This is a genomic window from Paenibacillus sp. FSL R5-0912 (assembly GCF_000758605.1).
Taxonomy (GTDB): domain Bacteria; phylum Bacillota; class Bacilli; order Paenibacillales; family Paenibacillaceae; genus Paenibacillus_AQ.
The window spans coordinates 6,169,334-6,630,706 of the sequence record NZ_CP009282.1; the positions used below are offsets into that span (position 1 = coordinate 6,169,334).

Consider the following 461,373-nt stretch of genomic DNA (forward strand, 5'->3'; position numbering starts at 1 on the left):
CCGATGAACTGCTCCACCCACTCACTCCATCTACACTTCCCAATGGCCGACTCCACCTGATCATTCCGCTTACTTCTCCCGGTTACACTCAATCCAGGCTTCGACCTCTCCAGCTGTCCATGGTATAAAGGTGCCCTGCCGCATCTCATCCAACACATCAAGCTTCCCCAGCCTCCGCAGCAGCCGGGCGCGAATCTCAGCTACAGGCTCCAGCCGCTTGATTTCGGTGCGCAGCTCGTGCAGGAAATCCAGATAAGGCTCGTATTCCTCGCCCAGCAGTCCAGCGATCTGCGCCGTGATCTGCGCAGTAGCGGACGGTCCCGCCCCGGAGGTCGAGACCGCAACCGTCAACCGCCCCCGCCGAAGGATACCGGGCGTGATGAAGCTGCCCGCCTCGGCGTGGCTGGCCACATTGACCGGCAAGCCCAGCACCCGGGCCTCCCCGGCCACCGCTTCATTCACCGCCCTGTCGCTGCTGGCGGCATAGACCAAGACAGCTCCCGAGAGATCTCCGGGAGCATAGGGGCGGCTGACCCATTGCAGCCGCCCCTCCGCAGCCGCTGCGGACAACGTCCCGCTAAGCGCAGGACTGACAATCACGAGCTCCGCTCCTGCCTCCAGCAGCGGAGCCGCTTTACGTTCAGCCACAGCTCCGCCGCCGATCATTACCACCATTCTGCCCTGAACATCCAGCATAATGGGCAAATATCTGCTCATCCCGCCTCACTCCAGCATCTGAATATCAACTATACTCCACACCACAATAATCCAGCTTGCTCAACTAAGAAATCCGTCCCAGGTTGCCACTAATGCAGGACAGCAGTCCGGCGCGCATTAGATTAACTTACTCATTAACCGCCCATTATCACTTCAGCACAGTTGCTCGCTTCGTTATCCACCATAACACTTTAGTTCAATCACTGGCTCCATAGCCACTATAGTACTCCATGCAATCGCCTGCGCTCCTTAGCTGCCACAACATGCCCGCATAACTTCCCGTTTCTTGCCTGTACATTCCAGCATAACCTCTTGCTTCTCATCCACCTGTGCTCTCGAGCACAATTCAGCCGCCTCTACACTTCAGCACACCAACGCCTCTGCACGTCAGCACACCAGCCGCCTCTACACTCCAGCATACCAGCCGCCTCCAGCACTCCAGCACACCAGCCGCCTCTACACTTCAGCACACCAACCGCCTCTGCACGTCAGTACACCAGCCGCCTCTGCACGTCAGTACACCAGCCGCCTCTACACTCCAGCACACCAGCCGCCTCTACACTCCAGCACACCAGCCGCCTCTACACTCCAGCACACCAGCCGCCTCTACACTTCAGCACACCAGCCGTCTCCGCACTTCAGCACACCGGGTGCCTCCGCACTCCAGCACCCGGCTCGCCAACTTTACTACCCGCCCCAGCCATGGAACTCAGACCATGAATTCAGCAGGAAATTAAGAATAATAAAGCCATAGCCGGTGATGGCCCAGCGTGCCATCGCAGTGCCGCTTCTGCGGCCGGAAACCTTCAGTACTATATAGAGTATGTAGACTCCGAGGCCGGTAAGCGTAGTCAGCACTTTCAGATCCTGAAACAGCGGCGTCCGCCCTTCTGCAATAATCGATAAGCCAGCCAGAATAAGCGAGGCCAGCAGCAGCGGCACACCGGCAAGGATAGCGGTATACGAATATTTGTCCATTGTCTCTAGACTTGGGAACCTGCGGACACGGTCATCCCACTTCTTATTCTTAAGCTTGGTATGCAGAAACAAATACATTATCGCAAATACGGTCCCCAGTGTCAGTGCGGCAAAGCTCAAATTGGCCAAAATCACATGCATCGCCAGCCAGCCGTGCACCGCACTCCAGCTCTGCAAGGTATGATCCTCTGCGGTCAGCCATACCCGGTTCAGCAGAAACACGCTGAACCCTGCCATGCTGAGCAGCAGAATCGTAAACTCGCCGCCCCGCGTGTACGCAACGGCAAGCGAGATCACCACCATACTGAAGGAGAACCAGAACAGAAAGTCATACGGTGTGAAGATCGGCAGACCGCCCTCCTGGGAGAAGCGGATCGCCAGCCCCGTGAGCTGCAGCAGGCCCACAACAGCAAGAAGCCCTGTGCCCAGCCGCTTTCCGCCCGGATTGCGCCGAAGGCAATCCGAGAAAACAAACAGCAGGCTCAGGGCATATAGCAGCAGAGCGGCATCATATATTCCGTTCAGCAGTTGCATGTCGCTCACCCGCCCAGCAGGCCGGCCGGAGCAAACACGTTCCCCGGCACCGCGAACTTTCCGCCGGAGGATACTTCAGCAGGCGCCTCCTCAACCGGTACAGCACTACGGTCATCCGGACTCGGGTCCAGCTGCTCCTGCAGTGCAAAAATCTGGGTGAAGTACTCCAGAGCTTCATTCCCCTGCTTCCCGCCGGACAACTCCTTAATGACATTAATCGGATCATGCATCATCTGGTTCACAATACTTTTGGTCAAGCGGCGGATAACCTTGCGCTGATGCTCATCCAGTTCAGGCAGCTTGTTGAACAGGCTGTCCATCGTTTCTTCATATATCCCGTTCGACTTGTCCTGCAGCGCACGGATCACCGGTCTGACACCGAGCGTCTTCAGCCACAGCTGGAATTCATCCATTGCCTCACTAATCATCACTTCAATCTTGGCCGCTTCACTGCGGCGCATTTCCAGATTACTCTCCACAATGCCTTCCAGATCATCTATATCATAGAGGAAGACATCCGGCACACTTGCCGCAGCCGGATCAATATCGCGGGGCACGGCAATGTCGATCATGAACAGCGGCCGAGAAGGCCGGCGCTTCATCCCCTCAGCTACTTGGGCAGCCGTCAGCACATAACCGTCCGCTCCCGTGGAGCTGATGACTATATCCACTTCATCCAGACGTTTCAGCGCCTCTTCAATCGTGCTTGGCTTGCCCGAGAACTTCTCGGCCAGCTCCACCGCCCGGGACAACGTCCGGTTGGCGACAATAACCTCAGCCGCGCCGCTGCTGTACAGATGCTTGACCGTCAGCTCGCTCATTTTGCCGGCGCCGAGAATAAGCACTCTTTTGCCGGTAAACATGCCAAAAATCCGCTTGCCAAGCTCCACCGCCGCGTAGCTGACCGAAACCGCGCTTTCACCGATAGAAGTCTCGCTATGCGCACGTTTGCCGAGCGTCACCGCCTGTTTGAACAGCCGGTTGAACCACGTTCCGGTTACGCCCTCCGCCTGGGCAGTCAAAAAAGCACTGCGTACCTGTCCCAGGATCTGAGTCTCGCCGATCACCATGGAATCCAGGCCGCAGGTTACACGCAGCAGGTGTGCAATCGCCTGCTCGTCTTCATATATATACATATGCTGTGCAAACACATCACTTTTTACACCAAACCACTGCTCCATGTAGCTGCGGATGAAATAACCGCACATATGAAGGCGGTCCACGACCACATAAATTTCCGTCCGGTTACAGGTGGCGACTACGACCCCTTCCAGAACGCTCTTCGTCTGCATCAGCTGATGAAGCGCAGCAGGCAGATCCTTCTCGGCAAAAGCGAACTGTTCTCTCACCTCTACGGGAGCCGTACGGTAATTCAGGCCAACGACGACAATATGCATCGCTTGTTCACCATCCTAATCTCTATTCATTGGTGTAGGCACTGTTACTGCTTATTAGCATGTATTAGTATCAATTTCACAAGATCTCAAATCGCTGTGTTAAGTATATCACATCAAAATACGGCTTTTTGCAAAACCTTTGAACTATTTATGAATTGCAGATAATAATTATTATAAATAAAAATCCGCCAAAGCACCATGCTTTAGAATGGGTTATTTAGAGTTTTTTTATGAATCCGCTGGTTATCTGTATAACTCAAACACTTTAATGTCACCTTATATAACATTAAAACAAAATATTGACACACATTATTGCGAATGATAGCATATAACAAATCACATGCGTAATATTATATAACACAAACATTGAAAACAATCATTCAGAAACCATCCGAGTCACTAATATGTAAGATTCTCTAATTAAACCTCTCTTGTATAAGCTCGTTAATTTGGAATGAGCGTATCTACAGGCAACCGTAAATTGCCCCAGGCTACAAGAGGCCAGATAAGACACTGGAGCAACCAGTGAAGGGAACACGGCTAAGCCGGTCTTCTCCTCCTGACGTACCTGTCTTGTCCTGCGCCTCTTGGTCCTGGGGTTTTTGGCATTTATATTTGGCATTTATAATAGAAGGAGTGAGGGCAATGAGTGCATCCTACGCACGGTTAAGTGAATCGATCAGTCAAGCCAAGAATGTGAGGATCTACAAGAATAAAGATACCGCCTATGACTTTAAGCTGTACCCTTTCGGAGAACGAGGAACCTACATTGCCCCTGAGCTGATCAGTGAGATTACCGATAGTCTGGCAGAGGCCGTTACGGAACAATTCCCGGATTTCGATTACATCGTATCGCCTGAACCGGGCGGGCATACCTGGGGCATGCTTGCGGCCTACAAGCTGATGAAGCCGATGAACATTCTGCGCCTCAGTACAGAGCTGTATGAGAATTACGAGGTCAGCATCAAACGCGAGACGGCGTATAATGAGAATTATATTTATTTTGACGGCTTCTCTTCCGGTGACCGGGTGCTGCTGCTGGATGATGTCATTAGTTCAGGCGCTACCATCCGCTGCATCGCTGAGCAAATGTCCGTTATGGGCGTTGAGCTTGTAGGTGTGCAGGCGATTCTGGCTAAAGGTGAACACTACAAGCAGCTGGAAACGGACATTGGAGTGCCGGTAAGGTTTCTATCCCAGGTATGAAGTCTATAGAACTGCAATCGCAGAATTGATGAAATTATAACAGGGGAGTGACAAGCCATGGCTTATTATTATGAGCAGCCTTCAAGAACCTTCAGTGAGTTCCTGCTGGTGCCCAGCCTGACCACCAAAGAATGCATCCCGGGGAATGTCGATCTCCGGACGCCAGTAACCAAATTCCGCAAGGGTGAGACTCCGGCGCTGACGATGAATCTGCCTGTTACCTCTGCGGTAATGCAGGCGGTATCCGACCATAACATGGCGATTGCCCTGGCCAAAAGCGGCGGCATCTCCTTCATCTATGGCTCGCAGTCTATCGAGCAGCAGGTTGAGATGGTCCGCCGGGTCAAAAAGTTCAAAGCCGGCTTCGTCCTCAGCGACTCCAATCTGAAGCCGGAGGATACACTGCAGGATGTACTGGCGCTGAAAGCGCGCAGCGGCCACTCCACCATTGCCATTACGGACAACGGGGAACCGACAGGCAAGCTGATGGGCATTGTCACAAGCCGCGATTACCGCGAGAACCGTCTGCCGCCGGAGTGCCCGATTACTGAATTTATGACGCCGTTATCTTCACTAATCTATGCCGAAGAAGGCATCACCTTAACTGAAGCCAACGATATGATCTGGGATCATAAGCTGAACTGCCTGCCGATTGTTAATGCCAGCGGTCATCTCGTTCACCTTGTGTTCCGCAAGGATTATGACAGCCATCAGGAGTACCCGCTGGAGCTGCATGATGACAACAAACAGCTCATTGTCGGCGCAGGTATCAACTCCCGGGATTACAAAGAGCGCGTACCGGCGCTGGTGGAAGCCGGAGCAGATGTCCTGTGCATTGATTCCTCTGACGGTTATTCCGAATGGCAGGCCGAAACCATCCATTATATTAAGGATACTTTCGGGGAGAAAGTGAAGGTCGGGGCGGGCAATGTCGTCGATAAGGAAGGTTTCCTATACCTCGTGGAAGCCGGGGCGGATTTCGTCAAAGTCGGCATCGGCGGCGGTTCCATCTGTATTACCCGGGAGCAAAAAGGGATCGGACGCGGCCAGGCCTCCTCCGTCATTGAAGTCGCAGCCGCCCGCCAGGAATATTACGAGCAGACCGGCATCTATGTCCCGATCTGTTCCGATGGCGGGATTGTCCATGATTACCATATTGTGCTGGCGCTGGCGATGGGAGCTGACTTCGTGATGCTGGGCCGCTATTTTGCCAGATTCGATGAAAGCCCCGGACGCAAGCTGCTGGTCGGCGGGAACTTCGTCAAGGAATATTGGGGTGAGGGGTCGAGCCGCGCCCGCAACTGGCAGCGTTATGACTTCGGCAATGCTGACAAAGAGAGCAAGCTGGAGTTCGAGGAAGGCGTGGATTCCTTCATTCCTTACGCCGGACGGCTCAAGGATAATCTGGATCTCAGTATCAGCAAAATCAAATCAACCATGTGCAACTGCGGCTCGCTGACCATCCCGGCACTGCAGAAGCAGGCGAAGATAACACTGGTTTCCTCCACAACCATCTTTGAAGGAGGCGCACATGATGTTATGCTGAAGGAAAAGGACAGATCATCCTCCTGATCACATCCTAATCCATAAGGAGCGTCAACCATGACACAAATTACCAAAGTTCTGGTTAGCAAGAACCAGCTGCAGCAAAGAGTTCAAGAACTGGGCGCTGAAATATCGCGTGACTATGAAGGCAAAGAGCTTGTACTTATCGGCATTCTCAAGGGCGGCGCTGTATTCATGTCCGACCTGATGCGCGAAATCACTTTCCCGGTCGGCATCGACTATATGTCAGTGTCCAGCTACGGTGCAAGCTCCACCTCCTCCGGTGTCATCACGATCAAGAAGGATATCGACATGGATATCCGCGGCAAGCATGTCCTGCTCGTCGAGGATCTGATCGACACCGGCCTGACTCTGCAGCATCTGAGGCAGCTGTTCGCCCTGCGCGAAGCTGCAAGCGTCCGTATCTGTACTATTCTAAGCAAACCTTCCCGCCGCCTGGTCGAAGTTCCGGTCGAATACTGCGGCATTGACATTCCCGATGAATTCGTTGTCGGCTATGGTCTGGATTACGCCGAGCAGTTCCGCAATCTTCCTGAGGTATGGATTGTGGAGACGGGCGATTAGACTAGGATTAAGAAACCGTCAATTCTCCTATAGCTGGAGAATTGACGGTTTCTTTGTTCAGCAGAGAGATGGTTCCGCAACTGTCTCCCCTGTCAGAAACGGTCCCAGCAGCCGGATTTGCTCATAAGGTGCCAGCGGATTGGCAATCCGCCGCAGCATCAGCTCAGCCGCCCGCTCCCCTGCCTCCTGGACCAGCAGCGCCGGGCGCGACAAACCGGGACAAGCCTCCAGTTCCCCATGCTCCATCGCAACAATTGATATCTGCTCCGGAATATTAAGTCCCCATTCCTGCACCTTCCGCAGAATGGGCCAGGCTTGTCCATGATTCGCCGAGAGAATAGCCGTAGGGCTTCCTGTCTGAAGAATGGCCGATAAGTCAGCAAGCCATTGAGGATCAGCGGGGTTCACATGATACATCTGTTCAGCAGCGGAAATTCCCCGGCTTGCGCAGGCGGCCCTGAAGCTCTGATAGCGCAAGCGGAATCCCCTCTGTCCGTCCGGCTCACCCACGTACAGAATTCGGCGATGACCGCTGCGGCAGAGCGCATTTACCGCAAGAATGATCGCATGCTGGACATCCCAGATTACACTGTCCACCTCGGCCCCTTCGGGCGGGAAATTGATCATTACCTTCGGAAGACCAAGCTGCAGCAGAATGGTCTCCGCCCAGACGGGCAGCAGCGGCGATAGAAACAGTCCGTCGCAGTATAGAATGCCGCTCTCCTCCAGCCAGTCCGCCAGCTTGTCCGGCTGGTGTCCCTCAAACGGCAGCAATATGGATTGTACCTGATGGCCCAGCTCATCCATGCGCTGATGCAGACCATGGAACTGCAGATTCAGAAGAGAGTGGTCTGCAGGCATCAGCATGACGAACCGGCGGGGCTTGCCCGCCGCATAGGCAATGGATTCAGCGGCAAGCCCCGCTTCCTGCGCTTTGGTCGCATAATTCATTGCCCGGGCAGTAGCGAATACCCGCCTGCGGGTCGGTTCCGACATGCCCGGCAGCCCGCGCAGCGCTTTGGATACTGTGTACACGCTCAGCCCCAGGCGGTCCGCCAGATCGCGCAGCGTGACCGTTTTTCTCTTTGACACACGGCTTCCCCCTTTTACTTGGCCATTCCATTCTTCCATAGCTCTCCTGCAATGCAACCCCACAATCCCCTAAGTACAACTAAAATCAAGCTATAATCCCTTGTTCCTTATATCTATTATAAAGCTAAGCTCTATATAGAAAGGATGAATATGGTGAAAAAAGAACAGATAAATCTGCAGGTGGCCGCAGAGATATATGAGGAGGCCGATGTCGTAGTGATCGGGGGCGGTCCGGCCGGGACAGCGGCGGCGATCTCCGCCGCCCGCTGCGGACAGAAGGTAATACTGCTGGAGCAATCAGGGCAGCTTGGAGGGATGGGAACACTGGCTAATGTCAGCATCTATATGAGTGTCGGCAACGTGACCGGCATCTACCGTGAAATGCTTGAAGAGACAACTCCCGAAGCCGTTCCCGGCTCCCACCTGATATCGCTGCACTCCCGGAAGGACCAGTATTCCCCCTTTGCAGTGCGCCATTATCTGAACGGAAAACTGCACCGGGAGAAGGTTAAGGTCTTCTACCACACCGTCTATGTCCAGCCCGTCATGGAGGGGCAGCGGGTACGCGGAGTACTAGCCCGGACCCGCGAAGGGCTGAAGGCCTTCATGGGCGGGATTGTGCTGGACTGCTCAGGGGACGCCGCTGTGGCCAGGGATGCCGGAGTGCCTATGCGCTACGGCCGGGAAAAGGATGGATTAACACAGCCTATGACCCTTATGTTCACCATGCAGAATACCGGCAAGCCAGTTGTCCCTTATCTTCCTGAGGACTGTGAGATATATGAGTCCGTAGACGATCTGCCGCAGGGACGCCACCTGTACTGGGAAAAGAATGATGACGGCACGCTTCTGGTCAATATGACCCGCGTTAAGGGCAACGGCGCCCGTATTGAAGACGTCAACTTCGCGGAGCGCGAGGCTCTGCGCCAGGTTTTCTCAACGGCCCATTATTTGCAGCGCAACGGCTTTGAGAATTACATTATTGCCCATATTCCCGGCCAGACCGGTGTGAGGGAAACCGGGCAAATCGTTGGCCTGTACACCTTGACCGAACAGGATTTGCTTGAAGCCCGCAGGTTCGGGGATGTCGTGGCGCAGACCAATTATGAAATCGATATTCACAGCCCTGACGGGCAAAGAACGACGGAGGAGCGCCAGCTGGGAAGCTACGATATTCCGTACCGCTGTATGGTACCTGCCGGTGTGCAGGGGCTATTGGTAGCGGGACGAAGCATTTCGGCAACTCATGTAGCCATGTCCTCCATGCGCGTGCAGGCTACCTGCTATGCACTGGGTCAGGCGGCCGGAATCGCAGCAGCTGTCGCCAAGGAAGAGGGCACCGTCCATATGGCGGATATTTCAATTCCGCGGCTGCATCAGCTGCTGGCTGAGCAGGGCGTACAGTTTCATGGAACTGTGCTGTCTGCCGGGAACAACGGCCAGCGGGTTGCCCCTGAATGTTCCGGGAAATTATAAGCCTTTAACCACCGCCCTGCCGGAGCAGCTTACGGTAACGGCCCGGCGGTACACCAGTCAGGCGTTTGAAGCTGCGGCAAAAATAAGACAGATCTTGAAATCCGGCTGTCACCGCAACCTCGATCAGCGGTATACTCTCAGCTTCCAGCAGCTCCTTGGCACGGTTGATCCGGTAATGTGTTAAATATTCCAGAATCGTAATGCCGGTCTCCTGCTTAAAGATCCGGTGCAAATAGGAGCGGGAGAAATGAAAATAACGGACCATCTCTTCTATCCGGAAGGGGAGCTTGTAGTGGTCGGCAATGTAGCCGGTCATCTGCACCGCGAGCAGCTTCCTGCGCTCCTCCGCTTGCCGGGAAGGCGGACCAGCCTTCTCCCGTGTCAACACAGCGAACAGCCGGAGCAGAAGGCTTTGCACTTCTAGGGTATACGCTTCCCTCTTGCCTGTAAGCTCGCTCTCCAGCTCGAGCAAAATAGCCCGGACGCTCTCCAGCTGTCCGGTGTTTAGCTGCCAGAGCACAGAAGCAGACGCTCCATCGGGCAGCCATTCGCAGACCTGCTCCGCCGTGAAACGGTCTACGCCGCAAAGCCTGTCCAGATATCTCTCGTCTACTGAAAGAATCTGCCGGTGCAGCAGCTGGCCATTGGCCGGTCTGGGCATATGCAGCACGGACGGCCTCACAATAATCAGGCTGCCCGCGAAGATCCTGTAGGCTTGATCGCCTGCAATGAATTCCCCGCTTCCTGCCAGGCAGAAGTACCATTCATAACCGTGATGCGAGTGCAGTTCCGCCTGCTGAATGCCATTAATGCGCTGTACACATTGAACCGGGTAATCTACAAGCGCCCTGTTCGTCATATCATCGATCATATAGGAATTCTGCTTCTTCAATCCCGCTGAAGAAGCAGAATTCAACTCATTTACAGATCTCATTCCAGACATGCCAAGCTTCCTTTCCTCATCAGTATAAGTGTACAATCCTCCAATACATTGGGCAGGATCACCCAAGAATTCATACAGGCAAGCCACTTATACTGCTTAATATAAGTTCAACTCTAGATCACAGGAGGACTAGTAGATTATGACAACCTTACCTTCATCACAAACACTTGAGCATGCAGCAAGCAAGGTATATTCATATATGCTCCTGGAACATTCCGGCAATTGGGGAATGGACATGGCGCATTGGGATTGGGTTCCCGGCGTAGGTGCTGCCTCTATCCTGGAATATTATCAGCAGGACGGCGGCGATGAGATTATAAGCCGGCTGTCAGAATGGGCCCTTGTGCATTTGCACCAATCCGGGCATGCAAAGGTTATTAACTCCATGGCTCCGTTTGCCATCTTTCCCGCACTGTACAGCGTCACAGGGAATCCTGTCTTCAAGGAGAGCGCGGTCCGTACCGGTCAATACATGCTGCATGAAGCGCCAAGAACCCGGGAAGGCGCTTTCGAGCATACGGTGACCGAACAGGCAAGCTTTCCGGAGCAGGTCTGGGCGGATACCGTGTTTATGGCTGTGCTGTTCCTGGCCCGTCTGGCCCGGCTGACCGGAGAAACCGGGTATGCCCGGGAAGCCCTCAGCCAGCTGGAGCTTCACCTGAGACTGCTTGAGGATAAACAGAGCGGCGTGCTGTTTCACGGCTGGAACTGTATCACCGGTGACCATATGTCTGCAGCCAGATGGACAAGAGCCAACGCCTGGATTGCCCTTGCAGCGCCCATGATTCTGCAGGAGGTGGATGGCCTGCTGCCTGTGCCTGCCTCCATTCCGGAGAGATACCGCCGCTTGATGGCGGCCTTAATCGGTTATCAGAGTCCATCCGGACTCTGGCATACAGTCATGGACCGGACAGACTTCTATCTTGAAACCTCCGGGAGCGCCGGCATCGCAGCCGGGATATTCAAGGCTGTACGGATGGGCCTGCTCGGCGAAGCAGCTCTGGGACCTGCCAGAGCTGCACTTGAAGCGGTGCTGGGCACGATCAAGGCCGATGGGGAGGTCAGCGGCGTCTCCGGCGGCACTCCGGTTATGCCCACTGTGGAGGACTATAATGAAATCTCCTGCATACCCACTCTCTACGGTCAAGGACTGGTGCTCATTCTTCTGGCCGAAGCCATGAAGTGAAGGCTGACTCCGTTCACAAGACCCTGCCTATGCGGGGGGGAAGCCAGACCAAAGGCACCGCAATCCTGCGGTGCCTTTGGTCTGTGCCGGGCTTGTATACCGCAGCACTAAATGTTCAGATACCGAAGATCAGTCTCCGGGCCTCCTTGAGCCTACCCCTTAGTCCTGTCCTCTGAGTGCTTCCACCATGTCCGGCTTCAGCCGCAGGTTAAGCACCAGTTCCCCATCCTCCGTACTCCAGCTTGCAGCAACTTCTTCCCCGTTGCCTGCGGCCGACATGGTTACGCAGAAGGAGTCCGGGCTGCTGTCCCGTCCCTCATCCTCGCGTACCGACAAGGTAAAGACGACCATTGCCTCGTCCAGAGCCGTAAAATCAATTCTCCGGCGTTCACCGCTGTACAGCACCAGATCAAGGCAGAGGGTATCGCCGCTGTGGACAACTTCCCATTCCGGATTCTGGACCAGCGAAGTTGCCCCTCCGGCAAACCGGGTATACAAACCGCGAAGGGAAAGCTTCACCCCGCCTATGGATACCACCGCCCCTCCGTCCACGGCATTGGCGGTTACACCGTCAAGACTGCCGCCGATTTCCAGTCGCAGGCGCAGATCCTCTGCCTGGATGCCGCCGTCGATCCGGTCCAGACCGATATGCGTATCCCCGCCGTTCAGCGAGAGCTGAAGACCGCACAGCACGTTCCCCTTGCGCTGCTCGGCGGAAAAGACGGGTGCGGAAAAATCATAGCCGTCATGCAGCATCCGCAGCGCCGCATAGACCGTTCCGCCAGGACCGTCTACATAGGCCAGCAGATTGCGCCGCTGATTCCACATGACTTCCTTGCTGGCCGAACCAAGCGCATAGCGCGTAGTCATGTAAGTAACAGCGGTTTTTTCATAGCCGTCTTTACTGCGGTAATACACCTCGCGTACTTCCCTTTCAGCGGCTTCCCTGAACAAGGCGCGGTAGGGTTCGGGACAGGAAATACCAAGGTTGTACCATTCCAGATCGTAGAACATATCCGCTGGAGCACAAAAATCCAGTTCTCCCTCCAGCGCCAGCTGCAGGAACGCCCTGGCTGCATCCGGCAGCAAGGTGGAATAACAGCGGCTATGCGGTCCCGCCCATTGCCCTGTGGATGCGTGAAAATGCCGTGCCACCCCCTCCCAGGCCAAATTCAGCATATCCTCGCATATTTCCAGCGCCCGGCTAACCTTGGTCGCGGAGCGGATGCGTGATAATTCAATAATCGCCACCTTGGTGTACGTCGGACTGTTGTATTCCTGAAACGTCCGGGTTCGGCTGGCATATTGATGGAAGGCCTCGAATTTCTGCAAGCCATAATCCAGATAGCGCGGATTCTGAAAGACTTCTCCCGCGAGCAGCGTCACAAACGATCCCATAATGGCAATATTCGTATAATGCGGACCCATGTTGCGCCGGATGATGGATTCGCAGGCGTGAAATACCGATTCCCGCACCTTCTCCAGCAGCTCCGCAGGCATCCGGTGTTTATGCCGGATTACTGTTGTTAGAAGTACTTTTCCGATAAAATCCGCCCAGTTCCAATCCGGGGGCCTCATGCTGGACAAGGGCTCTTCCAGATAATACGACCAGATGCCATAAGTCACGCTGGCCGGATCATGGTCCTGAAGTGAAACGATTTGCCGGATCACGGCAAAAGCCCTATCCTCAGCATCCGTAAGCCCGGTATCCAAAAGCCCTTGGGCATATTCAATGGAAGAACGTATGGAATGCACCTGTTCCACATTCTGAAGTGCGGTGTGATAGCCGTTGGTTGTATATTTCTCTTTGATCATCGAATGCAACGGGCTGAATTGATTCTCCAATTGTTCAAGCCTCCACCGCAGGAGAGCCTGTTCTTCAAGCATATTGTTCATTGTGATCCTACCCTTCATATAGGAAGGAGAAGCCGTCAATGCCCAGCTCCTCCCGCTCCCTGTTACTTGCGCCGCTGCTCCCGGTATTCGGAAGGCGTCAGCGCGGTGAACTTTTTGAAAATGCGGACGAAGCTGTTGACATTGCCGTAGCCGACCGCTTCGGCAATATCCATAATTTTGCCGTCCGTCTCCTCCAGCAGCCGTTTGGCCTCAGCCATGCGCAGCGCCATCAGATAGTCGATGAAGTTGCCCTCGGTCTGCTCCTTGAACAGCTTGCTCAGATGGGACACGCTGACCCGGAATTCCTCAGCCAGCAAGTTCAGCGACAGTTCGGTTCGGCTGTAATTGTCATGAATATAATCCAGCACCTTAAGAATCAGGCCGTTTTTCTCCCTGCTGCTCCGTTTCTCTTTGATGGCTTCCATATGCCCCTGCAGGGTCTTCATTAGAAATTCCTTGATCTCTTCCAGGCTTTTGTGCAGATTCAGCGACTCCTGCAGCTCCTGGGGCATTTGGATATTCTTGTGGCCGATGCCAACATCCTCGGCGATCTCCGCCGCCTTCATCAGGCATTGAAGGCTGAGCTGCCGGATGATCTGGGGCGGCACGCCATATTCGGCGAAGGCTTCGAACCATCGTTCCACCTGCTCGCGCAGCTTCGTGCCGTCCAGCAGCTTCAGCGAATCCATCATATCCTCCGTCATCGCCACCAAACGGTAGAAGCGGGGAGAAAGATCGCTGTGAATATCCTCACGGGTAATGATCGAGTTCGCGCCGAAGACAAGGCGGTAGGACAAGGCCTCTTTGGACTGCTTAAAGGACTTGTGAAGCTCTGTCATGGACTCCACCAGCCCCCCCACCCCAATGGAGATGGTGCGCCGGAAATTCTCTTCCACATACGATTTGATCAGTTCCGCCACAGCCACCGCCCGCAGCTCGGCATCGGCATCATCGTCGGCAAAGCTGATGATGATCGCACAGGTGCCATTCTCCAGCTCAATGGCAGCGCCCTTTCCCTCAGCCAGAATCAGCTCCTCGGCCAAATTGCAGAGCGCATAATTGTACAGGTGCACATCCCGGATCGCGGCAATCTCCTCCCGCCGGTCCAGCTCCGCATTTAGCACGACAAAACGGTTCGGATGAAACTGGATTCCGAGCATTTCCATATACTGCACAACGTTGGAGATATTGATCTTATAGTTGGAGAGCAGCTCCATCAGCAGCTGCCACTTCAGCATGGGGCGGGTCTCCTGCATCTGCTTGTGCAGCTGGTCGCTCTGGACCAGAATCCCTTCAAAAGCGGACTCCAGAAATTGCAGATCATCTGCCCGGTCTGTCTCCTTCACCTGCGGAGAATATTCGTTCAATTTGACGGAGAGTGTGTGCAAAAACCGGTTCAGCGGTCTAAAGGTCCACTTGCCGAGCGCCAGGCCCATGGCGGCAGCGGCAATGAGGATCATCGCCGAAATCACGGCCAACGTATTGCGGAGTGCAATAAGCGGCTGGTTGAGCTTAAGATCGGAAACGGTGCGGATCAGCGTCCATCCGGTGTAGGGAGAGTCCGTATAGAAGACCATCGACGGCTTCTGATCCACCTGTGAGTGAAAATTCCCCGTTCTGCTCTTGCGGCTCAGCGCCTCATGAATGTATGAGGACTGGCCGATGTTCTGCCCCAGCTTGTTCTCGGCGGGATGAAGCACGATCTGCCCTGTCGCATCCACAATAAAGGTCTCCCCAAGATCCTCATCCTCATTGTGAATCAGCGAAAGCAGCATTTCCGTCTTCAGATTCAGTGCCATCGCCCCTTTGCGGGCACCCACGGAATGAAGCAGCGGATAGGTGCGGACCAGCGTGACCACATTTCTGTAGATCGGCGAGGTGGACCGGTTAATGACCAGCTGGCGGCTCGGCAGCCACTCAAAATAGCCATCGAACGTCTCGAACGTATTGATCCAGCCGTAATCGTCCAGCTTGCGCTCCTCAGTCAGCACATCTCCGGAAACCAGCCTGCTCTGGCTGTAAGAATACATATCGATGGAGAAGATGTAATCGTCGCTGCGAATGAGCCTGTCGATCTGTCCGCCCAGCCGGAAATCATTGCCCGCCGCTTCCTCACTGGGAAGCTTTTCATCAAAAAACTTCCGGACCTCATCATACTGAACGAGCTGCACGGACTCATTGTCCACACTTTTCAGCACCAGCTCCAGCTTCTGGTTCATATGCTCAAGCAGCTCCATATTCGTCCGCGTCAGGCGGTCCTTAAGATCGCCGGTGAAGATGAAATAAAACAACAGCCCCGATATGCACACAATCAGGAACAAAAGAATCAGCAAGCCCGCCATCAGTTTTTTTGCCCATTTATTCTGCAAAGCTCCCCATCCTTTAGTTCCCGACTGATCTCAGCCGTTACTTAAAACTGGCCTTGTTCTGCTCGTACCATTCCTGCGCCTGGATCTCTACCTGCTCTCCGCCGAGCCGTTTCCATTCCTTGCGGATTTCCTCAAGCGCCCAGACACCGGTATACTTGCTTCCCTGTGTGGTAACCTTGGCGCGGATCTCATTGATATAAGGCGTCATAGATGTCTGGATTTCATTGAATTCCACAAAGCTTGGCTGATATGGAATATCCCGTCTGAATTCATTCTTCATCGCCAGCTCAAGCCCCTGCTGGCTGAGCGCGGCGAGGCGCTGGGAAACTTCGTCCGAAGCGGCCTTTACCAGCAAATCTTCCGGTTTGAACGTATTGTTGCGCAGGATGGCGTATTCTGCGGCGTATCCTACTTCTTTCTTGAATTTGTCAGCGTCGATCACCTTGGCGACTCCGTTCACATCGGTGTAGTGCTCGCCCTCAATGCCGTTGTTAAGTGCCTTCCAGCCTTCATCCACCATCCAGTCCAGATAATTCACAGCCGCTTCGGGATCGGCCATATCCTTGTTGAAGGCAACATAAATGAACGGGGAAGTCTCCTGATACAGGCCGAATTTCCCGTATTTCGTGGATACCGGCTCCAGCGGCACAGGCTGCGCATCCGGCACATTGGCCAGCATATCCTTCAGTTGAGATTCCATTGTTCCGCCGCCCCAGTTGGCGATATAGATGCCTGCCTTGCCGGTGGTCCAGAGCTGGATGGCCCGCTGATTGTTCTTGTCGGTCAAATATTCCTTATCGACCAGCCCCTGCTCGTATACCTGCTTCTCTAGGGACATGACATCGCCGAACCGGTCAAGCAGGGCACCATACGCCATCTTGCCGTCTTCCAGATACCACTGGTTGTTCATATCCGCATAAATGGCCGAATAGAAGTCAAAGGTGGTTGAGCCTACGATCGGCGTCGTATCCGCGGCGCCGTTGCCGTCCGGGTCTCCATCCTTGAAGGCCTGGGCGACCTGAAGCAATTCGTCAATGGTGGTCGGCATGGCCAGTCCAAGCTTATCCAGCCAGTCCTGGCGAATCCAGGCGCCGTGATTGGCAACAGAATTCATGGTCCGCTCCGTGGCGACTGCATACATTTTTCCGTCGAACGTCAGGTACGGCTTAAGTTCTGGATGCGCTTCCAGATAGGCTTTGTAAGAGGTGCTGTACTTCTCGATATATTCATCAATCGGCTGGATCGCCCCTTGAGTAACCAGCTTTCCGATATAACTGCGGTCATATTCCCAAATCAGGTCCGGCGCCTGGTTGGAAGCGATCAGCACATTTAATTTATCCTGGGCCTGTGCCCGGGGAACCGGAATAATCTTCACGTCTATCCCGCTCTGCTCCTTGATCCATTTCACCCAGCGGTTGTCCTCATACGTACCCTCATCACTGGAAACGCCGCCGCGGTCGAACATTGAAACGCTTACAGCCTTGGGCTTGCTGTTTGTCGCCTCGGGGCTGGTGGTTGCCGACGAATCTGTCTTGGTATTCGCCGTGTCCGTGTTGTTCGCGCACCCGCTCAGCAGCGTGGCCGCCGCTATCCCCAGCGTCAACGCTGAGGACAGCCATTTGGTTTTGTGCATTTTCATTTTTAAATAACCTCCCTTATTAATCTAGCATATCTTCAAGCTTGTGGTAAGCTCGTGATATCAGCCTTTGACCGAACCCAGCATAACGCCTTTGACAAAATGCTTTTGCAGGAACGGGTAGACACAGAGAATCGGCGTGATTGAGAAAACAATAGATGCCGCGCGTATTCCCTCCGGTGTAATGGAAATCTGCCCTACGCCTTCCCCGCTCTTCAGCAGTTCGGGACTGACCATTTCGATCATCTGATACAATCTGACCATCAGGGACATTTTGTCGGTGCTCTGGATATAAATCAGCACATTCATATAAGAGTTCCACCAGCCCACTGCATAGAACAGGGTCAGAGCCGCAATGACCGGCATGGACAAGGGAAGGATAATTCTCCAGAGTATGGTCAACTCATTGGCTCCATCGATAGCGGCGGATTCTTCCACCTCTTCCGGGAGTCCCTCGAAAAAGGATTTCATGACAAACATGTTATAGACGCTGATTAATGCAGGCAGCCAGAGCGCCCAATACGTGTTGACCAGCCCCAGAGCGTTAATTAACAGAAAATGGGGAATCATCCCGCCGCCAAACAGCATGGTGAACAATACAGCCATCAGAATAGCGTTTCTTCCCCGCAGCCTGCTTTTGGACAAGGGATAGGCGCACAGCACGGTGAACAGCATGTTAAAAGCAGTCCCCGCAACGGTGATGAACACCGTATTTTTCATGGCTACTACCAGTTGCCCGTCGTCAAACAGATTGCGGTAGGCGTCCAGATTAAAATCAACCGGCCAGAGGAAAACCTCCCCGCCGCTGATCGCCCGGCTGCCGCTGAAGGATGTGGCGATAATATTGATAAAGGGAAACACTGTCGCCGCGGCAAACAAGGCAAGCGCGATATAATTCAGCCACCGGAAAAATACGGATGAGAACTCGGCTTTGGCTTTCATAAATGTAATCGACCTCTTTCTGTAAGCATGATTCCTCCTACCACAGGCCCCGCTCTCCCATAGTCTTGATTAACCGGTTGACCGAAATGACCAAGATAAAGGCGATAAGTGACTGGAACAGCCCCAGGGCCGTTGTATAGCTGTATTGAAGATTTTCGATCCCGCGGGTATAGACATAAGTGCTGATAACCTCGGCAACCTGGCTGACGGCGCTGTTCTTCATGGCGTAGACCTGCTCAAAGCCGACGTCCATCATTTGGCCTACCCGGAGAATCAGCAGAATTGCGGCGGTACCGCGGATACCCGGCAAGGTGACATGCCAGATTTGTCTGAATTTACTGGCTCCGTCGATTTTGGCCGCCTCGTACAGGGTAGGGTCAATGCCGCTTATAGCCGCCAGATACAGAATCGTTCCGAATCCCGCCTCTTTCCATATGCTTGAAGCAATGAAGGATACCGGCCACCAGAAGGTGTCTGCCATGAAATAAATCGGCTCCAGACCAACCATTTGCAGCAGCTGATTCACGATCCCGGTGGATGGGGACAGGATGGCGATGACGATGCTCCCCAGAACCACCCAGGAGATGAAATGCGGGATGTACAGCAGATTTTGCAACACACGCTTGTAGCTGCTCCGGGTCACCTCGTTGAGCAGTATAGCCAGAATAATCGGCACCGGGAAAGCAAATACGAGACTGTACAAATTAAGCAGCAGCGTATTGCGCAGTACTGTATAAAATTCCGGGCTGGCAAACAGCTTCCTGAACTGCTCCAGACCTACCCATTCGCTCCCCCATATTCCATCCGCCAGCCTGTAATTTTTAAATGCAATAATTTCTCCGAATAATGGGGCGTATTTGAACAGCACAAAAAATACAGCAACCGGAATAAGCATGAAATACAAATATTTATCCCGCTTCAGCTGTTTCCGGAATCGGCTTTTGGATACTGCGGCTCCGGAGCCTTTCTGCATCGCCGGTGGAATATAGGGCTCTGCGGATTGTGACAAGTTAATCTCTCCTTTCTTGTTTCTTGCTAAAGGCTCGCTCAGTAAGCGCATCCCCTATCTGAACGGCTGCCCTCAAATTAGCATGAAAGGAGGAGCTTTCGAAACCTTCACTTTCCCGTTTTCTACACCATTTCCCGATCCGGCACCCTTCATCATTTGTTCCAACCTTCATTTTTTAAGCCGGGCAGTACATTGGGTTCCTTTTTTGGAAGTTTATATAGCACAAATAGCGGCATTCCCGAAGGAATGCCGCCCATGCAATCATTGTAAAGATTCGCCGCCCTCTACGGTTCCCAAGTCAAGCAGCAGCGGTGAGAAGGCATCAAGTGTTACGGCCGATGCTCCAAGACTCTTGCCCTGGATCAATTCCTGTATGCTTTCCGGCGCCTGTCCATTGAGAAGTATATTTACCTGTTTGGCCTGCCAGCTGTAATTGGCGATATTCAGCAGCAGTCTGCCTTCGTATACACTGGTTCTCCACTCCACATTGGAGACTGTTTCTCCGGTTTGAGCATCCGTCAATTCCACCTGAAGCAAATTTTGCTGTCTGAGCAACGGAACAAGCTGCGCTTGCAATGCCGGGAGAGTCGGCGAAGTTAACGCGGTTGCAGTTCCTGTTACAGGAATAACTGCAGCATGCGCCATAATGTAGCTTCTGGCCGCTTCCGGATGCGTCTGGTTATGAACATCCCGGATAAAGGAATCCTGGCCCAGCACAACCGCCTGGCCCCCTTGCTCAATATAGGCTTTGACGGCTTCTATAGTCTCTGCGTCCACATTCCGGGCATCCGGAATAATCAGCAGCTTGACGGAAGACAGCTTGCCTTCCCCGATCTGCTTCTCACTGACAAAGCCGACCTTCTGCCCGGAGAGGGACAGAGCGGAATAGGCCCGGTCCACCGCCTCCAGATAAGCCGGACGGTACAGGTTGGACGCCTTAGAATACAGAACGGCCGTTTCTGCGGGAGCGTTCTGGAAGGAGGTCACCTCACGGGCCAGACGGTTCAGGTCCATGCCTGTTGTGCCGATAGCCGAAACGACATCCGGACGGTACAATACACTGCCCTCGAAATCGCTGGCGGGATCAGTGGTTCTTTCCCATACCCAAATGGTGGAAGCGCTTCGTCCATGGATAGCTCCCTGCCATATATCGTTGCGCACATGGGACGCCTGTTCAGGCACATAGCGGCTGTCGCGGTCGGGAATGATGTGGTCTTCCGAATTGAACACAGGTGCCGTTTTAAAGGAGGACAGCAGATCATAATATTTAAGCTTCTCTATAATCGTCGCTCCCTCGTCATGCAGATAATTCCAGGCATCCAGACCATTCAGATCACTGAGGCCGGATATCTGCTCCGGATCTATCCCCCAAGATAACGGGGACTTGGCCAACTGGGACTTGGCCAGCACTCCACCCATGATTTTTACACTTACAGGAATATCCGGCGCCATTTCATGGATAATATCTGCCATCCATTCATGCCACTCAGCAAACAGCTGGTCATTAAAGCTGATCCAGTCATAATAAAGTGCTGTCCGTTCCTCCGCCTGCGGCATCGCAACCTGCTCAAAGGATTCATAGGCGGTATTGTACACGGCATTCAGCTGTCCAATATCCGAATACATCTGCTTCAGATAAAACTGCCATGCGGGCTTTTGCGCAGGATCTTTATAAGAGATGAACACCGGCTCATTGGACAATACGATATTCTGGAGAGCAGGATAATCCTTGACCATGGGAATCAGGGTGCGCAGATAATCCTCAATCGCCTCCCTTGCTTTCGGATGATTAAAGTTGAATTTGATGAAGCCGCTGTTAGTAGAACGGATTTCAGGGTACTTTTGCAGCAGGAATTCCGGGAAATAATGCGGTGACAGCAGCAGGCTCACCGCCTGATTATGTTCACCGGCACTTTGCAGCGCCTGCTGGATATCATTGCGGATGGTGGCCGTAGAGATGAGATAATCCTCTTTCACTACAGTACCGTCATCCTCAAATCCGGGATACGCCGCCAGATTGGCGGTGGTCCCGCTTTCCACAATGCCAATACTGTCGATCAACAGAGAATCGGTTATATTCTCGGACACGATGCGGAAATCGAGCGAGGTCTCGGCACTGCCCGTGCGATAGGTTTTGGTAATTTTCTGCCAATCATAGGTTCCTGCCGGGATACCCAGCCGGGTTGCGAAGGTCCCGAACCAGACGTTGTTTACATTGGCTCCTTTGACCCACATGCTGAATTCATAATTGGTGTTTGGCTTGACGGCTATTTTCTGCCATACCGTTCCGTACACATTTGCAGCCTTGGGCGTAAGGTTGACTATCTTCAAGGCCCGGCTTCCTTCGTGAACCACTTCTGTCCCGTAAGAAAAGCTCGCCTTGGCTCCCCCCCTGATTTCCGTGCTCCACCCAAGTATCGTATTGGGCGATTTGAGGATACGGTTAGGTCCGGTCTCCATCTGGATCATGTTCGACCCAAGCTGGGACAGAACAGGAATATCCTTTTTCACCTGGGCAAAATGCCCGTAACCGGTAAAGAAGACCGGTCTTGACTCCTCTGCCCCTGTCTGCGAATTGATCGTGTTGCCAATGAAAGATTGCCGGTCGATAGTCACATCGCCGGTAACATAATGCGGAACCGGGAAACTCGTCTGTGTCCCAGCCAAATAAGCCTCAAGGCGGTCCTCGGTCTGCTGGTACAACAGCAACAGCTGGTCCCTGACATATTGCGCCCGTTCCAGTTTATATTGGGCAATATCTTCCTTGCCGTAAGGAATAAATTTATCGATGACCGCGATATCCAGCTTTTCATAATCCACTGCGATCCCCTGCGCCTCCACCTGCTCCAGCAGCGCTTTCAATTCACCCATATCTTCTTCAAGCTGCTCTATATCCTGTTCAATCTGAGTGCCGGAAGGAAGAATGTCGAGCTCCCAATGCAGTGTCCTCTCCTCGCCCGTTCCCGTTTCCCTGACCTCTGCCGTGAGCGATTGCTCTCCGGTTCCGGCAAAGGAGGCCGTAATCGGATACTGCAATACGGAATGCGCAGGTACTGTAATATTCCTCCATGCCGGGTCCACTTGAGCTATCTTTGTCTGGAATTGCTTCGCCTGATCTGTGGAATTCACCAGCTTCAGCTGAAAGTCCAGCGGCTCATTCTGCTCCGCTGTGTAGCGGTTCTCTTCCGGCTGCATATAATCACGGTCCAGCCATGCCGCCCACGTACTGTTTTGCGGGATGAAGAACAGATTCCCGAAGCTGTACTGGTCCTTCAGTTTCCCTATGCCCGGCGTCCATTCCACCCAATTCTTCCGTCCGGCTCCGTCATTGTCATTCAGCACAAAATTGAAAGGCATGGATGCCCCCGGTTCATCCGCATGGAGCGCACTCCAGGGAATTTCAGCCTCATAGATGGTTTCGGAGCCAACCCGTTTGGTCTGCAACCGGATAGGCTGCTTATCGGCGGGCGTATCTCCCTGATTCCATGTCCATACCTCAGGCGCTCCGTTCACCTGGGCGAATCCATACTCTGGACCATACAACACACTTGTTCCCGAAGCGAACTGGATACTGTCCCCTGACCACATCGCTGCTCCGGCCACACCGGATTGCACATCATCACGCACCTTCGCGGCAAAATAGAGGTGATCCTGATTATAAGCAAAATATACTCTTCCTAATAAATCGTCAGGTCCCTGCCAGCTGGCCAAATTGGCCTGGCCGCTTCCGGGCAGCGGCAATTCGATGTAGGAGGCTTCGTCCCATTCACTTAAATCACCGTCCAGGATGATCCCGTCCGCATAATAGACAGGCACCGCCTTTCCTTCCGCCAGACTTCCAAGGAAAGTCTGTTCATCCATCACCGTGCCTGCCCCGGCTCCGTTTACGCTATAGCTGAAGGTTGAGACAGAACTGTCTGCATATCCTAGGCTTTTTGCATACGCTTTCAAAACTAATGAACGATCGATGGCGACCGGCCCGGTGTACCATTGCTTTGTCGGAGACAAAACAGGGTCCGTGCTATCTGTTGTGTAATAAACGGCAGCAGAGACGGTTGCTGTAGCCAAGCTGACAGTTGTGCCTGATTCCACGGGTCCAGAAGGAGGATCGGCGCTGACGGCCGCAGCTTGCGGCACAGTCTCAAAGTCCCCGTTCTGCAGCAGATTGGTATCCGTTCCTGCCTCCACCATCGTCAAATCATCAAGCCAAAGCGCCCCTGTTACGCCCTCGGAGAGAACGGTGAACGGGTAAGAGGTGGCGGAGGCATCTGTTGTAATATTAAACACCATAGACTGCCAATCGAAGGTTCCCGTCGGCAGAGCCTTTTTTAGCGACCAGCCGGCATTTAGTGCGATACTTGAGTACGAGGCTTGAGTCCCCTTGACCTTCAGGCTCACCTGATAGGTGGTATTGGGCTTCACCGGAACATGCTGCCGGATCGCCAGAAACACATTGCTGGCCTTGGGCGTCCGGTTGACTATTTTTAACGAGGCCTGACCCGCACTGAATACGGTTTGGTCGATGTAGACTTCCCCGTCCACCCCATTGTTATTGTAGCTTGTTGGCCAGTCTGGAATATTGGCGATCGGCGCAGATGCGGCATATGCAGGAGGGATGTTAATCCCGCTGCCCACGATCAGCAGCACACTGAGCAGTACGGCAGCAACTCTTGCGGAGTACCTTTGGGTTCTCAAAATCGAATGCCTCCTTTGTAGCTATTATTGGCTTCGCTTATTCTCGCTCTCCGTCCGGAGCTCCGGATGCTCCTCCTTTCTTTCAGGGTCTAAAGCACCTATAACCTACCATCTGGCATCGTTTTGTGTTATCTGCACCTTTTGTGACGGTCTGCTTTATTTGTGATTTTGAGGTTTCTATTTTTGTGCTTCTCTCTATCTAATGCTAAAGATGCGGGATGACTATTCAACTGAGCCCCATTAATCCATAGAAAATAACACCCGCAGCAGGAGATCTATCGCATCTCCATTCTGCGGGTGTTATCGTATATCTTGCTTATAGCTAGTAGCTGCGGCTGTCCTGAACATGAATATAATTAACGCCTTGCGCAGTCAGTTTAGAGCCGCTTATATTTGCGACTCGGACCGCCTTCTTGCCTTTACCGCTGAGGGAGAAACTGATATTACTCGCCAGCTTGTTCTCTGCGATCTGCTCCAATGCGCTGTGAAAGCCCCCGATTGTCACTCCCTCCAGGTTCTCCAGCACCGGTTCTTTGCCCTCTTCAATCGTCTTGAGAATCTGATAGATCAACGACTTGCTTCCGTCCATCTTCCATTCGCCTCCCGGGTCTATTGTGAGCGTTTACATTTCTTTCAGCCGCGTACACAAAGTGAATACTTTTGTATATGTATGTCTTATTCGACAATGTATACCCATTCCCTCTTATTGGAAAAGCGAAAAAGGTTGTTCAATAGAATGTTTCGTCCATATGTTTGCCGTACAGGCTGGAGGTTCCGACAAGTCTGAATTCCCCATTTACTTTGGCATACGTATAGTTCACATCTGGCTCATCTTTGAACAGTACGTCCGCATCATAGTCGCCCGATTTGAAGCTGTAACCTCCCCGGATTTCCTGAATATTGGCAACCGGGTACAATCTTGTATGAACCAGATATTTTTTCACTTCACTAGCCATCTGACTTTTTTTATGAGGAAATCCGGTAAGCGATATATATATCCCTCCGGCCAATATAGTCATTACCACTAACACAATAATTGAAGTCCTGTTTTTAAACCCCAAAGGAGAGCCTCCGTTCCACACTGGAATTTCAAATATGCGATAGAATAACATATTTTTACATCCACTTTCATTTTAGCATAATGGCTCTTGTGAGGCTAACATCAAAAAAAAGCACCGGTTAAGGTGCTTCTCACATTACAACGCGCTTATGCGTTCTGCTGGTAAACCGGTGCACCCAGGGGAGAGCTGCCCGCTCCGCCGTCTACAGCAATATCGGCACCTTGGATATACGAGGAATCATCCGAGGCCAGGAACAGCGCCACCTTGGCAATCTCTTCCGGATCACCCGCACGGCCCAGCGGAATCGAACGCGACATGCCTGCCTCCACCTGGCTCCAGTTATCCATCGCGGTTTGTCCCCAGATAGGTGTGCGCGTCACGCCAGGGGCAATGTTGTTAACCCGGATGCCCAGCGGGGAGAGCTCCGAAGCCAGCACTTTGGTCATGCTGCTGACCGCCCCTTTACTGGCGGCATATGCAGAGTTGCCGGGTCTGCCAGCCTTAGCCAGCACGGAGCCGGTCAGAATGACTGATGCACCGGCCTTCAGATGAGGCAGTGCGGCCTGAACAGTGAAGAAGACACCGGTCACATTAATCTTGAGCACTTCCTCGAAAGTCGCCAAGTCTGTGCTGCCGAGCGGTGTTGAAGCCGCTATGCCTGCATTGGCATAGACAACATCCAATCTGCCGAAGGCCTCAATCGCGGCGTTCACTGCCGACACAGCGCTCTGCGGATCTGTCGCATCCGCCTGAACCGCAATGGCATGCTCCGCGCCCAGTTCTTCTACCGCCGCCTGCAATGATACCGGATTGCGGCCGGTAATAACGACTTTGGCACCTTCAGCAACAAACAATTTGGCGGCAGACAACCCGATTCCGCTATTCCCTCCTGTAATCAAGGCAACCTTACCCTCAAGCTTTCCCATTCTGAACACTCCTTAAGTTATAAGTTTATTTGTTGTTACTGTGTAATCAAGCTTCTGATTGTTATTTTGAGACCGAACGTTCTATTATTATCAAAAAAAAATTGTCCGCCTCACATTTGCAATCTTAGCATATTGAGAACGAACGGTAAAGTATTATTTTTACCGGTCGTTCTCAATAATTCCCCTTGGTTAACTCTCTCTATGAATTTGCCTGGCCACTGAGACTTCCAGCTTCTCAATAAAGCGCAAAGCCTGATTGTTGCCGGGTTCAAGCTCCCGCAGTTTACGGGCTATCCTTAATGCCGTCTCGTAGTCTTTCAGTTTAGCATGGCAATAGATGATGCTGGTCATGCACTCCGTTTCATCCGGCTGAATTTTGGCCGCCAGCCCGAATGCATCCAGCGCCGCCTTAAATTCACGCATTTCAAGAAGAACAAGACCTTTATTACGCACAGCATCATAACAGGACGGATCCAGTTCATAGGCTCTCTCAAACTCCTTGAGGGCTGACTTAGAATCAGACACCCTTGCGTAACACATTCCCAGGTTCAGATGGGCTTCAGACTGCGCTTCATTGAGCTTCAAGGATTGCTCATAACATTGCCGCGCCTGTGCATAGTCCTCCATCTCATAATAATAGGTACCCATATAATAAAGAGCATCCTCACTGGCCGGATTCATTCTCAGAGCTGTCTCATAGTAACGGAAGGCTTTGTCCAGCTCCCCCAGTCTGAAATACACCCGGCCGAGATTAAACACAGGTCTTTCCCACTCCGGACTCTTCTGCTGAAGACGTTCAAAACAGGAAACCGCCGCCGGATACTCTCCCAGTGACAAGTGGCAGCAACCTATATAATTCAGACAGTCACCGGAATGCCCTAACTCCCACTCCTCCGTGAACAGCGCAAGCGCGCGAACGAAATCCCCGCTGGCATACGCTTCTTCACCCTGATCGTAAAGACTATCCACTTCCATACCCCCTCCCCTGTATCCAGCCCCTCTATATAGCCAGCCGTGCAATAAAGAACAGATAGCCCGCGATCCACAGCAACGCAGCAATAATAATTAAGGCCCTATGTACCCCACCCAGCTGGCCGGTTTCCAGTTAAAAAACGGGTCCGCCCCTCGCCAGGACGACACCCGTTCCTTCATTTATTAGAAACCTTACCGCCCCGTAGTCTCAAAGGAAAACTTGGACGTCCAGGTGGCACCTGCATCCTTCGTCACATAAAGTGCCGAGCTGTTCAGGTCTCTCACCGCTAGCCAGCCTTGATTATGATCGGTGAAGGAGATCGTCCCTTCGAAACCGTGAACCGTCATCCGGTTACTCCAGGCCTGCCCGTTATTCTTGGTGACCCCGATCCCCACTTGTTCCGCTGCAGGCTGGAATCCCACCAGGAAAGCGGTTGTTGTACCGATCACCACCAGATTGCCGGGGCTGCCCGAAGCCGGCCCCTTCTTCACCTTGGCCGCACCGCTTCCCGGAGCCGGACCGCCTCCGGCCGTCTCTTGAGCAATCACCCGGGTCCAGCTGCCGCCGGAGTTAGCGCTGCCGTAGAGCGAATACGAAGTCTGCGACATTCCGTAACCGCCGTACAGTACGGCATACACCTGACTGCCGTTCGCATAGATTTGTCCGTATGAGGGTTCTGCGTAGGAAGATTTCAGCATCAGCTTCCAGTTCGTTCCGCCGTCTGCCGTCCGCATCACCCGGTACCCGCTGCCCGGTACAACGACCACGGCCCATCCGCTGCTCAGGCTGGTGAAATAAGCTCCGCGTGTATTCGCTGGTGTCTTAATCAGGCTCCAGCTCTCTCCGCCGTCATTCGTATAATAGGTGGACGCACGGTTGTAGCCGAACCCCTTGCTGCTGTCCAGGAACTCTACCCTTTCAAAGGTCACGGCTTTATTCGACAGCCTTGTCCAGGTAGAGCCTCCATCCGTGGTCCGGATCAGATATTTAGCCTGACCGTCATTGACCGCGGCAAGCGCCCAGCCATGGACATTATCAGGGAAGTCGATCTGCTGAAAGCTCCACTGCCCTTCATAAATTTTCTGGAAATGGCATCCGCTGTCCGAGGTTCCAATCAGGAATCCGTTCCCGGCTGCCCGCCCTGTATCTGCACTCAGAAACTCTACATCAGAGAAGCTAAGCGGGATCGCATCTGCTCCGCTGTGTGCTGCCTGCAATTCCTGAAGCAGTCCATGATCTCCCGTGCCGCAGGACGAAGCCGGGGTTGGTGCCGGTGCCGCTGCCTGCACCGGAGAAGCCGAGGTCCCCCAGCCCAGTAGAGTAATTAGACTAGCGGTAAGGAGAGTTAATGTGATCTGCTGCAATCTGGTTGTCCAATTCATTGGTGACACCTCCTAGAATATATATACCCTGTATGCGGACTGCTACTTCGCGCTATGTAATTGCTTGTCCGCCACTTTTATGAATATATTAAGCGTAGAACTCCTGACAATTCAATGTAATATAATAAATGGTACAAAACTGTAACCAATTGAACTGTTACATTATTCCTCTATGGTTTAAATAATAAGTACAGAAGCTTTCTAACATACAGCAACTAGTAGCAACTAAGGGAAGTGAACGAGTATGATAAAAAAGGACATTCAACATGCGCTCCTCTCCAATCTGTGCCAACGCGTTCACTTGATCAGCGGAGAAACTTACACCGGAGTATGTAAAATAGATCACTCATCAGACGCACTGCACATCGCAACGAACAAAGGCACCTTCACTGTTCCTTACTGGACAATCAAGCGTTTCGTTTAAGGACCAGCTTCCGGGAACTGTCATCATAATAAAGGATCTGCCTCTGTTTCCTTCGCCGGACACACTTTTGGTTTTGGCGGATGAATCAGGGGTATTTACGCTTCTGATTGCCGCGCCGGACTCATTATGAGCCGAATCCGATGTCCATGTTCCCTCCGTACGCCGATTTCTGACGGTTGGGCGGCTTGAAGTCCTGTATTGTTGTATTTTCTGCAAGATTCCTGGCGGTGACCTATACTCCCCTCCTTCCCTCGTCATTCCCGCCTCACTCCCGCGCTGGCGTGTCCTGCTCCCGGCCAGCCCGCTTTCACTCCCCTACAGGGGGAGTAGTTCCAAATACAACAAAGACCCCATCCTCCACATGCGTGGATAACGAGGTCTTGTTGTCGTCAAAGTCAAATCACCGGATTCGGCACAAAGCTGCCTCCGCGGCAATTCTTCAAATAATTCAGGGCATGCACCTGGCCGGTCATCTCCAGCTCATCACGGTAGACCGGATCATGCCAGCCTTCGATGTCGATCGTGCCCTTGTAGCCGCCCTGGCGGAGAATAGTGATAATATCCGTCCAGTTGGTATCGCCGAAGCCTGGCGTGCGGTCCCATACATAAGGCTTCGGACCATGAATCCCGTATTCCTTGATAATGTCCCAGGCAATTGTGGCATCCTTACCGTGTACATGGAAGATCTTATCCACCCATTTGCGCAGCTGCGGAACCGGATCAATCAGCGCGGTCAACTGGTGGGCAGGCTCCCATTCCAGTCCCAGATTGTCCGCATTTACTGCATTGAACATCTTCTCCCAAGCTGTAGGGTTATGCGCGATATTCCAGTCGCCCTTCTGCCAGCTGCCGCCCATCGCACAGTTCTCAAAAGCAATCCGCAGACCCTTGTCCGCGGCCCGCTTCGACAATCCTCCGAATACCTCTGCGAATCTAGGAAGAGACTCGTCAATCGAGGAGCCCGGCAGCCGCCCGGTAAATCCGCCTATAATGTCCGTGCCGAACAAGTGGGCATGTTCAATCAACTGCTCCCAGCCGGCAAGGGTATCCCCACTCTCGGGGTTGCCGCCAAGCGGATTACCATAGATCCCGACAGCAGAGATCACGAAGTGATGCTTAAGCGCCAGCTCCTGAATCCGGGCCGCAGTCTCCGCCAGATCGGTATCACCAATCGTCTGCCAGAAATTCAGTTGGAAGGATTCGAAGCCATGCTTCACCATCTGCGGAATGACCTGGACGGCTTCACCGCCCCGGACCAAAGTGCCTATTCTCAAAGATTCTTGCATCCTGGATATCAACTCCAATACGTTTATAGTCAGCGCCCTGCCGTTAACGGCTCTTGATCATTTTGCAAGAGCCCCGTTTGAGCAATACCGCATCATAGACAATATGCTGATGGTTCGTGCGATTCGAAATAAGGTCAAATAATACCCCTACACTGGATAGAGCCATTTCCGTACCCGGCTGGCTGATCGTATCCAGCGCAGGATGATAATATTCTGCCATCTCAATGCCGTCAAAGCCGATAATCGAAATATCATCAGGGATGGACAAGCCGGCGGTAAGCACAGCCTTGGCCGCACCGATGGCAATGGTATCGGAAGCAGCAAATATTGCGGTCACCGCTCTGTCCCGGTTAAGCAGTCTGCGTGCAGCGTTGAAGCCCGAGCTCGGACTGTATTCACAATCCTCTACAAGTCCGGCATTGTAAGGCAGATTATTTTCTTCTAATGCCAGCTTATATCCCAGAAGCCGCCGGCTGCCCGTAGTTTCATCCAATAAAGGTGATTTGGCCAGGAAGCCAATGTTCTTGTGTCCAAGTGAGATTAAATAACTGGTCGCCTTATAGGCCTCTTTCGATTCATTGATGGTTACGCTGGAGAATATGGCCGGGTCCACTTCCTGGGATGTAGTAATCGTCGTCAGTACAAACGGAACCGTCAGCTGCTTAAACTTCTCTTCGGAATGATTATACGTACCGCCCATGAAAATAATCCCGCTTAAGTTCTTCTCCTTCACCAATTGAATCGCCGCATTGATCTCATCGGTTCCATCCTCTACCTGATGGATGAGAAACGGATAGCCGCGCAGATTGACCTGCCGTTCAATTTCCTTGATCATGATGGCGAAGAACGGATTGGTAATTCCCTTGACCATGAGTGCAATGTTCTTGGATTGCGTGGTTTTTAAATTCCGTGCGTTGGAATTCGGAATATAATTGTATTCCTTCACGACACTCAGAACCTTCTCGCGGGTCGCATCACTCACCAGTCCCTTATTATTAATAACCCTGGATACAGTCGAGATGCCGACTCCGGATATCCGCGCGATATCCTTAATATTAACGTCCACACTACTCCCCCATTTATAGGTAAGGGAGCTATAGACTATAGCTCCCAGGTACCTCTACATTCCTTTAGTTGACGGGTACAAATTCTGCCAATTGTTTCTCTACTTCGGCAATGACCTTGTCAATTCCTGCTTTTGTCAGCTGGTCACGGTATTCTGCAACGGCTGCTTTTGGATCTTTGCTTGTTTTACCCAGCATCAGCTGAATACCGAGCTGTGCATTGACGTTCGAGATCGAAGCAATTTCAGTTGTTACATTCGAAGGATCGAAGCTGAAGCCGTTGTAAGGATCATCGATTGCTTCTTTATCCCATTCAGCAAACAGGTCTTTACGGATCGGGTTCTCAGTATCACTCGGAATCACGAACTTGTCGTTTCTGAGGGACCAGGCCGAGAAGCCTCCGCCATCTGTTTTTTCATTGAAGCCTTCCGGCTGCTTCTTCACGCCATCTTCAATGACGTAGTGCTTGCCTTCGATACCGTATTGCATCAGGTTGTAGTAGCTTTCATCGGTCATGAATTTCTCAATTACCATCAGAGAGCGCTCCGGATTAGAGGAATTCGCGCTGATTACTGTCGAGTTGTCTACACCCATTTTACGCTTGATTTTCTTATTCGCTTCAGCAAAAGTATAGAAGCTTGTAGGAGAGTCAGGCAGTGCCTTGATATCTCCGCCGTACTGCCCGATCCAGTCCTGGGCATGAGTCAGATAACCCGCAGAGTTCGCTGCTCTGAAGTTGTCCTTGCTGCCGAGGGAAGCGGACAGAACGTCTTTGCCCCAATAGCCCTTGTCGCCCCACTCACGCATTTTCACAGCCCAATCCTCGAATTCCTGGGTGAAGGCTGGATGCAATACGGTCTTGTAATCCTCCGGGCTCTTGGTGACCAGATTCAATTCATTCAGCGAGATACCAGGTGCGTTCAGCCACATGTCTGTAGTATCTACGAGCATTCTGAACATGTTCTGTGCATCCTCAGCCTTACCGTTAATTGGCGGGAAGGATTCGTTGGCAACCACATTATCCATGTATTTAACCATGTCATCGATTGTCTTAATTTCGGTCATGCCGTATTTCTTCAGCAGATCCGTACGGTATGCATAACCGGCAGGCGTGTATTCACTGAACAGACTCGGTACGCCGTAGATTTTGCCATTGACCTTGGTGTTCTGCCAAGAGGCTTCAGGAATCTCCGCCTTCAGCTTAGGCGCCACCTTGTCCAGCATGTCGGTAATGTCAGTCAGCGCACCTTCAGTAGCCAGGGTGTAGTAGGACACAGCGGCACCCGGAGAAGCATGCGACAGATCGAACGATTCGCCGGAAGCGAACAACAGCGGATACTTGGTAGCTACGTCCGGCCAGTCAATATACTTGATTTCAAGTGTAGTATTCAGATCAGCCTTAAGCTTCTTATTAATCTCAGCCAGAATTTCTTTATTGGTAACTCCTTCACTGCCCCACAGGTAGTACACCAGCTTTGCTTCCTTAGAGGTGTCTACTCCTCCAGCATTGGTGGAAGTAGATGGAGTGTTCGACGAACCTGAATTATTTCCATTTGCATTATTGCTTGACGAACAAGCGGATAGCACTCCAGTAAGCATGAGGACAGCAGCTAGAGAAGAAGCAATCTTTTTACCTTTCATTCGGTAAGCCTCCCTTTTCTTTTCTATATTATGGATTTTGCATCTATAACAAACACCCTTCTATTGAAGCAGGCGTCCATTAACCTTTAACAGCACCGACGGTAAGACCGGTTACGAAGTAACGCTGAATGAATGGATACAGGAGAATGATCGGGCCTGTGGCCAGTACGGCTGTAGCCATTTTAATGGATTGGGTAGGCAGATCGGCTGTATTAATGACCGCTCCCGAGTTGATGAGACTGCCCATATTCGCCTGGTTGATCATGCGCTGCAGGAAGTACTGGAGCGGGAACTTGGTCGGAGAGTCCATGTACAGCATCCCGTTGTACCACTCATTCCAGAAGCCCAGCGCCGAGAACAGCCCGATAGTCGCCAGTGAAGGAACCGCCAGCGGCATGAAGATCCGCCAGTAGATGCGGAAATCGCCCGCGCCGTCAATCGTGGCTGATTCATACAGGGAATCCGGGATCGCCTTCATGAAGTTACGCATCAGGAAGATCGACCACGCCCCTACCACAGCCGGCAGAATCATGGCGAACAGGTTGTCCTTCATATGCAGATGCTTGACCATCAGAATATAAGTCGGAATCAATCCTCCGCTGAACAAGGTTGTGAAATAGATCAGGAAGGAGAAGAAGTTACGGTATTTGAAATCCTTGCGGTTCAGGACAAATCCGGCCATGGACATCATGAACAGCCCGAGCACCGTACCTACGACTGTGATAAAAATCGTAACCTGATAAGCATCCACCAGCTTGGAGGAGTTACTGAGCAACAATTCGTAGGCCTTGAAGGAAACTTCATTCGGAATCAGCTTATATCCCTCGCGGACAATCTCCTGCTCATTCATGAAGGAGGAGGAGATCATCAGCGCAAAAGGAAACACACAGAACAGTGCAAAGATCGAGATGCAGATGTAACTGATCACTTTTATGAAAACACTGCCGGAATCCTGTTTGATTTTAATAGATGTACTTGCCATTTTCATCACCCCTGTTTCGTGTCATGTCTTAGAACAACGCGCTGTCCGGTTCAACCTTGCGTACAATAAAGTTAACCACAAGCACCAGGACCAGGCCGAATAAGGATTGGTAGAATCCTACTGCAGCACCCATCGAGAAGTTAAATTGTCCCACCAGGGAGCGGAAGACATACGTATCTATGATATCCGTCTGCGGATACAGCACGGAGTTTGTGCCAATGAGATTGTAGAACAGGTCGAAGGAGCCTTTGAGAATCCCGCCCATACCGAACAGCAGGAGCAGTATAAAGGTCGGCTTCAGAATAGGTAGGGTCATGTAGCGGATCCGCTGCCAGGTAGTAGCACCATCCATGTAGGCAGCCTCGTACAGATCATGGTTGATCCCTGTGATCGCAGCCAGATAGACAATCATACCGTAGCCGGTACCAGCCCAGATCTTGAAGGCCACAATAATGTATTTCCAGATGCCCGGATCATTATAGAACTCATAACGGTCCAGCCCTGCCCCCGAGATCATCGTATTGATGAATCCGGAGTTGAAGTTGAAGAGATTGTAAGCAAACACACCAACGATAACCATCGAAATGAAGTTTGGCAGGAGAATAACGGACTGGGAGATCTTCTTGAACCATTTTCCGGTAATCTCCGACAACATGATGGCAAACACAATCTGAATAATATTGCCTAAAGCAAGGAATACCAGATTGTAGAGCAGCGTATTCTTGGTGATATTCCAGAGTTCTCCGGTCTGCACCAGGAATTCAAAGTTCTTCAGACCGATGAAATCACTTCCAAAGATGCCTTTGTTGAGCTTGTAATCCACGAATGCAACATAAGCGCCGGGCATTACCGCATAGTGAAAGACCGCGAAATACACAATGACAGGCAGCAGCATGAGATACAGCACTTTGTTCTTAAATAGTTCCCGGACGATATTTCCGCCCGCATGTACAAATCTTGCCAATGAGCCCACCTCCAAATTGAACGATGCATTCTTACCGCATGCATATCTTTGTTTCACTTCTTGTCCCTGCAGCTGAATGACAACTGCGTGCATACCTTTAATATTTAACCGTATTGGACAGTATAGAAACGTTTCCATTATTTCTTTGTGTTTCCCCTTGCTCAGAGCATACTCCCAAGTTGTATACGCTGTCAAACATTTTTTATTTTCGAATTACAAGTAAAAAAATTACATTCTGCATCGCAAAGATGATAATTAGGTCGTTTTTTCGTAGATAATTGACTTTTTTTCGTCTTCAGACTAATATCGAGATGTATCACTTATGGAAACGTTTCTATTTATTCTTTACACGGACATGTCACCATCTAATGATGAATTCCCCCTAACCTAATTCATGTCCCAATCACGTACTGGAAAGAGAGGGTTATTATGATTTTCAAACAACAATCAAACATGATTACCTTAACCCGGGATGACCTTAGTTATACGTTCCTGCCAACAGGAGACATCTTCGAGTTCACCCATGAGTCTACTCTCATTAATCAGTTCCAAGGCAATCCTGTAGATGGTTCAGCTAATAATATCTATCTGCGCGTGCATACGGAGCAAGGAATCAGCAGCTATCCTTTACTCGGAATCCGCTCGGGCTCCAAGCTGTCCCATAGTCAAGACCAACTGATTTTTGAAGGTTCTATAGAAGCAATTAGCTACCGTGTCACCTTCGCGCCGGCCCGGGACGGAATCTGGTTCTGGCATATTCAGCTCTCCGGCAGCGGTGAGACCGTGGATGTGGTCTACGGACAGGATATCGGTGTCGCAGGCAAAGGCGGCGTGCTGGCCAATGAGCTGTACATGAGCCAATATCTAGATCACAGCATCTGGGAAGGCACGAACGGCTACGCCGTGTGCTCCCGCCAGAACCAGCCGCAGGGAATGGCCTTCCCTTATCTGCAGCAGGGTGTAGTGGGTACCCGTGCAGTAGGCTATTCTACTGACGGTATGCAGTTCTTCGGCGTGTCCTACAAAGGCAGCTATGTGCCCGAGGTGCTTAGCGGCAATCTGCAGAATAGCAATTATCAATACGAGCTGGCCTATACCGCGCTGCAGACAGAGCTTATGACGCTGTCCGTTCCAGCTGAATTCGCCTTCTACGGGCTCTTCCGCCCTACTCATCCGGCTGCTGTTACAGAGCTTGAGTTCCAAGCCGAGCTGCAGGCAGCTTACGATGAAATCGACTGGAGCGCGGGTGAGGCTGTGCCGAGCAGAGATGTGCCTGTGCTAAGTACTGATATTGGCGCACCTTATGTCTCTGCACAGTGGACCCAGGCTGAGATTGATGCGGCTTACCCTAACCGGAAGCTTGAAGAAATCGAGAACGGGGAACTGCTCTCCTTCTTCACGGATGAGCATGTCCATGTTGTACTGCAGCCCAAAGAGCTGTTGGTCGAGCGTCCGCACGGCCATATCATCACTACGCTGCTTGATAAAAGCCAAGTCGATAACAACCTAATTTCTTCCACTAACTATATGTACGGAATCTTCAACGGCCAGACGGTTGTCGGCAATACCTCTTTCCATAAACTGCTCTCCACACCACGCGGCCTGCTGAATATTCAGCGGAACAGTGGACAGCGGATCTATATCCGCCTGGATGGGGTCTACCGGATTCTTACGCTCCCGGCAGCTTACGAAATGGGCGTTAACTTTGCCAAATGGCATTACCAGGTTGAGGATGATCTGCTCACGGTTACCGTCTTTGCCGCAGCAGGTCAGCCGGATGTTGCCCTGCAGGTTCAGTCAAAGCTCGGCAGAGCCTATGATTATCTGATCACGAACCAGCTTGTTATGGGTGAGCATGAATTCCAGCATCCGGTGAGAGTTGAAGCCAGGGACGGTATTCTGCAGGTTCTTCCTGACGAAGCGTCCGTGCAGCAGCTTCCTTATCCGGGTCTGCATTTCGATATCCAGCTTCCGGGAACTGCCTATACGTACAGCGATGACCGGATGTTCTATACGGACAGACAGCCGCGCAACGGAACGCTGCTGACGATTTCCGTCACGCAGTCGGCAAGCTTCCAGCTTGTAATCCAAGGCCGGCTCACACAGGCCGACAGTCTTCCCCTGGTCTCTCCTTACACTCCGGAAACCGAGGAAGCGCTGTTTAAAGGCTTCTATGAAGCATTTACTTCGGGCTTCCACCTCCAGCTTGATGGAGAAGAGCAGTCACGGATTGATATTCTGAACGAAACGGTATGGTGGTACACCCATAATGCGATGACCCATTTCATTATGCCGCATGGCCTTGAACAGCCGGGCGGAGCCGCATGGGGCACACGCGATGTATGCCAGGGACCGATGGAGTATTTCCTGATGACCCAGCATTATGAGCTGGCCAGAAATGTAATGCTGAAGATCTACTCCCATCAGCTGTGGGAGAGCAAGGAATGGCCGCAATGGTTCATGTTCGACCAGCATCCGGTACAAGCCCATGAATGGCATGGCGATGTCGTACTCTGGCCGCTGAAATGCATCAGCGATTATATTAAGGCTACCGGAGACTATTCGATTCTTGAGGAACAGGTTGGCTATCATCACCTGGCAGATGCTCTGCCAAGCCAGCGGACTGAAACCGTGCTTGAGCATGTCAAAGCTGCTGTAGAGACGATCCGTGAACGCTTCGTACCGGGCACGTCCCTGATCAATTATGCCGGGGGCGACTGGGATGATACCCTGCAGCCTGCTGATGAAGCCTTGAAGACCAAGCTCGTGAGTGCCTGGACCGTCGCTTTGGCCTTCCAGGTCATCCGCAACCTGTCGCAGGTCACTACAGCCGATGCCGAATTCTCCGCCAGCCTTGCTGTAATGGCCGAAGAGATGAAGGAATCCTTCCGGACGCTGCTGATCAAGGATGGCGTCATCGCCGGCTTCGCCTACTTCCAGGAGGACGGCAGCATTGATTATATGCTTCACCCGTTGGATCAGCAGACCGGCATCCATTACCGCCTGCTGCCAATGACACGCAGCATTATTGCTGAGCTGGTGACCCCGGAACAGGCGGTTGCCAATTTCCGCCTGATTGACGAGCATCTGAATCACCCGGATGGCGTCCGTCTGATGGATCGTCCCGCCCGCTATGAAGGCGGCGTAAGTACGATCTTCCGCCGTGCCGAGCAAGCCGCCAGTGTCGGCCGCGAGATCAGCCTGCAGTATGTGCATGCCCATATCCGCTATCTCGAAGCTTCCGCCAAGCTTGGCGAAGCTGACCGCGCCTGGGAAGGCCTGTTCCAGATCAATCCGATCAACATCCGGCAGAGCGTCCCGAATGCCCAGCTGCGCCAGAGCAATATGTACTTCAGCAGCTCGGACGGGAATTTCCCTGACCGTTACAGCTATCAGCAGAACTTCGATCAGCTGCGCGATGGCAGCGTAGAGGTTAAAGGCGGCTGGCGCCTGTATTCCAGCGGCCCCGGAATCTATCTCAATCAGCTCATCTCAGCTATTCTGGGTATCCGCTTCAGCGATGAAGAGCTGATCATTGATCCGGTGCTGCCCGCCAGCCTTGACGGACTGCGCTTCACTTATGAGTGCTTCGGCCGTCCGTTAACCTTTGTCTATCACATCGGCTCAGGCCCGGCCCGTACTCCGGAGCTGCATGCAGCAGGAGTTGCGGTTACCGGCCAGGTCCTGTCCAATCCGTACCGCCCGGGTGCCGTAAGCATTGCCAAGAACAACCTGCTTACGCTGCCCGGCAATGAACTGCATATCTATTTGGCACAATAATATATACAGACGATAACTTTCAGTACGCTTAACGAAGGAGTTAGCTATGACTAAACCGTTTATCCAAGATCTCGTGAACGATATGACACTAGACGAAAAGATGGCCCAGCTAACCCAGCTCGGTCCTTACTATTGGGGTCTGGATGATACCGTGGATTTAACGGGTCCATTCAAAGAATTGAATATCAAGCCGCAGGTAATGGAGAACATCGGAAGCGTTCTGAACGGCATTGGCGCACGGAATGTTATTGAGCTGCAGACCCGGCATCTGGAATCCAGCCGCCAGAAGATTCCCCTGCTCTTCATGGCGGATGTCATTCACGGCTACCGGACCATCCTGCCGATTCCGCTGGCGATGGGCAGCAGCTTCGACCTTGAAGCCATCGAACGCTTCGCTGAAATTGCAGCCAGAGAGAGCGCCGCTGCCGGTATTCATGTCACCTTCTCCCCCATGACTGACCTCGTGCGTGATCCGCGCTGGGGCCGGGTGATGGAGACCTCCGGTGAGGACCCTTACCTGAACGCCCGCGTGACCGAGAGCATGGTCCGGGGCTATCAGGGGACAGACCTGAAGGAGCCGGGACGGATTGCAGCCTGCGTGAAGCATTTTGCCGGCTACGGCGCGCCTGAAGGCGGCCGTGAATACAACACGGTGGATATGTCCACCGGTGTACTCCGCGAATTCTATCTGCCAGCTTATAAAGCTGCAGTAGATGCCGGTGTCGCAATGGTCATGGCCGCGTTCAATACCATTGACCGTATTCCGGCCAGCGGCAACAGCAAGCTGCTCCGCGGTATTCTGCGGGAGGAATGGGGCTTCGGCGGCGTCACCATCGCCGACTTCAACTCTGTCAATGAGCTGGTGCCCCATGGCGCTGCGCAGGATGGCCGCGAAGCTGCCCACAAAAGCCTGGCCGCAGGCCTGGATATCGAGATGATGTCCACCCACTATCTGAACCACGGGGCCGCACTGGTTGAAGAAGGGCTGCTCGATATCAGTCTGATCGACGAAGCGGTCATCCGGGTACTGGAGCTGAAGGATGCCCTCGGGTTGTTCGACAACCCGTTCAAGGATGCCGATCCGGTGGCAGACGAAGCGGATAAGCCCAGCGCTGAGCATCTGCAGGCTGCACGGGAACTCGGTGCAAGCTCGGTAGTGCTGCTGAAGAACGAGAATGAAGTGCTGCCTCTGAAGCGGGGAATGAAGCTCGGTCTGGCCGGTCCTTTCGCCACCTCCATACATGTACTGGGCGGCTGGGCCGGAACTGAGAAAGATCCGGCAGTCTCCCTCTACACCGGCATCACCGGCAAAATCCCGGCAGCAGATATTATTACTGCAATGACCGGCGAGCTGGGAAGCATGCTGGAGGGTGTCTTCGATGTGGAAGACCACGCTGAGGAAGCCTTCGAACAGCTGAAGGATTGCGATGTCATTCTTGCCGCTGTCGGCGAGAATCAGCAGGATACCGGGGAAGGCGGCAGCAAAGCCAGCCTGCGGCTGTCCGCGAACCAGGAGAAGCTGATCCGGCGTCTGAAGGATACCGGCAAGCCTGTTATCACTATCATATTCAGCGGCCGTCCGCTGGAGCTTGCCCCTGTACTTGATGCCAGCGACGCGCTTGTACAAGCCTGGTTCCTGGGCAGCGAGTCGGGGAATTCCATTGCAGATGTACTGTTCGGCGATTATAATCCGTCCGGACGCCTGTCCATGAGCTTCCCCTACTCTGTAGGACAGATTCCTGTGTATTATAATGCTTATCAGACGGGACGCCCTTATGATCCCCAGTATCCGAATGTACGTTACGTAACCCGGTATCTGGATATCCCGAATGATCCGCTGTTCTGCTTCGGCTATGGGCTGAGCTACTCCAGCTTTGCTTACAGCAGCTTCAACGTTGAAGCTGCTGCTGATGCCCCGGTGCTCGCCTCCATTGAGGTAGAGAACACTTCGGAGGTTACAGGCAAGGAGACCGTCCAGCTCTATATCCGCGATGTTACAGCAAGTGTGGTCCGTCCGGTGAAGGAACTGAAGGGCTTCAAGCAGGTTACCCTCGCCGCGCATGAGAAGCAGGTTGTAACCTTCGAGATCACCCGCGAGATGCTGATGTTCTACGGCCAGAACGATGAGCTTGTGTTCGAGCCTGGAGAGTTCGATATAATGATCGGCCGTAACTCCGGCGATCACGCTACGCAGCGGATCTGGATCGGCTGAGGTGCTGATTTGGGCTGTGTCTAGCTGCGTCTAGATGCATTTAGCTGCGTCTAGATGCGTCTAGATGCGTCTAGATGCGTATCTTCAGACAGGTGAGCACTGCTTCAGGCAGCTGCCTATAGCCAGCTAGCTGTACACCAGAAAGCCGCATATAGCTAGCGGCACACCAGAAAGCGCCAATCTTCCTCACCTTAGGGTGTACGAGGATTGGCGCTTTTTTGATTTTTCTATGCGGCTTCTGTAAGTTATGCTCCTGTATGTTATGACCCTGTCAGCAGCTCTATATCCAGCCGGGCAAAGGTATCCTTCCATTCACTTGAGCAGCCGCTGTCGGTCAGGACCATGGAGATATGTTCCAGCGGAGCAATCTGGGCAAAGGTGGTCACTCCGAATTTGGAATGGTCCGCAACCAGAATCGATTCCTCGGCCCGTTCCATCATTTTACGGGAGATGAGCGCTTCTTCAAGATGATAATCGGTAATTCCTTCCGAGAGTGACAGACCCCCGGCAGAGATAAAAGCCTTGTTCACCTTGAACTGGTCCAGCAGCTCATGAGCGGTGATGCCTACAGCCGCCTGATAAACGGCATTCACCTCGCCCCCGGCAAAAATAATCTTCCCCTGAAACTGTTCCAGCGCGCAGTTCAGGACCGGGACTGCGTTGGTAATGACCGTCACATGGGCGCGGTCTTTGAGCTGCCGCATAATCTCAAGCGTGGTCGTCCCGTTGTCGAGGATTACCGTCTCGCCATCCTGAATAAGCGAAGCCGCTAGCCTGCCAATGGCCTGCTTGTCCAACAGATTCATCTGGGAACGCTTCATGAAGGTGGGTTCATTATTCCCGGAACGAATCCGCACGGCCCCGCCGTACACCTTACGCAGACGCCCTTCCTTCTCCAGACGGTCGAGATCACGCCGGATTGTCTCTGTGGTTACAGCGAACCGCTCAGCCAAAAAATGCACCTGCACTTTCCCCTCCAGATCCAGCTGGGAGAGGATGGTATGCCTGCGTTCTTCATAGGTCAGGGACATGTATGATTCCTCCAGTTATAGTCTGCTCGTCAATGCAAATTGCATCATTTAATACAGGTGTCTATGTATATGTAATGTTGTTTTGAGTGTATTGATGTTGATTTCCTCAGTATATGGAGCCGAATTCCACTTGTCAATGCAGCTGTTTCTATCAAAAGATTGCTCTAGTGGACAAGTGTATCTCCTTACGCTTACGTACCACAACCTTAATTCCTTAATTCCTTAATTGTCTTGCTCCACCACCGCTCCCTTGTACTTAGCATCATTATCTTCTGTTCACACATATGCCTGCGGTTTGCGTGCGTATCGAAGCTGGCGAATAATTGAATAGTTGTATTTCGTACAATTAAACGTTAGCTAAAGCGTGAATTTATTGCGATAACTGTATTCTGTACAACTAAACATAGCGTATAGCAACCATTCAGGGAATGGCGGTCTATTTAATTGTATAGAGTGCAGTTAAAATGATCTGGCGCACCGTATCCGGCAACTTTAGTGGTACAAAATACTGTTAAAGCCTGCGAAGCGAGAAAACGCTCTGCTTCAAGCAGGAGTAAGGTTTCGCACCGGTTGCAGTTCCAATTATAGTTCAATTGTACTTTCTGCAGCAGATAACCCCTAAATCCGCCGAAAAATAGAATCTATTGCACTCTGTACACTAGAATTTTGTAAAAGGAGTCTTTAAGGGTGAAATTGGAGGAATCAGTTGTATGAAATACAGCAGAATGAGATTTCATGCCGGTTTGAGCGAATTCTATTGCAGAAAGTGCAATCCATCCAATTATAGATTGACAGAAACGGATTATGATCCTAAAATCAACATGAAACAACATAAAGAAATATAAAACAACATGAATGCACTTGAATACCCAATGAACTACATTCATAACTTTATTCAGGCAGAGAGGGGATTTTCACATGAAGCACAATTTATCATTCCGCCAGGATGGAACCTTTACCATCGTACAGTTCACCGATCTTCACTGGATGGATGGAAGAGCTGAGGATCAGCGGACCCGGGAGCTTATGGAACGCGTGATGGAAGCGGAGCAGCCGGACCTCGTTATTTTCACAGGAGATCTGATCTATACCGGACCTGTCCCGGAAGGAGAACAGGCATGCGAGCAGCCCAAGCAGGCGTTCCGGGAGGCCGTGGCCGCTGTAGAGAAGAGCGGTACTCCCTGGGCATTCGTCTTCGGCAATCATGATACCGAGCAAGGTGTCTCCTACAGTGAGCTGATGGACATTGCACTGGAGCATCCCCACTGCCTGGCTGAAGCAGGTCCGGCAGAGCTGGCCGGTTCTGGTAATTATACGCTTGAGATTGCGGGCACCGGCACCAGGGCGGGCGCCGTTCTCTATATGCTGGACACTGGTGCCTATTCCGGGCTTGCGCAGATTCCCGGCTATAACTGGGTCCGGCAGAGCCAGATCCGCTGGTTGACAGAGCAATCGGCCCGGCTGAATCCCCTGACAGGTGAAACCAAGCTGCCTGCGCTGGCATTCTTCCATATCCCGTTGCCGGAATATGCCGAGATGTGGTCCACGCAGACCTGCTACGGCCATAAATTCGAGCAGGTCTGTGCTCCGGTGCTTAATTCGGGACTCTTCACAGCTATGGTGGAAATGGGCGATGTGGCAGGTACTTTTTGCGGACATGATCATGTGAACGACTTCACCGGCAGCCTGCATGGCATCCGGCTCAGCTATGGCCGGGCCACCGGCTACAATACATACGGGCGGGAAGGCTTCATGCGGGGAGCGCGTGTCATCCGGCTGACTGAGGGCGATAAGCAGTTCGAGACTTGGCTCCGGCTTGAGGATGGCTCGGCTCTGCTGGAACAACCCTCCCATCCCCCTGTACCTGCCGCTGATTCAGAACACTAATGATTTCCTTGAGGGGTTGAAATTTAATGCTGCTGCCAATTCTTTTGGTTCTGGCTTCCGGGATGTGTCACGCGGTGTGGAGCATGTTCACCAAAAGAAGCCGGGACAAAAGCATCTTCCTGTGGTCGATCATGATGATCTCTACTATTCTGCTGCTCCCTATCCTAATAACCGAGCTGTGGACTCAACCGCTTGCAGCCGGAGCTTATGCCCTGCTGTTGCTGTCTGTGGCGCTGCAGGCCTTATATTCCTGGCTTTTATCCAGAACCTATGAGATGGGTGACTTATCACAGATATATCCGGTGATGCGGGGGACGAGCACGCTGCTTATCCCGCTGATCGGTGTTCTTTTTCTGGGCGAATCGCTGTCTGTCTATGGATGGGCCGGTATTGCCTTCATGCTCGGCGGATTCGCAGTGCTCAGCGGACTGGGCTCCAGAAGCTCAACCACATCCCTATCTGCATCCCTATCTGCTTCCGCATCCACCGCCTCCCGGAAGTCCGGGTATACACCGATTCTTATGGCGCTCTGCGTGGGACTCTGCACAACCTGCTATGTATTCGTCGATAAGCTGAATCTCCAGCACATGTCTCCGCTGGCGCTGCTTGAGGTCACCAATATCGGTTTTGTCGCCGGTCTGACTCCGGCGGTTCTGAAATCGCGCAAGCTGCTGGAGGAGTGGAAGAGCAACAAGTTCACCATCCTGCTGGGAAGTGTGCTGAATCCGGGCTCGTATCTGCTGTTCCTCTTCGCACTGCAGCAGGCGCCGCTCGCCCATATCAGCCCGTTGCGGGAAATTGGGACCATATTCGCTACGTTCCTGGGCATCCTCCTGCTCAAAGAACAGCAGGGCTTGCGGCGGATTCTGTGCTCTGTAGTCATCTTTGGAGGCATTCTGCTTGTCGGGGTATGGGGGTAGAGCAGGAACCCGCCATTTCCCGGCAGGATAACATCGAAACATGTCGAATAGAGAACGTATGATGAAGACTAACTTACCGAAGCAAACCATGATCAATACCACAAGCATATTGAATCTCAAGCACGCTCTGTTGCTGCTGTTATATCTGACCCTCCTGATTAGCATACGTTATCTGTGGTTCAACGCGTATGAGGCGCCTGAGCATCAGGAAGCGAAGCAGGGCGTCCTCGATATGAGGGGCTGGGACTTCGAGAACTCCCGGTCTGTGCGGCTGGATGGTGAATGGGAATTCTATCCCGGCCAGTTCCTCACCTATGAGAGCTTCGCGGGGCAGCCCCCGGCTGCGCAGCAGGTTGTGCAGGTTCCCGGCGACTGGAGCAGCGGCTTCCCTGAGGAGGGGCACTCCTCCTTCGGCTACGGTACTTACAGGCTGCGTATACTGGTAGACCCGGGGCTGCAGGAGCCTTACGGCTTCTGGATTCAGCGAATCCAGGCGGCCTCCAGCATTGAGGTTAACGGGCAGTCCGAAGGCAGCTTCGGGCAGCTGGCCGCAAACCGTCAGGACTATACACCTGAGGCAGTCTCCTACACAGCAGCCTATAATGCGGCAGGGCAGCAGGAGATCACGCTGCTGGTCCGTGCGGCCAATTACGACCACCCGATTGAAGGCGGGATTGTCCGATCTATCCGTTTCGGCTCCCAGGCAGCGGTAGATACGGAAAGGATGTATTCTATCGGCTTCCAGCTGGTCACTTTTGTGATCATGCTGCTGCATGCGATGTATGCGGGAATTCTATTCTTTTTCAATCGCCAAAAAGCGTTTCTGGTGTTCTGCCTGCTGCTGCTGGCGGTAGCCGCTTCTGTAGTGACCGATAACGATACCCTGCTGCTGCTCTGGCTGCCGATCAATTATACCTGGGCGCTGAAGCTCAAAATGCTGGCTTATCTTGCGGTCTCCCTGTTCATGCTGCTGCTGACCCGAAGCTTCTCCGCGCAGAAGCGGCCTGTCCGCTTACTCAGAGGGTACCTGCTTCTCCTGTCCCTCTATACCGTCTATATCCTGGTGATGCCTGCGCAGTACGCCCTATATGCAAGGCCCTTCTTCACAGTGCTCTACCTGCTTCCGATCGCAGGCGTCGTATACTCCATTGGCCGCATGGTTGTCCGGCAGGAGCAGGACTCCGTATTTCTGCTGTTTGCTGCCGCAGCTATCGGCTCCAGTGTCATTGGCGGATCCTTCGAATCGAGAAGCCAAGCAAGTATTCTGTATTATCCGGTAGATGTCATCGCAGCCATCATCTGTTTCTCCGCATACTGGTTCAAGCGGTATTTCCGCAATGCAGAGGAGAACCGGCTGCTTAACCAGCAGCTGAAGGAAAGCGATCATCTGAAGGATCAGTTCCTGGCGAATACGGCACATGAACTCAGAACGCCGCTGCATGGCATCATCAGCATCGCCCAAACTGTAACAGCGAAGGAGAAATCCCTCCAGGATCATCAAAGCTACCAGGATCTGGAGCTGCTCATTACCATCAGCCGCCGGATGTCCCATATGCTGAATGATCTGCTCGATGTGACCCGTCTGCAGGAGAAGCGGATTGTATTACAGCGTGAACCGCTGGCCATCGGGCCGCTGGTAACCGGAATTCTGAATATGTTTGAATTCATGACAGACAGCAAACAGCTGCAGCTGCGTAACGAATTACCCGCTTCCCTGCCGCCCGTCTGGGGCGATGAGAAGCGGATTGTGCAGATTCTCTATAACCTGCTGCGCAATGCCATCAAATACACGCAGGCCGGAACAGTCACCGTCTCTGCCGGGATTACCGGCAAGACTGCAAGGATTAGCGTGTCCGATACCGGTATAGGGATCGACACGGAGACACAAGCGAGGATCTTCTCGCCTTATGAGCGAGGCAGTAAGGGCATCAATGACGGAGGCGGAATCGGGCTCGGCTTAAGCATCAGCAAGCAGCTGGCAGAGCTTCACGGCGGAGACCTTACTGTGGAATCCGAACCCGGGAAGGGGGCCGTGTTCACCTTCACCCTTCCCCTCGCATCAGCTTCTGAGGTCCGGTATGTGCCGGAAGAGGCCGCTGCTGCAAGGATGAATAGCAGCCTGAACATGGAAGACCTGCTGCTTGAACAGGGGGGACTGTTATTCCCGCAGCCTGATACCAGCGGTATCTCTGCAGCTGCATCACAGAAGATCCCTTCTCTCCCTCAGATGCAGCTGCAGGAGACCTCCATGACGGCCAAGACTCTAATTCTCGCCGTGGATGATGATCCGGTCAATCTCAAGGTACTCGCCAGCATACTCTCGGATGAACAGCATCAGCTGGTCACTGTCACCAGCGCCCAGGAAGCTCTGGATCTGCTGGGCACCGAGCCCTGGGACCTGCTGATCGCCGATGTCATGATGCCCCACATGTCCGGCTACGAGCTAACGCGGATCGCCCGGCAGCGCTTCTCTGTCTCAGAGCTGCCGATCCTGCTGCTCACTGCCCGCAATCAGCCGGTGGATATCTATACGGGATTCTTATCCGGAGCCAATGATTATGTCGCGAAGCCTGTGGACGCCCTGGAGCTGAAATACCGGGTCCGCTCCCTGACTGGACTGAAGCAGTCCATTAATCAGAGCCTGCGGCTGGAGGCCGCTTACCTGCAGGCGCAAATTCAGCCGCACTTTCTATTCAACACGCTGAACGCACTGCTGGCCTTAAGTGAATTCGACCTCCCGAAGATGCGTGATCTCGGAGAGGCGTTCTCCTCCTATCTGCGAATCAGCTTCGACTATATGAACTCACAGCAGCGGGTCGGACTGTCCCATGAGCTGGAGCTGGTAGAGTCCTATCTGTTTATTGAGAAGGCCAGGTTTGACGAACGCCTGCAAATCGAATGGGAGGTCGAACCAGGGATTGAGCTGCTCCTCCCGCCGCTTACCCTCCAGCCGCTGGTCGAGAATGCGGTCAGACACGGCCTGCTGAGCCGGAAGGCCGGTGGGAGGCTGAATATCCGCATTCACCGCCGGCAGGGGTACACATCGTTTGAAGTAGAGGATAACGGCAAAGGGATGCCTGATGAGCAGGTTCGTCATCTGCTGGACGACAGCGGACTCGGCTTGCCTTCCCGCGGCATCGGACTGCTGAATACCAACCGGCGGCTGACACAGCTGTATGGCCAGGGACTGGTCATTCGCAGCCAGCTTGGAGCCGGCACCACCGTTTCTTTTGTAATTCCGGAGCGGGTGAATCTGAATTCTTAGAATTCAATTCACCAGAACGTATAAGGGCCGTGGATCAGCATTGATCCGCGGCCCTTTTATGCTTTTAGGACATCAGCTTGTCCCATAGCTCCTGATGAGACTTATACACGTGCGGGTACTTACGCTTCATGATCCGGATGCCTTCAGTCATGAAATAGTCACCGTGTTCTGCCCCGCCGGACGGCCACATCCCATCTGGAGGAGCCTGATCCAGCCTCTCTGCCGGATGCCTATACCCTTCCGAGGTGAAGAAATCATTGGCTTTGGCCTGTACGCCCGGATACATGCTTTTGTCTTTGATGAGCCGGTCGGTTTCCAGGAGCAGCTTATTTCCCCCTTGAGCCAGCGTGCGTTGCTGCTGCACAGCCGGATTGCCGGGATCTATATAGTGGGCAAGCTCGGCGAAGAGCAGCGCTTCTTTGTAGGCTCTGTTCTCTGCCAGCTCACGGCTCTCTTCCAGCAGACGTTCCACCGCTGATTCTCTCTCTGCCCCCTCAGGCAAGGAGCGTAGATAAGCCCTTATTTCCTGCTTAACCTTATGCCAGAACTGCATTTTATTCGTGTAGACCATGATTTTGATCCAATAAAAATAGAACTGTAAAGTATCTCCCTTCAGTTCAACATCATTATTCTCATTCAGGTCCTCATTCAGGCCCTCCTTCAGTTCTCCAGCCATCTCTTCATATATTCCCCAGGCTTCATCTCCCAGCTGATTCATCATCAGCACATCGGTATAGTCCGTCAGATAGACTCTCCGCCAGGCACGGTGCTTCTTATCCAGCGCACGCGCAACACTTAGAGCCTTCTCATATCGCTCGTACTGCAGCAGAACACGGATTTGCAGCATCGTACCAATAACACTTGACCGCGTGCTGGGACTGAGCGCCTCTACCTTCTTCCATACTTCATCGAACATGCTCAGCTTATCCTCGGCAAGATACACTGAGGATAATGCAATGCTTGCCCCGGAGTGATCCGGCTTGAGTTCCAGTACCTTGCGGTACAGCTCCTCCGCCAGCCGGAAGTCCCCTGCAGCGAAGGCATCCGTGCCTTTATCAATGAGGGTATCCAGTTTCTGTGTGCTGCCGTTCTTGCGGGTGAAATCATATTCGTCACGCCGGATTGGATCACTCAAGTTATCATAAGCCTCGCGGATCTTACGGAACTCCTCCGGATACTGCTCTTGAGGAAATTCCTTAATCTTGGCCTCATAACCCGCTTCAATCGATTTCGGCGTAGCATTCACCCGTACACCCAGCTGTTTGTAGTAATTCACCATCTCAACCACAACCGGCTTGCTGCTCGTCCGGGTACCGGATGGTTGTTGATTTGCTGTTGCTTTCATCTTCCAGCCTCCCTATAGTTCAGCATTAATCCATAATAGAATTCTTATAATCAGAACCTCACCAACACTATGTTAACTTTATTATATACAAAATTGGCTGGGGGCTCGAGCTATTTAGGGGGACCACGGCTGCTAATCCTATTCCTCACTGCCCCGAGCAGGACGGATATCCATCAATAAAGAATATACAACCAGCTGAGGTAGTATATTGAAATAACTATTTTGTACCATTGTCCCTGCCACTCATATCCGATATCGTAGGCTATAACACACCTATGGAAGGGGCAGATGTCACCCCATGCAAGCATCACAACCATCATTATCCGCAGGAAATAGCAGTACGCCGAAGGCCACACGGTTGAAGGTTATCGATATGGTCCGCGGCATCACCATCCTGCTGGTCGTCGTTGGACATGCCGGCCTGACTCCAGCTGTACTGAACGATATGTTCAGAGACTTCCGTCTTCCGCTATTCTTCATCGTCTCCGGTTACTTATTCAGCGCCTCCAGGTATTTTGACAATCTTAAGCTATTACTGCGGACCAAGCTCCTGACTCTCGTCCTCCCCTACTTCACAGCCGGGCTGCTGACTTACTGCCTCTGGGCACTCCTGCGGATGCTCGCCAGCGACCATAGTCCGGATATTGGATGGGTCCAGCCGCTGGCCGCCCTCCTCTACGGCAACTATTCCAACGGACTGCTGCTGAACATCCCCATCTGGTTCCTGACCTGCCTGTTCGTTACACAGATCGTCTTCTGCATCACCATGCGCTACATACACACACGCTCCTGGCAGCTCCAGCTCGGGATCATGCTTACCTTAAGCCTGACCGGCTATGGCCTGGGACGGGTCATCTTCTTGCCCTGGAACATCGATGTGGCCCTAGTGGCCCAGCTCTATGTGTTCATTGGCTATAAGCTGAAGCAGCATCAGGTACTGAGCAATATCCGCATTTTCAACCTCAATACCCTAATCCTGCTGTTCATCTTCCTGGCTGCCGCCTACTTCAACTCCTATGTCGACATGAACAACCGGGTGTACGGCAACCTGCTCCTCTTCTACCTCGCCGGTATCGCCGGAAGCCTGCTGGCCATCAAAGGCACCCAATTGCTGTCCAAGTCCAAATTATTCGCGGCCCTCCTGACCTACATCGGCCAAGAGTCCCTGGTCATCCTGATCTTCCATTACGGCGTCTTCATCCTGCTGCTGAACTTCCTCGAACATTATGTGCTGGGGACCTATCTGGGCTGGTTGCCGACCACTATAATTGCGGTAGCCGGGTCGCTCGCCTTGAACCTGGTAATTCAGAAGGTCCCGGTGCTTAGCTTGCTGATTAGCGGGAGGAGGGGGAAGGGTAGTAGACCATCGTCCTCTGAGCCTGATGGCAGAAATGCTATTACATTAACGGGTGGATAAAAGTAATGATTTTCCTATACAACGAAAAGAAGACCTTGAGTACCAAGGTCTTCTTTAGATTATTGTAGGTATATAACTATCCAGAATTACATCAGCTTCTTAATCTCATCCAGTGGTAACTCAACGGCTTTGGATACAACTTCCGGAGTAAATCCATGAAGCAACAATTTACGGATAATCTCCGCTTGGGCTTCTTCTTTTCCTTCAGCTTTTCCTTCTTCGTATCCCCAACGTTTCCAGTGTGGCATCAACTCCATTATTGCTTCACCCTCCTCCGGGTATTGTTTCATTAATTCTCTTAGAATCTCTTCATCCTGTGCACGATCCTGCTTGAAATACAAATCTGCCACGGACATAATGAGCGCCAGCCGTCCCTGATCCAATCGTGCTTTTAGCTGCATGAACATTCGCAGGAACTCCCCGCGTACTTCTCTCGCTTCTCTTGTAGTATAACCCATTTTGGCTAGCAACGCAGCAGCCACTGCATTATCCGAATTAATAAATTGGCGCCAGTTCTGCTTACGGAGCTCCACCTTTAGAAACTGGAAGCGCAGGATTTGGTGCTCCGGAATACTCATTTCCAAAATGTCCTGCTCCTCCCTGATCTCGTCTGAAGTAAAAATCGCAATCGGAATAATCAACTTATGCTCTTTCCGGTAGCGCTCGAATAGACGGCTGAAGTAAATAAACATCCGTTCGTGAAACTGTGTGTCTCTATACGATTGCGGCTCCAGATGGATTAGTATATAACCGTCCAGCCCTTTGTAGCGGATCTCCAGCAGCTTCTTAAAAGCTTCATCATGCGGTATGGATATTTCTGTCGCCTCACGTTTCGAGAAATCCAGCTTATTCCATGCGATTATATTCCATTTTACTGGATTCGTATATGATAAAAAGAACAAACGTTCGATTTGACAATAAGCCCAAAGAAACCGACTTCACCTCAACGGCGGGTCAGTTTCTTCGGGCTCTACTTATAATTCGACTTGCAAGTTACTATTTCAGCTGATACAAACGATAGATTAAGGCCGCGGCTTCTGCTTTGCTGGCGGTTTGAGCAGGACGGAAGCTCTGATCCTCGAAGCCTTCGAATAAATGAATGCTCTTAGTCAACGCCACGCTTGAAGCAGCCCATTTCGATATCTTGGCTGCATCCTTAAAGGCTGCATTCACTGCTGCCGGCTGGGCAACAGCCGATTTACCGTTATACGTTGTAATTGCCCGTGCAAGCATCGTTGCAATCTCTTCACGCGTGATGGTTGCCTCAGGGTCAAAAGCAACCGCCGATTTGCCGTTAATGATCCCCGCTGCATAAGCAGCCGCAATCTCATCCGCATATGGATTCGTTGGCTTAATATCCTTGAAAGGCAAGGCTACGCCTTCCCCATTCAATCCATAGGCTCTGGATATCATTGCCGCAAACTGCTGGCGGGTAATCTTGTCGGATGGAGCAAACACTCCGCCCTCATCCAGGACGCCCTTGGTCAACAAATAATTGATCTCTTTAACTGCCCAGTGAGTAGCAGGAACATCCGAGAAGGCAGCGGATCCGAGCATCACTGTGTACTTACTGAAATGTCCTCTCGGAGCAGTTACAGTTTGAGTAACAGGATCATATTTACCTCCAACGGCTTCCCAAGTAAGACTCTCCTCATTAAGGACATACACGGTCAGATTCTCAAGATTAGCCTCTGAGTATTTCGAAGTATCAATAGAGGATACATCAAAAGTCACGTCTATCGGCTTGGCGAAACTTTTAACCGGTTGACCTCCAACAGATGCACTGAATTCCATCACAGGGATGTTTGCCAGCGGTTCTGCCTGACGAGGTTTGTTAATAACAGCATTCTCTACAACTTCTGCTGCCAGATTAATCTTCTGGCCTGCCTCAATTTTACCGAAGGTATCAGGCTCGATGGTGAATGCCGTTTGGTCCATTTGGATCTTCAATCCGGCAATATCATTCTCCTTCACCAGTGTAAGAATCTCTGATGGAAGTGTGGTATTCAGCTTATGAATCCCTTCACTCACCGGAGGTACTTTAACCGTTAGGCTCAGCTTCAGATCAGCAGCGGTCCCGGCTCCAAGCTTGCTTGTCAAATCTCCAGAGACAGAGACCAACGCCAGCTTCGCCGTTTCAATCTGTGCACTGATTAATCCCGAATCCAGCTGTGAAGAGACGGCGTTCCCTTCCACGGTTACATTTTCTTTGGCGATCGTGACCTCACCAGCTTTGTTAAGTGCAGCCTGACTGGAAGAAATGACAGCGTCTTTTAACTTCTGAACTTCTTCCGCCGTGATGCCCTGTGCATGATTCAGCACTGCAGCCGCATTCTCAATAAGTGCATGGGCGACTTCAACTGCCTTGTCAGAGCTGTCCAGTTTGTTCAGTAAATACGGAGCACTGCCTACCAACTCTGTAATAGAACTTACAATCTTCTGTTTCTCTGCAGGATCCTGAATGGTTTCCAGGAGTTGTGCTGCCGTATCCATAGCCAGAGACAGACTCTTACTGTTCTGTTCAGCTTGTGCGGGAGTGTTAACCGATTTGAGTGACTCCGCAATGCTCGACAGCGCATTCTGTGCTGCCGAAGCCTTCTCGGCTGCTGAACCTGAAGTATTCTTCAACAGGTCTTGCAGCTTGTCATTCTGCTGCTGTACATTCCCATTACCCCCTGCTGTTGCTGCAGGAGAGGAAGCAGCCGGAGTGGCAGCAGAACCGGAAGTTCCTGACCCGGATCCCCCTGGAGCTGGTGTCGGCGTTGGCGTTGGCGTTGGAGTAGTACCGGCGTTTCCACCACCTCCAATATCTGTTCCCGGCGGATTCTGACCTGGATCAACCACAGTGCCTGTAGCCGTCTCCAGAGTTACTTTTTTGTCCAGTGTATAGATTTGTCCGTCAATGGTCAGGGAAGCTTTGATCAAGTACGTACCGTCAGTCAAATATCTGCCATCTGCATAATTATAAGTAATTGCCGTTAGCGGGTAGCTTAGTGAGATCTGTGAGGACAGCACTTCCCCCGCTTCGTTCTGGAGTTCATAAGATGCATGTTCAGGATACAGACTCTTGCTGCCACTGCTCCAGCCCCCATTGGCAACCAGAATTTGCGGCTTCTTAATTTGTGCAATCTGATTGCCTGCCGCATCGACCAGTCCAATCTCCAGCGAGGTCGCACCGGCCGGGCGTATCAATTTGCCGTTCTGCAGTCCTACAATATCTATTCCTTGCAAGGCTTGTGGTGCAAGCTGAGTGAGCGTACCTGCCTGCAAAGTTCCAGGTGCGAAATGAATATTATACTGGTATTCTATAGCACCCATGATTTGGTCTACATACACCGTTACATCTCCTGGTGTCACTTGTACCTGATTGGCATTGTACGCATAGCCTTGAAGTTTCGATTTGTTGGCTGTGGTATATTCAACAGCATAGATGGTTCCGGATTCTGGTGACACCAAGGAAGCCAGCCCGGAAGCAGAATCATCCATGGTTAAGCTATTGTCTCCTGCATTGATTACAACGTTATCACGGTATACAAAAGTGCCCGATTGGGTCTGTGCCATCATACTGTAAGTTCCTTGCGTAGCGTAGAAATAATTCTCATCTACAGCGTTGCTGTCGATAACATGGGGAACATAACTAGCCCCGGCTAAATCCCTCCGCACCACATACAGTTCTTCTGTCGGCTTATCCAGAATAACCTTGCTGACTTCCTGAAGTTCTTGTCTTGCGTCCAGCACCAGCGAATAATCCTTGCCGGGTTCTGTGCTAATGGAACCATACATGTAGTAACCATATTTGGCCTCTACTCCGGTATAGCTTCTGTCGTAGCGCATGAAGTCGACGCCTACCACTGAAGGAGAATCCACCACCAGAAACCCCTGTGATTCAGAAGTGCTAAGGTAATCAGATGTAACTGAATAAGATCCGTCACTTCTTCTAACTGTAGCCTGGATGTTGGCATAATCCAGTGGAACCCCGCCCTCATAGCCAGCACCTTCAGCTTTATCCAAGCCTCGCACACGGATTACAGCTTGAGATTCCGGATTAATGATCGCTACATATACCTTTTTAGTTAAATAATCAGTCTTGTTGAAGTACAGTTCACCAATATAATAAGCCTTGTCATCAGGAATCGTGAACGTTCCCTGCTCATCGGTGGTACCGAGCACTTCATCATAACGGCTGATCTTTACTCCAGCCACCGGTTGTCCCTGTGCACCAGTATCATGCTGGCGTACTGTAATCGTTACCTTCTGCGCCTGGTCAACGGTCAGGTATGGCTTGTCTACCAGGTCAACCAGTTTGCCGTCTGCGCCTCTAATTTCGATATCAAGCTCGTTCTTCGGCAGAACCTTCAGTTCAGCCTCGCCCAACAGCGCCCCAAATACATATCCGCCATCTTTGTATACATACGGGAATAATTGAACCTTATAAGTTCCCGATTTAGCAGGCTTCCAATCCCGCTTGTTTATGCGCTGCAGATTACCTTCCTGTTCTTCACTAGTCCAGCTCAGGTATTCGTTCGAAATGACAGTGCCACTCTCATCCGTAATTACCAGCCTATAATTACTGCTCACATCAAGACTATTGCCATGCTCATCTGTCACTTTAACCAAAGCTTCTACACTCTCGCCCAGGACAATCTGACTCCGCATTTCGGCTTCGCTGTAATAATAACTAGTATCCTGCACCCTGAAGCTAATCTGAGTCTTATAAGTGCTGCCGCCATGGAAGGCATAAGCATCAGCAGTCGGAGTGAAATACGAATCCAGTGCAACGGCATTCGTATTAGTGTCGCTGGCATAAGAACTTCCCGAAGCAACGTTTGTGGTCAGGCGGTGAATTTGTTCACCTTTAGGTACGTATACATCGCTGCCAGCCGCAGGAGCATACATACTGATCTGGTTGTAGTTGAATCTTCCATTCAGATAAGATACTTGAACTTTTGCCTGAGTTCCATCCATAACAGGTGCTTGAATATTCAGCTTACTGAAATCACTGGATTTCGCAGCAAGCGCTACCTCATGGCTGGCTTCCACCGGCTTGAATTTGTTCCGGAACACAATCTTACCTTCCACACCGGCGACTCTTCCAAGCGTTGTAAATTCATATTCTTTGTTCTTCTTCAGGTAGACTGTGTTTCCATAGAAAGTTGGAGCACCACTTGTACTATTAATCTGTTTGTACAGACTGTTATCAATTAAGGAGTAATAGTCCACAATCACAGGTTTATCATCCCAGGTGTACTGGAGATTCACACGGCTGAACTCGCTCGCATCCTCAATAACTTCTTTATGAACCCCGTCTACTGACGAGTACAATGAAGAAACAGGTGTCTGGAACAAATACGTTTCATTATTATTAAGTACATAAGAGCTGTAATTCCCTGATACCTCTCCAGTTCTGAGTACCAGCATAGCATACCCCGGGACAGCACTCTGATCGTCGAGTCCGCTTAACCCGTAGATATTTCTGCTCTGATCGCGGAACAATCTTCCCTTGGCATCAAGATAACGAATAGCTACAGTATAAGTACCTGCTTTTTGAAGATCGGTTATATAGATAGGCTTAGCTTCGTACTGCTCGCTTCCCTGCTTCAGTAATACAAACATAACCGATTTATTGAGCACCAGTTTCGTATTATCCTTAAGCTGGATCTGCCCGCTCGCATCCGTAGTATAATAGTACGAACTATAATTACTCCACACTGCAACAGATTCACCCGCAAGCGGAACACCATTATTCAGGATGGTAAGTCTTACATTCTTATCATCACTGCGGATTTCCGAAGTAGAGGAACTTTCATATGTATTAGAATCTTTGGTCATTCGTTCCAGCGAAATATCAATTCCTGTAGCAGAAGGTACACGGATGCTCTGGGATGGTGTCACAATCGTCCCTTTCTCGCCTGCATATTCTGCATGCAGGAAGTATTCCTCACCGGCTGCCAGACCTTCAAAAGAAAGATTGTTGTACGTCATAGATGTATAAACTGAATCCAGCACAGTAAGCTGGGCTACATTCCTCGCCTTCGCCAGACTGGCTATCTCGATGTCGTCCTTCTTAAGTACGAACTTAACCCCCGTTAGAACCTTAAGATCGCTATAAGTCACGTCTACCACACTGTTGACCGTAATCTTTTGTTTGCCGTCCGGCAACCGTTCATTTGAGACTACCCCCGCTTTAAACGAGGCTGCAGATACCTCAAGTACACTCATAAATGATAACAATAGTACTAACATCAGCGAAACCGTAGTTCTTAATTTTTTCGAGATCATACGTTGTCTCCTTCTCCCCAGTTCATTCATCATAACCTTTAATCGGAACTACAATATCCCTCCATTCCCAAGTAATTCTATTAAAAAGTTTCATAACAAAGATGTTACATTTTTCTAACGAATATGTCTATTAATTCCTTAATAAGGTGTCGAAAAACATCCTTACTACTACGGTTTTGTCACATTTTGTCTGCAATTCACACCATGAGTACGCAAAAAAACGACGAAGACCTCTCAAGTCCCCATCGTTTCTATACTATAACAGAGCAATTCCGCTTAAACTTAGCAAAAAGCAATCAAGCCCGCTCCCGCACAACCTCCGGAAGAGCTGTCTCCCGCCGCTCCGGCGTACTTGCCGACATCAGGCTGGAGAGCTGCTTATAATTCATAGCGAACAGCATACCCAGCGCCGCCTCCATCAGGATGATGAGGTCTCTGTTCGGGATCACGAGCGGAATGGCAATCACACTAATGACGATGATCCCCCAAGGCAGGAGGTGTTCCAAATACGGCGCTATGAAGCGGTTAAGCCACAGCAGGATATGCATGCCAACATAGGTGCAGATCAGCACCAGCCCCCATATCAGCACAATGTGCAGACGGCCCAGACCCAGCCGGTCAAACGCGAGGATCAGGAACAGATGGGTAAACAGAAACAGCAGCGAATGCCTGCCGACATACAGCAGCGGACTTGCGGGAGCATAGCTGTTGATGCTTCGGAAGAGAGAGAACGCCCCGAACAGCACAGTCATAGACAACAGCAGATAGGGCATGGACATATTATATTTCACGTAATCTGCCTCACTCACGCCACCGTAACTTACAATCCCCAGCAGTGCGGCGGCAACCAAAGTCATGATGAGGTTCACCCGGTTACTGGCTCGGTACGCAAAGACTCCCGCCAAGAAAGCAAACAGCCAGGGAAAATACGTAAACCCGACCGTCTCTGTGAACACAACAGATTTAAGCGGAAAGTCCGGCAGCCGGTGCCCGATGAACGAATGTACCGCAAACACGGCCAGCGACAATAGCAGATACAGATAGAGCGGGGGCTTAAGAACCTTCTCCAGCAAATAGACAGTGAGGACGCCAAGCGCGATGATCTGGGGAACATCCATGATGCGAAAAGCCTGTACATCCGGTCTCCACATCAGATTGTAGGCGAAACCGATGACCGCGAACAGCACATAGAAGCCGAGCAGGGAACTGAAGCTGCGCCGCTTCACCTGCAACGTAGTAGTCACACCTGAGACCGCGAAGAAGAGGACCGGGGCTACACCCGCAACTATCTGGAACACCCGTTCATGCCTTCCATAACATTTTTGCGTATATGTGTAAGGTACAGAGAATGAAAGGGCACTTGAAGCCAAAAAAATAGAGACCCCTCAGGTCTCCTTAGGTCTCTGTCGTTTCGATATCCTGTTTGCGAAGCAGCTGCCTCCGCTGTTTCCCCCGTTTAATCCACATCCGATTCGTATCATCCCGGTAGAACCGGATCTGTAACCATCGCAAAGGTGTCCATATTTCCCTAAAATGATAATTAGGCATGGTCCATCTCTCCCAGACTATAAATAGATTTGCTTCTAAGTATAGACCGGGATACCTAGTTTGTTTGTCGGTTTGTGGATGGTGAGGCTAGAATATTAATTTCTGTATAAAAGAACAACGTTCCCAGTATTCCGGGAACGTTGCTTAGTCTGCGGATTAAATTATTGCTGCCCGGTAAGGATCAACCTCCACCTAAACCGTGCCCCATAGTTTGAATCAGAGCTTGAGTGCTGATGTTTGCTATGGGCTCAGTAGTACCCACAGGTATAATAATTACAATAGCCAGACTACAGGAAGCTAGAAGCTTGAACAATTTTCTTTTCATGTGAGTCCTGCACCTCTCTAATTAGAAGTTTGTATTGCTCTTTCTCTTCTTCATCTGCCAGCTGCCGATGCTGTTCGAATAGATCAACACATTTGAGAATATTGCTCTCATCATTGATTCTAGCAGATGATTCCAAACTTTGCAGAATGAATCTTATTCCTTCTTTACGCTTATTATGTAAATAATAGGCTGCCATTTCAACGAGGAATTGGGTGTGTTGGTCCAACATAACCTGCCGATTGTAATCGCCAAATTCTGTAGAATACGTCCGGTAAGGAATATAGGAAGCAAACCGCTCCAGAATAGAATCAACATTCCAATCATAGCGGTTAGCCGATGAGATAATATTATATAACGCAATGAATATCTCATCTGGTCGGTGGGAGATATATTCGACATATGCTGAGAGCGCCTCATATTGTCCTGCCATCACCCGATAGAGCAGTCTGTTCGCGGTACCCCAATCCTGGAACTGAGCCATAGTCCGCTTCACATCTTCATTATCCTCCTGTATCCAGCTTCCATCCATATAGAGGGACACCCAATCTAATGCCGATGGGTAATCTCCTATTTCCTCACACACATTTGAAAGGATAAGCTGCGCGTACAGGATATAGAAGTACAGAGGTTTCTCAGTTTTTCTCTCGTTGTCCTCTCTGCGGTCCGACTGACGCTGGAGATTATAACGAAGAGTCGCTAATTGCAGCATCTCCTTCGCCAGCTCATCCACCTTATGCCACTTATGCATCGAAACATATACATGAGCGAGATGCTTCAACCCATCCAATTGATCCGCTTCATCCAGCCGGTCCAGGTAACATTCGAAGAGAAGCGCCGCCTGCAGATTCCGCGTCTGGTCGTCACCAATGGCGATTCGGAATAGTCGGTATTGGCATACCGCGAGTCTCTCGGAATTCTGATACTTCTCACTGGCACTCACATGCTTATACAGCAATTCGGCAGCTTGCCACAGCCCCTCTTGAAACAGTCCTTCAGCTACTTCGAACAGCATGGGGGCATAGACCAGATTCTCTAGCAGATTCTGAACCACCTGTTCAATACAATCCAGACGGCCTAGTGCAGCCGACCGCACAAGAAAGGGCCGCAGACGCCGCCAGGTTGGTGACGAGTAATAGAAACATTCATCCACGTATAAGCTGTAGAAATAGTCCTCCGGCAGATCCATCGCCTTGGTGATTCGCTCCAGATGGTCCATAGCAATGGGCTGCTGACCACTAAGTATCCGGCTGAGCGTTCCTGAATTAATTCCGGATTGTCTGGAGAATTGATTAATGGACATTCCCTTCTGTGACAGATACATTGCTAGTGCATCGCGAATCATTGTTCTAGTAGGGACCACGCAGACACCACCTAACTGGAATCCAAATATTATATATTTGTTTATAGATGTAATAATATGTCACATTATTCCAATGGTCAATAGTCTAGAATATTGCAGATTAGTCGAATCCGTGAACTGCGGGCAACCTAATTGCCATTCTCACTGGATTTACTGTGAATAGATTGCGATTCCCGGTTCTAGCAAAAAAATAGAGACCCTAATGGTCTCGTAAGGTCTCTGTCGTGTCGATATCCCGTTTGCGAAGCAACTGCCTCCGCTGCGATCCCCACTTCACCCACAGCCGATCCTCATCATCCCGGTAGAACCGGATCTGTATCCATCGCAAAGGTGTCCATATTTCCCTAAAATGATAATTAGGCATGGTCCATCTCTCCCAGACTATAAATAGATTTGCCTCTAAGTATAGACCGGGATGCACTATTTGTTTGTCATTTTGTGGATGCAGAGGCTAGAATATTATGAGGGGTTTTGTCGGAATTCCCTTACCGTCGGAACCAGCGTTTAATCTGCTCCAGTGTACTCTTCGCTTCCGGCCCGCTATAGCCGAAGGCGTTGCCAATCATCTTGATATACTCGTTAAAAGTAGTCTCCCGGCTATACCGGTCACTCCACCATGTCTTCGCATGATAGCCCGAGTCGGAGCCTATATAGGTCAGTTCAATCCCTGACTTCTTATAGACATGATCGAAAATGAATTTCACCCGCCGCATATGGAAGTCCGAGGACACAACGATGGCAGACTTGAAGCCGTGTTGCTTCATGATCGGAAGCGTGAACTGGGCGTTCTGGTAGGTGCTCTGGGCTTTGTCTTCGGTGAGGATGGCCTCTTCCGGGATACCCAAGGCGAGGGCAGTTTGGTGCATATCACCGGATGGACCTGCATTTTCTGAAACTGCCGATAATAGCATATACGGTGCGTAGCCCTCTTTGACAAGCTCCACCCCTTTCTCAACCCGTCCGCCACCGCCGCTAAGTACGATAATGACATCAGTCTGCTTGGGAGCTTCAGACAGCGGGAGGAAACGCCCCGCACACAGGAATAACAAGGCCATTAACAGAACAGGCAAGTACAGAAAGAGAATTCTCTTTCTACGCTTGCCCATCTTTTTACAGGTTGATGTTCTGCTCATAAGCTACTTCCGGTACTCGCCGCTAAGAATTTGCTCCCACCACTCAGCATTCTCCGTATACCACTGAATCGTCTGAGCGATTCCGGTCTCAAAGGTATAGGTGGGCTTCCAACCCAGCTTCAACAGCTTAGTAGGATCAATAGCATAACGTTTATCATGACCCAGCCGATCTGCAACGAATTCAATCAATTCCTCAGACTTCCCTAAGGTATGAATAATAGTCTTCACTACTTCGAGATTCGTACGTTCATTATGGCCGCCAACATTGTATACTTCACCGTTTACACCTTCGTGCAACACAAGATCAATAGCAGCACAGTGATCCCAGACATGCAGCCAATCCCGGATATTGGCACCATCCCCGTAGACAGGAACCTTCTCTTCATTCAAGACCTTAGAGATCGTAAGCGGGATCAGCTTCTCAGGGAAGTGATAAGGGCCGTAATTATTAGAGCAGCGGGTAATGTTCATTGGCAAGCCGAAGGTTTCATGGTACGCGCGAACCAACAAATCAGACGATGCCTTGCTGGCACTATAAGGACTGTTAGGTTGCAGCGGTGTCTCCTCTGTGAAGAATACCGTAGGATCGAAATCCAGTTCTCCATACACTTCATCCGTGGACACATGAACAAATTTCGCCACCCCAATGGTCCGTGAAGCATCCAGCAGCACCTGGGTTCCCATTACATTTGTACGGACAAATATAGCCGGATCTGTAATCGAGCGGTCCACATGACTCTCTGCTGCGAAATGTACCACATAGTCGAAGCGCTCTTGTTCAAAAAGCGACATAATCGCATCACGGTCAGCAATATCCGCCTGGATGAAATGATAGTGATCTCTATCTTCAATCTGCTTGTGCTTGGTTAAATCACCGGCATAGGTTAACAGATCCAGATTATAGACATCATAATCGGAGTATTTATCCACTATATACTGCACAAAGTTCCCGCCAATGAAACCGGCACCTCCGGTAATCAGCAATTTCTTCCGACTCATGAATTACACCTCAGAATGTTTCGATTTAGTATCTACTCTGCTTCAGTTATTATAGGTAAAGTTTAGAATAGCATCTTTCAATACAGGAGCCTGCTCGTCTTTGCCGGATAGTACTGGAGTAACATGTAACGGCCACTCTATTCCAATGGCAGGATCATTCCACAGAATACCGCCATCACATTCCGGAGCATAGAGCTCATCACATTTATACTGAACTTCAACATCCTCAGTCAGCGTCATGAACCCATGGGCGAACCCTTTGGGGATCAGCAGCTGCTTCTTATTCTCGGCACTCAGTTCAATTCCAAACCACTTGCTGTACGTGGGACTGCCATGTCTGACATCCACCGCCACATCGAATATAACTCCACGCGTGCAGCGGACCAGCTTCGTCTGAGCTTTAGGATTCAGCTGATAATGTAGTCCACGCAAGGTCCCTTTGGTAGCTGAATACGACTGATTATCCTGTACAAAAGCTATATCAATGCCCTGCTCTCTAAATTTCGCATCACTGAACGTCTCCATAAACCATCCCCGGTGGTCACCGAACACCGCAGGTTCCACGATAAATACGCCAGGGAGCGCCGTTTCTGTTAACTTCATCTCTTCAACACCTTTACTGCTTAATATTGAATCTTCCCGGTAGCTACCTTGATCAGATATTGGCCGTAGCCCGTCTTACTTAGCTTCTGCCCGCAGCTTAACAGGTGTTCCTTCGTGATCCACCCGTTAATATATGCAATCTCTTCAAGAGCGGCAATCTTAATCCCCTGATGGTCCTCAATCGTCCGGACAAAGTTCGTAGCATCCACCAGGCTCTGATGAGTTCCGGTATCCAGCCAAGTGAAACCTCGTCCCAGGAGTTCAACATCCAGCTCTCCTATCTTAAGATAGGCTTCATTAATCGAAGTAATCTCAAGTTCGCCTCTGGAGGAAGGCTGTACATTCTTGGCAATCTCCACAACACGGTTATCATAGAAGTAGAGACCAGTGATCGCATAATTAGACTTAGGCTGTGCCGGCTTCTCTTCAACGCTTAACACTTTACCTTCGTCGTTGAATTCAACCACACCGAAACGCTCCGGATCTTGTACGTGATAACCGAACACAGTCGCACCTTGTGCTTTCTCCGAAGCACGCTGAAGCATTTTCCGGATTCCATTCCCGTAGTAAATATTATCTCCAAGAATCATAGCTACAGAGTCATCCCCAATAAACGCTTCCCCCAAAATAAAAGCCTGAGCTAGACCGTCAGGACTTGGTTGAACTATGTATTGTAGGGAAATACCAAACTGAGACCCGTCACCAAATAGACTTTGGAATCTCGGAGTATCCTCAGGTGTGGAGATGATAAGGATCTCATTAATTCCGGCAAGCATTAAGGTAGATAATGGGTAATAGATCATGGGCTTGTCGTATACGGGAAGCAATTGTTTACTGGTTACCATGGTTAATGGGTAGAGGCGGGTTCCACTGCCTCCGGCTAGGATAATGCCTTTCATAAATACTCAACCCTTCTAACTTATTAGAATGTTAGTTTTTTCAAATGATCGTGAATATTTTGTGGTAAGTATAGATAGTTCCTAGGGCAATCTTCTCGGTGTATATACAATTCGCTGGTTTGCCTAAGATACAAGTTATTCCTAAATCAAATTATTAAGTTCAAGCACCATTCATATGAGGTATATACAGATATCTTTGCTATAGAATCTTTTATATTTTTAAGTGTGCAGAGCTATATTTTATTTTTTATAGCCAACTAATAATTTAGTAGTTGTCAAAATAGAAAATATTTTTTTTGAATGGATGACACAATAAAATATATACATAACTAAATATGTAACAAAAGCTAATAATGGTGAAAAAAACCAATTAGAGCATATGAAAATAAGAATAAGTATCCATTCACTAACTATATTTTTCATAATTTTTGTTCCCATTAACTTAGATAGATACAGTTCGGAAATAAAACTTCTAATTGCTATCGAAATCACCATAGATACGATAACTACATTAAGATTATTAAAAGCATATGCTCCCAGCAAACAAAAAGTTACACTCACTAAAAGGCTTAACACATTTACTCTAAGAAGAAATTTTTCTTTTCTTAGAACTTTAAAATATGTAGAACACAGCATATTCATTTTCCCATCAAATAAACAAACTGGTAAGAAAAGGATCAAATAATCCAAACTATCTTTGTATTCAGGCAAGAAAGTCAGTAACAAATATTTTAAGGGAATATATAATACAAATATGCTTGGCAATATAATATTTAGAACATCACTTGATAAAGTATAAAATTTCTTTAAACTTTCTCTATTAACTTGTCTAAGCGCAGGGAAGAGCACCATACTTATTTGCCCAATGAATGTTAAGAAAAAATATGTTAGTATCACTGAAAATGAGATTTTCCCGAAAGCAACAATTCCCCAAACTCTATCTATTATAATTCTTCCAATTCCAAGAACTAGAGAACCAGCAATATTCGAAAACATTAGATTAATTCCAACAGATGTATTTACTAGTATTTCTTTAAAAACTATTTTAAGAGTTTCAGTTTTAGAAAAAATTATCTCCCTCCCTTGCCAACAACAATAACATAATGCTATTAACTTACTTAAAATATACATGGATATAAATATCTCAAAATATTCAACTCTTAAAAATACTAGACATAGTGCAACTATGATAAAAAAGATCTTATCAACAATAACAGATATTGAATATATTTTCGTCCTATTTACAGCCTGAAAAATATAACCCATAAACCCGTTAGCATTAAATAACGGCAAATATATTCCAGTGGCAATCCAAACAATTCTTCTACTCTGATCCTCAATAAATATAAAAGCGTAAAACGTAATAATCAACGTAAGCAGAAAATGAAAGAGCAATGAAACTCTAAATTGTCCATTTATTAGCTTCACGTTTAAATCCTTATAACTTCTGCCTCCCTCTCGCAAATAGATACCATCGTTTAAACCAAGATGAAAAAATCCGCTGTATCCTGAATAAAAAATAAATAGTTGCCAATAACTAAATTCATGTATATTCAGAATTTGTGGAACAAATAAAGACATAACAACACTTAATAAAAGTGAAATTATTTGTGCAATAAAAGCAAAAAACAAATTCTTAATCATGTTGTTTTCATTATTATTTTTCATTTGCTTACTCTCCAAACTATTCGACTACCTTGCAGTACTTCTTGTAAGTATTATACCTCATTTGTTAGCTATCTTTCTCGAACCTACTCAAGGAAAAATTTCTCTTGAAAAGACAAGTGCAAAATGAAAATTAAAGTTCTTGCATCCCTGGACTCTAACTTTCTTATGAAGATCAGAAGATTTATCTCCATCTGGTCCAGCACTACACCAATACTCAAAATCAACTATAATATATTTACATTTTTAATATATGCAAGATCTGAATCATAAAACAACATAAAGAAAAGTGATTTGTAATCTGATCTTCGCCATAATGTAATGTTTCACTTTCTTTTAGTGCTTCAGTGAATCTGGGCTACCAATTTGTTTAAACATATAAAATTCGCACTAATTTCTTTATGCTTTTATTTTCGAATTTATTTTAAGAATTTTATATACTATAAGCACTCCAATAGCCTTGAACAACCCATTAAATGACATTACCAACATAAAAAAGCGTTCTTCAATAGCTGACTCAACAATAGGGTAAAAAAACATTGAAAACACTATAATCCAAACACCAATTTCCCGTTGTTTTTTTACAAACATTAGTGCACTTGAGAAAAAGACTCCAAGGAAAAACTGGATGAGCAACATACCATTGAACGAAAAATCTTGAATATACCTTGCTAAAGGAGTATAAATATTCACTCCATTATTACCTATTAAAAAAAAATCTAATGGAGCATTTAATTTTGGTATGTCAAACCCCATTTGTCCGAGCGATGAGTATAGGCCAAACAAAGTATGCCCACCAAAATAACTAGAGTCGGAAAAAGGAGATTGTAAGTAATGGTTCAAACCAACTATTGATCCACCTAGATAAAGTGAAATAGTTGTACTAAACCCCAAAAAACTTTTATTTGTTAAAAACCCAAGAGCAAAAAAACCTGCTAAGAATATACCGATTGAAAACACTCCTATATATAATAGTTTTGTATTTCCCCCTCTCCAATTACTTTTATATTTAACAAGAATATAACTCATTATAATAGTAGTACTTATTAATTGAATGAACACCTGTCTTCCAGTAGTTAATGTAAGTTGACATATAAAAAGCAGCAGCGGAATAAAGAAAATTTTCCATTGGGTTCTTTTACCAAAATAAATAATATTGTATAAAATTATGAAAATGAAAACATATGCTATTGACATACAAATTGCCAATAATAGTGTCAAAATAGTATTTATACTATTTGTTGCACTAGCACTTCTAGCATATTTCAGCATCATACTATAGCCGCCTGGATTACCACCAATCAATGATATTCTATAGGTTTCATTGAAATACCAATACAAAACGACTAACATAAAAATTGAAGTTACTACAAGTATATATTTAGGAATCTCCAAAGCCTTTTCTCTTGAATATTCAATTGTAAGATAAAATTCCTCTTGTTTATTTCCAATAGTATATCTAACGATAAGTTCGCCTAAACCAAATAAAATCAAGGCACTTATTATTGTTAAAATTGTTTTTAGACTTATTTCTATATTCCAGTCATTTATTGCAACTACAATAATACTAATTAGATACATGGTACACGAAATTAGCCAAGGTGATAATATATCTCTACCAGTTGAAAAATAAGCATAAATCATCAAGATCAATATTAGAAATATCAAAAAAAAGATCAATGAACCTCTCCTCTTCCTTACTTAAGATAAATAGTCAATTCCCTATAATTCCTTACTCCTTTAAGAATAGCCTTTCCTTTTTTCACTTTATTTTTTTCATAAACTATTGTTAAAATAAATAATTTTATTATTCTTAAGTATCCAACAAATATACTTCCAAATCTTTTGTGTTTTCTAGAAAAATATAAGATATTTTTGCTCATATGATATTTTCTTATATCTGAATGATTTCCAATATTTATTTTCCATTTAAAGATTCTCCTTTGGACTATATTACCGATTTCATGAATTAACTTTATATTATTCAGCTTAATGATTTCATAGCCAGTTTTTTTCAATCTAATACAATAATCAAAATCGACTAAATCAATAAACATAAGTTCATCAAATCCCCCAATCCCCCCCCAAGCCTCAACATTTGTTAATGCTCCAGATGTAATACATTTATTTATAAACTCATATTCAATTTTGCTTTTATTTAATTCAATTGGTTCCTTGTTTCTATCTTCAATAGTAGGGGATACAATAGCCACATTAGGAATATTCAAATATTTTTGATACTCTTCCACCATATTCAACGGGCAAATTGAATCTTGATCGAGAGTAATAACCCATTTATAACCATTGGTTTTACAATAATTCATAGCTTGGTTAAGAGCAGCTGCAATTCCCCTATTTTCATCATTTTTTATAAGAATAATTTTGTTATATATTGAACATTCTCGCTCCACTATATCTATATTAGCTGAATTATTGTCAATCATTATAATTAACTCAACTTGATTAAAAATAGCTTCTATATTTTCTTTAAGTCTAGTTAATTCAGGATTAAATAAAATAATTCCTGCAGCAATTCTTTCCATAGGGCCACCTCAATTAATAGGATCTTAGAACAACTGATAACTTAGTTAAAGCATCTACTGAAAGCCTACCAAACTTAAGCTTTTTGTTAAAAAGCAAACCTAGTGTATTGGAATATGAATTCTTATAGTTAGCAATCTCCCTCAAGAGATCCAGGTTTTCTTCTGGGATTAAATCGATATATTCATTCAATATAACTTTAGCTATTTGAGATCTATTATTCTTTTGTGAAGTAAATCCTTTTAATTCTTTAGAGAATCTTTTTAATAGCCCTTGTCGCACCCCAGTTACATTTCCACCATGTTGACGATAATATATATATGAATTAGGATCAAATATCAAATCCCCCCCTAAGCTCAGACACACTTTATAAAACCATGCATCGTGGCTACTAATGTTTTCCCTTAAGCAGATACCCCTTGTTGCTATTTTTAGTAGTTCATTATTAAAAACCATAGTACATCCTGAAATATTAAACCGTACCATCGCACTACCAAGCGTTTTTTTCATTTGGCTATAATCTTTCAGGCCTATTTCTTTTAACTTTTCATCTACAATAATCAAATTTGAAAAATAAAGCTTGCAGCCCTTAGTTTTAGATTTTTCCAACTTATTAATTGCAGTAATTATTTTTCGAGGATGCCACAGGTCATCCTGATCACAAAATGCATAATAATCTGCGGTATTCAAACAGTAAGAAGCCAATTTAAGAAAACTTAATTGATAACCCGTGTTGGCTTCTGAAAAAAAAACTATCTCTCCCCTTACCTTGTATTCATTCAATATTTCTAACGTAGAGTCCGTAGAACCATCATCTCTTACAGTTATTTGTATCGAAACATCTTCTTGACGTAACAAACTATCTAGCTGTTCTCTTAAAAAGCGTTCCCCATTATATGTCGAGAGAAGAACTTGTACCTTATGCATTCTCTTGAACCCCCATTATTTTTCCATAAAAGATGTTCGCTTGATTGAAATAATCTATCTAAAGAAGTAATCGTCTTCTTAATTAACCTCTAGGTCGTATGTTTTCAGTATGTGGACAATACCTTAATAATACTCACGTTGTAGAGATACTCTTTCCGAAATACCAAATTGAAACATTTTTTCTGGTTTCAGTTAAATAATTTATTATCTATATAGAGTGAATTTAAGAATCTAACTTGCAACATAGGCAAAACCTTTGGGTAGCCAGGGGTTAATCTATCAGCTTGCCATCATTCTTAAGATTAACTTATTATATTAGGAAGAATAAATTTTTCACCCATAATAAAATCAAAATCATCTGGTTCAAAAGAAGTATATCCACTTGCATTATAAAAGGTGAATTCCCCAAATATTATCTTTCCATCAATATTATAAAAATCAACCCTAACATGGGGGAATTCCTTAGATAAATCTTCAGCAATTTCAATCATTTTTTCAAAATTCCGTGGCTTTTCTAACTTCTCCAAAATTTCACTATAATCCGTCCTTCTAACTTCAATTTTATTAAATGCCAAATCATAAAAACCAAGTTTCCCCTTACTGTGATCATCAATATAATCTATCATTGTATACAAACAAAATACTTTTCCATTAAAACAAAAAAATTTATAATCGGGCAAGTCATTATTCGAATCTCTATCAATTAACTTTTCAATAGTTATTTTAGGTTTTATATTGTGATAGCACCATTCCCTTCCGTAGGAGCCTTTAGCTCGTTCCATCCAATTCTTTAATTGTTTTCTAACTGCCGACTCATCCATTAAGCTCTTGTCATTTATAAAGATATTGGTCCCTGATGAATTATTAACTTTTATTGCAAATTTATGAGGTAAGGAGTCAAAATTAATTTCGTCTACAGAGTTATAAACCCCATATAATTCATTCAGAATACCTTCATACCCTTTTTTATTCAGATATTGTCTTACAGCATACTTATCCGAGCATTGAGTGAGGAGTGGGTGACGGTAGTATAATTTATACCACTGTAACTTTTCAGTGTAGCGTTTTGGATTTTTTAAATTTAATTTTCGACCCGTTTTTATTCGGTATTGCAATCGAATAATAGGTTTGTCGGGAATGAAATTAAACATATTTATTATTTTCAACCTAAGACTTTTATTTTTTATAATCTTTTTATAATTCAACTCATGGCACCTTCTTCTTATTTATCATTAATGCATCTCTTCTTTGCTTTGTATTTGATACCAGTGGACAAACTTTTCTATTCCCTCCTGAATACATGTAACTGGTGTAAACCCCACATCTGTAATTAAATCACTAACATCTGCGTATGTTTGATATACATCACCAGGCTGCATAGAATGGTATTCCTTAATCGCCTTTTTACCAACAGCTTTTTCTATTGCTTCAATAAAATCCAGTAGTTTTTCCGGTTTGTTATTTCCTATGTTGTATATTTTGTAGGGAAGTGTCATATTCAATGCAGGAGAATTATTAATCAAACGAACAATTCCATCAATAATATCATCGATATAGGTAAAATCACGATACATATCGCCATTATTAAATACCTTTATCGGTTTACCTTCTATAATTGATTTAGTAAAGGAGTAATAAGCCATATCTGGTCTTCCATATGGTCCATATACTGTGAAGAAGCGTAGACCAGTAGTTGCGATGTTGAATAGATGGCTATATGTATGCGCCATAAGCTCACTGGATTTCTTAGTAGCAGCGTACAAACTCACTGGATTGTCTACCTTATCTTCAGTTGAGAATGGAATTTTTGTATTTGAGCCATATACAGAACTTGAAGAAGCATATAGCAAATGCTCTACTTGATGATGTCTGCATAATTCTAGAATATTCAAAAAACCAACAATATTAGATTGAACATAAGTGTCTGGATTTTCTAAACTGTACCTCACACCTGCCTGCGCCGCCAAATTTATGACGACATTTATTTCGGTATTCATGAACATCTCTTCAAGATATTGTTTATCAACTAAGTCAGCCTTATGAAATGTAAAATTATCAAATTTATCTAATAAGCTTAAACGGCTATGTTTGAGATTGACATCGTAATAGTCATTTAAATTGTCTAATCCAACAACCTTGCAGCCCAGTTCCAGTAGTTTCAAAGATAAGTGCATCCCAATAAATCCGGCTGCACCTGTTACTAAATATGTTTTTGTAGTGTCTACAGGTTTTAATTGCATATTCAAACCCCTACTCCATAGTATTTAAATCCTTTATCTAACATTAGTTCTTTGTTATAAATATTCCTAAGGTCAAAGAAGAAGTCACCAGTATTTAACTTTTTTATTTTCTCAAACTCAAGATTTCTGAACTCATTCCACTCGGTAAGTAGAACTATTGCATCTGTATTTACAATAGCTTCATAAGTAGACTCACACCATTCAAGATTAGATTCGATATCTTTTAATCTCCATGCGCCTTCTTTTCTGCCCTCAGGATCATACACTTTAAGTTTTGCTCCCAATTTAACTAGTTCCGGTAAAATCACAAGGGAAGGCGCATCTCTCATATCATCCGTATTCGGTTTAAAAGTTACCCCTAAAACAGCAATCGTTTTACCTTCCACTGTCCCCATAGCAGTTACAATTTTTTCAACCATTTTCTTCTTTTGTCTTTCATTTGCTTGAACAGTAGTTTCAATTAAAGAAATTGGCTCTCCACAATCCTGAGCAATTCGGGCTAATGCCAATGTATCTTTCGGAAAACAACTTCCTCCATACCCTGGACCTGCATGTAGAAACTTAGGAGATATACGACCATCTTGTCCCATAGCTTTCGCTACTTTTTGAACATCTGCTCCTACCTTTTCACACACATTGGCGACTTCATTAATAAAGGTAATCTTCATCGCAAGAAATGCATTAGAGGCATATTTAATCATTTCAGCAGTTTCAATATTTGTTTCTACAAATGGCGTCTCATTAATATATAGCACCCTGTATACTTCTTTCATAATTTCAAAGGCACGGTCACTCTCAGCACCAATTACTACTCGATCTGGATGAGTGAAATCTTGGACTGCGGATCCTTCCCGAAGAAATTCAGGATTAGAAACAATGTCAAAATGGAATTCAGCACCTCTTTGGTCAAGGGTATCTTGAATCATTTTCTTAACCTTTTGGCCTGTACCAATGGGAACTGTCGATTTATCAACAACAACTTTATATCCATTCATATAAGTCGCTATACTCTTACCTACTGAAAGAACATATTGGAGATCGGCGCTACCGTCATCTGCCGGAGGAGTACCCACTGCAATAAATATAACATCATTAGTTTCAACTGCCTTTTTAATATCCGTCGTAAAATTAAGACGTTTATTCTCATAATTCTTTTTAACAATTATATCAAGGCCCGGTTCAAAAATAGGGATAATTCCATTTTTCAAATTTCCAATTTTCGCTTGATCTATGTCAACACAAGTGATGGTATGCCCAAAATCAGAGAGAATGGCTCCTGATACTAGACCAACATACCCAGTTCCTACTACTGCAATTTTAGCCATTTTATACACTCCATATCATAAATAATTATTTACATATTTCTGTTATTTTGTTCAGATATGCACCTATCACAATATTTCTATCAAATTCCTTTTCCACTTTCAATCGAGACTCTCTACCCATTTGCACTTTCTCTACATATGATAAATTAATAAATCTCTCCATTTTACTTACTAAGTCATCAGTGTCTTTTGCTTTGAAAGTATATCCATTACTTCCCTCGTTAATAGTTTCTCTACAGCCTGGAATATCAGAAGCAATCAATGCACGACCTGTCGCAGCTGTCTCCAACAATACGTTTGATAGGCCTTCTCCACCATGAGAGGCTTGTATAATACAATGCGATTGTTCTATAAAGGGTTTAACATCTGATTGATATCCACAATAAGTTATGTATCCTTGTTCACAGTATTCTTTAATCATATCGTTGTAGTGTGGATGGGTTGTTTCAATGAATCCTATTACATTAAGTAATGTTTTTGGATACTTTCTCTTTATTATTTTTGATGCTTCTAGATATTGATCTATCCCTTTATCCTTCATAATTCTACCAATAAAAATAAAGGTCGTATCCTGTTCTTCCTGAGGAAAAGGTTTATTCATAAATTCATTTAAGTTTACCCCTGAACCTGGGATTAACTCGTGGTTGCTTCTAATAACTCCACTTTTTAGCAATGTATTGCGATCTTCAGTATTTTGAAAGAATACGCAATATGATTTTTTCAGACTCACTTTGTAAAGTAGAGACAGGAAGTTTTTCAGCATAGAATTATGTCCAAAACCGCTTCCTAGTCCAGTGATATTATTTATACATGGAATTTTCAATAACCTACAAGCTATCCCGCCATAAAGATTTGGTTTTATTGTATAGGTTAGTACAACATCCGGCTTGATTGTCTTAAGAATCTTCATATAATGAAGTATCAATTTTAGATCCGCAAAGGGATTAGTACCTCTTCTATCTACTTTTGTCTCAATGAACTTACAGCCCCAACTAACCATAGTATCTACTTTTTCATCATATGGTAAAGAGATATGAACCTCGTAATCTTGCCTTAAAAGCTCTTGTATTAATTCTTTTCGAAAATTGTATATTACGAATCCATGATTACCTAATAACAGAATTTTTTTCTTCATCAAATTCTCCACCTAATTACATGCTTATTTTTATAGATTCTTCAAAATCCACTATACAATAATCAAACGGTGGAATAAGCGCCTGATCGTAAGTTTTATTTCCAAATATTTTATTAACAAAGTTTATTTTACTAGACATTATTTTTAATGTTGGATTGAAAACTTTCACTAGTCTTACTTTTTTATTCATTGTGGAAGCCATAATATTGATAATTTCTGTTGTGCAAACATACTCTTTATTTTGCGGGAAAAATACTCCTGCTAATTCTTTTTCGATTATAATTCTTAGAAATTCACATAGATTACTGACAAAGATCATACTTCTTTGATTTCGGATGTCTGGAAATACAGGCAGTTTCCCAGCTAACAGTTTCAATCTAGGAAAATTCCCTTTACAATTTGGTCCATATACCATAGGTATTCTTACAGAAACCGCTTTGAAGTGAGCACTATTCAGCTTTTGAATAGCGTTGTCTGCTTCAAGCTTGCTTTTCCCATAAAAATCTATAGGATTAGGGACCGTATGCTGAGAAATTATTTTATCCACACCAATCTTGCCATCTGGACCGTAAATTATCATACTACTCATAAAAATAAACTGTTTCACATTATCCCGCTTCGCCTTGTTAGCAACTTCTATCGTCAAATCACGATTAACTTTATAGTACTGTGATTCCATAGAAGGATCAGTAGATACATGTGCTATACCAGCTACGTGCATTACAACATCATAGACCGAGAAATCTCGCTGTTTCCATTCCTCGCCCCTGACCGAAAGCTCTTCTACATCATAATGTTCAGGCCACTGCTCCGCCCATTTCATGAAGCTAGTCCCAACGTAGCTGCCTTTACCAGTAATCAAGATCCTTTTCTTGTTCATCTTATAAAGTAACTCCTTTGGTGTTAGATGCTACTTCCTGTTCACTTGTACCTTCTCTTATACCCTCAGACTTTAGGACACTTGTTAAGGTTCTCAAGAAAACCTTGAGATCAAATATGAAGGTAATACTTGTAGCATACTCCCCATCAAGCTTAGCCTTCACTTCAATAGGCAGCTCATCTCTGCCATTAATCTGCGCCCACCCTGTAAGTCCAGGCTTGATATCATTCGCCCCATATTTATCACGCTCAGCAATCAGATCGTATTGATTCCACAACGCCGGACGAGGGCCTACTATACTCATGTCTCCCTTAAGAATATTAATAATCTGAGGAAGCTCATCCAAGCTTGTCTTCCTAAGGAATTTGCCCACTTTCGTAATGAAGAAGTCAGGGTCTTGAAGCAGATGTGTAGGCATATCACTTGGTGTATCTATACGCATCGTTCTGAACTTGAGGATATAGAACTCTTCCTTATTCCTGCCTAAGCGCTTTTGACGGAAAAGAATAGGACCTTTAGAAGTAGACTTGATCACAATCGCAATAATCAAGAAAAAAGGCCATAACAGGAGCATTCCAATTAGAGCCAATACGAAATCTAAAGTTTGTTTAATCATAATATACGGTTTCATACACTCACCATGTCCTTAGGATACTTTGGTTCACAGCTATCATTTGCATGAACTGTACAACTATAGCTGTGAACCATGTTTCTAATATTGATGATTCCCTGAAGTTGTTAATTTGCCATAGCTTCAGCTGCTGCTTCACCAGCTTTAAGAGTTGCTTCAAAAGCGTCCTTATACTGCTGAATAATATCTGTACTATATCCATTATTGTTTAGTTTCTGTTCAGCATCAGCGATTATATTATTAAATGAAGCTGTAAATGAAGCTAGTTGCTGTTTACCTTTAGCTTTGATACTTTGTTTGGCTGCATCATCGGTAGCACTCAAATATTCAAAGGCAATGCCCATCAATGTGGATTGACTTTGAGACTGTAGTGCGTTCAGCTTAGCTTCTGTTTCACTGGTAATAGACTCATAGGATACCTTACCCGTACCTGTTCCCGCCGATCCTGAACCCGTTCCACCCGCTCCAGTTGCATCAGTATTTGTCGGTGTAGCACTAGCAGATGGATTCGATCCATTACTGTTTGAATTCCCGTTAGTAACTTTCTCTTCATAGTCTTTAGTATTAGCAGCTATTGTCTTAGTTTTCTGATTCCAGCTAATGGAATTCCCTACAGATTCCGATAAAAATCTTAAGGGTACATACAATGATCCGTTTAGAATATAACTGGATTGTCCCTTAGTCAAAGCCTTAGTGCCACCATTAAATACATAACTTGCATTTACATTAGTTAAGCTAAGATTCTTTGCTGTAAAAGCAGCATCATTACTGGCATTCATCAAGTATTCCTTAATGATTACCAATTCCGAACTGCTAGGATCTGCCACAGTTACCTTAAGATTCTTGGCATCCCAGCTTACACTCTTCTGCAGTGCATATGACATGAACCGTAGAGGAACATAGGTAGTGTTATTGTACATAAACACATACTGTCCTGCTGGGGGCTGCAGAGCCACACCATCAAAGAGCATTGTCACATCTACATTCTGTACTTTGATAGAATTCGAAGCCTTTGCAGTCGCTATAGAAGTAGCAGCTGAAGCCGATATAGGCGCCGATGCTGTTAATGGTGCTGATCCTATTAACGCTACTGTCAGTAGAGCTGCTGCGGGAATTTTCACCTTAAACAAGATCATTCACTTCCTTTTTCTTGTGCTTTGAGCTGTTCTTCTTCAGCAAGTATTTGATCACGTGTCTTGCCTTGACTGACACCGTATTTCTTGGCTACTTGTGAGAGTTCGTTATATTGTTCCTCTGAGACTTTCCCAAGAATAATACTGCGGGCTTCCCGCTTTTCATCTATGGTTAGGCCACCCTTAGCCAACTCTTGAAGTCTCTTGATATCAGATACGCTTAGTTGTCCAGCCACAATAGCCGCAACATTCGCCTTATCCTTCACCGTTACACTATCTTGAATTTCTTTAGCTTTATCCTTAGAAACTTGTGCGGTATATCCATCCTTAGAATCCGTATTCTTATCTGCCACTGGGGCTGGAGTAGTTGCTGGCTTAGTGGTACTGACAGCCGTTTGTTCTCCGGCAGCAGTAGGAGCTGGTGTGCTGTCTGGTGAACTTGTTGATGCTTGATCAACTGAAGCTGCCGGTTCCGCAGTCGGATCACTCTCCGCCACCACAGGCTCAACAACCTGTCCCTGCGGCACACTGGCTGTATCATCCGCTTCCACATCAAACCCATCAGACATAGAGTTCATCAGCTTATCGACAGCATAATTGGCAGCGAATAATCCGCCAACGCCCAACACCACGATGACCGACAGCGTCCAGATCAATACTTTCTTCCATCTTTTCACTTCAGGTACCTCCGTATCTCTAATTAGCTAATCGCCGCCTGAATCACCGGCTGCATCGGCACGATCTGATTAATCACTTCACGAATGGCTTCTCCGTCTTCAGCGATAACACGTTCTAAGCGTTTGAACTCTAGCTCCATTTGACTCTGGCTTATCACATTAGGTCTGCCAATGAAGATCCGGTCATGCTGAGTGGAACTCAGGTTCTCTTCATCTGTCAGCAGCTCTTCATATAGCTTCTCGCCTTCACGAATGCCCGAGAAGGTGATATCGATATCCTTATACGGTTCATAGCCAGACAGTGTAATCAAGTCCTCGGCAAGCGTCAGGATCTTGACCGGTGCCCCCATGTCGAGTACGAATACTTCTCCACCGTTCGCGAAGGAACCGGATTGAATCACCAGTTGAACCGCCTCGGGAATGGTCATGAAGTACCGGACCATCTCAGGATGCGTTACCGTGACCGGTCCACCGGCAGCAATCTGTTGCTTGAAGGCCGGTATTACACTTCCACGGCTGCCTAGCACATTACCGAAACGCACTGCCGAGAACTTGGTTGGACTATTTACGTTAAGACTCTGAACATACATCTCAGCGATTCGCTTCGTTGCACCCATGACACTGGTAGGATTAACCGCCTTGTCCGATGAGATCAGCACGAAACGTTCTGCACCGTATTTGTCAGCACAATCAGCTACATTACGTGTGCCGAAAACGTTGTTCTTAATCGCCTCCGAAGGATTGCGCTCCATCAGAGGAACGTGCTTATGTGCTGCCGCATGAAAGACAACCTGCGGCTTGTGGCTCTGGAATATATCCATCAGCCTTGCACGGTCTTGAACGTCGGCAATGATTGTAACGATATTCAGATAAGGGAAGCTCTTACGCAGCTCCATCTCTATGGTATAGATACTGTTCTCCCCATGCCCCAGGATCAACAGCTTGTCCGGTGCAAACGGAGAGATCTGGCGGCATAGCTCTGATCCGATAGAACCGCCTGCTCCCGTAATAAGTACGGTCTTGTTATGGACATAACCCAGAATACTATTCATATCTGCTACGATAGGCTCACGGCCCAGCAGATCTTCAACACTGACATCCCGCAGCTTCTTAACAGAGATCTTACCTGCGATCAGATCATTGAGTGCAGGTATAATCTTCAGCTTCGCGCCTGTAGCCTTAGCCAGATTAATGATCTCGGATATTTCTGTTCTGGAGACGGAAGGCATCGCAATGATAATCTCATGAATCTCCCGTTCCTTCACAATTCTCGGAATATCATAACGGTTGCCAAGCACAGGAATTCCCAATATAGACAGATGATATTTATCTGGACTATCATCTATGAATCCCACTAGCCGTGTATGAGCGAAAGAAGCCCCCCTCATTTCTCTGGCAATCAATATGCCGCAATCTCCAGCTCCCACAATAAGTGTGTGAGTCTCCGTATCCTTATTGTTGATCCGGTCATTACGGAACACTCTCCAGAAGAAGCGTGTGCCCCCTACCAGTAGCAGAATCGTCTCCATCGACCGGACTTCTATACTGAGCGGCACGCGCTGCGGCAGGATAACAAAAGCTACTGCGTATGAGAGTATGGCTCCTACTACAATAGCCTTAAGAACAGATATAATCTCGCCTATGCTGGCATACTGCCACATTCTGCGGTATAACCCGAAATAGACCAGGCTTCCTCCAATAGCGACCGTTGAGATCAGCCCGTACACCACCATCTGCATAACATATTCCTGAGGAATATGGTTATAGAAACGGAACAGGTAGGAAGTCACGATACTGAACCAAATAATCGCAATATCGATCAGAAACAGTACCAACACTCTGGTTTTCGCTGTCATTTTTAGTGCCTCCAAAAATAACAATTTTCTTCAATAAGGAAACTTAATTGCCATAATAGTAATAATAATAGCCTTCGCTGGCTTTACGCTTCACATTGTTCAGCACTACGCCCAGCATTCTTGCTCCAACTCGGTCCAGACCTGCCTTTGCCTTAACGGCAATATCCCTCTTCACCTTGCCATAACTCACGACCATAATGACACCATCGCTCTTGGAGGCCACAATCTGCGCATCTGTAACTGCCAACAGTGGCGGTGTATCGATTAGAATAACATCATACAGCTGGCGCAGCTCTTGCAGGACCGCACTCATACGGTTGGAAGCCATCATCTCTGCCGGATTTGGCGGAATCGGCCCGGATGTCATCAGCGCAAGGTTATTCACACCGGATTCTTGAATGACTTCAGACAAATCCGCCTGCTGGGATAATAATGAAGACAAGCCATAACGGTTACTAAGAGAAAAGGTCTTGTGTGCGGTAGGCTTACGCAAGTCACCGTCGATGAGCAGCACCTTCTTATCCGCTTGAGCATACGCAGCGGCAAGGTTAGCTGTCACTGTAGACTTCCCTTCCTCCGGCCCGGAAGAAGTGACCATAATAATCTGAATCCGTTCATCTACCGAAGAGAAATCAATATTCGTGCGCAGTGCCCGGAAAGCTTCAGATACAGGTGAGCGCGGGTTCGTCACGGTAATCAGATGGCGTTGTTTATTTGGCTGCTGTGACATGTTCGAGTTCCCCCGCCTTTCTGGTCTGCGTCTGTACTTGCTGTTCCGTAGTCTTCGTTTCTTCTTGTCCAAGCCGCGTAATCATGGCGATCGTTGGCAGTCCAAGGTATTTCTTAATGTCATCTTCTGTCTTCAGCGTATCATCTAAGTATTCCAGCAAGAAGGCAATTCCCAGACCGATCATCAAGGATACAATGAAGGCAATCGCGAGGTTCATCACCACATTCGGTTCTACCGGTCCTGGAGCAACCGGGGGATTAAGCTTAGCTTCATTGAGGATGGACACATTCTGCACATTGAACAGGCTCGGAATCTCCTGCTTGAACACAAGTGATATAGCATTCACGATTTCCGCGGCTCTCTGGTATGAATTATCTCGAACGACAAGTGTCATCACCTGCGTATTGTTTACAGAGCTAACATTAACCTTCTTCAGCATTTCCTCCGCTGTAATAGCGAATTGCGGGTAGTCCTTGGCCACAACATCGAGGATTGCCGGTGTCTTAATAATTTCCTTGTACGTATTAATCAGCTGAATATTCGTATTAATCTGGTTCAGATCCAGCTGCCCTACTGTAGATTGGGTAGGTGTCTGATTAACGATAATCTTCGTTGAAGCCTCATACACCGGATTCTTGATGTATAAGCTGTAGACCCCGGCAAGTACACATGCCACGATAACAATACTAACAATCATCCACAGTCTCTTCCTGACAATCTGGAAATAATCGCGCAGATCCAATTCTTGTGCTGACAAGTGAATTTCCCTCCAAGCTGTTTCTGTAATATACCTTCACTTAAAAAAGCGCCCCCTCTCTAATAGACGAGAGGAGGCTCTCCACACTTACTATTTACTTACTTGAAGTTGATTGTACGGTAGATAATAACTGCTGCTTCTGCACGAGTAGCAGTGTTGTTAGGGCTAAACTTGCCTGCGTTGCCGATAACCAGGTTATTGCTGGCGGCGAAGGCCACTCCGTCTCTTAGCGATGCGCTGATCTTAGCGGCATCGGAGAATTTGCTAAGTGCACTTGCACTTGTAGTTGCCTTAGGGTTAATGGACTTGATCGCACGGGAGATCATAGTCGCCATTTCTGCACGGGTAATGGTTGCGTTAGGATCGAACTTAGCCGCGCTGCGTCCGGTAATGATCCCCTTCTCAGCAGCTACAGCTACGTATGGAGCGTACCAGGAAGTGGAGCTCACATCGCCGAAGCTCTGCTTAGCGGAGTTGTTCTCCAGGTTCAGTGCACGAATCAGCATCTTGGCGAATTCAGCACGGGTCACATTGCTCTTCGGAGCAAAGTTGCCGTTACCGACACCTTCGATTGCGCCCTTGGCAGCTACAACGGCAATTTGTCTTCCTGCCCAAGCCTGTACACTTGCAATGTCTTTGAAGCTTACTTTGTTCTCTACTACTGCGTAGGAAGAGAAAGTGTCACGTGGTTCTACGATATAGTCACCGTCTACAACACCGCCCTGGAACTGCAACGCGCCGTATACAACCTTAGCCACGGAGAGCAATTCTTTGTCAAGGCCAGTTGCATTCTTCAGTGGCAGCTTAATAGTGATTGGCTGCTGGAAGGTTGTTGTTGCCACGCCGCCTACCGTCAGATCAAATTCATATACGCTGGATGCCAGCTTCAGGCTGGAAATCGAAGTCACTGTAGAATCAGCAATTGTGGATGCTGTAAGTGTAATAGCTTCACTGAATTGACCTACTGGAATCGTTACGGTCAAGCCGTTGAAAGTAATTGCGATGTTAGCAATACCTTTAGCCTTGGCAGCTTCGATGATTGCTTTGGACAATGGCACTTCAACAGTTGCAGCATTCACTGTACCCAGGTTCAGGGTGAGTGTAAGACCTGTCTTACCGGCATTCGCAGCAACCAGGGCATCAAATGCCTTCAGTACGTCAGCATCAACCAGCTTCAAGGTAGCTTTATCTCCAACAATAGTTACCAGCTTGGATACATCATACAGGCCTGGTGTAGCTGTAGGGTTGGTAACCGGAGTTGTTACTACAGTTCCACCGCCACCACTCCCGCCGCTTCCACCATCACTGCCACTGAAGCCGTAAGCTTTGATATAAGCAGTAGCAAGGGCTTTCACTGCAGGCTTCGCTGTTGGAAGCATTGTATTCAGGTTCTTCAAGCTGAGCTTCACATCAGCAGGAGTAATATCAAGATTGTATACTACCTGGCTAACTGTAAGGGCCCCCGCACCTGTTCTGTGGTTAAGCACCGTTGTAATTGCATCGTCGAGCAAAGCATCCTGGCTTGTGGAATTAGCGATAATATCCAGCAATTGAGCACTTGTCTTGCTGCTGACCAATTTGCGGAGCTCTGCTTCCACACCATTGTCACCCAGCAGGAATTCAATCAGATCGTCAAATGTAAGCTCAGCCACGCCAGCTTTGGCTGCGATTCTGTTGAGCAGGTCCACATTGTCCACATCATAACGGATAGCCTTGATCTCCGCAAAATCGTTAGCATATACATCATAAACTACACTGGATACGCTCTTAAATGCTTTATGGGCAGTTGCAACATCATTAACATCCAATTCAAGCTTGTCCAGTACTGGCTTAAAGATAGCTTTGAAAGTCGAAAGGTCAATGTTGCCTGCTTCTAATTCATAAGCCAGAAGCTTTTGCTTGTCTGCTGGAGTAAGCTGAGCATAAATCTTCTCAACTTTTGTCTTCGCATCTGCGTGGGTAACCGCTGCCGCAGAAGCCGTACCTACGATCCCAAGATGCTGGGCCAGGCCTTTACTGCTGAACGGGAATCCGGCAACGGATGCCGCCGCCATACTTACTGCTAGTGTTGATACTGCCAATTTTTTCTTCAAACTCACTTGTCATCCACCTCATTGTATGTATTTTTATAAATATTATAGCTTTAATCCAGTAATACCCATTCTACCATTAAAAACTAGGGAGGTCATCCCTTACGAGAGAAAAATCCGAACAATCTATGAAGTTTGCTCCCGGATTGAACAGGATTAACTCGAATAATCTCCTCATTGGCAACAATTCTACGCGAATTGTGTAGAAAAAAGTCGAATGTCTCGTTTCCCAAATGTCTCTTCACGACTTCGTAAGCCTCGCTTAAACCGAACGGACGATTACTAGAATCATGCGCATCTGAAGCAATCACATGTATAGTCCCCCGCCGGCACAAGTCTAGTGACAGCTTCTGCAGCTTACTTCCGAACGTTCCGGCAAGACTCTGCGCCGTCAGCTGTCCGAGTGCCCCCAATTCGGTTAGCCGCTCCAGCTTGGACGGATTCTCGGCGACCTCGGCATTCCGCTCCGGATGGGCAATCACCGGTACATAACCTTGGATAATCAGCTCATGGCAGGTCTCTTCCATATTACGCGGCACCCGCGAAGAGGGCATCTCCAGCAGAATGTATCTGGAACCGGCAAGCGTCAGCAGTTGTCCCTTCTCGAGATCATCCAGCAGATCCCCGTAGATACGAATCTCCTGTCCGGGCAGTACCTGAAGCGGATTGCCAGCCTCCTGGAGCTTCATGTTCAGCAGCCGCACGGCTGCTTCAATATCTGGAGCCGGATTCATATAGACTCCGTTCGCATGATGCGGCGTAGCAACTACAGTTGTAATACCATCGTTATGGGCGTCTTGCGCCATGGCGAGAGCGGCGTCAACATCAGCGGCTCCGTCATCTATGAAGGGTAGAATGTGGCTATGGATATCTATCATACGTAGTTTATCGGTCCTTTCGTAAAAGATATGTATAGTTTTCGCAAAAAAATACAACCATTTCACTAGGAAATGATTGCTAATTTAATACTAGTTATCACTAAGCTTCTAACTGAAACAGCCGATAAGTTGCCCTCTTAAGCTGTTCATCTACTTCACGGATGTCCGCTACCTGCTGATAAGTATTGCGGAGATCCAGCAACCTATTAATCTTCCGGCGCTCCTGCTCTATCTCCTGCTCTACCGTCTGCAGCTTGTAAATAGACATCATCTCTACCAATGAATATTTATGCTGATAGATCAGCTTGGTGCCGCCGGGTCTCACTTCCGAGATCCGGCGCACCGAGCCACCCTCATAGTAATACATCATGGTTAATTCCTTATAAATCCGGTTCACGGTTCCCGTGCCCTTATACATGAAGAAGAGCTTGCGGACCGCATTGATCAGATGAGGATTCACTACCCTGCAGGACAAGGAACCAATATAAATGCCGCCTTTGCGTTCAAAAGACAGATGTACCTCCTCGCCCCCGGCCTCTTCCAGTACAATCTCCTGTTCACCTGCGCCAAGGATCTTCACGCGGTGACTGATATAGCTGGTATCGGCAGTAAGCAGAAACTGGTTCAGCTGAAATTCGGTCATTTGCATTGTTGCATTCACATATTCCATAGCCAGACGCTGAGCCATAACCATCCCTCAATTCTATGACAAACCCTTAACTCTCAGAAGAGTCTTCGTGCTGTGGTTCATCCCCGGAATCCTGATCGTCCGGTTCTGCCGGAGGTTCTTCTTCGGTAGGAAGAGTATGTCTATCGATAAGTTCCCATAGTTCGTCTTTGCCAAGTCCAATCTCTGATGAATAGGCAATGAAATTATCACCCGGCAGCACACCGAGCTCCTGCTTCATCACTTTGATATGCTTCGGCCAGCGGGTCTTCGGAATCTTATCCGCCTTGGTTGCCACTACACAGAGCGGCAGATCATAATGCTTCAGCCAGTCGAACATCATCTTGTCATTACCGGTTGGCGGATGACGAAGGTCTACAACGAGCAGGACCATCTTCAGCGTTTCACGCTCGGACATATATTTCTCAACCATTTTGCCCCAGGAGGCGCGCTGTGTCTTGGAGACCTTGGCGTAGCCGTAACCCGGAAAGTCGACGAAATACATACTTTCATTAATACGATAATAGTTCATATGCTGCGTCTTACCCGGTGTAGAACTGGTGCGGGCGAGATTCTTGCGGTTAATCATTCGGTTAATCAGAGAGGACTTCCCTACATTGGAGCGCCCTGCCAGAGCAATCTCCGGCAAGGCATCCTCAGGGTACTGATCAGGGCCCACGGCACTGATCACAAATTCGGCATTGTTAACTTTCATAGGACTTCCTTTCTAATGCACACTACTAGGCGCTTCAATACTTATTTCTGTATCCTTATCTGTGTCTCTGCCGCTGACGGCGCCGTGATCCACAAGTGCATGCTTCAGCACCTGATCCATATGGGATACCGGCACAAACTCCACATCGTTCAGGACACTCTCGGGAATATCCTTAAGGTCACGCTCGTTGTCCTTAGGGATGAGGATCTTCTTATAGCCTGCACGGTGGGCAGCCAGCGACTTCTCCTTGAGGCCCCCGATCGGCAGCACACGCCCGCGCAGCGTAATCTCGCCGGTCATCGCCACAGTCTTCGAGACATAACGTTTCGTCAGGGCGGAGATCAGGGCTGTTGCAATCGTAATCCCTGCGGACGGACCGTCTTTGGGGATCGCACCTTCGGGAATATGGATATGAATATCGTTCTTCTCATGGAAATCCGGTGCCAGTCCCAGCTCCTCCGCCTTAGAGCGGGTATAGCTGAAGGCGGCCTGCGCCGACTCCTTCATGACATCGCCTAGTTGTCCGGTCAGCGTCAGCTTGCCCGTACCCTGCACAACTGTTACTTCGATCAGCAGCGTATCGCCGCCAACCTCGGTCCAGGCCAGTCCGGTCACGGTACCAATCTGATCCTCCAGCTCCGCCATTCCATAGCGGTACTTGGAGGCGCCCAGATAATCCTTGATCTCTTCCGGAAGAATGCTTACGCGTTCCTTCTCTTCCGAGACAATCTGCTTAGCGGCTTTGCGGCATAGGGCAGCAATCTGCTGTTCCAGGTTCCGCACCCCGGATTCCCGGGTGTACTCGCGCACAATCTTCAGCAGCGTATCGTCCTCAATGGACAGCTGTTCCTCTTCCAGCCCATGATTCTTGCGCTGCTTCGGCAGCAGATAGCGGCTGGCAATCTGCAGCTTCTCCAGCTCCGTATAGCCCGGAATGAACAGCATCTCCATCCGGTCCAGTAATGGACGCGGAATATTATGCACGGCATTCGCTGTCGTTACGAACATGACATTCGAGAGATCGAACGGCAGCTCTACGAAGTGATCGCTGAACGTATTGTTCTGTTCAGGGTCAAGCACCTCCAGCAGAGCCGCCGACGGATCGCCGCGGAAGTCCGCTGCCATCTTGTCGATCTCATCCAGCAGGAAGACCGGGTTGATGCTGCCCGCAGTCTTCATCCCCTGGATAATGCGCCCCGGCATCGCCCCGACATAGGTACGGCGGTGACCCCGGATCTCCGCTTCATCCCGAACGCCGCCCAGCGAGATACGGACGAACTTACGGTTCAGCGAGCGGGCGATGGAGCGGGCGAGCGATGTTTTACCAACGCCCGGAGGACCTACCAGACACAGAATCGGCCCCTTCAGACTCTTGACCAGCTTCTGTACAGCCAGGTATTCCAGTACGCGTTCCTTCGGCTTCTCCAGACCGTAGTGGTCTGCATCCAGCACCTGCTCCGCCTTCTTGATATCCAGATCGTCTTCGGTCGATTCGCTCCACGGCAGACCCAGCAGCCAATCCACATAGTTGCGGATGACGCTGCCTTCAGCCGAGCTTGCCGGCATCTTCTCCAGGCGGTCGATTTCTTTCTCGATCTTCTCCTGCACACGCTCCGGCAGCTTCTTCTCTTCCATCTGGGCGCGCAGCTCATCTGCTTCGCCTGCCCGGCCTTCCTTCTCGCCAAGCTCCTTCTGGATCGCTTTCATCTGTTCGCGGAGGTAATACTCCTTCTGGGTCTTCTCCATCTGCTTCTTCACGCGCTGGCTGATCTTGCGTTCCAGCTCCAGTACTTCACGCTCATTATTGAGGATATCGAGCAGCTTCTCCAGACGTTTGCTGACGTCAATGGTCTCCAGAATCTCCTGCTTCTCCTTAATCTTAAGCGCCAAATGACTGGTGATCACATCGGCCAGCCGGCCCGGCTCCTCAATATCGGAGACAGCGGCCAGCGTCTCGGGAGTCACCTTTTTGGACAAGGTGATATAATGCTCGAACTGGCTCAGCACGGAACGCATCAGAGCATCGCTCTCTTGATCGACATCCTCCTGCTCCGGCAGCTCACGCGCCATCACCTCATAGTACTCCTCGTTGTCTGTATAATGAATAATCTCTGCCCGCTCCACGCCTTCGACCAGCACACGGATCGTGCCGTTGGGAAGCTTAAGCATCTGCCGTACATTCGCAACTGTACCCACCCGGTAAATATCTTCCCGACCCGGCTCCTCTATATTCACTTCCGACTGGGAGCAGAGAAGAATCAGGTTATCTTCAACCATAGCTTTTTCCAGTGCCCGGACGGACTTCTCGCGGCCTACATCTAAATGCAGAACCATGCTGGGATATACAAGAAGACCTCGGAGCGGTAATAAAGGAAAACGACGACCTTTGGATTTGCTTTGTATCATCGCTTTCGCACCTCCCATGGTTCATAAGTAGTGTCATATGCATTCATTCTAACAAAAGCGGCATGAAAACACCAACAAGCCTTGTGCCGCGGCAAATGCTGTGGCGCAGTCGTCTTTTAGTATTCGCTAAACTTAAGTGTACTATGCCGTTGCCCTTACTTAAAGGGTGCCTGGTTAATTAAAAGAAAAGAACGCCCGGCATGGACGTTCCCCGAATGTATTGTTATTTTGCACGATTAGCCCTAATTACGCATTTACACTTTGTGCCTTAAGATCCTGCCTTGTATGCAATGTCTTCATTGCCAATCTTGCGATCGGCTGCGCAACCAGCTGTTCAATCCAGAAGGCTATCCAATAACCGACAGTGAAACCGATCATACGGTAGCATTCAATAAAATATTCAGGAGAACCCTGGCATTAAATCCGTCGGCCACATGTTGGAAGGATCTTTGCTTGGACGGTGAATCAAGTACTTTACGGGGGGCCCCCAAGAGCTACATTCTGCGGACAAAAGGGGAGATGCCGCAGGGATACCAGCTGATGCCATAAGCAAGTGGATAAAGGTATCTTAATTTGTTGATTTCGGCGGATCGGGAGCAAGCAAGTGGAAAAACAACATTTAATTCGGATGATTTCTGCTACTTGGGTGAAATGCGATGATTTAAGTGCTGTTTATCCAACTGCTATGAACGAATTTGTCAATCCCCCTGTTTCTTCCCTTTTTAACAAAGGTTTTTTCAATCCCTTGGGCATGGAGACAACATGCGAGTCGTCGGCTGGCACACTGCTATCCGTGGGTTGGTTCCACATGTTAGGCCTACGTCGAAGGAGCTTCCCTAAACTATTGTCGCACGTCAAACCCATCCGGGTTTTGTGCAGTTGGATTTCGTGGATTCTCCTCGAACCTTTCTCGTTGTCTCCATGCCCCAAGGATTCATCCTTTGGGGACAGGCTTTTTCTTGTTCTATATTATGCGATTCCTGCTTCTGCCTTTACCGCAACACACCAAATGAATCCGACCAATTCCCGTCCCACCGCTGCGATCACCAAGTTTCGGTGTTTTCCCCGTTTGACCATCTGCACATATTTTTTGTGCAATCTCTCCTGCGCCTTCCATGACGTTTCCTGGACATGAGCACTTTGCCCTTCTAACCGCTTTTCTAAATCGCCTTTGACCGCCGGAAGGTAACGGTAACTCCAGGCCGATTCCACCAAAGCACGCCTTACGGAGGCATTTCCTGTTTTAGTCAGGCGGCCCCGTCTTGTCTTGGGTCCTGTAGAAGATTCCCGCGGAACCAGTCCCAGGTAACTCATCAGCTGCGCAGGCGAACGGAACCGCTCAAAATTCCCGATTTCAACGACGAGCGTCATGGCCGTGAGCAGGGCAATCCCCCGAAGACCCTGGAGCGCTTGAATCACAGAGGCGTACGGGCAGATTTCGGCTTCTTTCCGCATGGCCTCCTCTAGCCGTTTAATGCGCTCCTCCACCTCCCGCAACTGTTGTTGCATCTCGGTGAATACCCGTTCTTGCGCGGTATGCTCAAACGTCAAGGTAGAGAGCCACAGCCGGTATCGTTTCGTCCAGCGTTTTTTCATCCCTTCCGGGGTGTGGATCTGGTGCCGTAACAGAAAATGAACGAGGTGCTGCCGGGCCCGGTGCAGTTCTTCCCGAGCATTCTCCCGGGCTCGGATGAGATCCCGAAGAGCCTCGAGTTCCGGAGTGGGTACATGAATGGCCGTCAATTCTCCCGCACGGTGGAGCTGAGCGAGCCGCTCTGCATCCCGTCGGTCGGTTTTAATGGCATCGCCTGAACGCTGAGGAATACGTGAGGGGGCGATGACCGTGCAGGAAATTCCCATCTTGGTCAGCCAGCGATACAAATCATACCCGGTGGGTCCCGCCTCATAGCAGACTTCAAGAGTAACCTCCGGGCTTTTCAGTTTCCGAATGAGTCGTCCTACAGCATCTGGCGTATGGGCAATCGCTCCGTGATACCGTGCGGGGTCCCGTCCCTCGTCTGCAATCGCCACTGCAATTTTTTCTTTTGACACGTCCAAACCTACGTATTTTATGGTATTCTTCATAGTAACAGCTCCTTTCGCATTTAGCTCTGAAATGGTTGTCCTTACTCCCATTTTAACCTAAGGTGTGCGAACAGGGGCTGCCTTTCGTTCATCATAACTGCTGTTCTCGCCGGGTTCATTCGTTCCTTAGCAAGTGTAGAAAATCCATCTATTTCCGTAATACATAACGAACAAGCTGAAACAGCTCCGCCATTCTCCAAAGAACGGCACCGTTCCAGCAAGTTTCGCAAAAAAAGGTCCCCCAGTATATGATCTGAGGGACCTCCTTCATAATAGAATGCTGCTATCCCGGCATACTCTCCCCCGAAGCATCCGCCTTCAGCAGCGAAGGCGCCGAAGAGAAGGTCTCGCCCGATACGGCAGGCATTCGCACGTCTGCCGTATCCGCACCGAACAGGTGGCGGAAGACTTCTTCGACGGTGTCCATCGGGATGACCCGCAGGGGGCCGAGGTCGGCGAACAGCGACTGCCAGTTCTCCTTAGGAATCAGCACGGTGGTTGCCCCGGCCTGGAACGCGGCCTCGACCTTGGCGACCACGCCGCCAACCGGCTTCACACGGCCATGGATGCCGATCTCCCCGGTAATCGCTACCGTGTTATCCACCGGCAGCTGCCGGATGGCGGAGACGATAGCGACCGCCATGGCCACTCCGGCGGACGGGCCGTCAATCGGCGTGCCGCCGGGGAAGTTAATGTGCAGGTCGTAGTGGTCCGGCTCCAGCTTCATCGTACGCAGTACGGTCAGCACATTCTCGATGGAGCCTCTGGCCATACTCTTGCGCCGGGTTGTCCGTGAGCCGCCGCGCAGCTCCTCTTCATCAACCACACCGGTTATATTCAGTCTGCCTTGTCCATGGGCAGCAGGGGCAGCGGAGACCTCGATCTCCAGCAGCGTACCCATGCCCGGCCCGTAGACGGCAAGGCCGTTAACCAGCCCGATCTGCGGAGACGTTGGAATCTTCCGCTCCGTCCGCAGCGGCAGCTGGCTGCTGCTGGCTACCCATTCGACCTCTGCTGCGCTGAGGGTATCCCGCCCTTCCGTCAAGGCCAGTCCGGCGGCCAGCTGGATCATATTCACGGCCTCACGGCCGTTCGTGGCGTATTGCTGCACTACTTCTACAGCTTCGGGACTCGGCTTCAGCCCGATCTTCTGGACGGCATCCCTTCCGATCACCGCTATCTCCTCCGGCAGCAGGGGCCGGAAATAGATCTCCATACAGCGCGAACGCAGCGCAGGCGAGATTTCGTCCGGCGAACGTGTCGTTGCGCCCACCAGCCGGAAATCGGCGGGCAGGCCATTCTGGAAGATATCATGGATATACGCAGGCGTGTTGCTGTCCTCTGAATTATAGTAGGCACTCTCCAGCAGCACCTTGCGGTCCTCCAGCACCTTCAGCAGCTTGTTCATCTGAATCGGATGCAGCTCTCCGATCTCATCCAGGAACAGAATCCCGCCATGCGCCTTGGTTACCGCTCCGGGCTTAGGCTGCGGAACTCCGGCCACCCCCATGGCCCCCGCACCCTGATAGATTGGATCATGCACCGAGCCGATGAGCGGATCGGCAATTCCGCGCTCATCGAAGCGTGCGGTAGTGGCATCGATCTCGGTGAATTTGGCCTCACGCTTGAACGGGGACAGCGCGTTCTTCTTCGCTTCCTCCATAACCACACGCGCAGCGGCTGTCTTGCCCACACCGGGCGGGCCGTAGATAATGACATGCTGCGGATTGGCACTGCAGAGCGCGGCCTTGAGCGCGCGCAGCCCGTCCTTCTGTCCGACGATATCATCGATGGAGGCCGGACGTGTTTTTTCTGAGAGCGGCTTGGTCAGTGAGATCATCCGCATCTTGCGCAGCTTATCCAGCTCCTTGCGTGATTCCCGGTCTACCGCCGTCTTGTTGGTCTTCTGTCCCCGCAGCAGATTCCAAAAATAAACGCCGATGACCAGCGCGAAAAAGAGCTGCACGATCATCAGCAATATACTTAGTTGCATAGCACACCCTCCTATTTCCTTCCGTCTGCCTGTCCAGTATTTAACTACTACTAGGTAGTATAGCCGTTTCAATCATTCGTAAACGCTTGTGCCAAAAAAACAGAAGAGGTCCGCAGATTGCATACGATTTCCATTAAGGGAAACACTATACCGGATGAAAGGAGGCTGGCCCATATGACACAGCTGGAGCATGCAGGAGCACCACAGGAGAAGCTGCCGGAATCGTTGTCTCTTTTCCAGGAAGGGTTACAAGTCCGCCTGGGCAAAAGTACAGATATCATCTACCGGTTCATCAAGCTTGGCCCTTTGTCCGCTGTACTTGTATACATTGAGGGAATGGCTGATCCGCAGGGTCTCATCCAAGGGATTCACGAGGATGCCAGCCTGTTCCATGAATTGAAGGAGTTTACGCCGTTGACATGCCTCAAGCTGCTACAGGAACGGACGCTTACCTTGAGCAAGGTTGGAGAGATCAGCAACTATACAGAGGTTGAAACGGAAATTCTGGCGGGCAACACGATTCTCTTCATTGAAGGCAGCGTTACGGCGCTGTCTGCCGGTACAGAGGCTCTCAAGCAGCGTGCGGTGGAGGATGCGGTCTCCCAGTCGGTAGTCCGCGGGCCCCGAGAAGGCTTCACCGAATCCTTACGGGACAATACCGCTCTGGTCCGCAGGCGCATTCAGAACCCGAAGCTTCGAATCGAATCACGTAAGCTGGGGGAGCAGACCCAGACGAATATCGCGGTAATGTACATTGAAGGCAATGCTGATCCCGCAGTGCTTCAGGAGCTGCGCAGACGGCTGGATGATGCCAGGCTTGACAGCGTACTGGAGAGCAATTACATCGAGGAGATAATTCAAGACAAGCGGTATAGTCCTTTCCCTACCGTCTATAATACAGAGCGTCCGGATGTCACCGCATCGGCACTGCTGGAAGGGCGGATCGCCATTCTGGTGGAAGGGACCCCGTTCGTGCTCGTGGTTCCCGCGCTGCTGGTGCAATTCTTCCAGTCCAGCGAAGATTATTATCAGCGGAGCGACTTCGCCAGTCTGGTGCGGCTGCTCCGGTTCTGTTGTTTCGCTATTGCTCTGCTGACCCCTTCCTTCTACATCGCCATCACTACTTTTCATCAGGAGATGATCCCTACTACACTTCTGATCAGTCTGATCGGCCAGCGTGAGGGGATTCCTTTTCCGGCATTCCTTGAAGCGTTCATTATGGAGATTACCTTCGAGATTCTGCGCGAGGCCGGCATCCGGCTGCCCAAATCCATCGGCCAGTCCGTATCCATCGTCGGAACCCTGGTTATCGGTCAAGCTGCGGTTGATGCCGGACTGGTCTCGGCTGCCATGGTTATTGTAGTGTCCATAACAGCGATTGCCAATTTCGCACTGCCTGCCTTCAATGTCGGAATCTCTGTACGGATGCTGCGGTTTGTGCTGATGGCAATCGCCGCTTCCTTCGGCTTATACGGGATGATTATTGCGTTGATTATCCTGGGGCTGCATTTATGCAGCCTGGAATCTATGGGCGTTCCTTACATGACCTCGTTTGCGCCTTTCCGCTGGCAGAGCCAGAAGGATACCTTCATCCGCTTCTCGCGGCGCAGCATGAAGAAGTATTTCGGACGAAACTAGGATTTGCCGCCCGTGAATCTATAACGAAAGGAATGCTGCCTGATGCGGGGAAGACGCGCCTTAACCCTCCTCCTAATTCTATGTCTTACCTCTCTTACCGGATGCTGGAGCCGCAAAGAGTTAAATGATCTGGCGCTCGTCATGGCGCTCGGCGTTGATCTGCACCCGGAAGGGTATGAGGTATCTGTCCAGATTATGAATCCCAGCGAGACTGGCACCCAGAAGGGTGCCTCCTCCGGAAGTCTTCCCGTCGTCACCTACAAATCGGTGGGCCGAACGATCCCCGACGCGCTGCAGCGGATGCTGAGCATGACTCCCCGTATGCCGTATCTGGCCCATATTCGCATACTTGTGTTCGGGGAAGCGCTGGCCCGCGAAGGGGTCAGCGATGCACTGGACTTCATCTCACGGGATCATCAGCTGCGCAACGATTTCTATCTGCTGGTAGCCAAGAATATGAAAGCTTCGGATATCCTGGAGATCATCACACCCTTCGAGCATATTCCGGCGAATTCCTTGTATTCTTCAATTCTGGTCTCCCATAAGAACTGGGCAGCTACCGGAAAAGTCACACTCCAGCAATTCATTACCGAGCTTGAGCGCGGCGGATCGAATCCCATAATGTCAGGGGTCCAGCTGCTAGGAGATGTGAAGGATGGGGGTACGCCAGGGAATGTGCAGGGCATCCGTCCGAAGACCTTGATTCAGCATGCCGGGATCGCCATGTTCAAAAAGGACAAGCTTGTCGGGTGGCTGGATGAAACGCTTAGCAAGAGTGTAAATTATGTGCTGGCTGACGTGAATACAACCGCCGGAAGTGTAACCATCCCCGGCGGAGGTACCGTAGGCTTCACCGTGTCACGGGCAGATAGCTCAGTGGACATCAGGCTTGATGATCAGGGCAGACCTGAATTCCTCATTAAGCTCAAAATCGAAGCCGATCTGACAACGGTGGAGGGTACGCTTGATCTCAATAAGCCGTCCAGTATCCAGGCTATCGAGGAGGCTCTGGTGAACAAATATAACATAAAGATGTCCAGTGATATCCGGACAATCCAGCAGCAATATAATACGGATATCTTCGGCTTCGGGGAAGCGCTGCACCGGCAGTATCCCCATCTCTGGAAGGAATACCGCAGGCATTGGGAGGACAGCTTCAAAACCGTCAAAATCGATGTTCACTCCAAGGTTACAGTCCGGCGTATCGGCTCTATCATACAGCCACTCAAAGGGGAGCTTGATGAGAAATGAACTGGAATCTGCTGTTACTCTTCTTCCTGCTGTTTGTACTATTCCTGAAGACACCCGGCATTCTTAAGCTGCACTCTGTGCGCGATGCCGCTGCATTCTATGGAACCTGGACGCTATCCGTCATGGTTACTCTCGCGGATTGGGCAGATTGGCCTCAGCTTAGGCCGCTAGACTGGGTGCGCAGCGTTATGGAGCTGATGTCCTGAACATTTTACCCGGGAAAGGAAGTGAGACAAAGGTGAAGAGCCGCACTGGCATTGCTCCAAGGCAGTTCTATATTATGACATTTGGTTTAACCATCGGAACCTCGATTCTGGTCATCCCGAGCGGACTTGCGAGTACAGCCAGGGAGGATGCCTGGATTGCCTCGTTATTCAGCCTGGCGGTCAATCTGGTTATGGCGTTGCTGTATGTCTTCATCGCCCGGCTTCATCCCGGCAAGAATATCTTCGAGATTCATGAAGCTGCCTGCGGCAAATGGCCGGGTAAAATAATCTCGCTGCTGTATCTGTTCTACTTCATGATTCTCACTGGTACTTTGCTGGGTGACCTTGGTTTCTTCATGTCCAGTGAGATCATGCCGGAAACGCCGATTGAGGCGATCCAGATTATATTCCTGATTGCCGCCGTCATGAGTGCCAGTATGGGAATTATCGCACTCGCGAGAGTGGGGGAACTGATGTTTCCCTGGGTGCTGTTCCTGTTTCTGCTTCTGGTTCTGACGCTGAGCCCGCAAATTGAATGGAATCATATCAAGCCTATACTGGAGGACGGCTTCGGTCCTGTCCTTCGAGCCGGCCTTCATTCCGCCATGTACCAGGAGCTCATTGTACTCATGACCTTCCTGCCCTTGGTGGGCAAGCGAAAAGGCGGGGAAAAAGCATTACTGTGGGGAGCGGTCACAGGCGGTATCGTGCTTTCTCTTATCGTGCTGCTCAGCATCCTTGTCCTGGGCATTGAACAGACGGAGAACAATACCTTCCCGGCATACGCACTGGCCAAAACGATTAATATCGGGAACACTCTGCAGCGCGTCGAGGGAATACTGATCACCCTCTGGATATTAACCTTTTTCATCAAAATCTCACTGCTCTACCTTTCCATCCTGAGAGGTATCCAAATCGTCTTCAAGCTCAAAGCACCGAATTACCTGATCTATCCGCTGGCCGTATTGTTCATTCTCATCGCCTGGAATACATATATCAACACCGTCTATGTCAACGAGATTATTGCCAAGGTATGGGGGGAATTCTCCTTTATCTTCCAGGTATTGATTCCGTTCCTGATCTTTTCGATAACCCTGCTGAAAAGGGCTCTCCGCCAGGGACGCACTTAAAAAGCGCCCCGCTGCAGAATGTCTGATTGAACAGACCGCTGCAGCGGGGCGCTTCATGTATATAAACATTGTTGCTAATTGAATAGGATACGATAGAATCAGTTCAGTTACTTGCTGCCCTCAGGATTACCAACAACTACCGCAGGAGCCAGTCCCGCATGCTTGCGGCCGGGAATCTCGCCCGTTTCTTCAAAATGGGCTACAATGATGTCAATTTCCTTCTTCAGCTCGGAGACCAGCTCCGCCTCAGGAACCTTACGGATCATCTTGCCGTAACGGAACAGCAGACCTTCCCCGCGTGCGCCGGCGATGCCGATATCGGCTTCCCTGGCTTCACCCGGTCCGTTCACTGCGCAGCCCAGTACAGATACCTTAATCGGCACCTTCAGCTTGGAGATGTACTCTTCTACTTCATTGGCAATAGAGAAGAGATCAATGTCCAGGCGTCCGCAGGTCGGGCAGGAGATCAGCGTAGGGGCGTTCGAGATCAGACCGAAGGTCTTGAGCAGCTCACGTGCCACCTTCACCTCTTCTACCGGATCAGCACTCAGGGAGATACGTACCGTGCTGCCAATCCCCATAGAGAGCAGCGCGCCGATCCCGGCCGAGCTCTTCACTGTTCCGGCGAACAGCGTGCCGGATTCGGTGATGCCCAGATGCAGCGGGTAAGGAATAACCTCCGCCGCCTTACGGTAAGCCTCAATAGCCATCGGCACATCCGAAGCCTTCAGCGACACGATGATATCGTGGAAGTCCAGCTCCTCCAGAATGCCGATATGGTACAGGGCACTCTCGACCATAGCTTCCGGTGTAGGATAGCCGTATTTCTCCAGCAAATGCGTCTCCAGGGAACCGGCGTTGACTCCGATACGGATTGGAATCCCTTTGTCCTTGCAGGCCTTAACTACTGCTTCCACCTTATCGCGGCGTCCAATATTGCCGGGATTGATCCGCACCTTGTCGATGCCGTTCTCAATCGCCAGCAGGGCCAGCTTATAGTTGAAATGAATATCCGCTACCAGCGGGATATGAATCCGCGCCTTGATCTCCTTAATTGCCGCCGCCGCTTCTTCATTATTGACCGTCACGCGCACGAGCTGGCATCCCGCTTCCTCCAGCCGCAGAATTTCGGCTACGGTCGCTTCCACATCGGCGGTTTTGGTCGTGCACATGCTTTGGATAGCAACCTCGTTGTTTCCCCCAATAATAACCCCGCCGACATTGACGGGACGGGTCTGGTGTCTCAAGAACATGGTTTTCTCCCCCATAACGATCAAAGCTCCACCCTCTCCGCTCCCGCAGGTACTGCGGGGTGTGCGGGAGAAAGTGGAGACCCTGAATTGTATTGTTAAGCTGCACTGAGCAGATGATTACTCATTGCTTAGGCACTTTCTTCTTTTTTCTTGTCTTTCTTGAGACTAAGCTCCGGCAGGGACTTCTCCTGGACTACCTTCTCGGTAATGACACAATCCTTGATGTCATCACGCGAAGGCACCTCATACATCACGTCGAGCATAATGCTCTCGATGATTGCACGCAGTCCGCGGGCACCGGTGTTCCGTTTGATCGCTTCCTTGGCAATAGCTTCCAGGGCAAGCGGTTCAAACTTCAGCGCCACATTATCCATCTCGAGCAGCTTAACGTACTGCTTCACGAGCGCGTTCTTCGGCTCGGAGAGGATACGTACCAGGGTGTTCTCATCAAGCGGCTCCAAGGTCGAGATGACCGGCAGACGGCCGACAAACTCAGGAATGAGGCCGAACTTGAGCAGATCCTCAGGCAATACCATGGAGAGGTATTCGCCGGCTTTGAGATCCTTCTGGCCTTCAACCGCTGCGTTGAAGCCGATGACTTTTTTGCCGATACGGCGTTTGATCATTTGCTCCAGGCCGTCAAAAGCACCGCCTACGATGAACAGAATGTTCGTAGTATCGATCTGGATGAATTCCTGATGAGGATGCTTACGTCCGCCTTGCGGTGGAACAGAAGCCACTGTACCTTCCAGGATCTTCAGCAGAGCCTGCTGTACACCTTCACCGGAAACGTCGCGTGTAATGGACGGGTTCTCGGATTTACGTGCTACCTTGTCAATTTCGTCTATATAGATAATGCCGCGTTCGGCCTTCTCCACATCATAATCCGCCGCTTGAATCAGCTTCAGGAGGATGTTCTCAACGTCTTCACCGACATAACCTGCTTCCGTAAGGGAAGTGGCATCTGCAATGGCAAAAGGCACGTTGATGATCTTCGCCATCGTCTGCGCCAAGAGGGTCTTACCGGAGCCTGTAGGTCCGAGCAGCAGAATGTTGCTCTTCGTCAGCTCCACATCTTCAATCTTGCTCTGGCTGTTCACACGCTTGTAGTGATTGTATACGGCAACGGAGAGCGATTTCTTCGCTTGCTCCTGGCCGATTACGTATTGATCCAGAATATCGCGGATTTCCTTCGGTTTCGGAATATCCTTCATATCCAATTCTTCTTCGTGACCGAGCTCCTCTTCCACGATTTCCGTGCACAGCTCGATGCATTCGTCACATATATAAACGCCAGGTCCCGCTACCAGCTTACGAACCTGCTCTTGCGATTTGCCGCAAAAAGAACATTTCAATTGCCCTTTTTCATCATTAAATTTAAACATCTTACCACCCCTTTAAGATATGATCGGTGAAGAGAGTACCTGGTCAATGAGCCCGTATTCCTTCGCTTCTTCCGCGCTCATGAAGTTATCGCGGTCCGTATCCCGTTCGATTTTGTCAAGGGGCTGACCTGTGCGCTCTACATAAATCTGATTCAGCTTCGCCTTCGTCTTCAGAATCCAGTCGGTATGGATCCAGATATCGGATGCCTGCCCCTGAACGCCGCCAAGCGGTTGATGAATCATAACTTCGCTGTTGGTCAGCGCAAATCTCTTGCCAGGCGCTCCAGCTGTAAGGAGCAATGATCCCATACTGGCAGCCATCCCTACACAAATCGTTGAAACATCCGGTTTGATATATTGCATCGTATCATATATACCCATGCCGGCTGTGACAGAACCACCGGGCGAGTTGAGGTACAAGTGAATGTCTTTTTCGGGGTCATCTGCTGCCAGGAACAACAACTGTGCAATAACCAGATTGGCGACATCATCGTCAATCGCACTGCTTAGGAAGATGATGCGATCCTTGAGCAATCTGGAATAGATATCGTATGAGCGTTCTCCCCGACTTGTCGTTTCCACAACCATTGGTACCAGACTCATGCCACCAACCTCTTTTCTCTATACAGATTAGTCTTTCCGTTTCAGAAATATTTTAACACGTTCAAAGCGGGATGTCATTTATTCACTGCTGCTCTCACAGCCGCACTGCTCATGTGCATGCCATTATATCGCAATTCCGCGGGCAATGCCAATTCCTGATTCGTGGTATGTACTCACATAACGTCCGCCCCGATAAAAATAAGGCACGTAACAAAAACTTACGTGCCTTATCTGCTCTTATGGAGGCCTATTGGAAATGGCCGTACTAGGTAAAATTTCTAAAGAAGACTACTCAGCAGAAAACTACTCAGCGCTTGCTTCTTCTGCAGCCGCTTCTTCAACAGGTGCTTCTACAGCAGGAGCCGGAGCATCAACTTCTACGCTATTGCTAACGAGGAAATCAATAGTCTTGCGCAGTGAAATTTCGTCATTCAGGCTGCTCAGGGAACCATTGGCCGCCAGAATGCTGCGGATTTCATCAGGAGTACGTTTGTAAGCTTCTGCCATAGTAGCAAGCTCTTGCGTAACTTCCTCTTCGGAAACTTCGATCTTCTCTTCCTTAGCGATAACTTCCAGAACAAGGTTGTTGCGAACGCGCTTCTCGGCATCGCCCTTCATTTGTTCCTGCAGGTCTTCACGTGTCTGGCCGGAGAAGCTGAGGAACATATCCATGTTCATGCCCTGCTGGCGAAGACGGGTGTCGAAATCACGAACCATGTTCTCTACTTCACTGGCGATCATAGCTTGAGGAATTTCAACTTCAGCATTAGCAGCAGCTGCATCAACTACTGCAGTTTCGCGAACGCCTTTGAGTTCTTCCTGCTTGCGGGACTCCAGCTGTGCCTTCAGATCTGCCTTGTATTCTTCCAGAGTGTCGAATTCACTTACATCCTTAGCGAATTCATCATCCAGTGCAGGAAGCTGTTTGCGTTTGATTTCGTGCAGCTTCACTTTGAATACAGCTACTTTGCCGGCAAGCTCAGCAGCATGGTAAGCCTCAGGGAAAGTAACTTCAACATCTTTGAAGTCTCCGGTGGACATGCCAACTACTTGCTCTTCGAAGCCTGGAATGAAGGAGTTGCTTCCCAGTTCAAGGGAATGACGCTCAGCCTGTCCGCCTTCAAAAGGAACGCCGTCAACGGAACCGTCGAAATCAATTACAGTGATGTCGCCGTTAACTGCTGCTTCATCTTCAACAACAACAAGCTCAGCATGACGCTCTTGCAGACGTGTCAGTTCAGCGTCCAGCTCTTCATCAGTTACTTCAGCCTTCTGTACAGGAACTTCCAGACCTTTGTACTCGCCCAGCTTCACTTCTGGCTTAACGGTGATCTTCGCTTTGAAGATGAACGGCTGGCCTTTGGCGAATTGCTCGATGTCTACTTCAGGACGGTCTACAGGGAAGATGTCGGTTTGTTCAACGGCTTCGCCATAAGCTTCAGGAAGAAGAATGTCGATGGCATCCTGGTACAGGCTTTCCACGCCAAAACGGGATTCGAAAATCGGCCGCGGCACTTTACCTTTACGGAATCCAGGTACGTTTGCTTTCTTAACCACTTTATTAAAAGCTTTGTCGAGTGCTGCAGCTACACGGTCTGCTTCTACTTCGACTTCAAGAACTCCAAGGTTCTTCTCTATTTTTTCCCAGGTTGCTTTCATAATATACTTTTCCCTCCAAAATTGATTACATGTTTACTTAAAAAAAGTCATACAATTCACGCACAGAATAACCATTATATTATATACAACATTACTTTATTTATCAAGTAGAGAACTCTTTACAAATCCTTTGAGCGAACGGTAGGCCCCTTCGAATTGAAAGCGCATGCTGTCTGTGATCCCGTACATACTCCGTGTTTCCTCTTCATTCCGGTTTCCGTTCAGGCTCTCCGACACCATCTGGTGCAAGGCTCCGGCCCAAATATCCAGCAGCGAATACTCTCCGTCCAGCAGCTCGCGGTATTCCTTCGTTCCATAAATCGACATGATGAACTGCCCCCATAGCTCCTGGGCAAAATAGTACAGCGTCGGCTCATGCACCTCGGCCTGCTCCGCCACCCGCTCCAGCACCTGGCTTACCTGCGGCGGGAACTCGTCATTGTGCAGCGGCACTGCCTCGATCTCCACCTCTGCAGCTTCGTAGCCGCGGCTCAGCCTGACCGCCCCCTGGGCCCCACGGCGGCGGAGCGTCTGCAGCGTGCGAAACTGCAGCAGCGGATGCACCTCAGCCTGCTGCAGCCAGCCGGTCAGCGCTTCATCTACATGGCTTCCCTCCAGGTAGGAGAGCTGCTCCAGCGCTAGCACGGTCGCTTCGGACAGCGGCTCATTCATGATCCGCTTCAGCAGCTTATCGGGATAATCCGCATCCTCCTCCAGCTTGGATTTGGCCAGAATCCGGGCCATATCCTCTTCCTTCAGATCCTTCTCTTCTGCAGAGGGGGCACCATCCGCATCCCCGCCCTGTGCGGCGTAGGGAAAAGCCGCTTCCAGCCAATCCAGCAGCGACTGCCACTCCTCGTAGTGCCGCTCTTCCTGTCCTTGGCACTGCAGCAGAAAACGCAGCAGTTCCATCGCTTCCCCGTAACGTTCACTTTCCAGCATTACCGTAAGCTGGATCTGGTAATAATCCAGCGTCTTCGGGAACAGCACGATATTCTCTTTGGCAGGGGAATTGAATTGATTCATGAGGGCACCTCCTTTTCTCCGTTCCTCTTCATCCGAACCCTAATCAATTGTAGATTATAGCATATCCCCGTACGGTTTCAAAAAAACAAGTTGAAAAAATAATCTATGTATGATAACATAATTTTTGCTTGCTTTTCAGTCAGGCACCATGTCCCGGTAGCTCAGCCGGATAGAGCATGCGCCTTCTAAGCGCACGGTCGGGGGTTCGAATCCCTTCCGGGACGTCATAGAACAGCCTCCCTTCGGGGAGGCTGTTTGTGCGTCCGGGGGATGAGAATCCTTGGCGCCAGCCGGGGACGCTAAAGCATACGCTTCGTTAGCACCTGCTCCGCAATCAGCCCGAATGGGCTGTATCCCTTCGGGGACGTCTGTGCCAGCACATAGCGTAACCCTTGCGGACTGGAGGGCCCTTATTTGGGCGGATCACGCCATTCCGCAGGCCATGCGGACTCAGATTCCGTTAAGTAACCAATTCCACCTCATTATGAGCTTCAAATTACAATTTAAGCGCTCCTGAGTCCGCATCGGACAGATAAGCAGCCTTTTTCGCCAAATAAGGTCATCTGTGTCCGCATAGTTCTGCCGCCTCCCCCCACTTCTCCCACCCTGCTTCTATATCACTCACAGCAATACTCCGCGCAGATCCTAACAAACTCTCACTACTCGTATCCCACCGTGGAACTCACAATAATATTCCCCGCTCCCGGCACGATTATGTTCCCACTAAGCACCGCAGCATTTCTTATGCTTCTTCCCGCTTCCGCAAGGACAAGGATCGTTGCGGCCTACTTTTTCCGGGCTTATATATGTTTTTTCAGTTCCGTTTAATCTGTTATAAGTTCCTATGGGGGCTTTAGTTCTAAACATCCGGTCCGCTTCTGCCTTACGCTTGGCCAGCCTAGCCTCCTCCTGATCAAGCTGCTTCTTCCAATCCTGTAATGAAGGATGTAGTGTGTCCGAGATTACGCAGTAAGCATATATCGACTCCGTGAGATTCAATAATCCGCGGTCGTAGTCTCCTTCCAGCATAGCCTGGACTATAGGAAGCCCATTATTTGAACCAAGTTCACAAAGACCTTCAGCCAATATAGTCGCGTTGGTGAGATCTCGTTCTCCCGGCAACAATCTGAGCACTGCCTCCTCTGAATCGGGCAGCTTGATTTTACCGAACACACCAGAGGCATACAGCCGGTAGCTCTCCCCTTCAGCAATAGAATATTGCTCAGTGAGCGTCGTAACCACCCCGGCTGTCCCGATACGAACGAGCGCCTCTTTGGCATTCTCCAGAAGCAAGTCATCCTGAGAACCGAAAAAACCGCACAGCACAAGAATAGCCGCCTCCAGCTTCATTAGGCCTGCCAGCTGGATAAGATAAGGCACTTCATAGCTTGGGTCGTGAGGATCATTGTCGCGCAGCCTCTGCAGCACAGCCTCGGTATCCATACATCTGCGGCGGGACAGCTCATTTACGATTTCGTCCCCGTAAGCCGTATCAAACTCACCCCAACTTTTCCCTGTGCTTTGTTCAATAAACACTTTGAAGACATCCAACAGTTCCTGGTCATCCAGGTTCGCAAGATTACTCTTTTGAACCAGCAGCTTTTGCCAGCTCGGATCTTGCTCGACTAACTCCATAAAGGGGATGGACTGCTCAGGACTGCAATGACGCAAGATGATCTGCAAATGAAATTTCGTATTCTTATCGATAGTAGGCGACTGGTATAAAGCCAGCAGCTCGCGGATCACTTCTTCAGTTAGCGGGAATTTATAGGTATGGGGCAGGTGAACCGTCCCGGCATCCCCGGATTGCTTCATCCTTTCTAGCACAAGCGGCATTAGAGTAGTATCGTTCTCATATAAAAAGCTGTCAGCAAAGTATTGCAGGGCAGTATTACTTACAATTGGCTCCGGATGGAGGATGAAACCTTTTACTTGTTCAGTTGTAAACATCAGCATGTCCCTCTCTTATTATGATTCTTCCGGCTTCTTCAGCACATAATGGGTAGCGTAGCTTGTTTCAATATTGTAATCCCCGGAACCCGAGCCTTAAGAATACATCCAGCGGACTGACAACGCCCTTCTCCGAAATGAGACCATTGACTATTCCGTGAACTTTCTTGCGCAGCTCCAGCCTATTCACACCGATTCCCTCTCCTCCTGCCTGCAATAAGAACATTTCTCCGGAAAATGAAGCCCATCCTCCTTGTAACAGCGTTGAAGTCAATGGGTTCCCACTGCTGCAAATACGGTATGTACTTCTTATCACCTGAACATAAAATTTTAAACAAGAGTATGAAGATCATGCCACGGTTTCGTTCCTTCAAATATTCCATGCTGACCGGCGTAATCCCGTTATCTAGCCATTGATCCCATTCCCGCAGAAATTCTTCCGCCCGCCGTTCCCGCTCAACCGCCCACCCGCGCGGAGTGAACACGATCATCGGGAACTTGCCGGAGTACTCGGTTCGCAGATAATCGGCAGCAATCAGTTCATCTACTTTCTCCACAATCTGCTCATGCGTGCTATCACGGTAAAATCAATTTTTCACATAAGATTATAGCATATCCAGACAAGTGAATCGTCACGATCCGGATGCCTCCTTGCGAACTGGAAGGCCCTTATGTGGGGCGGATCACGCCATTTCGCAGGTCATGCGGACTCAGATTCCGTTAAGTAACCCGTTCCCCCGCATATTGAGCTCCAAAAGACAATATAAGCGCTCCTGAGTCCGCATAGGTCCGCGGAACCCTCTGTTCTATCATAGAGCACTTCTCATTGCTATCAGTCCCCTCCTCATTCCTCTCGCTCACTCCTCACTGCTTCCACCTCACCCCCTCACCGCTTCTTCTATCTTGCCTGTTACTCCCTGCAACCTATATCTATCATCCTGCCGCTTACCCTCACTTCCCGCCACATCCCCTCACTTACCTTCATCCCTGCCACCCGCACCCGCATCCCCGCACTCTGACGTTCTCCTTCACGTGGCACCTTGCGCACACTGCTCCACAACAAAGAGCGCCCACGCAGCCACAAGGCATACGGGACGCTCCCTTTATTATACTAACCCTCTCCCGGACTCCGCCGACAGCTTCATGCTACGCAGGCTCTCGGCGTCAAAGACCAGGTTCTCCACCGGCTCGGTGATGTCTGCGGTATAGCGGTCAATGGTGACTTTACCCAGGTACATTTTGCGCACAGAGATACTTTGTTTGGCCTTGAGGTAGGATTGTGCGCCGCTCTCCCCGCCGACATAAAAGGCAGCAATGCTGCCCCCGGCCTCCAGCTTGGAGCCGCGGCAGACGGAGAATGTTTGGAGAAACGTAATATTGCCCGAAGAGAACAGCTCACTCTGCACGATCCCGTCCCGGTGGATGATGATGTCGCCGTTGGATTTCAGCGTGCTGTTCTGGCATTTGCCAATGTTAACCTCGACCTTGGTCTCCTGCATCCGGGCCACCCCCCTATGCAGCTCTTCCAGCATACTGATCACTCCGCTTAGCGAAGCTTCACTCATATAATCCACCAACTGGGCCGGCTTCAGGAACAGATTCAGGAAATGCAGCGTCTGTTCCAGATCCTGATGGTAAGAGGCCTGAACGGTTGCCAGCACCGAGAGCAGCTCCTTGATCAGCTGCGGGATCTTCTGGAACTTGCTCTCCAGCAGCAGCAGCACAGCCTGTCCGTACTTCACGCTCTGCTTCCGGCCTTGGACCGCCTGGACCAGCATCCGGACCGCGGTCTGGAGGATCTTGGTCTCTTCTATCAGCTGCTTGGAGCAGTTGTAGATCCGGTTGTACATCACGCCGAAATACCCGGAGTACAGATTGCTGTTCACTACATTGCCTTTGACGAGAATGCTGCCGGTGGCTGTGATGGTGGAGTTATAGATGCTGCCGGCAACATAGACATTGCCCAGCGACTCAATGATCATATTGTCCTCGACATCGCCCCGTATAATGACATCACCGGAGAATACAATATTGCCGGATTTAATGTTCACATTGCCGGGTACGATGTAGGACGTGCAGATGTCGAAATATTTGATCCGGTCACCGGTCACCCGGGGCCGGCCTTCACGCAGGGCGCGGATTTCATTGCCGATCAGCAGGACTGTATTATTTTTGGCTAGAACCGAAAGGTCTGCAGGCGTCGGAGGATATAGAATCTCTCCATATACGTCATAGCCGGGAATCCCCTCGATAACCGGAATTTTGCGCGCCAGCACTTCACCGCGGATCGCGGAAGGAATACGCAGATGACTGCGGTAATCCACCTGGCCTTCAATCTCGCTGAATTCATTCTCAATCGTCTCGGAGAAAAACAGTTCAAGATGCGCATTCTCCCCAGGCACAGCCGCTCTGCCCTGGGCAGCGGTAATTGGCTGATACGTGGGATTCTGCAGTTCAGCATGAATTCCGGAGATATTCAGATTCTGAATGATCCCCCGGCGCTCAAAATCGGCAATAATCTGGTTCAGACCCAGAATTCCGACAACATTCTCCGTATCCATCACGGCGTCTACTTCCACCATACCGGCGGATAAATGGTCATTCAGCTTCCAGGAGAATTTTTTCGTGGAATGGAGGGTGAAAAAAGCCAGCAGACGATCCTCCGACACGGTAATCGAATACAGCGGCGGCTGCGAAATTTCCCACTCTATAGTATCCCCGGTAGTCACCTCGGCCGGGCCGGAAACCGGCTCACCGTTGACATATAGTTTAACCGGAAGAACCCCCATAATAACTGCGGGCGAACCACCGGGCAGCGGGTCCTGTATGAAGATTTTGTCAGCCCGGACCAGCACCCGCCCCCCGTGGTCATGATCCGGGTCATCGGATACCATAAATGAAATATCAAACTCTATATCACCATCAGCTTGTGACAGCTCCAGCATATTAATCAGCTTATTCAGTTCCTGCTCGGACATACGGTCAGGCATTCGGCATACCCCCTGTTCCTTATAACCGCTTTCACTCTAGTATTATTATAATTTTAAGCAATGGAAATAGATAGGCTCCCCTGTGAAAAAAGCCCTCCGGCGGCTGCGATCCTCTCCGCTGCTCTTAACGTCAAACAGGCTGCCCGCCATGGATTATCCACAGCAAAGGCAGCCTGTTACTTACATATACCGCTCCAAGTCTAAGTCTCAGCGCCCCCTGCGGCGGTTCCCCAGCCACAGCGGAAAGCGGAAAATAAAGTTAATCAGCAGGACTACGAACACCAGCACCGCAGCGGATTTGTCCGCGATCTGCCGCGCATCCTCGACAATTGCCTCGGACTGCACGTACCACAGATGTACCGCCAGGGTCTCGCCCGGTGAGAACAGATTGAAATCCCACATCTCGCCGGAGGTGCTGAGTCCGGCGGTCAGGATAATGACCGCCGATTCCCCGAAGGCGCGCCCGGCCACGAGGCAGACGCCGGTGATGATTGCCGGAAGGGCTACCGGCAGTACTACCTTGCGGATGACATGGAACTTCGTCATGCCGAGTGCATAGCCGGCTTCACGGATCTCGCCGGGGACCGCGCGCACGGCTTCTTCCGTCACGCGGGCCAGCATCGGCAGATTCAGCAGTGCCAGGCTGACGCCTCCGCCGAGGATGGTCAGGCCGACACCGAAGTACTCGGCGAAGATCGCCAGGCCCAGGAGGCCGAACACGATGGACGGAACGGAGGCCAGGGATTCCACACAGATGCGCAATGCGCCTGTGAAGGCATTATCCGGCGCATACTCCGCCATATAGATACCTGCCCCGATCCCGATGGGAACCGAGATCAGCAGCGAGATGAACAGAATATAGAAGGAGTTGAAAAGCACAGGACCGATCCCCCCGCCGGCATCCATCTCTTCCGGCTGCTTGATCAGGAAGTCAGGCCGGAGCGCCGGCAGGCCTTTGCTTAAGATCGTGAACAGCAGCCAGAAAATCAGCAGCATCACCAGAGCGCCCAGTGTGTAGAAACCGATGGTTGCTATTTTGTTGCGCCGCTGCGCCCTTGCCGTATATCGTGTACGGGTAAATCCGTTCATCAGGCATCCCTCCGTTTACGGCCCAGCACGCGGATAATTAGAATCAGCACAAAGGAAATAAGCAGCAGCAGGAAGGCCATCATATGCAGGGAGTAGTTCCAGGTGGACTCAAACTCAACATTAGAGATCTGCATTACAATGTTGCTGGTCAGCACGGAGGTTGGCGTGAACAGGGTCTTCGCCAGCTGCGGTGTATTCCCGATCACCATAACCACCGCCATGGTCTCGCCGATCGCACGGGTCATGCCGAGAATAACAGCCGAGATAATCCCCCGGCTCGCTGCCGGCAGCACAACACGCATAATGACCTGAAGACGGGTCGAGCCCAGCGCATACGCGGCGTCACGGTATTTGCGCGGAACGGACACAATCGCATCATCGCTGATCCGGCAAATGGTCGGCAGGACCATCAGCGCCAGCACGAGGGCTGAAGCGAGCAGTCCGTCCCCCAGCCCTTCTCCGCTCACTCTACGCAGGAAGGGAAGCAGTACGGTCAAGCCCAGATAGCCGTATACAATAGAAGGTATGCCGACCAGCAGATCCAGTACCGGACGGATGAAGCTTGTCATCCATTTGGGGGCGATCTCCGCACAAAGCACGGCCATGCCTACCGAGATCGGTACAGCAATGACCAGGGTCAGTGCCGTCAGCGATAATGTATTTACAATAAAGGCAGCGGCGCCGAAGGCCTCCTCTTCCGGTGTCCAGTTGAACGAGAAGAAGAAATCGAGCGGCGAGATGCTCTCGAAGAGCAGCAGTGCCGTTTTGCCGATGAATACAATAACTAGTCCAAGCACCAGACACAGCGCAAGGATACTGAATAAGAAATAATAACGGGATATCGTATTGCCTAGCAGATGTCTCTTATGTCTTCTGGTATTTACTTTAACTTCCTCAAGGCTCTTCTGTGTCTGTGCTGTCAGTCTATGAACCGGTGCCCCCATACTTTCCCTCCTGTAAGAGGCCAACCCCGCATGAAGCTCCGGAGCTGGCCGCTGTTACCTATCAGTCTGTTACCTTGTACTAGGATTGATCCTAGGATTGCATGGCGGCAATCGGAATGAATTTAAGCTTTTTAAGTGAACCCTGCTGGAACTTCTTGCTCTGCACGTACTCGATGAATTCTTTAGTAGCGCCGGTAGGCTGGCCTTTGGTCATGTAGTAGCCGTAAGCCCAAATCTTGTACGAACCGTTGATAACATTGTCCGTAGTCGCTTCCACTCCGTTGAACTTCACGGCTTTGATGTCACTGCCGGTCACGTAGACAAGGTCGATGTATCCGATAGCGTTCGGAGTAGTGCCCACAGCTGTTTTCATATCGCCACTGGAGCCGGCTTCCTTGTAATTCTTCTCTTTCTTCACAATATCTCCGCCGGCAAGTGCCTTCGCCTGATAGTTGACCCGGGTACCGGAACCGAAGGCACGGGTGATCACCACGATGTTGGCATCTGATCCGCCGACTTCCTTCCAGTTCGTGATTTTGCCGGAGTAGATGCCTTTAAGCTGTTCTGTAGTCAAATTGTCTACACCGACGTTTTTGTTCACGATGGTTGCAAAAGGAATAACGGCTACCTTATTGCCTACCTGTCCTTCAAAAGCCTTGAACCCGGGAACATCCATACTGGCATCCCAGTCGCAGGCGCCGATGTCCGCAATGCCTTTCTTCACGGCTTGGGGGCCGGTTACGGAGCCTTTGCCTGAAGCTGCGATTTTCACTTTAGGGTGAAGCTTCTGGAATTCTTTGGCGGCCTGCAGCGTCAATGGAAGCAGTGCGGTCGAACCGTTAACGGTGATTTTACCCTTGAGACTGTCCGCAGCAGCGGCAACCCCTGCAAAAGCTGCGGTAACCGCGATAACCGCGGTGAGCGCTGTTACTGTTAATTTTCTGAAAACCTTCATGTCTAAAATCTCCTCCCGGCGGCCAGCGCCGATAAATGTTGTTATGAATCATTGTTACTCAGTATTAGTTATTAGTTGGACAGCTGTACTGCTTTGCCGTTCTGAATGACAAGGATTTTGCCGTCGCTCACAATTGCCACTTTGCTGCCGTCATTCGATACAGACACCTCGGACACATCCTCTGCCGTACGGAATACTTCAACCGGAGCCGCTCCGCCCGCAATAGAGTAGATTACTGTGCTGCCGTCTGCTGCCAAGCCTGCAACCACCAAGCCTGTACTCACTCCAGCAGCCCAGTTGGCTTCAGCACTCAAGGTGATATCTGTGCTGGTACCGTCTGCTGTAATCGACTTCAGGGTATTGGCGGCAGTGCCCTCCGGATCTGCACTCAGGTACACTACGCTGCCGCCCGCAAGAATCTCCGGATACAGCTTGTTGTCGAGCGCTGTAGTCAGGGCTGCCGGCTTCGCGCCTTTGGTGGCCAGATCCAGCTTGTACAGCTGTTCTCCGGCTTTGCTGAAGTCTACAGTCAGTGAATCTTCAGTACTGTCGGCATCATTCTTGGCTGTGCCTGTTACATTGACAATGTACACAGCAGTTTTGCCGTCCGCCGATACGCGAAGCTCCGATTTATTCTCCACTTTATCCTCAAGCAGCGCTTTGACCTCTCCGGTCTCTACAGAAATCTGCGCCAGCTTCTCCTGCTTGTCGCCTTGAATGAAATAGATCGTCTTGCCGTCGCTGGACCATACGAGGTCCGTCTTCACGCTGGTGTCTTTGCCAAGGGTAGTGATCACTCCGCTGGACAAGTTGATCAGTTGCATAATGCCTGTCTCATTGCTGAACGCGCCCCACTTCTGATCAGGAGATACTGCATAATCCATTACACTGCTGTTGGAAGAGAACAAGTCATAATTGCCTGGCACCAGGCTAAATTTGTAGATCATTGTCGATTCAGCATCGCCTTGGTTCGCGATCAGTGCGCCGTCGGCATTCCAATGAAGGGTGTCAAATTGACCTGTCGGCCGGGCGAAGCTCAGGATGCTGCTGGTATCCGCCTGCAGCTCACCGCCAAGTGCGGTAACCAGCTTCGTGAGTTCTACATAGGTTTTGTTGTTATGAACGACAGGTGCTACTGTAAATTCCTGTGCTTCACCATCAACCTGATAGCTTTTTACACCCGCCTGAATCTGTACATTATGTAGGCCCTTGCTGTCATTTAATAGAAATCCGCTGCTGCCGAGCACAAGTCCTGCTCCAAGCTCCCCTGCCACCTGGCTTAACGAATAGAGTTTATATCCACCGCTGTTGATTGTGCTGAGCGCAACCGGCGTACCATTGATACTCCATGTAGTACTTCCCTCTTGAACTGCGGCTGTCTTGACGGCGGCGGCGCTCACACTGCTGCTTGTAGCCAAAACACTTACTGATCCCCCTGTTACGAGAAGTGCTGAAGCCAATGCTGCACCGATCCATTTACTGTTTGTCAATTAGATTCACCCTTTTCCTATAGGTAACTGCTAATGTTATTTTCATCTACGAATGTCAATTCTGTTGCAGAGGAATGTTATGGAAATATTAATTGTAAAAGTAATCACATTTTCGCTCTCCTAAATGGATTGAACTTTAACCTTTTCGAGAAAAAACCAGTCGCCACTGCGGTGAATATTTGGACTTCCAGCCGCTGTTGTTCCCTGATTTCTTGATTGTTACCGCTATACGCGGTGGAAATCCGGGGACAAAGGCGGTCGCTCCCGCTCCTACAGTTCCAAAATTCCCCTCCGTCACTCCTTTTCTTTCTCAACTTGTCCATCCAATCTATTAAAAAAAGCAAAAATGTTTATGGGGAGGAAAATACAACGGCGGACCCCGGAATAACTCCAGGACCCGCCGTTTGTAAAAGTTATGTTAATTCAGTATCCACGTCACGATAATCTCATTACCGCCGGACTTAGAGTCCGAGCTGCTGCCAATAATAGAATATGAATAAGAACCGCTTACCTTGCCATTAATTAGAATGTTGTTGCTGTCGACAATCTCTGTTCCGCGTTCCAGATCCTTGTCCCTTACATATTTCTGATATGTACTTCCAAGAGCGGTCATACTTTCCTCTGTCTCGTAGATCAGCATAGAGGATTTCTTCCCTTCTGCCACCTCACCTTGAGTAAAAGTGATGCCCGCGCCTTCCGGTATTGGCAGATCGTCAGGCAAATACTGCTGCGCGTCCGCATTCTCTTCCGCCAGGGTATGAAAAGCTCCGCTGTCCGCTTCTGCACCGTCTGAACTGCTGCAGCCGCTAAGTCCGGCCGCTGCGAGAAGCACTCCCAGAGTAAGGAGCAGCTTATGTCCTGCCATGATTCGCACCACCTTCTAATGGAATGGGTTCAAGTAGCCGGTAATCTCCAGTATTCTCCTTATTACCCTGATAACCGGCAGGTGGAAACGGGGAATACCTAAAATTTAATATGATTTATGCGGCGGCAGGCGGAGACGGGTCCGCGTCCTTAAGACATTGTGCATGTGGTGCATGTGCCCTGCGGGAGCCTGACACAGCTTTTTCATAATCTGTCCGCCGGTCAGGCGGACTGACAATCAGCTATTGCGGGCAAAACATCAGATTCCCAAGCTAACCGCAGTCTTGTCCGCAATAGAGGATATCATTCGCACGTCAGATTTATATTTTTGTGTACTTGGAAAAGAGATTTACTTTTACCAAGAGAATCATTATGATAATGAGTGAGTACTCACTCATAATGCTAAGAATTGAGGAGATCACAATGAAGCAAGCCCCCCCAGTGATTACAGTAACCCATGTTGACCGGGCTTTCGGCAGCAAGAAGGTATTGAAGGATATTACGCTGCAGGTGGAGCAGGCGGAAACCTTCGGAATTCTGGGCCCGTCCGGCTCCGGCAAAACCACGCTGGTCAAGCTGCTCACGGGCATAGACGAAGTTACCTCCGGCGAGATTAACGTCCTTGGGGTACGGATGCCGAAGCTTGCCATGCTGCAGCAGATCGGCTATATGGCCCAGTCCGATGCACTATACACTGAACTGAGCGCCAAGGAGAATCTGGAGTTCTTCGCTTCCCTCTACGGTCTGAAGGGCGGCAACCGGACACGGCGGATCAGAGATGTAATGGAGCTGGTGAACCTGCAGGAGCATTTGCGCAAAAGAGTAGACCAATACTCCGGAGGCATGAAACGCCGGCTGTCCCTGGCTATCGCGCTGCTGCATGAGCCGCCGCTGCTGCTGCTGGATGAACCCACAGTCGGGATTGATCCAGTGCTGCGCCAGTCGATCTGGAAGGAACTTAAGGCGTTGAACCGTAAAGGCACCACGATTGTACTCACCACACATGTTATGGATGAAGCGGAGAAATGCGGCCGGCTGGCTATGATCCGGGATGGCGTTCTGCTCGCTGTAGACACGCCCGCCGGACTGCTGCAGGCAACCGGCTCCGCTACCATTGAAGAAGCCTTCCTGTACTATGGAGGTGTGCGCTCATGAGAATCCGTGCGATTACCCTGAGAATTCTGCAGCAATTCATCCATGATAAAAGAACCATGGCGCTGATGTTCATCGCCCCCCTGCTGGTGCTCAGCTTGATGAGCCTGGTCTTTAACAGCGACGCTTATAAGCCGAAGATTGGCGTAGCCTCCGGTGCTGCAGTGTTCAGTACCGCGCTGGAAGCCCAGAAGGCTGAAGTTACCAGCTATGATAATGATGAATCCGGCAACGCCGCCCTTCAGTCCGGGGACATTGATGCTTATATTACAATGAAGGGAACCACTCCTGAGATCATGCTGGAAGGCAGCAACCCGACCGCTAACCGTGCCGTGATGATGGCCATGCAGGAAGCTATGCAGAGCCTGCAGCCGTCAGCGGCTGGCAGCGTACAGCATCAGCCGCAGATCAGCTATCTGTACGGCGCCGAGGATATGAAGACGATCGACCGTTTCGGCCCGATTATGATCGGGGTATTTGTATTCTTTTTCGTCTTCCTGATCGCGGGCGTCTCCTTCCTGCGCGAGCGGACCACAGGAACACTGGAACGCCTGCTCTCCACTCCGCTGAAACGCTGGGAAATCGTGCTAGGATATGTCTGCGGCTTCGGTATCTTCACCGTCTTTCAGGCGCTGCTGATCTCCTGGTTCTCGATCCAGGTGCTTGGCATTATGATGGCCGGAAGCTTCGGCTACGTTCTGCTGATAACCTTGCTGCTCTCGATGTCGGCACTGACACTCGGCACCCTGCTCTCGGCATTTGCCGCTAATGAGCTCCAGATGATCCAGTTCATTCCCCTGGTCATTGTGCCGCAGATTTTCCTGAGCGGATTATTTCCGATGGATACCCTTCCGCTCTGGCTGCAGCGCGTAGGATTGGCAACCCCCATCTACTACGGCGCCCAGGCACTGATGGATATCATGATCCGCGGCAAGGGATGGAATGATATCGCTCTTGATGTATTCGTGCTGATCGGCTTCTCCCTGCTGTTCATGCTGCTGAATGTGCTGGCCTTGCGTAAGCACCGCAGAATGTAACTTCGAATTCGCAGTATGGGCTGTGGTACACTTGAAGGTAAGAGCAAGAGAGTTGGAGGGTCCATTATGGAGAAAGACAAGGCTGCAGAGCAGCAGGGGCAGGAGCAGTGGATTCAAGAGCTGCTGGCCCTCAGTGAAAAGGAACAAATGACCCCCAAGCAGAGGTCCATTCTGCAGGCGGCCATTGATACATTCTCGGAGAAGGGGTTCTCAGCAGCCGCCACCAGTGAGATCGCCCAGAAGGCGGGTGTGGCTGAAGGAACGATCTTCCGCTACTACAAAACCAAAAAAGATCTGCTGCTGGCCATCGTAGTCCCCACCATGAGCCGGATGATCGCTCCGTTTGTGATGCGTAATTTCAGCGGTGTGCTGGATGTACCCTTTGAGAGCTATGATGCCTTCCTTAAGGCATTCATGGTGAACCGGCTCGATTTCGCCCGTAAGAATCTCAAAATTATCAGAATCCTTATCCAGGAGATCCCCTTCCAGCCCGCGCTCAGAGAACAGCTAGTCGAGAATATTCTGAGCCAGGTGCTGGAGCGTGTCACTGTAATCACGGATCATTTCAAGGAGCAGGGCCAGCTTACGGATGCTCCCACTCCTGCGATCATCCGCTTCACCATTTCCTCGGTCATCGGCTATCTGCTGGCCCGCCTGCTGCTGATGCCGGACCATGACTGGAATGACGAGGAAGAGATTGAGCAGACCGTCAGCTTCATCATGCACGGAATTGGCGGGGCAAGGTAAAAGCGCAGGCCATATGTAACCCGGCGGGGCAATATACAATCCCCGCCGGGTTTTTGCTTTGTTTTTTACCCATTCCCCTTTTGAAGGCGTACGCCTGTTCTGTTATTATGGGTACTATAACGATTGTCCAACGGGACAAAACAGGTCTTAGCTTGAGAGCAAGTTAGCCATCAGGAATAGAAGGAAGTGAGGATTACATTGGGTTTCCAGGTACCGGAACGGGTAATCAAGCTGCTGTGCGGCAGAGCCGCTTTTGATCAGGGGGTAGCTTATTATCACGCTCATAAGGTTGATCTTATCTATTCTGAGCACAACGATGACGGGGAATATTCGAAATACCGCGCTGCGGTTCATGGACTGGAGAGCCATGAAGTAGTGCTAACCATAGATAGTGACGGTGATGTTAACGGGGAGTGTACCTGCCCGGCTTACTACCGCGGCGGACCTTTCTGCAAACATATTGCAGCTGCACTGGTTAGTGTCCTTTATCTCGGCAAAGATAGGGACATGGACCAGACTCCCGATTCGGATGGGCAAGTGCCGGAGGCGTTCACGGGAGAGACCGGTATACTTACGCCCCGCCATTCCGGCTCTGCCGGAGACGGATACACCGGACGCAGCGGTGACCGGCAGTTGGTGAGCAGCATGCTCGGGATGTTCACCGGAGTGCGGCAGCGGCCGAGTGGAGCCGGAACTTATATGGATCTGCGGACACCGCTTCAGGTAGAGTTCATCTGCAAACCTTTCTCTTACAGCTTCGGCAGCACAATGCTGGGCATAGAACTGAAGGTTGGTCCTAAGCGCCTCTATATCGTGCCCAAAATCCGGGGGTTTCTGGAACGTGTTCACCGGGGTGAACCTTTTGAATTCTCCAGACATTTCAGTTATGATCCCGCCCTGCACAGCTTCTCGAAGGAAGATAATGAGGTGCTCATGAAGCTGATTGAAATCATGCTGAATGAAAAAATATACCGCAGCAGCATCAGCCCTTACACTCCGCATACCGGCACTTCGGGAAATGAGCGGCTTCTGGCTATTCCCCCCTTCTTCTGGGAGGGCCTGCTGCCAGCACTCACGGCCGCCCCTGCAGCCCGTCTGCAGCACGGCCAGATCCTGCACGAACGCTTGTCTCTCTCCGCCGAGGCTCTTCCGCTGAGCTTCCAGTTCGATCAGGCGCAAGGAGAGGGGTACCGGCTGGATGTCCAGGGGCTTCAGCAGCTTACGATTCTGGAAGATTACGGGCTGGTATTGTCAGAAGGCAAGCTACTGAAGCTGCCGGTGCAGGAATGCGGGCGTCTCGCTGAGCTGAAAAAGCTGCTGAACCCCTCGCGGCAGGATGGAATTGCCATTGCCCCGGAGCAGATGGAGCCATTCATGGAGGGCGTCATTCCCGGACTCAAAAAATTGGGCCAGGTGTTTATTGCCGATGCCATCGCGGACAGAATCGTTCAGGCCCAGCTTCACGCCAGACTCTATCTCGACCGGGTCAGAGACCGGCTGCTCGCCGGACTTGAATTCCAATATGGCGGGATTGTCATCAATCCGCTGGAGGAGAAGGCGCATGAGCGGAGCAATGAGGTGATTCTGATGCGGGACGGGGAGGCCGAACGGCGGATTCTCGACCTGATGGCCCATGAGTCGTTCGCGCGGACGGAGAGCGGATATATCATGCGGGATGAGGACGGGGAATTCGATTTCCTCCACCATACCATTCCGCTGCTGGAGCCGCTGCTTCAGGTCTATGCCACTACTGCCGTCAAGGAAAGAGTGCTTACGGAGCATGCCATGCCCAAGGTCAGCCTGAGCTGGAATGAGAAGACCGACTGGCTGGACTTCAAGTTCAGCATGGATGGTATTCCGGAGAAGGATATTGTGCTGGTGCTGAAATCCCTGCAGGAAAAGCGTAAATATTACCGGCTGCCGGATGGTGCGCTGCTGCCGCTGGAAACTGCAGAATTCCTGGAAATTATCGCCCTGATGAATGAGCTTGGCGTTCAGAACGGAGAGTTCAATCACGCAGAGTTCTCCCTGCCGCTGGTCCGGGGTCTTCGCCTGCATGCGGATACCGGCAAAGGCGATTCCGTCCAGATCGGCCGGTCGTTCCGGCGGCTGCTGGCCAATCTGGCAAGTCCCGAGAACCTGGACTTCCCTGTGCCGGAGAGTCTGGCCCCTGTACTCCGCGACTATCAGCAGTACGGCTTCCAATGGATGAAGACGCTGGCCCACTACCGCTTCGGCGGCATTCTGGCCGATGACATGGGTCTCGGCAAAACGCTGCAGAGTATCACCTTCCTGCTCTCCGAGCTTGCGGATATCCGTCAGGGCGGAGTCCCTGCGCTCATTGTCAGCCCGGCTTCGCTGCTCTACAACTGGCATAATGAGCTGAAGCGTTTCGCGCCGGATATCAAGGCAGCCATTGCCGACGGCAGTGCGGACGAACGCAACCGGACGCTGCGGAATTCAGCCGGCCATGATGTCATCATTACCTCTTATCCGCTGCTGCGCAGAGATGCCGTGGAATACGCCAAGCGGTCTTTCCATACCCTCATCCTGGATGAAGCGCAGATGATTAAGAACCATGAGACGCAGACTGCCCAGGCCGTTAAGCTCCTGCAAGCCCGGTACCGGTTCGCGCTTACGGGAACGCCGGTGGAGAACGCGCTGGAGGACCTGTGGTCAATCTTCGGCGTGGTATTTCCCGGGCTGTTCCCCGGCAAGAAGGCCTTCCATGACCTCCCCCGGGAGACTGTGGCCAAGCGTATCCGCCCCTTCCTGCTGCGCCGACTCAAAAGCGACGTCCTGAAGGAGCTGCCGGACAAAATCGAATCACTGCAGGCCTCTGAGCTGCTGCCGGAGCAGAAAAGGCTCTACGTCGCATATTTGGCCAGACTGCGCAAGGAAGCGCTCAAGCATCTGGACAGCGACAGCTTCGGTAACGGCCGGATCAAAGTCCTCGCCGGTCTCACCCGGCTGCGCCAGCTGTGCTGCCACCCTTCCCTGTTCGTGGAAGGGTACACTGGTGGATCGGGCAAATTCGAGCAGCTGCTGGAGATTATCGATGAATGCCGCAGCTCCGGCAAACGGATGCTGATCTTCTCACAGTTCACGCAAATGCTGGGGATGATCGGGCGCGAATTGGCCCTGCTGGGTATCCCGCACTTCTATCTGGACGGACAAACACCGGCTTCCCAGCGTACCCAGCTATGCACCCGTTTCAATGAAGGGGAACGCGATCTTTTTCTGATCTCGCTGAAGGCGGGCGGCACCGGTCTTAATCTGACCGGTGCCGACACGGTCATTCTCTATGATCTGTGGTGGAATCCGGCTGTCGAGCAGCAGGCTGCTGACCGCGCCCACCGGATCGGACAGAAGAAGGTCGTGCAGGTCATCCGCCTGGTTGCGCAGGGAACCGTAGAAGACAAGATGTACGAGCTGCAGCAGAAGAAGAAGAATCTGATTGATGAAGTGATACAGCCGGGACAGGAAGCCCTGTCCAGCCTGAGCGAGCAGGATATCCGCGAGATACTTGCGATATGACCGGAGGCGAAGCGTGAGTTGTGGGCGAATGGAGCGGAGGCTGACTGCGGGGTAGGACGTTTTGCCGCGGGCAGGTACGGGTTAGGCGTTTTAAACTGCGGGCAAGCTGCGAGCAAGGTATGCCAAGCGTCTACGTTCTTAGAGCCTCCGTTCTAATTGCACTTGATACAGCAGAATTCAGTGAAACTGGTGGTTTTCAGTGAAAATATGCTGAAGATCCTATCCTCTACGCCATAAATAAAACAGGGATGCTCCTGAGCCTATAGGCTTGGGAGGTCCCTGTTTTATTTATTTCTATTGGCTTGCAGTGCTGGGTTTAGACAATTGTAATTCCGCCGCTGGCATAACGGTCAACCGTTGTCGCTACATCAATTCCGGCTGATACCGTTGCCGAGAAGACCAGCAGCAGACCTCGATAGGTCCTGTTGATAAAATCGGCATCCCGTCTCATTCCTCCTTCCATATCTAGCATTTACGGCGTGAAACTCAGTTACTAGCGACGGTTGATCATTAATCGCACAATATAATAAGATTCGTGCGTCCTCTAGTCAGTGTGTACATAAGACAGGTTCCATTCACCAATATCTGTTGGGACGCATATCTTTTTATTAAGGAGAGACCGCACTTGCTGCCGCTTTCCCGAAGAATGCCCAACGGAAGAAGGGAGTCCTATGCCCCCTCCTGGAAGAGGAAAAAGACCTGCCGCCAAAAAACCACCGGCCAGCTCCAAAACACAAACTCCAAAAGGGCTTGAGTTCGCGGTAGCTGCTCTTCTTTTGACCGGCAAGCTGAAAGTAGACTCCATCCAGATGTACACGGACGCATCGATGTTCGTCAGTCTGGTAGGCAAATATAAAACCTTAAGTGATCTAAGCAACGACAACGTCGATAAGCTGGTCAGCTTCCTTGATGACAACAGCAGTCTCACCCTGAACGAGATTATGACCGCTTTGAAAAAGAAAGCTGAAAACTCCTGACCACCTAATTAGAAAGTGAAAGTGAGGCGCGGGGATATGGACAGTTTTGACGGGGAGGGTTTCGCTGGCGGTCTGCTGCTGGTAATTGTAATTGCCCTGCTGATTTATGGTTCTACGGACATCAAGAATCTGACCGGTGCGCCTACTGCGGACTAGGCATTTCCTCTGTCAGAGATTCTGAAGAGGTCTGCTTGCCGAGCTGGCTTTGTAGTCCATTGCCAGGCGGCATCTATGTGATTACTTATGATAAATAAAGCTGCCCTAACTATACTGGGGACAGCACCCTGTTTGTGAGGCAGGGATCAAAATGCCTGGCAAGTTTAAGCAGCCCGTCACCGAAAATCCATCGGTGACGGGCTATTTAGCTTCACTGGAATCCGAATTTATCTGAATTCTACTCTGCCAAGCTTAGTTTATTTTTTGAATCAGGATTGAGGCATTGGCATTGACTTGTGTTCCGCCTGACAGCGTCTGCAGCGAAATTGCCGCTGAACTGGAATGATTGCGCAGAGTCAGGGAATCTCCCGCTGCCGCTACAACAATCACCATTCCGGGATTGGCCTGAGTTCCGGCGCAAGAACCATATATGCCGCCTGCAACAGAAGTACCATTTTGAAAAAGTGAAAATTGATTGGGCTCAACTCCCGTTGCGTTGAACCAAACTGCATAATCTCCAGCAGTACCTATAGGAATCACAGAACTTCCTGCCGTGTATGTAATTGCCCCAATTATAGGACCATTATTACTAAAAGTAACATCGGCCTCCAAAGGAACCGTTTGGGCAGCCGAATTATAAATATAGGCATACTCGGAAAGACCAGCCGGACTGGTTCCTGTCGCTCCCGTCGCTCCCGTAACCCCAGTCGCGCCTGCTTCGCCTGTGGTAGTTCCCAGAAGTTCAGCAGAAACCAGTCGGTGTGGCGTTACTAAGCCGCCTGAGCTATTTTTTCCCCAGACTGAGACTTGCACCTGTTCATCAATGGTTCCCGAAGTGACAAAAACAAACTCAAATGCATCCAAACCCGCATAATACGTGGTTGTCACTACCTGATTGGGCAGTACATTCAACGTTTCACTGACATATAGCGTGCGGGTTCCATCCAGATAGTAACCCTCTACCGTCACCAAGGAAGACATGGTATCACTTCGGTTATCGATTTTGACCGTGACCTGCTGGGTAGGTCTAAGCCCGCCTACCGCATTATTTTCAATCGGTCCTGTAGATAAAAAGCTCATCTTGAGTTCTCCACTCCGAATATTTTAATTGTGACAACAACTTACTATATTCGAGCCATCACTGGAGGTGTGGACAAAGCCGGATATCTATTGCAAATACCGGATGTTATAGGTAGCATTTTACGGAAACAAGGTTCAGCTTGACATTCCGCTATTGCTTTCTTCCAGAAATTCGCTATACTGATAAAAATCATATTGAATCAATGACCGGGAGAGTAATGGCCCTGAACCCTAGTCCCCAGCGAGCCGGGAGAGTGTAAGCCGGTACAGATCAGGATTATGAAGCGCACCCGTGAGATGGACTTCTGAACTAAGAGTAGGAAGCCCCGGCCAAGGACCGTTAACCTGTAAGGTGGCTGAACTGCAGGTTCGGCAACGAGAGTGGTACCGCGAGCGCATAAGCCTCGTCTCTTTTGAGACGAAGGCTTTTTTTGTCGTCTATTCTTTGTTCATTAGAATTCTGCACTAACCTACGGGCTTTAGCCGCCGCTTACACTTTTCACAACTATAGGAGGTATTTACTCATGTTAATGCTAAGCCAGCTTATCAAGAATAGTCTGGAACAATGTATTCACAAAGTATCTGAAGACCTGGGAGTTCCCGGCAGCACTCCGGTAAAGGCGGCTCTGGAGCAGCCGGCCAATGCGGAGCATGGTGATTATTCCAGCAATATTGCCATGCAGTTGGCCCGTACTCTGCGCAAAGCCCCGATTGCTATCGCTGAACTAATTATCGCTGAGCTTAAACAGTCTGGTTCTGTAAACGGCCTGCTGCAGAGAATCGAGGTTGCCGCACCGGGGTTCATTAATATGTACATCGATTGGCAGGTATGGGCCACGACTGAGTTCAAGCTGCCACTGGCAGCTGGCGAGAAGGTTATTGTGGAGCATACTTCGGTGAACCCGAACAAATCCATGCATATCGGGCACCTGAGAAACTCCTGTATCGGGGATGCGCTGGTTAGAATTCTGAGAAAAACCGGCTACACGGTCGAGGTACATAACTACGTGGATGATCTGGGCAATCAGCTTGCAGATACTGTAGTCGGCCTCTTGAATGTCCCGCTGGCCGGAGAGCATGTCCGTTTCGGAGATTACTGCTGGGATATTTACGCTGAGATCAACAAGGAGTACGCGGAGCATCCGGAGTCTGTACATAAGCGGACTGAAATACTTCACGCGCTGGAACAAGGTGACGGCAACACCGCATGGATCGGCAACCTTGTCGCCGGTCAAATTGTGAAAGAGCATGTGGAGGAAATGCGCAACTTCGGGATTAACTATGACCTGCTGGTCTGGGAGAGCAGTATTCTGAAAGGAGGCTTTTGGTCTTCCGCCTTCGGTCTTTTGTCGCAGACAGATGTGTTCGTTCAGGAGAGTGAAGGCAAGCTGGCCGGCTGCTGGATTCTGAAGCAATCCGCTGGCACTGGCGCACAGGATGCACTGGAGACACCGGAGACAGAAGAGGAGCATCAGAAGGATAAGGTGCTGGTGCGCTCGAACGGGATTTTGACCTATACGGCCAAGGATATCGCTTATCATCTGTGGAAATTCGGCCTCTTAGATAAGGACTTCGCCTACCTCGAATTTAGCAGTGGGCTGTGGACGACTGGCTTGAGCGGTGAGGTGCTGCCTTTTGGACATGCAGATAAGGTCGTTAACGTGATCGATTCCAGACAAGAATATCCGCAGGCGATGGTGAAGCAGGCGTTTCAGGCACTGGGATACCACGAGCAGGCGGAGCGGCTGCATCATGTAAGTTATGGTGTGGTTTCGCTAAGTCCGGCTTCCGCTGCCGGGCTCGGTCTGGATACATCCTCCGGTAAAAGCTCCTATGCCATGTCCGGACGCCAGGGCATCGGCATCAAGGTCACTGAGCTAGTCCGGCTTATGGAGGATTCCATCGAGGCTACCCGTTCCGACAAAAACGGCCTGTCCAGCCGGCTCATCGCCACCGCTGCCATCCGCTACTATCTGCTGCGCTTCAATCTGGGTACTGAGATTGTGTTTGACTTCAAACAAGCCATGGAGATTTCCGGCAACACTGGCGTTTATCTGATGTATGCCTTTGCCCGGGCAAGCCGTGTGCTCAGTAAAGGCAGCGCCCTGGCGGAGAGCGGTACCGGGAATAGCGAAGGTAACGAGCTTGACGGGAGCCGGGAGTATGGGGGGCACGGGAATAGCGGGGATAGCGGGAGCAGCGCGCATGGCTCGAGCAGCGGGCTTGGCGGGAGCAGCGCACATGGTGAGCTTCCGCTCTTTCCGCCGCACCTTGAAGCAGCCGAGCTCGCCCTGCTGAGACAGCTCAGCCTCTGGCAAGACACCCTATATACGGCAAGCCGGGAGCTTACGCCGAATACGATCTGTAACTACGCGCACAGTCTGGCGTCGCTGTTCAGCAACTTCTACTCCGCCTGCCCGATCCTCCAAGGAGAGGCCTCCAGCATCGCCTTCCGTCTCTGGCTGACCCAGAGCTTCACCGATACTTTAGGAGAGGCGCTGGATGTACTCGGGCTGCCTAAGCCGGAGCGGATGTAAGCTGGGGCGAAGAAGCTGTACAGAGTCCCGCATAGTTCAAGTAGGGCTTATAGTAGATAACTGTACTCATTGGGTGAAAATGATGTTGGTTACTTGGGGATCGCTGTAGGCGAGCGGGGGTTTGGGTTTGAGTAACAATAGTCTAGCGGATCGCTCTACAAAGAGTGACTTGAATGCTCAGACAGCAGGGATTTCCAGGATAATTGTCTGCATTGTACAGACGAAATATTCTGCTAAGCTATGCGGACTCAGATGACGCTATTTGGTGAAAAATCCTGTTTTTTTGACCGATACGGACTCAGGGGCCCTTATATTGTACTTTGGAGCTCAAAATGAGGGGAAACGGGTTAGTTAACGGCATCTGAGTCCGCATGGATTGCGAAATGATGTGATCCGCCGAAATAAGAGCACCTCAGTCCGCAACGCTGCTTCTATACGTGATGTTCTCGCTTCAAAGTAATCCTCCGGACGACAAAACAGCCTTCCCGAAGGAAGGCTGTTACTTGACGTCCCGGAAGGGATGCAGCCAAACTTCGGCTGATTGCGAAGCGTATGCTCACGAAGCTTAACCTCCAACGTCCCCGGCTGGCGCCTAGGCTTCTCATCCTCCGGACGACAAAACAGCCTTCCCGAAGGAAGGCTGTTACTTGACGTCCCGGAAGGGATGCAGCCATACTTCGGCTGATTGCGAAACGAATGCTCACGAAGCGTATGCTCCAACGTCCCCGGCTGGCGCCTAGGGTTCTCATCCTCCGGACGACAAAACAGCCTTCCCGAAGGAAGGCTGTTACTTGACGTCCCGGAAGGGATGCAGCCAAACTTCGGCTGATTGCGAAGCGAATGCTCACGAAGCGTATGCTCCAACGTCCCCGGCTGACGCCTAGGGTTCTCATCCTCCGGACGACAAAACAGCCTTCCCGAAGGAAGGCTGTTACTTGACGTCCCGGAAGGGATTCGAACCCCCGACCGTGCGCTTAGAAGGCGCATGCTCTATCCAACTGAGCTACCGGGACAAATGAAGAAACATGCTATAAAGATCATATGTATTAATGCAACGTTACTTATTATACCTGATTCACAGAATTTATCAAGACTAAACTCTCCCAGCCGGCAAATGAGGTCCCCTACACCCCACCGTTGAGGCCACTTCTGAGCGATCCAGTGGATGTCCTGATATACGAACCCCAATAAAAAAGAAGCCTCCCGCATCCTGAATGCGGCAAGCTTCCTGCTCTATGGTCCATCCTATAGGTTATTGGTTGGTGATCGTGCAGTGAATCTTCGTTGCAAGAGGTCCCGCCGGAATCAAGAGTACTGCCTGAAATGTTCGCCCAGCTGCTTCTTCAGCTCTCCGAAGATCAGCAGCTCGCGCTGAAATTTGGACCGTTCATCTTCCGGACTCATTACGGTGCTGCCGGTGAAGCCGCTGACCGTCACGTCCTTAAAAGCATCATGCAGATTGTTATCGAACCAATCGGTGGCGGTGTCCGCGTCATTCGTCAATATACGGACAATTTCGTATCCCTCCTCGCGCTGGTCCTCAACAATATAAACCAAAAGTGCGGAATCGCCCACAGCTCCAGGCAATACGCCAACCTCTGCACAAGGTGCTCCGTCATACTCGGTCATTCTGCGGATTTTGGCGTCTTTAATATAATACACTTGTCATCCATCCCTCCTGGCAAATTTCCCTCTCCCCTAGTGTTCGGATAAGGACATACATTTTATCCCTTCAATCGGCATATATCTGTATTACTTGGCAAAAAAGAAAGGACAGACAACAATCGCACAAAAGAGAGGATGAACCAGACATGTGCGGAATAACCGGATTTGTCCAGTGGCGCGGTGATCTTACAGGGCACTCGCAACTGCTTGTCAGAATGACTGAAACTTTAGCGAACCGCGGACCGGATGCAGCCGGAACCTGGATTTCAGGACCCATTGCCTTCGGACACCGCAGACTCAGCGTCATTGATCCTGAGAACGGCGCACAGCCGATGATTGCCCGCCATGACGATAAGGTGTATGCAATTGTGTATAACGGCGAGCTATATAATGCCCCTGAGCTCAAAAAAGAGCTGAAGCAGCGCGGCCATCATTTCCTCACAGAATGCGATACTGAGGTACTCCTGCATGCCTATATCGAATGGGGACCGGACTGCACGGAGAAGCTGAATGGTATCTTCGCTTTTGCCGTCTGGGACAGCTTGCGCGATCAGGTATTCCTCGCCCGTGACCGCCTGGGCGTGAAGCCTTTGTTTTACAGCCAAGTGGACGATGTCTTCGTATTCGGATCTGAACCCAAGGCGCTGCTCCAGCATCCCAAAGTCCAGCCGAAGGTTGGACCGGAAGGCCTTGCGGAGGTTTTCATCATCGGTCCGGCCCGTACACCGGGACATGGTGTATACAAAGATATATTCGAGCTTCGTCCAGGTCATGCCATGATTTACAGCCGCAGCGGCATCCGCACTTATGCGTATTGGAAGCTGGAGAGCGACCAGCACACGGATAACGTGGATGAAACTGCAGCCCGGGTGCGGGAATTGCTCCAGGATACGCTGGAGCGCCAGCTGGTATCCGATGTTCCAGTCTGCTCCCTGCTCTCCGGCGGACTCGATTCCAGTGCCTTGACTGCGCTCGCCGTAGATTATTACAACCGGACCGGCCAGGGCCGGATCGATACCTTCTCTGTAGATTATGTAGACAACGATAAGCATTTCAAGAGCCATGCCTTCCAGCCCGGAGCAGACGGCCCCTGGATTCAGCGGATGATTGATGAGCTGAACACGAACCATCACTTTGTTGCTTTTGACACTCCAGAATTGGTAACGGCACTCGACAACGCCCTCTACTCCCGTGATTTGCCGGGTATGACCGATGTGGATTCCTCACTTTATTTATTCTGCCAGGAGATTAAAAAGAAGGCGACTGTCGCTATCTCCGGCGAAGCTGCGGATGAAATTTTCGGCGGCTACCCCTGGTTCCACCGTGAGGAGATGCTGTCTTCCGGCACCTTCCCCTGGTCGGTAGCACCCAAGATGCGTGCAGGTCTATTGTCACCGGAAATGAATGAGTGGATACGTCCGCTGGAATATTTAGGTGACCGGTACAGCGACGCCGTGGCTGAGGTGCCGAAGCTTGACGGTGAGACCGGCAAACAGGCACAGATGCGCGTGATGTCCTATCTCAACATTACCCGCTTCATGCCTACGCTGCTGGACCGCAAGGACCGGATGAGTATGGGTGTGGGCCTGGAGGTCCGTGTTCCTTATTGTGATCACCGCCTGGTGCAGTATGTATTCAATATTCCCTGGGAGATCAAGACCGTAGGCAACCGTGAAAAAGGCATTCTGCGCAAAGCGCTCGAAGGCGTGCTGCCGGATGATGTCCTCTACCGCAAAAAAAGCCCGTATCCCAAAACGCATAATCCCGCTTACCTGAATCAGGTGCGTTCGCAGATGCTGGGCATCCTGAATGATCCTTCTTCTCCAATCCTGCCGCTGATTGATCCGGCCAAAATCCGGGAAATCGCCGCCTCGCCGGAGTCCTCCAGCAACCTGCCGTGGTTCGGCCAGCTGATGTCCGGCCCGCAATTATTTGCTTATCTGGCCCAGGTGAATCTGTGGCTGCGGACCTATAATGTCTCCATCGGCTGATACAGTTTCAGGACAACGTCAAATTATGGGGATTCCGTCTGGAATATTGTGATCCTTGCCACAGACCAAATGGAGCATAACCTCTACAACTATAGGTGAAGTATATCCTACAACTTAGGGGTTTTATCCAATGCATTCCTTAGTCAAATCCGATTCTTCCTCTACAAGAAAACTGATTGTTTTTATCCTCGTGACCTTCGGCTTCACCTGGCTCTGCTGGCTGCCGCTCCTGCTTAATAAGCAGTTCGAAGCCGGCTTGCCGGTATTGCCCGGACAATTCTATCTGGGATCCTTCGGACCGCTGCTTGGTACATTGGCCAGCTTAAAGCAGCCTGGAGAAGAGGGCTTTGCCGCCTGGTGCAGAACTGCATTTTCGCTGTCTTTCCCAAAGAAATGGCTGATATTGGCTGCAGGACTGCCGCTTGCATATGGAGCGGTAGCCATTCTGGTGCATACCTTAATTACCGGCCATCCGCCGGATATGCGACAGTTCGGGCTCACCTCCGATCTTCCTCCGCAGTTTGGCATCTGGATGACCTCGCTCGTGTGGATGCTCACCTTCGGGATCGGGGAAGAGAGCGGCTGGCGCGGCTACCTGCTTCCGCAGCTGCACCAGCGCTACTCGCTGTTCACCTCCGCCCTGCTGGTTGCTGTGATCTGGATGGCTTGGCATCTTCCGGCCTTCTGGTTCAATGAGAGCTACCTGGGTATGGGCTTCGGTGTGCTGGGCTGGGCGATCAGCCTCACCTACGGTTCGGTCGTTCTGGCCTGGATCTGCGCCGGAAGCCGCTGGAGCATTGTTCCGGTGATTGTGTGGCATGGCATCTTTGATCTGCTGACAGCCAGCGACCAGGCAGCCGAGATTATGGCTATGGTCTGCAGCATGCTGGTCATTATCCACGGTATTCTGCTGATGAAGATACTGGGCAAACGCAGAGCATAGCAAACTGCCGTGGTTCGGCGAGCTGATGTCCGGCCCGCAAAGATTTGCTTATCCGGTCCAGGCGGATCTCTGGCTGCGGAAGCAAATGTCACCACCACCTGATCATGCTTATTCTGTATCCCGCCCGGGCCGAGTGCTTCACTGCTTATAAACAAAGCCGCCCAGACCCGGATCTATTAGGGTCTGAGCGGCTTTTCGAGCATGACATAATATTAGAGCAATTCCTGTTCATATATAGCCTGCAGCCTGCTGCCGATCACCTTTAGATCGTTATCCAGCACCACTTGATGGCCGTTCTCTGTCAGACTGGGTAATCTCCGTTCTGCGATTGCCGCAATTTTATTCCGGAATTCTTCGTTCGTCCTGCCCTTATAGACCGTTTCATCCGCTGTCAGCCACTCTGAATAGATGGGAATATCCCGGATCAGGATGGGAATTCGGCTGGCCAGAGCCTCAAGCAGCACAATCCCCTCTGTCTCCTCATGACTTAAGAACAGAAACAGATCGCTTCCGTTATAAGCATCCTTTAATTCCTGCCTGTCCACATATCCGGGAAAATGGAGGTTCGGCAGTTTGCGGAAAATCGCCTTCTTTACCTCCCGCGGTATAAGGTTCAGATTGGTATAGCCGAACCAGTAGAACTGGTATTCCGGCATCTGCTCCGCAAGTGCCACGAAATCCAGAACTCCTTTGCGCTTAATATAATGCCCTACGGAGATAACGGCTTTCTCGTCAGGCCTCAGCTTGTATTTACTGCGGAATCTGGAGCGCGACGCCTCATCCGGCTTGAAGAACTCCGTATCTATACCGTTGGACAGGCTGTAGATAGGACGCTTCAAGGCATAGCCCTCCAGCAGTTTTTTCGAATAACCCGTAGGTGTAATGATGATGTCACCGCTGTTGTAACAGAGCTTAATCCACAGTTTAAACAACGGTGCTACCAGGTTAGAGCCGCGGAAAGAGTTGCGGAAATCCTCCATCGTGGAATGTGCATAATACACTACCTTTTTGCCTTTCCGCTTCGCCCGTCTGCTCATGAGCAAGGAGTCCGGGAAAATCGTGTTCAAGTGAACCACATCATAGCTTTCCTTGGCATTCATTGTGCTGGGGATATTCATCATTTCCAGAGTTTTTTGCTGATGGCGTATGGCTTGTCCGATACCGCTTGCTGCTACCAGCTTCAGCAGCCCCGAATAGATTAGAACCTTCATGATCGTATCCCTCACCGGTGCAGCAGTGCCATGATATTGTGGGATAGCAGACTTAGCCCAAAGCTGTAGAGTGCAATGGCTATAGGTTTCCCGAATATGATAACTGCCGTGGATTTTTGTAAAGTCATCTTGGTTGTTCCTGCCATGTAGCATAAGAAATCATCCGGTGCGACGGGCAGAAAAATAGCGATCGTGACATTTTATCAAAGTTCTTATTGTTCTCCGTCCAACTCATATATTTACGGTACAGTTGGCGCCGAAACGGGCGAAGAAGCCCTGCAGCGCAGTTTCTGAGTAAAAAATTCTGGCCTGCACCTCGGGAGACTGGATTTAGCGGACTGGGGTCATGACAAAACAGGGTTCAAGCTCCTGTGGTGCTTCGGTTACAAGCTTCGTGTAGGTTTCCTCTATCTTGGCCGCAAAGGCTGCGGAGGAATAGTTGTTTACAGCATGAGTTCTGGCATTTGCAGATAATTCCCTGTACCTTTCCTCACTCTCAAAAATAGCCTCCAGCTTCTCGCAAAACTGCTCGAAGGACGTATATTGCCAGCCGTTCACACCATCGAGTATGACTTTGTCCAGACAAGCGTCCTTCCTGCACAGCGCCGGCACACCGCTGGCCAGGGCTTCGACATAAGTAAGCCCCTGGGTCTCGCTCTGGGAGGCACTTACAAAGATATCGCCCATGCGGTAGTAGGCAGCCACTTCCCCCGGTGGAACCATTCCGGTAAAAATAACCTTGTGTTCCACGTTTCTTGCCTGGGCAAGGCTCTTCAGGTTAGCGCGGTCAGGTCCATCGCCCACGACCAGAAGCGTAATCCTGCTGTCATTCATTCTGGCCACAAAATCTATGATCTCTTCTAAATTCTTCTCTTGAGCCAATCTTCCTACAAACAGAAGTACCTTATCTGTAACGGGAATGCCAAGTCTTCGTCTGGCCGCTTCTGTCTCTGCCTGCTGCACAGGCAAGTCAAAACACCCTAAATCTATGCCTGTAGGTACGACCCGGATATCTTGGGTTACCCCATACTCTTTGAGTAGGGTGAATACCTTCCCGGTCGGTGCAATCACCCCCTGTGTCCGCTTCAGGATATTCCTCGTGAATGCTGCGACCAGCGCCCTGCTCCACTTCTCATTCAGCAGGAAATAGTGAGTGTAGTCTGCATACACCGTATGATACGTGTGGACAATGGGAATATTCAGCTTTTTGGCGATTCTGCGTGCCATGAAGAACGTGCTGAATTCACATTGGGAGTGAATGATCTCCGGCTTCCACTCCATCAATTCCTCCATATACTTACTTGCCAGGGCTGTTCTGACCCGAGCGCCCGGATAGATCATTCCTGCCCCGAGCGAGCCGATATAGGTGATGCCATTCTTGCAGTAGGATAATCCATTCTCAGAAAGTGTTAATACCCGTACCTCATGACCCAATTTCATAAGCTCTCTGCGCAGGTTTACTACTGAGGTTACAACTCCATTTACAACAGGCTCATACCAATCAGTCGTTATAAGAATTCTCACAGGTAGCTCTCCTCTGCCTTCACTGCATGTGAAACCTAATTACAGGGACAACTTTTCCTTTTTTTGGCTATTTATATTATATAATAGTTTTATTAATTTTCTCTTAACAGTTTATAAACGGGGTATTAACATCTCTGTTTCCCGCTGCACTATATTCTGAAATGTTAAGCGAGACGTTGATATTGAATCTGACAAGGAGCTGGTCGTCTGTAAATCCTATTATGTATGTGACCATGTACGGGGTTTCGATGTAGTACAGCGTAAGCTTAAGGGTCTCCTCTGCCAGCCAGCTAGCGTAAGTGATTACCTGTTGCCGGTGCAAAGCGAGGTCTTTATAGAACACATCCTCAGTGCATACCGGCTTGGTGAGATCGAAGGGCAGCACATTGTCCCGTTCATCCCCGTATACCATTTGAAGCGTGATCTTCAGCTTGTTCTTTACAGTAAAAGTAATCCTCTTCAGCCCATGGGGGTTATCGCTGATCAGATATGTGCCGCCGAAACCGGTAACCGGCCATTTCCCGGGAAACGCCGGCTGCAGCACAGGTAAGGCTGAAGTGCTCCAATCGGACAGCAGCTTCTGCAGGCTGGCTTGATGCCCGGAATCCGGCAGCAGGGCCGGGCCAAGCGCATCGAAAATATACTCAAAGACCAGATCCAACAATACCTGCAGGCGGCTCATATTCCCGAAGCTGGCGGTTGCTGCAATGACAATATTCTGCTCCGGAGCAACCAGGCATAACTGGCCAAAAGAGCCGTCCCCCCGGTAGCAGCCTCTCCGGCACAGATGGAACTGGTAACCATAGCCCTGCGCAGAGTCGATCCTTTCCACTCCTGCACGGTTATCGCTCTGCTCACTGGCCGCCCGTTCTATGTACTGCGCTGATACGATTCTACGCCCGTTATATATTCCTTTGTCCAATAGCATCTGGCCGAATTTGGCTATACTCTCTGTGGACAGACTGAGTCCCATCCCGCCTGCCGTAATGCCCAGTGGACAAGTCTCCCACGAAGGCCGCGGGATATCCAAGGGTTCAAACAGGCGCGGCATCAGATAATCGGTCATCTTCTGCCCGGTGACCCGTTCGATAATGGCCGCCAGCATATAGCTGGAGGGGGTACTGTAGCGGTAATAGCTGCCGGGCTCATGCTCTACCTGCTGTGCGAGAAAAGCGGTGATCCAGTCCTGCTCCTTCACCACAGCCGGATAAATATCGCAATGGTGGCCCGCATTCATCGAGAGCAGATGGTGCACAGTCATGTGCACCAGATTAGGCGTCACAACCTCCGGCAGCTTGTCCGGGAAAAAGGAAATCACCGAATCCTCCAGCTTCAGCAGCCCTTCGTCCCAGGCAATGCCAGCCGCTATGGAGGTAAAGCTCTTGCTTAGCGAATACAGCAGCTGCGGGGTTCCCAGGCGGTAAGGCATCCGGGTAAATTCAGCGGTGACCTTGCCGCCCTGCAGCAGCATGAAGCTGTTAACCTCAAGCCCCTGTTCCCTGACCTCCATGAAAAAACGACTTAATGCCTGCGAAGATAATCCGTGATTCTCCGGTAGATCTCTGGCGATGTCCGTCATACTTATCCTCCTGTTCAATTCTTTCTGCTTTTATCATAGAAGCTGGAACAGCGGCTGTCGATGCGCTTTAAGCGCCTAGTAACTTGGCGGATTATCGCCAAACGCAAAGAGCAGATCACCCGAAAGGATCTGCTCTTTGCGTTTATGGCTTTACGCCTCCACCTATATAGATTGCACTGAGAATAAGACAATACAAGATGAAAGTACGGAGGGGAATTTTGGAACTGTAGGAGCGTCAGCGACCGCCTGAAAGCTTTCCGAAGGAAAGCTCGCAACGGAAGCATAAGCTGTCCCCGGATTTCCACCGCTTATAGCGGTAACAATCAAGAAATCCGGGAACAACAGCGGCCGGAAGTCCAAATATTCTCCGCAGTTACGACTACCATCTAAATTGGAAACTGCTCTTGTTCAATCTATATCATCCTCAGAAATTGAAATTATCCGGGTCCGGGCCAAAACGGTGATTCTGATTCAGGTCCTCAATAGCCTTGACATCGTCATCGCTGAGGGTGAAATCGAAGAAGCCGGCATTCTCGATGATCCGCTCAGCATGCACCGATTTCGGAATCGTGATGACACCCTGCTGCAGATCCCAGCGCAGGACAATCTGCGCCACGGTTTTGCCGTACCGCTCCGCCAGCTCCTTCAGCAGCGGCACATCCAGGTTCCCCTGCATCAGCGGGCTCCAGGCTTCCAGCTGAATGTCATGCTCCCGTGAATATTTAAGCAATTCACGCTGGGTCAGCAGCGGGTGGAACTCGATCTGGTCTACGACAGGCACAACTCCGGTATCATCGATGATATCCTGCAGATGATGGGTCTGGAAGTTACTGACGCCGATCGATTTGACCAGGCCTTCCTTTTGCAGATGAATCAGCGCTTTCCAGGTCTCTTTATATTTGCCGGCCACCGGCCAGTGAATCAGATACAAATCGATCTGCTCCAGACCCAGCTTCTTCCGGCTGACTTCAAAAGCCTTCAGCGTAGATTCATAGCCCTGATCAGGATTGCGCACTTTAGTGGTAATAAACAGCTCTTCACGGGGTACCCCGCATTCACGGATAGCTTGTCCAACGCCTTCTTCATTGTTGTACCCGGCTGCCGTATCAATGCTGCGGTAACCGGTCTCCACGGCAGCTTTCACTGCCTGGATAACTTCATCGCCATCCTGGGTCTGCCATACGCCAAGACCCAGCCAGGGCATGGTCACTCCGTCGTTCAAGGTAGGCCCGCCTGTAAATGGTGCGTTCAATTGACTCATATGTTTACCCTCCAAGCCTAATTTGAGTTCATCAAGCATCCTTAACCTTAAAAGCGCCTTCATAATCATCCAAAATCAGAATCAGTATAGAAGATCGGTGAGAAGCCGCCAAAAGTGACAGAAGAATGTCTGATCATCGTTGGCTGCTTCGGATACAAAAATGGAGTACAGCCTATCCTACGGCTGTACTCCATTTCATTCCTGCCCTTATTTCTTGTCAATCAGCTTGAAATCATCAAAGTGGAACTCCGGTGACACGATGCAGGAGACCAGCACCGGCTCTTCACCGAGCGGACGGGCTGCCTGCCATACTCCTGCAGGGATGACTACCTGCGGCTGCTGGCCTGCGGCGATGTCCAGCCCCAGAATCACTTCCGTCACGTTCTCCGGCTGTTCACCGCTGCCCCCCAGGCTAAGCACAATCGGACTGCCGGAATGATACAGCCAGATTTCGGAGGACAGCACAGTGTGCCAATCCGAAGTCTCGTCAGCATGAAGCAGGAAATAAATCGAGGAAGCTGAAGCACGCGGCCCCGAATAGCTTCCGCCCAGAGTCTCCTTAGGAATCTCGAAGGATGAATTCCAAAGTCTCTTGTACCATCCGCCTTCAACATGCGGCTGCAGCCCCAGCGTTTCTACGAGCGGTGAAATCTCTTTTTGCGTCACAGTATCTTCTCCTTAAAGTTTTGCGTAGCAAAACTGTCTTCGTAAGCATAGGCTTAGTTTTGCGTAGCATGCTTCGTAAGCATAGGCTTAGTTTTGCTTTTAACTTTAACGGAATGTGCTGCAATTGTAAAATAGCCCTGCGCTTATTTGCCGTCCTTGCTTGCCTTGAATACTTCTGCAATAGCTCCGAGACTGCCAAGCGTTTCAACTGCACTGGTCGGCAGGAACACTTTGTTTGCAGGTCCCTTGGAGATTTCAGTCAATGCTTCGAAGGACTGATAAGCCAGGACTCTTTCATCCAGTCCTGCACTGGCGATCAGGGCAATCCGCATCTTCTCGGCTTGCGCGACTGCCTCGATCGCCTTGGCCTGGCCGAGGGCTTCCAGCTCCTGCGCCTGACCGAGACCTTCCGCCTGACGGATACGCGCTTCCTTATCCCCCTCAGCCTTCAGGATCTTACTCTGCTTATCCCCTTCAGCGCGGAGGATCATATCCTGTTTGGCGGCTTCCGCCTCCAGTACAATCGCACGCTTGCTGCGCTCAGCCTTCATTTGTTTGTCCATCGCTTCCTGGATATCCAGCGGCGGCTTGATGTCGATAACTTCTACACGCTCAATCCGGACGCCCCATTTCTCAGTAGCTTCATCCAGCGCGAGACGGATATCCGAGGAGATTTTTTCACGGCCGGACAAGGTTTCATCCAGCTCCAGCTTACCGATAATCTGCCGCATGGTTGCTGTAGAGATATTACGTACACCATAGACATAATCGGAAATTCCGTAAGTTGCTTCTTCCGGTCCTACCACTTGATAGAAAATAATCGTGTCGATCTGTACCTGCACGTTATCCTTCGTGATTACCGTCTGCGGCGGTACATTCGCCTGTTGAATCCGCAGGTCATGATAGACCCGCACCTGATCAATTACCGGAATCAGAATATTCAGACCCGGTGTAAGCAGGCGGTTAAATTTACCGAGACGCTCCACGACCCCCACTCGTTGCTGCGGAACAATCTTGATAGTCAGTGCGATAAATACTACGACAACAACAACAATAATTCCGATAATAGCTAACTCCATCAGTACATATCCCCCCATCGTTCTACTTCGATAATTGTGGTGCCTCTTCTAACGACTATCACCTGTTGATCCTTGCCCAGCGCTACTGTAGATGTTGCACTCCATGTATCGCCGCCAACCTTGACCTGCCCGTAACGGCCCGGCTCAATCGGTTCGACAACCAGACCCTTTCTGCCGACAATATCGGTACCGGTATCCTTGAAGCCCCTGGAATTGCGTAATCTTTCTGCCAAGGGTTTGGTGAAAATTGTCAATATCAAGGCCACCAGTGAACCGGCCACCACTTGCAAGAGCAATGCATCCGGGAGCAGAAGCGCGACCCCGCCGGCAACCAAAGCTCCAAGACTAAGCCATAATAAGTAGAATGTGAACGTAAACATTTCTACAACAAACAAGACGCCAGCGGCAATCAACCATAATACCCAAACAACCATCGGTGAATCCACCACCTTCCGCTATATACTACTATAACGAAATAAACGGCATCACGTTTCATAAATAAAATGAAACAGGGACAGCAGCCTGCCTCTTCATTATATTTCAGCTTATGGAAGCTTATGAACGCTGGCAGTACATCTATGTATTACAACGCATAATTTCCGCCTAAGTATATGTAAACATTTAATTATTCAAACGAAGCAGCGTTGCCGGATCTTGCATGAAGGGGCAGTGCCAGCCTTAAGCCGGCACCGCCCCTTCACGTGAGTTTGCTATTGCTGCCAATACCTGTTCAGGTTCAGTTCAGCTTCCAAAGAGCCGGTGTAGTAGAGGGCTCCCAGCTTACCAGCGAGGTATGTGCCTGCAGACAGGTGTACGATTTCCCGCTGTAGGTTACAACATCACCCGCTTTATAAGCAATTCCGGCAGCCCAGGCTGAGGCACCCGGGGTTGCCGTCACCACAGGTGTGGCGGTTGGTACCGCTGTCGGCGTAGCCGAAGGACTTACAGTAGGAGTGGCTGTAGCAGAAGGCTGCGGCGTAGTGTTGCCGCAAGTGCCGATAACCCTCCAGACTCCGAAGGCACCGCTGAGATCCGGCCGGTCGCCCTGCGTCCACCACTGGGCTTGATAGAGCAGTCCGCCGTAGGAGGCCTGCTGTCCTTGAGTGTAGACAGCGGTTGAATTCCAAGCCGCTGCCGTACATTGGCCTGGCGTTGCAGTAGGTGCAACTGTTGCAGTCGGTGTGGCACTCGGCTTGACCGTTGCCGTAGGTGTAGGCGATGGGGTTGCACTCGGTGTTGCCGATGGTTTCACTGTAGCTGTTGGCGTAGGGCTTGGCGTTGCCGATGGCGTTGGTGAAGGAGTCACCACTCCGCCGCCAAGATCAGCGCTTAGCTTCGTCTGCAGTGTCCGGTTACGATCGCCGCTGGTCTCCCAGAACATGGCTCCGGCAAGGCCTTTGGATTTCAGATAAGTTGTTTTGTAGCCGATGGATTCTACATCATCATAGCTTATAAATGTCTGGTTTGAAGGATTATAAAGATAAGGAACCTTGGAAGTATTGTTCCAGTAGCGGGTATAGCCGTTCTTATTGATATAGTTGGCTTCCAGATCACTGAAATCATAATTTCCCTTCTCCCAGGTGCCTGTGGAGGAGATTCCCGCCGAGACCTGGTACTGGCCATTCCCCGCAGCCGGAGCACCGCCCCAGCCTCTGCCGTAGAACGGCATGCCAAGCACCAGTTTGTTTGCCGGCACGCCGGCACTCAGATAGCTGGTAACCGCTTTGTCGATATTGTAATTCGCCGGTTCGGTCAGCCCCGAGGAGGCTGCAGCCGGATCATAGTAGAGCGGCGCGTTATGGCCGGTAGTCGTGTTCCAGCTTCCGTTGAAGTCATAGGTCATGATATTAATCCAGTCCACCACTGCTGCGATTCCGCTAAGGTTATTGTTCTGGATATAAGCTGGTCCTGCGCCGGAAGCGATGGTGAGAAGATACGTTTTGCCATCGGCAGTTCCTGCAGCATTCAGCTTCTCGCGGATCTTCTGCAGCAGCAGAACATAGTTCTGTTTATCCTCTGCACGGTAGCTGTTGCCCGCCAATCCTCCGCTGACCGGGTATTCCCAGTCCAGATCGACGCCGTCCATCTTGTATTTGCGGATGAAATCTACGGCGGAATTGGCGAATACCTCACGGGTCGCTGCAGTCGCAGCTACATCCGAGAAGCGGTTCGACCATGTCCAGCCGCCGACGGAGATGACTGTCTTCAGGTTCGGATTCTTCTCCTTCAGCTTCCAGAGCTGCTTCAGGTTACCCTTGATCGGGTCATCCCATTTATCATCGCCGAAGCTTTTCTGGGCATCGATCCAGGGATCACCCAGCACAATGGTGCCGTTCGGGACGCTAATTGTCTGGCCTTGCTCGTTCTGACAGGACCAGGTTACCGGATTCGGACCGGTTGGGTCTGGATTGCCATGTATCCCGTTCCAGCAAATATCCGCAAACGCATAGTTGATTACATTCATTTTATTAGGATCAATATCCGTTACATTATACGCCCGCCCGTAAGCGGCCCAGGAAGCATAGTACCCGACAAGCTTGTAATCCGAAGCTGCATTAGCCGTTCTGGTATTTGTACCGAAAGCCGAAAAAAGAGCAAGGAAAAGAACTGCCGCCAAGCCAAGTACAAAGGGTTTACGAGATTTACTTTTGATAAAGACCATTTCGTTATTACCTCCCCGGTTCAATGCGTTACCCAACACAAAGCTTCAGCACTCACCTCCCGGACCCTATTGACCCACACCCTGTTAATCTATTAAATACATAACTAGCAGGCTGAAAGCTATACTCCAGCCCAAAAAAAACGCAGCTAAGCTGCATACCTGCGGATCTCGTGCTCTCTTGAAGGGTGCGTACCTGTAACTATGGCTTATGCTTGTGTAGTAAGTTTTGCGTCATTCAGCTAGGCTGCCTCTGTTTGCAAAACTTGTGAAAGGAATGGGGTAGCGGAAGAATGCAGAATGTTCGAAAGGGGTGAAGTCAACTCTTATTCTCATACAAAGCACGCCGCTGCGCCAGGGGGAAATTTCCATACTGAGGGGGATTATCATCTAATTTCCATAAAAAAATCCGGAAGCCCCGTGCATGTTACGCATGCATGGAGGCTTCCGGATAAGTTGCGGCTTCTAGTTCACGTCTCGCTGCGCGGCAGCAAGCTTCTCCGTCAGCAGGCGCAGTGCCGCGCCCCGGTGGCTGACCGCCTGCTTGTCTTCCAGGGTCAGCTCCGCCATCGTCTTCTCAAACTGCGGAAGATAGAAGAGCGGATCATAGCCGAAACCGCCGCCGCCCGCAGGCTCCGAGGTAATCCAGCCTTCCACTGTTCCTTCCGCCGTCAGCTCGCGCCCGTCCGCCGGATCATACAGTGACAGCGCACAGACGAAACGGGCCGGACTGAGCAGCGGCTGGCCGGTATCCTCACCCTGCTTCAGCCTCTCCAGCTCGCTCAGCAGCTTCAGGTTGTTCGCTTCATCATCTGCAGGCTCCCCGGCGTAGCGGGCCGAGTATACTCCCGGACTGCCGTCCAGCGCTTCCACGCATAGACCGGAATCATCCGCGAGCACCGGAAATCCGAGTGCATCCCCTACCGCCCGGGATTTTTTGAAGGCATTCTCGGCAAAAGTCACCCCGTCCTCCACCACATCCGGCAGATCCGGGTAATCGAATATGCTTTTGACGGTGAGTCCAAGGGGAGCAAAAGCGTGCTGGAACTCCCGCACCTTGCCTTTATTCTTCGTCGCGACAATCAGAATCCCGCTGCCGGACTTCATATTACACCTCTTGGCCAGACTGGCCGGAAGGAATTTTGAGCGCAATCGGGCCCAGCACTTCTTGTTGAACGGCGATCAGCTCGTAGATCCCCTTCTCGCCCAGACCCAGCAGCTGGTCAAGCTCCTGGCGTGTAAACGGCCGCTCTTCGCCGGTACCCTGCACTTCAACAAACGCACCGCCGCCGGTCATAACCACATTCATATCAACCTTCGCCTTGGAATCCTCTTCATAGTTCAGATCGAGCAGCGTTCTGTCGCCGACGACACCGACGCTGATCGCCGCCAAGTAATCCGTAATCGGAAATACCGCCAGCTTGTGCTGCAGCGCAAGCTTATTAATGGCAAAGGCCATCGCTACAAAAGCGCCCGTAATCGAAGCTGTCCGTGTCCCCCCGTCTGCCTGAATCACATCGCAATCCAGCGTAATACTGCGTTCGCCCAGCGCCTGCAGATTCACTACGGAACGCAGTGCCCGTCCGATCAGACGCTGAATTTCCATCGTCCGCCCGGTAAGCTTGCCGCGTGCTGCTTCGCGCTGGTTACGGGTCTGGGTGGCCCGGGGAAGCATGGAATATTCGGCAGTGACCCAGCCTTTGCCTTGTCCTTTCAGAAACGGCGGAACTTTCTCATCCACGGTTGCCGTGCAGATGACTTTGGTATCTCCCATCTCAATAATGACAGAGCCCTCTGCATATTTATTGGTCCCAGTGGTTATCGTCAGCGGCCGGAGCTGGTCTTCTTGGCGCCCGTTTGATCTCATCTTTTCTGCCTCCTACATCGTATAGCCCTAAGTTTGTGTGTACACGAATCCATCCCTTATCTTTTACGCAGAAACGGGTGCCGTCCTCTGCTTCAGAGAACGGCACCGCTATTCCTGTCAAGATATCCGGATCAATGAACCTTTATTCTATCAAAGAGTAGGCACAAAAGCATCTTTTAAGCATGCATATCCTTCTACAGCGGCAGCTCGTTCACATATTCCGGTGCCGAGACCGGCTGGCCGTAATCGACATTATTGGTTCCCGTAACTGTTTCTTTACCGTTCAGGCGGATCTGCACCAGGGCATCGTCCGTATTCTGTGCAACCGTCAGCACGACCGATTCGAGCATTTCCTCAGGTACGCTTGTGCTGCCTTCGAACATCTCATCCTTCAGGGAAACGGTAACTACCCCATTCTGGCCTGCTTCCACGGAATCAACCACCGTGCCCTGCGTCATGACCATTTCCAGGCCATTCTCGGACTGTGGACCGGCAATCAGCTCGTTCAGAGCTGCCTTCACCGAATCTCCCCCTGCGGGTACAAAGCGCGTAACCGGAACATAATACTGGTGAATGCCATCCGGCGAAGCAGCAGAGAAGTAGACGGTCACTGCGCTGGAGTTCATCATGAGCGCACTCTGCTTCGGCAGGTTAATGCCCATGGCGCGGGACAGCGGCCGATCCAACGGAGTACCCTGCAGCGGCATTTCGGTAAGCTTTTTGCCATCGACCCAGAGCTGTACGCCCTGGATGTCTTCCTGACCCGTCAGGGTCCAAGTGACTGCCTCCAGAATTTTGCGTTCATCCGCCGGATCATAGTCATTGAATGCCGAGTTGAATTCAACGATGGCCACCTTATCCTGGCCGATAGATACATTGTTCACTTCCGTCCCTGCGGGCAGTACACCCTGGAAGCCTTCAGGCAGTACAGATTTGTATGCCCCCTTGCTGACTAGCGCAGTAAGAGAATCCTCCAGCATTGCTGTGCCCCCCCCCTGCGGAAGGGCCAGAGACACCGGTGCCAGCAGGCCGTGCTGATCCTCCAGGAATACGGTTGTCCGTTCTCCAGCCGCAGCGGAGGCTGCCGCATCTTTAACCCCTGCTGCGAGATCACTCTCATCCAGCGAGACCGGTCCCAGCACCCCGGTGTCGAGTGTGCCCTCTCCGCTGACCTGCAGCATTTGTGCTTCAACTTCACCCGGAGGCGGGTCTACCGCTGCCGATTCCGAACCGAACAGACTGCAGCCCGAGAGCATAATCGGAACGGCCAGCAGGCAAGCCGCGGAAACCCCGCGGATGTGTTTCATAGGCTTATTCAATCTTCATTACCCCTTTCAACGCTAAGATCAGTTTGTACTGCTATGTATACGAGCCCTTAGTCCAAAAAATAACAACAGCTTATCCTAAATTGCAGAAGTTCTGTCCGGGTGGACAGATGCAGCCAAAGTCCGGACCGATACGGCCAGACACAGCTCACGAATCCGCTCGGTTCTGGACATCAGCCTGCCGCTTGCGTACAATTTAGTACAAACAGCTATCCTAATTGACTTACGAATGGAGGATTTCTCATGACTGATGCCAAAATCCCTTACAGCCTCAACAGCAAAGCTGTCGCCGAAGCCACCCGGTACTGGCTGCAGAAACGCGGGGTAACCATACTTGAGATTGCCGAGCTTGTCATGCTGCTGCAAAAGAAGTATTATCCGAACCTGACCATGGAGGAATGCGTTCATAATGTGGAGATGGTACTGAGCAAAAGGGAGGTGCAGAATGCGGTCCTGACCGGTATCCAGCTTGATGTACTGGCTGAGGAAGGCAAGCTGTTCGCTCCCCTGCAGGATATGATTGAGAATGATGAAGGGCTGTACGGGGTAGATGAGATTCTGGCGTTCTCCATCGTGAATGTATATGGCAGCATCGGCTTCACCAACTACGGCTATGTGGACAAGCTTAAGCCCGGAGTGCTGGAGCGGCTGAATGACAAGACGACCGGCCAAATCCACACGTATCTGGATGACATCGTAGGTGCCGTGGCCGCAGCTGCCAGCAGCCGCATTGCCCACCGGAAGCAGGCAGAACGTGAACAGGAGCTTGGGCTGCCCCATGCGCCGGAAGATGTTGAAGAAGCCGCGCGGAGAAAGGTTCAGGAGAGTGAGGAGCCGGAGTAAGACGATATTATATTGATTTTATTTTGAAAGGTGCGAAGTATGAATGACCTATTCGTTTGTAGTTGAGCCTGTGTCTGTTCTTGACTTTGACAGTGAAGATGAACTGATTGACCGGTGTAAGGAATGGAATCTCCTGCCCGCTACAGCCACCCGGGTCAAAACTTATCAGTATAAAAGAAACGGCCTGACATTGCCCGTAGAAATTGTAGGGTACGTGGACAGTCAGACCGTGGTGATACAGTTTGAGAATAAACAGCAGCACTGCATACATCCCGCTTATCTGAAAGAAATGCAGACCGCCGCCTTTGGACAACGCACGATAGCGCCAGCTGAAGCTGCTAAGGCGGAAGACTCCGCAGAGATGCCGGAAGAGACTCCGCCAGCGGAGAACATCCCGGAAGAGCAGGCAAGCCCGGCAGGACCGGAAGCAGAAGCAGCAATCGGGGAGATTCCGTCTGCGCCGGACAGCACAGATTCAGCAAAGCAAGAGACACCGGTAGCTCCGCAGAAAAAAGCAGCCGCCTCCAAAAAGAAAGCCGCTGTCCAGCTGCCTGAAGACAAGCTCGTGATTACCGCTAGGGTCAAAGAGTTCACAACCGTCCCCAATCATTTCTCGGACAACGATGATGAAGTTATTATATACGAAGCCGTTTCGGTAGAAGGCCATGACCTGGCGATTGAGGAGGTCTGGTCCAGCCATAGCGCAACGCTGAAGAAGCTGGAGCTTAATACCGGAGATAAAGTATCCTTCGAAGCCAAAATCGTTGCCAAGAAGCTCTCGCAGCATCCGGTTAAATATAAGGTCAACAACCCGTCCAAAATGAAAAAAATCGATCCGGCTTTGCTTACTGAGGATTTACAGTGACCCGATATCCGAATTAGTCGGTATGCTTAATTGCAACTATCACTGAATTCCACTCGGAGCTACTATATCAATTGCTGCATATAAACAGCGGGATGTATTTTTTTCGGAATAATATTGCAACCTACCAGCTTCTACAGATCTATTGCACAGTATCCAGCGGCCGTGGTGCCATTTGATTGCGCTCCATCAGAGCCAGAATGTCTTCGATCATTTCTTTGGCCGGGTATGGCATCGAATGAGTGATCCACCACTCCATAACACCTACTACAGCCGATGCCAGGAATTGGATCAGCATCTCTTTGTTCATCCCTCGGTTCAGTCCGCTCATGTCGATCTGCTCACTCAGACCCTGCAGCAGAATCGCATGCAGACGGGTCCTGAAGGCCGGAACGCCTTTATTGTTAAGCAGTGTAGTGAAGACCCTTGCGTGCCGTTCCAGATATTCGGCTGTGCGCAGCAGCGCGCCTCCGGAGGCGATATGGGCGTTCTCCCCGCCGGCCAGGCAGCTCTCGCACAGCTGCTCCATTTGTGTCTCGATACACTGATCCAGCAGATCGTACTTGTCTACGTAATGGAGATAGATTGTACCTCTGCTTACATTGGCACGCGCTGCGATCTCATTTACCGTAATCTGCTCAAAGTTCTTCTCGGCCATCAGGCTGATAAAAGCCTCAAAAATAGCTTCCCGCGTTTTGCCTATACGTCTGTCCATATGCTTCTCCTTTTCATCTGTCGTCCAGTTGCTTAGTTGCACTTATTATATTTAACAGATGTCAATAAATCAACAAGTGTGCATGTGACACCGTGCTATGCCCTACCACCATACTGCGCTATTGGCGCACAGCGGTTCAGCACAACGGGATACATTGGGCCTGGATACCTTCGCGGTAGCCTAATGTATTCGACTTTTCTGTGAAAATACGTCTGGCACTGCGATAAACGCACGGCCTACGCGGCGCACCCAGTCCAATTGTGTTCGGTTTTTCGATTACATTTGGCCTACGCGGCGCACCCAGTCCAATTGTGTTCGGTTTTTCGATTACATTTGGCCTACGCGGCGCACCCAGTCCAATTGTGTTCGGTTTTTCGATTACATTTGGCCTACGCGGCGCACCCAGTCCAATTGTGTTCGGTTTTCCGTTAAAATATGTTAAATAAATGAAAAGACGATGTTCTGTTTTTTAGCCACGCTGCTCATTTTCATGCTGGAGTTGTGCCTTGAAAGACATGTTTGTTTTCGCATACATTTGGCCCGATTATCTTCGAGCTGCCACATTGTATTCGATTTTTCGCATACATTGGGCCTAGATACCTTCGCGGTAGCCTAATGTATTCGATTTTTCGCATACATTTGGCCCAAATGCCCACTTCCGGCGGATTTAGAGGGATTTATACCTTTCACTTTCTCCTATCACCCGCTTCCGGTGGATTCAGAGGTACTTCTTGTTCCCACCACTCAGAGTAACTTGGTACTTTTCTAACTAACACCTAAAAACGGGTACCCTCCTTGGCGGATGGTGCCCGTTTCTCTTAAGTATGCTGTATTCTGGTCGTTCTTTGGTATTGGAAGTAGTCGTAATAGTAATAGTAATTGTAGTGGTAGAAGTAGTGGTAACAGGAAAGGGTAAGGTTCCCGCGACTGTTGTAAGAACCGCTTCAAGAGAGTCGGCAACTTACACAGATGGACTTATGTCTGCAACAAGCATCCTATTGCAGCTTATCCGGACACCGCCGCCGTGAACAATATACTCCCGCCGGGGCCGTCCTCCGTCTCGGCCGCCCGCTCCCTGCGCACCAGCTCGGCCAGATGGGCCAGCGCCTCGCTCATCGCGAACCGCATCTGATGCGCGGTCGCGATCCGGCTGCGGAACAGCCCCTCACAGACGGCGAATCCGCTCAGCGGTCCGCCGGCAAGCAATGCGGCTGTTGTATCCAGCCGCTCCTCATGATGCCGGAGCAGGCTGTCCGCCCGCGCCGTGAACCCGCTGAACGGTTCCCGGTGGCCCGGGAACGCCAGCTCCACCTCAAGGCTGCGCAGCTCCCGCAGCCCCTGCAGATACGTCCGCAGCGGCTGCGGATCGCTGCCCGGCTGCAGCCCGACATTGGGCGAAATCTGCGGCAGCACTGCATCGCCGCAGAAGAGTTGCCCGCTGCCGCCGTGGTAGAGCGACACATGACCCGGCGCATGCCCGCCGGTCATTAGTACCTGCCATTTGCGGCTGCCCATCACAAACGGCTCCGCCTCATTGATATAGGTGACCTCCGACTGCGGGGTCACCTCCGGCCGGAAGCTCTCCAGATGCTCCCGGACGCCCTGAATCCAGACCTCCGGCATGCCGTGCCGCAGGAAAAACAGCGGCAAAGCCTCATCCAGAATCGCCCCGCTGCCCCAGGCCAGGCCGGCTTCAGCATGAGCCCGCTCCGACATCCAGACCCGCGCCCCGCTGCGCGACTGCATCCAGCCGGCAAGACCATAATGGTCGGGATGATGGTGGGTAACGACGATATCCCTCACCTTGGACCAGGACAAATTCAATTCCTCCAGCACACCCTGCCAGGCAAGCTCTGCATCCGGGGTGTGAGGGCCCGGGTCAATCACCGTAACCCTGCCATCCCGGTCAGGCAGAATGTAGCTGTTCACCTGACGGAGCGGCAGCCTCATCGGTACAGATACCTGCAGAACTCCGCCATCCCAAGATTGAATATCCGCCTTGTGCAAAATCCTCTCTCCTCCTCCGGCTCTTCTTCCCGCCGCCATCTAAGGTCTAGCTCCTGTGAAGATCATCCGTGTTGAGGACTCAGCATCATATTTTTCTTCATCGTAGCTGCCATGCACAGCTTCAAGCCGCAGCCCGGCAGCAGCAATCATCTCGCGGAAATTGTCTACCGAATAGAGCTTCACCCGTTCATGATATTTCCGGGGCGGCCCCCCGGCCTTCGAGATCAGAAGGATATCCTTCTTCACGTAACCCTCCTCAATCCGGCGTGATTCATCGATCAGAGTATCCCCATCCTCACGGACAGAGTGGGGCACCAGATGGCGGATGACATAAGCCGGATTCAGAAAATCAATAATAAATTTGCCCTCCGGCTTCAGCATCCGGCAGATTTCCTTCAGCACCTTGATCTGCTCCTCGTCTTCTTCGAAATATCCGAAGGAAGTAAACAAATTGACCACTGCATCGAATCCGCCCTCCAGGGAAAGCTCACGCATATCAGACCGCAGCCAGGTTACGGCTTCCGCACCCACCTGCGAACGTGCTTCACGCAGCAGCGCCTCGGATAGATCAACCCCGGTCACCTCATAACCGGCCTCCGACAAAGCCAGTGAATGGCGGCCCATACCGCAGCAGAGATCAAGCACCCTGGCACCTCTGGGCAAGTCCAGCCAGCCGATCATCGTCTCCACCTCATGGCGTGCACCGCCGAAGTCCCTGTGTCTATAAACGATTAAATAGTCCTCGCCAAAGCTAGTTTCGTACCACTCACTCATCTCTCTATTACTCCCTCCACAGCCTTTTTCCCAGTACAGTCTTATGCCTCTCTTTAATAACGCTTATTGTACCGTCTTTTACTGTGGAAACAAAGCGTCAGGATCACAATTCAGCCGGAACATAGATTGAATAATTATTTATTTTCGTTAAAAAAAACAGCAGTCCCTGGAGAGCGCTCCCGGACTGCTGTTTGTGTTCTTCAGCCTGCCGACTGCGGAATCCAGTCCAGCCTACGGTTTGCCGCTTAAGCGCTGCAGATATACACGCGCTTCAAACGGACGCAGCTTCAGATTGCGCAGATCATCCTCTTTGGCTGCAGGATAATTAGAGATCAGCAGCTCCTCCTTCTCCGCCGCCTGAAATTCCTCCGGAAGCTCAAATACCGGCTCGCGTTCATAGAAATTCAGAATGACCAGCAGACGCTGGTCCGCAAGCGTCCGGGTATAGGCATAGATCTCCGGATGCTCCTCCAGCAGCAGACCATATTCGCCATAGACGATCACCTGATGTTGTTTTCTAAGATGAATCAGCTTCTTGTAGTAATTGTAGATGGAGTCCGGGTCTTTGACTGCATTAGCCACATTAATCTCCCGGGAGTTCGAGTTCACCCTGATCCAGGGAACGCCCGTCGTAAATCCGCCATCCTCACTATCATCCCATTGCATCGGTGTGCGGGCATTGTCACGGCTTTTCGTATGAATAGCGGCCATAATGTCGGCTTCGGGAACGCCGGCGGTCCGCTTTTCCTCGTAGAAGTTCAACGTCTCTACATCCCGGTAATCATCAATCGACTCGAAGGCAACATTAGTCATCCCAATTTCTTCACCCTGATAAATGTAGGGGGTGCCTTCCAGCATGTGGATGAAGGTTGCCAGCATTTTGGCTGACGGGATGCGGTAGAACAGATCATTGCCGAACCGCGACACCGAGCGTGGCTGATCATGGTTGCACAGATAGTTGGCGTTCCAGCCCCGGTTATGCAGAACGGTCTGCCAGTTGCTGATGATCTTCTTCAGCTCGCTCAGCTTCCACGGCACGACATCCCATTTCCCGCTGCCCGGTGAGGCGGCATCCAGATTCATATGCTCAAACTGGAAGGTCATGTTCAGTTCACGGCGGCCGTCGCCGACATAATCCAGCGCCTGCTCCGGCCCGAGGCCCGAGGTTTCTCCCACCGTCATAATGTCGTAGTAATAGAGCACCTGATCATGCAGATTCTGCAGCAGCGTATGCACATGCTCCAGGTTCGAGAACATATCATACGCGCGCACGGTCGGCGTGCCGCCGGGATTCAGGGCATCCGGATAACCCTCGGCCTTCACAATATGGGCAATCGCATCAAACCTGAAGCCGTCAACCCCCTTCTTCAGCCACCACTCCACCATCTCATGCAGCTTGTCGATCACTGCGGGATTCTCCCAGTTGAGATCGGGCTGAAAACGGGAGTACAAATGCAGATAATATTCATCCGTACGGGGATCGAGCTCCCACACCGAACCGCTGAAATAGGATTCCCAGTTATTCGGCGGACCGCCGTTTTTCCCTTTTCTCCATATATAATAGTCTCGTTTGGGATTATCCTTCGAGCTTCTGGATTCGACGAACCACGGATGCTCATGCGAAGTATGATTCAGCACCAGGTCCATCATCAGCTTCATCCCGCGGGTATGCATCTCGCGCAGCAGCAGGTCAAAATCATCCATCGTGCCGAATTCCTTCATAATGTCGCAATAGTCGCTGATATCATAGCCGTTGTCATGGTTCGGTGATTTATAAATCGGGCAGATCCAGATCACATCTACGCCGAGGTCCTGCAAATAATCGAGCTTCGATAACACTCCGCGCAGATCGCCCTTCCCGTCACCACTAGCGTCCATGAAGCTGATCGGATAAATCTGGTAGGCCACGCTCTCTTTCCACCATTTGGGGTTCAATTTAGCTTCCCTCCGCTTCTATTGGTTCCTGCCTCTGTAAGACATATTAATATATCTTAACCAGACCGAAGGAAGAGAATAACAATTTAATCAAAAAGCATGTGCCTACTCCGCCGCATTCATTCCCCGTATGGCTGTCTTCAGCCCGCTCTTCTGCTGAAGCGAAGAAATATAGCGACAGCTCCACTTCGTCCATGGAATATACCTGCGGTTGACGCCCGTTCAATTGCAGCTGAAAATTGCTCTATTGCACTATTCCTGCATCATGCCTTTACGGAACCTCTCTAACTAACGGAGCCTTAGGGTTATAGCTTGCGGCGATACCCTATATTTTGTAATTCCCTGCACAACAAAAAGACAGGATACCCTAGAACCGGTACCCCGCCTCCCTCCAAACCTGTTCTGTAACCCTTCAATTCACTCTGCTTCCTGTTACTGCTAGGCCAGCTGCTTAATTACAATCGACGCATTGACATTCGCTTGTGTTCCGCCGGCCAGTGTCTGCAGTGTGACTGCAGCAGCCGAGCTGTGATTTCTCAGCGTCAGCACATCTCCTGAGGATAGGGCAAAAATGGCCTGCCCGGTATTTTGCTGAGTGCCTGCACCCGAACCGTATACCATCCCTGGAACCTCTGCGCCGTTCACGAATAAAGCAAACTGGCTTGGCTCCACGCCGGATACCGAGAAATTAACCTCGTATATACCCGCATTGGTTACCGAAATGGTTGTTGTCCCCGGAGCATGCGTAATCCCCGGCGTAAGAAAACCATTCGTATCAAACGACACATCCGCCTCAATCGGCACAACCTGCGCGCCGAGGTTATATACATAACCGAACTCTGCGATTCCGCCAGCCGCCCCCGTGGCTCCGGTTGCACCTGTTGCACCAGCCGGACCGACGGCGCCCGTCGCTCCGGTTGGACCAGCTGCCCCTGTGGCACCTGTGGCTCCAGCTGCGCCTGCTGCTCCCGCTGGTCCTACTGCTCCGGCTGCTCCTGCCGGTCCTACAGGTCCCACTGCTCCGGCTGCGCCTGCTGGTCCCGCTGGTCCCACTGCTCCGGCTGCGCCTGCCGGTCCTACAGGTCCCGCAGGTCCTGCCGGCCCTGCTGGGCCGACCAGTCCGGCAATTCCCGCCGGACCGATCCCGCCCAGCGCTCCCGCTGCACCGACCGCTCCGGCGGCACCCAAGGCGCCAGCGACTCCCGCAGCGCCGAGTGCGCCTGTGGCTCCAACTGCGCCTAGCGCTCCAGCGGCTCCGGCCGCTCCCAGCAGCCCGGCGGCTCCTACGGCGCCCAATGTGCCGGTTGCTCCACGGGCACCCAAGGCACCCGCTGCGCCTACAGCGCCCAGCGCTCCGGCCGCGCCGACTGCGCCGAGTGTTCCGGCGGCGCCCGGTGCACCGAGCGCTCCGCCTGCACCTGCTGCGCCAAGCGCACCTGCCGCACCTGCAGCGCCAGCCGCGCCCAGCGCTTCTACAGCTCCGGCAGCACCCAGGGCACCTGCTGCCCCGGCTGCTCCCAGTGCCCCTAATGGAATATTAACGCGTACGATCTGCTTTTTGACAATAATCTTCTTGCAGCTGCATTTGTTGTTATGCAGTTTTCTTTTCGGACGTTTAATTTTTGGCAGCGGGCACTCCAATACATCGTCTTTGCAAATACGTTTTTTTCTCTTAAGTTCCGGACGACCCATAATTAGCACCTCCAATAGACTTTATGTATCCTACTCCGTTTACCCAGATAGGGCATGGACATTCATCCCGTAGGCAAATATTTATTTTAGGAAAAACGGGTTGTTTGTACCGGCCGGACAACCTGATTTCAACCCGGGAGGGCCAAAATTGTTCACCCGCCTTATCACACCCCGTCCACCAAAAACATATACTAATGGCGGACAACCTGCCCTTTGAAAGTCGGGCGCACACAAAAAAGAGCATCCTACTGCACTGTCTGCATTAGAATACTCCTCAGGTACCGCTCTCAGGCCAGGTAACGCCCGGCTTCCGCTTACATCATCATCCCTGCCTTACAGCAGTCCAACCATCTTCAAGCCTTCGTAAATCCCGTCCTCGCTGACATGCTTCGTTACGTAAGCGGCAGCAGCCTTTGCCTCAGCCTCCCCGTTGCCCATGGCAATGCCATAACCGACAAAACCCAGCATCTCCACATCATTCAGACCATCGCCAAAAGCATACACATCTTCCTTCTCCACGCCGATCACCTTCAGCATTTCCGCGATCCCGTTAGCCTTAGAGCCATTGCCCGGCAGCACATCCATACACAGCGGATGCCAGCGGATGAAATTCAGCTCCGGATACCGCTCGGTATATGTAACCTGACTCTCCTGCGGACAGAATATCATCGCCTGGTAAGTCTCATTCTTCAGGAAGTATTCGGCATCATGCGTCGGAAACACCAGCTTCAGCGAACCGATGCTCGTCTTGATATACTCATGATCCGCTACGTTCACTTTCATCCCTACAGTATCTGTGTAAGCTACCGGATGATCCAGCTTCTCTGCGAACAAGGTAATATCCTTCAGAGTAGACTTGTCAATCGGATTGCTGTATACCAGCTTTCCTTCATAGACTACATATTGCCCGTTGAGCGAAACATACGAGTTAATTCCCAGCTCCTCGCGCAGCTCCTCGAACATATAGTCCGCTCTGCCGGTAGCAATCGCCACATTATGGCCGTGTCTTTTCAGTTCGGCTATCGCTTCTCTGGTGGAGGCGGGGATGTTCTTGTCATCATCATAGATCGTGCCGTCAATATCAAAAAAAATCGTTTTCTTCAAAGTCATAGCTGCCCATTCTCCTTGCTTTCTTCCGAAGTAACATCCTGCTCAGATTGTAGATGCTTCCTGCAAACGATGCAAGCTTCTTTTCAGAAAATTCCATTTGCACTGTAAAAATTCACACAAGCAGAAACGGCTTTGCTGTCCTTTTAAGGACGGTACCGTTTCAGCGAGAAATAGAAGGATAAGTTATCGTGTGAAACATATAAATTCTTATATTTTCAAAAAAGCGGCGCCAGCCTTCCGCAAGGAAAACCGCCGCCGCTTCTATAATCATCAGCCTTATCAGCATCTGCAGCCCCGTAATGCTCTCTTAGACAGCATTCTGAGCCCGCTGCTGCTCTTCCATCAGCCACTGCACCAGCATATATTCCGGCACGGTGCCTTTACGGGCTTCCGCGTATTCACGTACCTTCTCCAGTAAGCGCCCTGCCGTGTCCGCACTGACCTCAAGTCCGCGCTGCTCCAGCACATGCGTCACACCGCCGCTGCCGGAATGCTTGCCGAGGACGAAACGGTGGGCCCGGCCTACCTCCGCAGGATCGAAGGACTGATACGTGGACTTCTCCTTCATCAGCCCGTCCACATGAATTCCCGATTCATGGGTGAAGGCAAGCTGCCCCACAATCGGCTTCGCGTCACCGACACTGCGGCCGGAAGCGGCAATCACCTTGTCAGCCAAGCCTTTGAGCAAATCCAGCCGGACCGCACATTCCCCGCCATACAAATAGCGCCAGGCCATGGCAACTTCCTCCATGGCCGCATTGCCGGTCCGTTCGCCGATGCCTGCCACTGTCGTGCTGGCCCATAACGCCCCTGCAGCTATGCCGCTGAGCGTGTTAGCACAGGCCAGCCCGAAATCATTATGGCAGTGCACCTCCAGCTCCACATCACCAGGCACTGCACCCAGCAGCCGGCTCACCCGGTCTGCCATCTGCCCCGGATGATGTGCGGAGACGGTATCCGCATAACGGAACCTGCGGATGCCTTCCCGGTACAAGGTATTCACTACTTCGACCAGATAATCCATATTCGCCCTGGAGGAATCCTCCATGCCTACCGACACCGTCATTCCCTGCCGCAGCCCATATTCTACTGTACGAAGCAGCTTGTTCAGACCTTCCCGTTGCGACAGCCCCAGCTTGCCCTGCAGCTGAATCTCCGAGACCGGAATGGAGATATGGCTCCAGCCCACTCCGGTAGCCCTTGCCTTGTCAATGTCACCGGGGACCGAGCGGTTCCACGTCATCAGCTTCATGGGCAGACCCAATTCAGCGATGGCCGCAATATCCTCCTGCTCCCGTTTGCCCATGGCAGGAATCCCAACCTCTGCTTGCTCTACTCCGCACTCCGACAGCAACTTTGCGATTTCCAGCTTTTCCGCCCTCGTGAATGAAACTCCAGCCGCCTGTTCACCATCCCTCAGTGTCGTGTCACATAGCTTGAGACTTTTCACGGTGTACCTCCTTCTCCGCAGCAAGCGCAATTCGGATTACGGGTAATATGGACGCTGTAACAGGCGAAGTCGAGTGAGCTGAAGCGATGCATTACGCCCGCATAAGTTGTCCCTACCCCTGTAATCCATTTTACGGCTTCCAGCGCTGCCAGACAACCCGCAATCCCGGAAGTCGCACCCAGAACAGGAAACCCAAACGGCTCCCACTGCGGCTGCACATCCGGATACAGGCATTCGAGGCAAGGCGTTAATCCTGGAATCACAGTAGTCAGTGATATTTCAAAGCCATACATTGCAGCTTCTACCATAGGTGTATTCGTATCCACACACAGACGGTTCAGCGCATACCGTTCAGGGAAATCATACCGGGCATCAATTACAATATCGGCATCCTCCACCCAAGGTCTGGCCGCGTGATATTCAATTTTGGAATTATAGCCTTCAAGCTCCACATGCGGATTCAGCCGCTTCAGCTGAGCGATTGCCGTACTCATCCGCTCCTGCCCCAGATGATCGCTGTCCATCAGAATTTGCCGGTTAAGATCCGGTGCAAGAATGATTCCCTCATGGGCCAAAATAAGCTTACCCACGCCTGCCGCTGCCAGATAGAGCGCAGCTGTTCCTCCAAGGCCGCCGATTCCGGCCACCATGACCGTCGCATCCTTCAGCGCCTTCTGCCCGTCTTCCCCGAGCAGCTTCAGCTGCCGGGCATACCGTTCCAGCTCCAAACCTCCGGCAAGCTGCTCCATCCCTGAATCCCCCTGTGACTGTGAATTGATTCTGCTTCAGCCCTCCAGGCTGAGCAGGCCGTGCTCTGAAGTCATTTCATTATATTTCTCAAGAAAAGCCAGCCCCTCTTCTATGCACTCCACCCCGTAACGGATCGTCTTCTCCGTGGAAGTGAACGGGAAGGGAAAGCCGGCCCGCAGGCTTTTGAGCACCAGAATAACCCTGCCGCTGTAGAGCAGTCCCCTTCCGAAGCCCTCGCCGTTAATCTCGGCGGTGCTCTGGATCATGAGGCCGGTTCTTTCGTCTATCACTCCCGCCATTGCCTGAAACAGCAGCGGCACCTGCTGGCGTACCTTCGGCGACACCGCACAATTGAATTCAGATTGATCCTTATCCTCGGCGGAAGCCAGGAACAGCTTCCCGATCTTCTCCTGCGGCGGAAGCAGAGCGCTACGCCCGAAGAAATCTCCGGCGTCCAGCAGATGGCATAACCGGCGGACCAGAGCATCCGCTGTCTCCTGATTCAGCTCCTTACGCGCTTTCCGGCCGCGCAGTCTCGTTGCCGCAGCCTCCGGAATTCCTGTATCCTGCAGCTCAGCATTCTCATTAGCCATGGGTTCCATCTGCTTCTCCCCCTTCGCTCTCGCCAGTTTCCTCCGCCCGCAGAACCTTAGCCAGCCACATAGGCGGCTTGCCCTGAAGCATCTCCACCAGCCGTTTCAGCTGTTCCTCTATAGGACTGCCGAAAGGGACCTTGACCGGCATAATCTTGCGGCGCGTCACCCGCGCAGCCGCTGATGCGCCGATCTGCATAATGAAGATCAATGTACAATCGCTTACCGCATCCAGACGGCTGTCGATTCTGCCTGCTTCATCCTGGTTCAGCACCGCCGTTAGCTTACGCAGCTCAACCAGTGATGCCCCGGATTTCGTTACATTATATACAGCAAACATCGGACTTTGTCCGAAATGGGCATTCACACGGTTTCCATCATCTGTGGCGAACGCTACTTTCACGGTGTCCTGCCTCCCTTTGCATTAACAAATTCCCTGCTTTATTACTCCATTCCATAGCGCCCCGGTACCCGACCGAGACAGACATATAAGCACCCAGCTCATTCCAGACCGGGAATCCGGCCGGCATAAATGCTGCCTCGATCCGCTGCGCACCTGCAATTCCGTGAGAATTGCTGATCCACAGATCTGCTCCCTTGCCCAGGACCTCGGCATCATCCAGGTCGCCTACCCATACCTCGCGTTCCATTCCGGCAATCAGCGGGGTTTCAAATGAGGAAATCAACGCCTTCTGCTCTACTCCCAGCTCCTCCAGCCATCCCGAGACGGAATACAGATGATCCGGTTCCAGTGCAGTCAGGGCCGACATTCCGGCAAATTGAAAATGGGCATCCAGCATGCTGTCGAGCAGATTCTCCCGCTGCCAGCAATACCGCAGCGGCACCGGCTCTCCGCTGATCTGATGCAGGAAATGCAGCAGTTCATCCGAGGCTTTGAGTCCCATTGCACCTTCGAATACCTTATACGGTGTGCCCAGCGCATTATGCAGCCGCCGGGCCGGACGCTCCATGCTGCCGCCGATGGCAATCGTCAGCCCGGACTGCAGGCTCTGCAGCATGGAATCCAGCGGCACTCCGCCCCGCGTCAGCGGCGAGAAGCCGGTGAGCAGATGGCCGGACAAGGAGGTCGAGATATCCGGCAGTGCAATCACTTCGAACCCGAAGGAGGAGATGATCTCCTTCAGCTCCATTACATCAGCCGGGGTTAAGAAAGATCCCGGCAGCAGGGTGATCTGCCGGGTGTTGACACTCCTGGACCCCCGATGTCCGACCTGCTGGATCATCTCGTCAATCATGGCTTCTACCGTAGAGCTGAAGCCCGATTCCAGTGATCCGCGAAAATCAGGAAGCACGACAGAGAAGGCGAGACCGCCGCGCATATTCCGCTCTCTTTTATACGTCTTCAGCATGTTCTGATAATCCACTCCGGCCACATCGGTCAATTCGGTTCCAATAATGCCGATGATATCGGGACGATGCTTACTGAGCACCAGATTCAGCGCCTCTTCCAGATTGCGGTTGGCATCGAAGATGACATCCATCTCCTGGAGCGCCGAGGTCTGTACGGCAATCGGTTCCCGGAAATGCCGGGTCAGCAGCGCCTTCGGAAAAGCGGAGCAGCCCTGGGAGCCGTGAATCAGCGGCATGGCCCGGTAACAGCCCTGCAGTGCCAGCACGGCACCCAGCGACTGCCCGATCTTCATCGGGTTGACCGATGCCGGCTTTTTTCTCCGGTTAACGGTCATACGGCGGAGCCTCCTTATCCCATGGGGCCGGGCTTGCGGCCAGCTTCCAGATTGGATTGGCCAGGGAATAAGTCAGTTCTTTGGCCAGCCTCAGCAGTCCCTCATACCCCGCATAAGCCTTGTGCCGCTCCTGGTTAATATCTATAAAAGGAATCTGCTCTTTCATCGCCACGTACATATTGCGTCCGCCGGCAATCATAATATCCGCCTTACGTTCCCTTACGGTCTTAATAATCCGGCTTGCTCCGCCTTCGGGAATGTATTCCGTATCATCGCCCACCCGGTCGGCAATCCGCCGCACATCATCCTCAGTGCTTTTGTTCGTACCTACCCCGACTACCTGGACGCCAAGCTCCTTCAGCGCCGAGATCACCGACCAGCTTTTGACGCCGCCGGTATAGAGCACTGCCCGTTTCCCTTTCAGCAGCTTGCGGTACGGCCGCAGATCCTGGCTTAACCTGGCTTCTTCCCGTTCGGTGAGCCGGTCCACCCGCCGCTCCATCTCACGGTCATTCATCAGAAATGCCATTTGCCGCAGCGAGTAGGTCGTTTCCTTAGCACCATAGAACGAACCTTCGAAATAAGGAATGCTGTATCTGGATTCCATTTCCTTGGCAAGGCCCAGCAGCGCCCGGCTGCAGACCACCATATTCACTTTGGCGCGGTGCGCATAGGTAATCTCCTTGTAACGGGCGTCGCCCGTTATCCGCGAGGTTACCGTGATCCCGGCGCTGTTCATCAGCTTCTCGATATCCCACATCTCACCGGCGATATTATACTCACCGATCAGATTCACACCCAGAGGCGACATCGGCTCCGGTTCTCCTGTACCGATAACGTACTGCAGCAGGGCATCTCCGGCCAGACGGTTGCCGAGATTCTTGCTGCCGACGAAGCCGGGACTGTTCACGGGGATCACAGGGATCCCGATCCGCTCAGCCGCCGCCCGGCAGACAGCATCCATATCCTCGCCAATCAGCGCTGTCACACAGGTTGAATATACAAATATTGCCGGAGGCGCAAAGCGCTCGGCAATATAGTCGATACTGTCCTTCAGTTTCTTCTCGCCGCCAAAAATAATATCGGAATCCGTAAGATCCGTAGCGAAGCCGTATTGGGACAGGGAGGGGCCGCTTGACAGCGTTCCTCTGCTCTCCCAGCTATTTCCGGCACAGGCAATCGGTCCATGGACAAGATGTGCAGCGTCCATAATCGGCAGAAGCGTAATTTGGGCTCCGTCGAAGGAGCAGCCTCCAGCTGCTTCACCCGGTTTGGGCCGTGGACAGGGCTTTGCTTTTGGGGCTATGCTCCCGCAAGCCTCGGAATCAAATTCGTTTTTTCGAACAGGGTCCATCGGCTCTTCATCTCCTTCGCTTAAGATGCTGTATTTCACGCAAATCTTGCGCTGCTCCTGAGGCGGCATTTGCACCTGATGGCAAGAATCCCGGCCCTCCGCCGTCCCCGGATGCCGGTTACAATAACCGTTGCCGAATATTCCGGGGACTTGAGAGACCAGGCGAGGTATTTTTTACATTTATTCAAATGGTTGTATTTATATAATAAATTTCATTTCAGAAAGTTTCAGTAATTCTCATCACTTCGCGTGATCAAATTACCTTAGATAGCTGATAAATATGCGTTTAGCGCACCAGTTCGAAATTAAATCCGGAATTATTATCATCGAGCTGCTGGAGAATCGTGTTCACAATTAAGCTAAGCAGATTCAACGTTCCCTGGTACCCGATAATCGGATAACGATGCATATGATGACGGTCAAAGATCGGGAATCCGACCCGGATCAGCGGCACATCGGCATCCTTGGCGGCGAATTTCAGATGCGAGCTGCCAATTGCCAGATCAACCGTATCATTCAGCAGCAGCGAGCGCATATGCCACAGGTCTTTACCCACATGCACAGTTGCTTCGGAACCGTACGGACTTGCCGCCAGAAGCGCCTCGGCTTCATCCTTAAATTTCAATTCATTGTAATCAACATCACCGTTCGAGCAGACGATATGCACCGGCTCCATCCCGGTTTCCAGGCAGAACCCGATCAGACCGATCAGCAGATCCGGATCACCCACCAGCGCAACCCGCTTGCCGTGCAGGTAAGGATGACTGTCCATGAGCGCATCTACTACGCGGCCGCGTTCTTCGGTAAGTGAGGCGGGAATGGGCAGACCCGTCAGTTCACTGATTGCTTCAAGCAATTTATCGGTACCTTTAATGCCAAGCGGCGTCGATAATGCGGAGATTTGCTGGTTCCAGGTTCCGCTGATATATTCCTGAGTCTTCTTCAGCGTATACTTTTGCAGGGACAGAGTCCCCAGCGCATTGGCTGCCTGCGGAACATCCTCAAGCTTCGTGCCGCCATAATAATATTCGTATTCTCCCGTGGCCGGTGAGTCATAGTTCCCGCTGTGATCCCCCAGGATCGTGTACTTGGTATCAAACGCAGCAAGAATCTTGCGCAGTTCCGCGAAGTTACCGGTGTAAGGCTCGAAACCAAGCATTACATTCAGCTTCTCCCCGCTTTCTGCACCGCTTCCCGGCTTACTCTCGATTCCTGAACGGGTGTAGAGGTAGCTCAGAATGCCTTTGATCATGGCATCATAGCCTGTAATATGCGAACCGACGAAGCTCGGTGTATTGCAGTAAGCTACTGGATATTCTTCACTGATAACCCCTTTAATCCGGGCGTTGCCGATAAAAGAGTTCAGGTCATCCCCGATAACCTCAGCCATGCAGGTGGTACAGATCGCAACCATCTCCGGTTTGTAGAGCGCGACACTGTTCTCCAGACCATCAATCAGGTTGTTCATCCCGCCGAATACGGCAGCATCCTCAGTCATTGAAGTGGAAACAGAAGGTGTAGGCTCTTTAAAGTGACGGCTGAGATGGCTGCGGAAGTAGGCATTGCAGCCCTGTGAGCCGTGAACAAACGGCAATGTTTTCTCAAATCCGAGTGCGGCCATCACTGAGCCGAGCGGCTGACAGGCTTTATGCGGATTAATGACAACATTCTGGCGGTTAAAATTCTTTTCCATATATTCAGCAGATTTGGAGTATGCGAGCGCTTCGGCAGTCTCCTGCTCGCTGCAAGGCGCTTCGAACTGCTTCTTGTTCTCCCGCTGCTGAACATAGCGTTCTTCCTTAAACAAGCTGGTATTATCTTTAATGTTCAGTTCATCCTTGCTCATATGCTCGCCTCCTCTGGCTCCATTTTCTCTTTTCGGGTCACCAGATCCCACACCGGACTGTTCACCGTCATATCCATGTCCTTGGCAAATACCTTAAAGCCGTCGAAGCCATGATACGGGCCGCTGTAATCCCATGAGTGCATCTGACGGAACGGAACACCCATTTTGTGATACACATACTTCTCTTTCACACCGGAACCTACCAGATCAATGTTCATTTTCCGGGTGAGCTCTTCCAGCTCGTAGGCTGTTGGGTCATCCATAATGATTGTTCCTTCTTCCAGCATCGGAAGCATCTTCTCATAGTCATCCTTATGGGCGAATTCGTAACCGGAAGCCACGATATCCATACCCAGATCTTCATAGGCTCCGATCGTATGGCGTGAACGCAGGCCACCGATCATCAGCATGACGGTTTTGTTCTCCAGGCGGGGTCTGTATTTATTGATAATGGCATCCATTACCGGCTTATATTTGGCGATCATCTTCTCGCAGTTCTCCTGAATCGTAGTGTCGAAGAGGGCTGCAATCGCCCGCAGGCTCTCATAAGTCTTGGTGGGTCCGAAGAAATTGTATTCGAGCCATGGAATGCCGTATGCCTTCTCCATATGATCCACCATGTAGTTCATCGAACGATGACAGTGAATCAGGTTCAGCTTCGCCTTGTGAGCCACTTCCAGCTCATTGAGGGAACCGTCGCCGGACCACTGGGCAATTACGCGCAGGCCCATTTCTTCCAGCAGAATACGGGAGGCCCAGGCGTCACCGCCAATATTATAGTCGCCGATAATGTTGACATCGTACGGACCGGTCTCCGCCAGTTCCGCACGGCCCATGACGAAATCGCGGATCGCATCGTTTGCGATATGGTGACCCAGCGATTGGCTGACCCCCCGGAACCCTTCGCAGCGTACCGGAACAATCGGCATATCCAGCTCTTTGGACATCTTCTTGGATACCGCTTCAATATCATCACCGATCAGACCGACCGGACACTCGGATTGAACCGAGATCCCTTTGGCAAGCGGGAACATTTCGGTAATTTCACGCATGATTACGGCCAGCTTCTTATCTCCGCCGAAGACAATATCCGTTTCCTGAAAATCACTGGTGATCTGCATAGCCGTAAAGTTGTCGATCCCCAGCGTACCGTTGGCAAAGTTACGGCGCGAACCCCAGCTGTATTGTCCGCAGCCTACAGGGCCGTGACTAATATGGACCATATCCTTGATCGGGCCCCATACCACCCCTTTGGACCCTGCATAAGCGCATCCGCGCGGCGTCATCACACCCGGACGGGATTTGATGTTAGACTTCACTGCACAAGTTCCGCAATCTATGGCATTATCTGTAGCCACCTGAAAATGTTTCTCGCGGTCTTTCTTCGCTTTTTTCGGGTAGGCTTCAAGAACTTCTTCTATCAGTTTTTTATTGTCTTCGATATTCAGTCCCATGTATTGACCCTCCTTATTCTTGATGCAGGACGCCCAGGCCGCCTGCGTGGCTAATGCCACTGGAGATGAACCGGTGAAGGCCGTCTCTCCACTCCCGTTCACCGGTTCACTCTATAGATTACGGCATAGAGCCTTATTGACCGGAAGCCTGCAGTTTCTTGATCGCAGCTTCTTCATCTTCAATGATCCCGAATTCCATCAGCAGCTCTTCCAGCTCTTCCATGGAAATCGGAGTAGGGATGGTCAGCATTTTGTTATTGAGGATTTTCTCAGCCAGTGTTTCATATTCTTTCGCCTGCTGATGGGTAGGGTTATATTGGGCAACAGTCATTCTGCGCAGCTCGGCATGCTGAACGATATTATCGCGTGGTACAAAGTGAATCATCTGTGTGTTCAGGCGGCGGGCCAATTCCATGATCAGCTCATCTTCACGGTCTGTATTACGGCTGTTGCAGATCAGGCCTCCCAGTCTTACACCGCCGCTGGTGGCATATTTCAGGATACCGCGGGCGATATTGTTCGCTGCGTACATCGCCATCATCTCACCGGAACAGACGATGTAGATCTCTTGGGCCTTGCCTTCACGGATTGGCATTGCGAAACCGCCGCATACAACGTCACCAAGGACGTCATAGGATACGAAGTCCAGATCCTGATAGGCGCCTTCCTGTTCCAGGAAGTTGATGGCGGTGATGATCCCGCGTCCCGCGCAGCCTACACCTGGTTCTGGTCCGCCGCATTCTACATTGATAATGTCGCCGAACCCTGTCTGCAGTACATCTTCAAGCTCCAGATCCTCTACCGAACCCAGTTCAGCTGCCAGTTCAAGCACCGAGTTCTGGGCTTTCGTGTTCAGGATAAGACGGGTAGAGTCTGCCTTAGGGTCACAACCTACGATCATTATTCTTTGTCCGAATTTTGTAGCCAGCTGAGCCAGGGTGTTTTGTGAAGTTGTCGATTTACCGATACCGCCTTTACCGTAGAAAGCTATTTGTCTCATTGTTCATCATCCCTTCGAAATGTTTATATTTTCAAAATAAGAGCTGTACTTGACGCTTTCGAGAATGGCTTCCTGAATTCCGCCTTTGCGGACTAGTGGCAGGACTCCGATTTTGTTCAGGCTGGCCCTCGGGGCATCGCCGATACCGGAGCAGAGAAGAATACGGCAATCACTTAAGATAGATATGATTTCTTGCAGCGTGGCGGCTTTATCGCCGTTGCAGTCTGCTTTGCCATGACAATAAGCTTGTATCTTGCGGACACCGAGCAGTTGTACATCAACTCCGTCGGTATCATAAACAAGGAACTCTGTGGCATGCCCGAAATGCTGGTTGACCTTATCGCCGCCTCTTGTAGCAACCGCAACCCGTGTCTTCGGTCCGCCCTCCACTATACGTCTCGCCTGTTTGGCTTTGACGCGCTCGCGGATTTTGGTATCCAGTTCACTCTGGAACATTGCCCTGGCTTCTTCATTAATGACCGGTTCAGCTTCCATCGCTTCAAGCGGGAAATCCTGATTACGGTCCTGGCCCAGCAGCCCGATGGCATCAGCCCGGCATTGCCGGCAATGGCGCATGACCTTCATGCCGTCACGGCCAAGAAGCTCCTGCAGATTAAGCAATTCCTTCGGACGGGGCGCCTTGCGTCCATCCGCTTCGTACTGGCTGCCCGGTGCGATAATCAGCGGTGTTACATTATGCAGCGTGGCCCCGAGTTCTTTTACTCGTTTGGACACTGCGGGCAGATGATGATCGTTGACCCCCGGAATCATAATGGAATTCACTTTAACCAGAATCCCCAGCTTTGCCAGCATTTCAAGTCCCTGCAACTGACGGCTGATCAGCAGCTCGGCTGCTTCTCTTCCTTCGTACCGGACACCTTCATCGAATACCCAGGGATAAATTGCCTGGCCGACATCAGGATCGATGGCATTGATGGTGATGGTGACATGACGGATGCCAAGCTCGATGATCTCATCCACATGCCGGTAAAGTGTAAGTCCGTTGGTGCTGAGGCAAAGGGAAACGTCTGGCACATACTTCTTGACCCGGGCAAAGGTATCAAACGTCTGCTCCGGATTCGCCAGAGGATCTCCGGGTCCGGCCACACCCACTACCGAGAGCTGCATCAGCTGAGCGGCAACGCCTCTCACCTTGCGTTCCGCCTGCTCCGGAGTAAGCACTTCACTGACCACGCCCGGCCTGCTCTCATTCACACAGTCGAACTTGCGGTTGCAGTAATTGCACTGGATGTTACAGGCGGGAGCAACCGGGATGTGCATCCGGGCATAAAACCGGTGGGCCTCCTCGCTGTAGCAAGGGTGGCGGCTAATCTCCTCCTCCGCTTCACTTGATATACATGACGGCTGCATCATTTCCCACCTCCTAAAAGTTTTGTGAGCTTAGCTTCCTGTACAATCTGCGTACAAAACTCGCTTCGGAAGCATCTGCTTAAGTTTTGTGAGCTAAGCTTCCCTGACATTCCATCAGCGACAGTCAATTGGATATTCGCTTAGTTGTGTTATGTTTAATAACATCAACCTCGCTTGGCTGCTTTAATTAGTCTCATCATATTTTCATAACAGGGTATCGTCAATTAGATTAAAGCTTAATTCGCCCTTTATTTCCTTAAGTTTGCAGTTTCGCCATATCAGATGTTAAGTAATATAACTCATACATTCCATGGTTCCGTTTTCAAAACAATCATTTCCTGATGATATTTATTCTCATAAACATTGACAACGCCTCTCAACTCATATATGATACTTTTAGTTAGATACGTAAATCCTAAAATTTCATATATCCCGTAAAGGGGAGTAGCTGTTAGATAAAATCGTCAATACGAGAATATGAGGATATTCTCCGGTTTTATCGGCAATTCATTTTGTTAGCGAGACCTTTACCAATCAGGTTACCTTTATTCCAAAGGCTAATCTGTTTGGTAAAGGTCTTTTTTATATAGTTTTGGTTACAATAATGGTAATAAGGGTATTTTTATGAAAAGTACCCAGAGCCACATGAGGAGGAAACAGCAATGGATTGGGGATTATTATTAGAATACGGATGGGTATTGCTCGTTCTGGTCGCACTGGAAGGGCTGCTTGCCGCAGACAACGCACTTGTATTGGCAATCATGGTTAAACATCTTCCTGATGAGGAACGTAAGAAGGCGCTCTTTTACGGATTGGCAGGAGCGTTTGTGTTCCGGTTTGGATCACTTTTCGTCATCTCTTATCTGGTCGACATCTGGCAGGTACAAGCCATCGGCGCAATTTATCTATTATTTATCGCGGGGAATCACATCTTCCGAAAATTGCTGTTCAAGAAACCAGTCACGGATGAAGCAGCTGAAAGCGGCACTTCCGGGGCTGTCAACAAGAAGAAATCCAGCTTCTGGTTCACCGTATTTAAGGTTGAGATTGCAGATATTGCCTTTGCAGTAGACTCCATCCTCGCAGCTGTTGCCCTCGCCGTTGCTCTTCCGCCAAGCGGAATCGGCCACATTGGCGGACTTGACGGCGGACAGTTCCTGGTAATCTTTGCGGGCGGATTCATCGGCCTGGTCATTATGCGGTTTGCCGCTTCTTTCTTCGTCAAATTGCTCCACACACGTCCAGGTCTCGAAATTGCCGCCTTCTTCATTGTCGGCTGGGTAGGGATTAAGCTTGCCGTCATCACTCTTGCACATCCTTCGCTGGGTGTATTGTCTGAAGACTTCGCGCATAGCACCTGGTGGAAACTGACCTTCTACGTGGTTCTGATTATTATTGCGGCTACAGGCTGGTTCATGAGCAGCATCAAGACCGAAGACAATGTCGGCGAGAATCCCGTCAAGGAAGTCGACAAACAGCTCGGCAAATAAGCTTCTTCACTCCATATGAGACGTCAAAAAGCCCGTTTCTGCCATAGTGGCGGAAACGGGCTTTGCTGTGCTTCATTCTCTATTGGCCGATCACCTGATCGGTTCTGCCCTGCAGCTCTACAAGCTTCATGATTACATTAGCTGCCTGCGCCTTGGTTACAATCTGCTGTGGATTGAACTTTCCGCTCTCTCCCTGCAGCAATCCCAGCTTCACAGCCAGCGCCACTGCCCCTGTATCCTGAATGGCCGCATTGTCACTGAAGCTGGTTATGACAGAATCATTACCCAGAAAAGCTGAAAGCTTATCGTACTTCAGGAAGGAGGCAAGCAGAACAGCAAGCTGTTCGCGGCTTAACTTACTCTCAGGCTGCAGCGCAGCCTCTCTGCTGATCCATTCACGCTCTGCCGCATAGCTGACAGCTTCATAATAAGGACTGTCCGGACTCACTCCAGCCACGGCTTTAGGTTCAGAACCATTCGAATATCCTGCATAATACGGTGTTGAGGATCTGGCAATCAGGGTAAACCAGTCTCCGGCCGTTATCTCCTGGTCCGGATTCACCTTCTTGTCCGCATCTGTGCTCAGCACGCCGTATTTCAGCAGCTCGGTCAACGCCTGCTCTGCTGCATGCCCCTTAAGATCAACTGCCTCCGCTCCACTCCGTGACTGCAACGGGCTCTCGTAGGTCGTGACCCATTCCTTAGTTTGCGCATCCAGTACCTTATAGGTATCCTGAGAATCTGCCGGAGTCGGAGCATATACCAGCTTAACTACCGGTTCAACATACTTATTATTTATGTTATATCCGCCTATACTGCTGTACTGCAGTTTAAGATCGTATCTAGCGAGATAGCTCTGAAGTGCTTCCGCCCCGGAAACTGCCGGAACAGGCTTATCTTTGAGCGCTTCATAACCGGTGTTGCCTGTATTCGTGTAGCTTTGCAGTCTGCCGTAAACATCCATAGTCATGACTATATTACTGTCACTAACCGGAATACCCTGATAATAGCGCAAGAACTGGTAACGGTACCCCTTCCCATCTTCAAGGATACTCCACTTCCCTCCATGCTCAACCAGCTTAAGACTTCCGCTAGCCTTAGGATACAGACGGTTGATAAGCTCTATCGCCCTCTCCTTGGCTTGTGCCTGCGTCAGTTTGGTTCCGCCTGCAGGTGCAGGCTGTTCCTTCAATGCCTGGCCTCCATACTGATCCAGCTGGAATTGAATGATTTCTCCGGTGCTGGAGTCTACTTCAGCGTACGTACGCTCCGGCATTGCCATATTAGCAGCCGTGCGGCTTGCTTCCCAGGATAATCTCCAGAGCTTTTGTTTATCATTCTGGGAATTCACGCCAGAGTTCTGGCCTGACAGCTTGCGTTCTGCAGGAATCGCGGCGACCTGCTGTACCAGCTTCGCCGCTGCAGCTGCGGTTAGCCCGGCGGCGCTTGACGGCTGGAAAGCATTCTTCCGCTCTGGAACCGCCTCATAAGTAACAGCTGCCGTAATTGCCTCGCCTTCGTTATCTATGCTTTTGCCAGTCTGGGCATCTACAAGGAACAGGGACTCACTCTCAGGGCGCCAGCCCAGAATCCAGCGCACTGCCGCGCCGTCTTTATATAGAGGAATATAATAGAGCCCAATCTTAAAGTTCCCGGCAAATTGCTTGGTTGCTGATTCCAGGGAGACCGCCGGCTTCGCTGACGGATACACTAAGTCTGTAGCCGGTTTGCTGAATTGAACGATATTCCCGTTTCCATCTACGGCGATGTTCAGCATATCCGTTGCTGAGGGAAGCCCGTTTCTCATGATTCTGAAATGAAACCTATATTCAAATATACCAAAGAGCGCGTCTCTGCCCATATAAGTCGGGTCGTTATCATCCAGTACAAGGTCCGTCGCTGCCAGGGATGGTGCGGCCATGGCAATAAAGCTGCGGGCTTTCGCCAGCGCCTCCTCCCGGGAGAATTCCGGAGGGTAAAAGGCATTCTCCCTCAACATAGGATAAGAAATATACGTATTCACCAGATCACCTGTCATCGCATCGACCAAACTGGAGAACCCGTAACCTGAGCTGCCCAGCTGATACTGCCACTGGACATTCCACACCATCTGGTTCCCGGAAGGAGGGTAAGAATCCGTGCCAAGCCGTACATTGGATACCGTCGCTTCCTTCAGAACGGGAAACCACTCTCTTAGCTTGGCAATGGCCTGCTCCTGTGTGATTTTGGCCTTGGCCGGGTCCGGGGCTGCGGAATTGGCGGCCTGTCCGGCAGCTGCTGTAGAGAGAGGCGGCGTCACCGAAGTGTAGCTGGAATCCGCAGCAGCCAGCCCGCCAGGCAGTAGTAATGCAAGCGTTACCGAAGTAATCAGGGCTGTCCGGGCGGTTTGCTGAATAAATTGATTGCGTTTACTGTTCAAAACATTTCATCCTCCTCAAATAAGCAACATGGATATTCTAATTATAATTATATTTAGATATATTTACCATCTTATATTTGCGACAGGAAATTACAGCATTCTCAAAGAAGTAGAAACGGCTTTGCCGTCCTTTTAAGGGACGGTGTTGTTTCAGCGAGAAATAGAAGGATAAGTTATCGTGTGAAACATATAAATTCTTATATTTCAAAAGAAACGGGCACCGTCCTTATGCGGACAATACCCGTTTACAGACTACCTCCGCCACTTCATAAACCGGTAATCCAGCAGATCCACCAGCAGGAAAAGGACAAAGCCTACCAGACTGAACAGCATAATTCCCGCATACATCTCCGGATAATCCAGCCGCAGCCAGGCATCCATAATGAAGAAGCCCATGCCATGCTCCGTACCGTAAATTTCGGTGAAGAACAGCACCGATATTGCCGTTCCAAGAGAGATACGAATGGTGCTGAGAATGACCGACAGTGCGCCGGGGAGCGTCACATTCCAGAACTTCTGCATGGAGCTGGCGCCGATGCTCGTCAGAACATCATATGTACTCTCAGGGATTGCCTTCACACCATCACGTACGGATATGATTATCTGGAACAGCAGGATCAGCATGATCATCAGCACTTTGGAGATCTCCCCGAGGCCGAAGAACAGCATCACTACAGGCAATAGCGCAATCTTGGGAATCGGATAGGTCAGATACACCACCGGATCCAGCAGCCTGTTCCAGAGCGGAGAGCGGCCCATCAGCAGGCCTACCATCAGTCCGAGCAGCAGTGCCAGCAGCACACCCTCGAAGATCCGGAGCAGGCTGTAGCCGACGTTCAGCGCCACATCACGCGCCCCGAGATGAAACATAGCTTCATAGACTGCACCCGGACTTGGCAGAATGGAATGATTCATCAGCAGATAGGCTATATACCAGATTACATTCATGCCCGCAAAAACGAACAGCAGCCGCAGCAGGTGAGGGAGATGCCGTTTTTTCACCATTTCTCCATCATTACCCTTCTGATTCTCTTACTCTGCTCGAAATACTCATCGCTCTCCCGCTTGTCCACATGCTTCATTGCAAACACAGCAGAGTTATCGAGAATCTCAGGAGGCTCCTGTTGCCCGGGCAGCATCACGATAATCTTCTGTCCCAGGAGAATCGCTTCTTCTATGTCATGGGTGACGAACAGCGTGGTTGCCGGATGAGCCTGCCAGTTGTCGATAAAAATCTGCTGCAGCCCTTCCCGCGTGATGGCATCCAGCGCTGAGAACGGCTCATCGAGCAGCAGAAGGGTCGGCAGAATGGCGAACGCGCGGGCAATAGCCACCCGCTGCTGCTGCCCGCCGCTCAGCGAGAGCGGAAACCGGCCGGCCAGTCCGGCTATACCCATGGACTCAAGCCAATGCATGATTTGCCCGTCCTGCTCCTGCTTATTTTGGCTCACGCCGCCGGGGCGGGCAATTTTCATGGCAATCCGGATGTTGTCACGGACTGTCTTCCAGGGGAGCAGCCCATAATTCTGCGGCACCAGCCCGATCAGCGTGTCCTTGTCATGGACGGATCTGCCGTTGAAGAGCAGCTCCCCCTCATACCCCGGCAGCAGGCCGGCAATCGCCCGCAGCAGCGTGGATTTGCCGCTGCCCGAAGGACCTATTACTGTATATATCCCATGCTCCGGCAGGGTTAGATTCATATCCCCGAGCGCGAGCTGCCCATTGGTGTAAGCTACATGCAGGTTATGAATCCGCAGTCCGTTATTCTTTAAACTGGACATCGGAGATCACTTCTTCAGCCGATATATTTTTGGTGAGCAATCCTTTTTCACGCGCCCAGGCGAAGGCAGCCTCCACTTCCTTCACATCCACCTGGTAAGCAGGCAGGTATTCCGGCACTTGAATCTCATTCTTCAGGGTGTCCGGATAACCCACTTCCTTGATAATCAGATCGATATATTCCGACTGGTCATGCGTTTTCATATAATCTACAGCTTCATCATAAGCGGCATACATATCACGGATTGCTTGTCCCTTGGCATCAATCGCACTCTGCGGGAAAGCCAGCACGAACGGGTTAATCCCTGCACTATGGGTCGAGCTGAGAACGCGCAGGCCTGCAGTTTTGCCCATCGTCACGAACGGCTCCGGAAGGACGGCTGCATCAGCCTTATTACTTTTCAGCAGCTCCAGACGGGTTGGAATCTGTGGCACTTCGGTTACCGTAATATCGTCTTCGGTCAAGCCGGCCTGCTTCAGCATCATCGCCACGGTATATTGGGTCGAGGTATTCTTGGACAGTATGACCGTCTTGCCCTTCAGATCCTTAACCTCTTTGACTTCATCATTTCCGGTCAGCAGATCAAATTCACCCGTTGTAGTGCTGGTGATTTTGACATCCAGTCCAGCTTCATTATAGATCGAAATTGCTACGAGATCTGCGCTGAGGCCATCCACTTTGCCGGCTTGAAAAGCTACATCGCGGTCCTTGGCGCTCTTGAAGGTCTGGATATCGAGGTTAACCTTATGCTGTTTATCGAAGCCTTGCTCATGTGCAATAATAAACGGAATGGCATCAATCGAAGGCAGCAGTCCAAGCGATATGGTAACCGGCTCAGCTGGAGCTTCCGCAGCATTTCCGGAGCTTGCATTATTGGCATTGCCTGCATTATTCGAATTTCCGCAGCCAGCCGCTACCAGACCAACCGCAGCAGTCAACATTACTATTTTCATAAGGTTCTTCCAGTTTTTTCTCTCCATGAATCTTAATTCCTCCGTCTCTTTTCGCTTCATCATTTTGCTGTTGCTTCGCTTCTGCTTCCGGGAACAGGATCATCCAGTGGTGTAGTGCGGCATTGCCTCTCAGGCCAGAGGTCCATGCGCATTTATTCACATACAGGCATACAAGTAGAAACGTTGAAGCCGCCCTTCCAAGGGCGGCACTCGTTTCTGGTGTACATCTATTCAAGTCGTATGCTCCGGGAAGACCTAAGTAATGCAATTTTACACCCATTGCCCTATTTTGTATATTTATAAATTGAAATAATTAGGGTAGTGCCTACATGTATTTCCCGTAATCCTTGATTGTCACCTTGGCCTTGCACGCTATCTCCACCTGCGGATATACCTCCCGCCAATTCATTTGATTCCACTCTTTATAACTCAAAGAGTTCCTTACCTGTATCCCGATTCCGAGACTATCCACGTTATGCTGCTGCATTTGCAGCACCATTTCTTTGGCTTTGGCCATAATCACGTCTGCGATATCCCGCTCCAGCTGTTGCCTTATCCCGGCCTTATTCAGAGAATGGTGTCCGGTATATTCAAGCACAGAGCCCTGGATGTTCGCCAGAAGCTCGACTTTGAACCGGTCTGCCCCCAGACGATGAACCTTCACCTTGCGTGAATTCAATAATGAACTGAACATCACTACCGCCGGCCGTCCGGCCTCTTCGCCCAAATGGAGAGCAACCTCTCCCTGTCTTAGATCATCACGGAACAGTCCGAAGAATATCCCGTCTTGAGCCGGAATCTTCATTCTGTAACGGTCCTCCTGAAATAAGGCAATACCGTCAATAACGGCTTTGTCCCCGCTATCCCTTACTATCGGTGCCACCGGATCTATGCCATCGTCATTATAGTCGCGGGAGAATTCATACAGTGTGGTATTGGGAATGCTGTTGCCGGCCGCCTCTTTCTCCAGCAGGTGATTGATATATCTTCCGGTATCCGTATGCGGCTTGTACTCCTTGGCCAGAATTTCACCGGCATCCCCGTTAATAATCGTAACCTTGACGCCAAGGGCTATAGAGGGGTCCCGCAGCAGGGTATCAATGTAATCCCCGAGTCCGGCTTTGGCCAGCTTCAGGCCAAACAATGCATCTCTGAGCTGCCCGCTGACAACCGTCAAATCTGTCTGTCTGGAGAACATGATTCCCGCTTCCTTAATGCTATCCGAGACAGTAGACAGCAACTCGCGGCGTACGGAGGAATTCGGGTCAATGACCGGGACGCAGGAGGTAACTTTGATCCTGTTATTCTCTGCAAGATCATAGCTCGCCGTCTGCACCAGGCCCAGCTTCTCAAGGATTCTCTCGTCGCTTTTGCATCCGGTCAGCAGCAGAGGAGGCAGAAGCAATAGAATCAGGAACAACCTTGCCATGCAATAGTTCTGTCTATGCACGGACCTCTCCCCCTTTCCGCTGAATCAGCAGCAATAGAAGCAATAGTACCGGAAATCCGAAAGCAATCCCGGTCACCGCATACCCCAGATTAGTGATCCAGACCCCCACTGCATCCAGTGTCTTCGGAATAAAAGAGATGCTGTAGGAAATCGCAATCAGCAGGAAGGTGAGCAAGGATAGTTTTATCCTGGGAAGTATTCTTCGCACCGACTCTTGTGCCGCCCACCAGTACATTACAACAGTGACCAGAACCGGGAACAGAAACAGACCGTACAGCAGATTCTCCAGCCTCTCTATAAACGGGAATTGGATATACGCCAGCAAATCAAGCAAGGGATAGAGCAGTTTTTTCAATTGCCCCAGACTGAAGAACCCGAAGCAGATGATCGCCAGCGAGATATATAGCACAGCTAAATAGAGATTTCCCGCATGGACACCCGCCATAGCCTTTTTGTTCTTGTTCACGTAAGGAAACAGCAGTATCGATAATTCGTAACCGAGAAAAGCGGAATAGATCTCCATGGCTCCTTTAAGCTGATCATGCCCGCCTTTAAGAATAAACGGAGTCAGGCGTTCCCAGCGGAACGACGGAAAAAACCACAGCATGAGCAGATACATCCAGGCGGACAGCCAGAAGAACAGCGTAGCCGCTTTGGAGATGGAATAGATTCCTTTGGTAATCATCAGAAAGGCCAGAATGTCCATAGCCAGCTTGAACACCATGGGATTCGTTGTTGGGAAGGACAGCATTTGGAAGATTAGCACGTATTTCTTGCCGATCATGCAGCCAAAAACAAGCCAGACCGCAGCCAGACCGCCATAAAAAGGATACAGCACCGCCCTTGGAATCGACTGCTCCATAATTTCAAATACAGACCTCCCTTGACCAAGCCGGAAGACCAGTGAAATTAAATAGATATTGAAGGTAGAGACTACGATACACGGCACCAGAAAAAGCCATCCGTTGGTACCGAAATATTCAGCCAGATTGCGGGGCAATGTGAAGATTACAATTCCGGATTGGGTCAAATGCATTAGAACGGCAATATGAAAGGGGCGCAGCTTTTCGGGCATAACGTCCACTCCTACTTTTTGTTTTTTTGCCTGATAGAATTCATGGTCTTACTCTGGGACGGACGGCTGTTCAGCTTCGAGAAAGGAGCACGGATAAATACATCCTTCCAGTCTCCCGTCTTCATAGGAGCAATAGGGGTCAGATAGGACGAGCCCAGACTCGTCAGGTTGGATAAATGAATTACGATCAGGGCTATACCCATTACAAGTCCAATATTGCCCCATATTCCGGTGAGTATTATGATTCCGAAGCGGATCAGGCGGATGGAGGCGCTCATCATATAGCTGGGAATTACAAAAGAGGCAATGGCAGATGAGGCTACTGCGATAATAAGCACATTACTTGTCAGACCAGCCTGTACAGCCGCTTGACCAATCACAATCCCGCCTACGATCCCGATCGTCTGGCCAATTTTGGTTGGCAGACGCGCTCCGGCTTCCCGCAGCAGCTCGATCATGATTTCCATCAGCAGCGCTTCATAAACAGGAGGAAACGGCACCCTGTTCCGTGATTCGGCCAACGTTCGGAGCAGTGCTTCCGGAATCATCTCATAATGAAAGGTAGTTACCGACACATACATCGCCGTGAATGAAATCGTTATTACAAGAGCCAGAAACCGGAGCAGCCGCAGTCCCGTTCCCAGTGCCCAGCGCTGGTAGTAATCATCCGGTGATGAGAAGAATTCAAAAAAGGAGGATGGCGCACTGATCGCTGTGGGACTATTGTCAACGATGGTGATGATCCGTCCGGCGGCCAGCTTCGACACAGCCACATCAGGTCTTTCCGTAGTCAGAAACTGCGGGAAGACCGAATTCGGCATATCCTCAATGAATTGGGTCAGCGTCCCCCCGTCATTAATCGCATCTGTCTCAATCCGGTTGATCCGGTTCTGCAGATCCCGGACATATTTAAGATTGGCAATATCCTTGATATAAAGGATGTACACAGTTGTTTTGGAAATTTCTCCGATCTCACACTGGATAATTTTCAGATGCGAGCTTTTGATCCGGCGGCGGATTAAGCTCAGGTTCGTAGGAGCGGATTCTACAAAAGCATCGTGAGGGCCGGCAATTACCGTCTCCGTTTCCGACTGCTGTACACTGCGGCCTTCCTGGCCGTAGGCGTCCAGTAAGTAGACAGCTTCCCCGTGGAAGACAGCTACACAGCCCTCCAGTATGCCGACCACCACAGCTTTGGACTCCCTTGTCTCAACAAATTGGGACTGGAGGAACAACTTATCCAGCCCATCCGCTTGAAGCCGGTCAAAGGGCCGCAATATTTCCTGGATTAGCAGATTGTTATCCACCGTATGCGGGAAATACACAATATCGGCGGAGAGTTCAGGAAAGCGCCGGTGGCTGAGATCCGCACACTGATCGAATTCATTAAGAATATGCCGCAGGGTAGGAATATTCTGTGTGTCCGGTTCCATAGATGCCCTCCTTCCCCGTTCGTTTGGTATAGTATACCCAAGATTTTCTTGGATATTTAAGGCTGCCGCAATAAAAAACCCTCTTTCATCCCGCAGGATAAAAGAAGGCTCTTAGACATCCTCTGGTTAAAACATTCATTATTAGAGATTTTCTTTGCTCCAGGCAGGATTGCCGCGCTTCAGCTAGTTTGCTCTTTTTCCTCGGCCTGTCCCCCCGGCTTATGCTATAATAATTAAACATAATCCAAAAAGTCCGCTTCTGATGTAATCCATATTTGAGGAGCTGTGACGATGAGCGATCCGATTTTGCAACAGATTCTTACGGAATTACAGGGAATGAAATCTGATCTGAGCGAGGTTAAGTCCGATCTGGGCACAATGAAGGCTGATATTGACAGCATCAAAGAAGACACGAAGCTGATCCCGCTGATCCAGCAGGCTGTATCCGAAGTCAATGCTGAAGTCATTGCAACCAGGGACACTCTCGAGCGGTTAGACAAACATTAACCATACATGATTCTACACTGGACATGCTGGCCAGACGTTCTATTGATCAGGAAGCCGCATTGAAACGTATAAAATAAGCTTGCCATACAGGAATTTGCTGCAAGCGACCGCCATTTCCGGCAGTCGCTTGTTCTTTTACCATTCCTCATTGCCTATTGTCTCCCCCACAAGGACATAACTCCTTTCACAAAGCACAAACCCTCTCCAATTCACACTTTGTACTCTTTTGTTGTCTATTTCACACGGACACACCTTTGATTTTCAACTGATCCGTGTTATAATGAAAGCGTAAACAAAAGTGATCGAAACCCTATTAACCATCGGATTTCATCGCCAAGGAGGATGAATGCAATGCTGGCAGGAATTAAGGAACTGAAGAATTGGGTAACCGGAATGTGGCAGCCTGGGATGGCTTCTGGGGAAGAAGACTACCGGAAAATGGAATACAGCGTAGAGCGCCATTTGCACACACCGCAAACGCCAAGCCCGCTTACTTACGAACAGGAATCACGGATCAAGACTGTCAAATTCCATTAATCTAACCGGATGTATATAGATTGAACTATTTTTCAACTTGAAAATCCACACTCAAACAAGGCCGCATGAACCGTATCATCCGGTTCATGCGGCCTTTTATTTATTTTGCTCAGTTTATGCCTTTTCGGAGAATTAAGCGCTCCTGAGTCCGTATAGGAGGTCTTCCGTTCTTCCTCCGCTCTAAAATAATCTTCTCAGCCACTCCAGAACAGTCTCCACTGCTTCCAGATACCGCTGCCCTACGAGCAGACCGGTATGGGTGGTGTTCCACAGGCCTTTATATTCTGCATGAAAATGCTCTGCGTTTACTTTGCCCCTGCGGTCGTCCTCCGCACTGTTAACAGCATGGATAACCAGACAAGGGCAAGTAATGGACCGGCTGTCTACCGGAATTCCGTCCGCACCGTAATGATAAGAAAAAGCGCTAAACGCCTTGGCAGACTCCATGGTCAGGTACTTCCTTTGGAAAGCTATATCCTCTGCCGATTCATCTATGCTTGTAAGCTCCTCACGAACCGGGGCAGGCACTACGAGGCCAGGTTGTGTCCGGACGATGTCCCGGTAAGGCACCCGGTCATGAACCTCCTTACAAATACTTGAGTCGATCAGCATAAGCCCAGCTAGAACTGCCGTTTCCGCCAGCTTTTGGCTCAGAATCCCGCCCATGCTGAACCCGATCACAATAGGCGGAGCCCCGCACTCAGCGATAACCTCGCTGATATCCTCCAGATAGTCCCCGAAGGTTATCTCCGTCATATCCAGCACTCTGCTTCTGTAATGGCTTCTCAGATTCATGACATAACAGGTCCAGCCTTCACGGATAAAATGGGGAATGTATTTGCTCCACATCCAGCTTCCGGTAAAGGCACCATGCACGAACAGTAAAGGAGGCCTGCGGTCAGCGTCTTCCGGGAGGTTCCTTCCTGCAAATATCTGCAGATACAGATCGTTCTCTCCGATGTATTTCTCTGTATGCGGCGGCAATTCTGTCGTGTAATCTCTCACAGGCATGTCCTCCTCGATATTTTAGTTTGATATCAAACTATATAATATATTTTTTTAGAAGTTGTTATTGATTTTAATTAAAATGCTCAGCAGTGCTTCCTTCTCCTGTTCGGTGACATTGAGGTAAAACTGCTCCAGCATGTCTGCGGATATCGCCTCAAAAACCGTTTCCAGCTCCCTCCCCTTCCCCGTCAGAGCAACGTACACAAACCTGGTATCCTCCTTCTCTCTTTCTTTCGTCACCATACCAAGCCGGACCAGCTTATCAACCAGTGCCGTGACGGTCGATTTGTCTTTATTAATTTTGGCGGAGATCTCTGCCATAGTAAGCCTAGGCTTCTGCAGCAGCGCATAAATAATGTCCCCGTGCGAAGTGCCTATCCCCTCTATGCCCTGCTTCACCATCTCTAGGGCAATGAACCGGTTAACCTTCTCTCTGATCTTGGAGATCAGCGAAATCACATCTCTAGTTTCCATACATGGATTATAGTTTGATGTCAAACTATTGTCAATGGCGGTCATTTTATATAGTGAGGGAACGCAGGTTTACTAATCGTTCGGAATATTTTCCAGCAACATTACTTCTTCACCCTGCTGCTGTCTGATTGCAATGTTGGCTCTGCCCCATGAACACATTACGTCAATAATTCCATTGGCTGTTGTTCCATATTCCGTTATATAATATTCAACTTTGGGCGGCATTTGATGATAGACCTGTCTGCCGATCATTCCGTCCCTTTCAAGTTCGCGGAGCTGCTGGATCAGAACCTTTTGCGAGATGCCCGGGATAATGCGCTGTAATTCACTTGTCCGTTTCTTACCCGACATTAGATTACATATGATTAACGCTTTCCACTTTCCTCCGAGAATTTCAAGTGTTGCTTCTATGCCTAAATGATATTCTTTCATTCCTGCCACCTCATCACACCCTAATTAATTTAGCCTAACTTATCTTATGATTTCTATCATGCCATATAACGAACCTTAGTCCAATGCACACTTTGAGGTAACCCTGTTACTTTATTGTGTGTATTTACATTTTTACCGGCTTCCAAAATAATATAAACAGCTGCATAAAGCAAATCCCCGCCGGAAAGGTGACTGATTATGAAAACCCTTGTGATCCTAGCACATCCAAATATCGAAGCTTCAAGAGTAAACAAAAGATGGAAACAAGAGCTGCATCAGCATACAGATGAAATTACGGTCCATGAGATTTATAAGGAGTACCCGGACTGGAGCATTGATGTTCCGAAAGAGCAAGGATTACTCGAAGCACATAGCCATATTATTTTTCAATTTCCTTTATATTGGTATAGTTACCCGCCTTTACTGAAAAAGTGGCTGGATAACGTCTTCACTCACGGCTGGGCATATGGTTCAAACGGGAATAAGCTGAGAGGAAAGAAGCTGGGGGTAGCTATGTCAATCGGTGATAAGCAAGACAATTACCAGGCAGCCGGTTCCGTTTCTTTTACTGTAGATGAGGTGATAGCACCGTTTAAAGCCAGCGCCGTGCATGTGGGTGCGATCGCATTACCCTATTTCGCGGTCTTCGGAGCCTCCTTTCAGGCTAGTGATGAAGAAATCAATCAGAGCGCAGCGGACTACTTCCAATATATTATTGAGTATAGATAATACTCACAGGTCTCACTTGTTCCTTTTGTGAAAATCCTGCCCAAAATACAACATTAGTGCAAGTAGGGTGTTAAAAACCCTTCCCTCACCCCAAAGGGTAAAGGAAGATTTAAAACTCCACCACTGAAGCACGGCAGCTATACTTTCAACTCGGGAAGGAAGCTATTCCCGTTTCTTCCCCACTGCGCCAAGATAGATAACAAACTCCTCATCGCCGTCTAACTCCAATACCTCATCAATCAGCTTCTGATCATAGATGCCAATGGCGCAAGCGCCTGCACCGATGGATTCACTGGCTAAATACAGGTTCTGGCAGACATGTCCTACATCGATGAGGATTTTTTTGTGAGCGGAAATATCATATTTCCATTCAGAGCGGTAGGGTGTGGTACTCCAGGCAAACAGCACGGAAGCTTTGCGGGCAAAGTTAGGGACAAAGGGCTGATCCAGAGTGATCGCATCAATCTTCTGTTCCAGCTGATCTAATTCAAACATAAATGAGAGCTTATGCTCCACCGGAAGGTACCTGTAGATTCCTTGCGGAATGCCCTCTACCCGCATAATCATTAAATAGGTTTCAAAGGTGTGTGTCGCCCCACTGCAGGGCACGGTCCGTAGCGTAAGCCCATTCTTGCTCATACCGGTAATCCCTTGGGTAGCCCATAGTAAATAGGATAACTCCTCCAGACTTAAAGTGTCCGCAGAATAGAAGCGTGTACTTCTTCTTTGCCCGATACAATCAAAGATATTCTCTTTACTCCCTACATCTCTGCTAACCTTCGGCAGATCAATAATTAGTGATTCCGGATCAAACGGCTTAACCATTGGCGGCTGGGCAATTCCTTTGATCTTGTCTGTTTTAATATGTTTGAACTCATGAAAATTGGATTTCAGAAAATTTCTTTGTTGTTCATATCTGCTCATAACAGTTCCTCCCGGATTAACTTGATAGCTTTAATTTAACACTCCGGCAAAAATAGATTGTGATTTCATTCACTTTTACATTTTAAAAATCCAAATAACAAAAAACCTCCCCTTCCCCAAAAGGAAAGGAAGGCTTACATACGTCACTCTGAAGCACGGCAGGAATGTTATCAGACTAAACCAGTTCGTTCATAATCTAATCCTTATACGTTTTAATGGATCACATCAAATATATCGTGCAGCATAAATAAGATCAAAAAAAGCTTTCCTTCACCTCGAATGGTGAAAGAACGTTGAACGCTTCGTTTTACAAAGAAGGATAGAATTAACGAAATGGAACATTAGATTTCTTCACTTCAAGAGAAGAGTCGACATATTTCAAGTAAGGTACGATTCTATTAGCTTCCTCTACTTTGGGTCCAAGTATAATTTTAGAATACCGAAGGTTTTCACCAGTACGTTCAACATAGAGGGTTGGAACTGGAGAACTTGCATTGTTTAGCTGAATTTCATTAGAATTGATGGGTTCATAACGTATCAAACGGAGTTCTTCCTCATATTCGTAAACCGTTGTTTTGAATAAATACCTAATCTGATCAATGGACTCCCTTAAATGTTCAATCAATGAATTCTCCAAATTTTCATTGCTTTGGCATATATTTGAAGCAGCTTGGATATACTTCACAATATTATCAAGCTCCACTTTTATCTGATCTATACTTTGACTATCATCATCGCCAGTTACATTAGCCATACTAAGCTGTATTTCATTATCAATACTTTTAACGTAGATTACCCGATACGGGATATATGGATTAACATATGTATGCCCATTTTCACGGTTTCCAATAATATCATGTTGAATATCCTCATTAACACTATCAAAAAAATCATTCCGAATAACTAAACAGCATCCATGGCCTTTATCACCATATTGTGCCCACATAGGCAGTTCGTCTACTAGTAAAGTTAAACTAAATAAATAAACATCGCTTGCTTGCATGTTTGTATCCTCATTAACAAACCGATCATAAACCTTGTTTAGTAATGAGCCATCGCATCCATGGCATTCCTTAAGTGTTGAAATAAATACTAGCCCTTCTGAGGGATCGTTCATATATGCAGCATTGTTTAATCTTAGGAATGCAGGATCACCACTTTTCTTGACAAGATAGTTTAAATTTTCAAGTCTAGAATAATGAGCAAGTTCAGCACCTTCCGGAATTGAAATCGCGCACTGCTTCATAATTTGCTTCATACTGAGATGAATACCAATCAAATTTGACTGAATCTTAGGATAATCCCTAAATGTTGAGACTATCTTAGATAAAAAATAATATTGAGTATCGCCAAGTACATCTGAATGAATTTCCGCGAAAATTCTTATTAGTTCAATTCTTTCACTTAAAGTACTAATAATTTTGGAATTATTTACATTTTTAAATAGATTCGATCCGGAAAATATATTCAAAAACTTATTTATACTTTGTTTTCTCGGGTTGTTTAGATATGCTTTCTTCCCCTCCTCAAGATAGGTTCTGGAGTTGTTAATATTACCTGTATATACATAGTCTAAAAAAACATAATTATAATACAACATGGCTTTTCGATTATCAGTTTTTGCTTTATCAATTTCTATAGCATTATCAAGTACTTCAAGAGCTTTTTTACCATTTGAAAGCCTTAGATAAACTAACGCTAAATCATCATAATATTGGTTATTAGTTGGTTGTAAAGCTATAGCTGTTTCGTATTCCTTAATAGCCTCCTCATTTTGTCCATTTGCATAATAGGACGCACCTAAACTGTGATGATAATGTGCGTTGTTGGACTCTAGCTCAACTGCCTTTTTCGCTGCTTCTATGGCTTTCTCATATTCTCCGTTTAATTGATACGATTCGCTTAAACTGTCATGATACTCTGCGTTGTTTGGTTCTAATTCAAGTACTTTTTTCGCTGCCGCTATGGCTTTCTCAAATTGTCTATTTTTCAAATAAGATTTACTTAAACCCACACGATACGCTGCTTTATTTGGTTCTAACTCCACTGCTTTTTTCAGAGCATTTATAGCTTCTGTATGTTGTCCGTTTGCCCGTAACGATATACTCAAACTGTCAAGATATTCTGCATTGTTTGGTTCTAGCTCTACCGCTTTCTTTGAAACTACTATAGCTTCCTCATATTGCCCGTTTGCATGATAAGATGCACTCAGACCCTCATAATATTCTGCATTGTTTGGTTCTAGTTCTACCGCTTTTTTTGAAGCCACTATAGCTTCCTCATATTGCCCGTTTGCATGATAAGATGCACTCAGACCCTCATAATATTCTGCATTGTTCGGTTCTAGTTCTACCGCTTTTTTTGAAGCCACTATAGCTTCCTTATATTGTCCATCAACATGGTATGATAAACTCAAACTGTTTAAATAACTTGCGTTCTCAGGTTCCTGTTCAACAGCTCTTTTCGTAAATTCAATAGCTTCCTCATATTGCTCTATTGTATGATAAATTGTACTTAAATTATCCAGATATTTCGCATTATCCGGTTCTATTCCGACCGCATTTTTCATGAATTTTATAGCTTCCTCATATTGTTTGTTTATGAAATATGATATGCCTAAACTATCTAGATATTCTGCATTTTTAGGTTCTAGCTCGACTGCCTTCTTTTTGGCATCTATGGCTTCCTTATATTGTTTATTGGCATGATATGATATTCCTAAACGTTGCTGATATTCTGCATTTTGGGGTTCCAGTTCAACTGCTATTTTATTGCATTTTATGGCTTCTTCATATTGTTTGTTCACTTGATATGTTATACCTAGATTAGAAAGACCTTCCGCGTCAGTTGACATTGAATCATTCTCCCCCATAGAATCATAATCAAATCACAAAATAATCCTTTTCATTAATAACTTTACAACAATCCAACAAATTCCTCCACAAAATCCTATGGAAATATAAATCGCAACACGTTAGTGAATCTTCTTATTTAAAGATCAAAAAGAACTTCCTATCCATAGCCGATCCATTACATTAGATTAACAAAGCGAATAGATAAATGGCAGAGTGACAGCAACGATTCGGGTACGTTCGATAATTAGACATAAAGTATTAAAACCCAGTGTGTAGCTTAGCAGATTCATAGTATTAAGGACTATTGCTTTTTTTGATAAGTTACAAAGTAACAATCAGTAAGTCTCTAGAATATAACAAAAAACCTCCACTCACCCCGAAGGGTAAAGGAAGGCTTAATCGCGTCACCACTGTAGCACAGCAGCTATGTTTCCAGTTCCCCAGGCTTGAGCCGTCAAGGGAACCGCTTGCAAAAGGCTTTTACGTCTGCTGCACTGTGCTCTGCCGATTATATTCCAGCCTCCGCATCCACCGTCAGCCGGTATCCGTCCTTTCCTTCTCTGACAGCAAATCCCCAGGCTTCGGCGGCTTTCCAGGCGGGATCACTTCCCAGCCGGACCTCAAAGGCCTGACAGGCTTCAGCCCGCTTACGCAATTCTTCATCGGCTCCGGGCAGAGGCGTGCCGGCAACCTTCTGCCGCAAGGCTCTCCACAGCTCTACATCCGCCAGCGCTCTTTGCAGCCAGGGCCCTGCCTCTTCCTTAAACTTGGAATTCTCCATTTCAAGTAACCGGTAGGAGACGCTCTCCAGGCGGTCGAAATACAAATCAAGCCTCGGGATATCCTTGCTCTGCAAGGCCTCTTTCAGTTCCTCATATCCACCGCTATAGAGCTGGCTATTTAGATTCTGGCTGCAGAAGAACATCATATCGTCTGCCAGCTCTCCGGCGAACTCCCGGACCGACAGCTCCCAGGAAAGCTCCGGCATATAACGCTCACTGTTCCACATGTAGTGGGCCATTGTGTTCAGTGTAATCTTGGAGCATTCCCATTGAACCATCGGATTCGCTACCACTGCCTGGTGTCCGGTCTGATCAAGCTGCGAATAACGTCCGCGAACCGGGTCCAGAAACAGCCGGTCGTAGTCGGCATCATTGACGGGTATGTTGTCCCACAGCCACAGCTCATGTCCGTAATAGCTGTAATTATTCCGTGCATCCCTGCTTCCGACTTGCCGGGCGAAGACCGAAGAGCCGGTCCAGAATACCTTGATGTCCGTATGCAGCTTCTCGCGGATATCCCGCTTATATTCGGTATCCCAGGAGGACCAGTACTCAGAGGGGCACATCACCAGAGTAACCTTCTGCAACTGACGGCTCAAATAGTCATAGACACGGTTGGCCACATAGGCGTGCGCCAGTCCGGAGCGCTCCAGGTAATGGAGGTTCTCCCCAGACAATGCGTAGTCGATGTCGTCCATGAGCAGAGCGAAATGCCGGACACCGATGGCGATCATCGCCCCCAGCTTCGCTTCCAGACTGGCAAAATCATCTTCACTGCGAAACTGCAGATCGTTCCCCGGACTAATGCAATAATAGAAGTCTACCAGTTGGACGTCACATTCCTGCTTCAGCTCACGTATCTGGGCAAACATAGCCTCAGGATAAGGCTCACGCCACAGCTCACGGTGATAGAGATCATCCTTGGGAGCATGCATGAAGGCGTTCATGCGGTGAGCCGCCATATAGCGCACAGCATCCATCCGGTCATCAAAGCTCCACGGCGTGCCATAGAAGCCCTCAATAATGCCGCGGACTGGAAAAGAAGGCTCATCGTGAAGGGTAGCCACGGGCAACCGGCACTTCCCTTCATCTATGCGCAGCAGGTGGTGCAGAGCATCCATCCCATACCTTAGTCCTCGCTTATTGGAGGCTGCAATTGTAATTTTTCCGTCCTTACGGATGTCCAGCCGGTAGCCATCCGCCTTAAGCGATCCCTCATATTCAAGCTCCAGCGTGGCATTGCCCGGTGCGGGTGCCTCTCCTTCTTGTAGCGGTTCAATAATTACAATCGGGCCATCCGCAGCAAGCGGCCACTCCCACTTCTGGATCATGGAGAACTTTGAAGTCAGCCCGATTCTCAGCTGCTGCCCTTCCAGCACCAGCTCCTCACCCTGATCGTAGTAGTCCCGGAAGTAATACTGCCGTTCCCGTAGCGGCATAGTCATATTCACGCCTCCTTCGGCCTCACTATATAGCTCATATTGGTTCTGCGGCTCTTATGCTTAGGCTTAGTCCGTAACCTTCACATTTCCAAACACGGCCTTGCCCCGCGAATCATTCCCCGGATTGCTGAGCGCTATGCCGATATACACCTTACGTTTCATGGGGATCTGAACCGTTCCGACCGTCTGCCAGCTGCTCCCGCTTGCCGAAATCGACCCTTTGAACGTATTTCCGGTTCTGGTCAGCTTCAGCCATTTCGGAGCCGAGGCGGCCGCCGTATGGTCGGTCATATCGCCTGCGGTTTCAGCACGATACTGGAAGGTCGCCCCATTCCCGGGGGTAAGCATCATATCCGCGTGCTTCGAATTATGGACCAGGGACTCCCGGATCATAATGCCAGCCTTGGCCCAGCCGTCCAGCCAGCTGGTGGACTGCACCTTAACAACAATCTCCGCATTGCCGCTCACGGGCTGGTATATATAATTCAGCTGATCCGCATTCCCCCAAATATCCGTCGAGCTGCTGCTGAGTGTAAATTGCTTATTGGAAGCATTGTAGGTGGCGTTCCCCGGCATGGAACCGATATTCCGCGCCTTCCACACAGCGGGCAGCTGGGCCGGATAGTCTTGCTCTACCGGAGCCGTCCAGCCTGGTGTCGGCCAGGTCTCACGTTCATGGATGTTCGCCAGCTCATCTTCCGGCCAGGCCCCGTAGGCAAAGAACGCCAGGCGCTTCACGTCCGGATAATTCTCGCGGATGCCTTTGTAGACCTCCTGATATTGATCATCGGTCCAGTCATTATCCAAGGTGGCTACGATGTCCGCAGCACTGCCGCTGATCCGGTCGCTCGTATCCTTCAGGATGCCGTAGGAAGTGCTGTATACCCAATCACTGTTGAACTCCCAGTCATCGAAGTACGCCATCGGTGCGACAAAGTCGATCTCGTCCTTGAACTTGGCTACATTCTGTCCAACCTCTGTAAATTCCGGCGGCAAAATATACACACCAAGCTGCACATCCGGATTCGGGGATGCAGCAATATCCTCACGGATATCGCCTACATACTGTCCAATTTGTTCCGTTCTCCATTCGTTCCACTGCTGACGCTGCGGCGAATCCGTATCAAAGTCAATGCTGAGCGGCGAATACCCGAACTCCGCCTGATACTTCGCAACCGTGTAATCACTAACGTCCATGTTGTAATTGTCGAAGCGGATCCAGTCCAACACAACCCCGTCCACATCATAATTCTCAATCACTTCCTGAATGATGGAACGCTCATACTGCTGCACTTCATGATGAATTGGATTGACGAAATATTCGTTGCCGTTAGAGCCTGTAAACGGAGTCTGAACCCCGTCCACCAGCGCCTGCATCTGCCATTCATCGTGAGCCAGGAAGGCCTGCTGGTCATGGAACTGGGGAATCCAGGCATGAACCTTAATTCCTGCGGCATGAGCTGCCGTAATGACAGCCTGCAGGGCATCGAAATTCTGGTAGCCCTGGGCAATGGGCGCGATATTACTCTGATAAAATACACTGCCGGACGGAACCTCATCATCTTCATCCTGCTTCACGTTCATGCTGATGACATCGACCCCGTAGCTTGTGGACAGCCCGATGAAATTCTGCACATCCGCCATGTTCTTGAACTGGTTCACGGTCCGTACAATCACTTCCGTCTCGAAAGGGGGATTGCTCTGGTCCTCGGCCTGGGCCGGAAGGGGAAGGGAACCACCCGCTACCGAAGAAACCAACACGATACCCAGCACTGCCTTGAACCCCGATCTCCGTGCAAATGTCATAATCTCGCCTCCACATCATAGTCTTATTGAACTTCTAACAAGAGTTATTTCGTAGCGTTGATTTTCTTAACATTTTCCTGCCACTTTTCGGTTCTGAACTCAAGCAGCTTATCCAGCCCTGCCTTTGCGGTGTTCTTCTTAGCCGTCTCCAGTGCCGCCAGCACCTCTTCATCCGACTTCGCCTGAACCATCTGCGCGTAAGCAAGGGTATAGATATCCGCGACATTCTGTGCGATGATGCCGGTCTCCGTATCGGGAAGCGGGTCGGTATTTACGAATTCCGTAATGTCGAGCGCGGTTTTCCAGGTCACCGTAGACTGCGCCACGGTCTCCCATGATTTCTGGTTCGCCGAGAGCAGCGCCTCGAGGCTCATTTTCGCCGTATCAATGAAGGTCGTATTTCCCGCCCAGTTAAAGTCCTCGAATTTTCTCATCGTATCCGTACGCTCGTTAGCAGGGGTGGTCTTGTATTTCTCATTCGGAATAGGCGCTCCATCCGCGTCCTCTTCATCCCAGTATAAGCCCTTAGGGCCGAAGAACAGCACCTTTTGTCCCTCTGGACCCGTAATCCAGTCAAAGTAAGCGAAGATAGCCTCCGGGTCCTTGGCTTGTTTGGTAATGACACTGACGTTCCAGCCCAGCGTCTCAAAGCCGCTTACAAATACTTTGGTCTTGTCTATTCCTGCTTTGTGGACAGGCCAGATAATTTCATAACCGCTGTCCGGATTGTTCGCCGTCAATGCCCGGTGTCCCTCGGCTCCATACGTAGTGATATTGGATTCGACCATGACCGCTACCCGGCCGGTATTGACCTTTTCCTTGACCGCATCCTGGGTCTGCTGCAGCGCGTCCTGTGTAATCAGCCGCTCGCGGTACAGCTTATTGATGTACAGCACCATCTCCTCGTAAGCGGGATCGTCCAGGATAGATGTCAGCTTGTCGCCTTGCGGATGCCCCATGAGTGTAACGAACTTGCTGGTGGAGTTCTCCCTGAAACCGCCATACATAATTTCCAGACCTGCCCCCTTCTCCCCAACCTCCAGAGGGACTACATCCGGGTACTTGTCTTGCACCATGAGCAAATACTGATATAAGTCATCAAAGGTCTCCAGCACCGGTCTGCCGAGTGCGTTATAAATATCCTTATTCACCATCCACCCGCCGTTTCCGAATTGCCCGGAGGTATACCAGTTCGGAATTTGATAGATTTGCCCGTCATCTGAACGGAGCAGATTCAGGGTCGATTCCTTCACATATTTCTTGAAGTTCGGATATTTCTCATAATATTCATCCAGTGCAACGAGCTGCCCTGCCTGCACCAGCCGTTCTACTGAGGACCCCCGGTCCGTAAAAATAACATCCGGCAAATCACCGCCGACGATCATCGTGTTGAGCTTTTCTCCGGCTGCTCCTCCGGATTGTATCGGTTCAACCGTAACCTTGCGGTTCTCCTGAATCCACTTGGTCGCCTCGTTCTCCCCCCAAGGTGAGGTCGTAAGCCAGTCGTAGTTGCCATAGAAGCTGAAGGTGACAGGCTTGATCCCGCTGCCGTCATCTGTGGCGGCCCCAGAATTCAGATTGTTCTGCGAAGTGTCAGAATTTCCCCCTCCGCTGCAAGCAGCAAGCAGAAGCACCAGCGAAGTCAGCAAAAGAGCTACCCATTTTAGGCGTTTGCGCATTCTTTTTCCTTCTTTCTACGTAAGATGGGGAGTGCTATTCTTTCAATGAACCGACCATTACACCCTTAACAAAGTACTTCTGGAGAAAAGGGTAGGTCAGGATAATCGGAATGGTAGCGATCATCATCGTAGCCATAGTCAGTGACTTCGTGGTAATCGTCCGGTTCCGGTTCATATGATCCAGCGCGATCGCATTCGAGGAGCCAATCTGGGTCATAATGTTGGAGTTCATCACCTGCCGCAGCAGCGTCTGTATAGGAAGCAAGTGATCCTTGGTAATATAGATCGCTCCCGTAAACCAGTCGTTCCAGTAACTTACTGCGGTGAATAAAGATATCGTGGCCAGCACCGGGCCGGAGACGGGAATCACGATCCGGAAGAAAATACCGTAGTTGCTGCTGCCATCGATTTTGGCGGATTCTTCCAGTCCCTCAGGTAAAGCGCTGAAGAAGGTGCGGATGACAATCATGTTCCAGACGCTGATGATGCCGGGAATAATCAGAACCCAAAAGGTGTCCAGCAGGCCCAAAGAGCGAATGAGTAAGTAACTGGGGATGAGCCCTCCGCTGAAGAACATTGTAATCATGAAGAACACCATATATGGTTTGCGGAAAAGCAAGGTCTTCTTGGACATGCCGTAGGCTAACAGGGCCGTGAAGAAGACGGATAATGCCGTGCCGCTTAGCGTTCTAAGAATAGTGATCAGAAACGAATTCAACAGGCGGTCATCCTGAAACACAATATAATAATTTTCCAGGGTAAATGCTCTTGGCAACAGGGTTACACCGCCGAGCGCCGTATCGCTCCCCAGATTAAAGGAAATGACGAGCGCATTCCAAAACGGGTACAGCATGAGTAGCGCCAGCAGTGTCAAAAGGATATAAATAGTCCGCTGCATCACTTTATCGCCCAGGCTTAGTCTCAATGTTCACCCCTCCTAAAAGGTTTATGGAGCATTACTTACAGTCGATACATCGCAATAAAACTTGCACCCGGAAGCATTCGCTATAGTAGTACCTACCAGAGACTAACATCTGCCCGGCGGGCGATTGTGTTGGCTGTCACCAGCAGAATGACACTGATCACCGCTTTGAACAGCCCTACCGCTGTCGCATAAGAGAATCTGGCATTTAATATCCCGACGCGGTACACATAGGTGTCGATAACATCGGAGTAGGGTCGCAGGATTGGATTGGTTGCCAGCAGCAGAATATCCTCGAAGCCCGCACTGAGCAGACCGCCGATGGCAAGAATCATAAAGATGACGATAATGGGGGTAATGCTGGGGAGTGTAATCAGGTGAATTTGCTTAAACCGGCTTGCTCCGTCTATGGATGCAGCCTCATACAGGGTCGGATCAATGCCGGCAATCGCAGCCAGATAGACGATGCTTCCAAACCCGACTTCCTTCCACACATTTACACTTACCAGAATGGACCAGAAATACTTGGGTACCGCCAGGAAGTTAATGGGCTCCCCGGCCAGATTGAACCGCTCCAGCACGTAGTTCACCGTTCCGTTATCTACGGATAGCAGCGAAAACACGAAACCGGATACAATAACCCAGGACAGGAAATAAGGTAAATAGCTGACGGTCTGGATCACGCGTTTGAAGCCCATATGCCCGACTTCATTCAGCATCAGCGCAAGCAGTATCGGGGCAGGAAAAGAAATAATCAATTTAAGCAGGCTAATCACAAGGGTGTTTCGCATCACATTCCAGAACTCCGGCGCCTCGAAGAACATTCTGAATTGCATAAAACCAACCCAGGGGCTATTCATCATGCCGCCGAAAATATCGTATTGCTGGAACGCCATCACCACGCCATACATCGGAATGTAGCTAAAAATGAATACAAAGATAATGCCCGGCCAAACCATGGACTGCAAATCCAACTGACTGGTAAATCTCTTCCACCTGCTCGCTTTTCCGGCCGTGTTCATCCGCTTTACCTCCTCTGGACGATTCTAGTGAAACAACGGTAAAAACGGTTTGTTCTTCTCCAGCATTTCATCCAGCAGCTGTTCAGCTACGGTGACTGATGGCATGAGCGGATGATGGACCATAGCCTGCAGAGCCACATCCCGGTCTCCGTGAACAGCCGCCTCGATGGTGAGGCTCTCATATTGCTTGACCGCAGCCAGCAGGCCTCTGACGGACTGGGGAACTCTGCGCAGCGGAATCGGCAGCGGACCCTGCTTGGTGACCATACAGTTCACTTCAATCGAGGCATCGTCCGGCAGGAAATCAATAATTCCGTTATTCCTTACATTCAGCGTCTGGATATCGCGGGAATCATTATGAATGGAGCGCATCAGCAGCACTGCCGCCTCCGAGTAATAGGCTCCGCCGCGCTGTTCCAGCTGCTTCGGCTTCTCCTTCAGCTCTATGTTCCGGTACAGCTCGAACAACTCTTCCTCCACCTTCTTCACGACTTCAGCGCGTGATCCGGTCGTTGCTGCTGCTTCCTTCTGTTCCGCCAGCATCTCGTCTGTCATATAGTAATAGCTCAAGTAGTAAGAGGGAATGGCCTGCAAACTGTTCAGAAACCGGTGGTCCCAGGCATCAAACGGCACATTACTTGCCTTATAGCTCTCGGGGTAATCAATAAGCTCTTGCAGCTTGCTCTTCCCGTCAATCACGACATCGGATACCCAGTGCAGATGGTTAATGCCGACAAACTCCGCATAGATTTTCTCCATAGGAAGTCCGAAGAACCCCGAGAGCCACTTTTGGAAACCGATCGGTGAGTTGCACAGGCCTACGCTTTTGACCGATGAATATTTGTGGACAGCCTCAGTCACCATCCCGGCCGGATTCGTGAAATTCAGCAGCCAGGCATCCGGAGCCAGCTCCTCGATATCCTTGCAAATATCCAGAATGACCGGGATGGTCCGCAGGCCCTTCATCATTCCTCCGGGACCGGTCGTCTCCTGACCGATGACACCGTACTCAAGCGGAATCAATTCGTCCCATTTGCGTGCTTCCAGCATCCCTACCCGGATTTGCGTGCAGACGAAGTCCGCTCCGGCAATGGCCTCCCGGCGTTCAAGCGTCTGGGTCACGGTAATCGGCAGTCCGGACGCTGCAATCATGCGCTTGCTCAGCTCCGCAATCGTATGTAGCTTCTCTCTTCCCTCTTCAATATCCACCAGCCAGATTTCGCGGACAGGAAGCTCCTGATGATGCAGGATGATCCCTTCAATTAATTCAGGCGTATACGATGACCCCGCTCCGATAACAACCAGCTTCAATGTTTCCTCCATGATAATTGCTCCTCCTTACCCTGTGATAGATGATCAAGAACCTCATGATTCACATGCATACCGCTGCTTTCCATCGCCAGAATGACCGACCCTACAACCGGCTCCCGGGTTAGAATCCTTAATGTGCCATTCGGAGCCGCCTGCTTCACTCTTCGCTCAATGGCCCGCCGGATGATGCCCGAGCGGTCTCCCTTGGTCAGCAGGCTGCCTGCAAGCACGATATCGAAGATGTCCTCCTCCATGGCCAACCGGCGGATGGCCGAAGCCGCAGCCAGACCCAGCTCATCCCCTTGCTTGACCAGCAGCCCGGTGGCCACCGGGTCTCCTTCCTCTGCGGCCTGAAACAACAGCTCCGCAATTTGGGGAGGCAAGTCTCTGAAATGATCGAGGTAATCCTCTCTTAACTCTGAAACGGTGGTATAGCCCAGCAATTGAGTTAAGCGTTTGCTTAACACTGTCTCCATTTCTCTTCCGTCATCCGCCCTGAGGACGCTGCGGAACACTTCCATACTCAGATCATAGCCGCCGCCGAAATCCCCGAACCGGTAACCGAAGCCGCCGCATTGGTAGGTAGCACCAGCCGGATTTTGTCCACTGCAGTTCACGCCCGATCCGCAAATCAACACGATCCCATAGTTCTTCTCTGTACCTGACCGCAACGCATTCCAGGTATCGCAGGAAATCTCCGTCCGGGGAAGGCCAAGGCTGCCGATGATGGGCCGCAAAATTCTAAAATCAGCTTCTCTGTCTGCTCCCGCCAGGCCGAACCAGGAGTAATCCAGCTGATCCCTGGTCAGCCCTGAGGCCATAATGGCTTCCGATACAGCCTGCTTCAAGCTGTTCTCCGCCTGCTCACGGTTCAGCTGATGATTCCCGTTCCCGCCCTTGCCCGCACCAAGAATCTTCCCCTGTTCATCTGCAATCATTGCGTAGGTCTTACTGCCCCCTGCATCCACTCCCAAAAAATACTTCACAGATAGTTCACTCCTAAATTTCAAGTTAATCGAACAGAAGCGGTAGATTCACGAATGAGAAGCTGAGGCGCAAGCTTCGTTACCGCAGGCGGCATCACCTCCCCATGAATCAGCTTCAGCAGGATGTCAACACCGATATTGCCCATCTGCGCCTCGGGCTGCCTGACTGTCGTGAGCCGCGGGTAGAATTCACCGACAAACTGCTGATCATCAAAGCCAACCACTGAGATATCCTGAGGCACCCGAATCCCTTCCTCCCGCAGAGCTTGAACAACCCCAAGCGCAATAAAGTCGTCTCCGCAAAAAATGGCCGTCGGCAGCTTATCTTCACGAATCCATCTCTGGGCCACCTCATACCCGCTGCTTACCGTAAATCCGCAATATTCCGTGCCGAAGGGCGTTAACCCCGCTTCATTCAACGCCTGGACATACCCCCGTTTGCGCTCCGTTACACTGAGGAACTCCGGCGGGCCGCCGATATAGGCGATCTTTGTGTGTCCAAGGCTGATCAGGTGCCCGGCAGCTTCATATCCTCCTTGATAGTTATCAACGAGCACACTTGGAACATCTTCATGCTCGTACTGGTTATCCAGCAGGACCACAGGAATGTTCTTTCGCTTCAGCTCCTCCACATATTCCTTCTCCTCCAGCGGAGACAACAGGATAATCCCGTCCACGCGGTCCTTCTGGAACAGGAAGTTGACCCCATCATCGTCATTCTCAGCGATAGACAGGGCCAGGAAATAACCCTGCTCTGCCAGCTTCCGGTTCACCACGCGGATCACGCGGTCATAGAAAGAGTCGTTAAAGTTGGTAATCGACATCCCAATGACTCCAGTCTTGCCGCGTACCAGACTCCGCGCCGCTGAATTGGGCTGATAATTCAACTCCTCAATAGCACTCAGCACTTTCTGGCGGTTGCCCTCACGTACAGAGGGTGAATTGTTTAGAACTCTGGATACGGTCACTACAGAGAGCCCTGACTTTTTGGCTACATCATGAATGTTCATCTAAGCATCTATGCCTCCAAATTCAAAAGTTTAATCGATTTAACTTTTAGAGAAATAAAAAAGATTTACTCAGTATGCTAAACTTGCAGCCTGACTGAAAAATCGTACATTGTACGTTAGGTTTAAAATCACTAAAAACATAAAATCCAATTGAAAGTTTAAAGGTTTATACTTTACACAGATTTTACAACCAATTCCCCCATCCGTCAATCCATAAAATGCAGAAGGCTTAATATTCGCTGATTATTGAAAAATAGACCAAATGACGCCTCCATACTTGGACTGCAGTCACTTAGTCTATTCCTGTTTATTTTTCAAAAAAATCATCCGAAACGATAATTCCATTTACTGAGATGAGCTTGTTGAACGGATTATTTTGCTCAGAGACCTGTGTGGCAAACTCGCCTCCGAAATGCCCCATTTTGAACATATCGCGTAGTAACTTGGATTTCTGTGAGGTTGTACTTTGAGCAGCACCGTAATATTCACATATGTCATGCACAGAAACGTAAGGCTCAAAGCTTTTATCAAACAAAAAGTTAATCGTCCCAATGGCGTGAATAATGCCTGCTGCCCAGATTTCCAGCTTTCCGCTCATAAAAGGAACCGTCCGTTTGCGTCCCAGCTTTTCTACCATTTTGCAGGACAGCTGTCCATAATCTTCATCCAGATATTCCTGGCAGAACCCCCGCACTAGCTGCAGCAGTTGTTCTTTCTTCTCTAACATCTTCGGGTCTTTCATTCTCGGCCTCCCTATTCACAAATTCCGCATCCCCTCACCCCCAAGGATAAGAGAAGGCTTAAACGCCATCACCTCTGAAGCATGGCAGCTAGATTTTCAACTCCCCAAGCTTGTCGTCTGCTGAAGTTCTGGAATGCAATACAATTCCTTTTTTATGAGCGAGTTTCTCCAACCATTTACTTTTTTACTTTGCTTCAAATAGTTCTTCAAGAAGTTCATCTGATTATCATCTAACAATTGAAATAATCGATTAACTTCCTTCTCTGTTAAAGGGATGACCTATTTTTTTCTCCATTTAAAAATAGATCTTATTAACTATATCGCACCATATAATTACAATTGCTTCACTCACTTCCGTCATCCTTAAGCATCTATGCTATACTGAAAAGATGATAAACTAAGCGAGGTGAAGCCAATGAAGTGGGGAGAGATTACAGAATTACACCCAAGCCGCTTTGTACTGGTGGAAGCAATTAAAGCAACCTCAAGTAACCGCATGCGTCATTTAGAGGATATCGCAGTCATACAAGATTACGATAACCCGCAAGAAGCTTGGAGCGGCTATAAAAAGCTGCATAAGCATCATCCAAACCGTGAACTGTATGTATTTCATACAAGCAGAAATGATGTTGAGGTTGTGGAAGAGTTTTTTTCAGGAGTACGGCAACAGATATGAAGTTACACCTTCTGCATGGCCTGCCTATTGTTTCTTTGACTCTAACTCACCATGTTCAATCCATTTCTTTTAAAAATCTTTTATTTGATACTGGCTGTGCTGCAACCGTTTTTGATTCCGATATACTAGCTGTAATAGGTATCGATATTGATTTTATTAACGGAAGAGCCAAGCGGATGTATGGAGTAGGGGGAACGAGTGAAATTTGTTATGAGCAGCAGATTCCCGGCTTTTGCATTGAAGGTATCGATTTGAGTGATTTCCCCATACAGCTTGGTTCGATTCAAGAGCCTTACGGCTTTGATGGAATTATTGGCATTGATTTTATGATGAGAACCAAATGCCAAGTGGATTTTGAAGCGATGATTATCCAGCTTGAAAAATAGACCAAATGACGCCTCCTCACTCGGACGGCAGTCACTTGGTCTATTCCTGTTTATTTTTCAAAATAATCATCCGAAACGATAATACCATGTACTGAGAAAAGCTTGTTGAACGGATTATCTTGCTCAGAGACCTGTCACAACAAAAAACCTCCCCTCACCCCGAAGGGTAAAAGAAGGCTTAAACGCGTCACCTCTGAAGCACGGCAGCTATATTTTCAGCTCCCCAAGCTTGATCAGCTCGACAACCGCTTGCGAACGGCCTTTTACGTTTAATTTTTGCATGACGTTCGTGGTGTGGTTTGAAATACACCTTCTTGTTGTCAAGATTTCAAATCATGTCACATCCACCATTCTTGAATGTTCGTTCTGAAAGCTAAACTATAGTTGTGTCGATCATTATCATCTTTGAACACCCAAAAATCCCCAGTTATTTGAACATCTTCAAAATTGTCTGGGTCGATAATTCCTCCATGGTGAATCAATGTATTTAACCACCTCTCATTTACTATTCCGACTACCCATAAATCATATCCAAAGTCTTTAGCACATAAATACAACAAAGACACTATCATAAGGCTTAAACGATTAAATTTTGCAAACGGAGGGATAACTATACCTGTCAATTGAACATGTTTATATCCTTCATTATTTGAAAACGTAAACTGTATTACTAAGAGTTCTTTCTCCTCAGTTGCTGGATCGATCATTTCAACTTCAAATCTCATACCATTTTGTCTATCGTAAACTTTTATATTTTTTGAAAATATTTTAAAAAAACCAAGTAAATATATCACAGTATATAACTCATTATCTTCAAGGTTAGCAAAGTAACCACTTAATTTAAAAGTGTCATTTTGCTCTTCAGACAACGGGGGATACGTGAATTTCAACCTTATTCCTTCAATCGACTCTTTTGAAAAATATAATGAAGCATCATCTTCGTTCCATTGTTTTCCTACTTTCAGGCTTCGCAAAAATTCTGAACCATTCATATCCATCACCTCTTACAAATTATTGTTTTTCTATACAAATTGAACTAATGACATTAAATGAAGTCTCAATAAAGTGGATATATAGAATAATTTTCCCACAAGTATTGGCTTACGCTGCTTACCTGTCAAACTTATTCAAGCAGCTCAAAACAGCTTATTTAGCCATCACTTTCGGAATGTAATGGGTTTCTCTTCACTACCTATGTAATTTAGTAACTAAGGATATTAGCTATGGCTTCCGCCCATTTATGTTTCAATAAAATCACATTACGGTGGTCATTCTAACATGAATTTGATAAGCCCTTATTGTAAACATCTGCATAATACGTACTTATACGCGAAAAGCGATTAGTTTATAAAGCGGAAGAAGTTTTTGCATCTTTGTTACAATCTGTTGTGTGATTACATCCATATCCTGTATACCTTTGTCGTCCCACTTGTACAGGCAAGATAAAAATGATTCTCGACCATCCAGATCATATGCAGTGTAAAAGGATGAGAAATTTTCTTCTGGCTCTTCGTCGATAACATAGATAAATTCCTTATCTAACTGGTTATCAAAAATAATCCACTCAAACCCTTCACCTTTTAAATTTGCAATTTCTCGGTTTAGCTTATCTTTAAAATGTGGATTTTTATCTAGTTCACCATGCAAGTAGGACCGATCATGGGCTTTATGTTCTACGGCATGAAATAAATTGATCTCAAATCCATGTCTAGTGATTGAGAACTGTAGACAGGCATGTTTTTGAAAACCATAATCCTCTCCATATGTATTTTTTACATTTTGTGTTGCATTTATATAATTGACTTGTTTTGGTGACTTACCATAGCGTATCCCAAGCCATGTAACTTGTTCTTTATTATACGAATTCGGTCTGGCAGAAGAACAGATGTATGCCTCATCCTTATGACAATATAAGTTGAACAATTTAATATGTTTATTATAGATATGTTTGTGAATGTTAAGCATTTTTTCTTTGACTCGATCAGTTTACCCGAATACTCCTATAGTCCTAAACTCCGTCTCCTCAATAAACAATCGTGATACAGGAACTAATTGTTGAGAATAACCTGATCCAATGCCATTAGCATAGAGTGGCTTCTCGAGAATTCCACCAACAACCCCTTCAGCTTATTAGAAGCAGTCCACCATTGCGGTATATGATTTGAACTAATTTCAGAATTTCTATCCCAATTCAATAGAGATTTAAATGGTTGAAGAAGATTACTTTCACTAAATTCATCTTGTATAGTTGGAGCTGATAATGTACTTCCACTCACATTTATAAATATATCGAGGTTCAGGAAATTAAAAACCTTCCCTCGCCCCGCAGGGTAAAAGAAGGTGTAAACGTGTCACTTCCGAGCACGGCAACTAATTTTCCAGCTCCCCAAGCTTGATCAGATCGACAACCGTTTGCGAACGGCCTTTTACGTTTAGTTTTTGCATAACAGAGATGTGTTTTGAAAACTTGATAGGTGGGTTTCAAGCGTAAAAAAAATTCCAATTAAATAGCGGTTCAGTAAACTACCACTTTCTGTAAACTTAAAGGATTTTTCATCTTCCTCTTCAACTTATTACTTAATAACACCTTCACGTTTTAAGACACGCCCCAACTCGTAGAAAGTCTGCTCTATATTATCACCAGTGAAGCCTATATATTGAAGTCCATCTACATTAGAGAAGTCATCTAATCCTTCTTGCCTAAGCAAAATTGCCTTTTTAAATCCTAGGCGTCCTTGGAAAAGTCCTGCTTCGTGAATAACATTTTGACGTGCCCGTATCTTACCTTCATTTGTCTCATCCTCTGCTGTAAGAACAACAATCGCAAAAGCTGCTTTATCTAAGAATCCCTCTAAAATTGGAACAATCGATTCGCCTACATGAGTTTCGGACTCAAAAGAAAAGGAATCTATTCCATAATCATCGTGTAGAAATGTTTTAAGCCTAGCCCATAGTTTACTTCTACCATGACCAATAAACACAGATACTGGCTTTGAAGGTATGTCTTGTTTTATAGGATGGACAAACTGGGGTAAATCCACTGCGATAGGAATAAGTTCTAATCTTCCGATGATGGACTCAAGCGTTGTTAATTTTTTTTGGAATTTTCTAACGAAATTTTTGTAACTATCCATCCACGACGTTGCAATGGCATATGCACCTGTTCCTTTGCTATACTCCTCGGAAATATCCTCTACTGTAAAAATTGTTTTTAATAATAACCCGTTAAAATCGTCCCATTTTGTAAAATGTGGGATTAATGCCTTGTACGCTTCCTCCGAACCTATCGGGCTTTGAAGTAACTCCTGCCCTTCATTTACCCGTTTTGAAAGGCGATCCGCTGCCTCTTCTCTTGAGACAGTAAGTTGTAAGGGTTCCTTGGGCGGATTAATCCCTGTTGTTTTCTTTACCATAAGCTCATTTTACCCCTTTGGTATCCATAGTATTAGAGTTCCAGCATTCTGGATCATAACTATGATTATATTGGAAAAATAGGGGATATAGAAGAGAAAACACTCACAATGGAACATCTCATATCAATTTCCACATTCCATACTTTAGGAAGTACAGCTCCATTGCCTGCATAGATTTAATATCATAATCAACAATAAGTCTTATCATTGCACTATAAAAGGGGATTACTTAAGATCCCAATTGACCCAATGGAGTATAAATCTCCACTTCACCATCAATACTCACAACCAACTTCTCAATCAGCTTGGATATAACTATTCTCATTTCGTCCAAATGAGCGAAATCCAGATCAACAAGGCTTTCCAATGCTGCTCTAATCTCATCGTAAACTTTGTCCATATTGATTTGTTCTTCCTTATTCTGAGATGTCTTTGCTATTAAAGATTGCAGTGAGACAATCTCCTCTTCATACTGTTGTTTTTCAAACCGATATTGTTCTTCATCGATCTCCCCGAGAATGTTCTGTTTTCTCAATTCGAACAACAACTTACGGTTTCCTTGGATAGCCTTCTCCAACTTCTTTAGATCCTTATCCATATCAATGGCTGACTTCTTCCTCAAAATTCTTTCTTTACTTTCCGTGGTTTCTGTCTCAACGTTTATCACTCGCTTCAACTTCTTGCTCACTTCATTGATGACGGTATCTCTAAAATTGTTGTAAGGAATCCAGGCATTGTTGACACAGCCTGTCTCTCCTTGCCTTCTCCTGGTGGAGCAGATCAAATAACGGTATTCTGGACCGTCCTTCCTCGACTTCCCTTTACAGGTCACTAGAGAGGCCCCACAGTGCTTGCAAAAGATGATACCAGCAAACACATTCACTCGATTCCTGACGCCTCCACGCCTTCCTCCTCCACGTTTTAAGCGAATCTCCTGCGCAAGTTCGAACGTTTTATCGTCAATTATGGCTTCATGAGTTTGTTCGGCTGATCTTTCCCATTTTGCCTTTTCCCTCTGTACTTGTTTTTTGCTTCGGTCAGACATGTTGTTGATGTCATTATAGACCTTTTTCACTTCGTATTTACCAAAGACATTCTGCCCTGTATACACCTCGTTGGTTAGAATTCTCTGAATTGTCGTAATACCCCAAACTCCACCTTTCGGAGAAGGAATCTCCATATCCTTATTAAGGTACTGTACAATTGCCTTTTCCCCCATCTTTCGGGATACATATAAATGGAAGATGAGTTCGACGATATAACTATAATTTTCATCAGGTGCAAGAGTCTTTTTATCACTACTCACGATTTTTCTATATCCAAAAGGAGCAACACTTCCTGTAAAATTCCCTTTTAGCGCGGACTGCCTAATACCACGTTTCGATGAAAGACTGATCTGTTCGCTGAGTTTCTGATTCACTGCGGAAATGATCTGAAATTTGAGCTCATCATTATCCTTTAGCGAATCAAAGCCTTCTTCAATAGAAATCAATCGGATGCCTAAAGCATCCACCAAGATCCTCTTTAGGTTAAGTGAGTCAAGCGTGTCTCTTGAGAAGCGTGAAAGTGAAGCGAATATTATGGTACCAAAATACTTGGATTTGGCATCCTGGATCAATTTCTGAATCTCTTCCCTTGCTACGATGGATGTTCCTGTGTCACGATCTTCATAAGAATACTGTACATCTAAGTCAAGCACTCTTGCCTTTTCTTCACAGAGCCCCCTCTGGTGCTCAGGGCTGTCTTTTTGGGAGTCTTTTGTGGTAGATACACGTACATATATGGCTGTTACATTAGGATTTATCATCTGAAAATCACCTGATTCATCATGGTTGTCTGTCCTTAGAAGTCTCCCTATTATAGCTCATACCAGGATGTTTGGAGAGCACCTTGCGAATGGTATCATCAACCAATTCTTCAATAATTCTTTCAAGTGCCTTTTCCTTTTCAACGGACTTAAAAACGACCTTAAGCTGCACAGACATCACCTCTGGTTATGCCTATTACGAACTAAGATTGTCCTATTCCATTAGATTTCGTATTCTAATGTGTTCAAAGTGATAATGCTTTCCGCTGCTCCATATAATCTGATAACGAATATATTCCAGAGTAAATATGAAGTTAACTCAGTTAACCTGGATTATAAGGTAAACCCAAGTTAATCTTCATATAGAGAGGGGGTTAACATGGCATCAGAAACATTGGAGTTAAGGTGAACCCAGAAATTAAAGAAAAAGTCTCACATGATTGCGGTATCAGGACTATCCAGCAAGGAATGGTTTGAAAGCGTGATTACCTTATATGAACTTCAGACGTACAAGCAGCATGACAGTGCGAAGAAATATTTAAGTGACTTGGAAATCCTTCAGGAGCACACCTCACGAATTAATGAAATATTTTCCTCTTTAATCAAAAAAGTTATTTTGATGATAACAACTACACCTCAACAGAGATTGCAAAGGTTACCCTAGAGAAGCAGGGAATTATTGAAGAACTTGAACAACTAGTACAATTTCTGAACAAAGAATTAACTGAGGTCAATCGTGAATTATCAGAGACTCATAAATCGTGGAAGCAATTGGATGAACTGTGTAGTGCACAGAAAGAGACAATATTCCATCTACAATCTGAACTTGAACGTCAGAACGCTCGAATCTCAAAGTTCAATCAGGAAGAATTCGACATGTTGACCAATGAACTTAGGGGATTAAAACAAACGCTAGAAATTGCAACATTGCGTCATGAAAAAGAAATTCAAGAATTGATTGCTCAACACCAACAGGAAGTTATTGAGAAATATTTGAGCAATTCGAAATCAACTGGAGAAAGACAAAAAGGAAGGCCACCGAAGAAGGCAGTTCAGGAAGCGTCTTTGCCTATAGAAGTGCCGTCGATTCAGGAAAGTTCGAGTAATAACGCCTACAACAAAGATCATGATGACGAAAGGTAACCGTTCTCAAATATCAAAGGTGACAGCCTATGTCTTATAATGAGCCATCATTTTTTTAAATTGAGAAAAACAGAAAAATGGCACGCAAACTTATATTACGTTTGCACGCCATTTTTCTAATTAAACATTTTCTTAAACCAAGTACCTTATTGATTCTAGATAATTCTCAAGTCGATTGACTTCAAATCTCCGCTTTTTGAACCACTCTTGTGACCAAATTCTATAAATTTTCCATCCAAGCCCCTCCAAAACTTGCTGACGAAGTCGATCTCTATCCCGCGCGACTTTTGAACTGTGATAAGCCTTTCCATCGCATTCAATGCCCAACAGAAACTTATTGTCATTGAGTGGATCAACAATAGCTAAATCAATTCGATATCCTGAGCAGCCAACTTGAGTTTTAACTTTGTATCCCATGTCCGTAAGAACGTTGAATACATCCTCTTCAAAAGGTGAGTCAAACTCCATCTCTTCATGTGCTGTCATGCTGATCGGCAACTTGCCATCCATAGTGGCTTGCATATAATCCTTTAGCAAACGCAAACCAGTATTCCCGCTTACTTTTGTATCAGATAAATCAGATGGCTTTAAGGAACTAATTAACTTCATATGATATTTGGCTCTGGTAACAGCTACATTTAACCGTCTTTCTCCACGAGTTTTGCTTAATGGTCCAAAATTGTAATGCAACGTTTGATCAGCTGCCTTAGCATAGCCCACACTTAAGAAAATGACGTCACGTTCATCACCTTGAACATTCTCCAGACTTTTGATGAAAAACTCTTCATGAGCCCCTTCTTGAAAGAAACGTTCAAATAACGTATTTGCATTTCTTAGTATGGTCAGTTCATTCTCTATAGCAGAAGCTTGAGCCTCACTGAACGCAATCACTCCTAGAGATTGATTAGGGTGTTCTTTAAAATGCTCAATTACTAAATTAGCAATCTGTTCTGCTTCTTTTTTATTCGTTTTATTTCCGCCTCGATCGTAAACACCATCTTTAACATAAACAAATTCTGTTCCCAGATAAGGTCCATTATCCGAACTTGGGAAAGTAATCAAATTGTTGTGATAAAAAGCCTCATTCGAAAAAGTGATTAACGACTCATGTTTACTACGATAATGCCAACGTAAATTAATCGGAGGGAGAACATGAGCGCACTCATCCAGAATACTTTCATATGAAACTTCTTGATCCTCTTCTTGTTCGTCATCGAAATCTTCTTCTATCGTACTGCTATGGAAAAAATTCGTTGGAGGTAATTGTTTAGTATCACCTACAACAATCAACTGTTTTCCACGTACAATAGCTCCGATTGCATCCTCTGAGAATATTTGTGATGCTTCATCGAATATCACTAAATCAAACTGAATTACAGAAGCATCCAAAAATTGACTTACAGACAACGGGCTCATAAGTAAACATGGTTTTACCTCCATGAATAAAGGTGCTGTAAGATTTAAAAGTTTTCTTATCGGATAGTGTCTTTTTTTCTTTCCTATTTCCGCTTGTATGATTTGAAGTTCTCTACGAAACGCAAGCGAATTTATCGCGTGATTTCGATTTGATTCTAATCTTTCCTTTATACGGAGGACGTTCAACTGATTGCTCTTTACATCCAGTTTTCTAAAAGAAGTCACATCAGTATTCATTGCGTCTGCATCAAAGTCAAATAAAAGCGGTTCATTTTTATAAATTTTATCTAGCCAAAGTGTAAAGAATCTCTTTTGGAATAGATCTTTAAACGTGAAATCGCCAATATTCTCATTTTTTATTGCAAGCATAAATTTGCCGAGACCTAAATTAGATGCAATGTCTTCAAGACGTCGATATCTGATCCAGTCTTCCAAAAGATCAATTGAATCAATACGTATTTCCGAAAAGTGAATAAGATCCTCCAATTTGAGCTCAGAGAAATCAAATTCTTTGAAGATAACAGATACAGTAAAATACAAATGCAGATTTTTTTTTAGGTTCATGTTTTTTTCATATTCTTTTTCCGCCTGCTCTAACCACTCCATGATGTGGACTTTTTTTCCTTTTCCTTCTGAAGTAACATAATTCAGCAACTTAGACGGCATCGCCATATTAGCAAACAAGTTATGCCATTCATCCGTCCATGCTAGTGCATCAAAGATTTGTTCCCAATTCGTGTTGTACCCAGTGAATCGATCACCGAATACAACTTTAAGATTCTCCAATTCACTATCGATAATCTGTTTATACATTTTGACTTGGACTGCCATCTCTAATGTATTTTTAATCTCGTCGAATGTTAAGTCAGTGTCCACAAAATATGAGCTAAGTTTAGAGAATCCATACTGCCAATCTTCGACTTGGCGTTTTATTAATTTAAGTGTATTTCCAAATTCAGCATATGGCCAATATAATTCTGGACCTTCGTAACCCGAAAAGAATTTTGGCAGTGCCTCCCGATACTTTGGAATTTCTTTTTCAATGGTACTTAAACATTGCACCAGGGGAGTTACATCAACATGAACTCCCTCTCCACAGAGCATTGTTGTTTTAAATTCTTTAGTAATCTGAACATTACTTTTAAATAACAAAGTGAATTCTTCGATAAACCTAAAAAACTTATCCCATTCCGTATCATTACCTTTAAAAGAACTCCCCAGAATATTAATGTTATTTTCGAAACTTTCGTCTAGCTCCTTGGATTGTTGCTTAAGGATAATCTTATTTTTCAAATCTTGTTTTAAGGAAATCACACTCAGATTCATTGGATTCTGAAGATGACAACTAAATTCATCCACAAAATTAAAATACGCATCCACATTTTCCGATTCAATTTGAAGCTTAGTAAATAATTGTTCTGTATTAATCTTTGAAGCATCCGAACCAAATAAACTAATTAAATTTGGATACTCATTGTGAATTCGATTGATGATATGTTTCAAATCGGCACATATTTGTTTCAAATGGGCAAAAGAAGACGTCAGCAACTCGACTTTACCCGCAGGTCTAAGTAGTAGTTCTCTTAACGATACAGTTAGGCTACGTCCTTGATGCCATTCTACAATCTCTTTTGTAGTTGATAGCGCTTGTTCGATGGAAGACCAACTTGTATCAGACAACTGGTAATGCCACCCCAGCGATGTTTGAAATTCAGATTCCTTTTTTTCAATGGACTTCTTGTAATCCAATACTCGTTTTATGTTACGAACGTACTTTTGAAACGTATCAAAGTCTAATTTCTCATTGGATTTCAGATTAGCCCTTAGCCATTTTAAATCCTTTTTATAGGAACCATTAAAGACCCTTAAAAATGACTGGTATGGTCCCTCACACCGTTCAAAAATATCGTAAATGCGCTCATCATACACTTCTTCTTCAAATAATTTAGTGGATTTATCAAATTCAATTTGATATTTACTAAATAACTCCCTACCCTCTCGAATAGTCGTTTGTATACCATGATAATTATTTAAGTTGAACCAACTTTCCTGTGGCTTTGGAGATTTCTCGATAAATCGAATCACAATTTCTAGATTATCAATCAAGGAGATGTTGGTTATTTCCATTCCGAATAGTGACTCAAATTCTGTTTTATATGTGTTTAATAATTTAGTTTTACTGAAAAAATCCCCGAGTAATCCTTTCACCTTTGATTTTTGATCATACAAAATAACATCCTCTGTTCCTGATCTTTGAGTGTTTCTAAATGGCTCAACTAGGGACTCTTTAACTTCGAAATCAATCAAAGCCTTTTCAGCATTGATCTCTAAAAAAGATGGCTTATATTGAGATAACAAATCGCCTCGTAATGCTGCATTCTCTAAGTACTTTTCCTTTAATTTCATGGCTTGATTTAAAACATTTGCTAGATGGTTTACATCGAACCAGATCTCTGTTGGAGTTACACTTTGGTTTAGCAAAGAAAGATAAATTAACAACTGGTTTAGTTCTTTAGCATCTTTCAACTCGTGTATTCCAAGACTAGAGGCTATTTCAGCATAATTAGAGGCATTGGAGAGAACAGGCAGGATATCTTCGATCCCATTTATTAATGCACTTTGGGTTAACAAAAGTTCGTTCAGTTTTGTTTCAGGAATCATCGAAATAAACTGTTCATTTTCAATATATAGTTCGTTATAAAAATCTTGAAGGCGGCTTTCCTCCAATATATCTTCATTGACCTTTGTGGTTAACTCCTTTTTTTCATCAAGAAATGTTGAAAATCTCTCTTGATAATTTTTAGCATCATTAATGATCTGGGAGATATTCCCCCTATCAAACCAACCCACTGGAGGCATGGGAGAATGCTTAGCCATGTCCAATATGTTAGTTGCCTTCTTTAATTCATCTAGCGTAGAAATCTGTAACCCAGTAAATGATTGTATATTTGATACAACTTCAGTCGTGTATTCCAATTGATTTTTCATCTTTTCAAGAAACTTTTTCACTTTAGATTTTATTTCAAGCGAGAAGCTCTCGTCGTTATAGCCTTCCCATGGGTGAAAGTCAGATTTATACACAGTGGCCCGATAACGTTCAAGATCAGCCAGCAATCTATAAATTGATTCAAGCTCAGTAGTTGGGCTAATGTTGAAGTCCACTGTGAATTCAGGGACGTTTTGCAACCTAGAAAGTATTCCGTGTATTTCGTATACTGTCATGTCATACGGTTCTCTGGCTAAATGAACCTTTTCTGAATATGTATTTAGTTTTTCCCTGATGACGTTTATTTCGCCGTATACTTCTTTGGATATTTTCCTATTTGATCCCTGAATATTTAACACATGGTTTATTTCATCTAAAACCTGTCTTTTATTGGCTTTTTGACTATGCATCTCAATACAAAAATCTCCTAACCCTTCACTCTCTAGGCGACTTTTCACTACATTTAATGCGGCCATTTTCTCACTTACAAATAGAACCTTTTTGTTGTTTGCTAAGTTCTCTGCAATAATATTGGAGATGGTTTGGCTCTTCCCAGTGCCTGGTGGACCCTGAAGAACAAAGCTCATCTCATTTTTAGCAGCCAATATTGCTTGCTGCTGGCTTGAGTCCGCATCGAGTATATTGAATATTTCATGGGAAGGGACCTCCCGATCCATACTGGTTTCATCAGGAATTCGTGTGTGATCGAATGTTTGTTTTCTGCTTTCCTCATTAGAAACACCTGCAATTTCTCTGATCAGTGGATGACTTTCGATTATATTTTTATAAGTCTCCATGTCTTTGTACATAACCAGCTTGTTAAAAGAAAACAACGATAAATAAACGTCCTCTTCGACGCCCCAACCCTCAAGATTAATAATAAGTTCTCTTATTTCTCCCCATAATTGATTAACGTTAATACTTGCTGGATCTTCAGGGAGCTCAGGTAAGGTAATACCATGCTGCTCTTGCAACATATGTGCTAAGAAGGGATTGATCACAATCTCATCTTCAAACTGATTTAATGTAAACGGGGCATTCGCACTAATTCTTTTTAAGGTTACAGGCACCAGCAGTAAAGGCGCAAAGAAATCTGATGTAGACGAGAGCTGTGTTTCTTTCCATTTCAAAAGTCCAAATGATAAGTACGAAATATTTATCCCTTGTTCGTTCATTCGGGTCTTTGCAGCCGTTCTAAGTTTATTTAAGGTCTTATTATAATTTTGAATTTCTTCGGCAATTCGTTTCTTCTTCTCAAGTTCTTCAATCGCCATTAATTTGATTTTTTCAACTTGCTGAGTATATTGGGTAACCAATTTATTACAGTCCAATTGCTTTTCTTCCCCAACGAGTGACTTGTATAAGTATGAAGGGGTATCTAAAAAATTTACGCTATTGGTTTTCTTTGGCTTAAAATTGAGCAATGTGTTCCTCTTACTCATATCGATGAGGTTCTTTTTCCAATTCGCTATTCGATTTGATAACTGCTGTTCGATTTGATTGTCCATTTTTATCCACCTATTCGGTATAAAGTCTGCTGACCAGCACCAATACATTCAGCCAGTCCTATGATAATTAGGTAAATTGTACCACGCAGCTCATAGTAATAGAATACAGAATACTAGGAACGGTTAATTAATCATTACCTAAGAACCGAGCTACTTATTTGGACGGTCATTCGATTATAACTTTTGAAACTAAGAAGCCTTATATACCGTAAGGTTTAAGGGGGGACGAGCCCTTTAAAAACTCGGTTTAATACAAGCTACGGGATCGAAAGGCTAATAAAAAACCGAGTTTTTATTTCACTACTATTCTAGCTTTCAACCCAAGAACCGAGGTAGAACAATAAAAAGACTTGCTTCATTATAGAAACAAGTCACTTTATTACTGTGTATAATAAGTCATGCCGTGCTGTGATTCTAACATTCCCTATAGGATCAATGGTAATCTCTTGTACAAACTCAAATAATAAACCACGAAGCAACCTCGAATCGTACTCAAGCTTTTCTTGTTGCTTCATCTGTTGCCTCTTTAATTGTTCCAACTTTATTTGTTCCAGCTTGCCTTTAACGCTTTCTTGATTAAGTTGTAATTTATGAATTTGTTTAATTTGATTTTGATGCTGTATCAATTGTTTATCAACCACACTAATCTTGTGTTCGTAACTTTCTTTAGACAGTGTCAATATTCGAATAAGTGTCTTTACATTGTCCCTGATTTCTTCCATTTCTTCCACATACATACTATGGAGAAAAATAAACTGTTGATCAATTTCAGACTTGACCTTACACAGTTGGTCCTTATAATTTGAAATTGTTTGGCTGAGCACATCACATTTTCTGCCCAAGTTAATGATGTCATCTTCTATGCTCATTAAAACTTTCTGAATGATTACACTTTCATGTTGTTGTCTCAAATTTTTCAAAAGAAAATCAATTATTTCATGTGCTTTGCTCAATTCCACTCTGTAATCGCAAGAGGAACACCAATAAAACTTAGTTCCATATTTTCCTCCTGATTTTCCCGTGGTAGTTTTATCTTTGCCTACAAAATAACATCCACAAGTTTCACATTTAAGAAGATCCTTTAGTAAAAAACTCGTTTTAAAATGCCGTGGAGGAACCTTACCATTGACCCTCTTATCATATAGTTCCCAACATCTCTCCCACTTTTCTAATGAGATAACTGCTGGAATTCTATCGCTGTGTAGCATCTCCCATTTCGATCGGTCATTAAATGAATTGTTTGCTCGTTTTTTCTTTCTTCCCCGTGTCAAGTATCCCGCATAAAAAGGATTCGTTACCACAGCCCGAACAGCCTGGTCTGTCCATTTACAGCCATCATAAGAGTTAGAAGGCAATTTCTGAGCAATCTTATCAAAGCCAAAGTATTCTAAATACATGTTAAAGATATCTTTAATTAGCAAATGCTCGTGTTCAACTGCTTCGAAGAGCTTTGTTTCTGAATTATAACGATAGCCAAAAGGTGGTTTACCTCCACGCCACTTACCTTGTTTGAAAAAAGTATACATAGTATCCCTAGTCCGAATGCGGGTGTTATCTACTTCAAATTTTGAGTTGCCATCCTTGATTAGATCAACTAAAAGATCCCCTGAATCATAAAGACTTTCTGTACTCGCAATGATTACGGGAATTTTATATTTTTTTAAAGTTGAGCGTATCTCTTGGTGTTCACTTGGAATTCTTGCTAGTCGATCATGCTGCGATATAACTACAAAGTCATATTTATCTAAATGAGCATCGGCGAGTAAATATGATACACCGTTGCGTTCTTTCAGCTCCTTTTTCCTTGCCGAAACTGCTGTATCTAAATACTCACCAACAAATTCACATTCATATTTCCGAATAATATCTAAGGCCATGCTTCTCTGGGCATCCATCGTTTGCTTGTCTGTAGAATGCCTTCCGTAAACCCCCCCCCTCATTCCAGGACTAATCAACGTTTTTAAATGCAATTGTAATTTCACCATCCTTGATGTTTACTAATTCAAAAAACGGATGTTTTAATTCAATTCGGGGCGAAAAATCAGGAGGACCAATTTCAATTTTACCTACAATATCTTTTAATACTTCAGCTAACTCTACACTATTCATCTTGTCGAGCTTATCTTGAACGTTTAACTGTGTCCATATAGCTTGGATTCTTGCTGGAAACACCTTTATATAACTCTGAGTTCTCAAAAGTAACTTCTTTTGGTTCTCGTATTGAACTAATTTTGAATACTCTGTCACCATTTCCCTCTGGGTATTAGGATCTTTTTTGAGTATCCACTTTTCCGTAAATCCAATTACGTTATCGTTCAATATTTTCATTTTTTGTTCTAACTCTAAGAGTCTGATTGCACTTTCTGCATTCACTCGATTGATCACATCCATAAGAATTACGCTGTTTTGAGAACAAGCTATGTTTTGGACCCACTTACTTACTTCTTCTAAAACGTACTTCTCTAATACTTGTTGAGGAAACTTGTTTCGATAATGAGCGCTGCAATAATACATAACAGATTCTTTTCCAGCCATTGAAATTAGCTTTCTTTTTAATGGTTCATTACATGTCCTACAGAAAACAAGTTCATCAAGCATACTTACTTCAGATTTTTGCTTACCTCTACTCTGTATTAATCTTTTAAGTATCATCTGAGCTTGGTTCCATTTATCCTCGTCTATAATTTTCAATCGTTTTTGTTCAATTTCTATAATATCCTCATTGAATTTTGCTCTACGGAAGCCCATATATTCAGGCGTGGTGATATACTTTTTAATTTTGTTGTAATTGCTTTTGTGCTTTTCAATAATTCTCTTAGACTCTAAATTCCTAACAAATTCACTGAATGTACGACATTCAGTGAATAATAGTTCATTGAATATCCTCTCAATTTTTTCTACTTTTATTGGATCGGGTTGTATTTCTTTTTTTGAATCAAGGAAGTATCCAAAAGGCAACTTTCCCCCATGATTTTTCCCATCAGAGAATAAAGCAAGTTTAGTATCTCTGATTCGAAGTGCAATCTGATTCACCTCACGCTCGTTAAATCCAGCAATGATCAATTCAAAAAACTCCCCTGCTGGTGAATATTGCAGGGGGAGTTCATTACTAGCAGAAAAAATAACCTGAACGTTATATTTCTTCAATATTTCGTAAATTTCTAAATGCTGTCCAACATTACGTGCTAAGCGATCCCGTTTGTAGGCTATCAAAGTTTTTACATTACCTCGTTTAATGTCAGTAAGTAATCGGGCAAGATTGGGTCGGTCACTAATTTTATTTATACGTGCAGAGACCGCTATATCAATATATTCTTCATCAATTAACAATGAACGCTGAGCAGCGACAGCTTCAGATATGGTTCTCTGCATGGAAATCGAGTTCTCTTGAGATTCAATAGATGAGCGACAGTACAGGACAGTTTTCACAAATCCCTCAACTCCTTCTCTAAAAGGGTATGCTCATCCTCGCCCAAATTTGCTATTTCTGAGTTCAAAGCTTCTTTAAACATATTCACATATAAGGCTAACCATTTTTGCATTGCTTCTGGATCATGAACATATGTGATATTTGTTATTTTTATTTCGTTTACATCAGACTCCCTCATTAAATCCTCCTTTTTGTTCGTTAATTACCATTCTCAATTTCTTCTTATCTCCTTTAAATCCCAATTTTTGTCGCGTATAATTATAATTAGGGGGTGTTCCATGAGAACATTGGGGCAACAGGTTAGAAATATGAGGCTTCAAAGAAATATTGGGTTAAGTGACTACGCTCAAGAGCTCGGAGTGTCTACAGGCTATCTTAGTAATTTTGAGACTGGTAAAACTGAAACAATACAATTAACAATCCTTGAAAAAATACTTAATGACCTGGGACTTGGGAGCTCGGACGTAGAAGTAGATTCAGCAACTGAGCAGCAATTAAATCGAATTAACTCCTTGCTCATAAAATTATATAATGAATCACCAGAGGCATTTCAGTATTTCACTAACAATTTAGAACAAGGGATTGAGTTATTTAACAAACCTAGTAATAAGTAGTATGGTTAATAAAGCGAATGTTATTCATATTAATGAAAAGTTATTTCATATTTATGAAAAAAGAGCCCGTATTCGTTTAATTCGAATTCGGGCTCTTTTTGATATTTAATTTTATAATGAGATGTAATGATTTGAAGAACAGCAAATTATCATCAATAAATATTAAAACGAATATTTTTCTCTTCTTCTCTTGAACGCCTCCTCCGAACCTTCCATGATATGTAAAACAGTATCCCTAACAAGAGGTGTCTCCAGTCCTCCTTCAGCTCTAACTTTTCCCTTTCCCATATTGGCATAAAGAGAATATACAAGTTCTGAATCACCATTTACAGGAATATTCGCATTATGTGTCGATACAATAATTTGTCGCTTGAGCTTTACATTACGAAGTAAAGGCACCAATTCGTTATATATAAAGTCAGAATCAAGTTCATCTTCAGGTTGATCAATGATAATAGGATTATTACCATGTGCAAATAGTAACGCAAGTAGTGCAGTGTTTTTTTGGCCATCGGAAAGCCCATTATCCTCCCATGACCCAGCACGGGTATTATCACTCCTAAATAATGTAATATTAACTTTATCGTTTACTCGAGTTCTCTGTAAGCTTTGCCAGTATTCAATTTGATCTTCTTCAAGATACTTCTTTAGCTCGACGTGTAATGTTTTAACTTCATCCGATGCGATAGTAGGATCAATTAGCCATTTGTTTAGTACTTCCCAAGGGCTAGACTTATCTGACTGAATAAAACAATTGAAAATAGATAATCCAATATCTTCCCAATGCCTACCCAGTCGAGTGTTTCCTCTCAATTGTGGAGGAGAATCCCAAATTTCACAAAAATGATTTTTATCTTGACAGTAATAAATATCTACAGTTATGAAAGCTTGTCCCGATGCAACTGTTGGAATAGAACCTGAACTTAGTATGCCATCAAGTTTGCTCCGCTTTAATTCTGTTTGAGCTTTCCAATTAAGATGGAGATTATCTAAACTAATATATAAATCCTCAATACTTTGTGAAAGAGTTTCTAGGAGCGCTTCTTTTTCATCTAATTGAGTATTTTTCTCGCTTAGATTGGCTTCCAACCCTCTCAATAGTTCAAGCTCTTCAGGCTTTAGTCCTTGCTGTACACAAGCGGATAAAAAGTCCATTTCTGTTTGTTGAAATGCTCTTTGTACAAGTTCCCATTCATCATGTTTGATGGTTAATTCATCTATCTTATTCGAGTAACTTAGAAGAGCAGATTCAATCTCAGACGAAAGTTTAAATTTCGCGTCAATCAACCCTTTATTAAGATCACTAAAATAACTACTCTCTATCCACTTTTGTTCTAGCAATTCTGAATGAGAATCTTTGAATTCTTTAGTTGTATTAGTCCAGTTTTCAAGTAAACACTGTGTCTCAGAAAGTATTTCAGCTATATAAGCATTTGCTTGATTAGCCTGCTTTTTCCGCTCATTCTCAGTGTTTACAGCCACAAAAGAATCCCACTGTCTTTGCAATTCATTTTTCTCCTGGATGATTATTCTTCTGTCCGATTTTGTTCGTTCAAGCCTGTTACTTATCTGAAATAGCTGGTTTATTTTAGATGTTAATTCAAATTCATTTGATTTTAATTGAGCAAGGTCCACACCTGACAAAGTATCTATGAGTGTTGAAAGTGAACTCTGTTGTTGAGCTATATTTGATAGTTCTCTTTGACTATAAATTTTCACATTCATGTTCTTTAATACTGCCGTGGGCTCTTCCACATCTCTACTTATAATCCTTGGTAAAGTTCCACCATCTATTTTAAATTCTATTTTATCGATCAGCCCGTTCTTGTCTTCCCAAACTAATTGAAGTAAAGAGTTTCCTGTTAAAGTCTTCCGAACTCTGTTTAATTGCTCATTAGTCTCATCATTAACGTGACTTGTGCACAATCTTATGTACTCAAGAATTGAAGATTTACCTGATCCACGCCCACCAATTATACAATTGAGATTAGGTGAAAAATTTATTTCTTGATCATCAAGAAATTCAGTATTAGATAATTTAATCGAAACTATTTTATCATGACGCACATCATTTTGAGGAGACTCTGACTGCAAACTAATTCGATCTGTATCTAAAAAGGATTGTTTAAGTGACTCTATACATGGGTGTGACATCTTAATCCAAGTTGCTCTTTTCCCTATGAATCCTTTTTCTCCTTCATTAAGACGGTAAGCATCTGAAGACATAACTGCAGCAATTCTTCTTTCTCTTCTCCACTCCCTATGACAGTTAGAATCCGCTGATATCATCCGTTGCCAATTTCTCGATAATTTCCCAAGCGGTTTTGGCACTTCCATTGCTAGCAGTTCTGAATTAAGGAACATCTCCCTTTGGAAATATTCCGAAATGAAGCTATCATTTAATAAACCACTCTCTGCCAGTGGGTGTGCCGCAATTATTAGTCCATCATTATCGTTTTGTACTTTTCTAACAAGTTCCTTAAAAATAATATCCACAGGAACAATGTTACCGTCTATAACACGCCTATTTCTAATTAAACCTATGTTTGACACTAAATCATCAATGTCTTGGAGAGATTTATCATAATTAAAGATACACAGAAGATGTACTCCCAGGCCCTGTGATATTTCTATCTCAAACCCAGGAAATATCACTATTTCTTCTTTTTCGACTTGTCTTGCTATTACTCGGTTTCTTTCTTGCATCATTTCCAAATATGCCCGTCCAATAAAATTATGATCTGTGACACAAATAATATTTAAATCAATCTCATAACAACGCTTTAAATATAGATCTACTGAATTAATGAGTTGTTCTTGTGTATGCTCTGCGGGTAGATAGGCTGGGTCATCGTGACACCAATTATGACAATCTCCTGGTGTTTGCATTTGAAAGTCGCATTTAAGCCAATTCATTCCTTTGTATGACATTTTCACCCTCCTTTTGTAGATTCAATTATAATTGAAAAACATAGTTCGAGCGATAAATTATATACATGTTTCTTGCTTTTTTATTTTTTTGTCAATCGACTCACTGACTCTGCAATTAAATCCAAAACAATGTAGAATCTCTAAGTCAAAAGTAAAATTTTTACATGCCCCGTGAAAATAAAATAATGTATTTGTTTCTCTATCTCACGGAATGGTTAGAATCCCCATGGTATAATTGCATCAAAACCTTCGTTAAGGAGAGTGTGTTAGTATGTCTTGGGCAATACCAAATCATAAAAAAAGCTACACAGAAGCAGAAATTAAAATGTTAGACTGGATTACCACTAAAATTGCTACTTCTGAAGAAATGACAGCAATCGCCCCAACTATAGCAGAAGCAATGGGACGTGGTGAAGGGGCAATAAGGCAACAAATTGAAGATCGAAAGCAAGCATCTGGAGATAAAAACTTCTTTTGGGCTCAAACGTAAGTTAAGAAATACAAAAAGAGGTCACTTCATACAAGGAAGTGACCTCTTTTTGTATATTCATTATAACATTATTTCACTAAACACTCATTATATGGTTCTAATCACTCCTATAACATATCCCTCATTAAAGAATTGTTCTTTGATACAGAAAGAACCATTATTATATTTCTCTTATGTAATATTTTAACAATTTATATTAGTATGTATTTCCCAATCAACTCCCGTTGAGAACTTTTTCTTTTCATAATCCATACAATCTATATAAAGTGGGGACTCAGCAAGTATTGCAAGAACTGGTGTGGAGACACGAAGCCTATCCGAGCTTTTAATATCATTTATGACTACGATAGGAATATTTATTTCTTCCTGATTTACAACAGTTTTTTTTAATTGGATATTTATTACTGGGTTTAACCTATAGATAAGAAGTGGTTCAATTAAATTAAGTATTTTATCACGGTAACTAGAATGAAACCATTCAAGTGGCATTTCAAATTCTATTTCCCTCTCTGTTTGATTTATAAATTCATGTATTTTAATCACTAAATTTACTTGAGCCATATAAATTTTCTTATCACCTTCCCATATTGGATTATGTAACTTAGTTGTTGCATTGTGTCCATTTTTGAATCTGGCTTTTGTTGAGTTCGTTTTACCGATATATGCAATTTCCTCAGTTAGTAGCCTTAGTGAGGAAACTTGGCTTAACCCTAGTTTTATTGCTGTCATAAAGTAAATCGGGTTAAAGAACTTATCTTCAGAAGGGACCTTCGACAACTTCTGTGATGTAATATTTCCCGCGTCATGTATCCTATGTATCTCCTTAATCTTTAAAACGTACTTCAAAATAGTTGGCTCACCATTAAATCGAAAGTTACCTCGGAGTCTCGAAAAATCTTCTTCAGTAAACCTTACAATCCTGTCACTGTTTTCATAATAACTAAGCTGAAGATCAGGGACTTGATTATTCTCATGTGTTGCTAATACTTCACAGTGATATTCCCATGACATTACATCTAACCTCCATCAACATTGTATAATAATGTATTTTATAATAAACTATTATATCTAAGTTTCATAGAATATAAGATATAATGCAAAAAGTTATTAATCATAACTTCAAGATATTCTGTTACCAATTTTCGATGTCAATCTCCTGATAGAACATTTGTAGTTATCTCCACTTACAACATCATTATTATAATCAAGTTAATGCTATCTGTATTTCAAACCACATCTCATTGGAGATGTGGTTGCGGACGGTTTTTTCGCTAATGAATAACAGTCCGGCAATATCCCGTGTAGTTTTGTCCTGCACTAGAAGCTCGAATACTTCGCGCTCACGATGCGTCAACAGAAATTTGCTATGATGTTCGTTCCCTTTCAATGGTGTCACCCCTCCTTGCTCTGGGTTTGTTTGGTATAACAAGGTAAAGGGATACAGTCAAACCATACTATGTGGGGGGGCAGTTAATGGTGCTGTTGCAGCATTAATTTGGGCGGGGACAAACGCGGATCATGGACAACCAAAGCGTTCTTGACCAAAACGCATAATAAAAACGGCTTCAGCTCCTACCTTAGGGGCGTCATCCGTTGGGGAAAAGTCTATAGAAAGCACGCTGCTAAGTAATAATTAGGCAGAAAATGTTGCTGGAAATCCGTCCGCCCGCAGCGTTAAGCCGCAAACTTTACCGGTCCGTCACGCCCTTTCGGTCACGCCGGCTTAATCCGGTAAGGCTGCTTACAACCCCAGTGTAATTTATGAAATGGATTCCATAGCAAGCTTTTTTATATGCGAAAATGTAAAAATTTCTATGGTAAAATAAAACCATTCGAATTCTGACTCGGAGGGCAGCATACGCCATGGCTAATATTAAAGAAATCGCCCGGATTGCCGGAGTTTCCGTAACGACTGTCTCGCGGGTGCTGAATAATCATCCTTATGTCAGCAAAGACAAAAGAGCCACCGTCCTCGATACGATTGAGCAGTTAAACTACACCCGCAATATGAACGCCGTCCACCTGATTACCGGGCGTACCGGTGCAGTGGCGGTGATCCTTCCGTATATCAATGCTTTTTATTTCTCGATTATTATGAATGGCCTTGCTCATGAGGCACTGCTCGCGCAATACCGGCTGATTCTGTGCCAGAGCAATTATTTGGCAGATGAAGAGATTAAAGTCTTGGAGATGCTGCGCAATAAAGAAATCGATGGTGTGGTCATTGTATCGACTGCGCTCAAGCCTGAATTGATTGAGGAGTATACCGCGTACGGTCCAATTGTAACCTGCCAGGACAGCGGGCAGCGCCGTTATTCCTCTGTATATATTGAGCATTATGCAGCTTTCCTGCAGGGGCTGCAGTATTTGAAGGGTAAAGGGTACCGAACCATCGGCTATTGCGAAGGCAGGCAGAATGGCAGCAGCGCCTCTATCCGGCAGACCGCTTTTCGCGAATTCATTGCTGAGCACCAGCTGGTTTTTCAGGAGGAATGGATGATCTATGACTGCACGACGGAAGAAGACGGAGCGGCTGTAGCACGGTCGCTGCTGGAGATGCCGAAGCGGCCTGAAGCTATGATTATTACGGGAGATCATGTGGCAGCCGGACTGATGATTGAGGCGCGCAAAGCGGGTCTCAGCATCCCCGGAGACCTCGCGGTTATGGGCTTCGATAACCAGCCGATCGGCCGTCTGCTCGGGATCACCACCATAGATAACCACCTGTATGAGATGGGTGCATCCGCCTTCCGCATTATTCATGAGCAGATTCGCTCAGACAACCCTGACCCGGTCTACCGCAAGCTGGATTACCGGATTATTGAGCGGTCCACGGTGTAGAATAAGTAATCTGCGCTCACTGCTTGTTGCCGCAATAGTTGTGATAGGCATATCCAATATGCGCTCAAAGTTATACTCGTCCTAGCCAAGCGGTCAATTGCCGGTGGGTAGGCGGAATAATTCGTGCTGAGTTAATCCAGCGTTGTCACGAATGTTTTAAACTTCAATGTGCGGAAAGTTTAAAAAACATTGCGTATACCAGGCATTCCGCCGGGGATTACGCTGTTGTCTCTGGGACACCCGGCAGCAGAGCGAGCTTAGATTAAGATCATTAAGTTTTGCTTCGCCCTGTAAAGGCATTATGTTGTACGTAGTGCAACTCCGGTTCATGAATGCCCGGGTGTCCGGGAGGAATGTTGTACGGAATACAGGAATTCCCCCGATCTTCTGCTGGAACAAGAGGAATTGTTGCCTTTTCTACAACAATTCTTGAGTTCGGCCGTTGTTATTAGTAAATTGTTGTATTTCGTGCAGGAATCAAGTAGAAACAGTAACGCTGTCCGTTTAGAGGACGGTACCGTTTCAGCGAGAAATAGAAGGATAAGTTATCCGGTGAAACATATACACTCTTTTGTTTCAAATAAACAAGCTGCGTCTTCCGCCTGTCGGGAGGCGTTTTTGGTGTTTTATTTGTGCGAATCCGCATGAATATGATAATTATCACATTTTTATTGACAGGTACGGTATAGAGATTTATGATAGGTCCATCATTGATAACGATTATCATTTACATAAAGAATAAGGGGTGTTCCAACAGAATGAAGATTGGTTATGCAGTACCCGCGGGTTTGCTTGCGGCTTCCCTCCTGTTTGCCGGCTGTGCAGCCAAAGATAACAATAATAATGGCAACAACGGCAATAACAGCCATACCTCCGGGAATAATGCTGCTGCCCAGACGGGCAATGGGTCAACCGGCGCACCGGCCGCAACTGCAGCTTCAACTGCTGCCGCTACGGCGGATTTCACCACGGCTATCGACGAGTACCGGAAATATGTAATTGAACAATGCGACGAATTCGTGAAACAGACTGAAGGCTTCACCGATGCGGTGAAAGCAGGCAAGCTTGAAGAAGCCAAAGCACAGTATGCTCCGGCACGCATGTATTATGAACGGATTGAGCCCATTGCTGAAGCGCTCGGAGATCTGGATCCCAATATTGATGCCCGCGAGAACGATGTTGACGCTGCGGACTGGCGCGGCTTCCATAAGATTGAACAGGCCCTCTGGCAGAACAATACCACAGATGGAATGACTGATGTTGCGGACCGTTTGCTGAAAGATGCGCAACTGCTGCGCGCCAAGGTGGAAACCGCTGAGATTGATGCCAATCTGCTCGTTACCGGAGCCGTAGAGCTGCTGAATGAAGTATCCTCCTCCAAAGTAACCGGTGAAGAGGAACGTTACTCCCATACGGATTTGTATGATTTTGTCGCCAATGTGGAAGGTGCCCAGAAGATCTATGAGCTGCTGAAACCCGAGCTGGCCAAAAAAGACCCTGCGCTGGAGCAAACGATTGGCGAACGGTTCACCGCACTGCTGAATGAGCTGGCGCCGTTCAAATCAGGTGATGGCTACGTTTCCTACGAAACGCTGAAAGAAGATGAGGTTCGGAGGTTAAGCCAGAATCTGGATGCCTTAGCTGAGCCTCTATCCAACATGGGAACTATTCTGGGAGTGTGACCGTTATGATAAAGAAAGATAAGACTTCCAGGGAAACTCCCGCTACAGAGAGCGGTCTCTCTAAGGATGCTTCTAAAGATCAGCTATTATTCGATAAAAAACTAAGCCGCCGCGATATGCTGCGGCTTACTGGCGCCTCCGGCCTCGGCCTGCTGCTGGGCGGCGGCGGGGTAGGCGGCATTCTGGCGGCACGCAAAGCAGCCGGGCAGCCGGGACAAGCAGTCTCTTCCCCACAACTCGCGGGAGCGGACATTATTCCATTCTACGGGAATCATCAGGCGGGAATCATTACGCCTGCGCAGAATTTCCTGTGCTTCGCTTCATTTGATCTGACAACAACCAAGCTCAGCGAAGTCAAAAAACTGCTGGAGGCCTGGACTACCGCCGCCGCTGCCCTTACTTCCGGTACGCTGATCGGCAGCGTGAATGACAATCCCAATCTTCCGCCTGCCGACACAGGCGAGGCAGATGGCCTTACCCCCTCCAAATGTACACTTACCTTCGGGGCCGGTCCTGCCTTCTTTGACAGCCGGTTCGGGCTGGCTCCGAAACGGCCAGCCTCCTTCACCGATCTCCCGGCATTCACGGGAGACAGCCTGGAGCCGCAGTGGTGCGGCGGCGATCTCTGTGTGCAGGCCTGCGCCGATGATCTGCAGGTGGCGTTCCATGCCATCCGTAATCTGGCCCGCATCGCCCGGGGCACAGCCGTACTGCGCTGGACGCAGGAGGGCTTCCAGCGCACCGGCAGCGCCGACCCGGCAGGCGGCACACCGCGTAATCTGCTCGGCTTCAAGGACGGCACGGGCAATCCCGACGTCACCGATGACGCCGAGATGCGGAGTGTCGTCTGGAACGGAAGCGGCGATGGCCCCGCCTGGATGAATGGCGGCACGTACCTCGCACTGCGCCGTGTGCGGTTCCGCATTGAGATCTGGGACCGCTCTACGCTGAGCGATCAGGAAGCAACGTTCGGGCGTCACCGGCAGAGCGGCGCTCCGATTGGAGCCCGGGATGAATTCGCCGAGCTGAATCTGAAGGCGGCGGATGCCAGCGGCAAGCCTGTCATTCCGCCGGATTCCCATTCGGCCCTCGCCCATGGGGATGGTTCAGTCAAAATGCTGCGCCGCTCCTACTCCTATTCCAGCGGCATGGATCTCAAGACCGGACAGCTGGATGCAGGACTGGTATTCATCAGCTTCCAGAAGGATCTGGTGAAGCAGTTCGTGAGCATTCAGCAGCGCCTCTCGAAGAATGACCGGCTGAATGAATATATGGTCCATACCGGCAGTGCCGTATTCGCCTGCTTCCCCGGTGTAAGGGAAGGCGGGTATATCGGGGAGTCGCTGCTGGGGTGAGGTACATTGGAAGCACTGCCCGGATTCAGTATGTGGGATAAACGCTGAATTTTGGTGCTGGATATATCCGGGTGCGTAAGGTTGCGCAGTGTGACCAGAAACAGCGGGATGAACGATGAGGGACGGACGTTCAGGGACGGATGTTCAGGGACAAATAATGCAGGGCAGACTGGAGATTTGAGAACAGGATGTGTGACGGGGAAATTGCGGAAAGAAACGGAGCAGCGGCGGGATTGAGTACATGGAGGGGCGGCTGGCAGCTGGCACGGCGGCAAACGGAATCAGGCAAAATGTTGCACTGGGTACAACTCGAATACCGAGTTTCCTGCCAATTTGGACGGATTGTTGCATGAAATACAACAATCGCTTCGTTTACCAGCCTGGAACCGGTGGAATGCTGCATTTCATACAACAATTTTAGCTTAGGGGCAATATTTGAAAAGAAATGTTGTATTTGGTGCAGGATTGTTAGCGGAGAATCAGGTACAACAGCTGCTGCCGCCCCGAAGTCCCACTGTTCACTGCAGTAACAACCACGCTTCAGGTTCAACTCTTAAGTCCGCCTTCTATAGAGGAAAGATAATAGCATGCTTATTCGCGAAGGGAATGATCCCGATGATCATAACGGTTAAAATCAGTCCATGGCGGCAGATCCAGGCAGCGCTGCTGCTGATCTGCCTGCTTCTGCTGCTGACCGGCGCGCCGGCTTCTGCGTCAGGCGCGCCGCTCGATGAGCTGCTGCCGCCTGTAGGCAGCGCGCTGGTGGAAGCCGGCCAGAGCCGCTGGGACGCGGCGGCGGCCGATGTGGAATCGTTCGCGGCGCTGTGGCGCAGCGCGAACGAAGGCACGCCGGACCCGGCACTCGCCGGTCCGGCAGCTGAAGTCGACGCCGCGCTGGCAGCCGCGGCGCAGGCCCTTGCGGCCGGCGGCGGAGCGCCCGCCAAGGCCGCCTTGTCCACGCTCGCCAGAAGCGTGGACGCGTACGTCACCGCCGCCCCAGGCGTGGACGCGTACGTCACCGCCGCCCCAGGCGGGGGCGGCGGTGACACGGGCGCCGCCGGCCGCGCAGCGGCGGCGAAGCTGCTGCCCGCGGCGGAGCGCACGCGGGATGCGGCGCGCAGCGCCGACTGGACGGCGGCGGCGGAAGCCTACCGCGCCGTCGTGAACGGCTGGACGCCGGCGGAGCGCGGCATCCGCGGGGACAATCCCGCCGTCTACGGTCTGCTGGAGACGAAGATGAGCCTACTGCGCATTGCGCTGCAGGCTGAGCCGCTCCGCGAAGAAGCCGCGCTTGCGGAATCTGAGGCGCTGGTTGCGCTGCTGTCCGGCTACAGCGAGGGCAAGGCGGTCGATACCGGTGGTGCGGCAGCGGAGCCCGCCTCCATTGAAGGGCTGATCAGCTACCTGAACCAAGCTTCAGCCTCAGCCAAAGCCGGAGACAGTCCGGCAGCAGCCGCGGTAATGGAGCAGTTCATCACGGCTTGGCCTTCAGCAGAAGGTGCCGTACAACTCGCCTCACCCAAGGTCTATGCCAATATAGAGAATGAGAGCACCGCCGTCACCGGCTATCTGCTCTCCGATCCTCCGAAGCTTGCCGGTGCGCTGGAGATCATGGACAATATGCTCGCCGAGCTGACTCCGCTGGCCGGAGAACAGACGTATACCGCGTGGGATGCGGCACTCATTCTGCTGCGTGAGGGGCTCGAAGCGATTCTTGTGCTCGCCGCACTCCTTGCTTATATGCGCAGGGAAGCAGAGCCCGCAGCCCGGCGCTGGGTCTGGTCCGGGGCTGCTGTGGGGCTGGCCGGAAGCATCGGCATCGCCGTGTTGTTGACCTATACCATCTCGCAGGCAGCCTCCGGGGGAGCACGTGAGCTGATCGAAGGCATTGCCGGGCTGGTTGCCGTGGTCATGATGCTCACCGTCGGCCGCTGGCTGCACGGTAAATCCAATACGGCTGCCTGGAATAAGTATGTGGACCGCCAGATGCAGGGTGCGCTCGCCAAAGGCAATCTATGGTACCTGTTCTTCATCGCTGCGCTGGCCATCCTGCGCGAAGGAGCGGAAACAACGATTTTCTACGCAGGCATGGCCCCGGCCATTGCCACATCCCAGCTGCTGCTCGGGATTGGCGGCGCACTTGCGGTACTGATCGTTCTGGGCTATGCCATCATTGCCCTGAGCGCCAAACTGCCGATAGCCGCCTTCTTCCGTACCGCCACAGCGCTGATCTATTATCTCGTGTTCCGCTTCCTGGGTGAGAGTATCCATGCGCTCCAGGTAGCCGGCAAAATACCCGCACATGCAGAGAGCAGCCTGCCTTCCATCGGCTGGCTCGGCCTGTACCCGACCTGGGAGACCTTTGTGCCGCAAATGCTCATTCTCGCTTTCATCCTCTGGGAGCTGCTTCGCAGCAGACAAGCTTCCCGCAGAATGCGCACACCAAACCGGCTAACCAAATAAACAAACGAATTAAAAAGCCGCAAACTGCTTGAGTGACCTCAAACACAAACACGCAGTTTGCGGCTTTTGATTCTCCGGTTTGCCCTATCAGATTATCCCGCGAACCAAGCACAGAAGCACCGGGGCTTGCCGTTCCTAATTTTCCAGTCCGGCACATTACATTCCCCCTCTAATCTCTAACCGGCTCTCTGTCCTCTGCTTCTACCCTCTTTCTCTCTGCCCTGCCCTCTTTTCTCTGCCCTACCCTCTTTTCTCTGCCCCTGCCCCTGCCCTCTGCCACGCTCTGCTTACTTTCTGCCTATCCTTCCTCCGCAATTGTTTACTCTAACGTACATTCAGCCCTCCCTCCCTGTTGTACCCTGCCTGCAAAGGAGAATTAAGTGGAAAAACGTCATCTAATAATGGAAGCAACCCTGTTTGCAGTATCATAGTTGGAATAACAACACTTAATTTCACTCAAATAGGAAACAACGAAGATATGAGTAGAATTAAGTAACATAAATCCACTTAAATTCAAAAAAAAGCAGAATATAACTGGTTTAGATAACGAAAATCCAACTAATTTCCCGGCGGGCGGTCGTGTCTCCAGCAGATGCATTATCGGCACATTTCCAGCAAACGCCCTCTTCGGAGAGCCGTTCCCAGACAAGCGCATCTCCGGCGGACATATCTCCAGCAGACACGCTTACATCAGACGACCTCCGGCAGGCAGGTCTACGACTAGGTGCGTCCCGGCATACGCGTCTACGCCATATACATTTCCAACTGGCTCCCCTCCGGCGGACATATCTCCAGCCCGGCATGGCTCCCGCGCACTTAGGGCAAACTCACTATTGCATCCTTGAGCGATTTGTTTTATTCTGATTATGAAAATAATTTTCTTTATTATTTGTATATTTGTTAAAATAATTTCAGATATCATTTCAGCTTCACTGCTCATCTATTCCGCAACACACAGAAATCAGCGTCAGCTTTAGCGCAACATAAGTACAAACAAACTACAGGATTACAAAGGAAAGAAAAGAAAGAAAAGAAGGTGAGTACTTGTCTCCAATTCTGCATGCCCTGGAGCATGACAAGCCCAAGCTGTCGCAAATGGAACGCAAGCTGGCAGAGCGCATACTGGCTTCTCCTGGGGAAATTGTTCATATGGGGATTACGGATCTGGCCGAAGAGTGCGGCATCAGCCCGGCAACCATTACGCGGTTCTGCAAGGTGCTGCATTTCAAAGGGTTCCCTGATTTCAAAGTCAAGCTGGCGGCTGAGCTCGCCCATAGCGACGCTTCGCCGCAGGATGGCGGCTCCTCTTACCAGGATATCGTGGCCGGCAACCCGCTGCCGTTCATTGTGGAGGCGATGCAGGCCAATCATCTGGCCTCCATCCGGGATACCACCTCACTACTTGATCTCGGACGGCTGCAGAGCGTGATCGATCTGCTCTGCCGGGCACGGCGGGTGGATCTGTACGGAATGGCGACCTCATCCATTGTCGCCCAGGATTTCTATCAGAAGCTGATCCGCATCGGCGTGAACTGCACGGCTTTTGCCGATTCGCATATGCAGATTACTTCCGCTTCCTCGCTCGCGGCCGGTGATGTCGCGTTTGCGGTTTCTTATTCGGGTGAAACCCCGGAGACGATCGATGCGTTAACCTGTGCTGCGGCAAGCGGCGCGGCGACTGTCTCATTAACCTCATACGGAAGCAGCACACTGGCAACACTTGCCGATATCCCACTGTTCTCTTCCTCGCTGGAGCAGGGAATGCGGCGCGGCGACATGGCATCAAGAATTGCCCAGCTGCATATCATCGATATTCTGTTCACCGGCATGGTCAGCACCCGGTTCGGGGATTTCATTCCCAAGCTGGAGCAGTCGTATCTGAATGTACAACACTACCGTCATAAACGGGGAGGACAATCTTAATGAATATTTTGAAATTCCAGAACGAAGAAGATTTAGCAGTAACCGGGGCGAACCTGATTGCCAGCCTGCTGCAGAGCAATCCCAAGGCCGTGCTGGGTCTGGCTACCGGAAGCTCTCCGGTGGGCGTATACGCGAAGCTGGTGGAGATGCACCGCAAGGGCATTGTGAGCTTCGCCAAAGCCTCCTCCTATAACCTTGATGAATACGTCGGTCTGCCCGTAGATCATCCGCAGAGCTACAGAAGCTTCATGAACGAGCATCTGTTCAATCATATCGATATTGACCTGGCCCGCACCCATGTCCCTAACGGAAATTCGCCGGATCTGGATGCCGAATGTCTGGCTTATGACCGGATGCTGGAAGATAACGGTCCTGTGGACCTGCAGATTCTCGGCATCGGCAGCAACGGCCATATCGGCTTCAATGAGCCGGATGCCAGCCTAAGCAGCGGCACGCATGTCGTTGACCTGCTGGAGGAAACACTGGAAGCGAATGCCCGTTTCTTCGATAAGCTGGAGGATGTGCCCCGGCAGGCCGTAACGATGGGGATCGGCGGTATTCTCAAGGCCAAGCAGATTGTACTGCTGGTGCGCGGAGAAGAGAAGGCGGAAGCGGTAAAAAATGCGCTGGAGGGTCCAATCACTACCCAATGCCCCGCCTCGCTGCTGCAGAGTCATCCGAATGTAGTGGTCCTGCTTGATAAGGGAGCAGCAAAATGGCTGAAATAAACGTTTCATCCGCTGAACTGCTGTACGGCAAAGTACTTACTCCTGAAGGAGTCATCCAAAAGGGCGTAATCGCCGTCTCCGAAGGCTTGATCCAATATGCCGGGGAGGCCGCCTGGCTTCCGGCAGCCTATGCTAACTGGCAGAAGGGGACTTCACCTGAGCCTGAAGGACTGCTAATTCCCGGATTTGTTGATGTACATGTGCATGGGGGAGCCGGTCATGACTTCATGTACAGCGATGCGGATTCACTGGATACCATTACACGCTTCCATGCTTCGCAAGGCACAACATCTATGCTGGCTACAACTATGACTGCCGCCAAGGATGACATTGACCGCGTGCTGTCTGAAGTGAATGCTTATCGTTCCGCTGAAGGCGGCATGCCTTATGCCCAGCTGGCAGGCGTACATCTGGAAGGTCCGTTCATCAGCCCGAAATGGCCCGGGGCTCAGAATCCCGGGCATATTGTTCCGGCCAATACATTATGGCTGGAGGAATGGGAAGCCCGGTATCCGGGGATGATTCGCCAAGTTACACTGGCCCCGGAACGTGAGGGCGCTCTGGAAGCTATCCAGTGGCTGCGGAAGCATGGAATTACGGCAGCGCTCGGCCATACGGATGCCTCGTTCGAAGAGGTTATCGCCGCTGCAGATGCCGGCCTAAACCAGGCTGTGCACATGTTCAACGCCATGACGCCGCTGCATCACAGGAAGCCGGGAACTGCAGGTGCCGTCCTGTTCGATCCGCGCATCCGCGCGGAGGTTATTGCCGACGGCATACATGTTCATCCGGCAACGATCAGTATTATCGCCCGGCTTAAGCACGAACATAACCTGCTGCTGATCACAGACGCCATGTCGGCGACCGGACTCAGCGACGGGGAATACGCCATCGGCGATTTGCCCGTTATTGTCAGCGGCGGGATTGCCACGCTGAAGGAGCATCCTGAGGCTCTCGCCGGCAGTACACTGACCATGATCCGCGGCTTCCGCTATCTGGTTCAGGAGATCGGCCTAAGCCTGCAGGAGGCCTCACAGGCAGCAAGCCTTACCCCTGCGGTGTCGCTCGGCATGCAGCGGTCTATCGGCTCGCTGGAGGCAGGCAAACGCGGCGATATCCTGCTGCTGGATGATGAGCTGAATCTGCGCGGAGTGTGGATTGGCGGACGCAAGCTGGAGGCTGAGGCTGAAATCGGGTAAGCTGCGAGCTGTTTCTGCTGTTGCCCTGATCCATTCTATATATGTATAAGCAAGCCAAGCAGAACATCGGTCCCGGATTCGGAAGCGGTGGCTGCTTGGCTGTTTGTTTTCTGTGCTATGCTATGCCCTCATGCTGAATAAGCATCATATTCCTCTGGAATACTAGCCTAATTGAGACAGGGCAGTTTACTTAATGCTTAACGCTTCACCCTTAATGTTTAATGCTTAATACCCGCTGCGTGTAGGGAAAATCCGTTCGACCATCGTGCGGAATTCCTGCGCAAAGCCTTTAAGCGGATGCCCTGCACGGAATTCCTGCGCGTAATAATCTGCCCGCTCAACGAAATCGGGGTTGGCCGAGACATACACATTGTTAAGGTCTGTCTTCCCCTTTTTAACTTCTGCGGCGATTTTATCCTTCATGTCCTGGGTAAGCGTGTCTTTATCCGTAATCGCGGTTCCGTTACCCGGCGCCACATTGCGGATTCCAATGGTATTGCCCAGGCTTTCATCGATGTCGCGTTTCATTTGGCGTCCATCGACCATATTGCTGCGGGACATGATACCGTTGTTGCCGTTCCCCAGATAATTCTCCGGATCTGCAATGCCCGTACCACCTACAGTACCCGTACCTGTCATGCTTCCCGGAATTCCGGCAATAGAACCGCCTGTTCCTGTCATGCCCGGATTACCGGCTGCAGTTCCTCTACCGGTACGCATACTGTTATCCATTCCACCCATTCCGGCGCCTATCCCTGTTTCCAGTCCGCCTGCCGGTCTGCCCGTACCGCTCAGCATCCCGGATGTGCCGCTGCCGCCGGTACTGCCATAGCTGTACGACTGGATTCCCCGGGTATTCTTGGCATGGACTCCTCCGGACGCATCTTCCAGCATTACGGCTACATAGGCGCTTTTGCCTACCAGCATTACATTAGCTGAACGGACTTCCGGCATGGCCGCCACACGGTTCGCCAGTTCCTCGCTCATCTCCATACTGTCGAAGGAATTCGCACGCATTCCGTTCTGAGCAGCGTTGACGTGAATACGTCCGTCCGTCCCCCGTACATTTTTCGTTTCCACCGTATTGCCTGTTGCAGAGTTATTCGCACCGCATCCTGTAATACTCACCGCGCCCAGCAGCAGCGCAGCAGAAACCGTTAAACCGAATTTCGATCGTAACATCCGTTCATCCCCCGTCATAGAAAGTTAAGTGCAGCGTAACAAGCTTTAGCATGGCCTCTGCCCTGCCAAGCTATCCTGAAAGGATTTGGCACATCGCTCTTTAACCGTCACGTGTAAGTGAAACTTGGCGTATCTTATAAACAGCAGACTGTGTTTCTCCGCAGGGTTAATGTCAGGAGGGGTAATCTTGAAGGTTTTATTCACGTTTTATGTACCAAGCGGCGGGGTAGAGACACTGAACAAGCTGCGGTGTGAGAATCTTCAGAAAAGCGGCATCGAATGCCATGTGCTCTACCTCATGCCGGGATCCGGAAGCCACAACCAGGGGAACTTCCCGGTGTTTATCACATCAGAGGATGCAGGAATCAAAGCGGTGCTGGATACGCATAATTATGATGCCATTATTGTAACCTCAGACTATTTACTGCTGGAACGTCTGCGCCGGCTGGGGTATGACCGTATTCTGATATATGAATCTCAGGGACTTGGCAAGCGCAGTGATGCGAGGAATCTGATTATTGATGCTGTACCTTTTCTCCGCTCCTACTGCAATGCCGTACTGATTCCCCCCACAGATCATTTACTGGAGCTGTTTATCGAGATCTGTCCCTGGCTGCACCGGTATGTCATTCCCAACATTGTGGATGTGCAGTCCTTCCAGCATATCCCCGGTGAACCGCCCCGGGATCCGGTCATCGCCTGGGTAGGGCGGCTGGAAACCAATAAAAACTGGAGTGAATATCTGAAGGTCGCCCATCAGATCCGGCTCCACAAGCCTGATCTTCATCTCTGGATGTTCCACGATCCCGATCTCGCTGCAGATGACCAGAAGGAGCAATTTAACAGAGAGCTGCAATCCCTGGGTCTGAAAGGGCGCCTTAGTGTGTTCACAAACATTCCCAATCATATTATGCCGGTCTATTACTCATCTATCGCCGGTTCAGGAGGCTTCCTGCTGTCGAGCTCCATCACAGAAGGCTTTGGATATGCTGTAGCCGAGGCCATCTGCTGCACCTGCCCTGTACTCAGCACAGATTCTGACGGGGTCAGATCGTTCATTACCCATAACATTACAGGCAAATTCTATCCGATCGGCAATGTGGAAGCGGCTGTAAACGAAGGGCTGGAGCTGATGAACAACCTACCGCTGCGTGAAGCCATCCGCAGGCAGGGCCGGGAGCATATGGTATCCCGTTTTGGATTCGAACAGTATGCCCGATCCTTCCGTGAAATGTTGAATTCCTTCTCCATCTTCTGAAGGTAACGTGAAAAAGAACCCTCAACCCCGTACCGCTTCCGGGTTTTGAAGGTTCTTTTGGGTTATCCGCCCTGTTTAGATACAATCTCAAACAGCTCTGTCTGAAAGATCTGCATGCTTCTCTCCCAGGTGAAGCGCCCCGAGTCGAGCTCCCCTCTCGCGGACAGACGCTGACGGAGCTTTTTATTGTTAACAAGTGAAGAGACATCCTCGGCCAACCGGTTCTCGTAACGGTACGACATCAGGCAGTTATGCCCGTGTACACAGTATTCGAGATTGCCCCCGGAATATACGGTGACCAGCGCGGCACCGCAGCGCATAGCTTCCAGCCCCGGCAATGAGCCGGTGTCGTGGGTGCTGGAGCTGACAAATATGTCGCTCTCATTGTAATGATACGACAGCTCAGAATCATTGCCCGGAGTACGTATTTGAAACCGTCCATCCCCGAGCAGCGCCTGCAGCGTCTCTGAGGAAGCATATTCCGACGGGGGCGTAATAATATATATCTCCACTTCAGGATGTCGCTGTCTCACTATGTCCAGCTGCTGAAGCAGATAATCCTGTTCCCGGTGACTGGAGAACCCGCCCTCGGGACGGCGCATAATGGCCGAGACGACAATCTTGTTCCCGCCGCTGCCGCGTAAATGGGTATTTGTGAAAACAGGGCTTAGACCGATTGGAACAATTCTGCCCTTAATGCCATGATTAATCCGGATGATCTCCTGCTGCCAGCGCGAGAGTACAAGCAGGTTGCGGGTGATATTATAAGAGGCGAACGACAGATTGTTATTGGGTAAAAAAGTCGGCTCATAGCATAAGGCCAGCCGGATATGCAGCCCCTTGCCCTGTTCACTGGCCCGCTCTGCAACCGGCACCGTTGTATAGTAGTTGGAGATGATCACATCCCCGTATGGAAAATCATCTTCAGTCAGCATCGTTGCCGGTGCTGTAATAATGGGACATTTCATTTCATATTCCACAATGCCGTGACTGGGTATAAGCACAACCACCTCATGGCCGATTTCCGCCAGACGGTTGGCCAGCTCGGCCAGCATCCGTTGTGCACCGCCTCTGGACAACGTCAGAACCGGGAATGTCAGTCTCATTTCCCTCTCTCCTTTCTCAGCAGCTGCGTCAGAATGCCCTGATGTCTGCTCTGCACCAGAGCAATCTCCCGGTTCTGCGCTTCACTGTGTATGACAGAGCCCATTTCTTTGTGCACACGGTAATCCAGGAGCGGCTCCTCGATATAGGACCATTCATAATGCGGCAGGATACGCAGCCACAGATCATAATCCTGTGTATACAGGAATTTCTCGTTAAACCGTCCTACCTTATTGAAAATCTCCATGTCGAGCAGAACCGAGCTGCCGTTTACCGGACAGCCCGACATCATGGTCTCAATGAGATCGCCCCTGTTACGAAACGGCTTGCTCGTGACTCCTGCGAACCGCTCTCCGAGCTCATTGATATAGTAATAGGCCGTATGGCTGAAGGAGGTTCCAGAGCTGCGGATGGCTTCCATTTGCCTTTTGATTTTATCCGGGTGGAACAGGTCGTCAGCACTTAACCAGGCAAAATAAGCTCCGCTGGCCGCCTGGATTCCCATGTTGAGCGCCGAGGCAGTGCCGCCGTTGGTTTTGCGGATATACATTATATTGTCCTTGTAAACCTCAAGCTTCTCCAAATAGCGTGTAGAACCGTCATCGACAACGATCAGCTCAATGTCCGTGTAGCTCTGAGCCAGTACACTCTTCACCGCCAGATCCACATAAGGGCAATTGTAGAAGGGAATCACCACCGAAACCTTGGTTTTTGGAATCATGTGCTCATCTCCTTCCCGATTCGTTTTATACTGTTTTGCAGGCCAGCAGAGCATCCAGCGGTGCGTGATTCTCGCCAAACGCTTCACGGAATGAAGGATTCTCCGCATGATGGTAGCCTTTCAGAACGGTTACAGCGTAGCCCAGCTTCAGGAAATCCTCAGGCTCCCAGCCGCTCCAGTGCTTCTGGTAAACCTCTCCGTGCAGGTTGAAATGATCCGTTCCCTCCTGCGGGAAGAACCCCCGCGGCGTAAATACGACTACCCGGTTCGAAGCAATGATCTCCGCTTTCCGCAGCAGCTCCATGCCCTCTCTCATCGAGAAATGCTCCAGGGAATCAATCAGCGTGACCGCAGCGAATGTTCCCGGCAGAAACAGCTTATCAATATGGCTGGCATCGGCATGTACCGGAATGATATGCGGGGACTTGTATTTGCGGTGCAGCAGATAAGGTCTGTGGATATCCAGCCCCAGCACAACAGCCGCCTCATATCGTTCCAGCAGCGTACCGGTACCGCTGCCGATATCCAGGATACTCTCGGAGAATTTCAGCTGCTCCAGCAGGACCGGCAGAAAGTCTTTCACTTCTATTTCCCGGTACATATGCTTTCCCTCCTAAAAGTTCTGTGAGCCCGGCTTCCTGTGAATTTGCTTCTAAGTGGAGAAACGGCTACGTCGTCCTTAATAGGCCGGTATCCGTTTCAATTCACTTCCGGAGCATGGGCTTAATTCGTTGCACCCGCTTCTTTCTTCTACCCCTGCTTAACCGCCCATGGAAGCAATCAAGCGACTCAGCGGGGCATGATAGCGGGCATTGGTCGCAGCGGCTTCAGCCATGACGACATCATAATGTTTGATCGTCCCCATACCGTCATGCCGGCGGTAAGCCGTTAATGACTGATTAAGCATGACCGGAGCGTAACCGTTCAGGATAGCCCGGTACCACAGATCGTAGTCATGGGTATACGGAAGACCTTCATTGAACAGGCCTATGTCTCCGAATATTTCCCGCTTGAACATCACGGTGCAGCCGTTGATGGGATTGCCCTGCAGGAAACAGCGCAAGTAGTCCAGCTGGTTATGAAACACAGCTGCTGCATTCAGCTGGGTCAGCTGCGAATCCCCGTTGATGAAGTTGAAATTGGTGTATGTGATCAGCAAACGGTTCTGCTCCATGAAAAGAACCTGGTTGTTGATCTTGTCACGATAGAACATATCATCCGAGCTAAGCCACACCACATAATCCCCTGTAGAATGGGCAATACCGTGATTCAGTGCGGAGGCAGTACCACCATTGGCTTTGCCCAGGTAGTGAATATGCTGCAAATATGGGGTAATGCGCTCTGCATGCATGAATGATCCGTCATCAACCACGATAATCTCATAAGGCTGCCAGGATTGAGCCAAGGCGCTTTGCAGCGCCTGCTCAATATAAGGGCAATTATAAAAGGGAATGATTACCGATACTCTGGGCTTCATCATATTCTTCCTTCCTTGCCGGCCCTTGTATAGCCGATAATGTCCGCAAGTGACCGGTCCAGACCGATCCCCGGCTTCCAGCCGAGAACGGCAGCATTGTCCTCAGGTTCTTCCTGCAGTACTTCTCTATCAGCAGATGCAGAGGAAGGCTGCACTGGAACGGCAGATGCTGGGGAACCAGCAGCCTGACCTTCCTCTGCATGCTGCGGTCCCCAGTCCATCTCCACCGGAACCGCCGCATGAGCCAGCAGCTTCCCGGCAATCTCCCCAAGCTCCCGCTGCGCCCCGGAGTCGATCCGGTAGATCTTCCCGGTCTCTCCTTGATCCAGAATATAGCCATAAGCTCTAACGGCATCACGCACATCCAGAAAGTCGCGCAGGACATGCCGCGAGGACAGCCTGAATGCTGCAGGCCGGGCTTCCCCCTTAGCGGCCGCCTCTTCACTGCGCACAATATGCCGTGCCAGTAAGGAACAGAAGCCGGTGGACGGTCCGGGACCAATCAGATTGGAGGGCTCCGCCATCAGAACAGGCTGTTTGAACAGCGTCCCCCAGGCCAGCGACACCAGTTCCTCCAGCGTCTTGCTGAGACTGTAGGGATGTGGCGGACCTGCCGCGGAATCCGGTCTGTACTTAAGCCGGGAGCCGGCCACCAGGATACGGCTGGCCGGCTGGAAACGCAGCGCCTCAAGCAAATACAATGTAGCCATTACATTAGTCTCCATATAGAGCAGCGGGTCTTGCCAGGACTCCGGAACCGAGTTCTTGCCTGCCAGGTGCAGCACCTGATCCGGCATGACCTCTCCAATCATCCCGGCGACAGCCTTACGGTCGCCGAGATCACAGATATATTGCTGAACGCCTGCCGGGAAGACGGAAGCTTCCGCTGCGCTGCGGCGTACCACAGCGGTCACTTCAGCTCCCTCAGCCGCAAAATAAGCCACGGCGTGCCTGCCGGTAAAGCCGGCGGCTCCGGTTATCAGCAGCCTCCGGCCCTTCATGTCGGCATCTCTGAGCCGTGCATAAAGTCTGCGAGCTCCGCAAGCATCTCGGGATAAGACGGTAATTCGAAGTTCACGTCGCTCCTGGTGTTGACCAGCGTCCGGTCCTGAACATGTATCCGTTCGGGGATGATCTCGACATCCTCCTTATGAAATGCAGACTGCATCATCTGCAGCAGTTCATATTTGCTCACCGGCCGGGGATGGGCCAGATGGATCAGCCCGGACAGATCAGCGTCCAGCAGGGAACTGATCACTTTGGCCAGCTCCAGTGTGGTGACTCCGTTCCACATCACACGTTCATAGCCGGTTACCCGGCCCTTCTGGGCCAGGAACCATTCCATGAGCCCGATGCCGCCGGAGCGGATTTCGGGACCAATAATGGAGGTGCGGATCGTCAGGTGGCCGGGGTCACGCACTTCTCCAAGGCTTTTGGTGATGGCATAAACGGATGTGCCGTCAGTGGCATCCTCTTCCGTGTACCCGCCGCGTGTTCCTTCGAACACGCAGTCGGTACTGATGTGGATGAGCCGGGCATGGACGCTGTCCGCTGCCCGCCGCAGACGGTGGGGAAGGAATCCGTTGACATGGTAAGCGCCGATTACGTCACGTTCGGCGAATTGATTCAGTACACCCATTGCATTAATCATGCAATGGGGAGAGACGATTTCGACCAGTTTCTCTACGCCGGCAATATCATCGGCATCCACATACAGCCCGCCAAGATCGTTCTTATCCCGGGTTGTATGGAAGACGTGATGCTTGCCCTGGCGGCGGAAAAAATCCGCCAGCATGTGACCCGCCATACCGTTTCCGCCGAGGATAAGCAGCTTCACTTGAGGAACCCTCCCCGGATCAGAATGTCCTTGATCTCTGCCTGATCCATCAGATTGTTCTCCGAGCTGAAGCTGTTGAAGGACACATGCGGATATTTGCGGTAGTGCTCCTTCAGCTCCGGCATATCCAGAGTAGGAAGAATAACCAGATACTGCTCATCGTAGACAACGGTAGTTAAGCTCTCGAAATCACTCATGAGGATCTCATGGATTTTTTCCCCCGGGCGGATTCCAGCCTCGATCATACTGACATCTCTTCTGCCCGAAGCTTCGATTAGTACCTCCGCCAAATCCACAATCCGGCAGGTTGGCATGGTCATGACGAAGATCTCGCCGCCGATGCTGACCTCAGAGGCTTTGAACAGCAGCGTGATGGCATCGCGCAGGGTGAAGAAGAAGCGGGTCATATTCATATCTGTGATCCGCACTTGTCCCTTGTCCTTGATCTGCTTCATGAATAAGTGAACGACACTGCCGTTCGTACCCAGAACATTGCCGCCGCGCACCGTTACAAAGCGGGTGCCTGAACCGATCAGGTTGGCGTATACGAACAGCTTCTCACCGATCGCTTTGGTCATGCCGTAGAAGTTCGACGGATTCGCTGCTTTGTCGGTTGAGATGTAGATCGCTTTTTCCACATTATTGGCAATCGCTGCTTCGATTACATTCTGCGTGCCGACCACATTGGTCTTCAGCGCCTCGTACGGCTGGTCTTCACAGACAGGAACATGCTTGAGCGCCGCCAGATGGAACACATAATCCACTCCACGGCATGCAGCCACGAGGGCATCCTTGTCACGGATATCGCCGATGACGAAGCTGAGGCGCTTATCCTCATATTCACGGCTCATGGCTACCTGTGCAGACTCGCTGCGGGAGAATACAATGATTTCTTTGGGATGCTGCGGCAGCAGTTGCCGGATAAGCTCATGCCCCCAGGAACCGGTACCGCCTGTGACCAGAATCCGTTTATTATTGAACATGCAGGTTCCCTCCAAGCAGAAATTTAACTACTTTAACCGAGACATCGGGGGTCAGGTACCCTTCCGGCGCCTCCCAAGCAGGCTTAAGCGACGTCATCAGCCGGGTGCAGCGCAGAATGCTGTTGTGATCTATGCCGGACACTACATTACTTCCGCAATCGACCGTCTCCGGACGTTCTGTGGTCCGGCGGATGGTCACTGTCGGCACCCCCATCAGGCAGCATTCCTCTTGAACGGTGCCGCTGTCCGTAATGGCGCACAGCGCATAACGCTCCAGATGGACAAAATCAAAAAATCCGAAGGGCTCATGGAATTCCACCAGCGGGTTCATCGTCAGCGGGAACTGCTCCGTAAGCTTGGAGCGTGTACGGGGATGGATGCTGCAGATCAGGCGGAGTCCATAATGTTCAGCCACAAGGTTAAGTCCCGACATAATATGGAGCAGGGATTCAGGATCATCGACATTCTCGGCCCGGTGGGCAGTCACCAGCAAATACCGGCCTGCTTCAAGGTTCAGCCGGGATAAAATATCACTGGACCCGATTTGCTCCTCATAATGCGTAATCACCTCATGGATCGGATTGCCGGTTAACACGATACGCTGGCTGGGAAATCCTTCGCTGAGCAGATGTCTTTTACTCTGCTGGGTATAAGGCATATTTATGGTCGAGACGGCATCTATGACACGGCGGTTTTTCTCCTCCGGCACTTTCAAATCGTAGCAGCGGTTGCCTGCTTCCATGTGTACGACAGGAATACCCATCCGCTCGGCAAGGATTGCACACAGTGCACTGTTGGTATCGCCGAGCAGCAGAATCCGGTCCGGCTTCTCCTGAAGCAGGATACTCTCCAGGCTCCCGAACATGGCGGCCAGCTGGCCCCCGAGTCCGGCCTGCTTATCCTGCAGCACATAGTCCGGTGCGCGGAGTCCCAGCTCGGCGAAGAAAATCCCGCTGAGGCTGGCCGTGAAATTCTGTCCCGTATGCACCAGCAGATGCCGCTCCGCATGCTCATCGAGCAGCGGAATGATGACGCTGAGGCGGATGATCTCGGGCCGTGTGCCCAAAATCGTCATGATCTTCATGGGTTCACTCCCCTTTGATTATGGCCTGCCCTTAAGGAAGGGCAGGCGGTTCTGTCAGAGCTGGCGCCGGTCCGGCGCAGCGGCGGTGCCGGCTCGCCGCCAGGAGCGGTGGATTCAGGGGCATTTATGCCCCTGATTGGGGCGATTCCGGCGGGTGGAACGGATTCAGGGGCATTTGTGCCCCTGATTAGGGCGATTCCGGCGGGTGGAGCGGATTCAGGGGCATTTGTGCCCCTGATTGGCGCGGTTCCGGCGGGTTGGGCGGATTCAGGGGCATTTGTGCACCTGGTTGGCGCGGTTCCGGCGGGTTGGGCGGATTCAGGGGCATTTGTGCCCCTGATTGGCGCGGTTCCGGCGGGTGGAGCGGATTCAGGGGCATTTGTGTCCCTGATTGGCGCGGTTCCGGCGGGTTGGGCGGATTCAGGGGCATTTGTGCCCCTGATTGGCGCGGTTCCGGCGGGTGGAGCGGATTCAGGGGCATTTATGCCCCTGATTAGGGCGATTCCGGCGGGTGGAGCGGATTCAGGGGCATTTATGCCCCTGATTAGGGCGATTCCGGCGGGTGGAGCGGATTCGGGGGCATTTGTGCACCTGATTGGCGCGGTTCCGGCGGGTTGGGCGGATTCAGGGGCATTTGTGCCCCTGATTGGCGCCGTTCCGGCGGGTGGAGCGGATTCAGGGGCATTTGTGCACCTGGTTGGCGCGGTTCCGGCGGGTTGGGCGGATTCAGGGGCATTTGTGCCCCTGATTGGCGCGGTTCCGGCGGGTTGGGCGGATTCAGGGGCATTTGTGCCCCTGATTGGCGCGATTCCGGCGGAGGCTGGCGCAGCGCCGGCAAAGTGCCGGTCCGCGGACTCCCCGCGGACCTCAGGCCGCCTTGCGCCGCCGTCTTCCCCGGCGGCGCGCATGGCCCGCGCGGCGGTGCTTGCCGCCGCCGCTGGACTTCCGGCGCGCGGAGCCTGCCGCGCGCTTCTTACGGCGCGGGCGCGTTCCCGCCGCGCGCGCCCGGGCTTTGGCGCGGCGGAGCCTGCCGCGCCGGAGCCTCGCGCCCCGCAGCCGTGCGGCGCGGCGCGAGGGGCGTACCCGCGGCGCCTCTGCCGCGGGGGCGTCCTCCCCGCCCGCCGGCGGAGCTGCGGGCGGGGCTTCTTCGGCGCCGCTGACTTGCGGCGGCGCGAGGCAGTAGCGGAGATGCCACCTCTCCGCTAAGCCGTGCAGGCGGGCGCGGTAAGCCGCCGGGCCGTAGACGGCCTCGATGCGTTCCCGCGCCAGGCTGCCAATGGCCGCCGCCATGGCCGGAGCGGCCAGCAGCGTGTTCACCCGCTCGGCCAGCGCACCGATGTTGGCCGCAGGCACAAGCAGCTCACCGCAGCCCGCAGCGTTCAGAATCTCCCGCAAGCCGCCGGAATCATAAGCGACCACCGGCTTGCCGAAGGCATAGCCTTCGAGCGCCGTCATGCCGAAGCCTTCACGGATCAGGCTGGGAACGACCAGCAGATCCATGGCGCAGTAGGCTGCGGGCAGACATTCTTCATATCCGACAAATCTGAACCGGGAGGTTAGCCCCTCCAGCTTCACTTTGCGGACACAGCGCTCATAATAGCTTTTGTCTCCAGGGGAGCCCACTACAATGTAACGGGCTGCCGGATGCTGCTCATGCACAAGGACAGCCATTTTGACGAAATGCTCCAGACCTTTTTCTTTATTAATGAAGGAAGAGACATAACCGATCAGCGGTTCCTCCGGTGCTATCTTCAGTTCATTCCGCCGTTCTCCCCGGAGCTTGCTCCAGGCCTCAAACATCATTTCCGTTTCATTCCAGGAAGGGGGAAGCTGGGTTACCTTGCCTTCACGGATATCCTCGGGGAAGCAAGCCGCAGCCGTCTGCGAGATAGCCAGAATCTCATCGCTGTAGTTATGGATCAGCTCCACGCTGATCGGAGTGAACTCGTTATCCGTAATAGTCTCGGAGATCTTCCAAACCACCGGAATACCCAGCGATTTCGCGGCCATCGGCGGCAGCGCGTGCACACAGGTACTGGAAATAATGAACGACGGGCGCACACCTGCAAGCCAGTCACTCAGCTCCTGATACTCCCGGCTCTCCTGAAGCTTGCGGATGTCTGCCGGAAGGCCGGCATATGGAGTGTACATTCCATAGACAAGCGGAATAGATAACAGCTGGACATCGATTCCGTAGCTCCGGGCCAGGCGCGTCAGCTTCCCGTCCTGCGGGGCTACGAGGATACAATTAAAGTAAGGAGACAGCTCCCGGCTGAAGAATAACAGCAGCTTCTCCGCACCCGTAATACTGCGTGTATTGGAGACATGGGAAAAGAGGACGATTGTAGCTTTGTCGGCCATGGTGTCTCGGCGCTCCCCTGCGAGGGGCTGTGGAGCAGCCATTCACCTCCCTAAAAGTTTTACGAAGCTTAGCATCAGGCATTCTCATCGCAGTAAAACTCGCTTCGGAAGCATAAACTTAAGTTTTACGAGCATTCACCGCAGAGCATTTCTTCGTGTAAAACTCGCTCCGTAAGCATCCGCTAACGTTCACGAATCATCACTGCGTCTTACTTACTTTCTTTCATCCGGAGGATATCCGCCGCAAGCAGGCTAACATCATAACCCGGTACTCCATCCAGTATATTGAGGGGGCACAGATGCCGGCACGACACCTGTCCCCTGTGATGCGCACATTTTTGAAGCATTCTGCGGGAGATTTAGCCGTAAATGACCGCCAGCAGCTGGTTCAGGCGTATGGTGTAGGTGTGGTCCTTCAGGGTCCGTTCAAAAGCGCGCAGCGCCATATCCCGGCGTTCCTCCTCATGCGTCAGGTAGAAACGGATTTTGTCCATCATTTCCTGCGGGCTTGAGAAGGTGTCAATCTCTTCCCCGACCTTATAAAAGGAACCCATGTCATCCCGGGCGTCGCTGAGCTGCAGCGTGCCGCTGGCGGCGATTTCGAAGGTACGGGGATTCGGCGATGCAGCCGGAATATACAGCGTATTGTTATTGGCTACTTCATCAATGTGGGAACGGTGCAGGTTGATGACAATCTTCGAACCGCTGTAGGTGACTGCCGTTTCCTGCGGAGACATCCATTTGCCGATCTCAATCCGGTCACCATAGATAGGCGCTTCCGGCAGACGGTCCCACCAGATTCCGTTAATTACCGTGTTGTAGCTCATCAGCTCCGGCATGATATCGCGGAAGAAATTGATCCGGTTCCAGTAAGCAGACCCGATGAAGCTGACATCGCGGCTGACCGGCGAACGTCCGGTAGTCGGGCGGTAATGCTCGCGGTGGGCGGCAAAAGGCAGATAATGAACTTCCGCGCAGCCAAGGCCGCGGTAGATTTCTATGCAGTTACGCTCCAAGGTGAATACATAATCATAGTGTGCAACGATTTTCATAGTGAAGTCCGTGTAGTACGGATCATCTGTAAGCCATATCGCCGTCTTGATTCCTGAGCTGCGTAGAATAGCAACCTGCTCCAGCGGTAAATCCAGACCGTCCAGAACCAGGACCAGGTCCGGACGCTGAGCCGAAGCCAGCTCTACCAGATTCTGACGGACATCGGTAATCGTCACTTGGGTGGTCAGTCTTTGCAGTGCGAAGAGTACCGCATCATCAAGTGGGGAATACGGATACCCTTTGCCTGAAGCCACGTACATGACATGGATATTGCGCACCGGAAGCGGTTCTTCCGGCCGGCCATCCAGAATCGCCAGGCGTCCGCGCAGGTAACCTTCGTCGTATCCAACCTTGAAGCCGGTCAGGCGGCCACTCAGTTTCTGCTCTTCTGCAGGAGTCCGCGGCAGAGGCGGCGCAGGCATTATAAATTGATTATTCATGTTTATTCGCTCCTTCTATCCCATAATGGATTTCACCCTTGTGCAGCAAGAACTCCCAGCAAATGAGGCAGACGCGCGGTAAACGTGTGGTGGCGCAGTGTCGTCTGCAGTCCCCGCAGCGCATACTGGCGGCGCTCCTTCTCATGCTTCAGGTAATAGTCAATTTTGCGCTTCAGCTCGTCGGCAGAGGCAAAGGTCTCCAGATCATGACCCGGACGGTAGTGGCTGCCCAGATCCTCACGGATATCAGTCAGCTGCATCGTTCCGCAGGCACTGATCTCATAGGTCCGGGGATTAATGGAGAGAGACGGCAGCTGGAAGGTATTCCGGTTGTCCTGCCCGCCTTCCCACGGACGGTGAATATTAATGACAAGCTTGGCACCGCTGTAATAGTTGGCCGTTTCCTCGGGAGGGATGAAGCCGCTTTTGATGAATGGAGACAGTTCTTCGAAGGTGTTCAGCCGTTCCCAGAAGCCGCCGGCGATCATCACCTTCTTGCCGCGGAGGAACGGGGCCAGCTCATCGAACAGCTCCGTCCGGTTGCGGAAGGCATTGCCGATAAACACAACATCGTATTGATACTGCGGTCCGGTACGGCGCGGGTAGAACATCTGCGGGTTGACACACAGCGGAAGGTAATGCACTGAAGTCACACCCAGCGAACGGTAGAATTCCACGCAGCCCAGTTCGTGGGTAAACACGTAATCATAGTGCCGGCAAATGACAGATGTGTCCTCGGTAAAATAAGGGTCATCCACAAACCAGATTGCTGCCGGAATACCCAATTTTCTTATTTCCGTGATTTGTTCCAGATGATTCTCGGGAAACACATGCAGCCCGTTCATCACAAGCACCGCTCCCGGCGACTCACGCGATGCCACCTCCAGCATGGTTTCCGGAGAACAGATAATTAGCTCACTGACCAGCTGCCGCAGCGCTTCTGCTACTCCCGTGTCTATCGCCTGAAACCCTTGGGGAACATACATCAGCTTAAACGGCCGGCATGCACCTACTACAGGAGTATTCAGACGCTTCACGGCTTCGCACAAGCCGAGATGGTACCCTTGCGTGTAACCGTCTCGGTAATCCCGCGGACGCACGTTTCTCTTTTTTGCTTTCACGGCCTTCACCCTGCCCCGTCATATTCTCAAGACAGTGTACTATATGCGGAGTCAGCATCCGCCTCATGGACATCTGTCTGTATCGCGGCGAAATTGGCACATGCCCCCTGTCTTTCGCCCGCATGGCCCGAACCTTTGCAGATTTCATCCACTCCAGTTCCCTGCAAAGTGAGGGGTTAGCGCCGAAGCCTTCAGTCGGGTACTTTGCGGGCACCCCAAAATTCATATAGAATCAAAAGATCAACCTTTCCATCTATCCGGCTAAGAGGAGGGATTTAGAAATGAGTTCGATGTATGACCCGATGCTCTATCTCCGCCATGTAGACCTGCTTCGTGAACAGGTGCCTTCCTTTGATACCTATCCGTTTAATCTGCCGGTGGTGCGGGCTTTGGAGCGGATTGCTTTTCAGAAGCAGGTTACATTCCTTGTAGGGGAGAACGGAACAGGGAAATCGACTGTACTGGAGGGAATCGCAGCCGCCTGGGGGTTCAATCCGGAAGGCGGAACGCTGAACTTCTCATTTAACACCCGAGCCTCGCATTCGAGTCTCTATGAATATCTGCGGATTGCCAAAGGGGTCAAGCGGCCGAAGGACGGCTTCTTCCTGCGTGCGGAGAGTTACTACAATGTGGCTACTTACATCGATGAGCTGGACGAGGAGCCCGTGGCGGGCTCGGAACGTTTTATCAAAGACTCCTACGGAGGTAATTCTCTGCATGAGCAGTCCCACGGAGAATCCTTCTTCTCCACTTTCGTCCACCGCTTCGGCGGACAGGGCATCTATATTCTGGACGAGCCGGAGGCCGCCTTGTCCCCCTTGCGGCAGATGTCGCTGCTGGTGCGGATGCATGAGCTGGCAGCACAGAACTCCCAGTTCATCATCGCCACTCACTCCCCGATTCTGATGTCCTACCCGGGTGCGGATATATTCCTGCTGGAGGGAGAGAATATCACGCCTGTGGCTCTGGAAGACACGGACCACTATGCGGTGACACGGGCCTTCATGACCGACCGGCAGAGAATGCTACGTGAGCTGTTGGGTGATGATTATGCTTCGGATGCTTTGGACACATAATAGAAAACCTGCTCCAATGTCCAAAGAAGCTTATCCACAACAGACGAATATCTTATTTTCCTATACACTCAAAAAAGACACTTTAGCGGCACATCTGCCGTTAAAGTGTCTTTTGAATTTGATTCTCTAATAAAGCTGGTCGTCCTTCTCTGTATTGCAATCACTGTATTCATTTAGGAGCGCATCCAGCTTCACCGATTGGCGAAGCACCCTTACATCCTGCATCCCGTGTTCCAGGGCTAGTTTGTTCAGTTCCTGCCTTGCCTGTTCAATTCTGTCCTTGTAATCATCATTACGCATAGCGGCCCCCTTGTAGGATGAGGCTGTTCCAAGCCATTTTCCACTCTTTTACTAAAGTTCCAAACACATTGTATTCTATATTCTCAAAAGGGTCAATTAGAGGTTTTCAGCGCAAATAGGTTTCAGAAACATGACCAGCTTGTGCACCACCCAGCCAAACATAGCCACAGCCATCATATCGAAACAAACATTGAACAAAAACAGATGCTTGCCGATATCCGCCCGGCCGTCGCCGAGGATTGGCACCAGGAACGAGAATAGTCCAATCAGCCCCAGCAGCAGCAGCAGCTCTCCGGCGATCCGCCCCGCCGGTTCTTGTGCCCGGAAATAATGGTACAGCACTCCCGCGTAATAAACGAGATAGAACAAGACCAGGAAACCTAGCGAATTCGGAACATGATTATTTTTGAATTCACTCCACCCGCTGTATGCATAGGCTACGGCCCCTGCCGTCTTGCCCTCACTCTTCTCATAGCTTCCGAGATAATAGGGACGGATGGACATGCTGTTCCTGGCAGCATATTTCATGTTATCTATCAACCGGTTAGGATGCTTCATATAGAAGAAAAGTACATCTTTATGGGATACCCGGTCATAGAAATCTGTTGTAAGCGAAGGATCATCCTGCTTGATCGCTGTATCTCCCTGAAAATAATTTGTACCCGCCAGCACTTCCAGCCGCTCCGGCAGCCCCAGATCGCGCAGATCCCCGCGTACATCCGGCGACTCGTTCAGAATTCCGAAGAAAACCGTCTGATAGAGGTTGATATGCTTGAGTTCCTTCGGCGCAGCCACATACATGATTACGGACACGAGCGCCGTTGCCACCGCGAACCGCAGCGCCAGCTTGCGCCAGCTGCCTGTTCCATTCAGTGTCCGCAGACGGAGGAAGATCAGCGCAAACGCCAGGCCGACGGGTGCATTCTGAATTTTGGAGCAGATCAGGAACAGCACGGCGATGAAGAAGAGCGTCAGTTCTTTGGGTGTCGGCCGTTCCTGCCCCGTCAGTCTCAGACCCAGCGCAAAGGTAAGCAGCATGAATACCATGGATACCGGTTCGCCGAATAAGGAGTTGAAATAGGCCAAATATCCGATATCATAAAAGACAAACAAAATGCCCGCACCCAGCAGCAGACCCGTAATATTGGAGCCTTTGGCCACCAGCTTCACAATCAGCCAAGTCGCGGTAAGCAGCAGCAGCCCATATACGCTGCCCAGCAGGCGGATATCAAAATAACTCCCGTGAACCAGCCCGGCGAGCAGTCTCGGAATCAGCACAATTAGAATCTGCGAGGAAGGATAAAAGCCCGTGAACAGATTTTCATAGGAAAACCTGGAATGACTGAAGCTGAAAAAGCGGTCGGCATAGCTCTCCGCAGCATCATAATAATTCAGTCCGATCGTATTCATCATCCGCAGGAAATCGCCGTTGTCCGCAACTCCAATGAATGGCCTTATGAACAGCAGGTAGATGATCAATATGGAGCCGGCCAGGGTTATGAGATATTCCGGTTTTAATAGTCTTTTCATAATTCCTCCTAGCGCTGCGGAAGCAGCTTCACATATTCATCGGACAAGCCCATCAGCTTCAGGATATAGTCATAATCGGTCTGATATTTACTGAAATCCTCCACCGGCTCATACGTATCCAGCGAGATGGCCTCTCCGTCCGCGAAGCTTTTCCCGGGCACGAACATCACCTCATCATTAAAAAAGGAGCCTGTAGGCAAATAATAGCGCATCCCTACCACATTGCTGTCAATGTTCAGCAGATCATGCCCAAAAGCGGTAAAGCCTTCATCCTTCAGCGATACCCCCAGCAGGTTGGCCACAGTAGGAAGCACATCCAGCTGTCCGCCGGTCCGCTCCACGGCCTGCCCCTCCTTCATGCCAGGCACATGAATGATGAGCGGAATATTGAAGCGGCTGATCCGGTCATCATACGGGATTCCTAGCGCTTCCTCCACCTGCTCCGCCGGGACATCCTTCGGCTGCAGGCCGAAATGGTCGCCGTACAGCACCAGCACAGTATTCTCCCACATGCCCTGCTGCTTCAGCCCGTCAATTAAAGTACCAACCGCATAATCCGTATAATTCACTGCAGTCAGGTAATCGCCCAGCATCGTGCCCTGCAGATCCTCCGGAACCTTAATCTTCTTGAAGCTGTCCGGAATCTGGAACGGATGATGGCTGGAGGCTGTTACAAGCTGGGCATAAAAAGGCGTACCCTTCTTCTGCACCGCTGCCAGCTTCTCCACGGCAGTAGCATACAGCTGCTCATCGGAAGCTCCGAAGGCGTTAAGGTGGTCATTCTTGAAATATCCCTTGTCATAATAGCCGTTGAAGCCTAGCGCCGGATACAGCTGATTGCGGTTCCAGAAGCCAACCTTGTTCACATGGAAAGTGTACGACTCATACCCTTTATCCCGCAGCAGACGCGGCAGGCCCGGCAGCTCCCGGTCTCCGAAGCCCGTTGACATCGCAAGTGTTGCAATCGGATAGATTGAGGTGTTGCTCATGAATTCCGCATCCGAGGTATTGCCCGGACCGACCTGCTGGAAGACATGCGGGAAATAAAAGCCCTCTCCGGCCAAGCCGTTCAGCACCGGTGTCAGCTCCTGCCCATCCAGTGACTGATGCAGCGGGAAATTCTGAAAAGCTTCCATTTGGATTACAATTACATTTTTACCCTTTTGCGATCCAAAATAATCCGGCAGTCCCCCTGCGATATCCTTATATGGATAAACAGCTTCCAGCGCCTCCACCTTGGCTATCGTTTCATTAATATCTCCTGTGCCGGTGAGGCCGTTATCCTCCTGGGCCTTGATCGCCGCAACCACCTCATAGTTCAGAAATCCGGCGCTTTCCGCCTGAACCAGCTCATTCGTAATTCCGCGTGCAGAATCAATGGAATAGGCCGACAACGAACCGCCGCCGATAATAGCCACCAGCAGGGCGACCAGATAGACTCTCCGGGCTCTGCGTGAAGGCTGACTGCCACGCTGCTGCTGTACCGAACCATTCTTCCATCTGCGGAACAGCAAGTAGCTCATCATGATCACCAGATCGGCAAAAAACAGATAATCAATTAGCTCAATCGTAGATTCTACGCTTTCTTTCACCTGGAACACCTGATTCAGCTCATAGAGCGCCAGATAGGTCGGCACCGAGCCGAAGTGGTTGAAGTACACACTGGCCCCGAACAGCAGCAGCGACAATAAGCCGTTAAAGCTCCAGTAGACAGCCTTCTTCATCCGCCCGGGCGTAATGACTGCCAGCACACCCATAATCAGCAGCACCGGTGCAATATCCACAGCAATCCATTCCCAGGCGATCCGGTCAAAAAACAAACCTCTCAGCAGCAGCAGCTTCAGCCAGACCAGTCCGATAACGATATAGAAATGAGCCTGCACCGGCGCATGTTTCTTGTCGTTCATAATAATACGATCCCCTCTTACTCTCTTTATTGAAAGTCTGTGTAAACTCTATTGCACTTTTCTGTAAAAGTTCAGATTTCTCTAGTATAGCAATACTTGAAATAGTTATCAAAACTGGAGATTCTATTAAAGTAAAAAGACGCCGCCCTGGCGGGGCATGCGTCCTGGTTAAAGCACTATTAATTCATTTGAAAATCAGGAATTCTATTCAGGGCTCATATTAAAAGATTATTCGACAGCGTCAGTCTGCTGCATCATGTAAAAGACTCCGTCCAGATTATACGAGCCGGTAATCACAGTTGCTCCGTCCGGGCTTTTGAAGGCAATCGTACCTATGCCCGACATCTCTTTGACAAATGTATAATCCTCCAGCCGGATGCCGAACATTTCATCGGCGATGGCAGCAGCCGCAAGCTGAAGCTTGGCCTTATCCATATCCAGCATATCCATCAGATTCGTATTTGGATCGGCGGAGCTGAATGACTTCTCATCGTAGAGTGAAATATCGAGTACTTGAATTATTTCTTGTGTAGCATAGTCCATAAGTACTGTAGTAGCCCCATGTTCACTTTCTCCATAGGTTAGAACGAGTATATCCCACTTCGTGGCCACGGTGCGGCTGATTGAGTATAAGTGCTCTGTTCCCTGCTCTCTAAGCAGCTTTATCGATTTAAGACCCGCCTGCTTCACTTCCGCAGTCACCTCATCCTCGCCCATTCTGAACGTCGAGCTGCGGTAGACGCCGTTCTCGTAATCAATCTGCCCTTCCTCTGCTATGAGACCGTCATCGGTCTGTATGCCCTGCTCATCAGCGTTTGTCCCGTAGTGGACGGAATGGTGAAGCGCGGTAACTGTGAATTCCCCCTTGTAACCAGCTTTCCGCAGCTGATCCATCGCTTGATCAATGAATTTAGAATCGATTTCTTCAGGAGTGAAAAAGGTATCCATATACGTCCGCACTACCTTGCCAGTCTCTGTTTCAAACCAGATTTTAGCAAAACTATCGCCATCTTTAAATTCAGCCAGGGTTTCTTCTTCCCCCTCGAGCTGCTCTAGGTTCACAAAGGGAAGCTTCTTTCCCAGCTGCTCAAGCATTACCTGTTCAGCGGTCGCCCTGAGCCCTTCATCCGTAAGATCAACCTGGCCCGCAACCGGCGGATCGATTATTCCGGTGCTGCTTACCTGTAACGGATTAAAGCCGCCAGACCGCCCAAACCCATCGCCTCCCAGAACCAGCGCCCCGGCTCCGAACAACAACAGGAGGATGACGGCGGCGGAAAGTATCCGCAGGCGGATCACCCTGCGCTGCCGGCCGGATGACAGCACCTGGTGTAGTGAGGAACCGTCCATTCCAATCTGCCGGGCCACTCTATCGGCAGCTTCTTCCGTAAATTTCATTTCCGGAAACGGGCCTTTACGGGCCAGTTCATACCACTGCGGCTCCCGTTCACGCTTATCCATTACTCCATCCTCCTTAGTTTGTCCTGGATTTTATGACGCGCGCGGTGCAGCCTCGATTTGACGGTGCCGGGGGATATCCGGATCAGCTCAGCGATTTCCCGGACCGACAGCTCTGCCTTAAGATCAAGCACCAGCACCTCACGCAGCTTATCCGGCAGCTTCATTATCATGCTCCAGATCTCATCCACCTGCCGGTTACCGAGATATTCCATCTCCGCCGAACGGGCAACAGCCGCCTGCCCCGCAGCATCCTGCCGCTCCTGAGGCGCAGCAGGTAACGGCTGCATCCCGCCCCACAGCCCAGAGCGGAAAAACCGCGATTTGCGGTAGGAGAATACCGTATTGCGGGCAATCGTGAACAGCCAGGTTTTGAGCGAGGAAGCTCCCCGGAAGGTTCCGATCCGGTAATAGCATTTGATGAACACCTCCTGCGTGAGCTCGTCCGCCTGATCACTGTTGTTAGTCAGAAAATAAATATAATTCCACACATCTTCCCCATAAAGCTTCATTATCTGCTGCAGCTGCTCTTCACTGATAGCCTCTGCCTGCTCCAATCCATCCAGTTCCAATGGGTTCACCTCACTATATTTGACCTCAAGAGTGGAAGGTGGGTTCACTTTTTCTAATAAAAATTTCATTCATCCTATCATCCAGCCTGCCTATAATACAATATTTCCGCTGATACAGCGTGTATTTTACCAAGTAGAAACGGCTACACCGTCCTTTTAAAGGACGGCTTCCGTTTCAGCGAGAAAGATAAGGAATATTTATTGCGCGAAGCATATAAATTCTTATCTCTTCAAAAAAAACAGAGGACCGGGGTCCCCTGCATCGTATTTAGCTTGAACTAGAGCTTTGCCCAGCGTTCGCCTAGACTTGTAGCTGCGTTAAAATGCCAGCCGCTACCCCAGCGGGGTGTTCACCAGCAGTCTTTTGATGGAACGGTTAGCTTCATGGAGCACGGTTTCCTTATCGACGGTCTTCAGCAAGCCCTTATGCATCAGGATTTGTCCGTCCACAATCGTCGTTTCCACATCCGCACGGGTGGCCGAATAGACAATCCGCGAGATTGGATCTACATCATAGGAAGGGAAGGTATGGAAATTGTACAGGTTGAGGATTGCCAGATCCGCTTTTTTGCCAACCTCGATACTGCCGATTTGATCCTCCATGCCCACCGCCTTCGCGCCGCCGATCGTTGCCATCCGGAACACACTTCTGGCGTCCATCGTGGTCGGCCCATGCTGCGGCTTCTGGATCACCGCCGCCAGACGCATTTCATTGAACATATCCAGGTTGTTGTTGCATGGGGCACCATCCGCGCCAAGGCTAAGATGGATGTGATCATGCAGCATTCCCGGAGTGTCGGCGATGCCGGAGGCCAGCTTCAGGTTGGAGCCCGGGCAGTGGCTGACATGAACTCCGCGGTCCCGCAGAATCCGCTTCTCCTCCTCATCAAGCCAGACGCAGTGGGCCAGAATCAGGCGCTCATTAGCCAATCCCAGATGATCCAGATACACCACGTTACGCATACCGGTCATCGCCTGTACAATCTCAATCTCCCCCAGATTCTCGGAAGCATGGGTGTGCACCTTGACCCCGTAATATTCCGAGAGATTACGTACCTCTTTCAGCAGCGGCTCGGTGCAGGAAATGACAAAACGCGGGGAAAACGCATATTGAATCCGCCCGTTGCCATATCCATTCCACTTCTCCAGCAGATCCACGCTCTCCTGAAGAGAAGCTGCGGTATCCTCCTGCAGCGCCGCCGGTGCATCCGCATTCTTCTGATCCATCATCACCTTGCCGGACAAGGCGCGGATGCCGCTTTTTGCGATTGCCTGGAAGGCAAAGTCTGTATGATTCACCGTCTCCATATCCACAATGGTCGTTGTGCCGCTTGTAATTAACTCCCCAATGCCGAGCATAGCGGAATAATACAGCGACTCCTCATCATGCGCCGCCTCCAGCGGCCAGATCCGCTTGCGCAGCCAGTCCATCAGCTCCAGATCATCGCCTTTGCCGCGGAACAATGTCTGGCACAGATGAATATGGGTCTGCACAAAGCCTGGAATCACCGTGCGGTTCTTGGCATCAATTACCGTCTCTTCCCCCTGCGCCTCCAGGCCGCTGCCGATCTCCACAATCAGATTATCCTTGATGCGGATATCCCCGTATATAATCTCCTCTTGCTTGTTCATTGTAATAATCTCCGCATGCTTGATCAGGATGTTCGCCATAACCCATTCCCCCTTGTTCTGTTGATGTCCAGCTGATGACTAACACAAAAAGGCCACAAAAATATGCCTCAGCATATTTTCGTAGCCAGAAATTTACGGTTCCCGGTAGAGACCCTTAAACCAATTATTAAGGATATACGAAAAGGACTATTCAATTGCTTCTGAATAATCCCATCATAAAGTAAAGACAACTTTTCTGTCAACACAAGTTATAAATATTAACATAAAACTATTTCGAACAGATTAAAATGAAATATTAGCTATTATTATCCTTATACATGTAATATAACATTACATAAACTACCCAGTAATCTCCTTCAGCACCTTCTCAAATACAGGAAAAGCCGCTACCCGGCCGGGAAAATGAATCTCGCCTCTCTGCACATAGCCAAGTGAAGGATAAATCTTCAGTGCCCTCTCGTTCTTCGCATAAGTGTCCAGCCGGATGCTGCTGTACCCGCTGCTGCGGGCGAGCTCTTCGGCGAATGCAATCAGCTGGCGGGCAATCCCTTTGCCCTGAATCTCAGGATGCACTGCAAGCCGGTGCATCATCAGATGCTGGCCTGTCTGCTGCGTCCATTCCACAGCTTCATATTGCTCAGCCTGATTCTCATCCAATACAAGAATACCGGCAATGGCCCCGTTGTCTATACAGACAAATAATGTACCTGCATCCATATCCCCCATAAGGACTTCGTGGTTCGGGTAGCTCTCATCCCACTGATCGCTTCCGCCTGCCTGCATAACTTGTACACATTTAGAAATCAGATCCATAATCTCCCCGATTTCGCTGCTCTGTGCTCTACGTATCTCATTCAGAGTCATGTATAGCCCCCGCTTTCCTACCCGGCATTTGAACCCGGTAAAGTTCTGTTAAGAAGTCTACCATATCCGGGCGAAAATTCCGATAGGCCGCCATTTCCAGTCTCGTCCATAGGCTATAGAGGCGGCAGGAGAACTTGCCAACCTCTATAGCCGTTCACCTTCTACTTCTAGGCCACGGCCGCTGCTCTCTCAGCCCAGCTCCAGCTTATGCCCGTCCTCGAAGCCCTTGGCGAAACCTGCGTCGAACCCCACGTTGTATGCTTCGGTGTAGCCCTGCTGAAAGGCGTCTCCCGGCGGCAGCTCCGGAGGGACGCCCAGATCCGGGGGGAGCGGGACTACCTGCGCTACCGGCGGCGCTTCGACTGCCGGAACAACCTGTACCGGCGGCTGAACCACATGCACCCTGCGGACAAGCCGGCGGCGGAGTCTTCTTTTCTTACGCAGCAGCGGCGCTCTCTTGCCAGTCTTGCGGATCAGTCCTCTGCGCGTTTTGCGTCCAAGGCCTCTGCGCACCCTGGTCTTCCGTGACAACAGCAGTGTGCGTCTGCGGCCCTTGCTGCCTGAGCGCAGCTTGCCAAGTCTCTTTCTCTTCATCTGTCTACTCCTCCTGTACTTCATCTACTTCTTGCAGCGGTACCCTCTGAGCAATCCTTGCTCAGCCATGGCGCAGCAGGAACTCCCTGTTTGGGCTCATGCAGTGAAATACCGGATATCATCCGGCACATTGAACTCTGGTACCCGCTCAGAATCCTGATATTGTCGCTCAGCTTGCGGGCTGTCAGCTCCGATTGCCCTGTAACTTCGGCAATGCTCTCGAGGATGGCTGCGAGCGCGGCTTGACTGCGGGCGATCGAGCGGATCATCTCCAGCTTGACGGCATGTTCGGAGAGAAGCCCGCCGCTCATTTGCTATCGTCTCCGAAGCTGAAGCCATCCCCGCCGTCTCCGCCGAAGTCACCGCCGCCCTCATCTTCACCGCTGCCCAGTACTGCTTTCAGATTACTGTACAGCCCGTTCTCCAGCTTCGTCAGCCCCTCCACCATCTCTACGATCACTTCGTGGATGGAGAGTGATTCCTTCAACTGGTCATCATGGGAGTCGAATGCTCTAGCGTGGATATGATGATGGGTCCACTGCTTCACTTTTTCCGCTTCCACCGCTTTGGCCTCGAGAATCATCGCGATGTTCCACTGGATTACAGCGGTCGACTCCAGCATTTGCAGATAAGCCTTTTCTCTGCTCATCTTCCGCCTCCTTGCGCAGGTTACGCTTTACTCTTCTTCCTGACCGTTTAGTTCCTTGATCACTCTGCCTACTCCCTCTGCCATCGCTTCTTCAAGATCGGCAAGTGCATTCAAGTAAGCAATAATGTTCTTGTTAACCTGACCTGAGCTTTCTACCAGCCCACTGAATCCGCCGAAATCAGGGTCCGCATCCGGCAGATCGTGAACTATTTGCGACATACGGACGGCTACGTGGCGTTCGGCGTCGAGAATCCGAGCCATCTGTTCGTGCGTATGGGCCATGTGCTGCAGGACTTTTGTAATTTTACTCTGCACCTTCATGTCTCCTTTGCTCAAACGCCCTGCTACAGCATATGCGGCATCAGCCGTGACGGTGCCGGAGATACTCCGCAAGTTATGAAGGACCGCGTATTTCATGACAGCTTAGAGCTGCGGCTCCAGAGGCTGCGGCTATTAAGTGGAAAAACGTCACCTAAATTAATCGAATGACCGGGAATCAGAGCAACAAGTGGAAAAAGAGCAACTATTTCTATATTGGCTGGGCAAAAAAGTACATTAGGGAAGAATTAAATGCCTTTTTTCCACTTAGGGTGGATACAAAAGACAAAACGGGATTATTAAGTGGAGAAAATCCAACTGCTTCCTTCGAGACGGACTGGAGGGGCAGTGGCGGAGAACTCGTGGGGCAATAGCGGGGAACTCGTGGGGACTGGAGCGGATAAGGCCACGGCTAACGGAAAGGTTACCGGCTGGAGGATATTGACAATCAGCTCAACAGCAGACTATGCTTGGTTGATATTGTAGCTTTATTATTGTTGTCCGGATCTATGTATCCGGCGTGGAACTGGAGGTAATCTATGAGACTTACAGACAACCGTCTGAATCTGCGGCCCCTGACTGCAGCTGAACTGGCGCTGGCCTTGGACAATTACGCGGCGGCGGAGCAGTCGCTGAGCTTGAACGTAACCGCATCCCCAACTCTGCTGGACGACGAAGAAATGCGTTATGCCATGCGGGTACGGCACACCAAGGTTCTGCAGGATGAGCAGAACTATCCGTGGCTGACCAATTGGGCTATTATTCATCAGGAGGAGCAGCGGATTATCGGCTTCCTAATCCTCAAAGGCGGGCCGAATGAACAAGGCGAGGTCATCCTTGGTTATGTCATCGATGAGAGGTACTGGGGGCAAGGCTACGCTACGGAAGCAGTGCGGCACATCACGGCCTGGATCTTCAACCATTCGGATGCACGCTGGGTTATTGCGGATACCGAGAAGGATAACACTGCCTCGCACCGCGTGCTGCAGCATCTGGATGCAGAGCTGTACCGGGAGACCGAAGACCTGCTCTGGTGGAGAATCCCCCGGCCCGCCATCGGCTTTAGCTCCGCTGAGAATACAGGTACTTTGCAGGGACCCCAAAGCATATAAATTCTAATCTATACTAAAAAAGCTGCCCCTCAGGGCAGCGTATCTCTCAGCTTTTCTCCGGCTTCGCGCAAGGACTGGAACGTTCCCGCGTCACTCCACCAGCCCTTGAGCACATCATAACTAAGCTTGCGCTCTGCGGCATAAATATTGTTCACGTCGGTAATTTCCAGCTCCCCCCTGTTGGAAGGGGATACGCGGCGGATAATATCGAATACCGCTTCGTCGTACATATAAATGCCTGTCACACAGAATTTAGTCTTCGGACGCTCGGGCTTCTCTTCGATATAAGCAATCAGGGACGAATCTCCGCTGTCAAACACCGGAACCCCGTATCTCCGCGCATCATCGACCGGTTTCAATAACACCTTCGCCGACCCCTGCGGCTGCTGCAGATAACTCTCCACATAAGGCTTCAGATCATCCATAAAAAGATTGTCACCAAGCAGCACAACAAACCGTTCCCCCGGCAAAATAAATCCTTCTGCCAGCTCGAGCGCTTCCGCGATGCCTCCTGCAGCTTCCTGGATTTTGTAAGTCAGGGATACTCCGAATTCCGCGCCGCTGCCCAAGAAGTCGGTGTACTGTCCTGCAGACTGTTTGCTGATCACCAGGAGAATATCGGTTATCCCCCCCCGGCGCAGCCGGTCAATGCCGTAACACACCATAGGATATTTGCCGACCGGAAGCAAATGTTTGTTCATAAGCCGGGTCAATGGGTAAAGCCTTGTTCCTGTTCCGCCCGCCAGTATGACTCCTTTCACTTACTTTCCTCCTCTTTATCTATGTCTTAAGCCTTTGGCCTGGCTCCTCAGATGAATTGTGCGGGATCTACATGCCATTTCTCCATAAATAATCTGCGGTTACGCTCTACCAGCTCCTGAAGTGAGGACGAGTAGACTTCCTTGAAGCTGGCGCTGCCTTCATGATGTACCAGACAATCTCCCGCGATCAGCAGCCGGTACCCCCTAATTCTGGCGCGGTAACAGTAATCATCATCCTCGTAATGTCCCGGTGAAAAGCGTTCATCCAGCAGGCCGATGATATCCATGAGCTCTCTTTTAAATAATAAGCACAGCCCTACAAGCCTTCTGGTCTCCAGCCGTTTCGCCGCATCCGGAGCATTCGCCAGACGGGCTTCAGCATGATAACCTGCAATATCCGTATAACCCGTCTCCACCTGCTGCCGTCCGCTGGCATAATTGGTCACCGGACCGACCATCCCGATATCCGGGGCGCAGTACAAGGCGCTCTTCAGATTCGCCAGCCAGCCCTGCGACACAATAACATCATTGTTCAGCAGCAAAAGCTCATCTCCCGCAGCCAGCTGCAACCCCAGATTGCAGGCCAGCGGAAAGCCGCGGTTCTCCGGAAGGGAAACAAAAGTCAGCTTATTCGTGCGGCAGTAAGCATCCGTTCCGTCACTTGAAGCATTGTCGACTACAATAATTTCATAGGGTGAATCCGTATACGCCCTAATTGATTCAACACAGGAACGCAGCAAGCCGAGCCTGTTATACGTTGGAATAATAATGCTGGTCAGTGTCATAGGGCATTCCTCCACGCGGCCATCTGCCGGCGTTGCTCCTGCAGATGGCCCTCGGACAACTGCCCGCTTGCCTGCTGCTCTCCAAGAACCTGGGCCAGCGCCTCGGCATGATCACCGGCGATCAGCTGTTCCATCGCATTTCCGGCTCCTGTGTTGCTCTGGCGCAGCCGGTTATGCTTGATCACATTCACCGTGCCTGCCTTCTCCACCCGCAGCTGCCGCATAATCGAGAGCGCATGCGCTTTCGGCGGCACCATAAGCTCACGATAGCCGATAAGCTCCAGCGCCTTCCTTGACAAGCCATGGGGAACAGCTGTCATCGAGCTGACGCCCAGATCACTACGGCCCAGTACGGCATTCAGATACATTTTGCAGCGGGTAACCGCATCACTGAGGGCAAAGGGCGGCAGCAGATGATCAAGATCATTCAAGGCTACATCAACACCGCCATCCACCGCCTCCGCAAAAAGAGACATCTTCCGGGCGGGAATCACCATATCCCCGTCCAAGAACAGCAGAATATCCCCCCGGCTGAGCTTGGCACCAAGCGACCGCCCCACATCATGTCCGGCAGATTCCGGAATATGCACAATTGTCGCCTGGGGGCACAGCCGGGTATGCTGGAAGCTGCGGTCGCTGCAGCCGTTAAGCACGACAATAATTTCCAGCGGCTTAAGCCGGGTTACCTGATCAAGCAGCTTCAACAATGTCTGCTCCTCATTCCTGGCCGAGATAACCACGGACAATGAACCGTGCAGAGCCGGCAGCTGCTGTCCTGCTCTGCTGCCGGCAGCATTGCGGGAGGTAGAAGCCCCTGCGGCCGTGCGGCGGGAACCCGCTTTACCGGCCGCCGGCCGCCGGACAGCTGCGGCTTTGGCGGCGATGCTCCGGCGGGGTGAAGTACCGGCTGATTTGGCCGCCTTACTCCGGGAGGCGGAGCTGCCCAGCCGGGTGCGCCGGGCAGAAGCCCTGCCGCTGCCCGATGCTTTTACACGGGAAGATACGTGAAGCTCCTGCCGATGTCCGGGTGAAGGCTCCAGTGCTGCTGTCATCTCACCATCCCCCTTCGCCGGTTGCCGTCAATGAAGCCTGCTCGTTCGCCTCTGCGCTGAAGGACCAGACCTGCCGCATCCAGATGATCTGTGAGAATAACCTCACGCAAGGGATCCGTTCCCGCCCGCTTGGGCCGTACGGCATTCAGCCTGCCGACCGGCACCTTATGCACGGCCTTCACCTGCAGGCCCTCAAGCACCGCAAGCGCGTGTGCCAGAGGCGGCCGTGACAACACGCTCCCCAGAGAGGCAAGAGCTCTGCGGCTGAGTGCATGAGGCACCGCCGTCAGCGAACAGCCCTTCAGGTCCGGACGGCCAAGCATAATGTTGAGCACATGCTTGGAGAGTACCACCGGATGCGGGAATTCCTGGCGGACCGGACCGGAGTAATCATTCAGAGCCACATCTGTTCCACGACTGACTGCGGCCACAAAGGGACGCAGCTGTGAAGCGTTAAGCACAAAATCCCCGTCAATGAAGAGCAGGACCTCTCCCTTGGCCGCCTCTGCTCCAACACTGCGGCCCACATCATGACCGAGCGGCTGCTCGAAGTGAATGACATGTGCCCCCAGGGACAATGCAATCTCTGCCGTATTATCGGCAGAACCGTTAACCACAACAATAACCTCACAGCGGGGATGGACTTCCCTGGCTCCGGCAATCACCTTGCCAATCGTTCCGGCTTCATTCATAGCCGGAATGATCACCGACACATAGGGAGCGGGGTGATTGGCCGCAGGGAACGGCACGGCAGGGCGCACCGGCCGGGAAATCCGCCGCTTGGGTTGCAAAGCCCGCCGCCCCGTGCGGCGGGCAGATGTACGTGTGTGCTTCAAGCTCATCCACCTTCCTTGCAGGGCATGGTCTCCGGGCTGAGGGTTACATCACAGTCTATGTAATCCGCTGTCCCGGGTAACGGCAAGTGTCTCCCTTCGTGCAGAAATTTGGACAAATGCCCTCCCGCTGCCGGAGTCCGGTTGAACCCGGATTTCGCAGGCCTTATCAACACAAAGAGCGCAGCCGGGGGCTGCGCTCTCGCATTGTTTATCTTCCGCTCTAATCAAACACACGATGATCTGCAGCCGGCTTCACCAGAGGCGAACCGAGGGCGATCCAGGACAGCACTCCATAGAAGTGAGGTGTTTCGCGCAGGCGCACTACTTCAATCGTCGCGTCCCCGCCCGATCTGTTCTTCAGCGAAGCATGGAAATACGGCTGGTTGGTCATGGCGACCAGCACATAGCCGGTATGGCCGAAGCTTTCATCAAAAGAGACAGTAACATCAACGCTCTGTGCGTCTCCATTAAACATGAAGGCCGTCATCCCGAACTGCTGCAGAACCTCCCGGTTCCCGGCACTCTGTACCGGACTGAATGACAGATGCTCGGCATTAATTGATCCGGGCGCCAGATGGTCTCCGGTCACCACTCCTTGAGCAATATGATAGCTCTGCACACTGTCTTCTTCCAGATGGCGGGATTGAATGGCAAATGAAGTGATTTTGGAAGCATCCACCGCTTCATCCTGAAGCTCAGCATTCCCTACTGTGCCTTCTGCCAGATGTTTGGTTCCGATGCTGCCAAGTGCAAGCTTCTCACCGGTAACGCTGCCGTCTGCCAGATGCGTGCCCTGGATGCTCTGCCCTTGCAGATGCTGAGCACCTACTGCGCCTGCCGCCAGCTTGCTGCCGGTAATGCTGCCATCTGCTATCTGCCCTGCATTGCGAGTCTCCGCTGCGAGATGCTCCAGCTTCTTCACAATACCGCTGCCCAAATGACGCTCTTCCAGTGCACCGTCTGTCAGATGTCCGCTCTGGATGCTCTGCTCCTGCAGATGCTGAGCACCTACAGCGCCTACCGCCAGCTTGCTGCCGGTGATGCTGCCGTCTGTCAGATGTCCGCTCTGGATGCTCTGCTCCTGCAGATGCTGAGCACCTACTGCGCCTACCGCCAGCTTGCTGCCGGTGATGCTGCCGTCTGTCAGATGTCCGCTCTGGATGCTCTGCTCCTGCAGATGCTGGGCACCTACTGCACCTGCCGCCAGCTTGCTGCCAGTGATGCTGCCGTCTGCCAGCTGACCTGCATTGCGCGCTTCCGCTGCGAGATGCTCCAGCTTCGTCACAATCCCGCTGCTTAAATGACGTTCTTCCAGCGCACCGTCTGCCAGATGTCCGCCCTGAATGCTCTGCGCCTGCAGATGCTGGGCACCTACTGCGCCTGCCGCCAGCTTGCTGCCGGTAATGCTGCCGTCTGCCAGCTGACCTGCATTGCGCGCTTCCGCTGCGAGATGCTCCAGCTTCGTCACAATCCCGCTGCTTAAATGACGTTCTTCCAGCGCACCGTCTGCCAGATGTCCGCCCTGAATGCTCTGCGCCTGCAGATGCTGGGCACCTACTGCGCCTGCCGTCAGCTTGCTGCCGGTAATGCTGCCGTCTGCCAGCAGCTCGGAGCTCAGCGTATCTTCAGCCAGATGCTCACGCTTGATGCTGCCCGCGCGCAGGTGGCAGCTGTCCACTGCTTCCGGTGCCAGGTGACCGCCATAGATGCTGCCGGAAGCCAGATGAACAGAGCCCACTGCGCCTGCCGCCAGCTTGCTTCCTCTGATACTGCCGTCCGGCAGCAGCTCAGAGCTGCGGACTTCCTGCGCCAGATGTTCCAGCAGGATGCTGCCGGAGGCCAAGTGATTCCCTTCCAGCGACCCATCCGCGACATGCTCTCCGTGGACGCTCTGCGGCTTCAGATGCTGCGGCCCCACTGCCTCTGCCGCCAGCTTGCTGCTTCCAATACTGCCGTCAGGCAACAGCTCAGCACTTCGTACTTCGTCTGCCAGATGCTCCAGCTTAATGATACCCGAACTTAAATGCCGCTCCTCAAGCGATTCACCCGCAAGATGCTCGCCGTGGATGCTCTCCAGCTGCAGATGCTGTGAATGTACAGCTCCTACAGCCAGCTTACTTTCGTCAATGCTGCCATCCGGCAGCAGCTCGGCGCTCAGCGTCTCGGAGGCCAGATGTGCGAGCTGGATGCTGCCGGTGCGGATATGGCGGCTGTCCACTGCATCTGGAGCCAGATGACCGCCATAGATGCTGCCCGCAGCCAGATGGAAGGAGCCCACCGCACCTGCCGCCAGCTTGCTTCCGCCAATACTGCCGTCCGGCAGCAGCTCCGCACTCCGGGTTTCATCTGCCAGATGCTCAAGCTTGATCAGGCCGGAATGCAAATGCCGTTCCTGCAGTATACCGTCAACCAGATGCTCGCCATAGATGCTCTCCTGCTGCAGATTCAGCGAGCTTACCGCACCTGCGGCCAGCTTCTCGCTGCTAATGCTGCCATCCGGCAGCAGATCTGAGGTCAGTGTATCCTGGGACAGATGTGCCAGCTGGATGCTGCCGGGCCGGATATGACGGCTGTCTACCGCACCTACAGCCAGATGCCCGCTGTATACACTGCCTGCTGCCAAATGGAAGGCCCCGACAGCACCTGCTCCCAGCTTGCTGCCTACGATGCTGCCATCCGGCAGAAGATCTGCACTGCGCGTTTCTTGTGCCAGATGCGCCAGCGTGATCTCACCAGCACGAATGTGCTGCCCTTCTACGGCTTCCGGCGTCAAATGGATAGTCTGCACACTGTCCGGGGCCAGATGGACGGATTCCACAGCCCCCGGGGCCAGCTTCTCCCCGCTGATACTGCCGTCTGGCAGAAGCTCGCCGCTGCGGACTTCTGCCGCCAGATGAGTCAGGCTGATGCTGCCGCCGGCTATATGCTGTCCTTCTACCGAGGATTCAGCCAAGTGGCTGCCAGCTACACTTCCGGCCGCGAGATGGCGGGAGGCTACAGCACCCTCCGCCAGCTTGGCCGCACCGATGCTGCCATCCTGAATCTGGATAGAGGATACAGAGCTGGGAATGATATGTCCGTTACCGACGGACATCGGACGGATATGCGCTCCGCCTACACTTCCCGGCGCGAGATGTCTGCCCTGCACCGATGTATCGCTGATGGAATCCGGTCCAACGGCACCTGCTGCTAAATGTTCGCTCTGCACGGCTAAAGCTGCCAGCTTTGAAGCACTCACACTGCCGTCAGCCAGCTTGATCGAGGTAACCGATAGATCGCCAAGTTTGTCTGTCGAAACACTCTCCGGCGATAATTTCAATGAAGTTACCGCATGGTCGGCCAAATGATGCGGCTGTACAATACTCGCAGCGAGGTGTGCTTCCTTCACTGCTCCCGAAGCCAGCTTATCTCCCGATACCGAACCGGACTGCAGGGCGGATGAAGTTACACTATTTTCCCCGAGATGCCTGCGTTCTACAGCTCCCGGAGCCAGATGTTCAGCGTGAACCGCTTCCTCCTGCAGCACGCGGCTGCTGATGCTGCCATCGGCCAGATGCTTCTCTTCAACGGCACAGACGGCGATATGTTCTCCGCTTACCGCTTCTCTGGCGAGGGCATTTCCGCCAACCGCACCGCTGGCCAGCTTGGCGGAAATGACACTCCCGTCCGCCAGCTTGGTTGAGCTGACACTCTGGGGACTAAGATGTTCTCCCGTAACAGAGTCATACGCCAGCTGCTCTTCCGTAACGGCCCCGGGAGCCAAATGCCCAGCAAGAACGGCATGCTGCTGGAGCTGCGCAGATCCGACGGATTCCATAGCCAGGTGGGAATTGTCTACGGCTTCGCGCTGCAGATGAGCCGAGGTGATGGCCTGCAGGGCAATTTGCGGTCCGCGTACTGCGGATTTAGCGATATGGCGTGTGGTTACCGCTTCATCAGCCAGCTTATGCGGCAGGATGCTCTGGTCCGCGATCTTGGAGGAAGTCACCGCCTGCTCGATCAGCTGTGTTGTACCCACTGCACCCTCTGCCAGCTTCACGAATGAAATACTGCGGTCCGCCAGATGCCTACTTCCAATTTCCCCGTCAGCGATATGCTCCGCATTTACGCTCTCCGGGCTTAAGTGCTGGCTGCGGACAGCCTTCTCCTTGATCTGCCGTGATCCAACTGCTGCGTCCGCGAGATGCCCGCCGTCAATGATGCCCGCCTGAAGCTGCTCTTTCCCAATCAGCCGGGTAGCTAGCTGCTCCCGTCCAATTGCGCCAGGAGCCAGATGCTTCGATGTAATGACGCCTTCACCTACGTGGCGGCCTTCAATCACAGCGTCGCCCAGCTTGACGCCGCTGATCTCTCCATCGGCGATTTTGTCACCGGTTATCGCTTCATCTGCCAATTTCGAGCGGTCAATGCTGCCGTTGCCGATGTGGCGGCTGACAATACTGCTGCTGAGAATTTTCTCTCCGGTAACCGCACCGTCATCCAGCAGCTCCGCCGTGATGATGAACTCACTGAGATGCCGGCTGCTGATGGCTCCGTCGGCAATCTGCCCTCCGCCAATAATCCGGTCCGCCAGCTTCTCCGGACCGATGCTGCCATTCTTCAGCTTTTCTCCGCCAATGGAATGATCCAGCAGCTTCCCCCCGCTGATACTGCCTTCCGCCAGATGCTCACCGGCAATGGATTCCGGAGCAATCTTAGAGGAAGTAACCGCCTTGTCCGCGATGTTAATGTTCTGCACGGCATAGTCCTGCAGCCATGGTGTACCAATGATGCCGAACTTCAGCTTGGACCCGTCAATCGTGCGCGGAGCAATCTTGGCACCGGTGACTGCCGCATCGGACAGATCATCGGTATAGACGGGCTGCAGGCGCTCTTTTTCCACGGGTACAAGGACAGCCGGCTCCACCAGAGATTCAACATCCTCATGCTGCTCCTGATCCTCTTCCACTACCGGTTCCTGTATAGCCTCTGGTTCAAGCAACATCTGCCGGACCGCCTCCGGTGCTTCCAGGGTTTCCACCCCGCTGACCTGCAGCGTCCGGTCCACTGTATCCACCGCTTCTACAGCAGCAGATTCTTTGCCTTCTAGTATTTTGGGACTGCTTTTCAACATGCTAAGTTCAGTCTTATTGGGATCATCTACATAATAGAGCCGTTTTTTTGAACTGCGAGGCTGATTTCTTTTGGAACTCTTCACAAGCAGTCTCCTCCTTCCATCTGTTGTTTCTCCTAGGCATCATATGCAGTAGTATGGGCTGATGACACCATTCCTCCGGCTAAGCTTTCTTAAGAAAAAGATGAGCGTATAAAGGAATTCCATTCTCGCCTTTCAAAAAAGGGCATCTGCCGCCGCGCATCCGTCCAACCCTGACGGGCACGTACACACATACAATGACAGGAGACGAAAAATCAGCCGGGAAGCTACTTCAAGATAACGGGAGGAACGAACATGGGGCAAAAGCTCGTTGGGATACTGCTAAATGCCGCTGTGCACGGGGGCGTTCCCCGGTTAAAAACCGGACAGGAATCTCTGGCCAATTACGAGGAGGCCGCCGCCGCATACGGATTAACCCCTTGCTTTCTGAAGCTGTCCGGCATCGATACGCAGACCGGCTTCAGCAGGGCATATATAAAGGGTCCGCACGGCTACCGGAGTCAAGTCATTCCGACGCCGGAGATCATCCATAACCGGGCGATCTATGACCCGGGCAGCAGCGGCGTCCAGCGGCTGCTCCGGCAGGGTATTCAGGTATACAATACATGCAACCGCTACGGCAAGGATCAGATTCATGCCCTACTGGAGCAAAACCAGGAACTGCAGACGGTCCTGCCAGTCACATCCGCCGGAATGTCCGGCCTGAAGGAAATGATGGACAGTTATCCGGATCTCATTCTCAAGCCTTGCCGGGGAAGTGTAGGCAACGGGGTTATGCGTCTTACAAGGATCAGCGGGGCCGGGCGGTGGAAATGGAGCTACTCTCCTACCGGCTCAAGACGCTGGTACAGTGTGCCTCTGAATCAGGGCGCCATCCCCCGGGCACTCCGCGCCAGACTCTCTTCGGTACCGTACCTGGTGCAGGAGCGGATACCACTGGCTGAGATAAACGGCCGCCCCTTTGATCTGCGCATTACTGTACAGCGCGGCTGGGGCGGAGACTGGCAGGTGACCGGCATGTTCGCCAAGCTGGCGGCACCGGGCGGCTTCGTATCCAACATCGCCAGGGGAGGCGAAGCACTGAGTTCATCCTTCGCTCTGGAGAAGGCTTTCCCCGGCGAAGCAGCCGCTCGGATCCGCATGTCGGTCCTCTCCCTCAGTCTCGCCATTGCCCGTGAGCTGGAGCAGAGCCTCCCGGGCCTTGCCGATATCGGTCTGGACATCGGCGTTACGGGGAGCGGACGCTTATATTTCATCGAATGCAACGGGCGCGACCAGCGTTACGGCTTCAAGAAAGCCGGGCTCGGCCCCATCTGGAAAGAAAGCTACCGCCGCCCGATGGGCTATGCCAGATACCTGTATGAAGAGGCTGCACGGCATAACTCTTATTGATTTGTCTTCTATTCTATGTCAATATAATGCAGAGCGGGTGAGGTCCTTGGCTACCGGGACCTTGCTGCTGCATGATGGAAGGGAGATGGGCATGGTTAAACAATTGCTGCGGCTGATGACCGAGCTATCCTCACACAGATGGCTTTCCCGGGTAATGGGCGCTTTTTCCCATAGCAGACTCAGCCGCTTTATGATTCCGGTATTTATTCGTTCCTATCATATTCCTGCCGCCGAGGCGGAGAAGACTGCCGGAGAATACCGTACACTTAATGAATTCTTCAGCAGACGCCTGAAGCCGGGAATGCGGCCGGTGGCAAGCGGTGAACAGGCTGTGGCCAGTCCTGTAGATGCCATGATTACGGCAATGGGCGACATTAACTGCGGAACAATAATGAATGTGAAGGGTCAGGATTATACGCTGGAGGATTTGCTTAATCATTCTCCACACCTCGAATTGTATAAAAAAGGCTACTATTTCGTCCTCTACCTGAGCCCCACCGATTATCACCGGATTCATTCCCCGTTAACCGGACAGCTGCGGGAGAGCGATTATATCCGTGGGCGGGCTTATCCCGTGAATGATTTCGGCATGCGGCATATGAAGAGTGTCCTGAGCCGTAACGAACGGCTGATTACTTATATAGCCGGCAGCTATGGCGAAACCGCCGTGGTCAAGGTAGGCGCAATGAATGTGAGCAGTATCCGCTACACGGATGAATCCGCTACTGAATGGCAAATAGGCGATGATCTGGCCTATTTCGAATTCGGCTCTACCGTAGTTCTTCTGCTGGAGAGCGGCACCTTCACCCCGCGCCATGGGCTTACCGTAGACACGAAGGTGAAGATGGGCGAGCTGCTGGGTGAGATGCAGCGGGCTACTTAGCTGCCGGGCAGAGTCCGGCTTGAATGAAACAGCTCAAGATGAAACCGAGTAGAGCTTTCTGAACAGACAAAGCCCCGCACAAAGATACGTAAGTGTATCTTGTGCGGGGCTTATTTGGGGTTGAAGAAACCCTTCGCAGAATCCCGGATGGTTCCTGCGTTTATCGTATAATTTATCGTATAAAAGTGTTTTTACCTGCTTCGCTCTGTGAATCAGTATACCCCGGCTTACATTTGGCTCATCTACCCAGTTGCTGGTGCATTGTACTCGGTTTTTGGCACACATTCGGCTCATCTGCCCTATAGTTGGTGCATTGTATTCGGTTTTTCTGTGAAAATACGTCTGGCACTGCGATAAACGCACGGCCTACGCGGCGCACCCAGTCCAATTGTGTTCGGTTTTTCGATTACATTTGGCCTACGCGGCGCACCCAGTCCAATTGTGTTCGGTTTTTCGATTACATTTGGCTTACGTGGCTTACCCAGTCCAATTGTGTTCGGTTTTTCGATTACATTCGGCTTAAGCGGCGTACCCAGTCCAATTGTGTTCGGTTTTTCGATTACATTTGGCCTACGCGGTGCACCCAGTCCAATTGTGTTCGGTTTTTCGATTACATTTGGCTTACGTGGCTTACCCAGTCCAATTGTGTTCGGTTTTCCGTTAAAATATGTTAAATAAATGAAAAGACGATGTTCTGTTTTTTAGCCACGCTGCTCATTTTCATGCTGGAGTTGTGCCTTGAAAGACATGTTTGTTTTCGCATACATTGGGCCTGTTTACCCTATCGTTGGTGCATTGTACTCGGTTTTTCACATACAATCGGCTCGTCTAGCCTACTTCCAGCGTAATCAAAGGAATTTATCCCTCTAACTATCCGGATCACTCCGTAACCTTACTCTGATTAGCCACCTCGCGCGCTTTCTCCTGCACCTCTTCCGGCTCGCCGAGATAGAAGCGGCTGATCGGCTTCACATCATCATCCAGCTTGTAGACCAGCGGGACGCCGGTTGGAATATTGAGATCCAGCAGCGCCGTCTCATCAATATCCTCCATGTATTTGATCAGGGCCCGCAGCGTATTACCATGCGCCGAGATCAGGACGCGTTCCTTCTTGCGGATCAGCGGTACAATCCGGTTGCCCCAGAAATCGCCAACCCGGTGCACGGTATCCTCCAGGCTCTCACCGCGCGGAATATCGCCGGGACGCACTTCCTTATAGCGGATATCATTTCTGGCATAACGCGGATCATCCGGCTCCAGCATCGGAGGCCGGACCGAGAGACTGCGCCGCCAGATATGGAGCTGCTCCTCGCCGTATTTCAGTGCAGTTTCACTTTTGCTGAGGCCCTGCAGCGCTCCGTAATGGCGCTCATTCAGCTTCCACGATTTCTGCACGGGAATCCACAGCAGGTCCATCTCATCCAGCACATAGTTTAGTGTCTTAATTGAACGCTTCAGCACCGAGGCGAAAGCAAGATCGAACGTGTATCCCGCATCCTTCAGCAGCTTGCCTGCTTTCTTCGCCTCTTCCACACCCTTCTCCGTCAGATCGGGATCACTCCAGCCCGTAAACAGGTTCTGCCGGTTGTATTCGCTCTCTCCATGCCGTATCAGTACTATTTCGTACATAAGTCCTCTCCTTCTCCCGTGTGTTTATTCAGCTGCTCTTAGCGCCAGCTTCTCAGGTCTTATGCGGTTCATCCTTATATTCTGTCACAGACGGATGCTCTCTTCAACTTTACGCCCCCGGCTTCCCTGTAGCCATTGTAATAGAAGAAACGGCCCCGCCTTGAATGGGCGGGCCGTTCCGTAAGAACTCTATACTATCTATTCCCCAAAAAGCCCTGCCGGTAATCCGGCAGGACTGGCCTTCTCCTGCCTGGAAGAGAAGGGCTTACTTACTATTGCTGCTGTACTCCCGGGCCACCAGGCAGTTCAGCAGCATTAGAGCACGCTGGTTGTCAGCGTATCTCCGACGGGCTTTTCCCCGTGTGCTGCTTGAACTGGCGGCTGAAGAAGAATATATCGCGGTAGCCCAGCGCATCCGCCACCTCAGTCACGTTCATGCCGGCGTAGAGTAAGAGGTGCTGGGCACGTTCAATCCTGGCGCGGATCACATAGGACTGCACCGAGGAGCCGGTGATCTCCTTGAACTTGATTGAGAAGTAACGCGGCGACAGCCCCGCCCGTGCGGCCAGATCCTCTACCCGGTGCGAAGCACCTGGATGCTGGCTGACATAGTTAGCCACCTCGTGGATCACCTCAGCCAGCTGGTTGCTGACATGGCGCTCGATCGGCACGACCTGGTCCTGCCGCAGCAGATGAATCATCAGCTGCTTCAGGATCAGGCGGCCTTCTTCCTCTGCAGCGTAGGTCTGCACCAGGAATAGTCGGACGTAACGGGCCAGCAGATGCTCGAACTCCACCGTCTCCGTCAGCTCATGGTAAGGCGCAGGAATCTCCGTCACCTCTTCGGCAACATCGAAATGTATATATGTAAGCACAAGCGGTTTTTGCGGATTATGCGTAGCACTGGTGTGATCCCCCGGGCGGAACAGGAAGCAGCTTCCCTTCCCCACCTGATAGGGCACCCCGCTGCGCACAACGGTTCCTTCCCCGCTCCAGACATAGAACAAATCATAATTTTGCAGCGGCTTCTCTCTTTTTTGCCACTTCCAGCCCGGTTCACAGACGATCTTCGCCAGGGCCGGGAGGATTACAAAAGAGGATGGCGATGCATGCAGCATATTGGTCCCTCCTAAAGTTTTGTGAGCATGCCTTCCCTGTATTCCTTCGAACAAAACCCGCTTCGAAAGCGTAAGCTTACTTTTCATAATACCTTGTCCGGTTCCCTTTTGTACATCTTCCCCTACCTGCAGGACTGTCCCTATCCCCCCTCTATCTGTTAAAATATAGTAATCATCCTCTATAGATCGGCGGGAAGTATATGGACTACCACTTTCTCTTTCACTATTATGATGAATCCACCGGCCCCTTCCGGAATCTGTCTGACCTTTCGCCTGAATTAGCGGAGACGGTGCTGCAGGATATCCGGGAGCAGAGTAAGGGCTTTGCCAGCCAGCGTTCCGCCGATTATCTGCAGATCCGCAGCAGCCTTGAACAAAGGGCGAGAGAGCAATTTATCGCCAAAGGAGGCCAGCCGGTCCGCCGGCATCCGCATTACATGACTTTGGGGCGATGCCCCTGGCTGCAGCAGTGGTATCCGGAGGGGATGGAGCTGAAGATCCCGGTTGCGGCCTTCAACCCTGAGCGGATCAGCTTCACCTACGGCGATTTATTTCCCACAATGCGCTATGCGGACGGCAAACCTTACCGTGGGCAGGTCTACACACTGAAAGAGATCCTTGAGGTAGTCCGCGAATACGGCCTGCCGCAGAAATGGAACGCAGCAGGAGACTCTGGCCCTGAGCGTTACGTCGAAGTCCAGCTCTGGGAGGATCCGCCCGGCTTATTCCAAAAGTATTTATGAAAACGCGGCATTCCTCAGTGACGGCGGCAATTCACGGTGATATAATGTTAGGCAATGTTAGCGTATATATCCCAGAAGAATACCGGAAGGATGAAACTGATGAATCCACTGGCTGGACAATTGAATGACAGCATCAAGGCAGGCAATGAACATGTGTACGATATGCTCTCGAATCTCGGCAAAGCAATCTATTTCCCCAAAGAGGGAATCCTGAGCCAGTCTGCAGAAGCGACGGCTCATGCTAAGAAGTATAATGCCACCATCGGTATTGCTACCGAGAACGGGATGCCGATGCACCTTGGTGTGATCCAGGATAAGCTCTCCGCCTACAGCCCCAAAGACCTGTACGGCTACGCGCCTCCTGCAGGCAAGCCGGAGCTGCGCACGGTATGGCGGGAGAAGATGCTGCGGGAGAATCCGTCGCTGGAAGGCAAGTCCTTCAGCAACCCGGTCGTTACGAACGCCCTGACACACGGGCTTAGCATAGTTGCCGATCTGTTCGCAGAGCAAGGGGATGCCGTCATCTATCCGGACAAAAACTGGGAGAACTACGAGCTGACCTTCGGCATCCGCCGTCTGACCGAAACCGTTAACTATCCGCTGTTCACCGAAGATATGAGCTTCAATAGCGAAGGACTGCTGGATGCACTGCTGGCCCAGAAGGACCGCGGCAAAGCCATCGTCCTGCTCAATTTCCCTAATAACCCGACAGGGTATACACCAGGCGTTAAAGAAGGCGAAGCCATCGTTGCCGCAATCCTGCGTGCCGCTGAAGAAGGCGTTAATGTCGTAGTCGTCAGCGATGATGCTTATTTCGGACTCTTTTTCGAGGATTCACTGAAGGAATCGCTGTTTGGCAAGCTCGCGAACCTGCACCCACGTGTGCTGGCAATTAAGATTGACGGAGCCACTAAAGAAGAATTTGTCTGGGGCTTCCGCGTTGGCTTCATCACTTACGCTTCCGAGAACAAAGAGCTGCTGGCTGCCCTGGAGCAGAAGACACTCGGTATTATCCGGGCCACCATCTCCAGCGGAGCACATCCGTCCCAGACCTTTGTACTGGATGCGCTGAAGGCGCCGGAATTCGCTTCCCAGAAGGAAGAGAAGTTCCAGATCATGAAGGGCCGGGCCAATAAAGTGAAAGCACTGCTGGACAGTGGCAAATACGGCGACGATGTATGGACTTATTATCCGTTCAACTCCGGGTACTTCATGTGCCTGAAGCTGCTCACCGTGCCGGCTGAAACCTTACGGCTCCACCTGATCCACAATTACGGGCTGGGCACCATCGCCCTCGGCGAAAGTGATCTGCGCATTGCCTTCTCCTGCATCGAAGAGAATCAGCTTGAGGATCTGTTCGATCTGGTCTATGCAGGCATCCGCGATTTGGAGAAAGCCTGATTCCCAGCCTTTGCATACGTAAGTCAGCTCCGGATTTCCGGGGCTGACTTTTTTTTGCCCTGCCCTATGGCATTGGCCTATACACGTTCTTCCCTCCGCACATACAATACGATGTACTCAAGTACAACAACTCAAACGCGAAAGGGGAATGAACATGAGCGAAGAAGTTAGAGGCGGATACGGATACGGACACGGTGCATTCACAAGCACAGGCGCAATTCTGGTTCTCTTTATCCTGCTGGTTATCATCAGCCGTTCACTCTTTGTCTAACCGGGAATAAATCCCTGGAGGGGGCCCTGCGCTCTCTCCGCTCCCCGTGTTGCAGCATTCCCTGTTCCAGCCAAGTAGAAACGGCTTTGCTGTCCTTTTAAGGGACGGTGTTGTTTCAGCGAGAAATAGAAGGATAAGTCATCGTGTGAACATATAAATTCATATATTTTGAAATAAAGAGGAGAACCCCCTCTATTTAAAAATGGCCTCACGCTCCGCGTTAGCAGAGTATGAGGTCATTTTTCATGTGCATATTTTTGTTGATAAAAAGAGTCTGTTCTACAAGTCATCCTCATCCGTCCGGGCTTCCTTACGGGTGGAATAGGCCTTGAACAGATAGGCCAGCAGCGCTCCGCACGCCAATGTTCCCAGAACCGGCAGCGGACGCGCTCCCGCCTGAAGCAGAAGAGGCAGTCCGGTCAGCAGGGCCAGCACCAGATGCGCCCGGAATACAAACTGGATGGTTCCCTTGCCCTTGCTGCCTTCCGGCAGCGGATACACGGTCAGCCAGAACGACTCGCTGTGCAGCTTGCGCAGCGCCGTCAGCTGAATCCCCATCAGGAAGAGGAAGAAGATATAAATGCCGCTGCCGGTGTAGCTGTCCTGATTCATCCAGACCAGGAACAGGTCCAGTACGGCAATCCGCAGGACGATTCCGAAGATATCGCCTCTGGCGAAGCTTTTGGTCAAGAGGAACCGGTAGGCGGAAGACCGCTGCCAGGTTATGCCGCCGCCCCACCGGGACAAATAGCGCCGGGCATAGACCCGCTGCTCACGTCCTGGGACATCAACGAACCAGCCGAGGACCATAAGCGCCCGGGTTCCCTGATTCTTCTCCATCGTAATCAGGCGCTCCCACGGAACAGAGTGCCGGCCGGGTACGGCCAGCGCGGCCGCGTAGGCTGCGGCCAGAATCACGATAAAGATCAGCGCGCGGACGGAAGGCTGCCATACCCAGGCAGCAACCATTAGGATGCCCACTGCCCAGCGCAGCAGGTTGTAGCCTATGGCGGCCGGACGGGAGAGCATAGCAGTCTCCCGCCATAACCCGTAGCTGGCGAGCAGCTTCACCAGGATCAGGACCAGAAGCGTAACCAGCAGTCCCTTATGGGATGTATCCGTGCGTATGTACAGCGGCCATAACGTAATCAGTACAAAAGCCAGGCGCAGGATCTTCCACACATTCCCGCTGACCCATGAAGGGGCGAAATACTCCTTCATCCGGTGGCCCTGCGGCAGCAGGAAGATCGTATCCGGAGTCTGCAGATAGGTCCGGAAGCTGCTGTGCACCGCCGCAGGCACCAGCAGGACCAGCATAATCCAGCGGATGGGAATGCCTGCCGGAATATCGCGCAGCAGTGCAGTATACCAGGCCGAGAAGATAATCAGGACCAGCAGAAACACCATGGCTACACCGCTCTGAATGATATAACCCATATAGGGGATCAGGCTTCCTGTGAACCGGCTGCGCCGCTGCCGGCGCAGCTCCTTCAAATCCATATCATTTCCCTCCCTGAACCAGCTCGTAGAACAGCTGCTCCAAATTCAAGCCCTGCAGCCCGGCCTTCGCCGTCATCTCGGCAAGTGTTCCCTCGGCGATGACCATCCCGCGGTGCAGCACAATGAACCGGTCACAATAGTTCTCTATGGTGGAGAGAATATGCGAGCTAAGCAGAATCGACGCCCCGGATTTCTTCAGATCCAGCATGAAATCCAGCAGCGAGCGGATGCCCAGCGGATCAAGGCCGAGAAACGGCTCATCGATGACATAGAGTGCCGGACGCGCTACGAAAGCGCACATAATCATTACCTTTTGCTTCATGCCTTTGGATAGATGGGAGGACAGGGTATCCATCTTGTCCTCCATATTAAAGAGTGCGGCCAGCTGGCTGGTGCGCGATTCGTAATCACTGCGCTCCACGCCATAAGCTCTGGCAGTGAATTCAACATGCTCGCGGACTGTCATTTCCTCATAGAGCAGAGGGGATTCCGGTACAAAGGACAGTGCGCTGTGATAGCTCTCGGGGTCGCTGCTGCGCGTCTTGCCCTGTACGGTAATCTCACCTTTATGCGGGGACATCAGACCAAGAATATGCTTCATGGTTGTACTTTTGCCCGCACCGTTCAGACCGATAAGCCCGACCATTTCACCGGGCTGCACCTGCAAGCCGATATCATGAAGCACCGGCTTGTTCAGGCTGTAACCTCCGCTTAAACCCGTAATTTGCAATACGGGGGCTGTGTTCATTGACCGTCACCTCTCGGGGTTTTGTTCTTGAGCCACTTCGGGGCTCCCTTATTCTTGCGGTTCTTGTCCCGCTCCGCATTGCTGCGTGCCTTGCCCGCAGGTGTCGCCGCGCTGCGCGTGCCCGCGGCAATCCCCGGCCGGTGCTGCTCACGCCGCACCGTAACACCGCTGCCAGCCGCTGCGCCCGGCTGCCCTGCCGGCGCTTCGCCGCCCGTCCCTCCGGCTGTGCCAGCCGCCGAGGTCCGCACCTGCGGCTTGCCGGCGCGCGGCGCAGCTTCGCCGCCGCGCGGTTCAACCCCCATGCGGCGAGCGTTCCCGCCCCCGCCGCTGCGGAATTCACTGCGCTCGCCCTCCGCCAGCGCCTTCCCAAAGGCCATTTCCCGCTCGTCCAGCTGGATATCCAGCTCGCGGGCGAATTTGCGCATGATGAACGTCTGCTGCTCCGTAACAATCGTTACGGACATTCCGCGTTTGCCCATGCGCCCCGTCCGTCCGGCACGGTGGACATAGTGCTCGGAGTCAAAGGCCGGATCGAAGCTGACGACCAGCGTCAGATTCTCAATGTCCAGGCCTCTGGCCGCCACGTCGCTGGCGACCAGCACCTTGAGCTTGCCGTCACGGAAGCGGGCCAGCACGTTTGCGCGCGTAACCTTGTCGGCATCCCCGTACAGCGCTGCAGCAGGAAGCCCCAGATGGTTCAGCTTCGCGGTCACTTCAGCAATATCATCGGTAGCATTGACGAACACAATCGCCCGCTCCGGCTTGTAGTGGCGGATCACCCGGCGCAGCATATCCACCTTATTCCGCTCCTCGGACACCACGTAGTGATGTTCAAGACTCTGGGCCGTCATCATGCCGGGATCAATACCCACCTCTGCGATGTTCTTCATTTCCTTGTTAGCCAAGAGCTTGGTCTCCGGTCCGATGGTCGCGGACAGCATAACCAACTGGCGTGTGCGCAGCGCGCTGCTGACAATCTTCGTCACTTCGCCCGCGCCGCTGAGCTGGAACATCTGGTCCGCCTCATCGAGAATAATCGTCGTCACCTCATGCATCTTCAGCTTGCGCAGCCCGATCAGCTCCCGCACGCGTCCCGGCGTCCCCACAACCAGCTGGGGATGCTCGCGCAGCTTGTCAATTTGGCGTTTGATCGCCGCCCCGCCGATCAGCCCCATCGCCCGGATGCCCCGGTGTGCTCCGTAGCGCTCTGCTTCGCGGAGAATCTGCATCGCCAGCTCCTGGGTTGGTGCCAGCACCAGCTTCTGCACCGCTTTCTGGTCCGGATGGATCCCTTGCAGCAGCGGCAGCAGGTAGGCCAGAGTTTTGCCTGTCCCAGTCTGGGATGCAGCCAGAACATCTCTTCCTTCCAGCAGAAGCGGGATCGTCTGCTCCTGTACCGGGGATGGTTCGGTGATGCCGAATTCAGACAATCGGGCAACGAGGTCTTCCTGAATGCCGATGGCTGCAAAAGAAGCTTTATTCATAATAGGTATTCATCCTTTTCGCTTAAGATAATATGTTCATTATATGCCAAAAAGGCCTCTCCACCAAATGGAAGGCCATAAGTTCCAATCTACGCCATATTTTATTTATGTAATTCCATCCTGCATGCAAAAGGGGACAAGCCGTTTGCTTCATAGCTGAGTAATCATTTTCTGTTCATAGCGTTATAGGTCAGCTTATCCGCCAGCCGCGGGAATAAGCCGTATAGACGAATTCCGAAGGCTGCCAGACCGGGCAGATCCACTTCTTCCTTGCCTTTCTCCATCAGCTTCACAATCTTCGCAGACACATGCTGCGGAGTCATCATGATCCGGCTTACGCTTTTCTCATAATTGCCTGAAGGGTCGGCGGTCTTGAAGAATTCGGTGGCGATGGGTCCGGGGTTCACGGCCGAGACAATAATGCCGCTCTTGCGGAGCTCCTGGCGGAGCGCATTGGTGAAGCCGAGAACAGCATGCTTGGTAGCCGTATAGGCAACCGCGCGGGCTGTACCGATTTTGCCGGCCATAGAGGCCACATTCACGATCTGACCGCTGCCGCGCTCCAGCATATGAGGCACTACCGCCTTGGTGCAGCGGACAATCCCCATATAGTTCACGTCCATCATAGCATCGAACTCGCAGGGCTCCATCTCCGTAAAAGCCGCAAACTTGCCGTAACCGGCATTATTGAGGAGAATGTCAATTCTGCCGTATTCGGCAAGAATCGCTTCGAAGGTACGTACCACCGCCGCATCATCGGTCACATCACAGACGAACAGTCCAAAAACGCCCGGTATTCCGGCCGCGGTTTCTTTCAGCTTGTCTTCCGAACGGGCCAGCAGAATGGGAACGGCCCCACGCTGGCTGAGCATCTGTGCCGTAAGCGCACCGATGCCGCTCGAAGCTCCTGTAATAACAACAACCTTGCCTTGTAATGCCATGGAATGTGTTCAGCTCCCGATTATCCGCCTAAGAGATCATAACCTGAATATCAAGCTCCCCGATGCCCTCCATCAGAAGCGGAATACTAAGCGCTCTGCGCGGCAGGATGGACATGCTCTCCGACTTCATCAGCTTCGGCGGGGTAATGTCTACAGATACCCCTTGATTGGAAAGAATAGTACTGGCATTGCCGCTGATCATGTTGCCAAGCTCCGAAATGGCACTCTGGCCCATCTCGTCCATTTCCGTAATCACATAGCCGCCCATCATGGCCGACACCATCTTAAGCGCCACATGCTCGGCGATTCCGAAGATAATATTCCCGCTGAGCTGACCTGTCATTCCCACTTGAATCCATATATGATTATCGATCAGTTCAATGTCCTTAATACCCAGAATACCGGTAGACGGCGAGACTTGTATCACCTGTTCAATAACAATTCGTGCAGACTCTAGAAACGGATTGATTACTTCTGCTTTCATGAAAGTGCTGTCCCCCCTCGACCAGGCTTTAGTCATATACCAAAAGTCCTAAGCAATAATGATTTATTATACTTCATATATCGGCATTATTCACCAAAAATTAATGGTCTTGTCGAATGATTTCACAAGATAGTTTGGACAGCGACATTGCCCTGCCGGGTGTAATCTCCTATAATTTAATCAAATGCCAACACTGAACGTAAGATTTGCGGCGCAATTCCTTCCGGGTGCAGCACTCACTGCGTATTTCCCCCCACATTTTCTGGCAGACAATCCGCAGCATGCAGACCCTGGCCCATCAAGCTGTTAACGGCGCAAACGTCCTCTGGAAAGTAGTCACTTTCCCACAGCGATACAATATACGGCGGCACCAATCCGGTAGCCATTAGGGGGCAGTCCATGAATATCAGCCAGCTTGAAACACTGATTACCATTTCCAAAACGATGAGCTTCCGCAAGGCGGGAGAACTACTCAATTTGACCCAACCGGCGGTTTCAGCACAGATCAAAAGTCTCGAAGAAGAATTCAAAACCCAGCTTGTGGACCGGAATCAGCCTGTAACCCTGACAGACCGGGGCCAAGTATTCCTCACGCATGCGGAGCAGATTGTAGGTATCGTTGAAGAACTTAAGCAGCGTCTTGCGGATCTCGAGGAGAATCCCCAGGGGCACATTATTCTCGGAACGACCACCTCCATTGCCATTCAGATTTTGCCGCGGATTCTGTCCTATTTCCAGGACCAGTTCCCGCATATCAAAACCTCGATCTCGTCCATGTCCTCTTCACAAATCTATCAGCATGTCGAGAATGGTCTTGTTGATGTCGGAATCGGCTATCTGATCGGCCGCAGTCCCGGAATGACAACTTCCGTCCTGTATTATGATACCTTTGAACTGGTCGTCTCGCCCCGCCATCCTCTGGCCCAGGTCAAATCGGCCGGTATTGAGGCGCTTGGCAAAACACCGCTTATCCTGCTGTCCCCGGACACCGTCGGCCGGAAATTCGCCGATGAAGTACTGGCCAAACACGGTATCCAGCCCCAGGTCATCATGGAGCTGACCAGCAGCGAAGAGGTGAAACGGATGGTGGAGCTGGATCTCGGGGCAGCCGTTATTTCCAAACAGTCTGTAACCGCCGAGGTCCGAAACGGCACGCTCAAAATCGTCCCGATCATCGAGCTCGAGGTCACCCACCCTGTAGGCGTCATCACCAAATCCGGCAAGTACGTCAATTCGGCCATGAGGCAGTTTCTGAGCGATCTTAAGGGAATGCCCGAAACCCAATTCATCGGCTCAGAGTAACTAATAATCACCAACCTGCAACCTATTCTGCCACTTTGGCCTAAGGAGATGTTACCTCTATGAATTTCGACCTGCATACCCATCATTTCCGCTGCGGTCATGCTGACGGAAGCATCAGGGATTATATTGAAGCAGGGATAACCGCGGGTCTTGATGTGATCGGGATTTCCGATCACACGCCCTATTTCGGAAGTCCGTCCGAGCAGGCTTTTCCGCGTATCGCGATGGCCAAATCGGAGCTTGTCCACTACGTGGAGGAGGTACTGGCTCTGCAAAAGGAGTACGAAGGCCGTATTGATGTCCTGCTCGGCATTGAGTCCGACTATTTCCCCGAGCATGCAGAGCTGTACCGGAAGACGCTTGCCGCCTATCCGTTTGACTATGTGATCGGTTCGGTGCACAGCGTGGACGGCAACAGCATCTTTAATAAAAGCCGCTGGAAGGGTCTGGGCCCTAAGCAGAAGCTGGAAGCCAAAGCGGAGTACTACCGGCTGATCGCCGAATCCGCGCGCAGCGGCATGTTCCAGATCCTCGGACACATTGATGCGATGAAGGGCAATTATCCGCAGTTCTCGGAGATCTCCGCTCCCCGGGAGATTGATGAAGCCTTAAGCGCAATCAGCGAATGCGGGCTGGCCATCGAGATCAACACCTCGGGCGGCACCAAGCTGTGCGGCGGCTGGTATCCGTCGGATGAGATTCTGGAGCGGGCGCTGCATTTCGGCGTGGAGGTCAGCTTCGGCTCCGATGCCCATAAGCCTTCCCGGGTGGCTGATCAGCGCAATAACGTTGCCGTGCGGCTTAAGGAGATCGGATTTAAGCACTGGGTCTACTACAAACGGCGTGAGAAGATTACAGTAGGACTATAGCTGTAGGATATTGGGGCGGCTTAATCCCCGGCTGGACAAAAATAAATGCACCGCATGCGGTTACGCTGTTGACGATGATTGCCATCGTCCGCCGTTACCGCTGCGGTGCATTTTTGCTATGGTTGTTCCTTATTGAGATTATCACAGGTGAAGCCCTGCTGCTTCAGCGTCCGCCCCGCGTCTCCGTACTGCGGATTCAGGGCATAGAAGCGGGCAATCGTACTGCTCCAATCCCTCCCGGTCAGCCCTTGAGCCCTAAGCGACTCACGGTGGGTCTCATTGTACTCCTGGATCAGGGCCTTCTGATCAGGGTTATAGGTTTCTTCATGATACACAGCCGCCATAGGAAGACGCGGCTTCTTCGGCAGCTCTTCGCCCGGATAGCCGATACACAGGCCGGCTACCGGGAATACATATTCGGGCAGCTGCAGCAGCTCGATCACTTCGGCTGTGCGGCGGCGCACGCCGCCGATCGGAATAATCCCAAGTCCCAGCGACTCCGCAGCAGCCACCGCATTCGCTAACGCAATGCCGACATCGGTTGCACCGACCAGCAGCGCATCCACATCCCCTGCCGCTTCAAACGGCTGGTCTTCCAGCTCTGCCGCCAGCCGGGCCCGGTGAAAGTCCATGCAGAACACCAGGAATACCGGCGCTTCGGCCACATGCTTCTGGTTCCCGCTCAATAACGACAGCTGCTGCTTCCGTTCTTCGCTGCGTACCGCAATGACCGATACCTGCTGGCCGTTCACCCAGGATGGAGCGGCCTGGGCTGCCTCAATTATGGTCTTCAGCTTCTCTGGTTCTACCGCCTGCCTTGTATATTGCCGGAAAGAGCGGTGGTTCGTAAGTAGTCTAATCACTTCGTTCAAGAGCTATGTCCTCCTCGCCAAATGCTGTTTCTGTATATCCATCATAGCCTAATGACTCCGGCTACCGCCAGCAGAAACAAGCGAAACCGGATTCCGGCATAGTGCTCGCCACAAAAAAATGGACCCGAATCATCGGGTCCCAACAGCAGTTATATTTTCAAAAGGGGGTCATGTACTTAGTTTAACCGGAGACTGTTAGAGTTTGATAACGGCATTATTTCATTTGTGTAACAATATCAGCCTACCCACAGCTAAACAGTGGGATTGTAAGTAATACCTGAGTACTCCTACGTTCGGCTAGCTGACAATAGCCCTTCTCTTAATATTAAGAGAAGCATTGTAGTCGGCGTTAGCAACGAATCCGCACGACACACATTCAAACTGGTCTTGAGTTTTTCGGTTTTCTTTGTCTGTATGACCACAGGAAGAACATTCTTGGCTTGTGTACTTCGGGTCAACGAACACAACAGGAACGCCATTCATTCGAGCCTTATATTCTATGAATTGACGTAACTGGAAGAATGACCATCTGCTTAATCGTTGTCGTTGCGACTTCATAACCGTCTTACTCTTCTGCTTGTTTTTTGAGATACCATTAAGGTTTTCTAATGCAATGACAGAAGAGTGCCTTTGAGCCTTTTCAACGATATTCTTAGAGATGCAATGGTTTATATCACGGGCCATACGACGCTCTTTTCTAGCACGCTGTTGTAACCTTCTTTTCGCAGCCTTAGTTCCTTTGGATTGCAGTTTGGTGCGCAGACGGGAATATCGCTTGCGAAGGTTATTGATCTTTGCACCACTAAAAAATTCACCTTTACTATCTGTTGCAATATTAACAATACCTAAATCAATACCTAATACTTCAGATGTATTGATTCTTTCACCTTCAGGAATTTCTAAAACAAGATCCGCTTGACCTCGAATACGTCTATCTTGCATGACGGAAATATGGTAGCCACTAATAAACATAGGAACTTTAATACGACCTTCAACGGTAGCTAAAGAGACATTTCCCAATCCTTTTAAAGATAGGATACGTTGGTCATACACAATGGCACCGTCTAATTTGAATTGACATTTTGTTTTTTTATTTAACTTGTATGCTTCACAAACCTTGGCGATTGCACGAATAATCAATTGAGAAGAAAGATTTTCAAATTCTATACGAATTGGGTAATAACACAATTGCTGAAGTTTTACTTTAGAAAAGCAATTACTCTCGTAAGCAATTATACTAATTCGATTACATGCCTGGTTAAACTGTTCCATTGTACGTTTAAGTGCTTGATATTGTTCTTGTTTCGGCAATAATTTTATTTTTGTTGTAATAAGGATTCCATTCACCTTCTCCAATTAAAAAGAATGAGCTTCTTTGCGATTTGAGTTTGTGAATACTTTCATTACATCGCCCGAGCCGTCCGCCATCGGCAGTGTCCGCTCCAGGGTCAGACCATTCTTGAGCATCACCTGCTCTGATCTGAGGTTGTCCCCGCGGCAGCGTCCCTCCACCTTCAGCAGTTCCAGTTCGCGGAACCCGTAGGCCAGCAGCAGCCCCAATGCTTCAGTGGCGAAGCCGCGCCCCCACCATGTTGGATTAAGCATATACCCCAGCACCGCCTTGCCCTCATGCCGGTTCCAGTTCTGCAGGGAGACCGACCCGATCAGCTCCGGCTGTCCTTTGAGATAGATGCCTGCATGCAATGCGCAAGGGTCATAACCATGCAGCATCCGGTTCACCAGCTTATCCAGAACGCCCTGCTGGGAGGATGAGCCCTGGCGCAGCTGAATATGCGGCTGCACCTCCGGATGGGAGAGCAGCGCCCGCAGCACTGCGCCGTCAGCGGATGTCATACTTTTCAGTTCTACCGCCGCTCCCTGCAGCGCCATACCCATAATCGCTTCATAAGTGCTCATGAACTTCACCCTCTTCTGCTGCTCTCGTTAAGCCGCATCCTCAAGCTCTGCCATCTTACTCCCGGCGCAGAGTCAGTACAGTAAGCTCCGGCCGGCACATGAAGCGCAGCGGCATCATGGTTTCACCGAATCCCCTGTTCACATACACCGGCATCGCCTTATTCTCTGTGTAATACAGGCCGTCTATGTATTTCTGCGAGCCGTAAGGCGTGAACGGCGCACCCAGCAGCGGCAGACGGATCTGACCGCCGTGGCTGTGCCCTGAGAGCTGCAGGTGAAACGGATACCCTTCCGCCGTATCGGCGTAATCCGGCTCATGCATCATCAGCACCGTGAACGTGCCGTCCGGGATGCCCTCGATTGCGGCCTCCGGGTCCGGCTTGCCATGCAGCATATCGTCGAGTCCAGCCACCGCCATCACGGCTCCGCCCTGCTTGATCAGGTAGGACTGGTTCCGCAGCACACGGAAGCCGGATTCGTTCAGCAGGCGGGTAAGCAGCTCCGTATTCTTGTAATCATGGTTGCCTAGGATGGCATACTTGCCCAGCGGAGCTTCAAGCTCTGCCAGAATAGCGACCGAGTCTGTCAAATCCTCGGCATAGCTGTCCACAATATCCCCGGTGAAGCAGATCAGATCCGGCTTCTCCTCCTTGATGTGCTTAGTCAGCCGGGCCAGATCATGCGCATCCTTGTTGAAGCCCAGATGCACATCGCTGAAATGAACGAGCCGGGTTCCGGCAAAAGCTGAAGGGAGGTCCTTCAGAGGCAGCTCCCTCCGCGTAATCTCCAGCCAGTTAGGCTCGCCCTGCCAGGCATAGCCGCCGGTAAGCAGGCCGGCGCCAACTACGGTTGCCGCCCCCCGGGCGAGGAACTGGCGGCGGGTCATTTTGCGGCTGCCAGCCCCCTCTTTCTGCGGAGGGGTATAACCGCCGGTACCTGCCGCCGGCAGGTCAGACCTGGGAGAGCCCCCGGACGATTTTGTACTCATAGGGAGATTCTCCTTTCTATCCTCAAATCTATTCGGTTAATGCCGTTTATGTTCGTATACTGAGCATGCTGCGCTTATTGGCAACACTTCCAGTTCATCCGTCAGCGCCTGAGATACGGCTAATCGTCAGGCTAATCTGCGGGTTAATCTGACCCCTTATCGCTTCCAGGCCGCTTCGGCGGAATTCCGGCATCCTGTGCTTCCTGTTCATCCTGTGCTTCCTGCTCCCTCTCCTCATGCTTATCTGTTACAGCTTCTTCCACTTTGTCATCAATGTCCACTTCTATGGCCGCTTCAATCTCTTCTTCAGTGGTGTCGGGTCCGAGAATTTTGCGGAACAAGCCCAGCATGGACAGGGCATAGGCAACGGTTATGAAGCTGAAGCAGATCTGCATGACTACAACAAGCCGCGAAGTGTTATCTATGGGAGCCACATCCCCGTACCCGACTGTCGTAAATGTAGCTACGCTGAAGTACAGGAAGGTGATCAGCTGGCTGAGCAGATCCTGGCCTATCCCCTCGCCCTGGAAGGAAGACTGGCCAAACAGCTTATATATGGATGTATATACAACTGTAAAAAAAATAATGCAGCTAAACGCAGCGATGCTGATCCGGACCAGTGTATGCTGCAGCCTGACTTCCTTGCTGTTGGAGTCCTTGATCTCATGAAAAATAAACAGAATATAAAATAGGACCGAAGCCAGGACAAAAATCAGAATCAGACCGCGCAGTCCCTTGTTGCCGGGCACAATGGTGCCTAGATCGATCAGGTCCAGCAGATCCTCAACCGAAATCAGGGCATAGATCAGAATGGGGGCCAGCAGAACTCCTTTGCCCATCCAGCTCAGCTTGATCCGGAGAGACCACAGCGCCAGCAATATGATTACAGCAAAATTGAAAATCCATATCCACCACGCCATGGCCTTTATTCTCCTGTTCTCTGCATCCGGCAAGCTTTTATCGGGAAAAGTTACCGGTATTCCGCTGATAATGCCTCACCGCTCATAACCGCTTATATTCCCCACTTCCATTAGCCCGTTGTGTGCCCGCCAGCACCGGACTTCACCTTCGGCTCTTCTCCGGGTCTGCTGGTTACAGTAATCCGGCACTCTTCCTCAGGTGTCTCCCTGTAAGCTGCAGCGATGCCCTTAAGCTTAATGTCCTTCCGGCTAACCCGGCGCTGCTTAAAACATATCCCGACATCCTTGGTGAATGGGAACGGGTCCAGAATCAGCGTGGACTTATCCTGCCACTCTGCCTGAATAGCCTTGCCTGAGGTGAAGCTGAATTCCTCGCTGCCCGAGAAGCCGTCTGCGAACCAGGGATGCTTCTCGGACTCGGCGCTGCCCGGCTCGCTCAGCGCCAGAAACAGCGACAGGTCATCACAGAACTGCAGCAGTCTGGCGTCATAATACAGTTCGCCTTCTTCAAGCGGCCGGCTCTGCTCCAGCTCGCGGTGGATACGGGCTCTGCGCTCCGCTTCATCCTGCAGATACTGTGTCAGCTCCGGGCATTCCTCACCGGATACTTCGATCAGCCGTTCGAAATGCGAGCTGCACAGCAGCGCCCCATAAGGTGTATCTGATTCAACCTCGTCGATGCCCCGTCTGTAGAAGGTCAGCTTAGGCACAACGGGGAAGTCGATGAAGCTGTATGGCGCCCCCTCTGCATCGTTCCAGAACGGCGTCTCGTCGAGATCAATCCAGCCCCGGTCATGATTGCTCACCGCCCGCAGCACTTCAGCCCGGCGGCCTTCCGCAGGCGTATGCTCTTCCTTGAACCACTTCGCAAATTCCCCGGCCAGCAGGCCGTGCTCATGCTGCTTCACCATCACAAACGCTCCGTCCTGTTCACGACAAATCACTGTAATTCCTCCCCGTTGTCCACTGCTTGAATACTGCATTTAACTATATGGATTATAACATAATTCCCTATATTGATTAGAATCCGGGTGATCCAGCCACTCTATGTATGATCATGACCCAGTAAGAAGACTGTCTAAAAATGTACCCGTTTAATAGCCTGAAAGAAACATATTCTGCTGCAATAGCCCTTTCCAGTTCCAACCGGAAAAGGAAATGAACTCCTGGCGCAAACAGGCCGTTCAGGAAATACTCCTGAACGGCCTGTGATTTAAGGACAGCAGCTGATTACACTGCCGCAGATATAAATCGTAAAGAAAATGCAAGCTGTATAGTTACACGCCCAGCCAGCGCTTGAACATATGCTTAGTCGTCTGCTTATTGATCTCGGCAATGGAGGTGGTCAGCGGAATTCCCTTCGGGCAGGCGCGCACGCAGTTCTGCGAGTTGCCGCAGCCGTCGATGCCGCCGTCTTCCATCAGCGCTTCCAGACGTTCGTCAGAGTTCATCTCGCCCGTAGGGTGGGCGTTGAACAGGCGCACCTGCGAAATAGCCGCAGGACCGATGAAATTGGTCTTCTCATTGACATTCGGGCATGCCTCCAGGCAGACACCGCAGGTCATGCACTTGGATAACTCATAAGCCCACTGACGCTTCTTCTCCGGCATCCGGGGTCCCGGACCCAGGTCATACGTGCCGTCGATCGGAATCCAGGCCTTAACCCGCTTCAGGGCATTGAACATCCGGCTGCGGTCAATCACCAGGTCACGGACCACGGGGAAGGTCTTCATCGGCTCAATGCGCACCGGCTGCTCCAGGTTATCGATCAGCGCTGCGCAGGCCTGCCGCGGCTTGCCGTTGATCACCATGGAACAGGCGCCGCATACTTCCTCCAGACAGTTCGATTCCCAGCACACCGGGACTGTATTGTCACCCTTCGCGTTCACCGGATTGCGCTGGATTTCCATAAGCGCGCTGATCACATTCATTCCCGGACGGTAGGCAAGCTCGAACTCCTCCGTATACGGGTTCGTTTCCGGCTCGTCTTGGCGGGTAATGATAAATTTTACGTTTTTGGGAGCTGCTGCAGTTTCCGCCATGTCAGTTACCTCCTAAAAGTTTTGTGAGCATAAACCTCATCGCATGATTTCGTACAAAACTAGCTTCGCAAGCATAAACTTAGCTCCGGGTATATTACTTCTATGCAATCAGTCTTGGTCAGTTCGTTGCAATTGGAGATGGACTTAGTATGGATGCGAGTTCTATTGTATTTCATACAATCAAATCAGGTATTTCCGGCCTTAAATTGCATTCTATTGCAGTTTGTACATTTGAATTTTGCAATTAGCCCCTTTTGAGCTCCTGCAGCCAAATTCTGTTGCACAGAATACATTAGATTGCCTTTTAAAACGCTCAACCGGGCGATTCTGCTGTACAAAATACAATAGAACGCTACAACCCTGTTAGTCCTTCGAGTAATCCCGCACCCGCGGAGGAATCAGCGACACATCCACTTCCTCATATGAGATCTGCGGGCCGTCAGCCGTCCAGGCGGCTTTGGTCGTCTTGAGGAATTCCTCATCATTGCGGGTAGGGAACTCCGGCTTGTAATGCGCGCCCCGGCTCTCGTTGCGCAGCAGCGCTCCGAGGGTCATGGCTTCTGACAGCTCCAGCATATTCCACAGCTGGCGGGTGAAGGCTACGCCCTGGTTGCTCCAGCGTGAAGTATCGCTCATGTTGATGCGGCCGTAGCGTTCCTTTAGCTCTTTGATTTTGCCGATGGTCGCTTCCAGCTTCTTGTTCTCACGCACCACGGTCATGTTGGCCGTCATCCATTCGCCAAGCTCCTTGTGGATTACGTAAGCATTCTCCGTGCCTGTCATCCCCAGCAGAGACTCATATTTGTCTTCTTGCGTCTTGTGGAAGCTGTCAAACACCGTGGAGGAGATATCCTGAACCGACTTCTTGAGCCCCTTGATATATTCCACAGCCTTCGGCCCCGATACCATGCCGCCATAGATCGCCGATACCAGCGAATTTGCTCCAAGGCGGTTCGCCCCGTGATATTGATATTCACATTCCCCTGCGGCGAAGAGACCGGGAATATTCGTCATCTGGTTATAGTCGACCCACATGCCGCCCATCGAATAATGCACAGCGGGGAAGATTTTCATCGGAATTTTGCGGGGATCATCCCCCATGAACTTCTCGTAGATCTCGATAATGCCGCCCAGCTTGACGTCGAGCTCCTTCGGGTCCTTATGCGAAAGATCCAGGTACACCATGTTCTCGCCGTTAATGCCCAGCCCCTGATCCACACACACATTGAAAATCTCACGTGTTGCGATATCGCGCGGCACCAGATTGCCGTAAGAGGGATATTTCTCTTCGAGGAAATACCACGGTTTACCGTCCTTATAGGTCCAGATACGTCCGCCTTCTCCGCGCGCTGATTCCGACATCAGCCGCAGCTTGTCATCGCCCGGGATGGCTGTCGGGTGGATCTGGATGAATTCCCCGTTCGCATAATGCACACCCTGCTGATATACAGCGCTTGCAGCGGTTCCTGTGTTGATGACCGAATTCGTCGTTTTGCCGAAAATAATCCCCGGACCGCCGCTGGCCAGAATGACCGCATCCGCCGGGAAGGTCTGAATTTCCATCGTCTTCAGATTCTGGGCGCTGATGCCGCGGCATACGCGTTCGTCATCGAGAATGACGGAGAGGAACTCCCAGTTCTCGCTTTTGGTCACCAGGCCTTCGGCTTCCCAGCGGCGCACCTGCTCATCCAGCGCATACAGCAGCTGCTGGCCGGTTGTCGCTCCGGCGAACGCTGTCCGGTGGCGCTTCGTCCCGCCGAACCGGCGGAAATCAAGCAGCCCCTCCGGTGTGCGGTTGAACATAACGCCCATCCGGTCCATCAGGTGAATAATGCCCGGTGCGGCTTCGCACATCGCTTTGACCGGAGGCTGGTTGGCCAGGAAGTCGCCGCCGTAGACGGTATCGTCGAAATGCTCCCAGGGCGAGTCGCCCTCGCCCTTTGTATTCACAGCGCCGTTGATGCCGCCTTGCGCGCAGACCGAATGCGATCTTTTGACAGGGACCAGTGAGAATAGATGTACATGCGCGCCGGATTCGGCGGCTTTGATGGTAGCCATCAGGCCGGCCAGACCGCCGCCCACGATGATAATATCGGCTGATGCCATGATTGTTCCCTCCTAAATTACGCTTAAGTTGCTCCTGTATTCCTAAATAACGCTGCTGAGCGACTGCATCGCGGTGGCTGCGGTTTGAAATTCATCATCACGGAACGTCACCAGTGACAGTACGAACATGAAGGTAACCAGTACGAATACACCGAGACAGAGGATAGAGGACACCCGCTGTGAACGCGGCCCCACAGTGATACCCCAGCTGATGAGGAAGGACCATAGACCATTGGAGAAATGGAAGCAGGCTGCTACGATACCGATGATGTAGAAGGTCATCAGCAGCGGCTGGGTTACAATGTTATGCATAACTCCGCCCAGCTCATCATGCTCTACATTGCCAAGCGCCACCTGGACACGGGTATCGTACAGATGCCAGACAATGAAGATGAAGGTGACGATTCCGCTGATACGTTGCAGCGTATAACGCCAGTTTCTTTCCAGATTGTAGCGGTTCAGGTTCGGCTTCGACTGATAAGCGATGTACAGACCGTACACTCCATGGTACAGCAGCGGCAGCCAGATGCCGAACAATTCCAGGAAGAAGACCAGCGGCAGGCTGTTCAGCCAGAGCACACTGTCTGTGAAACCGGAAGCGCCACCCTCTACTGCTGCGAAGTTCGTCAGCATGTGCTCAAGGAAAAAGGCCCCAAGCGGGATAACGCCGAGCAAGGAATGAATCTTTCTGGAATAAAATCCTCTCATGCAAAGTGTCCCCTTTCCAATTAAAACAGCGTTTTCACAAGTATCTTTTTAAAGAGCATACACCGCCGGGAGTACAGTTGAAACAGGGCAGCGGCAGGCTGCAGCAAGCAGCAAAATGTCTATTTGCACCAATTTTCATTGTTTTCCCGGACTTTGCTTTATTATTCACAATATGTGAATATCTTGTGTCACTTTTCATGTTACTCTTTTTTCGCTTATAAGGGAATTGCAATCTAATTATTAATCGTTATACAATAAACGCATAAGAATATTTTTAATATGATAATAATTCTCATTTAGACTGCGTATTCACTTCAGATTCAGCCGAATTCTCATATAAATCAACGATCTTCCGGCTCCCGGCTATGCTTTTTATCACTCATTCATTGGAATTCTTAACCAGCAAATACCTAATACAATCCGCTGTTTACAGATTGGGACAAAGGAGTGCTTGTAATGTACGATGATTTAGACGCTTTTGCTGCAGTTGTGGAGCATTCCAGCCTGAACCGGGCCTCCCGCCAGCTCAACCTGTCCCAGCCAGCCCTATCCCGCAAAATATCCAAGCTGGAGGAACGGCTCGGGGTCGCCCTGTTTCACCGTTTCGGCAAGCGGCTGGAGCTTACGGAGGTAGGACGGCTTACTTATACCTATGCGCTGGAGCAGCGGCAGCAGCGCTCCAAGTTTCTGGAAGCGTTGTCCAAGTTCAAGGAAGGCGAACCGCAGCTCGTCACGCTGGGAGCCAGCCTGACCACACTGCAAACCACGCTGCCTCCGCTGGTGAATGCCTACATGGAGAAATACCCGGCGGCTGAGCTGAAGCTGATCACCGGGAAGACGCATGAGATGGTTACCGCAGTCAGCGAGGGCAAATGCGATGTCGGCATCATCGCCTCCCAGGTTCAGGAGCCAGGGCTGCGCTGTATCCCGCTGTTCGAGGACCAGCTCCGGCTGGTCGTTGCCGAGCACCATCCGCTGGCCCAGTCTCCGCGGCTCACGATGGAGCATCTCTCCCGGCTGCCGATGATTCTCTTCTCCAAGGGCACCTGGTACCGCCGGACGACTGATGATCTGTTCCAGCGCTGCGGCGTTGATCCCGATGTGCGGATGGAGATCGACTCCTTCGAAGCGATTGTCCGGCTGCTGCCGACCATCAAGGCCGCTGCGTTGCTGCCGAAGTCTTACCTCCGCCCGGAGCTGCTGAACGGCGGGGGACTCGTCTCCCTGCACATCAAGGAGCTCGAACAGACGCAGCGGACCACTTGCCTGATCTACCAGGGCAGCGGCGGACTTAGCACTGCAGCACGCTGCCTCGTGCAGGTGACTGAAGAAGTATTCCTGTCCGGACGCGAATAACAGAAATCACCCAGCAAGCTTCCATATTGCTACGGATTAGCTTGCCGGGTGAATGTGTTACAGAGATTTTATGACATAGAATTAGCGGAACTTACCTGCATCAATGGCAGCTTGCTTCTCATCGAGAACTTCCTGGTAGCCTGCTTCAAGGTAAGTCTTCTTGGCTGCTTCATAGGTGGCGTCGAATTCAGCTTCCGGGGAGAGCACGACCTTCACGTACAGCTCCTGGAACAGCGTGTTCAGGTCCGCCTTATACTCGTTTACCTTTTCAAGCACTACATTGAACAGCGCATCCGGCGTGCGGAATTCCGCAACCTCGTCGTAATATTTCACTAAATCATCAGCAAGCGTCTCGTACCCGGCTGGCGCCCAGTTACGCAGGTTAGCCGTACGGGTTTTGGCCGCATCAGGATACTGTGCAATTTCAGTCACAAGGCCCCAGTAGTCCTTGTTATTGTTCTGTGCCAGGACAGATTCGCCTTTGAAATCAGGATTCTTCAGAGCGATGCCATCTGCGTCAAGTGTGTAGTTCTCCCCTTCGATACCGTTCTGGAACTTGAACAGGTTCTCCGGCTGGCTCAGCCATTCGAGATACATCCATACCGCAGCACGTTCCTCAGGTGTCGATTCATAGTTAATTCCCATGATGAAGCCGAACGGCCAGTAAGCGCGTCCTTGAGGCTTGTTACCTTCCGGAACACCTGCGTAAGGAGGCACTACGGCAAATTCAGCTTCCGGGTTGTTCTGCAGAGTAGCTGCAAATACATCCGTATTGTTTGCCAGGTAGAACGCGAAGTTCCCTGTTTTGCCGGAAACAAATTCAGCTTTGACTTTAGGCTCGTCGTTACGCAGATAGAATTCCTTATCAAGCAGACCGTTATTATACTGATAGTTCAGGTTTCGTAGGTAAGCCTCTGTATCAGCCGTGGTAAGGTCAGCTACGCTAAGGTCGGAATACAGCGCACGATATTTCGCGTCAACCGGCCATTCACGGAAAGCATAGTTAAAGTTGTAGAAGTTCTGCAGCAGGTTGCCGCCGGTCACACCGAGTCCGGCCTCTTTCCATTTCGCCAGCATCTCGTTGTACTTCTCCAGCGAAGTCAAATCCTCAACCTTCATGCCAACCTTTTCAACCCAGTCCTTGCGGATAATGTTGACGAAGTTGTCGGCTTCAGGGCGGGCAGCGAAGAAGAAGGTTTTCTGATCATCCACTGTACCATACTGCTCAATAGTAGGGCCCATGTTTTTCCAATACGTTGGTGCGTAATTTTCGATTTCAGCATGGTCCAGCGGCTGCATAACATCCTCACCATAATAAGTAAGCGCTTGCGGCATATCGTAATGGAAGATGATATCAGGGGCTTTATGCGATGCCAGCAGCTGCTCGTAATCTGTTACCTCTTTGGCGCGGGTAATCGGCACGTAATTGACTTCGATATTGTATTTGTCGCCAAATTCCGCTTGTACCCAGCGGGTATAATAGTTGTCGGACACATTCCAGCCCTCATACGCCCGTTCATAAACCGGAATATCCAGGGAGACCTTCTTCTCGAAGCCCTTGGAGTAATCAGGGAAGCTGCCTTCAGTCTGGTTCGTGGCTGCTGCTGATTCTGCCGGGGCTGTGGTAGGATCAGTGTTTGCATTTTTAGCGTTGTTATTTCCCCCGGAGCATCCGGCCAGCATGCCAGCCGTCATGACTGATGCCATCATTAACGAATACATTTTTCTTTTATTCATCAAAATTCCCCCATTCTAATTTTCGGATTCAAATAGAATTACTATATACTGGAGCCCCAGATTACTCCTTGACCGCTCCGAGCATAACACCTTGAACGAAGTATTTCTGGACGAACGGATACACACAGAGAATAGGCAGAGTAGCAAATACTACAACGGATGCCTTAAGGACCTCCGGATTACTAAGCTGGACCTGGGTGGCTTCCAGCTGGAAGCTTTCACTCGCCTGGATAACCAGATAATAGAGCTTGAGCTGCAGCGGCCGCAGGGAGATCTCATGCTTAATATAGAACAGGGCATCCTGGTAAGCATTCCAGCGGCCGACTGCGTAGAAGAGCGCCAGTGTCGCCATAATCGGCTTGGACAGCGGCAGGACAATGCTGAACAGGATCCGGAAATGCCCGGCACCGTCGATCCGCGCTGATTCTTCCAGACTTACCGGTATACCGTGCGTTAGCGAAGTCTTCATAATCAGCAGATTGAAGGCACTGAACGACAAGGGCAGAACCAGTGACCAGATCGTATCCATCAGTCCCAGATTGTTAATGTTCATATAGTCCGGGATGATGCCTCCACTGAAGTACATCGTGAACAGGAAGATGAAGGTGATGACCCGGCGGCCCTTGAACTGGGCTCTCGACAGCGGGTAAGCGGCGCAGATGGTCAAAATCATCCCCAGAATGGTGAACAGTACAGTCACGATAACCGTGATATACAGTGAACGGAGGATACTGGCATCCGCGAAGATTTTACGGTACGCTTCGATGGTGAAGCCCTGCGGCCACAGAAAGACCTTATTGGCAATGACAAAGGAGTCAGAGCTCAGGGATTTCGATACGACATGAATAAACGGCAGCAGGCATATGAGCGAGACTACGATGATTGCGAAGCGGATCAGAAATTCCCAGGTATCTATACGTGCTTTATGGGGTACGGCAGAGCCCCCGGCTGTTGCTTTCATGGTTCCTCTCCTTTCTACAATATTCCATCCTCGCCAAGTTTCTTGGCTACACGGTCCGCGGAGATGACCAGAATAATACCGATAACGGACTGGAATAATCCGATGGCTGTCGCCCGGCTGAAGTTGCCGCTCTCGATCCCCCAGCGGTATACCAGCACCGGAATGGTCGTTGTGAACTCTGTGGTGGCTTTATTCTGCAGAGCGTAAATACGCTCGAAGGAGCCGTCCATCACTTTCCCCAGAGCCATGATCAGCAAGGTCACAATAGTCGCACGGATGGAAGGCAGCGTGATATTCCACACTTTTCTCCAGCGTCCTGCTCCATCGACCGTAGCCGCTTCATACATCTCAGGGTTAATCCCGCTCATCGCCGCCAGGTAGATAATGGTACCCCAGCCCATACTCTGCCACACGCCGATGGCCAGATAGCTGATCAGCCAGTTATTGTCCTCCTGCAGGAACGGAATACGGGTACCGCCCATGAGTTCAATCAGATTGTTGACTACACCGCCTCCCTCACTGAGAAGCTGGTAAGCGATAGCCCCGATAATGACCCAGGACAGGAAGTGAGGCAAGTACAGTATCGTCTGATTAATGCGCTTGAAGCGTATGCTTTTGACCTCATTCAGCAGCAGCGCCAGTACAATCGGCATCGTGAAGCTGAAGCAGAGATCAAGCACATTGAGCAGCAGCGTATTCCGGACGGCCTTAATGAAATCAGCCTTGGCGAAAAGCTCCTGGAAAACCTCCATTCCGGCCCAGTCACTGCCCCAGAAGCCCCGAGCAATTTTGTAATCCTTAAAAGCGATTACAAGTCCGGTCATCGGCAAATATTTGAATACGATTACAAATGCCAGCGGAAGCATAACGAGCAGGTAGAGCTGCCAGTCACGCTGCAAATAATATCCGAATCCCTGTTTCTTTTTTAGTAAAGGACTGTGATTTGTTTGTGAAGCGCTCGCAACTTTCAAAATTGTCACCTCCTGCCTCCAATGTTCTTCTTGCCGGCCAATGTCCTCCGGCTCGATTTCTATGCTAGCCCCTTTGCCTGATATTGAAAATCATGAGTATTGATGATCACCATCAAATTTGATTGAAGTGCGCTCTCAAAGGCCTCTGCAGCATTATAATGATCAAATATGATAGGCATTCCCAAAATTAAAGCGCTTTCAAGAAGTAAAGAAAGCAGCCCCTCCGGCCAGGAAAAGGCTCCTAGGAGCTCTTACTCTTGGCCGATTTGTAGCTGCTTGGCGGCATGCCTTCATATTTACGGAAAAAGCGGTTGAAGCTCTGAACATTATAATAGCCAACCTCTGCTGCGATTTGCTTGATTGAGCATTCTGTATCCAGCAGCAGCTCTTTGGCCTTCTCGATCCGCAGCTGATTCACAAAATCAATCATGCTATTGCCGGTTTGCTCATAGACGATCTTGCGCATATAAGAATAGCTGATGCCGATTTCCTTGGCCATATCCTCGAACACAATCTCTTCACGGAAATTTTTCTTCAAATAATGAATGATTCGTTCCGCATGATTGGTTTCACACGTGCTGCGGTCCAGGCTCTGTACGATTTCAGTGAAGAAACCATGCAGATATTCCTCCAGCTCATCCAGTGTATCCATTGCAGCAAGAATGGAGTACACATTCCCTCTGCCCATAACCATCCGGCCTGTGCTGATATGATTCTCGCGGAGGTGCTTGATCGTTGCCCCCATCAGCTGATAGTAGATGAACATAATATTATCGTAGGAAATATTCTCTTCCGAAGCGATCTGGCTGCGGATGCTCTGAAGCTCTTTGAATATCCCCGCCAGATCACCGGCATCCAGGAAGTTGAGAATCCTCCGCTCACTGCTCTCGGAATCGAGATATTTGCGGCTGCCCTCCTCTTCATCGTGCCAGTACATAATGCTTCCCGCCCCGTTGATCATCCGGTGTTTGATGACTTCCATCGCTTCAAACAGCCGCAGGGCAACCCTCTCGGGTGCATCAGCCAAATCACTTACCCCGATCGTGACTGAATGCTCCAGCATTTCGAGGGATTGATCCCGGATCTGCTCCAGCGCCTGACGGAGCAGCTCCTCCTTCTCCCCGGACTCATCTGGAGCAAAGTTCAGCACAATCACTATACAGCCATCGTTATGATATACACTGCGGGCGAGTATCCCCTCCGGGAAGAAGCTCTCATACTTCGCATTGAGCAGATACCGGTGATAGCTGCGTGTCTCCACATTGGTATTGCCTACATACCGCCGGTACTGGTCGATAGACACCACAACAACTCTGTAGCATACTTCCGGAAAAGCCTCCGTGATCCGAGGCGGAATCTCACCCCGCAAAAGACGGTGAACAGCAAGACTCCGGGTATCCTGCTCACGCTCCTGCAGCAGCTGGAACAGGCTTTCCTCTTCCTCCTGCATGCGTTTGAACGCCATATTCAGGAAGGCCAGCTCATTCTTATTGACCACACCCAGGTCGCTCTTCGAGCGGATCGTCCGTACCAGCTGCCGGAGGGGCCTGGACAGCCAGGTTGCAAGAAAGATGGCAAGCAGCGTCCCGAGCAATATGATAGCTCCGGTAAGCAGAATGATATTCCCCTTCATATCCCGTGATCTGATCATCAGCTCATCCATGGAGCTCCAGCTTACATTCCACCATCCGGACAATGCCGAGCGGCTCCAGGCGTACACCATCCGCTTGCCGTCCAGTTCGCGGAAAGTGTAGCCTTCACTAGCTCCCTGGTTCAGTATTTCCTGAAGGAAAGGCAGCTTTAGGCCGTCGGAGAGCAGCAGGGACTGGTCATTGAAGGAAATGACTTTGCCGTCCGAGTCCAGCAGCAGATAGTTGCTGTCTCCGCTCTCTGTTGCATGCAGATATTTGCCGATCTGGCTCTCTTTCAGGTTGACTACGATAATTCCGCGGGTTGTGGATGACAGACGATTGAGGGGATACACATACGATACAACATTTTCTCCCGACTCCAGCTTACGGGGAACCCAAACCCCGCTGATACCTCTGCGTCCTTCAAGCGCTTCATTGATCCAATCGATGGACTCGTACCGTTCCAGCGTCGTGATGCTGTTGTCAGTAGAGAACACATAATCCGAATCATTCAGATAAAAGTACGAAGAGTACACACCGTCTACCCGGCGGTTCAAGTTCAGCAGTTCTTTCGTTACGGAGAGTGCCAGGCTCACGTTGTTGTAATTTGCGTTAATTTCATCGTAGGTCTCAAAGCTGCGGATACGGTCAAAAATATTCGTCGCCGCCAGACGCGACGTGTCCTGAGCCAGATTGGCAAGCGCGTTCTCATTTAACTTGCGGCTCGCATTCAGCCCGGCAAGCGTGGATTCTCCAATGGCTACCTCTGAGTTCTGTATAATCTGTGATCCGCTGTACCATGTCAGAATCGCTGTCGGAATTGCCATGATGCAGAATAGAATCAGTGCCAGCTGCAGGATCATCGGTGTTTTTTTCATATTTGTATCCCCCTAAGGATGTCTCTATATGTAGCTGCCTTGAAATTATCTTATGTCCATATCTCAGCTGGCCGTATCGATATGTTACCGCTTACATTTAAATTTTCCAACCCCCTGATACAATTATTCTGTGCCTCGCGGCAAATCTCTCCGTCCGGATCACTTCAATGTTTTTAGTTTAACATTTCAAATTACTTTTTACATATGTGCATAGGAAATTTTTTCAAACAATTTCGAAATATTAGCAAGCCACCTGCCACTTATTCCTTAGCCGAAGCCCATTTCCGTCTTTGCAGGGGATTGTCACTTGACACCGGACCGATTTCCAACTAAGGTTAGTTACATCAGTAATTAACCAGTTAGGTGGTGAAGCGGTGGGTATCCAGATGGATGACAACCGGCCGATTTTCGTGCAGATTGCGGAGCTGATTGAGAATGACATTATCGATGGAACCGTGCCTGAGGAGACACAGGTGCCTTCCACAAACCAGTTCGCAGCCTTTTACAGCATCAATCCGGCAACGGCGGCCAAAGGTGTGAATCTGCTCGTAGAGCAGGGAATCTTGTATAAAAAGCGGGGGATCGGAATGTTTGTTGCAGCGGGAGCACGCTCCGAGTTGACGAATAAGCGCAAACAGCAGTTCTATGAGCAATATGTGGTGGCAATGATCCGTGAGGCCGCGAAGCTGGGCATTACTACGGAGCAATTGTCTGAAATGATCCGTAAGGGGGATGAGAACCGATGACGGGTACGGAGAAGAAGCATGAAGCAGCGGTAATTCCATCCGGCGCAAAGCTCGATTTGAGCCATGTGAGCAAGATTTTCCGCGGAGGCCAGGGCGTACATGATATCTCGCTGAGCCTGGAGCCGGGGATGATTCATGGACTGATCGGAGCCAACGGCAGCGGCAAAAGCACCCTGCTCTCCCTCATTGCCGGCCAGAGGTTCGCAGACAGCGGACTGGTCACGTATGGCGGCGTTCACGTGAATGAGCATGCAGCGGCACTAAGTCAGATCTGTCTGGTCAAGACCTATGAACGCTCCTGGGAGAACTACTCATTGAAGGAAATCTACAAGTTCGCCTCGATCTTCTACCCCTATTGGGATGAGCCGCTGGCCAGAGAGCTGATGGACAAATTCCAGCTTAAAGGCAGCAAGAATTACCAGCAGCTGTCACGCGGTGGCCAATCCATGGCAGGGATCATTAAGGGGCTGGCCAGCCGTGCTCCGCTGACGCTGCTGGATGAACCGGTAATCGGCCTGGATGCCTCGATGCGCGAAATCTTTTACCGGACCCTGCTTGAGGATTACAGCAATTATCCACGCACCTTTGTAATGACTACACACCTGATCGAAGAAGCGGAGAACCTGTTTGAACGGATGGTTTATCTCAAAAGAGGTCGTATCGCCTTCCAAGGTCCTGTAGAGGATTTTGCCGCCAACGCCGTCTATGCTTCCGGGCCCGCTACCGTGCTGGAGAAGCTGCTGGGGGATGTCCGCGTACTGCACAGTGAACGCCTGGGAGGCAAGCTGCTGCTTGCGCTTGAGAATCTCTCCGGCCCCGCCGAACACAGAATGCTCCAGGATCAGGGCATTGAGCTGTCTCCGGTTCCGCTGCAGAAGCTGTTCGTATATCTGACGCTGCGCGATGCAGAGAATTCGCAAGGAGGCGGAAACCGATGAGCTACCGTAGTTTAATGATGTTTCACCTGAAGGATTACCGCAGAGGCGCCTTGATTCTGCTGAGTATATTCATTTGTGTGGACACCGCCCTGGTACTGATGATGAAGTTTCTGCCCGCCTGGGATATGGGAACGGCGGACAATATCTTCAGCGTGAACCGGAATATTATGTCTATCTTCATGATCGTCAGCATGATCGTTACAGTGGCTATTACCTTTCCGCTGATGAGCAGCTTCAGTGTGACCCGCCGCAATTTCTACGTCAGCTCGCTGTTTGCCCTGCTGGCCTTCTGCATAACGGCTGCGCTGGCGGAGACTGCCGTGTATCTGATCGGCCGGGCTGTTCTTCCTTCGATTGGACTCCCGGTTGATGTGGACCGGCCGCTCCTGCTCTCCGCGTACATGTTCATGCTGACGCTGCTCGATGTCTCGGTAGCCACCTTCCTGATCGGCGCCTGTTTTTACAGATTCAGAGTAATCATTGGAACCCTCCTGGCCATCGTGTATTTCGGATCTGTCGCCCTCATTTCCCAAATGTTCCCCTCTATGGAGTACATGGAGAACTTCGCATTATTCTCGACAGATCCCGCAATGTTCGAGCCTGGAACCACTCTCCTCCTGTGGGGGATCATCGCCCTATGCGCGGGGGCTGGGTGGATGGTATACCGCCGGACTGACATCCGGATGTAGCCGTCTTTCTGAAGAGCAAAAAACGCCCGGCTGCACGTCAGCCTGGCGTTTTTTTGCATTCTTTTATAGAGATACGCAGACTGGAATTCTGCACCTAATCCGCATTCACCGCTTCATCCTCGAACTCCCCGATGCTGTCATTGGAGCCGATCACCACCATGATATCCCCCTGATGCACATAGTCGTGTGCGGTCGGGGCAACGATAATGCCGTCCTCGCGGTTCAGGGCAATAATGCTGCAGCCGTATTTGCCCCGTGTGTTCAGCTCTGCGAGGCTTTTGCCGTCCATGCAGGCAGGCACCGTCAGCTCAACGATCTTGTAGTCCTTGGAGATCTCAATATAGTCCAGTAAGTTTGGTGTCACCAGCTGGTGGGCCACACGGATTCCCATATCACGCTCCGGAAAAATCACCCGGTCCACGCCCAGCTTCGACAATGCGCGTCCATGCAGAATCGAGATGGCTTTGCCGACCACCTGCTTGACGCCGAGCTCCTTGAGCAGAATTGCAGCCAGAATGCTCCGCTCCATATTATCCCCGATCGCCACAACTCCGCAGTCGAAATTACGCACCCCGAGGGAGCGCATAATCCCTTCATCCGTAGCATCCGCCATCACCGCATGGGTCAGCTTGCCGGTCATCTCCTCCACCCGCTCCTCCTGGTGGTCAATCCCAAGCACCTCATAGCCCATGGACATCAGCTCAAGCGCCAGACTTGAACCGAAGCGGCCCAGGCCGATTACAACAAATTGCTGTGCTTTCATGTCTCGATTTCCCCTTATCCAATTATCATTTTGCCTTCCGGATACTTATACAAAGGTTTACCCTGTTTTGGCCCTAGTGCATAGGCCAGCGTCAGGAGTCCAAGCCGTCCGGCGAACATGGTCAGGCAGATCAGGATTTTGCCGACCTGAGTAAGCTCCGGCGTCAGTCCCAGACTCAGCCCCACGGTGGCAAACGCCGAGGTTGTCTCGAATAGAATCATCAGAAAAGCGCGGTCCTCCGTGGTGGAGAGCACCATCGAGACCGCAACGATCAGCAGCAGGGCCAGCAGCGTAATGGTCAGCGCCTTGAACACACGCTCCTGGGCCAGCCGGTAACGGAATAGTACGATATCCTCCCGCCCGCGCAGCATAGAGATTACAGCTCCGACCATCAGCGTGAAGGTCGTCGTCTTGATTCCGCCGCCGGTTGAACCTGGAGAGGCACCGATAAACATCAGAATGATAATGAAAAACTGCGTTGCCTGCCGCAGCCCCGTGATATCAAGCGTATTGGCCCCGGCCGTCCGGGGAGTGACCGATTGGAACAGGGCAGCCCACAGCTTGCCCCCGAAATTCAGCGGCCCAAGAGTGCGGGTATTGGTGAACTCGAAGATGAAGATGACGACCATCCCCGTAAAAATAAGTCCCCCGGTCATCGACAGCACCACCTTGCTGTGCAAAGACAGCCTGCGCGTACGGCGGAATTCCACGAGATCCGACATGACAATGAAGCCGATACCGCCGGATACAATCAGGAATATCGTTGCAAGATTTACCGCAGGATCAGCTACATATCCGGTCAAGCTGCGATAGCCGCCAAAAAGATCAAACCCGGCATTATTAAACAATGATACTGCATGAAACAGACCATAATATAGCGCACGGCTCAGCGGCATATCAACGGCCCAGCGGATGGTCAGCACGGCTGCTCCGGCAGCTTCAATCACCAGGGAATATACCAGCACCTTGCGGATCAGCCGCACGATTCCCTCCATCGAGCTCTGATTCATAGCCTCCTGAAGAATCAGCCGGTCGCGCAGCGAGATTCTGCGTTTCAGCAGCAGCGCAAACAGAGTGGCCATGGTCATGAAGCCCAGTCCGCCAATTTGAATGAGTACAAGAATGACAGCTTGTCCGAATCCGGTGAAATAGGTTCCCGTATCCACAACGACCAGTCCGGTCACACAGGCTGCAGAGGTAGCCGTAAACAGCGCGTCGATGAAGCCCAGTGGATGCCCGGTTACACTGGACAACGGGAGCATAAGGAGCAGGGTACCTATGCTAATCATAGCAGCAAACCCAATCACCAGAATTTGCGGCGGAGAGAGCTTCAGAAATTTGAATCCTTTAATCTTTGAGAATGGTGAAGCCAAACCTCTCATCCTTTCACAGTATCCATATTAGCTATTACGAATTCATCAATATCAAATAAACATACAAAATTATATACGTTATTGCCTGACTTCACAAAGATTCATTTTCGATACAAGCAGAAGCGGCTTGTGAAGCATATAAATCCTTCTCTTTCTTATAATACGCTTTGAAAATAAACAAGCATAAGTCTGGACCTCTCCACGTAAAACGATAATACGGCATTTTTTTGTAACTGCCCGGCAAGTAATACTATAATGGAAATTACAAGAGTACTTCATTTCAAGGAGGCGTTTCATGAATTCCGTCGGCCAGCCCCTACAGCAGCGGCCCCTCACCACCAAACTTATCCTTGCTGGAATTCTTGGACTTATTGTGTTTGTCATGTTCCAGGTCGCCCCCCAGCTCATCCAGGGCTCCGGTGAGGACACAGCAATGATCAGCAAAAGCGAAGTTCAAGACAAAGCCGCCGCATTCGCAGCACAGCAGCTCGGCCACGAAGCTGGGGTCAAGGATGAATGGATTGTCCTATACAAGACAGATGCCTCTTTCTACGGCTATATGTCCCGGGAGAAGCTGCTTGAGGATTACACCAAGAACAAGCTGGATCAGCGGTACCCGTATGATGTCTACCATGCGGCTCTCTATACTGCAGGGGAGGCGGATGCCCTGCTCTCGGTGGATGTCAATATGTATACAGGAGAGGTAGTGGCTTTTGCCCGGGGAGCCGATGCCGATGCTGCTGCAGGACTAGATTACGGGGAAGTGCCTGCAAAAGTTGTAACTAACCCTGCTTCAACAGCAAACACTGTAAGCAGTGAAGCGGATCTTCCCCTTGAGCGAAAAGAGAATCTGGCCCGCCCATGGCTGCAGTTATGGGGAGCAAACCCCGCCAAGCTGCAGATAGAAGCTAACAGTGCTGAATACGGGCTTGTCTATACGGAGAGCTCGGTGAAGGTCGGAGAATCTACGTTGCACTATAACTTCAACTTCTCCGGCGGAGAGGTCTCCTATTTCCGTGCCGGATTCTCTGCTCCCGCCTGGCATGATGCTTACGTAGACGAACAGACCTCTCTGGCCAACAAGCTCACCTTATTCGGCTATGGTCTGCCTACATTGCTTCTGGGGATTCTGGCGCTGATCTACAGCATTCTACGCCGGGAACATACCTCTTGGAGGCGCGGGATCTTCCTGAGCTCCGCCCACTTCCTGATTATGATGGTCAGCAGCTACAATGTACTTCCTGAATCAGGTGGAGACAGTGCCACAGCGCGTATCACTGCCGCTCTGATGTTCATCATCTTTGTTCTCTACAGCCTGCTGATGTCATCGCTGCTCTACTTCTCACTGGTCGGAGGCGATGGGCTGTGGCGCAAGGAGGGTCTTAATCCCTGGCCCCGCGCCAAAGAGCCCGGTTACGGCCAGTATGTACTGGACAGCATCCGTGCCGGCTATGTATGGGCATTCATCCTGCTCGGCGTGCAGACGTTCATGTTCATCATTCTGTCTTTCGCCTTGGATAACTGGTCCACCACGGATGCCAGCCAGTCTCCCTACAATATGAAATACGCCTGGCTGCTGCCGATTGTCGCCTGGCTTGCCGGTCTCTCTGAAGAGGCTGTGTACCGGTTGTTCGGTATCCGGATGCTCAAGAAGCTCGTGAAGAATACCTTCATCGCTGCACTGATCACTACGCTGATCTGGGCGCTCGGACATACACTCTACCCGATCTATCCGGTCAGCTCACGGCCGATTGAGCTTACGGTAATAGGTTTGCTGTTCAGCTATATCTTCCTGCGCTATGGCTTCATCGCCGTGATGTTCAGCCATGTGGTGTTTGACAGCATCCTGATGGGGGCTACGCTGATCTTCATGCAGGATAAGGTGAACATCGGCGCCGGTATTGTCACGATCATCCTGCCGTTCATCGTCGGCTACATCGTGTACCGCTTCAACCCTCCGCGCAATACGGAGCAGGCAGAGCCGGTCCAGCCTCTGACTTAGACTTAGACGGAACCCGTTGATCCGCCCTGCATATCCTAATGGGGCTGTCCCAAAGCCATGAAATGGCTGCTTGGGACAGCCCCTTCTGCTCATAATCCGGTAGGCACACCGTTTCTAGGCCTCGTCCTGCACAGATTGATACGGGCGGCAGGGAAACCGGAGCCGGATCAATGTCCCTTCACCAAGCGAGCTGTGAATGGCTACGCCATACTGCTTGCCGTACTGCAGCTGAATCCGCTGATCCACATTGCGGATGCCATAGCCGATTCCTTGGCCCGCAGGCTCCAGAATCTGCCCGATTAGCTCTTCCTTCATCCCGAGCCCGTTATCCTCCACCTCGAAGATCATATCCGCACCTTCCCGGTAAGCCCGGATGATCAGCGAAATCTCATCATCGTACCAGGCATGCTCCAGCGCATTCTCCACAAACGGCTGCAGAATAAACTTCACGCTCTCGCTCTCCAGAACCTCCGGTGCAATATCATAAGCCACCTGGATACGGTCCACATTCTTAATCCGCTGAATATCCAGATAAGACTCGGCAATCTGCAGTTCCTGCTCCACGGGAATAATCATCTCCCCGCGGTGCAGCGTCAGCCGGTAGAACCTGGCCAGCGAACGGATGACCTCATGCAGCTTATCGATCTCCCCCAGCTTGGCCATCCGGCTGATCGAAGAGAAGGTGTTATACAGGAAATGCGGATTCATCTGGGAATGCAGTACCTGCAGCTCGGTCTCTTTCTTCTCCAGGTTGACGACATAGACCTCGTCGATTAACCGCTGTATAGTTGAAGCCATGTCGTTAAAAGCACTGCCGATTTCCGCAAACTCATCATTGCCCTGCACCGGCATCCGCTTGTGGAAATCCCCTTCCTTAAAAGACTTCAGGGAAGCGATCAGCTTCTGGAAGCTCCGTGCAAAATACTGGGACATCACCAGACTGATCAGAAAGAGCAGGATCAGAGTGATCAGACAGATGCCGATGGTCACATTTCGGACCTGCTGTGAATTCTTCTGCAGTGAAGAATAGGGAATCCAAGCCACCACGCTGGCGGGCATATTCGTAACGGGCTGTCTAATTTGCATATAGGATTCCGGCTGCTGAATATAGCCTGAAGCGGCTGAGGGCAGCAAATCCGGTTTAACCTTGTTGCGGGAGCTTATGAAGAGCAGACGGTTGTCATTATCCACGATGAACAGGATGCTGTCCTCGCCCAGCTGCCCGGAGCCGGCATCAGAGAAGATATACTTCATATTCGCCGTCATCTTGATCAGGCCGTTCAGCTGCAGTGTATCGTAATTGATCAGGGGACGCAGGTAGGAGATGCTCGCGTCCATCCTGTCATTGCCCACCTGCCGCCATTCATAGGAGCCGTAATGCAGCTTTAGCCCTCTATACCAGTCTTCATTCTTAATACGGTCCATGTGAAATAGAGAGTACTTACGGACATCGCCCGCTGCACTCTCGTTGTAATAGAATTCTCCGACATTAGGGTTGCTGACATATACGGACAGCTTGACCTCCGGGTCCGGCAGATTCGCAGCATTCTCCAGCCTGGGAAGAATATACTGCGACATGATGCTATATTTCTCCCAGCCGGAATGATAACCTGTCAAATAACGCGAGAGGGTCTGATCCGCGTACAGCTCGTCGGTGCTGCGGACAACATCCTTCAGCCGGTAATCGACGTTGCTGGCAATTTGCCTGACAGCCACCTCCAGATTGCTTCTGGTGTGCTCCTCAGTGGAACGCACGGAGGAGACATAGGCGTAGCTTCCGATGCCGATAACCGGTGTCAGCACCAGCAGCAGATAGGAAATAAGCAGCTTGTAGGCCAAGGGCATGTATACGGGTTTCGCACGCTTCTTCTGCATGCCGGATCAGCTCTGCTTTCTGTAATCGGCTGCGGTAATATTGAAATATTCACGAAATTGCCTGCTGAAATAAGCAATATTCTTGTAGCCCACCTTATCAGCCACTTCGTAGATTTTGTATTGATGCTGATCAAGCAGGAGAATCGCTTTCTCCATCCGAATCCGCACAAGGTACTCATTGAAGCTCTCGCCGGTGTGCTCCTTGAACAGGACCCCGAGATGGTTCGGTGAATAGGCGAAATGGCTGGCCACCAGCCGTAAGGTAAGATTCTCCGTCAGCCGCTCCTGAATATAGACCTCAATTTGCTCCATCAGCCGGCGGTTCTTATGCTGCTTCTTCATGAACAGGATCTCGGAAATCTGGAACAGCGTATACCGCAGCCAGCGCTTAATATCATCCACCGTCTCCAGATGATGAATGGCGTCCATTTGCTCCAGACTCTCATAGGTTTCGTTCAGCGTCCCCAGATAGGCTTCAAGCCGGGTGACAATATGAATGGAGAAATGATAGACCTTCACCGGATGCTCAAACAGGGCCGCCATCGCGAACAGCTCATCGATGCAGTCGCAAATATCAGCCAGCCTGTAGCCTGCCATAGCCCCGAACATTCCCTCCAGCACAACGCTCAGCTCTTTAATATCCTGGGTCATTCCCGGCTTGTTCATTACGGGGGGAATCACTCTGTTCTTGCCGAGGAACATTTTGCCGTTCATATATGCCTTGGCCTGGGAAAAAGATGAGGTCAGCGCCTCCAGAGCACACACCTCAGCTCCATAACTCACAGTAATAGTGTAAGCAGTGTGCCCGCGAACCTTCAGCACCAGCTGCTGAAGCCACTCCTCCAGCTCCAGACGCTGCCCGGTATACACGAAACCAAGCTGCGAACGGTTCAGCCGGCACCATTTCCCGGCACCGGCGGATTCGATCTCTGTCCCAATATATTGGAACAGCCTGTCCAGACCGGCATAGACCTCCTCCGGATGCTCCTGCACCCGCCGGAGGACATCATCTGCCTCAATCAGCACCGCGGAGGCGCTGGAGAAGGCCAGATCCAGCGGATACCGGGCCAGAAAGGCCCCCAGTGTCGCACCGTCAATACTGCCCTCCAGCAAGTGCTGCAGCACATCATTTTTGATGAAATCAAAGGACGCCATCACGCCGCCGTCTTCCGGACCTTTGCTCCGCTCAAGATTCAGTTCAGCCGTCGCAGTGCGCAGCACGCCGATGAGCTCCTCATCATCAACCGGTTTCAGAATATAGGCATGCGCCTTTAAATCAAGCGCCTGCTTCGCATAGTGAAATTCCTGGTATCCGCTGATGAACACGATCTTCAGCACCGGATTCAGCTCCAGCGCCAGGCGGGACAGCTCCATGCCGGAAACCACGGGCATCCTGATGTCCGTAATCAGCAGGTCAATCTCATGATTCTCGATATATTGAAGAGCGGCAAGCGGATTGCTCTCGCTGCAGACCACTTCAATGCCAAGCTCACTCCAGGGAATCAGGCAGCGCAGACCCTCCAAGTCATAATTTTCATCGTCCACCAAGACGGCTCTGTACATCGCAATCAGCACTCCTTCATGCGGAAAAGAGGGTACGTATCGTATCCCTCTTCTTTCCAAACGTTTAGTATTCCGGGGAATAGGCCTTGATCTTCTTAAGATTGTTCCGCCATACACCGGTTTTCCAGGCGAGCAGCCTGTCATACCCCAAACCCGCTGCTTCCCTGTCTGCTTCCTCCATCAGCTGCCTGACCTCTTCCCCGCTTGCCGCAAAAATCATCCGGGGGATTACCTGCGCATACTGGTCTTTCAGTCTTTGCAGAATAATCCCCTCTTCGGAGGCAGGCGCCGGATCGAGATTGGAGAATTCGGTGATGTTCATCGCCGTCCTGAACGTTACATTCGCTTGCCCGAGTGTTGTCCAGTCCCGGGCCTCCGCAGGCAGCAGCTTCTCGCGTCTGGCTTTGGCTGAATCAATATATGAGGTATTACCGTACCAGTTGAATTCTCCAATCTTCAGATCATCGTACTGCTTCAAATCACGGCCAATATAGGAATTATTTGGAACAGGAACTCCATCCTCCACTTTATCATAAAACATACCCTGCGGCCCGAAGAAAATAATGCGCTGTCCCTCCGGGCTCGTCGCCCAGTTCATATAGGAGAAAATGGCTTCCGGATCTCTGGCACCGGTTGTAATCACATTGACATTCCAGCCCAGTGTATTGTATCCGGAAGGGTACACCTTATCTGGATCAACGCCTGTCCGGTGCACCGGCCAGATGATATCGTATCCGTCTTGCGGATCTTTGGCCGAGAGCTGATTATCCGCCTCACGGCCGATCCCTTCCACGATGGCGTCATACGCGCCGAATACAGCGATCCGGCCGGTTTTGAGCTTCTCCAGTACCTGATCCCGGGTTTCGGTTAATAGATCCGGAGACGTCAGCCCTTGACGGACGAGCCGGTTAGCCAGCAGCAGCGTCTCCAGGAATGCCGGATCCCGGTACACAGAAGTCAATCGGAACCCGGTGGGCACGCCGAAGATTTGTCCTGAACCTGGAGAGATGAAGCTTGGTGTCCGGTTATCCCCCGCACCGCTGTACAGCATGCCGATCATCTGTATATCCGCTCCGTCCCGGGTCTCCCCGAAGTCAATCGGGACGAGTTCAGGATACTTTTGCTGCACCCGCTTCAGATAAGCCTCCAGATCATCCCATGTCTCCAGCTTAGGAGAGCCAAGCGCCCGGTAGATCTTCTTCTCAACCAGGAAACCGGCGTTACCGCTGCCGTTGCTGCCGTTAATATACCAGTTCGGAATCTGGTACAGCTTGCCGTCTTCACTGCGCAGCATGTTCAATGTATCCTCGCCTATGGTCTGGACAAATTCAGGATATTCCGTCAGATAAGGGTCGAGTGCCACCAGCTTGCCTGCTTTTTGCAGCCGCTCCACTTCCTTGCCCCGGTCCATGACCAGCACATCGGGAAGCTGATCCGAGACAATCATCGCGTTCAGCTTCTGGGCGGCAGCCCCGCTGGATTGTACCGGAGTGAGCGTAACCTTCAGATTATCGGTGATCCACCGGCTATGCGGCCTGCCCTCCCAGGTCGGCGCCGTATACCAGTCATAGTTCACAAATACGGTGAACTGGACCGGCTTCACCTTGGCAGCCAATGCTGAAAGGGCGGTAGCCGGATGAAGTGCAAGCAGCGTATTGCCGGGATCACCGGAACTGCCGGAATTGCTGCGATTAGCGTTATCAGCATTACCAGTCCTGTCAATAGAATTGGCGTTACCAGTGCTACCGTTTGAGCAGGCAGCAAGACCACCCAGAACCAGCATGACTAACAGCAATTGCAGCAATTTGCCTCCTTTCACCCCATTGCAGGCAGGCCGGTTCTGCCCCTTCTGCAAGAACCGCAATAACATTGACCTATGCATAATCCTCACCATTTCTTTACGTTGATGCCTCTATTCTATCGCCAATGCCGCCCTGATTAATAGACCGACATTTCCCATAAAGAATAGCCGTACTGTGTGCCCCGCTCCGTACCGTTCACCTTCACATACCGCGCGCTGACCGGGGTGAAGCTGATATCGTCCAGTTCCCCGTCCCCGGTTGTCGCCGAATAGGCCGTTGTCCAGTCCGTGCCATCTGCCGAAGTCTCAATGGTATAGGATTTGGCATACGCTCCCTCCCAGTTCAGCAGGACGCGGCTGACCGTCTGAGCAGAGCCGAGGTCGACCTGAATCCACTGCGGATCACTGAAGGCCGATTCCCAGCGGGTGCCAAGGTCCCCGTCCACTGCACCTGCTGCCGGCTGTTTCGGATTCTCCGAAGCGGTAACTGCCTTATTCAAGGCGAGATTCACGGATGGTGTTCCACCGGTAATTACCTGCTGCACGGAAGCATCCGCATAGCCTGCTGCCGTTACAATAATTGTGTAAGTCTTCGCAGCAGGGAACAGTGCGGTGTTCAGCGTAATTTTACCGGCTGTCACAGTATAATCCGCTGCCGCCGCTGTAGTTCCATCCACCTTCACCGCGCTGATTGCGCCCCTCCAGGCTGCATTATCCGTGAATGTCAGCTCAACCGGCTGGCCGGCTGCATTCTGCGTTGTATCCGCTGCAAGGGCAGGAGGAGCAAGCGGCGTCACGGTGCCGCCGCTGCCGTACACCTCCAGTTCCCACAAGGAGTACCCGTACTGTGTGCCGCGTTCCGTGCCGTTCACCTTTACATAACGCGCGCTGACCGGCGCGAAGCTGACATCATCGATGGCCCCATCTCCGGTTGTCGTAGAGTAGGCTGGTGCCCAGTTCGCACCATCTGCTGAAGTCTCGATCGTATACGACTTGGCATACGCTCCCTCCCAGTTCAGCAGGATACGACTGACCGTCTGATTAGAACCGAGGTCGACCTGAATCCACTGCGGATCGCTGAAGGCCGATTCCCAGCGGGTACCCGGATCTCCGTCCACTGCACCCGCAGCAGGCTGTTTCGGATTCTCCGAGGCGGTAACCGCCTTGTTCAGGGCCAGGTTCGCGGAGGTTGCTCCGCCAGTGACCACTTGCTGCACTGAAGCATCGTTATAGCCCGTTGCCGAAACTGTAATCGTGTAGGTCTTCGCCGCAGGGAACAGCGCGGTATTCAGCATGATTGTACCGGCTGCCACGGTATAATTCGCTGCCGCCGCTGAGGTTCCATCCACCTTCACCGCACTGGCCGCGCTTCTCCAGGCCGCATTATCCGTGAATGTCAGCTCAATCGGCTGGCCAGCTGCATTCTGCGTTGTATCCGCTATCAGGGCAGGCGGAGTAAGTAGCGTCCCCGAATTCACCTTCGTCGGGTCAACCTTCACCAGCTTCTTGGCTTCAACTACAGCTGAGCCCGTAATTCCTCCTGCATTGCGGAATGTAACGGTAATTGCCGCATTCGTCGGATTCCAGACCAGTGCACTATATGCCGATCCTTTCTTATACACAGTTGCACTATACCCGTTCGCTGCCCAAATGTCTTTGGTGCGTGATCCAAGAGTTGCCATGTTATGCACGAACCAGTACGTATTGAACAATTCATTCTGCTGCGGAAGTGCCGGATTCCATTTATTCAGAACAGCTTGCGGATCGCTCAGCGCTTGAATCGGCCAGACGATATGGTACCAGTCCGTTTCCGGACCGCTGTTATCGGCTACGAAGCCGCTGTATAATCCGGCAGCCTTAGCTGTGTCGAACCCGTAGCTGGTTAAATATTCAGCCGTTGGCAGCCAGTGAATACCATAGACATACACCGGATTGCCGTTGAAAAAGGTTCCGAAGAAGTTCGAGCTTCCGTAAATCTGCCCGACAGATTTATGCGTATAGCCCGGCAGCCAGTTATCCTGGTCGTAGTTGAACCAGTACTGCTGCACTGCTCTAAGCTCCGTCGTGAAGCCCATAATGGACGCATCCCGGAACGCTGTGTTGCCGGTCAGTGTGCTCCACATATACTGGCCTACCCAGCCGAACAGGGATTCCCCTGCAGCTTCCTGGTTATTGCCGCTGTCATTGTCGGCATAACCGCCAGCCCATGAATGTCCTTCATACGGGTCGAAGTTGCGGAAGTACGGATATTTCGGATCGGTCTTCGAGGGATTGGCATAGTCACGGATCAGCTCATCAACCATCCCGCTGAATTTGTTTCTGAAGTCAGTATCGTAGGTGGCCAGTACAGCGGAAGCAAAGACATAATAGCCATACGTGAAATGATGGTCCGTTATACCGGAGTTCGCGCCGAACTCGCTGTTCTTATAGATCAGGGTTCCCCAGTCGGAGTTGTAATCGAAATAGTAGTTAGCTTCTCCTGAAGTGTACGTGTACCAGTCTGTAAGTACCGTCTTCATCCGGGAGAGGAACAGATTCTTATAGCTCTCGCTGCCGATTTGATCGGCGATCAGCACACCCATTGCCAGCGGATGCAGCTTCTTGCCCTGCCAGTAAGCATCGGCTTGCATCAGATTGGTGGCGGTGTCCGTATCCAGCAGCGCCAGATAATTAAGCAGATCCTGACGGGAGTAGCCGGAATCACCCGGCTCGGTGAACTGCGGTACAATGCCGTAGAATTTATCGGCAGTGGCAAAGGAATTACCCTCCGTAACCTTCATCGTTCCGCGTATGGACGGGAAGGAGACAGCAGTCAGCGGCGTAGTAGTAACCTTCCACTGGTGGGGAAGCTGCGCCATCAGCGCCACATTCGGAAAGCCTGAACGCTTGAGTTCTGTAGTCGCATTGAAGGTGGTAGTGACATCCGAAGTGGTCTCATTGAAGGTATAAGCCACCTTCGTATCCGTCACGAATGCATATCCGTGCTGGTAGAAGTAATTCAGATTTGCGGGTGCCGGAAGAGCCGATAAGCTCAGGTAGTTCTGGCCTCCGCCCAGCTGGATTTTGAGCTTGGCGCCGACTTTCTTGAAGGTTGTACCGGCCGGTGCATACAGCCCATAGTTTCTGGTAACCATTACGGGCGTTGGGGCGCCATTGGAATTCGTGACCGCAATGCCGATATGGTCTGCAGTAACCGTGGCACCGTCAGCCGCCAGAATCGCATTATTGCTGTCATCGAAGAAGCGGGCCGTTGCCGGCAGGTACAGTTCAGGACTGGCCGGATCGCTGAATTGTGAATAGAGATAAGGCGAGCCTTTGACGAAGGTCGTCTTCATCTTCTCAGCAGTACCATCGCTTAATACGGCAGTTGCGGACCAATCACCGTAAGCGGTTATCCGGTTCGACATCCCTGAAGTATTAATATTACTGGCCATCAGGAACAGATCCGGGCTGCCTGCGGCTTCCTGCGCCTTGCCATCGGCGCTTAAGTAGCCTGCGCCCGGGTTCAGAACGCTTAGTCCCTGCTTGGTATATTTCGATTTGAGCGGAAGGGTAATAATGCCGTTGCCGAGCTGATTGATCATGATCGACTGCCACCAGTCGTTGGAAGGCAGCGGCGCAGTCAGTGCATCCGATTTATACAGCGGATATTTGGGCTGGGGAACCGAGAGGTCATTCGCGGCATAGCTGCCTTGACCTACGGCCACTGTTGTCAGCGCCGGCAGTGCCGGAATGTTATAGACCGGCTTGGGGTCGCCTGTCACATAATCATACGCCTGGAATTCAAAGATCGAGTAACCGAAGGAGGTCGCTCTGCTGATGCCGTTCATCCGCAGATAGCGGCCGCTGGCATAGACCGGAAGGTTAAGCGTGCCTCCGTCGCCGTGAAGCTCCCGGTAGATTGTAGTCCATGAACTGCCGTTATTTGAAACCTGGATATCATAGGTCCGTCCGGCGGCAGCCTCCCAATTGATGATGACCCGGCCAAGTGTCCGTACGCTGCCAAGGTCTACGCTAAGCCATTCATTATCGGTGGCGTTAGAGGACCAGCGTGTAGCCAAGTTTCCGTCCACTGCCAGTGCCGGCAATGTGGAGCCAGCAGGGAGATAGTCAGCCACCTGATAAGACGACGCCGTCGCCGGCTTGTTCAAGGCCATATTCGGCCCCAGCACTACCGGAGGAGGATTAACGCCGCCCGTGCCGTAAACCTCGAACTCGAAGAGGGAGATGCCGTATTGCGTCAGGCTGCGCGCGGTTGCCAATACCCGCACATAACGGCCGGTGCCGCTGAGTGTGAGATCATCCACACTGCCATCTCCCGTAGTTGTGGAATAGACATCACTCCAGTTCAATTCATCCGGAGATACCTGAATTTTGTAGGACTTGGCATATGCCCCTTCCCAGCGCAGGACAACGCGGTCTACTGCGGCAGATGCCCCGAGATCAACATAAATCCAGTTCGGATCTGCCCCCCATGCACTGCTCCAGCGGGAACCCGTATTGCCGTCCACCGCCAGATCCGGGGTATTGTTGCCCTCTGTGCCCGACGCATAAGCAGGCCGGTCCTGGGAGAGCAGATAAGAGCCAGCGGCATGCGCACGGCCGGGCGGAATGACCATTACGACACTTAGCAGCATGAGTATGCTCAGAAACAAAGCGGTGCCGTTTATGCCTTTCTTGCGTTTTAACCTTTTGGAATATGTCATTACCCTTAATCCTCCTCATGTCTATTGGTATACAGCCATCCAGCCCATAAACAAAATCTTTCCCGGTGTGATCATCAGCCTCCTTTACCTGGGTTTAAGCAGTCTACATCACTACATATATAAGCGCTTTCATAGATTCAAGATAAGCGTACCTTTTACCGAAACCGGTTGCAATTATACAAATCAACGATTTTATGCAGAAAGTAAGGATTAACTTATTTTCGCAGCAAAGATATCCCGGAACCTTCATCATCTATGTACAAAATCACCCACAGTTACTCATTGTGTTCGATTCTCCACATACATCTGGCCTGATACCCCCCACAGTAGCTCATTGTATTCGGTTTTTCGCCTACATTTGGCCTGATGACCCTCACAGTAGCTCATTGCGGTGCGACCCCCTTATCCCGGAGTCCTCCGTATAAAATCAGTACTTGTCGTAGACATGCTCTTTATTTCGCTTTTTCTCTCGGCCAGAAGAAGCTGGAGCGGTCTTCTAGAGTCAGGACCCACTCCGCAAAGGTAGCTGGCGGCATGTTACGAAGGCTCGTATGCATTCTGCGATTGTTGTAAAAGTCCATGTACCGGTCCACCGCTTCATAGGCCTCTTCGAACGTGTCGAATGCCTCTTTGCGGAACAAATCCCGATCGATATTACTGTGGAACGATTCAATAAAAGCATTTAAATCCGGCGTTCGAGGCGGAATGCGTTCATGGGTCATTTCCCAGCTTTCACACATGTCGCCAAACAGGTGGCTGACGAACTGTGGTCCGTTGTCGGTGCGAATCACCGGACGTGCGCTGTCAGGGGCGCAGTGTTGCTCCATGGCGCGTCCCAGCGTCTGGCAGGCATGCTTCGCCTCACACGACGATCCCCGGTGGTAGCCGACGATGACACGGGTAAACACATCGATAATGCTCAGGACAAAGAAGTGCCTGTCACGGCCCACCACGTAACCGTACTTAATGTCCATCTGCCAGAGTTGGCCCGCTCCGGTAATGAACCGGTTCTCCGGCAGCTTCCGGGGATGCTTAAAGCGCTTCTGACGCTGGGGCTGCAGGATATCCAGCGCCTGACACAGCCGGTAGCTTTTCTTGTGATTGAGCTTCAACCGGTGCTGGTTCCACAAGCACTTGGCCAGCAGTTTGTACCCGTACACGTGCTCTTCTCCAGCGATTAATTCCAGCAGCCATTCCTGGATTTCCTCGTCGCTAATCTTCTCGCCAGACTCGTTCAAGGAGTAGCCTGGCTGGGGCCTTCCACGCCCCCCTTGAACAGCTGTTGGGGACAGTGACCTGCGTTTCTTACGGTCGTAGTACGTAGACTCTGCTAGCCCCACGAGACGGAGCACCAAGGCTGCGGTATTCCCCTGCTTAATGAACATATCGGCTACCTCGATTTTTTCGGATAAGCAGGGGTTGGCTTTTTTAGCAGTTCACGCAGAATCTCAATCTCTAACTCCTTTTCACCGAGCATCTTGACGGCCTTCTCATATTTCTGCTCGACGTCCAGCAGGCGCTTCCGTTCCTCCACCTGGTCCTGGGGATACGGATGATCTTGCTCCCCATGGGCTTCCCGGTAATCCCTCACCCACTGATTCACCGTTGATGGAGTCACCCCATACTTTCGAGCAACCACCTCCGCCTTAATGCCAGACAACACCTCTTGCGCTGCCTTCTCTCTTGTTCCTGTTAAGTGTCCCATTCCGTTCATCCTCCTCCTGTATCTAGTCTACATTTTTGTGGGGGAGGACTCCAACTTCTTTAGGGGGCTGTGGAGATTGTATTCGGTTTTTCGCCTACATTTGGCCTGATGACCCTCACACTAGCTTATTGTATTCGGTTTTTCGCCTACATTTGGCCTGATACCCCTCATGGAAGCTTATTGTATTCGGTTTTTCGCCTACATTTGGCCTGATGACCCTCACAGTAGCTCATTGTATTCGGTTTTTCGCCTACATTTGGCCTGATGACCCTCACACTAGCTTATTGTATTCGGTTTTTCGCCTACATTTGGCCTGATACCCCTCACAGTAGCTCATTGTATTCGGTTTTTCGCCTACACTCCCCCTCCTTTGGCCCGTCTTCAGGGGGAATCAGTGGGATTTCCGATGATACTATCAGTCCCCAACCAACCAAAAAAACCGGCCCCATGGGGCCGGCCTATGTTTCGTTACCGTTTGAGCTTATTTATAATGACGGTTCCTCATCCTTGAGCGCATCCAGAATCTGCCGGGCCAGCTTCTCGCCAATAGACAGAACACGGAAATCTTCCACGGAAGCTTCCTTGATCTTCTTCAGCGAGCCGAAATGCTTCAGCAGCGACTTCCGGCGCTTCTCCCCGATTCCCGGAACCGAATCCAGCTTCGAGGTGACCATCGATTTGCCGCGCTGTTCGCGGTGGAACGTAATTGCGAACCGGTGAACCTCATCCTGAATCCGCTGCAGGAGATAGAACTCCTGGCTGTCCCGGGCCAGCGACACCGGTTCGGCGGAATCCCCGACCAGCAGCTGCGCCGTTCTGTGCTTATCATCCTTGACGATACCGCAGACCGGAATGAACAGACCCAGCTCATTCTGCAGAATATCGATGGCCGAGGAGATCTGGCCTTTGCCTCCATCGACCACGATCAGGTCAGGCTGCGGCAGATTCTCCTTAAGCACCCGTTCATACCGGCGGCGGATGACCTCACGCATCGTCTCATAATCATCCGGCCCCTGCACAGTGCGGACCTTATATTTACGGTACTCTTTGCGGGCCGGCTTGCCGTCAATGAACACAACCATCGCCGAGACCGGATTCGTTCCTTGGATATTCGAGTTATCGAAAGCTTCAATCCGGTTCAGCGAAGCAAGTCCCAGACTCTGCCCCAGACTGCTCGCCGCACCGGAGGTGCGCTCCTCATCCCGCTCAATCAGGCGGAACTTCTCATCCAGCGCCACCCGGCTATTCTGGCAGGCCATGCCGACCATCTGCTTCTTGAGCCCGCGCTGCGGCACAAGTACCTTGATGCCCAGCCATTCCTGCAGGGCTGCCGCCCCTCCGGCCGCATCCACAGTTCCTTCAGCAGCCGTCTCCTGTTCCGCCGGATACTGCGGCTCCGCTGCAACCTCCGCCCTATCCTCCGCTTCCAGCGCTGCCTGCATCTCCTTACTGCCCAGCATGCCTGCAGCAGTCTGCAAGCCCGTTACCGCAGCACCTGTACCGGTCTCTGGCGTGAGCGCTTTGACAGCTCCGTCACTCAGCATATCCGGCAGCAGGATCTCCTGCGGCAATGCTGGATTATCGCTGTAATACTGCGTCACATAGGACATGAAATCACTGTACGCTTCCCCGTAGAACGGAAAAGCCGACGAGTGGCGCTGAATCATTTTACCCTGCCGCATATACAGGATTTGCACACACATCCAGCCCTTATCGACTGCATAGCCGAAGACGTCCCGGTCCTTGGTATCAACCGTGTTGATCTTCTGCTTCTCCATCAGGGCATCGATGTGAATAATCTGGTCCCGCAGCTCCTTGGCCCGCTCGAAATACAGCTCTTCTGCGGCCTCCTGCATCTTCTTCTGCAGATCCTTCTTCACCGCATCATGCCCCCCGTTCAGGAAGGACGAGATACTCTGCGTAATCTCCTCGTAAGCCGACTTCGGCACTTCCTTCTCGCAGGGAGCCAGACACTGGCCCATGTGATAATACAGGCAGACTTCCTTCGGCATCACCCCGCACTTGCGCAGCGGATACATCCGGTCCAGCAGCTTCTTGGTCTGCTGGGCCGCATAGCTATTCGGATACGGGCCGAAATATTTAGCTTTATCCTTCAGCACCCGCCGCGTGACCTCAAGGCGCGGATGCGCTTCATTCGTTATTTTCAAATACGGAAAAGTCTTATCATCCTTCAGCAGCACGTTGTAACGCGGCATATGCTTCTTGATCAGATTGCACTCCAGAATGAGTGCTTCCATATTGCTCGATGTGACGATATATTCGAAATCAACAATATTGGCGACAAGCCGCTGCGTCTTGCCGTTGTGGCTGCCGGTGAAATAAGAGCGCACGCGGTTCTTCAGCACCTTGGCCTTGCCCACATAAATAATCGTACCCTCATCATTCTTCATCAGATAGCAGCCGGGCAGATCAGGCAGCAGCGCCAGTTTGTTGCGGATATTATCCATATAATCCATGAGTTCTCCCCCACCTGTTACTACACTGTTATAAGGTAAGTTTAGAATAGAATGTACTACAGATTCAAGCCTTACTATAGAACACCCGTTTCTATTTGACAGACAAAGCGCCTTCGGAGAAACCGAAGGCGCTTTGTCTGAAGGAGCCGCGAGGCTCCGGATACCGCAGATTATAATCAATTATTGATGCTTAGCTACAATATTCTTAAGGGAATCCTTGGAGTTCAGTCCTACGACTTTGTCCACGGGTTGACCGTCTTTGAAGAAGATCAGAGTAGGAATACTCATTACTCCAAAGCGGGAAGCCGTTTCCGGATTCTCATCCACATTCAATTTGGCGATTTTTACGCTGTCTCCCAGCTCGGTGGACAATTCCTCCAGAATAGGGGCAAGCATTTTGCAAGGGCCGCACCAAGGTGCCCAGAAGTCAACTACTACAGTACCTTGACCTTCTACTTCATTACCGAAGGATTGGTCAGACACGTTCACGATAGCCATGATATTGTTCCTCCTCAAAAGTTTTGTGAGCATCCGCTTCCTGAAACAGGATCGTGCAAAGCTACTTCGGAAGCATGCGCTTAAGTTGTACGAAATAAGATCCGCTTCTATAGCCTGAGCCAAGTCCGCGAAAATTACTCCGAGAATATAGCGAAATAAAATGCTGCATGTAATATGATAACCAGATTACCTATTACCGACACATTAACAGTATAACATAATTGCAATGCATTTGTTATATATTTTATAAAATTATATTGTATAAAATCAATTTAGCCTAAGGTTTAACTTCATTGTCCGGGAGGTTCCGGATATCCCGAAATATTCGAATCCAAGCTTGTCATATAAGCGGACGGCCGCCTGATTCTCCGGATCTACACTAAGAGAAACCGATGGGTATCCATCGGATACGGCTTGCTGGATGATGGCCTCCATAAGTCTGATTCCCAAGCCCCGCTTTCTATAGCCGGGCCGTATAGCGACACCTAATTCCGGGGTTTCAGCATCCACGAATCCATAGCCTTGGTTCGTCTCTTCAAACAGTCTGTACCAGGCTGCACCTGCGGGCTGATTGTCAATCAGAGCGATTAGTGCCCTATCACCTTCTTTTCCCCAATTCTCGTTGTACTTCACGATATCCGGTGAACTCAGCAGCTCACTCCTGGAGGGCTTTCCTTGGACTATATTGATTGACTCATAATGCATATCCATTAGAAAATCGTATTCCTGCGGTTCCATAGGTCTAATACTTATCATCGAATCACCTCTTTGCATCTCATACAAGGCTAGGCGCCGATCTTATCTTTACATCTTCCCGGCAACTTCGTATACTTGAAGAAAGCGCATTAATTGTCAATGACTTCTCTCACATGTATAACTGTAACTCAACTCACACAGTCATGCAACAGCAAGGAGGAAGAAGCGATGGATGTCAACGCGCAAGTCCGTGACCCGCGGGAGCATGTCAACGAAGAGCCCCGTAACGACCTTGGCGACCTAATGGCCGGTTTTTTTGGAATGACAGGATTTATGACCGTAGTTTTCTTCGGGATGGTTATCATCAAGTTTATTATGTCCGAATAAAGCTGCAGGCAGCAGAGCAACACCGAAGTTTACGCAAAAAGCTAGATGCATACAGAGAACTCATACCAAACAGCGGCGGGGCCAGGGACTTCATGTCCGCGGTCCCGCCGCTGTTTGTGTGCGGGCAAAGCAGCTCTTATTTCTGCTGATTTGAATGATTGAGTAACGCAAAATCCTGCGCCAAATACAACATTTCCTTCGCTAAAGCGGTCCAAATCGGGAATTGTTGTATGAAAAGCAGCATTTCACCCCCACCGAGCAGTTAAGCGCGACAATTGCTGTATTTTGTACAACATTCCTCATAAACACCCCGTTTCTTATGCTCCCAAGTTGCATTCCTTACAACATTTAGCTCTCTTAAGCAACAAAAGACAGACCACTCATAACCTCCGCAGCCCGTAAGCGGCGGGATTATAAATGATCCGTCCAGTAATATATATCATGCAGCGGAATTTATCTTACCGTACCCCGCTGATTGTCCCCATGGAGTGGAATGACATCCACAAACGGGGCGATCCGGTCCATCAGCCGCTGGCCCTTGTAGACCTCTTCGCCGTCCTTGCTGGTGATGCTGAGATGCTTCTCCAGACCGTCGAGCGGATAATTCGAGGTATAGAAGGTTGGCTTGCGGTTCATCCGGTAGTTCAGAATCGCTCCCAGCACATGATCACGGGCCCAGGGATTCAGGTTCTCGGCACCAATATCGTCAAAAATGAGCAGATCGCAGTTTTTCATCGTATCTACCATTTCCTTAAGCTTCTGGTTATCCATCATGATTAGCTTCAATTCTTCAATAAAGTCCGGCATGTACACAATCACGCCGCTGTGGCCGGCAATCGCTAGCTCATGGAGCAGATAGCACATCAGGAAGGTCTTGCCTGTCCCGAAGCTCCCCTGCAGGTAGATTCCCCGGGAAGTCAGGCCCTCTGCCCGCACAGTCGCAATATAATCAAATATTTTATTCACGGCACTGGCCCGCCGGGGGTCCTTGCCCATAATGTCCGTCTCGTCATATCCGCCGTTCAGCACCCGCTCATCCACATAGAAGCTGCGGATCCGCTTGCGGATGTTATCCTGGTTATCCTGCGCGATCTTCAGCTTGCAGGGTGTCTTGCGCTCATACAAATCCGGTATTCCGTTAACAGTCTCCACCGTGAGCTTGCTGTAATGTCCCTGGAAATCATTCGGACAGTTCTCAAGGCCCGGACAGTTCTTGCAGTGGCGGTCCTCCTCGACATACTGGTAGAGCCGGCTTAAGTGCAGCCGCAGCCGTGACTCATCCAGCTCGGGATGATCAGCCTGAAGCTGCTTGACCAGGGGATTATTAAACAGTCCCTGCTCCAGATCACGGGAGCGCTGGCGCAGAGCGGAATTGTTCATCGAACGCAGCACTTCGCCCATAGACTCCATCGCCGCACCTCTCTTTCTTTAGGGCGTTCTCAGGACGCCCTTTTTCTTACTTGCCTTAATCTCGGCCGCTTTCTTCATCATCGCCGCGAATTCCTCATCCGATACGGTCCCGGCACTGCCGTCATCCAGCACAATCGGGATCTCCGGCTTGCCGGAACGTCCGGTGTTCTTCGTATATGAACGCTGGCGTGTCCCCGCCGCAGCCGTGCCGGCAGAGCCGGAAGCCGCCCCCTTGCCCTTCACCTTGGACTGGTCGCGGATATAATGCACAGCCTTCTCATAAGTATTCACCTGCTTAACCAGCATGTTGGAGGCAATGGCCTCCACGAAATTGCGGTTCATCCGCTGGTCGCCGCCGGAGGCCACCATTGTCATCAAATAATGAATCAGTACATTGATAACTTCACCATTGAGCTTGTAGTTCAAATCGATCTTCTCGAAGATATCCATCAGCTGGCCAGGAACAGCCCCGGGGAAAAACGTCTGCAGCAGACGTGTATAAGGTTCGTTACGCAGCATCATATTATATTGGTGAATGTCGCATTTGGACATAAATTGCGGAGGCACTTCTACATAGAACTCCATTTCGACAGACTGCTCCACCGGCGCACCGGAAGGATCACTCTCATCAGCGGCAGCAGAGCGCAGCGATACCACCTTGGCAGCGGCGATCTCACGTTTCTCCTGGCGCTTCATATCCTGACGGAAATGCTGGCTGGCCTTGTACTGCAGTGTATCCAGAATCACCTCGCCATCCGGCGTGAAGACATCATCCTCGTCCAGCAGGCGGCATAGATCCTGCGGGCCAAGCTCGTACTTGCGGGCCACATAATTAATAACACCCATCTGGTTATGATCGAAACGCAGCTTCTCCACATGCGCACGGTTGAGCGACTCACGCGGGAACCGCAGAATGATGTCGCTGTAGCCGATACTCGGCTCGCCGCCGTCAACTGTTCCCGGCTGACGCACGGTAGCTACCTCGGCCAGCGCCTGCTCCAGTTCGTAATCAATTACGTGGGTATTCAGCTCGAAAATATCATAAAAGGGCAGCGAAATATTCTCTTTACCGATCGACCGCCGGCTCCATTCTTCCGGTTCCCGGTTCCAGAACTGCTCGCGCAGCGACAATACAGCAAATTTGCCGATTTTATCCCTTAGCAGCAGCGTTAAATGCTGGGTCGCAAAAAATTCCGACGGCGACAACGGCGGCATTAATTCGTACTCATACATATAGTCATCGTTCTCCGCGGCATAAATCCGGCAGGTCTGCAGCAGCCCCACCGCTTCCAGCCGTGAAGCCTGGTCAACTAAATATTTGCGGCCCTTCTCATTAGGCTCTACGCCCAGAGTCATAAAGAGCCTGCGCTGCTGCTCCACACCGGAGTAGCCGATGGATTCAGCCGGTATATGCTCGAACAGCAGTCTGTACAGGCTGATGGCAAAAGCGCCGACCATCGGCTGATAGACCGAACCGAGCATTCGTCCATCCACATGGCTTAGACCGAATTCGCGGGAAACGCAGTACCGATGATGTTCGGTGAAATGATGCAGGTTGCTCATACGCATCTGCGGAAACCTCCCCCTCTTCTATACGAAATCATATAGATTTCTATTCTATCACAAAACACCCGGCCGGAAATGTAAAAAAAGGCCCAAAAAAGCTGCTTTTCCCCCTATTATCGACAGCTTGGTAACAGTTGCTGATTCTAGCGGAAAAGATAAGAAAAAAACGGCTTCCCCTTAGTTTTGAAGGAGATCAGCCGTTTGTTGTCTTGCCTGCTCTGCACTTTCCTCAGAACATTTTGTATCCGCCCAGCCGCAGCTTCTGAATGGTCCAGCCGCTCAGCACAGCACCGGCAAGGCCGGCTATACCGGTCAGATAGTCGACTACATGAAAGGTTGAGAGATGCTCCCATAACGACATGGAGCTCCGGTCCCAGATGGAGTAGACCACTACGGGAAGAATAACGATTATGAACAGGTATGCGGGAAACCACGTAGTCTTCATTAACATGTTAAGGATAAAGCCAATGCCAAACATCATGACAAAGAACAAAACGGCCAGAACAAACACTGGAATAAATCCCATCGTACCGCCATCCCCTCTCTCTATAAAGAACCGCACACCAAACCTTATATAATAGTAAGTTTACTAGAAAAAATGTAGCGAAGCAATGAACATTATCGTCCAGTGGTTTGTGATCAGCGCAAACGGCGGCTGCAGAGTTTGCTCTTGGCCGTTCGCATGCGATACAATGCAAATAGCAAATGGAAACGGCTGCAGCGTCTTCATAAGAACGGTGCACGTTTCTTTTCGAAAATATGTTTATACATATTAAACGTATGCAAACTTTAAAGGAGTGAGAACATGAACGAAGCCGCTTTGACACTGGAAGGCTGGTATGCCCTGCATGACTTCCGCTCTCTCAATTGGACTGCCTGGACGGCAGCCGATGATGAAGAACGCGCTGTTGCCCTGGAGGAGCTGCATGCTTTCATGCAGGAGTGGGGGGCCGTGGAAGAAGCCAAGGAAGGCAGCTCCACCGTGTATTCCATCGTTGGCCAGAAAGCTGATTTCGTGATGATGTTTCTGCGGGAAAGCCTGGAAGCATTGAATGCACTTGAGACTGCTTATAACAAAATCGCCTTTGCCCAATATACTACCAAAGCCTATTCATATGTAAGTATTGTTGAACTCAGCAACTACGCCGCAGGAGGAACTGCGGGAGACGGCAGCGATCCGATGCTGAATCCGCATGTTGCCGCCCGGCTGAAGCCTATTCTGCCGCAAGCGAAGCATATCTGCTTCTATCCGATGAATAAGAAACGCGAGCTTGCGGACAACTGGTACATGCTCGACATGGACAAACGCCGTGAGCTGATGCATTCGCATGGCCTGATCGGCCGCGGATATGCCGGCAAGGTGAAGCAGATCATCTCCGGCTCCGTCGGATTCGATGACTGGGAGTGGGGCGTGACCCTGTTCGCTGAAGATGCCCTGCAGTTCAAGAAGCTGGTCTATGAGATGCGCTTTGATGAAGTGAGTGCCCGCTACGGCGAGTTCGGTCCCTTCTATGTCGGCAATCTGCTGACTGAGGAATCATTCGAAGAGATGCTGAAGCTCTAAAAGCGGGAAATAGCCACAATTATGTAAAGGTAAGGTTTCCTCGATGGAAGCCTTATTTTTATTTGGTCTTTCCAAGTGGCCGCCCTATTAACTTTTGGTTCGCTTATGGCAGCGCTGCTGTCCAATAAACGCAAATAGACCGCCCCTTCGCAGAGGTATGCGGTCTGTTTGTCGTGTTTACAAATTATTAAAATCACTTATGCCGAAGGTTCTTTACCGTCCTCATCGTCCTCATCGTCATCATCCCGCAGACTCTCCAGATATTCAGCCGTCGCCCGGTCACGTGCGCGGCCTTTATCCTTCAGACGCTCTATCGCCGGGAGAATGAGAATGTCGATTTCCTTCTGGATGTTGTAAGCCAGATCATACCGTGTCTGATCCTCAAGATAGGAACCCACCTCAATCAGAGCATTATACCGGTCCAGCTCCTCACGCGTGAGCAGTCCGCGAACTTGTACGCTGCAATGGCGCATCTTAGAGGAATCTTCCTTTTTTGAGTACCAGCGGAATGCCGCCGATAATGAGCAGGTAGCGCATGTCTACAACCTTCTTCAGCTGCGCCGCTGTCCAGCCCTTATAGGTCTTGTCGCCCACTACTGCAATCCCCTGACCTTTGCCCAGCGAGGCTACGGTGCCTTTGTTGCTGAATGTAAACTTCTTCGGCTGCTGGCTGCGGATGGCCGCTACAAGATTATGCGCACAGCATTCTCCCTGCTGCATAGCAATCTGTGCCGTTGGAGGGTAAGGACGTCCTTCCGGATTAATCATGAGGGAACCGTCACCAATGATGAAGATATTCTCATGTCCTGGAGCACGCAGGTATTCGTCTACCTTCACACGCCCGCGCATGGCTTCGAAGCCGGCAGCTTCAATCAGACGGTTGCCGCGGATACCACCGGTCCACACGATAGTGGAAGCCTTGATTTCTTCACCGGTTGCAAGAATAACACCGCCAGGCAGGCATTCCTTGATCGCCACGCCGAACTTGAAGGTTACCCCCTTCTTCGTAAGCACTGTCATCGCATGCTCGACAAGCTCCGGAGCGAACCCCGGCAGCGCAGTAGGGGCAGCCTCAATATTGTAGATGTTAACCATGCTTGGATCGACATCATATTCTTTGCACAGCGCCGGAATCCGGTCTGCCAGTTCGGCCACAAACTCAATGCCGCTGAAGCCCGCGCCGCCCACAACAAAGTTAATATGCTCCTGTGCATTATTCTCATTCTTGTATTTGGCAAATTGATACTGGGTATGTTCACGGATCAGCCGCACGGAGTTAATGCTGCGGATAGTCAGCGCATATTTGTCGAGTCCCGGAATTCCGAAGGTTTCAGGCTCGCCGCCAAGTGCGATTACGAGATAATCATACGAGAGGGTTCCATCTTCCAGAATAACCTTCTTCTGCTGGGTGCGGATCTCCTGTACGGAAGATTTAACAAGATCGATTTTGAATTCATCGATAAGCTTGGAGATGGATACGCGTGTATGCTCGACGCTGTCCGTTCCTGCTGCTGGCATATGCAGATGGGTCGTGAAATAATGATATTCATGGCGGTTGACCAGAGTTACATCCGCTTCATTATAGTTCAAAGCTTTCTGCAGCCGCTGGGCGGTCAAAATACCTCCATATCCCGCGCCTAGGATAACGATTTTGGGAATACTGCTCATGTTCCGGCTCCTTCCAACAGGTGAATCTGTCTATGTGTTATTTTTTGTAAAAAAATCAGGTTTCTTTTGTGAATTTATACACTTAAATTCAGAAGAATTTCCAATAAAACTTAAAGGATTTCTAAAATAACCATATCCATTGTAAACCTTAGTATCGTTTTAATCAAATACAATCATACAACAAAATGTCACATTTTTCAGCGAAATCAAAGCCTTTGCAGCAGGGTCCTACAATGTTTATAATGAGTAGGTACGCTAGTATGGCAATTTGAAACTATCAACTCGGAGGTGTAATATTACGTGACACTAGAGCAATCCGTTCCTATGAGCGATCTGATCATCATAGGCGGGGGACCAGCCGGTATGTTTGCCGCTTTTTACGGCGGTATGCGCCAGGCTTCGGTAACACTTATTGAAAGTATGCCCCAATTGGGGGGGCAGCTTGCTGCTCTTTATCCCGAAAAATATATTTACGACGTGGCCGGTTTTCCTAAGATCACCGGACAGGAGCTGGTGGATAACCTTTCACGGCAAATGGAGCTCTTCCAGTCTGATATCCGTCTGGAGGAGAAGGTAGTATCTGTTGTGAAGCAGGACGAGCGCCACTTCGTCGTCACCACCGATAAAGCTGAATATCACAGCAAAGCTATTATTATCACAGCAGGTGTAGGGGCATTCGAGCCGCGGCGCCTAGAAGTGCCTGATGCGCAGCGTTTCGAGAAAGCCAACCTGAATTATTTTGTAAGCGATCTGAATGCATATAAAGGCAAGAAGGTGCTGATCAGCGGCGGCGGCGATTCTGCCGTGGACTGGGCGCTTATGCTTGAGCCTATCGCGGAGCAGGTAACCCTGATTCACCGCCGGGATAAATTCCGCGCACATGAACACAGTGTAGAGAATCTGATGGCCTCCAAGGTTAATGTAATTACGCCATCTGAGATCACTGAGCTGCACGGTGATGAGTTTATAACCAAGGTAACCTTGTCCCATATTAAGACCAAAGAAACTCAGGAAATCGAAGTAGACAGTGTAATTGTCAATTTCGGCTTTGTCTCCTCACTGGGACCGATTGCGGAATGGGGAATTGAGATCGAAGGCAACTCCATTGTGGTAGACTCACGCATGGAGACCTGCATTCCGGGTATCTTTGCCGCAGGCGATATCACTACCTATCCAGGCAAGCTGAAGCTGATTGCTGTTGGATTCGGAGAAGCGCCGACTGCTGTGAATAACGCCAAGGTGTATATTGATCCGGAAGCGAAGCTGTCCCCTGGACACAGCAGTAATCTCAAACTCTAGAATTGCGTATAACCTAAAACCTACAATAAAAGGGTATCCTTTCAGGTTGATTCCACCTCAACTTGAAAAGATACCCTATTCTGTGTTACTTGCGGTTTGATTAATTCTGGGTGCTGTAAAAGTTTGCTCTGATCTTTAGTGAAGAACCGCATGAACTGGAGAGTGTAAGTTCCGTTTGCGAATTTCAGCGAGTAACAGAGCGATGAAATCATGCTCCAATTGCAGCTCTATCGCTCTATGATAAGAGTCCAGCAGCATCTCATCCGACAATTCAACCATAACGTTCACCTACCTTTCCTTTATTTGGATCTGAATCTATCATAGCAAACTATCATTATTCGAACAAGCGTTCTCATTATCCACAAGCTACTGTGGAGATCCTGTGCATAATATGTTAGTAAGGGTTGCAATGTCAGGTGCTGCACGGTGGACTATGGGGATAATAGTTATGCACAGGGGAAGAGCTCCCGCTTATCCTTAAAAATAATTTTTAGAATGTTCATAATTGGCTGGGATTTTTATGTTCATATTACCTCGGATTTGACATGACTAAACGCAATATTATCTCATTACTATATTTATCGTCAATTATTAAAATTTCCTTAATTAATTTTTGGTTATTTTGGTCTTGTATTTACTTCCAGAATCCATATTTTTCCCCGATGATCTACAGCATAATCGAAACCAAGCTCGCCGATACCAGGGAAATGCCGTTCCAGCAGTTCAATGCAGACTAAAGTCAGCCGGCGCATCTCCGCTTTCTTCGCAGAGGTCCGGATTCCGGGGAGCGACCTTCTCAGTCCATGGCGGCAGCTGAGCATTGTTCCCCCTTTACAGAGGTTAGTTACGAACAATCCCGGCCGGGCTACCCTGCCTACCATGGAGCGGAATTCCCAATGATCGCCGTTCTTCACCACTTTGACCCGGTAATCAATCGGACGCCCCGAAATCCGGGCAAGTGAAATGCCTTGCTGGATCAAATATCTCCGCTTTACCTTGAACCGGTCCAGCGCATACCTCATCGAAGCGAAATCACGATATATACGTGTATTATGCATATAAGTGAAGCCATAACCCCGGTGATCCCGGAACACCTTGATCACCCCGTAGCCTCCGCCACCGACAACTGGCTTAATTACAACATTCCCGTATCTTCCCAGCATCGCCAACAATCCGGCAGCACTATATTCCCGGGTTCTCGGAATGTAACCGGCAACCCGTGAATCGCTAAGCAACGCCGCGGTCTTCAGCAACTTGCTTGCCAGTTCTCTCCCCGCCATTTTTTCGCCCTCTCCTTTCGAATTCCCAGCCTACCCTATAGATTACTCACGAAAGACCGCACCCTCCTGTATGATTGTCCGTGGTAATGGAGTTCACAGCAAAAAAGGGCATATAGCCCCAAGGGCCGTATGTCCCGGTGTTCCGTTTATTCCAGAGCTGGAATATTCTTAAAATTCGTTGTATTATAGCCTGGAGGGGAGGGTTTCCTAATGGCACAGTTTTTTGAAATCCTATATTGGTTTGCGATGATTGGCATGTCTGTTGTACTGGCAGGAACCACAATACTCGTCTTCGCGCTGGGCTTCAAATTCATCAAAGACCGCCGCAGAGTTCTGGGCGCCGGCTGTATTGCCTTTTCCCTGGGGGCCGCTGCCCTGATCGTGTTCATGATTAATTTCAAATTCATACTTCCGGCCTGAACCAAAGCTCCCGGCAGCTATGGCAAAAGACATCCGTAGTGCAGACTGCCTTTTATCATTGCTGCCTTTGAGCGGAATCTCAAGTATACATGCTTCATAGATTTGCCTGAGATACTATATTCTATTAAACCGTGAAGGGTTGGCCTGTGCCGATGGACAGCTTCATTAGCTGAATCTTATCCTGCCCTTAACACCCGGCTGCTCTCCAAATACTAAATCCATCCCCAGACCCGCTATGAATATGCCTCGCGGCTCCAACCCTGCTTATCCCATTCTGGCTTTTTAAATTTTCATCCATAATTTCACATTATCATCATTTTACACAATATACCTTAAATGGATCTATGTTAAGATTAGTAGCGTGGATATTCGAAAAAAGGAGAATTTAACGTGTCGAAACCTGTATACGGCAAACAAGCGGCTCCTTCCAAAATGACCGAAAAGAATTCCGGACCCGCATGGGCGCTCTGCATTGCCTTCATCCTGTTCCTGGGCTGGACCCCCTTCCAGGTTGGATTGTTCAACGGAATGAGAGTGGAATTTGAGAAGCCCATTTATATGGCTGCCTTGCTGAGCGGTCTGCTCCTGCTGGTCTGTGCTGTCCTGTACTTCAAGACCTTCAGGCTGGATGGGCAGCGCGATCTGCTTACCTTAGCCGCAATTCTGCTCCCGTTAACTTACGCCTTGTCCCTGTGGGGGGCCGCTTCACATTATATGGCGATGAACATGCTGTTCACCCAATTCACTTATGTGGCGGTCTTCATTACCAGTGTGTATCTGCTCCGCCAGAGGCAGCTCAATAATGTTATTCAGCTGGGTACTCTCGCAATCGCTTATGTGATCGTCGGTTTCGGTCTATTGAACTGGCTCGGAAGCTGGAAGCTTGCCGGCAGTCTTGTAGGCTGGTTCTCGGATACTGTGGTCAACGGCAAGTACACTGAAGCGGTGATGACCGATTCGAACGGGCTTCGCCTGACTTCCATTTTCCAGTATGCCAATACATATGCAGCGTTCCTGATGGCTTTTCTGTTCGTCGCTTTATTCGCGCTGATCCGCTCCCGGAAATGGTACGGACAGCTGATGCACGGATTTATGCTGGTTCCCTTCATCGTCTCCCTGCTGCTTACCTTGTCCCGCGGCGGTCTGGTCCTGCTGCCTGTGGTACTCATTATCCTGCTGCTTTTCCTGAAGCCTGTGCAGCAGATACTCTGGATTATCAATCTTGCCATTGCCGGCGTATTGTCTCTGCTGATCACGAATCCGGTGACCGGACTGGGCCTGGAGCTGAATACCTCCTTCACTTCCACGGCAGCCCTGCATGGCTGGAGTTATCTGCTGGGGGCGTCCGCTTCTACTGCCACGCTCTGCTGGGTTGTCCAGCATTACTTAGCACCTTGGCTGGGCCGCAAGCTCGGCAGCATAGAATCACGCCGCTGGAGCGGAGCATGGATTCCTGTGGTGTCTGTCGCCGGTGTGTTGATTCTCGCCTTCCTGTTCATCGGGACCAGCGCGCGCAATATTCTGCCGGCGAATATCAGTACCCGGCTGGAGAATATCAACTTCAAGCAGCACAGTGTGCTCGAACGTTTCACATTTTATATAGATGCCATGAAGGTGGTCAAAGATTATCCGGTACTTGGCACCGGAGGCGGGGGCTGGGCATCACTCTATGAGCATTACCAGAACAACCCTTACCTGAGCCACCAGGTCCACAACTTTTTCCTGCAGTACCTGATTGAAGTGGGCATCCTCGGCTTTATCGTGTTCATGGGCTTCATCCTGTTCATTTTCTACAAATATATCAGGGGATACCTGAAGCGCGACAAAGACGATTATAACAACGGGTTTTTCTATCTCATCATCGCGTTGTCGATTCTTGTTCACAGCCTGCTTGATTTCAATATGAGCTATGCGTTCATGGGGATTCTGGTCTTCCTCGCTCTGGGAGGGATGACCGTTGTCATGGAGAGCAGACCGCTCCGTCTCAAGTGGAACAAGCTCTGGATCAGAGCCGGGTATTTCGGGCTGCTGGGAATCGGCACCGGGTATCTGCTGTTCCTGTCTCTGGGGTATATCAGTTCCAGCTCTGAAGCCTATGCAGCCAAGAAGCTGGTCAACGTCAGCCAATCTTATGATGAGATCAAAGCCCCTCTGGTAAAAGCACTCAAAACCCGCCCGAATCATCCCGAATCGGCGGCATATCTGTCCATGCTGGATCAGCAGGTATTTACACAAACACAGAATGAACAGTTTCTGGACGAATCCTATGCTGTGTTAACCCGCGCACTTGAAGGTGAGCCTTATAACAAAGATCTGCTGTCCCAGCTGGCGAAATATTATGATCTGAAGGGCCAGAGTGAAGAGTCTTACCGGGTGTATCTCGATAATGCGGACAAGTTCATGTGGGATATTAACTGGTATGATCATCTGATCAGCCGTGCCTCCCTCCTTGGGCTGCAGGCATATGCCAAGCAAGATGAGGCAGGGAAACAGAAGTACTTCAATAGTGCCCTGGCTTCCTACAAGCATGTAACGGACGGCATTGAGCATTTGAAGACTCTTCCACCCGAGCAGCTTCAGGGCCGTGAATTCTTCGTTACCTCAACGATTGCCCTGAATGCAGGCCGAATCCAATCCCTGACCGGAGACGGGGAAGCTGCTGGGGCAACGGTGAAGCAAGGCTTCATCAATGGTTACGAAGATTTGACGGATACCAGTACACTCTGGACTACGGATTGGTACAACGGAGTGATCAGCCGTTCCCAGGAGTTAGGAGCCGCAGCTCTGAAGCGGGCACTGGATGCTTATGCACTGGGCCAGACGGATCTGGGGGATCAGGAGACGGTTAATAAGGAAAGGTATTTCAAAACCGGACTGGATGCTTATGCCCATGCGGCTGCGGATGAAGAATGGTTCAGCACCCTTCCGGCTGAAGATCAGCAGGGACGGGGATCGATGATTACTTCAGTTATGCTGCTGAACGCCGGTAAGATCCAATATTTATCGAAACAATGGCAAGCCGCCGCAGCCACACTGCAGCAAGGGCTGAATGAGGATTATAACGATGCCGTCAACCGGGAAACGGCCCGCTGGTATCTCGCTGTACAGCAGAGAACACAGAGTGCCCAGGATCAGGCAGTGTATGACAAGCTGATTGCAGCTGATCCCGAAGAGGCAGTCAAGATTAACGAAGTTGCCGGTATGCCGCTCTAACTATACTATTCCCAGACTAGAGAACAGCAAAAAGAGGCTGTCCCAAAGCCGTAAATGGCTTCTGGGATGCCTTCTTTTTTGTGTAAAGATTAACGTGTACACTTGAATGGACGCTCATCGGCGTTCCTGTGGAAGATTGCATCAACCAGATTAACGAATTATTATTTATATCAGGTCTGGTTGTGTCTGGGAGGTAGTCAAATGTCAAAAACGATATTAGTAGTAGACGATGATGAAGAAATCGTAAAACTCATCACCAAAAGTTTAAGGTACGAGCAATTTGCAGTAATCACAGCCCGTTCCGGGGAAGAAGCCTTATCTGCAGTGGATGATAATCACATTGACTTCATCGTTCTGGATATAGTGATGCCTGATATGAATGGACTTGATGTCTGCAGAAATATCCGGACATCCTATAATGTTCCCATCCTTTTTTTAAGTGCGCGTGATCAGGACATTGATAAAATTGTCGGTCTCGAAATAGGAGCAGACGATTACATGACCAAACCTTTCAGTATTCAGGAGCTGGCCTCCAGGATAAAGGCCCATTTCCGGAAAGTGGACAGGCTGCATAAAGAGTGGGATGAGCTTAGTCCCGGGAAAGAAAAGGCGGATGCTCCGCTTATTTTGAACGATAAAACGTTTGAAGCCTTCCTGCATAGCCGGAAGCTCGACTTATCCACGAAAGAATTTCAAATTCTGTCTATCCTTATGCGTCATCCCAATCAGGTACTCAGCCGTGAGCAGATCTATGAGAAGGTCTGGGGAGACGAGTACGGAGAAATCAATACCGTAACGGTTCATATCAAGAATATCCGTAAGAAGCTGGGGCCTGAACATAACTTCATTAAAACCATTTGGGGTATAGGCTATAAATATACGGAAAGAGAGCAATAGGATGAAACTGAAAATAAAACTTCCCCTCTTATTCCTGCTGATGCTTCTCATTCTTATGTTTTCCATTGGAATCTACCTGAAGTTTATCTTTGCAGTGTATTCTCCTATACGCACCACATTGCTGGACTCACGATATATAGCATTGCTGCTGCCCATATTTGCCATCGCGGGTTGCATATTTTTCATTCTGATCATCTATATTTATAGAAGCATAGAGAAGCCCATCCGGCGGCTGAATACCCGGCTGGGGGAAGTCAATGTGGTCCATCCCCTGCCTCCGCTGGCTTCGAGGAGTAACGACGAGATCGGAGAACTTTATAAGCACTTCAATAAGATGGAGCACAGGCTTCAGCTCGCCCACAGAGAACAGACTGATATGATTGCAGCCATCGCCCACGATTTGAAGACACCCCTGACCTCTATTAACGGCTTCACCGAACTGCTGGCTACACATAAGGACTTACCCGACACTGAAAAGCAGGAATATTATGAACTGATTCAAAAGAAGTCAGCCTATATGGTTGAGCTCCTCAATGATTTCTCCCGCTTCACCAAAGAAACACTGGAGCTGGAATCCATGGTGACCACACGTGTAAAGGCAACAGAATTATTTGCAGACATCGCCTTTGAATATGAGTACGAGCTGGCGGGACTTGATATTGAACTGACTTGCCGCCATTCCTTCACGGACAGCATCGGGCTGACGGTCAATGAACCGATGATCCGCCGGGTGTTCGGCAACCTCTTCAGCAATGCTGTAAGGTATGGAGGGAAGCCTGATCTGAAGGTGTACATGACCGGATATTTGCGGGAGCATCATGCCTATTTCCAGATTGAGGATAACGGAATCGGCGTACCGGATAAGGATCTCTCTTCTCTGTTCCTTAAATTTTTCACGGTGGATAAATCGCGGCAAATCCAAAAGGGCGGACTTGGGCTGGGCCTGGCAAGCTGTAAATCTATTATTGAGCATCACGGGGGAGAGATTATGGCCTTCCCTTCCGAATATGGCGGTTTGGGAATAAGATTCAGCCTCCCCCTGGCTTCACTTCACTGATTGTATTTACGCACTTCTTCTTCAACAACAAAAGATTAAAGGCTGTTGTCGGGTGTGACACCCAGGCGACAGCCTTTTTGTTTTTTTAGCAGTTTATAGTTTTTTATATTCTCTTTATAAACATTTATTTTTCTTTTACCGAAGCTTCATCTTCGAATGTAAAAATAACTTCTAGTAAGATAATCACCGGTACCCGACAAGGAGGATGTTAAAATGTCAATTGAGTTCAGCCGCTGGCCCAATAATTACATGATGTCATACCAGGTTACCAAAGCTTTGGGTATGGCAAGCCTCGGCGCTACGGATGTCACCGAAATCTACGAGGCCTGCAAAAAAATCGACCCCGATGACAAGGCTACGTGGCACAGGGAGTGGCTCATCACCGCTCAGGCATTGGAAAAACACGGCAAGGAGGCCGAAACGGCCGGAAACTGGTATACCGCGCGGAACTGCTACATTCGTGCCTGCAATTACTACAGAATCGCAGAGTATGCGGTGATGGATGAGGATGCTGAGAAAATCTGTATCTTTAAAAAGGTTAATGAACTCTTCGAAGCCGCCGGACAGTACTTCGATGTCCCCCCGGAGAAGATTGAGGTTGATTACGAGGATGTCAAGCTGGATGGATACTTCTTCTCCCCTTCCTGGATCGAAGGCCCAAAACCGACCGTATTTGCGCTTAACGGTGGTGACGAGTGGTCCATTGAGAATTATTTCTGGCTGGGTCCTGCCTTCCTTTCGTGCGGATATAACTTTTTGGTCTATGACCAGCCCGGCACCGGTCTATCGATGTACGAGAAGGGAAAGGGGCGACGGGCGGACAGCGAGGCTTTTCATTCCCGGGCCATCGACTTCCTTCTCACACGGCCGGAAGTTGATCCTGATAAGATTATCGTGCACGGGGAGAGTTTTGCAGCCTACGACTCCTTGCGGTTCGCTTCGTTCGATCACAGGATTGCTGCCGTGATCTCCGACGGCGGTACGCATGCCTTCGACTGGAAAGCCATGCTGTCATGGATGCCGCCAAGTCTGGCCGCACACGGCATGAGAATTCTGGGGGCGGAAAGCCTGGAGGATTTTGCGGAGAATCCGCGTTTTGCCTATGATCTTGAAGGCGTACTCCACCAGATCGAATGTCCGCTGCTTGTCATGCATGGAGCGGAGGAGATATTGGTTCAGCCCAATCCGCTGACACAGGCCATGAAGAATTACGAGCAGGCCGGTTCGACAAACAAGACATTCTTCGCGATAGAGGATAGACGGCTTGGCGGATTAGAACACTGTCAGGTGGATAACATCAACGTGCTGCATGAGGTAGCGCTGAATTGGCTCTGTTCTATTGGGCTTGGGCCAGCCGCCCCCCGCCAATCATAGGAATTGTCATAGGAGGAGTTAGGAGCTATGCAAATTTTATCAAAGAAAAAAAGCAGCAGCACGCCCGCTATACAAATTGACGGTGTGCACAAAAAGTTTGGCGACTATACCATATTAAACAATCTTTCGCTGGAGGTGAGCCGCGGTGAGATTTTCGGATTCCTGGGACTGAATGGCGCCGGGAAGACAACGACCATCAAGATGCTCCTAGCGATGCTGAAGCCAAACTCCGGCAAGCTCTATATGTTAGGTGAAAAGGTCGATGCCGGAAACTATAAATTATGGAGTAAGGTTGGATATTTGGAGGAGGCTACTTTTTACCCTGATCTGACTGTAGTTGAGAATCTTGACATCGCAAGGCGCATGCAAGGGGTACCTGACAAGGATGCCGTACATCAGGTGATCTATAAGCTGGGACTTGAGCCGCACCAAAAGAAAAAAGCAAAACATCTCTCTTTGGGTAACAAACAGCGCCTGGGACTCGCCAAAGCGATGATTCACAATCCGGAAATTCTAATCTTGGACGAGCCGATCAACGGTCTTGATCCCGCAGGCGTGGCGGAGATACGGAATATGTTATATAATTTGGCAACAAATTTCGGAATAACTATTTTTATATCCAGCCATCTGTTAGAGGAGCTCTCGAAAGTGTCCACACGCATTGGGATTATTCACGGAGGCCAGCTTGTTAAAGAAGTCGCAATGGATAAGCTGGAGCAATCCTTACAGAAAAGCCTGGTCGTGAACGGACTGAACAAACCTGCCTTAAAGAAGGTGCTGGAAGAGCATGGCTATGCCTTTGAGGATACCCCGGACGGCTCTATTAAACTAACCAACGAACATGCGGCAGATCATCCTGAACGGCTGGCCGAACTGCTGGTTCAGCGCAATCAGCCGCCAACATCGCTCCGGGTGATTACGGAGGATTTGGAAGGTTATTTTCTCCGCACCATTGGTATGACCAGGGGGTTTAAATAATGAATATTTTATCTGTTTTACATTGTGAGATTCGCAAGATTATCCGCTCTAATGTGTTCTGGATCATGTTTCTTGTGTTAGGCTTCGGGCCCATCATGATGGGCGTCGGAAATGTATTATCCAGTGACGCCGGCGGTGTCAACTGGGAGCAGTATTTAACCGGATTGCTGGATACACTTGCCCCGCTGGGACTTATCGGATATACCTTTGTTGCGGCATGGGTATTCGGACGGGAGTTTGCGGATAGAACCATTAAAGATTTGCTGGCAAAGCCCGTGTCCAGAGCGAAAATTGTATTGTCCAAATTCCTTGTCATTTTAGCATGGTGCCTGTTACTTTCCGTCTATATGTTTGCCGTAGGTTTTGCCGTAGGGGCGATTATGGGAGTTGAGGGCGGGTCCGCTTCCTTCATTTCGAGCTTGTTCTTTAAGTTCCTAATCACCTCTCTATTGTTCATTTTTGTGACCGCACCAACCATTCTTTTGGCTAACGTGACCAAGGGCTATCTGGCACCCCTGGGGCTCATCCTGATCATCGTCATTCTTTCCAATGTGCTCTCCTCTTTTGGATTTGCACCCTATTTCCCATGGACCATCCCGTCGGTATTTCAAAGCACCGGTTCTTTACAGCTCAGCAGTATATTGATACTTGCGTATACAGGAATAGTCGGAATAGCCGGAACATTTGCCTGGTGGAGATATGCGGAGCAGCCATAAACAATCCAGTGCAGCAAGCAAAGCAAAAAGAAGCTGTCCCCAAAGCCATAAAATGGCGTCAGGGACGTCTTCTTTTTTTGCGTAAGATCAACGTATGCACATGAATGGACGCTCCGCGAACGGGCTGTTGTTCCAATTCAGCCGCGTGCCGCCATATACTCGTCCTTCAGGATAGAGTATTGGTAAGAGTCCAGCCACTTCCCCTTATGGCGCATATGTTCTCTCAGATGCCCTTCGTATACCATTCCTATTCGTTGCATGACTCTGGCAGAGCCGGTATTCTCCGGGCGGCAGGTCGCGTAGATCCGGTGAAGATTAAGGTCATTGAAGCCCCATTCCAGCAGCACGGCGGCAGCCTCACTTGCAATACCCTGACCCCAATAGGAGCGGTTATAGCAGTAGCCGATCTCCCCCTGGCCTTCTCCGCTGATATGTATCCCGCAGCCGCCTATCAGTACATTCCCCTGCTTCAGAACGACTGCGTACTCGAACCCCTGGCGCGGCTCCTGCTGTTGCATATCCAAGGTCAGCCGGATATAGCTCCGGGTATCCTCCAGGGAATTGGGTCCCCAGATCATATACTTGGCCACTGCCGGATCGGAGGCATATTCATGTACCCGCTGGACATCCTCAGACCTGAATTCCCGGATCAGCAGCCGGTTTGTTTCAAATTGCATGCTTGGTCACATCCTTATGCTTACTGTTGTAATCCGGGGTGGCTTCATGGCTTAGCAAGTTCAATTCTTGCATATTGCTCTGCGAAATCTTCCCCTTGGTTCAACGCTTGGATTAACTTGAGGAGCCCCTCTTCTCCTGCACTAGAGAACCACCGCGTAACTTCATAACAAGCCAAATTGTAATTCTTCCATGCTTCCGGAGTTCCATAACTGAAGGCATCATACGAGTCTAAAAGGCCGTAATCCACAGGCTTCTTCCCTTTATCGGTTACCTGTTCCCATAGTGCTGTGCTATTAGACAATCTCCCGTCTACCATCGAAGCCAGACCTTCATCAAACCATACGGGCACTACCTTGCGGTTGCGCAGTCTTTCCCTCAATTCAGCGTGGGTGAATTCATGCGAAATCACATTTTCATTAAACCCGTCCGGGCCGATCACAATATAGTTATTCCAGGGCAGGTAATAGGTTTGTCCGGTCGGATTCTCAGTGTATTTTCCCAGACTCCTGGAAGTTAACGCCACAATTAAATTCGGAGTTGAAGTTCGCTCACCCAAAATAGCCGCGACCTTCTCTTGTGCAAGCGCAACGTAATATAGCAGCTGATCCTGCAGATCCTTTGACATATCCGGCTCTATATAAACATCCGGTGCCACTTCAACCATGTTAGAGTAATTGACCAAGGCCGCATGCATCGGCTTGGCATAGACTCCCCAAGAGATCATCAGCAGTGCTATGAACAATATACTCGACGCAGCTATTACCTTCATTTTTCGGGTCAATTTCAGCATTTAGTTAAACAGTCCTCTGCCAATAAAGTTAGCCGTAACCGGCGGCTTCCCGATCTCCCGTGACCATACAGACAATTGACCGGCGTGATGGATCTCGTGGGCAATCAGATGCCGCATAACTTCGCCGTATCTGTGGAGTTCGCGTTCCCCTTCATCCGTGATATCAATCATGATCCGGTCTTCCATGCTGTCATTCCAGCCGTACACGAATGGAGCCAGCTCCTCATGACACCGCGCGGATAAATCCTTGACCTGCTGCAAGCTGGCTACTTCCTCGAATGAAGGAATCTCAATCTCTTTTTCTTGTATTCCGCCACAGATCCAGCCATACTCCACTGCCACGATGTGATATAACGTGGGGAGGATATAGCCTATACCGCCGGTGCGTAATTTCATCAGCTCTCCCCCGTCAACCGTACCGCACCAGTCGAACCAGTCTTTGCGCACTTGCCAATTATACTGAAATAGCTTCAACATGCCGTTGCCTCCAATACTCGTAAATTTCATTACGCCTACTATTCATGATTCGCGATATCTCCCCCCACTCCTGCCGGTGATTAACGTCAACCAAGTGTCCATGTGACGAAGCCGCCATGCTGATGTACCAGATTCTTATGCGAAAATAAAAGGAGAACCCCAAAACCCTAGTGGTTTTTGGGGTTCTCTATATGGTATCTAGAGACTGCAGAGCTTTCGGTTCACATATTCAGCTAAGTCATCCACCAAATCAAGTTGGGCTTTCATCCAATACTCCCCTTATCCTTGCTTCAGTTTACCGCTCCATGCGTTTAGTCCGCCTTGCAGGTGGACTAGTCCTGAATAACCGTTTTTCTGCAGAATTCTGGCTGCGTTCTTGCTTCGCATTCCACTTTGGCAGTATAGAAAAACCGTTTTATCCTTGGTTATTTCCCCTAGGCGACCGGATAACTGGGATAATGGGATATTCTTCGCACCGTTCATATACCCGGTCTTATATTCTCCCGGCTCCCTGACATCTACGAGGAAGCGTTGATCCGTGCTCTCCATCATGTTTTGGAAATCCTGTGGACCCAGTGCCTTTAAACCTTTAGCCGGTCTTATACGGGAATAGACAAACCAGAGCAGCAATACGATCAATACAATATTAATGATTGAACCTGTGTTCACAATATCTCTCTCCTTTTGCTGGTGCAATGTGTACTTTTCTGCAGTACTTTCAAAAGTGCTGCAGCAGCTGATCGTACCCAGGCGCTGCAGCGCGGAGTTGTGCGGGGTTAGTCACGCACCAATTCATCCGTCCATGCACTAAGTCCACCTGTCATGTTCACAACAGTAAACCCCTTTTCGCCCAGCAGTTCGCAAGCCAGGCCGCTCCGGCTCCCGCTTCGGCACATAACAATGATTTCTTGTGCAGGATCCAGTTCATGTTGCCGTTCCATAAGCAGTCCAAGAGGAATATGCTTAGCACCGGCGATGTGTCCCTCCGCCCATTCTCCAAGCTCGCGAACATCAAGCATATTAAGAGGCGCCCCCTTCTTGAGCTGCGCTGCTACTTGCCGGGGTGTAATTTCTTTTGAAATTTTGAATGCCATGTTAATCTCTCCTTAATTGTATATAGTTGAAATTCGTTATAACCTGCACTCCAAATCATAGTTATTTGGATCATGCATTGACTTTAACATTATACCCCTAGGGGTATACGAATAATAATAGATCGGTTGCTCTATGTTGTCAACAGTATTACACGTATCTTATGATTGCATTATATATCTATATATCGTAATATTACGTTATAACGATTTAACGAATCGAGGTGATTGCTCATCCTATGGACAAACAATTTAAAGCTTATGCTCAGGCGGCTGAGTTACTAAAGGCTCTAGCCCATCCGGTTAGATTATGTATTGTAAAAGGAATTATTGATAAAGGAAGCTGCAATGTAACCTACATGCAGGAATGTCTGGAGCTTCCACAATCAACGGTTTCACAGCATCTCCAGAAGCTCAGAGCATTCGGTATTGTAGAGACTGAGAGAAACGGTCTTGAGATTATTTATTCTATTAAAGACGAAAGAACCAGACAACTGATACAAATATTAATGGAGGAATAGACATGAATAAAAAAGTACTGATTGTCGGCGGAGTTGCCGGAGGCGCATCCGCAGCAGCCCGATTACGCAGATTGGATGAAGAAGCACATATTGTGATGTTTGAGCGTGACCCGTATATTTCTTTTGCTAACTGCGGTCTGCCCTACTATATCGGAGGCTCTATTCAGGATCGTGCAAAATTGCTGGTACAAACACCTGAAGCCATGCATAAGCGATTCAATATTGATGTGCGCATCCAGAGTGAAGTAATCTCCATTGACCCGGCTGCAAAAAAAGTCGTTGTGCAAAGCAAGGAGCTTGGCTCATATGAGGAGAACTATGATGCTCTCATTCTGTCACCGGGTGCGAAACCCATCCGTCCTTCCCTGCCAGGAATAGAGAGTTCTAAAATTCATACGCTGCGGAATATTCCGGATACAGACAAAATCAAAACGAAGGTAAGTGAAGAGGGCACACGTTCGGCGGTAGTCATCGGCGGCGGCTTTATCGGCGTGGAAATGGCAGAAAATCTGAAGGAAGCCGGTCTGGAAGTCACATTAATTGAGGCAGGACCTCAACTGCTGGCCCCCTTCGACTCCGAAATGTCTGCCATGTTGTCCAAAGAGCTGGAGGCTCACGGGGTAAAGCTTGTTTTTTCAGACATGGTGCAGAGCTTTGAGGAGGCCGGTGAGCAAATTCAGGTACACCTGGCAAGCGGCACAGTTCTGCGGAGTGAACTAGTCCTGCTGGCCATCGGCGTTTCACCGGACACCTCCTTCCTGAAGGATAGCGGCCTTGAATTCGGACCCAGAGGACATATTCTGGTCAACGAGAGAATGGAAACGAATCTGCAGGATGTTTATGCCGTAGGGGATGCTGTAGAGATCGTGGATTTGGTTAACGGCCATAAGACAGCTGTTCCTTTGGCTGGACCTGCCAACAAACAAGGACGCATTGCTGCGGATAATGTCAGCGGATTAGGTACCACTTACAAAGGGACTCAAGGCACATCCATCATTAAGGTCTTCGGCCTGACTGGTGCATCCACCGGGAATAATGAAAAGACCTTGCAGCGGCTTAGCATCCCGTATCGTGTTGTCTATGTTCATCCAAGCTCCCATGCTTCCTATTATCCCGGGGCTACTCCGCTATCCTTAAAACTTCTTTTTAATGAAGCTGGCCGGGTTTTGGGTGCGCAAGCTGTCGGCTACGACGGGGTGGATAAACGAATCGACGATATTGCCACAGTAATCCGGTTTAAGGGGTCGGTTACGGATTTAACTGAACTGGAACTCTCGTATGCTCCCCCCTATTCCTCAGCCAAAGATCCGGTTAACATGGCCGGATATACAGCCGAGAATGTAATTAACGGATTGACTGAAGTCTTTGTACCCGGGGATTTATCCGGCCGGAATAGGGACACCACAATACTGGTGGATGTACGTAGTGAACTAGAGCATGCGAATGGACATATTGAGGGTTCTATTAACCTTCCTGTTGATGAGCTGCGTGCCCGTCTGGACGAACTAGATCTCAGCAAGGAGATATGGGTCTATTGCCAGGTCGGCTTGAGAGGCTACACAGCATCCCGGATTCTAATGCAAAAGGGCTTCAAGGTTAAGAATCTGACAGGTGGGTTCAAGACGTATCAGATAAGCAAATATGCTGCGAGCAAGCAAGCAGAAACGGCTTTGCCGTCCTTTTAAGGATGGTACCGTTTCAGCGAGAAATAGAAGGATAAGTTATCGTATGAAACATATAAATTCTTATATTTTTAAAAAAACCTCTTGAAACGTGTAGCACCTACACAAATCAAGAGGTTTTATCTGTCCATCATTACTCTGGCAATCGTCTATTCAAACACATATTCCCCTTCACCCACATGCAGGGTCTTTCCCTTAAGCAGAGGCGAATCGGTCCGGAGAATGACCTGGCTGAATTGATTCTCCGCGCCCTGCACGAATTCAAAGGTCTGATCTCCCGCCTTAAGAATGAAGCTGCCGCCCACAGGTCCGGTAACGGGAAGGCTGAACAGCTCACTCCAATGCTTGGCTGCAGCAGCGGGATCGCTGACACGGAATACCGCGCTCACGATGTCCACATTACCCGCAGGATGGGGCTGGTTGATTCCGGCGGCGGTCAGACTCTCCAGCCGCTCTTCATCTGTTCCGCTCCACTGGATAATGAACGGATAGACCAGTCCCTGGAAGTCACCGTCAATGGTCATCATCCGCCACTCGATTAATCTGCCTTTGTTATCGAGACGCCGGCCGTCAATGATGGGCGATAATATCAACCCCGCTGTTTTCAATCTGGCCTCAACGGCTTCAATGTCATCCGTCCGCAGGACCACTCTGCTTAAGACCTCATGCTCCGGCAGAACGGTAACCGCATCCCGCACGACAACATTATGTTCAGTCGCCCGTGCGAGCTCCAGGTTCTCGATTCCGAGGAACTCCAGATAGGTCAGCCCGAAGTAGCTTAAGGCGTTATAGGTCCCCCAAGCCTTATGCGAGCCGCCCCGGAAGGCCACCAGCCCATGCTCCGAGAAGAGCTGCACCGGCTGATCCAGATCATTCACATAGTGTACCAGGTGATCCCATTTCAGCACCGCCATTATTTCTTCACTCCCAGCTCTGTGGTCCGCTTCACGGCTGCCAGCACACTCCGCTGCAGTCCGGCCGCGAAATCACTGTTATTCAGCTCGTATAACCCGTGCATGCCGACCCCGCCAGGCGAATTGTTGATATCCAGCAGCTGTCTCGGATGCAGTCCGGTCTGCTGCAGCATCGCCACCGCTCCCAGCATATTCTCCAGCGCTACCTTCCAGGCCTGTTCCCTCGGCAATCCGGCAAGAACGCCGGCATCTGTGAACGACTCTATGAAATAATAGATGTAGTTGGGTCCGGCTACCCCGAATCCGGTGAAGATATCAATGTAGGACTCCTCCAGAACCTGCACCTTGCCGAAGCCAAGCAGGAATTCCTCCACCTGCTCCAGGGAAGCGGCTGTATTCAGAGCTACACCGCTATATCCGTAGCCTGTATCGGTCAAAGTATTCGGAATGACCCGGACAATCGGGCGTTCCGCTCCGAAATAATCTCCCAGCCGGGCAATCGTTACCCCCGCCACAATCGATATGATAGCGGCAGCAGGGGATGCGGATTGCCGGACCTGGGCTCCAAGAGCGGTCAGGTCATCCTGCGGACGAACCGCAATGATGATCAGCTCTGCTGCCTGGAGTCCTTGTTCCTGCGTACTCTCCGTGTCTACACTGTATTTAGACTTCAAGTGCTGAAGCCGTCCCTCGTTGATGTCCGATACACTGATTTGATCCCCAGCCAGCGTACCGCCTGCGATGCAGGCGCGGATGATCGCTTCCGCCATCTGCCCGCCGCCAATGAAATGAATCTTTCCTTTAATCACTTCGGCTCACTCCCTGATTAATTATTTGCCCAGGCTTCCGGCAGAATGAACCCGGCATATTTCTCTTGCCCCAGGATGTATTCCTCGAATTCTTTGGATTCATACGCAGCCTTCAGATCCTTGGCCCACTGGGTATCCGTATCCTTTTTGTTAACCGATACGATGATTCTGTGCTGCATGGGCGTATTCTCAATTTTAAGGGCATCTGTAATCTTCCGGTCCGGAGCATTGGCAATGTAGTTCCCGTTAACCACGCCGTAATCCACATCCTGCAGCGAGACCAGAATCTGCGCCGGGTCCAGCACTTTAATGTCAATGTTGAACTTATCCGGCTCAATGCTGTTAATATTGAAGTCCGCTACGCCGGCTCCCTCTTTGATTTTGACCCAGCCCAGCTCCTCCAGGATACGCAGCGCACGCTCCTGATTGACTGGATCGTTCGGAACAGCAACGGTAGTGCCGTCTTTCACATCATCAAGCGTTGTATGATTTACGGAATATAGACCCTGAGGCGCACCCGGAACATAGGCAATCCCCACCATATCTGCACCGATTTCTTCATTGATAGCTTCCATATAGGCTGTACTCTGGAAAATACTCGCGTCAATCGAGCCCTCCTTCATCGCCGGGTTAACCTGCATATTCTGCGAGAAGGTTTTGATGTCTACTTTATAGCCCTTCTCCTCCAGAATCGGCAGAATCGATTGACGGAATTGCTCTTCATAAGTACCTACACCGAATCCGACCTTAATCTCTTTCTTGTCCCCGGAGCCTTCCGCTTCCTTATTATTGCCGCAGGCAGCCAGCACCGCCATCGCACTAATCAGCATCACTACCAGTAATTTTTTCATTGTCTTCATCTCCTATTTGAGTACTGTGTTTTTAAAATGCACTAACGCCTCGTCTGTTACAGTTAACGGAATAGCACAGTTGGGCGAAAGACTAAACGGCTGATCCTTCATCTGCTTCAGGGCTTCCTCAGCCTGCAGTCCAATCTGTTCCAGATGGTTCCCTGCAAACAGCCCGTGATCCACTCCGCCCACCTTCGTGGCCTTGAGGTTCGCTTCCAGTCCGGGATTTCCTTCGGCTATCGTATCCCAGCTAATCCCGTCGATACGGTAATCATTGAATTTCTCCGGCTGGGAATAGGCACCGCAGGTATGCAGAATATTCTTGCCGTCGCCGGCAGCCTCCAGGACGATGGAATCATAGGGTCTGGACAGCTCGTCGAACATCGCTTCATCGAATAATCCGGGATGTGCTGTACCTGTCACAGCGTAGAACAAGCCGTCTGAACCCGCGTGCTTAAGCTCCTGGACATAATCCGCTAAGGTTAAGGCAATGGCATGCAGGGCGTGGTGCGCAGCTGCCCGGTGTTCCTTGAAGAGCGATTCCAGCGTTACCGGCTGCTCAATGCCGAATACGGTTGTCGTAACATAAGCGGAACGCCCCACGATGAACAGCAATACCGTGAGCGGTGAGAATACCGTCTGGATCAGCGGGGTACCCGGCAAGCCCTGGCGGATCTTCCGGACGGCCTCCAGATGCTCCAGCAGCGAAGCGGTCCGGGTTGCTTTTTTCACATCCAGATCCCAGAGATTCTTGGCTTCCGGGATAACCGTAGTCAGCTGTCTCGGAAATACAGTCCTATAGTCTGCGAAGTCGTACTGATTCCCCCAGGCTTCCGCCAGATAGGTCGCCCGCGGATTGATCTTCACCCAGTCCCAATCAAATTTCTCCGTAAAAGAAATCGTGGACTCTGCCAAATCCTCTGCATTCTGTTCCTTGTCAATAAAGTGACGCCATCCGCTGACAATCGGACGATCCGCAAGCTCTCCGGATAATATCGCCTGAAAACGGTCCTGCTTACTCCATACACTCATCTGCCAGTCTCCTTTTCTATATGTAACATCTAGTAACGGCGAATTTTACGGGCCAATGTGTTGCCCAAGGATTGAATGCCCTGCACCAGAATGATGAGAATAATTACGGTAGCGACCATGACCACCTTGTCAAAACGTTGATAGCCATACACGATGGCTAAATCACCGACACCGCCGCCGCCCACTGTTCCAGCCATCGCGGTTGCCCCGATCAATCCGATCGTTGCTGTGGTCAGGGAGAGGATTAACGACCCTATCGCTTCTGGCAGCAGGAAGTACCATATGACTTGCAGCGGAGTAGCTCCCATCGCTTCAGCTGCTTCAAGAATACCCGGATTCACTTCCAGCAGCGAATTCTCTACCAGCCGTGCGATATAAGGTGCGATGTAGATGATCAGCGGAACAATGGCTGCACTGGTTCCTATGGATGTATTAACAATTGCCCTTGTTAACGGAATAATAGCTACCAGCAAAATGATGAACGGAAGCGAACGGATGATGTTGATCACCGGATTAAGTACGGTATAGAGCGCTTTGTTCTCCAGTACTCCGCCTGGACGGGTAATGACCAGAAGGATGCCCAGAGGAACGCCCAGGAGCGAGCCGACAAAAAGGGATACGCCTACCATCTGGATCGTTTCGATAATGGCCTTAAGAAATTGCTCACTTGTGATCGATGTCGAGAACATGGGATTTCACCTCCTCTATCCGTACTTCATGCTGCTTCATGTAATCCAAGGCCGCCTCAACCTGGGCCGGATCACCCTGCAGCTGAACGATAATCGTACCCAGCGTCGTCTCTTGAATCTCCGTCGTATTCGCAAACAGAATATTGACCTTGACTCCGTAGGTCCGGATGATCTCATACAGAACAGGCTCAGATGCGCTGTCTCCGGCAAAATTCAGTTTATAGAGCTGGCTTCCATGCTCTGCTCTGAGTGTTCTATGGACGCTGGAAGTCATGCTGTTCTGAATGACGGTCTTCACGAAATTCTGCGTGGTCTCATGCTTGGGCTGACCGAATACATCCAGTACGCTGCCCTGCTCGATAATCCGTCCCTCTTCCATAACGGCTACCTTGTTGCAGATCTCCTGAATCACCGACATCTCATGCGTGATGATCATTACTGTAATGTTGTATTCCGCATTGATTCGTTTGAGCAGCTGCAGAATAGATCTGGTAGTCTGCGGGTCCAGTGCAGAAGTAGCTTCGTCGCAGAGCAGAATAGAGGGATTCGAGGCAAGCGCCCGGGCAATCCCGACCCGCTGCTTCTGTCCGCCTGACAGCTCACTCGGATAGCTTCCGGCCTTGTCGCTCAAACCAACAAATTCAAGCAGCTCCTCGACCCGCTTGCGGATTTCGGTTTTGTTCTTTTTCAGCAGCACGAGCGGAATGGCCACATTGTCGAACACTTTTTTGGACTCCAGAAGGTTAAAATGCTGAAAAATCATGCCGATGTTTTTCTTGGCAGCCCGCAGCTCTTTGTCGCTGTACGCGCCCAGATCATGCCCGTCCACCAGCACCTGTCCCTCAGACGGTCTTTCCAGGTAATTGACCAGGCGGATCAATGTGCTTTTACCTGCACCGCTGTAGCCGATGACACCGAAGATATCCCCTTTGTCTACCTTCAGGCTGATCCCCTTCAGAGCTTCAATCTTCACCTCTTTGCGGGTGAAGGTCTTGTACACATCCCGTAATTCAATCATGGTTGTTCCCCTCAATCATCTGTTAATTTAGGATTCAGGCTTCGGGCTTGTACCTGCAGCTTCGCAAGGGCCTGTTCCGCAAGTGTAGCAAAATACTTAGCAGCCGGCAGGATGGCCGCCTCATCTACATCAAACCCGGGATGATGCAGCGCATGGTTCGGGCCGGCTCCGATGTTCACAAAAGCACCCGGTATCTTCTGCAAATAATAGGCGAAGTCCTCCCCGCCCATTTGCGGCGGAATATCATGAACATCATAGCCTGCATGGGCCGCGACCTCTTTGGTGAAGTCTGTCCATTCCCCGTGATTGATCGTAGCCGGCGGCCCGGGATACCAATGCAGCTTCGCCTCTGCTCCGGCAGCTGCCGCAATTCCCTCAATGATCCGGGTCATCTGGTTCGGAATGCTGCTGCGGATTTCTTCATTGTAGGTGCGTACCGTACCCTCAAGCTCAACCTTCTCCGGCAATACATTCCAGGTGAAGCCCCCGTTGATTCGGGTCACACTGAGCACTACAGGCTCCAGGGGATTATTTTGACGGCTGACTACAGTTTGCAGCATGGTAATGATCTGCGCAGCCGTGACTATGGTATCTACCCCCTTTTCCGGAGTAGCGGCATGAGCACCGACACCTTTCACCGTAATTTCAAAGCGGTCTACCCCTGCCGTCAAGGCTCCCGTTCTTGTACCGAACGCTCCCGTAGGCAGCTCCGGTGAATTATGTATGCCGAATATAGCTTCTACCTCGTCCAGTCCCCCTGAGGCCAGCACGCCTTCTGCACCGTGACCTGTCTCTTCTGCGGGCTGGAACAGAATTTTAACCTTACCCGGCAGTTCATGCTCATGCTGCTTCAGCAGGATGGCGGCTCCCAGGATGACTGCGGTATGAAAGTCATGACCGCAGGCGTGCATCTTTCCGGGAATCTCTGAGGCGAACGGCAGCCCCGTCTGCTCCTCAATCGGCAGCGCATCTATATCACAGCGGATCGCCACAACGCTCCCTTCCCCTTGTCCGACCTCCGCTATAAGTCCGGTCTCCAAGGGAAGGTCCAGGATATGTATTCCCTCTTCGGTCAGCCATTTGCGCAGCTTCTCTGTGGTTCTGAATTCCTGATAGCTAAGCTCCGGTTCGCGGTGGAGGTTCCTCCGCACTTCCGTTAGCCGGGCTGCCAAAGCCTCTTCCCTCTCGTGCTGTGGTTTCATAAGTCTGCTACTCTCCCTTCGTTACATTTGCTCAATTCCTCTAATCCGCTCAAGTGCAGCAGACAGGCTGCTTAAGATATGCTCCCGCATGGCTTGCTCTGCACCGTCTTCATCCCGGGCTATGATCATTTGCAGAATCGCAAGATGCTCTTCATCCGCCTGTGTGTTCCAGTCCCCATGAAGCGAGACATAACGGCAATAACGGAGTGAACGGTCTCTTAATTGGTTCAGCACCTTCTCAAAGGTCTTCAGAGCACTTATTTCCGATAAATAATCATGGAATTCAAAACCATAGGAAACAACATCCTGATTGTCACCCATCTGAAAGGAGTGCTTCAGCTTCTCCAGAATCAGCGTTAATCGCTGAATATCCTTAGCCGTAGCGTTCCTGGCTGCATTTCTGGCAATATGGCCTTCAAGCATGCTGCGGATCTGGAAGATTTCTTCAACCTCCGTAATCGTTAACGGAGCTACCCGAAGCCTTCCGTTTGGCTGGCGCACCAGGAAATCCTCATTCTCCAGCCGCTGGATGGCTTCTCTTAGCGGTGTACGGCTGATCCCGAGGAGTGCCGCCAGACTCTCTTCGTTAACCGCCTGGTCCGGCTCCAGCTCGCTGTCTATTATTTTTTGCTTGAGTGCGTAGTAGGTATTATCCTTAGACAATCTTCGTGAGCGCATTTCCATAAGGTTCATTGCTCCTCGCCATTCATTTTGCGGGTCGCCCGGACAATTGTATAATTGTATACAATTATTATGTAATCACTTCACATCTAGCGATGTGATAGGTGATCGGTGTGGAGTGATCAGTTTGATGTGATCCATGCGGGATGAAATGAAAGATTTCTGTGGAAATCTTTCTTTGTTTAGCAAGCTTTTTTCATACTATAATCCCATTATACCCACTAGTCAAGTATGTTTTATGAGAGAATAGGATATAGTCACTAATCTGACAATTTCGGGTGCTCAGGAGGAGTGCCTGGAGCATAAAAAAAAGCCCCTGCAATGATTACAGGAGCTTGCTTGTACCCTCGCCCGGGGCCAAATATAAATCACCCTGACGGGTGAACGATGTTGGTGCCTTATGCCTCTCTTAAGCGATACCTCACTTTTCTCCCTCCGCCTGCTTTCTGACGGCTTCCCGCGTTAGTCATGAGGAGTATGAATGTTCCCCAGTCTATTGTGTGTGGTTTTTCGCATACATTGGGCCCGATGAGCTTCGCGCCAGCACATTGTATTCGGTTTTTCCCTTAAGCGTCCGCAACAGTATGTTGGCGTTGTATCGGATAGCCCGACCGCTGATTTTCTTCGGAAACTCCTTTAGCGTGCGGGCTCCGTTGGGAACGCGCCGCGTACGTTTATTTAACGTTACAAAAACGACCTCCAATACGCATTAGTCCGCGACTAATAACGTGGTAGAGGTCGTAATCCACAACCCACAAACGGCATTTTCCGGGTTGTTAACTCCGGGCCTTCGGGGTCATTAACGTTCAATTTCACCGCTCAATCCGCAATTCCAAACATGTTCGCGGGTGGCTGGCGCATCGGCTGCCGTACAGATCAGCGTTGTAAAAACGTTGATGCAGCGACGTTTAGCAAGGCTCCGCCGCCGGATTCCCTGCTTCTTCCTTCGTGCGGAAGGATGAACCACATCCACAGGTAGCGCTGGCATTCGGGTTGTTGATGGTGAAGCCTCCGGTCATGCCGGATTCCTCGAAGTCGATCTCCAGACCGTCGAGGTAGCGGATATCGTCTTTGCTTACGACCACCTTTAGACCCTCAATGTCCATATACACATCCTGGTCGCTTTCGTTATCATCGAAGCCCATAGCGTAAGAGAAACCGCTGCAGCCTCCGGGTGTTACGCCCAGACGGAGAAACATATTAGGTATTTCCTGCTCAGCAAGCATGGTCTTCAATTGGCCAGCTGCTGTTTCACTTATGTTAATCATTACTTTAACCTCCCCAAAGTTTTGTTAGCTTCTGCTTCCTTGCATTACTTCGTACGAAACTCGCTTTGGAAGCTTAAGCTTTTTTATCAACCAGCCTTCAGGCCTTAAGGAATGAGCAAAATACGAGTAATATAAGGTAAAACAATATGATGAAAATCATTTTACTGCTTATATAAAATCAAGTATACTCCACTATTCCTCTGCCCTCAAGTCGTAAGCACTCCGCAAAGATGCAATTTCTACCGTATGGCCTGCGTTTTTCGGCGGTTGCTCACCCTCCGGGAGAGGTTTATAATAGGAAAAGCGATATACGTAAAAATTCGGAAATTTGTCACGAGGTTGTCTCTGACCCCAATTCACACGATTCTGCGATGCAACTGCCTCGCCAACCTTCAGGAGGAAATCATATGTCTACCCTTATAACACCCCACATGGATGCCCGGATGGCGAACATCATTGAGAAGGTCCGCGGCGGAGAAAGATTAAATTTGGAAGATGGCGTTTATTTATATGAGAGCAATGATTTATTAACGATTGGGCAATTAGCCAATGAGGTTAACCAGCGAAAAAACGGGAATAAAGTATATTTTATCGAAAACATGAGTCTATATTTCACCAATGTCTGCGAATCCCGCTGCGCATTCTGCAATTTCCGCAAGGATGAGGGAGAAGACGGCGCTTATACCCTTTCCGGCGAGGAAATGGTGCAATATGTGCAGCAGCATATCCATCCCGGCGTACGCGAGTTCCACATTGTCGGAGGCCATAATGATAACGTGCCCTTCCAGTACTATGTTGATTCGCTTCGGGCCTTGAACGAGCACTTCCCTGACGTCACTCTCAAGGCCTACACCGCAGCAGAGATCGACTTCTTCACCCGCATCAGCGGCCTTAGCATCCGTGAAGTGCTGGAGCAGCTGCGCGCCGCCGGACTGAAGACACTTACCGGGGGAGGGGCGGAGATTCTATCCGACCAGTACCGCAAAAAAATGCGTGTGGACAAAGCCAATGTCGAGGAATATCTGGAGGTTCACCGCACTGCTCATAATATAGGTATGAGAACACATACGACTATGCTGTACGGCTCCATTGAGTCCCGCGAGGACCGCATCCGCCATATGCTGCAAATCCGCGACCTGCAGGACGAAACGGGCGGATTCATGGTGTTCATACCGCTCTCCATGCAGCCTAAGAATAAGAATGCAGGCATTATGCGCCGGAACTCTGCTTATGAGGATCTTAAGACGATTGCAGTAAGCCGTCTGATGCTGGACAACTTTGACCATATCAAAGCCTACTTCATTAATATCGGGGCACAGCTGACCCAGGTCGCCCTCAGCTTCGGAGCTTCAGATGTGCATGGCACGATTCTCAAAGAACGGATCAGCCATGCCGCGGGCGCATTGACCCCGGAAGGTCTGACACGTGAAGAGCTGATTTGGCTCGTCAAAGGGGCCGGTCGGATTCCGGTTGAACGGGATACTTTCTACAACGAGATTAAAGTATACGAGTAACAACTAACCGCATCAGCCTATACCCCTGCGGAACTGCCTTGCCCATCTCGCACCATACCTGAAAGGAAGATCGGTTCGCATGAGAACTCTACTTGTCCTGGGCGGCGGCTACGGCGGTCTTGCCCTCATTCAGCAACTTCTTAACAACCATCTCCCCCATGATGTGGAAATCGTCCTGGTTGACCGGATGCCGTATCAGGGAATCAAGACGGAATATTATGCACTGGCCGCAGGAACTGTAACGGATTATCATCTGCGGATTCAATTCCCGGTTCATCCCCGCTTAACGATCCGCTATGGTCAGGTGGGCTCCATCGATTTGGAGAGCCGGGTGATATTCCTCGATACCGGGGAGCCGATATCTTATGATATTCTGGCGATAGCGCTCGGCTGCACCGATAATTTCCATAACATCCCCGGAGCCGAGCACTATGCCTGCAGTATTCAGAGCTTTGCCGGGACCCGCGAAACCTACCGCCGGCTGAACGATGTGAAGCCTTACGGAACGGTCAACATTGTAGGCGGAGGACTGAGCGGCGTTGAGATTGCCTCAGAACTGCGGGAGAGCCGGCCTGATCTGAACATCTCCATTCTGGACCGCGGGGAACGGGTATTGTCTTCTTTCCCGGCCAAGCTGTCACAGTATGTGGAGGAGTGGTTCAATGAGCATCATGTGGAGACCATGGGACGGGTATCCGTCTCCCATGTAGAAAAGGATGCCATCTTCAATGGCACCCAGGCAATTCCTGCTGATGTTACGGTCTGGACTGCCGGCATTCAGCCGGTGCAGGTGGTCCAACAGCTTGAACTCCCCAAAGACCGTGGAGGACGGATCATTGTGGGCGATTATTACAATGTGGCCGACTATCCGGAGGTGTACGTGATTGGAGATTGCGCCAGTCTCCCCTTCGCACCGAGCGCACAGGCGGCAGGTGCACAAGGAGAACAGGTCGCACAGATTATTCAGGCCCTATGGCGTGGTGAGACCCCGAAGCTGCATAAGATCAAGCTTAAGGGCACTCTCGGCTCACTGGGTAAAAATGCCGGCTTTGGCCTGATGGGCCGCCGCTCCGTCATGGGCCGTGTTCCACGCCTGCTCAAAAGCGGCGTTCTCTGGATGTCTAAGCGTCATTTCGGGTAGGACAAACGGCTGCGGTTTAATCGATCTCAAGGCTATCCCATGCCTCAGCCTCTTTAATGGCTGCTTCAATCGCCTCTTCAAGTCCGTCGGCGGATTCGGCTTCAATAATCTCCCCGTCGACCATGGCGAAGGGCTGCAGATAACATTGTCCGCAGTTGTTCAGACAGCCGTACTCCACCACATCGTATTCGGGGTTTTGCTCCAGCTTATTTTTGAGCTTTTCTGTACCCTGTCCGATATTACTGGCACAAAATTCTATAATTGGTCTCATGATAATCTCCCTATTCTGCGCTAACCATTTTATTTTTTAACTTTTTGTACTATAATAAACATACGAAAGGAGTGATTGAGAAATGAGTGAGAATGTACAAAGTGCAACCATGTACGATGAAGTATTGGAAGTGCTCGATAAACTTCGTCCGTTCCTGCAGCGCGATGGCGGTGACGTCGAACTGATCGATGTAGAAGACGGCATCGTTAAGTTGAAGCTTATGGGTGCCTGCGGCAGTTGCCCAAGCTCCACGATCACGCTGAAAGCCGGGATCGAACGCGCTCTTGTTGAAGAAGTAGAAGGCGTGGAAGAAGTTATTCAAGTATTCTAATCCCGTATCATAGATCATCCCGGCCTCCGATGAGAAGGCCGGGATTTTTTTTATTATAGAGGATTTCTCATGTGGGTTCAACCTCTAGGCAGATAATAGATGTATTAACAGTTTCTGCTATACGGCTTGCAAAAAGACCAGAAGCTGCTCCGCAGCCATTTCTGGCTTACGGGCATCCTCTGGTCTTCACTTATTAGATATTCAGCTAAGATTCAAGCTTAGAATGCAGGGATAATTGCACCTTCATATTTCTCATCGATGAAGGCTTTGGCTTCTGCAGAGTTCAGGGCTGCAGCCAGCTTCTGGATCGCATCGGAATCTTTGTTGTCCGGACGGGCTACCAGCAGGTTGGCATAAGGGGAATCCGTTCCTTCGATGAACAAAGCATCCTTCGTTGGAACCAGACCCGCTTCCAGCGCGAAGTTGGTGTTGATCAGCGCCAGATCTACTTCGTCCAGCTGACGTGGCAGCATCGCTGCATCCAGCTCAATGATTTCAAGCTTCTTAGGGTTCTCGGTGATATCGGCTTTGGTGGAAGCGATATTCGTGTCATCCTTCAGTGTAATCAGGCCATTCTTGGCCAGCAGGATCAATGCGCGTCCGCCGTTAGTAGCATCATTCGGGATGGCAACCTTGGCACCATCAGCCAGTTCGTCGATCGATTTGATCTTCTTAGAGTAAGCGCCGAAAGGTTCAACATGAACCGCGGTTACAGATACAAGCTCCGTGCCGTTCTTGGCATTCTGGTCATCCAGGTAAGGCTTGTGCTGGAAGAAGTTCGCATCCAGCCCCTTCTCGGCAAGCTGTGTATTCGGAAGGACATAATCCGTGAATTCTTTGATCTCAAGCGTAATGCCTTGTGCTTCAAGCAGCGGGGCAATAGCTTTCAGAATTTCCGCATGCGGTACAGGAGAAGCTCCAATGACCAGGGTTACCGGTTCTGCAGCAGGTTCAGTGGACGGTTCTGCAGCAGCTTCCGTTGGCGCCGTTGTAGCCGCAGAGTTTGCCGCATTATTCGCAGTGTTATTGTTGCCGCAAGCCGCGAGCACCAATATCATGGTCAGGCTGAAGAATGTGAGCAGTACTTTTTTCATTTGTAAATCCCCCTCTAATCCGTATGTTTTGTATGAATAAGGCTATATGGACGTACCTTATTTCCGTGTAAAATGTCTTACCAGCCGGTCGCCTGCCATTTGCAGCAGCTGCACCAGAATGACCATCAGGGCCACCGAGATAATCATGACTTCCTTCTCATAACGGTAATAGCCGTAGCGGATCGCCAGGTCACCCAGACCCCCGCCGCCTATCATCCCTGACATTGCGGTATAAGAGACAAGCGTAACAACGGTTATGGTTACTCCGGCCAGCAGGCCCGGACGGGCCTCCGGCAGCAATACGCGCATAACGATCTGCTGCGTGGATGCTCCCATACCCTGCGCCGCTTCGATGATCCCCCGGTCAACCTCCCGCAGTGCGGTCTCTACCAGTCTGGCGAAGAATGGAGCCGCGCCAATCACCAGCGCCGGAATCGTTCCAAGTACACCTATCGAGGTACCCATAATCGACTTGCTGAACGGAATCAGGGCAACCATCAGAATAATAAAGGGAACTGAACGCAGAATATTTACGACGAACGATAATACCGAGTAAACAGCCCTGATAATAGTGTTATTAGATCTGCCCCATAAATATAACACAATGCCGAGCGGTAAACCAAGGATAATTGTGAATATTCCTGAAAAAGCTAACATTTTCATTGTTGCAACCGTGGCATCAAGCATTTCTTCCCAGTTAATCGCGCTAAAATCCAGTCCGCCCATTAAGAAATCACCTCCACATCAAGGCCTTGAGCCGCAAGTTCGGTAAGTGTTGCTTCCACGGCACCGGATGGCCCTTCAAACCGCACAATCAGCTGACCATAAGGGACATCCTTAATAGTAGAAATGGTTCCCTGGAGAATGGCGAAATTAACTCCGGTTCCCTGCGCCACATGCGAAAGGGTCGATTCGTACGTCTTTTGCCCAAGAAAAGTAATTTTGACCGCCTTAGTATATCCGGCATGTACAGCATCAATCGCTTGCCGCAGCGGTCCGTCTGCCTGAGTTTCACTGCGGATGAATTCTTTCGTAACCTCATGCCTTGGTTTCAGAAAAACCTGGGAAACGTCGCCCTGCTCCACAATCCCACCCCCATGAATGACAGCCACCCGGTCACAAATGCTCTGAATGACATGCATCTCATGCGTAATTAGCACAATGGTCAAGTGAAATTTCCGGTTAATATCCAGCAGCAGGCGCAGAATTGAATCCGTTGTCTGCGGGTCCAGCGCTGAAGTCGCTTCATCGCATAGCAGAACATCAGGATCGCTCGCCAGAGCACGGGCGATCCCGACCCGCTGTTTCTGGCCTCCGGACAGCTGAGCCGGATATTTGTTCCGGTGCTCCTCAAGTCCGACTAGAGCCAGCAGATCCCGAACCTTCCGCTCAATCTCCGTCTTGGAGGTTCCGGCCAGCCGCAGCGGAAAGGCGATATTGTTATATACAGTTGCCGAGGAGAGCAGATTGAAATGCTGAAAGATCATCCCGATCTTGCGCCGCTGCTCCTGCAGCTGTCCTTGGCTGAGTGCCGTCAACTCCACCCCATCTACCCATACTTCACCCTCGCTCGGACGCTCCAGCAGATTAATGCAGCGGATCAGCGTGCTTTTGCCGGCACCGGAGTGGCCGATTACACCGAATATCTCCCCCTTCTTAATCGACAGGCTTAGTCCGGAAAGCGCCGTCGCGGCCTTGCTTCCTTTACCGTATACTTTCGTTAAATCTTTCAGCTCTATCAATCGCCCCGTCCTCCTTCTTCCCTGCAATTTATAACAAAAAAGACCTCTTACGATCCGTGCAGATCGGAAGAGGCCATGTGTGTGAAGTAAACAATGCCGTCTCATCTGCCAAGACCGCAAACTCAGCGGCATTGTAGGAATTAGCACCATGACATTTGCAGAACAGCAGTTATGCTGTGACAAATCGGTTGCCGGGCTTCATCGGGCCTATCCCTCCGCCGCTCTCGATAAGATTATAGTATGAAGTTATATATGCCGTTTCATGTTAGAAGTAAATACTTGCATAAGTATATTAAGTTTCCGGTTCTTTGTCAAAGGTAAGTTTTTACGGCTGTACGTGCTCTGAACGCTTGCTGGATGCAGCTTTATTCTTGTGCCACTGCTCATTGCTGTACCTGAAGGCAGCCGACAAAGATTTGCACACCATCTCCAGGCTCTGCTTCAAATCCTCCAGATGGCTGTCAAGATCCTCCAGTTGGATTTTGTCATGCAGCCCCTGATGGCGCTGCCAGAGATCATCCGTCATCTCAGCGTTCATGTAGTGAATCTCGGCATTGCGCCGTTTGCGCAGATTCTCTATCGGTTCGCGGTAAGAGTTCCTGATCCTCTCCAGCTCATTGGCCAGCGGGTTGTGCGCCTGAAGCAGCTGAAATTGGCGAAGCACAGTGAAGTATGAGAAATGTGCTTTGACTTTCCCTGTATTCAGATCATACAGACTGTTCAGGACCGTACCCAGCTTGTCCAGCAGGGAGAACACCCGGATGAAGCCGTCCTTATAAAAATACACATACCTGGCGTACTCCCCCTGCTCCGTGGGCGACATATCATCCATATAACCGGCAACTACCGACCTCCGGTAAAAGGCGGCGGCGAACCAGCTCTGTTCCAGCTCGTCCAGCGATGAGATCAGACCGCGTGTCCATATTTCCAGCTTGCGGTATTCATGGTCACGGTCTTCATGTGCGTTCATCTCCTTGCGCAGTATGGAGGCGACCTTCGCCATGTTGTCCATGGCTTCGGCCAGTACCCCGCTATTCTCGCGGGGCGGCTCTCCCAGTAATGTCCGCAGCATATTTGTCCTCCTCAGAATACTTAAGATCTAAAAATGAGGGAAATAACGGTTCCAGTTCCGGTTCACCAGTTCAACCGTGTCCTCATGAGGAACCAGCTCCTCCGGGTATCCCGGCTTCATCCGGGCATCTATTACAATAGGCAGCGAATAGCTGATTGCGTTACGCAATACATGGGTCTCCGCATAAATATCATCCGCCGGATTAAACCGGCTGAACACTGTCCACAGGAAGGACGTTTGTGTGCGCACCGCTTCTGCAGCATCGTCCACCAGAACAATCAGCGGCCAGGCTGTGCCCTTCTCCTGGAAGGAAGCGGCCAGCCTGACGGGAAGCTCAGGGTCTTCTATATAGGATGCTCCGGAAACGGCTAAACATCCGCCGCAATAGGGCACGGCGTCGGTGATTGCTGGAAGGTGACCCTCCGTATAGGTTCTGGGCAGTTCACGCACCGGGTTGCCGGTGCCCATCATCACAGCCTTACTGCCATGATTCAGCTTGCGGCCGGTATAGTCAAGGGTATCCATGGAGGTGTTAGCGAAGATCACCAGATCTGATGCCGGATTAAAGCGTTCAAGCACGGTTTCCAGCAGTTTGGGGAAATCCGTAAGCTCAACCGCTTCATTCGTCAGGAGCAGGAATTTCGTTAAAGAGAGCTGGCCTTCCCCCAGGATACGGAAGGCCGAAGCCAGTCCCTCACGCGGATAGCTCTCTCTCATCACCGCAGACGCCAAGGCGTTCGAGCCGGATTCCGAGTACGCCCACAGTGCTTTTACAGAAGGCATCATTAACGGATAGGCCGGAGCCAGCAGCCGCTGCAGATAATCCTTCAGATAATAATCCTCCTGTCGGGGTTTGCCGGTAATCGTGGCCGGAAAAATCGCATCCTTGCGGTGCCACATCCGCTGCACATGCATTACGGGAAAATCATGCTGCAGCGAATAATAGCCGGATTGACTGCCATACGGGCCTTCCGGTCTACGCTCAAACGGAGACACCCGCCCGCGGATGGAGAATTCGGCTTCTGATGGAATACGGTGACCGCCTAGGGGGTCCTGCACCATAGGAAGCTTCCCGCCCTGCATAAGGGATGCCAGCATCAATTCCGGAAGGCGCTCTGACACCGGGGCAACAGCGGCCGCAATCAGGGCAGGCGGCCCGCCGATAAAGACAGAGACCGGAATCGTCTCCCCCAGCAGCTCAGCCTGACGGTGATGGAAGCCCCCTCCTTTATGGATTTGCCAATGAATGCCGGTGGTGCTGTCATCATAAATCTGGACCCGGTACATCCCGAGATTATGGTCTTTGGGGTTGGTTATACTCTCTGTATAGACCACAGGAAGGGTGATGAACGGCCCTCCATCCTTAGGCCAGCTGGTAATTCGGGGCAATTCCTGTAGCGGATTACTGCTGCGGCAGATGCCTAGTACCGGTGCTTCACCTTGCGGTATATTTTTGGTTCCTGCTCGGATCAGGTCAAGCAGCAAGCCCTTTTCTCTCCAAAGTCCGGCAGCTGATGGCGGAATCATCGTCTCCATAGCTGCCGTCATGGATTTCACTAACTGCTCCGGGCGGGTCCCGAAGGCCTTATTCACCCGGCGGACAGTACCGAACAGATTGGTTGCAACCGGGAACGGCGTTCCTTGTACATTTGTAAACAGCAGCGCCGGGCCTTCCTCAGCGGCTACCCGGCGGTGAATCTCGGCCAGCTCCAGATTCGGATCAACCGGAGCATCAATCACGGCAAGATCCTTGTCCCTGCGGAGCTGTTCGATCCATTGTCGCAAATTACCGTATCCCACTAAACGTTCCTCCTCGAACCGGGCCCGAACCTTACCCATGCCCTTAACGGTAATCTTATCGTTTCTTGCCTGTTCCGCTTAACTGCCAGACACGGACACTCATATAACATAGAACCCCAAACAAGCCGGCAATCAGCAAAATATGCGACAACGCGGTAAAGATGTACAGTCGTTCATTATACAGCGTATGAACCACAGCAGCTCCACTGAATACCTGCATCAGGCAGAGCAGTACTGCGGCAACACCCAGAGCCCTCAGCTCCGTCAGCTCTTTGTATTTCCAGAAAGCCAGATGTCCCAGAATAGCAGTCAGCAGGAACAGCAGCGCCGCTGCAAGCCGGTGTATGAATACAATGCCCACCCCGCCAGACAGCTCCGGAATCCATTCCCCATTGCACAGCGGCCAGCCTGAACAGCCCCCCTGCGAATCGGTATGGCTTACATAAGCCCCAATATACACGACCATATAAGAATATAACGCAGTAAACCAGGTTAAGTTACGGAAGCCCCTGCTTACTTTCGGTTCTGCAGTGCTATTTTCTTCCCCCGAAAGGTAGATCCGCCCTGCTCCAAGCGCAAGCATCAGGGAGCTGGCGAACGCAATCAGCGAGAATCCCATATGTAAAGCCATCACTCCAGCAGACTGCGACTTGATTACCGCAAGCGCTCCCATTCCGCCTTGCACCACTACGAATATAAGGGTTAACAAGGCATAGGTAAGCAGATCCCTGCGCTTACGGGCATAACGCCAGAATGCAAACATGGAAGCCAGTGACATTAGGCCCGCAAGTCCGCTGAACAGACGATGGGTATATTCAATCAGGGAGCCTACGGTATAAGCCGGAATCAGCTTTCCGTGACACAGCGGCCATTCATTACCGCATTCCAGCCCCGAACCCGTCTTAGTAACCACCGCTCCGCCGAGCAGCGCCAGAAACATAACGAGGCAGGTTATATAGCTAAGCCATTTTAATTGAAGGGTCGTCAATGTTATCACCCGCATTTTATAGGAATGAATTAGTATAATGATAGCGCCCGCAGACAATTCTAGAAAAAAAACACCGCTTCTGCTCGGGTAGGGCGAAAGCGGTGCTGCTTCATTACTTGTGGATGCTAAGGTATACATCCAGCGCCGTATTCAGGAAATTCTCAATTTCCTCACGGGACTTACGAAGCTTATTCACGAATCTGACCAGTTCCCGTCCATCGGTATACGCGACAAAGCTCGGAATGCCCAGAATATTCTGTTCCTGGCTGACGTCGCCTACGGCATCGACATCCACTTCAACGAGTGTGAGGCGGTCACTATATTTCAGTTCCACATCCGGCATAAACGGATCCATGAATTTGCAATCCGAGCACCAATCCGCCTTGAATACCGCCACCGTTAAGCGCGGAGATTGTATTGACACCTGAAACTCAGCAGGAGAACTAATTTTGTCCATCTATTAACCATCCTTTCTCATTTAACCGTTACCCATGACTCTTCTCTAAGTGAAGCAAAATGTACGGAATAAGTCAAATAAAAAAGACAAAATAAGACAATGATCACAGCTTTATTCGTTTGCACGCACATGCGCCGGCTGCAGCTTCATTAGAGGATTCAGCAGTTTGCGCAGCGGACGCGGGTAACCTGCGATTTCCTGGCTGCTCAGTACGCCCAGAACAATCAACAGTACCAGATAAATGATAACCACGGCAGTTCCAACCACCAGACATGTAATCAGGAATGCCAGTCTTGCCGGCATCAGATGAGTCAGCATAATCCCCGCTTCATTGAGGCCATAGCCGATCCCGGCCGATGCGAGTACAGCGATTGAGAATCCGCCCCAGCGTTTGCCGAGAATTTCGAAGGGAATGATCTTTTTGAGCATCCGCAGATTAAGCAGCGTAATGACAATGAAGCACAGGGCCGTAGAGCCGATGATGCCATAGATGCCGAATAGCTGGCTGAACAGGAAGTTGGAAGCGAACTTCACGATAATCCCGATAAGCACGTAATACATCGAAATCCGCGACTTACCCATCCCAAGCAGAATAGAGTTCGTAGTCATCATAGTGATTTGAAAAATAGTCCCCAGCGTCAGCATCGCTACAATCCCGCTGCCGTCCAGACTGCTGAAGATCAGTCCATTGACTGAATATGCCGCCACAACGAGAGAGAGTACAATTGGTGTGCCGGTAAGAATGGAAATACGCATAGCCAGGGTAACCTGGCGTTTCAGATGCTGTTCATCTTTGCGGGCGTACGCCGCTGAAATAATCGGAATGAGCGACGTACTAAGCGCGATAGACAACACCGGCGGGATACCCGCTATACTCTGTGCACGGCTGCCGAATATCCCCAGGGCCCGGGTAGCTTCCTCCATTCCGATCCGGCCGCTGAGCAGCGGTACAATAAAGGAAGTATCGATAAAGTTCACAACAGGTACTGTGATCGAAGATAATACAATTGGAATGGACAGTTTGAAAATATCTTTATATATTCCAAGTAACGGAAGGCGTGCCTCATTCGATTCATAAAGAGCAATCTGCTCCTCGCTGCGGCGCATCTTCATCGCGTAATACAGCATAACACCGAAAGCGCCGACACTCCCGAGCACACTGCCGAAAGAAGCGCCTGCAGCCATCCATGTGTTGCTGTAGCCTTGGCGCAGCAGAATAAAAGCCAGCAGAATTGCCGTCGATACCCGGGCAATCTGCTCAATAATCTGTGAGATACCTCCGGCCATCATATTATTGCGCCCCTGGAAATAACCGCGCATCATCGCGATTGCGGGGAACAGCAGCAGCGCCGGGGCAATCGCCCGGATGGCCAGCGTACTCTCAGGAACTTTGGTGTACTCCGCATAATACGGAGCGGCTATGTACAGTATTGTACTCATTACAACACCTACAACAGCTGCAAAGATAAGGGCGGCACGGTATACCTGCTGTGCTTCATGCGGACGGTTCAGAGCATAACGCTCTGATACCATTTTGCTCAGCGTGCTGGGTATTCCTGCGGTCGCCAGCGGAAGGAGCAGCAGATACACATTGTTAGCCTGAGTAAAGGATGCATTCCCTATATCATTGAATAGATGTTCCAGCGGCACCCGCTGGGCAAGTCCAAGGATGCGGGCCACAAGTGCGGCCGCAGCCAGAATAAGCGTGCCTTTAACAAAAGATTCTTTCTTATTGGACAAGCTGTTTCGCCTTCTTCACAATAAATTTAATACCGTCCGATCCAGATAAAGAAGAGGACAACCATAACAATTTGCAGAATAATTTTGACTACGGTACTGCTGAATAGCCCCAGCAAGGAGCCGAAGCTGACCTTGACCGCCTTACCCGGCTTAGAGCCTGCAATCAGTTCACCGACAAAGGCCCCGAGGAACGGGCCGATCAGCAGACCAAAGGCCGGAATAAGAAAGGGGCCAATAATCAAGCCGATCGTGCTGCCGATGACGGACGCCCGTGAGCCGCCGAACTTTTTGACACCCCAGGCCCCGACTACATAATCGGCAACGAACAGAACCACCACAATCAATGTCTGGGCAATCCAGAACCAGGGACCGAAGGGGTCGAAGGAAAAGAACCAGCCGTATACGAAGAAGGCCAGATAAATCGCCAGCGCGCCCGGCAGGATTGGATATACCGCTCCTGCCAGCCCTACTGCAAACAAAGCAATGATCAGAATCCAACCCAGGATCGTCAATTCCTTCAACTCCTCAAGTTTTGATAGCAATAAAAGAACTCCAAAAGGTGTCGCTCGTAACTGCGGTGAATGTTTGAACTTCCGGCCGCTGTTGTCCCCAGATTTCTTGATTAATACCGCTCTGCGCGGTGGAAATCCGGTGACAAAGGCGGACGCTACCGCTCCTACAGTTTCAAACTTCCCCTCCGTTACTCCCACCAATTGTTGTCTTTCAGATCAAGCTATAAAAAATTTGATAATCCCAAACTCATTACTACATCTACTAAGCCTGCTTAGAAATTCTACCAGCCGAGGTTCCGGCCTCCGACAGAATATACTTCTCGATCACTTCCGCGATCCCGTCATTATTATTCGTAGCCACAACAGCATCGGCTTCCTGCTTAACGGTCTCCTGGGCATTGCCCATCGCTACGCCGAATCCGGCCTGCTGGATGGCCGCCAGATCATTCAGACTGTCGCCGACGGCCACAACCTGGGACATGTTAATGCCGAGAAGCTTGCAGACTTCCAGAATGCCGGATGCCTTGTTAACGCCAAGCGGATTAATCTCCAGATTGAACGGCGAGGAATTCGTGATCTCCAGCCCGCCCAGCTCCTGCAGACGCATCAGCAGCTTATGGCGGATATTATTATCCTCGGTAGAATAACCGAACTTCAGCCATTCCCTGCTGTCAATTTCGCCGTCCCAGGTGTCGCGGTTGTATACTTCATCCACCGAATATGCCCAGAACCAGATATCGAACTCTTCGGCAATCTTATGCATCTGTTTGACCAGTTCCACATCCATCAGGGACCGGCGGTACAGCTCCCCCGGTGCGCGCCATACTTCACTTCCGTTTACCATAATCATCGGGGTCTCCAGGCCAAGCTGTACGGCATAAGGCATCGCACTCCGGGACGAACGTCCGGTAGACAGGCAGACATGTACGCCGGCATTCATCGCTTTTTTGATCCATTCCACCGTTTTGGGGGTAATTTTCTGTTCATCATTCAGTAGGGTTCCATCCATATCCAATGCAAGCAGGCGGTATTTGGCAGTCATTTGCCACCCCTCCATTCTTGTATGTCTCCCGTTCGGGAGCTGTGTATTTGTCAATCAGGCTACGGCGGTTCGTCAGTTTGTGTTTACGGCCTCTCCATTGGCCGGATCTGCAGTCTTCACATTTTTCTTCGGGTTGCCATCCAGCCCGTACTCCCAGTCATACGCATCGAATATTTTACGCGCGACCGGCGCGGCACTGTTGGAGCCGAACCCGCCTTCAGGGATGACCACGGCAACTGCTAACTTAGGATTATTACGCGGGGCAAAAGCAATAAATACCCCGTTATCACGTAGTTCCCCTTTACCCAGCTGTTGGGAGGTACCTGTCTTACGGGCAAAATCATAAGGGAAATCCGTAAATGCAGTAACCTTACTGTTCATGCCCTGTTTGATTTCTTTCCAGAAGGACGGGTCAAAGGTCGTTACCTCATCCAGCACCTCGCGCTCAAACTTTTTGACCACATTGCCTTCAGAGTCGGTGATCTTGCTGACCAGCTGCGGCTTAATGCGCACACCTTCATTGGCAAGCGTGGAAGCGTACTGTGCCAGCTGCAGCACCGTATAACGGCCCTGCTGCCCGAAGGAGGCATAGACCAGTGCGGCTTGCGCACTGCCCGCTGCCTTGATATCGGTATAGTTAATCTGTCCCAGATACTCATTCGGAAGCCCGCTCTGTGTGGAGACGCCGAGGCCGAACTCCTTCATATACTTATCCCAAACTTCAATCCCCTCGCCCTTATATTGCTCATAAAGCTTCTTGCCGACCATATCCACCATGAATACGTTGGAGGAATCCTCAATCGCTTTGGCCGGGTCCATTGGACCGTAGACATGTCCGGAGGAATTGCGTACGGAGGATTTGTCATCCTTACCGAAATAAGCGATCCCTTTATCATTATACCGGTAAGAGGTGCTGAAGAATCCTTCGTTCAAGCCCACAAGCACACTCAGCGGCTTAATGGTTGACCCCAGTAATACGGTAGAACCGAATCCATGGCCGGACATCCCCGAAGAATACGGAGTAATCGTCCCATTCTGATAGTTACCCATAATTTTATTCCAAGTATCGGAATCCAGCTTCTCCGCCGTCCAGACATTGGTATCATAATCCGGCATACTGGCCATGGCAACAATATTGCCTGTATCCACTTCCATGGCTACGGCATAACCCGTCAGTGCATCGGGGTGGGTTTTGCCCTGTACAGCATGACTGTGCAGCCAGCTGATCTGCTCCGTAATGGCCTCTTCCGTCTTGAGCTGGACGTTCTTATTAATCGACATCCAGACATCATTACCCTTGACCGGCGGCACAACCTCTTCAACCTTCTCGGCCATATTCTGCGGATTCACTGAAATGACCTGATAACCATTCTTGCCGCGCAGCTCCCGCTGATATTGCAGCTCCAGACCGTCAAAGCCGACAAACTCATCATCTTTATAGTTCAGGCCGGGATCGGCATCGATCTTCTTCATTGCGTTCTGTATGTTCTTATAGATATTAAGTGTACTGGACGATTTGAAGGGCTTGATATACCCGACTGTCTGCACAGCAACCGTGTCCTTGTCATAATGCCGCACGCCTTCTTCAACAATCTCAAGACCTGGGAACTCGCTTTTATGCTCCATGAAATAAGCAACTTCCTGGGTGGTAAGACCGGATTTAATCTTGCGTGCCATATAACCCGAATATTTTTTGAAATATAAATCCAATGAAGTAATCACATTATTCACCGTCAGCTTCTCGCCATCCGGATCACCATGTTTATCGAATTCCTCGACCAGCCGGGTTGCCAGCGCATAGGCGTTAGCTCTCGATTCCGGCTTCAGTGCACTGATTCCGGTCTCCTTATCCACGGCTTTGGCCGTATATTCCTTTGTCAGGGTGATATACAGCGATTGAACGGAGGTCGAATAGGCAATTTCTTCTCCTCCGGCTGCGCGAATTGCACCACGGATGGACGCGAGCGGTACACTTTTGGTATCCCGGCTGGTCTCCACCTCAGTCAGCTTAGGTCCTTCCACAAACTGCACCACAGCCAGACGGATAATAATTACGCAAAAAATTACAAACGTGCTGAAGAAAAACACGTTGAGCCGCAGGCCAAGCGAACTCTTGCTGTCCTTCTCATCCGGGGGAGAGGCCTGCTTTCGGAAAACACTCACAGTTTTTCACTCCTCTACATCTCAAGTGGAAACGGCTTGGCCGTCCTTACTAAGGACAGCACCGTTTCAGCGGGAAAAATAATATAAATCTCTTAGTTGACAGTCGATTCTTGTTCCTGCGCTACTGGCGGAAGATTTTTTTTGGGAACTCCATCGAGCCCGTATTCTGAGTCATAGGCTTCAAATATTTTACGGGCCACCGGTGCAGCACTGTTCGATCCAAAGCCGCCTTCCGGAATAATCACCGCTACAGCAAGCTTGGGATGCTCACGCGGAGCATAAGCAATGAAGACTCCGTTGTCACGGACCGCACCGTACGCATCCATTTCAGAGGTCCCTGTCTTGCGGGCGAAGTCATACGGGAATCCGTCAAACACCTTAACTGTCGTGTTCATCCCCTGCTTGATCTCCTTCCAGTACGAAGGATCAAACGTAATTTTGTCCAGAACTTCCCGTCCGAATCCCTTAACCGTATGGCCCTCGGCATCTGTAATCCTGCTGACCAGCTGCGGCTTGATCCGTTCCCCTTCATTGGCAAGCGTTGCTGTATACTGGGCAAGCTGCAGTGCGGTATACTTGCCTTTTTGACCGAAGGAAGCAAAGACTAACGCCGCCTGGACAGAGCCCGCTTGCTCCGTATTGATATAATCGGCAACTCCGGCACTCTCACCCGGCAGTCCGCTTTGTGTCGACACCCCAAGTCCGAAGGCCTTCATATACTTGTCCCACACTGCGATTCCTTCACCCTGATACTTCTTATAGAGTGCATTGCCGACCCAGTCTACCATAAAAGCATTGGATGACTCCTGGATCGCCTTAGCGGGATCAAGCGGCCCCAGGACGTGGCCGGAGGAATTGCTTACGGAGGAACTGTCATCCTTGCCGAAATACGCGATTCCCTTGTCTATATAAGTGTCAGTCGTGTTGAATAAACCTTCATTGAGACCAACTAACACACTTAACGGTTTGATTGTGGAACCCAGGAAAATCAGTGACTTCAGGCCATTCCCTGAGACACCGGAGGTATTCTGGTTAATCGTGCCGTTCTGGTTATTATTCTTAATCTTCTCATACACTTCCGGCAGCAGCTTCTCGGCGTTCCAGACATTTGTATCATAGTCCGGCATACTGGCCATTGCGACTACATTGCCTGTATCGACTTCCATCGCAACCGCATACCCGGTCAGGGCATCCGGATGATATTTGCCTTGGACCGGATTGGTATGCAGCCAGCTGATCTGATCCATAATCGCCTGCTCTGTCTTCATTTGCACGCTTTTATTGATCGTCGTCCAGATATCGTTGCCCTTGACAGGCGGAACCGATGCAATGACTTCCTCAGCCATGTTCTGCGGATTAACGGAGAGGGTCTGATAACCATTCTTTCCCCTAAGTTCTCGCTGATATTGCTGCTCGAGACCATAGATACCGACAAATTCATCTTCCCTGTAAGCCAGGCCGGGATCAGCGCCCGTTTGTTTCATGGCATTACGAATATTCTTGTATATATCATAGTCCTCTGTCGAACGGAACAGCTTCATATAGCCTACCGTCTGAACTGCCACTGTATCCTTGTCATAATGGCGGACGCTTTCTTCCACAACAGCTAATCCAGGATAGCGTTCCTTGTTCTCCATGAGATGAGCGACTTCCTTCACCGTCAGGCCCGTCTTGATTTTGCGCGGGACATAGCCGAGTGATTTCTTATAATCAAGATCCAGCAGAGCAAGGATATCCTCCTGCGAGAGCTTTTTGGCGGAAGGATCACCATATTCATTAAAAACTGACGTGAGCCGCGCCACCAGTGAATTCGTACTTGCCTTGGCTTCAGCAGTGAAGTCATATACTCCGGTGTCCTTGTTCTTGGCTTTGGCTGTATATTCCTTGGTTAAAGTGATATATAACGACTGTATGGATGTGGAATAGGCAAGTTTCTCGCCGCCGGCAGCATGAATAATTCCCCGGATCGCCGCAAGCGGCACATCCTTGGTCTCCCGGCTGGCCTCGACCTCAGTAAGCTCAGGACTCTCCACAAACTGCAGCCCTGCAAGGCGGATAATAATGATGCAAAAAATAAAAAAAGTGCCGAAGAAAAACAGATTTATGCGTAAACTCAGGTAGTTTCGGGCAGAACCTCCATCCGGGCGGGAGCCCGGCTTACCGAACCATCTCACAGCATGTCCTCTCCTTGTATGTTATGCAAAACCGTATATCCGGTAGTCCAAAGGCAGAGCTCTTCTTACACGCTGTTATTGTACCATAGATGGAGGAGCTCCCGCTTCTTGTCAGAGGATGTTTTCCTTGATATGCGTTGAATCGAAATCCTTGGTATTGAACCAGTTCCCGCTGCTGGCCCAGGTAGAATCCAGCGGAATCCAGGCTTCCCTGCTGCTGATATAGACCTCATTCCAGGCATGGGGACCATAACCGCCCTGCCCGTCATAGCCCCTGCCGGTTACAACCCGCACCTGAATGCCCTGCGAACGGGCCATCATGGCATAGAGGCGGGCATAATCTATACATACCCCCAGCCGGGTATCAAAGGTATCCTGCGGGGTCTGCTCATGCCAGATCCGTTTCTGCTCATAGTTCTCTGCTTTGGTATAGTCATAGGTGATGCGTGAGCCGATCCAATCATAGAGCAGCTTGGCCTTCTCTTCATCCCCGTCAGCCTGTCCGGCAATATCTGCGGCTGCACCAGCGATGTCCGCGGAAATATCATGGTCGATCACTTCATATTTGCGCCGCAAAATATCATTCATCTCGGCGGCTACCGCCTTGGTCAGCACCGGAAGCTTACCCCGGACCTGTTCACCGGCCAGCGGCTCAAATACCGCCGCCGCACTCTGGCTGTAGATCGGCGAGGATTCCACGTAGCGGCTGAAGCCGCTGTCCGGATTTAGGCCTACGCCGATATAAAGCGCAAAGACCAGAACAAGTGCACGGGCGAGCCCGGCGGCAAAGCCTAGAACGGCTCCGCTTAAGCGGCTGGCCCCCGTGATCTTCCCTCCCGGCCTTGACGAAAACCGCGGCAGGCGGAAAGGCAGCAGCAGGAACAGCAGACCCAGCATTAGGCGGATCAGACTGTAGGACAGGAGGAGGAGGAGGAGGAACCGCACAAGCGGCGAGTTCGCCAGCACCGATACAGCTGTATAATACACCTGCTGCCACTGGCTCATCCGGATGTCAGGCAGAACAACGCCGGATGCCCACTCCCCGGCTAGTGGCGAGAGGTATACAGCGGCCGGAACAGCCATAATCAGGGCCGCGATCGCCATTATTCCGGAGCCGAGCAGTCCGAACAGCCCTCCGGCCGCTCTTTTGAAGCCCCGGCCCCATCCCTGCAGTACGGAGAACAGCACGACCACCAGCAGGACGATCGAGATGATATTGGCCTCACTAAGACTATCTATCCAGCTGTTCAGCATCTCTCGCGCTCCTCCTTCTGTGGCTATTTAGCCTTTGGTTCAACTGCACTATTATTTGCCGGCCTGTTTCCGGGCTTCGTCAATAAATGTTTTGGTAGTATCTGTTACACTCCACTTTCCAAGACTGACCCCGCGGAAGATCACTTCAACCTTATCCTCTGCGGCGGAGCCTTTCACTTCGAGATTGGGAGTCGTAATTGTAAAAGTACCGTCACCGCCGGAGGTATACACCGCCTCCTGCGCTTCCTTAAGCATAACTTCCTGCGCTTCCTTCTTCAGCGTGCTGACCGTCCCGTCCGCCACTTTGTTAACAGCATTACCTATCTGATCCATGGTCACCCCGCTGTAGATGAACAGGCCTGCAACGATAATGATAACAATTGCCCATTTCAGTACAGTCTTAACGAGATTAATTACTGCAAACAGCAGGACAAGCGCAATAACGATAACAAGCCAATTCTCTCTGATAAATTGTGACCACACTGCCGGATCCATCAATTTCACAACACCCCTATCGCAAATTTCGCCACGCCGGGACTCCTGTCCCGTCTGACATATCCTTAATAATAATGATTATACATGAATGCCTCTTATAATTCATGGTTCCCGGGCTGCAGAAGCGCATACTGGGATTGGCCAAGAAAATGGTATAAGCCCCCTCCGGCGCACGTAAAGTACAAGTAGGCCGTTTCTTCCAAGTGAATCCCTTCCCATTACTCATCGGCTGGCCAACAACCTGGAGGTGTCACCCGTGAAAACCGCACTGTGGCTGTATCTGTTTCTATTTCTGGCATTCTTTGATTTGCACGCCCAGTATCCCATTCTGACGCCGTTTGCCATGTCTTTGGGAGCAGGCCCTGCCTTCATAGGCTGGATGATGGGAATGTATTCGCTGACCCACCTCCCCGGCAACCTGCTGGCCGGTGTACTGGTTGACCGCAACGGCAGCCGCCGTTACATCGTCTTTGCTCTTACAGCAGCCGGGCTAATTCTGCTGCTGCAGGCCCATGCCCAGCTGCCCTGGCATCTGCTGCTGCTGCGCGCAGCAAGCGGCTTCGCGCTGGCCTTCCTCTCGCCTGCCTGCATGACCCTGCTGGCCTCTCTCTCCTCTGACCCGGCTACCCAGGGCAAGTACATGTCAGGCCATGGGATCATCCACACGCTGGCTTCTGTGGTCTCACCGGCGGCCGGTGCATTCATTGTTCTCAAGGCCGGCTATTCCGGCACCTTCAGTACCCTGGGCTGGCTGCTGATCTTAACAGGCGTGATGGCTTACTTCAGCGTGCCGAAGCATTCTCCTGCGCTGGCTTCACACGCACACGCTGTGCCGCTGCCGCAGGAGAAAGCGGCGATTCCACTGACAGCTGACATTCCAGTCTCTAAGCGCTACTATCTGCTGCCTTTTTTCGTATCCTGTTCCCAAGGGGTACTCTTCTTTGAACTTCCGCTGTCTCAAGGAAGAGACGGAATGATTTCAACCGGAATTCTACTGTCGCTGCTCAGCCTGGGGGCACTCCTGACCCTCAGCCTGTTCTTCCTGAACCGGCTGGCCCCTGGCATCCGCATTGCTGCTGCACTGCTGGGAATGGCCATCTGCTTCTTCAGTCTGGCCGCCTTCCGCAGCATACCGGCCGGAATCATTCTATTCATACTTGGCGCAGCCAAAGGTGTGTTATTCCCGGCGATGGCCTCCCTGTTCATCAGTCTGGGCGGTGCAGGCCGGATGGGACGTACCTTCTCGCTGCAATCCATCGCCATGTCTCTAGGGGCATTTGCCGGGCCGGTAGCCGCCGGACAGCTGAGGGACTATGTCTCCCCTTACTTCATTGCCTTCGTGCTGCTGATGACAGCCCTTCTGCTGCTTCCTCCCGGAAGATCCGGCAGTCCCGCTGCTTATTCTCCGGGCTTGAACAGCCACGCCGCCTGATTCCAGCCGCATTCGCCAGCAATCACCCGCATTTTCCCTGCCGGGTGATTGTTTGTTTGATGACGTTTGTTTTTACGACATTTCCCGGGGAATGAATACATATTGCTCTTTGAACTGTTAAAATTGGCGAAGCTTAGGTACAATATCGTCATAACCAACTACGATCCGGGAGTGAGCACCTATGTCCATCACCATTATTGTCGAAGGCAAGAATGACCGCAGCCGGCTGAGACGGCTGCTCGCGCCGGAGGTCGACATTCTGTGCACTTTCGGCACCTTGAACACACTCAAGCTTGAATCCCTGCGCCGCACCGTCGGTGATGGAGAAGTATACCTGTATCTGGACAATGACAGCTCCGGCAAAAAAATCCGCGGCGTTCTGCGAGACGCCTTTCCCGATGCGGTGCATATGTATACCCGGCGGGGTTACGCCGGTGTCGAAGGCACTCCTGACGAATACAGTATCACACAGCTCGAAAAAGCCGGCCTTGAGGAATATATTCTCTATCCGCAGCCGTTCAGTAACAGCTAGCTGCTCCTCCGGTCTGTAGTTCAACACCAAAAAACGCCTTGCTGGTCCCTCCTTAAATGGAGGGGGTCCGGCAAGGCGTTTGGTTTATTCCGGCAAATCTATTCACGGGCCAGCTTCTTAACCGATTCAGCCAGAAACTCCGGAGTCACATTCTCCGTATCCCCGGCATCATATAATGCCCTGAGGCGGTTGGTCCGATCTACCAGACCAATAAGGTTGGCATGGGCGAAATCATCCTTACTGTTGCCGTAGATCAGAACCTTGAATGATTCAGCCGCCAGCTTACGTACCTGCTCCTGATCCCCGCGCAGGAAATACCAGCCGTTATAATCGGCATGAAACTTGTCGCCAAATGCCTTGATCGCTTCACGTGTGTCGTTCTCCGGGTCAAAGGAAATGGAGACAAATTCAATATCCTTGCCAAAGCTGCCATCCTTCACCAGCAGATCCTGCGTCTGTGACAGCATGTAGGTAGTAATAGGGCACACATCCGGGCATTCGGTGAAGAAGAAATAGACCAGCCTTGCTTTGCCTGCCGTATCCGCCAGGCTCACCTGCTGTCCATCCACATTCTCCAGAGAGAAGTCCTGTACCTCCCCGACGACCGGCAGCTTCTTGTCTCCGAAGCTGAGCGAATTCACTGCTAGATAGATGGCCATAATTACCGCTGCAAGCAGCATCAGCCAGGTCCATTTATAGCGTTTCAAGGTCTGCACAGGACCCCTCCCCATTCATCATAAGAATCCGTACTTCCACCGTGTGTATCTAAAAATTAACCGTGGACCGTATTCAATACAAGCACAATCAGACTTATGGTCAGATAGTTAATGGAGAAGAAGAAATTTTTCTTGGCCCAGGCATCATCATCCTTCGCCTTAAATCCGATTAAGGTTAAATAGAGCCAGGCCAGCGACAAAGCTGACGACACAATGAGATAAAATATCCCTGCATAGTCATACATGTACATCAGTACAGGAATGGGCAGCAGCAGTGCCACATAAGGGATCATCTGGAACTTGGTACGGCGTGTCCCTTTGACCACTGGAAGCAGGGGGAACCCTGCCGCCCTGTATTCCTCTTTGCGGCGGATACCAAGTGCCCAGAAGTGGGGCGGCTGCCACAGGAAGAGCATGGCGAACAGCAGCCAGGCACCAAGGTCTACGGTTCCGGTAACAGCAACATAACCGATTACAGGCGGCATGGCACCGGAAATGGCTCCCACGGAAGTGCTCCAGGTAGATGTTCTTTTGAGCCAAAGGGTATACACTACAACATATACGAACATCCCGACGATGCCAAACAGTCCGGCCAGTACTCCGCAGAAAGCAAACAGCACAGCCAGGCCGGCAATACCCAGCCCAATGCCGTACAGCAGCACTGTCTGAGGCTTCAGCCTACCTGTAGGCAAGCCCCGCTCACGGGTTCTTTCCATCTTCATATCCAGATCCCGGTCGAAATAATTATTGAAAACACAGGCAGAGGCCATAACCAGCATTGTGCCAAGCAGGGTAAGGATTAATCGTCCATACTGTACATCCCAGCCTGAAGCCACCCAGTAGCCTGCAAAAGCAGCGATCAGATTGGAACGGATAATACCGGGTTTCGTCACCGTAATGAAGTCGCGCCAGCTTGCACCTTCCGGTGGAGACTTGGCAGACATTGATGCGGAATCGGAAGAAGCTTGATATCTCAATTGATTGTCCACGTATGGTGTTCCTCCTTCTAAGGGACTTCTTAACGTTCCGCCGGAGCCTGAGTAACTGTTCGGCTGTACGCTGGATAATATTACTCGCTCCGCTATTAACTTTATCATAGCAAACTGGGAAAGACTTTGACAATCATTGACCATGATGTTCATCAATTCGACAATTACGTGACAATATTTATTTCCTCCCCCTAAATAACTTGGCGCTAAATTGGGTAGTTATTAATAGGGAACTTCCGTATAAAGGAGATCTGGCCAAATGGATACCGCTACACATTTTGTTATGGGACTGGGACTCGCCGGTCTGTCGTTCGTTGATCCTTCTGTCGCCTCGAATGGGACACTTGCCGGTGCCGTGATGGTTGCTACTGTACTCGCTTCTCAGGCACCGGATGCCGATACTGCGCTGCGGCTGAAGGACAACGCGGTTTATATCCGCAATCACAGGGGAATCACCCATTCCCTGCCCTTTTTACTGTTATGGCCGGCTCTGATCACAGTGGTCATAGGTCCGGTCTTCGGATTAACGGATCTCCATGCCTTAAGCCATATTGCGCTTTGGAGCTTCATCGGCGTTGCCATCCATGTGTTCTCGGATCTGTTCAACACTTATGGGACCCAGGCGGCACGCCCGTTCACCGAGAAATGGATTGCCTGGAATATTATCCACATCTTCGACCCGTTCATCTTCGGCAGCCATGCGGCAGCGATCATTCTCTGGATCAGCGGGATTGTGCCTCCGGCACCCTTGTTCATTACCCTATATGCAAGCATCGTCTTGTATTACATCTGGCGGACGCTCGTACATGCGCGTATCACACGTAACATCAAGAACAAGGATGTGCACCATAATGCTGGTGACCGGTACTATGTCATCCCTACGATTTCGCCTACACGCTGGAACGTGGTCAAAGCCAAGCCGGATGGCAGCTACAACGTCGGACTGCTGAACAACGGCAAGCTGGAATGGTTCAGGCATGCGGTGTGCTCCACTCACCCCGCTGTGGAACATTCGAAGTCCCATCCGGATATTCAGGCTTTTCTGTACTTTACCTCTTACGCTGTCGCCGAGGTCGAAGAGCTGCCCTCGGGTTATATTGTACGCTGGGGGGATGTTCGTTATTTACACCGTAAGCAATTCCCGTTTGTTGCAGTACTGGTCATGGACAACCAGTATCACCCGCTGAATACTTATGTAGGCTGGCTCAGCAGTGAGAAGCTGGATGAACGCTTCGCCATTGATCCGGGAACAGTTAAGACCTAGCAGCGTAAACAATGCATACCTGAAGATGGCTGGCATCCGCCCTTGCGGATGCCAGCTTTTTAGTTTATGTGGCAATGAGTTGAAGTTCACCCTGTATTGTCCGGCCGGGATGTTGAGAGTGTTGTATATAATGCAACTCTGAGCCTTAGATATTGGGATTACTTTAAGAATTGTTGTATGAAATACAGCAATCCCCCCGCTTAGCGGCTATGGAGGAGAAGAATGTTGCCTTTTGTGCAACAATTTTCAATTAGGGCGATTTAATAAAGGAAATGTTGTATTCTGTGCAGGATTCCGTCATTGGACCTTTACATAAACATTCCTATCTCTAGCTAAGCTTAACCAGCAGGTTAAATCTTCCTGAGGTCTATTTCTCTTGCCGCCTCTTGACGCCCCGGACCGCATAAGGCACAATCACAATAAAGCGGTTACAGTTAATAGTTCATGATATGAATTGAAAATCCCGGGGTGCATAAAGCACTCCGGGACTCACTCCACCGCTATTGCAGCAGAAAGGAAGGCTGGAACATATGGGTAAAGGTCTGTCACTGTGGTTCGCCTGCTCTTCAATTCTCATACTTACGGCAGCTTCCATTTCAATCAGCTATAACATTTGGCTGGCGCTGCTGCTCGGTACCCTGTGCGTGCTCAACATTGGCTGGGGCTTCATCATCAAAGCCCGGCTGAGACGCAAGGCCGAGCGCAAGCTGCCCTCCTCTTAACGGTAAGGCAGGAAGCCCATCCGTTCCTTCACGCCTTCCAGTGTCCGGGCAGCACTGCTGCGCGCGCTTTCGGCACCTTGAGCCAGAATATCGCCCAGTGTGCCTGAGCTGCGGATCTCATGGTATCTCTGCTGGATGGGTTCAAGCAGGGCAACGATTACTTCGCCAAGATCTTTTTTGAAGCCGCCGTACATTTGCCCTTCATACTTGTCCGCTATCTGCTGGAGGCTCATTCCCGAGCATTCGGCATAGATACTCATCAGGTTGCTGATCTCAGGCTTATTGGCCGGATCAAATACCACTTCGCGTCCTGAATCCGTGGTTGCGCGGCTGATCTTTTTACGGATGATATCCGGCGGATCCAGCAGACCGATTCTGCTGCCGGCATTAGGGTCGCTTTTGCTCATTTTTTTGGTCCCGTCATCCAGAGACATAATCCGCGCTCCGACTTCAGGAATATACGGCTCAGGAATAGTGAAGAAATCACCGAACCGGTGATTGAAGCGCCCCGCCAAGTCGCGGGTCAGCTCCAGATGCTGCTTCTGGTCTTCACCCACCGGTACCAGATCGGCGTTGTAGACCAGGATATCTGCAGCCATCAGCGATGGATACACGAATAATCCGGCTCCTACGGATTCTTTGCCTGCCGATTTATCCTTAAACTGCGTCATCCGTTCCAGCTCACCCATAGCAGTCAGTGTCGTCAGAATCCATCCCAGCTCAGCATGCTGAGGCACGTGGGACTGCATGTAGACATGGGAGATGGCAGGATCAATGCCTGCAGCCAGATACAATGCAGCTACCGATTCCGAATTCTCACGAAGGGCAGCGGGATCTTGGGCAACCGTAATGGCATGCAGATCCACCACCATAAAGTAACATTCATATTCCCTTTGAAGCTTGACGAAATTCTTGATCGCTCCGATGTAATTTCCGAGTGTGAGCGAACCGCTGGGCTGAATCCCCGATAATACCTTTTTAGCCATGATCTTTATCCTCCATCATCTGTATATTCCGTGTGCGCCAGGACGCAAAAAGGCCCCACATCCGCAAGGGACGTGAGACCGTGGTACCACCCTTATTCGCTGCTCCTAAGTCATCCCTGGGGGACAGGCAAGCAGCCTTAGCTTCCGTTAACGGGGAAGAGCCGGCCGGTCTACTGAAGGCTTATTCAGCCCGTTCGATCGCGGCGCTCAAGGGTCCATTCGGTCAGAGGTGCACCACCGGTTCACATCAGCCACCGGCTTTCTGAAGGTGCAGTCCATTGCTTACTTGTCCCTGTCATCACGTTGTTGTCATTCATTGTTGCCTTCATCATAGTGCGTGCCGGAGAAGTTGTCAAATCTCTAACCACCGTCACTTAAATCTGGTATGATAAGGATATTCGTGTATGATCTGATTACAGTTTATCAAAGGAGCATATCTCTTATGAAACAGGTGACCAAAGGGCAGTGGAACGGTTATGATACGTACATTTTGCATAGCCGTGAGCTGGAAGTCACGCTTTTGCCCCGGCTGGGGAACAATGTAATTTCCTTATGGGACCGCAAGGAGGAGCGGCAAATCCTGCGCCAGCCTGATGAAAGCGACTTGGCTTTTTATATTCAGAAACCTTATCACTTTGGCATTCCGCTTCTGGTACCGCCCGGCCGTATCCGAAACGGGCAGTTCGCGTTCGATGGCACCAGCTACCAGTTCGACCGGAATTCAGGCGATCATCATATTCACGGCCTGCACCGTACCCAAGCCTGGTGTGTCAGCGATATTGAAGAAGACGAGGAAGGCTGCGCGGTAACAACCGAATTCACAACTACGGATGATCCGGAGTGGATCAGGCAATTTCCCGAGCCGCTGAAGCTTGAGATGACATTCCGCCTGCAGGGGCCTGACCTGGTGCAGACACTTAAGGTTACCCATCTGGGCGGCAGTCGCATTCCATTTGGTATCGGCTATCATACATGGTTTATGCTGGACGGCGCCCCTGAGCGCTGGAGCATAACACTCCCTGTGCAAAGCGTTTATGAGCTAAATAACGAACTCCTGCCCAGCGGACATTTATTACCGCTCGGTGAATTCGATAGTCTTAACAGCCATATGAACCTCCAAGGCAAGAATCTGGATACGGCCCTGAGGATGGATGATCATCAGCCTGCCGAAGCGTTACTCATGCGCGATGACGGCTACGGACTGCGTTATTCGGTGGACAAGGAACATTTCCGCCACTGGGTCCTCTATACCAAAGGAGAGGCTGACCAGTTCCTCTGCATTGAACCGCTCACCTGGCTTCCGGATGCGCCGAATCTCCAGCAGGACGCTTCCTTCACAGGAATGCTTACGCTTGAACCGGGCCAGACACTGGTGCTTGGCAGCAGCTTGCAGATGATTTATCCCTGAGGGTAAATTTCATATAATTACCAGCCTCTAAACCTTCGAAATTCGTGCATGAATTCTCTCCCTAGCGCTCATACTATCTTCACAACGGGCGAAGGAGGTGAACAAACATGGGTCAAGCAGGTCAACAAGGTCGTGGTAGCCGTTCTAACAACCTGGTCGTTCCTCAAGCGAATGCAGCGCTGCAGCAGTTGAAATATGAAGCAGCACAAGAGCTTGGAGTAACTATCCCGGCTGACGGTTATTATGGGAACTACACTTCCCGCGAAACCGGTTCTTTGGGAGGATATATCACCAAACGTCTGGTGCAACTGGCAGAGCAACAACTGTCCGGTCGTTCGTAGTAACAGCCTTATCATAAGTATCCGGCCAAGCCTCATAGCTTAGGCCGAGCAGCTTCGCAGCCCTCCCGCGCTTCTCGTCGAAGCGCAGGGGGGCTTTTTATATGGGTATGCAAGATATATATAATCGGGTAATCAGCCAAAGGACTGGTCGGAGACATCTCCATGGTTACTGCGGGGATAGCGGATCATCAGGTTGGCCATATTGTAATTAGACTCCAGTGTCGCATCCACCACCACCATCCCCTGGCGGACGGCAAATTCATAGCTGATCTCGCCATGAGTCCAGCGCTTCTTATACTTCAGGCTCTCCAGAGCCATCACCCGGAAAGAAGATTGCTGACCCTTCGTTAATCCTTCCTGCTCCGCTGCATAGCTCCCGCTGCGCCCGGCAAGCGGATTATGACGGATGCCGAACTTGCCGATGATGTTATTTCTGATTTGTACAAATACGATACCGGAAGTCAATCCTGACAATTCTTCCTGCAGTTCCTTAAACACCAGATCGATTTGTCTTGCCAGCGATAGTTGTTCCGTTCTCAACATACATATCCTCCTAGAAGTTTTGTGGGTGATACAAGTTCCATGATTCAGCTTCACAAAAGCCGCTTCAATAACCTATGGCTTAAGTTTTGTGTGTAAAAATACAGAGTAGTAAAGTATCAGTCTAACAGCCCTTATATAAGGCTTTAGGCACATTATAGGTCACTAATTAAATGCATACAACATTATTCAACATAATTGGGTTATTATCCCTATGAATGCGCAAATTTCTTAATATCATTAGCTAAATCCATCCTTTTATCGCCTTTTTTCGACAAAAACACAACTAAAAAAGTCCCTGTATCCAGGGACTTTGCGTATTCGTACCATATTCTATAGCTATTGTTTTACTGCAAAAAAATCAATTCGCCTTATTTCCGACAAATTCTTAGGCCAGATGTGCTGTCATTTCCAGGAATTCATTAATATCTGCAGCAATCAAATCTGCGGCCCCCTGCCAGAAATCCGGCTTGGACAAATCCACGCCAAGATGCTTCGACACCAGATTCTCCAGTGTCATGACTCCGGTATCCTTCAGCAGGCTGTCATATTTATCAGCAAAGGATGCACCTTCCTGCAACGCAAGCCGGTACAGTCCGGTACTGAACATATATCCGACGGTGTAAGGGAAGTTGTAGAACGGCACATCCGTGATATAGAAATGAAGCTTGGAGGCCCAGAAATGCGGGTGGTACTCCGAGAGCACACCGCAGAAGGCTTCTTTCTGCGCTTCTTCCATCAGGGCAGACAGTTCTTCCGCATTCACCAGACCCTCTTTGCGTTTCTCGTAGAAGCGGGTCTCAAACAGGAAGCGGGCGTGAATATTCATGAAGAACGCTACGCTGTTCTGAATCTTCGCTTCAAGCAGCGCCAGCTTCTCCTCAGCATTGCCTGCGGATTTCACCTGCGCATCAGCCACAATGACTTCGGCGAAGGTTGAGGCCGTCTCAGCCACATTCATGGCATAGTTCTGATTGAACAGCGGCTGGTCATCCAGCAGGAACGAATGATAGGCGTGACCGAGCTCATGCGCAAGCGTCGATACATTGGACGGAGTACCGCTGTAGGTCATAAAAATGCGCGATTCTTTGCTCTCCGGGAATGATACGCAGAATCCCCCGGGACGTTTGGCTGCACGGTCTTCGACCTCAATCCAGTCATTGTCGAAAGCTTGTTCGGCGAAGTCCGCCAGCTTCGGACTGAATTTGCGGAACTGGGTGACGATGTCGGCTGCCGCTTGTTCATAAGGGATTTTGCCGGAGGACTTGCCTACAGGCGCTTCCACATCAACCCAAGCCAGAGATTCCAGACCAAGAAGCTTCGCCTTGCGCTGCAGATAGGACACAATTGCAGGCTTGTTCTTCGTAATAACCTCCCACATCACATCGAGCGATTCCCGAGTCATACGGTTAATGCCAAGCGGCTCATTCAGCACATCCTCCCAGCCCCGGCCTTTGTAGAGCTTCAGGCGGAATCCGGCCAGATGGTTAAGGGTGTCGGCACAATAATCAGCAGCGCCGGCCCAGGCCTCTTCCCATTTGCGGAACATGGCGCTGCGGACCTCAGGGTCCTCGTCATCCAGCTTGTTGAAGGCTTGACCGGCAGATAGCAGCTTCATGCCCTCTTCATCCTCAAAAGGAATCTGGACCCGGCTCACGATCGTTTCGTAATGCTCGCTCCACCCATGGTATCCATCAACTGCCAGTTCAAGCGCAAGGCTCTCAAGCTCCGGGCTCATCTTCTCACGGGCCAGATCACGGCTCTCACTTAGTACGAAGTTCAGCGGGGCAATCTCCGGCCGGTCCATCCATTCAGCCCACACCCCATCCGGAGTCTGGCGCAGCACATTATCGAATGCAGAGCTGACGCCCTCAAAACCGGCCCGCATGCCAGTTACCTTGGACGACAGCCTTACAGCCCCTTTGTCCTGCTGGTTCTGGGCTCCCAGACAGCCGGTGAATTCTGAAGCCTGCGTGAGCCGTCCGGCACAGCTCTGCAGCAGTTCGATCACACCGTCCAGCGACTCCGTGGACGCAGCATCGGTTGGCGCAACTGCCGCAGCGACCTGCCGGCGCAAGCTTTCAATGTCTTCTTCCAGATGGTTCAAAAAACTCTCAAACTGGGGGGAAGCCGAACCTCCAGGGAAAATGGAATCCAGTTCCCATGTCAATGATAAAGGCTGTTTCATGTATTCTCACCGTTCCTTTGTTCATATTGGTTTTCTTTGTATTTGTGCTGCAGCCATGGTAAAGTGAATTACGATAGTCCACCAATGTTAAGGAGGCCACCCTTGTGAAGCCACTGCAAATTTCGCCGGAAACGGCCATTACGTTATCCAAACAACTCGGCGTTCCGCTGGAACACCTGATGCATATGCCTCAACATATCCTGCTGCAAAAAATCGCCGAATTATCCAAGAAAGCAAGTTCAGAGCAGGACAAGCAATGATTCCCTTCAGCCATACCTGGCCTTATGATATTATTCTGGGAGACATGTACGTACAATATTGCCCGTTCTGCGACCAGGAGAATGTTCTTCTGCCTATGAAGCCCAAAGAGCTGCAAATCGTGCGTGACGGCAAAAAAAAGCTGCTGGTCTTCCCCTGCTGCAGTGCCAGCCCCACGGTCATCGACAATGACGGGGACTATTTGCTATTCGATCGGGCTGTCCGCTAAGCAGCGGAAGACAGTTCCCCCCGGCTTCAGTCACCAAATACCAGGCGTATGAGGAGTTTTCTCTTCTACGCCTTTTCGGGGTCCGGATGACTCCGGACCGACCGACATTCATAATCCAAGTGCGGTTCTCTATGTAGCCGACGGAAGGCCGTCCGGATCAATCTCTTCTCCGCGCATCTGCTCCCGCAGAATGGCCCACTGTTCACGTGAAGCGCGGATCATAGCCGCATCCACAATTCTCTGGTCATTAATCACACGGGAGAACCACCTCACAGCCATAGCGAAATCGCCGACACGGCGGTTAAGCTCCCCGATCAGATACATCAGACGGGCATCATTTCCTCCCGAGGAATCATTCTCGAACACCTTCACATACTCATCAAGCGAGTAACGCAAGAAACGCTGCTCCTGTACCATATCCCCTTGATAGCGGTATAGCCAGGCAATATGGTGCAGCAGACTTGCAATGATCCGTTCCTTGTCCTTGATGCTTTGTGCGCAGATCAGGGCCAGCTTGTAAGTCTCCAGAGCGACCTCCCAGCTGCGCTTGTCCCCAAAGTCACGGGTTACCCAGCGTCTGCCCACCTGCGCTTCGAAAGATTTGCGCTGCCATTCCACCAGTTTGTCTGCTGAATTCTCCGTGGATGCGAACCCGCACTTCGGACAGACACGTACAACATAATAGTCAGGATTCTCATCCTTGTAATACGAGCAGAAATCAGCATCACGGCGGATGGCTTTTTTGAGACTGGGACGTACTCTGGATGTTGAAAATTCATGTTCGCAGTTGCAGCATACAACCTTAATTGAATACAGGGGGATTAATTCCGGCAAAACGCCCTCATCCTTTCACAGCAGCTCTTATTCATGGGGCATATTGACAAAATGATGCGCAGGACCCGCCAGCCGGCTTAGTACGAACGAACGCAGCGGCTCTTCCACACCGGTCTCTTCAAGTGCGGCCTTCATGCAGTTCAGCCAGTCATCCGCCCGTTCCGGAGTGATGGGAATATGCATATGCCTGGCTCTCATCATGGGATGGCCGTGCTGCTCCGAATAAAGGGCAGGACCACCAAAAAACTGGCTTAGAAACTGATATTGCTTCTCCAGTACAGGAGTAATATCTTCGGGAAATAACGGACTTAGCTGCGGGTGGAGCTGTACCTTGGAGTAGAACACTTCCACCAGACGGTGAACTCCCTCGGCACCTCCCAGGTTGTCAAATAGACTCTCATTCGAATTCATTGGAGGCTTCAGCCTTCTTCCCTTTTAATCTGATAAGCAGTTATTTTATTATACCAAAAAATAAGCTCGACAGTTATCCCTGCCTTAAGACATGCACCCTAAGGGAAAAAACACAAAAAAAGGCGCCAAACCTAAGTTCAGCGCTCGTTAACTACTGTAGTCAGTAAGTTCTAAATTCTTCATCACCAGGCGGGACAAGAGAGACCCGGATTACATATACAAAAGCACAAACAAGAACTCCGGCAACTACACTCATCACCATCACTCCATCCCTTAAATCATTCTTGATCAAATGTGCATTATTTAATTTTTATAGTATCATAATTCCGGTGAAAAAGCACCGGTAAATGTAACCGCTTTCCGTGTTATTTTTGTGCTGTTTGTCCCACTTCCGGCATACAACTAAGCATAGAATTGGAGGTGCCACCCGATGACACTGAACAAAATTGCCGGTCCGCTGCTCGGTATCGTGCTGGCGGCCTGCATGCTGCTGATGCTGATCCATCCGTCCAGCTCTCTGGATGCGGCACTTCGCGGGCTAGCCGTCTGGTGGGACGTGCTGTTTCCTTCATTGTTCCCCTTCTTCGTCATTTCCGAAATCATGCTGGGCTTTGGCATCGTCCATCTCTTCGGGGCGCTGCTTGATCCGCTTATGCGCCCCCTCTTCAATATACCCGGCAGCGGCGGATTCGTGGCTGCCATGGGATATGTGTCAGGATATCCCGTCGGCGCCAAATTAACCGCCAAGCTGCGGGAGCAGGGAATGATCAGCAAGGTGGAAGGGGAACGGCTGGTGGCCTTCACCACTTCCTCAGACCCTATTTTCCTGCTTGGCGCCGTATCCGTCGGATTCTTCCATGATGCCTCCCTCGGGCTTATCCTCGCCCTTGCCCATTACGGGGGCGGATTCATCGTCGGCCTGCTGATGTCATTTCATGGCCGCAGCAGGACCGGGGACTCCGGGACAGCTCCCGCTACGCCCGCAGCACCCTCATCTGCAGCCCCGTCAGGACCAAGTTACGGCAGACTGCGCACCGCGATGAATGCCATGGCTGAAGCCCGCCGTAAAGACGGCCGAAGTCTCGGCGAACTGCTTAGGAACGCCATCCAGTCCTCGCTGCAGCTTATTATTGTCGTTGGAGGGCTGGTAGTATTCTTCAATGTGCTGATGGAGCTGCTTGCCCGCGCCGGAATTATGTCCATGCTGTTCAGTACCACCGGACAGCTGCTGTCCCTGGCCGGATTACCGCCGGGGCTCTCAGCCGCTCTGGTCAGCGGGTTATTCGAGGTGACACTCGGTGCCCGCTCGGCCGGAGAAGCGGCTGCAGGAATTCCGCTGCAGTTCAAGGTAACCGCTGCAGCATTTATCCTCTCCTGGGGAGGATTATCCGTTCACGCCCAGGTAGCCAGTATACTGAATGGCACCGGACTGCGTTACCTTCCCTTTATGATCGCACGGTTAGTGCATGCCCTCCTCTCTGCCGGACTTGTTCTTCTGCTCTGGAAGCCGGTGGTCAGCTCAGGACTGGCCGGACAGTGGGGTGCGCTGCCCGTTGCCTCCGGACTGGCTTCACCGGATTCGGCTCTGTTCAGCAGCATCAGCCTGCTCTGCCTGCTGCTGGCCTGTATGCTTGTGCTGTCGCTGCTGATGCTGCTGGCGGGCAGGCTGCGGCGTTTTTAACTTGATTCAAATATTGTGTTCCGGGTCAAGATTGATTATGATCGGTGTATGACTGAATCATACAAAGGAGCCTGTACATCTTGAGATATTATGTTCTGGACCGCGGAGATGAATTGTCCATCCAACTAGCGGAGCAATTTCACAAGCTGGCGGCGGAGCGGGATTTGGAGCTGGATGCCAAGTCTCCGGAAATTGTGATATCGATCGGCGGGGACGGCACCATGCTGCATGCTTTCCATACGTTTATCGACCAGATTCCAGATTTGGCTTTTGTCGGTGTGCATACCGGGCATCTGGGCTTCTATGCGGACTGGCAAGCTGAAGAGCTGCCGACCCTGATTGATTATATGTGCGGAGATATTGGGCCGCATAATCCACGTATGGTGCAGTATCCGCTCCTTGAACTGGAAATTCACAAGAAGTCCGGTTCAAGCTCGCATATTGCCCTGAACGAATTCACACTTAAAGGCGTAGACGGAACGGTTGTCATCCAGATTGATATTAACGATGTAACCTTCGAAATGTTCCGCGGTGACGGCATTTGCATCTCTACCCCCTCCGGCAGTACCGCTTATAACAAAAGTCTGGGAGGCGCCATGGTGCATCCCACGATTGAGGCGCTGCAGATTTCGGAGATTGCTTCGATTAATAACCGGGTATTCCGCACGATGGGTTCACCTCTGCTGCTGCCCAAGCATCATCACTGCGATATTTTCTCGCGCAAGGATCAGCGTCTGCTGCTGACCGTGGACCATAACAATATTCCTGTGGATGACCTGATCTCTGTACGTTGTCAGGTGTCCGACAAAAAAATCAGTTTTGCCCGGTACCGCCCTTTCCCTTTCTGGAACCGTGTCCGTGAAGCGTTTCTAGTGTAGAATTTCTGGGGAATAGAAGGATATCCGAACCAAATGATACGTCTGCTATCCATTGCTCTTACAGCCGGAGATGCCCCGCCTCTCCGGCTTTATCATGCCGCCTGTCCGGAGTCCTACTACCTCCGGAGCATCGTTCACAAGAAATGGACAGAGGGAATTTTCAGATGGTATAATGAACCTATTTTACAAAGTTTGCTAATTAAAAGGAGAGAATCTATTGAAAAAACTACTATCCCTCATTGGCGTGAGCCTGCTGGCCCTCGTACTGGCCGTTCCCGCCTTTGCAGCAGAGAAACCTATCAAAGTCTACATAAACAACAGCAATCTTACCTTCACCGCCGGAACCCCTTATCTGAAGGATAATACGGTGCTGGTGCCTTTCCGGGTTATATTCGAGAAGCTCGGGCTGCAGGTGCTATGGGATTCCAAGACTGGAACTGTTACAGGGACAGGGACAGGCCTGAATATCAGCCTTAAGGTCGGCAGCAAACGTGCTACTGTCAACGGTACCGTCAAGCAGCTTACGGTTGCTCCGGTTTCTTCGGCAGGTACAACTTACATACCGCTGCGTTTCATAGCTGAAGCCACCGGCGGAACAGCCGTCTGGGATTCAGCCAGCCGGAGCGTGAAAATTACCGTACCGCAATCCTCCTCCAGCGATGAGAAGGATATTACAGCACTCATTCAATTATCCAATAAATATTATAATGAAGAAAAAGCCATCAGCTTCTACTCCCTGGTAGATTCCGAATCCGACAATATGGAATCTGTAACGGATATGAATTCCCTGTTCGAGCTGTACGACCTCAAGAATACTATTAAAAGCCTTAAGATTCTGAGTCTTGCCGGAGACGAGGCTACTGTCTACACTGTCGAAAGCTCGGTTAGAACTGGCGGATATTATATCCCGGATGAGCAGTTCGAATATTTGTACACACTGGTCCGTAAGGACGGGTCCTGGAAAATCTCCGGAATGGAGGTACAGGAATCCACAGTGCTGCTTACACGTGAACAAGGCATGAAGCAGGCGGTGCTTCCACAGAATGACGCCACAGTAATCAAGGATAATCTCAGCAAATATTATCAGAATATGACTACCCAGAATGTTGATGGAACCCAGGCACTAATGACCTCTTACGGTGAGGAATATGACGCTGCCAGTGCAGCCGATCTGCAGGATCTGTTCGATTCCTATGATCTCAGCTACTCGCTGACGAATGCGAATATCTACTATTATGGGGCCGACGAAGCTGCCGTCTACACGGAAGTCTCTATTAAAGACGGTGAATCGGGAGAGAGCTACACCCAGTCCCTCATCTTCATTCTGAGCAAATCGGAAAGCGGCGCATGGACCATTGACGACACTTATCACATCAGCTTTGATAGTGCGCAATCCTAGCATTTCAAAAATATATCAAAAGGATGTATGAACTTATGAAATCAGCCAGAATCCTTACTGCAGCCCTCAGCGGCTGCTTGGCTTTATCCATCGCCTGGGCTCCTGCCGCTTCGGCCGCAGACGCTGCTGCTTCCACTGAAGCTGTGCAATCCTCCAAAACGGATATCATCAATGAAATTATGGAGTATCTTGAGTACTACAATGTGGAGGGTATTGATCAGGATACGCTTATCCGTGGTGCGATTGACGGCATGGTAAGTACGCTGGATGATCCCTACAGCCAATATTTCGATCAGGCGGAAGCTGCGGACTTCGGCCATGCGGTTGATCTGGAATATGTCGGCATCGGCGTCCGGCTCGTATATACGCCCAAAGAACTCTACATTGAAGAGGTGATGAGCGGTTCCCCCGCAGAGAAAGCCGGTTTGAAACGCGGGGATACCATTCTTAAGATCAACGGTGTACGGGTAGATGATACGGCAGGCGATGAGCTTGCCGGCGCGTCTGGCACGAAGGTCTCTCTGCTGATCCAGCGGAACGGCGTTAGCAAATCCTACAGCGTTACCCGCAGTGAAATTACCACAACATCCGTTACCGGCACAATTATCGGGTCCAAGGTTGCCTATATTGCCATCAACGGCTTCACACAGACCGCTGACGAAGAGTTCTCCACAGCGCTGGATAAAATGCGGGCAGCCGGAATGAAGTCACTGGTGCTCGATCTGCGTGACAATACAGGCGGCTACATGGATAGCGCCCAGAACATTGCCGCCAAGTTTATGGATGCCGGTATTATGATGTACACCTCCGATCAGAGCGGCGTACTGACACCTGTAACGATCACAAGCGGCAGCAAAATCGGTGTTCCCGTTGTTGTACTGACCAATGAATACACCGCCAGTGCTTCCGAAGCTTTGACCGGGGCACTCCGCGACAACAAACTGGCTACAATCGTCGGTACCCGTTCGTACGGCAAGGCGCGGATTCAGAGTCTGATTCCTATGTCGGACGGCGGCGAGCTGAAGCTGACAACGATGAAGTATCTGACTCCAAGCAAAGAGGATTTCAACCACATCGGACTCGCTCCTGATATTGAGATCAAGGGAAAAACGGCCCAGCTGATCACCGCTCTGCAAATCGCCGGACTGACCGGAATCACAGCCTCCGGTGACAATCATATTCTCGATATCGACGGTGCTGCTTTTGCCGGAAATGTCGGTCTGATCAAGCAGGGGGATAAAGTCTATGCCTCCTCCCGCGTACTGTCCGCGCTTGTAGAGAGTGAAGTAACCTGGGACGCGAAGAACAAGAAGGTGCTGATTACGACTGGAGCCGGCAAAAGCTCCGGATTCACCCTGGCCGCCAAAGAGGCGCTATACCAGGACGGCGAAACCTTCATCGAGCTGGGTGCCTTCAAGAAGAAGTTCCCGCTGCTTACGTGGAGCTACAACGCTGCCCAGAATCAGCTGAAATTATCGGTTAAATAATTGGATTTCATAGCTAAAATACAGCACTAACATCGAAAGAGTCCCTCCAGCCATATGGCTGAAGGGACTCTTTCAGTTATCAGCAGCGTCTAAGCGACACTGCCGGGAAATGCACCGAAACAACGGAGAAAACCTGTAGAATACCCGCACCGGGAACAAGCGTTGCCTACCCTTGGCTGTTATTCGGATTCTGGCTGCTCTGGTGATCCTGTTTGTTTTGATTGTTTTGATTATTCTGGTTATCCTGCTTGCTCTGGTTGTTCTGTCTGTTGGGACTGTTCTCTCTGTTTTCTTTGTTCTGCTTATTTGAGTTACCTTGATTGCCACCCTGATTCCCCTGCTGCTGGCCTCTGCCCTGGAACTCTTTATGGTTCTTCTTGCCTTGCTCCTTGTTGCGGTGATTCCGGCTCTGGTGCTCACGCACAGGTCTGTCTTTGGCAGCATGCTCCCGGCCTGAACCGCCTGCGTTATCCTTATCCCGGTTCCCTGCCTTAGACGGGGATTCGCGGTGATCTTTCACATTCCCTGCCGGCTCGGCAGACTCCTGCTCCAGTTCTTCCTCCGTTCCCGGTTCAGGAACTTCCTTTATCAGAATATCCTTGAAGGTTCCCTCCTGCGGAGCCTCCTTCAGCTTGTGCAGTACAAAATACGCACAGCCAAAATTACAGTATTCATTAATATAATCCACCATGCCTGAAATAGCCGTATCCCGGTTCACCTTGGGGTGATTATCCCGGTAGAAGCCTTTCAGACGCAATTGGCTGTACCCCCAGTCGCCGATAATATAATCGTAGCGATCCAGCACCTCGCTGTATCTACCGCGAAATGCTTCCGGGTTCCAGCCGTCCTTATGATCGAGCATGAGCTCGTAACCTTTTCCACCTATAACGATCAAGCGTGTGTCGCCTGCCTTTCTATGAGAGGGTTTGAGGCGTTGATAAGCCGTCATTCCGCGGGATTTTGAATTTCCGGCCGCTGTTGTTGTCTGATTTCTTCATTTCAAACCGCTGGGCGGTTGAAGTCAGCCAACAAAGGCGGACGCTATCGCTCCTACAATTTCAAAATCCCTCTCCATGACTCCATCAACGTGAGGGGGTGGGTAACCGCAAACCCCAGAACCTCGTCGCTATCGCAACATCGGTTCTTTGCCCCTTTATTACAACACTAAACTAAAAAATAAAAGGCTTAAAGCTTAGACCTTAAAACAAAAACCTATCCCCTGTGACTCCGTCACGAGGCAAATTTGCACAGCAAATTTTGGTAAAGACTAAACATTATAGAAAGCACACAAGATAAAGCACGAGATAAACCAAAGGCCCCACTTAACCCTGGGAAACCGAACGCGCCTCACGCGCAACCGCAGCAGACTTCACCTGATCATGCGCATGATAGGAGCTGCGCACCAGCGGACCCGCCTCCACATGGCTGAAGCCGCGCTTCATTCCCTCTTCCTTCAGCATAGCGAATTCTTCCGGCGGGTAATACTTCTCCACATTCAGATGTTTCGGTGAAGGCTGAAGGTATTGTCCTAATGTCAATATATCACAATCTACTGCTCTCAGGTCATCCATCGCCTGCAGAATTTCGTCCCACTCCTCGCCGACACCAAGCATAATGCTCGATTTCGTTGGAATATCCGGCTTAATCTCCTTCGCACGGCGCAGCAGCTCCAGGGAACGGCGGTATTTGGCTCTGGCCCGGACACGGTCCGACATGCGTTCCACGGTCTCGATGTTGTGATTCAGAATATCCGGATTGCTGTTCATCACGATCTCCAGACTCCCGCGGTCTCCCAGGAAATCGGGAATCAGCACCTCTACGCTGCACAGAGGAAGACGCTTACGAATCGCGGCCACCGTCTCGGCAAAAATCTGCGCCCCCCCATCCTTAAGGTCATCGCGGGCCACACTGGTAACCACACAATGCTTAAGCATCATCCCCTCTGCAGCTTCAGCCACACGTTCGGGTTCGAGCAGATCGAGTTCAGTCGGTAATCCTGTATTTACAGCGCAGAAACGGCAAGCCCGTGTGCAAATATCACCCAGAATCATGAAGGTTGCCGTACGGTTCGCCCAGCATTCATAAATATTAGGACAGCGCGCTTCTTCACATACGGTATGTAACGTCTTGGAACGCATCATGCCCTTAATTTCCTGATAATCTTCACCGGTGGTTAACTTGATTTTGATCCAGTCTGGCTTGGGCTGTTTGGCTGTTCTATTAGTCAAAATGATGAAACCCCGCTTTCGATCTGAATGTCATTTTTCATAGTTAAAAGTTGCTGCCTCATATTATAGCATGTGGAATAGTCGTTTGCCTGTTTTTGTGAACCTTTGGGAGGTAACGGATAAAAATAACGCTTTTGCTTCAATCTAAAGAAAAGCACCTGCAAGGTGCCATTTCATGAGGATGTTATAGATGACTAAGCGTCCGGAACACAGGAGGTTGAGATTATGCCTGCCCTATTCAGAAGTTATAACACCCGGAGAACCCTTATATGCATGTCGGCAGCCGCCTTGCTCTGGGGCAGCAGCCCTGCTATGAGTACCCCCGCCCACGCTGCCCGTTATCATAAGCTGGAGCTGACGTCTAGCGGTCCCGTAGCCGGAGACAGCAAAGAAGCCGCCGCTGCTGCCCGCAAAGTGCTCTATGAACAGATGAGTGCTGCAACCGGAATTCCCTGGTTCCGGTTCGCTGCGATTGATCAATATGAACGCTCTGTCGCCAAAAAGAAAAAAAGCCCTGCGTTGTCAGAAGCAGACCCCGCAGCAGCTCCGGCCCGGCTCACCGGGATCTCCATCCCTGCACCCGTATGGTCCGGCCCCCTGAACCCAAATCAGGAGGATAAGTTCCCGGAATCCATCACCTTCTTCGGCGGCTTCGGCCGTGACGGCACGGGAGATGGCATTGCCGATCCCGGGAATGATATTGATGTACTCTATAGCATGGCAGAGCATCTGCTTAAGTACGGCAGATCGGCCAGCGACTTCAGCATCGGTGTCTGGGAGTACTACCATAACGGCCGTGCGGCTCAGCGGATAGCCCAGTTCGCCAAGCTGTATGAGCATTTCGGGCGGCTTGACTTGTCAGGCAGCGCCTTCCCGCTGCCGATAGGTACGAACTACGCCTACCGCAGCACCTGGGGAACTGGACGGAGCTGGGGCGGGGCGCGCATCCACGAAGGGACGGATTTGTTCGCACCGCATGGCTTGACCGTCCGCAGCACCTGCTTCGGAGTGGTGGAGACCAAGGGCTGGAACCGTTACGGTGGCTGGCGGATCGGCATCAGGGATATCGAGAACCGCTACCATTATTACGCTCATTTGATGGGTTATGAGAAGTCCTTATCCCGGGGAGATATTGTGATTCCGGGCCAGACCATCGGCTGGGTAGGCAGCTCCGGATACGGCAGTCCAGGCACCCAGGGCAAATTCCCGCCCCATCTGCATTACGGGATCTACCGTGACCGCGGAATAACCGAATGGGCCTTCGATCCCTATCCGCTGCTCAAACAGTGGGAGAATCAGGAATTCCGGCAGCTCAAAAAAAGCAAAAATAAGAAATGAGCCTCTGCTTCATACAGATCTTCATTTAGTACAGCATCAGACAGCCAAACGGCTCAATCTCCACCAGTATCCGCTTATCGGTGCGGATGGTGAGTCCACTCAACAGATCAACCAGCACGGTTTTGTCCGAGCGGTAATTACACAGCTCAAGCTGGTACGCATTAGGAGAATTATTGATTATAAGGCCCATCCGGTCCTGTTCACTGCGCCGCACATAACCTAGAACATTGCGGGGTTCGTCTGTAAACCACGGGCGGAATCCGCCTGTCCGCAGCACTTCATGTTCTTTTCGCAAAGAGATCAGCTGTTTGTACCATTCCTGCAGCAGGATATTCTGATCCTGAGCTTCCCAGACCATCGGCTGCCGGCAGTGGGGATCCGTAGCCCCTTCCATTCCAACTTCATCGCCGTAATAAATCATAGGCAGACCGATATAGGTCATCTGGAAAAATACAGCCAGCTTCATCCGGCTTAAGCTTGTGGATTCCCGGTCCCAGCCCCTGCCTCCCTGCTTGCAGGCAGTCAGAAAACGTAAGGTGTCATGACTGCCCAGCAGCTGGAACATAGCTGAATTAGCCTGATCATTGTAGAGAGCTTCCTGGTGCAGCACCTGCTCCATAAAGCGGACCGGGCCCGCAGATTGTCCGGCAAAAAACTCCAGCACCGCATCCCGCAGCACGTAGTTCATCCCGCCGTCGAACTGGTCTCCCCGGAGCCATGGTCCGGAAGCATGCATAATCTCACCAATCAGCAGGAGCTCGGGGAACTCGGCCTTCAATTCCCGGCGGAACCTCGGCCAGAAGGCCGGGGTCACTTCATTGGCCACATCCAGCCTCCAGCCGTCGATTCCCGCCTCCCGTACCCAATACTTGGCTACCTCTATCATATAGTCGGCTACATCCGGATGATCCATATTCAGCTTCGGCATGCTGGCTTCCGCTTTGGCGAAGGTCTCGTAGCTAGGAACCGGCGCCTGGCGTACAGGGAAAGAACGGATATAGAACCAGTCTTTATACGGGGATGCCTCTCCACGCTCCAACACATCCCTGAAGGCAAAGAACGTATCCCCGGCATGATTGAATACCGCATCGAGCAGAACCTTCATCCCGTGTCGGTGTGCTGTATCAACCAGCATTATCAGATCCTCCATCGTACCAAAGCCCGGGTCCACCTTGTAATAATCCGATGTATTGTATTTATGCTCAGAAGGCGATTCGAAGATCGGAGTCATATAAATGGCGGTCACACCCAGCCCGTGCAAATAGGGGATTTTGTCCGCAATGCCTTGTAATGTCCCCTGGTTGAAGCTGCTGGGATAAATCTGATAAACAATCGCATCTGCTGTCCAGGAAGGCAGCAGGGTTGCCTGCGGACGGTGAATATATGCATATTGAAAAGCCCCTGCCTGCTCACGGTTCTCAGATATTCCCCTCTCTCCATACCATACATTTTCCCCTGTGGAATTCTTGATATGGAACTGATACCGGCATTTGCCGGTCTCCGTCCGGAGTACCGCCTCATGAATGTCATATGCCCCGGCAGAACCGGTCCGCTCCATCTCCTGCGGAAGCTCGCTGCCAGGTGAATCGTAGCGGTCGGAATGGATAACGGTACAATTGAGCGACTGTCCGCTCTGCACAAATAAACGCAATTTAAGGGTGCCGGGACCTACAGGGAAAGCGAAAGGGTCTTCGGCTGTATGGTAAAGAAATAAATGCTTGGACATTAGGTTCATTCTCCTTTGGTACTGCATAGAGTAGCTTGCACAATCTGTGTTATTATGGCAGGTAGAACGAGTTCACTGTCATGGATTACAAATACCGTTATGACCGAGAGGGATCGCTATGAAAGTTACGATTAAGGATATCGCCCAGGCGGCAGGGGTTGCCAAATCCACCGTATCCAAGGTAATGAATGACTCTCCCAAAATATCCGAGGAAACGAAAACCCGGGTCAGGGATATTATTAAACAGATGAACTATACTCCCAGCAGTATTGCCACCGGACTTGCCAGACAAAGCAGTAATACGGTCGCAATATTGATCGATATGTCTAAGGAAAGCGAATTTCTGAATCAATTCTTCTATAACATTATCGGCGGGGTGGAGAGCGTCATCGGACCTCTGAAATATGAGCTGACCATTGCCAATATTCAGCATGATCAGGCTGAGGGGCATTTCCTGCATAGACTGGTGCTGAATAAGCGGGTGGACGGTATCATTGCCAACACTTCAGTCCTGACTCCTGAGCTATGCGCAGAGCTTAACAGGCTGGAGTTCCCCTATATCTCGATCGGTGAGATTAATCCTCCCGGGACATGGGTCGATTGTGACAATGAGCTTGGAGGAACTGTGCTGACTGGGCATCTGCTGGAGCAGGGGTATTCCTCTGTTGCCTTTATTGGCGGAGAACAGAACGAGCCTCTGTTCCTCCGCCGTATTGCCGGTTATAGGGCCACACTCCGGCAGGCGGGACTTCCGGTGCGCAGCGACAGGATTATCAATGGCAGAGCGGCTGAGGAGGATGGCTATGACGCGGCTATGCAGCTGCTGCAAAGCGCAGAACCGCCCGATGCTATTGTCTGCATGAGTAACTTTTCTGCTTTTGGAGTGCTTCAGGCTGCCAGGGAATTGAATGTTCAGATTCCGGCGCAGCTGGGTATTGCCACATTCGATGAATATCCGCTGTCACCCTATACCACACCTCCGCTAACTTCACTCAATATGGATACCTTCCAGCTGGGGGTCTCTGCAGGACGGTTATTAATGGACAAGCTTGGCACCCAGATCACTACCGTGAGCGGACAGCTGCTGGAGCCAGTGCTGCTTCCCAGGTTGTCTTCCCTGCGAAGCAGTAAGTAGTCTGCGGACTGAATAGATTAAATGAGGCAATTCGTCCGAATGAATAACCCGGACTGGACTTGGTGGACTATCCCGGCCCCACTCACGGGAAACCGGTTTCCTTAAATTGAAATTAACACGCGCTACAGGCAATGTCAATGTGAAATCATACAATAGAAACTGCATGCCGAAGAGCCCCTACCACTGAATTGTGAAAGGGGCTCTTCAGCTTGTCCGTTTATCATCCCTGAATTAATGACCGGAGCTGCGGATGAACTGCAGCACTTCCCTCATCATCGCCGGGCTCTCCTCGCTGTGGCAGACCATATGCCCGCTCTTTTCCATAATCAGCACCTGCTTGCGGCCTGAGGAGATGGTCTGCTCCAGATAACCTGCACTTTTGAATTTCACCAGATGATCCCGCTTGCCCTGCACAATCAGGGTTGGCAGATCCATCTGCGGATAGATCTCAAAGCTCTCGCGGACCAGACGCTGAAATTCTCTTGTGGCCTTCGCGGGAGTGGAGCCCCATTTACGGATGTAATTCCTGATCATCGCCGGCTGCCCCAGCGTCCGCAGGATCTGGACCGGATTCAGCGGAAACACAGGGGTGGACAGCAAAGTCAGTGATTTGATTCTGGCCTTATATTGAACCGATAGGTGGGAAGCAATCAGAGCGCCAGTAGAAAAACCTATCAGATGTACGCCCTCTGTCCGGGTAAGCAATGTACTCAGCTCATCCTCGGCGCTTTGCCGCCAACCCTGGCGGTCCGACTGGAGCAGATCACTCCGGCTGCCCCCGTGTCCTTGTAACGTAAACGTTCTGGACAGGCAATCATGTGCTCCGAGAAACTGGGACAGTGGAGCAATCTCATATTCGCCTCCGGTGAAGCCGTGTATAAACAAGCAGCTATTCATCATTTTTCCTCATTTCACACCTTATCAATATCCATTTATAGAAAAATAAACCTTAATTGAACTGAAGTCAAGGTTTACTCCCTGTTCTGCTATTTTTGGATTTTGGCCGGTATCCTGAGAGAAATGCGGAAGAAGCCCTCCCGCTGCATAGTCCGCACTGACTACAATATCCGCCTGGCTATGCTGCAGGACTTCCACCAGCTTCTCGATGTAACGGCTGTCATATGCCGCAGAAGCAGATAAGTAGACAATGACTTCGCTGCCATAGAGAGCCGAGATATTCTCCAGCGCGTGCAGCCAGGGCTTCTCGCCATGCACAGTAATCACAGCGTCACGCTCATGAACCGGGAATTCGGGAAAAGACTGGCTCAGCTGTCCCGGACCCACACCCAGCGGATATTGCTGTAGCTCTGGCCTTCCTGCAGCGTCTGCTGCCGCTCACGCGAATCCGCTGCCGTCCAAGTTTTCTTCGAAATAGACAACAGTGGTCACAAGCGGCGTCTCCGCCGTATGCCGAGCCAGCGGAATTGCCGGCTCCGGCAGACAAGCAGACAGATCACCGGGAATCTGGAGCAGATCCGCATCAGCAGGATTGCCCTGCAGATTCCATTTCCGGCGGTATGCCCGCTCCCCCGGTGCAAAGGACGCATTGCCTGCGTTAATCACAGTTCCTTCCTCAATCGGGTGAAGGACATGCACATATACCGGATCACTGAGTGCAAGACTTGCCCCCTGCATCCGGGCCCGCAGACACCAGTCGGCAATGATCAGCCTGCGCTCCACCAGTGATGAATCGAAGCCTCCTACCCTCAGCAGCAGCTCTCTTGCTATAAGCAGACAGGACCCGCCCAGTACCTCCGCATACCTCCATTCCCCTTGCCTTTTGTCCAGGATGTGGGCTGCATAAGCTGACAGTTCAGAGTATCCGGCAAAATGCAGCTGTTCCTGCCCCTCTCCCCGTTCACTGGAGGAACGCGGAGCCACCACGCCCACCGCCGGATCATCAACAGGCGGCCATAGCAGATTCCCAAGCCAGCCGGGGGACACCATCACACGGTCCTCCAGCAGAACGACAAAAGAGGTCTCAGCATAAGCCAAGGCCTCATTCACCCTATAATTCCCGGCGGTAAAGGGGAGAAATACCAGATTCGCCTCCCCCGAGAACTGCTCTGACAACCATTGCAGCGGAAACTCAGCAGTCATCGGAACGGCAATCAGCCGGACAGAAGAACCGGAGTGCCGAAGCAGCAGCCGTAGACACTCCGCCGACCACTGCGCATGCCGCAGCTCCACTACAAGCATAACCCCTCCCTGCACCGGCAGCGGAAGCAGCCCTTCCCGTTCCAGACAGCTGTATCTTCCGGCCAGACGTTCCGTGCTGACAGCTTTTACAGTATTCATGGTTTTAATTGTGTTGATTGCATCCATCGCTTCATAGGACAACCAGACTCACACTCCATTAGTCATAACTGCGCTGTCTATAGTGTATGAGCGGGATAGGGCAGGTATCCCTGTTTATGCCGTATTCGGCAGATAGTCCGCAAAGCGGATACCCACGTCAAGCTGCAGCGGTCGCACTTACCACCTGTCTGTCATCACTACCGGCTTGATTCCATCGGCATCGAATTCCATTCTGTCGATGCATAACATACGGTTGCCCGGCTCCGGGTCTCCGATAAGCCTCCGGTGATAGACGATCAGCCATTCATCGCGGTCAGGAAGATGTAAATATCCGTGATGGCCGGGACCTTCCGCTAGAGGCTCCTGCCTCTCCAGTATGGTCCCTTTGTTATCGAATGGTCCCAGCGGATTATCGCTTACGCCGTAAGCTACCCGGTAGGTCCCGTTGGTCCACCCGCCCATCGACCACATCAGATAATATAGACCGTCCTTCTTGATCATGCACGGTCCTTCCACATAACCCGGCGGGGTAATAGAGCAGATCATTTGTCCGTCCGGGAAAGGGACAAAGCCCGTCATTTGCTCATTCATCCGGGCCATGTTGCAATGTCCCCAGCCCCCGTAATACAGATAGATTGCACCGTCATCATCCTTGAACAGATGGGCGTCAATGGGCTGGGCACCGTGAATAAACTTGCCGATCAGCGGCCTGTGGAGGTACCCCCTGTAGGGGCCTTCGGGAGCATCCGCAACGGCAATCTCCAGCCCGCCGGCTTCACCGTCCTTCTGGATATCGTTCGAGGCAAAGACAAGATAATACCGGCCGTTATGCTCAATCTGGGTCGGTGCCCATACCGCCCTCCAGATCCAGGGGAAATCATCCATTTCAATAATGCTCTCATGGACCTTCCAATGGATCAGGTCCCCGGAGCTGAAGGCATCCAGATTCATCTGCAGGGTATATTCCGTAAATGATCTGGTGGCATAAATATAATGCCTGCCTTGATAGGTCCTGGCTTCGGGGTCTGCATACCAGCCCGGCACGATCGGGTTCGTAATTCCTCGCAAGCGAACCTCCCTCCTTTCTCCGCAACCTGCATATTAACAGCTGTATAGTCCGTTCTCTTCCTGTTCCCGGATCCAGACCTGCATGAAGCCGGACGCTCTGTTGTCCCAGGCGTAATAGGGAATGAACCGGAGCGGTCTGCCCTCTTCATCCCGGCTCTGCAGCACCGTCACCCCGCCCAGCAGCTCCGGCAGGTGTTCCACCCGGAATTTCGCCCGGGGCGGAATGGAGCAGGCATCATAGAACAATCCGGGATGATCCGTCTGCTCCAGACAATACACAATGGGTCCCCGCTGAACGGCAACCCTCCCTTTGTCCGCCTCCACTTCCGGCCTGGCCCGCACAAGATTCACCGGCATATCCAGCTCAAGCACAACCGTATCTCCCGGCGACCAATGCCGGTTAAGCACCAGATACCCTTGATCCGTCAGGGCTCCGGCCCCGCTGATGCTGACGCCGCCAGCCTCCAGCCGGTATCCCCTGCACCATTCCGGCACACGCAGCCGGATGCTGAAGTCAGCACTTGCTGCAGGGTTCACCTCAAGCTCGATCCGGCCTTCCCAGGGATACTGTGTGCTTTGCTTCAGCCTGACGCCCAGTCCGCTGCCCAGCACAAGCTCTGCCTCGCTGTTCATGTACTGATTGACCACCAAGCCTTCTTCTGCAGTAGCATAGACGTATTGGCCCAGCGAAGGCAGAAAACGGGCCAGATTGGTTGGACAGCAGGAGGTTTCGAACCAGGGCACACGATGATGCCCGCCCTGCGAAGCAAGCGGATTGACATAGAAATACTTATCCCCGGACAGGGATATTCCCGACAAGGCGCCGTTGTACATTTCACGCTCTACCACATCGGCGTATTTGCCGTCTCCGAACGTCAGGTTCATCCGGTGATTCCAGAACACCATGGCAATGGCGGCACAGGTCTCGCAATAGGCGCTTTCATTGGGCAGGTCATAATCGAAGGTGAAGCCTTCGTTATGCCTGGACGGCCCAATGCCGCCCGTTACGTACATGTTGCGCTCTACGGTATGGGCCCAGACCCGGTGCAGCGCCTCCGCATAAGCGGAATCCCCTGAAGCATGGACAATATCCGCCATGGCCGTGTACATATACATGGCACGGACAGCATGCCCGGTCACCTGCTTAATCTCACGGACAGGAACATCATCCTGACAATAGGCCGGCCCCCATTCCGGATTGTCCCAGATCGCGCCCGCGCCATATCCATGGCCGCGCTCCTCCAGCAGCCACAGCGCAAGCTTCCAGTAGCGCTCGGCCCTGGTCACGCGGTAGAGCTTCACCAGCGCCAGCTCAATCTCCTGATGCCCTTCCACCCAGTGCCGCTTGCCGGGGCCGAACACCTCATCATAATGATCGGCCAGACGGCAGGCCACCTCCAGCAGCCCGCGCTTGCCGGTCGCTTCATAATAGGCAACCGCCGCCTCAATCAAATGGCCGCCGTTATACATCTCGTGCTTCTCCATGTCCGTCCATTTGCCCTGCGGATGCTCCAGTGTGAAGTAAGCACTAAGGTATCCATCCGCTTCCTGCGCTGCCGAGATCAGCCCGATAATCCGGTCGGCTTCAGCTTCCAGCGCCGCATCCCGCCCCGACATCAGCGCATAGGCTATGCCTTCAAGCACCTTGTAGACATCCGAGTCATTATAATATTTGCCTTCGTAATGCCCCTCCATTAAGCCCCCGGCCTTGGCGAAGTTATCGATGCGCCCGGTATCCTCACATTTGGACAAGCAGTCCGGCAGAGTGATCTGCCGGAGTACGTCCAGGCGCGGCTTCCAGAACTTGTCATTGATTGTTATGCTCGTAAAAGACACACCCTGCCAGGCGTGCAGCTTCGCTTGTTGCTCTGCCATTTCCGTTACCCGCCTCCTTTATCCTTTTAATCCCGTTAAGGTAATACCCTCCAGAAAGTAACGCTGCCCGGCCAGAAACACAATGACGCAGGGCAGAACGACGGTGGCCGAGGCCGCCATCAACAGATCCCACTGCGCGGTGTAGGTGCCCTGGAACATTTGCAGGCCCAGGGCAAGGGTGAAGAGACTGTCGCTTTTCAGGTAAATCAGCGGGCCCATGAAATCGTTCCAGGAGGCCAGGAAGCTGAATAAGGCAACCACGATGATCGCGGAACGGCTTAAGGGAAAGATGAGCCGGGTATAGATTTGCCAGTAATTCGCCCCGTCCACAAAGGCCGCTTCATCAAAATCGCGTGGAATCGTCAGATAGAATTGCCGCAGCAGGAAGATATTGAAGATTCCGCCGCCGAAATAAGCGGGTACAATCAGCGGATACAGCGTATCGTAGAAGCCCAGCGCCTGCCAGCCGAGAAAGCTCGGGATAATCGTTACCGCTGCCGGCAGCATCATGCTGGTCATCAGGATGGCAAACACCGTATCCCGGCCCTTCCACTGAATCCGTGAGAATCCGAAGGCTCCGATGCTGCTGGTAATTACGGTCCCTACAAGCACCGTAACCACGATGATCAGTGTGTTCTTGAAGAAAACATCGAACGGCAGCACCGTAAGCGCCTTATGAAAATTACTCCATTGAAACGGCTTCGGTATCCATTCGGGAGGCATGGTAAATATCTGCGATAAATTCATCAGAGAGCTCCGGATCAGCCAGACAAACGGAATGACGAACATGGCAGAGATCAGGATAAGCGCTCCGTAGCTTGCGGTAAGGGAAAGCTTCGATGGCCTCAAGCACGGTCCCCCCCTTCGTAATACACCCATGACTTCGAGGTTCTGAAGACAATAAAGGTAAAGAACAGAATAATGATGAACAAGATCCAGGCCAGCGCGGACGCATATCCCATCTCGGCATCCCGGAAGCCTGTTCTCCACAAATAAAATACATAGAAAAGACTCCGGTTGTTCGGTCCGCCCTGCGTCAGAATATAAGCTTCGTTGAAGACCTGAAAGGAGCCGATTATGGTCATGATTGTATTGAAAAAGATCGTAGGGGTGACCATAGGAACTGTCACGTGGCTCAGCTTGCGGAACCAGCCGCCTCCATCCACCTCAATCGCTTCGTAATACTGCCGGGGGATGCCGGAAAGTCCGGCGAGAAAAATAATCACCGTGCTGCCGATGCCCCATAGCGTGGTAAGAACCACTGACGGGATGACACTGCTCTCCCCATACAGCCAGTCGCTGGTCGGCAGATGCAGCCGGCTGAGCAGCGAATTGATGAGGCCCAGATCGGGATTGAGCAGCCACATCCAGATCATGGCCGAGGCCACCGCAGGAACGATGCTCGGAAGGTAGATGATCGTACGGAAGATGGCTCTTCCCTTTACATTGAGATTGAGCAGAAGCGCGATGCCGAAAGAAATAAGAATAACTGCAGGCACACGCAGCACGACGAAATAAAAGGTAATCCCCAGCGATTTATAGAACAGCTCATCCTTACCTGAGAACAGCCGCACGAAATTATCCAGACCGACAAAAGACGTCTGATCCTGGAACACATTATAGTTGGTCAGGCTGAGCACCAGGCTGGCGATCATGGGACCCAGCGTAAAAATGGCAAACCCAAGTATGGCGGGGGCGGTGAACAGCAGCCCATAGAACATTCCCTTTCGCATACCGGCCTCCAGTCTCGAATTTCGCAAGTAGAAACGGCTTTGCCGTCCTTTAGACGGACGGTACCGTTTCAGCGTGAAATAGAAGGATAATTTAAAGCGTAAGCATATAAATTCTTATATTTGCAAAAAGAACGGCGAACGAGGGTTCGGACGCCGCTCCCTGCTACTAGTTTCGCAGTTGTTTATTCCTTGATATCACGGCGTCCCTTAATTTGGGCCTGAGCCTTTACGGCGATTGAGTCCATCGCTGCCTGGGCGGTTTGCTGGCCGAGCCATACCTTATCCAGGGCGGGATTAACCAGATCCATAATATTGTTGAAATTCTTCACATAGCCGGTCGGCGTCTGGTGCCCTTTGGTCAAGATTACATCGACAATGGCTTCTTTATAGCCGGAGGGTCTGGCATCCAGATTCTCTGTCCATTTGGCCAGCAGCACCGGATCGGTGTACCAGTCCTTGGGAGAAGGCATCCAAGTTCCGGCTGTAAGCATATCAATGGAAGCTTCAGGATCGAGCAGCGCCTTCAGCAGCTCCCAGGTCTCCTGTGGATGCTTGGTGGATTTGAAGATGGAGAACATGCCGCAGACCACGGTGGTTACCGGCTCTTTCATTACAGGCATGACCCCGACGTTAAAGTTGAACTTCGACTGGGCGAGGCCTGCGCTTGCCCATTGCCCGTCCACCGTCATCGCTACCTTCTTGGTCTGGAGGGCTACATTCGTTGCCGGAATATTCTTCGACTGCACGGGTGAAGGGGATACGTGGTGCACATTCATCAGATCGGCTATTTTCTGGAGGGCTTCAACAGCTTCCGGCTGGTTAAGCGCGAAGGTCTTGCCATCCGCCGAGATGAAATCCCCGCCGTTGGAATAGATAAAGTTGCTGTATACCCCCCACCAGGTGGAGAGATTTGCGCCATATTGCTTAATTTTTTTGGGATCGAAGTCCGGGTCGGCTGCTGTTTTGCCATTGGTGTCCACAGTCAGCTTCTTGGCGACCTCGACGAATTCATCCCAGGTCCAGGCATCCGCCACATTCGACGGGGGAGGCTCTATTCCAGCTTCCTTGAAGATATCCTCATTGTAGAACAGTCCGAAGGATTCCGGCCCTGGTCCGATTCCAATTACATTGCCCGGCTCCAGTGAATAGGTAATATTGGGAACCAGCGTATCCGGACTGATATCGGCATCCGTATCGAGAAATTCCTGGAGATTATAGAATTTGCCCTGCTCCGCCATCGGAAAGGCAATCGTACCCGATTCCATCATGGCAATATCCGGAACATCATTTCCGGCGACCATTGTCGTCAGCTTGGTATCATAATCAGCGGCAATATGCTGAAGCTCAACCTTGACATTTGAATGCTTGGCCTCGAAGTTCTGGATGGCTTTTTTGTAAGGAGCCACTTCTTCCGGTGATCCCCATACAGTCATCCGCAGCGTAATGTTCTCCTTCGACCCGGCATTTCCGGAAGGCGCGGAAGTCTCAGGGCTTGCTGTACCCGACTTCGAACACGCAGACAGCACAGCGGCTAGCATCAGAATCAGAGCCAATGTAATGAAGACCGATTTTCTTGGTAGCAACATATTCCGAGCCCCTCTCGATTTCTAAGTTCAACGGGTTCATAGCTGCAGTCTATGATGCCTTTATTATAAATTACAGGATAGCGCTTACATAACCCTAATCTCTTTGGATTGGTGGACTGTGATTGGGTTTACAGCGGCAGTGTAATGGCCACCTTTGTGCCTTTTCCCGGAGTAGAGAAGATGGAGATTCCGTACTCGCCGCCATAGGTCATCTGAATGCGGTCAATGGTATTCTTAATGCCCACGGAAGATGCTTTCTGGTGCAAAATCGCATTTACAGTCGCCTGGCTCATGCCACGGCCGTTGTCGGCCACCTCGTAATGCCGGGTTCTGCCGTTAATCCAGCCGCGGATCCCGATGATGCCGCCCGATTCGGTCTGATCGAAGCCATGAAGAATCGCATTCTCCACAAAAGGCTGGAACAGCAGCCGTGGCACCTCGTATTCGAAGAGCCGCGGGTCCATATCAACCTCTACAGTAAACTTGTCCTCGAACCGGATCGACATAATATAGAAATAGTTATTCATCCAGTTCATTTCTTCGGACAAAGGAACGGCGCCCCATGTCTTCCTCGAGGTATAATGCAGCATATTGGACAGGCAGACAAGCATTTTGCTGAGCTCCTGCTGATCATTCTCAATCGCCGTCCAGTTCATCACATTCAGGGTATTGTACAGGAAATGGGGATGCATCTGCATGTTCAGCGCCTGAATCTCGGCTTCCTTTTCCTTCAGCTTGGTCTCGTAATTCTCTGTCACCAGCAGATGGATCCGGTCATTCATCCGGTTAAAGCGCTGCGTCAGAACGCCGAACTCATCATTGCTTACCACATCCACGCGGGTCTGGAAATCTCCTTCGCCCACCGATCTCATCGCGCTTAACAGCCGCTTGATCGGTTTGGTAATTTTGCCGGCAATGAAAAAAGCGAGGATAAGCGCCACTATCCCCATCACAACGGCCATGACAGTAATGGAAGCGCGGATCACCGGCACAAAGCTGCTCACCAGCCCTGCCTCCGGAATCCACACGACAGACATCCAGCCGGTAACCTCCGAGCGGTCAAAGCAGACGATCACCGCTTTACCGTCCAGCGTCATTCTCCGCGCCCCGCTTTTCTCCTGCTGCAGCTCGTCCAGCCACGCCTCCTTATAGGTCTGCGCAACAGCCCCCGGCTCACTGCTGGCAACCACCTTATCATGCGGATCGAGCACCATATAGCGCGAGCTTCCCGGTATGCTGTCCTCATACAAGGATTTAAGCACCTCGGATTTGAAGCTAATGGCAAGTACAGGGCGTTCCACCCCGGCATCCATTTTCTCCAGCTTCGTATTGCTGAGATACGTGAAATCAAGCAGGCGCGCGGCCGAGAACAAATAACGGAACTCCAGATTCCCGTCCTGCAGATAAGGCTGGTTGAACATGGATACGAAATCATAGGTAGGAATCCACACCAGCTTCCCCCCTGCCTGCCGGGCCAGATCGTATATATCCGATTGAACCGGGTCTCCTTGCGGCAGCGTTTGTCCGAAGGTAAAGTAGGAGGTCCATAGCTGGTAGGCATAGATATCCTGGTTCTGGGAAAAGGTTTTGCTGAGCACTGCCGTCACCTGCCGGTCCGCTGCAAAAAGCTCCACTTGGTTCGCGGGGTCCAGCTGGCTAAAAATGCGGAACAGATCCTTATCGAGAAATAAGGACATGCTGTTCTGGTCCACGATCCGCAGCTTCGTGTCCATGACTTCGTTATTTTTTTTGACAATCTCATACACATTCTTCTGCGCCTGCTCCGTGATAATCTTCAGGCTGGTCCGATAGAACAATGCCCCCAGTACGAGCAGGGGAACCGCGATCAGCAAGATGTAGCTTGCCAGCAGCCGGTAACGGAAGGTAATCTTCATGCCTCCCGTTTCCTTTGCGAAAGTACGTGCTTATACGCTTTTGGCGACATGCCATGATACTTCTTGAATACACGGCAAAAATATTTCGTATCCTGAAATCCGCATTCCAAGGAAATTTCATATACTCTGAACCGCTCCGCTGCAAGCAGCTCTTTGGCCCGCTTCATACGGACCGCCGTCACATGCTCGGAGAAGGTCTTTCCCGTCCTGCTCTTGATCAGCGTACTGAAATAGGAGGGGTTAAAGTGAAAATGCTCCGCTGCCCTTTCCAGTGTAAGGTTCTCTTTCGTATGCCCCTGTATCCAGCCGAGGCATTCCGCGATGACCACCTCCCCTTGATCCTGTCTGGATAAGGACAGGGCTAGATGCGCTTCCCGGAGAGCATGGTTAAGTTTGGTCATTAATTCCTGATATGAACGGCATGAACGGATCAGCATCGTGGCCGTATCGGTCAGCATCTGCCCCGTCTTTTTGTCCAGTATATCCTGATGGTCACTCCGGATCTGCAGCAGCATTAGCGAGGCTTGCTCCTTCAGCAGCATGGGACTGGCCTGTCCGGCGTCCGCGAGCTGATAGACGGTCTCAGCGCAGACTTCCTGAACAAGGGCTGCATCGTCCATTTTCAAAGCATCGTACAGCCTGCCCCAATCGGTAGTCCCAGTCCCGGGGGTTACGATCAGCTCATCCGCAAAGAGCAGCCCCTGCCGGAAATCGTAGAAATTGTAGCTGTTGGCCGTCCTGGCTGCAAGATACGACCGCGGCGCTTCGGTAAGCAGGGAATGGCTTTGCGGCCCAATCCCGTGGACAAGCTGTCCCGCATGCGCCCACTCCGCCTCCAAAGACTGTGCGATGTAGCGGGCCTCCTCCCGCTTGCATTTGGTAAGTTCTTCCAGCGTAATCAAGGTCACGGCCGCCTGAACGCCGTCCTCCATCATCCCGCTTAAGGGAACGGTTATAGCCTCCCCCCACTCAGACCAGGCCTGCTCCAGAGAGCGGGCGAAGGAGCTGCTGTCCTGCTGCTCTCTGCTGTCCTGCTGCTCTCCGCTGTCCTGGCGGTGCTGCAGCTCCGAATACACAGCCACACCGCTCTCCCGCAGCCATTCATATCGATTCAGCTCCTCCAGCTCCTCCGGGGCCGCACTACCGTTCAGCCAGGACAGTATCAACCGGCTCAGGTAGGCGGAAGAAGCCAGCTTCAGGCGGTGCTGCAGCTCTTCTTCTTCGCGGTACTGCTGCTGTTCCGCTGTCAGCTGAAGGTCAATCCGGCTTAAGACATCCACAATTTTCTCAATCTCCACCGGCTTCAGCAGGTAATCAAAAGCGCCGTGACGAACCGCCTTCTGCGCATACTCGAACAGATTGTAAGCGGATACCATTACAACCCTGGTTTTAATGCCATCTACCTTAAGTCGTTCCAGAAATTCAAGTCCATCCATGCCAGGCATGCGGATATCCGTCAATATGGCTTCCGGGCCATGGGCTTTCACCAATTCCATGGCCGACAAGCCATCCTTCGCCACCACCACCTGGTCCTCCGGCCGCAGCCGCCCAATCAGATTGACCATCCCTCTGAGATGTCTGGGCTCATCATCCACGATCAATATTCTCACTATGCTCAGCCCCCCGAATTGGTGTGAATTACATATAAGCTGCATCTTTGCCCTAATTATAAAAGCCGTTCCGGCTTATTCATAGTGCATTAATATTGGTTTGGTGGAATATTATTGGGAGCGTGCGCGGAGTCCTGGAGAGAAGCTGTTTCTAAGCTACGTTGAGAGAGGCTAACGTTCCAGATACGTAAACAGCAATCGGTACGATGGTTTCACGTTTCTATGCCACGTTAAGAGAGGCTAACGTTCCTGACACGTAAACAGCAATCGGTACGATGGTTTCACGTTTCTATGCCACGTCAAGAGAAGCTAACGTTCCTGTATTTGCGGATTATAGTCTTTTTCATTTTCGCTTCAACGGCCCGCAGGCCCGCATTATCGTTGTCCCTGACCCTTCAAGGTACAGCAGTTGGATTTTCTCCACTTAATCATTCCGGTTTGCTTGCTTTACAGAAATTAATTGGATTTATGACACTTAATCCTGCCTATAACCCCGCCGTCAGCGAATCCCGCTGAAATTAAGTGCCGTTTTTCCAACTAAGTCCCCGGAATCAGAGATTCTACCAACAGCAGATGGAGTTTTTCCACTTATATGTCCTACCCACTTATATGTTCTACTCATTTATATGTTCTACCCGTCAAATATCCCATTACTCTCCTCCCGCATTGGCCCCGGCATTCCCCGCATTTGTGCTGGGCGCAGAGTTGCCGCTCCCGGCCGGTGTGTTATTCTCTCCGCTGTTCGTATTCCCCGCCCCCCCGCTTCCCTCAACAGCTGTACCGTCCGTGCCAGTGCCGCTCTTCTCTGTGTTCAGTGAAGGTGCGGGAATAGCGATTCCCGGCGCGCTGCTGCCGTTCTCGCCGACAGGCTGGCCCTGATTGTCGTAATAGTACATCGGGACATCGCCGACAACCATCAGGTAGGAGACAGGAATTTCTGTATCCACGATCTGCGGCTCCATATCAAACGGAATGACGACCGCAACCTCGGTCACAATATGAATAAAGACTTCAACGAGAATCATGTTGATGCCGGCATTTTGCTGCCGCGTGTTCAGCTCCACCTTTACCGCGCCCTGCGGTTCGATTTTGATCGGAATATCCGGCCCAAATGAAGCAATCAGCGGACTGCCCAGCGCCTGGCCCAGCGGAATATGCTCCGTCTGGTTATGCAGCTCCTGCAACGTGGACTGAATGACCTCGGCCGCCTGTGAAGTAATCCGCATATGCTCCTTATAGTTGAGCATGAACCCGGATATTTTGCCGTTCTTATCTGTCTTCCAGTCAATCAGCGCCTCCGCGTTCCCCCCGTCCGCAACCTGGGAAGTAATCGCCTTGTTAATGGATTCCGTAGCGATTTGCTTCACCCGGATCTGCGCCAGATGGAGGATCGGCGGCTTCATATGCTGCTCCACATAACGCAGCCCCTGAAGCACAGCCAGAATCAGCAGCAGGCTCAGGATGATCCAGAATCTGCCCCGGCGGCGCGGCTTCCGGCCTTTCCCGGCCACGGCCTCCTGCTTCTTCCGCTCCCGGCCGCGGAACAGGCTGAATCCCCCGCTCCGGCTGGCTTTACGCCAGACACGGTAGCCCGGAGCGCCTGCTCCTGCACCGGGCGAAGCCGTCTCATAACCCGCTTCCTTCCTGTCCGGCCGGATTCCCGACCTCGAAGGCTTCGCCACGAATACACCGCCCCGGCTTGATGCCCCTGCCCCGGACCTGGACGGCTTCGCCGCGAATCTTGCTCCCGAACCCGGCGGCCGGAAGACTGCCTTCGACGGTTTGGCCTTGAACGCCGGGCTGCGTCCGGCTGGTCTCGGCAACCCGCTCCAGCTGAACCTCGGCAGCCGCAGACGGCTGAAGAGTGATGCGCCTGCCCGCCGGTTCCCCCATTTTCTGATTCTGCCCATGCCTTGCAGTCCCTCCCGACATTCCTGCGGTCAAGCCGCCCATGTACTATAGGCTATTCGGGACGAACGCAAAAAAGAAGAACATCCCTGCGGCAGAACACCGCAGAAATATTCCTCTTTGGAGAAGTAGATACGGCTTTACCGCCCTTGTATAAGGATGTTACCGTTTCAGCGAGAAATAGAAGGATAAGTTATCGTGTGAAACCTATAAATTCTTATTTTTGAACAAAAATCACCCTTACGGGTAAATTCAGCCGGAGTTTATGCGCTTATATTGATCTACTCAGACTACTTCTGGGAAGCCCCCGGGGAAATCAAGCACAATAATGCCCTCATTCCTGCTTGCCATCCGCTTTCAGCGGATTCAAGGGCACTTTTGCCCCTCATTTCCTCCTACCGCCCACTTTTGGCGAATTCAGGGGCACTTTTGCCCCTCATTCCTGCCTGCCACCCACTTTCAGCGGATTCAAGGGCACTTTTGCCCCTCATTCCCGCCTGCCACCCACTTTTGGCGAATTCAGGGGCACTTTTGCCCCTCATTTCCGCCTGCCACCCGCTTCCGGCGGCTTCAGCGGGATTACCCATACATAATTTACCAGCCAACAAGTTGAAACGGCTTCTCCGTCCTTCTAGAGGAGGAGAAGCCGTTTCAGCATATTTTAAAGATAAACCTAATGCCCCATCCGCTTGCGCTTATCCTCCTGCAGATGCCCCCAATGACGGCGGACAAAAATAGCGATCAGAATCACCATAAACACCGCATACCACGTAAGGAATCCGTTCCATTCCTCCCGGGGGACAATCAGCGAGGAGCTGATCGTTCCAAACAGCCAGATATAAGACAGGTTTCCAAGCACCGTCCCCCAGATAAATGCAGCAGGCTTAATCGGAGAAACAGCCGACATCAGATTGATTATATTGCTCGGCACAATCGGAATCGTGCGCAGCAGCACCAGGGTCCAGATGCCATAGCGGTCCAGGTACATCTGCCATTTGTCATAACGCTTCAGCTTATATCCCCATTTCCGGTCAAACCACTCAAAGAGATAACGCCGGAACAGGAAGTAGACGAGCACCGCACCAATATTACAGGCCAGCCAGCTGACAATCATCCCGCCAATAACATTAAATACAGAGACATGAAGCACAATCAGGATCGCGAGTGGGAAAAATCCGAACAAACTTTGCAGTACCGCCAGTGGAACGGTAGCGAATAGAATGGAAGGGCCGCTCAGTCCAAGACTCTGCAGCAGCCAATCGATCCAGGCATTAATGGTCTCAGTCACGGAGTTCTCCCCTTTCCTGACTCCTTGCAGCAGCTGTCTCCTGATTTCATACTGAACATAAGGGAATCGCTCATTAACGTTTGTTTCGTGAATCTCAAGTGGAAACGGCGTTGCCGTCCTTTAAAAAGGACGGTACCGTTTCAGCGAGAAAGATAAGGAACATTTATTACGCGAAGCATATACATTCTTATCTTTTCAAGAAAAACACCCCTCTCGGGGTGTTTGTTGAATGAGTTTGCTTATGATATGTACATCTAAAGAACAGTCGTTAGCGTACAAGTTACAGAATTGTAGCCTAGTTCTTTCAATCATAGCACACATCGTTCTTCTCTGCCAAATCACTGATTAACGGAACAATCTCTACAAATTCACTCCGGTAATCCACTCATTCACCTTGGCTTCATTGTTATCGACCCAATCTTTGGCCGCTTCCTCCGGCGATTGTCCGCCTTGAATCTTGACCATAACCTGAGCCATATCGTCTGCGGTCCACTTGAATTGACTTAAGAACAGATAAACATCAGGCATATCATCCTTCAGACTTTTCCGTACCATAGTATGGATCTGTTCAGCACCGCCGTATACTTTCTTGGGGTCATCCAGATATTTCAGATCCATATTCGCGAACATCCAGTGCGGAGTCCAGCCGGTAACTACAATCGGTTCATTGTTGTCAAAAGCCTTCTGCAGCTCCTGTGCCATCGCCGCCGAAGAGCTCTCAAGCAGCGTATAATCGCTTAATCCGTACGCTTCAATTGCGGCTTCGGTAGCCGTCATAATTCCGGCCCCCGGTTCGATTCCGATAATCATGTTATCCAGCGAAGCTGCAACTTCTGCATTGTTCAGATCTTCAATGGAATTGATATCCATATATGCAGGAACGGCAAGTCCAGTCTTCGTTCCATCCAGATTCACACCGGCATCTACGATATCATTGCCGTATTTCTCCAGATAGGAAGCATGGGTACCCGGCAGCCAGGCGGCTACCATCGCATCCGCACTTCCATCAGCAATCCCTGCCCACATTGGACCGGCATCGACCTGGAGCATTTCTACCGTAACGCCAAGCTTCGATTCCAGTACTTCCTTAACCACGTTTGTGCTGGCAATTTCCGAATCCCAGGCTACATAAGCCAGCTTCACCGAAGAATTATCCTTGGACGAGCATCCGGAAATAACAACAACCATCATCAATAGCATAATCAAGCCGAGCTGGCTCAGTTTCATCGATTTAAATTTACTCATATGAATTTTAAACACTCCTCTATCCTTGTTGTTTGGGCTTGAACAGCTTCTGGGTCAGACGGTCCAGCAATATCGCAATAATAACAATGGCAATTCCCGCTTCAAAGCCAGCCCCTGTCTTGGCCTGTGATACCGCACGGTACACATAGGCTCCGACACCCTGGGCGCCGATCATAGACGAGATTACAACCATCGACAGCGATAGCATAATGGTCTGGTTAATGCCGGCCATAATCGTAGGCAGGGCAATCGGCAGCTGCAGCTTGAACAGCTTCTGTCCTGCTGTCGATCCGAACGCATCCGCAGCCTCCACAAGCTCCGGCGATACCTGCCGGATACCCAGGTTCGTTAGACGGATGGTTGGCGGGATAGCAAATATAATAGAAGCAATCACCCCGGGCACTACACCCAGAGAGAAGAACGATACCGCAGGCAGCAGATATACGAACGCCGGCATCGTCTGCATAAAGTCAAGTATAGGCGTAGCAATGTTCTGGAAGGTCTTGCTCTGTGCACAGAGCACACCCAGCGGAACCCCGATAATTACAGCCAGCAAGGAAGCCGTCAGCACAAGGGCCAGCGACTGCATTGAGGGGTCCCATAATCCGAGATTATCAATCAGCAGCAGCCCGATCACTGCGAACAATGCCATCCGCCATTTGCCGATCCAATAAGCCAAAGCGGCGATAAGTATGGTCAGCACAATCGCGGGCAGGAATGTTAGCGCCGCATCAATGCCGCTTACCATTCCGCCGATCACAGCATGAATGAGATCGAAGAAGGGGCCGAAATAAGTCGTCAGCCAGTCTTCGAGCCATTCTACGCCCTTTCCGAGCGGTATTTTGGGTAAATTCATAAACCAAGTCCTCCTTCCGGAACCGCATTACCGGCAAGTGCGGACAGCACGGCTCCCTTGATGACAATGCCCTTCAGCTTGTCACCCTCGTCTACTACCGCAACCGGCAGATGCGTCTCCGACATCATCTCGAACAGGTCATTCAGCAGGGTATCCGGCCGTACACGGGGAATCTCCCGCTGCATGACTTCCAGAATGCTGCGGTTCTCTTTCAGTGCCTGTGCCGCATTCTCCGCTGTAATTACACCTTGGAGCTTCATTTCATTATCTGCCACATACAGGCTGGATACTCCGCTGTCCCGCATAAGCTGCAGGGCTACCCGGGGGCCGCGTTCCGGACGGATCATCTCCGGCTGGCGCATGACATGAGCGGCGGTCAGCACCTTAGACAAGTCGACGTCCTCAACGAATCGTTCTACATATTTATTTGCAGGCTGAATGAGGATTTCTTCCGGCGAACCGATCTGGACAATGACGCCGTCCTTCATCAGTGCAATCCGGTCACCGATCCGCAGCGCCTCATCGAGATCATGCGTGATGAATACAATGGTCTTCTTCACCCGGGCCTGCAGCTCCAGCAGCTCCTGCTGCATATCCTTGCGGATCAGCGGATCAAGTGCACTGAAGGCCTCATCCATCAGCAGAATATCCGGATCATTGGCAAGCCCTCTGGCCAGACCGACACGCTGCTGCATGCCGCCGCTCAGTTGATCCGGGCGGTGATGCTCCCAGCCCTTAAGGCCGACCAGCTCAAGTGCTTCCATGGCAAGACGGGTTCGCTTGCTTTTCTCCACACCTTGCACTTCGAGTCCGTATTCCGCATTGGCCAGCACACTGCGGTGCGGGAACAACGCGAACTTTTGAAAGACCATGCCGATATTCTTGCGCCGGAACTCTCTTAGCTGCTCCGGATTCATCTGGACAACGTCCTTGCCCTTGAACAATACTTGGCCCCCAGTGGGCTCAATCAGCCGGTTCAATAACCGGACGAGCGTGGACTTACCGCTGCCCGACAATCCCATAATGACAAATATTTCTCCTTCTTCAATGCTGAATTCGGCTTTGTTCACGCCAACCGTCAGCTTGGCTTCCCGGGCAATCTTCTCTTTGGACCAGCCTTGTTCTAATAATGGAAGTGCCCGTACCGCATCATGACCGAATACTTTGGTAAGCTGTTTCACCTCTATAATTGCCATGGTGACCTCCTTCTCTCCCCTTAATATTTCAGGTTAGTTCTCCTGACCTAGTGTAACGGACTTGTGAAAAGAGACGCAAAGCGCATATTCGCTTAAAATTTAGTGTACAGTTTTAACTTTACGAACTTTACGTATAGAATACTCTGTTTAACGCCATATTCCGTTCCAGATGAATTCTTTACTTATAGCAGCGGATTTGATTACAATACATTGGAGAGGTTTGTTGCCTGTCAGCCTATTCCTCAGGAGGGACATCATGAACGATTTAGAGGGGCTTCTGCCCGAACAAATAGAGCGAATCAGCAAAGTCCGAGAGCGGGTCATCGATTCCATCGGTAAAAATATGGATTTGTACGGGATTACCCTGTCCATTGGACATTTATACGGCTACATGTATTTCAATCAGGGTCCGGTTACACTGGACGAACTGAGCAGCACTATGGGGATGAGCAAGACTTCGATGAGTACCGGCGTGCGCACGCTGCTGGATCTGAAGATGATCGATAAAGTCTGGGGAAAAGGCACCCGCAAGGATCTGTTCGAGGTGGTCCCGGACTGGCATCAGAACTTCAGCGACTACTTCTCCATTAAATGGAGAAAAGCAGTCGAGGGTAATATGACTGCACTTAACAAATCATTGTCCGAGATCCAGCAGATGAAGCAAGAATATGCGGACGAGCCGGACATCCTGCGCCTGCTTTTGACCGATGAGGCCAAAATTGAGGAAGCGATCAAATATTACCGCTGGCTGCTGAAGCTGATCGAAGCGCTGGAGACCGGCAAGATTTTTGAATTAATCCCTAAAGAATAATATCAGCCATATACGTTAATCCTATTCCGCACAAATGAAAACGGCCGCGATCCTTATATTCAAGGATCACGGCCGTTTATCATTGTCTGTTAATGTACCGTTACGGAATCTCCACCAGGCTGACATCATCGATATAAATATGGTTGCCTGCCTGGATAGCCGTGTTGGTCTCTGTGCTATTTCCGTCAATGAGCCCCATAAGGAATACCAGATGTGCACCCGCATCGGTGCTGTCATTCATAGTGAAGGTGTAGCTGAAGGGCTGCATTTCTCCCGTTAACGCTACAGCGGTTGCCGGCAGATATTTCGTGTAATCTCCACCGAAATGTTCAAGCGCCACTTCAATCAGACGGTTCACATCCGAGCGGGCCTTGAAGCTCAAGGTGTAGCTCTTGCCCTGCACCAGCCTCAGATCCCTGTAATCGACCTGGGCGGCGTAGTTCGCAGATCCTGTGAAGTTCAGCAAGACTTCCAGCTCTCCGTCCCTGACTGCGGCATTTCCTGCACCTTCAAAGTACTGGGTCCAGCCCTTCATGCCTTCAGCATCGAAGGTCCCGTTATCCAGCGTGCCGCTGGCGGGTTCAATGACCGGACCGCCTGTAACCTCCCGGACCGCAATGTCGTCCAGAGAGATCGTATGCGCTGTGCTGTTGGCCGTTCCGTCTTCGCCCAGCGTTTTGCCGATCAGATAGTTCAGCTTCAGCGGATTGTTGTTGGTAACCGTGAACTGTGCACTGTAGGTCGCCCAGGTTGCCGTGACATCGAACTTCGCTTGGGCTGGCTGGGCAGAGGTGCCGCTATACTCCACGATCATCTGCCGCGGAACCGTAGATTTGGCTTTGAAGCTCAGTTCATAGGTTTTGCCTGCTTCAAGCCGGATATCCTCCTGATAGAGCTGCGTATGCCAGACTTCTGATCCGGCAGCATTAATCTGCACATCCGCTATACCGCCAGCCACTTGAAAGGACGACATGCCCTTGTCCGGGGACCAGGTTGACCAGCCTGCATCGCCTGCGCCGAATGAACCGTTGAATACCAGATTATCGCCGCTTGCCAGAATGTACTGGACCACCGACGCTGCGACATATCCATCGGCTTCTACAGAGATGATGTAGCGGTCCTCTGCCGGAAAAACCGCCGCATCGATCCGAAGGGTGCCGGATTGAACCGCGTACTGCTCCTTCCCGAGCATTGTTCCGTTTACCTTCACTGCCTTAATCTTACTTGACCAATCCTCTTTCTCTGCAAAGGTAAGCTCAACCGGCTGCAGCACCCGGTTATTGGTGCTGTCCGCAACCAGCTCCTGCGGCTTGGCCGGAGCATCCTTAACCTCGAATTTCACATTGTTGATCATAATATCATGAGCCTGCGCAATGCTTACACCCTCCACTTTGCCGAGCAGGAACTTCAGCGACAATGTATCCTTGGTCAGTTGCGTAAATTCCAGTGCGTAATGCTTCTTTTCCGGTGACAGCTTCACAATCTTGCTATGCGAAGGGGAATTTTGTCCATTCTCTGCCCTTACGCTGATCTCACGGGCTACACTGGAACTGGCATCAAATTCGATGATATATTTCATTCCGGCAGCAGCCTTCAGGCCATTCTGGAACAGCATGACCGAATAGGCCTGATTGCCGGTATTCGTAATGCTGAATTTCGCTACTCCGTCTGCAACTGCCGCGGTACTCTGGCCGCCGTCTTCCGCAAGCAACCGCTCCCAGCCATTAAAACCATTGCTGAAATCGCCGTTCTTAAGCGGGAAGTAGTCAATGTCGGGATCGTAATAGAAACTCGTGCGCAGCAGCAGGAACTGATCCAGCACCACGGTTCCGGCATCGCTGCCAAGCCGCAGCACGAACTGGCCCAGATGATCCGTTGCTCCCGCGAGATCAGTGAACACGGCTTCGACCTTGTGCTTGCCTGCAATAAGCTGCACCGGCTGTGAAGCATATACTGAGCCGTCATGGCCCCGCAATTCAACTGTGGCCGTCCGGGCGGAGGAGCTGTCGGCCTCGAAGGTCAGCTTGTAATCATGCCCCTGCACCAGGAAGATTCCTTTCTGCAGCAGGGTAACATCAGCCTCCGCGCCTCCGTTGCCTGCAATCTCCAGCTTCAGCCGGCTATCCTTAACAACCGGGCTGACCTCTGCACCTCCCGTACCTTCGATATGCCAATAGCTGCGTCCGTTCACTTCGCCCAGATCAAAGCTGCCGTTGTAGAGATGGTTGCCGCTGCCCAGCGGCGTTTTGGCACTGTCATGATCGAACGGAATATGATCAATCTCTTCGAGCCGGGCATTGCCGAGCCATACCGGTGAAGCATTGGTGCCCATATTGAACTCGATCCGCGCTGCGTTATCCGAGCTCTCCTTCATTTGGAACATCGTCTCGAAATGCTGAATCTCCGGTGTCAGATCAGCTTTGAACGCCGGTGAATACGCCGGGAATCCCCGCGGCGCCCCGCCTGTCAGCCGGACGCTTATATCACGCGCCGTATCCGTCTTGGCATCGAAGCTCAGCTTGTAGTATCTTCCCTTCGCCAGGGAGACAATGGCCTGCGGCTGGATGGAGTAGGTATTGCCCCCGGGCTTGCTGATGTTTACCTTAAGGAAATTCTGCCCGCCTATCGGCTCAACCGATAGAGCTGCATCCGCTCCTTCATCCTTGTACAATACCCAGTGCGCTGTATTCGGAATGCCCATTCCGGCATCGCCATCCACTTGTTCGGTGAAGCCGTTGTTATGAATGAAGTTGCCGTCCTCAAGCGGCAGCTTAGCTCCCTCCAGATAAGGCTCCTTCTCAAACTCAACCGGTACCGGTTCCCGGTACTCGCGCCCGGTCAGCTCGTATATTCGTACATAGTCAATTTCCATGGAACTCGGAAATACAGTATCTTCCGTAGGGTTACCGTCAAAATTGCCGCCTACCGCCAGGTTCATCAGAAGGTGGAATCTCTGGTTGAACGGTGCCGGATACGCATTCATTGCCGGCTGGCCGCTGCTCTTGCTGTACCAGTCATTCTTCGTGGAGTATAATACGCCATCCACATACCAGCGGATTTCCCCAGGCTCCCACTCGATCGAGTAGGTGTGATAATCTTCAATCGTGGAATTGCCCGGCAGCACATATTCCTTGCCGGAATAGACATTATCCGGCCACTGGGAACCATAGTGAATGGTTCCGGCAACCACATTCGGCCGGCTGCCCCAGCCTTCCATAATATCCAGTTCTCCGGAGGCAGCCCAATTGCCGTAGGTGTAATCTTCCGGCAGCATCCAGATCGCCGGCCAGAGCCCCTTGCCTGTTGGCGCCTTCGCCCGGATCTCGAATTTTCCGTACATTTTGCTGTATAGTCCGTTTGTCTTGATTCGGGTGGAAGTGTATGGCTTGCCGCCCACGGCTTCCTTGCGCGCGGTGATGATCAGCTTACCATCCTCCTCCTTCACATTCTTCCCTTCATTGGTGTAATACTCCAGCTCATTGTTACCCCAGCCGGGATTGCCGACGGTGGTTCCGTCTCCAAGGTCATAGGTCCATTTGGCCGGATCAATGACATTATCATCGAATTCATCATTCCACACGAGACTCCACGGATCGCTGGTCGGTGCCGGAGTTGGTGTGACTTCCGGTGCCGGCGTCACAGCCGGTGTAGCCGTAGCGGCAGTCTCTCCGCCGCTGGCGGCAGCAGGAGGCTGGCTGGCCTGCGGTGCAGCCGGATTCAGATTCGTGCTGCTGCCCTGCTTGAGGGCAAATCCGCCTACAGTAACATCATCCGCCTGATTCAGTACGGTGCCGAAGCTGCCGCTGCCCGTGAGTGCCAAGCCTTTAGCCCCGGCTTTAATGAGCAACTCGGCCACCTGCGCTTTGTCCATCAGCACAATTGTACCGGAGGCCCCCCATACCAGCCTAGTGAGCTTGCCGGAGATGTTCAGTGCAATGCGGCTTCCTGCAGGATCTGCGGTGGACACCACTCCATAATTCCCTTTAAGGGTGACCTTCTTCTCCCCGGCTGACAATTCAACATTGGTGAATCCTTCTCCGGTGAGATTGCCTTCTTCAAGGACGCCACCAGAGTTCAGCTGTACGGTTCCCGCTGTTGTAGTCCCGCTGGCAACAATGCGGACTGTGCCGCGGGGCTTCGCAACCTGAATAGTGCCGAGGCTGCTGTCCGCAAGGGTCACGCTGTGTTCACCGCCTCCGCGGATATAGGTTGTGCCTTTAACCTGCACACCTTGAATCCGGATATCGCCTTCTCCGATACCCTCGGTAAGATAGAGATTGCCTTCAATTACGCTTTCCTTGAGCGTAGCTCCTTCATGGTTCAGCACCACATTCCCCTGTACCGTTCCCAGCTTCACTTCCCCGCCGGAGGACTGGAGCTCCTGCACCAGCGTATCGGCCATCTTGGCCAGCTCGGCGCGGGTAATGTTTCCGTCCGGCTTGAACAAGCCTCCCGGATAGCCCTGAATATAGCCGGCTGCAGTTAATGCATCCGCTGCTGAAATGACCTCGCTTCCTGCCCCGGCCAGATCGCTATACACCGACCCTGCATGATTGACAGTCTCCAGCCGGAAAATCCTCTGCAGCGCCACAACCGCTTCCCCGCGCTTCAGCTTAGCCGCAGGCTGGATATGGTTATCTGCTCCTGCATTTAGATAACCTGCCGCTACCGCCTTGGCGATATCGTTCTTGTACCAGGCTCCCGCAGGTATATCCTCCGGGAGTGCGGCTGCCGCTTCCTTGTAGCCAAATATGCGGTTGATGATGGCCGCGAATTCTGCCCGCGTCACCTGATGATCCGGCCGGAAGCTGCCGTCCCCGTAACCGGAGATCACACCACTGCGGCTCCAGCGCTGTATGGCATCCGCCGCCCAATTGTCCGTGCTCACATCAGTAAACGCTTTCATATCAGCGGCAGCCAAATTTCCGTTCTGCACCGCGGCTGTTGCATTCCCCGCAGCTGCCAGCTTACTCTTCACAGGCAAGGCGCCTGCCGCTCCGCCTCCCAGCGGTGACAAAAGACCGGTAATGATCACAGCGGCCGCTAACACCGCAGATACATTTCTTTTCATATCCTTTAGGCCTCCTCTAGTTTCCAGTCTCACCCGTTCACAATTGCATGGCCGGGTATTTCTCAGCTGTAATAATCGAAATCGGTTTCGATAATATCCATACTTATCCCTTGAGCGCAATAAACCTTTGACTTGTTTCGGCAAGTTGAATAGACTCTAGAAAGAACTATTGCTTAGCAGCAGCCGAGTGTCCGATGAACGGCCCTATAGCCTGAGAAACCCTGGCATACCCGTCTTTTGGCCCTGTTACAACTATTAAACGGGGGTGACTTTAGCATGCAGATGAATATCAAAAAAATTGCCGAAATGGCCGGGGTCTCTGTATCCACGGTTTCGAAAATAATGAATAATTACAGCGATGTTTCCGAAAAAACGAAGCAAAGAGTGCTGGAGATTATCGAACAAACCGGATATACCCCCTCAAGCTCCGCTAAGACACTGGCTACCAAGAAGTCCAATCTGATCGGGGTTATTTTTGCCGGTGAGCTGAATGTGGAGTTTACCCATCCTTTTTTTGTAGAGGTACTGAATTCCTTCAAGAAGCAGATGGGCGTGCTGGGTTACGACCTGATCTTCTTTTCCAATGAGAAATTCATCAGCAGCGGCGATTATTTCTCGCGTTGCCTGCATTTCCATGTGGATGGCTGCGTCATTATCTCCGGACAACAGATGGAGCCTGCCATACAGGATCTGGATAGGAGCAATATTCCCTGCATCGGCGTTGACCTGGAGCTGACTGGCAAGAAATCCGGCTATGTGATGTCAGATAATTACCAGATTGCCTCCAAAGTGGTGGAGCACTTCTATCTGCTCGGCCACAGGGAGCTCGGCTTCATCGGCAGTACGGCCGATTCGGATATCTCCAACCGCCGGGAAGCGGGCTATGTCAAAGCCATTGCCGGTTTCGGTCTGACGATGAATCCCAATTGGTTCGTGCATGGTGACGATTTCTTCGAGCCCAGCGGCTACACGGCCATGAAGCAGCTGATCCAGACCGGCAGTCTGCCGCAAGCCATCTTCGCCGCCTCCGATCTGCTCGCCCTTGGAGCGGTCCGCGCCTTGAAGGAGCATGGCCTCCGTGTACCGGAGGATGTCGCCATCATCGGCTGTGATGATATCGAGGCCTGCCAGTATACCAGTCCGACACTGACTACAATCCGCCAGAACAAGGAACGGCTGGGTGTACTCGCGGCCCATATGCTGTTCGATCTCATTAACAATCAGTCGGAAGGCGGCTCCTTCGTGGTTGAGCCGGCGCTGATCATCCGTGAATCCTGCGGAAGCGGGTTGAACCGCTGAGCTGCGCCTTCTTCCGGGTGCAGATTACTACCTCCCCTCTGTTTCTTCATTCCGCTTACCTGAAGCATACTGAAACCGCTTTCGATACTATAATCTCTCATTTGATGGGATGGTTCAAGGTACCGTTTTTCTGGTTATGGGGACCATTTTTCGGCTTGGTCCCCATTATTTGTGTTTAAAAGAGAGCAGGCCGGACCAAGTTGCAGAGATGGTCAATACCGGTGAGGTGGAGATGGAAGAGCTTGTAGAGTTAGCGCCGTTTGAAAAAGCAAGCGCTCTGCATAAGGTTACAGAACGAGTAGACAGCAGCAGCCTTACCTTAGAGGTGATCATGCGGCTGGCTCCGTTCCTTGGAACAGGTATACTGGATGAACTGGTTCATCAAGATGAAGGCAGCGTGAGCTGGAATTCCGTTCAAGGGCTGGCACCCTTTATTAGCAGAGAAACGTTAAGCCGCTTGGTAGACCGGGCTACAGATGGTACCATCGATGCGAATCGGATCATAAGCCTCGCACCTTTTTTGGACAGGGAGAATCTCGAGAAGTTGATTATTGGAGTCGAAGCTGAGCAGCTTAGCCCAGATCTGCTGGCAAGCCTTGCTCCTTTTGTCGATCAAGGGACATTGAGCAGAATGGTGACAATCTTATTGAATAAAGTAAAGTAGACACGTATAGCGGAGACCGGAGAATGGTGATGCCTCCCTGCAGAGCCTTATTTTTTCATGAACTTTGTGAATATGACGTTATCTAAAAGTGCGCAAAACTTATATGTGAGGGTGATTCGTTTGAAACAAGGACTTATTGTATTCTTGGACGGAACTTCAAGTTCAGGAAAAACCAGTATTTCTATGGAATTGAAAAAGCAGAAAGAGATTCCTTTTCATCATTTATCCATAGATGATTTCTTTGGTAATTATAATGATTTTATTGATAATAAATTTCCAAATATTGAACCTACAAGAGAAGTGGATAATGTCGGACAAATTCTTTTTGATCCCATAATCTCAGTGTACTATGCAACAATTAAATTGTTTTCAGAAATGGGTTTGAATGTAATCGTGGATACCGTAATCGACAATGACAAGCGGTTTAATGATTACCTTGATCTATTGTTCGATCATCCTACATTTTTTGTATGCGTATTATGCTCGAAAGAAGAACTTACAAGTAGAGAGCAAATCAGAGGAGATCGAGAAATTGGGCTAGCGAATTCCCAGTACGACACAATATATTCCTTTGATGAATATGACCTTGAAGTAAATACGGAAGAGTTGAGTCCCGCAAAATGCGCGGATAAAATATTAAGTTATATTAAATCCGATCAGGATTACTCTGCATTTAAGAAATTAAGTAAAAGAGAGATTAGCGTTTCATAGAAGGCGAATCTATCAGATAACAACATATTTAGCAGCATTGGTGCTATTGCCCCCCTCGGTCTGCCCGAGGGATTTCGGAATTAAGCTCTAACAGGAAACCATATCTCATTAAAACAGCGGCAGGCTGGGACTTTGTTTTCTCGTCCACGGCTGCCGCTGTCTTCCATAGTTGTGGCTATTCTAATACATATCTCACGATATCTGACGATTTAATAATTCGGTAACCGCCTTGATATAGAGTGCACTCTAGTTGATATGCTTTAAACTAATTTCATGAGAAAGGAGAAATGTCCGATGTGGATCTTCTTATGAGTATTTTCTGCTGACATTAAAGAGCTGTTGGAGCACCTACCTGCGGGTCCAGTGACAGGCTGACCAATTGGCCCGCGTGGGTGAGGCCTGCACCGAATCCGTACAGCAATATCCGCTGGCCATCCCGCACTTTCCCTTCGCGGATGCCAAGATCGAGGGCAAGCGGAATACTGGCCGCCGAGGTGTTTCCGAAATATTCCAGACTGTATAGCGCTTGTTCGAGCGGATAATTCAGCCGTTCACAAATCGGTTCAATCATCCGCAGATTGGCGCTGTGCGGGATGAACCAGTCCACTTCCGCAAGATCAACTCCTGCGTTCTGCAGCACCTGCTGCACCCCCTGCGGAACTGTCCGGACCGCCCACTTGAAGACCTCACGCCCGTTCTGTACCAGCATGCCAGTAGCGGCAAGCTCCACTCCGTTCACCTTGTCCGCCAGCCCCGTGCGGTAGACATGCTGCGCTCCGCTCCCGTCGCTGCCGAGATTGAACCCTAAGAAGTGATCTGTATCCCCGCCGCTCTCCACAAGCACGGCCCCTGCACCATCGCCGAACAGAATACTGGTACTGCGGTCCGTGTAATCCGTGATCTTGGACAGAGTGTCAGCGCCGATGACCAGCACTTTATGATGCAGTCCGGAAGCAACCAGCGCATGGGCGGTGTGCAGCGCGTAGACAAACCCGGCACAGGCGGCGCTCATATCTATCGCTCCCGAAGTAAGCGGAATACCAAGACGGTTCTGCACAATGGCTGCCACGGACGGAAAAGAGAAATCGGGCGTACTGGTAGCCACGAGGATCATATCGACATCCTGTACACTTTTGCCATAACGTTTCATCAGATCCTGCACGGCGGCCGCACATAAATCACTGGTATATTCATCCTCGCGGCTGATTCGGCGTTCCCGGATGCCTGTCCGCTGAACAATCCATTCGTCATTGGTATCGACCATTTGCTCCAGATCATGATTCGTAAGTCTCCGGGACGGCACATAAGAGCCGATCGCTGTAATTCTTGCACCCTTCATGAATATCACCTCATTATTTATTTTAGTATCTGATATTAGTACTTGGTACTAATAATAACTTAAACCAAATGACTATGCAAAAAATTACAGGTGAGAATGATTTCCAGACCGCCTGGTGTGATCAATGTATCTTACCATCGTAAAGCTTCGATGTTACAATCTTTACAGTGTAAAGATACGGAAAGGAAGGCTGCAGGAAGTGACGGATAAACCCTACCACCACGGCAATTTACGGAGCCAGCTTATAGAAGCAGGCATTAAGCTTATTAACACAGACGGCATCAACAGCTTTTCCCTGCGCAAGGTCGCAGCCGAATGCAAGGTCAGCCACACTGCCCCCTACAGCCATTTCAAAAATATAGATGAGCTGGTATCCGCCATGGGTGAGCATGTCACAGAGCAATTCATGGAGTCCCTGCGTGCATCCGTTCAAGGCCAGGAGGACCGCCAGGAAGCGATGTTCCAGCTGGGGCAGGCTTACATTGATTTTTTCATGGAACATCCGCAATATTTCCAGTTTTTATTCTACCATTCAGGCTTAGTCATTGATTTAGACAACTATAATTCCGACAGTTATCCGCCATTCGTTCTATTCCGGACCACTGCCTATCAGTTGTTCACAAGCATCGGACTGCCGGAAGCAGAGTTCTCCCGTCAGTTGATATCACACTGGGCGATGGTGCATGGGATTGCTTCACTGCTTACCAATAACGGGGTGCGTTATTCGGGGAACTGGCGTGATTTGTTAGCGCTTGAATCTGTAGTTAAGGAGACATGAACCATGAGAACGATTGTGCACGATCTGCAGGAGCAGGAATTCGCAGGATGGGCAGAGGGCGGGCAAGGAGAGCTGACTGTTATCTCGGACAATGGCACCATCCGGCAGTGTATGGGCTGCTTCGGCTGCTGGACCCGGACGCCCGGCGCATGCGTGATACGGGATGGCTATAACCATCTGGGTGAGCTGTTCTCCAAAAGCGATGAACTGATTATCATCAGCAAATGTATGTACGGCAGCTAATATCCAATCCAGAAGCGCAGATGAATCCCTGCTGTTCAGCCCGAACTTCCCGCGCTTCGCCTGGAAATTCGCCGCGACCCACTCCTTCTGGAATGCTACTGCCAAGAAGAACGGTTTGAAGAAAAAAGATATATTGAGAAGGTTGAGCAAATAAAAGGCTCCGTCATTGTACAAACAGCTTTCAGGCTACCGGCAAAAAACGGAATGGCTTGCCATCACCGGACTAAACCTACTGGACCTGATGACGCTTAAATGCACGCCCGATAAAAGGAAGACTTACTAAACATATCACCACATAAAACACAATCCTCATGGTGATAATGTCTACCGTCTGTCCGGGAAACGGATAAGAAAAATACGAAGTATACTCGGCGAGAAATGCGGGCTGAACCGCCATGTACGGAAACAGCATCAGAATATGATTCAGTACGCCGTTCGACCCGCTAAGTCCCAAAAAGACAGGAAGCAAAATAATCAGCACATCTATTACAAGCACTACAAACGCTGTTTTCATTTTGGCGGACAGCAGGAGGGTTACCGAGACCATCCCAATCAGTACCGAATAAAGAACCGCTAGGCATATCAATGCTGCTTCCAGCAGGGAGAACGGGTAGGGAATCGTAACATTCAAAATTTGCAGCGGCAGGTTCCAGCCTCCCGTTCCAAACGCAACAAGCTGAATTCCGACAGCCAACAAAAGATTAACGGTAAAGACCAGCAAGGCAAACAAGAACGCCGCTGCAATCTTCGCCTTTATTAATTTGGATTTGCCGTATCGGGTGGACAGAATGACGCTGTCCGCACCTGTTTGATATTCTCCTGCGAAAACAGGAGCAATACAAATGCAGATAGCTATAATAGAAACAATCAGCAACTCGAAACACTGGAACAAGCTTTTCCAGCCGGCATGGTAGCCGTATATATAAGGAGCTTCCACTTGGCTGTTCTTGGCATTCCAGAATTCCTTCTCTTGTGAGGAATAGTTCCAGTCGGAAAAATCAATATTCAAATAATTCTTCACCTTGTCCGCACGAGCCTGGTAGAACCCTGCAGGATCCCGAGCTTCATATCCCGGAGCACCGTAAGTCCATTATCTGTAACCTGCGGCTCCAAAAAAGCATCGTCAATCATTTTGTAATAAGAGTAATACGGCAACACATAACGGGCATAAATGTCATCCTTCAGATTCACCTGATTCCCGTCTTTGAGCACATGCTCAGGCTTGGAGAATAATGTTTGATAGGCTGCTATGTCCTTTGCCACACGCTCTTCAGTGAGCGTACCTGCAAGCTCTTGGCCGTACTCCTTCTCAAGCCGGATGGCGGCGAGGCCATTGATCTGACGTCCATCCCGCTCCAGGGAAATGTAACTTTTGACAGGTAAGATAAATAGGAACAGGGTTAAGCACAAACTGACCAGAACCACGATCAGATTCATTCTCTTTTTGGCAATTTTCATAAACTCGTATTTGAATAAATTGTTCATTTGATCCCCCTGTATTCAGCAATGTCATTTTGAAAATGATACAAGTACAAATCCTCAAGCGTAGGTGCCTCATTCACGGCTCCCTCAAGCGGAATCTCATCGCTGAGCACACGGAGTATAACCGTATTGTCATCTCCGTGATGCAGATTGGCCACACAGAATAAACGGCTGACCTCTTCGGTCTTCTCCTTCTGCACCACACATCTCCATACCTTGCCGACCATTTCGTGAGCGATATGGTCGGCCGGAGGGTTAATAATCAGCTTTCCATCCTTAATCATTAGAACCGTGTCGGAAATATATTCGATATCGGATACAAGATGAGTAGATAGTATAACGATCTTGTCTTTGGAGAAATTCGCAATTAATTTACGGAAATGCACCCGCTCCTTCGGGTCAAGTCCGGCTGTGGGTTCGTCCAGCACCAAGATGCGCGGGTCGTTAAGAACTGCTTGAGCAATTCCCAATCTTTGCTTCATCCCACCGGAAAAAGTGCGAATTTTTTTAGCTGAGACTTCAGTTAGTCCAACCAGTGCCAACAGCTCTTTGCTGCGGCCCCTGGCCTTCTGCGGGGGAATTCCCTTCAGCGCGGCAACATAGAGCATAAAATCCTCGGCGGTGAAATCCGAGATAATATCCAAAATCCTGCGGAAGGTATCCGAGGAGATTGCGATAATCCTCCCCTAGATCCTCCACAGCCCTTCCATCCAAAAAAACAGTGCCCCGAGTAGGTTTCAGCACACCGCAGATCATGCGCATCAAGATTGTTTTGCCAGCCCCGTTCGCTCCCAGCATGCCGTACACTCCGGGCTTCATTCGAATCGTCACTTGATCAACTGCGGTTTTACGTCCAAATTATTTGGTCAGCTTATCCAGCACCAATTCCATATTCCGTCCTCCCTGGAAATCTTGTATAATTGCCATTACAAACAAAAATCTGCTTACCCGGTATTTATTCTACCGCAGGCAAGCAGATTGAACTTTAAGATTGCATCGTCATTTAATATAGAGAATCCTAAGAAAATATTAATTTTCGCTGTTATCGGAAGATTACTGCCGACCTTTGAGAGTACGCTTATGGTGCTGAAGGTAACGGGAGAACCCCGCAAACAAGGCATAGCCGAGTATTCCTCCCAAAAAGTTCAGGATAATATCATCGATGTCTGCAGCTGCCCCAAGAAAATATTGCAAAAATTCAATAGAGGAGCTTGCGGCAAATACTATTAATGCCGTTCGGCCGAAGGACCGCAGCCGTAAAAAGACCGAGGGCAGAAAAAAACCACAGGGCAGAAACATAATGATATTGGCAACGGCCTGCACAATCATTTTATCCTCTGACATTCCTTCCGAGGCTTCTAACCCGCTTAAGGGAATGAGATTCAAATGATAGTGCTCCGGGTGAAAGGCGTCTTCCCCCCAGGCCGAAAAGATAGTAGCGTACAGCACAACAAGACAGGACCCGGCAAAAAACAAAATGCATAGTTGCCGGACTGAACTTACCCGCCCCTTCAGCAAGAAAAATACCGGCAGATAGAGTACCATGACCGCGACGATCAGAATACCTCCTATGATAAAATAACCCATTAAATCAGCCATCTTGACCTCCTTGTGAAATAAGCGGCAGCCTTACACGAAATACCGTTTTCCTGTTTTCGCTCTGCATATCGATCTGTCCCCCATGACGGGTTACAATTTCCTTAGCTATGGCGAGTCCAAGCCCCGAGCCTCCGGTATTCGTTGAACGGGCATCATTCAGGCGGTAGAATTTCTCAAATATTTTATCCTGCTTATCAAGCGGGATCATCGCTCCGGTGTTCAGACAGGTAATCGTTGCCATCCCCTCATGAACCTTCGCTGATACCTCAATCGTGCTGTTATCATCGCTGTAGGCAATGGCATTCTTCAGAATATTGTTGAATGCCCGTGCCAATTTCTCAGAATCCCCATGGACCGTTATAGTATCTTCTACATCAACAATCATCTTTTTACCGGCAGGCGTGAGAGAAGGGTAAAATTCATCCGGCATTTGGATCAGCATATAAGAGATATCGACAATCTGCTTATTCAGCTGGATCGTTTGCTGGTTATACCGTTCAACTTCAAAAAAATCGTTGATTAAACTCTCCAAATGATAGGTTTTATCCAAAGCTATTTTCATATAATGTCGTTGCTGCTCATCCGGCATTTCCGGGGCTTCATTCAGCAAACTTAAATATCCCAGGACTGAAGTCAGCGGTGTTTTGATATCGTGGGCCAGGTACATCACCAGATCTCGTTTATTTTGCTCTGCCACCTGTACTTCCAGCGCACGGTTTTGAAGAGTTTGCTTAACAAATATCAGCTTTTCTTCCATTGAAGACATCTCCGGCGACAGCTTAATCTCGGCATCATCCTGAATTAAGGCATCAATTCCTGTATTGACTTCATTAAAATATTTAGTAAACCATGATAAAGAAAAATAGAAAAATAGTAGAAAAAAAGCCGATATGGCTATCAGCATAATAATTTCCCAATGTTCACGAAGTACACTTTCATAAATGGAAAGCGCGTGTTTATATTCGTAGCCAGTGACGTATTGCAACAGCCGGATGCCACCCTCTCCCAGCCGTCCCCGCACTAATAGATACAGTCCGTCCACTGCCACAAGAGCAAGGAGAATCAGCATAAGCATCCGAATAAATACTTTCATTCTTAGTTTTGCATAATTCACAGTCAATTGTTTTTTACTTTTCAATTTTATACCCCACCCCCCATATCGTCCGAATCCATTTCGGATGATCCACGGAATCACTCATTTTTTCCCGCAGATGCCTGATATGCACAGTGATGGTATTGTTGTTTTTATTGTAATATTCATTGCCCCATATCGCATGAAATAATTGTTCAGAGCTGACCACTTTACCTTTATTCTCACACAGCATCCTCAAGATTGAAAATTCCGTGGGCGTAAGGGACAACGTTTCTTCGTTAAGCCAACACTCATGCGTGTTCACATTCATAACTAATCCCGAATACGATATGATACCTTCGTCCGGCTTTGACATGGGCTGATATTTTTTGTATCTGCGCAATTGTGCCTTTACCCTTGCAACCATTTCAAGCGGACGAAACGGCTTTGTCATATAATCATCCGCCCCCAGAGTAAGACCCGTAATCTTGTCCGTTTCTTCATCCTTGGCCGTAAGCATAATGACAGGAAAATGATGATTTTCCCGGATACGCTGGCACACAGTAAACCCGTTCATATCCGGGAGCATAACATCCAGAATAGCGAGGTCAACCTTTTCGCGCTCAATATATCTCAGGGCATCTTGCCCATTATAAAATTTAGTAACGTTGTAATTTTCATTTTTCAAGTAGATTTCGATAAGATCGGTGATAGCTTGCTCATCATCCACCACCAGTATATTTTCAATCATTTGGGTATCGCCGCCTTCACTGCATGAAATACAGCCATTGTATCAGAAAATCCCAGAAGCTTTTGTGGTATTTTTCTTATTAAATTCTTAAGATTATCCTAAAATCGTGGACAAGCTTCCATCCGGCCAACCTTCGTCAACTACAATAGAAATTTCTTCTCCCATGTCGAGCCAGGCCGATAATTGCTCCAAAACTTGCTCGCAGGATATTGTATCTAGAATTGTACAATATTCCTGTTGTGCATATACCGGTTCGTTATATAAGGCAAACGATATTAGTTCTTTCATAACTAAGTCTCGTGTGAGTGAACTTGGTGACATTTGGCTGATATAGGTTTTCATCGGCTGCGCTGCCCTGATCATACAATAAGAGCCCGGTCCCTCAACAGGACCAGGCTCTTATTGTTCAGCTTGCTTGCTAAATCCGGAAGATTTCATCCCCGGGATTGCTGAAATTCATCACCCCGCCAGTTCCACCGTAACCTGCTCCACCAGCTTCTCCGGCTTAGCCGTATTCCTCGAACGGCAGTTCATAAACTCCACATCTTCCCCGTTCTCCACATAAAAGGCCGGTCCATCGTGGTTCTCAATACTGACCTGCTGAAACTGCACATCGCGGACATTGCCCAGGTAGAAGCCCCGGCGCTGCATATTCTCCATGCCTGTCATCATATCGGGATGGCCGGGCACCGCATGCTCCGCCATCGAAATGTAAATATTAGTGAAGGTAATTTCCGATACATACTGCTCGGCAAGCCCATACAGGAATCCCGCCGCAGCGTGGACATTGCGGGCCGTAATATTGGCATAATGAATCCGCCGGAACTGCGGGGTCTCCTCCGTCACCGGATACGGGTTCTTGTCCCAGACATATTTCTCCTTACCCCGCGGCCCGCAGAAATAATACAGGTTAAGCGTGAAGGGACAGATGACATCCTCCATCACAATGTTGCTGACACGGATATCTTCAATGATCCCGCCGCGCCCTCTCCTCGATTTCATGCGGATGCCGCGGTCCGTCTGCTTGAACACACAATTGCTGATCGTCACGTTACGGATATCGCCGCTCATCTCACTGCCCAGCACCACCGCTCCGTGGCCGTGGACCATGACGCAGTTCGTAATCGTGATATTCTCGCAGGGAATCCGCTCCTTGGTGTCCTCGGTGCCTGCCTTGATGGCAATGCAGTCATCGCCCACATCGATGTGGCAGTTGCTGATGCGGACGTCACGGCAGGACTCTGGATTAATGCCATCCGTGTTCGGCGAATCCGCCGGATTCAGGATGGACAGATTATCGATCATTACATTGCTGCAGCCGATCGGATTCACGGTCCAGCTCGGAGAATTGATCAGCTGGACATCCCTGATCGTTACCCGGCTGCAGTTGTCGAAGCCGATTAATCTCGGGCGGGGATACTCCAGCTCTTCCGGGTGGTTCCGGTGCTTCTCCCACCATGGCGCACCGTTTCCATTGATCGTCCCGCTGCCTGTGATGGAGACGTTGGTCAGACCCGCTCCATATATGCAGGCCGCGTGCACCTCCTGCTTCACCCCTTCCCACCGTGATTCCACGGCCGGGTAATCCGCAGGATCGGTACTGAAGGACAATACCGCTCCCGCACTTAAATGCAGCTGAATGTTGCTGCACAGGCGCACTGCACCTGTCACAAATGTACCGGCCGGAACATACACCGTGCCTCCGCCGGCGCTGTACGCCGCCCAGATGGCGTCCGCAATCGCTGCCGTTGCCGGAACCCCGCTGTCCCGGAGCGCTCCGTAATCCGCAATATTAAACACTGTGCGCCTCCTTTCTACTAATCCACTGCTGGTCCAGGCCGTCTCAAGCTTTGCTTCGCTTTCCGCTGGATACAGCCACTTCAAACTCCACTACGATTCTGCCGGACCCGCCGCCAGCCTCAAACGCTGCTACACCCTTGCCGGATACAAATCCTGCATCTCCACACAGGCCATTACCAGTGCCCCTACTCCGTGCAGGTCATTGCTGACCTTAGGACGGGTTATATAGTTACGGTAATCCCCTGCTGAGGTCCCGATGCAGATATCCGGCAGAATCAGCCGGTCCTGCTCATCCCACTGCAGCACCTGAATTAAGCCTTCGTAGCCTTTCCGTGCCGCAGCTGCCGCAGCGACTTGAGCCTCTGCCGGCATGATTCCCAGCTTCACTGCTTTGGCAATCGTGTAGACGAACAGGCAGGAGCCGGAGGTTTCCAGCCAGTTATCCGGCTCATTCCCCTTATCGACCACCTGATACCACAGGCCGCTCTGCGGGTCCTGATAGCGGATAAGTGCCTGCACGAAGCCGCTAAGTTCAGCGGCAAGCTCTGCGCGGCCAGGCTCCTCTACCGGCAGCTCATCCATGAACTGTGAGAGCGCCAGCCCGTACCAGCCGAGTGACCGGCTCCAGAACTCCGGCGAGCAGCCGGTTTGCGGATTCGCCCACGGCATACGGCGGCTCTCATCCCAGGCATGGTAGAGCAAGCCGGTAGTCTCGTCTTTCATATATTTGCGCATCAGACGCTCCTGATGCAGTACCGCTGCGCGCAGGCTTTCTTCTCCATAGGCATTCGCATACTTCAGAGAGAAAACCCCGGCCATATACAGCCCGTCAAGCCACATCTGGTTCGCATATTTGTCCTTATGCCAATAACCGCCTTCGGAGGTCCGGTTCAGCGTCAGCAGCAGATTACGGAGCTTGGCCGCAGCCTCCCGGTACTTCTGCTTCCCGGTCCGTTCATGCAGCGTGAAGAGCAGCAGCCCCGCCTGTACAGCATCCAGCTCATCCCGGGCAAAATAGAAATTGCCGTATTCATCCACCAGATCATCCACATACTGCTGGATGTACTCCATATAGCGCTCCTCGCGGACAGCCTCCCACAGCAGCTCCATTCCGCATAGAAACACGCCTTGGTGATAATGCCAGCGGTGCGCAGGCGGAAGCTCCCCCGCTTGATACGTATCCATCAAAGAATCACAGGCCTTTTGCGCCCATTCTAAAGGTGTTTGCGGCAGACTGCCTATCATTGTTATACCCCTTTCATATTTCAGAATACCCGGCCTGCCCTCAGCATCAGCCCTTCATAGAGCCCAGCATCGCGCCTTTGGCGAAATGCTTTTGCAGGAACGGATACACCATCAGAATCGGCAGCGTGGCTACCACGATAACAGCCATTTTGATCGTCTGATCCGGCGGCGGCACCGATCCATCGAGCGTTGCACTGTGATCCATCCCGCTGGCCAGCACGACAATCTGTCTCAGCAGGACCTGAATCGGCCACTTGGCGCTGTTATCCAGATACAGAATGGCGCTCATATAAGTGTTCCAATACGTCACCGCATAGAACAGGGAGATGGTGGCAATCGCCGGCAGCGATAGCGGCAATACGATTTTGAACAGAATGCCGAAGTCATTGCAGCCGTCGATTTTGGCCGATTCCTCCAGCCCTTCAGGAATGTTCTGAAAGAAGTTCTTCAGGATAATCATATTGAAAGCACTGATTGCCGATGGGAGAATTAATGCTGAATACGAGTCGATCAGGCCCAGCTCTTTGACCACCAGGAACGTTGGAATCATTCCACCGTGGAACAGCATCGTGAACACCACTAGGAAGTTAAATACCCGGCGTCCGTCCAGATCCCTGCGGGAGAGACCGTAAGCCATCAGCGACGTGATGAACATACTGAACAAAGTCCCTATAAGCGTTACCCCGATGGACACACCCAGGGCTCTGAAGATTGTATTCGTTGAGAAAATAAATTTGTAGGCCTCCAGGCTCCACACTTTCGGAATCAGTACAAATTTGTTGGCTGCCAGCTCTGCGCTGGTTGTGAAGGACCCTGCTACTACATGGACAAAGGGAAGCACCGTTACCAGCGCGATGATGGCAAGCAGTGTAAAGTTGACAGCGGAGAATATTCTGCCGCTAATCGTACGGTCTTCTACCATTTCAATTCCTCCTGCGGCATTTTAATAAACGCCTTCTTCTCCTATTTTCTTGGATACCTTGTTGACGGTCACCACCATGATTAGACCCACAATCGACTTGAAGAAGCCGATGGCTGTACTATAGCTGAACTGCCCTTGCCGCAGGCCGGCGGTGTAGACATACGTATCGATAATTTCCGCAACTTCCCGGTTCATGGAATTGAGCAGCAGGTAGACATGTTCGAATCCAAGATCGAGAACGGAACCGATTTTCAGAATAAACAGGGTAATAATGACTCCGCGGATCGCCGGCAGTGTGATATGCCAGACTTGTCTGAGCCTTCCGGCTCCGTCCATACGCGAAGCTTCATAGAGTCCGGGATCGATCGCAGCGATGGAAGCCAGATAAATAATCGTACCCCAGCCCGCTTCCCGCCAGATGACCTGAATGATGTACATCGGTCTGAACCAGCCGGGACTCAGCAGGAAATTGATTTTGGAGAATCCGAAGTAAGCCAGCAATTCGTTGATAATCCCCCCGTCCATCGTCACCATGACGAAGGAAATCGAGACGACGATAACCCAGGACATGAAGTGAGGCAGGTAGACCAGGGTCTGGAAGAATCTTTTGAAGAAAGTGCCTCTGAGTTCATTGAGCATCAGGGCCAGGATAATCGGAATCGGAAAATAAATCAGAATATTCATCCCGAACAGAATCAGGGTATTCCCCAGAATGTTCAGGAAATCAGGTTCGGTGAACAGCCGGCTGAAATGCTTCATTCCAACCCACTCGCTCCCTGTAATCCCTTGGTAAGGCTTGTAATCCTGGAAGGAGATAATCAGCCCGTACATCGGTAAATATTTGAAGACAATGAAATACAGCACTCCGGGGATCAGCATCACATAGAGTAATTTATTTCTCCACAGCCTTTTCTTAAGCTCGCTGCTGCTCTTATAGCTCTTAGGCTTCGGTTCGGGAACTACACGGGGCTGGGCGGTAACTTCCTGCATGATTCTCTTCCTTTCTCTGTAAATTCTTCTATATTTGAAAAAAAAGGCTGCCGAAGCGCTAACCCGGGGCAGCCTTCTTTCATGTGGTCAGCCTGCAGTCAAAGCTGCTGCGTTCTGATTATTTTTTGTACGCGGCGTTATATTCTTCGATGATTTGGGCCCCGCCCCGGCTCTTCCAGTTCTCGACTTCTTTCTCGAATCCGGCTTTATCGAGCTGACCGTACATGTATTTATAAGTGGCATCCGTAATGATCTGCTGAAGCTCAACGCCCTTGGACGTATAGGTTGCCGAATCGAGTGCCGCCGTAGGATCTGCGACCCCTACCTTCACATTCTCCAGCACCAGCTCTTCCGCATGAATGCGGCCCGGCAGCACGTTCAGACTCTGATACATGCCGTTCGTTTCGTATTCGCCGATTACGCTGTCTTTGAAGCCTTTGACTTCGCGTTCGATCAGCTCTTTATTGTCTGTAGCTTTGGCCTTGCCGTCCTCAACGGTATAGTGTGTTCCTTCAATCCCCCAGTACATCAGGTTGGCCACTTCAGGGGTCATCATTTTGTCAAAGAAGGCCAGGATCTTCTTCAGCTCTGCCTCATCCTTAACCGCTGATTTCGGGAACAGCACTACGTTGTTATAGCCTGGAATCATCCACTGGGCGAACTTGCCGTCAGGTCCGGCCACCATACTGTGTGTGTCCAGCACAGCATCCGGAACGTTCTTGATCAGGTCCTTGTTCAGGGAATCGATATCCTGCATGGAACCGCCGATATACAGTCCTGCTTTGCCGCTGGTGAACATATTTACCGCATCCGTTTTACTGGTTGCTGCAAAGTCCTGATTCATGTATCCGCCGTCACGCAGGTTTTTGAAGAAATCCATGGTGTCGAAGTACTGCGGGAAGGTGAATTCCGGTGCCAGCTGGCCGTCCTTCTCCGCCCAGTTGTTCGGTGTGCCGAACCAGGAAGAGACGGTTTTGAATGCGCCGTACACCAGCTCATTGCGGTCAACAAGTCCGATCGTATCCTTTTTCCCGTTGCCGTCAGGGTCCTGCTCCGTGAACGCTTTAGCCATTGTGAACAGTTCCTCTGTATTGGCAGGTGCTGCAAGTCCCAGCTTATCCGCCCAGTCCTTACGGTAGATAATCCCCTGACGGGCCAGCGGACGGCCGATATACAAGGTGTACAGCTTACCGTCTACCTTGGTGTTACCCAGGATTTCCGGTTTCAGCTTATTCAGGTTAGGGAATTCGCTAAGGAGCGGCCCGATCTCCCAGAACTGTCCGTCCTTGATCGCTTCCTTCATCTGCAGGAAGGTCGTCTGATTCTTCAGATACGTAACCTGTGGCAGTGAGCCCGTGGCGAAGGAGGAGTTCAGCTTCTCTTCATACGTATCTGCCGGGAAAAATTGATAGGTCAGCTTCGTATTCGTCAATTTCTCCACTTCCGTCTTGATCGTGTCCGGCGGAGTATCTGTCGTGTTCAGCGGGAGCATGATTTTGATTTCTGTCGGTTTCTCCGGCTCTGCTGCCGGTTCTGTTGCCGCCGTGTTGGTCCCGGTGCTGGTGCCTGGATCTTTGGTTGCCGCCGCCTCATTATTGTTGTTGCCGCCGCAGGCGGACAGCATGCTGAGTGTCAGCAGTGAGCTGAGGAGCAAGGTGAAGGATTTTTTCGTCATTCCTTTTTGACCTCCGTTTAACTTGTATTGGTTACAAGCCTCACATTACAGTTCATGGAGGATTACGAATACAATCATTTCCTCATAAAGGCTCGCTGGGGCTGGGGGTGTGGGTTAATGATTATCGTGTGATTGGGGGGATATACATTGAAAGGAGCTTAGTTGGAACGGTGAAGCTGAGGGGTAACCAGTGGAGCTGAGAGTACGGCAGGACTTGGGAGCGGCGGCGGGCGGGACTGCGTGAGCTTTGGACTTCCGGCCGCTGTTAGGTTTGGATTTCTTGATTCGGACCGCTGCTTGCGGTAGAAATCCATACCTAAAGGCGGACGCTATCGCTCCTACAGCTCCAAACCTCCCTCCGTCCCTTTCTGCCGCTCTAAGGGGTGCACTTCACTCCACGGATGGGGCCTTTCAATGTATATCCTTGAAAGGGGAGGCAAAGGAAAGCCCCGCCGCTGCCAGTATGCAGAGGGTTTGATTTAATTTGCGTTCGCGGTGGAAATCCGCAGACAGCTTATGCGTCCAATGCTAACCTAATCTCCATTTGTTTCAACTCTCAACATTAAAAAAGCAGTTCTTTGCACGCCAAAAAAACGGATACCCATTCGTTTTCGCAATTGGATAACCGTATTGGTATTGTTCACTCATCATAAAATATCTCTAAATTGAAAACCCGGTTATTATTTGCTGTTTTGCTCCACAAACGATTTGAGAAGACTTTCTTTATCCGCATTTTCCTTTTTCCAGTTTGTAAAATCATCTTGAGATTCATTATCAGTAAGATAATCCAATGCAGGAGCTAATTCTTTTTGTCCTTCTTCAATTTTTTGTGATATATAGGGAATTGCAGGTGTTCCCAAATCCTTTAATTTATTGACTTTTTCATTGTCACTAATGCCTTCATTTGATATTGAGTCTACTTTATCAGGAATCTCCTTTACATGGGCTGTATACTTTGCTGAAAAATCCTTCGCAGTTTCCCAATTCACTTCTTTTCTAAGATCAATTTTAGATATCTTCTCAATAGCAATTGCGTAAATATATTCAATTAAACCGCTCTGTTGCGAATTGTCCAACATGTTTTTGAGATAATCCCAGGAATTGAGTAAACATATCCAAAAGGACTACCTGAGTAACCCATTTGACTTAAGTAAGTATCCACTTGGGACTGCGTTGCAGTTTCACTGTTCCATGGCCAGACCCGTGGAGAGGATCTATGCTCTTCCGCCGTATCAAACAGCAGGGGAGCGTACATCAGGTTCTCCATAATATGGCGGGCAATTCTCTGAATGCAGTCCAGCTTGTCCAGATCTGCACAGCGGAGCAGCAGCGGACCAATTCTACGCCAGTGAAGAACCTTCGATAATGTAATTATCTATACACAAATCATAGAAGAAGCCTTCCTCCTGCCCTATAGCCTGAGTGATCCGGTCAAGCTGCTGCATCGCAATAAGCTGGTGCCCATGAACGATATTACTAAGTGTCCCGGAATGAAGCTGGGAGCGCTTGGCGAAATTGGGTTATCGTCAAAGCTTCTGGGTGGACAAGCTAAATATGTACATTTATCAATTAATCTCGCTAGCCCGCGCCTGAGCCTCCGCCTCCATATATTCCTGGATAATCATACTGCCGCCGCTGGTCTGCCATTTCTCGACCTCACTGGCGAAGCCGTCCGCATCGATCTTGCCCAGAATATAATTATAGGTAGCATCCACGATAATGGCTGACAGCTCGGCGTTCTTCTCATCATAAGTAGCGGAGGTTAAACGTACTGTCGGGTCATCGACCAGGAACTGCTCATTATCCTGGCTGAGCTGGTCGGCAAGGGCCGTCAGCTGCTCCTTCTGCGCGACCTCCATAATATTATTGTTGCCGATATCGGCAATCATCAGGGAATAGAGCGGATTCACCTCGAATACGCGCAGCTGGGAGGTTTCCTCTGGAAGGATCACCTTCCCCTCCCCATCGAGCTGATAATGCCGGCCCTCGAAGCCGTACACCATCAGGTTGGCTACATCCTTATCCATCGTACGGTCAAAGAACCCGAGTACCTGTTTCAGTTCCTGCTCTGTGGCAATGGCTTTTTTGGAGAAAAGATACAGGCCGTTGTACTTGGGAATCGACCATACCTTGTACCCGTCCGGCCCCTTGATCCGGTTAATGAGGGTAAGCTCCGCCTTGGGGTTAATGGCCTTGGCCTCAATGGAGAGCCGCTGCACGTCTGTCATACTCCCGATGAATATCCCTGCCGTCCCGCGGATGAACTTATCCCGCTGTACCTCCTTGCTCGTCAGGGCGAAATCCTGGTTGATAATCCCCTCGTTATATAATTTGCGCATGAAATTCATGGTGTCCATGTATTCAGAGGTGGCGAATTCCGGAATGAACCGGTTGTTCTCAATCTTCCAGTTATTCGGCGTGCCGAAATAGGAGCTTAACGTCTTGAATACCCCGTACACCAGGTCATTCCGGTCTACCAGTCCGAGGGTATCCGCTTTGCCGTTCCCGTCCGGATCATTATAGGTGAACTGCTTCATCACCTCGTACAGCTCATCCAGTGTCCCCGGGTGACTCAGGTGCAGATGCTCCAGCCAGTCCTTACGGATAATAATTCCCTGCCTGGAAGCGGGTCTTTCCGTATAGAGGCCATAAATCCCCCCGTCCACTGTGGTCTGCTTAAGGATAGAAGCATCCAGCTGGCGCAGATTCGGGAACTCCTCCAAGTACGGGCCAATCTCCCAAAAAGCGTCGGAACGGATCATATTCTTGACCGGATTATAATCGGTGAATTTGACAAATGTAACTTTGCCGAGGGCACCGTTGGTCAGCGCCGTATTCATTTTGTCCGTGTATACGCCCTCCGGCACCCAGGTAATATTCAGCTGCGTTCCGGTCAATCTCTCAATCTCGGCGATAAGATCCTTGGAAGGCGTTTGCGGGAAATGCAGCGGTGCCAGAATCGAGATAGACGGTTTCTCCCCGGAAGTATCTGAAGGGGTAGAGTTATCCTCACTGCAAGCGCTTAACAAACTGAACGAGAGTAATAGACTTAAGCAGCATACAAGAGTCACCTTCCTGCCCGCCATTCCTTTGAACATTTCATAACCTCCCAAAATCGAAATATTTATATACATTAAGGCCCTATTTATTGAATAATTTAGTATGTAGAGAGATTATTAGAGAAAATGATTATTGCGGCACCAGATGATTATTGTTATTATCCTTCGTGATGCATACACTTAAAGCAGCGATTACGACTACTTCATGCAAAGGTGCTGAACCCGGTGAAACATTTAAGCTTTCTGAGTAAATTAACGATGTTCGCTTTTGCCATCAGCATCCTGCCGGTGCTGTTCATTGGTTCTTTCTCTTATTTCACATCCTCCAAGGAAATTCAAAAAAATGTTAACAAAAGCAAAATGGAACTTATTTTACAAATTACCTCAAATGTAGAACATAAGCTTACCACTGTCAACCAGACCTTGAATCAGGTAGTGAACTCCTCTGTGCTGAAAAAAGCGCTCAATAACCCGCTAAATGTAACCGATTTCATTTTATATAATGACATAAGAAATGAAATCCGCAACATGCAATCTTTCGATACGAAGCTGGAGGATGTCATTCTATTAAATCAGCGGCAGAACTGGATGATCAAGAATTCCGGACTCTACCGCCTGAATGAATACCAGAATTACGAGCAGCTCACGAACCTGATGAATATTCAAGGCACATCGTCCTGGGTGCTGAATCCCTCCTCCCTGTTCTACAGCGAAGAGAGTATTAACGTTACCGGCTGCAATTACAGCATCAGCCTGATTAAGAAGCTCCCTACCACCAAGCTCCAGAAATACGGGCTCGCCATGGCCAATATTCCCGCCTGCAGTCTCCAGGATTTCATCAACTCCGATGTGCAGCCGCTGGACAGCATTATTATGCTGGACGAATCCGGTCGGATTCTGCTCCATCCTGATCGTAACCTGATCGGCCAGCCCGCCGAAGCAGGGGGATTCACGGGCTTCCAGCGGATTGCCGCAGCAGCCGAGCCCTCAGGGCAATTCAAAACCGAAATCAACAAAGAAGATTATTCCATAACCTATATGCGCTCCCCGCTCAACGGATGGATCTACCTGTCGGTAACTTCCATTGAGAGTCTGACCCGTGAATCCGGCAAAATCGGCACCTATACGGTAGTTGTCTGTACGTTCATGCTGCTGCTGTCTGTGCTGCTGGCGTGGCTGGGCTCCCGGCGTATGTACACTCCGATCGAACGGCTGCTGAATCAGATGGGACAGCGCCGTCCGGGCCTGCGGGCAAGGCATACGGATGAATTCCAGCTCATCGGCGAGCAGGTGCATTCCCTGTTCCAATCCAAATCACAGCTGGAGAAAGAGGTCAGCCAGTACATCGGGCAGGTGCGGACCTTCTTCCTGATTCAGGCCTTTCAGGGCAATCTGAGGAAACGTGAGCTGCTGGAGGAACTGGAGCAATACGGGTACCGCAAGCAGGTGGAGGAATGGAAGACGATGGCTGTCATTACGCTGAGCATCGACTTCTCCGAGGAGAGCAGCTATGAGAAAAAGGATCTCAATCTGCTGTTATTCGCGGCGCATAATATGACCCAGGAATTGGTATCGGAGGATAACAGGCTAACCCCTGTGATGATGGGGCATGCCCTGGCGACCGTAATTGGCAGCAGTGACGGCAATACGGAATCTTTTCACCGTACGCTCTATGCCTTGACGGAGAAGCTGCAGCAGGAGATTAATAATTACCTGAAGCTGCAGGTCAGCATCGGGCTTAGTCTGCCGTTCCACTCTTTTGATAAAATGTCCATTGCCTACAGGGAAGGCCTGGAAGCCTTGAAGCACCGGATCACGCTCGGCAAAGGCATCATCATCCAGTACGAGAACATTAACTCCGGCAAACATTATCTCAATCTGAACTACCCTACCCATACCGAAAATGACCTGATGGATGCCATCAAGCTGGCGGACTGCGATAAGGCGAAGGAATTGCTGCATAAGCTGTTCAAGTGTATATTCGCGCTGGGGCTCTCACCGCAGGAATACCAGATTCCGCTGACGCGGCTGCTGAACAATACGCTCATTATGATGCAGGAATCGGGGATTACGCTGAATCAGATCTATCATGCCAACGGTTCATTGTTCGAAGAGCTGACGGATCTGCATATTGTTGCGGAGATTGAAGACTGGTTCTGGACCATCGTCATCCAGCCGGTCATCGCCATCTTCCACAGCAGGCAGAATGCCCAGTATCATAACATCTCCGAGAAGCTGATCGACATCGTCCAGCATGAGTATGACAAGGATCTAACGCTGGAGGAATGTGCTTCCCGGCTGCATTATAACGCCAACTATATCAGCAGTGTGTTCCGTAAGGAGACCCAGTATTACTTCAGTGACTACCTTACAATGTACCGCTTCAAAATGGCGAAGAAATGGCTGGAGGAAACCGATATGCCGGTGAAGGATATCGCCTCACGACTCAGATACAACAATTCGCAGAACTTCATCCGCTCCTTCCGCAAGCAGGAGGGGATGACTCCCGGCCAATACCGCGACAACTTCAGCTCGAGGCCTAAGGCTGTGCCCGATGATTATTAAAGGCAGGGCCCCCAGGCGCGGATTTGGGCTTACGTGATTTTTTTGACCGGATAAAGAACGTAATAAGTACGCCCAGAATCAGCAGGAGGCCGCCGCCAGCGATCGCAATATTCCTGATATCCGGCACGTATACAGCCAGACGCAGCGGCTCGGAATCCGCAAGTGAAATATGCCACGTCAAGGTATTGCCGTCTTGTTCCGCCGCATTATTAGGCCCGTACAGATCATAGGGAATCGTTAATTTGAAATCCACGGAGAAGGTCCCCATCAGCAGCCGCACAAGAGATTTAGGCACGCTTAAGCTGCCGATGCCATCAATAATTTCATCCGAATAGGCGTTCAGCTTAGGCTGGGCCACTACATCGTAACGGGTATACAGCCATCTGTCCGTCTGCCCGACCTCCGCCTCCACTATATCGAGACTGCTGCCGCTGGACTGCAGCTCCTCGATCGAAGCATAGGATTTCAGAAACTGATATTCTGTAGATTTACCGCTTGCCGTTTTGTTCAGCTCAATCCCTGCGGCCGCGAGCCTTGTGGTCAGGAGCTCCTCTATTTTACCGCTGACCAGCTTCTCCGCCCGGGAATCCAGCAGCAGACTGAAGGCCAGATCGAGAGAACCGTTCTTCTTCACCGTCATATGGGCCGTTCCCTGCGCGCAGCCTGTGAGCAGCAGCACAAGCATCATCATCATTAGTATAGTCTTAACTTTAAATCCGTTCAAACCCTGTTCTTTCAACCACTATCCCTCCATCCGCTGCCTGTTGCTATTGCTTAACCGAACCGGCTAGAGGCGAATCTCCTATCATCCGGAAGGTCACAGTTTAGCTTACCATATGCTCCTGTTGGGAGAAAAGCAAGATTAGCCTCAAGCTTATAAAAGCCCCCGGCCTGTGGTCATCCGTGGCTGGGGGCTTTTTGCGTGCAACAAGCAGTTATTTTTTCAAATGATAAGGCACAGTAGTGATAATTACATTTCTGCGGTACAGCAGGTGCGCGCGGATCAGGAGGCTGGATTGGTTATGCAGGATGTTATGCCAGCCTTTCTTCGGAATGAATTGCGGAACGATTACAGTAACCTGATAATTCGATTCGCTTGCTTTGCGCTGGACGGTATCGATGAACTTGGTCAGCGGATGAATGATACTGCGGTAAGGCGAATACAGCGTCACCAGCCGCACCTCGGGATGGAATTTCTTCCACTTCTCCTCGAATATCACGTCATCCTCCCGTTCAAACGGAATGTGTACCGCAATAATCTGTTCAGCGCCCAGTGATTTGGCATACCGCAGGGAATTCTCCACTACATGCGTAATTCCGGCCACCGGCAGAATAATGATATTCCCTTCAATTGCGAGCGGTGGCTCACCGCAGGTTGTAATCCGAAGCTGATCAGCCACCGATTCATAATGCTTGTGGATGCGGTAGAAGAACAGGATAATCAGCGGCAGGAAGACCAGCACCGGCCAGATTTGCGGGAATTTGGTCAAGAAGAACATAATAGTAACAATGAAGCTGATGAGTGCCCCGGTTGTGTTGATGATCAGCTTGGGCAGCCAGCCCTCCGGCTTCTGCCGGATCCATTTAACCATCATGCCGGTCTGTGAGAGCGTGAAGGGGATGAACACCCCTACCGCATACAGAGGAATCAGATGCTCGGTCCGCCCCTTAAAAGCAATGATCAGAATAATCGACAGGACACCGAGGCTGAGAATTCCGTTAGAGTAGCCCAGCCGGTCGCCGCGGACCGTGAACATCCGGGGAATGAATTTATCCTTGGCCAGATTCACGGCCAGCAGCGGAAACGCTGAATATCCGGTATTGGCGGCCAGGATCAGAATGAGTGCCGTGGTCCCCTGAACGAAGAAATACATGAAGTTCCGTCCGAAGACCTGCTCGGCAATATCGGAAACCACCGTAACCTCTTCCCGTGGAGCAATTCCGTAATAATAAGCCAGGAAGACAATCCCTGAGAATAACAGCGCCAGAAGTATGCCCATCGAAGCCAGTGTCTTGGCCGCATTGTTCGGAGCCGGCGCCTTGAAGTTAGGAATGGCATTCGATATGGCCTCCACACCTGTCAGCGCGGAGCTCCCTGAAGAGAATGCCTTTAGGAGGAGGAACAAGCTGACTCCGGCCACCGGCGTACCCAGGGAGGTATGAAGTTCAGCCGGTACATTGCCGGTCACAATGTTGAACAAGCCAAGCCCGATCATAATGAATAGTGCTAGGACGAACAGATAGACCGGATAAGCCAGGAAAGAGGCCGATTCCGTAACGCCCCGCAAATTCAGTGTCGTAATCAGGAGAACAAAGATGATGGCAATAATCACATTATAAGAATGAAGACTGGGAAAAGCAGAAGTAATGGCATCCGTTCCGGCCGATACACTTACTGCCACGGTCAATATGTAGTCCACCAGCAGGGAGCCGCCAGCCACAAGCCCCGGATATTTGCCTAGGTTCTCCTTGGATACCATATACGCTCCGCCGCCTTGGGGATAGGCAAAAATAATCTGCCTGTAGGAGAGAATCAGCGCCGTCAGCAGTACAAGTACTCCTGCTGCAATAGGAATCGAATACCAGAATGCGGCTGTACTGATCGTAATCAGAACCAGCAGAATCTGCTCGGGACCGTAAGCAACCGAAGACAAGGCATCCGAGGATAGAATGGCAAGAGCTTTGGTTTTGTTTAATTTCTGTTCACCCAGTTGCTCCGACTTCAGCGGCCGTCCAATCAGGAATCTTTTTACCGAAGACTTCATCAGCTCACCCGACTTTTTTTAGGTTTATATTACCCACAGAAAATAAAAAATAATCTGCGTCCCTTATTATACGCTTCTGCGGCAAAAACGGATGATTTTCTTATCACGCTTCCTCTTGGGCTTTCTCTTGGGCTTTCTCTTGAAGCTTTCCTTCGCTACAGCCAGTCCTCTTTAAGCAGCATTCGCAGCGTTTCTACGTGGTCTTTGCCAATTTCGGCTGCAATCTCCGCTTCAATGCTTTGCTTGATCTTCTGCATACTCCTGCAGACCTTAGCGCCACGCGGAGTGAGTACAATCTGCTTGTCACGGCTGTTCCCTTCCTTGGAGGCAGTATCTACATAGCCCTCAGTGAGCAAATTGTTGATCGTTTTTTGCGTCCCCTGGCGGGAAAATGCTGATCAGTCTGCTAATCTCCGAAATGGACAGCATGCTATGCAGCTCAAGCAGGGTGTTCAGCAGGCCATCTCCTCATGGCTTTGCCGAACACCCTTTTCCGGGATTAACGCTATGAATTATTTATTAGGTGCCTGCCCCGCAGCTGTACACTGCCGCCAGTAGAATAGAAGGTTGTGCATCCAGAAGGATACGCAGGTTCTTCAGGCTGCTGATTCACCCGGTACTGCCTTTGTCGGAGCCCTGCTCTATGAGATCAGCCGGCTTGCCCAGCGGCACAAACATGCCAAGCCCTCCTAATACCTTAATCCGCTTGCCCTTAAATTCCGTCTCAAATACCCTGACAATTCCATAATCGGATACCACAGTTCCTTCATTGATCATCCGTTCACCAAACAGTGATAGACCGAGTCCCATTAACGGATTGGCCCCGCTTGCTCTTTCCGATACCTTGTCCAGCACCCAGCTCTTATATCTTTCCTCGGAGGGCTTGGTTGCAGACATTACTCCGCACAGCACCAGAATCGCTGCTGCAGCATACACCAGCATCTTCTTCGCCTGCTTCTTCATAAGCTACAACCTCCGCCACTTTCCTAGCAGACTGTAGACTACCGGAATGAACACCAGAGTCAGCAGCGTCGAGGTACTGAGCCCGCCGATCACAGATATAGCCAGACCTTTGGAGATTACGCCTGAGCCTGACTGGGACAGGGCCAGCGGAATAAGGGCACACACCGTGGCCAGTGCCGTCATTACGATCGGACGAACGCGAACTACGCAGGCTTCCATCACAGCTTCAGTAATCGCCATGCCTGAACGGCGGTTGGTCTCAATTCTCTCCAGCATGACTACGGCATTGGTAACCACAATCCCGATGAGCATGAGCATGCCGATCATTCCGCTCATGGACAGAGATTCTCCGGCCAGATACAGCGCACCAAGTGAGCCAAATGGAACAAACAGCAGCGAAGACAGGATGACCACCGGAGTGATACATCCGCCGAACGTAATGAACAGAACTATAAATACCAGTACAACCGCAAGAAGCATTGCCGTTCCCAGGTCCTTGAAGCCGTCCTGCATCAGCTTCTGGCCGCCTCCAACTTCCCAGCTTACGCCGTCCGGCAGGGACAGGGCTGCCATATCTCCTTTCAGTTCCTTGGTCACAGTTCCGATTTCCTCACCGCTGCTCATGGCTGTCAGCTTCACAGCCAGTTTACCATTCTGATGCTGAATGGTAGCAGGAACCTCTATCACCTCAGCCTCCGCAAGATCTCCCAGCAACGCCGGACCGGACGCGGTAGCAACCTTTATACCCATCAGCGCTTCAGCACCCGCGACATCCTGATTGTAACGAAGAGTGGTCTGATAATGCTGATCCTCCAGATTCAATATGCCTATGGATACCGGCTGCAGCCGGTCTTTGACCTGCTGATAGATTAGCCCGGGACTTACACCTTTTTGCCGGGCGGTATCCTTAAGTGTCAATGTATACTCGTTCTGAAGCTGCGCTGCCGAGGTCGACTGATTCTTCAAATCAGACTTCTGCTCCATCATATCGTAAGCCTGCGCCGAGGCAGCAAGCAGATCGGTCATACTCTCTCCGGACAGAATCACCTCCACATTGCTGCCCGAAGGCGGTCCATCCTTCACAAGCTCATCTATGGTTACACTGGCTGCGGGATACCCGGTTTGCACCAGTGCCGGAAGGCTCTGCTCCAGTTCTTCACGGATACTCTGCATTTCACTTTCACTGCTAAGTCCTACTTGTAATTCAGCGGTATAATCTCCTGTTTTATTTTGCTGCAGCCTTTGAACATTTCCTGATGAGCCTACGAAGGCCTGGACGTATTCCACCTGCTCCATCTTCGTTAACTGCTCCTCCACTATCCGGGCCATAGCATCAGTCTGCTCCAGGGATGCAGTCACCGGGAGATCCAGCCGGATCTTAAGTGCCTGTGAAGCTTCAGAGGGTAAAAAGGATTTGCTTATCGACGACGCAAAAAAGACAGAACCGGCGAGCATTGCCAAGGCTACCAGTAGTACCATTGCCTTGTGAGCTACCGCCTGCTGCAGGAGCCGGGTATATCCTTTGCTGAGGCGGGTGGATTCGCTGTGCTCCGGCAGCTTCTTGAACAGGAGCGCTGCCAGGACAGGAATCAATACGAAGGCAATCAGGAGTGACAGCAGAATGGACACAACGACAGCCAGAGAGAAGGGACGGAAGAATTCCCCGACAATACCCTTCACAAAAGCCAGCGGCACAAATACTACAACGGTTGCTACAGTGGAGGCTGTAACCGCGCCGGCCACCTCTTTGACGGCATGCACCAGAATCTCCGTCCGGCTCTTGTCCGGTTCCTTGCGCAGCCAGCGGAAGATATTCTCTATGACCACTATGCTGTCATCGACAATACGGCCGACAGCCACAGCCATACCGCCCATCGTCATAATATTAAGCGAATAGCCCATACTGTCCAGCACGATAATTGTCCCCATAATGGACAGCGGTAAGGAAATTACCGCAATCAGCGTCGCTCTGATATTGCGGAGGAACAGGAGAATGACCACGATGGTAAACAGGGCACCAAATGCGCCTTCATGCAGAAGGGATTGGACCGATTCCGTCACATCCGCTCCCTGATCGACGATCGTATTGGATTCGAAGGAGACTGTGCTATGGAACGCCTCCAGCTGCTCCTTCACCTGATCCACCACTTCAGCTGTATTGCTGTCCTGGGTTTTGTATACATCCAGCAGTACGGCAGGCTGCCCGTTATAACGGGCAATATTGGCCGCCAGCTCCGTTTCGGTAATTGTGGCAATATCCCGCAGGCGCAGACCCGGTGTAGTTTTTGAGGGAAGCGGCGTATTCTGCAGCGCAGCAAGATCCGCCACCCGGCCCTCCAGATTCACCACAGCTTTGCCGTTCTGCTCGGCAAGAGTGCCCAGCGGCAGGATATATTCCGACTGCTTCAATCCTGTGCTGATATCGGACAGTATGATTCCGCTGGCGGCAGCCTTGGCTTCATCAACGCTGATGACAAGCTGCCGTTCCGACAAGCCGCTGGCATCCACCGAACTGACCCCATCCACCCGGCCAAGCTCCGGCAGAAGGGAAGCAGTAATCTGCTGCTGCAGTCCGGCAGCATCGGCAGAAGCCAGTGCTACCTGGTACACCGGTCTGGCATCAGTGGATATCCGCTTGTATGCCACTGATGCACCTTCAGGAAGTCCCAGCTTCGCTACGGCGCTTTCCACCTCCTGCTCCAGCTTATTCATATCGGTTCCAAATTCATAGGAAGCCTGAATAATGACACCGCCCGCAGACGTTTGGCTGGTTAAGGCATCATAGGGCTGCAAATTTCCTATTGTACTCTCAACAGGCATAGTAATATCACGTTCTATTTCTTCTGCTGAATGATTAAGATGCTTGACCTGTATCACAAGGGCTGGCATCTCCACATTCGGATATTTCTCCTGCTGTATGCCAAAGGCCGACAACACACCGGATACGACCAATGCCAGAGTGAGCATAATTACAGAAGAACGGTTTCTCAATATAAATCGCCACAAGCTATTCATGAAGATTTCTCTCCTTTCGGTTTGAAATCTATCTTAGAATGCTATTGTGTCCTGAGAATGTCCTGCTGCAGCATAACTGTCACAATCGTTCCTTCACCTGAGCGGCTCTGAACAGCAATGGTGCCTCCATGCAGCTCCACGATCTTGCGTACAATTGACAATCCCAGCCCGCTGCTCTTCACTGATCGGTCTCTGGACTTGTCCCCCATGTAGAACCGGTCAAAGATGCGGGGCAGATCCTCCTCACTGATCCCCTGTCCGTTATCGCGGAAGACTACGGTTACTTGTCCCGCCGCTTCCTCTGCGCTGACGGATATCTCCCCGCCGGACGGCGTATATTTCACGCTGTTGGACAGGAGATTATGCCAGACCTGCTCCAGCTGATGCTCATCACCAGCAATTCGTACGGGCTGCAGGTCAGACAGATTAATCTCCAGGGATTTGCCCAGCCACTGGGGCTGCAAAGAAAGGAATACCTTGCGTATCTGCTGGTCCAGCTCGTACTCCCGGACATTCAGCGGACTCTGCATACTCTCTAGTGCAGACAGATGCAGCAGCTTGCTGCTTAACTGGGCCAGCCTGCCGCTCTCCTCTTCAATAATATTCAAATAACGGCGGTTCTGCTCTTCAGGCAGCCGGTTATCGCGGATGGCCGCCGCGAAGCCTTTGATTGAAGTCAGCGGAGACTGAATTTCATGGGATACATTGGAGACAAACTCCTTGCGCAGCTGCTCCACCTGGCTGAGCTCAGCGCTCATCCTGTTGAAGCTCCGGGCCAGCTCCCCGATCTCGTCCTGCCGCTTGTCCGGCACCCGCTCCTCGAAATGACCCTCCGCAATGCGTGTAGTCATTACCGTAAGCCTTTTAATAGGCTTCACCAGCCAGTGAATGGCAATTACATACAGCATGCTGCCGATGAACAGCGCCAGGGCCAACGCCAGAATAAGTGAATTCTTAAGCCGCAGCAGCGCCCCTTTGTACAGGGGTTTCAGAAACAGGGCATATCTATGGCCGTTCATTTCAAAAGGCAGCCCAATGGTCCGTGTACTCTGGATACCCCGTTTGGAGAAATCAAACCGGTGAACGCCCCCGTTCAGCACCTTCTCCACATCTTCCGGGCTGGCAAAGCTCTCCGCCTTGGCTATACCCAGGAATCTCTCCGACCCGTCGCTCCCAAAAAGCACACCCTGTGAGCGCATCGTATAGATTTGCGGCAGCAGTTCATTCCAGTCACCAGTCCGGTTGGACTTATACAGCTCAATCATGGATTTGCCGGACTGGATCAGATCATCCTCCAGCTCATGAAATATCCGGTCTTCATTCACGTTATAGCTGACCACAAAGGCCACAGACAGGCTCACAGCCACCACAATGATAAAGGTTACGATTACGCGGACGTATAGCGTCTTAATCATCGGCGGCTCCTGTCAGCCTGTAGCCCAGGCCGCGGATCGAAGCAATTTCGAACGGCGGCGGGTCGCCTGCGAATTTTTTGCGGAGCTTCTTCACATGTGTATCAATCGTCCGGTCGCTGCCATCAAATTCAAGCCCCCATATATCACTGATCAGCTGCTCTCTGGAAAAGACTTGGCCCGGGCTGCTGACCAGCTTGAACAACAGTTGAAATTCCTTAAGCGGCAGCGTGACGTTTACACCGTTCCAGACTGCTTCCATAGTCCGTATATCCAGTTTTACGCCGCCAACAGAGGCCAGACCTGTCTCGTTGACCTTGGATCTGCGCAGAATGACCTTGACCCGCAGGATCAGCTCTCTAAGATCAAACGGCTTTACTACGTAATCATCCGTGCCCAGCTGAAATCCTTTCACCCGGTCCTCGCTTTCCCCCTTGGCCGTCACCATCAGCACCGGCATATCGTAACGCTCACGGATTTCCCTGCACAGCTCCCAGCCGTCTTTACCGGGCATCATAATATCGATAATGGCAAGCTGGAAGGAATGCCTCTCCATAAGGCCGGAGGCTTCGTTGCCGTCTGCTGCCTGAACTACTTTGTAACCCTCCATCGATAAATACAGCTCAATCAGTTCCCTGATATGGGCATCATCGTCAACAACCAGAATTGAAATCATCCGCTGCCCCTCTCCGCCTCTGCCTCTGCCTCCAGAAGCTAATCATTCACAATATTATAGTGGATTCCCGTTGTAGAATGCACCTAAGATATTATATTTGAACAATCCAGTCATTCCCTGCTGTATTCATCACAGACATATGGGTATAGTGCATAATATGATAAGCAAATATCATACGACTGAAGGAGCAGCTTTTGCATGAACACGAAACAAGAATTCGATAATCTCATGGCATTTGCCAATGATTTAATCAATGAGAATCTCGGTTTTTATTACGATATCAATTACGGCTACTTCCAGCCGGAGACTCATCCGATTGTGGACTTCATAAGGCTCATAGGCAGACGGATTCAGAGCCAGCTGATGCTGATGCCCGCGCTCTACGGTGAGATCGACCAGATGGAGCGGATTTTCTCGGACAACCTGTTCTTTGATGAGTGGGCAGAGGTTACAGAGGACAGACAGAGCTTCCACTTCCTGATGAGGCAGATCGACAACAGCAGCAGGATCATTAACCTGGCGCGTGACCTCGTCTTCCCCTCCCCCTGGATTCCCCGGAAATTACGCGACAGTCTGATCCGCATAGGGGAAGGCACCCTGAACGGCAGCTGGAGACAAGATATAGGCCATGAAGTCACACTGTGGCTTCCGATGGGCATCTGCTTCGTAGAAGGCTCCGGACATCATTCGGTGGCTGCGGGAATCATCAAGGGCGAAGGGGAGCTCTACCCCACTTCGGTATATGACATCAGTCCAATCTATGATCATGTGTATACCGACGGCAAGTATTACTACAGAACGCATGATCATTCCGTGATCTCCGAGGTTCACTTCGCAGAGTGTGCCGCTATCTTTGAAATCGGCCGGATTATGGCGGCGCAGAAGATTATTTTCTGAGGCCTGCGGCAAGTTACAAGGGCTGTGTTAAGCGCCAGGATTGGCTGCTTGTCACGGCCCTTTGTTTGTACGGGACGCCCCGCTTCCGGTGGATTCAAGAGCACTTCTGCTCCTTATTTGCCGCACACTTTTGAGACTACCCTCTTGCGGGAACACAAGGAACGATTGCGGGCATAGATAGCTGGACCGGGTGCTGCAGCGCAACTAGTCACTGATAATTCTCGAAGCCACTCAGGTGCGGTACCCGCCGGACGCGCCGTTGCGGACTCAGAAGCGCTTATTTCCCGTAAAAGGGCCTTTTCGCTCGGCTCGCGGACTCCTGAGTCCGCTGGCCCGAAGCAATGTGCCGAATCCGGAGGATAAGCGCACTGGAGTCCGCAACTTCCCACTCCTCCTCTTATCCTCCTACCTACCCAACCCTTCATCCGCGCACGGCTTAGACGCAAAAAAGCAGCCGCATTTGATCCATGGCTGCTTCAGAGCTCAACTTTACTACTTACTACTTACTACTTACTCCTTACTCTTACTCTCGCTCTTGCTCTTACTGTCCACCCCGCAGAGACAAAATGTTGTATAAACTACAGCTTCGAGCCAGTGAAACCCGGGTGCACAGGCGGATTGTTGTATGAAATACAGGAATTTTCCCGCTAATCCGTTTAATAGACGGGGATTGCTGCATTTCATACAACAATTTTCGATTATAGTCGATATGACGCGGGAAATGTTGTATTTGATGCAGGAATAAAGTTACTTTGTCACTTTGTCACTTTATCAATTGTCACTTGCCCCTTGTCACTTCGTTCTGCGCCGCCCCTACATCTCCCGGCCCAGCGCCGCCGGCCAGGACCGCAGCCGCTTCCCCTTACGTAGTAGCCCGCTTCACCAGCTGAAACTCCAGCTGCTGCTGCTCCGCTTCCGTGCCTTTGAGCCTGCCGAATATCAGCTGAAAGGCATTCTGCGCCTGTGCGGCAATCGGATTATAGATCGAGGTAATCCCCAGCGTATGAGCCAGCTCGGTATTATCGAATCCGACAACCGCCAGCTCCTCCGGCACCTTCACACCCATCCTCCGGGCCTCGTTCAGCACACCTGCCGCTACCAGATCATTGGCGCACAGAATGACATTCGGTCGCTCGCCCGGATTCAGCAGCAGCTCGCGGACCAGCTGTTCCCCCTGGCGGATAGAATAGATGCCGGTAGGCGACCAGTCGGGATTAACCGGCAGCGCGTATTTGCGGGCAATGTCTTGATACGCCTGCATCCGCCCGGAGGTATTCATGCTGGTCGGCCTGCCAAAAGCATTGGCGATCCGCGTATATCCCTGCTTAATCACATGCTCCAGCCCCAGCATATATCCGTCATATTGGTTCATGGCGACGCTCTGAATTTCCGGCCGCTCCATCCGCTGCCAGGACACCATCGGCCCGTACTTGCCATAGGAGCTGAGGAGCTCCAGATCGTTGACACAGGTGCTGATGACCAGCGCATCAACTCTTTTCCGCCGCATATCCTCGAAGGCCTGCAGCTCTTTGGCCGGATCACCTCCGGAAGTATAAATGATCGTCTGGTAGCCATACTGGCTGGCGGTCTCAACGAAGCTGTTCAGAAACGGCAGCATCACTTCGTTGATCCCTTCCGTAACCATACCGATCTGCTCCGTCTGCCCTTTGGATAAGGAAATAGCATTGCCGTTCGGCACGTAATCCTGCTCATCCATGATCTTCATGATGGTATCCCGCGTCGCCAGGCTCACATGGGGGGAATGATTCAGCACACGCGACACGGTGGCTTTGGAGAATCCCGACAGCTTGGCAATTTGATCAAGATTCGACATGAGGCTTCTCCTTATATAAATTGTTATCTCCCAAAAAAACACTTGACATGTAACGCGTTTCAACATTTAGCATTCCATTATAGGACATATTATTAGCTTACCATATCTGAATCCATAACTATAAAAAGGCGGGATATTGCATGAGTATTAAGTTTCCTGAAGGCTTTCTGTGGGGCGGCGCTGTAGCTGCCAACCAGCTTGAAGGCGCATATAATGAGGACGGCAAAGGCTGGTCGACCCAGGACGTCGCTCCGCAAGGGATCAAAGGTCCGATTACTGAAGTTCCGACTGAGGATAATATGAAGCTGGTCGGGATCGACTTTTACCACCGGTACAAAGAGGATGTGAAGCTTTTTGCCGAAATGGGCTTCAAAGTCTTCCGTACCTCCATTGCCTGGTCGCGGATTTTCCCGAACGGTGATGAGCTGGAGCCTAATGAGCAAGGCCTGCAGTTCTATGATGATCTGTTCGACGAATTGCATAAATACGGCATCGAGCCGCTCGTTACCCTCTCCCACTATGAAACTCCGCTGCATTTGTCCAAGCACTATAACGGCTGGGTTAACCGCGATTTAGTCGGCTTCTACGAAAGGTATGCGAGAACGGTATTCACCCGCTACAAGAACAAAGTGAAATATTGGCTGACCTTTAACGAGATCAACTCCATTCTGCATGAACCGTTCATGAGCGGTGGTATTTACACGCCGAAGGAGCAGCTCAGCAAGCAGGATCTGTATCAGGCAATCCATCACGAGCTAGTAGCCAGTGCGCTGGCCGTGAAGCTCAGTCACGAGATTAACCCGCAGGCCCAGATCGGCTGTATGATCCTTAGTATGCCGACTTATCCGCTCACTCCGAACCCGGATGATGTAATCGCAGCGATGAAGTCGGAGCATATGAACTATTTCTTCGGAGATGTTCATGCGAGAGGCGTATATCCGGGCTATATGAAGCGTTACTTCAGAGAGAACGGTATTGAAATCCATATGCAGCCTGGCGATGCCGAGATTCTGAAGCACACGGTAGACTTCATCTCCTTCAGCTATTATGTGAGCATCTGTGAAACGGGAGACAACAATAAGCGCAATCAGAACGAAGCTAACCTGTTCAGCGGTGCAGCCAATCCCTACCTGAAGGCTTCCGAATGGGGCTGGCAGATTGACCCGCAAGGTCTGCGTTATGTACTGAACATGTTCCATGACCGTTACCAGAAGCCATTGTTTATTGTAGAAAATGGTCTCGGCGCCAAGGACGAGCTGATCACCGGCGAAGACGGTGTGCCGACCGTCAATGACGACTACCGGATTGGGTATTTGAATGACCACCTGGTGCAGGTGGGTGAAGCAATCGAGGACGGCGTAGATGTCATGGGCTACACCTCATGGGGCTGTATTGACCTGGTCAGCGCTTCAACCGCACAGCTCAGCAAACGTTACGGCTTCATTTATGTTGACCGCCACGACGACAATACCGGCACACTTGAGCGCTACCGCAAAAAATCCTTCCACTGGTATAAGGACGTTATTGCGTCCAATGGAGAGAGTTTGCTGCGTTAAGCTCTTTCTCCCCAAAAAAGGCAGCCATTCCGGCTGTCTTTTTGGTTGGAATAGGCTACTTCATGGTAATTTCCATAAGGTTAGTCCATTCTCATTGTTGAGCATAATCGCCTCCGGCCTTCTTTCGGGTTCATATGAACATGATAGTGGTCCACACAGTCCGCTTCATAGGGCACGCAACTGAGACGCGTCCCGCTGTCCCTTCCTGTCCCTCCCCTCCGGAGCTAAGCTGAAAGTATATATTTCAGAGGAACAAAGGTTATAACCAGAAGCGGAAGGACCGGAGGGGAAATTTGGAACTGTAGGAGCGATAGCGTCCGCCTTTGTTTCCCGATTTCAACTGCAAACTGCAGTCTAGATCAAGAAATCAGGAAACAACAGCGGCCGGAAGTCCAAATGTTCACCGCAGAGACGCCGCAGCTTCCCGTTAGCACCTTAGCTTCAACGCCTATAGATATTCAGATAGCTCCTTTACCATTTTGCAACTAATTGCCAGAAAGGTTGGGATATACTAGCCACAGATGAATCATAAGGAGAGTAACTGGATGAACAAATTCATACCCGGCCTGAGCGGCCTTCTATTCTTAAGTATAATCACCTCCGGCTGCGGCACCCTGAAGACGCCAAGCGATCTGCTTCAGGCCCCGGCACAGGGCAATGCCGATGGCACATTAACCGGGATCGTGAAATTATATCTTCCCGCCAATTCGCATTTAACAGTGCCTGTCCATTCCGAATCCGGCAGCGCCATTCAATTGCAGGATCTCGACAAGGACGGACAGGATGAGCTGCTGGCCTTCTATAAGACAGACCAGACCGATTATGAAATCAATACCCTCCTGCTCTCGCACAAGGACGGGAAGTGGAGTAAACTCGCCACTCTGACCGGGGTAGGCAGTGAGCTGGATTACGTGGCGTTCACCGATGTTACCGCAGATGGAGCGGAGGATCTGCTGCTTGGTTATAGCGGCGGGGAAGGACTAAGTAAAGAGTTATCTGTCCACAGTCTGAACAGCGGCAAATTATCCGAGATTCTCAAGCAGCCCTATGATCAGGTAGTGGTTGGGGATCTGACCGGGGAAGGGCAAACCGACATTGCTGTACTCCAGGGAACCTATATCACAGATGCACAACCCGAGACGCACCTTCAGCTGCTCCGGCTCCAGGGCGGTACGCTGCAGACCTTATCCGATCAGAAGCTTGACGGGAACGTGATAGGCGCCCAGTTCGCCAAGGCATCTCCTACCCGCAGTGCCTTATTCATCGATGCCGCAGTGGGTGCGCACTCCTCTTACACTTCGCTGCTGACTTGGGAAAATAGCAAATTTACTGATATACTGGCATCAGATGATTATCAGCGTACTGCGCTGGCCGGGAGCAAGGATCTTGTACTCAAGCCGCTGGCACCGGCGCCTGACGGAATGCTCGGCAGCAATAACATGGCCATCAAGGATTACCCTCTGGACAGCACAGATATTAACGGTGACGGGATTGTCGAGATCGGCTTTCTCGTACCGCCTGCGGGCACCGAGAGTTACGCCCCGCTGGCCACTCCGTTCATCACCAAGTACTATCAATGGGATGGCGGAACCGGCCTGAAGTTCGTGGAAGAACAGTTTGACCGCTGGGGCTTCAACTTCCATATTCCTAAGAGCTGGGCTGGCCGTACCCTTCTGGAGACACCGGGAGAGTCACCGGCGCCATGGGAGAATATCCGCTTCAGCTACAAGAATGCCGAATCTACCCAGCAGGCTCCGCTTCTCGAGCTTAGACTGCTGGCTAAGAAGGATTGGGCTGCAGCAGAGACTAAGCTGAAGTCAGAGAATAGAGAATATAAGCTGCTGTATGAGCTGCACAATACCAATGATGATACGGCGCCAACGGTGTTCGTTGCGGTCATGCCCGCTGCCGGTGCAGCAGCCAAGCTGCAGGGCGCTTCCCTTCAGGAGTATAATCAGCTGAAGCTGACCCTTGAGGAAGCAGTGCAGCTGGCCGGCACACCGCAGAAGCCCCGGCAATAATAAGGAGGCTGTTCATGAAAGTGCTGATACTGGAAGATGAGAAGCCAATCCGGGATCTTCTGTGTGTGAATCTGAAACGTGCAGGCTTCGAAGTCGCTGAGGCTTCTACCGGTGAAGAGGCTCTGCGAAGCGCAGGGGAACGGAAGGATTTTGACATCGCCATTCTGGATCTGATGCTTCCCGGCATGAGCGGCTTCGAGGTATGCACCCGCCTCCGGGGACAGTTCCCCCGCCTCGGAATCATTATGCTCACAGCCAAAAGCCAGGAAGTAGACAAGGTCATGGGCCTTGAAGCCGGCGCAGACGACTACGTGGTCAAGCCGTTCAGTCCGGTTGAGCTGGTCGCCCGGGTGCGCTCCCTGTACCGCCGGATGTATCCGGGAGAAGCTCTGCCGCAGGAGAACAACCTGGAGCTTCCGCCTTTTACCCTTCTGCTCGATGAACGGAAGTTACTGAAGAACGGGCAGGATATCCCGCTGACCCCGACCGAATTCATGATCGTCAAGCTGCTGATGGAGCAGCCGAACAAGGCGATGAACCGGGACGATATTCTGACAGCCGTGTGGGGGCAATATTTCATGGGGGATCTAAAGATTGTAGATGTGAATATCAGCCGAATCCGCCAAAAAATCGGGCAGGAGTCCTCCGGGCCGCAGTTCCTCGAAACGGTGTGGGGATTCGGCTATATATGGAGGGGCTAACTTTGCTGAAGGGAATCAGGTCCAGGCTTATCGTCTATATTACCCTTATGCTGCTCCTGATCGTCCTGCTGCTGGAGGGAGTTTTTATTGCTGCCGTCCACTATTATTATCTGGGCAGCGCGATGGAAACGTTGAATTCCCGGGCCGCTACTTCAGCGACTTTTTTCAACAAGTATCTGGAGGGTTATACCCTGAATGAACGGGCACGTTATATTCTGGAGAATCTCTCTCCTGAAGAGAGCAGTAAGGTGGAAGTGCTGAGTCCGGCCGGGAACGTCATTATTAATTCCTTCGGCTTCTCAAGTCAGGAGAAGGTGAATACCCCTGATGTAAGAGCAGCGCTGACCAGCGGTAAAGGAAGCTTCCAGAGTCTTAAGCCGTTACAGGGTGAGCGGATTATAGCCGTCTCGATTGCACTCAAGGAGTCCGGAAGTACGATTGGTGTGCTGCGTTACTCTGTTTCTGCAGAGCCTTTATATGCCGTTATTATGAGAATTGTGCTGAATGCAGCCGTAGTCGGCCTGCTTGTGATTGGATTCGGATTCGTGATGAGTCTGCTGATCGCCAAAAGAATCGTGGGTCCGATCCAGCAGCTGACCGGGGTTGCGAAGGATATGGCCACCGGCAATTTCACCGTACGGGCGGCCAAACAATATGATGATGAGGTTGGTACGCTCGCGGTAACACTGAATTATATGTCCGAGGAAATTCTCAAAAGCGAGAAGATCAAATATGATTTCATCTCCTCTGTCACTCATGAGCTACGCACTCCGCTTACTTCGATCAAAGGCTGGGGCGAAACGCTGCTGGTGGGTGATTTGTCGGATAAACAAGAGACCCTGCAGGGTCTTGAGGTCATGACCGGGGAGACCGACAGGCTCATCGGACTGGTCGAGGATCTGCTGGACTTCTCCAAATTCCAGGCTGGTGAGATCAAGATCGTACGCCAGCCTTATGATCTCAGGGGACTGCTTGAGGATCTGCTGCTGCAGTTCAGATACCGGGGGCAGACCAAACAGATCCGCCTCTATCCCGAACTTCCTGATCAACCCCTGCCGGTAGACGGTGATTTCAACCGCCTGAAGCAGGTTTTTGTCAATTTGCTGGACAACGCCTTCAAATTCACTCCTGCCCAGGGAGCCATCCGCCTTACAGCAGTGTTACACGGGGAGCTCATCATCATCACCGTAGCCGACAACGGCGAAGGCATCGAGGCCGCAGACCTGGCACAGCTCGGTACCAAGTTCTTCAAAGGACGGTCCCGCCAGTCCGGAAGCGGCCTGGGCCTGGCCATCTGCAAGGAGATCATAGAGCTGCATGACGGGCGGCTGCGGATCGAGAGTGAATTCACCAAAGGTACCTCCGTGATCGTGGAGCTGCCGCTTTACCGGCTGGAGCAGCATCTTCCTCCGCCGGTGTATCTGTGAGCTTAGACCTCCCCGTGCGCAGGAATGCCAGTTGGAGGATTTTCGGGCATCATTTTCCTGCCCCGGCTATTTCAATTACAGGCTGCGTCTCAATCGAGACATTCCCTGCTACAGCTCTGGAGATCATACAGGACTCTTCTGCCATATGTGCCAGCCGCTCTGCCTTCTTCAGCTGGGCCGCTGTCGCATCTGCCTGGAGCACCAACCGCGGCTTGTGCACGATCCGTTCGTACATAAATACATTATTCGTGACATCTACCGTTGCCTCTGACTCCAGTGTCAGTTCCTGTGGTACAATATCTGAACGCTCGAGCATCGCCGCCAGCGTAATCAAATAACAGGTCGAGGCTGCCCCCAGCAGCATTTCGTCAGGATTCGTTCCGGTTCCCGGACCGCCCATCTCCTGCGGAATCGAGATGACCGTCCGGAGTCCGCCTGCTTCGATATGCCCCTCACTGTTACGCCCGCCATTCCATACTGCCTTCAGGTGAAAAGGATGCTTCATCTCCCTCAATCCTCTCTTGTTCATTGTAGCTGCTGAATCCAGTCTACCTCATTAACAGATATAATGCATGGGTCAGAGCTATCCCCAACACAATAAGTAAGGAGATTAATATTTATATCGCTTAATTATTAATTAGATGAGCGGAGCGCGGCAGACTCCTGCATTAATCCCCAAGCTGTTATAGTGCTGTTTGATGTTAATAATCGCATGCCCGCTTATGACCCGTGATACCAGATCCTCGACCGGTTTAGCGTCAACCTGTTTATGCTGAAGCAGCTGTTCGACGGTATGTTTAATTTCCTTCGGATATATATTACCAGCCACACTTGAGAGACCATTACATCCGCCTGTGACGAAATTGTCCACCAGCTTAACATCTCCTGCAGCAAACATGATGAAATCGTCCGGGTAAATTAGCGGCAGATGACGCTGCAAATCCCCTGTTTCTTTATAGCCTACAATGTTGGGGTATCGGTTAATTAACGAATGAAGCGAGTCTGGAGTCAAATCGAACCCGGTCCGGCCGGGATTATTGTACAGGGCCACCTGCTTGGTTGTATGGCTGAGCAGCTCCTCCACATAAGCAACTGCCTGCTGCTGCGTGGGCCGGATATACGGAGGGAACCCGATCAGAATTATATCAATTACAGAGGCCTCCAGCACCTTTACCAGACGTACAGCATCCCGTGTTCTTATAGCGGAAGCCCCGAAGACAAGCTCAATATCCTGAAAGCGCTGCTGGTCAAAATATTCAATGATCTGCAGTCTCTCCTCTATGCTCATGGAATGCTGCTCACCCGTACTTCCAGAGACAAGCAGTGATTCTATACCGTTCTGCTTCTGATACTCTACAATGGCTCTAAATCCGTCAACATTTAAGCTTTCATCCTCCCGGAAAGGAGTCGGTATAGCGACATTTATATTTTTCATGCATATTCCTTTCTGTGGCGAGCCAGACAGCTATGATCTGGACAGGAATTTGTCTTCCATTGCATCGAGGAGCGTGAACATCAGTTCATTGGAAGCTTTTACTTTCTCAAGCTGATTCACCATCTCAGACTGCGCTTGAACATACTCCTCCCGCTCCAGCTGCTCGGCGCAGTTCCCGATGATTTTCCGGATGCTGAGGTCATTAACCTCCAGATGAAACTGCAGGCCGGCTACATAATCCTCATATTCAAAACACTGATTGGCACAGCCCAAGCTGAACCCTAGCCTCTTGGCTCCGGCGGGCAGGCTGAAGGTATCCCCATGCCAGTGAAACGGTATAAACTGCTCCGGGAACGCTTTGAAGAAGGTAGACGTCTTGGCATCCCCGGTCAATCTCACTGGGAACCAGCCGATCTCGTTCCACTTGTTTTTATAGACTTCACCGCCGATTTGTTCGGCAATCAGCTGGGCTCCCAGGCAGATTCCAAGCGTCAGCTTACGCGAGCGGATGGCTGCATTAATAAAAGCTTTCTCCCCCTTCAACCAGGGGATCATTTCCTCATCATTGACTCCCATCGGTCCGCCCATGATTACGAGCATATCAAACTCATCAATAGACGGCAGAGCCTGCGCTTCATACAATAAGGTTGTTGTAAGCTCATACCCTCTGTTCCCGGCCCAAACTGCAATTTCCTCCGGCGCTTCAAAAGGGACATGCTGCAGGCAATGAATTCTCATCTCTCCACCTCATTCAATAAATTTTCTATTCCCTACACTCACACCATCTTCCTCTAATGTAAGTATGTTCTGCGTTGCTTGGTGGAGTCCTCCCTTAATAATAAACAATCCTATGTTTTTTCCTGCCCCAAAGTACCAAAAAGTCCTGACGAATCAAGGGCTGCTTGATCATCAGGACTGTCTTTCTTGTAGCAAAAGGTATGGCTTTCTTTTATTTTTCTTTTACGGCAGGTTCATAGATCAGACAGCGCAGCATCTTACTCGGATAGCGGAACTCAGCATTATATTTGCTGCCGTCTTCTAATAACACATCCACTGCTACCATCCCGCGTTTGTTGTTCACCTCAGTATCGGTCAGATAAGCTTTGACTATCTTTCTTTTCTCTCCCTGCTTGTCCTTCACGACCTGAGTAGCTTTATTGATCCAGCTGTTATCCTTTTTGAGGGCAGCTGCGGCTGCTGCGTCGATAGGCGTTCTTTTCAACGTCCCATTAATGGCTGTCGTATCTACTACAACCCCGGTTTCCGGATCGATCCGCACATCGTATTCCCAATATTCCTGGCCTTGTCCGCGCAAGGTACTAGACTTGTACGGAGCAGAGTGAACCGCCCAGGTGGAACGTATGCCATATCCCGGTTCCACTAATATAACCGTCGTTTTTAGCTTAGATACATCGGCATCGAACAATTTACGTACACTTTCAGCCGCCAGCGCCTCTACTTCAGACTTACTATATTTCTGCGGAAGGGAAGGCGCAGTCACATATCGTTTGGATAATACATAATTCATCCGGGCGTACCAGTCGATCAGTTGCAGATGCTCTTCATCGGTCCAGGTCTGCTCTGGATAGTAGTACGTATTGGTATCCATATCCAGATACAATGCCCCTTGCCCCGGCTCTAGGGGCATTGGCTTATAGGGCCGCACGCCATCATGCACATACTGATCTTGCAGCACCAGATTGCGTTTGATTTCCGAATCAGTCATTTGCCGGCCTGAAACATTGGGATCACCGGGCTTCTCTATATAGTCATAGATCTGCTGCATTTGCGTCTCGGACATCTGCTCAAGCAGATTATCATTCACGGTAGATACCGGCACAGGCGCCTCTACTTTCAACACAGGAACAGTACTTCCTGTCAGACTTAGCCGGACATTGTCCTGTGTTGCCATGCTGTTCTTAGAGACGACTGCAGAGTTCACCAGGCTGGGGACGAGAAATGCACTGGCTGCGAATACACCTCCAGAGACTAAGATGACAGCCACCGTAGCCGACCATTTCTTTGTTTTCAATTGTATTACCTCCATCGGATTAAGATATTAACTCTGTCTATACCTTAATCCCGGGATGTTATAGAGTAGAGGGTCAGTTGTTATGGAGTTGTAAAAAGATACGGATGCTTGTCCCCTGACCAACGACAGATTGCAGCTCAACCCTGGCCTCATGCGCCTCGGCAATCTGCCGGCACAAGGAGAGGCCGAGGCCAGCATTGCCGTAGGTCCGCGAACGTGCCGGGTCTGCGCGGTAGAACGGCTCGAACGCACGCTTACTCTGCTCTTCCGTCATGCCGCCTCCACTGTCTTGCACTTCCAGCACCCCTTCCCCGTTCTGCTGAAAAGCCAGCAGGCGGATGGTGCTCCTTGGCTGGGATGCAGGAATGGCATTCTCAATCAGATTTACCAGAAAGGATGCCAGAAGATCCGCATCTCCCCACACGGCGGGAATATAGCTGTCCATCTGCAGCAGTAATCCGTGCTCTGCTGCCTTCTGCTGCTCGGTCTGCGCTACCGCCTGGAACAGGGCTGCCACATTCACCTCTGCCTGCACCAGTGGCTGATGCCGCAGAACGGACAAATCAAGCAGCTTGAAGGCCAGATTCTTAAGACGGACAGTCTCAGTTAAAATATAGTGACCGGCCTTGATCTGATCCTCCTGGCCAATGTTCGCCGAGGTGAGAAGTTCAGCAAATCCCTGCATGCTGGTCAGCGGCGTCCGCAGTTCATGGGCAAGATTATCGACCATCCGCTGTTTATCCTCGGCCATGCCTGCGAGGTCCGTCATCCGCTGCTCCACCACAGCAGCCATCCGGTTAAAGTTGAAGGCCAGCTCCCCGAATTCATCCCTGCTGTTCAGCTCCACACGGTTAGAATAGTTACCTTCGGCAATCGTTTTGGTCGTCTCGGACAGCAGCTTGAGAGGCCTGGTCAGGTGCCGGATCAGAAGGTAGAGCAGCAGCACCAGCAATGGACCAGCGATCCAGTTAATCATCACGAAAAAGCGGTTAAGCTCCTGCTGCTGGGCATACAGCCCGCTAATGTCGCGCTTGTAAGTCAGCTCCAGATGCTGATAAGGAGCAGGGAGCGGCATAGCCAGCGTCATGACATGCTCTTCCTGCACAGCGCTCTTCCCTGCCTGATTGGGGTAGATAAGCTGTCCGTCCTCCCGCAACTCCAGTCCTATTCCCTGTTTGCGGTAGTGTTCCCCATACGACTTAGCCACACTGACCATAAGTGCAGGGGTGAGGGTTAGGCCACGTGTCCGGATCGAATCCAGATTCTCGTATATATTGTTGGTGATCAGCAGCTGTTCACTGGCCGCGCGCCTGGTTTCGCTATCCATATTCAGCTGCCAGCTTTTTTTCATCACCATTATCACACTTACATCAAGAGCGGCTATGAAGAGAACCAGGACAGCGAGGAGGATCTTATGCCAGAACCGCATGGCTAGACCTGAACTTCCAGCCGGTAGCCCAGCTTGAATACAGTTTTGATCCGTTCTTCCCAGCCGAGCTTTTTGCGCAGCTGGCGGATATGAACATCCACGGTGCGGGTGTCTCCGGCAAAGTTATAACCCCAGGCCAGCTCCAGCAGCTTTTCTCTCGAAAGGGCGATATTCCGGTTACGTATCAGTACTTCGAGCAGCTCAAATTCTCTGGTGGTCAAATCAACCTGCTGCTGATCTACCCGGACCTGCCGTTCCGGAAACCTGACTTCCACCGCATCGCAAATAAAGGCAGGGGCAGCTTGTTCATTCCTGCGCAGCACAACGTTAATCCGGGCCAGCAGCTCCAGGATTTCAAACGGTTTTATTATATAATCCTCCGCACCCAGCTCGAAGCCTCTGATGCGGTCGGAGAGTGCATTTTTGGCCGTAATCAGAATGACCGGAATCCGCAAATGAGCGATCTGCTGCATTACTTCAAACCCGTCAAGACCGGGAAGCATCACATCGAGCAGGATAAGATCCGTACGCTCCTGTTCCAGCATTCCGGCAACCTCTGAGCCGGTATACACTTTGGAATACGTGTGTCCAACCAGCTTAAGATTCATAGTTATCAAGTCGCTGATCGGCTGTTCATCTTCAACTACTAGTATATGAGCCATCTACTGAATATCCTCCTGATTCCTGTAATAGCAAAATGTTCCGTTAACTATTTAACCTTTATCATATCAGATTTCAGAGTGTACATGACATTTCACGGTGTACTATGGATTCTATTGTTATAAAAGTGGCGCCAAACACAACAAAAAAACCATTGTCGATTGCTCAACAATGGCTTCATGTGCTTGGCGGCGTCCTACTCTCCCAGGACCCTTCGGTCCAAGTACCATCGGCGCTGGAGGGCTTAACGGTCGTGTTCGGGATGGGTACGCGTGGAACCCCTCCGCTATCGCCACCAAACGGATTTTTTCCGGTCGTCTTACTCCCTGAAATTCTTCAGGAAAATAATCAACCTTCCAAAATGTGCGCTGCGAGAAAAAATCAGTCCCCAGAAAGGACATGCAGCTTAAGGTATATCAAGCTTGATCGCCTGAAAACTGAATCCGAAACGAATCTGCGTTGTTCGAAATTTGGATAAGCCCTCGACCGATTAGTATTGGTCAGCTCCATGCATTGCTGCACTTCCACCTCCAACCTATCTACCTCGTCGTCTTCAAGGGGTCTTACTAGTTGGGAAATCTCATCTTGAGGGGGGCTTCACGCTTAGATGCTTTCAGCGCTTATCCCGTCCGTACGTAGCTACTCAGCCATGCTCCTGGCGGAACAACTGATGCACCAGCGGTACGTCCATCCCGGTCCTCTCGTACTAAGGACAGCTCCTCTCAAATTTCCTGCGCCCACGACAGATAGGGACCGAACTGTCTCACGACGTTCTGAACCCAGCTCGCGTACCGCTTTAATGGGCGAACAGCCCAACCCTTGGGACCTACTTCAGCCCCAGGATGCGATGAGCCGACATCGAGGTGCCAAACCTCCCCGTCGATGTGGACTCTTGGGGGAGATAAGCCTGTTATCCCCAGGGTAGCTTTTATCCGTTGAGCGATGGCCCTTCCATGCGGTACCACCGGATCACTAAGTCCGACTTTCGTCCCTGCTCGACTTGTAGGTCTCGCAGTCAAGCTCCCTTATGCCTTTGCACTCTGCGAATGATTTCCAACCATTCTGAGGGAACCTTTGAACGCCTCCGTTACTCTTTAGGAGGCGACCGCCCCAGTCAAACTGCCCGCCTGACACGGTCCCCGTACCCGCTTAGGGTACTAGGTTAGAACCTAGATACGATCAGGGTGGTATCCCAACGGCGCCTCCGCAGAAGCTTGCGCTCCTGCCTCAACGGCTCCCACCTATCCTGTACAGATCGTACCCAAATTCAATATCAAGCTGCAGTAAAGCTCCATGGGGTCTTTCCGTCTTGTCGCGGGTAACCTGCATCTTCACAGGTATTAAAATTTCACCGGATCTCTCGTTGAGACAGCGCCCAAGTCGTTACGCCATTCGTGCGGGTCAGAATTTACCTGACAAGGAATTTCGCTACCTTAGGACCGTTATAGTTACGGCCGCCGTTTACTGGGGCTTCGGTTCACAGCTTCGGGTTGCCCCTAACCACTCCCCTTAACCTTCCAGCACCGGGCAGGCGTCAGCCCGTATACTTCGCCTTGCGGCTTCGCACAGACCTGTGTTTTTGCTAAACAGTCGCTTGGGCCTTTTCACTGCGGCCCCCTCGGGCTATTCACCCTACCGAGGCACCTCTTCTCCCGAAGTTACGAGGTCATTTTGCCGAGTTCCTTAACGAGAGTTCTTCCGCGCGCCTTAGAATTCTCTTCTCGCCTACCTGTGTCGGTTTGCGGTACGGGCACCTTCTCCTGGCTAGAGGCTTTTCTTGGCAGTGTGAGATCATGACCTTCGCTACTACAATTTTCGCTCCCCATCACAGCCCAGCCTTATTGATGTGCGGATTTGCCTACACATCAGCCTCACTGCTTAGACGGACATATCCATCAGTCCGCGTCACTACCCTCCTGCGTCACCCCATCGCTCATAGCGGATTACGGTGGTACAGTAATTTCAAACTGTTGTCCTTCGACTACGCCTTTCGGCCTCGCCTTAGGTCCCGACTTACCCTGAGCGGACGAGCCTTCCTCAGGAAACCTTGGGCTTTCGGCGGATCAGATTCTCACT

381 protein-coding genes, 2 tRNA genes, 2 rRNA genes, 3 pseudogenes, 3 riboswitches and 2 other annotated features (1 of these 393 running past the window's edge) are annotated in these 461,373 nt (G+C 50.6%); of the genes and pseudogenes, 100 read left to right on the forward strand and 288 right to left on the reverse strand.

Features of this window, described 5'->3' with window-relative positions; all coding sequences use genetic code 11:
• Positions 1-69: 69 nt before the first annotated feature.
• The 3 genes from R50912_RS26040 to hemA all read right to left on the reverse strand — a co-directional run bounded on the left by R50912_RS26040 (position 70) and on the right by hemA (position 3,626).
• Positions 70-717, reverse strand: a complete 648-nt coding sequence (locus R50912_RS26040) for a precorrin-2 dehydrogenase/sirohydrochlorin ferrochelatase family protein (RefSeq protein ID WP_042238897.1) — start codon at positions 715-717, stop codon at positions 70-72.
• 687 nt (positions 718-1,404) lie between these two features.
• Entirely contained in the window at positions 1,405-2,229 is an 825-nt protein-coding gene (gene ccsA, locus R50912_RS26045) for a cytochrome c biogenesis protein CcsA (RefSeq protein ID WP_042238898.1), read from the reverse strand.
• A 5-nt stretch (positions 2,230-2,234) separates the two neighbouring features.
• Entirely contained in the window at positions 2,235-3,626 is a 1,392-nt protein-coding gene (gene hemA, locus R50912_RS26050; RefSeq protein WP_042238900.1) for a glutamyl-tRNA reductase, read from the reverse strand.
• Positions 3,627-4,037: 411 nt separating this feature from the next.
• A riboswitch (purine riboswitch) is annotated at positions 4,038-4,140 on the forward strand.
• Positions 4,141-4,271: 131 nt separating this feature from the next.
• Here hemA and R50912_RS26055 point away from each other — a divergent pair.
• The 3 genes from R50912_RS26055 to hpt are packed head-to-tail and all read left to right on the forward strand — an operon-like array spanning position 4,272 to position 6,962.
• A complete protein-coding gene (locus R50912_RS26055) occupies positions 4,272-4,832 on the forward strand; it encodes a phosphoribosyltransferase (protein WP_042238901.1) in 561 nt (186 codons plus the stop codon).
• A gap of 57 nt (positions 4,833-4,889) precedes the next feature.
• Positions 4,890-6,404 (forward strand): IMP dehydrogenase, encoded by a 1,515-nt coding sequence (locus R50912_RS26060; protein WP_042238902.1) that lies wholly within the window; start codon positions 4,890-4,892, stop codon positions 6,402-6,404.
• 30 nt (positions 6,405-6,434) lie between these two features.
• Complete coding sequence (gene hpt / locus R50912_RS26065; protein ID WP_042238903.1) at positions 6,435-6,962, forward strand: hypoxanthine phosphoribosyltransferase; 528 nt, start codon at positions 6,435-6,437, stop codon at positions 6,960-6,962.
• A 57-nt stretch (positions 6,963-7,019) separates the two neighbouring features.
• Here hpt and R50912_RS26070 read toward each other — a convergent pair whose 3' ends face one another.
• A complete protein-coding gene (locus R50912_RS26070; protein WP_197072985.1) occupies positions 7,020-8,054 on the reverse strand; it encodes a LacI family DNA-binding transcriptional regulator in 1,035 nt (344 codons plus the stop codon).
• Positions 8,055-8,204: 150 nt separating this feature from the next.
• Here R50912_RS26070 and R50912_RS26075 point away from each other — a divergent pair, with 150 nt between their 5' ends.
• Positions 8,205-9,530 (forward strand): FAD-dependent oxidoreductase, encoded by a 1,326-nt coding sequence (locus R50912_RS26075; protein ID WP_063840081.1) that lies wholly within the window; start codon positions 8,205-8,207, stop codon positions 9,528-9,530.
• Positions 9,531-9,534: 4 nt separating this feature from the next.
• On the opposite strand, the gene R50912_RS26080 is transcribed toward R50912_RS26075, so the two are convergent.
• On the reverse strand, positions 9,535-10,473 hold the full coding sequence (locus R50912_RS26080) for a helix-turn-helix transcriptional regulator (RefSeq protein WP_042238907.1): 939 nt from the start codon (positions 10,471-10,473) through the stop codon (positions 9,535-9,537).
• A 139-nt stretch (positions 10,474-10,612) separates the two neighbouring features.
• Between R50912_RS26080 and R50912_RS26085 the strand changes: the two genes are divergently transcribed.
• A complete protein-coding gene (locus R50912_RS26085) occupies positions 10,613-11,659 on the forward strand; it encodes a glycoside hydrolase family 88/105 protein (RefSeq protein ID WP_042238912.1) in 1,047 nt (348 codons plus the stop codon).
• Between the two features lie 159 nt (positions 11,660-11,818).
• Here the strand turns inward: R50912_RS26085 and R50912_RS26090 are convergent, their stop codons facing one another.
• The 16 genes from R50912_RS26090 to R50912_RS26165 all read right to left on the reverse strand — a co-directional run bounded on the left by R50912_RS26090 (position 11,819) and on the right by R50912_RS26165 (position 34,909).
• Positions 11,819-13,555 carry a DUF8769 domain-containing protein gene (locus R50912_RS26090; protein ID WP_197072986.1) on the reverse strand — a complete coding sequence of 579 codons (1,737 nt, stop codon included), beginning with the start codon at positions 13,553-13,555 and terminating at the stop codon, positions 11,819-11,821.
• Positions 13,556-13,617: 62 nt separating this feature from the next.
• Positions 13,618-15,924, reverse strand: coding sequence for a helix-turn-helix domain-containing protein (locus tag R50912_RS26095; protein ID WP_042238914.1), 2,307 nt, complete (start codon positions 15,922-15,924; stop codon positions 13,618-13,620).
• Positions 15,925-15,961: 37 nt separating this feature from the next.
• Complete coding sequence (locus R50912_RS26100) at positions 15,962-17,563, reverse strand: extracellular solute-binding protein (protein WP_156123340.1); 1,602 nt, start codon at positions 17,561-17,563, stop codon at positions 15,962-15,964.
• Positions 17,564-17,623: 60 nt separating this feature from the next.
• The gene (locus R50912_RS26105) at positions 17,624-18,502 is read right to left on the reverse strand and encodes a carbohydrate ABC transporter permease (protein WP_042238915.1); all 879 of its coding nucleotides are present in this window, start codon (positions 18,500-18,502) and stop codon (positions 17,624-17,626) included.
• Positions 18,503-18,539: 37 nt separating this feature from the next.
• The gene (locus R50912_RS26110; RefSeq protein ID WP_231637715.1) at positions 18,540-19,511 is read right to left on the reverse strand and encodes an ABC transporter permease; all 972 of its coding nucleotides are present in this window, start codon (positions 19,509-19,511) and stop codon (positions 18,540-18,542) included.
• Between the two features lie 261 nt (positions 19,512-19,772).
• Positions 19,773-24,206, reverse strand: coding sequence for a beta-galactosidase (locus tag R50912_RS26115; protein ID WP_042238917.1), 4,434 nt, complete (start codon positions 24,204-24,206; stop codon positions 19,773-19,775).
• Positions 24,207-24,528: 322 nt separating this feature from the next.
• Complete coding sequence (locus R50912_RS26120; protein ID WP_042238919.1) at positions 24,529-24,795, reverse strand: hypothetical protein; 267 nt, start codon at positions 24,793-24,795, stop codon at positions 24,529-24,531.
• A gap of 139 nt (positions 24,796-24,934) precedes the next feature.
• Positions 24,935-25,318, reverse strand: coding sequence for a DUF3139 domain-containing protein (locus tag R50912_RS26125; RefSeq protein ID WP_081956659.1), 384 nt, complete (start codon positions 25,316-25,318; stop codon positions 24,935-24,937).
• Between the two features lie 95 nt (positions 25,319-25,413).
• Positions 25,414-26,193, reverse strand: a complete 780-nt coding sequence (locus R50912_RS26130; RefSeq protein ID WP_042238922.1) for an SDR family NAD(P)-dependent oxidoreductase — start codon at positions 26,191-26,193, stop codon at positions 25,414-25,416.
• Positions 26,194-26,382: 189 nt separating this feature from the next.
• Entirely contained in the window at positions 26,383-27,162 is a 780-nt protein-coding gene (locus R50912_RS26135; protein ID WP_197072987.1) for a tetratricopeptide repeat protein, read from the reverse strand.
• A 195-nt stretch (positions 27,163-27,357) separates the two neighbouring features.
• Positions 27,358-28,548 carry a beta propeller repeat protein gene (locus tag R50912_RS26140; RefSeq protein ID WP_052416701.1) on the reverse strand — a complete coding sequence of 397 codons (1,191 nt, stop codon included), beginning with the start codon at positions 28,546-28,548 and terminating at the stop codon, positions 27,358-27,360.
• Positions 28,549-29,367: 819 nt separating this feature from the next.
• Positions 29,368-30,246 carry a sugar phosphate isomerase/epimerase family protein gene (locus R50912_RS26145; RefSeq protein WP_331281885.1) on the reverse strand — a complete coding sequence of 293 codons (879 nt, stop codon included), beginning with the start codon at positions 30,244-30,246 and terminating at the stop codon, positions 29,368-29,370.
• A 55-nt stretch (positions 30,247-30,301) separates the two neighbouring features.
• Entirely contained in the window at positions 30,302-31,324 is a 1,023-nt protein-coding gene (locus R50912_RS26150; RefSeq protein ID WP_042238927.1) for a LacI family DNA-binding transcriptional regulator, read from the reverse strand.
• A gap of 64 nt (positions 31,325-31,388) precedes the next feature.
• Complete coding sequence (locus tag R50912_RS26155) at positions 31,389-32,963, reverse strand: DUF3502 domain-containing protein (RefSeq protein ID WP_081956660.1); 1,575 nt, start codon at positions 32,961-32,963, stop codon at positions 31,389-31,391.
• A 79-nt stretch (positions 32,964-33,042) separates the two neighbouring features.
• On the reverse strand, positions 33,043-33,930 hold the full coding sequence (locus tag R50912_RS26160; RefSeq protein ID WP_042243324.1) for a carbohydrate ABC transporter permease: 888 nt from the start codon (positions 33,928-33,930) through the stop codon (positions 33,043-33,045).
• Between the two features lie 43 nt (positions 33,931-33,973).
• Entirely contained in the window at positions 33,974-34,909 is a 936-nt protein-coding gene (locus tag R50912_RS26165) for an ABC transporter permease (protein WP_231637716.1), read from the reverse strand.
• A gap of 429 nt (positions 34,910-35,338) precedes the next feature.
• Here R50912_RS26165 and R50912_RS26170 point away from each other — a divergent pair, with 429 nt between their 5' ends.
• Complete coding sequence (locus tag R50912_RS26170) at positions 35,339-38,689, forward strand: GH36-type glycosyl hydrolase domain-containing protein (protein ID WP_042238930.1); 3,351 nt, start codon at positions 35,339-35,341, stop codon at positions 38,687-38,689.
• 46 nt (positions 38,690-38,735) lie between these two features.
• Positions 38,736-40,901, forward strand: a complete 2,166-nt coding sequence (gene bglX / locus R50912_RS26175; protein ID WP_042238933.1) for a beta-glucosidase BglX — start codon at positions 38,736-38,738, stop codon at positions 40,899-40,901.
• A gap of 260 nt (positions 40,902-41,161) precedes the next feature.
• Here the strand turns inward: bglX and R50912_RS26180 are convergent, their stop codons facing one another.
• The gene (locus tag R50912_RS26180) at positions 41,162-41,932 is read right to left on the reverse strand and encodes a DeoR/GlpR family DNA-binding transcription regulator (RefSeq protein WP_042238934.1); all 771 of its coding nucleotides are present in this window, start codon (positions 41,930-41,932) and stop codon (positions 41,162-41,164) included.
• A 918-nt stretch (positions 41,933-42,850) separates the two neighbouring features.
• Between R50912_RS26180 and R50912_RS26185 the strand changes: the two genes are divergently transcribed.
• The 3 genes from R50912_RS26185 to R50912_RS26195 are packed head-to-tail and all read left to right on the forward strand — an operon-like array spanning position 42,851 to position 48,004.
• Positions 42,851-43,819, forward strand: a complete 969-nt coding sequence (locus R50912_RS26185; protein ID WP_042238935.1) for a metallophosphoesterase family protein — start codon at positions 42,851-42,853, stop codon at positions 43,817-43,819.
• A 26-nt stretch (positions 43,820-43,845) separates the two neighbouring features.
• Positions 43,846-44,739 (forward strand): DMT family transporter, encoded by an 894-nt coding sequence (locus tag R50912_RS26190; RefSeq protein WP_042238937.1) that lies wholly within the window; start codon positions 43,846-43,848, stop codon positions 44,737-44,739.
• Positions 44,740-44,779: 40 nt separating this feature from the next.
• A complete protein-coding gene (locus R50912_RS26195) occupies positions 44,780-48,004 on the forward strand; it encodes a hybrid sensor histidine kinase/response regulator (protein WP_231637717.1) in 3,225 nt (1,074 codons plus the stop codon).
• A gap of 64 nt (positions 48,005-48,068) precedes the next feature.
• Here the strand turns inward: R50912_RS26195 and R50912_RS33585 are convergent, their stop codons facing one another.
• Positions 48,069-49,349, reverse strand: coding sequence for a J domain-containing protein (locus R50912_RS33585; RefSeq protein ID WP_052416702.1), 1,281 nt, complete (start codon positions 49,347-49,349; stop codon positions 48,069-48,071).
• A 298-nt stretch (positions 49,350-49,647) separates the two neighbouring features.
• Here R50912_RS33585 and R50912_RS26205 point away from each other — a divergent pair, with 298 nt between their 5' ends.
• Positions 49,648-50,766, forward strand: coding sequence for an acyltransferase family protein (locus R50912_RS26205; RefSeq protein WP_081956662.1), 1,119 nt, complete (start codon positions 49,648-49,650; stop codon positions 50,764-50,766).
• An 86-nt stretch (positions 50,767-50,852) separates the two neighbouring features.
• Here R50912_RS26205 and R50912_RS26210 read toward each other — a convergent pair whose 3' ends face one another.
• The 31 genes from R50912_RS26210 to lonB form a co-directional block, all read right to left on the reverse strand.
• The gene (locus tag R50912_RS26210) at positions 50,853-51,407 is read right to left on the reverse strand and encodes an RpnC/YadD family protein (RefSeq protein WP_197072988.1); all 555 of its coding nucleotides are present in this window, start codon (positions 51,405-51,407) and stop codon (positions 50,853-50,855) included.
• Positions 51,408-51,762: 355 nt separating this feature from the next.
• Positions 51,763-57,045, reverse strand: coding sequence for an S-layer homology domain-containing protein (locus R50912_RS26215; protein ID WP_042238945.1), 5,283 nt, complete (start codon positions 57,043-57,045; stop codon positions 51,763-51,765).
• A 296-nt stretch (positions 57,046-57,341) separates the two neighbouring features.
• Positions 57,342-58,343, reverse strand: a complete 1,002-nt coding sequence (locus R50912_RS26220) for a hypothetical protein (RefSeq protein ID WP_042238948.1) — start codon at positions 58,341-58,343, stop codon at positions 57,342-57,344.
• Between the two features lie 537 nt (positions 58,344-58,880).
• Complete coding sequence (locus tag R50912_RS26225; protein WP_081956664.1) at positions 58,881-60,278, reverse strand: helix-turn-helix domain-containing protein; 1,398 nt, start codon at positions 60,276-60,278, stop codon at positions 58,881-58,883.
• 199 nt (positions 60,279-60,477) lie between these two features.
• Positions 60,478-60,642: a hypothetical protein gene (locus R50912_RS35310; protein ID WP_156123344.1), complete on the reverse strand. Its 165-nt coding sequence runs from the start codon at positions 60,640-60,642 to the stop codon at positions 60,478-60,480.
• Positions 60,643-60,763: 121 nt separating this feature from the next.
• Entirely contained in the window at positions 60,764-61,411 is a 648-nt protein-coding gene (locus R50912_RS26230; RefSeq protein WP_081956665.1) for a YdcF family protein, read from the reverse strand.
• Positions 61,412-61,414: 3 nt separating this feature from the next.
• On the reverse strand, positions 61,415-62,410 hold the full coding sequence (gene rfbB, locus R50912_RS26235; protein WP_042238950.1) for a dTDP-glucose 4,6-dehydratase: 996 nt from the start codon (positions 62,408-62,410) through the stop codon (positions 61,415-61,417).
• A gap of 42 nt (positions 62,411-62,452) precedes the next feature.
• Entirely contained in the window at positions 62,453-63,013 is a 561-nt protein-coding gene (rfbC, locus tag R50912_RS26240; RefSeq protein ID WP_042238953.1) for a dTDP-4-dehydrorhamnose 3,5-epimerase, read from the reverse strand.
• 20 nt (positions 63,014-63,033) lie between these two features.
• A complete protein-coding gene (rfbA, locus tag R50912_RS26245; RefSeq protein ID WP_042238956.1) occupies positions 63,034-63,912 on the reverse strand; it encodes a glucose-1-phosphate thymidylyltransferase RfbA in 879 nt (292 codons plus the stop codon).
• Between the two features lie 240 nt (positions 63,913-64,152).
• On the reverse strand, positions 64,153-65,580 hold the full coding sequence (locus R50912_RS26250; RefSeq protein ID WP_042238957.1) for a lipopolysaccharide biosynthesis protein: 1,428 nt from the start codon (positions 65,578-65,580) through the stop codon (positions 64,153-64,155).
• Positions 65,581-65,976: 396 nt separating this feature from the next.
• Positions 65,977-67,257, reverse strand: a complete 1,281-nt coding sequence (locus tag R50912_RS26255; RefSeq protein WP_042238960.1) for an O-antigen polymerase — start codon at positions 67,255-67,257, stop codon at positions 65,977-65,979.
• A gap of 17 nt (positions 67,258-67,274) precedes the next feature.
• Entirely contained in the window at positions 67,275-68,120 is an 846-nt protein-coding gene (locus R50912_RS26260) for a glycosyltransferase (RefSeq protein ID WP_042238961.1), read from the reverse strand.
• Between the two features lie 13 nt (positions 68,121-68,133).
• A complete protein-coding gene (locus R50912_RS26265) occupies positions 68,134-69,045 on the reverse strand; it encodes a glycosyltransferase family 2 protein (protein WP_052416704.1) in 912 nt (303 codons plus the stop codon).
• A gap of 302 nt (positions 69,046-69,347) precedes the next feature.
• Positions 69,348-70,250, reverse strand: a complete 903-nt coding sequence (locus tag R50912_RS26270; RefSeq protein ID WP_052416705.1) for an ATP-grasp fold amidoligase family protein — start codon at positions 70,248-70,250, stop codon at positions 69,348-69,350.
• 27 nt (positions 70,251-70,277) lie between these two features.
• Positions 70,278-71,285 carry an NAD-dependent epimerase gene (locus R50912_RS26275; RefSeq protein WP_042238963.1) on the reverse strand — a complete coding sequence of 336 codons (1,008 nt, stop codon included), beginning with the start codon at positions 71,283-71,285 and terminating at the stop codon, positions 70,278-70,280.
• Between the two features lie 2 nt (positions 71,286-71,287).
• Positions 71,288-72,610 carry a UDP-glucose dehydrogenase family protein gene (locus R50912_RS26280; protein ID WP_042238965.1) on the reverse strand — a complete coding sequence of 441 codons (1,323 nt, stop codon included), beginning with the start codon at positions 72,608-72,610 and terminating at the stop codon, positions 71,288-71,290.
• A 25-nt stretch (positions 72,611-72,635) separates the two neighbouring features.
• Positions 72,636-73,745 (reverse strand): glycosyltransferase family 4 protein, encoded by a 1,110-nt coding sequence (locus R50912_RS26285; RefSeq protein WP_042238968.1) that lies wholly within the window; start codon positions 73,743-73,745, stop codon positions 72,636-72,638.
• Between the two features lie 16 nt (positions 73,746-73,761).
• A complete protein-coding gene (locus R50912_RS26290) occupies positions 73,762-74,625 on the reverse strand; it encodes an NAD-dependent epimerase/dehydratase family protein (RefSeq protein ID WP_042238970.1) in 864 nt (287 codons plus the stop codon).
• Position 74,626: 1 nt separating this feature from the next.
• On the reverse strand, positions 74,627-75,241 hold the full coding sequence (locus R50912_RS26295) for a sugar transferase (RefSeq protein ID WP_442950492.1): 615 nt from the start codon (positions 75,239-75,241) through the stop codon (positions 74,627-74,629).
• A 122-nt stretch (positions 75,242-75,363) separates the two neighbouring features.
• Positions 75,364-76,377, reverse strand: a complete 1,014-nt coding sequence (locus R50912_RS26300) for a stalk domain-containing protein (protein WP_231637924.1) — start codon at positions 76,375-76,377, stop codon at positions 75,364-75,366.
• A gap of 11 nt (positions 76,378-76,388) precedes the next feature.
• Positions 76,389-77,066, reverse strand: a complete 678-nt coding sequence (locus R50912_RS26305) for a hypothetical protein (protein WP_042238977.1) — start codon at positions 77,064-77,066, stop codon at positions 76,389-76,391.
• A gap of 23 nt (positions 77,067-77,089) precedes the next feature.
• Positions 77,090-78,922, reverse strand: a complete 1,833-nt coding sequence (locus R50912_RS26310) for a polysaccharide biosynthesis protein (RefSeq protein WP_042238979.1) — start codon at positions 78,920-78,922, stop codon at positions 77,090-77,092.
• A gap of 43 nt (positions 78,923-78,965) precedes the next feature.
• Positions 78,966-79,652, reverse strand: coding sequence for a CpsD/CapB family tyrosine-protein kinase (locus R50912_RS26315; protein WP_042238983.1), 687 nt, complete (start codon positions 79,650-79,652; stop codon positions 78,966-78,968).
• Positions 79,633-80,409, reverse strand: a complete 777-nt coding sequence (locus R50912_RS26320) for a YveK family protein (RefSeq protein WP_081956666.1) — start codon at positions 80,407-80,409, stop codon at positions 79,633-79,635. Before R50912_RS26320 ends, R50912_RS26315 begins: the two co-directional genes overlap by 20 nt.
• 98 nt (positions 80,410-80,507) lie before the next feature.
• A complete protein-coding gene (locus tag R50912_RS26325) occupies positions 80,508-82,508 on the reverse strand; it encodes an S-layer homology domain-containing protein (protein WP_042238985.1) in 2,001 nt (666 codons plus the stop codon).
• 86 nt (positions 82,509-82,594) lie between these two features.
• Positions 82,595-83,377, reverse strand: coding sequence for a tyrosine-protein phosphatase (locus R50912_RS26330; RefSeq protein ID WP_042238988.1), 783 nt, complete (start codon positions 83,375-83,377; stop codon positions 82,595-82,597).
• 100 nt (positions 83,378-83,477) lie between these two features.
• Positions 83,478-84,065, reverse strand: coding sequence for a hypothetical protein (locus R50912_RS26335; protein ID WP_042238991.1), 588 nt, complete (start codon positions 84,063-84,065; stop codon positions 83,478-83,480).
• Between the two features lie 28 nt (positions 84,066-84,093).
• Positions 84,094-84,759: a ribosome biogenesis GTP-binding protein YihA/YsxC gene (yihA, locus tag R50912_RS26340; RefSeq protein ID WP_042238993.1), complete on the reverse strand. Its 666-nt coding sequence runs from the start codon at positions 84,757-84,759 to the stop codon at positions 84,094-84,096.
• 12 nt (positions 84,760-84,771) lie between these two features.
• Positions 84,772-87,165, reverse strand: a complete 2,394-nt coding sequence (gene lon, locus R50912_RS26345; protein WP_042238996.1) for an endopeptidase La — start codon at positions 87,163-87,165, stop codon at positions 84,772-84,774.
• Between the two features lie 969 nt (positions 87,166-88,134).
• Positions 88,135-89,250 carry an IS110 family RNA-guided transposase gene (locus R50912_RS26350; protein ID WP_042237381.1) on the reverse strand — a complete coding sequence of 372 codons (1,116 nt, stop codon included), beginning with the start codon at positions 89,248-89,250 and terminating at the stop codon, positions 88,135-88,137.
• Between the two features lie 283 nt (positions 89,251-89,533).
• Entirely contained in the window at positions 89,534-91,243 is a 1,710-nt protein-coding gene (lonB, locus tag R50912_RS26355) for an ATP-dependent protease LonB (protein ID WP_042238998.1), read from the reverse strand.
• A gap of 174 nt (positions 91,244-91,417) precedes the next feature.
• On the opposite strand from lonB, the gene R50912_RS26360 reads away from it, so the two are divergent.
• Genes R50912_RS26360 through R50912_RS26375 form a run of 4 tightly spaced genes read left to right on the forward strand, consistent with a single transcriptional unit; the run spans position 91,418 to position 95,468 of the window.
• Entirely contained in the window at positions 91,418-92,881 is a 1,464-nt protein-coding gene (locus R50912_RS26360) for a spore germination protein (RefSeq protein WP_042239000.1), read from the forward strand.
• 42 nt (positions 92,882-92,923) lie between these two features.
• Complete coding sequence (locus R50912_RS26365; RefSeq protein ID WP_042239002.1) at positions 92,924-94,132, forward strand: Ger(x)C family spore germination protein; 1,209 nt, start codon at positions 92,924-92,926, stop codon at positions 94,130-94,132.
• Positions 94,129-94,338 (forward strand): hypothetical protein, encoded by a 210-nt coding sequence (locus tag R50912_RS26370; RefSeq protein WP_042239004.1) that lies wholly within the window; start codon positions 94,129-94,131, stop codon positions 94,336-94,338. The genes R50912_RS26365 and R50912_RS26370 overlap by 4 nt, the downstream gene beginning before the upstream one ends.
• A 32-nt stretch (positions 94,339-94,370) precedes the next feature.
• Positions 94,371-95,468: a GerAB/ArcD/ProY family transporter gene (locus R50912_RS26375; protein ID WP_081956667.1), complete on the forward strand. Its 1,098-nt coding sequence runs from the start codon at positions 94,371-94,373 to the stop codon at positions 95,466-95,468.
• Positions 95,469-95,575: 107 nt separating this feature from the next.
• Here R50912_RS26375 and ispG read toward each other — a convergent pair whose 3' ends face one another.
• The 5 genes from ispG to R50912_RS26400 form a co-directional block, all read right to left on the reverse strand.
• Positions 95,576-96,721: a flavodoxin-dependent (E)-4-hydroxy-3-methylbut-2-enyl-diphosphate synthase gene (gene ispG, locus R50912_RS26380; protein ID WP_042243347.1), complete on the reverse strand. Its 1,146-nt coding sequence runs from the start codon at positions 96,719-96,721 to the stop codon at positions 95,576-95,578.
• Positions 96,722-96,849: 128 nt separating this feature from the next.
• Complete coding sequence (clpX, locus tag R50912_RS26385; RefSeq protein WP_042217131.1) at positions 96,850-98,106, reverse strand: ATP-dependent protease ATP-binding subunit ClpX; 1,257 nt, start codon at positions 98,104-98,106, stop codon at positions 96,850-96,852.
• A gap of 12 nt (positions 98,107-98,118) precedes the next feature.
• A complete protein-coding gene (clpP, locus tag R50912_RS26390; RefSeq protein WP_042139667.1) occupies positions 98,119-98,709 on the reverse strand; it encodes an ATP-dependent Clp endopeptidase proteolytic subunit ClpP in 591 nt (196 codons plus the stop codon).
• A gap of 303 nt (positions 98,710-99,012) precedes the next feature.
• Complete coding sequence (tig, locus tag R50912_RS26395; protein WP_042239007.1) at positions 99,013-100,368, reverse strand: trigger factor; 1,356 nt, start codon at positions 100,366-100,368, stop codon at positions 99,013-99,015.
• 96 nt (positions 100,369-100,464) lie between these two features.
• A complete protein-coding gene (locus R50912_RS26400; protein ID WP_042239009.1) occupies positions 100,465-101,394 on the reverse strand; it encodes a hypothetical protein in 930 nt (309 codons plus the stop codon).
• A 150-nt stretch (positions 101,395-101,544) separates the two neighbouring features.
• Between R50912_RS26400 and R50912_RS26405 the strand changes: the two genes are divergently transcribed.
• Positions 101,545-101,618, forward strand: a tRNA-Arg gene (locus R50912_RS26405).
• A gap of 499 nt (positions 101,619-102,117) precedes the next feature.
• On the opposite strand, the gene R50912_RS36070 is transcribed toward R50912_RS26405, so the two are convergent.
• The 9 genes and pseudogenes from R50912_RS36070 to R50912_RS26445 form a co-directional block, all read right to left on the reverse strand.
• The gene (locus R50912_RS36070; RefSeq protein ID WP_042243349.1) at positions 102,118-103,344 is read right to left on the reverse strand and encodes an SEC-C metal-binding domain-containing protein; all 1,227 of its coding nucleotides are present in this window, start codon (positions 103,342-103,344) and stop codon (positions 102,118-102,120) included.
• Between the two features lie 67 nt (positions 103,345-103,411).
• Positions 103,412-103,534 (reverse strand): hypothetical protein, encoded by a 123-nt coding sequence (locus R50912_RS36280; protein ID WP_269322080.1) that lies wholly within the window; start codon positions 103,532-103,534, stop codon positions 103,412-103,414.
• Positions 103,527-103,919 (reverse strand): annotated as a pseudogene (locus R50912_RS26415) (RQC-minor-1 family DNA-binding protein); the annotation flags it as partial. The gene R50912_RS36280 and the pseudogene R50912_RS26415, both read right to left, overlap by 8 nt.
• A 531-nt stretch (positions 103,920-104,450) precedes the next feature.
• On the reverse strand, positions 104,451-106,334 hold the full coding sequence (locus R50912_RS26420; protein WP_042239011.1) for a FapA family protein: 1,884 nt from the start codon (positions 106,332-106,334) through the stop codon (positions 104,451-104,453).
• 207 nt (positions 106,335-106,541) lie between these two features.
• On the reverse strand, positions 106,542-107,423 hold the full coding sequence (gene pstA / locus R50912_RS26425; protein ID WP_042139673.1) for a phosphate ABC transporter permease PstA: 882 nt from the start codon (positions 107,421-107,423) through the stop codon (positions 106,542-106,544).
• Positions 107,423-108,367, reverse strand: coding sequence for a phosphate ABC transporter permease subunit PstC (gene pstC, locus R50912_RS26430; RefSeq protein ID WP_042239014.1), 945 nt, complete (start codon positions 108,365-108,367; stop codon positions 107,423-107,425). The genes pstA and pstC overlap by 1 nt, the downstream gene beginning before the upstream one ends.
• Positions 108,368-108,458: 91 nt before the next feature.
• Entirely contained in the window at positions 108,459-109,322 is an 864-nt protein-coding gene (locus R50912_RS26435; RefSeq protein ID WP_042239016.1) for a phosphate ABC transporter substrate-binding protein, read from the reverse strand.
• A gap of 71 nt (positions 109,323-109,393) precedes the next feature.
• Complete coding sequence (locus R50912_RS26440) at positions 109,394-110,812, reverse strand: stalk domain-containing protein (protein ID WP_156123348.1); 1,419 nt, start codon at positions 110,810-110,812, stop codon at positions 109,394-109,396.
• Positions 110,813-111,230: 418 nt separating this feature from the next.
• Positions 111,231-111,677 carry a hypothetical protein gene (locus R50912_RS26445; protein ID WP_042239022.1) on the reverse strand — a complete coding sequence of 149 codons (447 nt, stop codon included), beginning with the start codon at positions 111,675-111,677 and terminating at the stop codon, positions 111,231-111,233.
• Between the two features lie 422 nt (positions 111,678-112,099).
• On the opposite strand from R50912_RS26445, the gene R50912_RS26450 reads away from it, so the two are divergent.
• The 4 genes from R50912_RS26450 to R50912_RS26465 all read left to right on the forward strand — a co-directional run bounded on the left by R50912_RS26450 (position 112,100) and on the right by R50912_RS26465 (position 118,149).
• Positions 112,100-112,831 carry an ABC transporter ATP-binding protein gene (locus R50912_RS26450; RefSeq protein ID WP_042239025.1) on the forward strand — a complete coding sequence of 244 codons (732 nt, stop codon included), beginning with the start codon at positions 112,100-112,102 and terminating at the stop codon, positions 112,829-112,831.
• A complete protein-coding gene (locus tag R50912_RS26455; RefSeq protein WP_042239027.1) occupies positions 112,828-113,865 on the forward strand; it encodes an ABC transporter permease in 1,038 nt (345 codons plus the stop codon). Before R50912_RS26450 ends, R50912_RS26455 begins: the two co-directional genes overlap by 4 nt.
• A 66-nt stretch (positions 113,866-113,931) precedes the next feature.
• Positions 113,932-114,612, forward strand: a complete 681-nt coding sequence (locus R50912_RS26460; protein WP_042239030.1) for a TetR/AcrR family transcriptional regulator — start codon at positions 113,932-113,934, stop codon at positions 114,610-114,612.
• Between the two features lie 186 nt (positions 114,613-114,798).
• Positions 114,799-118,149 (forward strand): DEAD/DEAH box helicase, encoded by a 3,351-nt coding sequence (locus R50912_RS26465; RefSeq protein WP_442950493.1) that lies wholly within the window; start codon positions 114,799-114,801, stop codon positions 118,147-118,149.
• Between the two features lie 316 nt (positions 118,150-118,465).
• Here R50912_RS26465 and R50912_RS36285 read toward each other — a convergent pair whose 3' ends face one another.
• Positions 118,466-118,600: a hypothetical protein gene (locus R50912_RS36285; protein WP_269322081.1), complete on the reverse strand. Its 135-nt coding sequence runs from the start codon at positions 118,598-118,600 to the stop codon at positions 118,466-118,468.
• Positions 118,601-118,820: 220 nt separating this feature from the next.
• Here R50912_RS36285 and R50912_RS26470 point away from each other — a divergent pair, with 220 nt between their 5' ends.
• Entirely contained in the window at positions 118,821-119,126 is a 306-nt protein-coding gene (locus R50912_RS26470) for a hypothetical protein (protein ID WP_042239034.1), read from the forward strand.
• A gap of 408 nt (positions 119,127-119,534) precedes the next feature.
• Here the strand turns inward: R50912_RS26470 and R50912_RS35760 are convergent, their stop codons facing one another.
• Positions 119,535-120,362 carry a hypothetical protein gene (locus R50912_RS35760; RefSeq protein WP_052416709.1) on the reverse strand — a complete coding sequence of 276 codons (828 nt, stop codon included), beginning with the start codon at positions 120,360-120,362 and terminating at the stop codon, positions 119,535-119,537.
• Between the two features lie 194 nt (positions 120,363-120,556).
• Positions 120,557-120,777: a binding site (T-box leader), on the forward strand.
• A 115-nt stretch (positions 120,778-120,892) separates the two neighbouring features.
• On the opposite strand from R50912_RS35760, the gene R50912_RS26480 reads away from it, so the two are divergent.
• On the forward strand, positions 120,893-122,899 hold the full coding sequence (locus R50912_RS26480) for an arginine--tRNA ligase (protein WP_042243355.1): 2,007 nt from the start codon (positions 120,893-120,895) through the stop codon (positions 122,897-122,899).
• Positions 122,900-123,838: 939 nt separating this feature from the next.
• Here the strand turns inward: R50912_RS26480 and R50912_RS26485 are convergent.
• Positions 123,839-123,912 (reverse strand) — tRNA-Arg (locus R50912_RS26485).
• Between the two features lie 292 nt (positions 123,913-124,204).
• The gene (locus R50912_RS26490) at positions 124,205-124,561 is read right to left on the reverse strand and encodes a hypothetical protein (protein WP_042239036.1); all 357 of its coding nucleotides are present in this window, start codon (positions 124,559-124,561) and stop codon (positions 124,205-124,207) included.
• A 149-nt stretch (positions 124,562-124,710) separates the two neighbouring features.
• Here R50912_RS26490 and asnB point away from each other — a divergent pair, with 149 nt between their 5' ends.
• Positions 124,711-126,555 carry an asparagine synthase (glutamine-hydrolyzing) gene (gene asnB / locus R50912_RS26495; protein ID WP_042239037.1) on the forward strand — a complete coding sequence of 615 codons (1,845 nt, stop codon included), beginning with the start codon at positions 124,711-124,713 and terminating at the stop codon, positions 126,553-126,555.
• 532 nt (positions 126,556-127,087) lie between these two features.
• A complete protein-coding gene (locus tag R50912_RS36520; RefSeq protein ID WP_442950533.1) occupies positions 127,088-127,498 on the forward strand; it encodes a CPBP family glutamic-type intramembrane protease in 411 nt (136 codons plus the stop codon).
• Positions 127,499-127,710: 212 nt separating this feature from the next.
• On the opposite strand, the gene R50912_RS26505 is transcribed toward R50912_RS36520, so the two are convergent.
• The 11 genes from R50912_RS26505 to R50912_RS26555 all read right to left on the reverse strand — a co-directional run bounded on the left by R50912_RS26505 (position 127,711) and on the right by R50912_RS26555 (position 140,651).
• The gene (locus R50912_RS26505) at positions 127,711-128,709 is read right to left on the reverse strand and encodes an LTA glycolipid anchor biosynthesis glycosyltransferase, IagA/BgsA family (protein ID WP_042239040.1); all 999 of its coding nucleotides are present in this window, start codon (positions 128,707-128,709) and stop codon (positions 127,711-127,713) included.
• A gap of 330 nt (positions 128,710-129,039) precedes the next feature.
• Positions 129,040-130,233: a glycosyltransferase family 4 protein gene (locus R50912_RS26510; RefSeq protein ID WP_042239042.1), complete on the reverse strand. Its 1,194-nt coding sequence runs from the start codon at positions 130,231-130,233 to the stop codon at positions 129,040-129,042.
• A 103-nt stretch (positions 130,234-130,336) separates the two neighbouring features.
• Entirely contained in the window at positions 130,337-131,812 is a 1,476-nt protein-coding gene (locus R50912_RS26515; protein ID WP_042239044.1) for a serine hydrolase domain-containing protein, read from the reverse strand.
• A gap of 424 nt (positions 131,813-132,236) precedes the next feature.
• Positions 132,237-133,073 carry an aldo/keto reductase gene (locus R50912_RS26520; RefSeq protein ID WP_042239048.1) on the reverse strand — a complete coding sequence of 279 codons (837 nt, stop codon included), beginning with the start codon at positions 133,071-133,073 and terminating at the stop codon, positions 132,237-132,239.
• Positions 133,074-133,280: 207 nt separating this feature from the next.
• A complete protein-coding gene (locus tag R50912_RS26525) occupies positions 133,281-133,739 on the reverse strand; it encodes a cupin domain-containing protein (protein ID WP_042239052.1) in 459 nt (152 codons plus the stop codon).
• A gap of 143 nt (positions 133,740-133,882) precedes the next feature.
• Positions 133,883-134,818 (reverse strand): SPFH domain-containing protein, encoded by a 936-nt coding sequence (locus R50912_RS26530; protein WP_152679743.1) that lies wholly within the window; start codon positions 134,816-134,818, stop codon positions 133,883-133,885.
• Positions 134,818-135,252, reverse strand: coding sequence for an NfeD family protein (locus R50912_RS26535; protein WP_042239055.1), 435 nt, complete (start codon positions 135,250-135,252; stop codon positions 134,818-134,820). The genes R50912_RS26530 and R50912_RS26535 overlap by 1 nt, the downstream gene beginning before the upstream one ends.
• Positions 135,253-135,554: 302 nt before the next feature.
• Positions 135,555-137,480, reverse strand: a complete 1,926-nt coding sequence (locus R50912_RS26540; RefSeq protein WP_042239057.1) for a glycosyl hydrolase family 18 protein — start codon at positions 137,478-137,480, stop codon at positions 135,555-135,557.
• Positions 137,481-137,942: 462 nt separating this feature from the next.
• Positions 137,943-138,584 carry an XTP/dITP diphosphatase gene (locus R50912_RS26545; RefSeq protein ID WP_042239060.1) on the reverse strand — a complete coding sequence of 214 codons (642 nt, stop codon included), beginning with the start codon at positions 138,582-138,584 and terminating at the stop codon, positions 137,943-137,945.
• A gap of 1 nt (position 138,585) precedes the next feature.
• The gene (gene rph, locus R50912_RS26550) at positions 138,586-139,344 is read right to left on the reverse strand and encodes a ribonuclease PH (protein ID WP_042239062.1); all 759 of its coding nucleotides are present in this window, start codon (positions 139,342-139,344) and stop codon (positions 138,586-138,588) included.
• Positions 139,345-139,538: 194 nt separating this feature from the next.
• Positions 139,539-140,651 carry a GerMN domain-containing protein gene (locus R50912_RS26555; protein WP_042243359.1) on the reverse strand — a complete coding sequence of 371 codons (1,113 nt, stop codon included), beginning with the start codon at positions 140,649-140,651 and terminating at the stop codon, positions 139,539-139,541.
• A gap of 261 nt (positions 140,652-140,912) precedes the next feature.
• Here R50912_RS26555 and R50912_RS26560 point away from each other — a divergent pair, with 261 nt between their 5' ends.
• Together R50912_RS26560 and R50912_RS26565 are read left to right on the forward strand one after the other, a co-directional pair.
• Positions 140,913-141,512 carry a phosphatidylglycerophosphatase A family protein gene (locus R50912_RS26560; protein ID WP_042239065.1) on the forward strand — a complete coding sequence of 200 codons (600 nt, stop codon included), beginning with the start codon at positions 140,913-140,915 and terminating at the stop codon, positions 141,510-141,512.
• A gap of 43 nt (positions 141,513-141,555) precedes the next feature.
• A complete protein-coding gene (locus tag R50912_RS26565; RefSeq protein ID WP_042239068.1) occupies positions 141,556-142,377 on the forward strand; it encodes a hypothetical protein in 822 nt (273 codons plus the stop codon).
• Positions 142,378-142,516: 139 nt separating this feature from the next.
• Here the strand turns inward: R50912_RS26565 and R50912_RS26570 are convergent, their stop codons facing one another.
• Positions 142,517-143,089 (reverse strand): TetR/AcrR family transcriptional regulator, encoded by a 573-nt coding sequence (locus R50912_RS26570; RefSeq protein ID WP_042239072.1) that lies wholly within the window; start codon positions 143,087-143,089, stop codon positions 142,517-142,519.
• Between the two features lie 260 nt (positions 143,090-143,349).
• On the opposite strand from R50912_RS26570, the gene R50912_RS35320 reads away from it, so the two are divergent.
• Positions 143,350-143,535, forward strand: coding sequence for a hypothetical protein (locus R50912_RS35320; RefSeq protein WP_156123350.1), 186 nt, complete (start codon positions 143,350-143,352; stop codon positions 143,533-143,535).
• A gap of 559 nt (positions 143,536-144,094) precedes the next feature.
• Here R50912_RS35320 and R50912_RS26575 read toward each other — a convergent pair.
• The 16 genes from R50912_RS26575 to nifB form a co-directional block, all read right to left on the reverse strand.
• Positions 144,095-145,096, reverse strand: a complete 1,002-nt coding sequence (locus tag R50912_RS26575) for an MBL fold metallo-hydrolase (RefSeq protein WP_231637718.1) — start codon at positions 145,094-145,096, stop codon at positions 144,095-144,097.
• Between the two features lie 39 nt (positions 145,097-145,135).
• The gene (locus tag R50912_RS26580; RefSeq protein WP_042239074.1) at positions 145,136-145,870 is read right to left on the reverse strand and encodes a class I SAM-dependent methyltransferase; all 735 of its coding nucleotides are present in this window, start codon (positions 145,868-145,870) and stop codon (positions 145,136-145,138) included.
• Positions 145,871-146,101: 231 nt separating this feature from the next.
• On the reverse strand, positions 146,102-147,805 hold the full coding sequence (locus tag R50912_RS26585) for a glycoside hydrolase family 13 protein (protein ID WP_042239076.1): 1,704 nt from the start codon (positions 147,803-147,805) through the stop codon (positions 146,102-146,104).
• A gap of 46 nt (positions 147,806-147,851) precedes the next feature.
• Entirely contained in the window at positions 147,852-148,001 is a 150-nt protein-coding gene (locus tag R50912_RS35325) for a hypothetical protein (RefSeq protein ID WP_197072990.1), read from the reverse strand.
• Between the two features lie 242 nt (positions 148,002-148,243).
• The gene (locus R50912_RS26590; protein WP_156123354.1) at positions 148,244-149,497 is read right to left on the reverse strand and encodes a BclA C-terminal domain-containing protein; all 1,254 of its coding nucleotides are present in this window, start codon (positions 149,495-149,497) and stop codon (positions 148,244-148,246) included.
• A 333-nt stretch (positions 149,498-149,830) separates the two neighbouring features.
• Positions 149,831-150,607 carry a Cof-type HAD-IIB family hydrolase gene (locus tag R50912_RS26600; protein ID WP_042239082.1) on the reverse strand — a complete coding sequence of 259 codons (777 nt, stop codon included), beginning with the start codon at positions 150,605-150,607 and terminating at the stop codon, positions 149,831-149,833.
• Between the two features lie 307 nt (positions 150,608-150,914).
• Positions 150,915-152,057, reverse strand: a complete 1,143-nt coding sequence (locus tag R50912_RS26605; protein ID WP_042239085.1) for a homocitrate synthase/isopropylmalate synthase family protein — start codon at positions 152,055-152,057, stop codon at positions 150,915-150,917.
• A complete protein-coding gene (locus tag R50912_RS26610; RefSeq protein WP_042239088.1) occupies positions 152,054-152,806 on the reverse strand; it encodes a HesA/MoeB/ThiF family protein in 753 nt (250 codons plus the stop codon). Before R50912_RS26610 ends, R50912_RS26605 begins: the two co-directional genes overlap by 4 nt.
• Before the next feature lie 36 nt (positions 152,807-152,842).
• A complete protein-coding gene (locus R50912_RS33595; protein ID WP_052416711.1) occupies positions 152,843-153,409 on the reverse strand; it encodes a DUF269 domain-containing protein in 567 nt (188 codons plus the stop codon).
• Positions 153,393-153,803: a nitrogen fixation protein NifX gene (nifX, locus tag R50912_RS26620; RefSeq protein ID WP_042239092.1), complete on the reverse strand. Its 411-nt coding sequence runs from the start codon at positions 153,801-153,803 to the stop codon at positions 153,393-153,395. Before nifX ends, R50912_RS33595 begins: the two co-directional genes overlap by 17 nt.
• Positions 153,778-155,106: a nitrogenase iron-molybdenum cofactor biosynthesis protein NifN gene (gene nifN / locus R50912_RS26625; protein ID WP_042239095.1), complete on the reverse strand. Its 1,329-nt coding sequence runs from the start codon at positions 155,104-155,106 to the stop codon at positions 153,778-153,780. Before nifN ends, nifX begins: the two co-directional genes overlap by 26 nt.
• Positions 155,096-156,499 carry a nitrogenase iron-molybdenum cofactor biosynthesis protein NifE gene (gene nifE, locus R50912_RS26630; RefSeq protein ID WP_231637719.1) on the reverse strand — a complete coding sequence of 468 codons (1,404 nt, stop codon included), beginning with the start codon at positions 156,497-156,499 and terminating at the stop codon, positions 155,096-155,098. Before nifE ends, nifN begins: the two co-directional genes overlap by 11 nt.
• A 247-nt stretch (positions 156,500-156,746) precedes the next feature.
• Positions 156,747-158,306 carry a nitrogenase molybdenum-iron protein subunit beta gene (gene nifK, locus R50912_RS26635; protein ID WP_042239098.1) on the reverse strand — a complete coding sequence of 520 codons (1,560 nt, stop codon included), beginning with the start codon at positions 158,304-158,306 and terminating at the stop codon, positions 156,747-156,749.
• The gene (gene nifD, locus R50912_RS26640) at positions 158,303-159,760 is read right to left on the reverse strand and encodes a nitrogenase molybdenum-iron protein alpha chain (RefSeq protein ID WP_042239101.1); all 1,458 of its coding nucleotides are present in this window, start codon (positions 159,758-159,760) and stop codon (positions 158,303-158,305) included. The genes nifK and nifD overlap by 4 nt, the downstream gene beginning before the upstream one ends.
• 133 nt (positions 159,761-159,893) lie before the next feature.
• Positions 159,894-160,760, reverse strand: coding sequence for a nitrogenase iron protein (nifH, locus tag R50912_RS26645; RefSeq protein ID WP_039297719.1), 867 nt, complete (start codon positions 160,758-160,760; stop codon positions 159,894-159,896).
• A gap of 6 nt (positions 160,761-160,766) precedes the next feature.
• A complete protein-coding gene (gene nifB / locus R50912_RS26650) occupies positions 160,767-162,134 on the reverse strand; it encodes a nitrogenase cofactor biosynthesis protein NifB (protein ID WP_042239104.1) in 1,368 nt (455 codons plus the stop codon).
• A gap of 659 nt (positions 162,135-162,793) precedes the next feature.
• Between nifB and R50912_RS26655 the strand changes: the two genes are divergently transcribed.
• Complete coding sequence (locus R50912_RS26655) at positions 162,794-163,621, forward strand: TerC family protein (RefSeq protein WP_042239109.1); 828 nt, start codon at positions 162,794-162,796, stop codon at positions 163,619-163,621.
• Positions 163,622-163,700: 79 nt separating this feature from the next.
• Here the strand turns inward: R50912_RS26655 and R50912_RS26660 are convergent, their stop codons facing one another.
• From R50912_RS26660 to R50912_RS26690, 7 genes are all read right to left on the reverse strand, one after another.
• Complete coding sequence (locus R50912_RS26660; protein ID WP_042239113.1) at positions 163,701-166,040, reverse strand: S-layer homology domain-containing protein; 2,340 nt, start codon at positions 166,038-166,040, stop codon at positions 163,701-163,703.
• 252 nt (positions 166,041-166,292) lie between these two features.
• Positions 166,293-167,045 carry an ABC transporter permease gene (locus tag R50912_RS26665; RefSeq protein WP_042239117.1) on the reverse strand — a complete coding sequence of 251 codons (753 nt, stop codon included), beginning with the start codon at positions 167,043-167,045 and terminating at the stop codon, positions 166,293-166,295.
• A complete protein-coding gene (locus tag R50912_RS26670) occupies positions 167,039-167,821 on the reverse strand; it encodes an ABC transporter ATP-binding protein (RefSeq protein ID WP_042239120.1) in 783 nt (260 codons plus the stop codon). Before R50912_RS26670 ends, R50912_RS26665 begins: the two co-directional genes overlap by 7 nt.
• Entirely contained in the window at positions 167,802-168,773 is a 972-nt protein-coding gene (locus R50912_RS26675; RefSeq protein WP_231637720.1) for an ABC transporter substrate-binding protein, read from the reverse strand. Before R50912_RS26675 ends, R50912_RS26670 begins: the two co-directional genes overlap by 20 nt.
• 325 nt (positions 168,774-169,098) lie before the next feature.
• Positions 169,099-170,223 (reverse strand): Ger(x)C family spore germination protein, encoded by a 1,125-nt coding sequence (locus tag R50912_RS26680; RefSeq protein WP_156123356.1) that lies wholly within the window; start codon positions 170,221-170,223, stop codon positions 169,099-169,101.
• Complete coding sequence (locus tag R50912_RS26685) at positions 170,216-171,298, reverse strand: GerAB/ArcD/ProY family transporter (protein WP_042239126.1); 1,083 nt, start codon at positions 171,296-171,298, stop codon at positions 170,216-170,218. The genes R50912_RS26680 and R50912_RS26685 overlap by 8 nt, the downstream gene beginning before the upstream one ends.
• A gap of 11 nt (positions 171,299-171,309) precedes the next feature.
• Complete coding sequence (locus R50912_RS26690; RefSeq protein WP_042239128.1) at positions 171,310-172,731, reverse strand: spore germination protein; 1,422 nt, start codon at positions 172,729-172,731, stop codon at positions 171,310-171,312.
• A 291-nt stretch (positions 172,732-173,022) separates the two neighbouring features.
• On the opposite strand from R50912_RS26690, the gene R50912_RS26695 reads away from it, so the two are divergent.
• Together R50912_RS26695 and R50912_RS26700 are read left to right on the forward strand one after the other, a co-directional pair.
• The gene (locus R50912_RS26695) at positions 173,023-173,238 is read left to right on the forward strand and encodes a hypothetical protein (RefSeq protein WP_042239132.1); all 216 of its coding nucleotides are present in this window, start codon (positions 173,023-173,025) and stop codon (positions 173,236-173,238) included.
• A gap of 351 nt (positions 173,239-173,589) precedes the next feature.
• Positions 173,590-173,775 (forward strand): hypothetical protein, encoded by a 186-nt coding sequence (locus tag R50912_RS26700; RefSeq protein ID WP_039297739.1) that lies wholly within the window; start codon positions 173,590-173,592, stop codon positions 173,773-173,775.
• A gap of 180 nt (positions 173,776-173,955) precedes the next feature.
• Here R50912_RS26700 and R50912_RS26705 read toward each other — a convergent pair whose 3' ends face one another.
• The 3 genes from R50912_RS26705 to R50912_RS26715 form a co-directional block, all read right to left on the reverse strand.
• A complete protein-coding gene (locus R50912_RS26705; protein ID WP_042239135.1) occupies positions 173,956-174,780 on the reverse strand; it encodes an alpha/beta fold hydrolase in 825 nt (274 codons plus the stop codon).
• A 54-nt stretch (positions 174,781-174,834) separates the two neighbouring features.
• Positions 174,835-175,242, reverse strand: coding sequence for a MarR family winged helix-turn-helix transcriptional regulator (locus R50912_RS26710; RefSeq protein WP_231637721.1), 408 nt, complete (start codon positions 175,240-175,242; stop codon positions 174,835-174,837).
• A gap of 87 nt (positions 175,243-175,329) precedes the next feature.
• Complete coding sequence (locus R50912_RS26715) at positions 175,330-175,689, reverse strand: winged helix-turn-helix transcriptional regulator (RefSeq protein WP_042239142.1); 360 nt, start codon at positions 175,687-175,689, stop codon at positions 175,330-175,332.
• Between the two features lie 198 nt (positions 175,690-175,887).
• Between R50912_RS26715 and R50912_RS26720 the strand changes: the two genes are divergently transcribed.
• Entirely contained in the window at positions 175,888-176,418 is a 531-nt protein-coding gene (locus tag R50912_RS26720) for an NAD(P)H-dependent oxidoreductase (RefSeq protein WP_042239145.1), read from the forward strand.
• A 162-nt stretch (positions 176,419-176,580) separates the two neighbouring features.
• On the opposite strand, the gene R50912_RS26725 is transcribed toward R50912_RS26720, so the two are convergent.
• From R50912_RS26725 to R50912_RS26775, 11 genes are all read right to left on the reverse strand, one after another.
• Positions 176,581-177,342: a SagB/ThcOx family dehydrogenase gene (locus tag R50912_RS26725; RefSeq protein WP_042239148.1), complete on the reverse strand. Its 762-nt coding sequence runs from the start codon at positions 177,340-177,342 to the stop codon at positions 176,581-176,583.
• A 325-nt stretch (positions 177,343-177,667) separates the two neighbouring features.
• On the reverse strand, positions 177,668-180,196 hold the full coding sequence (locus R50912_RS26730) for a tetratricopeptide repeat protein (RefSeq protein WP_042239151.1): 2,529 nt from the start codon (positions 180,194-180,196) through the stop codon (positions 177,668-177,670).
• 509 nt (positions 180,197-180,705) lie between these two features.
• A complete protein-coding gene (locus tag R50912_RS26735) occupies positions 180,706-182,424 on the reverse strand; it encodes a glycoside hydrolase family 84 protein (protein WP_042239154.1) in 1,719 nt (572 codons plus the stop codon).
• A gap of 63 nt (positions 182,425-182,487) precedes the next feature.
• The gene (locus R50912_RS26740; RefSeq protein WP_042239157.1) at positions 182,488-184,227 is read right to left on the reverse strand and encodes a family 10 glycosylhydrolase; all 1,740 of its coding nucleotides are present in this window, start codon (positions 184,225-184,227) and stop codon (positions 182,488-182,490) included.
• A 44-nt stretch (positions 184,228-184,271) separates the two neighbouring features.
• Complete coding sequence (locus tag R50912_RS26745; protein WP_042239159.1) at positions 184,272-185,906, reverse strand: extracellular solute-binding protein; 1,635 nt, start codon at positions 185,904-185,906, stop codon at positions 184,272-184,274.
• Positions 185,907-185,940: 34 nt separating this feature from the next.
• A complete protein-coding gene (locus R50912_RS26750) occupies positions 185,941-186,804 on the reverse strand; it encodes a carbohydrate ABC transporter permease (RefSeq protein ID WP_042243378.1) in 864 nt (287 codons plus the stop codon).
• 119 nt (positions 186,805-186,923) lie between these two features.
• On the reverse strand, positions 186,924-187,850 hold the full coding sequence (locus R50912_RS26755; RefSeq protein ID WP_042239162.1) for an ABC transporter permease: 927 nt from the start codon (positions 187,848-187,850) through the stop codon (positions 186,924-186,926).
• Between the two features lie 24 nt (positions 187,851-187,874).
• Positions 187,875-189,173: a 6-phospho-beta-glucosidase gene (locus R50912_RS26760; protein WP_042239164.1), complete on the reverse strand. Its 1,299-nt coding sequence runs from the start codon at positions 189,171-189,173 to the stop codon at positions 187,875-187,877.
• The gene (locus R50912_RS26765; protein WP_042239167.1) at positions 189,158-190,147 is read right to left on the reverse strand and encodes an N-acetylglucosamine kinase; all 990 of its coding nucleotides are present in this window, start codon (positions 190,145-190,147) and stop codon (positions 189,158-189,160) included. Before R50912_RS26765 ends, R50912_RS26760 begins: the two co-directional genes overlap by 16 nt.
• A gap of 20 nt (positions 190,148-190,167) precedes the next feature.
• Entirely contained in the window at positions 190,168-191,157 is a 990-nt protein-coding gene (locus R50912_RS26770) for a LacI family DNA-binding transcriptional regulator (protein ID WP_042239170.1), read from the reverse strand.
• Positions 191,158-191,464: 307 nt separating this feature from the next.
• Positions 191,465-191,899 (reverse strand): DUF6398 domain-containing protein, encoded by a 435-nt coding sequence (locus R50912_RS26775; RefSeq protein ID WP_042239172.1) that lies wholly within the window; start codon positions 191,897-191,899, stop codon positions 191,465-191,467.
• A 415-nt stretch (positions 191,900-192,314) separates the two neighbouring features.
• Between R50912_RS26775 and R50912_RS26780 the strand changes: the two genes are divergently transcribed.
• Both R50912_RS26780 and R50912_RS26785 read left to right on the forward strand, forming a co-directional pair.
• Positions 192,315-192,575, forward strand: a complete 261-nt coding sequence (locus R50912_RS26780) for a hypothetical protein (protein ID WP_042239176.1) — start codon at positions 192,315-192,317, stop codon at positions 192,573-192,575.
• The gene (locus tag R50912_RS26785; RefSeq protein WP_042239178.1) at positions 192,572-192,961 is read left to right on the forward strand and encodes a pepsin/retropepsin-like aspartic protease family protein; all 390 of its coding nucleotides are present in this window, start codon (positions 192,572-192,574) and stop codon (positions 192,959-192,961) included. Before R50912_RS26780 ends, R50912_RS26785 begins: the two co-directional genes overlap by 4 nt.
• A 207-nt stretch (positions 192,962-193,168) precedes the next feature.
• Here the strand turns inward: R50912_RS26785 and R50912_RS35330 are convergent, their stop codons facing one another.
• From R50912_RS35330 to R50912_RS26805, 6 genes and pseudogenes are all read right to left on the reverse strand, one after another.
• Entirely contained in the window at positions 193,169-193,288 is a 120-nt protein-coding gene (locus R50912_RS35330) for a LuxR C-terminal-related transcriptional regulator (protein ID WP_156123499.1), read from the reverse strand.
• An 11-nt stretch (positions 193,289-193,299) separates the two neighbouring features.
• A complete protein-coding gene (locus R50912_RS26790; protein WP_042239180.1) occupies positions 193,300-193,953 on the reverse strand; it encodes a hypothetical protein in 654 nt (217 codons plus the stop codon).
• A gap of 331 nt (positions 193,954-194,284) precedes the next feature.
• Positions 194,285-194,926, reverse strand: coding sequence for a hypothetical protein (locus tag R50912_RS26795; protein WP_042239181.1), 642 nt, complete (start codon positions 194,924-194,926; stop codon positions 194,285-194,287).
• A gap of 405 nt (positions 194,927-195,331) precedes the next feature.
• Positions 195,332-195,418: pseudogene (locus R50912_RS35335) on the reverse strand (helix-turn-helix domain-containing protein); the annotation flags it as partial.
• A gap of 116 nt (positions 195,419-195,534) precedes the next feature.
• Entirely contained in the window at positions 195,535-196,374 is an 840-nt protein-coding gene (locus R50912_RS33600; RefSeq protein ID WP_052416712.1) for a TIR domain-containing protein, read from the reverse strand.
• A 229-nt stretch (positions 196,375-196,603) separates the two neighbouring features.
• Positions 196,604-198,181: a recombinase family protein gene (locus R50912_RS26805; protein ID WP_042239183.1), complete on the reverse strand. Its 1,578-nt coding sequence runs from the start codon at positions 198,179-198,181 to the stop codon at positions 196,604-196,606.
• Between the two features lie 876 nt (positions 198,182-199,057).
• On the opposite strand from R50912_RS26805, the gene R50912_RS26815 reads away from it, so the two are divergent.
• Positions 199,058-199,324, forward strand: coding sequence for a hypothetical protein (locus R50912_RS26815; RefSeq protein WP_042239188.1), 267 nt, complete (start codon positions 199,058-199,060; stop codon positions 199,322-199,324).
• A 132-nt stretch (positions 199,325-199,456) separates the two neighbouring features.
• On the opposite strand, the gene R50912_RS33605 is transcribed toward R50912_RS26815, so the two are convergent.
• The 4 genes from R50912_RS33605 to R50912_RS26835 all read right to left on the reverse strand — a co-directional run bounded on the left by R50912_RS33605 (position 199,457) and on the right by R50912_RS26835 (position 208,842).
• Positions 199,457-205,234 (reverse strand): DUF4011 domain-containing protein, encoded by a 5,778-nt coding sequence (locus R50912_RS33605; RefSeq protein ID WP_052416713.1) that lies wholly within the window; start codon positions 205,232-205,234, stop codon positions 199,457-199,459.
• 371 nt (positions 205,235-205,605) lie between these two features.
• On the reverse strand, positions 205,606-207,204 hold the full coding sequence (locus tag R50912_RS33610; protein WP_197072991.1) for a recombinase family protein: 1,599 nt from the start codon (positions 207,202-207,204) through the stop codon (positions 205,606-205,608).
• Entirely contained in the window at positions 207,182-208,663 is a 1,482-nt protein-coding gene (locus R50912_RS26830; protein ID WP_081956672.1) for a recombinase family protein, read from the reverse strand. The genes R50912_RS33610 and R50912_RS26830 overlap by 23 nt, the downstream gene beginning before the upstream one ends.
• A complete protein-coding gene (locus R50912_RS26835) occupies positions 208,660-208,842 on the reverse strand; it encodes a hypothetical protein (protein WP_042239193.1) in 183 nt (60 codons plus the stop codon). The genes R50912_RS26830 and R50912_RS26835 overlap by 4 nt, the downstream gene beginning before the upstream one ends.
• Positions 208,843-208,942: 100 nt before the next feature.
• Between R50912_RS26835 and R50912_RS26840 the strand changes: the two genes are divergently transcribed.
• Positions 208,943-209,278: a helix-turn-helix domain-containing protein gene (locus R50912_RS26840; protein WP_042239196.1), complete on the forward strand. Its 336-nt coding sequence runs from the start codon at positions 208,943-208,945 to the stop codon at positions 209,276-209,278.
• A gap of 162 nt (positions 209,279-209,440) precedes the next feature.
• Here R50912_RS26840 and R50912_RS26845 read toward each other — a convergent pair whose 3' ends face one another.
• Positions 209,441-212,209 (reverse strand): TrlF family AAA-like ATPase, encoded by a 2,769-nt coding sequence (locus tag R50912_RS26845; protein ID WP_042239199.1) that lies wholly within the window; start codon positions 212,207-212,209, stop codon positions 209,441-209,443.
• A 271-nt stretch (positions 212,210-212,480) separates the two neighbouring features.
• On the opposite strand from R50912_RS26845, the gene R50912_RS26850 reads away from it, so the two are divergent.
• Complete coding sequence (locus tag R50912_RS26850) at positions 212,481-212,699, forward strand: hypothetical protein (RefSeq protein WP_042239201.1); 219 nt, start codon at positions 212,481-212,483, stop codon at positions 212,697-212,699.
• Positions 212,700-212,882: 183 nt separating this feature from the next.
• On the opposite strand, the gene R50912_RS26855 is transcribed toward R50912_RS26850, so the two are convergent.
• Positions 212,883-213,710 carry a hypothetical protein gene (locus R50912_RS26855; RefSeq protein WP_042239204.1) on the reverse strand — a complete coding sequence of 276 codons (828 nt, stop codon included), beginning with the start codon at positions 213,708-213,710 and terminating at the stop codon, positions 212,883-212,885.
• Positions 213,711-213,903: 193 nt separating this feature from the next.
• Positions 213,904-214,086, reverse strand: a complete 183-nt coding sequence (locus R50912_RS26860) for a helix-turn-helix domain-containing protein (RefSeq protein WP_042239206.1) — start codon at positions 214,084-214,086, stop codon at positions 213,904-213,906.
• Between the two features lie 476 nt (positions 214,087-214,562).
• Here R50912_RS26860 and R50912_RS26865 point away from each other — a divergent pair, with 476 nt between their 5' ends.
• From R50912_RS26865 to efeB, 3 genes are all read left to right on the forward strand, one after another.
• Positions 214,563-215,540 carry a LacI family DNA-binding transcriptional regulator gene (locus R50912_RS26865; protein ID WP_042239207.1) on the forward strand — a complete coding sequence of 326 codons (978 nt, stop codon included), beginning with the start codon at positions 214,563-214,565 and terminating at the stop codon, positions 215,538-215,540.
• 758 nt (positions 215,541-216,298) lie between these two features.
• On the forward strand, positions 216,299-217,222 hold the full coding sequence (efeO, locus tag R50912_RS26870; protein WP_042239209.1) for an iron uptake system protein EfeO: 924 nt from the start codon (positions 216,299-216,301) through the stop codon (positions 217,220-217,222).
• 5 nt (positions 217,223-217,227) lie between these two features.
• Positions 217,228-218,577, forward strand: coding sequence for an iron uptake transporter deferrochelatase/peroxidase subunit (gene efeB / locus R50912_RS26875; RefSeq protein WP_042239212.1), 1,350 nt, complete (start codon positions 217,228-217,230; stop codon positions 218,575-218,577).
• A gap of 130 nt (positions 218,578-218,707) precedes the next feature.
• On the opposite strand, the gene R50912_RS35340 is transcribed toward efeB, so the two are convergent.
• Complete coding sequence (locus R50912_RS35340) at positions 218,708-219,127, reverse strand: hypothetical protein (protein WP_156123358.1); 420 nt, start codon at positions 219,125-219,127, stop codon at positions 218,708-218,710.
• Positions 219,128-219,192: 65 nt separating this feature from the next.
• Between R50912_RS35340 and R50912_RS26880 the strand changes: the two genes are divergently transcribed.
• From R50912_RS26880 to nagA, 4 genes are all read left to right on the forward strand, one after another.
• The gene (locus R50912_RS26880; RefSeq protein WP_042239214.1) at positions 219,193-221,040 is read left to right on the forward strand and encodes an FTR1 family iron permease; all 1,848 of its coding nucleotides are present in this window, start codon (positions 219,193-219,195) and stop codon (positions 221,038-221,040) included.
• Between the two features lie 1,044 nt (positions 221,041-222,084).
• Positions 222,085-222,963: a MurR/RpiR family transcriptional regulator gene (locus R50912_RS26890; RefSeq protein ID WP_042217199.1), complete on the forward strand. Its 879-nt coding sequence runs from the start codon at positions 222,085-222,087 to the stop codon at positions 222,961-222,963.
• Complete coding sequence (nagB, locus tag R50912_RS26895; RefSeq protein ID WP_042239218.1) at positions 222,963-223,691, forward strand: glucosamine-6-phosphate deaminase; 729 nt, start codon at positions 222,963-222,965, stop codon at positions 223,689-223,691. Before R50912_RS26890 ends, nagB begins: the two co-directional genes overlap by 1 nt.
• Positions 223,679-224,890 (forward strand): N-acetylglucosamine-6-phosphate deacetylase, encoded by a 1,212-nt coding sequence (gene nagA / locus R50912_RS26900; protein ID WP_042239221.1) that lies wholly within the window; start codon positions 223,679-223,681, stop codon positions 224,888-224,890. Before nagB ends, nagA begins: the two co-directional genes overlap by 13 nt.
• 225 nt (positions 224,891-225,115) lie before the next feature.
• Here the strand turns inward: nagA and R50912_RS26905 are convergent, their stop codons facing one another.
• Positions 225,116-226,072, reverse strand: coding sequence for a YhcN/YlaJ family sporulation lipoprotein (locus tag R50912_RS26905; protein ID WP_042239224.1), 957 nt, complete (start codon positions 226,070-226,072; stop codon positions 225,116-225,118).
• 187 nt (positions 226,073-226,259) lie between these two features.
• On the opposite strand from R50912_RS26905, the gene R50912_RS26910 reads away from it, so the two are divergent.
• Positions 226,260-227,330: a glycosyltransferase family 4 protein gene (locus tag R50912_RS26910; protein ID WP_231637722.1), complete on the forward strand. Its 1,071-nt coding sequence runs from the start codon at positions 226,260-226,262 to the stop codon at positions 227,328-227,330.
• Between the two features lie 62 nt (positions 227,331-227,392).
• Here R50912_RS26910 and R50912_RS26915 read toward each other — a convergent pair whose 3' ends face one another.
• From R50912_RS26915 to R50912_RS26970, 11 genes are all read right to left on the reverse strand, one after another.
• Positions 227,393-228,436, reverse strand: a complete 1,044-nt coding sequence (locus R50912_RS26915) for a glycosyltransferase family 4 protein (RefSeq protein ID WP_042239230.1) — start codon at positions 228,434-228,436, stop codon at positions 227,393-227,395.
• Positions 228,433-229,155, reverse strand: a complete 723-nt coding sequence (locus R50912_RS26920) for a glycosyltransferase family 2 protein (protein WP_042239233.1) — start codon at positions 229,153-229,155, stop codon at positions 228,433-228,435. The genes R50912_RS26915 and R50912_RS26920 overlap by 4 nt, the downstream gene beginning before the upstream one ends.
• A gap of 25 nt (positions 229,156-229,180) precedes the next feature.
• A complete protein-coding gene (locus R50912_RS26925; RefSeq protein WP_042239235.1) occupies positions 229,181-229,756 on the reverse strand; it encodes a class I SAM-dependent methyltransferase in 576 nt (191 codons plus the stop codon).
• 159 nt (positions 229,757-229,915) lie between these two features.
• Positions 229,916-230,632, reverse strand: coding sequence for a glycosyltransferase (locus tag R50912_RS26930; RefSeq protein WP_042243386.1), 717 nt, complete (start codon positions 230,630-230,632; stop codon positions 229,916-229,918).
• Positions 230,632-231,633, reverse strand: a complete 1,002-nt coding sequence (locus R50912_RS26935) for an NAD-dependent epimerase/dehydratase family protein (protein WP_042239238.1) — start codon at positions 231,631-231,633, stop codon at positions 230,632-230,634. The genes R50912_RS26930 and R50912_RS26935 overlap by 1 nt, the downstream gene beginning before the upstream one ends.
• Entirely contained in the window at positions 231,630-232,469 is an 840-nt protein-coding gene (locus tag R50912_RS26940; RefSeq protein WP_042239242.1) for a dTDP-4-dehydrorhamnose reductase family protein, read from the reverse strand. The genes R50912_RS26935 and R50912_RS26940 overlap by 4 nt, the downstream gene beginning before the upstream one ends.
• The gene (locus R50912_RS26945) at positions 232,466-233,452 is read right to left on the reverse strand and encodes a polysaccharide biosynthesis protein (protein WP_042239245.1); all 987 of its coding nucleotides are present in this window, start codon (positions 233,450-233,452) and stop codon (positions 232,466-232,468) included. Before R50912_RS26945 ends, R50912_RS26940 begins: the two co-directional genes overlap by 4 nt.
• Positions 233,442-234,536 carry a non-hydrolyzing UDP-N-acetylglucosamine 2-epimerase gene (gene wecB, locus R50912_RS26950; protein WP_042239248.1) on the reverse strand — a complete coding sequence of 365 codons (1,095 nt, stop codon included), beginning with the start codon at positions 234,534-234,536 and terminating at the stop codon, positions 233,442-233,444. The genes R50912_RS26945 and wecB overlap by 11 nt, the downstream gene beginning before the upstream one ends.
• Before the next feature lie 867 nt (positions 234,537-235,403).
• Positions 235,404-236,897, reverse strand: coding sequence for a glycosyltransferase (locus R50912_RS26960; protein ID WP_052416715.1), 1,494 nt, complete (start codon positions 236,895-236,897; stop codon positions 235,404-235,406).
• A 359-nt stretch (positions 236,898-237,256) separates the two neighbouring features.
• Positions 237,257-238,390, reverse strand: coding sequence for a CgeB family protein (locus R50912_RS26965; RefSeq protein WP_052416716.1), 1,134 nt, complete (start codon positions 238,388-238,390; stop codon positions 237,257-237,259).
• A gap of 32 nt (positions 238,391-238,422) precedes the next feature.
• The gene (locus tag R50912_RS26970; protein WP_442950494.1) at positions 238,423-239,520 is read right to left on the reverse strand and encodes a CgeB family protein; all 1,098 of its coding nucleotides are present in this window, start codon (positions 239,518-239,520) and stop codon (positions 238,423-238,425) included.
• A gap of 272 nt (positions 239,521-239,792) precedes the next feature.
• Here R50912_RS26970 and R50912_RS26975 point away from each other — a divergent pair, with 272 nt between their 5' ends.
• Positions 239,793-240,587 carry an AAA family ATPase gene (locus R50912_RS26975; RefSeq protein WP_042239257.1) on the forward strand — a complete coding sequence of 265 codons (795 nt, stop codon included), beginning with the start codon at positions 239,793-239,795 and terminating at the stop codon, positions 240,585-240,587.
• A 126-nt stretch (positions 240,588-240,713) separates the two neighbouring features.
• On the opposite strand, the gene R50912_RS34545 is transcribed toward R50912_RS26975, so the two are convergent.
• The 11 genes from R50912_RS34545 to R50912_RS27025 form a co-directional block, all read right to left on the reverse strand.
• Complete coding sequence (locus R50912_RS34545; protein WP_081956676.1) at positions 240,714-240,887, reverse strand: aspartyl-phosphate phosphatase Spo0E family protein; 174 nt, start codon at positions 240,885-240,887, stop codon at positions 240,714-240,716.
• A 96-nt stretch (positions 240,888-240,983) separates the two neighbouring features.
• The gene (gene wsfD, locus R50912_RS26980) at positions 240,984-242,417 is read right to left on the reverse strand and encodes a glycan biosynthesis hexose transferase WsfD (RefSeq protein WP_042239260.1); all 1,434 of its coding nucleotides are present in this window, start codon (positions 242,415-242,417) and stop codon (positions 240,984-240,986) included.
• Positions 242,418-242,425: 8 nt separating this feature from the next.
• Positions 242,426-244,324, reverse strand: coding sequence for an LTA synthase family protein (locus R50912_RS26985; RefSeq protein ID WP_042239261.1), 1,899 nt, complete (start codon positions 244,322-244,324; stop codon positions 242,426-242,428).
• Between the two features lie 228 nt (positions 244,325-244,552).
• Complete coding sequence (locus R50912_RS26990) at positions 244,553-245,785, reverse strand: hypothetical protein (RefSeq protein ID WP_042239264.1); 1,233 nt, start codon at positions 245,783-245,785, stop codon at positions 244,553-244,555.
• The gene (locus R50912_RS26995; RefSeq protein WP_081956677.1) at positions 245,785-246,423 is read right to left on the reverse strand and encodes an RNA polymerase sigma factor; all 639 of its coding nucleotides are present in this window, start codon (positions 246,421-246,423) and stop codon (positions 245,785-245,787) included. The genes R50912_RS26990 and R50912_RS26995 overlap by 1 nt, the downstream gene beginning before the upstream one ends.
• Positions 246,424-246,687: 264 nt before the next feature.
• Positions 246,688-248,025, reverse strand: coding sequence for a 5'-deoxyadenosine deaminase (locus R50912_RS27000; RefSeq protein WP_042239267.1), 1,338 nt, complete (start codon positions 248,023-248,025; stop codon positions 246,688-246,690).
• 62 nt (positions 248,026-248,087) lie between these two features.
• Positions 248,088-248,186: riboswitch (purine riboswitch) on the reverse strand.
• Between the two features lie 139 nt (positions 248,187-248,325).
• Positions 248,326-248,850 (reverse strand): GNAT family N-acetyltransferase, encoded by a 525-nt coding sequence (locus R50912_RS27005; RefSeq protein ID WP_042239269.1) that lies wholly within the window; start codon positions 248,848-248,850, stop codon positions 248,326-248,328.
• A gap of 189 nt (positions 248,851-249,039) precedes the next feature.
• Positions 249,040-249,444 (reverse strand): FliH/SctL family protein, encoded by a 405-nt coding sequence (locus R50912_RS36075; RefSeq protein WP_216626658.1) that lies wholly within the window; start codon positions 249,442-249,444, stop codon positions 249,040-249,042.
• A gap of 20 nt (positions 249,445-249,464) precedes the next feature.
• The gene (locus R50912_RS27015) at positions 249,465-249,755 is read right to left on the reverse strand and encodes a hypothetical protein (RefSeq protein WP_042139766.1); all 291 of its coding nucleotides are present in this window, start codon (positions 249,753-249,755) and stop codon (positions 249,465-249,467) included.
• The gene (locus tag R50912_RS27020; protein WP_042239271.1) at positions 249,752-250,093 is read right to left on the reverse strand and encodes an alpha-helical endospore appendage domain-containing protein; all 342 of its coding nucleotides are present in this window, start codon (positions 250,091-250,093) and stop codon (positions 249,752-249,754) included. The genes R50912_RS27015 and R50912_RS27020 overlap by 4 nt, the downstream gene beginning before the upstream one ends.
• Before the next feature lie 27 nt (positions 250,094-250,120).
• Complete coding sequence (locus tag R50912_RS27025) at positions 250,121-250,414, reverse strand: nucleoside-diphosphate sugar epimerase (RefSeq protein ID WP_081751236.1); 294 nt, start codon at positions 250,412-250,414, stop codon at positions 250,121-250,123.
• A gap of 536 nt (positions 250,415-250,950) precedes the next feature.
• On the opposite strand from R50912_RS27025, the gene R50912_RS27035 reads away from it, so the two are divergent.
• The gene (locus R50912_RS27035; RefSeq protein WP_042239278.1) at positions 250,951-251,523 is read left to right on the forward strand and encodes a GNAT family N-acetyltransferase; all 573 of its coding nucleotides are present in this window, start codon (positions 250,951-250,953) and stop codon (positions 251,521-251,523) included.
• Positions 251,524-251,552: 29 nt separating this feature from the next.
• On the opposite strand, the gene R50912_RS27040 is transcribed toward R50912_RS27035, so the two are convergent.
• From R50912_RS27040 to R50912_RS27060, 5 genes are all read right to left on the reverse strand, one after another.
• Positions 251,553-252,284, reverse strand: a complete 732-nt coding sequence (locus R50912_RS27040; RefSeq protein ID WP_042239281.1) for a sugar phosphate nucleotidyltransferase — start codon at positions 252,282-252,284, stop codon at positions 251,553-251,555.
• Between the two features lie 47 nt (positions 252,285-252,331).
• The gene (locus R50912_RS27045; RefSeq protein WP_042239283.1) at positions 252,332-253,069 is read right to left on the reverse strand and encodes a glycosyltransferase family 2 protein; all 738 of its coding nucleotides are present in this window, start codon (positions 253,067-253,069) and stop codon (positions 252,332-252,334) included.
• Complete coding sequence (locus R50912_RS27050) at positions 253,066-254,121, reverse strand: glycosyltransferase family 2 protein (protein ID WP_081956678.1); 1,056 nt, start codon at positions 254,119-254,121, stop codon at positions 253,066-253,068. Before R50912_RS27050 ends, R50912_RS27045 begins: the two co-directional genes overlap by 4 nt.
• The gene (locus R50912_RS27055; protein ID WP_042239285.1) at positions 254,118-254,963 is read right to left on the reverse strand and encodes a glycosyltransferase family 2 protein; all 846 of its coding nucleotides are present in this window, start codon (positions 254,961-254,963) and stop codon (positions 254,118-254,120) included. Before R50912_RS27055 ends, R50912_RS27050 begins: the two co-directional genes overlap by 4 nt.
• Positions 254,964-255,177: 214 nt before the next feature.
• Positions 255,178-260,154 carry a WIAG-tail domain gene (locus tag R50912_RS27060; protein ID WP_042239288.1) on the reverse strand — a complete coding sequence of 1,659 codons (4,977 nt, stop codon included), beginning with the start codon at positions 260,152-260,154 and terminating at the stop codon, positions 255,178-255,180.
• Between the two features lie 252 nt (positions 260,155-260,406).
• Here R50912_RS27060 and R50912_RS27065 point away from each other — a divergent pair, with 252 nt between their 5' ends.
• From R50912_RS27065 to R50912_RS35345, 3 genes are all read left to right on the forward strand, one after another.
• Positions 260,407-261,504 carry a YheC/YheD family endospore coat-associated protein gene (locus R50912_RS27065; RefSeq protein WP_042239291.1) on the forward strand — a complete coding sequence of 366 codons (1,098 nt, stop codon included), beginning with the start codon at positions 260,407-260,409 and terminating at the stop codon, positions 261,502-261,504.
• A 91-nt stretch (positions 261,505-261,595) separates the two neighbouring features.
• Entirely contained in the window at positions 261,596-262,387 is a 792-nt protein-coding gene (gene asd / locus R50912_RS27070) for an archaetidylserine decarboxylase (protein WP_042141610.1), read from the forward strand.
• 390 nt (positions 262,388-262,777) lie between these two features.
• A complete protein-coding gene (locus R50912_RS35345) occupies positions 262,778-263,065 on the forward strand; it encodes a hypothetical protein (protein WP_156123360.1) in 288 nt (95 codons plus the stop codon).
• A gap of 201 nt (positions 263,066-263,266) precedes the next feature.
• Here the strand turns inward: R50912_RS35345 and gpmA are convergent, their stop codons facing one another.
• Both gpmA and R50912_RS27080 read right to left on the reverse strand, forming a co-directional pair.
• A complete protein-coding gene (gene gpmA, locus R50912_RS27075) occupies positions 263,267-264,016 on the reverse strand; it encodes a 2,3-diphosphoglycerate-dependent phosphoglycerate mutase (RefSeq protein WP_042139774.1) in 750 nt (249 codons plus the stop codon).
• A 332-nt stretch (positions 264,017-264,348) separates the two neighbouring features.
• Entirely contained in the window at positions 264,349-265,134 is a 786-nt protein-coding gene (locus R50912_RS27080; RefSeq protein ID WP_042239294.1) for a helix-turn-helix domain-containing protein, read from the reverse strand.
• Positions 265,135-265,334: 200 nt separating this feature from the next.
• On the opposite strand from R50912_RS27080, the gene R50912_RS27085 reads away from it, so the two are divergent.
• The 3 genes from R50912_RS27085 to R50912_RS36080 all read left to right on the forward strand — a co-directional run bounded on the left by R50912_RS27085 (position 265,335) and on the right by R50912_RS36080 (position 267,549).
• Positions 265,335-265,877 (forward strand): hypothetical protein, encoded by a 543-nt coding sequence (locus R50912_RS27085; protein ID WP_042239297.1) that lies wholly within the window; start codon positions 265,335-265,337, stop codon positions 265,875-265,877.
• 99 nt (positions 265,878-265,976) lie between these two features.
• Positions 265,977-267,278, forward strand: a complete 1,302-nt coding sequence (locus R50912_RS27090; RefSeq protein ID WP_042239300.1) for an aminotransferase class I/II-fold pyridoxal phosphate-dependent enzyme — start codon at positions 265,977-265,979, stop codon at positions 267,276-267,278.
• 154 nt (positions 267,279-267,432) lie between these two features.
• Complete coding sequence (locus R50912_RS36080) at positions 267,433-267,549, forward strand: YjcZ family sporulation protein (RefSeq protein WP_209994562.1); 117 nt, start codon at positions 267,433-267,435, stop codon at positions 267,547-267,549.
• A 279-nt stretch (positions 267,550-267,828) separates the two neighbouring features.
• Here R50912_RS36080 and R50912_RS27095 read toward each other — a convergent pair whose 3' ends face one another.
• The 5 genes from R50912_RS27095 to R50912_RS27115 all read right to left on the reverse strand — a co-directional run bounded on the left by R50912_RS27095 (position 267,829) and on the right by R50912_RS27115 (position 272,706).
• Positions 267,829-269,049, reverse strand: a complete 1,221-nt coding sequence (locus tag R50912_RS27095) for an ABC transporter permease (protein ID WP_042239302.1) — start codon at positions 269,047-269,049, stop codon at positions 267,829-267,831.
• A 1-nt stretch (position 269,050) separates the two neighbouring features.
• Complete coding sequence (locus R50912_RS27100; protein WP_042139777.1) at positions 269,051-269,797, reverse strand: ABC transporter ATP-binding protein; 747 nt, start codon at positions 269,795-269,797, stop codon at positions 269,051-269,053.
• The gene (locus tag R50912_RS27105; protein ID WP_042239305.1) at positions 269,794-271,281 is read right to left on the reverse strand and encodes a DEAD/DEAH box helicase; all 1,488 of its coding nucleotides are present in this window, start codon (positions 271,279-271,281) and stop codon (positions 269,794-269,796) included. Before R50912_RS27105 ends, R50912_RS27100 begins: the two co-directional genes overlap by 4 nt.
• A 164-nt stretch (positions 271,282-271,445) precedes the next feature.
• Positions 271,446-272,222 carry an SDR family NAD(P)-dependent oxidoreductase gene (locus R50912_RS27110; protein WP_042239307.1) on the reverse strand — a complete coding sequence of 259 codons (777 nt, stop codon included), beginning with the start codon at positions 272,220-272,222 and terminating at the stop codon, positions 271,446-271,448.
• Positions 272,223-272,250: 28 nt separating this feature from the next.
• On the reverse strand, positions 272,251-272,706 hold the full coding sequence (locus R50912_RS27115) for a chemotaxis protein CheX (RefSeq protein WP_042239310.1): 456 nt from the start codon (positions 272,704-272,706) through the stop codon (positions 272,251-272,253).
• A 399-nt stretch (positions 272,707-273,105) separates the two neighbouring features.
• Between R50912_RS27115 and R50912_RS27120 the strand changes: the two genes are divergently transcribed.
• On the forward strand, positions 273,106-274,008 hold the full coding sequence (locus R50912_RS27120; protein WP_042239313.1) for a LysR family transcriptional regulator: 903 nt from the start codon (positions 273,106-273,108) through the stop codon (positions 274,006-274,008).
• A gap of 59 nt (positions 274,009-274,067) precedes the next feature.
• Positions 274,068-274,877, forward strand: a complete 810-nt coding sequence (locus R50912_RS27125; protein WP_042239316.1) for a histidinol-phosphatase — start codon at positions 274,068-274,070, stop codon at positions 274,875-274,877.
• A 116-nt stretch (positions 274,878-274,993) separates the two neighbouring features.
• On the opposite strand, the gene R50912_RS27130 is transcribed toward R50912_RS27125, so the two are convergent.
• The 9 genes from R50912_RS27130 to R50912_RS27170 form a co-directional block, all read right to left on the reverse strand.
• Positions 274,994-275,749: an NADPH-dependent oxidoreductase gene (locus R50912_RS27130; RefSeq protein WP_042239319.1), complete on the reverse strand. Its 756-nt coding sequence runs from the start codon at positions 275,747-275,749 to the stop codon at positions 274,994-274,996.
• 297 nt (positions 275,750-276,046) lie between these two features.
• Positions 276,047-277,096 carry an RNA-guided endonuclease InsQ/TnpB family protein gene (locus R50912_RS27135; RefSeq protein WP_231637925.1) on the reverse strand — a complete coding sequence of 350 codons (1,050 nt, stop codon included), beginning with the start codon at positions 277,094-277,096 and terminating at the stop codon, positions 276,047-276,049.
• Between the two features lie 9 nt (positions 277,097-277,105).
• Positions 277,106-277,666, reverse strand: coding sequence for a GNAT family N-acetyltransferase (locus R50912_RS33615; protein WP_052416717.1), 561 nt, complete (start codon positions 277,664-277,666; stop codon positions 277,106-277,108).
• Between the two features lie 55 nt (positions 277,667-277,721).
• Positions 277,722-278,654: a metallophosphoesterase gene (locus R50912_RS27145; RefSeq protein ID WP_052416718.1), complete on the reverse strand. Its 933-nt coding sequence runs from the start codon at positions 278,652-278,654 to the stop codon at positions 277,722-277,724.
• A 143-nt stretch (positions 278,655-278,797) separates the two neighbouring features.
• Positions 278,798-279,574, reverse strand: a complete 777-nt coding sequence (locus R50912_RS27150; protein WP_052416719.1) for a potassium channel family protein — start codon at positions 279,572-279,574, stop codon at positions 278,798-278,800.
• Between the two features lie 110 nt (positions 279,575-279,684).
• Positions 279,685-280,518 carry a DUF3891 family protein gene (locus R50912_RS27155; protein WP_197072992.1) on the reverse strand — a complete coding sequence of 278 codons (834 nt, stop codon included), beginning with the start codon at positions 280,516-280,518 and terminating at the stop codon, positions 279,685-279,687.
• A 333-nt stretch (positions 280,519-280,851) separates the two neighbouring features.
• Positions 280,852-281,616, reverse strand: a complete 765-nt coding sequence (gene sdhB, locus R50912_RS27160) for a succinate dehydrogenase iron-sulfur subunit (protein WP_042139785.1) — start codon at positions 281,614-281,616, stop codon at positions 280,852-280,854.
• 363 nt (positions 281,617-281,979) lie between these two features.
• A complete protein-coding gene (gene sdhA / locus R50912_RS27165; protein ID WP_042239322.1) occupies positions 281,980-283,722 on the reverse strand; it encodes a succinate dehydrogenase flavoprotein subunit in 1,743 nt (580 codons plus the stop codon).
• Positions 283,723-283,764: 42 nt separating this feature from the next.
• Positions 283,765-284,430, reverse strand: a complete 666-nt coding sequence (locus tag R50912_RS27170) for a succinate dehydrogenase cytochrome b558 subunit (RefSeq protein WP_042239323.1) — start codon at positions 284,428-284,430, stop codon at positions 283,765-283,767.
• A gap of 456 nt (positions 284,431-284,886) precedes the next feature.
• On the opposite strand from R50912_RS27170, the gene R50912_RS27175 reads away from it, so the two are divergent.
• A complete protein-coding gene (locus R50912_RS27175) occupies positions 284,887-285,786 on the forward strand; it encodes a LysR family transcriptional regulator (RefSeq protein ID WP_039306940.1) in 900 nt (299 codons plus the stop codon).
• 81 nt (positions 285,787-285,867) lie between these two features.
• Here R50912_RS27175 and R50912_RS27180 read toward each other — a convergent pair whose 3' ends face one another.
• From R50912_RS27180 to R50912_RS27195, 4 genes are all read right to left on the reverse strand, one after another.
• Positions 285,868-287,523, reverse strand: coding sequence for a type 2 periplasmic-binding domain-containing protein (locus R50912_RS27180; RefSeq protein ID WP_042239325.1), 1,656 nt, complete (start codon positions 287,521-287,523; stop codon positions 285,868-285,870).
• Between the two features lie 61 nt (positions 287,524-287,584).
• Complete coding sequence (locus R50912_RS27185; RefSeq protein WP_081956680.1) at positions 287,585-288,484, reverse strand: carbohydrate ABC transporter permease; 900 nt, start codon at positions 288,482-288,484, stop codon at positions 287,585-287,587.
• Positions 288,485-288,498: 14 nt separating this feature from the next.
• Positions 288,499-289,455 (reverse strand): ABC transporter permease, encoded by a 957-nt coding sequence (locus tag R50912_RS27190; RefSeq protein WP_042239326.1) that lies wholly within the window; start codon positions 289,453-289,455, stop codon positions 288,499-288,501.
• A 241-nt stretch (positions 289,456-289,696) separates the two neighbouring features.
• Complete coding sequence (locus R50912_RS27195) at positions 289,697-291,964, reverse strand: helix-turn-helix domain-containing protein (RefSeq protein ID WP_042239330.1); 2,268 nt, start codon at positions 291,962-291,964, stop codon at positions 289,697-289,699.
• Positions 291,965-292,338: 374 nt separating this feature from the next.
• Between R50912_RS27195 and R50912_RS27200 the strand changes: the two genes are divergently transcribed.
• Genes R50912_RS27200 through R50912_RS27210 form a run of 3 tightly spaced genes read left to right on the forward strand, consistent with a single transcriptional unit; the run spans position 292,339 to position 294,337 of the window.
• A complete protein-coding gene (locus tag R50912_RS27200) occupies positions 292,339-292,710 on the forward strand; it encodes a GntR family transcriptional regulator (protein ID WP_156123362.1) in 372 nt (123 codons plus the stop codon).
• Positions 292,707-293,648: an ATP-binding cassette domain-containing protein gene (locus R50912_RS27205; RefSeq protein WP_042239334.1), complete on the forward strand. Its 942-nt coding sequence runs from the start codon at positions 292,707-292,709 to the stop codon at positions 293,646-293,648. Before R50912_RS27200 ends, R50912_RS27205 begins: the two co-directional genes overlap by 4 nt.
• Entirely contained in the window at positions 293,645-294,337 is a 693-nt protein-coding gene (locus R50912_RS27210; RefSeq protein ID WP_042239338.1) for a hypothetical protein, read from the forward strand. The genes R50912_RS27205 and R50912_RS27210 overlap by 4 nt, the downstream gene beginning before the upstream one ends.
• A 94-nt stretch (positions 294,338-294,431) precedes the next feature.
• Here R50912_RS27210 and R50912_RS27215 read toward each other — a convergent pair whose 3' ends face one another.
• Together R50912_RS27215 and R50912_RS27220 are read right to left on the reverse strand one after the other, a co-directional pair.
• On the reverse strand, positions 294,432-295,100 hold the full coding sequence (locus R50912_RS27215) for a potassium channel family protein (protein ID WP_042239349.1): 669 nt from the start codon (positions 295,098-295,100) through the stop codon (positions 294,432-294,434).
• Between the two features lie 14 nt (positions 295,101-295,114).
• The gene (locus R50912_RS27220) at positions 295,115-296,473 is read right to left on the reverse strand and encodes a TrkH family potassium uptake protein (protein ID WP_331281887.1); all 1,359 of its coding nucleotides are present in this window, start codon (positions 296,471-296,473) and stop codon (positions 295,115-295,117) included.
• A gap of 295 nt (positions 296,474-296,768) precedes the next feature.
• Between R50912_RS27220 and R50912_RS27225 the strand changes: the two genes are divergently transcribed.
• Positions 296,769-298,475: a CPBP family intramembrane glutamic endopeptidase gene (locus R50912_RS27225; protein ID WP_042239353.1), complete on the forward strand. Its 1,707-nt coding sequence runs from the start codon at positions 296,769-296,771 to the stop codon at positions 298,473-298,475.
• 114 nt (positions 298,476-298,589) lie between these two features.
• Here R50912_RS27225 and R50912_RS27230 read toward each other — a convergent pair whose 3' ends face one another.
• The 9 genes from R50912_RS27230 to R50912_RS27270 all read right to left on the reverse strand — a co-directional run bounded on the left by R50912_RS27230 (position 298,590) and on the right by R50912_RS27270 (position 313,856).
• On the reverse strand, positions 298,590-300,350 hold the full coding sequence (locus tag R50912_RS27230) for a sensor histidine kinase (protein WP_042239355.1): 1,761 nt from the start codon (positions 300,348-300,350) through the stop codon (positions 298,590-298,592).
• Positions 300,351-300,356: 6 nt separating this feature from the next.
• Positions 300,357-301,913, reverse strand: coding sequence for a response regulator (locus R50912_RS27235; RefSeq protein ID WP_042239356.1), 1,557 nt, complete (start codon positions 301,911-301,913; stop codon positions 300,357-300,359).
• A 64-nt stretch (positions 301,914-301,977) separates the two neighbouring features.
• Positions 301,978-303,717 (reverse strand): extracellular solute-binding protein, encoded by a 1,740-nt coding sequence (locus R50912_RS27240; RefSeq protein ID WP_231637723.1) that lies wholly within the window; start codon positions 303,715-303,717, stop codon positions 301,978-301,980.
• Between the two features lie 134 nt (positions 303,718-303,851).
• Positions 303,852-308,420 (reverse strand): galactose-binding domain-containing protein, encoded by a 4,569-nt coding sequence (locus R50912_RS27245; RefSeq protein ID WP_042239358.1) that lies wholly within the window; start codon positions 308,418-308,420, stop codon positions 303,852-303,854.
• 452 nt (positions 308,421-308,872) lie between these two features.
• On the reverse strand, positions 308,873-309,805 hold the full coding sequence (locus tag R50912_RS27250; RefSeq protein WP_081956682.1) for an IS3 family transposase: 933 nt from the start codon (positions 309,803-309,805) through the stop codon (positions 308,873-308,875).
• 5 nt (positions 309,806-309,810) lie between these two features.
• Positions 309,811-310,125, reverse strand: a complete 315-nt coding sequence (locus R50912_RS27255) for a helix-turn-helix domain-containing protein (RefSeq protein WP_052416721.1) — start codon at positions 310,123-310,125, stop codon at positions 309,811-309,813.
• Between the two features lie 485 nt (positions 310,126-310,610).
• A complete protein-coding gene (uvrC, locus tag R50912_RS27260; protein WP_042239361.1) occupies positions 310,611-312,602 on the reverse strand; it encodes an excinuclease ABC subunit UvrC in 1,992 nt (663 codons plus the stop codon).
• A gap of 180 nt (positions 312,603-312,782) precedes the next feature.
• Entirely contained in the window at positions 312,783-313,100 is a 318-nt protein-coding gene (gene trxA / locus R50912_RS27265) for a thioredoxin (RefSeq protein ID WP_042239365.1), read from the reverse strand.
• Positions 313,101-313,367: 267 nt separating this feature from the next.
• Positions 313,368-313,856, reverse strand: coding sequence for a GNAT family N-acetyltransferase (locus R50912_RS27270; RefSeq protein WP_042239368.1), 489 nt, complete (start codon positions 313,854-313,856; stop codon positions 313,368-313,370).
• A 168-nt stretch (positions 313,857-314,024) separates the two neighbouring features.
• Here R50912_RS27270 and R50912_RS35355 point away from each other — a divergent pair, with 168 nt between their 5' ends.
• Complete coding sequence (locus tag R50912_RS35355) at positions 314,025-314,183, forward strand: YqzM family protein (protein ID WP_144026185.1); 159 nt, start codon at positions 314,025-314,027, stop codon at positions 314,181-314,183.
• A 453-nt stretch (positions 314,184-314,636) separates the two neighbouring features.
• Here the strand turns inward: R50912_RS35355 and dnaI are convergent, their stop codons facing one another.
• The 3 genes from dnaI to R50912_RS27285 form a co-directional block, all read right to left on the reverse strand.
• Complete coding sequence (gene dnaI, locus R50912_RS27275; protein ID WP_042239369.1) at positions 314,637-315,593, reverse strand: primosomal protein DnaI; 957 nt, start codon at positions 315,591-315,593, stop codon at positions 314,637-314,639.
• Between the two features lie 18 nt (positions 315,594-315,611).
• Positions 315,612-317,162 (reverse strand): replication initiation and membrane attachment family protein, encoded by a 1,551-nt coding sequence (locus R50912_RS27280; RefSeq protein ID WP_042239373.1) that lies wholly within the window; start codon positions 317,160-317,162, stop codon positions 315,612-315,614.
• Between the two features lie 226 nt (positions 317,163-317,388).
• Positions 317,389-317,685 carry a YuiB family protein gene (locus tag R50912_RS27285; protein ID WP_042239374.1) on the reverse strand — a complete coding sequence of 99 codons (297 nt, stop codon included), beginning with the start codon at positions 317,683-317,685 and terminating at the stop codon, positions 317,389-317,391.
• A gap of 279 nt (positions 317,686-317,964) precedes the next feature.
• On the opposite strand from R50912_RS27285, the gene hemQ reads away from it, so the two are divergent.
• On the forward strand, positions 317,965-318,723 hold the full coding sequence (gene hemQ / locus R50912_RS27290) for a hydrogen peroxide-dependent heme synthase (RefSeq protein WP_042239377.1): 759 nt from the start codon (positions 317,965-317,967) through the stop codon (positions 318,721-318,723).
• Positions 318,724-318,920: 197 nt separating this feature from the next.
• Here hemQ and R50912_RS27295 read toward each other — a convergent pair whose 3' ends face one another.
• Positions 318,921-319,196 (reverse strand): hypothetical protein, encoded by a 276-nt coding sequence (locus R50912_RS27295; RefSeq protein ID WP_042239380.1) that lies wholly within the window; start codon positions 319,194-319,196, stop codon positions 318,921-318,923.
• A gap of 1 nt (position 319,197) precedes the next feature.
• Positions 319,198-320,391: an NAD(P)/FAD-dependent oxidoreductase gene (locus R50912_RS27300; RefSeq protein WP_042239383.1), complete on the reverse strand. Its 1,194-nt coding sequence runs from the start codon at positions 320,389-320,391 to the stop codon at positions 319,198-319,200.
• A gap of 324 nt (positions 320,392-320,715) precedes the next feature.
• On the opposite strand from R50912_RS27300, the gene R50912_RS27305 reads away from it, so the two are divergent.
• Entirely contained in the window at positions 320,716-321,690 is a 975-nt protein-coding gene (locus tag R50912_RS27305) for an NAD(P)/FAD-dependent oxidoreductase (RefSeq protein ID WP_042239385.1), read from the forward strand.
• A 135-nt stretch (positions 321,691-321,825) separates the two neighbouring features.
• Here the strand turns inward: R50912_RS27305 and R50912_RS34550 are convergent, their stop codons facing one another.
• Together R50912_RS34550 and R50912_RS27310 are read right to left on the reverse strand one after the other, a co-directional pair.
• Positions 321,826-321,969, reverse strand: a complete 144-nt coding sequence (locus R50912_RS34550) for a sporulation histidine kinase inhibitor Sda (RefSeq protein ID WP_042217282.1) — start codon at positions 321,967-321,969, stop codon at positions 321,826-321,828.
• A gap of 338 nt (positions 321,970-322,307) precedes the next feature.
• A complete protein-coding gene (locus R50912_RS27310; protein WP_042239388.1) occupies positions 322,308-322,970 on the reverse strand; it encodes a YheC/YheD family protein in 663 nt (220 codons plus the stop codon).
• A gap of 210 nt (positions 322,971-323,180) precedes the next feature.
• Between R50912_RS27310 and R50912_RS27315 the strand changes: the two genes are divergently transcribed.
• The 7 genes from R50912_RS27315 (at position 323,181) to R50912_RS27345 (ending at position 331,625) form a co-directional block, all read left to right on the forward strand.
• On the forward strand, positions 323,181-323,390 hold the full coding sequence (locus tag R50912_RS27315) for a hypothetical protein (protein ID WP_042239391.1): 210 nt from the start codon (positions 323,181-323,183) through the stop codon (positions 323,388-323,390).
• Positions 323,391-323,780: 390 nt separating this feature from the next.
• Positions 323,781-326,603: an O-antigen ligase family protein gene (locus R50912_RS27320; RefSeq protein WP_042239394.1), complete on the forward strand. Its 2,823-nt coding sequence runs from the start codon at positions 323,781-323,783 to the stop codon at positions 326,601-326,603.
• Positions 326,604-326,804: 201 nt separating this feature from the next.
• On the forward strand, positions 326,805-327,500 hold the full coding sequence (locus R50912_RS27325) for a response regulator transcription factor (protein WP_042239397.1): 696 nt from the start codon (positions 326,805-326,807) through the stop codon (positions 327,498-327,500).
• 1 nt (position 327,501) lies between these two features.
• Complete coding sequence (locus R50912_RS27330) at positions 327,502-328,557, forward strand: HAMP domain-containing sensor histidine kinase (RefSeq protein ID WP_042239400.1); 1,056 nt, start codon at positions 327,502-327,504, stop codon at positions 328,555-328,557.
• A 213-nt stretch (positions 328,558-328,770) separates the two neighbouring features.
• Positions 328,771-329,931: an alpha/beta hydrolase gene (locus tag R50912_RS27335; RefSeq protein WP_042239402.1), complete on the forward strand. Its 1,161-nt coding sequence runs from the start codon at positions 328,771-328,773 to the stop codon at positions 329,929-329,931.
• Positions 329,932-329,958: 27 nt separating this feature from the next.
• On the forward strand, positions 329,959-330,909 hold the full coding sequence (locus tag R50912_RS27340; protein ID WP_042239404.1) for an ABC transporter ATP-binding protein: 951 nt from the start codon (positions 329,959-329,961) through the stop codon (positions 330,907-330,909).
• On the forward strand, positions 330,909-331,625 hold the full coding sequence (locus R50912_RS27345) for a DUF2705 family protein (protein WP_042239408.1): 717 nt from the start codon (positions 330,909-330,911) through the stop codon (positions 331,623-331,625). Before R50912_RS27340 ends, R50912_RS27345 begins: the two co-directional genes overlap by 1 nt.
• Positions 331,626-331,762: 137 nt before the next feature.
• Here R50912_RS27345 and R50912_RS27350 read toward each other — a convergent pair whose 3' ends face one another.
• The 5 genes from R50912_RS27350 to R50912_RS27370 all read right to left on the reverse strand — a co-directional run bounded on the left by R50912_RS27350 (position 331,763) and on the right by R50912_RS27370 (position 334,664).
• Positions 331,763-332,302: a GNAT family N-acetyltransferase gene (locus tag R50912_RS27350; RefSeq protein ID WP_042239411.1), complete on the reverse strand. Its 540-nt coding sequence runs from the start codon at positions 332,300-332,302 to the stop codon at positions 331,763-331,765.
• A 44-nt stretch (positions 332,303-332,346) separates the two neighbouring features.
• A complete protein-coding gene (locus R50912_RS27355) occupies positions 332,347-333,093 on the reverse strand; it encodes a hypothetical protein (protein WP_042239414.1) in 747 nt (248 codons plus the stop codon).
• Positions 333,094-333,570: a DinB family protein gene (locus R50912_RS27360; protein WP_042239417.1), complete on the reverse strand. Its 477-nt coding sequence runs from the start codon at positions 333,568-333,570 to the stop codon at positions 333,094-333,096.
• A 279-nt stretch (positions 333,571-333,849) separates the two neighbouring features.
• Positions 333,850-334,239 carry a rhodanese-like domain-containing protein gene (locus tag R50912_RS27365; protein ID WP_042239419.1) on the reverse strand — a complete coding sequence of 130 codons (390 nt, stop codon included), beginning with the start codon at positions 334,237-334,239 and terminating at the stop codon, positions 333,850-333,852.
• Positions 334,240-334,346: 107 nt separating this feature from the next.
• Positions 334,347-334,664 (reverse strand): rhodanese-like domain-containing protein, encoded by a 318-nt coding sequence (locus R50912_RS27370; protein WP_042239422.1) that lies wholly within the window; start codon positions 334,662-334,664, stop codon positions 334,347-334,349.
• A 236-nt stretch (positions 334,665-334,900) separates the two neighbouring features.
• On the opposite strand from R50912_RS27370, the gene R50912_RS27375 reads away from it, so the two are divergent.
• Positions 334,901-335,182, forward strand: coding sequence for an ArsR/SmtB family transcription factor (locus tag R50912_RS27375; protein WP_042239425.1), 282 nt, complete (start codon positions 334,901-334,903; stop codon positions 335,180-335,182).
• A 2-nt stretch (positions 335,183-335,184) separates the two neighbouring features.
• Positions 335,185-336,837: pseudogene (locus tag R50912_RS27380) on the forward strand (FAD-dependent oxidoreductase); the annotation flags it as partial.
• 176 nt (positions 336,838-337,013) lie between these two features.
• Here R50912_RS27380 and R50912_RS27385 read toward each other — a convergent pair.
• The 9 genes from R50912_RS27385 to R50912_RS27425 all read right to left on the reverse strand — a co-directional run bounded on the left by R50912_RS27385 (position 337,014) and on the right by R50912_RS27425 (position 345,328).
• Positions 337,014-337,778 (reverse strand): VOC family protein, encoded by a 765-nt coding sequence (locus tag R50912_RS27385; protein ID WP_042239430.1) that lies wholly within the window; start codon positions 337,776-337,778, stop codon positions 337,014-337,016.
• Entirely contained in the window at positions 337,778-338,587 is an 810-nt protein-coding gene (gene proC / locus R50912_RS27390; RefSeq protein WP_081956684.1) for a pyrroline-5-carboxylate reductase, read from the reverse strand. Before proC ends, R50912_RS27385 begins: the two co-directional genes overlap by 1 nt.
• A 17-nt stretch (positions 338,588-338,604) precedes the next feature.
• On the reverse strand, positions 338,605-339,438 hold the full coding sequence (locus R50912_RS27395) for a MetQ/NlpA family ABC transporter substrate-binding protein (protein WP_042239434.1): 834 nt from the start codon (positions 339,436-339,438) through the stop codon (positions 338,605-338,607).
• Positions 339,439-339,450: 12 nt separating this feature from the next.
• Positions 339,451-340,470, reverse strand: a complete 1,020-nt coding sequence (locus R50912_RS27400) for a uroporphyrinogen decarboxylase family protein (protein ID WP_042239436.1) — start codon at positions 340,468-340,470, stop codon at positions 339,451-339,453.
• Between the two features lie 29 nt (positions 340,471-340,499).
• Entirely contained in the window at positions 340,500-341,159 is a 660-nt protein-coding gene (locus R50912_RS27405; protein ID WP_042239438.1) for a methionine ABC transporter permease, read from the reverse strand.
• Positions 341,134-342,177: a methionine ABC transporter ATP-binding protein gene (locus R50912_RS27410; RefSeq protein WP_042239439.1), complete on the reverse strand. Its 1,044-nt coding sequence runs from the start codon at positions 342,175-342,177 to the stop codon at positions 341,134-341,136. Before R50912_RS27410 ends, R50912_RS27405 begins: the two co-directional genes overlap by 26 nt.
• A gap of 11 nt (positions 342,178-342,188) precedes the next feature.
• Entirely contained in the window at positions 342,189-343,379 is a 1,191-nt protein-coding gene (locus R50912_RS27415; RefSeq protein ID WP_042239444.1) for an amidohydrolase, read from the reverse strand.
• A 21-nt stretch (positions 343,380-343,400) separates the two neighbouring features.
• Positions 343,401-344,063 carry a GntR family transcriptional regulator gene (locus tag R50912_RS27420; protein WP_042239446.1) on the reverse strand — a complete coding sequence of 221 codons (663 nt, stop codon included), beginning with the start codon at positions 344,061-344,063 and terminating at the stop codon, positions 343,401-343,403.
• A 905-nt stretch (positions 344,064-344,968) separates the two neighbouring features.
• A complete protein-coding gene (locus R50912_RS27425) occupies positions 344,969-345,328 on the reverse strand; it encodes a HesB/IscA family protein (RefSeq protein WP_042239447.1) in 360 nt (119 codons plus the stop codon).
• A 407-nt stretch (positions 345,329-345,735) separates the two neighbouring features.
• Here R50912_RS27425 and mqnE point away from each other — a divergent pair, with 407 nt between their 5' ends.
• Both mqnE and R50912_RS27435 read left to right on the forward strand, forming a co-directional pair.
• On the forward strand, positions 345,736-346,842 hold the full coding sequence (mqnE, locus tag R50912_RS27430; protein ID WP_042239448.1) for an aminofutalosine synthase MqnE: 1,107 nt from the start codon (positions 345,736-345,738) through the stop codon (positions 346,840-346,842).
• Positions 346,843-346,921: 79 nt separating this feature from the next.
• A complete protein-coding gene (locus R50912_RS27435; protein WP_042239450.1) occupies positions 346,922-347,983 on the forward strand; it encodes an NAD(P)/FAD-dependent oxidoreductase in 1,062 nt (353 codons plus the stop codon).
• Positions 347,984-347,999: 16 nt separating this feature from the next.
• Here R50912_RS27435 and R50912_RS27440 read toward each other — a convergent pair whose 3' ends face one another.
• A complete protein-coding gene (locus R50912_RS27440) occupies positions 348,000-348,254 on the reverse strand; it encodes a YuzB family protein (RefSeq protein ID WP_042239452.1) in 255 nt (84 codons plus the stop codon).
• Between the two features lie 82 nt (positions 348,255-348,336).
• Between R50912_RS27440 and R50912_RS27445 the strand changes: the two genes are divergently transcribed.
• The gene (locus R50912_RS27445; RefSeq protein ID WP_039307240.1) at positions 348,337-348,585 is read left to right on the forward strand and encodes a NifU family protein; all 249 of its coding nucleotides are present in this window, start codon (positions 348,337-348,339) and stop codon (positions 348,583-348,585) included.
• Positions 348,586-348,803: 218 nt separating this feature from the next.
• Here R50912_RS27445 and R50912_RS27450 read toward each other — a convergent pair whose 3' ends face one another.
• From R50912_RS27450 to R50912_RS27515, 14 genes are all read right to left on the reverse strand, one after another.
• Positions 348,804-349,679 carry a MetQ/NlpA family ABC transporter substrate-binding protein gene (locus R50912_RS27450; RefSeq protein ID WP_042239454.1) on the reverse strand — a complete coding sequence of 292 codons (876 nt, stop codon included), beginning with the start codon at positions 349,677-349,679 and terminating at the stop codon, positions 348,804-348,806.
• 57 nt (positions 349,680-349,736) lie between these two features.
• Complete coding sequence (locus R50912_RS27455; RefSeq protein ID WP_042239456.1) at positions 349,737-350,405, reverse strand: methionine ABC transporter permease; 669 nt, start codon at positions 350,403-350,405, stop codon at positions 349,737-349,739.
• The gene (locus R50912_RS27460; protein WP_042239458.1) at positions 350,405-351,421 is read right to left on the reverse strand and encodes a methionine ABC transporter ATP-binding protein; all 1,017 of its coding nucleotides are present in this window, start codon (positions 351,419-351,421) and stop codon (positions 350,405-350,407) included. The genes R50912_RS27455 and R50912_RS27460 overlap by 1 nt, the downstream gene beginning before the upstream one ends.
• 98 nt (positions 351,422-351,519) lie before the next feature.
• Positions 351,520-351,655: riboswitch (SAM riboswitch) on the reverse strand.
• A gap of 91 nt (positions 351,656-351,746) precedes the next feature.
• Positions 351,747-352,493: a Cthe_2314 family HEPN domain-containing protein gene (locus R50912_RS27465; RefSeq protein ID WP_042239460.1), complete on the reverse strand. Its 747-nt coding sequence runs from the start codon at positions 352,491-352,493 to the stop codon at positions 351,747-351,749.
• A 27-nt stretch (positions 352,494-352,520) separates the two neighbouring features.
• On the reverse strand, positions 352,521-354,293 hold the full coding sequence (locus R50912_RS27470; RefSeq protein ID WP_042239461.1) for a UbiD family decarboxylase: 1,773 nt from the start codon (positions 354,291-354,293) through the stop codon (positions 352,521-352,523).
• A 55-nt stretch (positions 354,294-354,348) separates the two neighbouring features.
• On the reverse strand, positions 354,349-355,281 hold the full coding sequence (locus tag R50912_RS27475) for a COX15/CtaA family protein (RefSeq protein WP_156123366.1): 933 nt from the start codon (positions 355,279-355,281) through the stop codon (positions 354,349-354,351).
• A gap of 112 nt (positions 355,282-355,393) precedes the next feature.
• The gene (locus tag R50912_RS27480) at positions 355,394-355,738 is read right to left on the reverse strand and encodes a thioredoxin family protein (RefSeq protein WP_042239463.1); all 345 of its coding nucleotides are present in this window, start codon (positions 355,736-355,738) and stop codon (positions 355,394-355,396) included.
• A 111-nt stretch (positions 355,739-355,849) separates the two neighbouring features.
• Positions 355,850-357,478, reverse strand: coding sequence for a putative polysaccharide biosynthesis protein (locus R50912_RS27485; RefSeq protein ID WP_042239464.1), 1,629 nt, complete (start codon positions 357,476-357,478; stop codon positions 355,850-355,852).
• A gap of 26 nt (positions 357,479-357,504) precedes the next feature.
• Positions 357,505-357,990, reverse strand: coding sequence for a DUF456 domain-containing protein (locus R50912_RS27490; RefSeq protein ID WP_042239465.1), 486 nt, complete (start codon positions 357,988-357,990; stop codon positions 357,505-357,507).
• 262 nt (positions 357,991-358,252) lie between these two features.
• Complete coding sequence (locus R50912_RS27495) at positions 358,253-359,032, reverse strand: Cof-type HAD-IIB family hydrolase (RefSeq protein WP_042239467.1); 780 nt, start codon at positions 359,030-359,032, stop codon at positions 358,253-358,255.
• A gap of 72 nt (positions 359,033-359,104) precedes the next feature.
• Positions 359,105-361,195 carry a peptidoglycan D,D-transpeptidase FtsI family protein gene (locus R50912_RS27500; RefSeq protein ID WP_042239469.1) on the reverse strand — a complete coding sequence of 697 codons (2,091 nt, stop codon included), beginning with the start codon at positions 361,193-361,195 and terminating at the stop codon, positions 359,105-359,107.
• A 92-nt stretch (positions 361,196-361,287) separates the two neighbouring features.
• On the reverse strand, positions 361,288-363,369 hold the full coding sequence (locus R50912_RS27505; RefSeq protein ID WP_042239471.1) for a peptidoglycan D,D-transpeptidase FtsI family protein: 2,082 nt from the start codon (positions 363,367-363,369) through the stop codon (positions 361,288-361,290).
• Between the two features lie 111 nt (positions 363,370-363,480).
• Positions 363,481-364,623 carry a transglutaminase domain-containing protein gene (locus R50912_RS27510; RefSeq protein ID WP_042239473.1) on the reverse strand — a complete coding sequence of 381 codons (1,143 nt, stop codon included), beginning with the start codon at positions 364,621-364,623 and terminating at the stop codon, positions 363,481-363,483.
• Positions 364,624-364,674: 51 nt separating this feature from the next.
• Positions 364,675-365,118 (reverse strand): hypothetical protein, encoded by a 444-nt coding sequence (locus tag R50912_RS27515; RefSeq protein ID WP_042239475.1) that lies wholly within the window; start codon positions 365,116-365,118, stop codon positions 364,675-364,677.
• Between the two features lie 256 nt (positions 365,119-365,374).
• On the opposite strand from R50912_RS27515, the gene R50912_RS27520 reads away from it, so the two are divergent.
• Both R50912_RS27520 and R50912_RS27525 read left to right on the forward strand, forming a co-directional pair.
• A complete protein-coding gene (locus R50912_RS27520) occupies positions 365,375-366,550 on the forward strand; it encodes an MFS transporter (protein WP_042239477.1) in 1,176 nt (391 codons plus the stop codon).
• A 181-nt stretch (positions 366,551-366,731) separates the two neighbouring features.
• Positions 366,732-367,082 (forward strand): DNA primase, encoded by a 351-nt coding sequence (locus R50912_RS27525; RefSeq protein ID WP_042239479.1) that lies wholly within the window; start codon positions 366,732-366,734, stop codon positions 367,080-367,082.
• A 98-nt stretch (positions 367,083-367,180) separates the two neighbouring features.
• Here R50912_RS27525 and R50912_RS27530 read toward each other — a convergent pair whose 3' ends face one another.
• Entirely contained in the window at positions 367,181-367,798 is a 618-nt protein-coding gene (locus R50912_RS27530) for an SCO family protein (RefSeq protein ID WP_156123368.1), read from the reverse strand.
• Between the two features lie 56 nt (positions 367,799-367,854).
• Positions 367,855-368,787: a heme o synthase gene (gene cyoE / locus R50912_RS27535; RefSeq protein ID WP_042239481.1), complete on the reverse strand. Its 933-nt coding sequence runs from the start codon at positions 368,785-368,787 to the stop codon at positions 367,855-367,857.
• 259 nt (positions 368,788-369,046) lie between these two features.
• Between cyoE and R50912_RS27540 the strand changes: the two genes are divergently transcribed.
• Entirely contained in the window at positions 369,047-370,051 is a 1,005-nt protein-coding gene (locus R50912_RS27540; protein ID WP_042239483.1) for a metal-dependent hydrolase, read from the forward strand.
• Positions 370,052-370,581: 530 nt separating this feature from the next.
• Positions 370,582-370,773, forward strand: a complete 192-nt coding sequence (locus R50912_RS27545; protein WP_042239485.1) for a hypothetical protein — start codon at positions 370,582-370,584, stop codon at positions 370,771-370,773.
• Here R50912_RS27545 and trpS read toward each other — a convergent pair.
• Positions 370,770-371,759: a tryptophan--tRNA ligase gene (gene trpS, locus R50912_RS27550; protein ID WP_042239487.1), complete on the reverse strand. Its 990-nt coding sequence runs from the start codon at positions 371,757-371,759 to the stop codon at positions 370,770-370,772. The genes R50912_RS27545 and trpS overlap by 4 nt on opposite strands.
• Before the next feature lie 63 nt (positions 371,760-371,822).
• Positions 371,823-372,067 (reverse strand) — a binding site (T-box leader).
• 134 nt (positions 372,068-372,201) lie between these two features.
• On the opposite strand from trpS, the gene R50912_RS27555 reads away from it, so the two are divergent.
• Positions 372,202-373,167: an aldose 1-epimerase gene (locus R50912_RS27555; RefSeq protein WP_042239488.1), complete on the forward strand. Its 966-nt coding sequence runs from the start codon at positions 372,202-372,204 to the stop codon at positions 373,165-373,167.
• 107 nt (positions 373,168-373,274) lie between these two features.
• Positions 373,275-373,508: an alpha/beta-type small acid-soluble spore protein gene (locus R50912_RS27560; protein WP_039307200.1), complete on the forward strand. Its 234-nt coding sequence runs from the start codon at positions 373,275-373,277 to the stop codon at positions 373,506-373,508.
• Positions 373,509-373,640: 132 nt separating this feature from the next.
• On the opposite strand, the gene R50912_RS27565 is transcribed toward R50912_RS27560, so the two are convergent.
• Together R50912_RS27565 and R50912_RS27570 are read right to left on the reverse strand one after the other, a co-directional pair.
• Positions 373,641-374,051 (reverse strand): hypothetical protein, encoded by a 411-nt coding sequence (locus R50912_RS27565; protein WP_042239489.1) that lies wholly within the window; start codon positions 374,049-374,051, stop codon positions 373,641-373,643.
• Between the two features lie 385 nt (positions 374,052-374,436).
• Complete coding sequence (locus R50912_RS27570) at positions 374,437-376,236, reverse strand: M3 family oligoendopeptidase (protein ID WP_042239492.1); 1,800 nt, start codon at positions 376,234-376,236, stop codon at positions 374,437-374,439.
• Between the two features lie 104 nt (positions 376,237-376,340).
• On the opposite strand from R50912_RS27570, the gene R50912_RS34555 reads away from it, so the two are divergent.
• Positions 376,341-376,496 carry a YycC family protein gene (locus R50912_RS34555; protein ID WP_081956685.1) on the forward strand — a complete coding sequence of 52 codons (156 nt, stop codon included), beginning with the start codon at positions 376,341-376,343 and terminating at the stop codon, positions 376,494-376,496.
• Positions 376,493-376,723 carry a hypothetical protein gene (locus R50912_RS27575; protein WP_039307194.1) on the forward strand — a complete coding sequence of 77 codons (231 nt, stop codon included), beginning with the start codon at positions 376,493-376,495 and terminating at the stop codon, positions 376,721-376,723. Before R50912_RS34555 ends, R50912_RS27575 begins: the two co-directional genes overlap by 4 nt.
• Before the next feature lie 129 nt (positions 376,724-376,852).
• Here the strand turns inward: R50912_RS27575 and R50912_RS27580 are convergent, their stop codons facing one another.
• Together R50912_RS27580 and R50912_RS27585 are read right to left on the reverse strand one after the other, a co-directional pair.
• Positions 376,853-377,557 carry a DUF2225 domain-containing protein gene (locus tag R50912_RS27580; RefSeq protein WP_042239494.1) on the reverse strand — a complete coding sequence of 235 codons (705 nt, stop codon included), beginning with the start codon at positions 377,555-377,557 and terminating at the stop codon, positions 376,853-376,855.
• 27 nt (positions 377,558-377,584) lie between these two features.
• Positions 377,585-377,968, reverse strand: coding sequence for a globin domain-containing protein (locus R50912_RS27585; RefSeq protein WP_042139845.1), 384 nt, complete (start codon positions 377,966-377,968; stop codon positions 377,585-377,587).
• A gap of 430 nt (positions 377,969-378,398) precedes the next feature.
• On the opposite strand from R50912_RS27585, the gene ylbJ reads away from it, so the two are divergent.
• From ylbJ to R50912_RS27605, 4 genes are all read left to right on the forward strand, one after another.
• Positions 378,399-379,649: a sporulation integral membrane protein YlbJ gene (gene ylbJ / locus R50912_RS27590; protein WP_042239495.1), complete on the forward strand. Its 1,251-nt coding sequence runs from the start codon at positions 378,399-378,401 to the stop codon at positions 379,647-379,649.
• An 80-nt stretch (positions 379,650-379,729) separates the two neighbouring features.
• Positions 379,730-380,527 carry an NAD kinase gene (locus R50912_RS27595; protein WP_042239496.1) on the forward strand — a complete coding sequence of 266 codons (798 nt, stop codon included), beginning with the start codon at positions 379,730-379,732 and terminating at the stop codon, positions 380,525-380,527.
• Between the two features lie 217 nt (positions 380,528-380,744).
• Positions 380,745-381,926: a copper amine oxidase N-terminal domain-containing protein gene (locus tag R50912_RS33620; protein WP_081956686.1), complete on the forward strand. Its 1,182-nt coding sequence runs from the start codon at positions 380,745-380,747 to the stop codon at positions 381,924-381,926.
• Positions 381,927-381,961: 35 nt separating this feature from the next.
• Complete coding sequence (locus tag R50912_RS27605) at positions 381,962-383,413, forward strand: S41 family peptidase (protein WP_052416724.1); 1,452 nt, start codon at positions 381,962-381,964, stop codon at positions 383,411-383,413.
• Between the two features lie 166 nt (positions 383,414-383,579).
• On the opposite strand, the gene R50912_RS33905 is transcribed toward R50912_RS27605, so the two are convergent.
• The gene (locus R50912_RS33905; RefSeq protein ID WP_042239498.1) at positions 383,580-384,308 is read right to left on the reverse strand and encodes a YutD family protein; all 729 of its coding nucleotides are present in this window, start codon (positions 384,306-384,308) and stop codon (positions 383,580-383,582) included.
• A 427-nt stretch (positions 384,309-384,735) separates the two neighbouring features.
• Positions 384,736-385,641: a lipoyl synthase gene (gene lipA, locus R50912_RS27615; RefSeq protein ID WP_042239499.1), complete on the reverse strand. Its 906-nt coding sequence runs from the start codon at positions 385,639-385,641 to the stop codon at positions 384,736-384,738.
• A 225-nt stretch (positions 385,642-385,866) separates the two neighbouring features.
• Between lipA and R50912_RS27620 the strand changes: the two genes are divergently transcribed.
• Complete coding sequence (locus tag R50912_RS27620; RefSeq protein WP_042239501.1) at positions 385,867-386,979, forward strand: M23 family metallopeptidase; 1,113 nt, start codon at positions 385,867-385,869, stop codon at positions 386,977-386,979.
• A 25-nt stretch (positions 386,980-387,004) separates the two neighbouring features.
• Here R50912_RS27620 and R50912_RS27625 read toward each other — a convergent pair whose 3' ends face one another.
• Positions 387,005-388,705 (reverse strand): alpha amylase N-terminal ig-like domain-containing protein, encoded by a 1,701-nt coding sequence (locus R50912_RS27625; protein WP_042239503.1) that lies wholly within the window; start codon positions 388,703-388,705, stop codon positions 387,005-387,007.
• Positions 388,706-388,823: 118 nt separating this feature from the next.
• Between R50912_RS27625 and R50912_RS27630 the strand changes: the two genes are divergently transcribed.
• Positions 388,824-389,840: a LacI family DNA-binding transcriptional regulator gene (locus tag R50912_RS27630; protein WP_042239505.1), complete on the forward strand. Its 1,017-nt coding sequence runs from the start codon at positions 388,824-388,826 to the stop codon at positions 389,838-389,840.
• Between the two features lie 231 nt (positions 389,841-390,071).
• Here the strand turns inward: R50912_RS27630 and R50912_RS27635 are convergent, their stop codons facing one another.
• The 15 genes from R50912_RS27635 to R50912_RS27710 all read right to left on the reverse strand — a co-directional run bounded on the left by R50912_RS27635 (position 390,072) and on the right by R50912_RS27710 (position 408,398).
• Positions 390,072-390,740 (reverse strand): alpha/beta hydrolase, encoded by a 669-nt coding sequence (locus R50912_RS27635; RefSeq protein ID WP_081956689.1) that lies wholly within the window; start codon positions 390,738-390,740, stop codon positions 390,072-390,074.
• 21 nt (positions 390,741-390,761) lie between these two features.
• The gene (locus R50912_RS27640) at positions 390,762-391,064 is read right to left on the reverse strand and encodes a hypothetical protein (protein WP_197072994.1); all 303 of its coding nucleotides are present in this window, start codon (positions 391,062-391,064) and stop codon (positions 390,762-390,764) included.
• 111 nt (positions 391,065-391,175) lie between these two features.
• A complete protein-coding gene (locus tag R50912_RS27645) occupies positions 391,176-392,180 on the reverse strand; it encodes a glycosyltransferase family protein (RefSeq protein ID WP_042239511.1) in 1,005 nt (334 codons plus the stop codon).
• 135 nt (positions 392,181-392,315) lie between these two features.
• Positions 392,316-393,206 carry a glycoside hydrolase family 43 protein gene (locus R50912_RS27650; protein ID WP_231637724.1) on the reverse strand — a complete coding sequence of 297 codons (891 nt, stop codon included), beginning with the start codon at positions 393,204-393,206 and terminating at the stop codon, positions 392,316-392,318.
• A 33-nt stretch (positions 393,207-393,239) separates the two neighbouring features.
• Positions 393,240-395,081, reverse strand: a complete 1,842-nt coding sequence (locus R50912_RS27655) for a glycoside hydrolase family 127 protein (RefSeq protein ID WP_042239516.1) — start codon at positions 395,079-395,081, stop codon at positions 393,240-393,242.
• A gap of 18 nt (positions 395,082-395,099) precedes the next feature.
• The gene (locus R50912_RS27660) at positions 395,100-395,930 is read right to left on the reverse strand and encodes a carbohydrate ABC transporter permease (protein ID WP_442950495.1); all 831 of its coding nucleotides are present in this window, start codon (positions 395,928-395,930) and stop codon (positions 395,100-395,102) included.
• A complete protein-coding gene (locus R50912_RS27665; protein ID WP_042239518.1) occupies positions 395,927-396,814 on the reverse strand; it encodes a carbohydrate ABC transporter permease in 888 nt (295 codons plus the stop codon). The genes R50912_RS27660 and R50912_RS27665 overlap by 4 nt, the downstream gene beginning before the upstream one ends.
• 182 nt (positions 396,815-396,996) lie before the next feature.
• The gene (locus R50912_RS27670; protein WP_052416725.1) at positions 396,997-398,400 is read right to left on the reverse strand and encodes an ABC transporter substrate-binding protein; all 1,404 of its coding nucleotides are present in this window, start codon (positions 398,398-398,400) and stop codon (positions 396,997-396,999) included.
• A gap of 128 nt (positions 398,401-398,528) precedes the next feature.
• Entirely contained in the window at positions 398,529-400,295 is a 1,767-nt protein-coding gene (locus R50912_RS27675) for a sensor histidine kinase (protein ID WP_042239520.1), read from the reverse strand.
• Positions 400,292-401,905: a response regulator gene (locus R50912_RS27680; RefSeq protein ID WP_042239522.1), complete on the reverse strand. Its 1,614-nt coding sequence runs from the start codon at positions 401,903-401,905 to the stop codon at positions 400,292-400,294. The genes R50912_RS27675 and R50912_RS27680 overlap by 4 nt, the downstream gene beginning before the upstream one ends.
• A 650-nt stretch (positions 401,906-402,555) precedes the next feature.
• Complete coding sequence (yunB, locus tag R50912_RS27685; RefSeq protein ID WP_081956692.1) at positions 402,556-403,815, reverse strand: sporulation protein YunB; 1,260 nt, start codon at positions 403,813-403,815, stop codon at positions 402,556-402,558.
• Positions 403,816-404,486: 671 nt separating this feature from the next.
• Positions 404,487-405,101 carry a TVP38/TMEM64 family protein gene (locus tag R50912_RS27695; RefSeq protein ID WP_042220053.1) on the reverse strand — a complete coding sequence of 205 codons (615 nt, stop codon included), beginning with the start codon at positions 405,099-405,101 and terminating at the stop codon, positions 404,487-404,489.
• A gap of 360 nt (positions 405,102-405,461) precedes the next feature.
• Complete coding sequence (locus tag R50912_RS27700; RefSeq protein WP_231637725.1) at positions 405,462-406,346, reverse strand: glycine betaine ABC transporter substrate-binding protein; 885 nt, start codon at positions 406,344-406,346, stop codon at positions 405,462-405,464.
• 19 nt (positions 406,347-406,365) lie between these two features.
• Positions 406,366-407,202: an ABC transporter permease gene (locus tag R50912_RS27705; protein ID WP_039305343.1), complete on the reverse strand. Its 837-nt coding sequence runs from the start codon at positions 407,200-407,202 to the stop codon at positions 406,366-406,368.
• Positions 407,199-408,398 (reverse strand): quaternary amine ABC transporter ATP-binding protein, encoded by a 1,200-nt coding sequence (locus R50912_RS27710; RefSeq protein ID WP_042239526.1) that lies wholly within the window; start codon positions 408,396-408,398, stop codon positions 407,199-407,201. The genes R50912_RS27705 and R50912_RS27710 overlap by 4 nt, the downstream gene beginning before the upstream one ends.
• A gap of 256 nt (positions 408,399-408,654) precedes the next feature.
• Here R50912_RS27710 and R50912_RS27715 point away from each other — a divergent pair, with 256 nt between their 5' ends.
• Positions 408,655-409,209, forward strand: a complete 555-nt coding sequence (locus R50912_RS27715) for a GbsR/MarR family transcriptional regulator (RefSeq protein ID WP_042239527.1) — start codon at positions 408,655-408,657, stop codon at positions 409,207-409,209.
• A 100-nt stretch (positions 409,210-409,309) separates the two neighbouring features.
• Here the strand turns inward: R50912_RS27715 and R50912_RS33910 are convergent, their stop codons facing one another.
• Positions 409,310-414,280: a carbohydrate binding domain-containing protein gene (locus R50912_RS33910; RefSeq protein WP_063840083.1), complete on the reverse strand. Its 4,971-nt coding sequence runs from the start codon at positions 414,278-414,280 to the stop codon at positions 409,310-409,312.
• A gap of 282 nt (positions 414,281-414,562) precedes the next feature.
• Here R50912_RS33910 and R50912_RS27725 point away from each other — a divergent pair, with 282 nt between their 5' ends.
• From R50912_RS27725 to R50912_RS27735, 3 genes are all read left to right on the forward strand, one after another.
• Complete coding sequence (locus R50912_RS27725) at positions 414,563-415,579, forward strand: LacI family DNA-binding transcriptional regulator (RefSeq protein ID WP_042243464.1); 1,017 nt, start codon at positions 414,563-414,565, stop codon at positions 415,577-415,579.
• A gap of 232 nt (positions 415,580-415,811) precedes the next feature.
• Positions 415,812-416,243 carry a hypothetical protein gene (locus tag R50912_RS27730; protein ID WP_197072995.1) on the forward strand — a complete coding sequence of 144 codons (432 nt, stop codon included), beginning with the start codon at positions 415,812-415,814 and terminating at the stop codon, positions 416,241-416,243.
• A 120-nt stretch (positions 416,244-416,363) separates the two neighbouring features.
• Positions 416,364-416,954: a chloramphenicol phosphotransferase CPT family protein gene (locus tag R50912_RS27735; protein WP_042243467.1), complete on the forward strand. Its 591-nt coding sequence runs from the start codon at positions 416,364-416,366 to the stop codon at positions 416,952-416,954.
• Between the two features lie 328 nt (positions 416,955-417,282).
• Here the strand turns inward: R50912_RS27735 and R50912_RS27740 are convergent, their stop codons facing one another.
• Positions 417,283-418,293 carry a ketoacyl-ACP synthase III gene (locus R50912_RS27740; RefSeq protein ID WP_042239529.1) on the reverse strand — a complete coding sequence of 337 codons (1,011 nt, stop codon included), beginning with the start codon at positions 418,291-418,293 and terminating at the stop codon, positions 417,283-417,285.
• Between the two features lie 199 nt (positions 418,294-418,492).
• Here R50912_RS27740 and R50912_RS27745 point away from each other — a divergent pair, with 199 nt between their 5' ends.
• Together R50912_RS27745 and R50912_RS27750 are read left to right on the forward strand one after the other, a co-directional pair.
• Positions 418,493-419,071 (forward strand): TetR/AcrR family transcriptional regulator, encoded by a 579-nt coding sequence (locus R50912_RS27745; protein WP_042139865.1) that lies wholly within the window; start codon positions 418,493-418,495, stop codon positions 419,069-419,071.
• Positions 419,072-419,074: 3 nt separating this feature from the next.
• A complete protein-coding gene (locus R50912_RS27750; protein ID WP_052416726.1) occupies positions 419,075-419,314 on the forward strand; it encodes a hypothetical protein in 240 nt (79 codons plus the stop codon).
• Between the two features lie 229 nt (positions 419,315-419,543).
• Here R50912_RS27750 and R50912_RS34560 read toward each other — a convergent pair whose 3' ends face one another.
• From R50912_RS34560 to R50912_RS27810, 15 genes are all read right to left on the reverse strand, one after another.
• Positions 419,544-420,323 carry a hypothetical protein gene (locus R50912_RS34560; RefSeq protein WP_052416727.1) on the reverse strand — a complete coding sequence of 260 codons (780 nt, stop codon included), beginning with the start codon at positions 420,321-420,323 and terminating at the stop codon, positions 419,544-419,546.
• A gap of 8 nt (positions 420,324-420,331) precedes the next feature.
• On the reverse strand, positions 420,332-420,799 hold the full coding sequence (locus R50912_RS34565) for a hypothetical protein (RefSeq protein ID WP_052416728.1): 468 nt from the start codon (positions 420,797-420,799) through the stop codon (positions 420,332-420,334).
• On the reverse strand, positions 420,796-421,434 hold the full coding sequence (locus R50912_RS27760) for an ATP-binding cassette domain-containing protein (protein WP_269322120.1): 639 nt from the start codon (positions 421,432-421,434) through the stop codon (positions 420,796-420,798). Before R50912_RS27760 ends, R50912_RS34565 begins: the two co-directional genes overlap by 4 nt.
• Entirely contained in the window at positions 421,316-421,615 is a 300-nt protein-coding gene (locus tag R50912_RS36290; RefSeq protein WP_331281888.1) for an ATP-binding cassette domain-containing protein, read from the reverse strand. Before R50912_RS36290 ends, R50912_RS27760 begins: the two co-directional genes overlap by 119 nt.
• A 234-nt stretch (positions 421,616-421,849) precedes the next feature.
• The gene (locus tag R50912_RS27765; RefSeq protein ID WP_042239531.1) at positions 421,850-422,395 is read right to left on the reverse strand and encodes a VanZ family protein; all 546 of its coding nucleotides are present in this window, start codon (positions 422,393-422,395) and stop codon (positions 421,850-421,852) included.
• The gene (locus R50912_RS27770; RefSeq protein ID WP_052416860.1) at positions 422,388-423,488 is read right to left on the reverse strand and encodes a sensor histidine kinase; all 1,101 of its coding nucleotides are present in this window, start codon (positions 423,486-423,488) and stop codon (positions 422,388-422,390) included. The genes R50912_RS27765 and R50912_RS27770 overlap by 8 nt, the downstream gene beginning before the upstream one ends.
• A 34-nt stretch (positions 423,489-423,522) precedes the next feature.
• The gene (gene vanR / locus R50912_RS27775; RefSeq protein WP_042239536.1) at positions 423,523-424,218 is read right to left on the reverse strand and encodes a VanR-ABDEGLN family response regulator transcription factor; all 696 of its coding nucleotides are present in this window, start codon (positions 424,216-424,218) and stop codon (positions 423,523-423,525) included.
• Positions 424,219-424,311: 93 nt separating this feature from the next.
• Complete coding sequence (locus R50912_RS35360; protein ID WP_197072996.1) at positions 424,312-424,560, reverse strand: hypothetical protein; 249 nt, start codon at positions 424,558-424,560, stop codon at positions 424,312-424,314.
• A gap of 117 nt (positions 424,561-424,677) precedes the next feature.
• Positions 424,678-426,018, reverse strand: coding sequence for a glycoside hydrolase family 28 protein (locus R50912_RS27780; RefSeq protein ID WP_042239537.1), 1,341 nt, complete (start codon positions 426,016-426,018; stop codon positions 424,678-424,680).
• 129 nt (positions 426,019-426,147) lie between these two features.
• On the reverse strand, positions 426,148-427,263 hold the full coding sequence (locus tag R50912_RS27785) for a glycoside hydrolase family 88/105 protein (RefSeq protein WP_042239538.1): 1,116 nt from the start codon (positions 427,261-427,263) through the stop codon (positions 426,148-426,150).
• Between the two features lie 46 nt (positions 427,264-427,309).
• Entirely contained in the window at positions 427,310-428,185 is an 876-nt protein-coding gene (locus tag R50912_RS27790; protein WP_042239540.1) for a carbohydrate ABC transporter permease, read from the reverse strand.
• 21 nt (positions 428,186-428,206) lie between these two features.
• Positions 428,207-429,175, reverse strand: coding sequence for an ABC transporter permease (locus R50912_RS27795; RefSeq protein ID WP_042139871.1), 969 nt, complete (start codon positions 429,173-429,175; stop codon positions 428,207-428,209).
• Positions 429,176-429,293: 118 nt separating this feature from the next.
• A complete protein-coding gene (locus tag R50912_RS27800) occupies positions 429,294-430,850 on the reverse strand; it encodes an extracellular solute-binding protein (RefSeq protein WP_042239542.1) in 1,557 nt (518 codons plus the stop codon).
• 680 nt (positions 430,851-431,530) lie between these two features.
• A complete protein-coding gene (locus R50912_RS27805) occupies positions 431,531-431,929 on the reverse strand; it encodes a hypothetical protein (protein ID WP_052416729.1) in 399 nt (132 codons plus the stop codon).
• Positions 431,930-432,415: 486 nt separating this feature from the next.
• Positions 432,416-433,948 carry an extracellular solute-binding protein gene (locus R50912_RS27810; RefSeq protein ID WP_052416730.1) on the reverse strand — a complete coding sequence of 511 codons (1,533 nt, stop codon included), beginning with the start codon at positions 433,946-433,948 and terminating at the stop codon, positions 432,416-432,418.
• A gap of 186 nt (positions 433,949-434,134) precedes the next feature.
• Here R50912_RS27810 and R50912_RS27815 point away from each other — a divergent pair, with 186 nt between their 5' ends.
• Positions 434,135-436,474, forward strand: coding sequence for an AraC family transcriptional regulator (locus R50912_RS27815; RefSeq protein WP_042239543.1), 2,340 nt, complete (start codon positions 434,135-434,137; stop codon positions 436,472-436,474).
• Here R50912_RS27815 and R50912_RS27820 read toward each other — a convergent pair.
• From R50912_RS27820 to R50912_RS27850, 7 genes are all read right to left on the reverse strand, one after another.
• The gene (locus R50912_RS27820; protein ID WP_042239544.1) at positions 436,449-437,213 is read right to left on the reverse strand and encodes a DUF3153 domain-containing protein; all 765 of its coding nucleotides are present in this window, start codon (positions 437,211-437,213) and stop codon (positions 436,449-436,451) included. The genes R50912_RS27815 and R50912_RS27820 overlap by 26 nt on opposite strands.
• Before the next feature lie 196 nt (positions 437,214-437,409).
• On the reverse strand, positions 437,410-439,239 hold the full coding sequence (locus R50912_RS27825; protein WP_042239546.1) for an APC family permease: 1,830 nt from the start codon (positions 439,237-439,239) through the stop codon (positions 437,410-437,412).
• 155 nt (positions 439,240-439,394) lie between these two features.
• Positions 439,395-439,595, reverse strand: coding sequence for a helix-turn-helix domain-containing protein (locus R50912_RS27830; protein ID WP_052416731.1), 201 nt, complete (start codon positions 439,593-439,595; stop codon positions 439,395-439,397).
• Positions 439,596-439,848: 253 nt separating this feature from the next.
• Positions 439,849-440,202, reverse strand: coding sequence for a hypothetical protein (locus R50912_RS27835; RefSeq protein ID WP_042239547.1), 354 nt, complete (start codon positions 440,200-440,202; stop codon positions 439,849-439,851).
• A 3-nt stretch (positions 440,203-440,205) separates the two neighbouring features.
• Complete coding sequence (locus R50912_RS27840) at positions 440,206-443,217, reverse strand: efflux RND transporter permease subunit (protein ID WP_042239549.1); 3,012 nt, start codon at positions 443,215-443,217, stop codon at positions 440,206-440,208.
• A 41-nt stretch (positions 443,218-443,258) separates the two neighbouring features.
• Positions 443,259-444,632 (reverse strand): sensor histidine kinase, encoded by a 1,374-nt coding sequence (locus tag R50912_RS27845; protein WP_042239550.1) that lies wholly within the window; start codon positions 444,630-444,632, stop codon positions 443,259-443,261.
• Positions 444,625-445,305 (reverse strand): response regulator transcription factor, encoded by a 681-nt coding sequence (locus R50912_RS27850; RefSeq protein WP_042239551.1) that lies wholly within the window; start codon positions 445,303-445,305, stop codon positions 444,625-444,627. Before R50912_RS27850 ends, R50912_RS27845 begins: the two co-directional genes overlap by 8 nt.
• Before the next feature lie 198 nt (positions 445,306-445,503).
• Between R50912_RS27850 and R50912_RS33640 the strand changes: the two genes are divergently transcribed.
• The gene (locus tag R50912_RS33640) at positions 445,504-446,202 is read left to right on the forward strand and encodes a DUF6710 family protein (protein WP_052416732.1); all 699 of its coding nucleotides are present in this window, start codon (positions 445,504-445,506) and stop codon (positions 446,200-446,202) included.
• Positions 446,203-447,064: 862 nt separating this feature from the next.
• On the opposite strand, the gene R50912_RS27860 is transcribed toward R50912_RS33640, so the two are convergent.
• Positions 447,065-448,036, reverse strand: a complete 972-nt coding sequence (locus R50912_RS27860) for a LacI family DNA-binding transcriptional regulator (RefSeq protein ID WP_042239553.1) — start codon at positions 448,034-448,036, stop codon at positions 447,065-447,067.
• Between the two features lie 140 nt (positions 448,037-448,176).
• Between R50912_RS27860 and R50912_RS27865 the strand changes: the two genes are divergently transcribed.
• From R50912_RS27865 to R50912_RS27880, 4 genes are all read left to right on the forward strand, one after another.
• On the forward strand, positions 448,177-449,592 hold the full coding sequence (locus R50912_RS27865; protein WP_042239555.1) for a glycoside hydrolase family 1 protein: 1,416 nt from the start codon (positions 448,177-448,179) through the stop codon (positions 449,590-449,592).
• Positions 449,593-450,137: 545 nt separating this feature from the next.
• Positions 450,138-451,613 carry an FG-GAP repeat domain-containing protein gene (locus R50912_RS27870; RefSeq protein ID WP_042239556.1) on the forward strand — a complete coding sequence of 492 codons (1,476 nt, stop codon included), beginning with the start codon at positions 450,138-450,140 and terminating at the stop codon, positions 451,611-451,613.
• 14 nt (positions 451,614-451,627) lie between these two features.
• The gene (locus R50912_RS27875; protein ID WP_042239558.1) at positions 451,628-452,314 is read left to right on the forward strand and encodes a response regulator transcription factor; all 687 of its coding nucleotides are present in this window, start codon (positions 451,628-451,630) and stop codon (positions 452,312-452,314) included.
• Positions 452,315-452,316: 2 nt separating this feature from the next.
• Positions 452,317-453,741, forward strand: coding sequence for a sensor histidine kinase (locus R50912_RS27880; protein WP_339840941.1), 1,425 nt, complete (start codon positions 452,317-452,319; stop codon positions 453,739-453,741).
• 49 nt (positions 453,742-453,790) lie between these two features.
• Here the strand turns inward: R50912_RS27880 and R50912_RS27885 are convergent, their stop codons facing one another.
• The 8 genes from R50912_RS27885 to R50912_RS27920 form a co-directional block, all read right to left on the reverse strand.
• Positions 453,791-454,246, reverse strand: coding sequence for an OsmC family protein (locus R50912_RS27885; protein WP_042239562.1), 456 nt, complete (start codon positions 454,244-454,246; stop codon positions 453,791-453,793).
• Positions 454,247-454,378: 132 nt separating this feature from the next.
• Positions 454,379-455,176, reverse strand: a complete 798-nt coding sequence (locus R50912_RS27890) for a dihydrodipicolinate synthase family protein (protein WP_042239564.1) — start codon at positions 455,174-455,176, stop codon at positions 454,379-454,381.
• 30 nt (positions 455,177-455,206) lie between these two features.
• Positions 455,207-455,914: a type 1 glutamine amidotransferase gene (locus tag R50912_RS27895; protein ID WP_042239566.1), complete on the reverse strand. Its 708-nt coding sequence runs from the start codon at positions 455,912-455,914 to the stop codon at positions 455,207-455,209.
• Between the two features lie 211 nt (positions 455,915-456,125).
• Positions 456,126-457,208: a hypothetical protein gene (locus R50912_RS27900; protein WP_042239568.1), complete on the reverse strand. Its 1,083-nt coding sequence runs from the start codon at positions 457,206-457,208 to the stop codon at positions 456,126-456,128.
• A 73-nt stretch (positions 457,209-457,281) separates the two neighbouring features.
• A complete protein-coding gene (locus R50912_RS27905) occupies positions 457,282-458,559 on the reverse strand; it encodes a sensor histidine kinase (protein WP_231637726.1) in 1,278 nt (425 codons plus the stop codon).
• An 80-nt stretch (positions 458,560-458,639) separates the two neighbouring features.
• On the reverse strand, positions 458,640-459,299 hold the full coding sequence (locus R50912_RS27910; protein WP_042239571.1) for a response regulator transcription factor: 660 nt from the start codon (positions 459,297-459,299) through the stop codon (positions 458,640-458,642).
• A 181-nt stretch (positions 459,300-459,480) separates the two neighbouring features.
• A 5S ribosomal RNA gene (gene rrf / locus R50912_RS27915) occupies positions 459,481-459,597 on the reverse strand.
• 170 nt (positions 459,598-459,767) lie between these two features.
• Positions 459,768-461,373: ribosomal RNA gene (locus R50912_RS27920) — 23S ribosomal RNA — on the reverse strand; it runs 1,323 nt beyond the window's last position.

Excerpts from the sequence above, each read along its gene's own strand:
- R50912_RS26040 (WP_042238897.1), bottom strand. The coding sequence starts at position 717 with ATGAGCAGATATTTGCCCATTATGCTGGATGTTCAGGGCAGAATGGTG.
- ccsA (WP_042238898.1), bottom strand. The coding sequence starts at position 2,229 with ATGCAACTGCTGAACGGAATATATGATGCCGCTCTGCTGCTATATGCC.
- hemA (WP_042238900.1), bottom strand. The coding sequence starts at position 3,626 with ATGCATATTGTCGTCGTTGGCCTGAATTACCGTACGGCTCCCGTAGAG.
- R50912_RS26055 (WP_042238901.1), top strand. The coding sequence starts at position 4,272 with ATGAGTGCATCCTACGCACGGTTAAGTGAATCGATCAGTCAAGCCAAG.
- R50912_RS26060 (WP_042238902.1), top strand. The coding sequence starts at position 4,890 with ATGGCTTATTATTATGAGCAGCCTTCAAGAACCTTCAGTGAGTTCCTG.
- hpt (WP_042238903.1), top strand. The coding sequence starts at position 6,435 with ATGACACAAATTACCAAAGTTCTGGTTAGCAAGAACCAGCTGCAGCAA.
- R50912_RS26075 (WP_063840081.1), top strand. The coding sequence starts at position 8,205 with ATGGTGAAAAAAGAACAGATAAATCTGCAGGTGGCCGCAGAGATATAT.
- R50912_RS26080 (WP_042238907.1), bottom strand. The coding sequence starts at position 10,473 with ATGTCTGGAATGAGATCTGTAAATGAGTTGAATTCTGCTTCTTCAGCG.
- R50912_RS26085 (WP_042238912.1), top strand. The coding sequence starts at position 10,613 with ATGACAACCTTACCTTCATCACAAACACTTGAGCATGCAGCAAGCAAG.
- R50912_RS26090 (WP_197072986.1), bottom strand. The coding sequence starts at position 13,555 with ATGAACAATATGCTTGAAGAACAGGCTCTCCTGCGGTGGAGGCTTGAA.
- R50912_RS26100 (WP_156123340.1), bottom strand. The coding sequence starts at position 17,563 with ATGAAAATGCACAAAACCAAATGGCTGTCCTCAGCGTTGACGCTGGGG.
- R50912_RS26105 (WP_042238915.1), bottom strand. The coding sequence starts at position 18,502 with ATGAAAGCCAAAGCCGAGTTCTCATCCGTATTTTTCCGGTGGCTGAAT.
- R50912_RS26120 (WP_042238919.1), bottom strand. The coding sequence starts at position 24,795 with ATGGACGGAAGCAAGTCGTTGATCTATCAGATTCTCAAGACGATTGAA.
- R50912_RS26125 (WP_081956659.1), bottom strand. The coding sequence starts at position 25,318 with ATGTTATTCTATCGCATATTTGAAATTCCAGTGTGGAACGGAGGCTCT.
- R50912_RS26130 (WP_042238922.1), bottom strand. The coding sequence starts at position 26,193 with ATGGGAAAGCTTGAGGGTAAGGTTGCCTTGATTACAGGAGGGAATAGC.
- R50912_RS26140 (WP_052416701.1), bottom strand. The coding sequence starts at position 28,548 with ATGAATTGGACAACCAGATTGCAGCAGATCACATTAACTCTCCTTACC.
- R50912_RS26155 (WP_081956660.1), bottom strand. The coding sequence starts at position 32,963 with ATGAAAGGTAAAAAGATTGCTTCTTCTCTAGCTGCTGTCCTCATGCTT.
- R50912_RS26170 (WP_042238930.1), top strand. The coding sequence starts at position 35,339 with ATGATTTTCAAACAACAATCAAACATGATTACCTTAACCCGGGATGAC.
- bglX (WP_042238933.1), top strand. The coding sequence starts at position 38,736 with ATGACTAAACCGTTTATCCAAGATCTCGTGAACGATATGACACTAGAC.
- R50912_RS26180 (WP_042238934.1), bottom strand. The coding sequence starts at position 41,932 with ATGTCCCTGACCTATGAAGAACGCAGGCATACCATCCTCTCCCAGCTG.
- R50912_RS26185 (WP_042238935.1), top strand. The coding sequence starts at position 42,851 with ATGAAGCACAATTTATCATTCCGCCAGGATGGAACCTTTACCATCGTA.
- R50912_RS26190 (WP_042238937.1), top strand. The coding sequence starts at position 43,846 with ATGCTGCTGCCAATTCTTTTGGTTCTGGCTTCCGGGATGTGTCACGCG.
- R50912_RS26195 (WP_231637717.1), top strand. The coding sequence starts at position 44,780 with ATGTCGAATAGAGAACGTATGATGAAGACTAACTTACCGAAGCAAACC.
- R50912_RS33585 (WP_052416702.1), bottom strand. The coding sequence starts at position 49,349 with ATGAAAGCAACAGCAAATCAACAACCATCCGGTACCCGGACGAGCAGC.
- R50912_RS26205 (WP_081956662.1), top strand. The coding sequence starts at position 49,648 with ATGCAAGCATCACAACCATCATTATCCGCAGGAAATAGCAGTACGCCG.
- R50912_RS26215 (WP_042238945.1), bottom strand. The coding sequence starts at position 57,045 with ATGATCTCGAAAAAATTAAGAACTACGGTTTCGCTGATGTTAGTACTA.
- R50912_RS35310 (WP_156123344.1), bottom strand. The coding sequence starts at position 60,642 with ATGCCTAATTATCATTTTAGGGAAATATGGACACCTTTGCGATGGATA.
- R50912_RS26230 (WP_081956665.1), bottom strand. The coding sequence starts at position 61,411 with ATGAGCAGAACATCAACCTGTAAAAAGATGGGCAAGCGTAGAAAGAGA.
- rfbB (WP_042238950.1), bottom strand. The coding sequence starts at position 62,410 with ATGAGTCGGAAGAAATTGCTGATTACCGGAGGTGCCGGTTTCATTGGC.
- rfbC (WP_042238953.1), bottom strand. The coding sequence starts at position 63,013 with ATGAAGTTAACAGAAACGGCGCTCCCTGGCGTATTTATCGTGGAACCT.
- rfbA (WP_042238956.1), bottom strand. The coding sequence starts at position 63,912 with ATGAAAGGCATTATCCTAGCCGGAGGCAGTGGAACCCGCCTCTACCCA.
- R50912_RS26250 (WP_042238957.1), bottom strand. The coding sequence starts at position 65,580 with ATGAAAAATAATAATGAAAACAACATGATTAAGAATTTGTTTTTTGCT.
- R50912_RS26260 (WP_042238961.1), bottom strand. The coding sequence starts at position 68,120 with ATGGAAAGAATTGCTGCAGGAATTATTTTATTTAATCCTGAATTAACT.
- R50912_RS26265 (WP_052416704.1), bottom strand. The coding sequence starts at position 69,045 with ATGCATAAGGTACAAGTTCTTCTCTCGACATATAATGGGGAACGCTTT.
- R50912_RS26275 (WP_042238963.1), bottom strand. The coding sequence starts at position 71,285 with ATGCAATTAAAACCTGTAGACACTACAAAAACATATTTAGTAACAGGT.
- R50912_RS26280 (WP_042238965.1), bottom strand. The coding sequence starts at position 72,610 with ATGGCTAAAATTGCAGTAGTAGGAACTGGGTATGTTGGTCTAGTATCA.
- R50912_RS26285 (WP_042238968.1), bottom strand. The coding sequence starts at position 73,745 with ATGAAGAAAAAAATTCTGTTATTAGGTAATCATGGATTCGTAATATAC.
- R50912_RS26290 (WP_042238970.1), bottom strand. The coding sequence starts at position 74,625 with ATGAACAAGAAAAGGATCTTGATTACTGGTAAAGGCAGCTACGTTGGG.
- R50912_RS26295 (WP_442950492.1), bottom strand. The coding sequence starts at position 75,241 with ATGATTAAACAAACTTTAGATTTCGTATTGGCTCTAATTGGAATGCTC.
- R50912_RS26310 (WP_042238979.1), bottom strand. The coding sequence starts at position 78,922 with ATGACAGCGAAAACCAGAGTGTTGGTACTGTTTCTGATCGATATTGCG.
- R50912_RS26315 (WP_042238983.1), bottom strand. The coding sequence starts at position 79,652 with ATGTCACAGCAGCCAAATAAACAACGCCATCTGATTACCGTGACGAAC.
- R50912_RS26330 (WP_042238988.1), bottom strand. The coding sequence starts at position 83,377 with ATGATAGATATCCATAGCCACATTCTACCCTTCATAGATGACGGAGCC.
- R50912_RS26335 (WP_042238991.1), bottom strand. The coding sequence starts at position 84,065 with ATGGCTCAGCGTCTGGCTATGGAATATGTGAATGCAACAATGCAAATG.
- yihA (WP_042238993.1), bottom strand. The coding sequence starts at position 84,759 with ATGAAAGTTAACAATGCCGAATTTGTGATCAGTGCCGTGGGCCCTGAT.
- lon (WP_042238996.1), bottom strand. The coding sequence starts at position 87,165 with ATGATACAAAGCAAATCCAAAGGTCGTCGTTTTCCTTTATTACCGCTC.
- R50912_RS26350 (WP_042237381.1), bottom strand. The coding sequence starts at position 89,250 with ATGAAGAATACCATAAAATACGTAGGTTTGGACGTGTCAAAAGAAAAA.
- lonB (WP_042238998.1), bottom strand. The coding sequence starts at position 91,243 with ATGCAACTAAGTATATTGCTGATGATCGTGCAGCTCTTTTTCGCGCTG.
- R50912_RS26360 (WP_042239000.1), top strand. The coding sequence starts at position 91,418 with ATGACACAGCTGGAGCATGCAGGAGCACCACAGGAGAAGCTGCCGGAA.
- R50912_RS26365 (WP_042239002.1), top strand. The coding sequence starts at position 92,924 with ATGCGGGGAAGACGCGCCTTAACCCTCCTCCTAATTCTATGTCTTACC.
- R50912_RS26370 (WP_042239004.1), top strand. The coding sequence starts at position 94,129 with ATGAACTGGAATCTGCTGTTACTCTTCTTCCTGCTGTTTGTACTATTC.
- ispG (WP_042243347.1), bottom strand. The coding sequence starts at position 96,721 with ATGTTCTTGAGACACCAGACCCGTCCCGTCAATGTCGGCGGGGTTATT.
- clpX (WP_042217131.1), bottom strand. The coding sequence starts at position 98,106 with ATGTTTAAATTTAATGATGAAAAAGGGCAATTGAAATGTTCTTTTTGC.
- clpP (WP_042139667.1), bottom strand. The coding sequence starts at position 98,709 with ATGAGTCTGGTACCAATGGTTGTGGAAACGACAAGTCGGGGAGAACGC.
- tig (WP_042239007.1), bottom strand. The coding sequence starts at position 100,368 with ATGAAAGCAACCTGGGAAAAAATAGAGAAGAACCTTGGAGTTCTTGAA.
- R50912_RS26400 (WP_042239009.1), bottom strand. The coding sequence starts at position 101,394 with ATGAATCAATTCAATTCCCCTGCCAAAGAGAATATCGTGCTGTTCCCG.
- R50912_RS36070 (WP_042243349.1), bottom strand. The coding sequence starts at position 103,344 with ATGTTTACAACTGAACAAGTAAAAGGTTTCATCCTCCATCCGGAGCCA.
- R50912_RS26420 (WP_042239011.1), bottom strand. The coding sequence starts at position 106,334 with ATGCCTGACCGTATGTCCGAGCAGGAACTGAATAAGCTGATTAATATG.
- pstA (WP_042139673.1), bottom strand. The coding sequence starts at position 107,423 with ATGAACGGATTTACCCGTACACGATATACGGCAAGGGCGCAGCGGCGC.
- pstC (WP_042239014.1), bottom strand. The coding sequence starts at position 108,367 with ATGGGGGCACCGGTTCATAGACTGACAGCACAGACACAGAAGAGCCTT.
- R50912_RS26435 (WP_042239016.1), bottom strand. The coding sequence starts at position 109,322 with ATGAAGGTTTTCAGAAAATTAACAGTAACAGCGCTCACCGCGGTTATC.
- R50912_RS26445 (WP_042239022.1), bottom strand. The coding sequence starts at position 111,677 with ATGGCAGGACATAAGCTGCTCCTTACTCTGGGAGTGCTTCTCGCAGCG.
- R50912_RS26450 (WP_042239025.1), top strand. The coding sequence starts at position 112,100 with ATGAAGCAAGCCCCCCCAGTGATTACAGTAACCCATGTTGACCGGGCT.
- R50912_RS26455 (WP_042239027.1), top strand. The coding sequence starts at position 112,828 with ATGAGAATCCGTGCGATTACCCTGAGAATTCTGCAGCAATTCATCCAT.
- R50912_RS26460 (WP_042239030.1), top strand. The coding sequence starts at position 113,932 with ATGGAGAAAGACAAGGCTGCAGAGCAGCAGGGGCAGGAGCAGTGGATT.
- R50912_RS36285 (WP_269322081.1), bottom strand. The coding sequence starts at position 118,600 with ATGAGACGGGATGCCGATTTTATCAACAGGACCTATCGAGGTCTGCTG.
- R50912_RS26470 (WP_042239034.1), top strand. The coding sequence starts at position 118,821 with ATGCCCCCTCCTGGAAGAGGAAAAAGACCTGCCGCCAAAAAACCACCG.
- R50912_RS35760 (WP_052416709.1), bottom strand. The coding sequence starts at position 120,362 with ATGAGCTTTTTATCTACAGGACCGATTGAAAATAATGCGGTAGGCGGG.
- R50912_RS26480 (WP_042243355.1), top strand. The coding sequence starts at position 120,893 with ATGCTAAGCCAGCTTATCAAGAATAGTCTGGAACAATGTATTCACAAA.
- asnB (WP_042239037.1), top strand. The coding sequence starts at position 124,711 with ATGTGCGGAATAACCGGATTTGTCCAGTGGCGCGGTGATCTTACAGGG.
- R50912_RS36520 (WP_442950533.1), top strand. The coding sequence starts at position 127,088 with ATGACCTCGCTCGTGTGGATGCTCACCTTCGGGATCGGGGAAGAGAGC.
- R50912_RS26505 (WP_042239040.1), bottom strand. The coding sequence starts at position 128,709 with ATGAAGGTTCTAATCTATTCGGGGCTGCTGAAGCTGGTAGCAGCAAGC.
- R50912_RS26515 (WP_042239044.1), bottom strand. The coding sequence starts at position 131,812 with ATGACGGACATCGCCAGAGATCTACCGGAGAATCACGGATTATCTTCG.
- R50912_RS26520 (WP_042239048.1), bottom strand. The coding sequence starts at position 133,073 with ATGAGTCAATTGAACGCACCATTTACAGGCGGGCCTACCTTGAACGAC.
- R50912_RS26530 (WP_152679743.1), bottom strand. The coding sequence starts at position 134,818 with ATGGAGTTAGCTATTATCGGAATTATTGTTGTTGTTGTCGTAGTATTT.
- R50912_RS26535 (WP_042239055.1), bottom strand. The coding sequence starts at position 135,252 with ATGGTTGTTTGGGTATTATGGTTGATTGCCGCTGGCGTCTTGTTTGTT.
- R50912_RS26540 (WP_042239057.1), bottom strand. The coding sequence starts at position 137,480 with ATGGTCTTTATCAAAAGTAAATCTCGTAAACCCTTTGTACTTGGCTTG.
- R50912_RS26545 (WP_042239060.1), bottom strand. The coding sequence starts at position 138,584 with ATGAAGTCCGGCAGCGGGATTCTGATTGTCGCGACGAAGAATAAAGGC.
- rph (WP_042239062.1), bottom strand. The coding sequence starts at position 139,344 with ATGAGATCAAACGGGCGCCAAGAAGACCAGCTCCGGCCGCTGACGATA.
- R50912_RS26555 (WP_042243359.1), bottom strand. The coding sequence starts at position 140,651 with ATGAAACACATCCGCGGGGTTTCCGCGGCTTGCCTGCTGGCCGTTCCG.
- R50912_RS26560 (WP_042239065.1), top strand. The coding sequence starts at position 140,913 with ATGACTGATGCCAAAATCCCTTACAGCCTCAACAGCAAAGCTGTCGCC.
- R50912_RS26565 (WP_042239068.1), top strand. The coding sequence starts at position 141,556 with ATGACCTATTCGTTTGTAGTTGAGCCTGTGTCTGTTCTTGACTTTGAC.
- R50912_RS26570 (WP_042239072.1), bottom strand. The coding sequence starts at position 143,089 with ATGGACAGACGTATAGGCAAAACGCGGGAAGCTATTTTTGAGGCTTTT.
- R50912_RS26580 (WP_042239074.1), bottom strand. The coding sequence starts at position 145,870 with ATGAGTGAGTGGTACGAAACTAGCTTTGGCGAGGACTATTTAATCGTT.
- R50912_RS35325 (WP_197072990.1), bottom strand. The coding sequence starts at position 148,001 with ATGGACGAAGTGGAGCTGTCGCTATATTTCTTCGCTTCAGCAGAAGAG.
- R50912_RS26590 (WP_156123354.1), bottom strand. The coding sequence starts at position 149,497 with ATGGGTCGTCCGGAACTTAAGAGAAAAAAACGTATTTGCAAAGACGAT.
- R50912_RS26600 (WP_042239082.1), bottom strand. The coding sequence starts at position 150,607 with ATGACTTTGAAGAAAACGATTTTTTTTGATATTGACGGCACGATCTAT.
- R50912_RS26610 (WP_042239088.1), bottom strand. The coding sequence starts at position 152,806 with ATGGAGCAGCTTGCCGGAGGTTTGGAGCTGGAACGGTATGCCCGGCAG.
- R50912_RS33595 (WP_052416711.1), bottom strand. The coding sequence starts at position 153,409 with ATGGAACCCATGGCTAATGAGAATGCTGAGCTGCAGGATACAGGAATT.
- nifN (WP_042239095.1), bottom strand. The coding sequence starts at position 155,106 with ATGACCGTTAACCGGAGAAAAAAGCCGGCATCGGTCAACCCGATGAAG.
- nifK (WP_042239098.1), bottom strand. The coding sequence starts at position 158,306 with ATGAGCAAGGATGAACTGAACATTAAAGATAATACCAGCTTGTTTAAG.
- nifD (WP_042239101.1), bottom strand. The coding sequence starts at position 159,760 with ATGGGACTGAATATCGAAGACAATAAAAAACTGATAGAAGAAGTTCTT.
- nifH (WP_039297719.1), bottom strand. The coding sequence starts at position 160,760 with ATGAGACAAATAGCTTTCTACGGTAAAGGCGGTATCGGTAAATCGACA.
- nifB (WP_042239104.1), bottom strand. The coding sequence starts at position 162,134 with ATGATGCAGCCGTCATGTATATCAAGTGAAGCGGAGGAGGAGATTAGC.
- R50912_RS26655 (WP_042239109.1), top strand. The coding sequence starts at position 162,794 with ATGGATTGGGGATTATTATTAGAATACGGATGGGTATTGCTCGTTCTG.
- R50912_RS26665 (WP_042239117.1), bottom strand. The coding sequence starts at position 167,045 with ATGGTGAAAAAACGGCATCTCCCTCACCTGCTGCGGCTGCTGTTCGTT.
- R50912_RS26670 (WP_042239120.1), bottom strand. The coding sequence starts at position 167,821 with ATGTCCAGTTTAAAGAATAACGGACTGCGGATTCATAACCTGCATGTA.
- R50912_RS26675 (WP_231637720.1), bottom strand. The coding sequence starts at position 168,773 with ATGAAAATAGTAATGTTGACTGCTGCGGTTGGTCTGGTAGCGGCTGGC.
- R50912_RS26685 (WP_042239126.1), bottom strand. The coding sequence starts at position 171,298 with ATGCCCGAAAAGCTGCGCCCCTTTCATATTGCCGTTCTAATGCATTTG.
- R50912_RS26690 (WP_042239128.1), bottom strand. The coding sequence starts at position 172,731 with ATGGAACCGGACACACAGAATATTCCTACCCTGCGGCATATTCTTAAT.
- R50912_RS26695 (WP_042239132.1), top strand. The coding sequence starts at position 173,023 with ATGAGCGATCCGATTTTGCAACAGATTCTTACGGAATTACAGGGAATG.
- R50912_RS26700 (WP_039297739.1), top strand. The coding sequence starts at position 173,590 with ATGCTGGCAGGAATTAAGGAACTGAAGAATTGGGTAACCGGAATGTGG.
- R50912_RS26715 (WP_042239142.1), bottom strand. The coding sequence starts at position 175,689 with ATGAAAGAATATCATTTAGGCATAGAAGCAACACTTGAAATTCTCGGA.
- R50912_RS26720 (WP_042239145.1), top strand. The coding sequence starts at position 175,888 with ATGAAAACCCTTGTGATCCTAGCACATCCAAATATCGAAGCTTCAAGA.
- R50912_RS26725 (WP_042239148.1), bottom strand. The coding sequence starts at position 177,342 with ATGAGCAGATATGAACAACAAAGAAATTTTCTGAAATCCAATTTTCAT.
- R50912_RS26730 (WP_042239151.1), bottom strand. The coding sequence starts at position 180,196 with ATGTCAACTGACGCGGAAGGTCTTTCTAATCTAGGTATAACATATCAA.
- R50912_RS26735 (WP_042239154.1), bottom strand. The coding sequence starts at position 182,424 with ATGACTATGCCGCTACGGGAACGGCAGTATTACTTCCGGGACTACTAC.
- R50912_RS26740 (WP_042239157.1), bottom strand. The coding sequence starts at position 184,227 with ATGACATTTGCACGGAGATCGGGGTTCAAGGCAGTGCTGGGTATCGTG.
- R50912_RS26745 (WP_042239159.1), bottom strand. The coding sequence starts at position 185,906 with ATGCGCAAACGCCTAAAATGGGTAGCTCTTTTGCTGACTTCGCTGGTG.
- R50912_RS26750 (WP_042243378.1), bottom strand. The coding sequence starts at position 186,804 with ATGCAGCGGACTATTTATATCCTTTTGACACTGCTGGCGCTACTCATG.
- R50912_RS26755 (WP_042239162.1), bottom strand. The coding sequence starts at position 187,850 with ATGAACACGGCCGGAAAAGCGAGCAGGTGGAAGAGATTTACCAGTCAG.
- R50912_RS26760 (WP_042239164.1), bottom strand. The coding sequence starts at position 189,173 with ATGGAGGAAACATTGAAGCTGGTTGTTATCGGAGCGGGGTCATCGTAT.
- R50912_RS26770 (WP_042239170.1), bottom strand. The coding sequence starts at position 191,157 with ATGAACATTCATGATGTAGCCAAAAAGTCAGGGCTCTCTGTAGTGACC.
- R50912_RS26775 (WP_042239172.1), bottom strand. The coding sequence starts at position 191,899 with ATGAAAGACCCGAAGATGTTAGAGAAGAAAGAACAACTGCTGCAGCTA.
- R50912_RS26780 (WP_042239176.1), top strand. The coding sequence starts at position 192,315 with ATGAAGTGGGGAGAGATTACAGAATTACACCCAAGCCGCTTTGTACTG.
- R50912_RS26785 (WP_042239178.1), top strand. The coding sequence starts at position 192,572 with ATGAAGTTACACCTTCTGCATGGCCTGCCTATTGTTTCTTTGACTCTA.
- R50912_RS26790 (WP_042239180.1), bottom strand. The coding sequence starts at position 193,953 with ATGAATGGTTCAGAATTTTTGCGAAGCCTGAAAGTAGGAAAACAATGG.
- R50912_RS26795 (WP_042239181.1), bottom strand. The coding sequence starts at position 194,926 with ATGCTTAACATTCACAAACATATCTATAATAAACATATTAAATTGTTC.
- R50912_RS33600 (WP_052416712.1), bottom strand. The coding sequence starts at position 196,374 with ATGGTAAAGAAAACAACAGGGATTAATCCGCCCAAGGAACCCTTACAA.
- R50912_RS26805 (WP_042239183.1), bottom strand. The coding sequence starts at position 198,181 with ATGATAAATCCTAATGTAACAGCCATATATGTACGTGTATCTACCACA.
- R50912_RS26815 (WP_042239188.1), top strand. The coding sequence starts at position 199,058 with ATGTTGACCAATGAACTTAGGGGATTAAAACAAACGCTAGAAATTGCA.
- R50912_RS33605 (WP_052416713.1), bottom strand. The coding sequence starts at position 205,234 with ATGGACAATCAAATCGAACAGCAGTTATCAAATCGAATAGCGAATTGG.
- R50912_RS26835 (WP_042239193.1), bottom strand. The coding sequence starts at position 208,842 with ATGAGGGAGTCTGATGTAAACGAAATAAAAATAACAAATATCACATAT.
- R50912_RS26840 (WP_042239196.1), top strand. The coding sequence starts at position 208,943 with ATGAGAACATTGGGGCAACAGGTTAGAAATATGAGGCTTCAAAGAAAT.
- R50912_RS26845 (WP_042239199.1), bottom strand. The coding sequence starts at position 212,209 with ATGTCATACAAAGGAATGAATTGGCTTAAATGCGACTTTCAAATGCAA.
- R50912_RS26850 (WP_042239201.1), top strand. The coding sequence starts at position 212,481 with ATGTCTTGGGCAATACCAAATCATAAAAAAAGCTACACAGAAGCAGAA.
- R50912_RS26855 (WP_042239204.1), bottom strand. The coding sequence starts at position 213,710 with ATGTCATGGGAATATCACTGTGAAGTATTAGCAACACATGAGAATAAT.
- R50912_RS26865 (WP_042239207.1), top strand. The coding sequence starts at position 214,563 with ATGGCTAATATTAAAGAAATCGCCCGGATTGCCGGAGTTTCCGTAACG.
- efeO (WP_042239209.1), top strand. The coding sequence starts at position 216,299 with ATGAAGATTGGTTATGCAGTACCCGCGGGTTTGCTTGCGGCTTCCCTC.
- efeB (WP_042239212.1), top strand. The coding sequence starts at position 217,228 with ATGATAAAGAAAGATAAGACTTCCAGGGAAACTCCCGCTACAGAGAGC.
- R50912_RS26880 (WP_042239214.1), top strand. The coding sequence starts at position 219,193 with ATGATCATAACGGTTAAAATCAGTCCATGGCGGCAGATCCAGGCAGCG.
- nagB (WP_042239218.1), top strand. The coding sequence starts at position 222,963 with ATGAATATTTTGAAATTCCAGAACGAAGAAGATTTAGCAGTAACCGGG.
- nagA (WP_042239221.1), top strand. The coding sequence starts at position 223,679 with ATGGCTGAAATAAACGTTTCATCCGCTGAACTGCTGTACGGCAAAGTA.
- R50912_RS26905 (WP_042239224.1), bottom strand. The coding sequence starts at position 226,072 with ATGTTACGATCGAAATTCGGTTTAACGGTTTCTGCTGCGCTGCTGCTG.
- R50912_RS26915 (WP_042239230.1), bottom strand. The coding sequence starts at position 228,436 with ATGAGACTGACATTCCCGGTTCTGACGTTGTCCAGAGGCGGTGCACAA.
- R50912_RS26920 (WP_042239233.1), bottom strand. The coding sequence starts at position 229,155 with ATGATTCCAAAAACCAAGGTTTCGGTGGTGATTCCCTTCTACAATTGC.
- R50912_RS26925 (WP_042239235.1), bottom strand. The coding sequence starts at position 229,756 with ATGTACCGGGAAATAGAAGTGAAAGACTTTCTGCCGGTCCTGCTGGAG.
- R50912_RS26930 (WP_042243386.1), bottom strand. The coding sequence starts at position 230,632 with ATGAAGCCCAGAGTATCGGTAATCATTCCCTTTTATAATTGCCCTTAT.
- R50912_RS26935 (WP_042239238.1), bottom strand. The coding sequence starts at position 231,633 with ATGAAGGGCCGGAGGCTGCTGATAACCGGAGCCGCCGGCTTTACCGGC.
- R50912_RS26945 (WP_042239245.1), bottom strand. The coding sequence starts at position 233,452 with ATGTTCAATAATAAACGGATTCTGGTCACAGGCGGTACCGGTTCCTGG.
- wecB (WP_042239248.1), bottom strand. The coding sequence starts at position 234,536 with ATGAAGATCATGACGATTTTGGGCACACGGCCCGAGATCATCCGCCTC.
- R50912_RS26960 (WP_052416715.1), bottom strand. The coding sequence starts at position 236,897 with ATGGCCGACAAAGCTACAATCGTCCTCTTTTCCCATGTCTCCAATACA.
- R50912_RS26965 (WP_052416716.1), bottom strand. The coding sequence starts at position 238,390 with ATGAATAATCAATTTATAATGCCTGCGCCGCCTCTGCCGCGGACTCCT.
- R50912_RS26975 (WP_042239257.1), top strand. The coding sequence starts at position 239,793 with ATGAGTTCGATGTATGACCCGATGCTCTATCTCCGCCATGTAGACCTG.
- R50912_RS34545 (WP_081956676.1), bottom strand. The coding sequence starts at position 240,887 with ATGCGTAATGATGATTACAAGGACAGAATTGAACAGGCAAGGCAGGAA.
- wsfD (WP_042239260.1), bottom strand. The coding sequence starts at position 242,417 with ATGAAAAGACTATTAAAACCGGAATATCTCATAACCCTGGCCGGCTCC.
- R50912_RS26985 (WP_042239261.1), bottom strand. The coding sequence starts at position 244,324 with ATGAACGACAAGAAACATGCGCCGGTGCAGGCTCATTTCTATATCGTT.
- R50912_RS26990 (WP_042239264.1), bottom strand. The coding sequence starts at position 245,785 with ATGGATAAGCGTGAACGGGAGCCGCAGTGGTATGAACTGGCCCGTAAA.
- R50912_RS26995 (WP_081956677.1), bottom strand. The coding sequence starts at position 246,423 with ATGAAATTTTTATTAGAAAAAGTGAACCCACCTTCCACTCTTGAGGTC.
- R50912_RS27000 (WP_042239267.1), bottom strand. The coding sequence starts at position 248,025 with ATGGCGAACATCCTGATCAAGCATGCGGAGATTATTACAATGAACAAG.
- R50912_RS27005 (WP_042239269.1), bottom strand. The coding sequence starts at position 248,850 with ATGACTCTGAATGAGATACGTAGAGCACAGAGCAGCGAAATCGGGGAG.
- R50912_RS36075 (WP_216626658.1), bottom strand. The coding sequence starts at position 249,444 with ATGAAGAGAAAGAGACTTGGCAAGCTGCGCTCAGGCAGCAAGGGCCGC.
- R50912_RS27015 (WP_042139766.1), bottom strand. The coding sequence starts at position 249,755 with ATGAGCGGCGGGCTTCTCTCCGAACATGCCGTCAAGCTGGAGATGATC.
- R50912_RS27020 (WP_042239271.1), bottom strand. The coding sequence starts at position 250,093 with ATGAGCAGAGAAAAGGCTTATCTGCAAATGCTGGAGTCGACCGCTGTA.
- R50912_RS27025 (WP_081751236.1), bottom strand. The coding sequence starts at position 250,414 with ATGAAGGTGCAGAGTAAAATTACAAAAGTCCTGCAGCACATGGCCCAT.
- R50912_RS27035 (WP_042239278.1), top strand. The coding sequence starts at position 250,951 with ATGAGACTTACAGACAACCGTCTGAATCTGCGGCCCCTGACTGCAGCT.
- R50912_RS27045 (WP_042239283.1), bottom strand. The coding sequence starts at position 253,069 with ATGACACTGACCAGCATTATTATTCCAACGTATAACAGGCTCGGCTTG.
- R50912_RS27050 (WP_081956678.1), bottom strand. The coding sequence starts at position 254,121 with ATGACAGCAGCACTGGAGCCTTCACCCGGACATCGGCAGGAGCTTCAC.
- R50912_RS27055 (WP_042239285.1), bottom strand. The coding sequence starts at position 254,963 with ATGAGCTTGAAGCACACACGTACATCTGCCCGCCGCACGGGGCGGCGG.
- R50912_RS27065 (WP_042239291.1), top strand. The coding sequence starts at position 260,407 with ATGGGGCAAAAGCTCGTTGGGATACTGCTAAATGCCGCTGTGCACGGG.
- asd (WP_042141610.1), top strand. The coding sequence starts at position 261,596 with ATGGTTAAACAATTGCTGCGGCTGATGACCGAGCTATCCTCACACAGA.
- gpmA (WP_042139774.1), bottom strand. The coding sequence starts at position 264,016 with ATGTACGAAATAGTACTGATACGGCATGGAGAGAGCGAATACAACCGG.
- R50912_RS27080 (WP_042239294.1), bottom strand. The coding sequence starts at position 265,134 with ATGCTGCATGCATCGCCATCCTCTTTTGTAATCCTCCCGGCCCTGGCG.
- R50912_RS27085 (WP_042239297.1), top strand. The coding sequence starts at position 265,335 with ATGGACTACCACTTTCTCTTTCACTATTATGATGAATCCACCGGCCCC.
- R50912_RS27090 (WP_042239300.1), top strand. The coding sequence starts at position 265,977 with ATGAATCCACTGGCTGGACAATTGAATGACAGCATCAAGGCAGGCAAT.
- R50912_RS36080 (WP_209994562.1), top strand. The coding sequence starts at position 267,433 with ATGAGCGAAGAAGTTAGAGGCGGATACGGATACGGACACGGTGCATTC.
- R50912_RS27095 (WP_042239302.1), bottom strand. The coding sequence starts at position 269,049 with ATGGATTTGAAGGAGCTGCGCCGGCAGCGGCGCAGCCGGTTCACAGGA.
- R50912_RS27100 (WP_042139777.1), bottom strand. The coding sequence starts at position 269,797 with ATGAACACAGCCCCCGTATTGCAAATTACGGGTTTAAGCGGAGGTTAC.
- R50912_RS27105 (WP_042239305.1), bottom strand. The coding sequence starts at position 271,281 with ATGAATAAAGCTTCTTTTGCAGCCATCGGCATTCAGGAAGACCTCGTT.
- R50912_RS27110 (WP_042239307.1), bottom strand. The coding sequence starts at position 272,222 with ATGGCATTACAAGGCAAGGTTGTTGTTATTACAGGAGCTTCGAGCGGC.
- R50912_RS27115 (WP_042239310.1), bottom strand. The coding sequence starts at position 272,706 with ATGAAAGCAGAAGTAATCAATCCGTTTCTAGAGTCTGCACGAATTGTT.
- R50912_RS27120 (WP_042239313.1), top strand. The coding sequence starts at position 273,106 with ATGAATATCAGCCAGCTTGAAACACTGATTACCATTTCCAAAACGATG.
- R50912_RS27125 (WP_042239316.1), top strand. The coding sequence starts at position 274,068 with ATGAATTTCGACCTGCATACCCATCATTTCCGCTGCGGTCATGCTGAC.
- R50912_RS33615 (WP_052416717.1), bottom strand. The coding sequence starts at position 277,666 with ATGAGCACTTATGAAGCGATTATGGGTATGGCGCTGCAGGGAGCGGCG.
- R50912_RS27145 (WP_052416718.1), bottom strand. The coding sequence starts at position 278,654 with ATGAGTACAAAATCGTCCGGGGGCTCTCCCAGGTCTGACCTGCCGGCG.
- R50912_RS27150 (WP_052416719.1), bottom strand. The coding sequence starts at position 279,574 with ATGGCGTGGTGGATATGGATTTTCAATTTTGCTGTAATCATATTGCTG.
- sdhB (WP_042139785.1), bottom strand. The coding sequence starts at position 281,616 with ATGGCGGAAACTGCAGCAGCTCCCAAAAACGTAAAATTTATCATTACC.
- sdhA (WP_042239322.1), bottom strand. The coding sequence starts at position 283,722 with ATGGCATCAGCCGATATTATCATCGTGGGCGGCGGTCTGGCCGGCCTG.
- R50912_RS27170 (WP_042239323.1), bottom strand. The coding sequence starts at position 284,430 with ATGAGAGGATTTTATTCCAGAAAGATTCATTCCTTGCTCGGCGTTATC.
- R50912_RS27175 (WP_039306940.1), top strand. The coding sequence starts at position 284,887 with ATGTACGATGATTTAGACGCTTTTGCTGCAGTTGTGGAGCATTCCAGC.
- R50912_RS27180 (WP_042239325.1), bottom strand. The coding sequence starts at position 287,523 with ATGAATAAAAGAAAAATGTATTCGTTAATGATGGCATCAGTCATGACG.
- R50912_RS27185 (WP_081956680.1), bottom strand. The coding sequence starts at position 288,484 with ATGAAAGCAACAGCCGGGGGCTCTGCCGTACCCCATAAAGCACGTATA.
- R50912_RS27195 (WP_042239330.1), bottom strand. The coding sequence starts at position 291,964 with ATGAAAAAAACACCGATGATCCTGCAGCTGGCACTGATTCTATTCTGC.
- R50912_RS27205 (WP_042239334.1), top strand. The coding sequence starts at position 292,707 with ATGACGGGTACGGAGAAGAAGCATGAAGCAGCGGTAATTCCATCCGGC.
- R50912_RS27210 (WP_042239338.1), top strand. The coding sequence starts at position 293,645 with ATGAGCTACCGTAGTTTAATGATGTTTCACCTGAAGGATTACCGCAGA.
- R50912_RS27215 (WP_042239349.1), bottom strand. The coding sequence starts at position 295,100 with ATGAAAGCACAGCAATTTGTTGTAATCGGCCTGGGCCGCTTCGGTTCA.
- R50912_RS27225 (WP_042239353.1), top strand. The coding sequence starts at position 296,769 with ATGAATTCCGTCGGCCAGCCCCTACAGCAGCGGCCCCTCACCACCAAA.
- R50912_RS27230 (WP_042239355.1), bottom strand. The coding sequence starts at position 300,350 with ATGCAGAAGAAGCGTGCGAAACCCGTATACATGCCCTTGGCCTACAAG.
- R50912_RS27235 (WP_042239356.1), bottom strand. The coding sequence starts at position 301,913 with ATGTACAGAGCCGTCTTGGTGGACGATGAAAATTATGACTTGGAGGGT.
- R50912_RS27245 (WP_042239358.1), bottom strand. The coding sequence starts at position 308,420 with ATGACATATTCCAAAAGGTTAAAACGCAAGAAAGGCATAAACGGCACC.
- R50912_RS27250 (WP_081956682.1), bottom strand. The coding sequence starts at position 309,805 with ATGTTCATTAAGCAGGGGAATACCGCAGCCTTGGTGCTCCGTCTCGTG.
- R50912_RS27255 (WP_052416721.1), bottom strand. The coding sequence starts at position 310,125 with ATGGGACACTTAACAGGAACAAGAGAGAAGGCAGCGCAAGAGGTGTTG.
- uvrC (WP_042239361.1), bottom strand. The coding sequence starts at position 312,602 with ATGGATTATATGGATAATATCCGCAACAAACTGGCGCTGCTGCCTGAT.
- trxA (WP_042239365.1), bottom strand. The coding sequence starts at position 313,100 with ATGGCTATCGTGAACGTGTCTGACCAATCCTTCGGTAATGAAGTAGAA.
- R50912_RS27270 (WP_042239368.1), bottom strand. The coding sequence starts at position 313,856 with ATGATAAGTATTAGACCTATGGAACCGCAGGAATACGATTTTCTAATG.
- R50912_RS35355 (WP_144026185.1), top strand. The coding sequence starts at position 314,025 with ATGGATGTCAACGCGCAAGTCCGTGACCCGCGGGAGCATGTCAACGAA.
- dnaI (WP_042239369.1), bottom strand. The coding sequence starts at position 315,593 with ATGGAGTCTATGGGCGAAGTGCTGCGTTCGATGAACAATTCCGCTCTG.
- R50912_RS27280 (WP_042239373.1), bottom strand. The coding sequence starts at position 317,162 with ATGCGTATGAGCAACCTGCATCATTTCACCGAACATCATCGGTACTGC.
- R50912_RS27285 (WP_042239374.1), bottom strand. The coding sequence starts at position 317,685 with ATGGGATTTATTCCAGTGTTTGTTCTGGCCGTTTTGTTCTTTGTCATG.
- hemQ (WP_042239377.1), top strand. The coding sequence starts at position 317,965 with ATGAACGAAGCCGCTTTGACACTGGAAGGCTGGTATGCCCTGCATGAC.
- R50912_RS27295 (WP_042239380.1), bottom strand. The coding sequence starts at position 319,196 with ATGCGCCATTGCAGCGTACAAGTTCGCGGACTGCTCACGCGTGAGGAG.
- R50912_RS27300 (WP_042239383.1), bottom strand. The coding sequence starts at position 320,391 with ATGAGCAGTATTCCCAAAATCGTTATCCTAGGCGCGGGATATGGAGGT.
- R50912_RS27305 (WP_042239385.1), top strand. The coding sequence starts at position 320,716 with ATGAGCGATCTGATCATCATAGGCGGGGGACCAGCCGGTATGTTTGCC.
- R50912_RS34550 (WP_042217282.1), bottom strand. The coding sequence starts at position 321,969 with ATGGTTGAATTGTCGGATGAGATGCTGCTGGACTCTTATCATAGAGCG.
- R50912_RS27310 (WP_042239388.1), bottom strand. The coding sequence starts at position 322,970 with ATGGCGGGGAGAGAACTGGCAAGCAAGTTGCTGAAGACCGCGGCGTTG.
- R50912_RS27315 (WP_042239391.1), top strand. The coding sequence starts at position 323,181 with ATGGCACAGTTTTTTGAAATCCTATATTGGTTTGCGATGATTGGCATG.
- R50912_RS27325 (WP_042239397.1), top strand. The coding sequence starts at position 326,805 with ATGTCAAAAACGATATTAGTAGTAGACGATGATGAAGAAATCGTAAAA.
- R50912_RS27330 (WP_042239400.1), top strand. The coding sequence starts at position 327,502 with ATGAAACTGAAAATAAAACTTCCCCTCTTATTCCTGCTGATGCTTCTC.
- R50912_RS27335 (WP_042239402.1), top strand. The coding sequence starts at position 328,771 with ATGTCAATTGAGTTCAGCCGCTGGCCCAATAATTACATGATGTCATAC.
- R50912_RS27340 (WP_042239404.1), top strand. The coding sequence starts at position 329,959 with ATGCAAATTTTATCAAAGAAAAAAAGCAGCAGCACGCCCGCTATACAA.
- R50912_RS27345 (WP_042239408.1), top strand. The coding sequence starts at position 330,909 with ATGAATATTTTATCTGTTTTACATTGTGAGATTCGCAAGATTATCCGC.
- R50912_RS27350 (WP_042239411.1), bottom strand. The coding sequence starts at position 332,302 with ATGCAATTTGAAACAAACCGGCTGCTGATCCGGGAATTCAGGTCTGAG.
- R50912_RS27355 (WP_042239414.1), bottom strand. The coding sequence starts at position 333,093 with ATGCTGAAATTGACCCGAAAAATGAAGGTAATAGCTGCGTCGAGTATA.
- R50912_RS27360 (WP_042239417.1), bottom strand. The coding sequence starts at position 333,570 with ATGTTGAAGCTATTTCAGTATAATTGGCAAGTGCGCAAAGACTGGTTC.
- R50912_RS27370 (WP_042239422.1), bottom strand. The coding sequence starts at position 334,664 with ATGGCATTCAAAATTTCAAAAGAAATTACACCCCGGCAAGTAGCAGCG.
- R50912_RS27375 (WP_042239425.1), top strand. The coding sequence starts at position 334,901 with ATGGACAAACAATTTAAAGCTTATGCTCAGGCGGCTGAGTTACTAAAG.
- R50912_RS27385 (WP_042239430.1), bottom strand. The coding sequence starts at position 337,778 with ATGGCGGTGCTGAAATGGGATCACCTGGTACACTATGTGAATGATCTG.
- R50912_RS27395 (WP_042239434.1), bottom strand. The coding sequence starts at position 339,438 with ATGAAAAAATTACTGGTAGTGATGCTGATTAGTGCGATGGCGGTGCTG.
- R50912_RS27400 (WP_042239436.1), bottom strand. The coding sequence starts at position 340,470 with ATGAGTGTATGGAGTAAGCAGGACCGTTTTCAGGCGATATTATCCGGA.
- R50912_RS27405 (WP_042239438.1), bottom strand. The coding sequence starts at position 341,159 with ATGTTCTCGACATCGATCACAAGTGAGCAATTTCTTAAGGCCATTATC.
- R50912_RS27410 (WP_042239439.1), bottom strand. The coding sequence starts at position 342,177 with ATGATTGAATTACGGGATGTGTACAAGACCTTCACCCGCAAAGAGGTG.
- R50912_RS27415 (WP_042239444.1), bottom strand. The coding sequence starts at position 343,379 with ATGAAACCACAGCACGAGAGGGAAGAGGCTTTGGCAGCCCGGCTAACG.
- R50912_RS27420 (WP_042239446.1), bottom strand. The coding sequence starts at position 344,063 with ATGGAAATGCGCTCACGAAGATTGTCTAAGGATAATACCTACTACGCA.
- R50912_RS27425 (WP_042239447.1), bottom strand. The coding sequence starts at position 345,328 with ATGATTAACATAAGTGAAACAGCAGCTGGCCAATTGAAGACCATGCTT.
- mqnE (WP_042239448.1), top strand. The coding sequence starts at position 345,736 with ATGTCTACCCTTATAACACCCCACATGGATGCCCGGATGGCGAACATC.
- R50912_RS27435 (WP_042239450.1), top strand. The coding sequence starts at position 346,922 with ATGAGAACTCTACTTGTCCTGGGCGGCGGCTACGGCGGTCTTGCCCTC.
- R50912_RS27440 (WP_042239452.1), bottom strand. The coding sequence starts at position 348,254 with ATGAGACCAATTATAGAATTTTGTGCCAGTAATATCGGACAGGGTACA.
- R50912_RS27445 (WP_039307240.1), top strand. The coding sequence starts at position 348,337 with ATGAGTGAGAATGTACAAAGTGCAACCATGTACGATGAAGTATTGGAA.
- R50912_RS27450 (WP_042239454.1), bottom strand. The coding sequence starts at position 349,679 with ATGAAAAAAGTACTGCTCACATTCTTCAGCCTGACCATGATATTGGTG.
- R50912_RS27455 (WP_042239456.1), bottom strand. The coding sequence starts at position 350,405 with ATGGGCGGACTGGATTTTAGCGCGATTAACTGGGAAGAAATGCTTGAT.
- R50912_RS27465 (WP_042239460.1), bottom strand. The coding sequence starts at position 352,493 with ATGCTGCGGACATTACTGGGAGAGCCGCCCCGCGAGAATAGCGGGGTA.
- R50912_RS27480 (WP_042239463.1), bottom strand. The coding sequence starts at position 355,738 with ATGGACAAAATTAGTTCTCCTGCTGAGTTTCAGGTGTCAATACAATCT.
- R50912_RS27495 (WP_042239467.1), bottom strand. The coding sequence starts at position 359,032 with ATGACTGCCAAATACCGCCTGCTTGCATTGGATATGGATGGAACCCTA.
- R50912_RS27510 (WP_042239473.1), bottom strand. The coding sequence starts at position 364,623 with ATGCTGAACAGCTGGATAGATAGTCTTAGTGAGGCCAATATCATCTCG.
- R50912_RS27515 (WP_042239475.1), bottom strand. The coding sequence starts at position 365,118 with ATGGATCCGGCAGTGTGGTCACAATTTATCAGAGAGAATTGGCTTGTT.
- R50912_RS27525 (WP_042239479.1), top strand. The coding sequence starts at position 366,732 with ATGTCCATCACCATTATTGTCGAAGGCAAGAATGACCGCAGCCGGCTG.
- R50912_RS27540 (WP_042239483.1), top strand. The coding sequence starts at position 369,047 with ATGGATACCGCTACACATTTTGTTATGGGACTGGGACTCGCCGGTCTG.
- R50912_RS27545 (WP_042239485.1), top strand. The coding sequence starts at position 370,582 with ATGGGTAAAGGTCTGTCACTGTGGTTCGCCTGCTCTTCAATTCTCATA.
- trpS (WP_042239487.1), bottom strand. The coding sequence starts at position 371,759 with ATGGCTAAAAAGGTATTATCGGGGATTCAGCCCAGCGGTTCGCTCACA.
- R50912_RS27555 (WP_042239488.1), top strand. The coding sequence starts at position 372,202 with ATGAAACAGGTGACCAAAGGGCAGTGGAACGGTTATGATACGTACATT.
- R50912_RS27560 (WP_039307200.1), top strand. The coding sequence starts at position 373,275 with ATGGGTCAAGCAGGTCAACAAGGTCGTGGTAGCCGTTCTAACAACCTG.
- R50912_RS27565 (WP_042239489.1), bottom strand. The coding sequence starts at position 374,051 with ATGTTGAGAACGGAACAACTATCGCTGGCAAGACAAATCGATCTGGTG.
- R50912_RS27570 (WP_042239492.1), bottom strand. The coding sequence starts at position 376,236 with ATGAAACAGCCTTTATCATTGACATGGGAACTGGATTCCATTTTCCCT.
- R50912_RS27575 (WP_039307194.1), top strand. The coding sequence starts at position 376,493 with ATGATTCCCTTCAGCCATACCTGGCCTTATGATATTATTCTGGGAGAC.
- R50912_RS27585 (WP_042139845.1), bottom strand. The coding sequence starts at position 377,968 with ATGAATTCGAATGAGAGTCTATTTGACAACCTGGGAGGTGCCGAGGGA.
- ylbJ (WP_042239495.1), top strand. The coding sequence starts at position 378,399 with ATGACACTGAACAAAATTGCCGGTCCGCTGCTCGGTATCGTGCTGGCG.
- R50912_RS27605 (WP_052416724.1), top strand. The coding sequence starts at position 381,962 with ATGAAATCAGCCAGAATCCTTACTGCAGCCCTCAGCGGCTGCTTGGCT.
- R50912_RS27620 (WP_042239501.1), top strand. The coding sequence starts at position 385,867 with ATGCCTGCCCTATTCAGAAGTTATAACACCCGGAGAACCCTTATATGC.
- R50912_RS27625 (WP_042239503.1), bottom strand. The coding sequence starts at position 388,705 with ATGTCCAAGCATTTATTTCTTTACCATACAGCCGAAGACCCTTTCGCT.
- R50912_RS27630 (WP_042239505.1), top strand. The coding sequence starts at position 388,824 with ATGAAAGTTACGATTAAGGATATCGCCCAGGCGGCAGGGGTTGCCAAA.
- R50912_RS27635 (WP_081956689.1), bottom strand. The coding sequence starts at position 390,740 with ATGATGAATAGCTGCTTGTTTATACACGGCTTCACCGGAGGCGAATAT.
- R50912_RS27655 (WP_042239516.1), bottom strand. The coding sequence starts at position 395,081 with ATGGCAGAGCAACAAGCGAAGCTGCACGCCTGGCAGGGTGTGTCTTTT.
- R50912_RS27665 (WP_042239518.1), bottom strand. The coding sequence starts at position 396,814 with ATGCGAAAGGGAATGTTCTATGGGCTGCTGTTCACCGCCCCCGCCATA.
- R50912_RS27670 (WP_052416725.1), bottom strand. The coding sequence starts at position 398,400 with ATGTTGCTACCAAGAAAATCGGTCTTCATTACATTGGCTCTGATTCTG.
- R50912_RS27675 (WP_042239520.1), bottom strand. The coding sequence starts at position 400,295 with ATGAAGATTACCTTCCGTTACCGGCTGCTGGCAAGCTACATCTTGCTG.
- yunB (WP_081956692.1), bottom strand. The coding sequence starts at position 403,815 with ATGGGCAGAATCAGAAAATGGGGGAACCGGCGGGCAGGCGCATCACTC.
- R50912_RS27700 (WP_231637725.1), bottom strand. The coding sequence starts at position 406,346 with ATGAGTAAATTTAAATCGATGAAACTGAGCCAGCTCGGCTTGATTATG.
- R50912_RS27705 (WP_039305343.1), bottom strand. The coding sequence starts at position 407,202 with ATGAATTTACCCAAAATACCGCTCGGAAAGGGCGTAGAATGGCTCGAA.
- R50912_RS27710 (WP_042239526.1), bottom strand. The coding sequence starts at position 408,398 with ATGGCAATTATAGAGGTGAAACAGCTTACCAAAGTATTCGGTCATGAT.
- R50912_RS27715 (WP_042239527.1), top strand. The coding sequence starts at position 408,655 with ATGAACGATTTAGAGGGGCTTCTGCCCGAACAAATAGAGCGAATCAGC.
- R50912_RS33910 (WP_063840083.1), bottom strand. The coding sequence starts at position 414,280 with ATGAAAAGAAATGTATCTGCGGTGTTAGCGGCCGCTGTGATCATTACC.
- R50912_RS27725 (WP_042243464.1), top strand. The coding sequence starts at position 414,563 with ATGAATATCAAAAAAATTGCCGAAATGGCCGGGGTCTCTGTATCCACG.
- R50912_RS27730 (WP_197072995.1), top strand. The coding sequence starts at position 415,812 with ATGGAAGAGCTTGTAGAGTTAGCGCCGTTTGAAAAAGCAAGCGCTCTG.
- R50912_RS27740 (WP_042239529.1), bottom strand. The coding sequence starts at position 418,293 with ATGAAGGGTGCAAGAATTACAGCGATCGGCTCTTATGTGCCGTCCCGG.
- R50912_RS27750 (WP_052416726.1), top strand. The coding sequence starts at position 419,075 with ATGAGAACGATTGTGCACGATCTGCAGGAGCAGGAATTCGCAGGATGG.
- R50912_RS34565 (WP_052416728.1), bottom strand. The coding sequence starts at position 420,799 with ATGAACAATTTATTCAAATACGAGTTTATGAAAATTGCCAAAAAGAGA.
- R50912_RS36290 (WP_331281888.1), bottom strand. The coding sequence starts at position 421,615 with ATGAAGCCCGGAGTGTACGGCATGCTGGGAGCGAACGGGGCTGGCAAA.
- R50912_RS27765 (WP_042239531.1), bottom strand. The coding sequence starts at position 422,395 with ATGGCTGATTTAATGGGTTATTTTATCATAGGAGGTATTCTGATCGTC.
- R50912_RS27770 (WP_052416860.1), bottom strand. The coding sequence starts at position 423,488 with ATGAAAGTATTTATTCGGATGCTTATGCTGATTCTCCTTGCTCTTGTG.
- vanR (WP_042239536.1), bottom strand. The coding sequence starts at position 424,218 with ATGATTGAAAATATACTGGTGGTGGATGATGAGCAAGCTATCACCGAT.
- R50912_RS35360 (WP_197072996.1), bottom strand. The coding sequence starts at position 424,560 with ATGAAAACCTATATCAGCCAAATGTCACCAAGTTCACTCACACGAGAC.
- R50912_RS27785 (WP_042239538.1), bottom strand. The coding sequence starts at position 427,263 with ATGATAGGCAGTCTGCCGCAAACACCTTTAGAATGGGCGCAAAAGGCC.
- R50912_RS27790 (WP_042239540.1), bottom strand. The coding sequence starts at position 428,185 with ATGGTAGAAGACCGTACGATTAGCGGCAGAATATTCTCCGCTGTCAAC.
- R50912_RS27795 (WP_042139871.1), bottom strand. The coding sequence starts at position 429,175 with ATGCAGGAAGTTACCGCCCAGCCCCGTGTAGTTCCCGAACCGAAGCCT.
- R50912_RS27800 (WP_042239542.1), bottom strand. The coding sequence starts at position 430,850 with ATGACGAAAAAATCCTTCACCTTGCTCCTCAGCTCACTGCTGACACTC.
- R50912_RS27805 (WP_052416729.1), bottom strand. The coding sequence starts at position 431,929 with ATGTTGGACAATTCGCAACAGAGCGGTTTAATTGAATATATTTACGCA.
- R50912_RS27810 (WP_052416730.1), bottom strand. The coding sequence starts at position 433,948 with ATGTTCAAAGGAATGGCGGGCAGGAAGGTGACTCTTGTATGCTGCTTA.
- R50912_RS27825 (WP_042239546.1), bottom strand. The coding sequence starts at position 439,239 with ATGAAGTCTTCGGTAAAAAGATTCCTGATTGGACGGCCGCTGAAGTCG.
- R50912_RS27835 (WP_042239547.1), bottom strand. The coding sequence starts at position 440,202 with ATGAAGAAGCAGGCGAAGAAGATGCTGGTGTATGCTGCAGCAGCGATT.
- R50912_RS27840 (WP_042239549.1), bottom strand. The coding sequence starts at position 443,217 with ATGAATAGCTTGTGGCGATTTATATTGAGAAACCGTTCTTCTGTAATT.
- R50912_RS27845 (WP_042239550.1), bottom strand. The coding sequence starts at position 444,632 with ATGATTAAGACGCTATACGTCCGCGTAATCGTAACCTTTATCATTGTG.
- R50912_RS27850 (WP_042239551.1), bottom strand. The coding sequence starts at position 445,305 with ATGATTTCAATTCTGGTTGTTGACGATGATGCCCATATCAGGGAACTG.
- R50912_RS33640 (WP_052416732.1), top strand. The coding sequence starts at position 445,504 with ATGAACACGAAACAAGAATTCGATAATCTCATGGCATTTGCCAATGAT.
- R50912_RS27860 (WP_042239553.1), bottom strand. The coding sequence starts at position 448,036 with ATGTCGAATCTTGATCAAATTGCCAAGCTGTCGGGATTCTCCAAAGCC.
- R50912_RS27865 (WP_042239555.1), top strand. The coding sequence starts at position 448,177 with ATGAGTATTAAGTTTCCTGAAGGCTTTCTGTGGGGCGGCGCTGTAGCT.
- R50912_RS27870 (WP_042239556.1), top strand. The coding sequence starts at position 450,138 with ATGAACAAATTCATACCCGGCCTGAGCGGCCTTCTATTCTTAAGTATA.
- R50912_RS27875 (WP_042239558.1), top strand. The coding sequence starts at position 451,628 with ATGAAAGTGCTGATACTGGAAGATGAGAAGCCAATCCGGGATCTTCTG.
- R50912_RS27885 (WP_042239562.1), bottom strand. The coding sequence starts at position 454,246 with ATGAAGCATCCTTTTCACCTGAAGGCAGTATGGAATGGCGGGCGTAAC.
- R50912_RS27890 (WP_042239564.1), bottom strand. The coding sequence starts at position 455,176 with ATGAAAAATATAAATGTCGCTATACCGACTCCTTTCCGGGAGGATGAA.
- R50912_RS27895 (WP_042239566.1), bottom strand. The coding sequence starts at position 455,914 with ATGAGAATTCATTGCCTGCAGCATGTCCCTTTTGAAGCGCCGGAGGAA.
- R50912_RS27905 (WP_231637726.1), bottom strand. The coding sequence starts at position 458,559 with ATGAAAAAAAGCTGGCAGCTGAATATGGATAGCGAAACCAGGCGCGCG.
- R50912_RS27910 (WP_042239571.1), bottom strand. The coding sequence starts at position 459,299 with ATGGCTCATATACTAGTAGTTGAAGATGAACAGCCGATCAGCGACTTG.